This is a genomic window from Bradyrhizobium sp. JHI2711 (assembly GCF_056156565.1).
Genome location: NZ_JBPZPT010000004.1, coordinates 57,672 through 508,264 on the forward strand (window position 1 = coordinate 57,672; position 450,593 = coordinate 508,264).

Here is a 450,593-nt window from a genome sequence, read left to right on the forward strand (position 1 = left end):
GAGGTGGTGCTCGATGCTGCCGGCGTGGGGCATGATCTGCAGGATCACATGCAGGTCCGCATCGTCATGCGCTGCTCGCAGAAGATCACGCTCAACGACACCATCAATCATCCGCTTCGCCGCACCATGGCCGGCGCACGCTATGCGCTGTTTCGCAAGGGATGGCTGACGATCGCAGCCGGCACGGCGGGCGCCTTCTTCAAGACCAGTCCGCGCCTCGCCTCGCCCGACATCCAGGTTCATTTCCTGCCGTTCTCGACCGACAAGATGGGCGAGAAGCTGCACGATTTCTCCGGCTTCACCGCTTCGGTTTGCCAGCTCCGACCTGAAAGTCGCGGTTCCCTCCGCATCAAGAGTGCCGACCCGGCCGTGCCGCCGGAAATCCGCATCAACTACATGTCGACCGAGACCGATCGCACCACCAACGTCGAGGGCATCAAGATCTTGCGCAAGATCCTGAACGCTCCGGCGCTGAAACCGTTCGTGGTCAGCGAGTACGACCCCGGCGCGAAAGTATCTTCGGATGCCGAGATCCTGGATTATTGCCGCGAACGCGGCAGCACCATCTATCATCCGACCTCGACCTGTCGTATGGGCAATGACGCGCTCGCGGTGGTCGATCAGCGGCTGAAGGTGAGGGGGCTCGACGGCCTTCGCGTCGTCGACGGCTCGATCATGCCCGATCTGGTGTCAGGGAACACCAATGCGCCGATCATCATGATCGCCGAAAAGGCCTCCGACATGATATTGGAGGATGCGCGTTAGTTTCGCGCTTTGAAAGGATCCGGACTTGGCTACGCGACTGAAGATCGGCACACGCAAGAGCGCCATGGCGCTGGCACAGACGGAAGAGATTGCGCGCCGCCTGACCGCCGCCGTGCCCGGTCTCGACGTCGAGATCGTCAAATTCGATACCACGGGCGATCTCGACCAGACCAGCAAGCTGCTGCCGCATGGCGGCAAAGGCGGCGCCTTCGTGGCGCAGATCCGCGCCGCCGTGCTGTCGGGTGAGCTCCAGGCGGCGATGCATTCGTTAAAGGACATGCCGGGCAACGAGGACACGCCCGGCCTCGTCATCGGTGCCACGCTGTCGCGCGATCCGCCTGGTGATGCGCTGGTGCTGCGCGAGGGTGTGACGCTGGAGGCGCTGCGGCAGTCCCGCGGCAAGGGTTTCAAGATCGGCACCAACGCGGTGCGCCGTGCAGCCTATGCGCGGCGGCTGTTCCCTGATGTCGAGGTGATTCACTTCCGCGGCGCCGCCGACACGCGTGTGCGCAAGCTCGACAATGGCGAGAAACAGCGCCTGCCGGATGGCGGCGCTGTGGGGCCCGCGGATGCGCTGATCATGGCGCGCTCGGGCCTCGATCGCGTCGGCCTGTCCCATCGCATCGCCTACGAATTCACAGCAGTGGAGATGTTGCCCGCGGCAGGGCAGGGCATCGTCGCGGTCGAATGCGCCGCGCAGGATTGGCAGACGCGACAGATCCTGTCGTCGATCGACGACGCCGCTGCGCACGCCTCCGCCGACGCCGAGCGCGAGGTGCTGTGGGTGCTCAACGGCCATTGCAATTCACCGGTGGCGGGCTTCTCGACCATCACGGGCGATCGGATGTCGCTCACCGCCTCGGTGCTCGATCTCTCCGGCAACACCATCATCGAAGCCTCGCATACGGGGCCGGCCAACCGTCCGCGCGAGCTCGGCCGCGCGGTGGGATTGGACCTGCTGAAGAAGGGTGCGGCGGAGATCATCGAGCGCAGCCGGCCGCGGTAAGCATGCCGAAATCACGATCTCTGATGATGTCATTTTGCACCTGTTTTGCCCGACAAGTCAAAACGCACGGGGGAGTCACGCCAGTCCAAGCTTTTCAATGACTTGGCTACTGTGCATGGGGTTGTTTTTCGACTCTTGTTTTGCCGCGCCCGAAGCGGCGAAACAAATCAGCCGCGCACGCGCCTGATCATCTGCTCGACATGGGCGATCGGCGTTTCCGGCTGGATGCCGTGGCCGAGGTTGAAGATCAGCCGCCCGGCAGCAAAATTGGCCAGCACGTTGTTGACCGCGCCATCGAGCGCGGCGCCGCCCGTGATCAGCACCAGTGGATCGAGATTGCCCTGCACCGCGACCTTGCTCTGCACCCGCTCGCGGATGAAGGCCGGCTCCGCGGTCCAGTCGATGCTGACGGCGTTGACGCCGGTCGCCTCGACGTAACCGGGGAGCTGCGCGCCGGCGCCGCGCGGGAAGCCGATGATTTTCGCGTCCGGCACCTTGGCCCTTACGCCCTCGACGATGCGCCGCGTCGGCTCGACCGACCAGCGCGCGAACTCGGTCGGCGGCAGCACGCCGGCCCAGGTGTCGAAGATCTGCAACGCGTCGGCCCCGGCGTCGAGCTGTGCCAGCAGATACTGAATAGAGTTCTCGACCAGGACGTCGATGATCTGCGAAAAAGCTTCCGGATGGCGGTAGGCCATCATCCGGGCCGGCGCCTGGTCCGGCGTGCCGTGGCCTGCGACCATGTAGGTCGCCACCGTCCACGGTGCGCCGCAGAAGCCGATCAGCGCGGTCCTGGGATCGAGCGCGCCGCGCACGATCTTCAACGCGTCGAACACCGGCTCGAGCTTGCCGAAGTCGGCGCGCGTCGCCAGCGTCGCCACCTTGGCCGGATCGTCCAGCGGATCGAGCCGCGGGCCCTCGCCGACCTCGAACCGCACCGAACGTCCGAGCGCATAGGGGATCACCAGGATGTCGGAGAAGATGATCGCCGCATCGAAACCGAACCTTCGGATCGGCTGCAGCGTCACCTCGGCGGCAAGCTCCGGGTTGAAGCAGAGGTCGAGGAAGCCGCCCGCCTTGGCGCGCACCTCGCGATATTCCGGCAGGTAGCGCCCGGCCTGGCGCATCATCCACATGGGCGGGACAGCTTGGTGCTGGCCGGAGAGGACGTCGATGAAGGGTTTCGTCGAAGACTGGGGCACGAATGGTCCTGAAGCAGGTTGTGCCTCCTGATACACCGCCGCGGCCCGCAGCGGAACAGGGGAACCTGGATGATCGGGCCGCGTTGACCAGCCAATGGAGGAGATCATGGCTGAGACATTCAATCCCGCGCCGCACGACAAGCACGCCGAAGACCTGCGCGAGGCGCTCGCTGCCGATCGGCAGTCCAAGCTCGACGACGGGCTGAGGGACACGTTCCCAGCGTCCGATCCCGTGAGCGTGGCGCAGCCGACGCCCTCGAAGGCCGACGCCGATGCCGAGCATCCTTCGCTCTGGGCCAAGGTCAAGGCCATCTTCAGCTAGCGGCGGCGGGCGCCGGATTCCGATCAGCCTGCTAATGTCTTGTTAGCGATGCATCGATCACCGCGTCCGTAAGACTACTGGAAAGGGCGGAAACCGCCGCGTAGTCCGGTAGCGATTTCAGAATTAAATAACAGAAGCGGCAGAGGTTTCCGAACGATCGGAGAACCCTGCCACATGAGCGCTACCCAACGAGCCGGATGGAGCCGCCTGCCGCTGCGCGCGGCGGCCTTCGTGGCGCTGACCTGCGCGACGATCCTCGGCGTCAGCGGTTGGCGTGAATGGACGGCACGCGATGCGGTGCTCAAGGCCGCCGAGATGGAGATGGCGAACGTGGCCCGTTCGCTGACCCAGCATGCCGAAGACAGCCTCGATCTCCTGGATTCCGGTGTCGTCGGCGTGGTCAGCCGGTTGGAGATGGACGGCACCGCACCGGTCACGATCGCGAAGCTGCGCACCTTGCTGGATGTGCGCAAGAAGGCGATCGCGCGCATTCACAGCCTCGCCATCATCGACGATCAGGGCAACTGGCTGACCTCACCCGGTACGATCGGGACGACCTTCAGCGACGATGCCTTCTTCCGACATCACCAGCTCTCGCCGAAGCGCGAGGCCCATGTCGGCCGTCCCGTGAAGAGCCTGCTGGACGGCGAATGGGTCGTCACCCTGTCACGCCGCTTCAGCAAGCAGGACGGCAGCTTCGGCGGCGTGGTGCTCGCGACCATCAGCTCGAACTATCTGTCGCACTTCTACAAGCAGTTCGAGATCGGCCGCAACAGCTCCGTGTCACTGGCGCATGGCGACGGACTGATCGTCGCGCGCAATCCCAGCAACGAGACATTCGTCGGGCGCAGCGTCGCCGACAAGCCGTTGTTCCGCGAGCCGAGCCTGCAACGGCCGAGCGGCGCCCATCATTTCACCTCGTCGCTGGACGGTGTCGAACGCGTCAGCTTCTTCAATCGCAGCGGTCGGTTCCCGCTCCTCCTGCTCGCCACCGTCGACAAGGACGAGCTGCTCGCGCCGTGGCGCGCGGCGGCGATCTCCCGCATGCTCTACGTGTTCGCGCTGGTGATGCTGATCGCAGTCATCGGCGGCGTGCTGGTGCGGCAGTTGCAGCGCGGCCAGCGCATGGCTGTCGCGCTGACCGAGACGGAGGCGCATTTCCGCCTGCTCGCCGAAGGCTCCAGCGACATGGTGACGCGGATCGGCCTCGATGAGCGACTGCGTTATGTCTCGCCCTCGTCGGTCCGCATCGTCGGCTGGCGTCCCAATCAACTGATCGGCACGCCGGCCCTCGCGGGTATCAAGCCGGAGGACCTGCCGGAGGTCCAGGCGATCGTCGACGCCATGAAGCGCGGTGAGAAGGAGGAGGCGCGTCTCACCTACCGCAACTCGCATCGGCAGAACGGCGAGATCTGGCTCGAATCGACCATGCGGGTGACGCGCAAGGACAATGGCCAGGTCGATGGCGTGGTCGCGATCTCCCGCGACATCACCGAGCACAAGAGGCTGGAAACCAGGCTCGAGACGCTTGCGATCGAGGACAGCCTCACCGGCCTTGCCAATCGCCGCCGCTTCGACGAGCGCCTGAAGGAGGAATGGGCGCGTGCCTATCGCGACCGCTCCAGCCTTGCTTTGCTGATGATCGATGTCGACCACTTCAAGGCCTACAACGACGAATATGGCCATCCCGCGGGCGATGCCTGCCTGCGCCTGATCGCCAAGATCATCGCGGCCGAAGCGCAGCGCGCCGGCGATCTGGCGGCGCGTTACGGCGGTGAGGAATTCGCCATGCTGCTGCCGAACATCGATGCCGCCGGCTGCGCCCGGATCGGCGAACGGATCCGCAACGCCATTCACGAGGCCGGCCTCGCGCATGGCAGCAATGAGGCGGCTGGATGCGTCACCGCTTCGCTTGGCGGCGCAGCCTGCCGGCCGGCGTTCGAACGAACCGCGGGGGTCGCTGCGCTGGTCGAAGCTGCCGACCGGGCGCTCTATGCCGCCAAGGCCGCAGGCCGCAACCGCCTGGCAATGTCCGGCGAGGTCATGGATCTGCTGCCCAAGGCGTCCGGCCAGTAACACCGTTCAGTAATGCGGCGGAGGCTCGTTGGCAGGCCCTGGCGCATTTGCCTCGGCGTCCTGCAGCCGAGCATTGAGCTCGGTGATCTGCCGCGTCAGCCTGTCGATCTGCTTCCACTGCGCGGTGATGGTCTGGTTCAACGTCTCGATCGTATCGTCCTGATAGGCGAGGCGCGTCTCCAGCGTGTCGATGCGCTCGCTCAGCGTCTTGATCTCATTCGTCACGCGTTACGTCCTTGTTTCGCTCGCGCAAGCCGTGGCCGAGCGCCACGCGCTCGTCGAACACGAAGCATTCGCCGCGCCAGCGGCTCTCCGCCTCCGGCACGTCTTCCAGATATCTCAGGATGCCGCCCTTGAGATGATAGACCTCGGCAAAGCCGCGTGCGAGCAGATGCGCGCTCGCCTTCTCGCAGCGGATGCCGCCGGTGCAGAACATCGCGATCCTGCGGTGCCGTGCCGGATCGAGCTGCTCGGCGGCAAAGTCCTTGAACTGGCCGAAGCTCTTGATGCCGGGATCGAGCGCGCCCTCGAACGTGCCCATCGCGACCTCGAAGGCGTTGCGGGTGTCGAGCACGAGGGTATCGGGTGCTGCGATCAGCGCGTTCCATTCGTGCGGATCGACATAGGTGCCGACCTGACGCGTCGGATCGGCGGCCGCATCGCCCAGCGTGACGATTTCCTTCTTCAGCCGCACCTTCAGCCGTCCAAACGGCATCGCCTCCGCGGCGGAGAATTTCAATTCGAGATTGTCGAGCCTGCCGCCGAACATGTCGCCGCGTGCGAGCTCGTGAGCGAAAGCCTCGATCGCCTCCGGTGCGCCGGCGACCGTGCCGTTGATGCCCTCCTGCGCCAGCAACACGCTGCCCTTCAGCCCAAGACCGGCGCAGCAGGCGCGCAGCGGCTCGCGCAGCTCGCGGTAATCCGGGAGGGCGACGAATTGATAGAAGGCGCAGACCTTGTAAGGCGTATTGCTGGACGTCATGGCCGCTCGTTTAGCAGGCGGCCCGCGCCCGGAAAACCCGCATCGCAAAAGCTTGCAAAAGGTCCATACGCCCAGCGGATGGCAGCCATTTTCCTGGTATGCCAGCATTGCCCCGCGGGGCGGGAATGTGTCATGTAGACGCGGTTTTCGAGATGGCGCGCCAACCGCGCCGACGGCCAAGAGAGCAAGACATTCGATGAGAAACTTCCATTTCCCCGGCAGGTCCACGGTCCACGCCACCAACGCGATGGTGGCGACCTCGCATCCGCAGGCCTCGCTCGCCGCGATCGAGGTGCTGCGCGAGGGCGGCACCGCGGTGGACGCGGCGGTTGCCGGCTCGGCCCTGCTCGGCGTGATCGAGCCGCAATCGACCGGCATCGGCGGTGATTGCTTTGCGCTGATCCAGCCGCGGGGCGAGGGCAAGATCGTCGCCTATAACGGCTCCGGCCGCGCGCCAAAGGCGGCGAATGCCGACTGGTATCTCGAACGCAAGATCAATTCCGTGCCGCTCACCTCGGCGCATGCGGTCTCGATCCCTGGCGTGATCGATGCCTTCGCGACCGTCTTGCGCGATCACGGCACGTTCGGCTTCGACCGGCTGCTCCAGCCCGCGATCAAGGCGGCCGAGGAGGGCTACGTCGTCGCGCCCCGCATTGCCTTCGATTGGAAGAACCAGTTCGAGAAGCTGAAGAACGGTACCAACACCGTGCGCTATTTGTTGCCGGGCGGCCAGCCGCCGGTCGCCGGCGACGTCATTCGCCAGGCCGAGCTCGGCAAGACGCTGCGCGCGATCGCCAGGGACGGCCGCGACGCGTTCTACAAGGGCGAGATCGCGGAGGACATGGTCGAGACCCTCAGGGGCATCGGGGGCCTGCACACGCTCGACGATTTCGCCGCGCACACGACCGAAGTGACCACGCCGATCGGCACCATGTACAAGGGCTATGACGTCTGGCAATGCCCGCCGAACGGCCCGGGCGTCACCGCGCTGTTGATGCTCAACATCCTGTCGCGGTTCGATCTGACCAAGTACGCGCCCGTGAGCGTCGAGCGCTTCCATCTCGAAGCGGAAGCGGCACGCATCGCCTACATGAACCGCGAGATGCATGTCGCCTCTCCCGAGCACATGAAGATCAACGTCGCCGAGATGCTCGAGAAGGGCTTTGCCGACGAGTACATCAGCAAGATCCGCCTGGACGGCATGCTCGACCTGCCGAACGTCGCGCCGCCGATGAATCCCTCGACCATCTACATCACGGTCGTGGACAAGGACCGCAACGTCTGCTCGTTCATCAATTCGGTTGCGCATTCCTTCGGCTCGGCGATCGTCTCGAACAAGACCGGTGTCCTGTTCCAGAACCGCGCCGGCGGCTTCCGAATCCAGCCGGGCCATCCCAATTGCATCGAAGGCGGCAAGCGCCCGCTGCACACGATCATGCCGGGCCTGCTCACCAAGGGCGGCCGTTCCACGATGTCGTTCGCGGTCATGGGCGGCCAGTACCAGCCGACGGGCCAGACTCATCTCCTGACCAACATTCTCGACTACGGCTGCGACATGCAGGAGGCGATCGACATGCCGCGGGGCCTGCACTACGAGGGCCAGTATCAGCTCGAGGACAGCGTGCCGGCGGCCGTCGTCGAGGGCCTGAAGAAGCTCGGCCACAAGACGACCAGCGTGGTCGGCCCGCTCGGCGGCGCCCAGGCGATCTGGATCGATTGGGACAAGGGCACGCTCACCGGCGGCTCCGATCCGCGCAAGGACGGCTGCGCGCTGGGTTATTGATCGCCGGCGCAGTTCCCCACGCGAGATCAGGAAAAGTTGACGAAGGGCGGCGCGGCATTTGCTGCGCCGCCCTTCTCTCATCCGGAACTGCGCCCATTGCTCCAGGTTAAGGGGCGATGAGCGGTGCAGGCGTGCGCTGCTTTGCAGATCAGCGGCGGAGGCCTGCCATGCCCGACAAACCAGGTTCCAGATCATCCGGATTCGACCGGCGCGCCTTCATGACCGGCGCGGCGGGCAGCGCGCTGATCCCGATCACGGCGCGCGCGGCGTCGGAGGATGCCCGGGCGCCGGCCGCGCAGGATCCGTCGCTTCCCGTCGAGGTCACGCTGCGCGTCAACGGCAAGGACAAGCGCCTGAGCATCGATGCGCGCACCACGGTGCTCGATGCCTTACGCGAACATCTCAAGCTCACCGGCAGCAAGAAGGGCTGCGACCACGGCCAGTGCGGCGCCTGCACGGTGCTGATCGACGATCGCCGCGTGGTGTCGTGCCTGACGCTGGCCCTCGCCGCCGAAGGGCAGGAGATCACGACCATCGAGGGCCTCGCCACCGACGACCGCCTGCATCCGATGCAGCAGGCCTTCATCGACAACGATGCGTTCCAGTGCGGCTATTGCACGCCCGGCCAGATCATGTCGGCGATCGCGTGCGTGAAGGAGGGCCATGCCGGCAGCGAGGCCGACATCCGCGAATACATGAGCGGCAACATCTGCCGCTGTGCCGCCTATCCCAATATCGTCGCTGCCGTGAAGCAGGCCGCGCCCGAGATCATGAAAGGCTAGGCGCATGCGACCGTTTTCGTATCAAAGGGCATCAGACCCCGACATGGCCGTGCACGCGCTCGGCGTCGCCGCAGCTGCAAACAATCCGCTGACGAAGGCGGCGGCGCAGCCGCTTGCCGGCGGCACCACCCTGATCGATCTGATGAAGCTCGACGTGATGAGACCCACCGCGATCGTCGACATCAATCCGCTGGCCCCCGCCTGGTCTTCGATCGCGCCAGGCGGCGACGGCTTGCGCCTCGGCGCGCTCGCCAAGATGTCCGACGTCGCCGCGCACGCCGAGATCCAGCGCAGCTATCCCGTGATCGCGGATTCGCTGAAGCTCGCCGCGAGCGCCCAGCTGCGCAACATGGCAACGCTCGGCGGCAACGTGATGCAGCGGACGCGCTGCAACTACTTCCGCGATGTCTCCTATGAGAACTGCAACAAGCGCAATCCAGGCTCCGGCTGTGCCGCAATGGACGGCGTTAACCGCATGCATGCGGTGCTCGGGACCTCCGATCAGTGCATCGCGACGTATCCTGGCGATTTCGCGCAGGCGCTGATCGCGCTCGATGCCATGGTCGAGATCACCGGCAAGGCCGGTACGCGCAGCATGCCGTTCGCGCAGCTTCACAGGGCACCAGGCAGCACGCCCGACATCGAGACTGCGCTTCAGCCCGGCGAGCTGATCTCGGCGTTCTCGATCTCCGGCCGCTGGCCACGCTCCGTGTATTTGAAGGCCCGCGACCGGCAATCCTACGAATTCGCGCTGTCGTCAGCCGCGATCGCGCTCAACGTCCAAGACGGCACGATCCGCGACGCGCGCGTCGCGCTCGGTGGCGTCGCCACCGTACCGTGGCGGGCGCGTGAGGCCGAGGCGCTGTTGAAGGGACAGAGGTTCGACGAAGCTCTGGCACAGCGCGTCGCCGATGCAGCTTTCGCAGACGCCCGCGGGCGCCGGCACAACAGCTTCAAGATCGCGCTCGGCAAGCGTGTCGTGGCACGCGCGCTCCAGCAGGCCGTAACGATGGAGATCTGACCATGACCGCTGCAGCTCCCGGGCCGAGGACGAATATGGGGCAGCCCGTGCCGCGCTATGATGCGGCCGCCAAGGTGACGGGGCGGGCGACCTATGCCTCGGACATGCCGCTGGACAATCCGGCCTACGCATTCCTGGTCACCAGCGCCATCGCCAAGGGCCGGATCGACCGCTTCGACCTCGACGATGCCAAGCGCGTCCGGGGCGTGATCGACATCGTCACGCACGAGAACGCCCCGAAGCTGAAGGAGTCGAAACTGTACAGCAATGGCGGCTATGCCGGCACCACGATCCAGCCGTTGAAATCGGCCGAGATCGCCCATGACGGCCAGATCATCGCCGTGGTGGTGGCGGAGAGTTACGAGGCCGCGCGCGAAGCGGCCAACCGCGTCAAGGTCAGCTATAGCGCTGCTACGCCCAGCGCGACTTTCGATTCGCCGGGGACGACGACAGCCGCCGCGAAAGGACAAAACTCGCAGTTCAAGGAAGACCCGAAGGTCGGGGATTTCGCCAAGGCGTTCGACGCGGCCGAGGTCAAGCTGACCGCCTCCTACGAGACGCCGACGCAGCATCACAATCCGCTGGAGCTGTTCACGACCAGCTGCACCTGGATGGGCGACAATCTCGTCATCTACGAGGGCAGCCAGTATGTCCATGGCCTGAAGAACGGCGTGGCAGAGCAGCTCGGCATCGACGCCGACAAGGTGCGCGTGGTCAATCCCTATGTCGGCGGCGGATTCGGCTCGCGAGGTTCGATGACGCCGCGCACCGCCATCATCGCCGCCATGGCCAGGCGCCTGAACCGTCCGATTAAGCTGGTCCCGACCCGCGACCAGGGCTTCACCATTACCACTCATCGCGCCGAGACCCGTCACGAGATCAAGCTTGGTGCGAGCCGCGACGGCAGGCTGATCGCCTTGAGGCATGAGGGGGCCGAAGTCTCCTCGCGCCCCGACGCCTATTGCGTCGGCGGCACCAAGACCACGACGCGGCTCTATGCCTGCCCGAACGTGGACAGCCTGGTCTCGATCGTGCGTGCCGATCGCAACACGCCGGGCTTCATGCGCTCGCCCCCGGAGGTGCCGTACCTGTTCGCGCTGGAGAGCGCGCTGGACGAGCTCGCCGTGAAGCTGAACATGGATCCGGTGGAGCTTCGCCGTATCAACGACGCCACCAGGGATCCGATTGATGGCAAGCCCTACACGTCGCGGCCGCTCATGGCGTGCTTCGACGAAGCCGCCAAGGCGTTCGGCTGGTCGCAGCGCTCGCCACAGCCGAAATCGATGTCGGATGGCGACTGGTTGATCGGCTACGGCTGCGCCGCCACGTGCTATCCGACGCTGGCGGGACCGTCCGCCGCGCGCGTGCGCCTGCAGCGCGACGGCCGCACGCGCGTCGAGATCGCCGGCCATGAGATCGGGACCGGCGCCTACACCGTCATCGCCCAGACGGCTGCCGAGCGGCTCGGCGTGCCATTGGAGAAGGTCGCGGTCTTCATGGGCGATAGCGACCTGCCGCCCGCGCCGGTTGCCGGCGGCTCCAATTCCACTGCCAGCACCTGCTCGGCCGTGATGATGGTGTGCGACCAGATCCGACAGCGCCTATTCAAGGCGCTGATGCCCAGCGACAGCCTTGCCGACAAGGCCAAGGAGACCGTCGGCATCAGCCCGGCACCCTCGACCCAGGCCGCCAAGGGCGATCGCTCGCTCGACATCGAGAAGGCGTTCGATGCGCTCGGCGTCGGCGTGGTCGAAGAATATGGCGAGTGGAAGCCGGAGGGCGCGCCGATGGACTCCTTCCGCGCCATGCACAGCGGGCAGGTCCGGCTGATCGGCGGCCATCAAATGAAGGACCAGATCGCCTATGCGTTCGGCGCCGAGTTTGTCGAGGTCCGCATCAACCGCTTCACGCACGAGATTCGCTGCCCCCGCCTGGTCGGCGCGTTCGCGGGAGGCAGGATCATGAATCCGCGCACCGCGCGCAGCCAGCTCATGGGTGGCCTGATCTGGGGCATGTCCTCGGCGCTGCTCGAGGCCACCGAGATCGACGAGCGCAATGCGCGCTACGTCAACGACAATCTTGCCGATTACCTCGTGCCCGTGAATGCCGATGTGCCCGGTGTCGAGGTCATTCTGCTCTCCGAGCAGGATGATCGCATCAACCCCGTCGGCGTGAAAGGCCTCGGCGAGCTTGGCAATGTCGGCACCAATGCTGCGATCTGCAATGCGGTCTACCATGCCACGGGACAGCGTATCCGCAAGCTGCCGGTCCGGCTCGAAGATATCGAGCTCTAAAGGGGGTGGAAACGGCGACCGCCTTGGGTTAGACACCTCCCGCCTCAAACGGAAGGTGTTTTATGCAGCGTTTCCAGCGCGCGCTCCTCGCCCTGATGTCGGCACTCGCGATCACCGTGATCGCCAGCGTGTCGCATTTCGTTTCCACCACGGCCTCGGCCCAGACCGCAGGAAAGACCATGACCACAGCTTCAGGCTTGCAGATCATCGACTCCACCGTCGGCACCGGTGCCTCGCCGCAGCCCGGCCAGATCTGCGTGATGCACTACACTGGCTGGCTCTATGAGAACGGCCAGAAGGGCAAGAAATTCGACAGCTCCGTCGACCGCAAGGAGCCGTTCGAATTCCCGATCGGCAAGGGCCGTGTCATCGCCGGCTGGGACGAAGGCGTCGCCTCGATGAAGGTCGGCGGCAAGCGCACGCTGATCATCCCGCCGCAGCTCGGCTACGGCGCCCGCGGTGCCGGCGGCGTGATCCCGCCGAACGCGACGCTGATGTTCGACGTGGAATTGCTCGCGGTGAAGTGACTGACGTCTCTACATCGTCATGCCCGGGCTCGTCCCGCCTGCGCGGCCGAAGCCGCTTCGGCGAGGCGAAGGCTCAGGCATCCACGATCTTCGTGCCGTGCGGTCTAGACGTGGATGGCCGGGTCAAGCCCGGCCATGACGGATGAAATCGATACAAGTAAAAAGACCGGCCTTAGGGCCGGTCTTTTCACTTTCAATCTTACGCGCGTCACTCCGCCGCGCGGCGAGCCGCAGCGGCGGCGCGATCCATCGCATCCTTCGCGGCGTCCTTGGCATCGCCCATGGCCTGCTGGCCCTTGCCCTTCACTTCCTGCACCACGCCCTCGCCTTTCATGCGATCGGATCCGGTGGCTTCACCGACGCCCTGCTTGGCCTTGCCGATCGCCTCGTTGGCGGTGCCCTTGATCTTGTCGGTCGTGCTGCCCATGAAAATCTCCTTTCGATTTGCTTGGAATGACAACGCTGGGCGGCTATGAGGGTTCCGATTTTGGCATGGCTTGCGGCTGCGGCTTTGGGTTAGTTTGCCGCGCACGGAACCAACAGAAAGCAAGTCCCATGACCGGCCCTGACCATTCGCATTCCCACCATGACCATGGTCATCATCATGATGACCGCTGGAAACATGACGGCGTGCGCGTCATTCCCGGCAATCAGCTCGATACCAACGTGCCGTCGACAGCGGGCATGGACCGTGCGGCCGCGATCAATTTCGCCCGCGTCGGCGCCCAGAAATTGTGGGCGGGCACCGTCAGCATCAAGCCGGATGCCAAGACCGGCGCGCATCACCACGGCCATCTCGAAAGCGTCATCTATGTCGTGAAGGGCAAGGCGCGCATGCGCTGGGGCGAGAGCCTGCAATTCACCGCGGAAGCCGGCCCCGGCGACTTCATTTTCGTCCCGCCCTACGTGCCGCACCAGGAGATCAACGCCAGCCCCGACGAGGTGCTGGAATGCGTGCTGGTGCGCAGCGACGGCGAGGCGGTGGCCATCAACCTCGACATTGAGCCGGTCGAGAAGCCCGAGACCGTGCTGTGGATCGACCCGGTGCACCGGGATCCCAACGAGAAGAAGTAAGTCTCTTCAGGGGCGCGGAGAGCGGCGCGACAGGGCCCCGCAGTCGGGGTCCGAAAAATTTGTCGGAAGTGATGTCGGATGGCGGCCTGGCCATCCGTCCTTGGCCAGAACCCCGCCAAGGAGCTTCCGATGCCCAAGATGATCTTCGTCAACCTGCCGGTGACCGACCTCAAGCGCGCGACTGCCTTCTATGAGGCGGTCGGCGCGGTCAAGAACCCGCAATTCAGCGACGAGACCGCGAGCTGCATGGTCTTTTCCGAGACCATCTTCGCCATGCTGCTGACCCACGACAAATTCCGCCAGTTCACGCCGAAGCCGATCGCGGACGCCAGGACCTCGAACCAAGCGTTGTTCTGCCTGTCCGCGGACAGCCGCAGCGAGGTCGATGAGATCGTTGGCAGGGCGGAGGCTGCAGGAGGCGTTGCCGATCCCAGCCCGAAGGACGAATACGGCTTCATGTACGGCCGCAGCTTCGAGGATCCGGACGGCCACATGTGGGGCGTGAACTGGATGGACCTTTCAGCCGCCCCTCTGCAGCCCGACCTGGCGAACGCCTGAGCCGAAACAGCAGACCTCAAGAGGAGCATTCACCATGTCCAAGCTCGTGCCCTGCATGTGGTTCAACGGCGATGCCGAGGACGCTGCAAAATTCTACGTCTCGCTGGTCCCGAATTCGGCGATCACACACGTTCAGCGCAACGTTTCGGACGGCCCCTCCGGCAAGGAAGGCTCCGTGCTCGTCGTCGAGTTCACCGTGGCCGGACAGAAGCTGGTCGCGCTCAATGGCGGCATGAAGATGGAATACACCCACGCCATTTCGCTGATGATTCATTGCGACGACCAGGCAGAGGTCGACAGTGTCTGGAACGCGTTCCTCGCCCATGGCGGCAAGGCGGAGCAGTGCGGCTGGCTGAGAGATCGCTGGGGCGTGGCCTGGCAGATCGTGCCAAAGGTGATGTTCGAGTTCCTGTCGAGCCCGGACAAGGCCGCAGCCGCGCGCGCGATGCACGCGATGATGAAGATGGTCAAGCTGGATGTCGAGGTGTTGCGGCGCGCGTTCGAGGGCAAGTCGGCGGCGTGAGGGCAGGTCGCTCTCGCCACATACTCACTGTCATCGCCCGGCTTGACCGGGCGATCCAGTACTCCGAGACGGCAGTGATTAAACCGATGGCCGCGGCGTACTGGATGCCCCGGTCAAGCCGGGGCATGACAGCGGAATGTGAGGCGGGATTCTCGCCGGCTAATAATTGATCCGCAGCCCCACGCCGCCGTGGATCGTGTTGCCGACCGGCTGCGGGCCCAGCGTGCCGTTGGCGAAGAGGTCCACGATCCAGCCCTTCTGCACGCGGAAACCGAGGCGGCCGCCATATTCGAACCAGCCCTGGTTACCCATGGTCGGCACCACCGTGCCCTGGCCGGTCACTGTGGCGACGATGCCGCTGTGGCTGGCGAAGGACTGCACCCAGCCGCCATTGATGTTGGTCTCGATGCTGCTGCCGAACAGATGCGTCCACTGGCCGCCGATCTTGACGAGGCTGGTGCGGTCGGTGCCATCAGCGATGCTGGCGTCGAACGGATTGAACGCCACCGCGCTGTCGCGATAGCCGGAGACGCGTTGCCAGAGCTGCCAGACCTCGATCGAGGCCGCGACCTCGTCGCGCGGCGAGAGGCGGCTCATCCAGCCGGCGCGGCCGTAAACGGCGTAGTTGGACGCGTTGGTCGAGCTCGTCACGCTCACCGGCCCAAGGCTGGTGTCGTAGCTGCGCGTGTAGCGCGCCTTCTCCCATGGCGTCAGGATCGCGCCGACGTCGAAGAACGGGCGCGACGAGCCCCAGTCGGTGAAGTCGTAGCGCAGCGCGAAAGCGCCGATCGGTGCGCTCGTGATCTTGTAGCCGCCCTCGTTGTAATGTGTGTAGGCAATGCCGGCGAGCAGCGACAGATTGTTGGTCAGCTGCTTGCGGCCGTGGATGCCGGCCGAGAACGAGCCGGCCGAGCCGAACGCGCTGATGCAGTCGCCGCAATTGATCTGCTCGTTGACGCCGAGCAGCACGGTGCCGAGCACCCGGTTGGTGATCATCTGATTGAAGCGCTGATTGGCAAGGCCGCCGATCGAATTGCCGCTGGAATCCGCGCCCGTCGGTCCCGACGGCGACGGCGACGGAGCCGGGCTCGGTGAAGGCGACGGATAGGGGCTGGGCGATGGGGAGGGGGTCGGCGTGGGCGAGGGATTCGGCGACGGCGAATAGGTTGGGGACGGAGTGGGCTCTGGTTCACCGCACTCGGACCCGCACTCCGAGGCCTGTGCAGCCGCCGGGCGGGCATCGAACGTGACGAGCGCAAACGCCGCAGATGCGGCCAGCGCAGCGGCAAGGATGAGGCGCCGAACGGTGAATTTCGCCATCGTCAGCGCCCGCACAGCATGGCGTCGTCCTCGACGGCAGGCGTGATGGTCGGCGAGGCGCCGGCATACTGGTTGACTGCGCACAACCCGGCGCTCGCGGCGCAATTGGCGGCGAAGGTCCAGGGCGGCGTGTTGCTCTTGGTGATGCTCACCTTGCCGCCAGTCGAGGTGATGATGGCGGTGTCGCCGGGCTGGGTGAGTTGCACGCACTGGGCGCTCCTCGTGCAAACGCTGGCCGCGCCGTCCTGAAGCACAACGACGGAGCGCCCGCGCTGCGAGAGAATGTCGAGCGTGGTGCCGCGCACGCCGATGGTGGCGAGCGGTGTCGTGATCTTGTAGGCGGCCTTGTCGGAGCGTCCGGTGACGAAGCGGAAGGCGCCGGTGGTCATGCGGATCGCGACGTCACGATAGCTGTGCTCGTCGTTGAAGACGGTGCGGTCGAGCTTCAGCGTGGCGCTCGGCCCCAGTGATAGATTGGTGCTGTCGGCCATCACGAAACGCGCCGCGCTGTCGGCGCCGGTTCGCACGGTCTCGTCGCGCAGCATGCTGTCGCCGACATTGATCGGCGTCGTGGTCGCGGCGACGCGCACCACTTCGTTCTGAATGACGACAGCCTGGCCGACGCGCGTCTGCGCTTCGGCGCCGGATGCCGCACAGATTGCGGCCGTGAGCAGTGTGGAGAAAAGGCAAAAACGCAAATTCATTTCGCAACCGATCGATGTGTCCCTGATCGTACCGGATCGCGCGCGCTTCTGATGTGGCGGAATTATCACAAGCGGCGCAGGACCTGCGTCATGCTTAGTGACAGTTGCGGCAGAATGCGTTCAATGACGGGAAGCAGTTTATTTTTCTCCGCGGTGAAGCCAATTTGCCACGCAAGACAGCCCCACAAAAGATGCGCGAATTGCCTGCGGTTCCTGAGGTGTCGCGGAGTGCAGTGATTGCTGTCGCGATCTTCCTGATCGCGCATCTGGCGCTGTTGATCGGTGTCGTCACGCCGGAAAAATTCGTGTTCGATGAGGTGCATTACGTGCCGGCGGCGCGCCAGATGCTGACGCCCGCGATGTCGCAGCCGATGCTCAATCCGATGCATCCGCCGCTGGCCAAGGAGATGATCGCGGCATCGATCGCAACGTTCGGCGACAACGCGCTTGGATGGCGTTATCCCGCGACCTTGTTCGGCGCGCTCGCGATCGTCGCGATCTATCTGTGCGGACTCGCGTTGTTCGCCGCGCAGGGGCCGGCGATCGCCGCCGCGCTGATCGCAGCCTTCAACCAGATGCTGTACGTCCAGGCGCGCATCGCGATGCTCGATGTCTTTGCGCTCGGCTTCGGCCTGCTCGCCACCGCCGCCTTCATGCATGGGTTTCGCAGAGAGCGGCCGCAAGCGCTGTTCGCGGTGGCGGGCAGCCTGTTCGGCCTTGCGGCCGCGTGTAAATGGAGCGGCCTGTTCCCGCTCGGCGTCTGCATCGTCATTGTTGCGGTGATCCGCCTGATGCAGGGCTGGCACACGCTGTTCGCCGACGCGAAGCCGGACGACTGGTATCGGCCGGAGCTTTGGCCCGGCCTGAAGCTGCATCATGTCGCGCTCTGCTTCGTCGTCCTGCCGGCATTGGCTTATCTTGCCGCCTTCGTTCCGCTCTACGGATTGTCGCTCCCGGACTTGATCGAGGCGCAGCGGCGGATCTTTGCCGACAACACCACGACGGCCATCGCCGGCCACACCTATATGAGCGCATGGCCGTCCTGGCCGCTGCTCGCGCGCCCGGTCTGGTTCCTGTTCGACAAGACCGCGGAGGACCACATCGCCGCGATCGTCTTCCTCGGCAATCCGCTCGTGCTGTGGCCGGCTCTGCCTGCACTCGCCATGGTGCTGCGCGATTTCATCGTGGCGCGGCGCTGGGATGCATTCCTGATCGCCACATTCTATTTCGGTCCCTGGCTCGCCTGGGCGTTGCTGCCGCGCACGCTGGGCTTCATCTATTACTATCTGCCGGCCGCGACCGCGGCGTCCCTGGCACTGGTCTATGTGCTGCGCCGCGAGGGTCTGCCGCGCTGGCTGTTGTGGGCTTATGTCGGCGTCGCGGCGGCCGGCTTTGCGGTGATGCTGCCGATTTCCGCGGCCTTCGTCGGCACCTCGATGGGAGGCTTCAACCGGCTGATGCTGTTCCAAAGCTGGATATGAGTTCGCCGCCCGCCGGGCTGCGGCAGGCGGCGTGTTTTACTCCAGGAGCCGAGAATCATTTCGCTGCGGTCTTGGTGTCCATGTTCACGACCTGGACCCGGCGGTTCATGGCGTCAGCGCCGTTGGCGGCATCCTTCAGCTTCGTCTCGCCGTAGCCGACGGTGACGAGATCGTTGCCGTTGAGGCCGTAATTCTGCATCAGGTACTTCTTGATGGTGTCGGCGCGCCGTTCGGAGAGACCTTGATTGTATGCTTCGCCACCGGTCGCGTCGGTGTGGCCGGCGACCACGAAGGTCGAGCCCTTCAGCGCCGGATCGGACAGCGCCTTGCCGAGCGCCTGCACCGAGGCCATCGAGGTCTTGGCGATGTCGGCCGAGTTGTAGTCGAACTGGATCTCCAGATCGATCTTCGGCTTGGTGGCAGCGAGCTCGGCGATCTGCTCGCGCTCGCCTGTCGAGAGCGACCGGGTCGAGCGGTTGCGCACGGTGTTCAGGAAGGTCGCTTCCTTGGCCTGCACGGTCGTGTCGGTCTGGGGGCCAACGGACAGGCCGCGGGTCGCCGGCTTCGGCTTCAGCGCATCGACGATCTGGCCGGCGGAGATGTTGTTGTCGCCAGCCAGCGCAAGGCCGGCCGTCATCGATAGGACGGCTGTCAGGGTGATCGCCGTCAGTCCAAAAGACTTATTGAAATGGGTCATGGTGGTATCCTCGCTGTTACGCCTGATGGCGATTTGATGCTGCGAGCGTAGGGCAGGTTCAACGGCTCTGATGTGATCTTGGTCACATTCGAACGGCGAGCCGAGGTCACTGTGCTCCGGTTCGAATCATTCGCACTTTGCTTTCGAGCCGGCCGTACTGGGTTCCGGGAAACCCGAACGTCGCAAAGGCGTCGCCTCACCGCCCGCCCGCGAACAAGAATTCGTCCAGATGTCCGCCTAACACACTTCAATCATTCGATAATTTGACGCGAGGGGAGCCGAGTTCCGTCCTGTGCCGAGGCCAAGTGACTATCAGCGCGACTATCAATTCCATCGCAGCGGCCCGCCGGATCGGACAGTGACCCTGAACGCAATGCCCATCTATATCGGTGCGGCGATGATCGCGGTGGCCATCCTGCTGTCGACACTGATCACCGGGCTGACCTCCCGCTATGTCGGGCTCGAAGGGCCGACCGACGAGAACGTCTGGCTGGTCGATCGCCTCACCGGCAGTGTCTATCGCTGCCAGGCAGAAGGACGTGGCAAGGCCATCTGCGACCCGGAGGTCGCCACCGGCAGCGTCGGGGAGCGCCCAAAAGCCGCACGCTGAAAAGCGGGTATCACTGCAGCGCAGCAACGAAATTGTCTTTTCCCTGCAAACTTGTGGCTGAAGAATGGCGGTGCGTTGGCCGGCATCAGGCCGGCTGCCTACTCGAGGAGAGAACTTGATGAAGACCCTGTTGCTCGCGACGGCATTCGCCGCACTTGCTCTGTCCCCCGCATCCGCCGCCAAGATGGCGTGCACCAGTGCAAACATGGCAAAGCTCGTTGCCGGCATGGGCGGCGAAGACACGCCCGCCAAGATCGCGGCGAGGAAGTCGATGGCCGCGGCCAATTCCGATATGAGCAAGGGCAACATGCGTGGAGCGTGCAAGCACTATATGAGTGCCGAGAAGGCGATGGCGATGAAGAAGTAGGCTTCCGCCTGATCCCTACACGTCATGGCCGCGCTGGCAGCAGATGGCAGCGCGGCCTTTTCGTGTCCCGCTTCTTTCCTCGCGGCGAATCCCGTTACATTGCATGCTGCAATGTCCCGCACGTCCAAACCGCTTCCGCTCTCGACGACACAGGCCCGGCAGATCTGGCTGCATGCCCAGCGGCTGACCGACCGCGCTCCGTTTGGCGAAGGCGCAGAGGCCGTCTCGGCCGCCGTCGCCCATCTCGGCTATGTGCAGATCGACACCATCAACGTCATCGAGCGTTGCCATCACCACATCCTGTTCAGCCGGATCCCGTCCTATCGCCGCGCCGATCTGCGCCACGCCCAGAGTGTCGACAAGACCGTGCTCGAGTACTGGACGCACGCGCTCTCCTACGTGCCGGCGGACGACTTCCGCTTCTTCCTGCCGGCGATGCGCGAGCACCGCCGCGAGGGGCACAAATGGTTTGCCGCGGTGAAGCCGGCCGACACGCGCAAGGTGATGCGGCTGCTGCGCGGCGGGCCGCTGACGATCCGTGACATCGACGACGACGTGCTCGTCGAGAAGGAGCATCTGTGGCAGAGCCGCAAGCCCTCGAAGCGGGCGCTGCAGCTCGCCTTCTATACCGGGGCGGTCACCATCAGCGCGCGCCAGGGCATGCTCAAGACCTACGAGCTGACGACGCGTCATTTCGGCTGGGACAGGCTGCCGAAGCCGGCGCCGGCAAGCGAGATCACGGCCTATCTGCTCGACCGCGCGTTGCGCTCGCAGGGCGTGGTCAGCCTCGATTCGGTCTGCCATCTCGATGCGCCCAGCAAGAAGCCGGTCGCGCGCCTGATCGCCTCGCGCGTCCGCCGCGGCGAGCTCGTGCCCGTCGCGATCGAGGGCGCCGGTAAGCAGGAGCACTGGGCCTCGCCTGCAGCGCTTGAGCCGCATGAGGTGTCGCCCGATCTCGTCCACATCCTCTCGCCGTTCGATCCCCTGATCATCCAGCGCAAGCGCACCAACCTCATCTTCGGCTACAACCACCTGTTCGAAGCTTATGTGCCGAAAGCCAAGCGCAAGCTCGGCTATTTCGCGCTGCCCGTGCTGGTCGGAGACGAGATCGTCGCCGCGCTCGATCTCAAAACCGACCGGCAGAACAAGAAGCTGTTGATGCAGAAATGGACCTGGGTCGGGCAGGGCAGGAAGACGGCGGGCCGCAAGGAGCTGAAGCGCGTGATCGAGGAGGAGCTCGACCGTTTCGAGCGGTTTCAACTGGCGGAGTGAGGCTCCGACGGCAGTCTTGTAGGGTGGGCAAAGCGAAGCGTGCCCACGTCTTGCCTATTCGATGACGAGACGTAGGCACGGCGCTACGGCGCCTTTGCCCACCCACCGCGCATGGCAACGCGATCGATCCACATGCCAAACGCAATCCCAACCGCATAGGCCAGCAAATTCCAAAGCGAGAAGATGCGGCCGAGCAGCAACGCGCCGGCGGTGGTGAGGCGGAACGCATCGAGCCAGGGAGTATGCATCAGGCGGGAGAACTCGACGACCACCGCGATCACTATCGCGATGGCTGCGAGCTGGCTCCGTGTCAGCCGCGGCAGCACGACTCCTGCCAGCAGAAACACCATCGTCGCCCACAGCAGCGAGCCGCCGTACTTCACGATGAACGCAGGCAGGCCGAGCGGGAAGCCGTACCAGCGAAGGGACAGCCCACAGGCAATCACTGCGAGCGCGAAAGCAGCGCGCATCAGTGAGGTCTGTAGAGGCGCAACAGGCGTGCCCGGCTGCGTCTCGTGCATTGCTTGCTCCATTGACTCTTTGCTCGCGATGCTGAAAACGGCCGCAGACCCGAAAAAAGCAACAACCCCGGGGGAAGCCATGAGCCAGACCACGACCTATGCCGGTTCCACCGGTGCCACCAAGTCGGACATCGAAACCTCAACCATCCGCGCCATCTCCTGGCGCCTGATTCCGTTCCTGGTGCTGGCCTACTTCTTCTCCTATCTCGACCGCGTCAATCTTGGCTTCGCCGCGCTCACCATGAATGCGGACCTGAAGTTCACCCCGCTGATCTACTCCTGGGGCGCCGGCATCTTCTTCATCGGCTATTTCATCTTCGAAGTGCCGAGCAACCTCGCGCTGGAGAAATTCGGCGCGAGCCGCTGGATCGCCCGCATCATGGTGACCTGGGGCATCATCTCGGCGCTGATGGCGGTGGTCAGCGGCGTCACCAGCTTCTACGTCCTGCGCTTCCTGCTCGGCGTCGCCGAGGCCGGCTTTTTCCCCGGGATCATCCTCTATCTCACCTATTGGTATCCGGCCGAATATCGCGCCCGCTTCCTTGCGGCCTTCGCCGTCGCGGTGCCGGTCTCGACCGTGATCGGCGCGCCGATCTCGGGCCTGTTGCTCGGGCTCGACGGCATGATGGGCCTGAAAGGCTGGCAGTGGCTGTTCATCATCGAGGGCATCCCGTCGGTGCTGCTCGGCATCGTCACCTGGTTCTATCTCACCGACAAGCCGGAGAAGGCGGACTGGCTCTCGGCCGAGCAGAAGGCCTGGCTGAAGGCGAAGCTGGATGCGGAGATCGCGGCCAAGCAGGCGGTGAAGCATTTTTCGCTCGGCGAGGCGCTGTCTTCACCGAAGGTGATCGCGCTCAGCCTGGTCTATTTCGGCTTCGTCGGCGCGCTCTACGGCATGCAGTTCTGGCTGCCGCAGATCGTCAAGGCGTTCGGTCTCACCAACGCCCAGACTGGGTTCGTCACGGCGATCCCGTATCTGTTCGGCACCATCGCCATGATCCTGTGGGCGCGGCATTCGGATGCGAGCCGCGAGCGCGTCATGCATGTCGGCGCGCCGCTGCTGCTCACCGCAGTCGCGCTCGGCATCTCCTCCTATCTCACCGATCCCACGCTGACGATGGTGGCGCTGACGGTGGCCGCGATCGGCGTGTTCTGCTGCTTCGGTGTGTTCTGGACCCTGCCGACCGCCTGGCTGTCCGGCACGGCGGCCGCAGGCGCCATCGCGCTGATCAACTCGATCGGCAATCTCGCCGGCTTCGGCGGGCCGTACCTGATCGGCTGGGTCAAGGAAGCCACGGGCCAGACCTCGACGGGCCTCTTGGTGCTCGCCGTGCTGCCGTTGATCGCGGGCATCCTGGTGTTCGTCGGCGGACACGACAGCAAGCACGAATTCGCCGACCAGGGGCGGTGAGGGGGGGCACGCACGTCGCGCGCTGTACCCACCATCTTCGCCGCAGAGCGGTTCTGGTGGGCACGCTCCGCTTTGCCCACCCTACAATAACACCTCGCGGCCAAGCCTATCCGTCCTTACCACTCCTTCACGATCACGCATTCCTGATGACTGACGATTATTGACTTTTATCAGTGAACAGCCGACATTCCTCTCGGTCGAGATGCAGGAGTGTCCTTCGATGTTCGTCCGGTCGATTTTGTCGAGCTATTCCAAGCTTTTCGCAGGAGCCGCGCTCGCCCTGATGGCCGTTTCGCTGGCAGGGTGCAATGATACCGTCGCCGAGAAGGCCGAGCCGCCGCGGCCGGTTCTGGTGGCAACCGCCCATTACGCTGCCGAGACCCCGGAGCGCAGCTTCGTCGGCACTATCCGTCCCAGGATCGAGAGCGATCTCGGCTTCCGAGTCGCCGGCAAGGTGGCCAAACGCCTCGTCGAAGTCGGCCAGACAGTCGAAGTCGGCCAGCCGCTCGCCACCCTCGACGAGGTCGACCTGAAGCTCCAGGCCGAGCAGGCCGTTGCCGAGCAGACCGCCGCAACCGGCGTGCTGGCCCAGGCCGCCGCCGCCGAGCAGCGCGCCAAGGACCTCAAGGCCAAGGGCTGGACCACGGACGCCCAGCTCGACCAGAGCCGCGCCGCCGCCGATGAAGCCCGTGCGCGCTTGAACCGCGCCGAGCGCTCGGTCGAGTTGACCAAGAATTCCCTTTCCTACGCGACGCTCAACGCCGACGCCCGCGGCGTCGTCACCGCAACGCTGATCGAGCCCGGCCAGGTGGTTGCCGCGGGCCAGGCTTCGATCCGTGTCGCCCGCTTTGCCGAGAAGGAAGCGGTCGTCGCTATCCCTGAGACGCTGGTCGGACGCGCCAAGTCGGGCGTCGCCAGCGTCACTCTCTGGTCCGAGCCGAACAAGAAATACACGGCCAAGCTGCGCGAGATCGCGCCGGCAGCCGATCCCGCCACGCGCACCTATCTGGCAAAGTTCTCGCTGCCCGAGGCCGACGACAAGGTCGCGCTCGGCATGACGGCGACGCTGACGCTGTCGGATACCGCGACCGAGCGCGTTGCGCGGTTGCCGCTGTCGGCGCTCTTCAACGAAGGCGGCAAGCCCTCCTTCTACGTCGTCGACGACAACGGTGGCGTCACGCTCAAGCCGGTCACGGTGAAGTCCTACGAGAGCAAGGACGTCGTCATCACCGGCGGCGTGGAGGAGGGTGCCAAGATCGTCGCCCTCGGCGTGCAGAAGCTCGATCCCGGCCAGCGGGTGCGGATCGTGTCGTCCTTGTCGTTCTGATCCGTCGTTTGAAAGTCTGGTCCTTCGGACCATCCCGGAATGACAAGAGAAGTGAGTTACGTCGTGTGAGGTGAGTTTCGGCCTTTGTCCCTAAGCAAAGGCTGAAGCGGCGAAGCGATCCAGAACCTGCCCAGCCCCCTGGATTGCTTCGCTGCCTCGCGACGACGGTTTGAGCAGAGCGGCTGTCGTTGTTTGCAACTGGATCGTCTTTCGGAGAGTGCGATGAAGCGCTTCAACCTTTCGGCCTGGGCCGTCAGCCATCCGACGCTGGTGCTCTTCCTGATGATCATCCTCGGCGTCGCCGGCTTCTTCTCCTATGAGAAGCTCGGCCGTGCCGAGGATCCGTTCTTCACGGTGAAGGTGGTCAACGTCTCCGTGATCTGGCCCGGCGCGACCGCGCAGGAAATGCAGACCCAGGTTGCCGATCCCATCGAGAAGAAGATCCAGGAGCTGCCCTATTTCGAGAAGGTGCAGACCTATTCCAAGCCCGCCTTCACCGCGCTCCAGGTCACCTTCCGCGACAACACGCCGCCGAAGGACGTGCCCTACCTCTTCTATCTCCTGCGCAAGAAGCTGGTCGACGTGCAGGGCCAGCTGCCGTCCGGCATTCTCGGGCCCGTCGTCAACGACGAGTTCTCCGACGTCGATTCCATCCTCTACATGATGACCGGCGACGGCGCCGATTATGCCCAGCTCAAGAAGGTCTCCGAAGGTTTTCGCCAGCGCCTGCTCAAGGTGCCCGGCGTGACCAAGGTCGACGTCTACGGCAACCAGGATGAGCGCATTTTCGTCGAGTTCAGCCACGCCAAGCTCGCCACGCTCGGCATCACGCCGCAGGCGCTGTTCGATTCGCTCGCCAAGCAGAACAACGTGACGCCGGCCGGCACGGTCGAGACCTCCTCGCAGCGCGTGCCGCTGCGCGTCACCGGCGCGCTCGACGGTGCCAAGGCCGTCGCCGAAACGCCGGTCGAGAGCAACGGCCGCGTGTTCCGTCTCGGCGATATCGCCACCGTCACCCACGGCTATGTCGATCCGCCGAGCTTCGTCGTGCGCCAGGAAGGCAAGCCCGCCATCGGCATCGGCGTCGTCACCGCCAAGGGCGCCAACATCCTCGATCTCGGCAAGGAGGTCGAGAAGGCCACCGCCGACTTCATGAAGGCGGTGCCGCAGGGCATCGACGTCAAGCTGATCGCCGACCAGCCCAAGGTGGTCGAGCACGCCGTCGGCGAGTTCGTGCACTCCTTCATGGAAGCGCTCGTCATCGTGCTGTTCGTCTCGTTCCTGGCGCTCGGCTGGCGCACCGGCATCGTGGTCGCGCTGTCGGTGCCCCTGGTGCTCGGCATCGTCTTCATCGTCATGAACACGATGTCGCTCGACCTGCATCGCATCACGCTCGGCGCGCTGATCATCGCGCTCGGCCTGCTCGTCGACGACGCCATCATCGCGGTCGAGATGATGGTGGTGAAGATGGAGCAGGGCTGGGACCGCATGCGTGCGGCGTCCTTTGCCTGGGAATCTACTGCGTTTCCGATGCTCACGGGGACGCTGGTCACGGCCGCTGGCTTCCTCCCCATCGGCTTTGCCAATTCCGCGGTCGGCGAATATGCCGGCAGCATATTCTGGATCGTGGCAATCGCGCTGGTCGCCTCCTGGTTCGTGGCGGTGATCTTCACGCCCTATATCGGCGTCAAGCTGCTGCCCGAGATGAAGGCGCACCACAACCATGATCCGCATGCGGTCTACGAGACCCGCATGTACCGCGGCCTGCGCGCCATCGTGAAATGGTGCGTCAACCACCGCATCACCGTGGTGGTCGCGACCGTCGGCGTCTTCGCCGCCTCGATCGTCGGCTTCGGCCAGGTCCAGCAGCAGTTCTTCCCACTCTCGGAGCGCCCCGAGCTGTTCCTGCAGCTGCGCCTTCCGGAAGGCACCGCCTTCAACGTCACCGAGAAGGCGGTGAAGAAGGCTGAGACGCTGCTCAAGGACGACAAGGACATCGAGACCTATACCGCCTATGTCGGCCAGGGCTCGCCGCGCTTCTGGCTCGGCCTCAACCCGCAGCTTCCGAACGAGGCCTTTGCCGAGATCGTCATCGTTGCCAAAGGGGTCGAGGCGCGCGAGCGCATCAAGGCCAAGATCGAGACCGCGGCCGCCGAGGGGTTCCTGACCGAGGCACGCGTGCGCGTCGACCGCTTCAATTTCGGTCCGCCGGTCGGCTTCCCCGTGCAGTTCCGCGTGATCGGCCCGGACGCCAACAAGGTCCGCGAGATCGCCTACCAGGTCCGCGACGTCATGCGGGAGAACAAGAGCGTCAAGGACGTCCAGCTCGACTGGAACGAGCAGTCGCCCTACCTCAAGCTCGTCGTCGACCAGGACCGCGCCCGCGCCATGGGCCTGACCCCGCAGGACGTCTCGCAGGCGCTGGCGATGCTGATCTCGGGCTCGCAGGTCACAACCGTGCGCGACGGGATCGAGAAGGTCGGCGTGGTCGCCCGCGCGATCCCGTCCGAGCGCCTCGACCTCGGCGGCGTCGGCGATCTCACCATCACCTCGCGCAACGGCGTCGCCGTGCCGCTGCAGCAGATCGCTCGAATTGAATATGCCCATGAGGAGCCGATCATGTGGCGGCGCAACCGCGACATGGCGATCACCGTGCGCTCCGACGTTGTCGACGGCGTGCAGGCCCCTGATGTCACCAACCAGATCACGCCGAAGCTGAAGGCGATCAAGGATCACCTCGAGCCGGCCTACCGGATCGAGCCGGGCGGCGCGTTCGAGGAATCCGCCAAGGGCAACGCCTCGATCTTCATCCTCTTCCCGGTGATGGTCATGGTGATGCTGACGCTGCTGATGATCCAGCTGCAGAGCTTCTCACGCCTGATCCTGGTGTTCCTGACCGCGCCGCTCGGCATCGTCGGTGCCTCGCTTGGCCTCAACGTCGCCAATGCCCCGTTCGGCTTCGTGGCGCTGCTCGGCCTAATCGCGCTCGCCGGCATGATCATGCGCAACACGGTCATCCTGGTCGACCAGATCGAGACCGACGTCAGCCACGGCCTGACCCGGCGCGAGGCGATCGTCGAGGCGACCGTCCGCCGTGCCCGGCCGGTGGTGCTGACGGCGCTCGCCGCCATTCTCGCCATGATCCCGCTGACGCGCTCGGCCTTCTGGGGCCCGATGGCGATCACCATCATGGGCGGCCTGTTCGTCGCGACCTTCCTGACGCTGCTGTACCTGCCGGGCCTCTACGCCCTGTGGTTCCGCAAGAGCCTGGACGAGGCCGGAACGCCCGAGCAGCCGGCCGCGCCGCAGCATGGGAGCGATGACCCGCACGCAATTCCGCTTGCCGAAGCGGCTGAATAGATGAGAAGACTGTTGACCAGCGAGTCCTGACTGATGGCCCTTGTTTCGGAACATATCGAAGTCGACACCCGGGATCGCATCCTCGAGGTGGCCGAGCGGCTGTTCCGCCAGATCGGCTACCAGAAGACGACCGTCGGCGACATCGCCAAGGAGCTCAGGATGAGCCCCGCCAACGTGTATCGCTTCTTCGAATCGAAGAAGGCGATCCATCAGGCGGTGGCCCGCTCGCTGATGGGCGAGGTCGAGCTGGAGGCGCAGCGGATCGTGGCAAGGCCCGGTCCGGTGCTGCCGCGCTTCCGCGAGCTGCTCATCACCATCAATCGCATGAACACCGAGCGCTATGTCGGCGACAACAAGCTGCACGAGATGGTCGCGATCGCGATGGAGGAGGACTGGGAGGTCTGCGTCGCCCATATGGAGTGCATCGCCGGCGTCATCGGCCAGATGATCGCGCAAGGCGTCGCCTCCGGCGAGTTCGAGGCGCCGGACCTGCAACTGGCCTCGCTGTGCGCCTGCACCGCGATGATCCGCTTCTTCCACCCCCAGATGATCGCCCAGTGCGCCACCAAGCCGGGCCCGACCATCGACCAGATGATCGATTTCGTCATCGCGGGTCTGTCGCCGCGCCACTGACGGGCGGGGCGTTTTCTCCTATAAGCAGACTGATCGCCCCGGCACGACCGCCGGAGGCGGACCGGGACGGACCCAAAAACTCCGTCATTGCGAGCGCAGCGAAGCAATCCAGACCGTCTCCGCGGAGGGATTCTGGATTGCTTCGCTGCGCTCGAAATGACGAAAGGAAGCAGCGCGTGACCGACAAAGACCTGTACTTCTACGAACCCTCCAAGGGCCACGGACTCAAGCACGACCCCTTCAACGCCATCATCGCGCCGCGGCCGATCGGCTGGATCTCCTCGCGCGACGCCAGGGGCCACGTCAACCTCGCGCCCTACAGCTTCTTCAACGCGTTCTGCTACGTGCCGCCGATCATCGGCTTCTCCTCGACCAACTGGAAGGACACGGTCGAGAACATGCAGCAGACCGGCGAGTTCGTCTGGAATCTGACGACGATGGATCTCGCCAAGCACATGAACGCGACCGCGGCGCATGTCGCCCCCGAGGTCGACGAGTTCGAGGTCGCGGGCCTCACCGCCGTGCCCGGCAAGCTCGTCAATGTCCCGCGCGTCGGCGAGAGCCCCGTCGCCTTCGAGTGCAAGGTGTCCGACATCGTCCGCCTCAAGGGCGCCAATGGCAAGGAGGCCGACGCCTGGCTGACGCTCGGCGAAGTCGTCGCCGTCCACATCGACAAGGCCTTGATCAAGGACGGCGTCTACCAGACCGCCGCCGCCCGCCCCATCGTCCGCGCCGGCCGGCGCGGCGATTATTTCGAGATCAAGCCGGAGAACATGTTCGAGATGGTCCGGCCGGACTAGGCCACTTCCGTCATTCCGGGGCGACGCGCAGCGTCGAGCCCGGAATCCATTCATCGACCAACGCTGCGGCACGATGGATTCCGGGCTCACGCTTCGCGTGCCCCGGAATGACAGTGGAGAGACATTCAGCCCCCACCCCCTCCCGGAACTGCACCCCCGCCCCCGCCGTTATGGCTCGGGCGGCCGCCCGGCCGCGTCAATGTTGCAGGCGAGATGCTCGCCTCCGCCAGCCGATTTCCGCTAAAATGCCCGAAAACCGCGCCGATGCATGAGGTCCGCCATGAGCTTCCGCCGCGACACCATCACAAAGCCGATCTTCTCATGGGCGCGCGGCGTGCTGCCGGCGATGTCCGACACCGAGCGCGAGGCGCTGGAGGCGGGGGACGTCTGGTGGGATGCCGATCTCTTCACCGGCAACCCCGACTGGTCGAAGCTGCTGAAGGTCCCGCAGGCGACGCTGACGGACGAGGAGCGGGCCTTCCTCAATGGCCCAGTCGACGAGCTCTGCGCCATGCTCGATGAGTGGAAGATCTTTTGGGAATCGCGCGACCTGCCGCCGGACGTCTGGCACTTCGTCAAGCGCGAGAAATTCTTCGGCATGATCATCCCGAAGGAGTACGGCGGCCTCGGCTTCTCGCCCTACGCGCATTCGGAAGTGGTGCGCAAGATCTCGACCCGCTCGATCGCGGCCGCGGTCACCGTGATGGTGCCGAACTCGCTCGGCCCGGGCGAGCTCCTGATGCGCTTCGGCACCACAGAGCAGCAGCAGCGCTGGCTGCCGCGCCTCGCCGACGGCCGCGAGATTCCCTGCTTCGGCCTCACCAGCCCGGAAGCCGGCTCCGACGCCGCCTCGATGGTCGACACCGGCATCATCTGCAGGGGCGAATTCGAGGGTCGCGAGGTGGTCGGCCTCCGCCTCAACTGGCACAAGCGCTACATTACGCTCGGTCCCGTCGCGACGTTGCTCGGTCTCGCCTTCAAGGCCTATGATCCCGATCATCTCGTGGGCAGCCGGGAAGAGCTCGGCATCACCGTGGCGCTGATCCCGACGAACCTGCCCGGCGTCGAGATCGGGCAGCGTCATCTGCCCTCGATGCAGGTCTTTCAGAACGGCCCGAATTGGGGCCGCGACGTCTTCATCCCGCTCGATTACGTCATCGGCGGCAAGGAGCGGCTGGGGCAGGGCTGGAAGATGCTGATGACGGCGCTCGCCGCCGGCCGCGGCATCTCGCTGCCGTCGCTGTCGGCCGCCGGGGCCGCCTATGCCGCGCGCACCACCGGCGCCTATGCGCGCATCCGCGAGCAGTTCGGCATCTCGATCTCCAAGTTCGAAGGCGTCGAGGAGCCGCTCGCCCGCATCGTCGCGACCGCCTACCAGCTCGACGCCGCGCGCCGGCTCACCTGCGCGGCACTGAACGCCGGCATCCATCCCGCCGTCATCTCCGGCATCATGAAGCTGCACGCGACTGAGCGGATGCGCACCGCGGTCGACGACGCCATGGACATCCATGGCGGCAAGGCCGTGATCGACGGTCCGCAAAACTATCTCGGCAATCTCCACCGCGCCGTGCCGGTCGGCATCACCGTCGAAGGCGCCAACATCCTGACCCGCAATCTCATCGTGTTCGGACAAGGAGCCATCCGCGCCCATCCTTACCTGCTCGACGAGATGAACGCGCTCGCCGATAGCGATCGCGAGCGCGGCCTCGGCGCGTTCGACAAGGCGTTCTGGAAGCATGTCGGCCACAGCTTCAGGACACTCTTCCGCGCCATGGGTCGCAGCTGGACCTTTGGCGCATTCGCCCCAGTGCCCGATGCGGGCGTTGCCACGCCCTTCTATCGCCAGCTCTCGCGCTACTCGGCGGCCTTTGCGCTCTGCGCCGACATGGCGCTGCTGACGCTCGGCGGCGCGCTCAAGCGCAAGGAAATGCTGTCGGCCCGCTTCGGCGACATCCTGTCCGAGCTCTATCTGCTCTCGGCCGCGCTGAAGCGCTGGCAGGACGAGGGGCGGCAGAAGGAGGATTTTGCCGCGCTGGAATGGTGCATGGCGACCGGGTTCAAAACCATCGAGAACCGGCTCGCCGAAATCCTGGCCAATCTGCCGAACCGCTTCGTCGCCGGCTTCCTCAGGCTCGTGGTGCAGCCGTTCGGCGCCCGCGTGCTCGGCCCGTCCGACCGCATCGTGCACCAATGCGCTGCCATCGTGCTGGAGCCGTCGGCGGCACGCGAGCGCCTCACGCCGGATCTGGCCCATGTCGACGACGACGGCGGCTTTGCCCGGCTGGAGCGCGCGTTCAAGCTGGTCGCGGCGACGGATGCGATCGCCAGGCGCATGCGTGCTGCGCATATCCGCGACTGGAAGGAGGCGGTGACCAAGGGCGTAATCACGCAAGCCGAGGGCGAGCAACTCGCCGCTGCCCGCGAAGCCGTCACAAAAGTGATAGAGGTCGACGATTTTGCGCCGGAGGCGCTGTCGCCGATTTACAAGAAAACCGTCAATGTGCATCAGTTCTTCCAGGAACTCGGTGAGCAGAGGGCGGCGAGCTGATGGCACGACCGGTATTCATCGTCGACGGCAGCCGGACGCCGTTCCTGAAGGCGCGTTCGGGGCCAGGGCCGTTCACGCCGGTCGATCTCGCCGTGCAATGCGGCCGACCGCTGCTGGCGCGCCAGCCGTTCTCGCCCGATAGCTTCGACCAGGTCATCCTCGGCTGCGTCAACGTGATCGCGGACGAGATGAACCCGGCCCGCGTCGCCGCGCTACGGCTCGGCATGGGCGAGGACATGGTCGCCTTCACCGTGCAGATCAATTGCGGCTCGGGCATGCAGTCGATCGACACCGCCTACCGCTATATCCGCGAAGGCCATGCCGACATGGTTTTGGCCGGCGGCACCGAGGCGCTCAGCCACGCGCCGCTGGTCTGGCCGAATTCCGGCGTGCGCTGGTTCGCCGGCCTTGCCACCGCAAAGGGCATGGCCGCGAAGCTCGCCTCGGCGTTCAAGCTGAGGCCGCGCGATCTCAAGCCGATCATCGGCCTCGAGCGCGGCCTGACCGATCCCGTCACCGAGCTGAACATGGGCCAGACAGCCGAGGTCGTCGGCCATCTCTTCGGCATCACGCGCGCGCAGTCGGATGCCTATGCGGCCGAGAGTCATCGCCGGCTCGCGCATGCGCAAAGCGCGGGTTATCTGAAAGGCGAGGTCGAAACCGCGTTTTCCCGCGACGGCAAGTTCTTCGACCACGACGATGGCGTGCGCCCGGATTCGACGGCGGAGACGCTCGCCAAGCTCCGGCCGGTGTTCGAACGCCCGTGGGGCCAGGTCACCGCCGGCAATTCCTCGCAGATCACCGACGGTGCCTCCTGGGTGATCCTCGCCTCTGACGCTGCCGTTGCAAAGCACAAGCTGACGCCGAAAGCTGCGATCGTCGACAGCCATTGGGCCGCGCTCGACCCCAGCATCATGGGGCTCGGTCCGGTGATGTCGGTGACGCCGCTGCTGAAGCGCAACGACCTCACCCTCAAGGACGTCGAGACCTGGGAGCTGAACGAGGCCTTCGCAACGCAGGTGCTCGGCTGTCTCGCCGCCTGGAACGACGACAAGTTCTGCCGCGAAATATTGCGGCTCGACGGCGCGGCCGGCGAGATCGACCGCGAGCGGCTGAACGTCGACGGCGGTGCGATTTCGCTGGGCCACCCCGTCGGCACCTCCGGCAACCGCATCGTGCTGCATCTCGTCAACGCGATGAAGCGGCTCGGCACGCGGCGCGGAATTGCCACCGAATGCATCGGCGGCGGGCTCGGCGGCGCCATGCTGATCGAGGCGGTATGACCATGGATTCCAAGATCATGACCGTGCTCGCCGACCGCGTGCTGGAGCTCGGGCCGCGCCCTGCGCCGGATGGTCCTTACAAGCATTTCAAGCTGACGCGAGATGAAGACGGCGTCGCCTGGCTGCTGTTCGACCGCGCTGATGCCAGCGCCAACACGCTGTCCTCCGAGGTGATGGAGGAGTTCGACGCCGTGCTCGCGGCGATCGAGACCGAGCGCCCCGCCGGTCTCGTCATCCGCTCGGCAAAGCCGTCCGGCTTCATTGCCGGCGCCGACGTCAATGAATTCCGCGGTGCCAACGATCCCGGCATGGTGGAGACGCGCATCCGCGCCGCGCATGCGGTGGTCGACCATCTGGAAGCCTTGAGGCTGCCGACGGTCGCTGTCATTCACGGCTTCTGCCTCGGCGGCGGGCTCGAGGTGGCGCTGGCCTGCCAGGCGCGCATCGCCATCGATGGGGCGCGTTTCGGCTTCCCGGAGGTGATGCTCGGCCTGCATCCCGGCCTTGGCGGCACCGCGCGTTTCACTGCGCTCGTCAATCCGACGCAGTCGATGGCGCTGATGCTGACCGGGCGCACCATCGATGCGCGCCGAGCCAGATCGCTCGGCCTCGTCGACACCGTGACGCAGGAGCGGCATGTCCAGGGCGCGGTGAAGGATGCGCTGTTCGGCCGCCTGAAGCGGGCCAGGCCTGGTCTGCTGATGCGTGCCGCCAATCTCGGGCCGGTGCGCGGCCTGCTGGCCAAGCGCATGCGAGCGGAGGCCGCGAAGGCCGCATCGCGCGAGCATTATCCGGCGCCCTATGCGCTGATCGATCTCTGGGAAGCGCATGGCGGCAGCAAATCCGCGATGCTGAAGGCGGAACAGGCCTCGTTTGCCAAGCTGATGGTGACGCCGACCGCGCAGAATCTGATCCGGGTCTTCTTCCTGCGCGAGCAGATGAAGAAGGCGGCAGGCGCCGGCAACACGGTGAAGCATGTCCACGTCATCGGCGCCGGCGCGATGGGCGGCGACATCGCGGCCTGGTGTGCGGGGCAGGGCGTTCGCGTGTCGCTCGCCGACATGAAGCCGGAGCCGATCGCAGGCGCGGTCAAGCGCGCGGCCGACCTCTACGGCAAGATCATCCGCAAGCCCACCGACGTGCGCGACGCGCTCGACCGCCTGATCCCCGACATGGACGGCGAGGGCGTCCGCAACGCCGACCTCATTATCGAGGCGGTGCCGGAAAAGCTGGAGCTGAAACAGAAGGTCTATGCCGGACTCGAGCCGCGGATGAAGCCCGGAGCCATCCTTGCGACGAACACGTCCAGCATTCCGCTGCAGGATCTGCGCACCACGCTGGCGCGGCCGGAGCGGCTGGTCGGCCTGCATTTCTTCAACCCGGTGTCGCGGCTGCAATTGGTCGAGGTTGTCAGCCATGACGGCAACGATGCACACGTGCTGAAAGAGGCGCTCGCCTTCGTCGGCGCGATCGACCGTCTGCCGCTTCCTGTAAAGAGCTCGCCGGGTTTCCTCGTCAACCGCGCGCTGACGCCTTACATGCTGGAAGCGATGGTGATGCTGGACGAGAAGATCGACCAGCGCCTGATCGATGAAGCGGCCGTGCAGTTCGGCATGCCGATGGGTCCGATCGAGCTGGCCGATCAGGTCGGGCTCGACATCTGCCTCGACGTCGGCGACATGCTGCGCATCAAGTTCGGCGATCTCCTGCCGCCGACGCCGGCCTGGCTGCGCGAGAAGGTCGCCAAGGGCGAGCTCGGCCGCAAGACCGGCAAGGGCTTTTACACCTGGAAGGACGGCAAGGCGGAGAAAGCAGCGTTGCCGGAGACCGGACCGCGGGTCACCGACCAGATGATCGACCGCCTGGTGTTGCCGATGTCCAATGTCTGCGTCGCGGCGCTTCGCGAGGGCATTGTCGACGATGCCGACGCGGTCGATGGCGCCATGATCTTCGGCACTGGTTATGCACCCTTCCGCGGTGGCCCGCTGAATTACGCGCGCACGCGCGGCGTGGAAAACATCGTATCCACTCTGCGCGCGCTGGCGGAACGATTCGGCGCGCGGTTCGCGCCCGATCCGGGCTGGGACAATTTCAAGTGAGAGCCATATGAGCGAACAAGCGGCCGGACCGAGCGGGGATCTCTGCATCCGCACGCTGGCGATGCCGGCCGACACCAATGCCAATGGCGACATCTTCGGCGGCTGGCTGCTCAGCCAGATGGACGTCGGCGGCGGCGTGTTCGCCTCGAAGGTCGCGCGGTCGCGCACCGTGACGGTCGCGATCGAGGCGATGAATTTTCGCAAAGCGGTCTATGTCGGCGATCTCGTCTCGGTCTACGCCAATCTCGTGCGCGTCGGGCGCACCTCGCTGACCGTGCATCTCGAGGCCTGGGCATTGCGGCGCAAGGAGTTGCATCCGTTCCTCGTCACCGACGGTCATTTCACCTACGTCTCGATCGACGACCACGGCCGTCCCCAGGCGATCCAGCAAAACGATCCGCCGATCGCGACGTAATCGCGCGCGACGCACTGTCCCCATATTGCGAGGCCTTGCAGCGCCGCAGAACGCGGCACGAGCAAGTCACATCGTCGCGGCTTCGCCAAGAACCAGTCAAGAACCAGTCATAAAACGGATGAGGTCCCGGCGTACTCAATTGCGTGTCGATTCGGGGTGGAAACGCCGCAAATGCCCTTGGGAACCTTTGGGCAGGAGCGCCGTTGTTTGCCCGCACTGAGGAAGCCACGGACTATGCCGGACAGCTACATCATCGAAGTCGATTCGCAGACCGCAGGTATCGTCGTTCGTTCTTCTGGAGGCTACTGCTTCTTCGCCTCATCGCACCGTTTCAACCGTCTCGAAGGCCAGCTCTTCCGCAACGCCCGCGAAGCCGAGCGCGCCGCGCGCAGGCTGGTGAATGGCGACGTGAAGGAGGCGGCGTAACTGTCATTCCGGCCCGCGAGGCGTGGTCGGAATTTTTTGCCGCCCTTGATGTTGCTGCCTTCTTCCTTCTCCCCTCATGTCCGCCGAAGCCTTGGCGAAGGCGGATGCGGGAGAAGGTGGCGCGAAGCGCCGGATAAGGGGGTGGCTCCGCGAATTCAACAGAGAGTTAGACCCGCGGATAGATACCCCTCACCCGGCTTCGCTTTGCGAAGCCACCCTCTCCCGCAAGGGGAGAGGGGAAAGACGTGATCACAACTTCGTCGCCGCCCGCGACAACAGCTTCCACTCGTCGCCTTGCTTCTGCCAGTTCATCAGGATGTGAAGGTTGGTCGATACTTTTTTCCCATCGGCCGCCATCTCCTGCTCGCCCAGCCAGTGGAAACGCACGATCGCTGCGGGGCCGACGACCTTGATGGTGGGATCCTTGTATTCGATGGACAGAAACTTCGATTTGCCGTCGGTGGCGTTGGCGATGAACGCCGCCTTGTCTTCGACCTTGCCGCTGGAATGGCTGTAGCTCAGTTCCTCCGCGCAGAGCGCGCCGAGCGCCTTGGGATCGGCCGCGATCTGGGCGAGGCGGAAGGCCTCGACCCTCTTCGCCACGGCGTCCTCGTCTGCCGAAGCGGCGAGCGCCGGCGTGGCGAACGCAAGCGCGGACACGGCGAGCGTCGAGAGAGCCAGATCGCGTCGGTTGATCGTCATCGTTTCCTCCTTTTTGATCTTGCAATCAGTGTTGCAGTCGCACGCGGCTTTGTCGAGTGTCACCTGCCTCATGTGGATGCGTCATTGCGCGATCGAGGCCGTATTGATACGCCTTCCGCATCGATGCGCCGCGCATTTGGGAAAGTACGGAAATGATCGAGACCAGACACGATGGAATGGGCCGGGCGCTGTTGTTCGACATCGACGGCACGCTCGCCGACACCGATCCGTTGCACTTGAAGGCTTTCAACCAGGTGCTCGGCCCGCACGGACACGTCTTCGATCACGCACGTTTCTCCCTCGAGCTGCAGGGCTTCGCCAATGTCGCGATCGGCGAGCGCTTTCTGCCCCACGAGGCGCCGGAGCGGCGCGCCCTCATCCTCGAAGAGAAGGAGGAGGTCTTCCGCACGCTGGTGGCCGGGCAGATCGCGCCGCTGCCGGGCCTGATGGCGCTGCTCGACCGCGCCGATGGCGCCGGCATCCCCATGGTCGCCGTGACCAACGCGCCGCGTCTCAACGCCGAGCTGCTGCTCTCAGGACTCGGCATCACGCATCGTTTCAAGGCGCTGGTGATCGGCGCCGAGCTGCCGCACGGCAAGCCGCATCCGCTGCCCTATCAGGAGGGGCTGCGTTTCGTCGGCGCGAGCCCGCGAGCCTCGATCGCATTCGAGGACTCCCGCACCGGCGTGCAGTCCGCAACGGCCGCCGGCATTCCGACTGTCGGCATCCGGACCAGCCTCAGCCATGCTGACCTGGTTGGAGCAGGCGCGGTCGCCTCCGCCAGCGCGTTCGACGACCCGACGCTGCTCGCACGTCTTGCAAGTGCCATGGGGTGGTAAGAAATGGCATGGTGAGGACCTTCATCCGTCAACCGTGATCGGCGTCCGCATTGACCGCAGGCGCGAACCGCCGCACCATGCATCATTCTGATTTGAGGCCTTTGCCGTGACCGGATTGACCCATCGCCAAGCCGAAATCCTCAACATCGCGCGCGCCTCCGGCCGCGTCATGGTCGAGGAGCTGGCGCGCCGCTTCGAGGTGTCGGCGCAGACCATCCGCAAGGATCTCAACGATCTCTGTGAGCGGCGTTCGCTGACCCGCATCCATGGCGGCGCCATCATCGCCTCGGGCGTGGAAAACCTCGCCTATGAGGCGCGCCGCTTCGTCGCCGCCGACGAGAAGAAGGCGATTGGCGCTGCCGCCGCCTCGCTGATCCCGAACGGCTGCTCGCTCTTCATCAACATTGGCACCACGACGGAGGAGGTGGCGAGCGCGCTGACCTCGCATGAGGATCTGCTCGTCATCACCAACAACCTCAATGTCGCCATGCTGCTCTACCGCCATCCGCGCATCGAGGTGGTGGTCGCCGGCGGCACGGTGCGGCGCGCCGATGGCGCCGTGGTCGGCTCGACCGCGACGCAGCTGATCGGACAGTTCAAGGTCGACTATGCCATCATCGGCGCCTCGGCGATCGACGAGGAGGGCGCGCTGCTCGACTTCGACTACCGCGAGGTGCAGGTGGCGCAGGCCATCATCGCCAATGCCCGCAGCGTCATGCTGGTCGCCGATTCCACAAAACTTCGCCGCAGCGCGCCGGTGCGCATCGCCCACATCACCCAGATCCAGACCTTCGTCACCGACCAGGAGCTGCCCGAGCGCCTCGCCACCATCTGCCACAGCAAGGGCATCGAGGTGGTCGAAGCGATGCCGAAGGGCGCGGAGGTCGACGATGCGTCGGCCGAGGTGCAGGATGCCGCACTGGAAGCCGCACCAGTGGTGCGGCTGAGATAGAGGCTAAGCGTCGTCCCAGGGGTTGAGCAGCGGAACGCCGAAGGCCGCAAAATCCTTCACGTTGCGTGTGACGAGTGTGAGATCGTTGACCAGCGCAGTCGCCGCAAAGAAGCCGTCCATGACGGACAATGCGACGCCGCTCTTGCGGCTCTGCGCCATGAGGTCACCCCAACGCTCGGCCACTGTTTGGTCGATCGGCAGGACGCGCTCCGCAAACCGCGCAGGCAAATCGTGGGCAAGCCAGACGGCCAGCGCGGTGCGTCGGCGACCATCCTCAAGCAATGCGATGCCACGGCGAAGCTCGGCGATCGAGGCGACGCTGATGAACGCACGGTCCTCATCGATCCTATCCAGCCATGCCACAACTTTTGGCGAAGGCGCGGGCCGCTGAACTTCCGAAAGCACGTTGGTGTCCAGCAAAAGGTTCATGGCACTTCGTCGCGTGGCGCGTCGTGCAGCCGGTCGAGTTCAAGGTCGGCGCCGCGCAACGGCGAGGCCAGCAGGAATTCGGCCAGGGTGCCCTTGCGCGCTGTCTTGCGCGCCCATTCCTCGACGGAAACGATGACGGCATTCGGCTTGCCGTGACGGGTGATGACCTGCGGGCCGGTCTGGGCGCGGTCGAGCACCTCGGACAGTCGCGCCTTGGCATTGGCCAACGTCCAGCTGTCATTCGTTGGAAGCGCGTCGGGTTCAACGTTACGATTGACCATAGGGATAACCATTTTGACTATTATGACTATAACCGCTCGACGCTGACCAATCAAGGTGCTGGTGTCCTCCCAAATCGTCGTGGCGCTGCCCAACATGAACTCCTCTTGCTCACCAAGAAACTTCCGCTTTCGCTTCCTTTCGCCTCTCTTTCATCTTGCTTTCGTTTTTCGGTGTGATCTAATCAAAAGCGAAAGTAGCCGCTTGATGGAACGGGCGGTCGCCGGGGGATGCGTCTGTTGGAGCGTATTTTCGATCTCGCCATCATCGGAGGCGGTGTTAACGGCTGCGGCATCGCGCGCGACGCGGTGGGCCGCGGTAACACGGTCTTCCTGTGCGAAATGAACGATCTGGCGAGCGGGACATCGTCGTGGTCGACCAAGCTCGTGCATGGCGGCCTGCGCTATCTCGAATATTACGAGTTTCGGCTGGTCCGCGAGGCCCTGATCGAGCGCGAGATCCTCTGGGGCATCGCGCCCCACATCATCCGGCCCCTGCGATTCGTTCTGCCGCATCACGCCGGCCTGCGCCCGGCCTGGCTGCTGCGCCTCGGCCTCTTCCTCTATGATCACATCGGCGGCCGTCACCTGTTGCCGGCGACCCGCTCGGTCGATCTCAAGCGCGATGAGGTCGGCAAGCCGCTGATCCCGAACCGCTACAGCCGCGCCTTCGAATATTCGGACTGCTTCGTCGACGACGCCCGCCTCGTCGTGCTCAATGCGCGCGATGCCGCCGACAAGGGCGCCGAGATCCGCACCCGGACCCGCGCCACCGAGATTCGCCAGTCGGACGGCGTCTGGACCGTCAGCATGGTCGATACGCTGACCGGCGCGCGCTCGCAGATCCAGGCCAAGGCGCTGATCAATGCTGGCGGACCCTGGGTCGAGGACGTGCTCGGCCGCGGCGCCGGCGTGAATGCGAAAGCCAAGGTGCGCCTGGTGCAGGGCTCGCACATCGTCGTGAAGAGGCTCTACGACCACGACCGCGCCTACATGTTCCAGAATGCCGATGGCCGCATCATATTCGTGATCCCGTACCAGGACGACTTCACGCTGATCGGCACCACCGACCGCGACTATGACGGCGATCCTGCCAAGGTGAAGGCGACGCCTGAAGAGATCGAGTATCTTTGCAAGGCGGCCAGCGAATATCTGGCCAAGCCCGTCGCGCCCGCCGACGTGGTCTGGACCTATTCCGGCGTGCGTCCGCTCTATGACGACGGCGCCAGCGAGGCCAAGGCCGCGACGCGCGACTACGTGTTCGAGCTCGACACGCCCGGCGGCGTGCCGCTGCTGTCGATCTATGGCGGCAAGATCACGACCTATCGCAGGCTCGCCGAAGAGGCCTTGGAGCGCCTTGCGCCTTACTTGCGCAGTGCGAAAGCGCGCGAAGGCTGGACCGGCAAATGGCCGCTGCCGGGCGGTGACATGAACGTATCCGACATCGACGGCCTGATCGCCGAGCTGCAGCGCGGCTATCCCTTCCTCAGCCATGAGCATGCGCGGCGCCTGGCGCGCGCCTATGGCACCCGTGCCATCAAGCTGCTCGGCGATGCAAAATCGGCTGCGGATCTCGGCCAGGCCTTTGGCGCCACGCTAACCGAGCGCGAGGTCCGCTATCTCATGGCCAACGAATGGGCCGTCACCGCCGACGACGTGGTCTGGCGCCGTTCCAAGCTCGGCCTGCGACTATCTGCCGACGAGATCGCGACCCTCGACGACTGGATCAGGAGCCATGCCGTGGCGCAAAGTCCCCTGCTGGAAACGGGAGGACGCTCATGACCGTGACACTCGATCACGTGACCCGGACCGTGGAAGGCGTGCCGCACATCCGTGACGTCTCGCTGACGCTCGAGAGCGGTACGCTCAACGTGCTGCTCGGGCCGACGCTGTCAGGCAAGACCTCGATCATGCGGTTGCTCGCCGGCCTCGACAAGCCGACCACGGGCAAGGTGTTCGTCAACGGCACGGACGTCACCGGCGCCGACGTGCGCCAGCGCTCGGTCGCGATGGTGTACCAGCAGTTCATCAACTACCCCTCGCTCACGGTCTACGAGAACATCGCCTCGCCCCTGCGCGTGCAGGGCAAGCCGCGCGACGAGATCGAGGCGCGCGTCGCCGAGGCCGCAAAGCTGCTGCGGCTCGAGCCGTTCCTGAAGCGCACGCCGCTCCAGCTCTCCGGCGGCCAGCAGCAGCGCACCGCGATCGCACGCGCGCTGGTCAAGGGCGCCGACCTCGTGCTGCTCGACGAGCCGCTCGCCAATCTCGACTACAAGCTGCGCGAGGAGCTGCGGGCGGAGCTGCCGCGCATCTTCGAGGCCTCCGGCGCGATCTTCGTCTATGCCACAACCGAGCCGACCGAGGCGCTGCTGCTCGGCGGCAACACGGTGTGCATGTGGGAGGGCCAGGCACTGCAGATGGGTGAGACCACCAATGTCTATCGCCGGCCGCAGACCTTGCGCGTTGCGCAGGTGTTTTCGGATCCGCCGCTGAATCTCGTGGGCCTCGAGAAGGGGAACGGCATGGTCCAATATGCGGGCGGGAGTGCAGCGCCCGCGTCCGGGCTTTATGCCGGTCTGCCCGACGGCTTCTATCGCGTCGGCTTTCGTGCCCATCAGCTCGGGCTTGCCAATGGCGAGGCCGACCGTCACGCCTTCCACGCCACTGTCACGGTGACCGAGATCACGGGTTCGGAGAGCTTCGTGCACCTGACCCGCGACGGATCGAATTGGGTGGCGGTGCTGCACGGCGTGCACGAGTTCGAGCCGGGCCAGATGCTCGATGCCGTGCTCGATCCCAATGATGTCTTCGTCTTCGATGCTGCCGACCGTCTGGTCGCGGCACCGGGCTCTTAGGAGGGAGATGCGCCATGGCCCGCATTGACCTCGTCGATCTCGCCCATTCCTACGGCGGCAACGATGCGCCGCAGGAGAGCTTTGCGCTCAAGCCTGTCACCATGACCTGGCGGCAGGGCGGCGCCTATGCGCTGCTCGGCCCCTCCGGCTGCGGCAAGACCACGCTGCTGAACGTCATCTCCGGCATCATCACGCCGTCGCGGGGGAAGATCCTGTTCGACGGCAAGGACATCACACCGCTGTCAACCCAGAAGCGCAACATCGCGCAGGTGTTCCAGTTTCCGGTGATCTACGACACCATGACGGTGGGGGAGAACCTGGCGTTTCCGCTGAAGAATCGCGGCGTGCCGAAGGCCGACATTGACAGGCGCGTCGCCGAGATCGGTCGCCTGCTCGATCTCGAGCCCTATCTGAACCGCAAGGCCACGCGCCTGACCGCCGACGCCAAGCAGAAGATCTCGCTCGGCCGCGGTCTCGTGCGCAACGACGTTGCCGCCGTGCTGTTCGACGAGCCGCTGACGGTGATCGATCCCGAGCTGAAATGGCAGCTCCGCTCCAAGCTGAAGGCGCTGCATCGCGAGCTCGACCTCACGATGATCTATGTCACCCATGACCAGACCGAGGCGCTGACCTTCGCCGACACCGTCGTGGTCATGCATGACGGTCGCGTCGTGCAGAGCGGCACGCCGGCCGAGCTGTTCGACAAGCCGGCGCATACGTTCGTCGGCTATTTCATCGGTTCGCCCGGCATGAACATCCTGCCGGCCGAGGTGAGGGGGCGCGAGGCCAGGATCGACGGCCACGTCATCGCGCTGAACCGCAGCTACGACAACCTGCCTGCAGGGGCGAAGATCGAGATCGGCGTTCGTCCCGAATTCGTCGAGGTGGTCGCGCCCGCACCTGGCCTGCTCACCGCCAGGATCGATCGCATCGACGACCTCGGCCGCATCCGCTTCGCGCGCGTGCGCGTCGGCGATGCCAAGCTCGCGGCGCGCGCTCCTGGCGGCTTCACCAGCGCGGACGGTACCGCCGGGCTGAAATTCGATCCGTCGCACGTCCACGTCTATGCCGACAGCCTTCTCGTGGAGGGAGCCGCCTGATGGACAAGACCGTCAACCAAAAAGCCTGGTTCCTGGTGCTGCCGGTGTTCCTGGTCGTCGCCTTCTCGGCGGTGCTGCCGCTGATGACGGTGGTGAACTATTCGATGCAGGATACCTTCGGCAACAACCAGTTCTTCTGGAACGGCGTCGGCTGGTTCAAGGAGCTGCTCGATCCCTCCACCGATCTCGGCGGCCGCTTTCTCGCCTCGCTCGGCCGCAACCTGTTCTTCTCGCTCGTTATCCTGGCCATCGAGGTGCCGCTCGGCATCGTCGTCGCGTTGTCGATGCCGCGCGAGGGCTGGACCGTCGCAGCCTGCCTCGTCATTCTCGCGCTGCCGCTGCTGATCCCCTGGAACGTGGTCGGCACCATCTGGCAGATCTTCGGGCGTCCCGACATCGGCCTGCTCGGCTACGTCCTCAATGCCATGGGCTTCGATTACAATTACGTCTCCAACGACGTCGATGCCTGGTTCACGGTCATCGTGATGGACGTCTGGCACTGGACCAGCCTCGTCGCGCTGCTGTGCTATGCCGGCCTGAAGTCGATTCCCGAAGCCTATTACCAGGCCGCGCAGATCGACGGCGCCTCGCGCTGGGCCGTGTTCAAGGCGATCCAGCTGCCGAAGATGAACCGCGTGCTCTTGATCGCGGTGCTGCTGCGCTTCATGGACAGCTTCATGATCTACACCGAGCCGTTCGTCGTCACCGGTGGCGGGCCCGGCAATTCCACCACCTTCGTGTCGATCGAGCTGGTCAAGATTGCGCTCGGCCAGTTCGACCTCGGCAAGGCCGCGGCGCTGTCGCTGGTCTACAACCTCATCATCCTGATCGTCTGCTGGATCTTCTACACCGTCATGACCAATGCCGGTGTCGAACGCAAAGTCCAGGCTTCGAGCGAGCCGGCGGCGGAGCCCAAGCCCGCGGCCGCGCTCAAGCCCGTGCCCGCACTCGAGCCAAGGGAAGGAGTGGCCTGATGCATTCGATCCCCGGCCGTCGCCTCATCATGGGGCTGTTCCTGATCTTCCTGCTGCTGCCGATCTACTGGCTCGTCAACATGAGCTTCAAGACCAACAGCGAGATCGTCTCGACGATGACGCTGTGGCCGCACACTCCGACGCTGCAGCACTACAAGCGCATCTTCACCGACGAGAGCTGGTATTCGGGCTACATCAATTCGCTCGAATACGTCGTCCTCAACACCATCATCTCGATCGCCGTGGCGCTGCCGGCGGCTTACGCCTTCTCGCGCTACCGTTTCCTCGGTGACAAGCATTTATTCTTCTGGCTGTTGTCGAACCGCATGGCGCCGGCGGCGGTCTATGCGCTGCCGTTCTTCAATCTCTATTCGGCGATCGGCCTGTTCGACACCCCCTGGGCCGTCGCGCTCGCGCACTGCATCTTCAACGTGCCGCTCGCGGTGTGGATCCTCGAAGGCTTCGTCTCCGGCGTGCCGCGCGAGATCGACGAGACCGCGTTCCTCGACGGCTATTCCTTCCCGCGCTTCTTCATCAAGATCCTGGTGCCGCTGATCGCGAGCGGCATCGGCGTCGCCGCCTTCTTCTGCTTCATGTTCTCCTGGGTCGAGCTCTTGCTCGCGCGCACGCTGACGTCGGTGCATGCCAAGCCGATCGCAGCGATCATGACGCGTACGGTGTCGGCGGCCGGCATGGATTGGGGCCTGCTCGCCGCCGCCGGGGTGCTCACCATTATTCCGGGCGCGCTGGTGATCTGGTTCGTCCGCAACTACATCGCGCGCGGTTTCGCGCTCGGCCGCGTCTGAGGAGGCATCAATGGAATCCATCGCATGGATGGCCTGGACGCTGCCGACCGCGATCTTCTTCGCCGCGCTCGCCTGCACGCTTCTCGTGATGACCTGGCTCGCCGCGGTCTATCCCGAGGCCGAGCGTGTCGGCGTGCTGCGCATCCCGACCACGCGCGGCGACCGCCTGTTCATCTCGCTGATTGTGGCCGCCGTCATCCACCTCGCGTGGATCGGCCTCGTCGGCACCGACGCGATCGCTACGCTGCCTATCGGCGAGGAGGGGTTTGAAATCTCGAGCCTGTGGCTCGCATCAGGAATTTCGCTGGTCACGGCCGCGCTCATTTTCCGCACGGTCTGAAGCTTGCGAAGGGACGGCCAGATCCGGGACCAACCCGGGCCTGTATAAAAGTTTGTCGCTGCAACGGAGGAACAACATGCGACAGTTTAGGAGAAGGAAAGGTCCATTGACCAAGAATAGTTTTCTGACCATGTCCAGCGCCGCTGCGATCATCGCGGTGTCGTTCGCCGTCTCGGCGCCGGTTCGCGCCGCCGACGAGGCCGTGATCCAGAAATGGATCGCGGAATTCACGCCTTCGACGCTGTCGAAGGAAGACCAGAAGAAGGAGCTGGAGTGGTTCGCCAAGGCCGCCGAGCCCTTCAAGGGCATGGAGATCAACGTCGTCTCCGAGACGATCACGACTCATGAATACGAGGCGCAGACGCTCGCCAAGGCATTCTCCGAGCTCACCGGCATCAAGCTCAAGCACGATCTCATCCAGGAAGGTGACGTCGTCGAGAAGTTGCAGACCCAGATGCAGTCGGGCAAGAACGTCTATGACGGCTGGATCAACGACTCCGACCTGATCGGCACGCATTTCCGCTACGGCCAGACCATTGCGCTGTCGGACTACATGACCGGTGAAGGCAAGGACGTCACCAACCCCATGCTCGACGTCAACGACTTCATCGGCAAGTCGTTCGGCACCGGGCCGGACGGCAAGCTCTACCAGCTGCCCGACCAGCAGTTCGCGAACCTCTACTGGTTCCGCTACGACTGGTTCACCAATGCCGACTACAAGGCCAAGTTCAAGGCCAAGTATGGCTACGAGCTCGGCGTGCCCGTGAACTGGTCCGCCTATGAGGACATCGCCGAGTTCTTCACCAATGACATCAAGGAGATCAACGGCGTCAAGGTCTACGGCCATATGGACTATGGCAAGAAGGACCCCTCGCTCGGATGGCGCTTCACCGACGCCTGGCTGTCGATGGCCGGCAATGGTGACAAGGGCATTCCGAACGGTCTGCCGGTCGACGAATGGGGCATCCGCATGGAGGGCTGCCGCCCGGTCGGCTCTTCGGTGGAGCGTGGCGGCGACACCAATGGTCCGGCCGCAGTCTACTCGATCACGAAGTATCTCGACTGGATGAAGAAGTATGCCCCGCCGCAGGCGCAGGGCATGACCTTCTCCGAGTCCGGCCCCGTGCCGTCGCAGGGTAACATCGCTCAGCAGATGTTCTGGTACACCGCCTTCACGGCCGACATGGTGAAGCCGGGTCTGCCGGTGGTGAATGCGGACGGTACGCCGAAGTGGCGTATGGCTCCGTCGCCGCACGGCTCCTACTGGAAGGAAGGCATGAAGCTCGGCTACCAGGACGCTGGCTCCGCCACGTTGCTGAAGTCGACTCCGCCGGATCGCCGCAAGGCAGCCTGGCTCTATCTCCAGTTCATCGTCTCCAAGTCGGTGAGCTTGAAGAAGAGCCATGTCGGTCTCACCTTCATCCGTGAATCCGACATCTGGGACAAGTCGTTCACCGAGCGTGCGCCGAAGCTCGGCGGCCTGATCGAGTTCTACCGCTCGCCCGCGCGCGTGCAGTGGACCCCGACCGGCAACAACGTGCCCGACTATCCGAAGCTCGCGCAGCTGTGGTGGCAGAACATCGGCGATGCGTCGTCCGGTGCGAAGACGCCGCAGCAGGCGATGGATGCTCTCGCGGCGGCCCAGGACTCCGTGCTGGAGCGTCTGGAGAAGTCCGGCGTGCAGGGCGCCTGCGGTCCGAAGCTGCACAAGAAGGAGTCGGCCGAGTACTGGTTCGCCAAGGCCCAGAAGGACGGCACCATCGCGCCGCAGCGCAAGCTCGCCAACGAGAAGCCGAAGGGCGAGACGGTGGACTACGACACCCTGATCAAGTCGTGGCCCGCCACTCCGCCCAAGCGCGCGGAAGTGAAGTAAGCGGCGCTTAGAGCGATATCAAACACGAAAGGCCGGGAGCGATCCCGGCCTTTTTGTTTTGTCGTTGTGGTGCGAGGGTTTTTCACACCCTCGGTGTCATTGCCCGCCTAGTGCGCAATTGCGCACAGGGGCGGGCAATCCAGTATTCCAGAGACGGTCGTGGTTGAACCGAGAAGCCGCGGCGTACTGGATGCCCCGCCTTCGCGGGGCATGACAGCGTCATGTGTGGAGAAGAACCTACTCCGCCGGCTCGGCCGCCAGCGTCGGGTAATCCGTGTAGCCCTTCGCACCACCACCGTAGAACGTGTTCTTGTCCCAGTCGTTCAGCGCCGCTCCCTGCTTCAGCCGCTCGACCAGGTCGGGGTTGGAGATGAACGGCTTGCCGAAGGCGATGAGGTCGGCGGCGTTCGCGTCCAGCACCTTGCTGGCCAACTCGAAATCGTAGCCGTTGTTGGCGACGTAGGCGCCCGAGAAGCGGTTGCGCAACGATGCATAGTCGAACGGCGCGATGTCGCGCGGCCCGCCGGTGGCGCCCTCGACCACGTGGAGATAGACCAGCTTCAACGCGCTGAGGCCGTCGACGATGTGATCGTACAGGGCCTGCGGGTTGGAATCCGAGATGTCGTTGGCCGGCGTCACCGGCGAGATGCGGATGCCGGTGCGCCCGGCGCCGGCCTCGGCGACGACGGCCTTGGAGACCTCCAGCATCAGCTTCGCGCGGTTCTCGATCGAGCCGCCATAGGCATCAGTGCGCTTGTTGGCGCCGTCCTTGGCGAACTGCTCGAGCAGATAGCCGTTGGCGCCGTGGATTTCGACGCCGTCGAAGCCGGCTTCCAGCGCGTTCTTCGTGGCGCGCTTGAAGTCGTCGATGATCCCGGGAATCTCGGAGAGCTCGAGCGCGCGCGGCTCGGAGACGTCGGCGAAGCCGCCGTTGACGAAGGTCTTGCCCTTGGCTCGGATCGCGCTCGGTGCCACCGGGGCTGCGCCATTCGCCTGCAGATCGACATGCGAGATGCGGCCGACATGCCAGAGCTGGATGAAGATCTTGCCGCCGCGTTCATGCACCTTGTCGGTGACCTTGCGCCAGCCGGCGACCTGCTCCTTGCTATAGATGCCGGGCGTGTCCTGGTAGCCCTGACCTTGTTGCGAGACCTGGCTCGCCTCGGTGATCAGCAGGCCCGCGGATGCACGCTGGGCGTAATAATCGGCGGCGAGCGGACCGGGCACGAAGGTGCCGGGTACGGCGCGGTTGCGCGTCAGCGGCGCCATGACCAGACGGTTGGCCAGCGTGATGGGGCCGAGCTTGTAGGTCTCAAACAATTTGGTCGAACGGCTCATGGGAATGCTTCCAGGCGATGAGAGGTCTCGAACAATTGTGCATCGCGGCATCGGGCGCAAGGGATGAGCCATACGGAAAGTGCAGGCGAGCTACGCGGCAGGGCGCGCGTAGCATAGTTCATGTGCAATGTCGGCTGCGACAGCGAAATCCCACTGTCGCGGCCGTGCGATTTCACAAATCAGTTCGCGCCGAGGAAATCGCGCTTGCCGATCTCGACGCCGTTGTGACGCAAGATGCCGTGGGCGATCGCGGCGTGGAAATAGAGGTTCGGCAGCGAGAACGAGCTCAGGAATTGCTGTCCCGTCATGGTGATGGTCTTGCCGGGGCCGATCGGAAAGGTGACGTCCTTGGCGTCGGCGCCCTCAAACTGCTCGGGCTTGAAGGATTTGACATAGTCGATCGTTTTCGCCAGCCGCTGCTTCAACTCCGCAAAGCTCGTTTCGGTGTCGGGCGTCGAGGGGACCTCGCTATGCGTCAGCCGCGCACAGCCTCTGGTCGGATAGTCGCTGACCAGCTGTATCTGCCGCGACAGCGGCAGCATGTCCGGGAAGAGGCGCGAGCCAAGCAGAACGCTGGGATCGATCTTCCTGGCCGCGCAATGCGCCTCAGCTTTGGTGAGCAGCCCGGTCACGCTGTTCAGCATCTGCAAATAGGCGGGGACGACGGCGTCGTAGAAGGACATGTGATGCTCGCTTCAAAGGGTGGGAAATCTCAGGAGGAAACCTGAGCCACTCACATGGGAGCCTCATGGAAAATTGCAATCGCGGAAAGCCATTTGTGCGATGCGAAAATTCTACCGCACCGTCGTCTGGGGCAGGACCTGCGCCGTGCCGCCGCGCATGCGCGCAAGCAGCTCGGCGGTCGGCCAGGAATCCGCCGGCAGGCCGTACTTGATCTGCGTCGCCTTCACCGCGGCGCGGCTCTGCTGCCCCAGCACACCGTCGACCTTGCCGACGTTGAAGCCGGCGCGCACCAGCAGCTGCTGCAATTCCTTGAGCTCGTTGAACGGCAGCTGCGCGACCGGCGCAGCCGGCTTGCGCATTGGCGCGGCCCCGGCGATGCGCGAGGCGAGATAGCCCGCGGTGGTCGCGTAGATCAGCGAGTTGTTCCACTCGGTGTAGGCCGCGAAATTCGGATAGGCCATGAAGGCCGGCCCGAAGCGTCCCATCGGCAGCAGCACGGAGGCTGCGAGATTGTCGTTCGGCAAGGGCCGGCCGTCGGGATAGGTGACGCCGAGTTGCGCCCATGTCGAGCGCGGCTCGCGCACGGTGAGATCGGTCTTTTCCCACGGCAGGTTCGGCGGCACCTTGATCTCCTCGAGCCACGGCTCGCCGCGCCGCCACTTCAATCCGTTTGCGATGTAGTTCGCGGTCGAGCCGATCACGTCGGCCGGCGAGCGCAACAGGTCGCGCCGTCCGTCGCCGTCAAAGTCGACCGCGTAGTTGACGTAGTGCACGGGCAGGAATTGGGTCTGGCCGAGCTCGCCGGCCCAGGAGCCGATCATCTCGTCGGGATGCAGATCGCCGCGGTCGATGATCTTCAGCGCCGCGATGGTCTCGTTCACGAACATCTCCGAACGGCGGCAATCATAGGCGAGCGACACCAGCGATTTCAGCGTCGGCAAATTGCCCATGTTGGCGCCGAAATCGCTCTCAAGGCCCCAAAACGCGGCGATCACCGCGGGCGGCACGCCGTATTCCTTTTCCGCGCGCGCAAACGCCGCGGCGTATTGCTTGATGTGCTGCTGCCCGTTCTGCATGCGATAGGCCGCGGCCATGCGGCCGGCGAATTCGGTGAAGAGCTGGCCGAACACGCGCTGGCCGCGGTCGCGGTTGACGATGCCCTGGTCGTAGACGAGATAGGGCGAGGCCTCCGCGATCGTGCGCTGCGACACGCCGGCGGCCACCGCCTGTTGCTTCACCTCGGTCAGGAAGCGATCGAAGCTCGCGCCATTGTGGCACGAGGCCCCGCGCGGCGAGGCGGCCTTCGGCACTGCGGGCTTGGCAGGAGGCGGAAGCATTTGGGCGGATGCCGTGGCCGTGCATGCGATAAGCGCGAGGGCCGCGATCGGAAATCGGGTCTGGACCATGGGGGTTCCGGCGGGGAAGGGCAGGCGTGGATTCGGCCGAAGTTTAGGGGAAGCGGCCGCCCCAGGCCATCCCCACCCTGCACCTGATCTGGAGTACGATAGGTCGCCCGCCTTGGTGCGCAGGGGCATGTATTCAGGAATCAAGCGATCGGCTCGGTTGGATCAATCCCGCCGAATCGGGGTTGACCTGTCGAACCCGTTACGGAAAGGCTCGTTCTGTGGCCGAGTTGCCTCCGGCGTCGACGCAACGAACACCGGCCGTGCGAGCCGCAACCTCGCCCATGCTCACGGCCGGCGGCATCGTCCTAGCCATCGGAGCCCTGTATCTCGGCCGGGAAATCTTCGTTCCCTTTGCCCTTGCCATCCTGCTGAGCTTCGTTCTCACGCCCTTGGTCAATTGGCTGAGACGTTGGAAAGTGCCCCGCATTGCAGCGGTGCTAATTGCCGTTTCCATTGCCTTCATCGTCGTCGCAGGGGTCGCCTTGGTCGTTGGGCGCCAACTGGTCCAACTCGCCAGCAACCTTCCCAATTATCAGACCACCATCACCGAGAAGATCCGCTCGTTGCAAAGCTCTGCGCCGGGCGGCGGGGTCGTCGACGCCGTTACCACGACGATGCAGGATCTCGGCAGAGAGATCTCGGGAGATGAGAAAAAGTCGGCGGCTGCATCCTCCCGGCTTGGCACCGGCAGTGAGAGTCGGGAGCCTGTCACCGTGCGGGTGGAGCCGCCACAGCCGAGACCGCTGGAGCTCATTCGATCGGTCATAGGTCCATTGCTGGCGCCGCTTGCGACTTCCGGGCTGGTCGTCATTTTCGTGATCTTCGTGCTGCTCGAGCGCGAAGACCTGCGCGACCGATTCATCAAGTTAGCCGGAGCCGGTGACCTTCAGAAGAGTACTCAGGCCATCAACGATGCTGCCTCGCGGGTCAGCCGCTATCTGCTGATGCAGCTTGTTGTCAATCTGACTTACGGCGTGCCGATCGGTGTTGCACTCTACTTTGTTGGCGTGCCGAACGCGATTCTTTGGGGCTTGCTCGCAGCGGTACTTCGATTCATTCCCTACCTCGGTCCTTTCCTGGCTGCTATATTTCCCGTTGCCCTGGCCATCGCCGTCGATCCCGGCTGGACGATGCTGTTCTGGGTCGTCGGTTTGTTCGTTACGGCTGAACTCGTCAGCAACAATGTTGTCGAGCCTTGGCTTTACGGATCCAGCACCGGGCTGTCGTCCCTCGCAATTATCATCGCCGCGATCTTCTGGACGATGCTGTGGGGACCCGTCGGGCTGTTTCTGGCGACACCTTTGACCGTCTGCCTTGTCGTCATGGGGCGCTACGTCCCGCAGTTGGAGTTCTTGGGCGTTCTGCTCGGCAGCGACCCTGTGCTCGCGCCGGAGGAGCAACTCTACCAGCGCCTATTGGCCGGCAATCTGGAGGAGGCGGTTGAGTTCGCCGAGAACTATGTCGACGAGTGTTCCTCGCGCGAGCTGTACGACAACGTCGGAATTCCGGCGCTGCGCCTGGCGGAGAATGATCGTCAGCGCAGCAGCATCGACACCAATTACCGGCGTCTCGTTGCGGATACGGCTATCTCGGTTGTCCGGGAGGTTGATGACCACATCCGCGAAAAGGCGAATGCAGTGGACGAGGGAAATCACACCGCGCAGCGACCATGCGTCCTCTGTCTCGCTGGACGCACGGAGCTCGATCATGCAGCGGCGGAGATGCTCGCGCAGGTGCTCGAGGAGCGCACCATCGGCGCCAAGGTCTTGCCGCCGATCGCGGTCAGTCGGGGAGCATTGGAGCAACTCGATCTCCAGGGGGTCGACGTGGTGTGTCTGTCCTACTTTCACCCGCAGCCGCAGGTCTACGCCCGCTATGTCTTTCGTCGCCTGCGCCGTCGGGCTCCACAGGTGAAGCTTGCCGCCTGCTGCTGGAATTTGATCGCCGGAACGGAACAGACGGGAGAGCTCAAGACCCAGATGGCGGCCGACGCGGCATTCGCCTCTCTCCAAGCATGCGTCGAGCAGGTTGAAGCATGGGTCGGTCGCGCGGCAGCTCTCGGCGATACGCCCCAGCTCACGGCCGACGCCGAACGTGCGCAGCTCGCCGCGCTGCGCGGACTTGGCTTGGACGCCTCGAAACGCCAGGACCTGGATGAGGCGTCCAGAAAGGTCGCGCAAGCGTTCAACGTTCCGATCGCGCTGGTGACATTGGTCGATCATATTCAGCTAACCGCCGCTGAAGCCCGCGCCCAAGAAGTTCAAGCAGGTCTGCCGAGCAATCACGAGGGCTCCCTCGACGCGCATGTGATCGCTGCAGGCGATATGCTGGTTTCGGAGGATGTGACCGAAGACCCGCGCTTCGCCGACGATCCGCATGTGCTGGAGCGAGGCATTCGCTTCTACGCGGGGGTCCCGCTCCGGACTTCATCCGGTCATGTTGTAGGCTGCCTTTGTGTCATCGATACTCAGCCGCGTGAGTTCACCGACCGGGATCGTGACCGCCTGCAGGAGATGGCGAAGCAATTGATGATCGATATCCAGAGCGCTCGAGTGGCCACAGGCGTCGAGTCGGATAGCTCGAGAGAGGTGCATCCCGCCCCCTAGCGGCGAGGAAGCCGACCTTGCCGCTAACAGTGCGTGGCGCTAGCCGAACAGCCGCATCAGCAGCGCCTTACCGACCGGGAGCGCCCTGACGCCCCGATAGGCCCGAACATATTCGCCGGCATAGAACGCCCTGATTGCATGCACGCGCGTGTCCATGCCTTCCGCGAACCGCACGGCAAATCCATCAATGGTCCGCCGCACCACGATGGCCGCGATCGAGCGGCCGTAGATTTGGCACTCGATGGTGCTCCCAGGCGCCGGCGGATCGGGATCGATTAGCCGCGCACCGGTGATGGAGATATCGGCGAGCCGAGCCAGATGCGACCTGCCGTCCTGGCGCAGCAGCACCGGCTCATTGCGATTGAAGCGCTCCGCCTTGCGCTTGCGCGGCTGCTCGATGCAGACGAAGCAGACCACGGTGAGGATGAACGCGTTGTAGAAGCTCCAGGCCAGCGCCAGTCCGCCATAGGCGATGTTCTCGCCGCGCTGCTGCAGGATAAAGGCATAGGCGATCGATGCGAGCGTGATGAAAAGTGCGCAGCCGTAGATGCGCAGCAGCGGCCATTCGACGAAGCGTCGGTCGCGGTCGCCGCCTTTCGCGGTGACCTTGAACTTGTGTCCGTTCGGCTTCAACAGGCCGGTCGCCACCGCCTTGAGCACGGCAGGCGCGGCAATCAGTTGGGAGACATCCGTCATCATTGCGAGCGAGCGGCCGCGCGAAAGCCAGGCCATGCTGAGGCCGTTCCAGACATAGAAGGGCAGAAAGACCCGCAACAGCTCGCTCAGATCAGCCCGCACCGCCTGGATGCCGAACAGCAGGAACAGCCAGGGCACCACAAGGCCCGCCACTTTCGAGGTGTAGACCGCGGACCAGCTCATGAAGGCGTCGGCCAGCGAGAGGCGGTCGATGAAGGGCAGCTTCGAGTCCCGCGAGAGCGGTCCGCTGCGGCCGCGCACGATCTGCATCAAGCCGAGGCACCAGCGGGCGCGCTGGGTGATGTATTCCTTCAGCCCTTCCGGCGCGAGCCCGATCGTCAGGCGCTCGTTGAGATAGATCGTATTGAGTCCGCGTTCCTTGAGGCGCAGCGTGACGAGATAGTCTTCCGTCACCGAATCGGTCGGAAAGCCGCCGATCCGCATCAGTCCGGAATAGCGGATGAGGGAGGAGGTGCCACAGCAGAACGCGACGCCCCAGGCGTCCTTGGCCGGCAGCAGGATGTCGAAGAAGAAGCGCTGCTCGTCGGGCCAGACGTCGGTCGCGGCGAGGTTGGTCTGGATCGGGTCGGGATTGATGAAGTGCTGCGGTGTCTGGACTACGCCGACCGACGCATCGTCCATGAGCGAGACGGTGCGCGCAAGGAAATCGGGCCGCGGCACGAAGTCTGCATCGAGAATGGCGACGAACTGCGGCCGCTCCGGCAGCGCCCCGACATGTCTCAGTGCGTGATTGATGTTGCCTGCTTTGGCGTGCTGGTTGTCGGGTCGAGTCAGATAGTGGCAGCCGAGCTCGCCGGACAGCCGCCGCAGCCAGGGCCGCCTTCCGTCGTCGAGCACCCAGACGCGGTAATTGCCGTAGTCCATGCCCGTCGCGCCGATGATCGTGCGCTCGAGGATCCCTCGTTCCTCGTTGTAGGTGCAGATGAAGACGTCGATCAGCGGCGCGCCCGGATCGGTGGTGCGGCCGTCGACCTTCGCCGCGCCGGTGCGGTCGCGCGTCCGGCTCAGGAACAGCAGCGACAACGCGACCGCGACGAGCGAGGCCGCCTCCAGCAGCATGAAGGGGTAGCCGATCACGGCATCGACGGTCAGGCGCGGCGGCGGAAGCGTCGACATGATCCGCCAATAGAGATAGCGCAGCAGCAAGGTCACCGAGACAATGGCCAGGAACGAGCGTGCCATCGTGCTGTCGCGCCTCAGCAGCGGTACGATCGCCATGAAGGCGCCGAGCGCGATCAGGCCGGGCGTCAGCGCCGCCGTCACGGTGCGGTCTCGTGCCGTGCAAACACCACGCGGCCGGTGCGGCCGACCGTGCAGGCGCGAGCTGCGGCATCGCGCGAGGCCACGGTCACACGATAGGGCTCCTTGCTCAGCGCATCCGGATTGATGGCGAGATTGGCCGGCGCGCCGGCAGCGCCGGTCAGGTTGACCACGGTGCCGGAGATCGGCTCGCCGCCGTCATTGGGCTCGAACGTCGCGTGGTCGCCGAGCTGCAGGCGGTTGTAGACGTTCTCGGTGACATTGGCGGTGATCACGGCGCCGCTGCAATCGAGCACTTTGAGCAACGGCTGGCCTGCCTGCACGTCCTCGCCCGGAGATGTCATCATTTCCCAGACGCGGCCTGCGACGGGTGTCGTAATGTTGGCTTCGGTGAGATCCGCGAACCGGACCTCCTCGACGATGATCTCGTTGGCGAGCCAGGCGATCTCCGTGTCGGTGCGCGCGAGATCGGCCTCGAGGTCGCCGGCACGCTGGCGCATCTCCTCCTCGCGCTGAACCGAGCTCGGCCGGTCGTTGTAGCTGTCGCCGAGGAAGGATCCGTTCCGCGCCGCGGCGAGCTCGACCTTGGCCGCGTCCAGCCGCTTGCGCGCACCGAGCTCGGTCTGTTGCGACACCGAGAGCTCGCGCGTCAGACGTGCCAGTTCGACAGTCGAGACATTGCCCGATTTTGCCAGCGAGGAGGCGCGCTCGACGGCGGCACTGGCCTCGTCCCGCCGCGCCGCCGCAGCCTCGATCGAGGTCTGGATCTCCGCGATGCGGGCCTCGAGCTGGAGCACGCGTCCGTCGCGAAATAGCGCGGCCTGCCGCGCCAGATCCTTTTGTGCCGCCTGCGCCGAAGCGAGCTTCGCCGCAAGGCTCGGCCGTTCATTCTCCAGGCGCGATTTCTGCCGCCGGAGATCGTCGAGCCGGGTGCGATCGCCGCGCGAGTTGAAGACGCGCAGGACGACGGTCCCGGCTTCGAGCTTGGCCTGGTCAGTGACGCGCTGGGCGGCTGCGACGCGGCCACCGATCGGAGTGCGCAAGGTGACGAGGCGGGAATTTAGCACGGCTTCGACGCTCGAATTTTCCCAGATCGCGCGCAGCGGCAGCCAGCCGAACACGGCGACGATGGCGAGCCCGATCGCGACCTTGGCTCCGCGCCGCAGATACGGCCAGCGGCGCCCCGATTCTTGCCCGCTCTGCGTCGTGGAAGCATGGTCGGACTCGTCATTGGTGAAGAGGTGCTCGTGCAGGGAGTCCTGCAAACCCTTCGCATCAGTTCTGGCGTCGTGAGGGGAGGGGGCGGATGAGGGGGCGACGGAGGCGGCGCTCGAGCGGTCTACCATGGCGGTCACCTTGCTGACGGGAGGCCAACGGGAACCCGGTCAATGCACAAGGCCAATGCCGCGTGCCCGGTTACCGCGAGTTATGCGGAAATTGCGCTTTCCAGGTTGCTAAGCCTCTGCGTGTGTTTTTGCGCAAATCCCGGTCAAGCTTTAGTGGCGGCGGAAAGGCTGGCTGGCGCCGCTGGCGTCTGCGGCTCCACGACGCACGAACCTTGCAGCCGGCGGCTGCATTCATACTTCGAAGGTGCCGGCCAGAGGTTCGCCCGCGGCCGCCCCAGGAGACGGCCATGAACTATTTTCGTACCGCAATGCTGCTCGCTGGCCTGACCGCCCTGTTCATGGGCGTCGGCTATCTGATCGGAGGCGCCTCGGGCGCCATGATCGCGCTCGTCATTGCCGCCGCAACCAACCTCTTCACCTACTGGAACTCCGACCGCATGGTGCTGTCGATGTACGGCGCCCATGAGGTCGATCGTTCGACCGCGCCGGAGCTGGTCGGCCTCGTCGCCGAGCTTGCGGGCCGTGCCGGCCTGCCGATGCCGCGCGTGTTCGTGATGGATGAGATCCAGCCCAACGCGTTCGCCACCGGCCGCAATCCGGAAAACGCCGCGGTCGCCGTCACCACCGGTCTGATGAACCAGCTCAGCCGCGAGGAGCTCGCCGGCGTGATTGCGCACGAGCTCGCGCATATCAAGCATCACGACACGCTGCTGATGACGATCACCGCGACCATCGCCGGCGCGATCTCGATGCTGGCGCAGTTCGGCATGTTCTTCGGTGGCAATCGCGACAACAACAACGGTCCGGGCATCGTCGGCTCGATCCTCTTGATGATCCTCGCTCCGCTCGGTGCCATGCTGGTGCAGATGGCGATCAGCCGGACCCGCGAATATGCCGCCGACAATCTCGGTGCGCGCATCGTGGGACAGCCGATGTGGCTGGCCTCTGCGCTGGTCAAGATCGAGGGCGCCGCGCACCAGGTCCCGAACTACGAGGCCGAGCGAAACCCTGCGACCGCGCACATGTTCATCATCAATCCGCTGTCGGGCCACGGGGTGGACAATCTGTTCGCCACCCACCCCTCGACGCAGAACCGCGTCGCCGCGCTCCAGCAACTGGCGGCCGAGCTCGGCGCGCGCGCGGCGCCGTCGGTCGGCGCCAACGAGAACTATCCACCGCGCGGGCCGTGGGGCCGCTCCTCCTCACGTCGTAGTCCCTGGGGCTGACGGAGCCGGCAAGGATTGCGTCTGGCTTTGTGATCTGGCGCACACAGGGGGGTCCCCGACCAGTGTTAACTCCTCGGCGTGACCATTCCTTCGAAAGGGGATGGGTGGCTGGCGCGCTGCCGGCCACCGTCGAAGATGACCAGAATTGCCGTACCATTGCTGATCGTCCTTTGCGTGCTCGTCGGCTTGTCCACGCACATGGTCGTCAATTGCGGCGACGAGGATGATCCCGACATCTGCTCGGCCGTGATCGGCTTCTCGCCGCTGCGCGGCTCGCTGATCGCCTTCGCCTATGCGGGACGTGGACGGATCGCGCTGCGTCACGGCGACTTCAAGCGGGCGATCGCCGATTTCGACGAGGCCATTCACCTCAATCCCAACCGCGCTTCGCTCTATCGCGACCGGGCGCTGGCGCGCCGGCAGAATGGCGACCTCGAGCTTGCCATTGCGGATTACGACGAGGCGATCGCGCACGATCCCAAGCGCGCGGCACCTTATCACCAGCGCGGTCTCGCGCTCGCCGCAATGGGCGATCTCGACCGCGCCATCCTGAGCTACAGCACGGCGGTCCGCCTCGACCCCTCCGATGCGCAGGCCCGTCTCGACCGCGGCCTTGCGTTCCTCGCCCGCGGCCAGACGGACGACGCCCGCGCCGATTTCGAGGCCGCGCTGGCGCTGCCCGCCGGCAAGGACGGTCGCGCGCGAGAGGCCGCGCGCGCCAAGCTCGCGGAACCCGCCAGCGCCGAGCCGACACTGGTGGCCGCGCCGCGAAGATGAGGGAAGTCTCTCCGCGAAGCCCGGAAAGCGTAGGGTGGGCAAAGGCGCACTTCGCGCCGTGCCCACGATCTTCTCAATACGACAACAGACGCGTGGGCACGCTTCGCTTTGCCCACCCTACGATGCTTCTGTAGGACAGGTGGCTTGCCGCATAACGGCGAGCCGGTGGGAGATGCGGAAAGCGAGACTGTCGCGGCTGTCTGCTGCGCGTATGAACCAATTCAACTAGTATTGAGTTGGATCAATACTGGCAGGGTCCAGAGTGCATCCATGTCGTGCGCCCCTGGAGGAGCTTCCAATGTGCAAATGGGCTTTGACGATTCTGACCCTGAGTATCGCTCTGACAGCGGGGCAGGCTCGGGCCCAAAGATATGACCCGGCTTATCCCGTTTGCTTGAACGTCGTTTCTCGCGGAATGACGCCATACTACCGATGCAGCTTCACGACGATGGACCAATGCAGGGCGTCGGCAAACGGCCAGATGTGCGTCCTCAATCCCTACTACGCCGGTCCTCCGGCGAGAGGAAACGCTCGGCGGCATCATCGCCAGACCTACGCGCCACCGAGGCCGCCGGTCCAGTACCGGGCGGTACCCTATAATCAGTTCAATGAACCCTATTATGGGGCATCCCAAGGTTACGCGCCTGGCGAGAAAGAGCGCTTTCTCCAAAGTGTGAGGCAGTACATGTGAGGGATGTCGCTCGACTCTTCGACCAGCCCATGCCTGGGGCGGAGGAATCGTTGAGGTCGCGGCCGGCCCGATTGCGGCGGCCGCGCGGGAGCGCGTCGCAAACGCGCAACGCGGCGATCCGATCAAGCCGGAGATAATTGGGAGACAGGCCGGCGAGCCTCCAGATCGCCAATCCCGTGGCGGCGATCAGGAACGTGCAACGACTACGTCTTCTTTTTCGCTTTGGCTTTCTTTGCGGCCTTCTTCGCCGGCTTCTCGTCCTTTGCCTTCTTCTCCGCTTTCACCGTAACAGGCGTGCTGGCGGCGAGGCGCATCGACCGCGCGTAGCTGTCGGCGACGTTATCGGCGGACATCTGCAGGCGCTTGGCGGCCGCGGTCGCCTGCTCCATGGTGGCCTTGGCCATCATCTTGAAGCGCTCGCCGGTCTCCTTGCCCTTGGCCTTGGCCGCAAAGCTGTTGAAGCGATCCCGCCGCTCCTTGGCACGGGTCATCAGGCCCGTATGCAGCTGTCTGGCCAGTTGCCGGATCACGACATCCAGGTCGGCTTCCGCCATGGTCTCTCATCCCCTTCGAAAAACGGTATCGATGCGGGCGGGACTATGCAGATCGGACCCCGGCTTGGCAATTCCCGGCTGTGCGTCATCCGCAGCTTCCGGTCTGCGAAACAAAAAAGCCGCGCTGTTCGCGCGGCTCTTTGGCTTGGCTTGGCGCCGTCCGCTCATTTCAGCGAGGCGACCGGGCCGTTCGAGGCTGCCGGCTCGGGGTCGAAGCCGAACACGCCGACGAGATATTTGTAATAGTCCGGCATCTTCTCCTTGAGCGCCTCGCGCGACTTCGGATCGTGGAATTCGCTCTTGCCGGCCAGGAAGATGCTGGCGGTCACCGCAAAGAATTCCATGGGATTCTTCATCGCATAGGATTCCTTGGGCAAGAGGTCCTTGGACTTGGCGAGGGCGTAGTAGGTGATCACGCCCTTGTTGGCGTAGCCGTCCGGCAGCAGCCGCGCGTGGAAGGCGTGCAGCATCTCGTGCAGCAGCACGGCCTCCTTCTCGTAGCGCATCATGTCCGGCCGCAGCATGATCACGCCGAGGCCCGAATCGACCGCGAGGTCGACGGCATTAGGATTGGTCCAGCGCTGCTTGGCGGGGTCCCAGACCGTCAGGGTCCGGGGCGCGGTGCGCTGCATGTCCGGCGTGACCCGGCCGTAGCAGGCGGTGGCGGCGCCTTCGTCGAGGCAGGCGAGTTCGCTCGCGACGATCGGAACAGTGTGGAAGAAGCGCAGCACGCGCGGGGAGAGGCCGACGCCTTCGACGACGTCGATCTGGCTCTTCAGGTTCTCGGTGAGCTTGTCGACATCCTTGCGGTCGCGGTTCTCGGAGATGTCGAACATGTAGCCGCGGTAGCTCTGGAAGCCCGGCGGCAGCGGCTGCGCCGCGCCGGCATCGAGCGACCCGGCGATGGTTGGACTGGCGAATAGCGCGCCGACAATGGTCGCGGTCAGCAGCAACGCAATGCGCATGGTGAACCCCCTGATGTCACTTCGCCCAGCAGTTTAAGTCGCCCTTGTTTGCGAAAAGTGAGTGCGGCGAGACTAAGGCACTGATGTTGAGGCGTGCTTAACCGTTGGTTGCAGATCGCGCGGGCGGATTAGGGTCGGGTTAACCAAGCGTGGATCGGCTGCGCGCTTCGGCGTAACATCCGCCCGGGCTCGAGGCCCTCACATCATAGCCGGAAGGGGAGGATGCCATGTATGCCGCCATCCGTCAGGCCAAGGCAAAAAGCGGGAGCGCGGAAGAGCTGACGCGCCGCATCAAGGACGGCGCCGTTCCCATCATCAGCGACGTCGACGGTTTCCGCGCCTATTACGTCGTCTATGGCGGCGACGACACGGTCACCGCGATCTCGATCTTCGACAAGTTCGAGCAGGCCGAGGAAGCGAACAAGCGCGCCATCGCCTGGATCGAGAAGGATCTCGGCCCGCTGCTCGCCGGCGACGCCCGCGCCGTGGCGGGACCGGTGATTGTGCATACGCTGGCGTGAGGGCGCACGCTATTGATGACCGGAGCGGCGACCACACACTTGGTCGGCATGCCCGGGCTTGACCCCGGCATCCACGTCTTTCTGCGTACGCGGAAGCGCGTGGATGGCCGGGTCAAGTCCGGCCATGACGGAAGAGAGAGTGTGTGCCTCACAACTCCCTTGCATTCGAGAACGCAAAGCTCGACACCCGCCGCGTCGTCTCGTCCAGGATCAACGTGCGTGTGATCGGCGGCTCGGCGCGCTGGGCGCAGTTCTCGCGCTCGCAGAGGCGGCAGTTGACGCCGATCGGGGTGCCCTCGGCCTTCTCCAGGTCCATGCCGGTGGCGTAGGTCAGGCGGGCGGCGTGGCGGATCTCGCAGCCGAGGCCGATGGCAAAGCGCGGCTGCGGCAGCGGATGCGGCGCCACGGGGCGGCGCACCATCTGCGCGATCGAGAAATAGCGCGTGCCGTCGGGCAGCTCGATCACCTGCTTGAGCAGGCGATCCGGCGTGTCGAAGGTCGAATGCACATTCCAGAGCGGACACGTGCCGCCGAATTTCGAGAACGGGAAGGTGCCGGAGGAGAAACGCTTGGAGACGTTGCCGGCATTGTCGACGCGCAAGAGGAAGAACGGAATGCCGCGCGCATTCGGTCGCTGCAGCGTGGTGAGGCGGTGGCAGACCTGCTCGAAGCCGGAATTGAAGCGCTGTGCCAGCACGTGGATGTCGTAGTTCAGCGCTTCGGCGGCCGCGAGGAACGCCGGGTAGGGCATCATCACGGCGGCCGCGAAGTAATTGCCGAGCGTGATCCGGAACAGCCGCCGCGGCGCATCGTCCAGCGGGCCGGCCCGGCCGATGATGGTCTCCAGCGCCTGCGCGCATTCCGCCAGGCCCAGCTGGAAGGCGAGCTGGAATGCGCGGCCGGGCGGATCGACCAGCTCCGAGATCAGCAGCTGCCGGCGGTGGCGGTCGAATCGGCGGAGCGTCTCGCGCATCACGTCGACCGGCATGATGCGGGTCTGGATCGAGTGCTTCTCGCGCAAGCGCGTTATCAGCGCGGCATACAGCCCTTCGGCGGGCTCGTTCAACTCGTCGCGCAGATTTTCCGCCGCCTGCTCCAGCTCCGGAAAATAGTTGCGGTTGGCCTCGATCAGCTCGCGCACGCGCTCGACCGGATTGGCTTCAAAGCGCGTGCCGACGTCGCGGTCGGCCATCTGCGCTGCGGCCAGGGTCTCGCCCTGACGCGCCTCGGTATAGGCCGCGTAGAGCCGCTGCAGCGCATGGGTGACGCCGGGGCAGAGCTCGGCGAGGTCGCGCAGCTCCTGCTTGGGCACGTCGATCTGCCGGAACAGGGGATCGGAGAAGATCTCGTTCAGCTCGGCGAAGAAGCGGTCCTCGTCCGCGGTGGCGAGATCGCGCAGGTCAAGGTCATAGGTCTCGGCCAGCCGCAGCAGGATCTGCGCCGTGACCGGGCGCTGGTTGCGCTCGATCAGGTTGACATAGCTGGGCGAGATCCCGAGCCCCTCGGCGATCTGGGTCTGCGACAGCCCCAATTGCTGCCGGATTCGCCGGAAGCGCGGGCCGACGAAGAGTTTCTTGCCGGAATCGGCGGGCATGTCTCAGATCTCCGGACTCAATCAAGGTCAGAGCAGTTGACCTATTATTTACAAATTTTTCAAAGTGACATCTATTACACGTTCAGATGTTACATGACATCACCAATAAAAAACAAGCCATCTGTACGAACTTTTCCTTTTCGCGTTTAGCTTCTGACACGCATCTCGCAATGCATTGTCAAGAATGTCGATGGCTGTGTCGCCATCGTCAGCGAAAGGATCAGGCACATGAACTACCAGCCCCGCGGTATCAGCACCCTCCAGGGTCCGTCCTCGTATCAGGACGAGGTCAAGGCGGCTCAGGCGCTCCTCGAGACCCAGCCGACCTGGAACGGCGTGTCGGCCGAGGCCGTCGCGCGCATGCGCCTGCAGAACCGTTTCAAGACCGGCCTCGACATCGCCCGCTACACCGCGGCCGTGGTGCGCGCCGACATGGCCGCCTATGACAAGGATCCCACCAAGTACACCCAGTCGCTGGGCTGCTGGCACGGCTTCATCGCCCAGCAGAAGCTGATCTCGGTCAAGAAGCACTTCGGCGGCAAGACCGACCGCACCTATCTCTATCTCTCCGGCTGGATGATCGCGGCGCTGCGCTCCGAATTCGGTCCGCTGCCCGATCAGTCCATGCACGAGAAGACCGCGGTGCCGGCGCTGATCGAGGAGCTCTACACCTTCCTGCGTCAGGCCGATTCGCGCGAGCTCAACGACATCTTCCGTCTGCTCGACAAGGCGCGCAAGGAAGGCGACAAGACTCGCGAGAAGGAGCTGATCGAGAAGATCGACAACTTCCAGACCCACGTCGTCCCCGTCATCGCCGACATCGACGCCGGCTTCGGCAACGCGGAGGCGACCTATCTGCTCGCCAAGAAGATGATCGAGGCGGGCGCCTGCGCGCTGCAGATCGAGAACCAGGTCTCGGACGAGAAGCAGTGCGGCCATCAGGACGGCAAGGTCACGGTGCCGCATGACGTCTTCCTGGCGAAGATCCGTGCCTGCCGCCACGCCTTCCTCGAGCTCGGCGTCGAAGACGGCATCGTCGTGACCCGCACCGACTCGCTCGGCGCCGGCCTGACGCAGCAGATCGCGGTTAGCCACAAGCCCGGCGACATCGGCGACCAGTACAACAGCTTCCTCGATTGCGAGGAAATCACCGCGGAGAACGCCAAGAACGGCGACGTCATCATCAACCGCAACGGCAAGCTGATGCGTCCGAAGCGGCTGCCCTCCAACCTCTACCAGTTCCGCCCCGGCACCGGTGCAGACCGCTGCGTGCTCGATTGCATCACCTCGCTGCAGAACGGCGCCGACCTGCTCTGGATCGAGACCGAGAAGCCGCATATCGAGCAGATCGCCAGCATGGTCGACCGCATCCGCAAGGTGGTGCCGAACGCCAAGCTCGCCTACAACAACTCGCCGTCGTTCAACTGGACCCTCAACTTCCGTTGGCAGGTCTACGACGCGATGAAGGAAGCGGGCCAGGACGTCAGCAAGTACAACCGTGCCGAGCTGATGAAGGCGGAGTACGACGACACGCCGCTGGCGAAGGAAGCCGACGAGCGCATCCGTACCTTCCAGGCGGATTCGGCCAAGCGCGCCGGCATCTTCCACCACCTGATCACGCTGCCGACCTATCACACGGCCGCGCTCTCGACGGACAATCTCGCCCGCGAGTATTTCGGCGAGCAGGGCATGCTGGGCTACGTCAAGAACGTCCAGCGCGCCGAGATCCGTCAGGGCATCGCCTGCGTGAAGCACCAGAACATGGCCGGCTCCGACATCGGCGACGACCACAAGGAGTACTTCGCGGGCGAAGCTGCGCTGAAGGCGGGCGGCGTCCACAACACGATGAACCAGTTCGGCTAACGGCGGATCGGACCGGTCTGGAAGCCAGGTTGGAGTCCAGGCCGGTCACGCACCTCAACAGGAGACTGACAATGACCAAAGGCAGCAATTTCTGGGTGATCGGCGGCGAGTTCGGTTCGATGAACTTCCACAAGCTCGTGGAAGGCTCGGCCCAGGTCAAAGGTCCGTTCAAGACCCGCAAGGAAGCCGAAGAGTGCTGGAAGGAAGTCTCGGAAGAAAGCCGTCACAAGGCCGGCGTCCGCTTCTCGATCGTGGAAGAGCCCTCGCGGGTCTCGGCCTGATCGCCCCGACTTAAGAAGACGTCCAAGGACGGATGGTCCCATCCAGGCCCTGCCTGGGTGGGATCGTCTGTTTTTGGCACAGGTGAAACGGCTGTGGGCGCCGTAAGTCTCTGGAATTGTAGGTCTTTGCGGAGGGTTTGGTTGCTGATAGGTTAATGGGCATAAGTCGAGGACGAGGCCGACAATGTCAGAGCCCGAGACCAGCGGGACCCATCCCGGCCAGCCGGGCCCGGTGCGGCTGCGCGATGCGCTGCTGCGCGCGCGGATCGAGGCGGCCGACCGCACCGGCGTCGTCGTCGATTTGCGCGACGCCGAGGTGGCACGGCTCGAGATCCTCAACGACGCGCTCGATCCCCTGTTCGCGCAGGTGCCTGATCAGATCGACCTGTTCGACCGCGGCATCAGCCAGGGCGATACGCCGCGGCTGTGGATCGACGTCGTCGCCCATATCGTGATGGGCCGCGACAAGCGGATGTACCGCTTCGTCCAGGACACCCGCTTCGGCCGCATCGTGCTCGCCGAATCGCACGACACCGCCGTGATCGTCGAGGCCGTCACCGACTATGTCGCGCGCCGCATGGTCGAGCGCGAGCGTGCGATGGTGGTCCAGCCCGAACCGCAAGCCCCGGCCGCCGCGCCGCCGCGCCGCTCGCGCCTGTGGCCATTCGTGTTCGGCTTCGTGCTCGGCGCTGCCGCGTTGTTCGGGGTGGCAGTGCTTGCGGTCTTGCGGAGCTGGTGAGGCTCTCTCCTCGTCATCCCGGGGCGCGCGCAGCGCGAACCCGGGATCCATTCATCAGCACGCGCTGCGGCCCGATGGATTCCGGGTTCATGCTTCGCATGCCCCGGAATCACAGCCGGGGCTAAATCAACCGCACATGCTTGATCTGCCCGACCTGAAACCCCGCCCCGAGGCTTCGCACCGTCTGCTCGCAGCGCCAGCCGGCATTGTCCTTCTCGATGGTGAACAGATTGTACGCCGCCGCCGGATAACGTCCGTGCGCCAGCGCGGAGGCCGACGGCACGCCGAGCGCGGGAATGTTGCCGTTTGGACCCTCGAACCACATCGTCGAATGAATGTGGTCGTGCCCGTGCAGGACCAGCTCGACGCCGTGGCGCTTCAACAGTCCCAGCAATTCCGGCGCGTCCGTCATCCGCTTCGCCCGCGCGCTGGATTTCAGCGGATGATGCACCAGCAGCACGCGGAAGACGTCTTCCGCGGCGAGTCGCTCGAGCACCTCCGCGAGCGCGGCGAGCTGATCGCGCCCGAGCGTGCCGGTTGCCATCAGCGGCAGGGTCGGCACCGCCGTGGACAGGCTGATCAGGGCAAGCGGCCCGCGCCGGCGCACCGCTGGGAAGGCTGCGCCGCCGGGTGTGTCCGCGGCGATGTAGTGCAGGAACGTCTCGCCGAAGCGATGACGCGTCGCGCTGACATAGGCGTCGTGATTGCCGGGGATCGCGGTCACGCGGTCGGGCGGGCCGACGCTTTCGAGCCAGGCCAGCGCCGGTGCGAACTCCGCCTCCAGCGCCAGGTTGACGAGATCGCCCGTCACTGCGATGTGGTCGGGCGCCTGCGCCTTCATGTCGGCGACGAGCGCGTCGAGAACCTCGCGGCGCTGGTACTTGTGGCGGTTGCGCGTCCAGTTGACATAGCCGAACGCGCGCTTGCCCGCGAGCTCGATCAGCCGCGGCTTCGGCAAAGGCGCCAGATGCGGATCGGACAGGTGGGCGAGCGTGAAGGGGGCCAGCGTGAAGGGAGTCATGGCGCGCGAATGCCTCGCTATTGCTCCGCTGTAATGGCAAGGTCGCGCGCCCCGCGCAAGCAGGGCCTGAAACGGGGCGTCGAGGAGCCTGATGGGAGAACGTCTGAACCGAGCCCGACGGAAAGCCGAGCCGCTGCTGCGGCGGTTCTTGCACGGCTATTTCCTGCTCGTCCGCGGCATGACGCTCGGCGTCCGTGCCGTGGTGCTGGATGCCGACAATCGCGTCTTCCTGGTCAGGCATAGCTACGTCAGCGGCTGGTATTTGCCTGGCGGCGGCGTCGATTTCGGCGAGACCATGGAAGAGGCGTTGCGGCGCGAGCTCAAGGAGGAGGGCGACATCGATCTGACCGGCGAGGCGATCCTGCACGGCGTCTTCCTCAATAGCCACGTCTCCCGCCGCGACCACGTCGCGGTCTACGTGGTCAGGCAGTTCAGGCAGGACCGCGTCCCTGAGCCCAACCGCGAGATCGTCGAATGCGGATTCTTCGACAATGCCGCATTGCCCGAGGGCACCACGCCCGGCACGCGGCTGCGGATCGCCGAAGTGCTCGATGGCAGGCCCGTGATTGCGACGTGGCGCTGAGGGCAGCTTGTGCTAGTAACCCGCTCGACGCGCACGGCAGGCCACGCCGCTCGGGCGCGAGCCGACAAGCCTCGGAGTGCTGCCCTGATGACCACAACGCAACTTCGTATCGCGGTGCTGGTGCCCTGCTACAACGAGGAGGCCGCGGTCGCGACCGTCGTTGCCGATTTCCGCAAGGCGCTGCCCGCGGCGGAGATCTACGTCTACGACAACAATTCGCGCGACCGGACCGCCGCGGTCGCGCGCGAAGCCGGTGCGATCGTGCGCAGCGAGCGCCGGCAGGGCAAGGGCCACGTCGTGCGCCGCATGTTCGCGGACGTCGAGGCCGACGTCTATGTGCTGGTCGATGGCGATGCCACCTACGATGCGCCGAGCGCACCCATCATGATCGACAAGCTGCTCGACGAGCATCTCGACATGGTGGTCGGGCTTCGCGTCGATCAGGTCCAGGCTGCCTACCGGCTCGGCCACCGCACCGGCAACCGCATGCTGACCGGCTTCCTGTCCGACACCTTCGGCCACGCTTTCAAGGACCTCCTGTCCGGCTACCGGGTGTTCTCGCGCCGCTTCGTCAAATCCTTTCCCGTCCTCTCCGACGGCTTCGAGATCGAGACCGAGCTTGCGGTCTATGCGCTGGAATTGTCGCTGCCGGTTGCCGAGGTCGAGACGCCCTATTATGCGCGCCCCGAAGGCTCGTTCTCCAAGCTCAACACCTGGCGCGACGGCTTTCGCATCCTCGGCACCATGCTGAAGCTCTATCGCAGCGAGCGGCCGTTGCGCTTCTTCACGGTGATCGGAATCCTGCTGGCGCTGGCGTCGATCATCTTCGCGATTCCGATCGTGATCACCTTCATCGAAAGCGGCCTCGTGCCGCGCCTGCCCACTGCCGTGCTGTCGATGGGCCTGATGATCATGGCCTTGCTGTCGGTGTCGTCAGGGCTCGTGCTCGATACGGTGACGCGAGGGCGGCGGGAGATGAAGATGCTGGCCTATCTGTCCCAGCCGGCGTCGAAACGGAACGCAGGTTGAGCCAGGCTTGCACTTCTCCCGCCGGGAGGTAAACGGGGCACCGCCGCCCATGGACCTTCGCAGGCGCAAGTGCTACTCCGCGAATTGACATGAACGATCTCTCACTGACCATTCTTCCCGAAGCCGCCGGCGACGCTCAGGCGATCGAGCGGCTGCACGAACGCACCTTCGGCCCCGGCCGCTTCGTGCTGAGCGCCTACCGGATCCGCGAGCACGTCGACCATCTGCTCGAACTGTCCTTCACGGCCCGTATCGGCACGCTCCTGGTCGGCTCCGTCAGGCAATTGCCGATTCTGATCGGCCAAACGCCGGCGCTGCTGCTCGGGCCGCTTACCGTCGAGCCGCCGTTCCGCGATCGCGGCATCGGCCGTCAGTTGATGGAGCGCGCGCTGAAGGACGCCAGGGAAAAAGGCCACCGCCTCGTGCTGCTGGTCGGCGACGAGCCCTATTACGGCCGCGTCGGCTTCAAACAGGTGCCGAAGGGCCGCGTCACCATGCCCGGCCCGGTCGATGCCGCGCGCATCCTGGTGTTCGAGCTCGTCGACGGCGCCTTCGAGGGCGTGTCGGGCGCGGTCGGCCCCGACTGGAGCAAAGCGCGGACATAGGAGCGGCGCGCGTCGTTGGAAACGCCGTAGCCCGGATGGAGCGCAGCGCAATCCGGGAAGGTCTTCCGCAACGAGAGAACCCCGGATTACGCTACGCTCCATCCGGGCTACGACACTGCTCGTATCTCATCCGGCTAAGAGACCGTCGAGAAGACGCGCGGCTGCGCGCGTCATACTCCGTCATTGCGAGCGCAGCGAAGCAATCCAGAGTCTTTCCGCGGAGGCGGTCTGGATTGCTTCGTCGCAAGGGCTCCTCGCAATGACGGCGCGTGTCGTTACCTAGAACTTGAAGTTCGCGAACGCCCTGACGCCGATGCCGGGCAACAGCACCTGGTCCTTGTTGAAGGAGACGGCATTGCGGATGTTCTCGTTCAACAGGTTGTTGCCGACGAGCCCGACATGCATCTCGCGCGCGCCGAACCAACGTTGATCGAGCTGCGTTTTGTAGCTGACCTCGGCCCTTAGCAGGTTGTAGCCAGGCGTCGGCGTCTCCGCGATCGCGGCGATGTCGTTTTGCGCGAACGCGTGCAGCAGGTTGATCCGGGCGAACCATTCGGCGTCGCGATAGTACACACCACCGCCCAGCCGCTGGGGCGGAATGCGTGGCACGTTGGTGCCGTCGTCGAAGGTCGCGCGCACGATGTCGTATTGACCCTCGATGCCCCAGATCCCGTTCCAGACCGGCATCACGTCGTACTGGAACTGGAATTCGCCGCCCCGGAATGTCGCGTCGCGCTGCGAATAGACCGCCTGATTCAGTTCGAGGCCAGCGCCAAGCTGGCAAACGCCGTCCTCACACGTGTTGCCGGTCAGGCGCCGGTAGATGAAACCGTTGAACTTGGTGTAGTAGCCGGTGATTTCGAAGCGAAGCGGTCCTACCGCTCGTCGCAGTCCCGCCTCGACCGACTTGGCGGTCTCGATGCCGAGATTGGGATTGCCTATGTCGAAAGTGGTGGTGGCATCGTGGCCGCCGCGCGAAAACAATTCCGCCGGTTTCGGCGCGCGTTCGACATATTGGCCGGTGATGCTGGCGACCAGATCCCAAGGAAGGCTGTGGATCAGGCCGATGCTCCCGCTCAGCGGCGTGAAGTTGCGGTTGACCGCCGTTGCGGGGCCGATCGCGGCCGGATCGACGGCGAGGTCGAACACATCGGGGACGAAGGCCGGCGCCGTGCCGCTCAACCTTGCGCTCTCGACGCGTCCGGCGATCTGAGCCCTGGTGGCTTCGCTGAACTTGAACTCATTGAAGATGTACCCGGCGACCTTTGTGTTCTTGTTCGGATCGAACAGTCCGTTGATCGGGCTGCCTGGATCGTCCGGGCTCGGCGCGGTCAGCTTCTGGTGCGACGCCTGAACGCCCACAGCGGTGGTCAGCGCAGCAAAGCGGACGTCGAACGGCGCAAGCTGCACCTCGACGCGGCCTTCCTGTTCCTTGTTGGTGAAGGTTTGTCTCACGCCGAGGGAGCCGAGGTCGGCAGAGTCGGCGAGCCCGACCTCATCGTGCTTATAGTCGGTGGCGCTGGCCCAGAACCGGATCGCATCGATCGCCGCCGCATCCGGCCGATACTCGCCTTTTGTCGTGAACTTTGTTTGTCGTCCGTCGATCCGCGTCAGGAACTCGCTGCCCTCGATACCGGGAATGTGATAGAGCGCGTTGTGCTGCGTGATCGCCGCGCCCACGTAGCCGCCGTCGAAGATGTAGGAGCCGCCGACAGATCCGCCGTAGGCCTGCGATGCCGAATTCGGCTGGCGTCCGTTGAACGGCAGCGTCGGGTCCGTCAAGAACGGATAGCTCGGGATGTTGTAGTCGCCAGCCTTGCGGCCAAAGGCATCGGCGTGGAAGGCAAAGTTGCCGCCGCCGGCATCGAGCAGCACGGCACCTTCGGTCCCGCGATCGACCGAAGTTACGGCCGTCCGCGTTTCCGCGGTGATGCAGCCCGGCGATCCCACGTTTGCCAGCGGCGCCTTGGTCGGGAGTCCGTAAGTCGGAAAGGGCGCCGTGCAGGACGGCAAGGCATCCGGAATTCGATTGTTGGTTGCGCTGACCACGCCACCGATCGCGGTGGAGCCGTAGCGCAGCGTCGCCGGTCCGCGGATGACCTCGACCTGGGTGGCTGCCAGCGGATCAATCGGCACGAAGTGATCCTCGCCGAGATCGGACGCGCCGTTGCTGCCTGTTCCGTTCTCGATAATGCCGACCCGGTTGGTGTCGAGCCCGCGAATGATCGGGCGGCTCGATGCGCCGGGTGCGTATTCAGAGCCGGTGATGCCGGGCTTGGAGAACAGGAGATCGCCGAGCGTGCCGCCGCCGTTGCGCCGAATCTCCTCGTTCGGCACCACGGTGACGGTCGCGAACTGATCGGTCACAACAGGCAGCACGCCTTGCTGAGGCGCGGCGGGCACGGGAGCTGCCGGTGCCGCTTCAGCCGTCTGCTCGCGGCTGCGCACCCGCGCGGTCCGCGTGCCGCGGCCTGCGTTGCGGGTCGGCACCACTGCTCTGCGTACGATCGGGCTCGGCGCCGTTACGGTGATGGCGGGGAGCTCGGTCGATGATTTGTCTTGTGCCTGCTGTTGTGCCGGTCGTTGTGCCGAGTCCTGGGCGAACGCGGATGTAGCGGCGGCGCCGAGCAGGAGCAGGCTTGCTCCGCCAAGGCGCTGCGCGCGTCGCAATTGAAATGACATGGTCCTGATTCCACTTAAGGCGCCGTCCGGATGATGCTCTGCTGATCGGAGGCGGCCTGCCGTCGCGGCGCGACGGATTCGACTTCAACTTCTCCCAGGCACTTGCCGGTGCGCGGCGAGGCTGGGCGTGATCAAGCGTTGGAGTCAGGACGCAGGAGGGGCGCGCGGCTGGAACGCCGTGCCGGCCGATGTCAGATGAGCGAACTCGGCGTCGAGGCTGCGCCTGAGCAGCTCGATCGCCTGCGGTAGCAGCAGCACGGGCGGCGTCGCCGACACGATCGCACCCGCCATCGCAATGATGGCGCAGATGGCGCAACTCTCGTCGCGCGAATGCTCGCGGTCGGGACTTGAGGGCGATTGCTTCTCGACGGCGGCGCCGTCGGTCGCTGCAACGTCCTTGGCGCCGCCTTCGATGTGCTGGACCGATGATTGAGCAAAAGGCGCGGCCTGCGCGAACCAATGGCTGTGGCCGAACGTCAGCGCGAGCTGCACCAGCATCGCGAACAACGCGAGCCGGGCGCCGTGCCTGCTATTCGACCGGAACCACTTCATCTGGAAAACGCCACCCCCACACCGAGGCGTCAATCCCAGGACGCCGCGATGTTATAGTATAACATCGCCCGACCGGTTCACCGATGTCAACGGCGGGGGGATCGGCGCATGCAAGCCGCCAAGCCGATGTGTCGTTCGGGCAACTACCGCCCCTCGCGCACCCAGGTCGCCGCAAACGCGCCGAGCAGCAGCAGCAGGCCGACCAGGCCGGAGAAGATCGGCAGCACGCCGACGCCCTTGACCACGCTGGCATCGCGCATCCGCACACCCATCCAGCCATCGCCGTGGAACATGCCGACCGAGCGCACCGGCAGGATGCGCGGCAGCTCGACGCTCGAGCTAGTAGCCACGCGCACGGCATCGCCGCCCGTCGCCTGTGCCAGCGGCTTCAACGTATCGACCGTCGAGGTCACTTCCGAAAATTCCTTCGGATTGGTCGGGCCGACATTGATCAGCGCCTTCAGCGTGCCGTCGGTCGCCTGCCACAGGCCGAGCTCGCTCGCCGGCAGGCTGGCGCGCCACTCGCCGGGATCGCCGGCGCTCAGCGTCAGATCCTGCGACACGCCCGACGGCGATGTCACGCTGACGGGCTGGACGCTGTCGGCCATGGTCTGACGCACCACGACGAGGTCCTTGCCCTGCACCTGGAGGCGCAACGCCTCCTCGTCGAGATCAGGCTGCTTCATCAGCCAGTGCGACATCCGCCGCAGCAGGTCGAGATGCGGACCGCCGCCCTCATAGCCGCGCGCCCACAGCCAGATGTGGTCGGACAGCAGGAGCGCGACGCGGCCCTCGCCGAAGCGCGACAGGAACAGCAGCGGTTTGCCGTCGACGCCGGTCATGACGGGCGGGTTGACCGCATTGCGGGTGTCGACGGTGCGGAAGAAGCGGCTCCAGCGCGGCGGCTCGCTGGCGGAGCCCTCCAGCCCGCGCGTGACGGGATGGCGTTTGCCGAGGTCGGACAGATGCGCATAGAACGGCTTCTCGGTGACGCCGACGGGTTCGGCCGGCAGCACCGAATCGAGCGGCGTGCGCCAGATGCTGCTGTTCGAGGCATAGTCGGGGCCGGCCGAGACCAGCACGGCGCCGCCTGCGCGCACGTAACGCGCCATGTTCTCGAAATAGGGGATCGGCAGCACGCCCTGGCGGGCATAGCGGTCGAAGATGATCAACTGGAATTCGTTGATCTTCTGCTGGAACAGCTCGCGGGTCGGAAACGCGATCAGCGACAATTCGTTGATGGGCGTGCCGTCCTGCTTCTCCGGCGGGCGCAGAATGGTGAAATGCACGAGGTCGACGCTGGCGTCGGACTTGAGCAGGTTGCGCCAGGTGCGCTCGCCCGAATGCGGCTCGCCCGAGACCAGCAGCACGCGCAGCTTGTCGCGCACGCCGTCGATGGCGACGACGGCGCGATTGTTCACCGGCGTCAATTCGCGCTCCAGCGGCGAGGCCTCGATCTCGACGATGTTCGGCCCGGCATGCTTGATGTCGACGTCGACGCTCGCGGCCTGGCCGCTGGAGAGCGTGCGCTCGTTGATGACCTCGCCGTCGCGGCGGACGATGACCCTGGCGCGCTCGCCGGTGACACCCTGGTCGTCGAGGCGATAGGAGATGGTCTGGCTCTGCCCGACGATACCGAAGCGCGGCGCGGCGGTGATCGCGATGCGGCGGTCGCGCTCGTCCTTCTGGCCCGTGACCAGCGCGTGCACCGGCGCCTGGAAGCCGAGCGCGGCGGCGTTCGCGGGAATGTCGTGGACGCGGCCGTCGGTGATCAGGAACGCGCCGGCGACGCGGTCGACCGGGACGTCCGCCAAGGCCGAGGCCAGCGCGCCGAACAGCTTGGTGCCGTCGGTCTCGCCGTCGGCCTGTCCGGCTTCGACGACACGGACCTCGAGGCCCTTGATCTTCTTCAGGCTGTCGACCAGCGCCTCCTGCGCTTGCGCAGCTTCGCGATTGCGGTTGCCGAAGTTCTGGCTCGGGCTCTTGTCGATGACAACAGCGGCGACCGAGGTGAGGGGATCGCGGTCCTCGCGGGTGAAGGAGGGATTGGAAAGCGCCAGCAGGAACAGCGCCAGCGCGGCCACGCGCACCGCGGCGCCGCGCGCGCGCGCCAACAGCAGCACGAGCGCGACAATGACGATCGCGGCGAGCGCGAGCCACAGCACGATGGTAGGAACAAGCGGTGTGAACGCGATCCCGTAACTCATGAGGTCACTCTCTCGGCATCGTCATGGCCGGGCTTGTCCCAGCCATCCACGACTTGCCGCGCGGCACGAAGAACGTGGATGCCCGGCACAAGGGCGGGCATGACGGCTTCCGTTGGGTCCAAATTTAACACCCGCATCATTGCCCCAGCCGTTCGATCAGCGCCGGAGCGTGCACCTGGTCGGCCTTGTAGTTGCCGGTCAGGGTGTACATCACGATGTTGGCGCCGGCGCGGTAGGCGAATTCGCGCTGGCGGGGGTCGCCGCCGGTCACCGGCAGCATGGCCTGTCCGTCGGGCCGCACCGCCCAGGCGCCGGCCAGGTCGTTCGAGGTGATGATGATCGGTGATACGCCGTCGCCGCCGCGCGCCGGCCGCTGCGCGCTCTCATCGTCGTCTTCGCGCGGCAAGGTCTCGACCCAGGTCTGGCCGGCGGTGAAGCGGCCGGGGAAGTCGCGCAGCAGGTAGAAGGTCTTGGTCAGCACGTGCTCGCGCGGCACCGGCTCGAGCTCGGGCACGTCGAGCGAGGACAGGATCTCGCGCAGCGTCTGCATCGCCGGCGTCTGCGCCGCGCCGTTGGCGCCGGGCGGCGCCTCGATCGCGTCGCGGGTGTCGAACAGCACGGTGCCGCCCTGCTTCATGTAGGCGTCGATCTTGTTGATGGCGTCCTGCGGCGGCTTCGGCGCGCCCGGCACGATCGGCCAGTAGATCAGCGGGAAGAAGGCGAGCTCGTCGCGCGCGGGATCGACGCCGACGGGATCACCGGCCTCGAGCGCCGTGCGTTGGGCCAGGAACAGCGTCAGCCCGTTCATTCCCGCCTTGACGATGGAATCGACGTCCGCATTGCCCGTGACGACATAGGCGAGGCGGGTCTGCGACACCGACTTCATCGCGAACTCGTCCGTGACGCCGTCGGCGCGCGACGGCGCCGGCGAGAGCGCCGCGAATCCCGCGAGCAGGGCGAGCACGATCGTCGCGGGCGCGGCGCGGCGGCGCAGCAGCGCGGCAATGCCGCCGCCGAGCACCGCGATGATGATGGCGTCGATCAGGAACAGCGCGAGCGCCGTCGACAGCAGCCAGCCGCGCAAATCGCGCGGCTCGGCATTGGTGTAGGTGGCGTGCCGGGCGCGCAGGCTCGCGGTGTTCAGGGCGGCGATGCGGTCGGCGCTGGCAAGCGTGTTCACGGCGAGCGGTCCTTCTGCCGGACCGTAGAAGCCGGGCGGATGATCTGATGTGGCGCGGTCGCGGTAATCCGCAGGAAGCGGCTTGGCCGTCGCGGGCGGCGGACCAAACGCGCCAAATCCGTCGAGGATGTGCAGCGGCGCCACGGTCTCAGTGGTCGCTTCGCCGGCAACGCCAGCGCCGGGCTTCGCGGTGTAGCCGGACATGTCGACCACCCGCCGCAGCATTTCGACGAAGGTGCCCGACATCGGTAAGTCAGACCAGCGCATGTCGGCGCTGACGTGGAACAGGCTGACGAGGCCCTTGCCGCGATGCTCGCCGGTGACGAGCGGGGTGCCGTCTTCCAGCGAGGCCCAGCTCTTGGTGGCGAGCACGGCGTCGGGCTCGGCCAGCACCTGCCGGCTCACGGTGACGTCCTTCGGCACTGCGACCCCGGCGAACGGACCGTCGGCGGCGAAGGAGGCGAGATGCTGCGGCTTCTCCCAGGTCAGGCTGCCGCCGAGCGTGCGGCCGCCCTTGCGCAGCTTGACCGGCACGAGGTCGTCCTCCGCCTGTGCCAGCCGGGGCCCAGCGAACCGCACCAGCACGCCGCCCTGGTCGACCCAGGCATTGAGGCGTTCGCGCAGCTCGGGGGCGATGGTGCCGACATCGGCGAGGATGATCATCGGCAGCTTCTGGTCGAGGAACTGCGTGATGCCCTGCTGAGGCGAGCCTTTGTCGGCGAGCCGGACGTCGGCGAACGGCGCCAGCGCGCGGGTGAGATAGAAGGTCGGCGCCAGCAGTGGCTGCGCGGTCTCGCTGGTCGCGCCCGAGATGATGCCGATGGCGCGGCGGCGCCAGCGCTTGTCGAGCAGCTGCACCGCGCCGGCCGAGCGCTCGCCGGAGATTTCGAGCCGCGTGATGTCGTTGCGCAGCTCGACCGGCAGGTCGAACGCCGCCTCGGTTTCCTTGTCCTGCGGGCCGAACGAATAGCGCGCTTCGCCGATCGGCGAGGCCTTCTGGTCCAGCGCGCGCACGGTGCCGACCGCGATCCCGCCGTCGGTGCGCAGCACCTTGACCGTCATCTTCGCTGCGGCGTTCTCGGCGGCGACCAGGGCCAGCGGCGAGGAGGTGCCGCCTGCGAACACGGTCAGGCTGCGGTCGCCGATGGTCTTGCCGAGGCCGGCCACGAAGTCCTCGCCGCGGCCGGTGTCGACGCCGTCCGAGAGCCAGGCGATCTCGCAGTCGCCGGTGACCTTGAGGAAACGGTCGACCGCGGCCAGCGTCTCGACGCGATCGATCGAATAGGGCTTTGGCGCCAGCTGCCGCAGCGCGACGCGCGCCGCACCCGCCGGCATCAGCGTGATGTCGCGGTTCGGCTCGGACAGCGGCACCAGCGCGATGCCGCGGCCGTCATTGTCGGCATTGGCGATAAGCTCATCGGCGGTCCTGATCCTGACGTCCCAGTGCGATGCGGCGCTCCAGCCGTCGTCGAACATGATCATCAGCGGCGCCTTGCTCCCGGCGACGCCCGTTTGCGGATTCCAGATCGGGCCGGCGGCGGCGAAGATCACCAGCGCGGCGGCGAGCAGGCGAAGCGCGGTCAGCCACCACGGCGTCCGTGAGGGCGTCTCTTCGCGCGGCGTGATGTCGAACAACAGCCGCGTCGGCGGAAACTCGATGCGGCGCGGCCGCGGCGGCATCACGCGCAGGAGCCACCACAGCACGGGCAGGCTGACGAGGCCGATCAGGAGCAGCGGTTGCGTGAAGGCGAGCGGCAATCCCATCATGCGGCCGGCCCCGCCTTGATCGTCGTGGTGCGGGCGCCCGACTTGCTCACCTGCATGCCGGCATGCAGGAACAGCAAGAGCTCGGCGGCGGAGCGGTCGGTCGCGTGCGTCGTGAACAGCCAGTCGAGCTTGTTGGTCTCGGCACGGATCTGGTCGCGGTGCAGCGCAAGCCGCGCGGTGTAGTCCTGCGCCCAGCTCTCGGCGCGGCCGGCGGTGATCACGCCGAAGCCTTCGGGCTCGACGAACTCGACGCGGCCGGAATAGGGGAACGATTCCTCGGCGGGATCGACCACCTGCACCATCGTGCCGTGCGCGCCGGAGCTGGACAGCCCGGCGAGCGTCGTCCTGATCTCGGCGATCGGCGACCAGAAATCCGACAGCACGATGATCTCGGCCAGCGCGGCCGGAACGAAGGATGGCGGCAGGCTCAGTCGGTCTGCATCGTCATGCAGCATCGCCTGCGCCATCCTGTCGATGACGCTGCGGCTTGCGGTCGGCGCCATCAGCCCGGGAATGCCGACGCGCTCGCCGCCGGCGACGAGCAGCTCGGCCAGTGCGAAGGCGACGATCAGCGTCCGCTCGAGCTTGGACTCGCGCGCGGTCTTCGAGGCGAACGCCATCGAGGGCGAGCGGTCCGGCCAGATCCAGACCGTGTGCGAGGCTTCCCATTCCAGCTCGCGCACGTAGAGATGGTCGTCGCGCGCCGAGCGGCGCCAGTCGACGTTCTGCGACGGTTCGCCCGAGACGAAGCGGCGGTACTGCCAGAAGTTTTCGCCCGAGCCGGCGCGGCGCCGTCCATGCAGGCCGTGGATGACGTTGGCGGCGATGCGGCGGGCCTCGAGCACCAGGCGCGGCAACGAAGCGGCGAGCGTGCGGCTTTCGCCATCGGCACGTCGGATCGCCAATATCTCCTTCGCTGCCCGCCCGTTCTCCGCTGCCATCAACCGATCCGTGTCTTCAATTGCCGGATCACGTCCGGAATCGTGCGGCCTTCGGCGCGCGCCTGGAACGTCAACGCCATGCGGTGCTTCAGCACGGGCTCGGCAAGGTCGAGCACGTCGTCGATCGAGGGCGCCAGGCGCCCGTCGATCAGCGCACGCGCGCGTACCGCCAGCATCAGGGATTGGCTGGCGCGCGGGCCGGGACCCCAGGCAATGAACTTGCCGGCTTCGCCGGAGTCCGGACCCGGGCGGGCCGAGCGCACCAGCGAGAGAATTGCTTCCACCACGGAATCGCCGACCGGCAGGCGCCGGATCAGGCGCTGCGCGGTGATCAGCGCATCGGGCGTCATCGCGCCCTTGGCCAGCGTCTCCTCCGCGCCCGTGGTTTCAAACAGGATGCGGCGCTCGGCATCGCGGTCGGGATAGTCGACGTCGATCTCCATCAGGAAGCGGTCGAGCTGGGCTTCGGGCAGCGGATAGGTGCCTTCCTGCTCCAGCGGGTTCTGCGTCGCGAGCACGTGGAAGGGTTTCGGCAGATCGTGACGCGCGCCGGCGACGGTGATGTGCTGCTCCTGCATCGCTTGCAACAACGCCGATTGCGTGCGCGGTGAGGCGCGGTTGATCTCGTCGGCCATCAGGAGCTGCGCGAACACGGGACCGGCAATGAAGCGGAAGGCGCGCCTTCCCGCGGTGCTCTCGTCCAGCACTTCGGCGCCGAGGATGTCCGAGGGCATCAAATCGGGCGTGAACTGGATGCGCTTGGCGTCGAGACCGAGCGTGACGCCGAGCGTCTCGACCAGCTTGGTCTTGGCAAGGCCCGGCACGCCGATCAGGAGCGCATGGCCGCCGGAGAGGATGGTGACCAGCGTGTTCTCGATCACGCGATCCTGGCCGAAGATGACCGAAGCGATCGCGTCCTTGGCCGCGCGAACCTGGCTCGACACCTGCTCGGCCGAACGGACGATCCCGTCCTCGAGTTTCTCGACACTCTCCGCCATTCGCTTGCTCCTTCAGCCTGTGCAACGCGGCTTGCTTGCATCGTCAGCCTGTCACGTCAGGTCATCACGCCAGATCATGGGCCCCATGCTAGACTTGCAGGAAAGCCATGTATTCGTTGAATTAACCTATCCCCACCTTATCGGCTTCGGGGTATGTACGGCATCACGAAGTGGCGACCTCCACACCGGGCTATTCCGGATGGAACCGCGCACCTAAGTACAACGTAGACCTGCACCAATCGTGCCAATCACAAAGTCAGGGCAAACCATGGCGAACCAAGGGCAGAGCGCCGATCGGGGTCTCGAGGGACTGACTGCCGCCGCCAAAAGCGCTGCCAATGCCGAAGGCGCCAAGAAGGGCCTGCCTCCGGTGCATCTGTGGAATCCGCCGTTTTGCGGCGATCTCGACATCCGAATCGCCTCCGATGGTACTTGGTTCTACATGGGGACGCCAATCGGGCGTCCCGCCCTGGTGCGGCTGTTTTCGACCATTCTCAAGCGCGAGGGCGACAAGCATTTCTTGGTCACGCCGGTGGAGAAGGTCGGTATCCGCGTCGACGATGCGCCGTTCATGGCGGTCGAGATGCAGAAGGACGGCGAGGGCAGCCATCGCGTGCTGCACTTCCGCACCAATGTCGACGACTGGGTCACCTGCGACGCGGCGCACCGGCTGCGCTTCGAGCAGGCTAGGGATGGCGGGCTGACGCCCTATCTGCACGTCCGCGCGGACCTCTGGGCCAAGGTGACGCGCGCGCTCTATTACGATCTGGTTGACATGGGCGAGGAGCGGATGGTCGATGGCCAGCCGATGTTCGGTGTCGAGTCGGCCGGCGAGTTCTTCGCCATGGCCGATGCGGAGCAGGTGAGGGCGGCGCTTTGAATTTGAACAACCCTATCCTGACGAACGAGCCGGTCGCGCTTGGCGCTGCGGATTTCTTCGCCCGCTCCAAGGCGAGGCTCGGCTTCGACGTGCCGCCCGGCCTCTATGATCCCAACATCATCCCCGCCTCGGGCGATCCCGGCACCGACAAGATGCTCGAGATCATCGCGCGCGAGCAGCCGGTGCGTCCCGCAGCGGTCCTGATCGCGGTGGTCGACCATCCCGAGCCCACCATCCTGCTGACGCAGCGCTCGGCGCATCTCAACGACCATGCCGGCCAGATCGCCTTTCCCGGCGGCAAGATCGACGCGATCGATGCCTCGCCGCTCGATGCGGCGCTGCGCGAGGCCGAGGAGGAGGTCGGGCTGGCACGCGACTTCGTCGAGCCGCTCGGCTATCTCGATCTCTACGGCACCGCTTTCGGCTTCCGCATCCTGCCGACGGTTGCCAGGGTCAGGCCGGGCTTTTCGCTCAGCATCAACCATTCCGAGGTTGATGATGCCTTCGAGGTGCCGCTATCCTTCCTGATGAATCCGGTGAACCACCAGGTGCACAGCAAGGAATTCCGCGGCACGCCGCGGTCCTACTACGCGATGCCGTTCGCGGAACGCTACATCTGGGGGGCGACGGCGGGCATGCTGCGTGTGCTGTATGAGCGGATCTATTCGTCATGATCCGGACGGTTCTGACCGAGATCGGAATCTTCCTCATCCCCTTTGCCGTCTATGCGCTGTTCCTGGCGGCGACGCGGTCCGGTGTGTTCGCACGCTCCTCATGGCCGGTCGCGATCGTCGCGCGTCTTGCGCTGGTGGCGATCGTGCTGGTCATCGCCGGCCTCATCGGCTTGGCGGAGTTCTCCGGCGCGCCGCCGGATTCGACCTACGTCCCCGCCCATATCGAGGACGGCAAGCTCGTGCCGGGCACGGAAAAGTAGGGGCGGGTCCATGAGCGCGGAGCCTTTACTCGCCGATGCGCCCTGGCTGACCGCAGGCGGCACCGCGCGCGTCCTGGCGCTGCTCGGCACCCATGGCGAGGAGGCGCGGGTGGTCGGCGGCGCCGTGCGCAACGCGCTGCTCGGCCTTGCGCCGGGTGACATCGACATCGCGACCACGGCGCTGCCCGACGAGGTGATACGGCGGGCCAAGGCTGCCGGCATCAAGAGCGTGCCGACCGGCATCGACCACGGCACGGTCACGCTGGTGATCGATGCCCACCCCTATGAAGTCACGACGCTGCGCGAGGACACCGAGACCTTCGGCCGCAAGGCCAAGGTCGCGTTCGGCCGCGACTGGGTGAAGGATGCCGAGCGGCGCGACTTCACCATGAACGGCCTGTCGGTCGATGCACGCGGTGTGGTTTACGATTATGTCGGCGGCATCAACGACGCCAAGGCGCGGCGCGTGCGCTTCATCGGCGATCCCGACCAGCGCATCGCCGAGGATTACTTACGCATCCTGCGCTTCTTCCGCATCCATGCCGCCTTCGGCGCCGGCGATCCCGACCCGGACGGCTATCTCGCCTGCATCCGCCGACGCGCGGGCCTGGCCAGCCTGTCGGCCGAGCGGGTGCGCATGGAGATGCTCAAGCTGCTGGTCGCCGGCGGTGCGGCTGCGGCCGCGCGGGCCATGGCCGAGGGCGGATTGCTGCAAACGCTGATCGGCGGCGTCGTCTATACGGGTCCCCTGGACACGATGATCGCGATCGAGCGCGAACTCGGCCTCAGGCCCAGCAGCACGCGGCGCCTGGCCGCGCTCTCGGTCGCCGTCACCGAAGACGCCAAGCGCCTCGCCGTGCGCCTGCGGCTCTCCAATGCCGAGGCCAAGGCGCTGGATTCGATGGGGCACCGCTGGTGGCGCCTCGCCACCAAGGACGAAGCCAATGCACGGCGCTTGCTGTACCGGCTCGGGCCCGAGAGCTATCACGATCGCGTATTGCTTGGCTGGGCACGCAACGGCGGCGACGTCACCTCGATACGCTGGCGCGCGCTTGCCGAGCTGCCGCAGCGCTGGACCGCGCCGAAATTTCCGCTGAAGGCCGCCGACTTCATCGCCCGCGGTCTCGCCGAAGGACCTGCGCTCGGCCATGTGTTGGCGCTCGCTGAAGACGCTTGGCTCGCAGCGGATTTCCCGCTGGAAGAAGCCGCGCTCGCTACGCTCGCCGATCAAGCCGTGGCCCGCATCAGAGGCGGCCAGAAAGATTGACCATCGTCTCGGGCTTCGCCGATATCTCGCTTCTGCAGCTTCTGCTTCGGTATGGCCGTGCCCGGCGTTCTTCGCCAAGGCCTTCGTCGATGCCGGTGCACATCCGCACCGCGATCCTCGATGCCGCCGTGATCACCGGCGGGCTGGTGATGATCTCGGCAGCGGCGAGGCAGCTCGTGGTCTAACGACGCCGGCTGAAATGGCGTTCTTGGCGTCTGAGGAGCATCTGATGTCGCGAAAATCTGGCGGCGTCGCGTCAGGCGAACTTCGCGCGCACAAACCGTGTTCCGCAGTTCCACGCTGTGTCGCCGACGCTACAGCAATATTGCGAGACCACCTCTATACCTTGGCTTAAGCGGTGCCGCCTTGTCACGCGCACAGCGTTCGAGGGAAGTCATGAAATCCATTGTCTCCAAATCCATCGTCTCTGCTGCCCTTCTGGCCTCGGCTGTGTGTCTCTCCCACGCCGCCTCCGCGGCCGATCTTGCCAGGGCCTACACCAAGGCGCCGCCCGCGCCGGTCGCATTCAGCTGGACCGGTTTTTATGCCGGCGTGCATGGCGGTTATGGCTGGAGCGATCCGACCGCGACCTTCGATCCGAGCGCGCTCGCAACCGGGACGGTGCCCGGCTATGTCGTCACGGGCGGGACTGGGCCGTTCACCCTGGATGTGAGCCCCAAGGGCGGATTCGGCGGCGGCCAAATCGGCTATAACTGGCAGTCCGGCACGTTCGTGTACGGCCTGGAAGCGGATGTCAGCGGCGCTGCCATCAGAGAGACGGCGAGCCGCCCCTTCAGCGTCACCGGAACGATCGGCGGCGACAATGGCGCCTTCACCGGCGTATTCAATCTCAAGCAGGAAATCGACGTCTTCGGCACGATCCGCGGACGTCTCGGATACGCGGCGAACAATGTGCTGATCTACGGTACCGGTGGCTTCGCCTGGGGCCACGTCAAGAACAGCATCTTCACCTCCAACCTCGCCACGCCGAATATCGCCAATTTCAACGGCTTCTTCCCGGCCCTGACGCGAAGCGCTTCCTCGTCGGAGGTCCAGGTGGGTTTCTCCGCGGGTGGCGGTCTTGAATGGGCATTCGATCCGCGCTGGACGTTCAAGGCCGAGTACATCTACATCAATCTCGGAAAGTCGAACGGCAATGCTCTTGCATTCCCCGGCGCGTCCTTCACGGACACCGAGGTTCAGCTTCATACGGCCAAGGGCGGCATCAATTATCGGTTCTGATCCGATCGGCATCAGCTCGTAGGGATGGGTTTCGCCGTTGCGAAACCCATCCTTGTGCCACTCCCGGCGTCGCAGCAGTCTCGTATTGTGATTCAGCTCGTGCTAACCGGCGCAGCTCGTCTTGCAAACGCGGACCAGACTGCTGCTTGTCCAGGGAGACGCCATGAAAGCACCCGCAAATCTCGCCGAGAAGCTCGCAACCTTTACTGATCGCTTCTCCCCGCGCACGGTGGCGACCTATAACGACAACGACATCATGGTGGCCAAGCTTGAGGGGCCGTTTCATTGGCACAAGCACGAGGACACGGACGACTTCTTTCTCGTGCTCAGCGGGACGCTCGACATCGAGCTGCGGGACCGCACGGTCACCCTCAACCCCGGCGAGGTTTTTGTCGTGCCGAAGGGCGTCGAGCACCGGCCGGTGGCGCGTGGGGAAGTGCACATCCTCTTGATCGAACCGACGGGGACGCCGAATTCCGGAGACAGGGCCACGGCGGCGCCTCGTATCCTCGTCTGATCAACCCGCGCCCGTCATCGGGGCCGCGGTGAGGCCCTCGACGCACAGCGCCTTCACCGTCGAGCCATTGGCGGCGAGCTTCGCTTGCGAAATCCATCGCTTGCGCTTCTGCGACATCCAGCGATGTCCGCTATCGCCCTGTGGTTGACAGGGAAGCGGACATCGGGCGCGCCGGAGCCGAACTCGGCTCGCACGAGAATGCAGTCCGAGAAGTGCCTACTCCTCGTCATCATCTTCGTCTTCGTCGTCCTCGTCGTCTTCTTCCACCTGCACGAGCACGGCGAGCGGCAGCGTCTCGCGGAACAGGTCGCCTTCCATGCCCATCCACAGGCACAGCGCCTCGTTCTCCTTCACCTCCGCGACGGTCAGCGGCTGACCGCCGGATTTCAGCATCACGACATCGCCGGCCTTCAGATCCATGGATTGTCCTTTCGGGTTGATCGACACGGCCGACGCTAACAGGCCGTCATGACAGGCCGATCACGCCGGCTGCCGGCGCCGGAAGGTGTCTCCGCGGTACGACTCAGCTGCGCTCGCTCGTGACCGGCTGGTTCGGCAGGCACTGGTTGCTGAAATAGCCGATGGCATCGCGCGCGAGCGGAACATGGCAGAAGAAGCCGGTGGGGCGGTATCGCACCCTGATACGATCCAGCTGCGCCATGGTCAGCGTCATGAACGCGTCCAGCCGGCGGGCCTGAAGCTGTAGCCTGTGCTCATTGCTGTCGCGTGGTTTGTCGAGCTTGCGATCGTTCGGCACGTCGTTGCCGGAGGCCGGAGCTTGCAACGCATTCGGCCCGCCGCGGAGCACCTCGAAGCAATGGTGCATCACCAGGACGTGGTGCTTGGCGCTCCACCAGTTGATGGTCACGACCTTCTGCAACGCATCGATCTCGCCATCCGCCCGCCTGGCACAGAGGTTGACGTAGGATTTGAGCCCATTGGCCGTCGGGTCGTTGCACAATTCGTCGCTGGGGCGTCCAGGATCGGCGCCATTGAAGATCGCACCCTTGAACTGCGGAAGGTTGGCGTCGGAATCGCAATCGAAATTGTACTTGGTGAGCAGCGTTGCCGTCAGGGGATCCTGGTCAAGCGTGTGCTCTGCGGCCGGATCGCGCCCGAGGTCGCTGGGCCAGTCGATGTAGATCTCCGCCTTGCGCGCAAAGATGGCGCCGTTCCGCCGCAGCGACGTGCGCGCCTTCCAATAGTCCGAGAACGAGCCGAATGTCTTGGAGTCCACCGGAATGAAAGCGGGGCTTGCCTGCGCCTTCAGCGAGCCGAACTGCTCGCGCAGCATGGTCTCCTGCTGGATCTGCACGTCGGCGAAGGCGTCCGAGATCTCGAGAAAGGTGTCGGTCGCCTTCTGCATGTCCGCCTTGGCCTGCTCGCCGACCTTCTGTTCATAGGAATTCAGGTACTGGAAATATCCGCCCAGGAAGCCGGTCAGCAGGGTCACGGCCGTCAGTCCCTTGGTGACCGAGAGGCGGCTGTCCCAGGATTGAATTCTCTGCCAGATACCCGCCGCCTTCACCGGGGATCGCGTGCGCGCTGTCTGCTTCGGAAGGTCCTGCTCCATTGTCGCCTCCAACTCGCCACGCCCCATGGCACGAGGCTACCGCAATCCCGGATTGCGGCTTGTGAAGCATTTCACTTCAAGTGAGGCAGGCGGGCTGCCGGATATCGGGCGGCGGCAGCTCCTCGATCGAACGGGGAGGGTGTCTGGACCACCTTCCACGCGATGCGAACGTCGCCTTGAATTCGCGGTCGGCATCGCCTAGTTTTTCGGCGTGCCGCACGGTGTCCGCCACCATCTTCGTCAACTCGCCAGAACGGCCATGTTCGTGGCGATATCCGCGTTTGTGCTTCAGGCGGCCCTGATCTCGGTCTCGCAGGCGCAGGCGGCTGTTGGCGCCATTCCGATGCCGTCCGTCACGCTCAGCGGTTCCCTGCATTTCCACGATCAGCTGGCCGGCCACGTGCATTCCCACGCCGGCGACGACGCGGAAGGCCACGTCCATGACGGGCCGGATCACGACGAGGACGGCGCTCCCGGCGTGGCCTGGGACATGTTTGGCACCTCGATCGCCTCAGCGCAGGTCGTTCACCTGCTCAGCGTCTTCGAAGTGCTCGGCGCCATGGACCTGCCGCTCGCGCGGGCCATTGTCGGGGTGCGCCCCGACGGACTCGTCCGGCCACCAAGTACCTTCAGCATCGCGTAGTCCCGGCGGCGCTTCGGCCGCCGCCTTTTCGCATGTCTGAAGGATCTTTCGATGTTGATGAATCAGCGCTGCCCGAAAGGGCGGCTCGCAGCTCGTGGGCTGGCTGGTGCTTTTTGGTTGGCGAGCCTGGTCTTTGGCTTGTCGGGCGCCTTTGGCCATGAGGGGCACGATCACGGCGACGCCGAGAAGACGGCGGTCGTGTCCTCAGCCTATCCGAGGATTGCCGCGCGCTCCGAGCTCTACGAAGTCGTCGGCATCCTGAAAGAGGGCAGGCTGTCCGTCTTCATCGATGATGTCGCGACGAACGAGCCGGTCTCGGACGCCGCCTTGCAGGTCACGATCGGCGATTCTGCCCCGATCGAGGCATCGAGCCAGGAGGACGGCGTCTACACCGCCCCGATTCCGAACGGCACGCCGTCTGGATCGGTCGAGGTGATCTTCTCGATCAGCGCTAGCAGGGGAAATGATCTGCTGGTCGACTCGTTCGTACCGCGTGCAGAGGCCCGGCCCGCGGAGCACAAGCACGAGCCCGGCTGGCTTCTATCGAACCGAGCCGCCATCGCCGCGTCCGCGCTCGCCGCCTTGGGCTTCGGCGGTCTCTTCGCCTATTGGAGGCGTCGTGGCCGCTTCATGGCGGCCTCGACGTCCGCCGTGATGGCGGGGGCTTTGGTCATTCTCGCCGCCATCATGTTCGGCGAGGGCCGGACTAATGCAACGCAACCAAGTCCGCCGGATGTTCCCGCGCTGAGCGATGCCCCGCGCCGTCTGCAAGACGGCACCGTCTTCGCGGCCAAGCCGACGCAGCGTCTGCTCGAGGTACGAACCGCTGCAGCCGAGCCGCAGACGATTCATCCCGCCGTCACCCTGATCGGCCGTGTCATGGCCGACCCCAACCGCAGCAGCATCGTGCAGAGCATCTACGGCGGCCGCGTGGTTCCCGGCGATGACGGCATCCCCCGCATCGGGCAAACCGTCCGCAAGGGCGATCTGCTCATCCGGATCGAGCCGCATCTGTCAATCGCCGACCGCACGACGATCCTCGAGAAGGTCGGCGAGATCGAACAGCTGATGGCGATCACGGACAACAAGCTGCGGCGTCTCCGGCCGCTGGCCGAACGCGGCGCGGTGCCGCAAGGGCAGGTCAACGACCTCGAAAGCGAATTGGAGGGTCTGCGGGCGCGCCGCGAGACCGTTCGCAATTCCCGCACCGGCTTCGAGGAACTGCGGGCATCGACCGATGGCATCATCACCGCAGCCAAGGTCGCGCCGGGCCAGGTCATACAGCCCCAAGACGTCCTGTTTCAGATCGCGGACCCAAGCAGTCTTTGGGTCGAGGCGCTCGCCTATGACGAAATCGGCTTGAAGCAGCCTGAAGCCGCAACGGCAATGGCTCCGAACGGGCAGCAGATTGCGCTGAGCTTCGTCGGGACGAGCCGGGCGCTGCGCCAGCATGCGTCCGTGGTTCAGTTCGCCATTCCGGAGCCACCAGCAGGTCTCAACATCGGTCAGCCGTTGAATGTGATGGTCCAGACCGGAGCGCCGGTGTCGGGCCTGGTCGTGCCGCGCAATGCCGTCGTTCGAAGCGGCAACGGTGAGAATATCGTTTGGCTGCACACAGAGCCCGAGCGCTTCGAGCCGAGGCCGGTTCGCGTGGTGCCGGTGGACGCAGCCCGCGTGATTGTGGCCGCCGGTGTCAACGAAGGCGAACATATCGTCGTGCGCGGCACCGACCTCATCAACCAGATCCGGTAGCCGACCATGTTCAAGCTCATCGTCCAGACAAGCTTGCGCAATCGCCTGTTCGTGCTGGTGGTCGCCGCCGTCCTGGTCGGCTACGGCCTGTTCGTCCTGCCGAGCGTTTCGGTCGACGTCCTGCCTGACATCAACCGCCCGACCGTCAACATCCTGACCGAGGCAGAGGGACTGGCGCCCCAGGAGGTCGAACAGCTGGTGACGTTCCCGATCGAGACGTCGATGAACGGCATGCCCGGCGTCATTCGCGTGCGCTCGGTCTCGGGCGTTGGTCTGTCGGTCGTCTATGTCGAGTTCGACTGGGGCGTCGAAATCTACCGCGCCCGGCAATTCGTCTCCGAGCGGCTGGCGCTGATCCGCGAGCAATTGCCGTCCGCGGTCAATCCCCAGATGGGCCCGGTGACCTCGATCATGGGCGAGATTATGCTGATCGCGCTGACGAGCGATGGCACGGCTTCACCCATGGACGTGCGCGAGATCGCCGACTTCGTCGTCCGACCGCAACTCCTCGCCATTCCCGGCGTCGCCCAGGTGATACCCATCGGCGGCGAGGTCCGCCAATATCGCGTGACGCCGAACGTCGCCACCATGCAGGCACTCGGCGTCACCCATGATCAGATCGAGCAGGCGGTCGCAAGGTTCGGCACCAACAGCGGCGGCGGCTTCGTCGACCAGCATGGCCGCGAATATCTGATCCGCAATGTCGGTCTCACCAGGCGTATCGAGGACCTCCGCAACACCGTCGTCGTCAACCGCGGAGAGCAGCCGATCCTGCTGAAGCAGATTGCCTCTGTGGATTTTGCCGCGCGGACCAAGCGCGGTGACGCAGGATATAACGGCAAGCCCGCCGTCATCGTCAGCGTCATGAAGCAACCGGCTGCGGATACCGTAGCACTGACGCGCAATGTTGAATCAACGCTGCGGGAGCTGCAACGCACTATGCGCGGGGGCATCAGCGTCACCAACGTGCAGTTCCGGCAGGCCACCTTCATCGAGACCTCGATCGGCAATGTCGAGCGCGTCCTGATCGAGGCCGCGATCGTCGTCGCAATAGTCCTGTTCGTCTTCCTGATGAACGGTCGCGCCGCGTTCGTCTCGCTGACGGCCATTCCAATATCGATCCTGGTGACGGTCCTGGTGTTTCGCGCCTTCGGCCTCACGATCAACACCATGACGCTGGGCGGCCTCGCCATCGCGATCGGCGAGCTGGTCGACGATGCCGTCGTGGACGTCGAAAACATCCTGCGGCGCCTGCGGGAGAACGCCGCGTCGAGCACGCCGCGCCCTGTTCTCGACGTGATCTCCGGCGCGAGCCAGGAGGTTCGTTCCAGCATCGTCTATGCAACGATGATCATCGTCCTCGTCTTTGTGCCGCTGTTCGCCCTTCCGGGAATCGAAGGGCGGCTGTTCACGCCGCTTGGCGTCGCCTATGTGGTCTCAATCCTGGCTTCGCTGCTGACCTCGATCACGGTGACGCCGGTGCTGTCCTATTATCTGCTTTCGGGACGAGCTCATTCAGGTGACCGCGAGAGCTTTGTCGTCACGAAGCTGAAGCAGGCCAATCGGCGGGTGCTCGGCTGGGCCTTCCAGCGGCAGGGTTTGGTGCTGGTCTTCGTCGCCGCTGCGGTCGCGGTGGCAGGCTATGCCGCGAGCCAGATGCCCCGCAGCTTTCTTCCTCCTTTCAACGAGGGGACGCTGGTCCTGTCGCTGCAGTACAATCCAGGCATTTCGCTCGCGGAATCCAACCGTCTTGGCCTATTGGCGGAGCAGTTGCTCGCAAAGGTGCCCGAGGTGAAATCGGTCGGACGGCGCACCGGCCGCGCCGAACTGGATGAACACGCCGAAGGCGTGCACTACAGCGAGGTCGATGTCGATCTCACACCGTCCAAGCGCCAGAAGGCGGACATCTATGCGAGCATCCGGGAAGCCCTGTCCGCGCTGCCGGCGTCGGTGGCCATCGGACAGCCGATCAGCCACCGCCTCGATCATCTCCAGTCCGGTATTCGTGCCCAGATTGTGCTCAAGATCTTCGGCCAGGACATCGAGATGTTGCGGCGGCTGTCCGAAACGGTGCGCCAGCGTCTATCGACGATCCCGGGTCTGGTTGATCTCCAGGTCGAGAAGCAGGTGCTGATTCCGCAAGTGCGGGTTCAAATCGATCATGCCCGCGCCGCGCTTCACGGCCTGACGCCGGCTGCGGTCACCCAGGCACTCGACGCGCTGTCCAATGGCCGGAAGGTCTCCCAGATCGTCGACGACAATCGCCGTTTCGACGTCGTGATGCGCCTGTCGGAGCAAGACCGTTCGACAACGGGACTGCACAATTTGCTCATCCCGACCGGCTCGGAGTTCGTCCCGCTGAGCGCTTTGGCCGACATCGTCGAGACCGACGGGCCGAACCAGATTCAGCGGGAGGGGACCCAGCGCAGGATCGTCGTGTACGGCAACGGGGACGGACGCCGCGACATCGCCGATATCGCGGCCGACATTCAGAGGTCGGTTCGCGAGCTCGATTTCCCGCAAGGCTACACGACCAGCCTCGAAGGCGCGTTCCAGGCCCAGCAGGAGGCGACCTGGCGCATCGGCATTCTGTCGCTGGCCTCGATGGCGATGATCTTCGTCGTCCTCTACAGCCGCTACCGGTCGATCGCACTGGCGCTGATCATCATGGGAGGTATTCCGCTCGCCCTGATCGGCAGCGTCGCCGCGCTGAAGATCTCCGGGCAGCCCTTGTCGGTGGCCTCGATGATCGGCTTCATCACGCTGGCCGGCATCTCGGCGCGCAACGGGATCTTGAAGATCTCGCACTACATCAATCTCGCCATCCACGAAGGCGAGCGTTTCGGGGCCGGGCTGGTCATTCGAGGCAGCATGGAGCGCCTCAGTCCGGTGCTGATGACGGCGCTTTGCGCAGGACTAGCGCTCACGCCGCTCTTGATCGGCGCGGACGAGCCGGGCCGGGAAATCCTGCACCCGGTGGCCGTGACGATCTTCGGCGGCCTGCTCAGCGCCACGGTCCTCGACACAATCGTGACCCCGATTCTGTTTCTGATGTTCGGCAAGCAGCCGCTGCAGCGACTGGTGGCCGGACACGCCGCAACGTTCACCCCCGCGGAAGCCTATTGATGCGCGCGGAAAACCACCGAGGAGCCTGCAATGAGAACTTATATCGGCCTCGCCATGACGGCTGTGATGATCGTGACGCTGGATGTTGCCGCGGCGCAGACGAAGGGCAGCAACGGCGGCCCTATCGTCAAGTCGCAAGGGCATCCGATCGAATTCGTCAGTAAGGGGACGGACATCGTCTTTTACGTTGGGGATGACGATGGATCGCCGCTGTCGACGAAGGATATGCGGGGACGCGCAACGATTCAGGATGGCGGCAAGACGGTCACCGTTCCGCTTGCGCCGGCCAATCCCAACATGATGACGGGAAAGCTGCAAGCCGAGCTGTCGCCAAAGGCGATCGTGGTGTTCTCCGGCAGCTTGCACGGTCATTCGTTGACCGCGAGATACGCTGCGCAATGATTGGGGCGTGAAAGACCGCGTTTGCGCCCGCAACGCGGCGGAGCTCGCGACCTACATCGCCGAGAAAGGCAAGCCGCTGCTGACGCTCAAGGTGAAGCGTGGGAGTTGAGACAACGCGTAGGCAAAACTCGACAACGCTTGGAAGAGCGAAGCGCCACCCCTCGGCAGGTTTGCACGCCGGCGATTTCACCGCGACAAAGCGCCTGTGATAAATAGTGGATCAATCAATACAATCTGAGCATCAATCGGGATGGCATGTGCACGTAAAATAGGCCCTCAGAAAAATGTCGCAACGGAGGATCGACAATGGGCAATGCAACTCTTTTATCGAAGATTCGATTTGGCGCAGCTGGCATCCTGCTTCTTGCCGCAACCTCGATGGCATACGCGGCCTGGCCGGAAAGGAATATCACCTTTATCGTTCCATTCCCGGCGGGAGGCTCGTCCGACATGGTCGCGCGAGCAATCGGACAGAAGGTCTCCGATACGCTGCGGCAGCCGGTGGTCGTCGAAAACCGGTCCGGCGCAACGGGCGCTCTTGGAGCAACAGCGGTGGCCCGGGCGCCAGCGGACGGATACACCGTTCTCGTCGGCTCGATCGGTGTCTATGCGACGAATCCATTTCTTCAGCCTAATCTGAAGTATGATCCTCTGAAGGACTTCGACCTTTTGACGGTCGCCGTGCGCGCACCGAACGTCCTGGTCGCCAACTTGAACTTTCCGGCAAACACCGTCGCCGAATTGGTGGAGCAACTGAAGAAGGCCCCCGGCAAGATCACTTTTGCAAGCTCGGGTGCGGGTTCGTCCGATCATCTCACGGCGGCGCTGTTCTGGCAGCGCACTGGGACGACCGGTCTCCACGTGCCGTATCGCGGCGGGGCGCCTGCCGTGAGTGATCTCCTCGCGGGGCATGTCAACGTATCGTTTCAAAACATCAACGCCGTCATCGGGCAAATTCAATCCAAGCAGCTCAAGGTTCTCGCCATCACCGGCGATGCCAGATCCCCTCTTTTGCCCGAAGTGCCTACCTTGAAGGAACTTGGGATTGAAGGTGTCGACGTCTTTTCGTGGCAGGCGGTGGCTGCTCCGAAGGGCCTTCCTGCCGACGTGAAAGCAAAATTGCATGGCGAGATCGTCGCGGCGCTGAAGGCACCGGACGTACGCAAACGAATGGAGGATATCGGCCTCGAAATCGTGGCTAACACCCCGGAGCAATTCCAGGAGTTTCTGGTCTCTGAGTTGGCCCGCTGGAAGCGGGTCATCGAGGCCGGCAATATCACCGTGGAATAGGTTGCCTTGGGCGTGCTCGCGGGAGCGCGACTAGAGCATGATCCGGAAAAGTGCGTAGCGGTTTTCCGAAAAGATCATGCTCAAACATAAGCTAAAGCGCGATGACGATTCATCCTGATGCCATCGCGCTCCAGGCTCGATCGCAACCCTCGCGACGATGCCACAATACCCCTGTTTTGCCCGACGGGTCAGAAATTTTTCGTAAAATCCGTAAGTCCTTGATTTTACAGCAGCGCGCTACTGTGCATGGGGTTGTTTTCGAGGTTTTGTTTTGGGCCCTCGATCATGCCCGGTCGGGCAGCAGCTCGCCGAGCGAGCGGATGATGCGGTCGGGCCTGACCGTCGAGCCCTCGGGCAGGCCCTCGCCATGCACGTCCATCCAGATCGCATAGATGCCGAGGCGCTGCGGCGTCACCACTTCCCATTCCAGATTGTCGCCGATCATCCAGGTGTCCTCAGCGGTGACGCCGAGCGCCTGCATCGCGTGCAGATAGGCGCGCTCCTCGGGCTTGCCGAAGCCGTGCTCGCCTTCGATCTGGATGTGGTCGAAGCGATGCGCCAGCTCGAAGCGTTCGATCTTGGCGCGCTGCATGTTGGCGGCGCCGTTGGTGACCAGCGCGAGCTTGATGCCGAGCGCCTTGAACTGGTCGATCGCCTCGTGCGCGCCGGGAAAGACGAACATCTCCTCCTCACGGTAGGCGGTGAAGCGGTCGGCGAGGCGAATGGCGAGGTCGTCGGGCAGGGCGCGGTGGCCTGCGGCCGCGAGCGCGGCGAAGCCGCCCTTCACCGTCAGGTGCCGCGCCTCGGCGAGCTTCATCCGCCACGCGGCTTCCGCACTGGCCCAGAAGTTTCGCGCGAAGGCCAGCACCGCGGTTGCGACCATCGGCGGCGGCAGCGGGGCGAGCTCCTCGGCGAATTCGGCCGTGATCGTGTTCCAGGCGATCTCGGGCCGGCCATAGGCCGACAGGATGGTGTCGTCCATGTCGATCAGCATGGCGCGGGGCAGCGGCGGCAGCACGGCGTTCATGGCCACTTCACCTCGGGCGGCAGCGACGACAGGATGGAGTCCACGTTGCCGCCGGTCTTCAGTCCGAAGATGGTGCCGCGGTCGTAGAGCAGGTTGAACTCGACGTAGCGGCCGCGGCGGATCAATTGCTCCTCGCGGTCCGCAGGCGTCCAGGTGCTCGCGAAGTTGCGCCGCACGATCTCGGGATAGATCTTCAGGAAGGCGCGGCCGACGTCCTGGGTGAAGGCGAGGTCGGCGTCCCAGTCGCCGCTGTCGTGCCAGTCGTAGAAGATGCCGCCGATGCCGCGCGCCTCTTTCCGGTGCGGCAGGTAGAAATACTCGTCGCACCATTTCTTGTACTTGTCGTAGTCGGCAACGCCGCTCGGCTGCACGCAGGCCTGTTTCATCGCGGCATGGAAGGCGATGCTGTCGGGATCGTCCTGCGTCCGCCTTCGCTCCAGCACCGGCGTCAGGTCGGCGCCGCCGCCGAACCAGGCCTTCGTGGTGACGACGAAGCGCGTGTTCATGTGCACGGCGGGGACGTTCGGATTGCGCATATGCGCGATCAGCGAGATGCCGGAGGCCCAGAATTTTGGATCCTCCGCCGCGCCGGGGATCTGGGCCCGGAATTCGGGTGCGAACTCGCCGTGCACCGTCGAACAGTGCACGCCGACCTTCTCGAACAGCCGGCCATGCATCATCGACATCACGCCGCCGCCGCCGGCCGCGCCGGAATGGTCGGTGCGCTGCCAAAGCGTGCGCTTGAAGCGGCCGACCTCGCCTGGATAGAGGTTTGGCGGCGCGTCATCCTCCAGCCGCTCGAAGCTCGCGCAGATGTCGTCGCGCAAGCGCTCGAACCAGGCGCGGGCGCGGGCCTTGCGGGCTTCGATCGTCGTCACGTCCATCTGCATTCGCGGGTCGCGTCCTATCTGATGCCGAGCGATTTGTGGGTCTGCACGCTGAGCCGCCATTGCGGATGGTGCAGGCAATAATCGATCGCGCGCGCGGTGTTCTCGATGACCTCAGGCCCGTCCATCGGCTGCAGCGAGAAGCGCTCGAAGGCGAGATCCTCAAATGCTTCGGGCATCGCCAAGGCCTGGGGATAGACCAGCTTCAGCTCGTGGCCCTGGCGCAGGACCAGGTCGCTGCCGCCCTTGGGGCTAACGCAGATCCAGTCGAGCCCATCAGGAGCTGCGATCGTGCCGTTGGTCTCGACGCCGATCTCGAAGCCTCTTTCGTGCAGCGCCTCGATCAGCGCGGCGTCGACCTGGAGCAGCGGCTCCCCGCCGGTCAGCACCACATAGCGGTTGGCGGCCGCCGCCGTCCATTGCGTGGCGATGGTATCGGCGAGTTCCGCGGCCGAGCCATAGCGCCCGCCGAGCGTGCCGTCGGTGCCGACGAAATCCGTGTCGCAGAACTTGCAGGTCGCATCCGCGCGGTCGGCCTCCCGCCCGCTCCAGAGGTTGCAGCCGGCAAAGCGGCAGAACACCGACGCGCGCCCGGCATGGGCGCCTTCGCCTTGCAGGGTCAGGAAGATCTCCTTGACCGCGTAACTCAAGCCTCTCTCCTCAATCTGTCAAACCTTGCGGGTTCCGGATCTGCCGCAGCGCCTCGCCGGCGGCCATGGCTACGCTCATGGCCACATTGAGCGACCGCAGCCCCGCCTTGATCGGGATCACCAGACGCGCATCGGCCGCCTCGACCACTGCATCGGTGACGCCGGCGCTCTCGCGCCCGAATAGCAGGATGTCCGAGCTCTGGTAATGAAAATCGCGGTAGTCGGTGGCGGCCTTGGTGGTGAACAGCAGCAGCCGGTGGCCCTGGCCTGCACGCCAGTCCTCGAATGTCGCCCAGGAGACGTGGCGGGCCAGCCTGACATGGTCGAGGTAATCCATTCCCGCCCGGCGGAACAGGCGGTCCGAGATGGGGAAGCCCGCCGGTTCGATGATATGGGCATCGAGCCCCAGGCAGGCGCAGAGGCGAAGAATCGTGCCGGTGTTCTGGGGGATGTCGGGCTGGAAAAGTGCGATCTGCATGGGCGGCGGCGAGTTGGCTTGCGGGCGCAAAATGTCTCAATAAAACATCGCCCGCCCGGGAATTCGTGCATTGCACGCTCCCACGCCGTTAGCGGGCTTGCGCTCGCCCGGCAAGGGTGCCAATAGAACGATTCTGGACTGCTGTTTCATCCGTTTAGAGGTGAACAAGCCAAGTTCTGCCGCCGCGGGGGGCCGCGGGTGCCGGCAGCCTTTCCGGGGACCTCTTGGGCGCCCCTCGGAGCGGTTCCACCGGTAGCGCAAGAAGAAAGGGTTGGAATCGTGACGACAGCGTCTTCGGCGGACCATCCGACACGCCGTGATTTCTTATTCGTTGCAACAGGGGCATTTGCAGCAGTAGGGGGCGCGGCTGCGCTCTGGCCCTTCATCTCCCAAATGAATCCGGATGCCTCGACCATCGCCGCCGGTGCGCCGATCGAGGTCGATCTCAGCCCGATCGCGGAAGGCCAGGACATCAAGGTGTTCTGGCGCGGCAAGCCGATCTACATCAGTCACCGCACCAAGAAGCAGATCGACGAGGCGCGCGCCGTCAACGTGGCGAGCCTACCGGATCCGCAGACCGACGAGGCCCGGGTCAAGTCGGGCCACGAGCAGTGGCTGGTCGTGATCGGCATCTGCACCCATCTCGGCTGTATCCCGATCGCTCATGAAGGCAGCTACGACGGGTTCTTCTGCCCCTGCCATGGTTCGGTCTACGATACGTCCGGCCGCATCCGCCAGGGCCCAGCGCCCACGAACCTGGCCGTGCCGCCGTACCAGTTCGTTTCCGACACCAAAATCCAGATCGGCTGAGCTTCGGACTCAAGTCCGAAGCTTCGCGCCGTCTCGTCGTACTATTTCCTCAGGATCGCATCATGAGCGGACCATCCGACTACCAGCCGAGCAATCCGGCCCTGCAATGGATCGAGCGGCGCCTGCCGATTTTTGGTCTCATCCATTCCTCCTTCGTCGCCTATCCCACCCCGCGCAACCTGAACTATTGGTGGACCTTCGGCGCCATTCTTTCCTTCATGCTCGGAATGCAGATCCTGACCGGCGTGATCCTGGCGATGCACTACACGCCGAACGCCGATCTCGCCTTCAAGTCGGTCGAGCTGATCGTCCGTGACGTGAACTACGGCTGGCTGCTGCGCAACATGCACGCGGTCGGCGCCTCGATGTTCTTCGTCGCCGTCTACGTCCACATGTTCCGCGGTCTGTACTACGGGTCGTACAAGGAGCCGCGTGAGGTGCTGTGGATCCTCGGCGTCATCATCTACCTCCTGATGATGGCGACCGGCTTCATGGGCTACGTGCTGCCCTGGGGCCAGATGAGCTTCTGGGGCGCCACCGTCATCACCAATTTGTTCTCGGCCGTTCCCTATGTCGGCGAGAGCATCGTGACGCTGCTCTGGGGCGGCTATGCAGTCGGCAACCCGACGCTGAACCGCTTCTTCTCGCTGCACTATCTCTTGCCGTTCGTGATCGCAGGCGTCGTCGTGCTCCACGTCTGGGCGCTGCACGTCGCCGGCCAGAACAACCCTGATGGCGTCGAGCCGAAGACGGAAAAGGACACGGTGCCGTTCACGCCGCATGCGACCATCAAGGACATGTTCGGCGTCGCCTGCTTCCTGCTGCTGTACGCTTGGTTCATCTTCTACATGCCGAACTATCTCGGCGACGCCGACAACTACATTCCCGCGAACCCGGGCGTGACGCCGCCGCACATCGTGCCGGAATGGTATTACCTGCCGTTCTACGCGATCCTGCGCTCGATTCCAGACAAGCTCGCGGGCGTCATCGCGATGTTCGGGGCGATCATCATCCTGTGCTTCCTGCCCTGGCTCGACACCGCAAAGACCAAGTCCTCGAAGTACCGTCCGCTCGCCAAGCAGTTCTTCTGGATCTTCGTCGCGGTCTGCATCCTGCTCGGCTATCTCGGCGCACAGCCGCCGGAAGGCATCTACGTCATCGCCGGCCGCATCCTGACGTTCTGCTACTTCGCCTACTTCCTGATCGTGCTGCCGCTGCTCGCGCGCATCGAGAAGCCGCGGCCGGTGCCGAACTCGATCTCGGATGCCGTGCTGGCCAAGACCGGCAGCCGGTCGACGCCGATGGTCTCGACCGCGATCGTGCTGGCGCTCGCCGGCTCGCTGTTCGCGGGCTCGATCGACAGCGCGAAAGCGGCCGAAGGCAGCGATAAGCCGCCAGGCAACAACTGGTCGTTCTCGGGCCCTTTCGGTAAGTTCGATCGCGGCGCGCTGCAGCGCGGCCTCAAGGTCTACAAGGAGGTCTGCGCCAGTTGCCACGGTCTGTCCTTCGTCGCCTTCCGTAACCTCGCCGAGCCCGGCGGGCCCGGCTATTCGGTGGCGCAAGCCGCGGCGTTTGCATCCGAGTACAAGGTCAAGGACGGCCCGAACGATGCGGGGGACATGTTCGAGCGCCCGGGCCGGCCGGCGGACTATTTCCCCTCGCCGTTCGCGAACGAGCAGGCCGCGCGTGCCGCGAACGGCGGTGCGGCGCCGCCGGACCTGTCCCTGATCACCAAGGCGCGCTCCTACAAGCGCGGCTTCCCCTGGTTCATCTTCGACGTCTTCACCCAGTACCAGGAGCAGGGGCCTGACTACGTCGCCGCGCTGCTCCAGGGCTATGAGGACAAGGTGCCGGAGGGCGTCACTCTCCCGGAGGGCTCGTACTTCAACAGGTATTTCCCGGGCCACGCCATCAAAATGCCGAAGCCGGTCAGCGACGGCCAGGTGACCTATGACGACGGCTCGCCGACTACGGTCGCGCAGTACGCCAAAGACGTCACCACCTTCCTGATGTGGACCGCCGAACCGCACATGGAAGCGCGCAAGCGCCTCGGCTTCCAGGTCTTCGTGTTCCTGATCATCTTCGCGGGCCTGATGTACTTCACCAAGAAGAAGGTCTGGGCCGCCTCGCACTGAGCGGCGAAGGACGTGAAATGCAAAAGCCCCCGAAAGGGGGCTTTTTTGTTGGTACCGTGTCCCGGACGCGCGAAGCGCGAGCCGGGACACGGATCAGCAATGCATCGCCGCACTGGACGATGCTGCGCATCGCCAGGGGCGCGCTGCATTTCATCCGGGGCACGAGAGTGTGTTGCTCGGCACGATTGCCTATCGCCCTCCCACCCGCCAAAATGCCGCCAACCGATCCCCCAGAAACTCACCGGAGGACACCATGGGAACCAGCATCACCTTCAAGCGCCCGGACGGTAAGGACGCCTCGGGCTATCTCGCCAATGCCGGGCGCGGCAATGCGCCGGGCGTCGTCGTGATCCAGGAATGGTGGGGCCTGTCCGATCAGATCAAGGGCCTGTGCGACCGCTTCGCGCTAGCCGGCTTCGACGCGCTGGCGCCCGATCTCTACAAGGGCAAGGTGGTGCCGTATCACGACACGGACAGCGCCAACAAGGAGATGAATTCGCTCGACTTCATGGACGCCACCACGCAGACCGTGCGCGGCGCCACGCAATATCTGTCGCGCAACGGTGCCAAGGTCGGGCTGACCGGCTTCTGCCTCGGCGGCGCCGTGACCATCATCGGCGCGACCAAAATCCCGGAGCTCGCGGCCGGCGTCGTGTTCTACGGCATCCCGCCCGAGCAGGCGGCCAAGCCCGCCGACGTCAAGATCCCGCTCCAGGCCCATTTCGCCAACAAGGACGATTGGTGCACACCAGAGCTGGTGGGCGGCTTCGAGAAGGCCATGAAGGCCGCCGGCAAGTCGCTGGAGCTGTTCCGCTATGACGCCGAGCACGCCTTCGTCAACGAGCAGCGCCAGGCCGTGCACGACCGCGAAGCCGCCGAGCTCGCCTGGGGCCGAGCGACGGAGTTTTTCAGGAAGCATCTGGGGTAGGAGCGTGAAGGACAAATCTGAAGCCGATGCGCAGTCGAAGCGTGAGGCCTTCAAGATCCCGGAGGACCATCGCGCTGCCGTTCTTGAGGGGCTCCGCGAGGCCGATCGAGCCGAGTACGCGACCGATGCAGACATGGCCGCGCTTTGGAAGCGGTGCGGCCTCTAGTCCGTAGCCCGGATGGAGCGAAGCGGAATCCGGGGACTTTCCGATTGTGGACGAACCCCGGATTGCGCTGCGCTCCATCCGGGCTACCGCCTTGCCGCACCCTTGACGCCGCCCCCGTGCCATGGTGAGTATCCGCCCATGAGCACCGCCGTCCGCCCAGCCCGTCTTTGGTGGCGCACCTCCTAAAGAGGTGACCGGTGCGATTTCATTTCTCAAAATCGTCTGAGGTCGCCACGCAGTGCGGCGGCCTGATCGTTTGTCCTGTGTGGCGTTTCCTCGACAAGTTTCGTAAGAGGACGACATGAACAGGACAGTCTTTGCCCTCCCGGCTCGAAGCGACTACGTGACCCGCGCGGGGCTTGCGATCACGCGTGTGGCCGAGCAGTTCACCGGCGGCGCCAACCGGCTCGACGACCTGATCAACCTGCTCGACCGCCGCCGCGGCGTGGTGCTGTCCTCGGGCACGACCGTGCCCGGCCGCTACGAGAGCTTCGATCTCGGCTTCTCCGACCCGCCGCTCAAGCTCGAGACAGTTGGCGTCAATTTCAAGCTGGAAGCGCTGAACGCGCGCGGAGAGGTGCTGATCGCCTTCCTCGGCGATGTTCTGCGCGAACCCTGTGTCGTCATCTCCGAGAGAACGGCGAGCCGCCTTGCCGGCCACATCATCCGCGGTGATGCGCCGGTCGAGGAGGACCAGCGCACGCGGCGTGCCAGCGTGATGTCGCTGGTGCGCGATCTCGTCGCCGCCTTCTCCGCCAGTGATGACGGCCTGCTCGGCCTGTTCGGCGCCTTTGCCTACGACCTCGTCTTCCAGATCGAGGACCTCGTGCAGAAGCGCCCGCGCGAGGCCGACCAGCGAGACATCGTGCTCTACGTGCCCGATCGTCTGCTTGCTTATGATCGTGCCACCGGCCGCGGCGTCGTGCTCTCTTACGATTTCGCCTGGAAGGGCAAGTCGACCGAAGGCCTGCCGCGCGAGACCGCCGACAGCCCCTATCTGAAGACGCCGCGTCAGGGCTTTGCCGATCACGCGCCGGGCGAATATCAGGCCACGGTCGAGACAGCGCGCGCCGCCTTTGCCCGCGGCGATCTGTTCGAGGCCGTGCCCGGCCAGCTGTTCGCCGAGCCCTGCGACCGCTCGCCGGCCGAAGTGTTCCAGCGCCTCTGCGTCATCAACCCGTCGCCCTATGGTGCGCTGATGAATCTCGGCGAGGGCGAGTTTCTCGTCTCGGCTTCGCCCGAAATGTTCGTGCGCTCGGACGGCCGCCGCGTCGAGACCTGCCCGATCTCGGGCACGATCGCGCGCGGCCTTGATGCGATCGGCGATGCCGAGCAGATCCGCCAGCTGCTGAACTCGGAGAAGGACGAGTTCGAGCTCAACATGTGCACCGACGTCGACCGCAACGACAAGGCGCGCGTCTGCGTGCCCGGCACGATCAAGGTCCTGGCGCGCCGCCAGATCGAGACTTACTCAAAGCTGTTCCACACCGTTGATCACGTCGAGGGCATGTTGCGCCCCGGCTTCGATGCGCTCGATGCCTTCCTCACCCACGCCTGGGCTGTCACCGTCACCGGCGCGCCAAAGCTGTGGGCGATGCAGTTCGTCGAGGACCACGAGCGCTCGCCGCGGCGCTGGTATGCCGGCGCGATCGGCGCGGTGAATTTCGACGGCAGCATTAACACCGGCCTCACCATCCGCACCATCCGCATGAAGGATGGCCTCGCCGAAGTGCGCGTCGGCGCCACCTGCCTGTTCGATTCAGACCCCGCCGCAGAAGACCGCGAGTGCCAGGTCAAGGCGGCCGCGCTGTTCCAGGCGCTGCGCGGCGATCCGCCGAAGCCGCTCTCGACCTTTGCGCCTGATGCCACCGGCTCGGGCAAGCAGGTGCTGCTGATCGACCATGACGACAGCTTCGTCCACATGCTCGCCGATTATTTCCGCCAGGTCGGCGCCAGCGTCACCGTGGTCCGCTATGTGCATGCGCTCGACATGCTCAAGCAGAAGAGGTGGGACTTGCTGGTGCTGTCGCCCGGCCCCGGGCGCCCTGAGGATTTCGGGATCAAGACGACGATCGATGCGGCGCTGGAGAAGAAGCTGCCGGTGTTCGGCGTCTGCCTCGGCGTGCAGGCGATCGGCGAATATTTCGGCGGCGAGCTCGGCCAGCTCACCCATCCCGCCCACGGCCGGCCCTCGCGGGTGCAGGTGCGCGGCGGACGGCTGATGCGCAATTTGCCGAACGAGATCGTCATCGGCCGCTATCACTCGCTCTATGTCGAGCGCGACAGCATGCCGGAGGTGCTCAGCGTCACCGCCAGCACCGAGGACGGCGTCGCCATGGCGCTGGAGCACAAGACCCTGCCGGTCGCCGGCGTGCAATTCCACCCGGAATCGCTGATGTCGCTCGGCGGCGAGGTGGGGCTACGTATTGTCGAAAACGCGTTCCGGCTGGATGCGCCGGTCAATTGAGAGGCACGAATGACTTTTGACCACGACATCAAGGCCAGCGTCCGCACCATCCCGGATTATCCCAAGCCCGGCATCATGTTCCGCGACATCACCACCCTGCTCGCGGATGCGCGCGCGTTCCGCCGAGCCGTGGACGAGCTCGTCAACCCCTGGGCCGGCAACAAGATCGACAAGGTCGCCGGCATGGAGGCGCGCGGCTTCATCATCGGCGGCGCGGTGGCGCATCAGCTCTCGGCGGGCTTCGTGCCGATCCGCAAGAAGGGCAAGCTGCCGCATACCACGGTGCGCATCGCCTATTCGCTCGAATACGGCATCGACGAGATGGAGATGCATGTCGACGCGGTCGCACCCGGCGAGCGCGTGATCCTGGTCGACGATCTCATCGCCACCGGCGGCACCGCGGAAGGCGCGGTCAAGCTGCTGCGCCAGATCGGCGCCAACGTGGTTGCCGCCTGCTTCATCGTCGACCTGCCCGAGCTCGGCGGCGCCGCCAAGCTGCGCGCCATGGACGTGCCCGTGCGCACGCTGATGTCGTTCGAGGGGCACTGAGCGTCAACGAGGCAGAACAAGCTTCGGGGGCGGTGTGTGGGCCAAGGACGCGGTTCACCTCTCCCCGCTGGGGAGAGGTGAACACCGAGCTTCCCGATCGAATGCTTCACGACCGCTGCAATATCAGGCTGAGCTCGAGCTCCCGGAAGGCGATGTAGTTGCGCCGGGTCCATTGGTGCAGCTCGGTCGAAGAGTCCTTCTCCTGGCGCAGATAGCCCGTGAAGGAGAAATTCAGCCGGTCGATATAAGTCTTGAGGAAACCGGGCAGCGCGGGAAGGCGGAACAGCCGGCCGCCTCCCATTGCCGGCGGCAGCTCGCCGCGGACGACATATTCGTTGTCCACCGTGACCAGGTTCATCCGCGGGATCCGCCCACGCAGCATCTCGTGGGCGCGGGCCGAGACGCGGTCGGTGTCGGCCACGAACAGGATCATCGGCGCAACGTGGCGCCGCGCCGCCTCCTTCAGCAAGCCGATCTCGTCGGTCATCTTGAAGAACTCGTCGAAGGCGTGGAAGCCGAGGTCGATCACCTTGGCAAGTCCGTCATCGACGATGACGCGGTCCATCAGCTGCATCTTGCCGAAGGTGTCGATCACGTCGGCGGTCTCGGTCACCTTCGGCAGGTAATCGAGCAGCGACGGCTCCTTCAGATTGACGTCGAAGGCCGCGACGTTGCCATTCTTGAGCAGCAGGAATTCGCTCAAAAGCCGCGCCAGCAAGGTCTTGCCGACCTGCGGGCGGGGCGAGCAGATGATGTAGACGGGTGTCGCGGGCATCGCCAGCTATATCAGGCCAACTCACCGCCCAATCCAGCCGTATCAGCCCGGCTTGCGCAACTATTTTTCGCTGTTGCGGGTGGCGGATTTCGACCCGACGATGTCGGTCAGGCGGATGCGGTCGTATTCGCTCCAGACATTGGCCAGCCAGTGCCGGACATAACCGCGCAGCACGAAGGAATAGTTCGCGGCCTCGTCGCTGATGCCCTTGTTGGCCACGAATTTCAGGAACGGGACGGAGGACACCTCGACCTGCTCATAGGCCATTTCGTTGAGCTTGGGGATGGTCAGCTCGGTCGCGTCCTTGATGCGGTGGAAGTAGGAATTATAGGTCGCCTGGTCCCACTGGAAGAACTGGGTGTCGTTGATGAAGTTCTTCACCAGGAAATATTTCGCGCCCCCCATGAAGCCTGCGGTCTCTGCGATCTCCTCCAGCGAGGCGATCGAGGGTCCGAGGATGTGGAACACGGCGAAGGTGATCTGGCCGGCCTTGGCGGCGTCGAGGAAGCCGATGTCGCGCAGCGAGGCCAGCGCCGGCGAAAGCAGGCCGGCGCGGACGTCGATCACGGTGACCGAAGGGCTGACAGCGTTGAGCGTGTCGAAGATCTTCATCTGATCGGCCGTCGTCGTCATGTCGACGATCTCGGTGATGTCGGGGTGGAAGCGCTTCAGGGTTCCGCGCGGCGACTCCGTGTCGAACGCCCGCGTCGGCACGTTGTTGGCCGAGAAATAATCGAGCAGGGTGCGCGATACCGTGGTCTTGCCGACCCCGCCCTTGTCCGCGCCCACCACAACCACTGCCGGCTTTGCCATTGCTGTCCCCTAACGCGCGCCCCCGATCGCGAGGTCGCAATCGGCCGGGCCCCAAATCGATGTCCCGAAAGACGTCCCGAGTCTGCTGTTGGGCGCGAACATGGCAGAAACAAGGGAGAATTCAATTCCTCGCGCTCCACTTACGGCAATTCCCGAGGATTTTCCCGATTGCCGGGAAACCCGGCGCATGAAGCGGCAAATCACGCCGTCAGTGACGGCCCCACGGTCCCATCGGATTGGCTGCCGGGGCTCCAGAGGGACTGGGCGCGGGAACGGGCGGCGGGCTGGCGGGACCGGCCGCATCGCTCCACGGCCCCTGCGAGAGCGGCGGCGGCCCGTCCTGTGCGCCGGCATGTTCGGTCTCGAGTTGTTCCGTCTCTTCGGCGGGGTCCGGCAGCGGGCCTGGATCGCGCCCGCCGGCGAACTTGACCAGCGCGTCGATCCGGGACTGCACGGAAGGATGGGTCGCGAACAGGTCGGCAAAGCCCTCGCGCGGATTGTCGACGCAGAGCTCCATCACGGCCGAGGTCGCGCCGGGAAGCTCGCCGCGGCCCTCGATCTTGCGCAGCGCCGAGATCATGGCGTCGGGGTCTTTCGTCAGCTCGACCGAACCGGCGTCGGCGAGATATTCGCGCGACCGCGACAGTGCGAGTTTCACCACCTGCGACAGCAGCCAGGCCAGCACGATCAGCACGATGGCGATGATGATGACGATGATCGCGCCGCCGCCGGAGCTCTTGCTGTCGCTCGATGACGAGGACGACCGCGACGACGAGGAGGAGCCCGAGGACGAGGAGCCGCCGGAGCTCCAGTTCAGATTCGTGAACAGGCGGAAGAACAATTCGCCGAAGAAGCCGACCACGCCGGCGATGATGACGGCGACCACCATGAGCTGCACATCGCCGTTCTTGATGTGGGTCAGCTCGTGGCCGAGCACGGCCTCGATCTCCTTGTCGTTGAGCGCATCGAGGAGACCCGTGGTGACCGTGATGGAATATTGCCGCGGATTGAGGCCGGTCGCGAAGGCGTTCAGCGCCGGGCTCTCCATGATCTTCAGCTTCGGCATGGTGAGGCCGCGCGAGATGCAGAGGTTCTCGAGCAGATTGTAGAGCCGCGGCTGTTCCTGCCGGGTGACGCTGTGGCCGCCGGTCACGGCATCGATCATCGACTGGTGAAAGAAATAGGCGATCACGATCCAGACCGCCGCCACGACCGTTGCAATCGGCGCGGCCTTGAGCAGGTCCGAGAAGGCGTGTCTCAGATAGTACGCGGCGGTCTCACTGTCGTCGATGAACACCTCGGCCACCAGCGCGCCGGCATAGACCAGCACATAGACCAGCGCGAACAGGCCGGCGAGCAGCAGCATCGAACGAAGCTTGTTCGAGGCGATGTGCGTGTAGAGACCATACGCGGCCATGACGCGATGCCCTGCCGGCCTATCGGCTCAAATCAGAACTTCACCTGCGGCACGGTCTCGACCTCGGTGCGGCTGGCGCCGAGATCGAAGAAGTCCTTTTTGGTGAAGCCGAACATGCCCGCGAACAGAGCTGCGGGCAGCTGCTGGATGCCGGTATTGTATTCCTGCACCGCGTTGTTGAAGAAGCGGCGGCTCGCCGCGATCTTGTTTTCGAGGTCGGAGAGCTCGGACGCGAGCTGCTGGAAATTGGCGTTGGCCTTGAGGTCGGGATAGGCCTCCGACAGCGCGATCAGCCGGCCGAGCGCGCCGGAGAGCTGGTTCTCGGCCGCGGACACCTGCGCCGGGCCCTGTGCCGACATCGCCGAATTGCGCGCCTTGATGACGTCGTCGAGCGTGCCGCGCTCGTGCGAGGCGTAGCCCTTCACCGTCTCGACCAGGTTCGGGATCAGGTCGTGACGCTGCTTGAGCTGCACGTCGATGTCGGCAAAGGCCTGGCCGACACGCTGGCTCAGCGCCACCAGGCGGTTGTAGGCGCTGAAAGCGATCAGCGCGAGGACGACGATGACGCCGAGAACGATCCAGCCGGTCGACATGGAGAACTCCTGAAGAGGGAAGAAGGCGGGCGCTAGGGTAGACGAAATTAACGCAGGATGAGAGCCCGGCGCGGAGGGAAGGTAAGACTTGGTCGGATCAGGAACGGCCCGAGTTCAAGGTAGGCACGGCCAGCGAAATTAACTTTCGGACATGACGGCATCGCCCCAGCGCCAGCGCCGGGCCTCGGCATAGGCCGCCTTGTCCCGCCGCGGGACGTTTGCCGGCGCAACCCCAGCCTCCGTGCAAAGCTTGGCCGCGATCTCGGCCTTGCCGACGTCCGGCGGTGCCAGCACGCGCGCGGCGCGGCTCGCGGGCGGGGTGCGGGTCAGGGCGACGTAGATGAAGCGCTCGTCCTCGAACGGGACCTCGGCGCCCTTGATCTGCCGGTGCGCCTGCGACCGGGGCAGGCGCTGGCTGAAATGGCACCAGTCGGGCGCGATGAGCGGGCACGGCCTTTCGTGCGGGCAGGGCGCGGTGACGAAGGCGCCAGCTGCGATCAGCTGCTGGCGCAGGGCGAGGATGCGGGCATAGCCAGCGGGCGTGCCGGGCTCGATCACCACCAGCGCGTGGCGCGCCTTGGCCCACATGGCCTCGGTCAGCTTGCGCTGATCGGCCTCGCTGAGCTCGTCGATGATGTAGCTGGCGATGACGAAATCGGCCTGTGAGACCTCGGCGAGGTTGCCGCCGGCATCGCCGGGCAGATAACGGCACTCCGCCAATCGCGAGCTGCCGTGTGCCAGTTCGAGCGCGAGCCGGCTCAGCGTGGCGTTGGCATCGAGCAGGGTAAAATCCTGTAGCGACGGAAAGGCTTCCGCGGCGGCCCAGCTGGCGGTGCCCGGACCGGCGCCGACGTCGAGCAATGTTTCGGGGGCGAGATCAGGCGCGATCTCGGTGAGCGCATTGAGGCTGGCCGCCACCGCCGCGTAGGTCGCGGGCATGCGCGCCAGCGCATAAGCGAGCGCATCTGCGTCCGACTTGATCGTGCCGGAGGTGCCGCCGGCGCGATACGTAGTCGAGATCCTCTGCGAGCGCCGGGCCGCGTCGCTGCGAGACAAGCCCTGTAGCTTGCCGTCGAGGGCGGCTTTCAGTTCGGCGGGAAGGGTGGGGGAGATCATCAGCAACCCCACGTCATTCCGGGGCTCGCGAAGCGAGAACCCGGAATCCATTTATCTGCAGCGTCGGTCGCACCATGGATTCCGGGTTCGATGCTGCGCATCGCCCCGGAATGACGGTCCAAGATCACGCCACGTTCTGGTCGAGAATGTCCACGGCCTCGGCGAGGCTCACCGACACCAGCTGCGACACGCCGCGCTCGGCCATGGTGACGCCGAACAGCCGGTTCATCCGCGCCATCGTGATCGGGTTGTGCGTGATGATGATGAAGCGCGTGTCGGTCGAGCCGGTCATCTCGTGCAAGAGGTTGCAGTACCGTTCGACGTTGTGGTCGTCGAGCGGCGCGTCGACTTCGTCCAGCACGCAGATCGGCGAGGGGTTGGTGAGGAACACCGCGAAGATCAGCGCCATCGCGGTCAGCGCCTGCTCGCCGCCCGAGAGCAGCGAGAGCGTCTGCGGCTTCTTGCCCGGCGGCTTGGCGATGATTTCGAGGCCGGCTTCCAGGGGGTCGTCGCTCTCGATCAGATGCAGCGCGGCCTCACCGCCGCCGAACAGCTCGACAAACAGGCGCTTGAAGTGCTCGTTGACGACGTCGAACGAGGTCAGCAGCCGTTCGCGGGCCTCCTTGTTGAGGCTCTGGATGCCCTGGCGCAGCCGCTTGATGGCCTCGACCAGATCGTCGCGCTCGGTGACGAGGCCGGTGTGCTGGGTCTCGACCTCGCGCAGCTCTTCCTCGGCGCGCAGATTGACGGCGCCGAGGCGCTCGCGGTCGCGGCGCATCTTCTCGAGATCTTCCTCGATCTCGTGCAGCGGCGGCAGCTCGGCGCCGGGCTCGATCTCGGCGAGGCCGGCGACGGCCTGCGGCTCGACCTCAAGCATGTCGCGGATCTCGCGCTCAATGTCTTCCAGCCGGCGGCGGGCGCCTTCCATGCGCTCCTCGGCGCGGGCGGTGGCCTCGCGGGCGCTGGAGAGCGCCTCGAGCGTCAGCTTGGCGACACGGTCGGTCTCGGCCATTGCGGTTTCCGCGGTGGCGAGCGCGTCGGCGGCCATGCGGCGGTCGTTCTCTGCGTATTCGATCTCGGTGATCAGCGCGCTGCGCTTCTCGGCGAACACGGCCGGGGCGTTTTCGAGCTCGCTGCGCTCGATGGTGAGCTCGGCGATGCGGGCCTGGATGGTGTCGATGTGGGAGGCCGCGCTCTCCTTGCGGTTCTGCCACTCGGTGCGCTCGGCGAGGATCGCCTGCACGCGGCGGTCGGCGAGCTCGGCTTCGCGTGCCAGCGCCTGCGCCTCGGCGCGGACCTGGGCGGCCATGCGGCGGCGGCCTTCGATATCGCTGCGGACGGCGGCGAGCTGGGTCTCGGTGTCCTCGCTCGACGGCAGCTCGCCGATGCCGGCCTGGGCGTATTCGTAGGCGGCCTCGGCTTCGGCGCGGTCGGCGGCGAGCCGGCTGTGCGCTTCCGACAGCGTCGCCTTGCGCGCGGCATGGCGGCTGATCTCGCGCTCGGCATTGGCGTGGCGCTCGCGTGCGACGTTGAGCTCGCGCTGCGCGGCGCGCCAGGCCTCGCGGCTGGCGCCCTCGGTGCTCGCCGCCATCTGCAGCTCGGACTCGGCGTTCTCCAGCGCCTGGCGCTTGATCTGCGCGTCGATGCGGGCCTGCTCCAGCTCGTTCTCGATGTCGACGAGGCGGGCACGTTCGGCCAGGCGCCGCGCGGCGCCGGTCGGGGCATGCGCCGCGGCAACAAAACCGTCCCAGCGCCAGACGTCGCCCTCGGGCGAGACTAGCCGCTGGCCGGTCTTGAGCTGCGACACCAGCTCGGCGCCGCGCTCGCGCGGGACGACACCGATCTGCGCGAGGCGACGCGCCAGCTCGGCCGGCGCCTGCACATGGTTGGAGAGCGGAACGGCGCCTTCGGGCAGCTCCGGATCGCCCTCGGTGTGTCCGACATTGGTCCAGCGCATCGGCGCCGACGGATCGATCGGCGCATCGAGATCGTCGCCGAGTGCCGCGCCGATCGCCTTTTCAAAGCCCTTGTCGACGGTGATGCCGTCGATGATCGGCGGCCACAAATTCTTGGTCTCGCCGTTGACGATCTTCGAGATCGTGCGCGCCTCGGTCTCGAGCCGCTGCACGCGCTTGTCGGCCTCGACCAGCGGCGAGCGTGAGGATTCCAGCGTCTGGCGTGCCGCGACATGCGCCGCTTCGCTGGCCTGCGCCGCAGCTTCGGAGGCCGCCAGCGTCTCTTCCGCCGTCTCGACCAGCGCGGTCAGCTCGTCGAGATCGCCGAAGCCGCCGGTTGCTTCGGTGAGCTTCTGCTCTTCCGCTGTGACGTTCGCGATCTCCTGATCGAGCCGGGCGAGCTTGTCGCGATGGGTGCGGACGTTGGCCTCGAGCTGGTTGCGCTTGGCGGTGAGGTCGGCGAGTGCGGTGGTGAGCTCGGCGAAGCGCTGCTCGGTTTCGGTCAGCACCGCCTCGGCCTCGGCGACGCGCTCGTCGACGCCGGAGCGCTTCTCGACGCGCGACTTGATCTCTTCCTTCAGCTCGGCGTCTTCGGCGTCGAGCCGCTGCAGCGCGACGTCGGCGTCCATGGTCTGCTGCTGGGCGCGGGAGATGTCGCCCTCGAACTGGGCGAGGCGGCGCTCGAGCTCGGCGACGCGCTCCTTGGCGCGCTCTTCCTCGCGGTCGAGCTGCTCGCGGGCATTGGTCAGGCGCTGCAGGCCGGCGGCGGCGCGCGCTTCGGCATCGCGCAGCGCCGGCATCTCGGCGGCGCGGATCGCCTGGATGCGGGCGGCTTCGGCCTGGTGCTGGGTGCGCTCGGCCATCTCGCGCACGGCGAGATCGTGGGTCTGGCCGGATTCGTTGACGTCGGCATGGGCACCGACCCAGCGCAGGTGGAACAGCGTGGCTTCGGCCTTGCGGACCTTGGCGGCGACCTCGCGATAGCGCACGGCCTGGCGGGCCTGCTTCTTCAGGCCTTCCATCTGGCCGGAGAGCTGGCCGATCACATCCTCGACGCGGGTGAGATTGGTTTCGGCCGCCTTCAGCCGCAGCTCGGCCTCGTGACGGCGGGCATGCAGGCCGGCGACGCCCGCGGCATCTTCCAGCACGCGGCGGCGCTGCTCGGGCTTGGCCTGGATGATCTCGCCGATCTTGCCCTGGTGGACGAGGGCGGGCGAACGCGCACCGGTGGCGGCGTCCGCGAACAGGATCTGCACGTCGCGGGCGCGCACGTCGCGGCCGTTGATGCGGTAGACCGAGCCGGCCTCGCGCTCGATGCGGCGGGAGATTTCGAGGATCTGGCTGTCGTTCATCGCCGCCGGTGCGGTGCGATCGGCATTGTCGATCGTCATCGTCACTTCGGCATGGTTGCGCGCCGGACGATTGCCGGAGCCGGCGAAGATCACCGCATCCATGTCGGCCGCGCGCAGCGACTTGTAGGAGGTCTCGCCCATCGCCCAGCGCAGCGCCTCGACGAGATTCGACTTGCCGCAGCCGTTGGGGCCGACCACGCCGGTCAGGCCGGGCTCGATGACGAAGTCCGTGGGCTCAACGAAGGACTTGAAACCGTGAAGGCGCAGGCGGGTGATTTTCATAAGCACGCATCTCTGTTGGCAGGCGCGAATCCCCCTGCCGGGACAATACCATGGAAGGCAATGTCGCTGTCTGGGTGAGTCGCGCGAGGCGGCTCATGCGGCTGGACAATGGCCGCGGTGCGCCGCGAGGGCAACCGGCGAAAGCCGCTTTTCCCAAGGGATTTATGCCGGGAAAGATACGGCTTTCGAGATGCGAATCAGGATCTTGACGCGCGAATCAGCTCTTCAGCAGCGGGTTGATCTTCTTGGCGAACTCCTCGAACGAGGTGTCGCCCTTGATCTTCTCGCCGTTGATGAAGAAGGTCGGCGTCGAATCCACCTTGAGCACGTCGCTGGCATATTTCTGGTCGGCGGCAATCTTGTCGAGCAGCGCCTGGTCCTTCAGGCAGGCCTCGACCTGCTGCTGGGTGAGGCCGGCCTGCTTGCCGATCCGCGTCAGGGTCTCGGTGGTGTTCTTCATCACCCAGTCATTCTGCTGGCGGAACAGCATGTCGGTGACCGCGAAGTATTTCGGCGCATCGTCCTTGGCGATGCAGCGCGACAGCATCGAGCCGGCGGCGGCTTTGATGTCGAGCGGGAACTCGCGGAAGATGTAACGCACCTTGCCGGTGTCGATGTATTCCGTCTTGATCTTCGGGAACACCTGCTCGTTGAAGGCGGCGCAGTGCGGACACGTCATCGAGGCGTATTCGGTGATGGTGACGGCGGCATCCTTCGGGCCAAGCGCCATGTCGGGCAGCGACACCGGCTTGGCGACATCGGCGGCCGACTGCGCCATTGCTTCAGGGATAATGGCGTCCGAGATGAACCGCAGCGGCGAGAGCCCGGCGAACGCGGCAAGCCCGGTCAGCGACAGCATCGTGGTGAAGGCGCGGCGGGTGATGATCAAGGTCGGCTCCCGGGATTGGCAAGGTTCGCCCAAAGGACGGGTCAAGGTTTCCTGCTCGGACGGCCTGTCGCTAGCTTGAAACGTCGTTTGAGGCAATGGCGGGCGCTGCGGACAGGTCCAGTTTGGCCGCGGAATGAGGCTCAATTTCGCTTGATGGCGGCCCCGAGGCGCGCCAGCGCGGTCTTCAGTTCTTCATCTTCGATCTCGGTCAGGTTCTCCGCCACCTTGGCGACGGCCTTGGGGTCGGGTGGGCCGGGCCGCTTCCGGGCCCGCGGCCGCGACAGGGGCGCCTGGCGGAAGGCCAGCTTGCCGACCGCGCTCCAGCCGAAGAAGCGGTTGACGCGCTCCAGGATCACGTCGGCCGAATGCTGAATCTCCAGCGCCATCGGCCCCTCGACCCGTAGCACCAGGGTTGCCGGCTCCTGCGGCTGACCCTCGACCGGCCGCGGCCATTGCATCTTGAGCGGCTCGGCATGGGCCGCGATCTCCGGCCCCGCGATCTGTGCCCACCGCGTCACCAGCTCGCGCGCCGCAAAGCCCTGCTTGGCATAGGCCTCGGCAAAGACGTCGTCGAGCAGGATCCCGAGCGGTTTGGCGCTGACCGGGCCGGGCTTGAAGATGGGGCCGAATTTGGACATGAGCCGTCCGTTATGCCGCGGCGCGAGGCCGGATGGCCTTGAGGTCGCGATCGATCTCGCGCCGTCGTTGCATCAGATCATAGTCCATCTGCAGACCCAGGAAAAAGCCCTCCGACAGACCGAAATAGCGGGCGAGCCGCAGGTCAGTGTCGGCGGTGATGTCGCGCTTGCCGAGGACGATCTCGTTGATCCGCCGCGGCGGGACGTGAACGGCCCGCGCCAGGGCGTTCTGGCTCAGCTCCATCGGCTTCAAAAACTCCTCCAGCAGGATCTCGCCGGGATGGGGATTGCGGAGGAACCCGTTCCTAGTGGTAGTCGACGATTTCGACATCTCTCGGTCCTCCTTCATCCCACACAAAACAGATGCGCCACTGATCGTTGATCCGGATCGAGTGCTGACCTTCGCGGTTGGCTTTCAGGGCTTCCAGCCGATTGCCCGGCGGAACCTTGAGATCCGCCAACACCCGCGCCTGGTTTAGCAAGCGCAGCTTTCGCAAAGCCACATTCTGAATGTCGGACGGCAGTTTTCGACTTCGCCGACCGGACCAGATCAACTCTGTCTCGGAGTTGGCGAAGCTCTGGATCATGTCTGTGTATAACGCAAGGCGTTATAGCGCGCAACGGTCCGGTCGCGCTGGCCACAGGCGGAATCCTCCTCTAGTAAAGGTGCATGCTCTCCACGACTGCGCGCAAGAAGGAACAGAGTACGGCGTCGTCGGTTCGCCCGCTCGCGCTCCTGCAATGGTACGACCGCCACCGCCGCCGATTGCCCTGGCGCGCCGCGCCGGGCGAGGCATCCGATCCCTATCGCGTCTGGCTCTCCGAGATCATGCTTCAGCAGACCACCGTGAAGGCGGTCGGCCCCTATTTCGAAAAGTTCGTCGCGCGCTGGCCTGATGTCACGGCGCTGGGGCGAGCCTCGCAGGACGACGTGCTGCGGATGTGGGCGGGGCTCGGCTACTATTCGCGCGCACGCAACCTCCACGCCTGCGCGGTCGCGGTGACGCGCGAACATGGCGGCGTGTTTCCGGATACCGAGGAGGGCCTGCGCGCGCTGCCGGGGATCGGGCCCTACACGGCGGCGGCGATTGCGGCGATCGCGTTCGACCGCCGCACCATGCCGGTCGACGGCAATATCGAGCGCGTGGTGTCGCGGCTGTTCGCGGTCGAGGAGGAGCTGCCGCAAGCCAAGCCGCTCATCCAGCAACTGGCCGCGACGCTGCTGGCGGAGTCTCGCGCCGGCGACAGCGCGCAGGCGCTGATGGATCTCGGCGCCTCGATCTGCACGCCGAAGAAGCCGGCCTGCTCGCTGTGTCCGTTCACAGAGGACTGCACGGCACGCGCGCAGGGCACCCAGGAGACGTTCCCGCGCAAGGCACCGAAGAAGAGCGGGACGCTCAGGCGCGGTGCCGCCTTCGTGGTCACGCGCGGCGACGAGCTGCTCGTCCGCTCGAGGCCCGAAAAGGGGTTGCTCGGCGGCATGACGGAGGTGCCGTGCTCGGACTGGCTCGCCGGCCAGGACGATGCAACGGCGAAGCAGCAGGCGCCGCAGCTGAAGGGGCTGTCGCGCTGGCAGCGCAAGGTGGGCGCCGTCACCCACGTCTTCACGCATTTTCCGCTCGAGCTAGTGGTCTACACGGCCAAGGCCGAGGCCCGGGTCCGCGCGCCCGAGGGCATGCGTTGGGTGCCGATCGCGACTCTGGCAGATGAGGCGCTGCCCAACGTCATGCGCAAGGTCATCGCGCATGGATTGGATCTCTAGCATCCATCCTGCTGACAGCAGGCTGTCAGCAGTCTTGCGCTAACAGGGGGCAAAGGAGATCTCGCATGGTCAAGACCGCGCTCGATAACTTCCCAAGGCCCCCATGCGCCGAGCTGCTCGGCTGGCGCCTGCTCGATGCGCGTCCGGAGGAGGGCTGGATCAAGCTCGGCTTCGACGGCAAGCCGGAGTTCTGCAACCCCGCGGGCTTCATCCAGGGCGGCATGCTCTCGGCGATGCTCGACGACACCATGGGTCCGGCGGTGCTGGTGATGAGCGAGGGCCGGCTCTACACCACCACGATCAGCATGACCGTGAATTTTTTGGCACCCGCAAAGCCCGGTCCGATCACCGGCGAAGCCAAGGTCACGCAGCTCGGCAAGACCATCGCCTTCGTCGAAGCCAAGCTGATGGCAGAGGACGGCACGGTGCTGGCGACGGCAAGCGCCAGCGAGCGATTGTTGGAGGCGGCGAGGGTGGTGGGAAAATAGTTCGGCGGTGCGCACTGCTCTTCCTTCTCCCCTTGCGGGAGAAGGTGGCACGAAGCGCCGGATGAGGGGTTGCCTCAGCGAATTCTACTGCAAAAGATTTACCTGCGGACAGAACCCCTCACCCAAGTGAGTCCGCTTCTACCTGCGTCGCTGCCCTCTCCCGCAAGGGGAGAGGGCGTATTCGCGCACATCTCGCCTTGAGCAAAGAACTCACCCCTTCGCCCGCGCGTCCTTGCTTACGATCGGCGGCTTCGCATTCAGCGCCTCGACCTGAAATCCCGCAACGCGCTTGTAGTTCGCGGCGATGTCCTCCAGCTCCTTTTGCGACAGCACGTCGGTGACGACCTTGTACCCGTCAGGCGCGCGCTCCTCGACCAGCTGCATCACCTGCTCGGGACCGTTCTTGCGGTTGAGCAGGACGAGGTCGGTGGTTGCGGGCCGCCGCTCGGCCTCATAGGCGAGCAGTGCCGCCTGCGTCGGACCGTGCGCCAGGATCTCGCGGGTGATGACGCGCGCGTCGAGGATCGCCTGCGAGGCGCCGTTCGAGCCGATCGGGTACATCGGATGCGCGGCATCGCCCATCAGCGTGACGCGGCCGAAGGTCCATTGCGACACCGGATCGCGGTCGACCAGCGGATATTCGTAAGCGTGCGGGCAGTTCCTGATCAGGGCGGGCACGTCGAGCCAGTCGAACTGCCAGCTTTCGAACCAGGGCAGGAACTCATCGAGCCGCGCCGTGCGGTTATAGTCCTCGCGACGCCACTGATAGGTCGGCGGCATGTGGCGCTCCGCGACCCAGTTGATGAGGTGGTTGCCGTCGGCGTCCGCTTCTTTCGAGATCGGATAGCAGACGAATTTCAGGATCTCGTGACCGGCCATGATCATGCTGCGGCCGGTGAGGAAGGCTTTGGCCGGCGTGACGCCGCGCCAGAGGATGCGGCCGTTCCAGATCGGCGGGCCTTCGTTCGGATAGAGCTTTTCTCGTGCGGCGGAATGGATGCCGTCGGCGGCGATCAGGATCGTGCCCTCGTAGGTGCCGGCAGCCTTGCCGGTCGCCTTGTCGACGAAGTCGGCGCGCACGCCGCCCGCCGTCTCGGTCCACCCGGTCAGATGATGGCTGGTGAGGATGTTGTCGCGGCCGAGCCGCTCGAGCGCGGTGTCGAGCAGGATCTGCTGGAGGGTGCCGCGATGGATCGAGAATTGCGGCCATTTGTAGCCGGCCTCCAGGCCGCGCGGCTCGCTCCAGATCGGCTTGCCGTGCTTGGAGAAATAGGCGAGCTCGCGCGTCCGCACGCCGCTGGCGTCCAGCTTGTCCAGCAGGCCGAGCTCGATCAGCTCGCGCACCGCATGCGGCAGCACGTTGATGCCGACCCCGAGCGGCTTCAGTTCCGCGACGCTCTCGAACACTTTCACGGGAACGCCGATTTGATGCAGGCTGAGCGCAAGCGTGAGCCCGCCGATGCCGCCACCGGCGATGAGTACCGTCATGAGAAAACCCCTCCGATGGAGGCGTCTTGGCACAGCCGGGCGGATGTGGGCAACTGCGAACAGGCCGCCTATGGACGGCGCGGCGGAGGACCGTTAACCTCCGGTTTTCCCCATGAGGTCCGACATGCTCAAGCTCTACTACGCCACCGGCACCTGCGCGCTCGCCACCTACATCACCTTGGAAGAGGCCGGCGCCGACTACACCGCCGAGCGGCTGAGCTTCAAGGACAACCAGCAGAACAGCCCGGACTATCTCGCCATCAACCCGAAGGGCCGGGTGCCGGCGCTGGTCACCGACCGCGGCGTCCTGACCGAGACGCCGGCGATGCTGGCCTATCTCGCGCAGACCTTTCCCAAGGCGAAGCTCGCGCCGCTCGACGATCCCTTCGACTTCGCCCAGGTGCAGTCGTTCAACTCCTATCTCTGCTCGACCGTGCACATCAACCACGCCCACAAGATGCGCGGCGCGCGCTGGGCGACGGAGGAGAGCTCGTTCGCCGACATGAAGGCAATGGTGCCGAAGACCATGGGCGCCTGCTTCAAGTTGATCGAGCAGAAGATGTTTCGGGGACCCTGGGTGATGGGCGATCAGTACACGATCTGCGATCCCTATCTCTATACGCTCTCGACCTGGCTCGAAGGCGACAGCGTCGACATCAATGCGACGCCGAAGATCGCCGATCACTTCAAGCGCATGTCCGATCGCCCCGCGGTGAGCAAGGTGATGGTGGCGCAGAAGGCGTAGGAGGGCAGCTGTTGTAGGGTGGGTTAGCGCAGCGTAACCCACCTCTTCTGTCGCTGCGGAAACCAAAGTGGTGGGTTACGCCTTCGGCTAACCCACCCTACGAGAGTTGCTACGGGAGTTTCCGCCTGGCTTGCTCCAGCTGCCGCCCCGTCTCCAGCATCAGCCTTCTCAGCCAGATCGAACCGGGGTCCATCTGCGCGCGCGTCGGGTGGAACATGAACTGCTCGTCGATCCCTGGATCGAGCGGCGGCGTCACCGTGACGAGGCCGAGCTGCTGCGACAGCGCGGCGATCAGCCGGCGCGGCACGAAGGCGACGAGATCGGTGCGCGCGGCAACGTGCAAGGCTTCCAGATAGCCCGGCACGACAAGCGAGATATGTCGCTCGACGCCTTTGCTGTGCAGCCAGGTGTCGATGAGATCCTCGGCATTGCCGCGGATGATCACGCCGACATGGCGGGCGGCCAGGAACGCCTCGCGTCGCTTCAGCCTCGCTCCCACAGGATGGCCGCGCCGCACCGCCAGCGCGTCGCTGTCGGTGTAGAGCAACTGGCGATGAAACCCCTTGAAGGCGTTGCCGATCGAGATCACGAGGTCGATGGTGCGGGCGAACTCGGCGTGGAAGATCGCAGGTCCCCGCCACGGCACCACGTCGATGCGGACGTTGGGGGCAAGGCGCGTCACTTTCGCCATCAAGGGCGGCATCAACAGCTCGACTGCGAGATCCGGCATCATCAGGCGGAACTGCCGCTCGCTGCTCGCGGCATCGAAGTCATCGGGCACGAACAGCCCGCGGACCTGGTCGAGCGCCTGCGCCAGCGGCGCACGCAGGGCGAGCGCCCGCGGCGTCAGCTCCATCCGTACGCCCGTGCGCACCAGCAGCGGATCACCGAAGATGTCGCGCAGGCGCTGCAAGGCGTGGCTCGTCGCCGGCTGTGACAGGCCGATCCTCATCGCCGCGCGGCTGACATTGGCCTCGCGCAGCAATGCGTCGAGCGCGGTCAACAGGTTGAGGTCGAGCGTTTTCAAATTCATGAGGTGAATAGATATCATATTCTCTATCGATTTGAAGAATGACGTTGGCCCGGCGATGATCTCCACGTTGTCACCACGAGGAGATGCCGCCATGAACGCGAGCGCCAATAAGAAACTGCTGCAGGACATCTTTGCCGCGGCCGCCAGTCCCGATCCGGCCGCGCGCGACCGCGCCCTGTTTACAGCAAGTCTCGCCGACGACGCCAAATGGGTCGTCACCGGGCAATATTCCTGGTCGCGCACCTTTGCCGGCAAGGACGCGATCCTCAAAGATCTGCACGGCTATGTCCGCACGCGCCTGCGCGACCGCACGCGGACCGTCGCCCATCGCTTCATCGCCGATGGCGACATCGTGGTGGTCGAAGCCAAGGGAGATAACGTCACGCCCGAGGGCGTGCGTTACGACAACGATTATTGCCTCGTGTTTCGCCTGGAGGACGGCAAGATCAAGGAGATTCGCGAGTACTGCGACTCCATGCTGACCGAGAAGGCGCTCGGCCCGTTTCCGCAAGCCTCCGCGAGGGCAGCGAGCTGACCGGATTGGACCAGGTCGCGTCCACCGGCCGCTCCTGTTCGCCACGGCCCGCGATGTTTGTGCGAGCCTGTCGGACGCTGCTGGAACTCCTGCAGACCCGGCACGAGCGGTCTCGCATCCGCTGCCAGCTCGCGGCCATGACCGAACGCGAGCTTCAGGATTTCGGGATGTCCCGGAGCGAGATCGAGCACGAGCTCAGAAGGACGGGTTCGGCGGAAATGAACGGAGTGGACCCCCCATGTCTCGCCTCTCGCGGTGCCAAGGCCGGCGGAACTATTGCGTGCCGCCGGCGTTCCCTCGGTTGCCGGGCGCGCCGCGCCCGCGGCAACCTGCGTTCTCGGGAATTTCATGCTGGCTGGGGCTTCGGACGTTTCAACGCAGGTAGGCCGCAGCTTCTCCGGACTCCGCGAACGACTAAGAGACGCAACGTCGGCCGCGCACCGCGACCTCGACGCGCAGCTGTCGGCGTTCGAGCTGGCCGAGCTCTCCGGCTATCGGCGCTTTCTGCAAGCCAGTGCCGGCGCCCTGCTGCCGCTCGAGACGGCACTCGTCGAGGCCGGCGTCAGCAGCGCTTTCCCGGACTGGCCGGAGCGGTCGCGAAGCGCGGCAATTCTGGCTGATCTCGAGCGCCTCGGCAGCGCGGTGCCGCGGCTGGTGTCCGTGTCCCCACTGACGCGCAGCGGCGTTGTGGGCACGATGTATGTGCTCGAAGGCTCCCGTCTCGGGGCAAAATTCCTGCTGAAGATGGTCGCGGATTCCGCCGATCCGCGCCTCCGCGAAGCTGTCGCCTATCTCAGTCACGGCACCGGCAGGCGGCTCTGGCAGACTTTCCTGGCGAAGCTTGCAGCCGACGAGCGCTGGGACGAAGACGAGGCGATCGAGGCGGCCCGCATCGCCTTCGCCGCATTCGAGCAGGCGGCGGACCGGTCATGAATCAGGCCGTCAATCTCACCAATTGCGACCGCGAGCCGATCCACATTCCCGGCAGCGTGCAGCCGTTTGGCTTCCTGCTGGCCGTGCTCTCGGATTTCACGATCTGCATGGCGTCGGACAACGTCGAGAGCTTTCTTGCAACGGATGTTGCCGACCTGCTGCAGCGGCCGCTGTCGGGCGTGATCTCCGGGGCGGCGGTTGAAACGATCCGCAGCCGGGTCGATCATCTCGGCGGTCCGGATGCGACCGAACGCCTGTTCGGCGTCGAGCTGCAGCCCGGCAAGCCACTCTTCGATCTTTCGATTCATCTCTCCGGCGTCTATCTGATCATCGAGGCGGAGCTGAGCGTCCACGAGCCCGGCGTCAATTCCGGCGAGCTTGTGCGCTTGATGCTCGAACGGATCCGCAAGACGCGCGGAATGGTCGATCTGGCGCGCGAGGCGGCGCGTCAGCTCAAGGTGCTGACCGGCTTCGACCGCGTCATGGTCTATCAGTTTCACCCGGACGGGTCCGGCGAGGTGATCGCCGAGACGGCGGTGTCCGGGCTCGAATCCTTTTTCGGCCTGCGTTACCCTGCATCCGACATCCCAAGGCAGGCGCGCGCGCTCTATCAGCGCAACTGGCTGCGCATCATCGCCGACGTCGACGCGCGGCCTGCCGCGCTGATGTCCACGGCCACGCACAATGCGGGACTGCTCGACCTGTCGATGAGCGTGCTGCGCTCGGTGTCGCCGATCCACATCGAGTATCTGCGTAACATGGGCGTTGCCGCCTCCATGTCGGTGTCGATCCTGCGTGACGGCAAGCTGTGGGGCCTTTTTGCTTGTCACCATTATTCGCCGCGTTACATTTCGTTCGACAAACGCACGGCCTCCGAGCTGTTCGGTCAGATGTTCTCGTGGATCGTGGAAGGCCGCGAGCGCGAGGGTGACGTCGCCTATGAGGCCCGCGCGCATCAGGTCCAGGAGCGATTGATCGAGATCGCGGCCTCGCACGACCACAGCCGGCGGGCGATCGTCGATTTCCTGGGCGACTACCGCAAGATGATCGAGTGCGACGGCGTCGCAGTCTGGTCCGATAACACCATCGCGCTCGAGGGCGAGACCCCCACCGAAGACGAGGTGAAGGATCTCGTCGCCTTCATCAACCGGACTTCGCCGGGCCGGATCTTCGCCAGCGCCGAGATCGCCGGGGTCTACGCCGCCGGTCAGGCCTTCCGTGACCGCGCGGCGGGCTTTCTCGCCATCCCGATCTCGCGGACCCCGCGCGATTGCCTGATCTTCTTCCGCCGCGAAGTCACGCGCTCGGTGAAATGGGCCGCCGATCCCAACAAGGTCTACGACGAAGGGCCGCACGGGCCGCGTCTCACCCCGCGCAAGAGCTTCGAGCTATGGCAGGAAACGGTGGCGGGGCAGTCGAAGCCGTGGTCGGCGGCCGATATCCGCATCGCCGAGAGCCTGCGCGTCACGCTGCTGGAGGTGATCCTGCAACTGTCCGACCTCGCCGCGCGCGAGCGCCGCGGGGCACAGGAGCGGCAGGAACTGATGATCGCCGAGCTCAATCATCGCGTCCGCAACATCCTGAGCCTCGTGCGCGCCCTGGTGGCGCAGAGCAAGGAGACTGCGACCGGCATCGAGGAGTTCGCCAGCGTGCTCGGCGGCCGCATCCAGGCCCTCGCGCGCGCCCACGACCAGATCACGAACCTGAACTGGGCACCCGTCGCGCTCCGCACCCTGGTCGAGTCCGAGGCCGGCGCCTATCTCGGTGCGCGCGCAGACCGGGTGAAGATGGGCGGTCCGGACGTCGCGCTCGATCCAAAGGCGTTCGCGACGCTGGCGCTCGTCGTTCATGAGATGATGACCAATTCCGCCAAGTACGGCGCGCTTGCCGATTCCACCGGCAGTGTCGAGGTGGTCTGGCGCCTCGACCCGTCTTCCAGCCTCGTCATCGAGTGGAAGGAGAGCGGCGGTCCGCCCGTGCAGCCGCCGTCGCGGCGCGGCTTCGGCACCACCATCATCGAGCGGTCGGTGCCGTTCGATCTCAAGGGCGATGCCGAGATCCGTTTCGACCTCCTGGGCGTCCAGGCGAAGTTCGTCATTCCGCCCAACTTCGTCCAGCTCGTCCCATCCATCGCGGGAGCCGCCATGCGTATCGAGGAGCAGCAATCTGCCCGTCCACGGATTTCCGACACGGCCCTGATCGTGGAGGACAACCTGATCATCGCGATGGCCGCGGAGGTCATCCTGCTCGACCTCGGCGCCCGCCACGTCGACACCGCCGCAACCGTCGACCAGGCACTGCGCTCGATCGAGCGTTCGCGGCCGAGCTTTGCTCTGCTCGATCTCAATCTCGGCAGCGAGAGCAGCATCAAGGTCGCGCAGAAGCTAAAGGAGATCGGGGTGCCCTTCATCTTCGCGACCGGCTATGGCGAGCGCGCGCCGATCCCCGAGCCATTGGCCGCCGCGCCGGTGGTCCAGAAGCCTTACACGCTGGAAGTGGTCGAGAATGCACTCGGCAAATTGCAGGAGGCCGGCGCCCTATAGGCACCCATGAGGAGCGGTATGCACCGGCGTGCATGGCACAGCGGATTCGCATGCGGCTTTGCATAGCTGCCGCCAAAATCGGCAGATTTGGTGCGGGTCGAGATCGGGCGCGCGAGGAATTTGAAGGTTCAATTAAGAAGTGTCCCCCATTGTGTCGCGGTGCAGCGTAGGCCGCCAGGGCGCGGCGTGCGGCTGTCGGAGTGGCCGTGACGATCGCCGGAGTCGTTCGGCCCCTCTAATTCACATGCATCTGGGTGGACAGTGGGAATGCCGAAATTTCGTTTGCGGATCAGGGGACGCCTGTACGCAGGCTTCATGGCCCTGGTGGCGGTGGGTGTCGTGATGGCGGTGGTTGCCGTCTGGAATTTGCGGGATGTGCAGGATCAGGTCGCAAGACAATCCGCCCTCTCGGACAGCACGGCGCGGGTGCTGGAAATATCGGCCCATCTGCAGGCGATTCAGCGGGCCAATTTGCGCTACGTCTACGACGGCAACGAGTCCGCAATGAAGGAAGCGCAAGAGCGCGAGACCGCGGCGAGCGAGCTGCTCCGGGTCGGCGCTCAGGGGGCGCTCTCCGAGGAGCGGCGCGCGCTCTACAACGGCCTGATCGACGAGATCGCGAAAATGCGACGCCTGCGTGACAATCTCGGCGACGCCGTCAACGAGACGAGAACGGGCAAGGCGACGCTGCTGCCGAGTGGCGAGGACTTGGCCACCAAGACGAACAAGCTCGTCGACGTGGCGCGCGCCGCCGTCGATGAAGATACCGCTTCCCTCGTCGCCGATCTCGAATCCCGAATCCTGCTCGTGAGGATCGTAAACTGGCGTTTTCTGGCCCTTCGCGATGCGCAGGGCCCTGCGACCTTCAGGGCGAGCATCGACAGGGCATTACAACGGCTCGGGGCACTCGAAAAGAGCCCGCAGGCGGCGGCGTTGCGCGCCACGCTGGCGCCGGTTAAGACCTCGCTTGAAACCTACAAGACGGCGTTCGAGACGACCTCCGCAGCGATGCTTAAAGCGGACGAGATCTACCACAAGAGCCTCGCGCCCCTCATCGTCGACAGCATCGGCAAGCTCAAGGTGGCGGAAACGACGCTGAAGGAGGACTACCAGGTATCGCGCACCACCGCCGAGGCCGTGATCGCGGGAACGACGACCGTGCAGGAGATCGCCGGCGGCCTCGCCATCCTGTTCGGAGGCATCGTCGCCTTCCTCATCGCCCGTAGCATCGTCGGTCCGCTGACCTCGATGACGCAGGCGATGGGGCGGCTTGCCGGCGGCAATCTCGAGGTCGAGATTCCCGGCCGCGGCAGGGTCGACGAGATCGGCGACATGGCCAAGGCGATCCAGGTCTTCAAGGACAACATGATCGAGACCGAGAGCATGCGCGCCGAGCAGGCCGAACTCGAGGCGCGGCAGGCCGAGAACCGCAGGAAAGACATGGCCAGGCTCGCCGATCAGTTCGAGCAGGCCGTCGGCGAGATCGTCAACACGGTGTCGTCGGCATCGAGCGAGCTCGAAGCCTCCGCCGGCACGTTGACCACGACCGCCGCGCGCGCCCAGGATCTCTCGACGGAGGTGGCCAGCGCCTCGCAGGAGGCCTCGGCCAATGTGCAGGCGGTCGCCTCCGCGACCGAGGAGCTCTCGTCCTCGGTCTCCGAGATTGCCCGGCAGGTACAGGAATCGGCCCGCATCGCCGCCGAGGCCGTCGGTCAGGCGAGCCGGACCAACGAGCGCGTTGGCGCGCTCTCCAAGGCCGCCGCGCGGATCGGCGACGTGGTCGAGCTGATCAGCACCATTGCCGGCCAGACCAACCTCCTGGCGCTGAACGCCACGATCGAGGCAGCGCGTGCGGGTGAAGCCGGCCGCGGCTTTGCCGTGGTCGCTACCGAGGTCAAGGCGCTTGCCGAGCAGACGGCGAGGGCGACCGGCGAGATCGCCCAGCAGGTCTCCGGCATCCAGGCCGCGACCGAGGAATCCGTCGGCTCGATCCGGGAGATCAGCGGCACGATCGAGCGGCTGTCGGAGATCTCCTCGACGGTCGCCGCGGCCGTGGAGCAGCAGGGCGCGGCGACGCAGGAGATCTCCCGCAACGTCCAGCAGGCGGCCCAGGGCACGCAGCTCGTCTCCTCCAATATCGGCGACGTGCAGCGCGGCGCCTCCGAGACCGGCTCGGCTTCCTCGCAGGTGTTGTCGGCGGCGCGCTCGCTCTCGGCCGACAGCAGCCGGTTGAAGCAGGAAGTCGCCAAGTTCCTGAGTTCGGTCCACGCCGCCTGACGCTTCAAACGCAAGAGGCCACGCGCATGCGCGTGGCCTCGAAGAGGGGCGGCGCGATTCAAGCCACCTTCGTCGTCATGTGCTTGAACATGTTGGCGCGCGCTTCGTCGTCCATCTCGGCCTTGAAGGTGAACTTGTCCTTCAGGGCGATGGCGCGCGCCGCCGCCGGGCGCGCCGAGATCTCGTCGACCAGCCGCTTCACGTTCGGGTATCGCGCAAAGGCGTCGTCGCCGAGCTTGAACGGCACCATCCGCGCCCAGCCCCACAGCGCCATGTCGACGATCGAATAGCTGTCGCCGACCATGTAGCGGCGGTCCTTCAGGTGCGCGTCGAGAATCTTGTAGTGGCGGTCGGTCTCGTACTGATAGCGGTTATGGGCGTAATCGTGGTTCTGCTCCTTCGGCGCAAAATGCTTGAAGTGCACGGCCTGCCCCGAATAGGGCCCGACGCCGGTGGCGACGAACATCAGCCAGGACAGCAGTTCGGCGCGGTTGGCGGGCAGGAATTTGCCGGTCTTCTCGGCGAGATAGAGCAGGATGGCGTTCGAATCGAACACGATGGTGCCGCCATCGTCGATCGCCGGCACCTTGCCGTTCGGATTGATCTTGAGGAATTCCGGCGCGAACTGCTCGCCCTTGCGGGTGTCGACCTTCACCGGCTCGTAAGGCAGGCCGGATTCTTCGAGAAAGAGCGCGACCTTGGTCGGGTTTGGTGATCCGTTGAAATAGAATTTGAGCATCCAGCATCTCCCCGGTGTCTATATTGCCGCGCGCGGACGCGGCGTCGTTGGGCGCGCCTTGTCTTGCCTGAACCTCGCCCGAGAGGGCAACCGGCGAGTTTGCCGGGCGGTGTCTGCGCGGTGCGCAGATCAGGCGGCGTAACAAAGGCCGATTGCCGCCGCGATGACCATGGCCGCACCAACGGCTTCCAGCCGCAGGCCGAGCCGCGCTGCGAGATGCATGTCGGAGGCGCGCGCCGCGCGCTCCGAACCGCGCGCATAGCCGTGAACGATCACGTCGTGGTTGAAATTGTCGTGCGCCTCGTTGCTGCTGGCGAGCCCGACGCAGATCACGAGCACGCCGAATAGCGCTAGGCCGAAGAATCCGAGCAGCGCGATCAGGAACATCGGAAACATGCCGACCAGGAAGATCGGCAGCAGCGGCACCAGCAGCAATGTCTCGGACTGTCGTCGCATGGGAGCAGGCCGGTCAGGACGGTTGGACCGGGTGATCCTAGTCCCGAATGAGGAGGTCCTCGATCAACACTCCGTCATTTCCGCCCGCGCGACGGCGGAAAACTACTCCGCCGACATTCCCGCGCGGATCTCAGCGCGCAATTCGTCGATCAGCTTGAGGCCCTTCTTGGTCTCGACGTGCCAGAAGGTCCAGCCGTTGCAGGCCTGTGCGCCCTGCGCCACCGCGCCGATGCGGTGGATCGAACCGACCTTGTCGCCGAGCATGATGGCGCCGTCGGCACGCACCAGCGCCCCTAACTTCTTCTTGGCGTCGAACAGCTTCGTGCCGGGCATGATCATGCCGCGCTCGATCAGCTCGGAGAACGCAACGCGCGGGGCCTCGCGCGCGGTCATGAACGGGGCAAGGCTCTCTTCGGGCAACGGCTCGACCTTGGCGATGCGAGCCTCGGCGGCCTTGGCGTAGGTCTTGTCGCGCTCGAAGCCGATATAGGAGCGGCCGAGGCGCTTGGCGACGGCGCCGGTGGTGCCGGTGCCGTTGAAGGGATCGATGACGAGATCGCCGGGCTTGGATGACGACAGCAGCACGCGCGCGAGCAGGCCTTCCGGCTTCTGCGTCGGATGCACCTTCTTGCCGTCTGCGCCCTTGAGCCGCTCCTCGCCGGTGCAGAGCGGGATCAGCCAGTCGGACCGCGCCTGGACGTCCTCGTTGGCGGCCTTCAGCGCCTCGTAATTGAATGTGTAGCCCTTGGCCTTCTCGTCGCGCGCGGCCCAGATCATGGTCTCGTGCGCGTTGGTGAAGCGGCGGCCGCGGAAATTCGGCATCGGATTGGTCTTGCGCCAGACGATGTCGTTCAGCAGCCAGAAGCCGAGGTCCTGCATGATGGCGCCGACGCGGAAGATGTTGTGATAGGAGCCGATCACCCAGATCGTCGCCGACGGCTTCATGGCGCGGCGTGCGGCGAGCAGCCAGGCGCGGGTGAAATCGTCGTAGGCGGCAAACGAATCGAACTTGTCCCAATCGTCGTTGACGGCATCGACATGGGATTCGTCGGGACGCTTGAGGTCGCCCTTGAGCTGCAGATTGTAGGGCGGATCGGCGAACACCAGGTCGACGCTGCCTGCCTGCAGCTTCGACATCTCGGCGACGCAATCACCGACGATGATGCGATGCGAAGGGGACTCAAAATTTGTGCGGGGCGCCTTTGCAGACGCCCCGCGACGCGACTCTACCATGACTCAAGAACTCTGACTCAGGCGACGCTGTCGGCGACGCGGGACCAAACAACCGACTGGCCGTTACATTGAAGGGGCAAAGTAAAAATCGACTTAACCCGCCGCTTTCGTGAGCACTCCTCGCATCATCGTTCGCGCACAAATTGCTGCGCGCATTCGCCTTGTTTTACAGTGTATTTCGTACTTGCGCGGTTCGCTGGAGCGATCGTGGCGGGAAAAAGGCTGTAAATTTCTCTCGGAAAAAACTGCTCGGCCCTCGGAAAAATTTGCTGGCATCGACAGGCTGTCGCACTAGGCAATTTTTGCCGGCCACGATATTGATAAAAGCAACGGAAATTTTACGTATGTGGCGCGTTGAGCTTTCGCGTTTCTGTGCGCCGTCGAAACTTAAATCAGGGACCCCAGAGGAAAGGCCGCCATGCGCTACGATGACTTCCGCCGCAGCGACGACATCGAGGATCGTCGCGATGAAGGTGGCGGCTTTGGCGGCGGTGGAGGCGGCGGGTTCGGCCTGCCGATGGGTGGTGGCGGGCTCGGCATCGGCACCATCATTATCCTCGGCCTGGTCGGCTACGCCTTCGGCATCGATCCCCGCATCCTGATCGGCGGCGCCGAGATCCTCTCCGGCGGCGGCCATGCGCCGACCTATCAGACCGATCGTCAGGCCTCCTCGGGCAAGCGCGGCGCGCCGACCGACGAGATGGGCAGCATGATCTCCGGCATCCTCGGCGAGCTCGACGATCGCTGGAGCGAGATCTTCCAGGCCAACGGCCAGTCGTACACCGGTCCGAAGATCGTGCTGTTCCGCAACGCCACCAATGGCGGCCGCTGCGGCATGGCGCAGTCGGCCATGGGGCCGTTCTATTGTCCGCCCGACCGGACCATCTTCCTGGACACCGCCTTCTTCCGCGAGGTCGAGACCCGCTTTCGCGGCTGCTCCGGCAAGTCGGCGTGCAATTTCACCACCGCCTACATCATCGCGCACGAGGTCGGCCATCACATCCAGAACCTGCTCGGCATCATTCCGCGCGTGACGCGGCTGCAGCAGCAGGTCGGCTCGAAGGCCGAGGCCAATGCGCTCCAGGTCAAGGTGGAGTTGCAGGCCGATTGTCTGTCCGGCGTCTGGGTCAACCGTGAGGCGAAGAAGCGTCCGAACTTCCTCGAGCCCGGCGACATCGAGGCGGCGCTGACCACGGCGAGCGCGATCGGCGACGACACGCTGCAACGCCAGGCCACCGGCCGCGTGGTACCCGACTCCTTCACCCACGGCTCGGCGGCGCAACGCAAGCAATGGTTCATGATCGGCTACCAGCAGGGCACGGTCCAGGCCTGCAACACGTTCGGTGCGGGGGCGTTGTAACGCGTCAGCCCCGGAACGACGAGCGAGGGTGAAGAATGGCCTCCATCGACGAATCCAAACAATTCATCCCGCTCAACATTGCGGTGCTCACGGTGTCCGACACGCGCGCGCTTGCGGACGACAAGTCCGGCCAGACCCTCGCCGATCGTCTCACCGCTGCGGGCCATCATCTCGCCGCGCGCGAGATCGTCACCGATGATGTCGAGGCGATCCGCGCCGTGATCCGCCGCTGGATCGCCGATAGCGGCATCGACGTCGTCATCACCACCGGCGGCACCGGCTTTACCGGGCGCGACGTCACGCCCGAGGCGATCGAGCCGCTGTTCGAGAAGCGCATGGACGGCTTCTCGATCGCCTTCCACATGCTGAGCCACGCCAAGATCGGGGCGTCGACGATCCAGAGCCGCGCCACCGCGGGCGTCGCGGGCGCGACCTACATCTTCTGCCTGCCGGGCTCGCCCGGCGCCTGCCGCGACGGCTGGGACGGCATCCTGGCGGCTCAGCTCGACTACCGCACGCGCCCCTGCAATTTCGTCGAGATCATGCCGCGGCTGGACGAGCATCTGCGCCGGCCAAAAGCGCAGGGCGCGACGGTGTGAGTTCTTGCTTTTCTTCCCTTCTCCCCTTGTGGGAGAAGGTGGCGCGAAGCGCCGGATGAGGGGTTCTCTCCGCGCGCACCAATGCTTGTGGAGACATACCCCTCACCCAAGCGAGCTTGCATTTGCCAGTTGACATGCCCTCTCCCGCAAGGGGAGAGGGCGCAGCAACGCGCATCTCGCTCGCTGCGAGATCAGAGATCCAGCTCCCACGTCTCGCCGACCAGGTCGGCACCGAAGCTGTGATGCGGCTCCGTCGCGACCAGCTTGAATCCCGCGCTTTGATAAATCCCGCGCGCAGCCACCAAAATGCTCTGCGTCCACAGCGTCATCTTGCCGTAGCCGCGCTCGCGGGCGCCCTGGATGCATTGCTCGACGAGGGCGCGGCCGACGCCGAGGCCCCGTGCTTTCTTCTCCACCTGCAACAGGCGCAGTTTGGCGATCTCGTCCGTGGCCTTGACCAGGAACACCGAGCCGACCGGCTCGCCACCGACCTCCGCGATCCAGCAGTGCTCGCGCGCGGCGTCGTAATTCCTGATGAACTGTGCGCAGATCTCGGCGACCAGCGCCTCGTAACTGATGTCCCAATTGTAGTCCGCAGCATAGGCGGCGCCCTGGCGGGAGATCACCCAGCCCATGTCGCCGACGCGATGGCTGCGCAGCATGAAAGAAGCGGGCGGGCTTCGGCGTTGCTCCAGCACGGCCTCGATCGTGGCCATCGCCTGCGTGAGCCGGGTCGCATCGCCAGGCGAAAGCTGAGCCAGCATCGCGGCGACCTCGTTTTGCGAGTTCAGGTTCAGCTTGGCGAAAGCCTGCCGGCCTTTGGCGGTCAGGCTGAGCTGGTACTGCCTGCGGTCCGCGGGCAGCGGCTTTCGCGTGATCAGCCCCTTCTCGTCGAAGCTCTGGACGATGCGGCTGAGATACCCGGGATCGAGACCGAGCTCGTGTCCGATCTCTTTTGCGGCAAGGTCGTCGCGATGGGCGAGCTCGTAGAGCACCCGTGCCTCGCTGAGCGAGAACGGACTCTTGCCGAGGTGCTGGTCGAGCACACCGAGCTTGCGGGTGTAGAAGCGGTTGAAGGCGCGAACCGCCGCGACGGGGTCGCCGGCAGCCTGTTCGGCGACGGCGCTTGACGGCAAAGCTTTCGATAGCATGGGATCACCTCGATATTTGCCATTGTCAATTAATTGATTGACGTTGGCAAGTATCTCGGCGCTTCAGCCGACCATGACAATCCGGCTGCGCAGCATGGTCCGGGACGACCGGCCGAGCCGCCGGAGCAGCCGCGCCTCGGAATGCCGGGCGTGGGGCGGGTATCCGCCGATCCGGTCGTAATGATCGCGCGCGATCAGCAGCCCTTGATCGCCGAGCGGACCGACGAGCCTGCGCGCCACCGCCCAGAGGACGTCGCGCACTGCGGTATTTGCGTAGGGCGAGCGGGCATAGCGGAACACCGCGGCACGATCCCGGCCGCTGGTGGCGACGGCCTGGATGAACTGGGTGGTTTCCTCGATCCAGCCGGTTTCCAGCACAGCGCCGGCAGGCAGGAACATCAGCCAGGGCGATCGGGCCTGGAGCGCGCCGGCGGCGAGCGCAGCGCCTTGCGAATGCCCTTCGAAGCCGATGAAACGGCAGCCCGCGACGTCGGCAACGCGCTCGATAACGCCGTTGCGCGTGCCGTCGACCAGAAGCACTTCCCGGATTACGCCGGCTGTGGCGCCGGGCACCAGCGCGGCCAGGGTTGCGACCGCCGTCTGCTCGACACCTTCGGTCGGAATGATGACGCTCAGCATGATTGAGGCTTCAGTTTCCGCACTTCGGGAGAAGCGTAGCGTTGCATGATGTTGTCATAAACCCGTCGCGCTGCCGAGTGCAACTTTCGGAAGGGGCTTCGGCGTGCGATGGTAAACTGCCGCGAGTTCATCGCGGCCAGATGTGCCAGGCGCGGCTGGTAATATTGCCGAATGTTTCGGCACAAGCCGATCCTGACGGTATTAACCCCGAATGCTTCGTGGCGACGTTTCGCTGCCCGGGAGAGACTTTGCATGAACGCCGATCACCTCGCCGTTGGCACCGCGCCAACATCGCCGAAGCAGGAGGCCGCGCCGACCTTGCGGATCCGGGCGCTGATGCTGGGCGACCGCATCAACGCGTCTGGCCTCGAGATCGGCACGCTGGTGTCCTCGACGCCGGCCGCCTTCCGCGTTCATGCCGGCCTTGCCGTGATCTTTCGCTACGGCGTCGTCGTGCTGATCGGGCTGTTGCCGTCGGAGGAGAAGGTCCTCGTCGACAACCTGAGATCGCGCGTTACCGGAGAGTTCAGCCCCTACGAGGAGGAGATCGCGCAGGCGCAGCTCTGCAACGAGGAAGCCGGCGAGACGATCCAGCCGGGCGGGCCGATCTGCCTCGCCAAGTTCTCCGACGACCGGCTGCTGCTGGTTGCGGACGCACTCGCCAAAAGCACGTCGCTGGCGCGCGATGAGCGCCGCGTCGCCGCGGTGTTCGACGTGATCGAGCCGTTTGCACGGGAGCTCGCCGAGCGCGGTCGCACGCCGCAACGGCGCAAGGGCATCCTGCAATTGATCGGCAACGCGCTGCTGGTGCAGCAGCGGGTCGCCGGCCGCGTCGCGGTCGCCGAGAAGCCCGACGTGCTCTGGGAGAAGCCCGAGCTCGACCGGCTCTATTCGCGCCTGGAGGACGAGTACGAGCTGAAGGAGCGCCTCGACACGCTCGAGCGCAAGCTTGCCGCGGTGTCGGAGACCGCCAACGCGCTGACCGATATCATCGACACCCAGCGCTCGCTCCGCCTGGAGATCGCCGTCGTGGTGCTGATCCTGATCGAAGTCGCGATGGGGACTTTTCAGCTCCTGACCGGCCGCGGTCACTAAGCATGATGAGATCAGGTTTGATTGCTATAACGTGAGTGCACTCCCTCTCCCGCTTGCGGAGAGGGTGTTTTCGCAACGGGATAACGCCCTAGATCAGAGCCGCGCAATGGCGCGCGATCATCATCTCTTCGTTGGTGGGGATGACGAAGACCTCGACCATGCTGTCGTTGCCGTTGATGCGCTCGCGCGCGGCATCGTTGCTTGCGGCGTCGATGCGCACGCCCATCCAGGCGAGACGCTCGCCGATCGCGCCGCGGATCTCCTTGGCGTGCTCGCCGATGCCACCGGTGAAGATCAGGCAGTCCAGGCCGCCGAGCGTGGTCGCCATCATCGCGACCTGCTGCGCCGCACGGAACGTGAAGAGGTCGACGGCCTCACGCGCCGCAGCCTCGCGGCTCGCCAGCAGCGTGCGCATGTCGGCGGATATCCCTGAGACGCCGAACAGGCCTGACTCGTGATAGAGCAGGTGCTGGACATTCTCGACCGACATGTTCTCGTGCTCTTGCAGATAGAGCAGCACGCCCGGATCGATCGCACCGCAGCGCGTGCCCATCACGAGGCCGTCGAGCGGCGTCAGCCCCATCGTGGTGTCGATGCTGTGGCCATCGCGCAGGGCGCAGAGGCTGGCGCCATTGCCGAGATGCGCGATGACAGTGCGCTTGGCCACGAGCTCCGGCGCGATCTCGGCCAGGCGTCCCGCGACATATTCGAACGAGAGGCCGTGAAAGCCGTAGCGCCTGATCCCACGCGCCTCGAATCGCCGGGGAATGGCGAAGCGGCTCGCCGGCGGCGCGAGGCCGTGATGGAAGGCGGTGTCGAAACACGCGATCTGCGTCAGCCCGGGCCGGATCGCCGCCAGTGTGCGCACCGGCGCGAGGCAGCGCGGCTGGTGCAGCGGCGCCAGCGGCGTCAAGGCCTCCAGTTTCGCAATGATGTCGTCTGTCAGGACCTCCGGGCCTGAATAATCCGGCCCGCCGTGGACGATGCGATGGCCGATGGCCCGCAGGCTGCGTCCACCGAACCGGTCCTCGATGAAGGTGAGCACGTCCGCGAACAGATGGCCGCGGGCTCCGTCAGGCGCCTGATTGCTTGTCTCGAACAGGTCTTCGCCCGTGGGGCCCTTCACCACCAGCCGGGGTTTGGCCTCGTGCTCGTCCAGCAGGCCCTTGCAGAGCAGGGCGGGCTCGGCCGCCGCGACATCGAACAGGCCGAACTTGATGCTCGACGATCCCGAGTTGAGGACGAGGACCGTGTCCGGCATCGCTAGTCGCCGGCCTCGGCCGGCGTGATGCCGCCGGCGCTGTTCTGCCAGACCCAGTCACGTATTTCAGGCATGTCTTCACCGTGCTCGCGGACATAACGGGAGTGTTCGATCAGCCTGTCGCGGAATTGCTGCTTCACCTGAGCGGCCTTGGTCGCCAGTCCCGGCACACGTTCGATCGCCTCGATCGCGAGGTGGTAGCGGTCGAGTTCGTTGAGCACGACCATGTCGAAGGGCGTCGTCGTGGTGCCCTCCTCGGCAAAGCCGCGCACATGCATGCCGGCATGGTTGGTGCGATTATAGGTCAGCCGGTGAATGAGATAGGGATAGCCGTGATAGGCAAAGATCACAGGCTTGTCGCGCGTGAACAGGCTGTCGAAGTCGCGGTCGGACAGGCCGTGCGGATGCTGCTCCCTCGGCTGCAGCGTCATGAGGTCGACGACGTTGACGACGCGGATCTTCAAGTCCGGCAGCGCCTTGCGTAGGAGGTCGACGGCAGCGAGCGTCTCCAGCGTCGGCACGTCGCCGGCGCAGGCCATGACGACGTCGGGCTCGCCCTTTCCGTCCTCCGTGCCCGCCCAGGTCCAGATGCCGATGCCGGCATCGCAATGCGTCGCCGCGTCCTGCATCGACAGCCATTGCGGCGCCGGCTGCTTGCCGGCGACGATTACGTTGATGCGGTTATAGGTGCGCAGGCAGTGGTCGGCGATCCAGAGCAGCGTGTTGGCATCCGGCGGGAAGTAGATGCGGACGATGTCGGCCTTCTTGTTGGCGACGAGATCGACGAAACCGGGGTCCTGATGGCTGAAGCCGTTATGGTCCTGGCGCCAGACATGCGAGGTCAGCAGATAATTGAGCGAGGCGATCGGACGCCGCCACGGCAGCTCCCGCGTCACCTTCAGCCATTTGGCGTGCTGGTTGAACATGGAATCCACGATGTGGATGAAGGCCTCGTAGCAGGAGAAGAAGCCGTGCCGTCCGGTGAGCAGATAGCCCTCCAGCCAGCCCTGGCAGAGATGCTCGCTCAGCACCTCCATGACGCGGCCGTCCTGGGCGAGGTGCACGTCGTAAGGCTCGGTGGGCTCCATCCAGACGCGTTCGGTGGCTTCGAACACGGCGTCGAGCCGGTTCGATGCCGTCTCGTCCGGGCCCATGATGCGGAAGTTGCGCTCCTTCGCGTTGAGGCGGATGACATCGCGCAGGAATTTGCCGAGCTCGCGCGTCGCTTCCGCAACGACTTCGCCGGGCTGCGTCACCTCGATCGCGAAGCTGCGGAAGTCGGGCAGCTTCAGCTCCTTCTTCAGCACGCCGCCATTGGCATGCGGATTGGCGCCCATGCGCCTGATGCCTTCGGGCGCAAGCGCCTGAAGCTCGGCAACGAGCGCGCCGTTGCCATCGAACAGCTTTTCCGGCTCGTAACTGCGCATCCAGTCTTCGAGCACCTTGAGATGCTCCGGGTTCTCGCGGCAGCCTGCGACTGGCACCTGATGCGCGCGCCAGAAGCCCTCCACCTTCTTGCCGTCGACCTCCTTCGGGCCGGTCCAGCCCTTGGGGCTGCGCAGCACGATCATCGGCCAGCGCGGCCGCTCGACGGTTGTGCGGCCGTCGCGGGCATGTTGCTGGATCGAGCGGATGCTGGCGAATGCAACGTCGAGCGCATCGGCCATGGCCTGGTGCATCAATTTGGGATCGTCGCCGCTGACGAACAGCGGCTCGTGGCCGAACCCGCGGAAGAGGTCGCGGATCTCCGCGTCCTGCATCCGTCCGAGCACGGTGGGGCCCGCGATCTTGTAGCCGTTGAGATGCAGGATCGGCAGCACTGCGCCGTCATGGGCGGGGTTCAGGAACTTGTTGGAGTGCCAGGACGCAGCGAGCGGGCCGGTCTCGGCCTCGCCGTCGCCGACCACGCAGGCGACAATCAAATCCGGGTTGTCGAATGCGGCGCCATAGGCGTGCACCAGCGCATAGCCGAGCTCGCCGCCCTCGTGGATCGAGCCCGGCGTTTCCGGCGCCGCGTGGCTCGGGATGCCGCCGGGGAAGGAGAACTGCCTGAACAGCTTGCGCAATCCGTCCGCATCGCGCGCAATATCGGGATAGATCTCGCTGTAGCTGCCTTCGAGATAAGTGTTGGCGACCATGCCCGGACCTCCATGGCCGGGACCGCAGACATAGATCACGCTGACATCGAGCGCCCGGATGACGCGGTTGAGATGGGCATAGATGAAGTTCAGCCCCGGCGTCGTGCCCCAATGTCCGAGCAGACGCGGCTTGATGTGCTCGGGCCGCAGCGGCTCGCGCAGCAGCGGATTGTCGAGCAGGTAGATTTGCCCGACCGAGAGGTAGTTGGCGGCGCGCCAATAGCGATCGAGCAGATCGAGGTCGCTGCTCGCTTCGGCCGTTTTTTGTTGGATTGTCATGTTCCTGCCGACCTTCACTTCGCGATCGTCACCAACCCGGTTCCGGGGCGATCGATCCGTCGGGCATGAAACGGGATGGTCGTGACGGCTGTGTTGCGTGAGGTCAAAGGCAGGCGCGCGAAGTTTGGGCAGCTCTACTGTGCATGGGGTTGTTTTCACGTTTTTGATTTGTGTTCTTGATTTGTTCCTATGTCGTGCTATCTTGGCTGCATGAGTCCAGCATCCTCTCATGCTCTCAAGCACCCGCCGGTCACGGCGCCCTCCGAGCCGGCGGGTGCGCCTTCAGATTTCCCCGAGCTTGGCGTCGCCATCGACCGCGCGCGACGGCGAGGGCGGGGCGCGCAGTCCAACGCCAGCGGCCGTTACGAGGCCGAGGCGCGGGTCGCTTTCGACGACGGCTGGCAGAGCCTCGACGAGCTGCCGCCGTTCAAGACGAGTGTCGCCGTCGACACCTCGCGCAAGGTGATCACACGCAACGATTCCCCCGACATCGGTTTCGACCGCTCGATCAATCCCTATCGCGGCTGCGAGCACGGCTGCGTCTATTGCTTCGCGCGGCCGACCCACGCCTATCTCGGCCTGTCGCCGGGGCTCGACTTCGAGTCAAAACTGTTCGTGAAGCCCGAGGCGCCTTCGCTGCTCGAGAAGGAGCTTGCGGCTCCCGGCTACGAGCCGCGGATGATCGCGATCGGCACCAACACCGATCCCTACCAGCCGATCGAGCGCGAGCGCAAAATCATGCGCGGCATTTTGGAAGTGCTGGAGCGCGCAGGGCATCCCGTCGGCATCGTCACCAAGTCGGCGCTGGTGCTGCGCGACATCGACATTCTCCAGCGGATGGCCAAGCGCAACCTCGCCAAGGTCGCGATCTCGGTCACCTCGCTCGATCCGAAGCTGGCGCGCACGATGGAGCCGCGGGCCTCGACGCCGCCGAAACGGCTGGAGGCGCTGAAGCAGCTCTCGGACGCCGGCATTCCCACCACGGTGATGGTCGCGCCCGTGATCCCTGCGCTGAACGATTCCGAGATCGAGCGCATCCTCGACGCCGCCGCCCATGCCGGGGTCAAGGAGGCTGCCTATGTGCTGCTGCGGCTGCCACTGGAGGTGCGCGATCTCTTCCGCGAATGGCTGATGGCGAACTATCCGGACCGCTATCGTCACGTCTTCACCCTGATCCGCGACATGCGGGGCGGGCGCGACTACGACGCCAAATGGGGCGAGCGGATGAAGGGCACCGGACCGATGGCTTGGACCATCGGCCGCCGCTTCGAGATCGCCTGCGAGAGGCTCGGCCTCAACAAGCGGCGCTCCAAGCTGACCATTGATCACTTTGCGCGGCCGAAGCGGAACGGTGATCAGCTCAGCCTGTTTTGAGCGGACACATGCAAGAGGTGTCGCATGCTCAAGGAACTCGCGGTGCCGGTGCCGCGGCTGACCGTCATCACGCTCGGTGTGAACGACATCCGCGCCAGCATCGCCTTCTACGACGCGCTCGGTTTCTCGCGCCGGCTGAAGGAGACCGGCGAGGCGGTTGCGTTCTACGACACCGGCGGTCCGGTGCTAGCGCTTTATCACTGGGATCGGCTCGCCGCAGACGCGTCCTCGGAGGACCAGCCGAGGCCCACGACCTTTCGCGGCATGACGCTTGCCTGGAATTGCGTGACCCGCGAGGAGGTCGACGAGGTGCTGGCATTCGCCGTCGAGAAGGGGGCCACCTTGCTGAAGGCGGCGCACGCGACCGACTACGGCGGCTATTGCGGCTATTTTGCCGATCCCGATGCACATGTCTGGGAAGTCGTGGTCGCACCCGGCATCGAGGTGGGCGAGGACCGGCGGGTGCATCTGGCGGAGTAGGGCGGGCGGCCTGAATAACGGGAATATCGTGGGTTCCCGGTTGCGCTGGCGAAGCCCCCTGGCGCACGATCCCGGCCATGATTCGGGACCCCTCCGCCAAGACCCCAGCCAAAGCCGCGCCGAAGAAAAAGGCCGCGCCGAAGGCTGTGCCCGCCAAGGCGGCAAAGATATCTGCGGCCGATGCTGCGAAGGTCCCTGCCGGTAGGAAAGGCATCATTGCCGTTGCTGCCCCCAGCTTCCGCCGCGAGCGCGTGCTGATCAAGCGCGGCGTCTGGCCGGTCGCGGGCTGCGACGAGGCTGGCCGCGGCCCGCTCGCAGGTCCCGTGGTGGCCGCCGCGGTGATTCTCGATCCCCACCGCATCCCGCGCGGCATCGACGATTCCAAGCGCCTGACCGCCGAGGAGCGCGAGAAGCTGTTCGACAAGATCTGCGCCACCGCGCAGGTCTCGGTCGCCGTCGCCTCGCCGGCGCGAATCGACCGCGACAACATCCTGCGCGCCTCGCTGTGGGCGCTGAAGCGCGCCGTGGTGGCCCTGCCCGAGGCGCCCAGGCACGTCTTCGTCGACGGCCGCGACCGGCTCGACACCGCATGCGACTGCGAGGCCGTGATCGGCGGCGACGGTATCGTGCTGTCGATCGCCGCGGCCTCCATCGTCGCCAAGGTCACCCGGGACCGGCTGATGTGCGCGCTGGCGCAGGACTGCCCGGGCTACGGCTTCGAGCAGCACAAGGGCTACGCCGTGCCAGAGCATCTCGACGCGCTTGATCGCCTCGGCCCTTCCATCCACCACCGCAGCTTCTTCGCTCCCGTCGCCGCCGCCCGCGCCAAGCACATGCCCTGGACCGTCGAGCCGGTGCACGACCTGTTCTCGGTGACCGAGGTCGAGGTGCAGGTGGAGGCGAGCGTCGAGATCGACGCTTCCGTAAATCTCTAGCGATCCTCCTACAGCTTTCCCATCCGTCATGGCCGGGCTTGACCCGGCCACCTACGTCTTACCAGCGGCACGAAGAACGTGGATGCCCGGGACAAGCCCGGGCATGACGAACTGCGGCGGTTGCCACAACCCGTGACGCCCTTTATCAAAACAGACGTGAGCGAATAGGGCCGGCTGGACGGGTTGGCTGCACCTTCGGACGTTGCATGCGGTTTACCTCCCTGGTCATCGAGCTCATTCGCGCCCGGCCGCGGCTGATCGTTTGGATTGCGGTGCTGCTGCAGGCCGCGATGTGGCTGTTCGTGGCGCTGGTGTTCTACCGCAGCCCGCCCGGCACTCTCGCGACCCTTCTGGCCTTCGGCAGGGAATACCAGGTCGGCACCGATCTCGGCCCGCCGCTTGCCATCTGGCTCGCCGACATCGCCTATCGCGCCGCCGGCGGCCACATGCTCGGCGTCTATGTGCTCGCCCAGCTCTGTGAGATCGCGACCTTCATCGCGCTCTATCATCTCTCCCGTGCCGTGGTCGGCTCGCAGCAGGCGGTGCTTGCCGTGCTCCTCACCATGACGGTGCTGGCCTTCTCCTCCTCGGCGCTGGACTTCGGCCCGCTGATCCTGGCGCGGCCGCTCTGGGCGCTCTTGCTGCTGCACTCCTGGCAGATCATCGGCCAGCGCCGCGGTAATGCCTGGTTCGCCTGGTCGATCGAAGCCGGCCTCCTGCTGCTGACGACGCCCGCCGCGATCTTCCTGCTGCTGCTGATCGTCGTCTTCGCGGTTACGACCGCCGGCGGCCGCCGGACGCTGCGCGGGCTCGATCCGCTGTTCGCGCTAATCGTCGTCGCCGTGCTGGCGCTGCCCTATGCGGTCTTTCTGATGCGGGCCGAGACGCTGGCGCTGCCGGCCTTGCCGCCAGTCGCCGAGCTCAACGACCGCGCGCTGCATGCGGTCTGGCTGCTCGGCGGCCTCGTGCTCGGGGCGGCGGCGATCCCGGCGCTGACCTTTCTCAACACCGGAATGTTCGCCGGCAAGGGCGAGGAGCCGCCGATCATCTACCGCCCGCCGGTCGAGCCGCTTGCGCGCAACTTCGTCTATTTCTTCGCGTTCGCTCTGCCGCTCGGCGCAGTGCTGATCTCCGGCCTGCTGGGGCTCGATTCCGTCGTCGGCGGCCCCGGCGTCGTGTTGATCATGTCGGGGCTTGCCGTGGTCGTCGCGGCCGGCGATCTCATCGCGATGCGCCGCGCGCGCATGCTCCGCATGGTCTGGGCCGCCGCCGTTGCCGCGCCCGCCGCCGGCGTGGTGCTTGCCGTCCTGTTCCTGCCCTGGACGGGCACTAGCGAAATTGCGACCTCGATGCCGGCGCGCGCGATCTCGGACTTCTTCGACGAGAGCTTCGCCCGCCGCACCAACCATCGCCTGCGCGCCGTCGCCGGCGAGACCCAGCTCGCTAGCCTGATCGCGCTGCATTCCGGCCGGCCGCATTTGTTCATCGACGCCGCCCCCGCGCGGACGCCGTGGATGAGCCAGACCAAGTTCAGCGAGACCGGCGGCGTCGTGGTCTGGCGCGCCTCCGATACCGCGGGCACGCCGCCGCCGGAGATCCTCAAGCGCTTTCCCGGCATCGTGCCGGAAGTCCCGCGCGCCTTCGAATGGCTGGTGACCGGCCGCCAGCAGCTGTTGCGCATCGGCTGGGCCATCGTGCGGCCGAAGGGGACGTAGGTCGGTGTCATTCCGGGGCGCGGCGAAGCCGCGAGCCCGGAATCCATTCATCCACCAACTCTGCCGCTCGATGGATTCCGGGCTCTCGCTTCGCGAGCCCCGGAATGACGGCGTGGGCGTCGTTACACGGCGCCCTGCGCCAGCACCTTCGCGATCGCCCGCAGATCCTGCCAGGCCAGCCGCTTGTAGGCCGGCGAGCGCAAGAGATAGGCCGGGTGAAACGTCGGCAGCGCGCGGATCACGCGCTGGCCGGTGTCGTAGTCGAACCAGCGCCCGCGCGTGCGCATGATGCCTTCGCGCGTCGACAGCAGCGTCTGTGTCGAGGGATTGCCGAGCGTCACCAGCACGTCGGGGTTCACCAGCTCGATCTGGCGCTGGATGAAAGGCAGGCAGATTTGCGTCTCCTGCGGCGTCGGCGTGCGGTTGCCGGGCGGCCGCCAAGGAATGACGTTGGCGATGTAGGCGGTGGTGCGGTTGAGGCCGATGGCCCCTAACATCAGATCGAGCAGCTTGCCGCTGCGCCCGACGAAGGGCAGTCCCTCGATGTCCTCGTCGCGGCCCGGCGCCTCGCCGACGAACATGATGCGCGCCTGCGGGTTGCCGTCGGCGAACACGAGTCGCGTCGCGGTGTGCTTCAACGCGCAGCCCTCGAAATTTTGCATCAGCTCGCGCAGCGCCTCCAGGGTCGGCGCGGTGCGTGCGGCTTCGCGTGCCGAGGCGATGGCGACGTCCGGTGCAGGCGCGGCTTCGCCGCGCATGACCGCGGGCGCGGCGACCGGCCGCGGCGCTTCGGCTGGCGGGGCCGCGCGCGGGCTGGGTGGCGGCGCATCGATTTCCGCGAGGCGGTCTATCGGTTCCTCCGCGAGCGTGCAGTCGACACCGGCCTCCAGATAGAAGGCGAGCAGCTCTCGGACGGTGGGTGCGGGTTCGGGGATCATGGGAAAGTCTGACTTTTATATCACCTTGGACGGCCTTGCATCCCGGCGGAACGCGATTCCGAGGTTGTCCTACCCGGAAAAATCGGAAACAAGAGGGCGCAAACGACCAAGGACCGTCTCAAGGGCTGAGATCAGATGAGCACCGAAGAACTTCCCCCGCGCGAATCCATGGAATTCGACGTCGTCATCGTCGGCGCCGGCCCGTCGGGTCTGTCGGCCGCGATCCGGCTCAAGCAGCTCAACGCCGAGCTCAACGTCGTCGTGGTGGAGAAGGGCTCCGAGGTTGGTGCGCACATCCTCTCGGGCGCCGTGATCGATCCCGCGGGCCTCGACAAGCTGATCCCGGACTGGCGCGAGGATGCCGACTGCCCGCTGAAGACGCAGGTCAAGGACGACCGCTTCTACTGGATGACCGGCGGCGGCGCGATCAAGCTGCCGAATTTCATGATGCCGCCGCTGATGAACAATCATCACTGCTACATCGGCTCGCTCGGCAATGTCTGCCGCTGGCTGGCGCGCAAGGCCGAGGCGCTTGGCGTCGAGATCTATCCGGGCTTTGCGGCGGCCGAGGTGCTCTATGACGAGGAGGGCAAGGTCAAGGGCATCGCCACCGGCGACATGGGCATCGGCCGCGACGGCAAGCCGAAGGATTCCTTCACCCGCGGCATGGAATTGCTCGGCAAGTACACGCTGTTCGCCGAAGGCGCCCGCGGCAGCCTGACCAAGCAGCTCATCAACAAGTTCGCGCTCGACGCCAAGAGCGAGCCGCCGAAGTTCGGCATCGGCCTCAAGGAGGTCTGGCAGATCGATCCCGCCAAGCACCAGAAGGGCTTGATCCAGCATTCATTCGGCTGGCCGCTTGACCTCAAGACCGGTGGCGGCTCGTTCCTTTATCACTACGACGACAATCTCGTCGCCGTCGGCTTCGTCGTGCATCTGAACTACGACGATCCCTATCTGTCCCCATTCGACGAATTCCAGCGCTTCAAGACCCATCCCTCGATCCGCGGCACCTTCGAAGGCGCCAAGCGGCTCGCCTACGGCGCGCGCGCGATCACCGAGGGCGGCTATCAGTCGGTGCCGAAGCTGAGCTTCCCCGGCGGCGCGCTGATCGGCTGCGCGGCCGGCTTCGTCAACGTGCCGCGCATCAAGGGCGTGCACAATGCGATGGGCACCGGCATGCTGGCTGCCGAACATGTTGCGGCCGCGCTCGCCGCCGACCGCGCCAATGACGAGCTCGTCGAATACGAGAACGCCTGGCGTTCCTCATCGGTCGGCAAGGACCTGTTCCTGGTCCGCAACGTCAAGCCATTGTGGTCGAAGTTCGGCACCGTGCTCGGCGTCGCGCTGGGCGGCTTCGACATGTGGTGCAATACGCTGTTCGGCGCCTCACTGTTTGGCACGCAGTCGCACGTCAAGCCCGACCGCGCCACGCTCGATTCGGCCAAGAGCCACGCGCCGAGGAACTACCCGAAGCCCGACGGCAAGATCACGTTCGACAAGCTTTCCTCGGTGTTTTTGTCCAACACCAATCACGAGGAGGACCAGCCGATCCATCTGAAGGTCACGGACATGAACCTCCAGAAGACGTCCGAGCACGACGTCTATGCCGGCCCCTCGAACCGCTATTGCCCGGCTGGCGTCTATGAATGGATCGAGGAGGGCTCCGGCCCGCGCTTCCAGATCAACGCCCAGAACTGCGTTCACTGCAAGACCTGTGACGTGAAGGATCCCAACGGCAACATCACCTGGGTTCCCCCGGAGGGCGGCGGCGGCCCGAACTACGAGGCGATGTGAGGACATCGCAGGTGACCAGGCGCACGTTCCCGTGAGGACGGGGCTGCGGCGACCCGCCGCGGCCACGATAAGGCCATAGTGGCGGCGTCTTGGGGCGCTGGCGCGGTTTCAATGGGCCGGTTTGGGCGTGCGGAGGGGATCTTCCCGGGTCCGAATCCTTGCGGCGAAGCGCCAAAAGCGGCATTGTCGGCCTGACGGTTCCGGGCCCGGATGTCACCGGCCGCGTTCGCTTGCGATACGGTCTTCTGCTGCAAACCCAGGCACCACCCAACTCAAGGCGAGCCCTGATGTTTTCAAATCGTTTCAACCGCTGGACTGCTGCCGCCATCGCCCTCATGGGCACCGCGATCGCGACGGTCCCCGGCGCGGTCCTGGCGCAGACGCCGGATCATCCGGAAAACACGGCGGCGCAATTTCCGACGCGAAACGATCTGAAGTCGCTCACCGGCGCCGGCAGCTATCTCGCCGCCCGCCATGCTAGCGTTGAGCGCGACGCGACCTCGGCCGCCGCATTCTACCGTTCGGCGCTCCGCACCGATCCCAAGAACAACGAGCTGCTCGACCGTGCCTTCATCTCGTCGGTCGCCGACGGCGACATCGAGGAGGCGGTCAAGCTCGCCGAGCGCATCCTCACCATCGACAAGACCAACCGCGTCGCCCGTCTCGTCGTCGGCGTGCACGATCTCAAGCTGAAGAAGTACGTCGCGGCGCAGACCAACATCAACCAGTCGATCCGTGGTCCGATCACCGATCTCGTCGCCACGCTGCTGTCGGGCTGGGCCGCCTATGGTGCGGGCGATGCCAAGGGTGGTGTCGCCACCATCGACAAGCTGACAGGTCCGGAATGGTATCCGCTGTTCAAGGATCTCCACACCGGCATGATCCTGGAGCTCTCCGGCAAGGAGAAGGACGCCGGCACGCGCTTCGAGCGCGCCTACAAGCTCGACGATTCCATGCTGCGCGTGACCGAGGCCTATGCGCGCTGGCTGTCGCGCAACAAGGATTCCGCCGCGGCTACCAACATCTATCAGGCCTTCGACAAGAAGCTCGCGCGCCATCCGCTGATCCAGGAAGGCCTGCGCGAGACCAAGGCCGGCAAAAAGATGCCGCCGCTGGTCGATTCCGCGCAGGCCGGCGCCGCCGAAGCGCTCTACGGCATCGGCGCGACGCTGACCCGCCGCGGTGGCGAGGATCTGGCGCTGGTCTATCTCCAGCTCTCGCTCTACCTGCAGCCGACGCATCCGCTGGCACTGCTGTCGCTCGCCGATCTCTACGAATCGGTCAAGCGGCCGAAGATGGCGATCAAGGTCTACGAGCGCGTGCCCGCCAACTCGCCGCTCAAGCGCAACGCGCAGATTCAGCTCGCCATCGATCTCGATTCCGCCGACCGCACCGACGAGGCGATCAAGATCCTCAAGGGCGTCACCTCGGAGGATCCCAAGGACCTCGAAGCCATCATGGCGCTCGGCAACATCGAGCGCGGCCGCAAGCGGTTCGGCGATTGCGGCGCGACCTATTCACGAGGCATCGAGGTGCTGCCGCCCGGCAACGACAAGGCCAACAGCGTCTGGTACTATTATCGCGGCATCTGCCAGGAGCGCTCCAAGCAATGGGCCAAGGCCGAGGCCGACATGAAGAAGGCGCTGGAGCTGCAGCCCGACCAGCCGCACGTCCTCAACTATCTCGGCTATTCCTGGATCGACCAGGGCGTGAATCTCGACGAAGGCATGAAGATGATCAAGCGGGCCGTCGAGCAGCGTCCCGACGACGGCTACATCGTCGATTCCCTCGGCTGGGCCTATTACCGCATCGGCAATTTCGAGGAGGCGGTGAAGAACCTCGAGCGTGCGATCGATCTCAAGCCCGAGGATCCCACCATCAACGACCACCTTGGCGACGCCTATTGGCGAGTCGGCCGCACGCTGGAGGCAAAATTCCAGTGGTCGCATGCGCGCGATCTCAAGCCCGAGCCGGAAGAGCTGCCGAAGATCGAGGCCAAGATCGCCAACGGCCTTCCCGACGACAATTCGAACTCTTCTGCGGCGCAGGCCGAAAAGAAGAAGGACGACGGCAAGGGCGGCTAAGCTAGGCGCATGATCCGGAAAAGTGTGGAGCGGTTTTCCGATCAGATCATGCGCAAACAAGTGAGTCTTGGGGGCTGATCGCCAATGTCGGCGTTGATTGAAGAGGGACGGGCGAAGGTCAATTTGAGCCTTCGCGTCGTCGGCCGTCGTGCCGATGGTTATCATGATCTCGAAAGCGTGGTCGCGTTTGCCGACTGCGCCGACCGGCTCACCTTGGAGCCGGGCGGGGAGCTGAAGCTCACCACGACTGGGCCGCTGGCTGCCGCCTGCGGCGACACAGCCGACAATCTCGTGCTCAAGGCCGCCAAGCTCCTTGCCGAGGCGATCCCTGGCCTGCAGCTTGGCGCCTTCGCGCTCGACAAGGTGCTCCCCGTTGCAGCCGGCATCGGCGGCGGCTCGGCGGATGCCGCGGCCGCGCTGCGGCTCCTGGCGCGTCTCAACGATCTGTCGCTCGATGATCCCCGCATTCAGAAGGTCGCGCTCGCAACCGGCGCCGACGTGCCGGTGTGCCTCCTCTCGCGCGCCTGCGACATGACCGGCGTCGGTGAGCAGCTGCTGCCGCTCGCGCTGCCGAGCATGCCTTGCGTCATGGTCAATCCGCGTGTGCCTGTCGCCACCAAGGACGTGTTCCAGGCGCTGGGCCTGCGCAACGGCGAGCTCCTGGTCGGCGTCACCGACGTCATCCGCGCACCGGCCTGGCCCGGCGAAGGCGGCTCGATTTCCGATTGGGTCGAGGTTCTCGACACGGTCGCCAACGATCTCGAAGCACCCGCGCTGCGGATCGAGCCTGTGATCGGCGAGGTGCTGGACGCCTTGCGCGATTCCGCCGGCGTCAAGCTCGCCCGCATGTCCGGCTCGGGCGCGACGTGCTTTGCGATCTACGGCGCATCTGAGGAGGCACATGCCGCGGCCGAAACGATCCGGCGCGATCACCCCGCCTGGTGGGTGCATGCGGGCACGTTGAGCTAGCCTTCGTCCTCGTTGAGCTCGAGAAACCGCCGGATCTCACCCAACACCTCCTGCGGCTTGTCGTGCTGCAGCCAGTGTCCCGCCCCGGCAATAGTCTTAACGCTCGCGTTCTGGAAGTATCGCTCCAGGCCGGCGGAGCGAGCGCCCGCTAGAAAGCTTTCGCCGGCATTGAGCAGCAGCGTCGGGCACGTGATCCGCGACCACAGCTCGATGTGATCGTCGGGCCAGAGCCGATGTGGCGCGGAGGCGCGCTGATAGGGATCGAATTTCCAGCTGTAGCTGCCGTCCTCGTTCTGCCGCGCGCCATGCCTGGCGAGATGCAGCGCGAGGTCCCGTGACAGGCGCTTGTTGTGAAGCACCATCTGTGCGGCCGCGTCCTCGAGGCTCGGATAGCGGCGCGGGGTGCGGTCGTGGAGCTTGTCGAGCTGGCCGACCCATCTGCCGATGCGCTCATGCGCCGGCGGCTTCGGTGTGTCCGGCAACATGGTCACGCCGTCGAGGACGACGAGCCTCGTGACCTGTTCGGGGAATGCGCCCGAAAAGATCAGGCTCACCATGCCGCCCATCGAATGGCCGATGAGAGTGACCTGAGGCGTGGCTAAGGTGCGAACCAGCTGCACGAGATCGTACACGTATTCTGTCAGCGCGTAGCTGCCGCCTTTCGTCCAGTCGGAATCGCCGTGACCACGGAGATCGGGCGCAACGACGCGAAAATGCGGTTGCAGCGAGCGCGCGATGTGATCCCAGCTGCGGCAATGATCGCGGCCGCCGTGCACCAGGATGGCGGTGGGTGCGCCCTCGTTGCCCCAGTCGGCGTAGTGCAGCCGCAGGCCGTGCGATTCATAGAAGCGGCTTTGCGGGGCGCTAGCCATTGGCCGGCCGCCGCGCCAGGGCGAGCGAGAGGCCGAGGCCCGCGATGAAGACGCCGGAGCCCTGCGTGAGGCGACGCATCAGAAGCGGCCGTCCGGTCAGCTGCGCGCGCGTCGCGGAGGCCATCAGCACCACCACGACATCGGCGAGCGTGTTCAGGGCCACGGAGATCGCACCGAGCAGGATGAATTGCAGCGTCGGGTTCGAGTCCGACGGATCGAGAAACTGTGGAATGAAGGCGAGGAAGAATGCCGCGGTCTTCGGATTGAGCGCTTCGACCAGCACGCCGTCGCGAAACGCGCGCTTGTCGCCGATCGGCTCGCTCCCGAGCGACAGGTTGTTGCCGGCGCTGCGAAACGTCTTGATGCCGAGCCAGACCAGATAGAGCGCGCCGACGAATTTCACGGCGGCAAACAGCTCCGCGCTGGCCAGGATGATGGCGGAGATGCCGAGGCTGCCCGCGACCACATGAACCAGTCCGCCCAGCGCCGTGCCCGCGGTCGAGGCGAAGCCGCTGCCACGCCCCTCCGACAAGGTTCGCGCCGCGACGTAAAAAATGCCAGGGCCGGGAACGGCGGCAACGAGGAGAGCTGCGGCCAGGAACAGCCAGAAATTCGTTTCGATCATGCCGTTTTCGTAGCGGAGCGGGCGGCGATTGCAAGGCCTCTCGCTTATCCCAGCCGGCGCAAGATCACGCTGGCATTGACCCCGCCGAAGCCGAACCCGTTGGAGATGGCATGCTGCATCGGCATCGGCCGCGCGCTGCCTGCGACGATATCGATGCCTTCGGCGCCCGCATCGGGGTTTTCGAGATTGAGCGTGGGCGGCGCGATCTGGTCGCGCAACGCGAGCACGGTGAAAACCGCTTCCAGCCCGCCGGCGGCGCCGAGCAGGTGACCCGTGGCCGATTTGGTCGCGCTCACGGCAATGCCGCGGTTGCGGCCGAACAGCGCGCCGATGGCGCCTAGCTCGCTTTCGTCCCCGGCCGGTGTCGAGGTCGCGTGCGCGTTCAGGTGCTGCACATCCGCGGGCGCAAGCTTGGCCTGCCGAAGCGCGATCTCCATGGCGCGGCGGGCACCATCGCCATCCGGCGGCCCCGAGGTCATGTGATAGGCGTCCGCGGTCGTGCCGTAGCCGACGATCTCGGCGATCGGCGTCGCGCCGCGCGCCTGCGCATGCTCCAGCGCCTCGATCACCAGGATGCCGGCGCCTTCGCCCATCACGAATCCGTCGCGGTTGCGATCGAACGGACGCGAGGCGCGCGCGGGCTCGTCGTTGAAGCCGCTCGACAGTGCGCGCGCCGCCGCAAAGCCGCCGACGCTGACGATGTCGATGCAGGCCTCCGCGCCGCCGCAGATCGCAACGTCAGCTTCGCCTGATCGGATCATGCGTGCGGCATCGCCGATCGCCTGCACGCCGGCGGCGCAGGCCGTGACGGGCGTGCCCAGCGCGCCCTTGTAGCCGTATTTGATCGAGATGTGGCCGGCGGCGAGATTGGCGAGGAACGAGGGGATCGTGAACGGCGACAGCCGGCGCGCGCCGCGCTGCGCGGTGATGCGCACCGCCTCCGCCATCGCAGGAAAGCCGCCGACGCCGGAGGCGATGATCGTCGCGGTGCGCTCGAGCGCGCCAGCATCCTGCGGTGTCCATTTGGCTTGCGCGACGGCTTCTGCCGTCGCGAGCAGCGCGAACAGGATGAAGCGGTCCATCTTGCGCTGATCCTTGGGCGCGGCAGCCTGCGCCGGATCAAAACCGCCTTCGGCATCATCGGCCTTGTCGGGCACGAGGCCTGCAATGCGCGCCGGCAGCGCCTCTGCCCATTCCGGCAACGGGCGCAGCCCGCTTTGCCCGGCGAGCAGCCGCCGCCACGTCAATTCGACGCCGCAGCCAAGCGGCGACACCGCGCCCATTCCCGTCACGACGATACGACGCATGTCAGTCTCCAGCCGGCGCGACGGCCGGGTTCATGGCCTTGAGCGAAGCAAGCCGTGCGCGCATGCCGCGGCTGGCGCGGGGACCTGCGACGACGACCGCATTGGCGAGCGTGATCGGGCGCTTGTCGGCGGCATCGACCACAATCGGCTCGAGCGGGCGGATGTCGCTCCGGTTCGCCAGCAGGATGGATTCGCCTTTCGGCGCCAGATGCTTGTTGCCCCAGGCGAGCAGCGTAGCGATCACGGGGAAGAAATCCCGCGCCTTGTCCGTCAGCACATATTCGTAGCGCGGCGGGCGCTCCTGATAGCGGCGACGCACGAACATGCCGCTTTCGGTCAGATGCGCCAGCCGCCGCGACAGGATGTTCGGCGCAATGCCGAGGCTTTGCGAGAACTCGTCGAACCTCGTCGCCCCCTGAAACGCATCGCGCAGAATCAGGATACTCCACCATTCGCCGACCGTCTCCACCGCGCGGCCGACCGGGCATTCCAGGATCGAAGGGGATTTGGGCTGCATGGCGGGCAAGGTAGGTCAGTAACTTGCAAAATGCAAGTGACCGCGCGGGGAGCCATGTGGAGCGAGTGAGGCTGGATTCTGCTGGTGAGATGAAGCACGCTCTCGTGCCCCGGACGCAGCGCAGCGCCCCCTAGCGGTGCGCTGCAGAGCCGGGACCCATATTGATCATGATTGCGGATGTCGCATGGGTCCCGGCTCTGCGCAGCAGCGTTTCACGCTGCAGCGCGTCCGGGACACGAGAGCAAGCGGTGCCGTCGCGGCGTACTCCGTCATTGCGAGCGCAGCGAGGCAATCCAGACTGTTTCCGCGGCGGGATTCTGGATTGCTTCGCTACGCTCGCAATGACGGGTGCAGGGAGCGCGCAAAGCGTGAGCGTCAGTCGCCTAATGCGACCTTGCCAAGCAGAACGCCACGACCTGCTCCAGCGCGCTCTTCATCGGCGAGGGCGGGAACAGCGCCAGCGCATCCACGGCCATGGCGCCGTAGTGCTGGGCGCGGATCAGCGTGTCCTCGAGCGCGCGGTGCTTGTTCATCAGGCCGATGGCGTGATCGAGATCGGAATCGCCGATCTCGCCGCGCTCGAGCGCCCGGATCCAGAAGGCGCGCTCGGTGTCGTTGCCGCGGCGGAAGGCGAGCACGACGGGCAGCGTGATCTTGCCTTCGCGGAAATCGTCGCCGGTGTTCTTGCCGAGCTTGGCGCTCTTGCCGCCATAGTCGAGCACGTCGTCGACGAGCTGGAAGGCGATGCCGAGATTCATGCCGACCGAGCGGCAGGCAGTCTGCTCCGCCTTCGGGCGGTTCGCGATCACGGGGCCGACCTCGCAGGCGGCGGCGAACAATTCGGCGGTCTTGCCGCGGATCACGGCGAGATATTCGTCCTCGGTGGTCGCGGTGTTCTTGGCGGCGGCGAGCTGCATCACCTCGCCCTCGGCGATGGTGGCGGCCGCCGCGGAGAGGATGTCGAGCGCGCGCAGCGAGCCGACCTCGACCATCATGCGGAAGGCCTGCCCGAGCAGGAAGTCGCCGACCAGCACGCTTGCCTCGTTGCCCCAGAGCATGCGCGCCGACAGCTTGCCGCGGCGCATCTCGCTCTCGTCGACCACGTCGTCGTGCAGCAGGGTGGCGGTGTGCATGAACTCGACGCTGGCAGCCAACTTGATGTGGCCGTCACCGGTGTAGCCGGCGAGATTGGCCATGGCGAGCGTCAGCATCGGGCGCAGGCGCTTGCCGCCCGAGGAGATCAAGTGGTTGGCCACTTCAGGGATCATGGTCACGTCGGAGCCGGTCCGCGACAGGATCGTGGCATTGACGCGCTCCATGTCGGGAGCGACAAGGGCAACCAGCTCTTCGATCGACGCGCCGGGGGTTTCGAAAGGTACGATGACGGCCACGCCGGTCTCCAATATTTGCCCCGGAAGGGCTATTCTGATGGAAATACAATAGAAACTGGCGACGGATGCGGCAAGGGCCGCGGAACCATTGACATTTGCCGCGTTAGCCACTTTCAGGCAGGAGACCTCCGTTTTGCGTGAACTGGTTCGGACCAACGATATGGTGCTGGTGTCGGCGATTGGCGCGCTGCTCGACGGCGCCAACATCCATCATCTGGTGCTGGACCAGAACATGAGCATCATCGAGGGGTCTCTCGGCATTCTGCCGCGGCGGATCCTGGTTCATGAGGACGACGCCGAGGAAGCCAGGGCGCTCCTCACCGAGGCAGGCCTCAGCCACGAACTGCGCGGCGATGATTGAGGCCGCGGATATTACCGAGGACGCGTTTCTCGGTGGGCAGTTGCGCTTGATGCAGAAGCGGTCAGGCCACCGCGCCGGGCACGACGCCATCCTGCTGGCAGCAGCGACCGACGCTAAGGCGGGTGACCGCGTGGTCGAGCTTGGCGCCGGCGTCGGCACGGCGGGCCTTGCGCTGGCGCGGCGCGTCGCGGGGATCAGGCTCAGCCTGGTCGAGATCGATCCGGAACTGGCGCAGCTCGCGCGGGCCAACGCCGCCGCGAACGCGATTCCTGCCGAGGTCATCGTGCTCGACGTCACCGCCGACGCGCAGGCGTTTGCAGCGAACGGACTTCTGCCCGACGGTTCCGACGCCGTATTGATGAACCCGCCCTTCAACGACCCCGCACGCCATCGCGGCTCGCCGGATCAGGCGCGCCACACCGCGCATGTGGCGAGGGAGGAGACGCTGCATGCGTGGGTGCATGCAGCCCGGCGCATTCTCCGATCGAGCGGCGTGCTGACCCTGATCTGGCGCGCGGACGGAATTGGCGACGTCGTGGCAGCGCTGTCACGCGGCTTCGGCAGCCTCGCGATCCTGCCGGTTCATGGCGAAGCGGGAAAGCCTGCCATCCGGGTGCTGGTGCGCGCAGTCAAAGGCGGCCGGGCACCGACGCAATTGCTGCCGGGCCTCATGCTCAACGAGGAGTCAAACGTGCCGAAGAAAGAGGTGAAGGATATTCTGGAGGGGAGGGCGGCGTTGCCGCTGGCGAGGCCGTGACGGCTTATTGCGGAAGCGATCCCGTCTGCTGCTCTTGCGGCGACGTAAAGTGAAGCGCCGTGAAAAGCGCACCGATCAGCAGCAACAGCAGATAGATCTTCATGGCGTTTCCTTCCGCTGCCTATTGCAGCTTCCCAACGCGGATTCTGCAAAACACGTTCCTGGCACTTTCAATGACACTCGCGTGATAAGAAATGGTTAATCAGAGGTAAGGCCATGGCCGAACAATTGAACGATCGTGAGAGTTCCGGCCTGGCCGACAAGCTCATGCAATATCTGCCGGCGCGCTTTCGTCCCGGCACGGCGGTCGTGCCGGTGGTGCGGCTGTCCGGTGTGATCGGTGCGGTGACGCCGCTGCGTCCGGGCCTGACGCTTGCCGGCGTCGCGCGGGTGCTCGAGCGCGCGTTTTCCTATCGGCACGCCAAGGCCGTGGCGCTGGTGATCAACTCGCCAGGCGGTTCGCCGGTGCAGTCGCGCCAGATCTACTTGCGCATCAAGCAGCTCGCCGCGGAAAAGAAGCTGCCGGTGCTCGTGTTCGTCGAGGACGTTGCGGCCTCCGGTGGTTACATGATCGCCTGCGCGGGTGACGAGATCATCTGCGATCCCTCCTCGATCCTCGGCTCGATCGGCGTGGTCGGCGGCAGTTTCGGCTTTCAGGAGGCGATCAGGCGGCTCGGCATCGAGCGGCGCCTCTACACCTCGGGCGAGCACAAGGCGATGCTCGACCCGTTTCTTCCGGAAAACCCTGACGACGTCATGAGGCTGAAGGCGATCCAGCGCGAGATCCACCAGATCTTCATCGCGCTAGTCAAGGAAAGCCGCGGCGCCCGGCTGAAGGGAGCGGACGACACGCTGTTCACGGGCGAATACTGGGCAGGGGACAGCGCGATCGCGCTGGGGCTCGCCGACAGCATCGGCGATCTCCGCTCAACTCTTCGTGCCCGCTATGGTGAGAAGGTTCTCACCCCCGTGATTGCGCAGCCGACCGGGCTGCTCTCCGGCCTTTTGGGCCGGAAATCGCCCGGCGCGGGGCACCTTTCGGCCCTGGAATCAATGGCCGGGCTGCCGGACGAGCTGATCTCGGCGGTCGAGACGCGGGCGATTTGGGCGAAATTCGGGTTTTAGGTCTCGCGCTCCCGCGCCATTTCGCCCGGGCGGCGCCAATTGCGGCGCAGGTCCATCTGCGCAACAATGCGTGTGGGGGCTGAGCATGAGACGAGGATCGACCGATGCCGCCGTTCGTCGCTTTCGCGGGCGTCCTGGGCGGGCTTGCCGTGGTCCGCTGGGCCTACAAGACCGCCATCCGAATCAACCAGGAGCTTGAGAAGATGCGCCTGTCGCGCGTCGCCGAGGCCGCCCGTATGGGGGATATCCAGACGCTGAAGCGTGACCCCGTGACCGGAGCTTACCGGCCGGGGTAGGGCACACCTCCACGCGTTCGTCATTCCGGGGCTCGCGAAGCGAGAGCCCGGAATCCATCCGAACCACGGAGTGAGCGGCGCAATGGACTCCGGGCTCGCCCTGCGGGCGCCCCGGAATGACGCCCGAATCCAACCCCTTCGCCTTGATTCCCATCCCCGCCGTCGATACGGTCCCGCGCGATTCAAAACCCCCCGCGAGAGCCCGATCTGACGATGGACGCCTCATTGCCCGCCCATATGCGCCCGGAACGCTCGTTCCAGGGCTTCATCCTCGCGCTCCAGCGGTTCTGGGCCGAGCAGGGCTGCGTGATCCTGCAGCCCTACGACATGGAAATGGGCGCGGGCACCTTCCATCCGGCGACCACGCTCCGCGCGCTTGGGCCAAAGCCGTGGAACGCGGCCTATGTGCAGCCCTCGCGCCGGCCCAAGGACGGCCGTTACGGCGAGAACCCGAACCGGATGCAGCACTATTACCAGTTCCAGGTGATCATGAAGCCGTCGCCGCCGAACCTTCAGGAGCTGTACCTGAAGTCGCTCGCCGCGATCGGCATCGATTCCGCCGTGCACGACATCCGCTTCGTCGAGGACGATTGGGAGAGTCCGACGCTGGGCGCCTGGGGCCTCGGTTGGGAGTGCTGGTGCGACGGCATGGAGGTCAGCCAGTTCACTTACTTTCAGCAGGTCGCCGGCTTCGAATGCGCCCCGGTCGCGGGCGAGCTCACCTACGGGCTCGAGCGCCTCGCGATGTATGTGCAGGGCGTCGACCGCGTCTACGACCTCAATTTCAATGGACGCGACGGTGACCAGAAGGTCACCTATGGCGACGTGTTCCTGCAGGCCGAGCAGGAATATTCGCGGCACAATTTCGAATATGCCGACACCGCGATGCTGTTCGAGCAGTTCAAGATGGCGGAAGCTGCCTGCAAAAAATATCTCGACGCCGGCTGGCGCGACGGCGGCAACCGGAAACAGCATCTGATGGCGCTGCCTGCCTACGACCAGTGCATCAAGGCGAGCCACGTCTTCAACCTGCTCGATGCCCGCGGCGTGATCTCCGTGACCGAACGGCAGAGCTACATTCTGCGCGTGCGCGAGCTCGCAAAAGCTTGTGGCGAGGCCTCGATCCACACTGAAGCGGGCGGAGCGGCCTGATGCCCGATCTTTTGCTTGAACTGTTTTCCGAAGAAATTCCCGCGCGCATGCAGGCGAAGGCGGCGGACGATCTGCGCCGCATGGTCACCGACAAGCTGGTTGCCGAAGGCCTAGTCTATGAGGGCGCAAAGGCGTTCGCGACACCGCGCCGCCTTGCGCTCACCGTGCACGGCATCCCAGCGCGCCAGCCTGATCTGAAGACCGAGCGTCGCGGCCCGAAGGTCGGCGCGCCCGATGCGGCCGTGCAGGGCTTCCTCAAGGCAACCGGTTTGAAGTCGTTGGACGAAGCCAAAATCCAGCGCGACCCCAAGGGTGATTTCTACATCGGCTTGATCGAGAAGCCCGGCCGCGACGCGATCGACGTGCTCGCCGAGATCCTGCCTGTCATCATCCGCACCTTCCCCTGGCCGAAATCGATGCGCTGGGGCGCGCGTTCCGGCAAGCCGGGGTCGCTGAACTGGGTGCGTCCGCTGCACGCGATCACCGCGACCTTCGGACCCGAGACCGAAGAGCCCGATGTCGTGACGTTCGAGGTCGACGGCATCGAGAGCGGCCAGACCACTTACGGTCATCGCTTCCTTGCGCCGGCGCCGATCTCCGTGCGCCGCTTCGAGGACTACGAGGCTAAGCTTCTTGCAGCAAAAGTCGTGCTCGACCCCGAGCGCCGCAAGGACGCCATCCTCACCGACGCCAAGCAGCTGGCCTTCGCGCAAGGTTTTGAGCTGGTCGAGGACCAGAACCTGCTCGACGAGGTCGCCGGCCTCGTCGAATGGCCGGTCGTGCTGATGGGCTCGTTCGAGCCGGAATTCTTGAAGACTCCCGACGAAGTCATCCGCGCCACCATCCGCAACAACCAGAAGTGTTTCGTGGTGCGCGACCCCAAGACGGGCAAGCTCGCGAGCAAGTTCATCCTGGTCGCCAATATCGAGGCGACCGATGGTGGTGCGACCATCATCGCCGGCAACGAGCGCGTCATTCGCGCCCGGCTGTCGGATGCGAAGTTCTTCTACGAGACGGACCTGAAGATGAAGCTCGAGGGCCGGCTGCCGAAGTTCGATCAGATCGTGTTTCACGAGAAGCTCGGGACGCAGGCGGAACGCATCATGCGCATCGAGCGCCTGGCCGCCGAGATCGCGCCGCTGGTCGGCGCCGATGTCGCCAAGGCGACGCGCGCGGCGCATCTGGCAAAGGCAGATCTGCTGACGGAAGTCGTCGGCGAATTCCCGGAAGTGCAGGGTCTGATGGGCAAATACTATGCGCTGGCTCAGGGCGAAGACGCCTCCGTCGCCGCGGCCTGCGAGGAGCACTACAAGCCGCAAGGGCCTGCTGATCGCGTTCCGACCGATCCGGTCAGCGTCGTGGTGGCGCTCGCGGACAAGATCGATACCCTGGTTGGGTTCTGGGCGATCGACGAGAAGCCGACGGGCAGCAAGGACCCCTATGCGCTGCGTCGTGCGGCGCTGGGCGTGATCAGGCTGATCGCCGAGAACGCGCTGCGTCTGTCGCTCATAAAGGTGGCGGGATCAGCGCTCGCCGGCTTGTCGGTGAAGCCGGCCGATGCCTCGAAGCTTCCGAGCGATCTGCTCGCCTTCTTCGCCGATCGCCTCAAGGTCCAACTCCGCGAGCAGGGCGCGCGCCACGATCTCGTCGATGCCGTGTTCGCGCTCGGCGGCCAGGACGATCTCCTGATGATCGTCCGCCGCGTCGAGGCGCTCGGAAAATTCCTCGACTCTGACGACGGCAAGAACCTGCTCGCCGGCACCAAGCGCGCCAGCAACATCCTCAGCATCGAGGAGAAGAAGGACAAGCGCAGCTTCGACGGCGCGCCGGATGCTGCGCTCTACAGCCTCGCTGAGGAGAAGGCGCTGGCCAAGGCGATCGGTGAGGTGAAGGCGGAAGCCAGCGCTGCGGTGGCCAAGGAAGACTTCGCCGCCGCGATGAGCGCGATGGCAAAGCTGCGTCCGCCGGTCGATGCCTTCTTCGACAAGGTGCGCGTCAATGACGACGATCCCAAGGTGCGCGAGAACCGCCTGAAGCTCCTCAACGAGATCCGCAGCGCCACGCGCGCGGTGGCGGACTTCTCGAAGATCCAGGATTGAGGCGCGGTTTGCGGCAAACACCGCTGTCATTCCGGGGCGCGCGTGGCGCGAGCCCGGAATCCATAACCACGATCGTGAGTATGGATTCTCAGGTGCGCAATTGCGCACCATAGCCCACGCCTCCGGCGTGTCCCGGAATGACGGCTGCTGATGTGGCTTGCCCAAAGAAGCCCCGCCCGGCGGGGGGAGGACCGGGCGGGGCCTGATGTCCGATTTAACACTGCTCGCGCCAGCCTGATGTGACGCGCCGGACATCGAATGGAGCGGCTGCGTCTTTAGTCCAGCACCTCGACGATGCGGCGCGAGCGCGGCTCGACCAGCACGGTTTCGCCGTTCACGACGGTGTAGCGATAGGTCGTGGCGCCGAAACGTTGCGGCACGTCATAATAGGTGACGCCTGCCTCGGGTAAGGTGGTGCCGACCACCACGCGATCCGGAATGCGGAAGGGCGGCACACGTTGTTCAACGACATATTCGCGGAAGGCGGGCCGTTGTTCGACGGCAATCGTCGGCGCGCCGTCGACCATGGCGGGCGCGCGTCCAATCGTGACATCGCTTTGCGCCTGCGCCGCAAGGGGCGCGCCGGTTGCGGCCGCGAGCGCTGCGAGAGCAAAAATCCTGTTCCGCATGGACAACTCCTTCGACGTGATTCTGCGGGCGCGCGAGCGGCGCGACCGGTTGCCAATGCGTGCCTCAAGCCAATGTTCCGGGAAAAGGCATGCCGCATTCGCGGCAATTTCGGGCAGTTTTCGTGAGGCCGGAACTCGCAGTAGCCCTTGCGCATCTCTACTCCCGGAACCCATCCGGTTATGATCCGCGCGCGATTCGCCTCACCTCACAGAAAGATAGTTCATGCACATCACCGTCGCCCACATTTCGCCGATCCTGTCGTTGATTGCGGGCGTGCTCATCCTGATCATGCCGCGGCTTCTCAACCTCATCGTCGCGATCTTCCTCATCGTCAACGGCGCGATCGGGCTCGGGCTCCTGAAGTGGCTCCGCTTCTAGGCGTTCACTTTTCGGAACTGTCCGTCTTGCGCGGGCCCGCCCAAAGTGGTGTAAGGCCCGCGATTTCCCATTCCTCTCGCAGGTTGTGTGCAAGCTATGGCCAAAGCCGCCTCGAAGCCTTCTAAAACTGCAGCGAAATCAAAGCCCTCCGCCAAGGCGAAGGCCGCGCCGGCGGCCCGCAAGGCGCTGGCCAAGAGCGCGCCGAAGCCGGTCGCCAAACCCACTGCAAAGCCGGTGGCAAAGGCAATGACCAAGGCGGCTTCGCCGAAGGTTGCCGCGAAGCCTGCGCCGAAGAAGGTTGTGCCTGCCAAGGCGGCGCCGGCAGCGGCGAAGGCCGGCAAATGGGTCTACACGTTCGGTGACGGCAAGGCCGAGGGCCGGACGGAAATGCGCGACCTGCTCGGCGGCAAGGGCGCCAACCTCGCTGAGATGGCCAATCTCGGCCTGCCGGTGCCTCCGGGCTTCACCATCCCGACCTCGGTCTGCACCTATTTCTACGAGCACGACAAGACCTACCCGAAGGAACTGAAGCCGCAGGTTGAGAAGGCGCTCGACTATGTCGGCAAGTTGACCGGCAAGGTGTTCGGCGACACCAGGAACCCGCTGCTCGTCTCGGTGCGCTCCGGCGCGCGCGCCTCGATGCCGGGCATGATGGACACCGTGCTCAATCTCGGCCTCAACGACCAGACCGTGGAAGCGCTGGCCGAGCTGTCGGGCGACCGCCGTTTCGCCTATGACAGCTATCGCCGCTTCATCACGATGTATTCCGACGTGGTGCTCGGCTTCGAGCATCATCACTTCGAGGAGATCCTCGACACCTTCAAGGACAGCCAGGGCTACACGCTCGACACCGATCTGTCCGCCGAGGACTGGGTCGAACTGGTCGGCAAGTACAAGGACGCGGTCGCACGCGAGACCGGCAAGGAATTCCCGCAGGATCCGCACGACCAGCTCTGGGGCGCGATCGGCGCGGTGTTCTCATCCTGGATGAACGCGCGCGCGGTGACCTACCGCAAGCTGCACGACATTCCGGAATCCTGGGGCACCGCGGTCAACGTGCAGGCCATGGTGTTCGGCAACATGGGCGAGACCTCGGCCACGGGCGTTGCCTTCACCCGCAACCCCTCGACCGGCGAGAGCAAGCTCTACGGCGAGTTCCTGATCAACGCACAAGGCGAGGACGTGGTCGCGGGCATCCGCACGCCGCAGGACATCACCGAGGAGGCGCGCAAGGAGTCGGGCTCCGACAAGGCGTCGATGGAAGCGGCGATGCCGGAAGCCTTCAAGGAGCTGACGCGGATCTACACGCTGCTCGAGAAGCACTACCGCGACATGCAGGACATGGAGTTCACCGTCGAGCAGGGCAAGCTCTGGATGCTCCAGACCCGCGGCGGCAAGCGCACCGCCAAGGCCGCGCTGCGTATCGCGGTCGAGCTCGCCAATGAGGGCCTGATCTCGAAGAAGGAAGCGGTGACGCGGATCGATCCGGCCTCGCTCGACCAGCTCCTGCATCCGACCATCGATCCCAACGCCAAGCGCGACGTGATCGCAACCGGCCTGCCGGCTTCGCCGGGTGCGGCCTCCGGCGAGATCGTGTTCTCCTCGGACGAGGCGGCCAAGCTTCAGGGCGACGGACGCAAGGTGATTTTGGTCCGCATCGAGACCAGCCCGGAAGACATCCACGGCATGCACGCCGCCGAAGGCATCCTGACCACGCGCGGCGGCATGACCTCGCACGCGGCGGTGGTCGCGCGCGGCATGGGCAAGCCCTGCGTCTCCGGCTGCGGCACAATCCGCGTCGATTACGGCCGCGGCACCATGAGCATCGGCTCGCGCACCTTCAAGACCGGTGATGTCATCACCATCGACGGCTCGCTCGGCCAGGTGCTCGCCGGCCGCATGCCGATGATCGAGCCGGAGCTGTCCGGCGAGTTCGGCACGCTGATGAATTGGGCCGACCAGGTCCGCAAGATCGGCGTCCGGGTCAACGGCGACACGCCTGACGACGCGCGCACGGCGATCAAGTTCGGCGCGGAAGGGATCGGTCTCTGCCGCACCGAGCACATGTTCTTCGAGGAGACGCGCATCCGCACGGTGCGCGAGATGATCCTCTCCGAGGACGAGCAGTCGCGCCGCGCCGCGCTGGCAAAACTGCTGCCGATGCAGCGCGCCGACTTCGTCGAGCTGTTCGAGATCATGAAGGGCCTGCCCGTCACGATCCGGCTTCTGGATCCTCCCCTTCATGAATTCCTGCCGCACACCCATGCCGAGGTCGAGGAAGTGGCACGCGCCATGAACACCGACCCGCGGCGCCTCGCCGACCGCGCCCGGGAGCTCTCGGAGTTCAACCCGATGCTCGGCTTCCGCGGCTGCCGCATCGCCATCGCCTATCCCGAGATCGCCGAGATGCAGGCCCGCGCGATCTTCGAGGCGGCGGTCGAGGCGCAGAAGCGCACCGGCAAGGCCGTCGGCCTCGAGGTGATGGTGCCGCTGATCGCGACCAAGGCCGAGCTCGACCTGGTCAAGGCACGGATCGATGCCACCGCACAGGCCGTGATGCGCGAGACCAACACCAAGCTGGCCTATCAGGTCGGCACCATGATCGAGCTGCCGCGCGCTTGCCTGCTCGCGGGCGAGATCGCGCAGTCGGCCGAGTTCTTCTCGTTCGGCACCAACGACCTGACGCAGACGACCTACGGCATCAGCCGCGACGACGCGGCGAGCTTCCTCGGTCCCTATGTGGCGAAGGGCATCCTCACGGTCGATCCCTTCATCTCGCTCGATCAGGAAGGCGTCGGCGAGCTGGTCAAGATCGGCGTCGCCCGCGGCCGCAAGACCCGCACTTCGCTCAAGGTCGGCATCTGCGGCGAGCACGGCGGCGATCCCGCCTCCGTCGCCTTCTGCCACCATATCGGTCTCGACTACGTCTCCTGCTCGCCCTACCGCGTGCCGATCGCGCGGCTTGCAGCGGCGCAGGCCGCGCTCGGCAAGGCGATCGCGAGCCAGGCGTAAGCCGAAACACAGACTTGAATTGAGAGAGGCGGGGCCCAGCCCCGCCTCTCATTTTTGGCACTGCTCTCTCCGCGTCGTCATTGCGAGCCACCGGGCAAAGCGCGGCCCGATGACAGGCTCCACAAAGCAATCCAGAAGCGTTCCGCAGAGGGACTCTACTCGGCGCCCCTCACATCATCCCCGTCTCGTCCTCCTCGGCCTGCCCGATCAGCGCCTCGCTCGCTACCGCCTCGCGGCGGGGCACGACGAACATCATCACGCAGGCGCAAAGGATCGAGATCGCGAGGACCGCTGAGGTCAGCGGCAGCGTCGTTGCGGAGTGGCCGCCGAGATAGGCGCCGAACTGCGACATCAGCGCGCCAACGCCTTGCTGCAGGAAGCCCATCGCGCCCGAGGCGGTGCCGGCCGCTTCGGGACGGATGCTGATGGCGCCGGCGGCGGAATTCGCCATCACGAAGGCATTGCCGGCCATCACGATCATATGGGTGCCGAACAGCCAGGCGGGCGCCTCGTTCCAGCCGACGAAGCTCCAGATTAGGTTCGCAAGGCTGCCGCAGAGTTGCAGGGCGAGCCCGAACCAGATCAGCTTCTCCAGCGAGTGGCGCGGCGCAAAGCGCACGCAGAGCAGGTTGCCGACCAGAAACGCAAAGCCCGTCGTTGCGAACCAGGCGCCGTATTCGGCGCTGCTGCGGCCCATCTGCGTCACCACGATGTAGGGCCCGCCGCCGGCGAAGGTGAAGATGATCTGGGACGCCAGCACCTGGCACATCACATAGCCGACGAAGGCGCGGTTGCGGATGAGCATGCCGATATCGCCGCGGAATCCGCTGCCGGCGGCGCGGCTGCGGCGGGTCTCAGGCAGCGCCAAGGCGATCCCGACGGCAACGACGATGGCGGCGATGGTGATGGCATAAAAGATCGCGCGCCATCCCAACGCGGTCTCGATCAGGCCGCCGGTGAGCGGCGAGACCATCTGCCCGATCATCAGCGCCGCGACCACGAGGCTGATCATCGAGGCGACGCGGTCGCGCTCGTAGATGTCGCGGATGATGGCCCGGCTGATCACCATGCCGGATGCGCCGCCGAGCGCCTGGAAGAAGCGTGCGGCGATCAATTGCGGCAGGGTCTCGGCGAAAATGCAGGCGACGCTGGCCGCCACCATCAGTGCAAGTCCTCCGAGCAGCACCGGACGCCGCCCGAACCGGTCCGACAGCGGGCCCATGATCAGCTGCGACAGCGCGATGCCGACCATGTAGAGCGACACCGTCATCTGCGCGATCGAGATGTCGCTGCCGAAATCCGTCGCCAGCACCGGCAGCGCCGGAACCAGGATGTAGAGCGAGATCGGTGCGACCCCGGTCATCACCACCAGCAGCAGCAACACCAGACGCGAGGTCGCGAGGTTGCCGGCCGCTTCGGGCGGCTTGCTGATGATGCCGTGCATCGCCGGACACTAGCCGCATCGCGTTGCGAGCGAATACGCTCATTTCGGCATACGGCTATGCGCGAGGCGTCAAGGCGCTGGGCCTGTAGGGTGGGCAAAGACGCGCTCTTTGCGCGGCGTGCCCACCATTGCTGCCGTCACCCGGAGATGGATGGTGGGCACGCATCCGCCTCCGCTCTTCGAGCGGCAGCGGATGCTTTGCCCACCCTACGCAGGCAGTCTTATGACGGAGTTAGAGCTTCAGCTCCGCCGTGGCCTGATCGAGCCAGGTCTTCGTCGCCTCGTCCAGCGCCGGCCGCACGTCGTCCCTGACGCGCGCATGGTACGCGTTCAGCCAATCGAGCTCGTCGCGGCTCAGCATCGCGACATCGATCAGACGGCGGTCGATCGGCGCCAGGGTCAGCGTCTCGAACGCGTTCATCGGCTTCTCGGCACCCTTGATGTCGGCGGCGACGACCAGCTCGAGATTCTCGATGCGAATGCCGAAGCCATCGGTCTTGTAGTAGCCGGGCTCGTTCGACAGGATCATGCCGCGCTTCAACGGCGTGGTGCCGAGCTTCGAAATTCGTGCCGGTCCTTCGTGCACCGAGAGATAGCTGCCGACGCCGTGGCCGGTGCCGTGCTCGAAATCGAGCCCGACGGCCCAGAGATATTGCCGCGCCAGCGTGTCGAGTTGCGCGCCCGTGGTGCCGTCCGGAAAGACGGCGCGCGCGATCGCGATGTGGCCGCGCAGCACGCGGGTGAAGCGGTCGCGCATCTCATCCGTCGGCTCGCCGACCGCCATGGTGCGCGTGACGTCGGTGGTGCCGTCTTCATATTGCGCGCCGGAATCGATCAGCAGGAGATCGCCGGGCGCGATCCGCCGGTTGCTCTTGCGGGTGACGCGGTAATGCACGATGGCGCCGTTCGGGCCGGTGCCGGAGATGGTCGGGAACGAGACGTCCCTGAGCGCGCCGGTGTCGCGGCGGAAGGTTTCCAGCGCCTCGACCGCGTCGATCTCGGTGAGCTTGCCGCTTGGCGCCTCGCGATCGATCCATGCGAGGAAGCGCGCCAGCGCCACGGCGTCGCGCAAATGAGCCGTCTTGGTGCCCTTGATCTCGGTCGCGTTCTTGACCGCCTTGAGCAGTGCAACCGGATCGCTGCCGCGCACCGGCTTGCCGCCGGCCCCGCTGATCAGGCGGCTGAGTGCGTCGGCCGCTGTGGCATTGTCGAGCGCAATGGCCGCACCGCTCTTGGCCAGCGCCATCAGCGTCGGCGCCATGGCGTCCGGTTCGCGCACGTCAGCGGACTGCTCGAGATGGTCGCGTGTGAGGTTGGAGAGCTTCCGGTGGTCGATGAAGATGGTGGGACGGCCGTCCTTCGGCACCAGCGCGTAGGACAGTGGCAGCGGCGTATGGGCGACGTCGGCGCCGCGGATGTTGAAGGTCCAGGCCACCGCGTGACTGTCCGACAGCACCAAGGCATCGGTGCCGAGCTTGGCGATCTCGGCCCTGATCTGGGTCAGCTTCTCCGCTTCAGTGATACCGGCGTGCTGAAGGCTGTGCACCGCGACGGGGGCGATCGGCGGCTGCGGCCGGTCCTGCCAGATCGCGTCGATCGGATTGCTGTCGACCGCGACCAGCTCGGCCCCGGCCTTGGTGCAGGCGGCGGACAATCGCTCGGCTGCCGAAAAAGTGTGCAGCCACGGATCAAATCCGAGGCGGTCGCCGGCTTTCAGATGCGCCGCCACCCAGCTCTCCGGCGGCGGGTCGATCAGCGATTCCACTACCCATGCCTTGGCATCGACCTGCTTGGCCGCCTGCAGCGTGTAGCGGCCGTCGACGAACAGCGCAGCCTCCTGCGGCAGAACCACTGCTAGTCCCGCCGAGCCGGTAAAGCCGGTCAGCCAGGCGAGCCGCTCTTCCGATGGCGGCACATATTCGTTCTGCTGCTGATCGGCACGTGGCACGACGAAGCCGGTCAACTTGCGACGGGCAAGTTCTTCGCGAAGTGCGGCCAGTCGTGCCGCCAACGCGACGCCGGCCTCCGGCTCCTCGAATGTCTGGAAGTGCGCTTCGAACATGGTGGATCACTTTAGGATCATGGAGATCAGTCCGCAATGTAGACGCATTTGCGTCGCATCTGGCATGGACTGTGCTTGAAATAGTTCCATTCGAATTGAGTGGAGTAAAGGATGCGGCAGTTGCGCTTCGTCCGGATAACAGGGAAATTCGAGCGGGTGGTTCATCTCAACGGCGAGGGGACACACAATGCCAGCGTTCACCTTTGAGAAGATTTCGCCGCCGGCGCGCCGCGCTCCGACAGCGGCAGTAACAAAGAAGCCGCGCGGCCTCATCAGCCAGATGATCGACCGTTTCGCCGAGCGCCGCGCCAAACGCGCCTTGCGGGGCAAGCGCGCGTCACGCCGCGACGAGAAGCCGGCCGAGTAGCGCGGCGAGGGAGCGCACCGCCGTCGCGACGCGGTTAGTTCATCCCACCTTCCTCAGCAGCAGACTGCTCCACCCCTCGATGCGCAGATGCTTCACCGGCGCGAGGCCGCGGGCGCGGTAGGCGGCGATCACGGCGGGCGCCTGGTGCGTCAAGAGGCCGGAGAGGATGACGCGGGCGCCAGGCGCAAGGTGCCACGTCATCGGGCTCGCCAATTGCCGCAACGGATTGGCAAGGATATTGGCGAGCACCAGGTCGAACGGGCCTGCACGCGCAAAATCTGGCGCGGCAAAGCCGGTCGCGCGGATCACCCGCACATGGTTGCCAACTTCGTTCAGCGTGGCGTTCTCGGCGGCCACCCGGACCGATGGCGGATCGATGTCGGAAGCGAGCACCGCGCGATGCAGCGCCTTCGCCGCCGCGATCGCCAGCACGCCCGTGCCGGTGCCGAGATCGAGCAGGCTCCTTGGGCGGGAGCTCTTCAGGACATGGTCAAGCAGAAGTAAACAGCCGCGCGTCGTGCCATGGTGACCGGTGCCGAAGGCGAGCGCCGCCTCGATCTCGATGGCAAGCTTGTTCGGCGCCACACGGTCGCGATCGTGGCTGCCGTGCACGACGAAGCGGCCGGCCGGCACCGGGACGAGATCTTCAAGGCTGGCTTTGACCCAGTCCTTGGCTTCGACAGTGTCGAAGACGAGCGTCGCCGCGATCTCATTTCCTGCTGAAGTTGCAACGAGTTCGCGCAGCCATGCCTGATCGGGCGCTGCGGCGAAATGCAACGTGACGTCCCAGCGTCCGTCAGGCCGTTCGAACGCGGCGACCGCCGCATCGCCGTCGAAAAAGACCTCGGTGAGCACGTCGACGACGCGCTTGGCGTCGGCTTCGCTGCCGGTCGAAAAGCTGGCGCGATAGGTCGGGGAAGGCTGCATTCAGGGTTCCGTCGCGTTCAATTTTTGGAACTTTTGCTGCCCAGTTTTCGGACAAGTTGAGGTTCCCATATTAACGCGCCTGCAGTGTGTGGCCCGTATATTTTCGGATGTACAAGCAAGTCCACGCAGCTTTGAATTGAAACGGAGGCGAGTCTTGAAGCGCATGATTCAGAAGTTCTGGTCGGATGAGTCCGGTGCAACCGCGATCGAATACGGCCTGATCGCCGCGGGTATCGCCCTGGCGATCATTACCGTGGTGAACGGCCTGGGCACCACCATGAACGAGAAGTTCACTTCGATTAGCACCTCCTTGAAGTAATTTCCGCCGCCATTTCCCAGCGGGGGCTATTTTCTTCAAAGGCTGTTCCTGATCACCGCCCGCTAGGGGTTTCCCCTGGCGGGCGAGGTCGTTTTTGCAGCCCGACTTCACAGCTTATCCGCCTGCTTGTCCGGACTTTGTCCACCACTTTTCCCCTGATCGCCCCGCCGATTTCCCACCGGCTTTCCCCAGGATCGCTCCTGGCCGTATCGCCCAGGCCTCCTCTGGCCGCTCACAGGCCTTTCGACAGCCTGTCCACAACCAATCCACAGCCCTATCCACGGCTTCCGAACAGGGCGCGGTGATCCCGCAGGATGGCCTGCGCGGCGTTATGGCCGGGGGCGCCGGTGACGCCGCCGCCGGGATGGGCGCCGGATCCGCAATGGTAGAGGCCTCTCAGCGGCCCGCGATAATCGGCGTGGCCCAGCATCGGCCGCGCCGAGAACAACTGGTTCAATGTCAGCGCGCCGTGGAAGATGTCGCCGCCGAGCAGCCCGAATTGCCGCTCGAGGTCGAGCGGAGACAGGATCTGACGGCCGAGCACGCTCGCCGCGAAGCCCGGGGCGTATTTATCCACCGTCGCGATCATGAGATCGGCGACCTCGTCGCGATGGTCGTCCCACGACTTTCCATAGGGAAGCCCTGGTGCGACATGCTGACAGAACAGGCTCGCGACATGCTTGCCGGCCGGGGCCAGCGTGTCGTCGAGCGTCGAGGGGATCAGCATCTCCACCACGGGCTCGCGGCTCCAGCCCTGGGCGCGCGCGTCGAGCCAGGCACGGTCCATATAGCCGAGGCTCGGCGCCAGGATGATGCCGGAGGTGAGGTGATCGCCCTCGCCTGAGAGCGCCGTGAAGGAGGGCAGGCGGTCCAGCGCCACATTCATCCGGAAGGTGCCGGAGCCGTTCTTCCAATGCCGGATGCGGGCGAGGAAGTCCGCAGGCAGAGCATCGGCCGCGATCAGGCGCGTGTAGAGCAGCTTTGGATTGACATTGGCCGCGACATATTTCGCGCGGATCGCAGAGCCGTTCTCCAGCACGATTCCGACGGCGCGGTCGCGCTCGACGATGACCTCGCGCACACCGGCATCCGTGTCGATCACGACGCCACGGTCGCGTGCCGCGCGCGCCATCGCCTGCGTGATCGCGCCCATGCCGCCGATGGCGTGGCCCCACACGCCCTTCTTGCCGTTCACCTCCCCGAACGCGTGATGCAGCATCACATAGGCCGAGCCGGCGGCGTAGGGGCTGGCATAATTGCCGACGATGGCGTCGAAGCCGAACAGCGCCTTGACCAGATCGTGCTCGAAACGTTCGTCCAGCATCTCGCCGGCCGAGCGCGTGAACAGATCGAGCAGGCTGCGGCTTTGTTCCAGCGTCAGGCCGCGCAGAATGTTGGCGCTCTGCAAAGCGTTCACGGCCTCGCGGACCGCGTTGGTGCCAAAACCGTCGAGCAGGTTCGGCGGCGCGCGGAGCACGAACCGCCTGAGCACGTCGGCAATGTCTTCCAGCTCGCGCGCGAAGCCGTCGAGCGCTTCCGCATCATGCGCGCTGAGCCGCGCCACCGAGGCTTTCGTTCGCCCCTCGCCGGTGAGGAGATAGCTGCCGTCTGGCGCGGGCAGAAAATTCTGCGCACGCCGCTCGACGATGCGCAGGCCCTGCTCGGCAAGCTTGAGGTCACGGATCACCTGCGGATTGAGCAGGCTCACGGTGTAGGCGGCGACAGAATTGCGAAAGCCGGGGTGAAACTCCTCCGTCACCGCGGCACCGCCGACCACCTTGCGCCGCTCGACCACGCGCACGCGCAGGCCCGCCATCGCCAGATAGGTCGCGCAGGTGAGGCCGTTATGTCCCGCGCCGATGATGATGACGTCCGTATCGGTCATGACTTCCTTGGCATAATTCCGGGGCTACTCGGCAGAGCCGAACTATGATGCGGGCTCCGCACCGGAGAATCTCGAGGTTCCGGGTTCGATGCTTTGCATCGCCCGGAACGACCCTCTTATATCAAGCATTCCTTGCTGCAACATCACGCCACACTTTATTGCCCGTCCAGGCGCCTTGTGCTCCATTGCGCGCGATCCGGCGCTCGCCGGGGTTTGAGCCGGAGCATTCATGGATTCGATCGTGCAACCCGCCGCCACGGAGCAGCCGTCGTCGTCGCGCAACCGGCTGCTGCTGACGGTCTACACCGCTGCGATCTTCGTCAGCGCGCTGCTGCTGTTCTCGGTTCAGCCGCTGTTCACCAAGATGGTGCTGCCGCGGCTCGGCGGCTCGCCGGCGGTGTGGTCGGTGGCCATGGTGTTCTTCCAGTCGCTGCTGCTGGCCGGCTATGCCTATGCGCATCTGCTGATGCAGGCGCGGAACCGGATCGTCCCCGTCGCGGTACATCTGGTGCTGCTGTTCGCCGCCTTCGCCACGCTGCCGCTCGGCATCGCCTCCGCCTATGGCGAGCCGCCGGCTTCGGGCTACGCAGTCTGGCTGCTCGCCCTGTTCGCGGTCTCGATCGGGCTGCCGTTCTTTGCGCTCGCCGCGAACAATCCGCTGCTGCAGGCTTGGTTCGTCCGCACCGGCCATCCGGCCGGCCACGATCCCTATTTCCTCTACGCCTCCTCCAATGTCGGCAGCTTCCTCGCGCTGTTGTCCTATCCGTTCCTGCTGGAGCCGATGTTCACGCTGCAGATGCAGAACCGGTTCTGGACCGGTGGCTATGGCCTGCTGATCCTCCTCATCGGCGCCTGCGGCGTGCTGTTGTTGCGTTCGCCGAAGTTGGCGCTGACCGACACGCGGGCCGAGGACGTGAATGCACCCGCGCCCGGCCTCTTGACGCGGCTGCGCTGGATCTTCCTCGCCGCCGTGCCATCGGGCCTGCTCATCGCCGTCACCGCGCATATCTCGACCGACGTCGCGGCGGCGCCGCTTTTGTGGGTGCTGCCGCTGTCGCTTTACCTCTTGACCTGGGTCGTCGTGTTCCAGTCGCGGCCGCTGCTGCCGCACAAATGGATGCTGATGCTCCAGCCGGTCGCGATTGCGGGCGTCGTCGTCCTGCTGGCTTTCGGCGGCGAGCAGAACCTGCTGCTGACCCTCGGCGGACATCAACTCTGCTTCTTCGTCATCGCCATGGCCTGCCACGGCGAGCTGGCGCGGACGCGGCCTGCCGCCAAATATCTCACCGGCTTCTATGTCGCGTTGTCGTTCGGCGGCATGGTCGGCGGCTTGTTCGCGGGGCTGGTTGCGCCCTTCACCTTCTCGTGGATCGCCGAATATCCGATCCTGATCGCGCTTGCCGCGCTGTGCCGTCCGTCCGCGAATGAGCGGCTGGCCGCAATCGTCAAATGGTACTGGCTGGCGCTCGCCGCGCTCGCGGTGGCGCTCATCGCGCCGTCATATACGACCGGTGACCTCTCGACCTGGTTCGAGGATCATCGTGTCTGGGTCGCCGGCGCCGTCGGCGGGCTCGCCGCGCTGCTCGCGCTGATCCTCAATGCCGGGCGCTGGAAGATCTTTGCCACCGTCGTGCTGGCGCTGGCGTTGATCCGCGTCTATCCCGCGGACGAGGGTCGCGTCACGACCGTGCGCAGCTTCTTCGGCGTGCACAAGATCGTGGTGACGCCCGGCGGCTATTTCCACGTGCTGATGCACGGCACCACCATTCATGGCGCCGAGCGTTTCCGCAACAATGACGGCACGCCTGTTGCCGGCCGGCCCGAGCCGATCACCTATTACCACAAGGACGGCGGCATCGGTCAGGCGGTCAGCGCGATCCGCGAGCGCAAGGGCGCGCCGCTGAAGGTCGCCGCGATCGGCGTCGGCTCCGGCACGCTCGCCTGCGCCGCCGAGCGGGGGGAGGACTGGACCTTTTTCGAGATCGATCAGTCCATGGTCGACGCGGCGCGCGACCCGAGGAATTTCCGCTACATCTCGAGCTGCATGCCCGACATGAAGCCCGTCATCGGCGATGCGCGCCTCACCTTCGCCAAGGAGCCCGACGGCGCCTATGATCTCGTCATCGTCGACGCCTATTCGTCCGACGCGATCCCGATCCATCTTGCGACCGAAGAGGCGATGAAGATCTACAAGGACAAGCTCGCGCCGCACGGTGCCGTGGTGATGCACGTCTCCAACCGGCATCTGGACCTCGAAACCGTCGTCGTCGGTATCGCGGACGCCAATGATCTCAAGAGCTGGGTCTTCAACGAGGATTCCGGGCGCGATGGTGACTACATCTTCTCCACCGACGTCGTCATCTCCGCGCGCGAGGAGGCCGACATCGGCAGGCTCGCGTCCTCCAAGCAATGGGAACAGACCGAAGCCGACGACAGAGCGCGGGTCTGGACCGACGATTATTCCAACATCCTGGGCGCGCTGTATCGGCGCTGGAAGGACGGCGAGTAGGGCTCTCTTCGCAGCCCGGATGGAGCGAAGCGCAATCCGGGGGCGCTCCCGGCGTGGTACTGTCTCGGATTTCGCTGCGCTCCATCCGGGCTACGAGGCATCGCAACTACGGCGCCACGGGCGTCCCCACCGGCAGCGCAATTCCCTTAGCGCCGGCCACCTCTCGCAATAGATCCGGCCTGTCCGAAATGATGCCGTCGACGCCGAGCTCGATCATGCGCGTCATGTCTTCACGCTTGTTCACCGTCCAGACCACGACGCGCAGTCCGAGCGCGTGGGCCTCGGAGACCAGAGGCGCGGTCACGTCGCCGAAATAGGGCGACCAGATCGCGCCGCCCGCAGCCTTGATCGTGCGCGGCAGCGAGCCGGCGTGGTCGGCCGGGTTGAACCCCGCCGTCCAGTTTGTCGCCTTGTCGAGCGCTACCGTCGGAGCCAGGCTGCGCTGGATCGTCAGGTACGCGGTCGGGATGTTCGGCGCCTGCTGCTGGACGCGACGCAAGGTTCGCCAGTCGAACGACTGGATCATGACGCGATCGGAGACTCCCTCGGTCTCGATCACCCCGAGCAGCTTCGCGACGAATTCTTGCGGATCAAGCGTTTCATCGGGGCGGTTCGGATCGATCTTCGTCTCGATGTTGAAGCGCACTTGCCTGTTGCCGGACTTGCGCACCAGCGCGAACAGCTCGCGCAAGGTGGGAATGCGAGTCCCCGGGACTGCACGCTGGCCCGGAAATTGTTTCGCATAGGCACTGTCCGGCCGAATCTGGCCGACGTCATAGGTCCTGATCTCGTCGAGCCGCAATTTCACGAACGGCGTGCCGGGCGGAGCTATGTAGGCGCCATCGGGCCGCCGTGCGAGATCGGGATTGAGCCCGCGCTCATGCGCGACGATCACTTCGCCGTCGGCGGTGACGCCGACGTCGAGCTCCAGCGTGTCCACGCCCATCGTCAGCGAATGGGCGAAGGCGGGCAGGGTGTTTTCCGGCAGCAGCGCCCGCCCGCCGCGATGCGCCTCGAGGTCGAAGGCCAAATCAGATCCCATGGCTTGTCCGGCAGTGAGCAGCGAGAGCAGCACCGGGATTGTCGTGGCACGTGATGGCATGGTGCCTCGACGGTCAAGGGCGGTTGATGGTCGCCGGGTCAGTTCTGATAGTAGTAGCCGCGCGGCTGATAAACCTGCCGCGGCTGCGGCTGATAGTAATAGCCCTGCTGGCCGTAGCCCTGGTCGTAATAAGGCCGCGGCTGCTGCTGATAGACCTGCGCGTCGTAGAGCGGGCGGGTGGCCGAGCGCGGCGCCGGATAGCGCGCGCCGGTGTCGCTGCCGTCGGCCGGGTAGATGTAATTGTCGTCCTGCGGCATGTAGCGCCGCGCGGGCTGCGCCGGCGGGGTCAGATCCACGGGGGCGCCGGTGGTGGCGTATTGGTCTTCGGCCGGCTGCGGGGCGCGGGCCACCGCAGTGTTGTTGCGGCCGCGCGGATTGCGCGCCAGCGCCACCTGGGCCGAGCCGGTCAGCGTCACCGTGGTGTTGAGCACGCCCTGCTGCTGCACCAGCGCATAGAGCGTCGAGGCATTCTGGCGCGACAGGCGCACGCAGCCATGGGATGCCGGCGAGCCGAGCCGGCCGACCGAGTCCGTGCCGTGGATGGCGTGCCCGACCTTGGTGAAGAAGATCGCGTGCGGCATCGGCGCGTCGTCGAATTCCTTGGAGTAGTGATCCTCTTCCATGCGGAAGGCCCGGAAGGCGCCGTTCGGCGTCTCGCGCGAGGGGAGGCCGGTCGACACCGGCCAGCGGTAGCGCGCGACCCCGTCGACGGCGACGGTCATCTGCTGATTGTCCTTGTCGACGGTGATCTCGACCTTGGCCTGCGCGGTGCCCGCGCTCAAAAGCATCAGGGATGTGAGAGCAATAAAAAACGAACGCATCTGACTTCTGGCCTCCGGCCTGTTCATGCTTAGCGCCGCGGCTCTCCGTCCCCCGGCGTGCATTATGCCTGCAGCCCGGCGTTGGTTCCAGCGGCCAGCCTGTCCATCGTTAACGTGATGGCAGGCGTAAGCAAGGCCGCTTTGTGCCGCGCCGGCCGGCGGCGCTGACATTTTCGCGAGCGCCGCGTGGTCAGTTCTTGAGCCGGTATCCGGTTCGGAAAATCCACCAGATCACGACCAGGCAGATCACCAGGAAGGCCAACGTCATGCCGATGCTGACGGACACGCTGACGTCGGCGATCTCGTAAAAGCTCCAGCGGAAGCCGGAGATCAGATAGACGACCGGGTTGAGCAGCGCGACCGTGCGCCATGTCGGCGGCAGCATGTCGATGGAATAGAAGCTGCCGCCGAGGAAGGTGAGCGGCGTCACCACCAGCATCGGAATCATCTGCAGCTTCTCGAATCCGTCGGCCCAGATGCCGATGATGAAGCCGAACAGGCTGAACGTCACCGCCGTCAGCACCAGGAAGGCCAGCATCCAGACCGGATGCTGGATATGCAATGGAACGAAGAGCCCGGCGGTCGCCAGGATGATCAGGCCCAGGATGATCGACTTGGTGGCGGCGGCGCCGACATAGCCGAGCACGATCTCAAAATAGGAGATCGGCGCCGACAGGATCTCGTAGATCGTGCCGGTGAATTTCGGGAAGTAGATGCCGAACGAGGCGTTGGCGATGCTCTGCGTCAGCACCGAAAGCATGATCAGGCCCGGCACGATGAAGGTGCCGTAGCTGACGCCCTCGACCTCGCTGATGCGCGAGCCGATCGCAGCGCCGAACACCACGAAATAGAGCGAGGTCGAGACCACCGGCGAGACGATGCTTTGCAGCAGGGTCCGCCAGGTACGCGCCATTTCGAACAGGTAGATGGCGCGGATGGCGCGGTGGTTCATGACGTCCTCACGAGGTCGACGAAAATGTCCTCGAGCGACGATTGCGTCGTGTCGAGGTCGTTGAAGCGGATGCCGGCGGTGCGGAGGTCGCCGAGCAGGCTGGTGATGCCGGTGCGCTCGCCCTGGGTGTCGTAATCGTACACCAGCGTCGCGCCGCCGTCGCAGAGCTCGAGCTCGTAATGGCTGAGGCTTTCCGGCAACGCCGTCACCTTGTTCTGCAGGTGCAGCGTCAGCCGCTTCTTGCCGAGCTTCTGCATCAAGGTGGTCTTGTCCTCGACCAGCACGATCTCGCCCTTGTTGATGACGCCGATGCGGTCGGCCATCTCCTCGGCTTCCTCGATGTAATGCGTGGTGAGGATGATGGTGACGCCGGATTGCTGAAGCCCGCGCACCACCTCCCACATGCCCTTGCGCAGCTCGACGTCGACGCCGGCGGTCGGCTCGTCCAGGAACAGGATCTGCGGCTCGTGCGACAATGCCTTGGCGATCATCACGCGGCGCTTCATGCCGCCCGAGAGCGTGATGATCTTGTTGTCCTTCTTGTCCCACAGCGAGAGGGCCTTCAGCACCTTCTCGATGTGATCGGGGTTCTTCGGCTTGCCGAACAGGCCGCGGGAGAAGCTCACGGTCGCCCACACGCTTTCGAAGGCGTCGGTGTGCAATTCCTGCGGCACGAGGCCGATCAGCGAGCGCGCCTTGCGGTAGGAGGTCTGGATGTCCTCGCCGCCGACCAGGACCCGGCCCTCGCTCGGATTGGCGATGCCGCAAATGATCGAGATCAGCGTGGTCTTGCCGGCGCCGTTGGGGCCGAGCAGCGCAAAAATCTCGCCGCGCTTGATGTCGAGGTTGACGTTCTTGAGCGCCTTGAAGCCGGACCCATAGGTCTTCGACAGATTGGCGACGGAGATGATGGAAGACATGATGGCCGCGAGGCTGAGGAGCAAAGGCTGGGGAGGGGGCCGGACCATCCAGGAGGACAGGTCGGCGGAGCCCTGAAATAGGAACGCCATTGTCCCTCCGCAATTCCCCGGAGAAAAATGGTCTCAAAACAGGCGCTTTAGTGGCAGGTTCCGGGCAAGTGTTGCGCGATGGTCACGGCTTGCTGCTAAGATTGGCGCTCACGCGCCTCTTTGTTGCGTCTGCGAGCGCGCCGTGGCTACGATTCCGGCCAATCGCGAAGCGTATCGTCTCCAGGGAAAAGATCGATGAGACCGAACGGCCGTCACACCGCCGGCGCCAGCCAATTGTCCGCCCTCCGTGTTTGGGCGATGGGCCTGCTCCTGCTGTCAGCTGTTGCCATCAGCCCGACCACTGCCAAGGCCGCGCCGAGCCAGGCCGCGGCGGCGACCACGCATGTCTATCTGCTCCGCGGCGTGCTCAACATCTTCTCGCTCGGCCTCGACACCATCGGCGCCCGGCTCCAGGCGCAGGGCGTTCCGGTGACCGTCGCCAATTTCGTGTCCTGGTCCTCGCTCGCCGATGAAGCGGCGGCTGCCTACAAGGCCGGTCGGCTCAAGACCATCATCCTGGTCGGCCATTCCTCGGGTGCGACCGCGCTGCCCGACATGATCGCCAAGCTCAACCAGCTCGGCGTGCCCGTGAAGCTCGCGATCGGCCTCGACTCCGTGTTCAAGACCAAGCTCTCGACCGGCGCGGAACGCTACATCAACATCTATATCGGCGATGGCCCCGGCGAGCCGGTGCGGGCCGCGGCCGGGTTCCGCGGCAAGCTCGACAATGTCGACATCCGCGGCAGTGGCGTCGGCCACATCTCGATCGACAAGAACGAGGCGATCCAGCGCCGCGTCATCGCCGAGATCGACGCCGCCATCATGCGCTCGCGCGCCCCGGCTGCGCGAGTCGCCGAACCCGCTGCGCCGCGGCCCGCACGCGCGGCGGCGGCAACGGATCCGGCGAGGAATTGAGCCGTCGCGCATCCTGCCGCGTGATGCCGCCTAAGCTGGCGTCACGCGAACCGGCATGCTCTCCAGCCCGCGCAGGGAATTGTTGAGCCTGCGCTTCGGCTCCGCCGCGAGCTCGATCGTCTTCACGCGCCTTGCGAGCTCGCCGAAGATCAATTCGCCCTCCAGACGCGCGATCATCTGGCCGACGCAGGCGTGTATGCCTGCGCCGAAGCCGACATGGCCGGTCGCAACCCGCTCCACGTCGAAACGGCCCGGCTTGTCCCAGCGCGCGGGATCGCGATTGGCGGAGGCCATGAACAGCAGCACCTTGCGGTGCGCCGGGATCACGCCGCCGCCGATCTCGGCATCGCGCGAGGTGGTGCGAAAAAACGTCTGCACCGGTGAATCGTAGCGAAGGCCTTCCTCGAAGGCGTTGCGCGCCAGCTCTGGTTTCTCGTGCAGCTTGCGATATTCGTCCGGATGAGTGGCGAGCGCGAGCAGGGTATTGCCGATGCCATTGACGGTGGTGTCGATTCCTGCCGTGAGGAACGGCCGCACCAGATGCGTCGCCTCGTGCTCGGTGATCTCGCCCTCATCGGCCGCCTGGTAGATCATCATGCCGAGGCTGTCGGGCCGTAGCGCATCGCGCGCACAACATTCCATGATCCAGCTCTGCGCCGCGAGACCATCCTTCCGCGACGCCGCGAGGATCTCGTTCTCCGGGCCGAAGCTGTTGAATACGAACGTGCTCCAGGCGAGCAGCTTCTCGCGCCCATCGGGGCGGATGCCGATCGCGTCCGGAAACACCTTCATCGGATAGGCTTCCGCAAGATCGGTCACGGCATCGAACGTGCCTTTGTCGATCAGCTCCGAGACCTTCCTCTCTGCTTCGCGCTGGAACGTCTCGCGCAGCTTCCTTGCGACGCCCGGAGATAGCGTGCGGCCGAGCACGCGGCGGCCCTTGTCGTGGTCGGGTGGATCGATCTGCAGGGTCAGCGGCTTTGGCAGCGCCGGGTTCATCCCGTTCAGCCCGACGCCCTCGCCACTGATGAACGTTTTCCAGTCCTTCAGGGCCGCTTCGACCTCGGCATTGCGGGCCATGGCCCACACGCCGTAGCGTTCCACCTCGAACACCGGCCCGATTGCGCGCAGCGCCTCATAGGCGGGATAGGGATCCGTCAGAAAGCCGGGCGCGAACGGATCGACCGGACTGGATGCAATGCCGCTCATGGTCAGCTCCGAACCGCTATTGCTTTGCGAGCGGGCACTGACCGTCACTCTCGGACCGGAACGCGTCCTCGCCCTTGATCGTGGCAACGACCTTCAGCAGATCCCAGGACGAATTCGATTCCTCGGGAGCCTTGACCTGCAACAGGTAGAGCGGATGGATCTTGCGGCCGTCCTTGCGGATGTAGCCCTTGCCGAACAACTGATCGTCGGTCGGCATCTGCTTCATCGTCGCGACCACGGCCTTGCCGTCCTTGGCGCCGCCGGCCTTGTCGACCGCCTTGAGGTAGTGGATGACCGAGGCATAGACGCCGGCCTGCATGTCGTTCGGATAGGCCTTCGAGGGAATGCGTTCGGCGAAGCGCTTCGCGAAAGCACGCGTGCCGTCGGTCAGATCCCAGTAGAACGGATTCATGATCTGCGCGCCCTGCGCAAACTTGAGCCCAAGCGCGGGAAGGCCGTTCATGCCGAGGATCAATCCGACCAGCTTGTGATCCTTCGTCAGCCCGAACTCGGCGGCCTGCTTCATCGAGGTGATGGTATCGTCCCCCGCATTGGCGAATGCGATGACGCTCGCGCCCGACGCCTGGGCCTGGAGCAGGAATGAGGCGTAATCAGCCGTGCCCAACGGATGCCGCACGCTGCCGAGCACCTCACCGCCGGACGCTTTCACGGCTTCCGCGGCCTGCTTTTCCAGATCATGGCCGAACGCGTAATCCGCGGTGATGAAGAACCATTTCTTGCCGCCCTGCTGCACGATGGCCTTGCCGAGGCCGCGCCCGTAGGAATAGGTGTCGTAGGTCCAGTGCACGGTGTTTGGCGTGCACTTCTCGCCGGTCAGCAGCACCGTGCCGGCGCCCGAGCCGATGAAGACCTTGTTCTTCTCGGCGCTCATGCCGGCCACGGCGAGCGCAATCGACGAGTTCGGAATGTCGAAGACCGCATCGACGCTCTCGTTCTCGTACCAGCGCCGGGCGATACCGATGCCGATGTCCGTCTTGTTCTGATGGTCCGCCGCAACGACTTCCACCGGCTTGCCGGCGGCCTTTCCGCCATAGTCCTCGACGGCCATCTTGGCGGCGACGACCGAGCCGATGCCCTGATAGCTCGCGAACGGCCCCGATTGATCGTTCAGGATGCCGATCTTCACGACGTCCTGGGCCAAGGCCGGTGCGGCGGTCAGCACCGCGGCCACCATGCACAGTTTATGCAGGAATTTGCTGTTCATTGTGTCCCTCCCATGGGCGGTCTTGGTGCCGCTCTATAATAGTTATATTTTATAGCTATTTTTGAGAGTGTCAATTCGGCCGACTTGTGGCCGCCGGATCCAGGATCATGAGCCCGAAAGCAGTCAGACCCGGAGCAAAGCAGCCTCAACCGTCGGAGACGTCACTGGACTTGCGCGCGCTGCAGCGCACGCCCGGCTTCATGCTGCGGCTCGCGCAGCTGAAGTTCTTCGAAGGCTTCTACGAGGAGTTCGCCGCACTGGGCCTGACGCCGGCGACCTACGCGATATTCGTCGTCATTCGCGACAATCCGGGCGTTCCCCCCAGCAGCCTTGCCAGCCTGCTCCGCCTGCGCCTGCCGAACCTGATCAAGATCCTGAACGAGCTGGAATCGTCCGGCTTCATCAAGCGTAACCGCTCGAAATCCGACCGCCGCGCCGTCGAGTTGATGCTTACGCCGAAGGGCGCCAAGCTCATTCAGGACGGGGCAAGCCTGACGGGGCTCTATAACCGGAAGATGCTGGCCCCGCTCACCGAGGCGGAGCAACGCACCCTGCTCGAATTGCTCAATCGGCTGCTGCCGCTTTAGCCCGGGAGAGGCCCGCCTGAGGCCGACGGTCGCAGCCACGTCCAGCGGCGCGGCAGCCGGAGAGGGCGCCGGACGAGAGATGGTCGGTTCCGTGCCCCAAAATCCACCCAATCGATGGTCACTAAGCCGGTCAGGGGAGGCCCCTGCCTCCCGTGGTGGGACTGCTGGACTGATGATTCATTCGAGGCGACTCCTCGCGCTGGCAGCAGTGGTGCTGCTCGCCTTGAGCAGTGGCATGGCCGCTGCTACTCCCCCCAAGTCCAAGACCAACGCGACCGCCCCCGCCGCGCCGCCGCCGCCTCCGCCGTTCGAGCCGTTGCCGCCGCCAAAAATCTACCTGTTCCGCGGCGCCATGGGCCCGATCTTCTCGACCGGCATGGATCGGCTCGAAGAGAAGCTAACGAAGGCCGGCTTCTCGGCCAACGTCTACGAATTCACCATCTGCCGGTGGATCGGCGATCGCGCCATCTCCAGCTATAAGGAATCGCCGGCGCCGATCGTGCTGATGGGCCATTCCATGGGCGGGCTGTGCTCGATCGTCATCTCCGAGATGGCGGCCAAGGAGAACATCCCGATCAGCCTCGTCATCGCCATCGATCCCGCGCAAGCGACCGGCGATGTCCCCCTCAACGTCGAGCGCTTCATCAACATCTTCCTGTCCGACAGCGTGCTCGGCGGCGGCGACGTCGTGGCTGTTCCCGGCTTTCGCGGCCATTACGCCAGCTATGACCTCAAGCGGAACGCGCGCGTCACCCACATCAACATCGAGAAGTCCGACGATATCCATCGTCAGATCGTCGAGATGGTGACGCAGCTGCCGCGCATTCCGCCGCAAACGCAGGCCGATGCCGTGCCGCTGCGCTATCTCGTGCCGGCGGATACGCTGGTCGAATTGTGGGACAGTGGCGTGCGGGTGCCGGTGCGCCGCGGCGACACCATGGAGAGCATCGCAGCAGCAAACCGCGTGCCGCTGTGGACGCTGGCGCAGAGCAACTCGCTGCCCGAGAACGCGCAGCTGACGCCGGGCCAGACCATCATCGTCCCCCGCCATCTGACACCGCCTGAGCCGGCCGCCGCGATGGCCACGCCGCCGGCGTCACCGGCGGCGCGGAGGTAGGGGCCGTTATCTTGCCGCAGAAGGCGGTTCGCTCCCTCTCCCGCTTGCGGGGGAGGGTTGGGGAGGGGGTCTCTCCTCGATCGAGGACCCCAGAGAAGAGAGCCCCCACCCGCCGCGCTCTGGCGCGCAATTGCGCTGCCGAGCGCGTCGACCTCCCCCGCAAGCGCAGGGCTGTCGCATTTGGGAGTTTTTCCCTGCGGCCATCCTTCGAGACGCCCGCTTTGGCGGGCTCCTCAGGATGAGGGCGGAGTGCGCGGCAGCAGTTTCAACGAGCACCGATGCTGATTAGCCTCATCCTGAGGAGGCGCGTCAGCGCCGTCTCGAAGGACGAGGCGTGCGCGCGGGCCGCCGCCGCAAGTCATATGCGATAGCCCTGCCCGCAAGTGGGAGAGGTGCAGCGAGTCCTTGGCGACACTCGATCCGATAAGACTAAAAATTCGATCCGTGGATCGCATCGATCACGGCGTCCGTGACCTCCTTCGTGGTCGCCTTGCCGCCCACATCCGGCGTCAGCACGCCCGCGGCGCAGACACGCTCGACGGCGGCCATCAGCCGTAAGGCGGCATCCTTCTCGCCGAGATGCTCGAGCATCTGCGCGCCGGTCCAGAACGTCGCGACCGGGTTGGCGATGCCCTTGCCGGTGATGTCGAACGCCGAGCCGTGGATCGGCTCGAACATCGAGGGGAAGCGGCGCTGCGGATCGATGTTTCCGGTCGGGGCGACGCCGAGGCTTCCAGCCAGCGCGCCGGCGAGATCGGAGAGGATGTCGGCGTGGAGATTGGTTGCGACGATGGTGTCGAGGCTCTTCGGATGCAGCGTCATGCGCACCGTCATGGCGTCGACCAGCATCTTGTCCCAGGTCACGTCAGGGAATTCGCCGGCGACCTCGGCCGCGATCTCGTCCCACATCACCATGCCGTGGCGCTGCGCGTTCGACTTGGTCACGACGGTCAGCAGCTTGCGCGGGCGCGACCGCGCGAGCTGGAACGCATAGCGCATGATCCGCGTGACGCCGACGCGGGTGAAGACGGCGACTTCGGTGCCGACCTCTTCCGGCAGGCCCTTGTGGGCGCGGCCGCCCATGCCGGCATATTCGCCTTCCGAGTTCTCGCGCACGATCACCCAGTCGAGATCGCCGACGCCGACATTGCGCAGCGGCGAGGCGACGCCCGGCAGGATCTTGGTCGGCCGCACATTGGCGTATTGGTCAAAACCCTGGCAGATCGGCAGGCGCAGGCCCCACAGCGTGATGTGGTCGGGCACGTTGGGGGCGCCGACCGCGCCGAAATAGATCGCGTCGAACTTCTTCAGCTCGCTGAGGCCGTCCGCCGGCATCATCACGCCGTGCTTCTTGTAATAATCCGAGCCCCAGTCGAACGTCTTGACGTTGAAGGCGAGATCGCCACTGCGTTTTGCGAGAGCCTCCAGCACGCGGACGCCGGCCGAGATCACCTCGGGGCCGATGCCGTCGGCGGGGATGGCTGCGATCGAATGGGTGCGCATGGGAAGGCTCCGTTTGAGAGATCGCGCCGGCATATCCGGCCGTCGGCGTCGCTGGCGAATCTAGACGGGAGTGCCGGGCAAACTCAATCGGCGCTGGTTTATACAAAAAAATGATATAATCTCGGGAGGTCGCCACGGCGTCATGGCCGGGCTTGACCCGGCCATCCACGCCTTTCCCCGCGGCCCAAGAACGTGGATGCCCAGGACAAGCCCGGGCATGACGACCTCGCGCAAGTCTCAAGCGCGGTCGGGCGAGGCGAGAGGACGGCGAATGGAATTGCATCAGCTCCGATGCTTCGTGGCGACGGCCGAGCAGCTGCATTTCGGCCGCGCGGCGCAGCAGCTTCAGATGCTGCCCTCCGCGCTCGGCCGGCAGATCCGGCTGCTGGAGGAAGACCTGGGCACTCGGCTGTTCGCGCGGACCACGCGCGCGGTGTCGCTCACCGAGGACGGCACGACGCTGCTGCGCGATGCCCGCACCATCCTCGCCAAGGTCGAGGCGGTCGAGAGCAACCTGCGCAATCGCTCGCGCGCGGGGACCGCGCGGCGGCTGCGGGTCGGTGCTATCGACAGCGCGGCGGCCGGACTGTTGCCGCCGCTCCTGCGCGATTTCCGCGTCAGGCATCCTGACATCGCGGTGCAGCTCCTCGAAGACAAGACTGTCCGGCTGCTGCCGAAGATTTTGACCGGCGCGCTCGATCTCGCCTTCGTCCGTCCGCCTGACCGGCCGGACAAGCGGCTCGAATTCCGCGGCCTGCTCCAGGAGAGCGCGATCGTTGCGTTCCCGCGGCGGCACGCGCTGGCCGGGCGCAAAGCGATCACGCTGGCGGATATCGCCGACGAGGCGATGCTGGTGCCGGACCGGCGCTCGCGGCCGCACAGCCACGACCTCACCATAAAGCTGTTCGAACAGGCCGGCCTGACGCCGCGCATCGTTCAGGTCGCCGACGAGAAGCAGACCATCATCAACCTCGTGGCAACGAAGCTCGGGGTCGCGATCGTGCCGCGCTGGACCGCACGGATGGCGGTGACCGGTGTGCGCTTCGTGCCGCTTCGACTGAGGCAGAGCGGGCCGGTGGGCCGGTTGCCGCTTGCCGCCGCCTGGCTGCGCGGCTCGCGCGATCCGGCCCGCGATGCCATGCTGGCGGTTCTGGAAGCCCGCCTGCGCAGCTATGCGCGGGAGGCGTGAGCGGCTATGACATCGGCCAAGACAGAGGCCAGGACAGAGGGATGGTGATGACGGATCAGACGGCTTCAGGCGAATTGCGGGTGGCCATTGCCGGGCTGGGCTCGATCGGCACCAAGATCGCGACCGCGCTCGATCAGGGCATCGAGGGCCTGTCGCTCGCGGCCGTGGCCGTGCGGGATCCCGCCAAGCATCAAGCCTTCATCGACGGCTTGCGTCGCCCACCGACAATCCTGCCGCTCGACCAGCTCGGCAAGGCCGCCGACATCGTCGTCGAATGCGCGCCGAGCAGCCAGCTGCGTGCGATCGTCGAGCCTGCGGTGAAGCGCGGCAAGGCCGCGGTCGTAGTCAGCGTCGGCGGCTTGCTCGACAATTTCGATCTGGTCGATCTCGCCCGCGCCAATGGCGGCCGTATCCTGGTGCCGACCGGCGCGCTGATCGGCCTCGATGCCGTCAACGCCGCCGCAATCGGCACCATCCATTCCGTGAAGATGGTGACCCGCAAGCCGATCGACGGCTTGAAGGGCGCGCCGTTCATCGTTCAGAACAACATCGACATCGACAATCTGCGCGAACCGCTGAAGCTGTTCGAGGGCAGCGCGCGCGAAGCGGCAAAGGGCTTTCCGGCCAACGTCAATGTCGCCGTTGCGTTGTCGCTCGCGGGCATCGGGCCCGATCGCACCGAGATCCAGGTTTGGGCCGACCCGACCGTGACGCGCAACGTTCACCGCATCGAGGTCGAGACGGACTCAGCGCGCTTCTCGATGGGCATCGAGAACATCCCGTCCGAGAATCCCAAGACCGGCCTGATCACCGCGTTGTCGGTGATCGCGCTGCTCCGCAAGCAGCGCGCCACGCTGTGCGTGGGGACGTGAGCTCCTACGCCCCCGTCACGCGCCAGATCACGTTGCCGACGTCGTCGGCCATCAGTAGCGATTTCCTGCCGGGACCGATCGCGACGCCGACCGGGCGGCCGTAGGATTCCTTCTCGTCCGGCGACAGGAAGCCCGACAGGATGTCGCGACCGGGGCCGGACGGCTTGCCGTTCGCGAACGGGATGAACACCAGCTTGTAGCCGGACAGCTTGCTGCGATTCCACGAGCCGTGCTGGCCGATCACCATGCCGTCGCCGAAGCCGGGCAGGGTGCCTGCGGGCATCCAGCACAGGCCGAGCGAAGCGGTGTGGCCACCGAGCGCATAGTCCGGTTGAATTGCCTTGGCAACCATCGCCGGATCCTGCGGCACGCGGTCGTCCACCGTCTTGCCCCAGTAGCAATAGGGCCAGCCGTAGAAGCCGCCGTCGCGCACGGAGGTGAGATAGTCGGGCGGCGTCTCGTCGCCGAGGCCGTCGCGCTCGTTGACGACGGTCCAAAGCACGCCGGTCGTCGGCTCCCAGGCAAGGCCCACGGGATTGCGCAGGCCGGCCGCAAAGATGCGATGCGTGCCGGCGACGAGATCGAGCTCGTAGACCGCGGCGCGACCTTGCTCGACCTCCATGCCCATCTCGGCGATGTTGCTGAGCGAGCCGACGCCGGCATAGAGCTTCTTGCCGTCGGGACTGGCGAGCAGGCTGCGCGTCCAGTGGCCGGCGGGCTTGAATGTCGTCAGCCGCTTGCCCGGTGCTGTGATGCGGTCGGCGTCGGCAACGTAAGGAAAAGCCATCACGCCGTCGGTGTTGCCGACGTAGAAAGTGTCGCCGACCAGTGCCATGCCGAACGGCTGGCTGAGGTTCTCCATGAACGCGCCGCGAATCTCCGCAACGCCGTCGCAGTCCTTGTCGCGCAACAGCGTGATGCGGTTGGCGGAGACGCCGAGCGCGGCGGCGCGCCGCATCGTCGCCTGCATCGCATAGTGGAACACGCTGCGCGGGGCGCCCGCGATCTGCGTTGCCTCCGCGATCAGCACGTCGCCATTGGGCAGCACCTCGATCCAGCGCGGATGGTCGAGACCGGTCGCGAACGCATCGACCTTGAGCCCGGGTGCAGCGATCGGCTTCTGTCCGTCGCGCCAGCCGCGTGCGGTCGGCATCTTCAAGGTGGGGATCGCGCCTTGCGGTTTCGCTTCGGGAATGGCGGGCTTCTCGCCCCAGGCCGGCGCGGGGTCGGTGCCCTTCATCTTGCGCCATTGCAGCGCGATGCCGCCGATGAAGGCGACGAACTGCGCGAAGATGCTGGAAAACGTCATGACAAGCCCCCGGTTGCGCGCGCATCCAACTGGCTGACGGGGCCGACGTCAACCTGTGCGGAGCTCAGCACGGGCCTATTCCCGTGGAATGGCAGCCGATCGAATTTGCATGGGACAGGTCGCGGCGTCGGCCCGGAGATCAACGGCCGATCTGCCGCTCCAGCCGTCGTGCCACGCGAAAATCATCCAAGTGACGGATGTTCGGCGCCAGCGCCGCTTCCCTGGAGAGCAGATGATAAACCCGCGCCACCGTGCGCTGCTTCTGCTTCGTACGCCCGGGGGGCAGCGCCCGCGCCTTGCGGACGGCGGCGATCGCGTGTGCGCGAAAATAATCATAGGCGTCCGACATGGCTCGATGCTCTGCGGCCGAGTCGAGGGCTAACGGACCAGCGGAGGTGTGGTTCCTTGGCGAGTCGGATCGTGCGCTCGTGCCCCGGACGCAGCGCAGCGCGTCCGGACAGGAGAGTGACGCCCTCACCGCGGCGACGTGAACGGAATGATCATCGGAACGCGACGGCAATAGGCTCCATAGGCGTCCTCGCCGAGCTCCTTCGAGAGGAACACCTCTTCCATCCGGCCCTTCTGCCACATACCGAGCGAGATCAGGATCGCGCCGAGGATCGTCGTCACCAAGCCGATCGCGATGCCGGTCACCAGCATGCCGAAGATCAGGCCGGTGTAGATCGGGTGACGGACGATACCGTACGGGCCGGTGTCGATGACGCGGTGGTCTTCCTTCTGGGTGATGGTGTTGGACCAGAATTTTCCGAGATGCAGCCGGCCCCACCATGCGAAAGCGATGCCGGCAACTGAGAGGACCGCAGCGATGATGATGCCGGTGTTGCCGAGCACCCAAAGCGGCTTCCAGCCCATGGCTTCCGCAATGAACGGCGTGTACAGGATGCCGCCGACCAGGATCGGCAGGCGATAGCGCTGCGACTCCAGCGTCATCACCTGCTTCTTGGTCTGCCCCTGCCAGAACGAGGCGCCGACCCAGCTGGCCAGAAAAGCGAGCCAGATCAGGGCGAGCAGTTGTGTCGGCCAGGTCGTGGTCCAGCCACCCCAGGCGACAGAGAGAAGCTTGCTGAAATCGAAAGACATGAAGGTTCTTTGCGTTTGAAGCGGCGTCAGCTCGCGCGCGAGGACAGCGCGTGATGCTTGAGGGCGCCGGAGGGCTGCTGGCCGTTGCGGGCGAGCAGATGGGTGACGGTTTCGCGCAAGACCGGCTCGATCGGACGCGGCGAATAGCCGAGCTCTGTTCGGGCCTTGCCGATTGAAAGATCGCTCGCGGCGAGCGCGATCCGCACGCCCTCGGCGGTGCCGTTGGGCGGCCGGCGCGTGATGTGGTCGGCGATGTATTCGAGCACGATCGCGGAGAGCTCGGCGATCTTGCCGGGTACGACGACCGGAAATTGCCGGCGGCCGCTCATCGCCGACATCATGCGCAGGATGTCGCCGAGCGGGACGCAGTCGCCGCCGAGGATGTAGCGCTGTCCGAGGCGGCCGCGTTCCATGGTCAGCACGAGACCCATGGCGACGTCGCGGACGTCGACGAGGTTGACCAGGAAGTTGAGATGCGGCTGCACTTTCTTCTGCAGGAAGTACCAGAGCATCGCGGTCGGCGGTGTCAGATGTTGGTCTGCGGCGCCGATCGGCATGGTCGGCGTGCCGATCACCAGCGGGAAGCCCGCATCTGCCGCCTTGGCGGCATGATGCTCGGCAAGCGATTTCGACCGCGTGTAGGCGCCGGGCATCGCCTCGGCCGGCTGCAGAGCCTCTTCGGCGGGAACGCCCTTGAGGTCGGAATAAGGGAACAGGATCGATTCGGTCGAGCAGTGCAGGAAGCGCGAGACGCCGCGCTTCATCGCCGCCGCCAGCACGATTTCGGTGCCGCGGCAATTGACCTCGTGAAAGTCCTGCTTGTTGGCGACCCACATGCCGGGCAGGCCGGCGAGGTGATAGACCTGATCGCAACCGGCGATCGCCGCATCGACCGCGGCACAGTCCAGCACCGAGCCATGGACGTGCTCGACATCCGCGTTCGCCGCGCTCGGCACACGGACATCGAGAACGCGGACCCGCTGCCCACGGGCGCGGAGCGCTTCTACGAGGTGATGTCCGATGAAGCCACTGCCACCGGTAACCAGGACGAGAGCCATGCAGAAGTTGCTATTTCGCTTCGAGCGTTATCGGGTTGAAAGAGAATTGGCCGGAAGAGGCGCCAGAATCGCGGCAAGGTCGCGACGGAAGCCCAATGCAATGAATAATTTTGCCATGACGAACATCGGTCCAAGCAAAAGATGCGAGGGGAACGTGAACAACGAGGCCTCGCGCCCCTCAAAAACCTTGTGGCCGATGGCCTGTGCGGCGAGGCCGAGCACCACCAGCGTGGCGAAAATCGCCCACATCGTCGCGGTGCTGACTTGCGCCGCGATGGTCGTCGCAACCGAAAACAGCACGACGGAGACGGCCAGAATGCCGAGCCCGAGCGCCGCGTCGAGCAGCAGCCAATAAATCAAGACCGGAACAGCCAGGACCACCGCCAGGCTGACGTTGAATCCGAACAGCGGAAGCTTGACCAGCGTCAGCGGCAGCACGGCGCCGGTGAACAGCAGCAGGATGCCGACCACATGCATCGCCGTGTTGCGGGGATCGCGATGGTACTCGACATAAACGGCAAGTTGGCGCTGGAAAAAGCCACCCATTTCGGTCTCATGCAGCACGGGGTCGGGAAGGGCGAACAGAGGCTATAGCACTGGACCGAGCGGTGCACAAACCGGCACTTTTGTCGCCTGAAACCGTGCGCGCGCGCCCGGGACAGGCTGCAAAATAATCCGCACTTCAAGGGGTTCCGTCAGCCGCGGAGCCGCCTTCGCTCAGCGCTTCTTGGCGGGCTTTTTCGCCGCAGGCGCTGGTGTCGCAGCCGGACGCGTCTCTTCCGGCAGCTTGGCATAAGTCAGGATCTGCAACTGGCCGTTGACGGCGGAGGTCGGCTTGGCCCGATCGAGAAACTGCTCCTCGCCGAGGCCGATCGGATGCAGCCGCTTGGTCGAGATCTTGAAGGTGTTCACCAGGACGTCACGGATCGCATCGGCCCGGCGCTGACTCAGGATCGCATTGGCCTCGCGCGTCTTCGAATTGGATTCGACGTGGCCGACGATCAGGAAAGTGTAGGGCAGCAGCGAGGAATGAACCAGCGCGTCCGCAATGCGGCCAACGGTCTGGTAGGACGCCGGCTGGATGATCGGCGTGTCGGCGTCGAACTGGATCTGCGCATTGAAGGCGGGCAGCTTGGCGAGCTCCGGCGCGATCAGCGGCCGGTTCACCGGCCCCGGATCGTTCTTGATCCTGGTCTTGGCGCGCTCCATCACCTGCTGCTTCAGCGCGGGCAGGTCAACCTCGGCGGCCTCTTCGAAATGGTTCAGCTTCGCGACAATGTCGTCGCGGGTCGGCGCCGCCGTCTGCGCGCCGGCGGGGCCCGCGAGCAAAGCGAGCCCCAGCGCCAAGCCCAGTCCTGCGGTAGCGAGCCCGTTCGCGCGCATCAGCGATACCCCGCGTCGTCAACGGCCTTCAGGCAGTTGTTGCTGATGCCCTTGGGCGTCGAGACCAGGCACGGGATCGACTTGCTGGTCTCCTTGGTCGAGCCGCCGCAGACCTTGACGATCTCGCGCTGGCAGGCGTTCGCTACCGTCACGCGCGCGGCGACGCGCTTCTGGATGGCGTCGAACACGCCGAGATAGTCGCTCGTGCATTGCGGCGAGAGCACGTCGCGATTGCGCGACAGGCATTCCTTCAGCCGGTTCGAATCCGGGTTGACGCCGCGGCAATTGGCGACGATTTCCGCCCCGCAGCTCGCCGCCAGCTTGCCGATCGAATCGCCAAAGCTCATGGTCTCCGCCGCCGCAAGCGACGGCATCCCCAATGCAAGCACGATCAATGTGACGGAGCCCCGGACCATGGGTTGCATCTGATACGGGGAAGTTCGCGGCGGTCAAGGGGCGTTCGGGCGAGAACTGTCGAGAGTTGCGCAGTGCGGCGAACAGTCCTCACTCGGCCTCAGCGAGGGGCGGCCAGTCGACCAGGGCGACGGTATGGTTCCTGAGGTCCTCGGCAACCTCGGGATCGGCCTTGAGCTCGTCCAGCGTCCGCGGCGGGGGCAGCTGGCGCCCGTCCGCGGTCAGCTCCTGCGCATAGAATGCGAGCGCCTCGGGCGCATTCTCCAGGGCCTCCTCGACATCGTCGCCGCCGGAGATGCAACCGGGCAGGTCCGGAAACCACAAGCTCACGGTTTCGTCCGGGTCGGCGTCCTCGATGATGGCAACGTACTGAGCCATATCGGGCCTCACGCCCGCTGCACGAAACTGTCCACGACCTTCTTCTCGCCGGCCTTGTCGAAGGCGATGGTGAGCTTGTTGCCGTCGATCTTGGTGACGCGGCCATAGCCGAATTTCTGGTGGAAGACGCGGTCTTCCAGCGAGAATTCGGACGTCGTGCCGGTCGATTTGGCGACCAGCTCGCCTTCGATCGTCAGGGGCCCGCGCCGGCGCGAGGCGAAGCTGCCGAAATCGGGGCCGGATGACGAGGAGGTCGAGAACGTCGCGGCCTCTTCCTCGAAGCCGCCGCTTCGGCCGCCGCCATTGCGACCGCCGCCGCGATTCCGGTTCGCCTGCGCGCGCTGCCAGCCTGGGGTCGAATAGCTGGAGCCGAACGCCTCCATGTCGTCGAAGCGCGAGGCGCCGTAGCCGCCGCTGCCGCCCCATCCAGAGCCGCCCTTGGACTCTGTGATCTCGACATTGGCCGCCGGCAATTCGTCGAGGAAGCGCGACGGGATCGTTGTCGACCAGGTGCCATGGATCCGGCGATTGGTCGCGAAATAGATCTTTGCACGGCGGCGGGCGCGGGTCAGGCCGACATGGCCGAGCCGGCGCTCTTCTTCCAGGCCGGCGCGGCCCTGTTCGTCCAAGGTGCGCTGGCTCGGGAACAGGCCTTCCTCCCAGCCGGGCAGGAACACGTTGTCGAATTCGAGCCCCTTGGCCGAATGCAGCGTCATCAGCGACACCGCGTCGTCCTCGGCGCCACCCTCGCGGTCCATCACCAGCGAGATGTGCTCCAGGAACCCTTGCAGGTTCTCGAACTCCTCCATCGAGCGCACCAGCTCTTTCAGATTCTCCAGCCGGCCCGCGGCGTCCGCCGAGCGGTCCTTCTGCCACATCTCGGTATAGCCGCTCTCGTCGAGCACGATCTGGGCGAGATCGGTGTGCGCGGTGACCTCGCGCTGGGCACGCCAGCGGTCGAACTGCACGATGAGATCGCGAAGCGAGCCGCGCGCCTTCGGCTTCAGCTCGTCGGTCTCGACCACGGCGCGCGCCGCCTCGAACAGGGGAATGCGGCGCTTGCGGGCGTGGTCGTGCAGCATCTGCACGGTGGCGTCGCCGAGCCCGCGCTTGGGCGTATTGACGATACGCTCGAAGGCGAGATCGTCGGCCGGCGAATTGATGACGCGCAAATAGGCCAGCGCGTCGCGGATTTCGGCGCGCTCGTAGAAGCGCGGGCCGCCGATGACGCGGTAGGGCAGGCCGAGCGTGACGAAGCGGTCTTCGAACTCGCGCATCTGGTAGGAGGCGCGCACGAGAATGGCGATCTCGTTGAGCTTCTCGCCCTGGCGCTGCAGCTGCTCGATCTCCTCGCCGATGCCGCGGGCTTCCTCTTCCGAATCCCATGAGCCCGTGACGGTGACCTTCTCGCCGTCCTGGTCCTCGGTGCGCAGCGTCTTGCCGAGCCGGCCTTCATTGTGCGCGATCAGGTGCGAGGCGGCGGCGAGGATGTGACCGGTCGAGCGATAGTTGCGCTCCAGGCGAATGACCTTGGCGCCGGGGAAATCGTGCTCGAAACGCAGGATGTTGTCGACCTCGGCGCCGCGCCAGCCATAGATCGACTGGTCGTCGTCACCGACGCAGCAGATGTTTTTGGTCTTCTCCTTCTCCCCGCTTGCGGGGAGAAGGCCGGGATGAGGGGGAGTCTCCACGAGCTCGGTGCTTGGAGAGGCCCCCTCACCCGCATCGCTTCGCGATGCCACCTCTCCCCGCAAGCGGGGAGAGGTGGAAGAAGGCGCCTGCGACAGCAGCCGCAGCCACAGATATTGTGCGACGTTCGTATCCTGGTACTCGTCGACCAGGATGAACTTGAAGCGCTGCTGGTACTGCCTGAGGATATCCGGGTGCTCGCGGAAGATGCGGATGTTCTCCAGCAGGAGATCGCCGAAGTCGGCCGCGTTCAGGATCTTCAGCCGTTCCTGGTAGCTCGCATAGAGTTTGCCGCCCTTACCATTGGCGAACATCGCGGCTTCGCCCGACGGTACCTGTGAAGGCATCAGGCCGCGGTTCTTCCAGCCGTCGATCAGGCCGGCCAGCATCCGCGCCGGCCAGCGTTTCTCGTCGATGTTCTCGGCCTGCAGCAGCTGCTTGAGCAGCCGGACCTGGTCGTCGACGTCGAGCACGGTGAAGTTCGACTTGAGCTGCGCCAGCTCGGCATGGATGCGCAGGATGCGGCCGCCGATGGAGTGGAAGGTGCCGAGCCATGGCATGCCTTCGACGGCGTGGCCGAGCATTTGGCCGAGCCGGTGCTTCATCTCGCGCGCGGCCTTGTTGGTGAAGGTCACCGACAGGATTTCGGCCGGGCGGGCGCGGCCCTGGCTCAAGATGTGCGCGATGCGCGTGGTCAGGACGCGGGTCTTGCCGGTGCCGGCGCCGGCCAGCACCAGGACCGGGCCGTCCAGCGTCTCCACTGCCTCGCGCTGCTCCGGATTGAGCCCGGCGAGGTATTTCGGGCCCACCGAGGCGCGCGCACGCGCGGCGATGCCGCCGGCTGCGGGCTGGTGGTCGGGTACGGCTGTGATCTTGCTCGGCTCGGTCATGCGAATCATCGGCCCCACGATGGCACCGCGGGGTGGTGGAAGGGAGCCTTCTTAACAGGGATTGGTGCCTATATGGGGCGCCGGGCCGGGTTTTCCACGTGCGCGGCAGGCCGATTTGTTCCAGCTGAGCCAGCGAATTTCGCTCCCGCCGGGACCGGAACTATCGTTCTCACGTCGAGATTGTCAGGACAGGTGGCGCGGCCAGCCGCGTCGATCGCAGACAACATCAAGACGAGGGTTTGACCATGCTAGGCTGGGTTGTGACGTTTCTGGTTATCGCACTGATCGCCGGCATCCTGGGCTTCGGCGGCGTCGCCGGCGCTTCGATCGAGATCGCCAAGATCATCTTCTTCATCGCAGTCGTTCTGTTCCTGGTCTCGGCCGTCGTCGGCCTCGCCCGCGGCCGCAACAGAATATAGCTGCGATGTTCACCTCTCTCCGACGGGGAGAGGTGAACCACAGGCGGCAGACGGCGCCTGAGCCACTAACGCTTCGAGGGCATCGCCACGCTCCGGCCGATGCCCTCGGGTCGCGTCAAGGCGCTGTGGGACTTGGCAACTCCAGCAATGCGCTGCTGGATGTCGGTCGGAAAAGGCGCGACGCGCCGCGCATTCATGTCCATGTGCAGTGACATGTTCTCGGACGTCGCCGACAGCCAGCCCTCGGTGCCGTGCCGCATCTCCTCGAATGTGTGCAGCCGCTTGTCATCGGCGTCGAGCAGCCAGACTAAGATCTGCACGGGATCGCCGAGATGGATCTCCCGCAAATAGCGCACGTGGCATTCGGCGGTGAAGGTCGAGCCGTGGCGCTCTGTCTTGTAGACCGGGCCAATCCCGAGCTCGAGCCAGAACTCGTCGATCGCCCGATCGAACATCACGTTGTAATAGGCCATGTTGAGATGGCCGTTATAGTCGATCCATTGCGGCTCGACCTGCATGATCGAGGAGCGAAACGGCTCTGCGTTCGGCGCTGTGGCGGCGGTCTCCGGCATTTGTCCTTCCCAAGCTATGCGTCCAGTCCCTTGACTTGACCGGTTATATGTCCTTTGCCACGGTCTCTTCTCGTCGGGAGGAATTCCGTGGGTACGACCATCACCAATAATCCGCCGCGGCCGGAGCCGAAAGCCCTCGCAAGCGCGCTGGAGCAGCTTGCCGCGCGCTTCGGCAACCGCCTCATCACCTCGCAGGCCGTGCGCGAGCAGCACGGCCATACCACCACCTGGATACCCAACCAGCCGCCTGATGGCGTGGTGATGGCGCAGGAGACCGCCGACATCCAGGACGTGGTGCGGATCTGCGCGAGACATCGCGTGCCCGTCATTCCCTTCGGCACCGGCACCTCGTTGGAGGGGCAGGTCAACGCTCCCGCGGGCGGCATCTCGATCGACCTGCGCGACATGAACAAGGTGCTGGCGGTGCATGCCGAAGACCTCGACTGCGTGATCCAGCCCGGCGTCACCCGCAAGGCGCTGAACGAGCATCTGCGCGACCAGGGCCTGTTCTTCCCGATCGATCCCGGCGCGGATGCCTCGCTCGGCGGCATGGCCTCGACCCGCGCCTCCGGCACCAATGCGGTGCGCTACGGCACCATGCGCGACAGCGTGCTGGCGCTCAAAGTGGTGCGCGGCGACGGCGAGATCATCACCACGGGCACGCGCGCCAAGAAATCGTCCGCCGGCTACGACCTGACGCATCTGTTCGTCGGCGCCGAAGGCACGCTCGGCATCATCTCCGAGCTGACCATCCGCCTGCGCGGCATCCCGGAGACGATCGCGGCCGGCGCGGTGTCGTTCGCGACCGTGCACGGCGCCTGCCAGGCCGTGATCCTGGCGATCCAGACCGGCATCCCCGTCGCGCGCATCGAGCTGCTCAATGCCGCGCAGGTCAAGGCCTGCAACGCCTATTCCAAGCTGACGCTGCCGGAGACGCCGCTTCTGCTGATGGAATTCCACGGCAGCGAGATCGAGGTCGCCGAGCAATCCAAGGCGTTCGGCGAGATCGCGAGGGACTGCGGCGGCGGCGATTTCTCCTGGACCACCAAGCCGGAGGACCGCACCAAGCTGTGGCAGGCGCGGCACGATGCTTATTGGTCGGTGAAGGCGCTGCGGCCCGGCGACAGCATCGGCGTGGTCGCGACCGACGTCTGCGTGCCGATCTCGCGGCTCGCCGATTGCGTCAGCGAGACCGAGGAGGATCTCAAGCGGCTCAATTTGCTGTCGCCGATCGTCGGCCATGTCGGTGACGGCAATTTCCACTGCTCGCTGGTGTGCGACACCAACGACGCCGACGAGATGGCGCGCGGCGAGGAGTTCATGCATCGTCTGGTCGAGCGTGCGCAGGCCATGGACGGCACCTGCACCGGCGAACACGGCATCGGCCAAGGCAAGCAGAAATATCTCGAGGCCGAGCTCGGCCCCGAGGCGCTCGATGCGATGCGGGCGCTGAAGCAGGCACTCGATCCGCTCAACATTTTCAACCCCGGCAAGATCGTGCCGGAGGCATAAGGCGGCGCCCTCCGGAACCGGGAACTTTCGGCAATCCTGCCGGTTCCAATTCCCGCCAATTTCCGATGCTCAATGGCAGGGCTTTGCGCGGGAGGGTGCGATGGTGCGACCGGTCATGGGAATTGCCGCGGTGGCCTTTGCCTGCATGCTTGCGGGGGCCGCGTTCGCGAAGGGCGGACACGGCGGCGGCCATGGAGGTGGCCATGGCGGCGGGCGCGGCGGCGGTCACCACGGCGGCCATGTCCGCGGCCACGGCGGCGGGCATGCGCATGGCGGGCATCATCGCGGGATGCGGTTCACAACCGGCGCCCGGCGTGGCGGCCCGAGCTTCGGCCAGATCCGCAATGCCGCGATACGGCCGGCGAACTTCCGCAACGCCTGGAACGCCAGCGCCTTCCGCAACGGCCGGCTGATCAGCAATCCGGCGGCCCGCGCGCAGATTGCCGCGGCGGCGGCACTCGCCGGCTGGAGCGGTGTAAGCAGCGGATGGTGGCAACATCCCGGCGGCGGCTACGGCTGGGTCGGGCCGCTGTTCTGGCCGTTCGCCTATAACGATCTCTACGATTACACGATCTGGGGCGACGGGCTCGGCTTCTGGGGCTACGGCTATCCGGACATCTATGCCGGCATTTTCGGCCCCTATGGCTATGATCGGCTATCGGCTTATCTGCCGCAGCAGCCGCAGGGACGGCGGCGGGCGCGCAGCGCGCCGCTCGATCAGCTCTGCGGCAGCGATCGCCGCGCCATCGTCGGCCTGCCGATCGATCAGATCGCAGCCGCGGTGCAGCCGACGAACGCGCAAGGCGCTGCTCTCGATGCGCTCGGCAACGCCTCGGTCGACGCGGCAGCGTTGATCCGCACCTCCTGTCCGACGCAGGCCGCGGCGACGGCGCCCGGCCGGCTCGCCGCCATGCAGCAGCGGGTCGAGGCGATGCAGAAGGCCGTCGATTTGGTTCAGCCTGCGCTGGACCAGTTCTATGGTTCGCTCAACGACGAGCAGAAGGCGCGCTTCAATGCGCTTGCCGACGATCAACGTCGTGCCGCGGCATCGAACAATGCGGGCGGATCGTCGGTGCAGACTTGCAGCCCGTCCGCCGCGTTCGATTGGCCCGGCGCCACGATCGAAGAACGGCTTCGTCCGAACGACACCCAGCGCGCGGCACTCCAGGTGCTCCAGGACACCAGCGCCAAAGTTAGCACGTCGCTCAAGCCGTCCTGCGAGCCCAATGAGGTGATGACGCCTCCGGCCCGCATGGCCGCGATCCGCAAGCGTCTCGATGTCATGCTGGACGGAATCAAGTCGGTCCGGGCGGCGCTCGATGATTTCTACGCCACGCTCAACGACGAGCAGAAGGCGCAGTTCGAGGCGATCGGCCCGCGCCGCATGTCCTGAACGCCGTGAGCAATTGAAAACCATTGGTGGGGCAATGAAGTGGTTCGCGAGGCGAGAGCCGGCAGACGTCTGGGACGAGCCGATCGGGGGGCCGCTCGGCGACATCGACGCAGCCGACCGGATTCGCAACATCTGCCAGGCTGCGCGGGCGATCGCCGAAGCCGCCGGCGCTTCGGCGCCGACCAGCACGCGCGAGCGCTATGAGCGCGCAGCCCGCGCTGCTATGGAGATCGCGATGAAGATCTCCGACGATCTGATGCGCGACGACGCCGTGCGCCGCATCGTGGATCTCTGCATGAAGGCTGAGGACATCAAGACGGCGCAGATCTTGTCGCGTGCGATCCAGGCAGGCTGGATTCGAGAAGCCGTGCTCCGGGACCATCCGGCCCTGTCGCAATGAGTTCGGCTCGCGCGATTGGCGCGAGCCGAATGTTGCTGGTGACGGACCGGCTCAGTATCTGCGGTAGCCACCGCTATTATGGTCGCCGCCGCGGCCGCCCATTCCCATGCCGAGGCCGATCCCCACGCCGATGCCGATGCCCTGCATCACGGCCTCCGGCGGCGGGCCGCGATCCGGCGGCGGCGCGCGCTCGTAGACCACTTGCTCGGACGGCGGCCGTCGCTTGGGCGGCGTCTCGACCACCTTGCGCTTCGGCGGGGTCTCGTCGACGCGCTTCTTGATCACGGGCGGGACCGGCGTTGCCGGGGTCGCGGGCGTCGAGCACGGGCAGGTCGGCGCCATCGCGACCGCGACGGGCGTCGCCGCGGCGGCCACGGGCACGGTGTAGTTGCGGTTCTGCACGCGCAGCAGCAGCCGGCGCGCGGTTGCCGCGAGATCGCTGTTGTCCCAGTTCGCGAGGTATGCCTCGAACGAGGCGCGGGTGTTGATCGCGGTGGCACGCTCCCACGCCAGCATCTGGCGACGCCGCTCCAGCACGGTGCGAAGGCGCGGCGTGCGCGTGTCCTGGGCGTACAGCTCGATATAGGCCTGATACGCCTCCACGGTGTCCTCGGTGATCACGAGCTCATAGGCGACCATGGCCGGCTTGCCCTGCAATGTCTTGCGCCAGTCCGCGACGCTGCGCGTGCCGCCGGCGAGCGCCATGGCGGATGCGCCGGGAAGAGCGGGCGTGCTGCCGCCGCTCTCGCCGAAGAACCTGAAATCGGTGGTCAGCGAGGAGCTTTCCCAGGGGATCTGCCGGCCGTCGGTCGACTGCGCCACCGCGACACGGATGCGCTTGAACATCTCCTCAATCGGCAGGTTCGGCTGCTTGGCGACGGTCAGCACGGCCGTCGTATAGGGGCTGTCGAGGCCGTTGCCGTCCTCGGCCTCGGCGCCGGGCGAGGTCGAATAGGAGATGAACGAGCCGGGAGCGCCGGCCTTGGTATCGACGATCGCAAGGCCGTGGCCGGCGCCGCTGAGCGCGGGGAACGGGTTGTTGCGGCAGGCATCGAGCATGAAGATGCGCGCCCGCGTCGGCAGCGCGCCGAGCGTGTTGAGCATGTCGTTCAGCCGCACGCCCTGCAGCGGGATGTCGGCCTCGCGCTTGGGGTCGAGATCGACAGGCACCAGATAGTTCTCGCCGTCGATCTGAAGGCCGTGGCCGGCATAGAACACCAGCGCGACGGTGTCGGGGCCGCTGGCACTGACCTTGCCGGCGAAGTCCGAGATCGCCGCGCGCATCTCGGTCTGCGCCAGATTGGCCGCCCTGGTGACGGTGAAGCCGGCACTGCCGAGCAGCTCCGTCATGCCCTTGGCGTCGTTGGCGGCGTTCGGCAGCTCCGGCACGGTGCGATAGGCCGATTGGCCGATCACCAGCGCAAGCCGCGCCTCAGCGGCCGCGTCCGTGGGCGTCATCAACTGGGTGAGTGCGAGAAGACCGGACGCAAGAAGCAAATTCGAAAAGACTGGACGGCGCATGATGTCACCTCCAACGGCAATGCGCACGATGATGGCACCTTTTCTAAGTCCGCGCCATGAGGGCGTCTGTGCGCTGGATCACGCAGGGGCCGCGGCAAAATGGGACAGGGTATCTGCCGGAGCCGTCCTTGTGCTAGACCTTTCGACCGCGCTGCCGCGGGCATTCGGCCAGTGAAGGAGTCTTGTCGTGAAGGTCCTGCTCGCGCACACCCCCGAGATGCGGCGCAATTATTACGGCGATCGCAGCCTGAACGGCCTGCGGGCGGCCGCCGAGGTGATTCTGCACGAGAAGGATGAGCCGCTGGACGCCGCCGGCTTGGTGCGCGCTGCGAAGGATGCCGACATCATCGTCGCCGACCGCATGACTGAAGGGCGCGGCGAGATCTTTGCGCAATTGCCGCGTCTGCGGGCCTTCGTCCGCTGCGCCGTCGACATCCGCAACGTCGACGTGGATGCGGCCTCGCAAGCCGGCGTGCTCGTGACCCGCGCCGGGCCCGGCTTCGTGCAGGCCGTGGCCGAGCTCGCGCTCGGCTTCATGGTCGACCTCTCCCGCGGCGTGTCGCGGACCACCGCAGATTACCAGGCAGGCCGCAAGCCGGAAGCACGGATGGGCCGCCAGCTCGCCGGCAGCCGGATCGGCATCATCGGCTACGGCAGCATCGGGCGCTACCTCGCCGAGATCGCAAAAGTGCTGCGCATGGAGGTATTGATCTCCGATCCCTTCGTAACCGTCAGCGATGCCGCGATCCGGCAGGTCGGTCTCGACGAGCTCCTCGCCGCATCGGACTATGTCGTCTGCCTCGCCATCGCCAACGAGCAGACCGAAAACCTGATCGGGGCGGCAGCCCTGGCGCGCATGCAGAAGCATGCCGTCTTCATCAATCTCTCGCGCGGCAATCTGGTCGACGAGGCCTCGCTGGCAGGCGCGCTGCGTGAGGGCCGCATCGCCGGCGCCGCCATGGATGTCGGCCGCGCGCCGGACCAGATGCCGACGCCCGGTCTTGCCAAGCTGCCGAATGTCATCGCGACGCCCCATGTCGGCGGGCTGACGCCGCAGGCCATCGAATACCAGTCGCTGGAGACCGTGCGACAGGTCGAGGCCATCGCGAGGGGAGAAATCCCGCAAGGCGCCGTCAACGCCGATCGCTGGACGCGGCGGCCGTGAAGGGTCTTAGAGCCGGTCCACCGCCTTGAACGTCCCGTCCTTCTGGATCACGGTCAGGAACACCTTCGGCGGCGTGTCGAGCATGCGTGTGCCGACGGTGACGATGCTGCCGCTGATGTCGAAACGGCCGGTATCGTTGATGGCGCGCAGCAGGCTGGCGCGGGTCGGATTGGGGCCGGCCTTTTCCAGCGCCGCGGCCGCAAGCCGGCCGGACAGATAGCCTTCCAGCGACACGAAATCCGGTGTCAGCGTCGGGTCGAACGCCTTCTGGGCCGCCTGGTAGTCGGCGACGAGCTTGAGCGAGCGGTCCCAGGGAAATGGCACCACCTGCGAGACGATGACGCCGTCGCCCTCAGGGCCGAGTTCCGCGGCGAGCGCAACGGCGCCGACGAAGGAGATGTTGACGAAGGTTGGACGAGCGCCGCCGCGGCGGGCGAGCTTGATGAACTCCGCGCACGGACCATAGGTCCCGACCATGACGATGGCTTCTGGGTCGGCGCGCTTGATCATGCGCCAGGCCTGGCCGACCGCGCGGGTGTTGCGCTCGTAAGTGCCCTCGGCGGCGAGTTCGAGCCCGCGCTTGGCGAGCGCCCGCTTCACGCCGACAAGCCCGTCGCGGCCGAAGGAATCGTCCTGGTAGAAGATGCCGATGCGGGTGAACTTGCGATCCTCGGTGAGATGCTTGATCCAGGCTTCCGCCTCCGCGCCGTAGCTGGCGCGGATGTTGACGACGTTCGGAAGCTCGAGATCGCGCAGGAACTCGGCGCCGGTGAACGGGCCGATGAAGGGCACGTTCCTGGAGCTGGTGATCGGTATCGTCGCCATCGCGGTCGGCGTGCCGACCGCACCGATCAGCGCGAACACCTTGTCGTCGTTGATCAAATGCAGCGTCTGCGCCACCGAACGGTCGGGGTCGTAGCCGTCGTCGCGGCTGATGAGCTGGAGCTTGCGGCCATGAACGCCGCCCTTGGCATTGGCCTCGGTGAATGCGGCGACGATGCCTTGCCGCATGCGCTGTCCCAGCGCGGAGGACGGGCCTTCCAGCGCCGCGGCCTGGCCGAACAGGATTGCATCCTCGCTGATGCCGGCCTCGTTGCCCCTCGCAACCAGCGTGGTCGCGGCCAGAAGCGCGATGGTCAGAACGACGGATCTCGCTGATCGAATTCGATGCATCGGGAGGCTTGCCGGATCCTTGAAAGAAACCTTGCGCAACATAGCCTTGCGAGGCTGAATAGCTCGCTAAGCGCCACGGCGCAGAGAGGCCGTATTACACCGGGGAAAACCGGCAACTTATGTCGAGAAAGCCGGGATCGCTCGTGCACTTCGTTAACTAATTTCCGCATTGCGGTACGACTGGTTTCCGAAATTGTGCACTTCTTAACCGCCGTCTTGTTCCGATAGCGGCACTGGCACCTCAACCAGAGGTTCGGTTCGTCGCGGACAGGGGACGGCGGCTTCAAGATGGGCGGTCGCGATCAGAACGATCAGGATCGGAGACGTAGAGGCGGATGGTGGCGTGCCGCGCCGCTGCTCGGGCTCTATCGTCCTGCGCTCGTCGCGGTCGGCGTCGGCCTGCTGTTCTCGATCGTGGGCGCTGCCGCCGTCGCACGGTGGGAAGATCGCGTCAACAGGATCGAGTTCGAGAACGCAGCCGAGACCCAGGCGATCGTCCTGCAGAACGGCATGAACGAGTACATATCGAGACTTCTCGCGCTGCGCACGTTGTTCGAATCGACCAACGAAGAAGTCACCCGCAGCGAATTCGAGACCTTCAGCGCCCGCCTGTTCGAGCGTCACCCCGGCATGCTGCGCATCTCCTGGTTGCCGCGGATCAACCGCAAGGAGCGCGCGGATTACGAGGCCGCGGCGATCCGGGACGGTGTGTCGAGCTATCACATCAAGGCGCTGCAGGGCGAGAGCTTCGTCATCGCGCCGCAGAGTGACGAATATTTTCCGGTGTTCTACTCGACGCAGCCGAAGACCTCGTCGGTTTACGGCATGGACTACACGACCGTTCCGGAGCGACGGGCGGTGCTGGAGCGCGCGCGCGACAACGATCGCGTCGCAGCCATGCGCACGCGCCTGTTCGGGCCGAAGGACAGCGACCGGCCGTCCTATGTCCTCGTCGTCGTTCCCGTCTACGCCAAGGGAACCTCGCGCGAGGAGATCGCGGACCGGCGCCGCAATATCGCCGGCGTCGTGGTCGGCGTCTTCGACCTGCCGCTGCTGATCCAGTCTATCCGCGTGACCACCGGAGCCAGCCCCGCGGTCAGCCTGACGGTCTTCCCGCCGTACACGGCGCAGATCGTCAGCCTCGAGCAGATGCTGCCGGATTATGCGTCGGCCGCCTCGGCGCTGCGGTCGATGCGGGACATCGCGCGGACCCTGCACTGGTCGGGCAGTCTCAAGATCGGCGACACCGATTGGCAGGTGCGGGCGGTTCCGACCGCCGGCGGTCCGCTGGCGACGACTTACGACCGCGCGGTTGCGGTCCTCGTCGTCGGCATGCTGCTGACGCTGTCGCTGTCGACCTATCTGATGCTCGCCAGCCGCAATTCGCGGCGGCTGTCGCTGGCGAACCGGCGCGTGCTCGAGCTTGCCCAGACCGACATCCTCACGGGATTGCCGAACCGCGCCTTTTTCCTCACCCGGCTCGACGAGATGAACGGCAAGTTGAGCGTGAGGGGCGAGCCCTTCGCGATCCTGATGCTCGACCTCGATCGCTTCAAGAACGTCAACGATTCCCTCGGCCACGCGGCCGGCGATGCGCTGCTGCGCCAGGTGGCGCAGCGGCTGAAATCCGCACTGCGCGCCAACGACGTGCTGGCGCGGCTCGGCGGCGACGAATTCGCCATCATCCAGCAAGCCGGCGAGCACCAGCGCGCCTGCTCGACCGATCTGGCGGCACGGATCGCCAAGCTCGTGAGCGAGCCGTTCCTGCTGCCCGGACACCGTGTCGAGATCGGCACCAGCATCGGCATCGCGATCGCGCCGGATCATGGCAGCGATCAGGAGCAGCTCCTGAAGAAAGCGGATCTCGCGCTCTACCGTTCGAAATCGGCCGGCCGCAACTGCTTCACCGTTTATGATGAGGCGATGTCGGCCGAGCTGGAGGCCCGCAACACGCTGGAAGGAGATCTGCGCGACGCCATCGCGCGCTGCCAGCTGGAGGTGCACTACCAGCCGTTCGTCGATGCCCTCAGCGGCGAACGACGCGGCTTCGAGGCGCTGGTGCGCTGGCGGCATCCGACGCGCGGCCTGATCCCTCCGGACCAGTTCATTGCGCTTGCGGAGGAGACCGGGCTGATCGTGCCGCTCGGCGAATTCGTGCTGCGGCGCGCCTGCGCGGACGCAGCCGGCTGGCCTGCCGATCTCATGATCGCCGTCAATCTTTCGCCGATCCAGTTCAAGGAAGCCGAGCTGTTCGACATGATCTGCGCGGCGCTCGCCGATTCCGGCCTGCCGCCGCAGCGGCTCGAGATCGAGATCACGGAATCCGTGCTGCTGGAGCGCGGCAGCGAGAATCATGCCTTCATGGAGCGGCTGAAGCAGCTCGGGGTCGAGCTCGCGCTCGATGATTTTGGCACCGGCTATTCCTCGCTCAGCTACCTGACCGCGTTCCCGTTCGACAAGATCAAGATCGACAAGTCGTTCATTCGCAATCTGACCCAGCAGCCGCGCTCTTCCGCCATCATCTCCTCGATCGTGACGCTGGCGCGCGGACTGGACATGTCGGTCACGGCCGAAGGCGTCGAGACGCGCGAGGAGTTCGACCGGCTGAAGGCGCTCGGCGTCAATTTTGCGCAAGGCTATCTGTTCGGCCGGCCGCATCCGATCGAGCGGATCCTGTTCGACGCGCCGGTCAAATCCTCACGGCTCGACGCCGCCTGAGCGCGCCCGAGGCATGCGCGAAAAGCGCTTGACCCGGACATCCCCGGATGGTCCGAAGAACCGTCTAGGGATGAAACAAGCATACAACATGCGGCTTCCGTTCTTCTACGGCTGGATCGTCGTCGCCGTGACCTTCGTCACCATGGCGATCGGCGTCAACGCGCGCACCGCCTTTTCGCTGTTCTTTCCACCCATCATCTCCGAGTTCGGCTGGGAGCGCGGCGTCACGGCGGGCGCCTTCTCCTTCGGCTTCTTGGTGTCGGGCGTGGTCAGCCCGCTGATCGGCCGCCTGATGGACCGCGCGGGTCCGCGCGCGGTGATGGAGCTCGGGGTCGTGCTGATGGGCGGCGGCCTTTTGCTGGCGCCGCTGACCAGCGCGCCGTGGCACCTCTATGTCACCATCGGCGTCATGGTCGGTGCCGGCAGCGTCTGTCTCGGCTATTCCGGCCAGTCGCTGTTCCTGCCGAACTGGTTCATCCGCAAGCGCGGCTTCGCCATCGGCATCGCTTTCGCCGGCGTCGGTATCGGCTCGGTGACGCTGCTGCCATGGGCGCAGCACATGATCGAGCAGACCGGCTGGCGCACCGCCTGCACCGCGATGGGCCTGCTCGTCCTGATCGCGCTGGCGCCGATCAACCTGCTGCTGCACAAGCGCCCGGAGGACATCGGGCTCCAGCCGGACGGCGATGCCGCCCCCGCCGCAGGCGCGGCAAGCCCGGTCTCCAACGTGGTCGATCACGTCTGGGTCAACACCGACTGGACGCTGCGGCGCGCCGTCGCGACCGCGCGGTTCTGGTGGATCGGGCTCGGCTATTTCTGCGGCCTGTACATCTGGTATGCGGTGCAGGTGCACCAGACCAAATTCCTGCTCGATGTCGGCTTCAGCCCCGGCGTTGCGGTGTGGGCGCTCGGAATGGTTAGCCTGCTCGGCATTCCCGGCCAGATCGTGCTGGGGCACGTCTCCGACCGCATCGGCAGGGAGTGGGTGTGGGCGATTAGTTGTGCGGGTTTCGTCATCTGCTTCGCCGCGCTGATCGCGCTGAAATATCAGGCTTCGCTCTGGCTGGTTTATCTGATGGTGTTCACGCAAGGCGCGCTCGGCTACGGCCTCACCTCGATCATGGGCGCGGTGGTGTTCGAGATCTTCCAGGGCAGGCACCAGGGCAGCATCTTCGGCACGATCATGCTCGCGGCGCTGGCGGGCGGTGCGGCCGGACCGTGGCTGACCGGCGTTCTCTATGATCGCGCCGGCGACTACACGCTCGCTTTCGCCCTCGCCATGGTCGTGAGCGGGGTGTCGGCGCTTGCGATCTGGCGGGCGGCGCCGGGCAAGGTGCGGGCCGTGGCCGGCCGGCTGCACAAGCTCAAAACGGCATCCGAATAGGTCCGGTACGCTTCAAGATACCTTCGGCATTTTCGCGGAGCGTTAATCATGCCGCCTCTTGGCGCGGCGCGACGGAACTGCAAAAACGTCTTGGACACCATCGGAGCATTAACCTCTCGCCGATTGCCGCATTTCCCGATGCCGCTGGTCCCGACGATGTCCGCCTCCGATCACCTTGCGACAGAAATTCCTGACGTGCTGCGCGCCGCGCTCGAGCGCGCCGACGACGGCATCGTCATCGTCGATGAGGCGCATCGCATCACCCACTTCAACCCCGCCGCGGAGCGGATCTGGAAGCTCGCCGCCGCCGAGGTGCTCGGCTGCGATGCCGCCGTCCTCACCCTCAAATGCCTAAGCGCCGGTGCGACCGCGGATTTCCGCGAGGAGATCAGCCTCGCGCGGCACGACGGCAGCCGTATCAAGGCGCAGATCGCGATGTCGTCGGCGACGGTCGACGGCGCGACCCATCACATCGTGTTCGCGCGCGACGTCACCCTCGATGCCGAACGCCGCGCCAGGATCGCACTTCTCCACGCGGTCTCCGACCAGACCAACCGCGTGGTGATCATCACTGACGTCGAGCAGAACATCGTCTACGTCAATTCCGCGTTCACGGCGCTGTTCGGCTATACCAGCGAGGAGGCCGAAGGCCGCCGCGCCGGTGAGCTCATTGCCGGCCGTCACACCGATCGCAAGGCGATTGCGAAGCTCGTCAAGCGGCTGATGCATGGCGGCCAGCGCGACGAGGCCGAGGTGCTCGTCTACGACAGGGCTGGTGAGGAGATCTGGGTCTCTGCCCGGATCGACGCCTTCCGCGACAAGAAAGGCCAGGTCAAGCACATCTTTGCGCTACTCGAGGACATCACCGAATCCCGGCAGCTGCGCTCGCTGCAGCAACTGATCATGGCGGCGCTCGCCGACGAGGCGCCGATCACCGAGATTGCCGATCGGCTGTGCCGCCGCGTCGAGCAGATCGCGCCCGGCGTCGTCTGCTCGCTGCTGCACGTCGATGCCGCCGGCTTGCTCCATCCGCTGGGCGGCCCGAGCTTGCCCGAGGACTATTCCCGTTCGCTCGACGGCATCGCGATCGGTCCCGAGGTCGGCACGTGCGGAACCGGAGCCTTCTACGGCATTCCGGTTCTGGTCGCCGACATCGATGCCGATCCGCGCTGGCAGCCCTACAAGGCGCGGCCGCTCGAAGTGGGCTTGCGCGCCTGCTGGTCGACGCCGATCAAGGCCAAGGACGGCCGGGTCATCGGCACCTTCGGCTTCTATTATCGCGAACCGCGGGCGCCGAGCCGATGGCACCGCCAGATCGTCGATGCCTGCGTCAACCTCGGCGCGTTCGCGATCGAGCGCAAGGAGGCGCGCGCCGAAATCGCGCGGCTCGCCTATCACGACATGCTCACCGGCCTGCCGAACCGCGCGCAGCTGCGCCACCTGATCACGACCGCGATCAATGCCTGTCCGACCGGAGGCCATGTCGCGCTCGCCTTCCTTGACGTCGATCATTTCAAGGACGTCAACGACACGCTCGGCCACGCCGCCGGCGACGAGCTCTTGATCCTGCTCGCGCAGCGCCTGCGCGAGCAGATCGGTCCCGACGACATGCTGGGACGGCTCGGCGGCGACGAGTTCGTCATCCTGCTGCCGCAACGCAATGCCGAGGCCGCTGAGCGCATCGCGGCCGGGATCACCGAGGCCCTGTCCGCACCGTTGCGGCTCGGATCGAAGCTGATGCCGATGTCCGCCAGCATCGGAATCAGCCTCTATCCGGATCACGCCACCGACATCGACACATTGATGCAGCAGGCGGACGCCGCCATGTACATGGCCAAGCAGGCCGGACGCTCGACGCATCGCCTCTTCAGTGCCGAGATGAACGTGCTCGCGGAGCAGCGGCTGGCGCTGATCGCGGCGTTGCGCCGCGCCGTCGCGGAAGGTGTGCTGAGCCTCAGCTATCAGCCGCAGATTCGCAGCTGCGACGGTGCGATCCACGGCGTCGAGGCGCTCGCGCGCTGGCGCGATGCCGTGCTCGGCGACGTCTCGCCGGCAAAGTTCATCCCGCTCGCCGAGGAATGCGGGCTGATCGAGCAGATCGGTATGTGGTCCGTGCGCGAGGCCTGCCGTCAGATGGCGAGCTGGCGCCGCGCCGGGCTCAACATCCCCTGCGTCTCGGTCAATCTGTCGCCGATCAATTTCCGCAACGTCACGCTGGCCGCGCGGCTCAAGGACATCCTGGCCGAGCACGATCTGCCGCCGGATGCGCTGATGCTGGAGATCACCGAAGGCGCGTTCATGCAGGACGGCGCCGCGGCGCTGGAGACGATGAACGCGATCCGCGAGCTCGGCGTCGGCCTCTCGGTGGACGATTTCGGCACCGGCTATTCCAGCCTCAGCCGGCTAGCGCATCTGCCGATCCGCGAGCTCAAGATCGACCGCAGTTTCATGCGCGACATCGAGCAGGACGCGGGCGCGCTCGCGATCGCCACCGCCATGGTCCGCGTCGGCCAGGGCCTCGGCATGAGCGTGGTCGCCGAGGGGGTCGAGACCGAGGGGCAGCGCAAGACGCTGGCCGAGCTAGGCTGCGACATCGTCCAGGGCTTCCTCTACGCGCCGCCCCTGCCGCCGGTCGCCTTCGAGCGCTGGCTGATCGAGCATTGCGCCGAGCAGGCGAGGGCGATGCTGGGGCGGCTGGACCTTGTGGCGGACAAGGTTGCCGTGAAGCAGTCGGCGTAGCCGCCTTTGAGCGGTAGGAACGCATCAGCGACCGGCGGCAGAACGGGCTTCGCTAGAGCATCGAAAGCACGACAATGCCTTCCTCGAGCTCTCCTGAAGCCAGGCGCGCCCGCGCCATGCGCTCGAACTCCGCGCGATGCTTCTGTAGATAGCTGAAGGCCTGCTTCTGCGTGTTGAATGTCGTTGCAAGCCGGCAAATCTGCCGATTTGCGCCGGACGCGAGAAAGAATGTGATGGTTCCGTGATCTGGCTTTATGCGAGGCACGATCTGCACTCTCCGGCATGGGATCGGCACTTCAGATTTCGCAGGCGGCGTTGAAGACGGCTATCGCGCCAACTTCCTTGTCCGCTTCTTGAGCTTAGGCACCGGCAAAGTCGATCGAAGAGCTTCATCGGCCGCTTCCCTCGCCTGGCGCGCCTCTCGAAGTCGCGCCATGTTCTTGCGAACCTCGATGGCTTGCCTTTCCACGTCCGCCAATGCCCGCGCGCCCTCTTCGGCGGCCAGGCGCTTGCGATCGGAACGTGTAATGCTTTCGGGTGACGGCTCTGCCGGCTTCTTGCTGCTCATCGTTCACCCGGATCCGCAAAGACTAAACCCGCTCAATCCAGGGATTGAGCGGGCAAAGCGACCGTTTCAGTACATCCGTGAAACGGCGCAACGATCTCAAGCCAGCGAGAGGTTCTCGGCGCTGGCTTTGCCTCGCATCTTGTCGGTCTTGATCTCGAAGTTGACCTGTTGGCCTTCGCCGAGACCGGCAAGCCCAGCCCTTTCAACGGCGCTGATGTGAACGAACACATCGTTGCCACCGTCGTTTGGCTGGATGAAACCGAAGCCCTTTTGGCCGTTAAACCACTTGACCGTACCTGTCGTCATTGTCTTCTCCAAAGCGCGCGAGCGCATCCCGCGCGACGATCGCGCGGTTACCTTCAACTTCGTCGATGTCTTTGGAAAAGGAGCCCGCGGGCGCATTCAACAAGGCACAGCGGCTAATCGAACAAGCGGAATATATATGATTTTCACGCATTTGCAAGGAGCAAAGCCAATTTGTTTTCTGCGAAATGGTTCTTCTGTTCCGATCGTGGCGCTGTGCGTGTGTCAGTCGATCCGCGAGCAAAGGTGTAATCGATTGACAGCGCAGCACGACAATGGTCACGTGACGCCACCAAGCTGCTCGCTGTGACAAGCAGATCGGCTCGTCCGAAGCCGCGACCAATGTCGCGGCCCATCCCCTCACACATAGCAATGAAGCTCCTGCGCAATTGGCTGCCCTGCAGGACGTGTCGCATTCGCAGCCTGGAGCCAGGAGGATCAATTGCACGTACTCGTCAGAGACAACAATGTTGAGCAGGCACTGCGCGTTCTCAAGAAGAAGATGCAGCGCGAGGGCGTCTTCCGGGAGATGAAGCAGCGACGGTCCTACGAAAAGCCGTCGGAGAGAAAGACGCGCGAGAAGTCCGAGGCCATTCGCCGCGCCCGCAAACTCGCTCGCAAGCAGGCGATCAGGGAAGGATTGCTGCCCGCGCCGCCGAAAAAGAAACCTTTCGAGCGCAAGCCGCCCTTGCCGGAGATCAAGGCAAGGCCGGAATAGCAACGATCTGCTTTCCGGTCGCAGGCTGTCTTGCTTGGGCCGAGATCCTATCGACTGAAATCGATGCCTCGCAGCACGATGCCGGGCGGGGTACCTTCGAATTCTGTGGCGCGATACTTGTTCGCAGCGCATGCTTCGATGCGATCCCGCAGACGGGCGAATTGGGCTTCCCGCTGCTCGGGCCTGACTTGCGGGCCCCGCTCGAGATCGTCCATCGCGGAGGTCGAAATCGCGCAAGGAATCTCCCTGGCGCCGTCATGCATCGAGAACCGTACGATCATCCGCTCGTATTCATGGCCGATAAAGCGGCCGCTCGTCAGTGTCATGGCCCACTCCATTGCACGTCGGCTTCCTGGCTCGCGCCGACACGCGCGTAGAATACAGGCGGCCGTCGCTCGGCTCAGCCGTCCCCGGACAGCCGTGCGAAATCGTCGAACAGCGCCGACACGAGCGCGCGGTGGCGCGTGTCCTCTGCCGGGAGACTCGCAGCATAGAGGTTGAGCAGATGGCGCGCCTTCACCGCGGCCTCCTGCCAGGACGCAGCGGGCACCGTCATCATGCGGTGCTCGAGATCGGCCTCGCGCTCGCGCAACTCCCTGACATGGGCTTCGACCTCGGCCAGCGCGCGGCGCAGGTCGGTGGCCTTCTGCGCGGCCATGCCACGGTGCTTGTCGAGATCGACCGGCCGGTCATTCATTGACGATGCTCGCGTCCGCTGCTTGCGCATTCGCAAGATCGACAGAGCCGATCGACAGTACCTCCATGGTACCGCGCGCGCCCTCGGCGGGCACAGTGATCATGGTGGCAATTCGGCGATAGGCGGCGAAAGTCAAGCCGTCGATCGTCTCCTCATCCGTGACGACCTCGTAGGTGCCCGCCGGCAAGATGCGCGCGATGCCGCGGATTTGGAAGGGATGCCTGAAGATGACGGTCTCTCGCCGCGAGCGGATGGTCATGCACGCCTGCCTTTCGCAAGTGAAGCCCCAACCGGTGCCGGCTGCTACGACCATGCGCCTTTGGCGCGCCAATAGCCAGCACTATCGTCTGCGCACCGACAAACGCTATTGCCACGGAGCGAGGCTGGCCCGCGACGCATTTACTGCTCGCTATTGGTTCGGCGTGAGCGTAGGCTCGTTGCCATCACCGCGCTTCTCAACGGCATCGACCGGTGACTGAGGGTCACGTGTGCTCCCGCCGAAGGCTTCGCGGGAGCGTTCGATGTCGCGTGTTCGCATCTCGGAATGGATCGTGCCGCCGGTGATCGTTCCGCTGTTTCTTCTGCTTCTCGTGTGCGCCGCTGCGGTGCTCAATGGCTAGGACAACACGCGTGCCGTATCTGGTCAGCGGCACCAACGAATACGGCAGCTCCAATCTCGGCCGCGGAACTGCGACGGTCGCGCTGCGTCTGGCGGAAAAGCTGCTGCGCGAGGGCTACATGGACGTCAGGGTCTGCACTCCGCGCGGCCGTGTCCTGCAGCCGAATGAATTCGACGAACTCAAACCAGCAAGGGAAAGCGACATGGCAAAGGGCCAGCAACGTGGCAACCGCGAAGCCAAGAAGCCGAAGAAGGAAAAGGCCAAGGTGATCGCCGCGGCCCCGTCCCGCAAGGAGGCCGCCTGGCAACCGGATTTCGGACCTGCAAAGAAGAAGTAGGGAGGAGCTGCCGCCGAGCAGGCGGTGAAACAGCCCAAGCAAGGCAATCGCATTTGAACTTTGCAGAGGTCGTCATGCCCGGGCTTGTCCCGGGCATCCACGTTCTTTGTGGTGCGTAGAAAGGCGTCATGGCCGGGACAAGCCCGGCCATGACGCTGTGGAGACAGTCGGTGCTGCGCTAGGCCGGGGCCAATCCCGTCCTGCGCCGGAGATCCGTGATCGCGCGCAGGAAACTGTCGGCCGGTGTCGTCTCGGGGTCGATCAGCCGGTGCAGGCGAAAGCCGTCTTCCAGCGCGAGCACGACGGAGGCGATCCAGGGCGGGTTCAGATTGACGTTGCGCCCGTTGCTCTTCGATGTCGCCTCGATGATGTCGGCGACCAGCTTGCGCCGCGCGCGCAGGCGTTTGGCGAGCTCCGGGCGGCGCTTTTCGGCCCGCGCCACGAACAGGATCATCTCCATGTGCAGCAGGGGCGAGCGGCCGAGCGGATCCTGGCGGCTGCGGTCCATCGTCTTCAACGCCGCGATGAAGTCGTCGAGATTGTCGTGCTGCGCCAGGATGTCCATGTTGCGCCGGATCGACTGCGCGACATGGTCCTCGAGCATGGCGATGATCAATTCGTCCTTGCTCTTGAAGTTCGAATAGAACGCGCCGCGGGTGAAGCCCGCCGCCGCCGCGATCGCCTCGATGCTGGCGCCGCCGATGCCGTCCGCCTCGAACACGCGCGCGGCCGCCTCGAACAGCGCCTCGCGTGTGTCGTCCCTGGTCGGCCTGGTTCTCACCCTTGACATCGGCGCAGCTTAGGGCAGAATGCAACTCGATACAACAATGTATCGAGTTGATAATTTACAGGGATGGTTACGCCGGGCGATGGGGCAGCCTTGCGTATGCGTGTCGTGCGGCAATCGATCCGAGGTCACCATGAACGAGCAAGTGCAACCCGCTGGCGGACCGCTGTTCAACCCGCTCTCGCCGGATTTCATCCGCGATCCCTATCCGCACTATGAACGGCTGCGCACGGTCGATCCGATCCATGTGACGCCGTTCGGCCAATACGTCGCCAGCCGTCACGCCGACGTCAGCCTCGTGCTGCGTGACAAGCGCTTCGGCAAGGATTTCGTCGAGCGCACCACGCGCCGCTACGGCCCGGAGATCATGAAGGAGCCGGTGTTTCGCAGCATGAGCTACTGGATGCTGCAAGCCGATCCGCCGGACCACACCCGCCTGCGCGGCCTGGTCGTGAAGGCCTTCACCGCCCGCCGGGTCGAGGACATGCGGCCGCGGATCCAGGAGATCGTCGACCAGGCGATCGATGCCGTGATCGAGCGCGGCCACATGGACCTGATCGAGGATTTCGCCTTCCGCCTGCCCGTCACCATCATCTGCGACATGCTCGGCATCCCCGAGGAGCATCGCGAAGTGTTCTACAAGAGCTCGCGCGACGGCGGACGGCTGCTCGACCCCGTGCCGCTCTCGCCGGAGGAGATCCGCCAGGGCAACGCCGCCAACCTGATGGCGCAGATGTATTTCCAGCAGCTGTTCGAGCTGCGCCGCAACAATCCCGGCGACGACCTCATCACCCAGCTGGTGCAGGCCGAGGAGGACGGCAACAAGCTCACCAACGAGGAGCTGACCGCCAACATCATCCTGCTGTTCGGCGCAGGCCACGAGACCACGGTCAACCTGATCGGCAACGGCCTGCTCGCGCTCCACCGCAACCCGGATCAGCTTGCGCTCCTGAAAGCGAAACCGGAGCTGATGACGAACGCGATCGAGGAGTTCCTGCGCTATGATTCCTCGGTGCAGATGACCGGGCGCGTCACGCTGGAGGAGATCGAGGACCTCGGCGGCGTGACGATCCCCAAGGGCGAGACCGTGCTGTGCCTGCTCGGCTCGGCCAACCGCGATGGCGCGGTCTACCCCGACAGGCCCGACCGGCTGGACGTCACCCGGGCGAACGTCAAGCCGCTGTCGTTCGGCGGCGGCATCCATTTCTGCCTGGGGGCCCAATTGGCGCGGATCGAGGCCGAGATCGCCATCGCCACGCTGCTGCGGCGGCTGCCGGATTTGCGCATCGACGACATCGAGACCCCGGAATGGCGGCCGACCTTCGTGCTGCGCGGGCTGAGGCGGCTGCCGGCGAGCTGGTGAGGGGGCGCTCAGCGTTAACCTCCGCGCGCAACAGTCGCTGTGACTTCGCCATACTTCCCCCTATATAAGGGGCTGTTCCGGCGCGCCTGAGGCTCTCAGCTTCGGCCCAGGCCGGTTTGGCCGAGGGGAGACCCGTGCAGACGACGCTGCTCGGATTGGCGATTGCCTTCATCATTGCGCTGCTGGCCGCGCTGATCGGGCCTTACTACATCGACTGGAACCAGTTCAGGCCCCAGTTCGAGGCGGAGGCCGGCAAGATCATCGGCGTGCCGGTGCGGGTGGCGGGCGAGCTCGATGCGCGGCTGTTGCCGGCGCCGACGCTGCGGCTGCGCGGCGTCACCTTCGGCGGCAACAACGATCTCGGCCGCCTGCGCGCCGACAAGCTCGATGTCGAGTTCAGCCTCGGCTCCCTGATGCGCGGCGAATGGCGCGCCACCGAGCTTTCGGTCGGCGGCATGGCGGTCGATCTTGGTCTGGACGCGCGCGGACGGGTCGATTTGCCCTCCACCGCGAGCGGCACCTTCAACCTGGCCTCCCTCGCCATCGAGCGGCTGAACCTCACCGGCCGCATCGCCTTGCACGATGCCGCCAGCCGCTCGACGCTGGAATTGAACGATATCGCCTTCTCCGGCGATGTGCGCTCGCTCGCAGGCTCGGTGCGGGGCGACGGCAGCTTCACCGCGCGCGGCGTGCGCTACCCGTTCCGCGTCTCCTCCGGCCCCAGCGCCGACGGCAGCGCCACCCGTCTCCACCTCAACATCGATCCCGGCGAGCGCGCCATCCTCGCCGATCTCGAGGGCGTGCTCGCCTTCGACAATCGCCAGCCGAAATTCGAGGGCGCGCTGACCCTCGCCGTGCCCGCGGCCAGGAAGGCGGGCGAGGCGGGGCCGACGCCCTGGAAGCTGGCGACCAGGCTCAAGGCCGATCCGGCCGGCGCGAAATTCGAGCAGATCGACGCGAGCTTCGGCCCGGAGGACACCGCGCTGAAGCTCGGCGGCGTCGGCGATCTCAGGTTTGGCGCATCGCCCTTGCTGCGCGCGGTGCTGTCGGCGCGGCAGGTCGATGCCGACAGGCTGACCGCCAAGGATGATGCCGATCCGCAGCGCGTCCTGCCGGCGCTGCGCGCAGGGCTGGCGGCGATCCCGCAGGTGCCGATCCCTGCCCAGATCGAGTTCAATGCCGATCAGATCATGCTCGGCGGCCGTCCGCTCCAGAACATCGCGACCGAGCTTGCGACCGACGGCCGGTCCTGGACCTTCCGGCGGCTGGAGCTGCGCGCGCCGGGCATGACGCAGGTCTCGCTCAATGGCGCGGCTCCCGGCGCCGACAGTTTCAGCGGCCGGCTCAGCGTTGAATCCCCGGATCCCGACACGCTGGTGGCCTGGCTGCAGGGCCGCAGCGAGATCACCCGCCGCAGCACGCGGCCGCTGCGTCTCGCGGGCGACGTCACCATCGCAGCCAATCATCTCGCCATCGACAGGCTGAAGGCCGACATCGATGGCGGCGCGATCGAAGGCCGCATCGTCTTCGTGCAGACAGGCGCGAGCAACGGCTCGCGGATCGATGCGGACCTCAGGGCCGACCGGCTCGACCTCGATGCCGCCACGAGCTTCGTGCGCGCGCTGGCGGGGCCGCAAGGCGAATGGCCGGAAGAGGCAAAGCTCTCGCTCGATATTGGCCGCGCGATCTCCGCCGGCCAGGAGCTGCGGCCGTTCGCAGCCAGGCTCGCCTACAGCCCGGCGTCGCTGTCGCTGGAGCAGCTGCGCTTCGGCCAGGGCGGCGGCGTGACCTCGGAGGCGAGCGGCAGCTTCGACCGCACCAAGACGACCGGTAAGCTCGCGCTGAAATCCTCGGCCAATTCGCTGCGCGAGCTCACCGCGCTGGTCGAGCCGTTCGCGCCCGCGCTGCGCGCGCGCCTCGATGCGCTCCCGTCCTTGCCCGGCGCGACCCGTCTCAAGCTCGATCTCAGCCTCGACAAGAACGCCGAGCATGCCGATCGCAGCAATGCCCGCTTCGTGCTCGACCTCGACGCACCGCAGCTCAAGACCACGGCGACCCTGGCCGCGCAGACGCCGGCGGCCGCCATCGGCGGTATCGACCTCGAACGCCTGCGCAACAGCGACTTCACGCTGGACGCGAAAGTGGCGGCGCCGCAAGCCGGCGCCTTGTTGGCACTGCTGGGGCTCGACCGCATCGTGGCCGCGGGCGAGGGCGCCTCGCAATTCGAAGGACGGTTGAGCGGAGCCTGGCGCCGTCCCTCGCAATTGAACGCAAAGCTCAGCGGCGGCGGGCTCGATGCCGACGCGCAAGGCAGCGTCGAATGGTCGGAGTCCAAACCGTCCGAACCCAAATCGTTCGAGCCCAAATCGTTCGAACCGAAGGCGAGCGTGAACCTGCGCGTGCGCAACGCCAATCTGGCGCCGCTGCTCGGGACCAGCCCGGCCGGCAAGTCGGCGCAGAACGTCAGCCTGTCCTCCCGCCTCACGCTCTCCGGCAATCGCCTGACCTTCGGCGATCTCGACGGCAATGCCGCGGGCTCGCATCTGCGCGGCCATGTTTCGGTGACGCTCGATCAGGACAAGAGCATCGACGGCGAGGTAGGTCTCGACTCGCTCGATCTGGCGCCGGCGCTCGCAATCGCCGTCGGCGCAGCCGGTCGTGAGTCGGGCGAGCCGCTCAGCGCAGGATTGGTCAGCGGCTGGCGCGGCCGCATCGCCTTCCAGGCCTTACGCGGAACGTTGCCCGGCGGCATCGAGCTCCGCCCCTTCGGCGGCACGATCCGGAGCGACGGCCAGTCGCTCGCATTCGATGCGCTCAAGGGCGGCGTCGGCGGCGGCGACATGTCCGCAAGCCTGGACGCGCGCAATGGCGCGGGTGGGCTTGCGCTGAACGCGCGCATCGAGCTCAGCAACGTCGATGCGGCGGCGCTGCGCTATCGCGACCTCGCCCTGCCCAAGGGGCGCGCCTCGGTGCAGATGGCGCTGACCAGCCAGGGCCGCAGCGTCGCGGCCTTGACCGGTGCGCTCGCCGGGAACGGCACGGTGACGCTCGAATCCGCCGAGATCGCCGGCCTCAATCCGCGTGCGTTCGAGATCGCCATCCGCGCCAGCGACGGCGGCCAGGTCAATGACGACAACCGGCTGCGGCAGCTCGTCGAGCCCGCGCTGTCGGCGGGGCGCATCGCGGTGCCCTCGGCGCAGATTCCGTTCACGATCCGCGACGGCCGCCTGCGCATCGGCGCAACGCCGCTGGAAGCGAAGAACGCCCGCGCCATCGTCTCCGGCGGCTACGACATTCCGGCGGACCAGGCCGACATCCGCGCCAGCCTGACGCCGATCATGACCGGGCTTTCCGGCGCCCCGCCCGAGATCCAGCTGTTTGCGGCAGGCCCGCCCGACAGGCTGAGCCGTACCGTCGACCTCGCACCGCTGTCGTCATGGCTTGCGGTGCGCACGATCGATCGCGAGACGCGGCGGCTCGACGCCATCGAGCGCGGCGAGCCGCCGCCGGCCACAGCTGCGCTGCCGACGCTGGTGTCCCCGGAGATAGCGACCGAGCAGGCGCCACCCAACGTGCCGCTGCCGGGCCAGGACCCGCGCCGCGCGCCGGCAAAGCCCAGGGTGGCGCCGACCCCGAAAGCTCCGCAGGCCGCGCCCGCCGCGCCAAGCCCCTCACTGACAAGCCCTTCACTGACGAGCCCGCCGCTCGCGAGCCAGCAGCTCGCGCCGCTCCCTCCGGCCATCGACGTGAAGCCCGCCCCGGGCCCGCCGCCCGCCAAGCCCAGGCCGAAGCCGCCGCTTGTGCTGACGCCGCAGAATCCGTAGACGGCGCTATCTAAAGCGCTCCGTTGCCGATGCTCGTCATGCCAGGGCTTGTCCCGGGCATCCACGTTCTTTGTGCCATGCGGCAAGGCGTGGATGGCCGGGACAAGCCCGGCCATGACGCGGAGAGGTTTCAGTGCCCAAAGCTTCTCGGCTCTTGCACAACAGTAAATCCATTCCCTCGCATTTGACGGAATTTTCGTCGGCAAAACTGATTTGCCGACTTTACTGAATTCTCGCGTTTCATCTCTAGCGTAGGTTCCCAGAGGAATTCGGCGTCGCGCCGCGAGCGGCGGGACGGCTCGCCAACGGGCTGCCAAGAACTGGGGTGATCGAGATGAACGGGGCGAAATCGCTTCTGCAGGATCTGGACGACGCGATCGCGCGCGGCACCGACGAAAGCCGGTCACGCGCATTATGGCATGCGACCGACATCCTGATCACCGGCCGCTACAGCGACGACGAGATCAGCATGTTCGGCGAGGTGATCGGCCGGCTCGCCGACGAGATCGAGGTGGCAGCGCGCGCGCAGCTCTCCGAAGTGATGTCGGCCTGCGATCACGCCCCGCTCAACGTCATCGAAAGGCTCGCCCTCGACGACGAGATCGCGGTTGCCGGTCCCGTGCTGCGCGATTCCAACCGCATCGACGAGAAGATGCTGGTCCAGAGCGCCATGACCAAGGGCCAGGCGCATCTGCTGGCGATCTCGCAGCGCCAGTCGATCGGCGAAGCCGTGACCGACGTGCTGGTCAAGCGCGGCAACCAGGAGGTCGTGACTTCGGTCGCCAGGAACGAGGGCGCGCGCTTCTCCGGCTCGGGTCTCTTGCACATGGTCCGCCGCGCCGAGGGCGATTCGATCCTTGCCGAGCAGCTCGGCCTGCGCAAGGACGTGCCGCGTCACATCTTCCAGCAGCTGATCGCGAAAGCCTCCGAAGACGTCCGCCGCCGCCTCGAGACCGAGCGGCCCGAGATGATGTCGCAGATCCAGAGCTCGGTCACCGAGGTCACCGGCGATCTCCAGTCCAAGTTCGGCCCGTCCTCGCGCAGCTATTTCGTCGCCAAGCGCGTGGTCACGACGCAGTATCGCCAGGGCAATCTCAACCAGGATTCGATCTCGAACTACGCCCGCCAGCACCGCTTCGACGAGGTGCAGATCGGCCTGTCGCTGCTGTCGGCGCTGCCGGTCGACGTGATCGAGCGCGCGTTGATGGACCGCAACCGCGAAATGATCCTGGTGCTGTGCAAGGCGCTCGACTTCTCCTGGGACACGACGATGTCGCTGTTGTTCCTCGGCGCCAAGGATCATCTGATCACGGCGCGCGAGCTCCAGGACAACGAGCGCGAGTACGGCCGGCTCAAGATCGAGACGTCGCGCAGTATTCTGAAGTTCTACCAGTCGCGCAAGACCGGCGCGGGTGCCGATGCGGGCCGTCAGCCCGAACTTCAAGTCCACTGACAGGTCCACTGAGGAGAGGGGAGTACCTGCAATGTTACCTCAATTCGGCACCGCCGTTCGCAAGAAGAATCCCGCCAATGCCGGCGCCACCGATCTCGGCGGCGCAGCTCCGGACAAGGCCTCGGTAGACGCCGCCTGGCTCGTGCTGGAAGCTGCCAACGACCTCGGCGACCACGCCGCGGTGGACGCCTGCCGCCGCGTTATCGACGCCGAGCTGAACGGCACGGCGGCCCGCAGCGCCGACGTCGATCTCGTGCTGGGATATTTCCGGTAAGGCTCCGGAGATCGCGCTCGGAGTTGAGCGCAGCGAAGTCCGGAGGGACTCTCAGCACGAGTTGGAGCGTTTGGCGCCTGCATCGCGCCGAAGACTTGACTTCGCCGCGGCCAAGGCTGCAGCCAGCTCATCGATGTGATAGGGCTTGGGCAGGATCTCGATACCAGCGCTTTGCGCTTCATGGACCGAGGCTTCGGCGTAACCGCTGGTCAGCAATATCGGTATGTCGCTTCGTCTTGTCCTGATCTCGCGCGCAAGCTCGACCCCGTTCATGCCGCCCGGCATCATGATGTCGGAGAAGATCAGATCGATGGGACGGCCATCCGCCAGGGCACCAAGCGCTGCCGCGGCGCTGGAGGCGCGCGTGACGTCGTAGCCGAGCTGGCCCAGCATCTCGCTGACCAGCGCGGCAACCTCGTCATCGTCTTCCACCAGCAGGATCCGGCCCTGATTGCTCTTCTTGGGCCTCGCCCTGGTGAGATCGACGAGATGTCGCGGGCTCGACGGAGCATCGAACGATCGCGGCAGGTACAGCTCGATGCTCGTGCCGCGGCCGACCTCCGATTGAATGCGCACCGTGCCTTGCGACTGCGTCGCAAATCCATGGACCTGCGCGAGCCCAAGCCCGGACCCTTTGCCGACGTCCTTGGTCGTGAAGAACGGCTCGAAGACGCGCGAGAGAATCTCCGGAGGCATACCGATGCCGGTATCGATCACGGATAGCCGGACGTAGTCGCCGGAGATCTGATCGTCCTTGAGATCGGGCAGGTTTTCTCCGCGCACGATGATCGTGCCGCCGTGGGGCATGGCATCGCGGGCGTTGACGGCCAGGTTGAGAATGACCAGCTCGAGCTCGCCGGGGTCGACCTCGACCGGCCAAAGCTGCTCCGGAAAGTCGAACTCGACGTGGACGTCGCCTCTCAGGCTGCGATCGAGCAGTTCGCGCATTCCGCCGATCTGCGCGGCGACGTCGACGGGCTGCGGCCGCAGCTTCTGCCGCCGAGAAAATGCCAGAAGCTGCTTGGTCAAGCTGGCACCGCGCTGCGCGGCCTGGATCATCCCATCCATCAGGCGGCGACGGCGGTTCGGATCCGTCTGGCGGTCGAGCATGTCGAGCCCGCCGGAAATCACCATCAGCAGATTGTTGAAGTCGTGGGCGACACCACCGGTGAGCTGGCCGATGGCCTCGATCTTCTGGGCCTGCCGAAGCGTTTCCTCGACCCGGGCGCGCTCCTTCATCTCGAGCCGAAGCTGCTCGTTGGCTTCTTCCAGCGCCCGGGTCCGCTCGATCACGAGCTTCTCGAGCTCCTGCGCCGTCTGTTCGCGCGCTTCCAGCAAGGCCCGGATTTCATATTGGCGCCGGCGTGCCCGCATCGCCGATTGGATGGCGCTGGTCAGCGTGATCGGCTGAACCGGCCGCTCGAGCAGCGACACGTTGCGGAGAAGCTCGACGATACTGCGTCGCCACGCGACGACCGCGGGCCGCTCCCGGTGACTGGTGAGAACGACGAAGGGCAGATCGGACCACGGCGGCTGGCCGGCGATCCACTGCGCCAGCGCCGCGGTGTCCTTGCCGAACAATCCTTCCTCGGCAAGAAACACCGTGCCGACGCCTGCCGTCATTTCGGTGACGAGTTCGGCCAAGTCCCGGCAATTGACCGCCTCGAGGTTCGCGTTGCGCAAAAGTTCGGCCGATGCCGGCCCGTCGCGGCCCACCGGGGCGAAGACGAGAACGCGGTGATCGCGCTGCGCGCTCATTCGAGCGGCCCTTCCGGGAGGGCCGTGCCGGTATAGCGCGGATTGCCGGAAAAGATGCCGCTGAACTCATGAAGCGGCGGGCCCAGCTTGATCCCGCTGCTGCCGAGCCGGAATTCGCGGATGCCGTGCTCGTGGCCGCCGCTGCGCTTCTTGACGACCGACAAGGCGCGCCGAACCGTTCCGGCGAACTCGAAATAGCGCAGCATCACGACTGCATCGCTCAAATAGCTGAGGTCGAGCGGCGTATCCATGGGACCGACAAGCCCATGCTGGGCGAGGATGAGGATGGTGAGCACGCCCTGCTGGGCCAGGTAGCTGAGCAGTTCGTGCATCTGCAGGACGAGGAAACGTTCATCCGGCATCGCGTTCAGATAACCGTTCAGGCTGTCGATGACGATGATGCGGGCATTGTCGACCTCGACGCTCCGGCGGAGCGTTGCCGCGAACTCACCCGGCGACAATTCGGCCGGATCGATCTGCTGAAACCGGATCTTTCCGGAGGCGAGATGTTTGTCCAGCGGCAGCCCGAGCGCTCTGGCGCGGGCCTCCACCGTTCCGCGCCCTTCATCGAAGGCGAAGAATACGGCGTGCTCGCCGCGTTCCGCCGCCGCGATGGCGTAGGTTAGCGCAACTGACGACTTGCCGACGCCGGCCGCGCCCAGGAGAAGAGCGTTGGTGCCGCGCTCGAGCCCCCCTCCCAGGAGCTGGTCGAGCTCGGGGTTGCCGCTGGTCACCATCTCACCATCGAATAATCTGTGATGTTCGGCTGCGACGAGCCGGGGAAAGATCCGCAGGCCCCCTTGCGTGATCGTAAAATCGTGAAAGCCGCCGCGGAAACGGATGCCGCGCATCTTGATCACGCGAAGCCGCCGCCGCTCGGCGCCGTAGTCGATGGCGAGTTGCTCCAGCATCACCACGCCGTGCGCGATCGAATGCAGTTGCAGATCATCCTGGGAGGATGACAGATCGTCGAGCAGAACCACGGTGCAGTTGCGATTGGTGAAGAAGTGCTTCAGGGCCAGAACCTGGCGCCTGTAGCGAAGCGGGTTCTGCGCCAGCAGGCGCAATTCGGAGAGGCTGTCGAGCACCACGCGGGTGGGATTGATCCGTTCGACCTCCTTGAAGATCAGACCTGTGGTCTCGCTCAGCTCCATCTCGGCGGGATGAAAAACCGTCAGCTCCCGCTCGGGATCAAGCGTCGTTTCCGGCGGAACGAGCTCGAAGATATCGACGCCGTCCAGCGACCAGCCATGCCGCTGTGCCACCACTGTGAGCTCGCTCTTGGTCTCGGAGAGCGAAACGTAGAGAACGCGTTCGCCGTCGCGCACGCCCCGAAGAAGGAATTGGAGCGCAATCGTGGTCTTGCCTGTGCCGGGGCGTCCCTCGTAGAGATACATTCGGTTGGGGTCCAAGCCACCGCCGAGGATGTCGTCCAGACCGTCGCTGCCGGTCGAAATTCTCGGCAAATCCTTGAGGTCGCTGCCTGGAGCAGGCGCGGATTGACCGGTCATGACCCCCCCTTACGCGTATCTTCCCAAAGCTCTCCATGCGCTCCAAGCGCATGCCGGGAGCCGGATTTGACTGAAAAGGTCCGTCTAAGGAACTCCTAGGCCGGGCATGAGTTCCCGCCCCACTGGCGGTCCGGCGACCGGTTCGTTGCCGCTCAGACTGTGCCGACCCGTGGATGGTGTCGGTTCAAAAATGAACACAAACGGTCCGCTCGCGGTCCATCCCGTTGCTGCCCTCACTGCCGGATGCGGTAGATCACGACGTCCTCGCCGTGACGGTTCGTGCTTCGCTCGAGCTGGTAGTTCGACTTCTCCAGCACGCGCCGCGATGCACCGTTCCCGACATACACAATGCCGATGAGAGACGGCAGTGCGAGCTGTGACAGCCCGATGTCCGTCAGCGCGGTCGCGATCTCGCTGGCAAATCCTTGGCCCCAGAATTCGCGCTTGAACGCGTAGGCGATTTCGACCTCGTCGACATCGTCCACGAGAATGTGCCGAATGCCCGCCCGTCCGGCGAAGGCCCCGTCCTTCGTTCGCAGCGTCCAGAGTCCGAAGCTGTGCTGGTCCCAATGGGCCATGTTGGTTGCGAGATAAGCCCTCGTGACCTCGGGCGTCCGCACCCCGCCGAGATAGCGGGAGACCTCGGCGTCGCGATGCAGCGCGACGAGGTCGGCGAGGTGATCCTCGCGCAACCGTTCGGCGGTCAGGCGGTCGGTGGTGAAATGGTCCACGGCGACAGATCGCCGCTTCCGAGGCGTGTCGTCGTTCATGCTGCTATCGCTGCGGGCTGATGGTGACATCATGCCCCTGTTTTGCCCGACGGGTCAACGGGCGACGGCCGGATCGTTGCCTTGCGCGTAACTCATTGATTTCACGACCCCCGGTCTACTGTGCATGGGGTTGTTTTCGCAGTTTCGTTTTGGAAGGGCTACCCCGCCCCCAGCGCGACGGCGACGTTGTACGTCACGAGGCTCGCCGCATAGGCCAGCACCAGCATGTAGGCGAAGGTGGCGCCCATCCAGGCCCAGCTGCCGGTCTCGCGCCGGATCACGGCGAGCGTGGAGGCGCATTGCGGGGCGAAGATGTACCAGGCCAGCATCGACAGCGCGGTGGCGAGCGACCATTTCGTCGCCAGCACCTGGCCGATCTGCTCGACCGCTTCGTTGCCGCCCTCGATCGCATAGACGGTGCCGAGCGCCGCGACCGCGACCTCGCGCGCCGCCATGCCGGGGATCAGAGCCACCGCGATCTGCCAGTTGAAGCCGACGGGGGCGAGCAGGGGTTCGAGCGCCTTGCCGATCATCGCCGCCAGGCTGAACTCGATGGCCGGCCCGGTCGCGCCCGCGGGCGGCTGCGGGAAGGAGGCCAGGAACCAGATCAGCACCATCATCGAGAAGATCGTGGTGCCGGCGCGCTGCAAGAACATCTTGGCGCGGGTGTAGATGCCGATCACGATGGATTTCAGCCGCGGCATCTTGTAGTCCGGCAGCTCCAACATGAACGGCGCCGGCACAAAGTCGCGCAGCATGAAGAACTTGATCACGAACGAGACCAACAGCGCGCTGATGATGCCGGCGGCATAGAGGCCGAACATCACGAGGCCCTGCAGGTTGATGAAGCCCCAGACGTCCTTGGCCGGGATGAACGCGGAGATGATCAGCGTGTAGACCGGGATGCGCGCCGAGCAGGTCATCAGCGGCGCGATCAGGATCGTGGTCAGCCGGTCGCGCTTGTTGTCGATGACGCGCGTCGCCATGATGCCGGGAATGGCGCAGGCAAAGCTCGACAACAGCGGAATGAAGGCGCGGCCGTGCAGGCCGGCGCCGCCCATGATGCGGTCCATCAGGAACGCCGCGCGCGCCATGTAGCCGAAATCTTCCAGGAGCAGGATGAACAGGAAGATGAGGATGATCTGCGGCAGGAACACGATGACGCTGCCGACGCCGGAGATCACGCCGTTCTGCAGGAAGCTTTGCAGCAAGCCGTCGGGCAGGGTGGCCTGCACCAGCTCGCCGAGCGAGTCGAACCCGGACTTTAGCAGCTCCATCGCCGGCTGCGCCCAGGCGAACACCGCCTGGAACATCACGAACAGGATCAGCGCCAGCACGATCAGCCCGCCGACCGGATGCAGCACGATCGCGTCGATCCGTGCGGTCCAGGTGTCGGGGCGAGCAGGCAGGCTGACGCAGTCGGCGATGATGCGATCGGCCTCGCGTTGGGTGGCGCGCAGCTCGGAGACGCCGAGCGCGCGCCAGCTGTTCTCAACCGGTTCGGCGGCGAGCGCTGCGGAAATCTCGTCGGTCAGCTTGAGCAGGTCGGCCGTGCCGCCCTTGCGCACCGCGATCGAGGTGACCACGGGCACGCCGAGCTCCTTGGCGAGCCGCGCGACGTCGACCGTGATGCCGCGGCGGCTTGCGATGTCGAACATGTTGAGCACGAGGATCATCGGCCGCCCGGTGCGCTTCAGCTCCAGCAGCAGGCGGATGGTCAGGCGCAGATTGGTGGAATCGGCGACGCACAGCACGAGATCGGGCAGGGTCTCGCCGGAGGCCTTGCCGAGCACGAAGTCGCGGGTGATCTCTTCGTCCGGGCTGCGGCCGCGCAGCGAATAGGTGCCGGGCAGGTCGACCACGGAGACCTGGCGGCCGAGCGGGGTGACGAAGAAGCCTTCCTTGCGCTCGACCGTGACGCCGGGATAGTTCGCGACCTTCTGCCGGCTGCCGGTCAGCGCGTTGAACAGCGAGGTCTTGCCGCTGTTGGGCGTGCCGACCAGGGCGAGATGCAGCAGCGGTGCTTCCATGGGATCAAGGGCCTGCGGGGCAGATTGCGGTCGCGCGTCAGGCGACGATGATGGCCATGGCTTCGCGACGGCGGACCGCGATCGTGGTGCTATCGACCCGCACCGCGATCGGATCGCGCCCGACCAACCCCTCATGCAGGATCTCGACCCGGGCGCCCTCGACGAAGCCGAGTTCGATCAGGCGGCTCTCGAGCTCGACGTCCGAAAGCGCCGAGCCAGCCTCTTTGGCGGCAAGGTGTTGGATGACGCCGGTATAGCCGCGCTGGGCCAGACCCAGCGGCATGTGCGAACGCGTATCAGTGGTGTCGGTCATGCCCTGTATTTTCAACGCCGGGCATTGAGGTCAAGCGTGCCCGCGCGCCGAAGCTGCACCTTAGAGCGATTTTAAAGTGCAGAGGCCGGGGCGCCGTCGCGGGCGCCCCCGACGGCTACTGGGCCGGGACCTTGTCCGGCTGGGCGGCCATGGCGCGGCTCTTGAAGTAGTCCAGGACGAAGAGGCGGATCGCCGACGACAGATTGCCCTGCTGGCGGTTGTTGTCGATCTCGCCGACCAGCTCGGACAACGTCATGTTGCGCAGGCCGGAAATCTCTTTCATGCCGTTCCAGAACGCCTCTTCCAGGCTGACGCTGGTCTTGTGGCCGGCGACGACGATCGATCGTTTCACGACCGGCGACTTCATGGCTGCTCCTCGCGATCGATCCGGTGCTGGTCCAGATTCTCCTTGGCCTGGTCCGCCCGCTTCGCCTCGGACGACCGTTCCGCCTTCGTGCGCCCGAACTTCGCCCGGTTGGCGTCCGCCTGCTTCGCCGAGGCTTCCCGCTCGACGCGCTTCCTGAAACGATTCAGGTTGATGACGTTCCCCATGCCGCGTCTCCATCATCCGCTCCTCTTCAGGCAGGATGAAACATTCAGAAACAGGGCGCCACATTGCGCCGCAGAAGACTTGATCGCCATTCGCTCGTCCTCGTCAATCGGCCCTTGGGCCATCAAACGATGAATTTCGCCCCGTCGAGGGCAGTGGAGCTGCGTAACACGCCGCCCCGCCGCAACATTGACGGTAATCAAATCCCGCCCCCAAAACCGCATATTTTTGGGCGCCGAGCGTCCGTATCATTACGGATGGCTATCGGAATTCGGAATCATCCCGGGCTGATCATCTTCTCAGCGCGCACCAGGCGGTCGAACTCGTCGGCCGAGACGAAGCCGAGCCGCAGCGCCTCCTCCTTCAGCGTGGTGCCGTTGGCGTGCGCCGTCTTGGCCACCTTGGCGGCGTTGTCGTAGCCGATCTTCGGCGCCAGCGCCGTCACCAGCATCAGCGAGCGCTGCATCAGCTCCTTGATGCGCTTCTCGTCGGCGCGGATGCCGCTGACGCAATGCTCGGTGAAGGAGCGCGCGGCATCCGCCATCAGGCGGATCGAATGCAGCATGTTGTAGGCCAGCACCGGCTTGTAGACGTTGAGCTCGAAATGGCCTTGGCTGCCGGCGACCGTGATCGCGGTGTGATTGCCGAACACCTGGCAGCACACCATAGTCATCGCCTCGCACTGGGTCGGGTTGACCTTGCCCGGCATGATCGAGGAGCCGGGCTCGTTCTCCGGCAGGATCAATTCGCCGAGGCCCGAGCGCGGGCCGGAGCCCAGCAGGCGGATGTCATTGGCGATCTTGAACAGGCCGGTCGCGACCGAATTGATGGCGCCGTGCGCCAGCACATAGGCATCGTTCGAGGCCAGCGCCTCGAATTTGTTGGCGGCGCTGGTGAAGGGGAGCTTCGTAATCCCGGCAACGTGCTTTGCGAACAGCTTGGCAAAGCGCGGCTTCGAGTTGAGACCGGTGCCGACGGCTGTGCCGCCCTGCGCCAGCGGATAGAGGTCCTTCACCGCGATCTTGAGCCGGGCGATGCCGCTTTCGACCTGCGCGGCATAGCCGGAGAATTCCTGACCGAGCGTCAGCGGCGTCGCATCCTGGGTATGGGTGCGGCCGATCTTCACGATCTTCGAAAACTCCCTCTCCTTCTTGCGCAGAGCGCGCAGCAGCTCGCCGAGGGCAGGGATGAGATCGGCATTGATGCGGCCTGCCGCGGCGATGTGCATCGCGGTCGGGAAGGAGTCGTTCGACGACTGGCTCATGTTGACGTGATCGTTGGGATGCACCGGCTTCTTGGCGCCGAGCTCGCCGCCGAGCAGCTCGTTGGCGCGGTTGGCGATCACCTCGTTGAGGTTCATGTTGCTCTGGGTGCCCGAGCCGGTCTGCCACACGACAAGCGGAAAATGGTCGTCAAGTCTGCCTTCGATCACCTCGCGCGCAGCGCGGATGATGGCGTTGGCACGGCGCCGATCGAGCAGGCCGAGCTCGAGATTGGACTGCGCGGCGGCGAGCTTGACCATGCCGAGTGCATGCACGAGTGAGATCGGCATGCGGTCGGTGCCGATGCGGAAATTCTGGCGCGAGCGCTCGGTCTGCGCCCCCCAATAGCGGTCGGCGGCGACCTCGATGGGACCGAAGCTGTCGGTCTCGGTGCGGGTTGCGGGGCGGGCAGTCTTCGAGCGGGACGCTTTGGCCATGAGCACATCCATTCTGCCGCGCGAAACGCCGCGCGGCCTGTTCATGTGCTCTTCTATATAGACAGTTGGCCGGGCGCGATGGCTCTGCGCCCAACCTAGATCATTTCTTGCGGAAACGATCGAGCCGCACGACCTCGGCGCCGCCCTGGCTCGGCGGCGGCGACTCGTCGGCAGCTTCCGGCTTCTCCGCGGCAGGTGCCGGGACCGATACGGCCGATGGCGCGGGTGCTGCCGGCAGATTGTCCGGCGCGACCTCGGCGACGTCGGAGGTGTCGAACTGGAGGCCGAACTTCACGGACGGATCGAGGAAGCTCTTGATGGCACTGAACGGCACCACCAGCCGCTCCGGAATGCCGCCAAAGGACAGGCCGACCTCGAAACGATCCTCGAGCACGGTCAGGTCCCAGAACTGGTGCTGGAGGATGATCGTCATCTCCTCCGGATATTGTGCGAGCAGCCGCGGCGAGAGCTTCACGCCTTCGGCCTTGGACACGAAGGTGATGAAGAAATGATGCTCGCCCGGCAGGCCATGGGCTGCGGCATCGGTCAGCACCTTCCGCAGCACGCCGCGCAGCGCATCGCGGGCCAGCACATCGTATCGGATATGATCGGTCGCCATGGTGGTCCTGTTGCATCCAAGCAGCCGGACCCTGCCGATCCGACTCGCCAAGCCGCAATAGTACCGCGCCTGACGGGCGAGCAGGAGTCCCCGCCGGGGAAGAATCAAAGAGTAAAGTGGAGGCTTCTGTTGCCAGGTGCCTCCGAACCCCGCCTAGCGGAGCTTAACCCGCTAGGACTTTAGAGTGGTCTTTCAAACTGCGTTACGCAGCCTGAGCAACCGGAGCAAAGTTGTCGTTGGCAACTATTGCAGTAGCCCGATAACGGCGGAACAATACCGGGAAAAAGTACGCCCTTTACGCCCTCGTCGATCCTATTTCGCCCCCGCCAAAGCCCAGCTTCGGGCACGCCCGATGGTGGGCTTTGGTGGAGGCGCCGGGTACCGCCCCCGGGTCCGAATGGTTTATTGCGACGACCGTTTATTTCCATAGCCGGCGAACCGGCACCCCCAATATAGGGGGCAAAGCTTTCGAAAAACAGAGGGTTGGAGGCGCGATCCCGCGGTTCCCTTTGGATAGGCTTCGGAGTGCCGGGCCTATCGCGGCTCTGGCCTTTGCCAGAGGTCGCCAGCCCGATGTGCCGAATCCTTGCGCATCTCCTGCCCGGCAGTCCCGATCGTTGCGGCCATGCGCATGATGACGCTGCTGCTCCAGCGAACGGACAATGTCAGTCTCAGCGACGTTCAATTTCCTGCGGCGGAAAGTAGCAGCGTGACGAGCCGCAAGCCGACTAGGCGCTGATCTCCACTTCGGCCCGATCTCGCTCTTCGCCGTCGCCGCTGCGCCGGCAGTGCGCGAGACCCACTGCACCGCGGTTGTGGCGAAGCACCAGAGGCCGACCAGGACACCGGTCCGACCTCGCAGGACTTGCCAGGTCCGAACGCTTATCGTGACGTTAATCGGGCCGATCCAGCAATTGCTGCACTGCGTCTGACCGCGATGGTTGCAGTGGTCGCGTCCATCTCGCGCATCAATCCCCTCTGGCTTTTGCTTGCCGCGGCGTGTTGGGTTTTGCTGGCATTGTCTGATGAAAATCGCTAGGCAGTGATCCGGGCGGGTATCCAGTTCCAGCCGATTTAGAACAACAGTGCTCGTGACTTACAGGTCGCGGAGGAGACAGGCATGGCCGATACGATGGGCCACTCAGCGACGGCCACCCGAAACACCCGGGTGGCGCTCGGCTTTTGTCTGCTGGCGATTGCGCCGCAGATTTTCGAATTGATCTGGTCGATCGGGACGATTTTCGGCTGGGGGACCGGCCGCGGTCCGGCGGCGGTCGTCACCGGTCATGCGACGGCGCTGCTGGCCGGCGCGCCGAGCGCCCTCTTCGGATCATTCGGCGGCGGCGCCAAGAAGATGTCGTCCGAGGTGCTGCTGGCGCTGATCTATTCCTATCCGCTGTTTGCGGTGGCGATCCTCACGCTGTTTATGACCATCCGCTCGGCGCAAGATTATGTCGGCGGCGTCGTGCTGATGGCCGTTGCCCTGTTTGCGCTGTGGGCATCGAGCGATTTGCAGGGCATGCGTGGCTTCTCCTTCGGTGCGGGCACTGCGCCACGTATGTTCGGCGGGCTGCTGGTTGCCCTGTCTGCCGGCATCGCCTTGAGCGGCCTGATCACGGCGGGACCGGCGCTTGCGCATTATTCCTGGCGCGGGCCGCTGTTCGTGGTGGCGGCGATCCTGTTCTTCGCCCTGTCGATCCGGTCCCTCGGTCTCGTTGTCACGGCCTTCTCGAGCTTCATGATCGCGGCGACGGGCTCGCACGAGACGCGCTGGCTGGAAGCGGTGATCGTCGGCGCCTGCCTGACGGTCGGCTGCGCAATCCTGTTTCCCTATGTGCTCGGGCTGCCGATGCCGATGTATCCGCGTTTCCTGATCCAGTGAGGGCGTGATGGATATCTTTGCCAATCTTGCTCACGGCTTCGCCGTCGCGTTCACCCCGATCAATCTCCTGATGTGCCTGATCGGCGCCCTGGTCGGAACGCTGGTCGGCGTTCTCCCTGGCATCGGCACCATCGCCACCGTCGCGATGCTGCTGCCGATCACTTTCGGGCTGCCGCCGGTCGGCGCGCTGATCATGCTCGCCGGCATCTATTACGGCGCGCAATATGGCGGCTCGACCACGTCGATCCTGGTCAACATACCCGGTGAGGCGACATCGGTCGTGACCGCCATCGACGGTCACCAGATGGCCAAGCAGGGCCGCGCCGGTCCGGCGCTCGCGATCGCCGCGATCGGCTCGTTCTTCGCCGGCTGCGTTGCGACCATCCTGATCGCACTGCTCGGCGCACCGCTGACGAAACTCGCGCTGGCGTTCGGTCCGGCCGAATATTTCTCGCTGATGGTGCTCGGCCTGATCTTCGCGGTGGTGCTGGCCAAGGGCTCGGTGCTGAAGGCGATTGCGATGATCGTGTTCGGACTGCTGCTCTCAATGGTCGGTTCGGACATCGAGACCGGCGCCTCGCGCATGGCCTTTAACATTCCCGAGCTCGCCGACGGTCTCGGCTTTGCGACCGTGGCGATGGGCGTGTTCGGCTTTGCCGAGATCATCCGCAACCTCGACCACGGCGCCGAAATGAACCGCGATCTGGTGCAGCAGAAGATCACCGGACTGATGCCCACCAGGAAGGACCTCGGCGATGCGACGCCGCCGATCCTGCGCGGCACCGTGCTCGGCTCGATCCTCGGCATCCTGCCCGGCGGCGGCGCGGTGATCGCGTCCTTCGCGGCCTACACGCTCGAGAAGAAGCTCTCAAAGACCCCGTCCCGGTTCGGCCGCGGCGCGATCGAGGGCGTGGCGGGGCCGGAGAGTGCCAACAATGCCGCGGCACAGACCTCGTTCATTCCGCTGCTCACCCTCGGCATCCCGCCGAACGCGGTGATGGCACTGATGGTGGGCGCGATGACCATCCACGGCATCGTGCCCGGTCCGCAGGTGATGCAGAAGCAGCCGGATCTGGTCTGGGGCATGATCGCTTCGATGTGGATCGGCAATCTGATGCTGATCATCATCAACCTGCCGCTGGTCGGAATCTGGGTGCGGCTGTTGCGCGTGCCCTATCGGCTGATGTTCCCCTCGATCGTGATCTTCTGCGCGATCGGCATCTATTCGGTGAACAACGCGCCGGTCGACGTCATCCTCGCGGGCGTCTTCGGTCTCGTCGGCTATTGGCTGATCAAGCACGATTTCGAGCCGGCGCCGTTGCTGCTCGGCATGGTGCTGGGACCGCTGATGGAGGAGAATCTGCGCCGGGCGCTGCTGATCTCGCGCGGCGACTGGAGCGTGTTCCTGACGCGCCCGTTGTCGGCGGTGCTGCTTGCGGTCGCGGCAAGCCTGCTCGTCCTTACGGTGCTACCTGTCTTGCGCGCCAAGCGCGACGAGGTGTTCACCGAGTCCGAGAACTGAGGTCGTGCGCGCCGAGTCGGCTCGGTCCTGCGTCGGCGCGCCGCATTCGGAAGTCGAATCGACTTGTGTTACGGCTTTGTGAAATGGAAATGCCGGCCTTTGGGCCGGCATTTTATTGTGTCCAAAGGGAGGATCGCCATGACGTTCATTCGCGCGCTTACAGGCGCATGTGCAGCAGCGATAGCATCGCTGGGCGCCTTCATCGCAACGGCTGAGGCGCAGACCTATCCGACGCGCAACATTACCGTGATCGTCCCGTTCGCAGCCGGCGGGCCGACTGACGTGATCTCACGCATCGTCACCGGGCACATGGCGCAAACGCTGGGGCAGAGCATCATCATCGAGAACGTGGTCGGTGCCGGCGGCACCACCGCCACGACGCGTGCCGCGCGTGCGGCCAACGATGGCTATACGCTGATCACCGGGCATATGGGCACGCATGCCGCCTCCGTGCCGCTCTATCCGAAGCTGGCCTATCACCCCGAGAAGGACTTCGAGCCGATCGCATTGCTGGCCGGCACGCCGATCTTGATCCTGGCGCGCAAGGACTTTCCGCCGAAGGATCTCAAGGAGTTCGTCACCTATGTGAAGGCGAATGCCGAGAAGGTGAATGCCGCGCATGCAGGCGTCGGTTCGGTTTCGCACGTCTCGTGCGAACTCCTCCACTCCATCCTCGACATCAAGCCCGTCGGCGTGCCGTTCAACGGCACGGGACCTGCGATGAACGCGCTGGTGGCGGGTCAGGTCGACTACATGTGCGACCAGATCGTCAACGCCGTCCCGCAGATCAATGCCGGCACCATCAAGGCCTATGCGATCGCCACGGCCGAACGAAACCCGTCGCTGCCGAACGTGCCGACCACGGCGGAAGCCGGCCTGCCGGCATTCCAGGCTCAGGCCTGGAACGCGATGTTCGCGCCCAAGGGAACCTCGCCCGCGATCGTGGCAAGCGTGAACGCCGCCGCCGTCAAGGCGCTCGACGACGAGACGGTGAAGAAGCGCCTGCTCGAGCTCGGCAGCGTCATCCCCGCGCCGAAGGACCGAACCCAGGAGGCGCTGGCGACCCTCGTCAAGAGCGAGATCGCGAAGTGGAGCCCGGTGCTCAAGCCGGCGAATTAAGCGAAGGCGATCAAGGCGCTAGGCGAGGGGCGGAACGCTGAGTTCCGCCCCTTGCTGTTTGTGCCGGGAACACTCACTTTTCCGGGTATAATCGACGGCGACAGCGAATCGCCGCTGTCGTAGCGCTGGGGGTGTTGCTAAGTTCGCCGCCTCCCCAAAGGCTCAGTCGCAACATGCACCAGTATCAGGACCTGCTCGAGCGGATTCTTTCCGACGGCGCCGAGAAGACCGACCGGACCGGCACCGGCACGCTGTCGGTGTTCGGCCATCAGATGCGCTTCAATTTGTCGGCCGGCTTCCCGATGCTGACGACCAAGCGGCTGCCGCTGAAGGCGATCGTGCATGAACTGCTCTGGTTCCTGAAGGGCGACACCAACATCAAATATCTGCGCGACAACGGCGTCACCATTTGGGACGAGTGGGCGGACGCCAATGGCGATCTCGGCCCGGTCTACGGCCATCAATGGCGCTCCTGGCCCGCGGCCGACGGGCGCAGCATCGACCAGATCGCCAATGTCATCGACATGATCAAGCGCACGCCTGATTCCCGCCGCCTGATCGTCACCGCCTGGAATCCGGCCGACGTCGAGAAGATGGCGCTGCCGCCCTGCCACCTGCTGTTCCAGTTCTATGTCGCGAACGGCAAGCTGTCCTGCCAGCTCTATCAGCGCTCGGCCGACGTGTTTCTCGGCGTGCCCTTCAACATCGCCTCTTACGCGCTGCTCACCATGATGGTCGCGCAGGTCACAGGCCTGAAGCCCGGCGACTTCGTGCACTCGCTCGGCGACACTCATCTCTATTCCAACCATCTGGAGCAGGCGAGGCTGCAGCTCAGCCGCGCGCCGCGCGCGCTGCCGGTGATGCGGATCAATCCTGAGGTAAAGGACATCTTCTCTTTCCGCTACGAAGACTTCGAGCTCGTCGGCTACGATCCGCATCCGCACATCAAGGCGGACGTGGCGGTCTAGCGCCCTATGTCGCTCACCATCCGCCGTGCACGGCCCGAGGAAGCCGGGCTCGTTCTCTCCTTCATCCGCGAGCTCGCCGAGTACGAAAAGCTGTCGCACGAGGTCGAAGCGACCGAGGCTGACATCGCCGACGCGCTGTTCGGCGAGAGGCCGCAGCTCTATTGCGCGATCGCGGAGTGGAACCGTGAGCCGGTCGGCTTCGCGGTGTGGTTTCTCAATTTCTCCACCTTCAGCGGCCGTCACGGCATCTATCTCGAAGATCTCTATGTGCGGCCGTCGCATCGGGGCAAGGGCCTCGGCAAGGCGCTGCTGGCCTATCTCGCCAGGGAATGCGTCGACAACGGCTGGTCGCGCCTGCAATGGGCGGTCCTCGACTGGAACGCACCCTCGATCGCGTTCTACAAATCGATCGGCGCGGTCATGATGGACGACTGGACGCTGTGCCGGGTCACCGGGCCTGCGCTGACCCAGCTTGCCGGGAGCTCTGCCTGATGGAGATCGTCTTCGTCGTCGCCATCGCAGAGAATGGCGTCATCGGCGCGGGCAATGCGATGCCGTGGCGATTGAAGTCCGATATGGCGCGCTTCAAGGCGCTGACGATCGGCAAGCCTGTGATCATGGGCCGCAAGACCTTCGAGACCCTGCGCCGGCCGCTGCCGGGCCGCACCAACATCGTGGTCACGCGCGATCCGGCCTATCGCGCCAATGGGGCCATCGTCACGACATCGCCAGCGGATGCGGAGGCAGTCGCGCGCGGCGACGCTCTGCGGCGTTCGGTCACTGAGATCGCGGTGATCGGCGGCGCCGAGATCTACCGGCAATGGCTCGGTCGTGCCGATCGTCTCGAGATCACCGAAGTGCACGCGCGCCCAGAAGGGGACACGCATTTTGAAATCGACAAGGCGGAATGGGACGAGGTCGAACGCATCCGCCATCCGGCCGGCCCCGACGACAGCGCCGACCTGTCCTATGTGACATATCGTCGGCGGCGCGGCCATTAACCGCTTTTGCCAATGTTTACATTGACTTTTTCGTGCCCGAGCATAGCTCGGAAGACGGTCAGGGCTGCGTTGTAAGGGACTTGCCTGTCCCCTATAAAGCCGGACCGGACAAAGCGGGCGGTGGCAATTCCACCCTGCCGAGGAGAACGTCGAATGCCGTGGAAGAATCAGGGCGGTGGCCCGTGGGGCTCGGGTCCAAAGGGACCGTGGGGCTCAGGCCCGCAACCGGTCGGGCCGAGGCCGCCGGATCTGGAAGACCTTCTGCGGCGCGGCCAGGACCGCCTCCAGCAGATCATGCCGGGCGGTTATTTCTCCGGCATCGGCATCACGCTGATCATCCTGCTGATCGTCGCATTCTGGCTGCTGTCGGGCTTCTTCCGCGTGCAGTCCGAAGAGCTCGGCGTGGTGATGCGTTTCGGCAAGCACGTCCGCACCGTGCAGCCGGGTCTGAACTATCATCTGCCTTATCCGATCGAGACCGTGCTGCTGCCGAAGGCGCTGCGCGTCAACACCACCTCGATCGGCATGACGGTGATCGAGGATCCGGCGCGGCGCGGCCGCTCCATTCGGGACGTGCCGGAAGAGAGCCTGATGCTGACCGGCGACGAGAACATCGTCGACGTTGATTTCACCGTGCTCTGGCGCATCAAGCCGGACGGTGTCGGTGATTTCCTCTTCAACATCCAGAACCCCGAGGGTACCGTGAAGGCGGTCGCCGAGAGTGCGATGCGCGAGGTGATCGGCCGGTCTCAGATCCAGCCGATCCTGACCGGAGCGCGCAACGTCACAGAGCAGAACGTGCACGAGCTGATCCAGAGGACTTTGGACAGCTATGGTGCAGGCATTCAGATCACCCAGGTGCAGATGCAGAAGGTCGATCCGCCCGCGCAGGTGATCGACGCCTTCCGCGACGTCCAGGCGGCCCGCGCCAATCAGGAGCAGCTGCAGAACGAAGCGCAGACCTATGCCAACCAGGTTGTCCCCCAGGCGCGTGGACGCGCGGCCAAGATCCAGCAGGATGCCGAAGGTTACAGGGAACAGGCTGTCGCCGAGGCCAAGGGCCAGAGCGCGCGGTTCCTGAAGGTTTACGAGGAATACAAGAAGGCGCCCGACGTGACGCGTGAACGGATTTACCTGGAGACGATGGAGCGCGTGCTCGGCGGGGCTGACAAGCTCGTCTATGATGGTGGCCCCTCGGGCCAGGGCGTCGTGCCCTATCTGCCGCTTCCCGAACTGGCGCCAAAGCGGACACCTACGACTGGTCCGCAGTCGAGCGGAGGCACCCGATGAAGTCTCCAGTCACAGGTTTTGTCACGCTGCTCGCCCTCCTGTTCGTCGTGATCGTCGGCTATATGTCGTTGTTTACCGTGCAGCAGACCGAGCAGACGATCGTGCTCCAGTTCGGCAGGCCGGTCGACGTCGTCACCGCGCCCGGCCTGCACTTCAAGGCGCCCTGGAACTCGGTGATCAACATCGACAAGCGGATTCTCGATCTGGAGAACCCGTCGCAGGAGGCGATCGCCTCCGACCAGAAGCGGCTCGTGGTCGACGCCTTCGCGCGCTACCGCATCAAGGACGCACTGCGCTTCTATCAGAGCGTCGGCTCGATCCAGGCCGCCAACATCCAGCTCACCACGCTCCTAAACGCGGCGCTGCGCCGCGTGCTCGGCGAGGTGACCTTCATCAACGTGGTGCGCGACGACCGCGAGAAGCTGATGCTGCGCATTCGCGACCAGCTCGACCGCGAGGCCGATGGCTACGGCATTCAGGTCGTCGACGTCCGGATCCGCCGCGCCGACCTGCCGGAGCAGAACAGCCAGGCGGTCTACCTGCGCATGAAGACCGAGCGTGAGCGCGAGGCCGCCGAGTTCCGGGCACAGGGTGGGCAGAAGGCCCAGGAGATCAGGTCCAGGGCCGACCGCGAGGCGACCGTCATCATCGCTGAGGCCAATTCGCAGGCTGAGCAGACCCGTGGTGCGGGCGATGCCGAACGCAACCGCCTGTTTGCAGAAGCCTACGGCAAGGACGCCGACTTCTTCGCCTTCTACCGGTCGATGACGGCCTATGAGAACGGGTTGCGTGCGAACGATACCCGCTTCCTGCTCCGGCCGGAGTCGGATTTCTTCCGGTACTTCGGTAGCCCCTCAGGCAGGACGCCAACCGAGACGCAGGCGAAGCCGTAAGCCAGACAAAGGGCGGCGGATTTCGCCGCCCTTCGTCCAGACAAGAACAGCATAGCGGGAGGTTCCATTCCGATGAGGTCCATTGCGTTCGCCGACTTCCTCATCGGCCTAGGCATCCTGTTCGTCCTCGAAGGCTTGATGTTCGCGGCCAGTCCAAACTGGATGCGCAAAGCCATGAAAAGCGCCATCGCCACGCCGGACAGCATCCTGCGGGCGGTCGGGATCGGCTCGGCCGTGGCCGGCCTGGTCCTGATCTGGGTTATGCGGCGCCCGATTTAGGCCTTCGGCCCAACGCCAAAGTGAAGGCGCCAGACTGGTTTTCGCCGTATTATCGGGCTCTTGAGGCCCGATAAGCTCCGCGCTTGCGCCGCGCCCCCGTTCGAGCGCAGTCTGGCGCCGAATCCCTTTCGCCTGGAGATCACAATGACCGCTGCCACCAATGCCCCGTCCTGCTCGCGCCGCCGCGCGCGATTTGGTGTTCGACTTGGGCTGGTTGCGCTCGCCATCGGTGCTTGCAGCGCGTTCGGCGCGCCGGCCCATGCGCGTGGACCGGATGGCATCGCCGACGTCGCCGAGAAGGTGATCGACGCGGTCGTCAACATCTCGACCTCGCAGAACGTCGAAGCCAAGGGCGGGGGCAGCAACTCGATGCCGCAGCTGCCGCCCGGTTCACCCTTCGAAGAGTTCTTCGACGATTTCTTCAAGAACCGCCGAGGGCCCGGCGGCGGCAGCAAGGGCGGCGAGAACAGCGCGCCGCGCAAGACCAATTCGCTCGGAAGCGGTTTCATCATCGACACCGCGGGCGTCGTCGTCACCAACAACCACGTCATTGCGGACGCCGACGAGATCCACGTCATCCTCAACGACGGCACCAAGATCAAGGCCGAGCTGGTCGGCGTCGACAAGAAGACCGATCTCGCTGTGCTCAGGATCAAGCCGACGAAGCCGCTGGTCGCGGTCAAGTTCGGCGACAGCGACAAGCTGCGCCTCGGCGACTGGGTGGTCGCAATCGGCAATCCCTTCAGCCTGGGAGGCACGGTGACTGCCGGCATCGTCTCGGCCAAGAACCGTGACATCTCCTCCGGGCCGTACGACAGCTACATCCAGACCGACGCATCCATCAACCGCGGCAATTCCGGCGGCCCGCTGTTCAATCTCGACGGCGACGTCATCGGCGTCAACACGCTGATCATCTCGCCGTCCGGCGGCTCCATTGGCATCGGCTTTGCCGTGCCGTCGAAGACGGTGGTGGGCGTCGTCGACCAGCTCCGCCAGTTCGGCGAGCTGCGCCGCGGCTGGCTCGGCGTGCGCATCCAGAGCGTCACCGACGAGATCGCCGAAAGCCTCAACATCAAGCCCGCGCGGGGCGCGCTGGTCGCCGGTGTCGACGACAAGGGCCCGGCCAAGCCCGCCGGCATCGAGCCCGGCGACGTCGTCGTCAAGTTCGACGGCAAGGACGTCAAGGACCCGAAGGATCTGTCCCGCGTCGTCGCCGACACCGCGGTCGGCAAGGAGGTCGACGTCGTCATCATCCGCAAGGGCAAGGAAGAGATCAAGAAGGTCACGCTCGGCCGCCTCCAGGATCCCGACAAGGTGCAGGCCGCGGTGAAGACCGACGAGCCGGCGCCGGAGAAGCCGGTGACGCAGAAAGCGCTGGGCCTCGATCTTGCTACGCTGAGCAAGGATCTGCGCACGCGCTACAAGATCAAGGACAGCGTCAAGGGCGTGGTCGTCACCAATGTCGACACCAATTCGGACGCCGCCGATAAGCGTCTGTCCGCCGGCGACGTCATCGTCGAGGTGGCGCAGGAGGCGGTGTCGAGCGGCGCCGACATCCAGAAGCGGGTCGACCAGCTCAAGAAGGATGGCAAGAAATCGGTGCTGCTGCTGGTCTCGAACGGCGAGGGCGAGCTGCGGTTCGTCGCGCTGAGCGTGCAGTAGTGGGCGCTGTTCGCGCCACATTCAACTGTCATGCCCCGCGAAGGCGGGGCATCCAGTACGCCGCGGCTTCTCGGTTCTAGCTTCGCTGTCTCTGGAATACTGGATCGCCCGCCTTCGCGGGCGATGACAGAGAGAGGGGAGGCTTTACCCCTCCACGAACTCGTCCCGCCGATACCCCTGCGCATACAGCAGCGCGGTGAGATCGCCGTGATCGATCCGCGCGGCCGCGGCGGCAGCCACCGCCGGCTTGGCGTGATAGGCCACGCCCAGACCCGCGGCCTGGATCATCGCGAGATCGTTGGCGCCGTCGCCGACCACGACCGAGTCGATGTCGTCGAGATCGAACGATTCCATCAGGTCCACCAAGGTCGCGAGCTTCGCCGCGCGGCCCAGGATCGGCTCCTTCACTTCCCCGGTGAACTTGCCGTCGCGCACGACGAGCTCGTTGGCGCGGTTCTCCTGGAAACCTATCTTGGCGGCGACCGCGCTCGTGAATAGCGTAAAGCCGCCAGAGACGAGGCAGGTATAGGCGCCGTTCGCGCGCATGGTGGCGACCAGCTCGCGGCCGCCCGGCGTCAGCGTGATGCGCTTGGCCAGGACCTCGTCGACCGCGCTGGCGGGCAGGTCCTTGAGCAGCGCGACGCGCTCGCGCAGCGCCGGCTCGAACTCGATCTCGCCGCGCATCGCACGCTCGGTGATGGCAGCGACATGCGCCTTGACCCCGACGAAATCGGCGAGCTCGTCGATGCATTCCTGGCCGATCATGGTGGAGTCCATGTCGGCGAGAAAAAGCTTCTTGCGCCGGAAGCCGACAGGCTGCACGACGATGTCGATGGGCAAATCGCCGCGGAGCTCGCGGAGCCGCTGCTCGATGGCGTTGCGGTCGCCTTCGAGGTTACTGTCCGCGCCGAAGGGGATGTCGACCGCAACCCCGTCGAACAGCCAGTGCGCGGGCGCCGCCTGCGGCAGCACGGCGCGGGCGCCATCGACGATGGTCGAGTCGAGCGCGGGATTGTCAGGGTTGCAGATCAGCGTGGCGACGAGGGACATTTGAGGTTTTCGTGAGCGAGGCGTATTCCAGCAAGGCCGTGCTTATCGCAGGCCCGACCGCCAGCGGCAAGTCGGCGCTGGCGCTGGAGCTTGCGCGTGCCGCCGGCGGCGTCGTCATCAATGCCGATTCCATGCAGGTCTATCGTGACCTCCGCATCATCACGGCGCGGCCGACCGCGGCGGACGAGGCGCTCGTGCCGCATCGTCTCTATGGCCACGTCGATGCCGCCGTGAATTTCTCGGCCGGTGCCTGGGTAAGCGATGCGGCGAAGGCGCTCGACGAGGCGAGGGCGCAGCGACAGCTGCCGATCTTCATCGGCGGCACCGGGCTCTATTTCAAGGCGCTGACCACAGGTCTCTCCGCGGTGCCGCCGATCCCCGCCGAGCTGCGCGAGGATGTGCGCGCGCGGCTGGAACGGAACGGCGTCGAAGCGCTGCACGCGGAACTCGCAGTCCGCGATCCGCGCGCGGCCGAGCGATTGAACCTGCGCGACCGCACCCGCATCGCCCGCGCGCTCGAGGTGATCGAGGCAACCGGCCGTTCGCTGCTCGATTGGCAGCGGGAGGGACAGCCACCGCTGCTGCCCAAGGACAGATTTCGCGCGGTCTTCCTCGCGCCCGAGCGTGACGAGCTCTATGCCCGCATCGATGCCCGTTTCGATGCCATGCTGGGCGCCGGCGCGCTCGAGGAGGTCGAGCGGCTCGCCGCTAGGCATCTTGATCCGCTGCTGCCGGCCATGAAGGCCCATGGCGTGCCATCCTTGATCCGGCACCTGCGCGGCGAGCTCAGCCTGGAGGAGGCCGCCAGCATTGGCCGCGCCGATACCCGCCATTACGCCAAGCGGCAATTCACTTGGTTCCGGCACCAGCTGCCGGACTTCGAATGGGTGAGGCCGGAGCAAGCGAGCGGATGGCTCGCGGCCGTGCCGGCGGAACGGCGCACCGACTGACGCGCTTTTGTGCCGGGTTCCCGAATTTACCTCTCGCCGAACCCGGGGAACACCGCTACACTGCCGAAATCGCGCGGGAACGGCCGCATTGCCTTGACATCCAAGGTTTGGCCGCTATGTTTCGCGCAACCTTTGGGAAGCCGAGCGCCGCCATGCGTAACATTATTACCAAACTCCTTATCGCCGTCGTACCCAGGCACACCGCCGGGGGTGGCTAGCTGCCATCCACATGACAGGCGGTGTGCATGGGCCCTCTTCGGGGCCTTTTTTATTTCCCGAACCCGACACGAATGAAGCCGCTGACAACAGCGCATCCGGAGCAAGCCAATGAGCGACAAGAGCCACGATCCGAACCAGATGACCGGCGCCGCGATGATCGTCCGCGCACTCATCGATCACGGCGTGACCGACATTTTCGGCTATCCCGGCGGCGCGGTGCTTCCGATCTATGACGAGATCTTCCAGCAGAGCGAGGTCCAGCACATCCTGGTCCGCCACGAACAGGGCGCGGGCCATGCCGCCGAGGGCTATGCGCGTTCCACCGGCAAGCCGGGCGTTGCGCTCGTGACCTCCGGCCCCGGCGCCACCAACATGGTGACGCCGCTGACGGATGCCCTGATGGACTCCATTCCGCTGGTCTGCATCTCCGGCCAGGTGCCGACGCATCTGATCGGCAACGACGCGTTCCAGGAATGCGACACCGTCGGCATCACGCGTCCCTGCACCAAGCACAATTGGCTGGTGCGCGACGTCAACGATCTCGCCAAGGTGCTGCATGAGGCCTTCTACGTCGCCACCTCGGGCCGTCCGGGCCCGGTGCTGGTCGACGTCCCCAAGGACGTGCAGTTCGCCACCGGCACTTACCATCCCCCGCGCAAGTCCGACGTGCACCGCTCTTACGCGCCGCGCGTGAAGGGCGATGCGACGCAGATCCGCAAGGCGGTATCGCTGCTCGCGAACGCCAAGCGTCCCGTGATCTACAGCGGCGGCGGCGTCATCAATTCCGGCTCCGAGGCGACCCACCTGTTGCGCGAGCTGGTTGAGGTCACCGGCTTCCCGATCACCTCGACGCTGATGGGCCTCGGCGCCTATCCGGCGTCGGGCAAGAACTGGCTCGGCATGCTCGGCATGCACGGCACCTATGAGGCCAACATGACCATGCATGATTGCGACGTCATGCTGTGCGTCGGCGCGCGCTTCGACGACCGCATCACCGGCCGCGTCGATGCGTTTTCACCCGGCTCGAAGAAGATCCACATCGACATCGATCCGTCCTCGATCAACAAGAACATCCGCGTCGACGTGCCGATCATCGGCGATTGCGGCAACGTCCTCGGCGACATCCTCCAGGTGTTCAAGGCGGAGGCGAAGAAGCCCGACATCAAGTCGTGGTGGCAGCAGATTGCGCAATGGCGCGCCCGCAACTCGCTCTATTACAAGAAGAGCAGCGACGTCATCCTGCCGCAACACGCGATCCAGGCCTTGTTCGAGCAGACGCGCGGCAAGGATACCTACATCACGACCGAGGTCGGCCAGCATCAGATGTGGGCGGCGCAGTTCTACGGCTTCGAGGAGCCGCATCGCTGGATGACCTCGGGCGGTCTCGGCACCATGGGCTACGGCCTGCCGGCCGCGGTCGGCGTTCAGGTGGCCCATCCCGACAGCCTCGTCATCGACATTGCCGGCGATGCCTCGGTGCAGATGACGATGCAGGAGATGTCGACGGCGGTTCAGTACGAGCTGCCGATCAAGATCTTCATCCTGAACAACCAGTACATGGGCATGGTGCGCCAGTGGCAGCAGCTGTTGCACGGCAACCGGTTGTCGCATTCCTATTCCGAAGCGCTGCCGGATTTCGTCAAGCTCGCGGAGGCCTACGGCGCCGTCGGGCTTCAGGTGCACAAGCCGGCCGATCTCGATGGCGCCATCAAGGAGATGATCTCGGTCAAGCGCCCGGTGCTGTTCGACTGCCGCGTCGCGGCGCTCGAAAACTGCTTCCCGATGATCCCCTCCGGCAAGGCCCACAACGAGATGCTGCTGCCGGAGCAGGCCAACGACGAGGCGACTGCGAAGGCATTCGCCGGCGGCAAGGCGTTGGTGTGACGCCATGTTCGACCTGAACGAACTCGAGCGCGCACATGCGATCGTGGGGCAGGCGGTGCCGGCGACGCCGGCGCATGCTTGGCCGTTGCTCAGCCGCCGGCTCGGCACCGCGGCCGTGGTCAAGCACGAGAACCACACGCCGACCGGCGCCTTCAAGGTGCGTGGCGGCCTGGTCTATCTCGATCGGCTGAAGCGAGAGCGGCCGAACGTGCCGGGCATCATCTCGGCCACCCGCGGCAATCATGGCCAGAGTCTTGCTTTCGCGGCGCGGCGTCACGGCGTGCCCGCCGTGATCTACGTGCCAAAAGGCAATTCGGTTGAGAAGAACCATGCCATGCGCGCGTTCGGCGCCGATCTGGTCGAGCACGGCGACGATTTCCAGCTGGCGCGCGAAGAAGCCGGGCGCCGCGCGCAGTTCGAAGGCCTGCACATGGTGCCGTCGTTCCACCCTGACCTCGTGCTGGGGGTGGCGACCTACGCACTGGAACTGTTCCGCGCGGTGCCCGATCTCGACGTGCTCTACGTTCCGATCGGGCAGGGCTCCGGTATCAGCGCCTGCATCCTGGTGCGCGACTTGCTGGGCCTGAAGACGGAGATCATCGGTGTGCAATCGACCGAGGCGCCGTCATATGCGCTTTCGTTCGCGGCCGGCAAGGTCGTAACGACCGAGACCAGTGACACGCTGGCCGATGGCGTGGCGACACGCTTTCCGGACGCGGAAGCTGTTGCGCTTGTTTGCAAGGGCGCCTCGCGCATCGTCCAGGTTACGGACGATGAGATCGCGCTCGCGATCCGCGCCTATTGGACCGACACGCACAATCTCGCCGAAGGCGCCGGTGCTGCCGCGCTGGCGGCGGCGCTGCAGGAAAAGAGCAAGCTGAAGGGCAAGCGCGTCGGTCTCGTGCTGTCCGGCGGCAATATCGATTTCGATCTGTTCCGCCGTTGGGTCGGGACGGATGCGCCGGCGACGGCGTGACGGAGAGACAGAGGGGACGACAATGAACCAGCCCGCATCCGCCTATTTCATCGAGGACCGTCACGATCCCAACGAGACGCATACGCTTGCGGTGCTCGTGCAGAACGAGCCGGGCGTGCTCGCGCGCGTCATCGGCCTGTTCTCGGGGCGCGGCTACAACATCGAGAGCCTCACGGTCTCGGAGACCGAGGCCCAGAAGCATCTGTCGCGGATCACCATCGTCACCACGGGCACGCCGATGGTGATCGCGCAGATCAAGAACCAGCTCGACCGCATGATCCCGGTGTACCAGGTCGTCGACATGACCCAGACCAAGCGCTCGATCGAGCGCGAGTTGGCGATGGTCAAGGTGCGCGGGCAGGGCGAGCATCGGGTCGAGGCGCTCAGGCTGGCGGATGCGTTCCGCGCCCGTGTGATCGACGCTACCACCGAGAGCTTTGTGTTCGAGATCACAGGCAATACGGACAAGATCAATCAATATATCGATCTGATGCGCCCGCTCGGCCTCGTCGAGGTGTCGCGCACGGGTGTTGCCGCGATAGGTCGCGGGCCTGAAGGGATGTGAGCCATGTTGGCGCGCGACTGGTACTACAACGAGCGGAACCGGATGGGGATCGAGCCCGCTGTGGCCTCGATCTACGACAACCATGACGATGCCGATCTGCGCGCGCGCGCCGCGCTGAAGATGCTCGGGGTCCAGCGCGGCTGGCGCATCGCCGATATCGGCTGCGGCAACGGCGTGCTCGCCACCGAAGCGGCGTTGATGGGGGCCGACGTCGACGCCATCGACATTTCCCCGGCCATGCTGGCGCTCGCCGAGATCTACGCCCGCGACCGCAAGGCGCCTGTGCGCACCCAATCCGCCGGCCTGCTGAGCTTCGCCTACCGGCCGGAATCCTACGATCTCATCGTCAGCGAGTTTACGCTGCACCACCTGCCGGATTTCTGGAAGGCGGTGGCGATGTCGCGGATTTTTCGCGCGCTCAAGCCCGGAGCGACATTTTATCTCCGCGACATCGTTTACTCATCGATGCCCGACGCGATCGAGCGTGACGTCGAGCAATGGGCCGACTTCCAGATCAAGAACCACGATTTCTCCCGCGAGGGCGTGGTGACTCACATGCGCGATGAATATTCCACCTTCGGCTGGGTGATGGAGCGGATGCTGACCGACGTCGGCTTCACCCTGGTCGCGGCCGACTACCACGCGCCGATGCACGGCACGTATCTGCTGCGGAAACCGAAAGCCGGCGAGCAAGGCTAGACCAGAACAACAAACAGGGCTGCGAGACAAAGCAGAACCGGAAACAACAATGAAGCCGGCCGACATCCTCATCGCCGTCATGGTGGCGATCATCTGGGGGCTTGCCTTCGTGGCGAGCCGGATCGCGCTCGACGAGCTGTCGCCGGAGCTGATGACGGCGTTGCGCTTCACCATCGCCGCGGTGCCGTGCCTGTTCATTTCCAAGCCGAAGGTCGCCTGGTCACTGCTGATCGCGATCAGCTTCACGCTGTTCCTCGGCCAGTTCCTGTCTCAGGCCTATGGTATCGCCCACGGCGTGCCGGTGGGTTTGACCTCCGTCGTGGTGCAGAGCCAGGCGCTGTTCACGATCGGCTTTGCCGCGCTCGCGTTCGGTGAGCGGCCGACGCCGGTGCAGACTCTGGGGATCGTCGTTGCCGCGGCGGGCCTTTTGATGATCTGCGGCACCGTCGGCTATGATTTCAGCGTCGGCGCCTTCGCGGTTCTGATGGTCTCGCCGCTCAGCTTCGCCATCGGCAATCTGTTGCTGCGCGGCGCCCGCGGCGTGCCGATGTTCGATCTCTTCGCCTGGCTCTGTCTCGCCTCGGCCGTGCCGCTGTTCGTGCTGGCGCTGATCGCCAACGGTCCGGCGCCGACCTGGACGTCGCTGACGCACATGTCGCTCACATCGGCGCTCTGCATGCTGATGCTCGGCGGCATTTCCACCAGCATCGCCTATTGGCTATGGGGCCGCCTCTTGCGCGACTATCCGGCTGCACAAGTGGTGCCGTTCGCACTGCTGGTGCCGTTCGTGGGCTCGGCGGCCTCCAGCATCGTGTTCGGCGAACGGTTCGGGCCGCTGCGCCTCGCCGGCATGCTGACCGTGATCTTTGGGATCGCCGTGATGGTGCTGGCGAAGCGCCCGCAAGTTCTACCGAAGACTGCGTGAGGGTGATGATGACCTACTCGCTGCTCTACGCCTTCCTCGTCTTCATGGTCGTGATGTATTTCACGCCCGGGCCGAACAACATCATGCTGCTGTCCTCCGGCCTGACCTACGGCTTCCGGCGCACCATCCCGCACATCGTCGGCATCGTGCTCGGTTTCGCCTTCATGGTCGCCGCGGTCGGCCTCGGGCTCGGCTCCGTGTTCCTGGCCTATCCGATCCTCCAGACCATCCTGAAATATGCCGGTGCCGCCTATCTGATCTATCTCGCCGCTGTGATCGCCATGGCCGGTCCGGCCAAGCCGGGCGAGGAGAATGGCCGCGGCCCCATGACCTTCTGGGGCGCGGCCATGTTCCAGTGGATCAATGCCAAGGGTTGGGTGATCGTGATCGGCACCATCACTGCCTATGCGGCGATCGCCCAATTCCCGCTCAACATCGCCATTCAGACCGTGATCAGCCTCGTCGTCGGCACGGTCTCGACGGTAGTCTGGGCGCTATTCGGTACCGCATTGCGGCCGGTTCTGACTTCCGAGCGGCTGGTCCGCGCCTTCAACATCCTGATGGCGATCCTGCTGCTGGCCTCCCTCTACCCCGTTTTCATGGATGCATGATGTCGCGGATTTCCATGCAGAAACGGGTTTCCCTCAGGGCTGAAAATGCTCTAGACAGCCCCCGAAATCCGCAAATTTCACCCTTCGGACACTGACCATTGGCCGATTTCGGCCCTGAACGAGGAAACGACCTATGCGTGTTTATTACGATCGCGACGCCGACCTGAACCTGATCAAGGGCAAGAAGGTCGCCATCGTCGGCTACGGCAGCCAGGGTCACGCCCATGCGCTCAACCTGAAGGATTCCGGCGTAAAGGAAGTCGCCATTGCGCTGCGCAAGGGTTCGGCTTCGGCGAAGAAGGCGGAAGCCGCCGGCTTCAAGGTGCTGGAAGTTGCGGAAGCTGCCAAATGGGCCGACCTCGTCATGATGCTGACCCCGGACGAGCTCCAGGGCGACATCTACCGCGAGCACTTGCACGACAACATGAAGAAGGGCGCTGCCCTGGTGTTCGCGCACGGCCTCAACGTTCACTTCAACCTGCTCGATCCGCGTGCCGACCTCGACGTGCTGATGATCGCGCCGAAGGGCCCCGGCCACACTGTGCGCTCGGAATATCAGCGCGGCGGCGGCGTGCCCTGCCTGATCGCAATTGCGAAGGACGTCTCGGGCAACGCCCACGACCTCGGCCTGTCCTACGCCTCCGCCATCGGCGGCGGCCGCGCCGGCATCATCGAGACCACGTTCAAGGAAGAGTGCGAGACCGACCTGTTCGGCGAGCAGGTGGTGCTCTGCGGTGGCCTGGTCGAGCTGATCAAGGGCGGCTACGAGACCCTGGTCGAAGCCGGCTATGCGCCGGAGATGGCCTATTTCGAGTGCCTGCACGAAGTGAAGCTGATCGTCGACCTGATCTATGAAGGCGGCATCGCCAACATGAACTACTCGATCTCCAACACCGCCGAGTACGGCGAGTACGTCACCGGCCCGCGCATCATCACCGACGAGACCAAGAAGGAGATGCGCAAGGTTCTGGCCGACATCCAGGGCGGCAAGTTCGCCCGCGACTGGATGCTCGAGAACAAGGTCAACCAGACCTCGTTCAAGGCGACCCGTGCCAAGCTCGCCGAGCACCCGATCGAGGAAGTCGGCGCGAAGCTGCGCGACATGATGCCCTGGATCAAGAAGGGCGCGCTGGTCGACAAGAGCAAGAACTGACGTCTGCGCCGTCATTCCGGGTTCGCGCTCAGCGCGCGCCCCGGAATGACGAGCGAAATTCAAGCTTCGCTCGCCAAGCCAAATCTTGGACCTTGGCGGCTATGGTCGAGCGAGATCGCAAACAGCGGTCTCGCTCTTTTCGTCTCGGCGAGACATCGCTCTCTCATTCTTTCCGCGGCCTGAAGCGCAGTTGAGCGGCTCGGCTCCTGCCAAATACGGCGTCGCATCAGCCCGCCGGGACGGTCTGCCACGCGGATCGCGGGCCATCGCAATCATGCGCAGCGCCAGCACGATGAGCAGCGGAAGCAGGAAGGCGGCATAGAGCGGCATCGTCGGCACGCGCTTGCCGAACGAGACCATGAACTGGAGCCAGAGGTAATAGCCGCCCACAAGGTGCAGGGCCCGCCAGGCGCGCGGGCCGATCAGTGCGGCGGTGCGGTCGAACGATGTCGCGCCCATTGCGATGATGAAGCCGTAGCCGATGCCGCCGAAGACGTAGGAGGCTGCCGAGGTGGCCTCGGCAAATCCGGCCGGATCCATCCCGGCAAACGTCATGATCGCCGCCGCGTGGATGGCGTGGGAGGCCGCGAAGCTAAGGCCCAGATAGCGACGGTTGCGCTTCTGCCAGCGCGTCCAGGCATTGGGCCACAGCCGCGCCAGCGCCGCGGCGCTGAAGGCGAGGCAGAACAACAGGAGCGAGCTTCGCGCCGTGAAGCGGATCACCGTGCGAACGCCCTCGACCTCGAACTGCCGCATCGAGGCGATCCATAGGCTGAGTGCGACGAGGCTCACGCAGAGAACGGCCAGCAGGCGCCAGCCTTCGAGCCAGCTTCGACGTTCGGACATGGCGACCTCCCTCTCTATGTAATCATCGATTACATTTGGCGTGAATGCGCCGTCAACGGTGTAATCATTGCTTACATTCACGTTCGGGTGAGGCTAGAAGGATCCATGCCTGTTCGTCAGCCGTCCAAGCCGCGCGTCCGCCGCCCTGCCACGGAAGCCCGGCCGTACCATCACGGCGACCTCCGCCGCGTGTTGATCGATGCTGCGCTGCAACTCGCAGCGGAAGGCGCCGAAGTCTCGGTGCGGGAGGCTGCGCGCCGAGCCGCGGTGTCGCCGGGGGCGCCGTTCCGACACTTTCCCAACCGCGATGCGCTCATGGCAGCCGCGGCCGAGGAGGCACAGCGGCGCTTTCGCGCCGAGATCGATGCGGCGCTGCGCGAGGCTCCGGCCGCCGACCCGCTCGCCCGCTTCCGCGCCTTCGGTCTCGCCTATTTGCGTTGGGCCATGCGCAATCCCGCGCATTTCGAGATCATCTCGACCGGGCGCTATTTTGCCCATGGCAGCTCGCCGGACCTGACACGAGACAACGCCGAGCTGATCGCGCTAACGGAGCAGATGCTGGTCGACGCGGCAGAGCAAGGCCTGCTGCGGTCGGCCGACCTCAAGCGTATCCAGGTCGCCGGGCGCGCCCTCGTCTACGGTTTCGCTCGGATGAATCTCGACGGCCATTTCCCGCGCTGGGGCGTCGGGGAGGGCGAGATCGAGCGGATGGCGGAGGGGGTGATCGACCTGTTCATCGCAGGTATCGCAAAGCCCTAGCGGGCCAGCGGCTCTGGTCGATGCCGTACGGCGCAGCCCGCTAACATTAAGCGAAGGTCGGACCGCGCCGCGCGTTGCCTCTCCTTGATCATTCCGTTACAGTTTTATGACACGGTGCAGGCTTCCGGCTGCTCCGGACGCCCTGGCTGTTTTTGGGTCGGCCAGCCAGGCTTGGCATCACCGCGCCGGACCAGAAGTTGCGTGTCGTCGATGGCGTCCGCGCCCAATCCAGGTCCTTCTGCCACGACGGCCGTGCTGGCGAGCGTCGCCGCGCTCGGCATCTGGCGGCTGCTCGCGGTTGCAGCGCCGCATCTGGCGGCACTCGCCCTGATGTACGAGACCGAGACCGATTTCGGCTCGCGCCTGTCCTTCGCGCTGGCCTGGGGCATCCTCAACTTCTTCTGGATCACGCTGCTGCGTCGCCCCGCGCTGTCGGGTGCGCTGTCGCTGACCATGGTGGTCGTGCTGGTGCTGCTGTCGCGGCTCAAGCACGACGTCGTGCAGATGACGGTCAACTTCATCGACCTGATGATGATCGACCGCGACTCCGTCGCGTTCCTGTTCACGATCTTCCCGAACTTACGCTGGTCGGTGATCCTGGCCGGTCTGGTCACGCTGCCGCTGATGTATGCGCTGTGGTGGCTCGATCCGTTCCGCATCCGCCGCCTGCCGGCGCTCGCCTGCAAGCTCGCCTGCCTTGCCGCCCTGGTCTGCTATTCGCTCTATCACCCGGACGAGGCCTGGCGCGGCTATTACGACGACGGCTATCTCTCGAAATTCTTCCGCTCGGGCGTCACGGCCGTCTCCGATTTTGCGCAATACGGCTTCATGGAGGCGTCTGCTTCGACCGGCGAGCGGCTCAACATGCCGCTGGTCGATGCCTGCCACCCGGCTGGCCGCCGGCCCAACATCATCATGATCCATGATGAATCGAGCTTCGACATCCGCGCCGCCCAGGGCATCAAGGTGCCGCCGCGCTATGGCGACTATTTCAAATCGTGGGACGGCAAGCAGCGCACGTTCCTCGCCGAGAGCAATGGCGGGCCGAGCTGGTTCACCGAGTATAACGTGCTCGCAGGGCTTTCCTCGCGTTCATTCGGCCGCTTCGCCTATTTCGTCACGCGCATCGCCTCGAACCGGGTCGAGCGCGGCCTGCCGCTGGCGCTGCGCCGCTGCGGCTACGACACGCTGTCGCTCTATCCCGCCCATGGCGGCTTCATGGGCGCGCGCAGCTTCCAGATGACGACGGGAATCGAACGCTTCCTCGATTCCAAGGATCTGGGCGCCAAGGGTGTCGAGCCCGACAGCTTCTTCTACGACAAGGCGCTTCAGCTGATCGGCCAGCAGCCGCCGAACAAGCCGCTGTTCGCCTTCATCTATCTCGGTGCCAACCACTTCCCCTGGGAGACCCGCTTCCGTCCCGATCTGCTGCCGAATTGGCGCGCGCCGGGCAATGTGCCGTCCATCGATGAATATCTGCGCCGCCAGACTATGAGCGCCGAACAGTACAAGGCGTTCGTTGCCGGTTTGAAGAAGACCTTTCCCGGCGAGCCATTCCTGATCGTGCGCTACGGCGATCATCAGCCGGAGTTTGCGGCTGCCATCCTCGAGCCCGGGCTCGACGAGGGCGCCATCGGCAAGAAGCTCGACGCCTACGATCCGCGCCTCTACGCGACCTATTATGCCATCGACGCCATCAATTTCGAACCGGTCGGAAGCCAGGCCGTGATGGACACGATTGACGGTCCCTATCTGCCGCTGGTGGTTCAGGAAGCCGCCGGCATCCCGCTCGACCCGTCCTTTGCCGAGCAGAAGGAGATCATGCTCCGCTGCAAAGGCATCTTTTACGGCTGCAAGGATGGCGCCGAGGCGCGGCGGCTGAACCGGCTGCTGATCGACGCGGGGATGATCCGGGGGCTGTAGCCTCTCGCTTGGATCGCGGACGCAACTCTTCGACCGTCACCCCTGAGGTGCTCATCAAGCGGCGGCGGACCTACTGTTTGATCTTCTCCCACAACCACTTCGCCACCGCATCGGGCGATGAATTCGCATCGTTGCCGCTGGCGCGCAGGTTCGCCTCGCGCATGGTGGCGATGTCGATCTTGCCGAGCAATGGCTTGAGCGCCGCCTGCAGTCGCTCGTCTCCGGCGCGCTTCGGCGCGAGCAGCAGGATCGCGTCGTAGGGCGGGATCGCGTGTTTGGGATCGTCGAGCGCTGTGAGCTCGTATTTGGCGATCAGGCCGTCGCTGGTGTAGCCAGCGATGACGTCGACCTCGCCGCTGGCAACGGCCGCATACATGAAGTCCGGCTGCATCTGGCGCTGGGCGCGGAACTGCAGCCCATAGGCCTTTTGCAGGGCAGCCCATTCGGGCCGCGAGAAGAACTCGTAGTCGCCGGCAATCGACAGCGTGGCCGAATGTGCGGCGAGATCGGCGACGGTTCGGATGCCGAGCGCATCGGCGCGTCGTCTTGGCATCACCAGCGCATAGGCGTTCTCGAAGCCGAGCTCGCCGAGCAGGGTGATGTCGTCCTTGGCGAGCGCCGTCTTCAATTCCGCCACCAGTTCTGCGCGCGGCTTGATGTCGGTGCGATGCAGCTGGTTGGCCCAGAGCGTGCCGGAATAGTCGACATAGAGATCGATGTCGCCGGCCTTCAGCGCCCCGAAGATCACACTGGAGCCGAGGCCGGAGCGTGCGGCCGCCGAGAGGCCCGCCGCCTCGAGGCGGTCCCTCATCAATGCCGACAGGACATATTGCTCGGCGAAGGTCTTGGCGCCAACCACATAGCCTGACGACGAGCGCCCCATGGTCGGCACCAGCGTTGCTGCAACCAGCGCCGCGATTCCGAGCGCCCCGAGACCGCTGCGCACACGGCTGCGGCGGCGCAGGCCGCTCTCGATCAGCCCAAGCAACTGGTCGACTGCGAGCGCGAGGAGAGCGGAAGCCACGCAGCCGAACAGCACGAAGACCCAGTTCTGGGTCTGGAGGCCGGCAAAGATGTAATTGCCGAGACTGGTCTGCCCGATCGGCGTCGACAGCGTCGCGGTGCCGATCACCCACACCGCCGCGGTGCGGATGCCGGCCATCATCACCGGTAGCGCGAGCGGCAGCTCGACGATCAGCAGCGATTGCCGCGCGGTCATGCCGACGCCCTCGGCAGCCTCGATCAGCGCGGGATCGATGCCGTTGAGGCCGGTGATGCCGTTGCGCAGCACCGGCAGCATCGAATAGAGCGCCAGTGCCAGCATCGCCGGCAGGAAGCCGAACGCGGAGAAAGATACGCCGAACCAGGCCAGCGTGACGGAAGCAGCCAGCAGCAGCAGCGGATAGAACAGCGCGAGCAGCGCCAGCCCGGGTACGGTCTGCACGATGCTGGCCAACGCGAGCAGGATGCCGCGTGGCGCCGGACGGTTGCGCGTCAGGATCGCCAGCGGCAGGCTCACGGCGAGGCCAAGCGCGAGGGCGGCGAGGCTCACCCGCACATGGTTGCCGAGGTAGTCCGGCAGATGCGACAGCGCCTCGCCCCAGCGCGGATCGGTGAAGAGGCTCATGCCGCACCGCCCATCGGCAGCAACGCATTCAGCCGCTCGACCTGGCGCCGCGGGGTACGCAACAGCTCGAGCACGTAATCGTCGCTGCTGCTCGATAGCTCCGCAGCCGTACCCTGTGCGAGCAATCGTCCGCCGCGCATCACCGCGATGCGGTCGGCGAGCAGGAGCGCCTCGGTCATGTCATGGGTGATCATCACGGTGGTCAGGCCGAGCTTGCGGTGCAGCGCGCGATAATCGTCGCCGAGCGCATCGCGGGTGAGGGGATCGAGCGCGCCGAACGGCTCGTCCATCAGCACGATGCGGGGCCTTGCCGCGAGCGCCCGCGCCACGCCGACGCGCTGGCGCTCGCCGCCGGAGAGCGCCTCGGGCAGCCGGTCGCGATGCGTTGCGCGGTCGAGCTGCACCAGCTCCAGCAGCTCGTCGACGCGGCCTGCAACGGCCGCAGCCGGCTCGCCGAGCAGCTTCGGCGTGATGCCGATATTGTCGGCGACGCTCAGATGCGGAAACAGCCCGCCGCTCTGGAAGACGTAGCCGACCCGGCGCCGAAGCGCGACCGGATCGACATTCCGCACGTCCTCGCCTTCGACGGTGATGGTGCCGCTATCGGTCTCGATCAGCCGGTTGGCGAGCCGCAGCAGCGTGGTCTTGCCCGAGCCCGAGCCGCCGACGATCGCCACAAACTCGCCCGCCGCGACGTCGAGCGACACGTTATCGACGGCTGCAAGGGAGCCGAAGCGCTTGGTGACGCGCTGGTAGCTGATCGCCAGCTTGGAAGACATCGTGGGAGAGCTCTCTTTTCTCTTACCCTCCCCGAGGGGGAGGGTCGATCGCGCGCAGCGCGAGCGGGGTGGGGTGATCTGTCGACGCGGGCAGTATTCGACGCGGAGAAACCGTCACCCCACCCCGGTTCGCATTCCGCTTCGCTTCATGCGCACCGACCCTCCCCCTCCAGGGGAGGGTGAGAGCACGGCAAGTCCCCATGCGTAGCACGCTTGGCGGCTTGATTGAACTTGGCCGCACGAGCGGCTAAGGCATCGGCCTGAGTTGGAGGAAGCACATGACGACGCCCACGGCAGTGGCGCTGGAAGATGCCAAGGTTGCGTTCCGGCTGGGTGACGGCCGGGTCTATACGGCGGTGGAGAAGGCCCATCTCGCGGTGGCACAGGGCGAGTTTGTCGCCATTGTCGGGCCCACAGGGTGCGGAAAATCGACGCTGCTCAACGTCGCGGCGGGCCTGCTCAAGCCCGCCGCGGGCAGCGTCAGGATTTTCGACCAGCCATTGGCGGGGCTGAATCGGGATGCCGGCTATTTGTTCCAGGCTGATGCGCTGTTCCCCTGGAAGACTGCGCTCGACAATGTCGCGATCGGACTCGAGGTCAAGGGCACGCCGCGCGCTGAAGCCTTGTCGCAGGCGCAGAAATGGCTGACCGCCGTCGGCCTCGGCGCCTTCGCGAACCGCTATCCGCACATGCTTTCGGGCGGCCAGCGCAAGCGCGTGGCGCTGGCGCAGGTGCTGATCCGCGATCCGAAGATCCTGTTGATGGATGAGCCGTTCGGGCCGCTCGATGCGCAGACGCGCCAGGTCATGGGCAATCTGCTGCTCGATCTGTGGAGTGCCGACCGCAAGGCCGTGCTGTTCGTCACCCACGATCTCGAAGAGGCCATCGCGCTCGCCGACCGCGTCGTGATCATGTCGGCGGGGCCATCCTCGCGCATCATCGGCGACTGGCGCGTCGGCCTGGCCCGCCCGCGCGACATTTTCGAGGTGCGCCTCGACAAGGAATTCCATGCTCTCCATCGCGAGATCTGGAGCGTGCTGAAGGACGAGGTGATGAAGGGGTACGCACAGTCCACGCAGGCGGCGGAGGTGGTCTGATGTCGCGCACGACGCTGTTTGCGCTGCAGATCCTGGTCGCTGTCGTCGGCTTGGTGCTGTGGCAGGTGCTGTCGACCGTTCCCGTGTTCGGCAAGATCCTGCTGCCGTCGTTCTTCTTTTCCAACCCGTTGGACGTGTTCAGCCAGATCGTGAAATGGTTCGCCTCCGGCGTGATCTGGAAGCACCTCGGCATCACCCTCGCGGAATCGATCCTCGCCTTCGTGATCGGATCGCTTGGCGGCGTCCTGGTCGGCTTCTGGTTCGCGCGCCAGCCGCTGGTCGCCGCGGTGTTCGACCCCTATGTGAAGATGGTCAACGCCCTGCCGCGTGTCGTGCTGGCGCCGATCTTCGCGCTGTGGCTCGGGCTCGGCATCTGGTCCAAGGTCGCGCTCGGCGTCACCCTGGTGTTCTTCATTGTCTTCTTCAACGTCTATCAGGGCGTCAAAGAGGTCAGCCGGACCGTGCTCGACAACGGCCGCATGCTCGGCATGAGCGAGCGGCAGCTGATGCAGCATGTCTATTGGCCGTCGGCGCTGTCGTGGATGTTCTCGTCGCTTCATACCTCCGTCGGCTTCGCCGTGGTCGGCGCGGTGGTCGGCGAATATCTGGGATCGGCGGCCGGGCTCGGCTATCTGATCCAGCAGGCCGAGGGCATCTTCGATGTCGCCGGCGTGTTCGCCGGCATGTTCGTGCTGTCGGCCTTCGTCATCCTGATCGATTTCGGCGTCACCTTAGTGGAGCGGCGCCTCCTGGTGTGGCGGCCGGCCGCGTCGGACGGGCGGGGGTAGGAAGCAGGTCTATTTGATCGCGTCGATGCGATCGCGGACGTGTGTTGGGCACCGCTATTGCGCCGAGGGGCTGATGGCCAGCCCGCTCAGGCGGAGCTTCTCAAGCTAGCCCCGCTGCTCTATGGTGCCGGCGGCCGAACGGAGGAAACCAATGAAGAACACGATTGCCAGGCTCGCCGGCGCACTGCTCGCGCTGACGCTCACCACCTCGCTTGCCGCGGCGCAAAGCAAGGTCACCATCGCGGTCGGCGGCGGCTCCTGCCTGTGCTATCTGCCGACGGTATTGGCCAAGCAGCTCGGCGAATACGAGAAGGCCGGCGTCAGCGTCGAGCTCGTCGATCTCAAGGGCGGCTCGGATGCGCTCAAAGCCGTGCTCGGCGGCAGCGCCGACGTGGTCTCCGGCTATTTCGACCATTGCGTCAATCTCGCCGCCAAGAAGCAGGAGCTGCAATCCTTCGTGGTCTATGACCGCTATCCCGGCCTCGTTCTGGTGGTCGCGCCCTCGCGCACCAACGACATCAAGTCGGTCAAGGATCTCGCCGGCAAGAAGGTCGGCGTCAGTGCGCCCGGCTCCTCCACCGACTTCTTCCTGAAATACATGCTCAAGAAGAACGGGCTCGATCCCACCAGCGTCGCCGTGATCGGGGTGGGCCTCGGCGCCACTGCGGTGGCCGCAATGGAGCAGGGCCAGATCGACGCGGCGGTGATGCTCGATCCGTCCGTGACCGTGCTGCAGGGCAGCCACAAGGATCTGCGTATCCTCTCGGACACCCGTACCCAGAAGGACACGCTGGAGACGTTCGGCGGCGAATATCCGGGCGGCGCGCTGTATTCGACCGTGGCCTGGATCAACGGCCATGAGAAGGAGGCGCAGGCGCTCACCAATGCGATCCTCGCCACGCTCGCCTGGATCCATTCGCATACGCCGGAGGAGATCATGGCGAAGATGCCCGAGCAGACCGTCGGCAAGAACAAGGATCTCTATCTTGCCGCACTGAAGAATACGATCCCGATGTATTCCGAGACCGGCAAGATGGACCCGAAGGGTGCCGACGCCGTGCTTGCAGTGTTCAGCGTCGGCTCGCCCGAGGTGGCGAACGCCAAGATCGACGTCAGCAAGACCTTCACCAACAAATTCGTCGAGCAGGCCAAGAAGACAACGGGGAGCGCCAAATAGCCGACGCCATGGCGTGGTATCAGGCGTCATGACGTCACCGGTCATACATCGCGTCGCGACGCTCGATCTTGCGGTGCGGCCGATCGTGTGGCCGTTCGCCGAGGAACGGCGCGCCGAGATCGCGGCGCATTTCGCCGAGAAGCAGCGCGAGCGGCCGAAAATCTGGAACGGCCGCGTCCTGCTCGGGCGTGACGCCGTGTTCAACGACGGTCACCTGACGGCGACCTATTTCGAGACGGATTTCGCAAGCTTCCTCGCCTGGCGCGACTGGGGCTTTCCCGACAAGGCCGTGTTCAACGGCTTCGGCATGGGCGCGCTGCGCGCCTCCGACGGCGCCTTCATCATGGGCGAGATGGCGCCCCACACCGCCAATGCGGGCCGCATTTATTTCCCCTCGGGAACGCCGGATCTCGACGATGTCAGGGACGGCGCGCTCGACATTCCCGGCAGCGTCGTCCGCGAGGTCGGCGAGGAGACCGGCCTGACCGCGGCCGACTATCGGATCGAGCCGGGCTGGCATTGCGTGGTCACGGGCCCCACGATCGCGATGTTGCAGGTCATTAACCTGGACATTCCGGGCGATGTGGCTCGCGCCCGGATCGAAACCAACCTTGCGCGCGAGACCGAGCCGGAGCTGTCCGCTATTCACCTCGTGCGCGGGACCAGCGATCTCAGGCCGTCCATGCCGCGATTTGTCACGGCCTTCGTCGAGCAGCAGTTCGCAGCGCGCTGATGCGCGAGGCTTGACATCGCCGCGCGCAGCCCATGTGATGGGCCGAAGAATTGCACCAAGAATGCAATGCACAAATCGTCCAGGGAGGTTTTGATGCGCCTGCGCATGGCTGCCCGCTTGGTACGTGGGCTGTTGGTCGCGATATCAGCGACGGGCTTGGCGGTGTCTGCCGCGGCCCAAGACAAGGCTCAAGAGAAAAAGCTCAAGATCGGCGTCATCTACGACCTGACCGGCCCTCTCGCCGGCGGCGGTTCGGAGCTGCAATATACCGGCGCAAGGATCATGCTGGATCAGTACAGCGCGAAAGACGTCGAAGGCTACAAGATCGAGGCGATCTATGCCGATGCTCAGAGCAAGCCGGATATCGCCATCAATGAAGCGATCCGTTTGATTGAGCAGGAAAAGGTCGACATGCTGCTCGGCTTCTTCTCCTCGGCGCAATGCGTGCCAGTGGCAGCGCGGGTCGAGCAGCTGAAGAAGTTCATGTGGATCACGACCTGCATTTCGTCGGCGGTGCTGGAGAACAAGAACTACAAATACGTCTTTCGCCCGCAGGCCTCCGGCGACCAGTTCGGCATGATGACGATGGACTTCATCGCGCAGAACGCGAAGGAAAAGCTGGGCAAGGACCCGAAGGACCTGCGGGTCGCCATCATCCACGAGGACGGCGCCTACGGCGTCGACGTTGCCAAAGGCAACGAGGCCGGTGCCAAGAAGGCCGGTTTCAACATCGTGCTCAGAGAGGGCTATTCGGCGACGGCCCCGGATCTGTCTGCGTTGGTCACCAAGCTGAAGCGGGCCAAGCCGGATGTGGTGTTCCATACCGGCTATAATCCCGACATCACCCTGTTGCTTCGGCAGGCCCGCGAACAGGGGCTGAAGTTCGGCGCACTGGTAGGACATGGCGCCGGCTACGGGGTCTATGAGAAGTTGAAGGAAGGCCTGGGCGCCGACGTAAACTATGTCTTCAACACCGATCCGATCTCGATCTGGCTCGCCAACCAGAAGAGCATGGATCCGAAGCTGCCGCCGATCATCAAGGCGGTCGGCGAGGAGTTCGACAAGCGCAAGCCGGGTGTCGCCATCCGTTCGGCCCATGTCGGCATGGCTGCGTCCAACACCTATTTGTTCCTGAACGACGTGCTGCCGCGAGCGATCAAGAAGTATGGCGGCGTAGATCCCGACTCCCTGCGCAAGGCAGCACTGGACACCGACATACCCGAAGGCGGCACCATGCTCGGCTTCGGCGTCAAATTCCACGGCGAGGGTTCGCCAATGGCCGGCCAGAACGAGCGCTCGTTCCCGGTCGTGATCCAATACGTCGACGACAAGTCCTATGTGGTGTGGCCCAAGAGCCAAGCGCAGCGCGAGGCCGTGCTGCCGCTGCCCAAGGGCACCACCTATAGCAACCAATAGCGGGGTTCTGCGGTGTTGGAAGTCAGCGGATTGGTGAAGCGGTTTGGCGGCTTCACCGCCGTGAACAACGTCTCGTTCCGGGTCGATCAGGGTGAGATCCTCGGCCTGATCGGTCCCAACGGCTCGGGCAAGAGCACGATCTTCAACATGCTGTCCGGCACGCTGGCGCCGACCTCCGGATCGATCCTGTTCGCCGGGCACGAGATTGCGGGCCTTGCGCCGCACCGGATCATCAACAGCGGCATCGGGCGGACCTTCCAGATCCCGCGGCCGTTCCGCCGCCTCAGCATTTTCGAGAACGTCGCGCTTGCGGGCTTCTACGGCCAGGGCCGCCACAGCCGCGCCAAGGCGGAGGAGGCGGCCGAGCGGTCGCTGGCGATGGTCGGCCTGCCGACCGACCGCCATGCTAGCGTCGATGGGCTTGGCGCAGCGGGGCTGAAGAAGCTGGAGCTGGCGAAGGCGCTCGCCACTGCGCCAAAGCTGTTGCTCGCCGACGAGAGCCTCGGCGGTCTCGACGAGGCCGAGATGGACCAGGCTGCGGACATGCTGCGCAACATCCGCGACGAGCTCGGCATCACCATCATCTGGGTCGAGCACATCATGGGCGTCCTGATGCGCGTCGTCGACCGCGTCATGGTGCTCGATCACGGCGAGAAGATCTCGGAAGGCCTGCCGAGCGCGGTCGCCGGCGATCCGCGCGTCATCGAGGTCTATCTCGGCACCGACGCCGAGACCACGCAGGCCGCGGCCGCCGAAGCGCGCCGCCGCGCGGGAGGCTAGATGATGCTGGAGCTTCGCGGCCTCAATGCCGGCTATGGCACCTTCCAGGCACTGTTCGACGTCAACCTCGACGTGAAGGCCGGCGAAGCCGTCGGCGTGATCGGCCCGAACGGTGCCGGCAAGACCACCCTGATGCGCGTCATCTCGGGCTTGATCCGCCCCTCGCGCGGATCGATCAAGATGGAAGGCATCGACCTCGTCGCGACACCGTCGCACAAGATCGTCAGCCTCGGCATTGCGCATGTGCCGGAGAACCGGCGGCTGTTTCCGCAGCTCACGGTCGACGACAATCTCAAGATGGGCGCCTTCATGAAGGAGGCGCGGGACCACTACGCCGAGCGGCTGGAGGTGGTGTTCGACCTGTTCCCCCGCCTGAAGGAACGCCGTCACCAGATGGCCGGAACCATGTCCGGCGGCGAGCAGCAGATGTGCGCCATCGGCCGCGCGATGATGTCCAATCCGAAACTGTTGCTGCTCGACGAACCCTCGGCGGGGCTCGCGCCGGTGGTGGTGCAGCAGGTGTTCGAGTTGGTGAAGCGGATCCGCGCCAGCGGGCTGACGGTGCTGATCGTCGAGCAGAACGTGCAGCAGGTGCTGAAGGTGGTCGATCGCGCCTATCTGATCGAGGCGGGCACGATCCGCGCGTCCGGCACCTCGGCCGAGATGCTGGCGAGCGACACGGTCAAGGAAGCTTATCTCGGGGTGTGAGGGGCATGCAGGCGTTCCTGGACGTATTCGACATCTACCTGCTGGAGGCCGTCATCAACGGCATCCTGCTCGGCGGCGTGCTGGCGCTGCTCGCGCTCGGGCTCAACCTGATCTTCGGCGTCATCGACGTGACCTGGATCTGCTACGCCGAGCTCGTCATGATCGGCATGTACGGCATGTATTTCATGGTGCAGTATTACGGCGTCAGCTATTTCGTCGCCGCCCCGCTCACTATCCTGCTGGTCGCCGTGCTTGGTGCGGCGCTGCACTACCTCGTCATCGCGCCGCTGCTGACCGCGCCACCGATCAACCAGCTGCTCGCGACCGGCGGGGTGCTGTTCGTGCTGCAGAGCTTTGCCACCGTTGCCTTCGGCATCGACTTCCGCAATCTCGGCATCCGCCTGCCGGTGCTCGCCTTCGGCGACATGAATTTCAGCTACGCACGGCTGCTCTCGTTCGTCGCCGCGCTGGTCGGCATGGTTGCGGTCTATCTGTTCATGACCCGCACCTTCACCGGCACCGCGATCCGCGCCATCTCGCAGGACCGACAGATCATGGCGCTGATGGGCGTCGACACCAAGCGGATCTACTTGATCACGTCGGCGCTCGGCGGCGCGCTCGCCGGCCTCGCCGCCTGCCTCCTGGTGCTGCAATACGACGTGCATCCCTTCGTCGGTCTGTCCTTCGGGCCAATCACCTTCCTGATCTGCGTGCTCGGCGGCCTCGGCAATTTCATCGGCGGGTTCATCGCCGCCTTCGTGTTCGCCGAGATCATCTCGCTCGGCGGCCTGTTCTCCGACCTCGAATGGGGCTATGTGCTCGCCTTCGCGTTCTTCATCGTCATGATGTTCATCCGGCCCGCGGGCCTGCTTGCGAGGCGCCGATGATGGGGCAGGGGCGGCTTGCTGCATGGGGCGTGGGGCTGGCGGCGCTGGTCGCGCTGCCCTTCGTCTATCGCGATCCCTATCATCTGCACATCCTGGTGCTGATCCTGATCTGGTCGTTCGCCTATACGTCCTGGTCGATGATGGGGAGGTTCGGCCTCGTCTCGCTCGGCCATGGCGGCTTCATGGGGATCGGCGCTTACGTTACGGCGCTGTTGTGGAATCACGCAGGATTGTCGCCCTGGATCGGCATTCCCATCAGCATGGCGGCGGCCGGCGCGCTGGCGATGATCGTCGGCTATCCCTGCTTTCGCTTTCGTATCACCGGGCATTATTTCGTGCTGGTGACGCTGGCGCTGTCAGGCATCGTGCTCCAGGTCATCACCGCGACGCGCGACTATACCGGCGGCTCGCTCGGCTATACCCCGAACCGCGCGTCCGGCAACAGGCTGCTGGCGCTGCAATTCGACGACAAGACCACCTGGTACCTGATCGCGCTTGCGGTCTGGCTGTTCGGCATCGTGGTCTGGCACTGGGTCGACCGCAGCATGGCGCGTTATGCGCTGGAGGCGATCTCCGAGGACGAGGATGCCGCCGCCGCGGCCGGCGTCGACGTCACCGCCGAGAAGCTGAAGATCACGCTGCTCAGCGCGTTGATGACGGCGCTGGCGGGCGCGATCTACTGCCAGTACCAGATGTTCATCACGCCCGACACGGTCAGCGGCATCGCAGTCTCGCTGCAGATGGTGTTCGCCGCGATCGTCGGCGGGCTGTTCGTCTCGCTAGGTCCGACCGTCGGCGCCATCATCACCATCCTGCTGGCGGAAACGCTGCGCATCGGTTTCGGCACCAAGGCGGTCGGCTGGGATAATCTCGTCTACGGCGTGCTGCTCGTGCTTTTCATCATATTCCTTCCCAAGGGCATCCTTGGTAGCTTGCTCGACCGATTGAAGTTGCAACGCAAGGTGCCCCGCGCTCATGAGCAAAAAGCCGTCCCAGTCGCTCGCCCAGGAGCTTGACCGCTACATCACGCCGTTTCGCTACGATGGCTCGGGCAAGTTTCACCTCAAGGACCACAAGACCGACGAGAAGGGCGATCTCGACAAGGAGAAGGCGCAGGCGATCCTCGATGCCAACAAGAAGCGGCTGATCGCGTTTCAGGAGAAGCTCTACGCGCAGGACCGCTGGTCGCTCCTGATCGTATTCCAGGCGATGGACGCCGGCGGCAAGGATTCTGCCATCAAGGCGATCTTCGAGGGCATCAATCCGCAGGGCTGCGAGGTCACGGCCTTCAAGGCGCCGAGCAGCAAGGAGCTCGACCACGACTTCCTCTGGCGTCATGCAGTCGCGCTGCCCGAGCGCGGCCATATCGGCATCTTCAACCGCTCGCACTACGAGGAATGCCTGGTGACGCGCGTACACCCGGAGATTCTCGCCAAGCAGAAGCTGCCGCCAAGGCTCGTCACTAAGAACATCTGGAAGGAGCGGTTCGAGGACATCTCCGCCTTCGAGCGCTATCTCTGCCGCAACGGCACCGTGGTGCTGAAGTTCTTTCTCAACCTGTCCAAGGAAGAACAGCGCGAGCGTTTCCTCGCGCGGCTGGACGATCCGGCCAAGCAGTGGAAGTTCTCCATGGACGACATCAGGGAGCGCGCGCTGTGGCCGCGCTACCAGGCGGTCTACCAGGACATCGTCCGGCACACGGCGACGTCCCATGCGCCCTGGTATGTCGTGCCCGCCGACCACAAATGGTTCGCCCGCGTCGTGATCGGCTCGGTGATCAATGCCGAGCTGGAAAAGCTCGACCTGCGCTTCCCCCGTGCCGACAAGGCCTCGCTGGAGGAGTTCAAGCAGGTGCGCAAGGCGCTGGAGAAAGAAGGCACGGGAGGCAAGAGGCAAGCAAAGTGACAGCCGGCGGGACCACGAACTGCAAGAACGTCAACTTCGCGCTCCAGGGCGGCGGTGCGCACGGCGCCTTCGTGTGGGGCGTGCTCGACCAGGTGCTCGAGGACGGCAGGCTCGCGATCGAGGCGATCAGCGCGACCAGTGCCGGCGCGATGAATGCGGTGGCGATGGCCTCGGGCATGGCGCACGGAGGCGCGGAGGCCGCGCGGGAGAGCCTGCACGCATTCTGGTACGAAGTGTCGCGCATGGACATGGCGTACGATCTGATGTCGCCGCTGAACCAGTGGATCCAGGCCCTGAAGCTGCCGCCGGAATATCATCCGGTCCACGCCTTCATCCATACGCTGACACACACACTGCCGCCGAACCTGCTCAATCCCTTTCATTTCAATCCGCTCCGCGCGCTGCTGCAGCGCGTGATCGATTTCGACCGGCTCAATTCCTCGCCCGAGGCGCCGCAGCTGTTTCTGAACGCCACCAACGTCCGCACTGGCAAGATCAAGGTATTCCAGAGCCCGCTGCTCACGGCGGACACCGTGCTCGCGTCGGCCTGCCTGCCGCCCTATTTCCAGGCCGTCGAGATCGACGGCGAGCATTACTGGGACGGCGGCTATCTCGGCAATCCCGCGATCTATCCGTTAATCTACCGCAAAGGCAGTCACGACGTCGTCATCGTGCAGGTGACGGCGATCCGGCGCGACGAGCTGCCGGCCAGTGCCGCCGATGTCCTCCACCGCATCAACGAGATCAGCTTCAATTCGTCCTTGATGCGCGAGATGCGCGCGATCGCCTTCGCCACCCGGCTGATCGACGACGGCGAGCTCGACAGCAACAAGCACAGCCGCATGTACATGCATTGGATCGGCAACGACGCGCTGATGTCGCAGCTCGGCACGGCCACGCAGTTCCACCCCGAATGGAGCCTGTTGTGCCGCCTGCGCGATGAGGGCCGCGCGGCGGCGCGCAACTGGCTGGCGCGAAACTTCGACCAGATCGGAAAGGCCTCGACGGTCGACCTGGCGGAAATGTTTCTCTAGCCGACCGAGCCGGCCAATGACAAAACTGCGAAAACAACCCCATGCACAGTAGCCGGGCATAGCGGAATCAATGGCTTATCGACTCCCATCATCCGCGATGCGGATTTCACGAAATTGGTTTGCATCGTCGGGCAAAACAGGGGCATGATGTCACCATGCCGGCTGCCTTCGGAAATCCCTCACCTCGCGCGGAAGCGATTTGCACAGCGGAACTCGGATCGTCAAATGTGATCGTCAGATCATTGATCCCGCTTGACAGTTTTGTGTCGCAGGGGGACCATGCCCATGGTCGCAAACAAGCGACGCGCAACGTCCACCTCATGAGCAAGGGGAGGTCTATGACACCACCTCCGCAAATCCAGCCGCGTTAATTGCGATGGAGCTCGTTCGGACTATCGCATAGCGGCGGAAACCGCGAACGGCACGCCGGGACAAGGTTTAGCGGGCTGCATCAGTGAGGCAAAGCCCCTACCTTCCCGGCGCTGTATTTTGATCGTGTCGGATGGCCGTGAAGGCCGCCGCACCAATTTTTTTTGACACCCCGCTCGTCTCAATCCTGCTGGTCGATCCGCAAACGATCTTTGCGCGCGCTGAGGGGACGTCAGCTCCCGATCCTGCGCTGCGGCAAATGCCAAGAGAATGTCGTCCCAAAGGCCAACTTCCGACACAGGCGGGGGGCGAATAGCGCCGATCCGACATGACGGATGTGCTTCGGCGGTGGCGGCCACGCTACCTGCGAGCACATTCACTTTTCCAGGGAATCTGCGTGTCGCAAAAGCTTGTCCCGGCGCTTCTCGCCGCTCTTTTCCTTGCAATCTCTTCTCTCTCCTGCGCCCGCGCCGATGCGCCGGCCGCGAACGGTGCCGCGGCGCTATCGCCGGACGAGGCGAAGCGTGCGTTGGACACGCTTCAGGACGACAAGAAGCGCGCGCAGATGATCGATACGCTCCGTGCAATCGCCAACGCGTCTGGTCCGCAACAGGCCGCGCCGCAGCCGAATTCGCCGATCCCGCTTTCGGCCGACGGCCTCGGTGCGCAGCTCATGCTGACGGTCTCGGAGGAGATCGGCGAAATCTCGCGTGAGATCGCCGGCATCGCGCGGACGCTCACGCACTTTCCGGCGTTCTACTACTGGATCGTGCGCACCGCGAACGATCCCGCGGCTTACAATCTTCTGATCGAGATCGCCTGGAAGCTGGCGCTGGTGCTCGGCTGCGCCCTCTTGGCCGAATGGGTGATCTTCCGCCTGATCCGCCGGCCGGTCGCGTTCCTGGAGGGACGCGTGCCGCAAACCGCGCGCCTGCCGGCACCCGCGTTGCCGCTTGCCGATCCGCCATCGTCAGTCGCCGACGTTACGCCTGCACCTGAAATGCAGGAGCGACGCCACAGCCTTGCGCGGGTCTGGCAGATCATGCTGCGCCTGCCCTTCGTGCTCGGGCGTTTCGTGCTCGAGCTGCTTCCCGTGCTCGTCTTCGTCGGCGTCGCCACCGCGCTGCTCGGGACGGAGATTGGAGAACCGACAACCGTCCGCCTCGTGATCCTCGCCGTCGTCAACGCCTATGCGTTCTCGCGCGGGCTCATCTGCCTGGTCCGGGCGCTGGCGGGGCCGTTCGGCTTGTTTCCGGTGCGCGCGGAGACCGCCGCCTATGTCGAGATCTGGGCACGCCGCATCGTGGGCGTCGGCGTCTCCGGCATCGCCTTTGCCAATGTGGCGCTGCTGCTCGGCCTGCACCGCGCCGGCTACGCCGCGCTGCTGCGCATGGTGATGCTGGTCGTGCACCTCTTCATCGCCGTCATCGTCCTGCAATGCCGCCGCCAGGTCGCCGATGCCATCCGCGCGCCGGCCGAGCGGCAGGGGATCGCGGCTCGTTTGCGCAACCGCATCGCCGGCGGCTGGCACTATCTTGCCATCGCGCTCGACCTCGCGCTCTGGGCGGTGTGGGCACTCAACATCCGCAACGGCTATTCGCTGCTGCTGCAATATTTCGTCGGCACCATCGCAGTGGCGCTGGTCGCACGTGTCGTCATCATGCTGACGCTGAGCCTGATCGATCGCGGTTTCCGCATCAAGCCGGAGATCCTCCAGCGCTTTCCCGGCCTCGAGATCCGTGCCAACCGCTATCTGCCGCTGCTCCGCAGGATCGTATCCGGCGTGATCGCCTTCATCGGTTTCGTCGCCGTGCTCGAGGTCTGGGGCGTGGACGCGATCGTCTGGTTCTATGGCGGCCAGATCGGCAGCCGGCTGATCTCGGCCGTGGTGACCATTGGCCTTGCCGTGCTCATCGCCGCGGCGATCTGGGAAGCCAGCAATGCGCTCCTGGACCGCCAGATCAATACGCTGTCGCGGGACGGGCACTATGCCCGCGCCGCGCGGTTGCGCACCTTCCAGCCGATGCTGCGCACAGCGCTGCTCTGCCTGATCGCGACAATCGTCGGCCTCACGGCGTTGAGCGAGATCGGCGTCAATGTCGCCCCGCTGCTCGCGGGCGCCGGCATTGTCGGCATTGCGATCGGTTTCGGCTCGCAGAAGCTGGTGCAGGATCTCATCACCGGCCTGTTCCTGCTGCTGGAGAATACGGTGCAGGTCGGCGACACCGTCAGTGTGTCCGGGCTGTCGGGCGTCGTCGAGAACGTCTCGATCCGCACCATCCGCCTGCGCGCGGGCGACGGCGCCGTGCACATCGTGCCGTTCAGCGCGGTCACGACCATCACCAATGCCAGCCGCGGCGCCGGCAACGCCTCGGTCAGCGTCAACGTCGCCTACAAGGAAGACACCGACCGCGCCGGCCAGATCCTCAGGGACATCGTCGATGAGATGCGGCGTGAAGCGGATTTCCGCGCGCTCATCCGCGGCGACCTCGAGCTGTGGGGCGTCGACAAGGTCGACGGCGCGATGGTGTCGATCGTCGGCCAGATCCGCTGCACCGAGGCCGGCCGCTGGCCGGTCCAGCGCGAATTCAACCGCCGCATGAAGCTGCGCTTCCAGCAGAACGGGATCGAGGTCGCATCGTCGGTGCAGACCATCCTGATGCACATCGCGCCGCCGGCGGATAGCGCTGCCAATCTGACGCCCCGGCGGGCGGCGGGATAAGCAGTCCCAAATTCCGGCCTGCCTTTATTTGCGGGTCCGCCAACGCGCGCCCCGGTTGGCGCGTTAAACCTTTTCGCGCGCAAGTGCCAGGCGTTTGCAAATCTGCTGCGGTGCGAGATCACGATCGCGGCCGGAGTCTCCTTGATCTCGACTGAACGCTGGCCGACAATGGCCGTGGTTCAATAAGAAACTCCTTGGGGGAATCGTGAATAGACCTGCTCGGGTCAGCGCCCATTCGACATCATCCGACACCGCGCACGGCATGACGCTGCTGCGCGACCCCCTGCTCAACAAGGGCACGGCCTTCACGGAAGCAGAGCGCGCCGCACTCGGCTTGCGCGGCCTGTTGCCGCCCTGCGTGCTGACGATGGAGATCCAGGCTCAGCGCGTGCTCACCAATCTGCGCACGCTGCCGACGGACCTGGAAAAATACGTTGCCCTGAACGCGCTGCATGACCGCAACGAGGCGCTGTTCTTCCGCGTCGTCGTCGACAATATCGACGAGATCCAGCCGATCATCTACACCCCGACGGTCGGGCTTGCCTGCCAGAAATACGGCCTGATCTTCCAGCGGCCGCGTGGCATGTTCATCTCCTCGCGCGACCGCGGCCAGATCGCGGAGATCCTGAAGAACTGGCCCTACCAGGCCAGGCTGATCGTCGTCACCGACGGCGAGCGCATTTTGGGACTTGGCGATCTCGGTGCCAACGGCATGGGTATCCCGGTCGGCAAGCTATCGCTCTATTCGGCCTGCGCCGGCGTGCATCCGGAAGCGTGCCTGCCGATCGTGCTCGATGTCGGCACCAACAACGAAGAGCTGTTGAACGATCCCTATTATCTCGGCCTGCGCGAGCGGCGGTTGACGGGCGAGGCCTATGACAGCTTCGTCGACGAGTTCATGCAAGCCGCGCGCAAGACGTTCCCGGGCGTGCTGATCCAGTTCGAGGACTTCGCCAATCATTCGGCGTTCAAGCTGCTGCACAAATATCGCGACGAGGCCTGCGTCTTCAACGACGACATCCAGGGCACCGCGGCGGTGGCGCTCGCCGGCCTGTTCTCGGCTCTGCGCATCTCCGGCGGCAAGCTGAAGGATCAGAAGATCCTGTTCCTCGGCGCGGGCGAGGCGGCGACCGGCATCGCCGACCTCGTGGTCTCCGCCATGATGGCGGAAGGCGCGTCCGAGGCGGACGCGCTTCGCCGCAACTGGCTGGTGGATTCCCGCGGTCTCGTCGTCAGCGGCCGTGAAGGCCTTTCTGGCCATAAGCTCCGCTATGCCCATGCCGGTCAGGCGCCGATCGCCGACTTCCTCACCGCCATCAAGACGCTGAAGCCGACGGCGATCATCGGCGTCGCCGCGGTCGGCGGCGCCTTCACGCCCGACGTGCTCAAGGCGATGGCCGAGCTCAACGAGCAGCCGATCGTGTTCGCGCTCTCCAACCCGACCTCGAAAGCCGAGTGCTCGGCGGAGGATGCCTATCGCTACACGGAGGGACGCGCGCTGTTCGCCTGCGGCAGTCCGTATGATCCGGTCAAGCTCAACGGCCGCAGCTTCGTGCCGCGCCAGGGCAACAATTCCTACATCTTCCCGGGCGTCGGCCTCGGCGTCATCGCCAGCCGCTCGCGCCTCGTGACCGACGAGATGTTCATGGCGGCGGCCCACGCGCTCGCCGATTGCGTCGGCAAGGAGGACCTCGCTCAGGGCAGCCTCTATCCGGCACTGCCGCGCATCCGCGAGGTCTGCGTGCGCATCGCGGCGGCGGTTGCGGATGTGGCCTATCAACGCGCGCTCGCCGACGGACCCGCGCCCAATGACGTGAAGGCTCTGGTCCAGTCGCAGATGTACGAGCCGAAGTACTAGAGATCGGGCCGCGCCGAAACGCGCGGCTCGCGGGCCGTATCGGGCTGCATCCTTCACCGATCTGTCCCGATTCTGAACAGGTCACTGTGGTGGAATCGCCACAGCTGGCGCGAAACGAAGGCGGCCCCAGAGCCGCTTTTGTTCCGACAAGGTTCTGCCCTCATTGCCCACCGAAACTTGGGGTTGTTCGGAGGGCGCATCATGTCTCGCATTGCAAGTGCCGAAACTGCCCGGATGTCGCTGGCGAGCTCGAGCCGGTTATTGCTCGCGGTCTTGGGCGCCGCATCGCTCGCTGCCTGCTCGCAATCGCCGGTCGGCCGTCAGAAAGCCGATCTCGCCGGAACGACCCGGCAAGCCGCGGTCGAGCGCCCGCACCGGGTGGCGGCGCTGCATCCACGCCCGATCAGCCGGGCGCGCGTCCCCGCCCGCGACGCAAAGCAAACCGCTTCGCACGGCATCGCCAGCTTCTATTCGGATACGCAGACCGCGAGCGGCGAGAAGTTCGACAGGAACGAATTGACCGCGGCGCATCCCACCCTGCCGTTCGGCACCAAGCTGCGCGTTACCGAGACCTCCTCCGGCCGTTTCGTTACGGTCAGGGTCAACGATCGCGGGCCCTTCGTGCGCGGACGCGTGGTCGACATCTCGCCGTCGGCCGCCGAGGCGCTCGGCATGGTCGACAAGGGCATTACCAATGTCAGGCTTGAAGTCGTGCAATAGGGCGCCACGCGTCGCGACCGTGCGGGCGCGCTTAACCGGCTGTTAGCGGCTTCTCAAGCACCATGGCTGTCCGCACAATTCGGGGCTTTGGGGGAGGCGACGCTTGAACACGATCCAGCATCTCGAAGATCAGGCTGCGCGTGCCGAGCGGCTCGCCAAACGGATCACGGATACGCTGACGATCGAAAAGCTGCTGACCTTCGCGGGCGAACGCCGCCGCGAGATCGAGGTCATCGCCGGCAAACGCCGCCGCAACTAAAGCACGATGCGATCAGGTTCGATTGCTACAAGGGAGGTGCACTCCCTCTCCCGCAAGCGCAGGGCTATCGGATATGACTTGTGGCGGCGGCCTGCGCGCACGCCTCGTCCTTCGAGACGGCGCTGACGCGCCTCCTCAGGATGAGGCTAATCAGCATCAGTGCTCGTTGAAACTGCTGCCGCGCACTCCGCCCTCATCCTGAGGAGCCCGAAGGATGGCCGCAGAGAAAAACTCCCAAATGCGATAGTCATTCCCGCAAGCAGGGAGGGAGCGCACCTCCGTCCTTTTCGGCAAGTGAGCTTCATTTCATCGCGCTTTGGGAATGGCTTTCGATGAAGTCGCTGAGATAATCGGGGAGCTCTATTCCATAGATGTCGCAGCGTGCGCGGATCTCGCCGGCGACGTCGCACGAGATATCCTTCATCCAGTGCTCGAGCGTGTTGAACGAGATCACCTTGATCGGGTCATTGAAGCAGCCGGCGACGAGCTCGCCGATCGTGGTGTCGAGATCGCTGCGCTCGATGCGGATTTCGGTCGCCTCGTCACGGCGATCAACCACCACGAACAGGGTCTGGTCCGCTCCGTAAGGCACGATCGGTGATGATACGCCGGCGTCAAACATCTCGAGGCGCTCACGTCATTGTTTTGATCCCTGACAACGGGAAGAACCGGAAGAAGGTTCCTGCTCGCACGCTTGTGAAGGGCGTCAGAGAAATTCTCTCAAGCGCGACAGCTCGAGGACGTGTTCGGGGGAGAGGATCTCGGTGACGAGCGGCGGCTGCGCTACGGTGCGGATCTCGTAGAGGTGCCGGGTCGTCGCCGGTTTCTGCATGAAAGCCGAGATGCAATCGTCGAGCGTGCCTTCGATGAGCTGGTAGGGCTCCCGGTCAGGCTGGCGCTGATTGGCAAGTGATGGCCATTTATGCAGCACCGCAAGCGCGCCGAAATTGACCTTTGAATCCCCGACCACGTCCCCCATCGCCCTGCCTCACGCAAAACACGACCCCAGCACACGTGCTCGCGTGCCGGGGCCGATACACCTGTCGCTGCACTCAATGCCACAGACACCGAACGCGGCAGCCGGGAAAAGGTTCCCGGCCGCCTCGTGGCTGCGTCAGCTCGCCGCCGCCGCGATCTCGTGCCGCGGGCTGGCGTGACCATCTCCGTGACCGTCACTGCTGCCGACCTTGGGCGGCAGCCCGGCAAAGCGCCGCAAGGCCTGCGCCATCTGCACCCGGCCCGACACGCCTGTGATCACCACGTCCACCATCGCAAAGGACGAGTGGAAGTGGCCGCGCGCCTTCAATTGCTCGACCGGCACGCCCGCTGCGGCCATTGCCTCGGCATAGGCGATGCCTTCGTCGCGCAGCGGATCGAACTCGCAGGTGACCACGAGGGCCGGCGGCAGGCCGGCAACCTTGCCGCGCAGCGGGGCGACCCGCGGGTCGGTGCGGTCCGCCGGCGAGCAATAGAGGTCCCAGAACCAGTACATCAGCGAGCGCGTCAGGAAGTAGGCGGTCCCATTTTCGTTGTAGGAGGGCCGATCGAAGCTGCAGTCGGTGACCGGGCAGACCAGAAGCTGGCCGGCGATCGAGGGCCCGCCGCGGTCGCGCGCGAGCTGGCAGGTGACGGCCGCAATGTTGCCGCCGGCGCTCCAGCCGGCGACCAGCACCGGGCCCGGCCTACCGCCGAACTCGGCGGCGTGCTCGGCGATCCAGCGCGTGGCCGCATAGCCGTCCTCGGCCGCGGTCGGGAAGCGATGCTCCGGTGCGTGGCGATAGCCGACGCTGACGAACATCATGCCGGTCCGCCGCACCATGTCGCGGCAGAACGGCTCGTCCGATTGCTCATCGCCAAGCACCCAGCCGCCGCCGTGGAAATAGACCACGACCGGATGCGGTCCCGGCGTTGCCGGCTTGTAGACGCGGTAGGGCAGCGCGCCGTCGGCGACGGGCAGGGTGCCGTCGACGATCTCGCCGATCGGCCGACCCGCGGGGCGGCCCTTGTTGAACTCGTTGACGAAGGCGCGGGCGCCGAGCGCGCCCATCGACTCGATCGGCGGCAGGTTGAGCGAGGCGAGCAGGTTCAGCACCAGCCGCACGTCCGGCTGCAGGCGCACCACCTCGCCGTCATTGCATTGGACGGCGCCATCGGGGCCGGTGAGCTTGAAGCCGAGCATGCCGCGGCTGACCACCTCGTCGCAGATGCTGCGATAAGGGCCGACGCCGCCGGTATAGGGCATCAGGCCCTGCACCTTGCCGGGCACGTTGGCGCCGGTGTACCAGGTGTTGGCGAGCCGGTGCAGCGTCAGCATCGAGCAGTCGGCCATGTGCCTGTTCCAGCCGGCCTGTGCCGTCTCGGTCGGCTCGATCGTGGTGAAGCCGGCATCGCGCAGCGATGCAACGCGATCGACCACCCAGTCGACATGCTGCTCGATCGACACCGCCATGTTCGACAGCACCGACGGGCTTCCGGGTCCGGTGATCATGAAGAAGTTCGGGAAGCCCTCGACCGTGAGGCCGAGATAGGTCTGCGGCCCCTGCGCCCAGACATCGGACAGCGACTTGCCACCGCGCCCGGTGATCGGATGCACGGCACGGATCGCGCCGGTCATGGCGTCGAAGCCGGTTGCGAAGACGATGACGTCGACGTCGAAGCTGCGGCCGTTCGTGGAAATGCCGCTCGCGGTGATCGCCTTGATCGGCTCCTTGCGCAGATTGACCAGCGTGACGTTCGGCCGGTTGTAGGTTGCGTAATAATTGGTCTCGAGGCAGGGGCGCTTTGCGCCGAACGGATGGTCGTCCGGCATCAGCGCCGCGGCGGTCTCAGGATCGTTGACGGCGGCGCGGATCTTCTCGCGGATCAGATCCTGGACGATCTTGTTGCCGTCGACGTCGACGGCCTGGTCGGCCCAGAGCTGCGTCAGGATGTGGACGAGGTCGCCGGCGGCCCAGGCGCGCTCGAACCGCTCGCGGCGCTCGGCATCGCTGAGCTGCCAGCTCACGACCGTCTGCTGCGGATAGGGCACGCCGGCCATCGACTGCCGCGCCTGCTCGCGATAGGCCGCGCGGTCGCTCTGCAACAGGCTCATGCGGTCCGCGGGCGCAGGGCCGTTGTGCGCCGGCAACGCGAAATTCGGTGTGCGCTGGAACACCGTCAGATGCGCAGCCTGCTCGGCGATCACAGGGATCGACTGGATCGCCGAGGAGCCCGTGCCGATCACGGCGACGCGTTTTCCGGTGAGATCGACGCCGTCATGCGGCCAGCGCCCGGTGAAATAGACCTCGCCCTTGAAGTCCTTGACGCCGTCGATCTCCGGCGGCTTTGGCGCGGAGAGGCAACCGGTCGCCATGATGTAATGGCGGCAGGAGACGGGTGGCCCATTGTCAGTGGTGATGAGCCAGCGCTCCGACGCTTCGTCCCATCTGGCTTCGGTGACCTTGGTCTTGAAACGGATGTCGCGGCGCAGATCGTAGCGATCGGCGACGAAGCCGAGGTAACGCAGGATCTCGGGCTGGGTCGCGTATTTCTCCGACCAGGTCCAGGCGGTCTCGAGCTCCGGATCGAACGTGTAGCTGTAATCGATGGTCTGGATGTCGCAGCGCGCGCCCGGATAGCGGTTCCAGTACCAGGTGCCGCCGACATCGCCGGCCTCGTCGAGCCCGACTGCCGAGAACCCCGTCTTGCGCAGGCGATGGAGAAGGTAGAGGCCGGCAAATCCGGCGCCGACCACGGCAACATCGACCTGCTGGGCGGTTCCGCGCCCATCGGAGGCACGTGTGGCAACCATTGCGTCAGGCATGGTATTCCTCCCGGATGTCTTGTTTTGGCGGCAGGCTATCGCCGCAGGCTCAGCTTGTCATTAGAGCAAGTGCAATCTTAGGGTGGTCGTTTGCGGCGGCTTAGTGACCGCGCGAAGGTTGTGGCACCACACGCACCGCGATGCACAATGGCCGTGATCGTCCGGGGTAATCAGCCATCGTCCTTCTGTGTATGCTTGCGCTTACAAGCCACGCGTACCGCCCGGGCATCATGACAGAGTTGAGTGAGCGAACCAGAGCGAACATGGACGTCGTCCTCGAGCAGACGTGCCGGCAACTGCCGCATGGCGGCGATCACGACAGCCGCAGGTTCATCGCCGAGCGCCTGATCGAGGCGGCGCGGGCGGGACACTCCACGCTCGGCGAGCTCGGCATCGTCGCGCGCCACGCGCTCGCGGAGCTGATCGGCAAAGGCGGTTAGGCTCAAGGCGCGCGAGGGTTGCCTCGCCGACGGCTTCGGACATAACCTGCCAAAACCCTTCATCGAGATCGTTGCGAAGATGCGGGCCCTGCTTGCATTCGTTGCGGCTATTGCAGTCCTGTGTGGCGCCGACCCGGCCGTCGCCCAGCCGGTCGGGCAGTTTCCATTCGCGCTGACGCGTGAAGGGCAGATGCTCGGCGCCGTGGAAGGCGAGGTGGCCTCGTTCAAGGGGCTGGTTTACGCGGCGCCGCCGCTCGGCGCGCTGCGCTGGCAACCGCCGCAGCCGACGACCGAAAGCTCGGAGATGCGCACCGCCTACGATTACGGCGCGCCATGCCTTCAGCCGGCGCTGCCTCTGGCGAGCGAGGATTGCCTGACGCTGAACGTGTTTCGTCCTTTCGGGGTCGACGGCCCGTTGCCGGTGATGGTGTTCATCCATGGCGGCGCGTTCGTCACGGGCACCGCGAACGATCCGCTGTTCGATGGCGCCAAGCTGGCGCAGGCGGGCCTCATCGTGGTCACCGTGAATTATCGCCTCGGCGTGCTCGGCTGGCTCTCGCATCCCGCGCTGTCGGACGCCGGCTCCGGCAATTTCGGCCTGATGGACCAGATCGCCGCGCTGCACTGGGTGCACGACAACATCGCGGCGTTCGGCGGCGATCCTGATAACGTCACGTTGTTCGGCAGCGATGCAGGCGCGACATCGATTGCGCTGCTGATGCTGTCCGCGCAAGCGCGCAATCTGTTCCACAAGGCCATTCTGCAATCGGTGCCCGGCCGCGCGCGCCTGCGTTCGGCGGAAGAGGCGGAGGCCATCGGCCGGCTCTTCGTGGCCGCGCTTTCGCCGAAGACGGATCTGCGCGCAGTCGAGCCGCGGCGCCTGCTGGCCGCCGAGAAACAATTGCTGGAGACATCGCCGCGCAGCTTTGCACCGATGATGGATGGACGTCTCGCGACCGAGGACCTCGCCGCAGGTTTTGCCGCCGGACGCCAAAGCCGCATTCCCTTGATCATCGGCTCGAACGAGGACGAGACCGGCTCGGAGAACGAGACCGCGATCAAGGAGGAGCTTGCGCCGCCGGGCGCGGGCGACGGCGAATTGCGCAAGCTCTATCCCGATCTCGCCAGACCTTCGGATCTCGCGGCAAGAATTTACACCGACAAGGTCTTTTCCGAGCCGGTGCGGCTGCTGGCACGTCTGCACGCGGCAGGCGGCGCGCCGACCTTTCGCTACCGCTTCGCCTATGTGCCGGAGGCCAGGCGCGCCAATCCCGACGTCGGCCACGGGCGCGAGCTGCAGTTCATCTTCGGTACGGAAGGCGTGCCCGGTGCGGGCATCCTGTCGCGGCGCGACCGCGAGGTCGCAGGCCGCATGCGCGCCTATTGGATAAACTTCGCCCGAAGTGGCGATCCCAATGGTCCCGACCTGCCACGCTGGGACGCAGCCAGCGGCGATCGCCTGCTGCTGATCACGAACGATGGCATCGCGAGCGGCGACGACCCGTTCGCGGATCGTCTCGACCGGCTCGCAAATGAGGGCAGGAGATGAATCGGATTTAAGCCGCGAGCTCGACGCGCGGCGCCGGGCTGAGCCGGTCTTCCTCCAGATAATCCATCGCGCCGTCCTTCTCGACGGCATAGAACTGCTGGCCATCCCGCGACTTGAAGGCGGCGCGGACGACACCGCGGCGGCCCTTATCACTGTTGACGACGTCCCCCAGCGCAAACTTCCTCATCGCACGTCTCACTTGTCTTCAGGCCGACTGCTTCGGCCCCGCCGGGGATTCTGGGCGGCAAATCGTTAACGACTTGCTAACCATGCCGCTTTGCCTATGCTCACCGCCGATCGTGCGGACCGCTCGCACGCGCCTGTTGTCAACGAGACGAGCCGATGACGCGACTTCCGACCCTGTTCCTGTCGCATGGCGGCGGCCCCTGGCCCTTCATGGAGGACAGGCGGGTGCAATATGCCAAGACCGCCGAGGCGTTCGCGAACTTGCCGCAGCTTCTGCCCGAGAGGCCGAAGGCGGTGCTGGTCATCACCGGGCATTGGGAAGCCGACGCCTTCACGGTGTCGACCTCGCCGCATCCACCGATGGTCTACGATTATTACGGTTTCCCCGAGCATACCTACCACCTCAAATATCCGGCGCCGGGCAGGCCCGAGCTTGCCGCGCAAGTGAAGGCGCTGCTCACGCATGCCGGCCTCGATTGCCGCGAAGATCCCGACCAGGGTTTCGATCACGGCACGTTCGTTCCGCTCGGGCTGATGTATCCGAATGCCGACATGCCGATCGTGCTGCTGTCGCTGAAGTCCAGCTATGACGCGGCCGAGCACGTCAAGGTGGGGCAGGCGATCGCATCCTTGCGCGACGAAGGCATCCTGATCGTCGGCAGCGGCCTGACCTATCACAACATGCGCGGCTTCAACCGTCCGGAGTCCAAGCCCGTCTCGTATGATTTCGAGGCCTATCTGAACGAGGCGATCAGCAACCCCGATGCGGCGCGCCGCAATGCCATGCTGGTCGATTGGGAGAATGCGCCGAGCGCACGCCTTGCACATCCGCGCGAGGACCATCTGCTGCCGCTGATGGTGGCGGCCGGTGCTGCGGGAAGCGACGTCGGACGGCGCGTCTTCGTCGACGAGGTCGCGCATGTGGCGATGGCCTCGTATGTGTTTGGGTAATGATCTCTTCTCCATCGTCCCGCAAGCGGGGAGAGGCGAAGAAAGCCTCACCCATATCTCAGTTTCATCACCAGAATGCCGCCGGCGAGAACCATGGTGACGGCGTTCGCCGCGACCAGGGGGGCATCGCCTGAAAGCAGGCCGTAGATGAGCCAGAGCGTGAGGCCCAGCATCATGACCAGAAACATGCCGAGAGAAATGTCGCGCGCCGAGCGGGTCTTCCAGACCTTGATGAACTGCGGCGCGTAGGCGACGGTGGTGCAGGTGGCGGCGGCAAAGCCGAGCAGCTTGATCGCGAAGGGGTCCATGTCGGCTCTATAGCATGGATTCGGCTCTGCCTCACGCGCGCGCCGCCATGAGGCTGCGGTACAGCGCGGCATAGTCGCCGGCGCGGTTGCGCCAGGAGACGTCGGTCGCAAGGCCGCTGCGTTGCAGGCGGCGCCAGGTCAGCTTGTCGTGGAAGGCGGTGTTGGCCTTGCGCAGCGTGCCGGCGAGGGCATCCGCCGTCACGGGGGCGAATTTGAAGCCGGTGGCATCGTGGCCGGACGCGTCGGCCTCGCCGATATCGACGATGGTGTCTTCGAGGCCGCCGACGCGCGAGACGATCGGCACGGCGCCATAGCGCAGCGCGCAGAGCTGGGTCAGGCCACACGGCTCGAAGCGGGACGGCACGATCAGCGCGTCCGAGCCGGCCTGGATCAGATGCGCCAGGATTTCGTCATAGCCGATCACGACGCCGATCCGGCCCGGATTGGCGCGGGCCGCGGCCTGGTAGCCATCCTGCAGATCGCGGTCGCCGCTGCCGAGCAGCGCGAGCTGCATGCCTTCGCGCAGGATGGTCGGGATGGCCTCCATCAGGAGATCGAGCCCCTTCTGCCACGACAGCCGGCTGATGACGCCGAGCAGCGGCGCTTCGTCCGAGGAATCGAGGTTGAACTGCTGCTGCAGCACCGCCTTGTTCGCGGCCCGGAAGGTAAGGTCTTCCGCGCCGAAGCGGTAGGCGATGTGCGGATCGGTTTGCGGATTCCAGACCTCGGTGTCGATGCCGTTGAGGATGCCGCTCAGCACGTTGGATCGTTCACGAAGCAGGCCGCCGAGGCCCATGCCGCCTTCGTCGCTCTGGATTTCCTTCGCGTAGGTCGGCGATACCGTGGTGATGCGATCGGCAAGGCGCAAGCCGGCCTTCAAGAAGCTGATGCCGCCGAAATATTCCAGTTCGCTGATGTTGAAGGCATGCCAGGGCAGGCCGATCGATCCGATCAGCTCAGGGGCGAACTTGCCCTGGTAGGCCATGTTGTGAATGGTCATCACGGTGCCGGGCCGCGGACGATTGTCGTAGTGCAGATAGGCCGGCGCGAGCCCCGCCTGCCAGTCGTGGGCATGCACGACATCGGGCACGAAGGCCGGCACGAGGCCGTGGCCGATATCGGCCGCCACGCGCGACAGCGCGGCGAAGCGCGCGCCGTTGTCCGCCCAGTCGACGCCGTCAGTGGTGACATAGGGGTTGCCCGGCCGCGCATAGAGATGCGGCACGTCCAGCACGAACAGATCGAGCCCGGCATGCGAGCCCGCCAGCAGCCGGCCGGGGCCGCCGAAATAATCGGGCCAGCGCCGCAGTTCCTCTGTGCCGGACAAAAGGCGCATCACGTCGGGATAGCCCGGCAGCAAGCTGCGCATCTCGACGCCATGGGCCTTCAGCGCAACCGGGAGCGCGCCGGCGACGTCTGCGAGGCCGCCGGTCTTGACGAGGGGATAGACTTCAGAGGCGACCGCGAGGACGCGAACAGGCGTCATGTATTGAGCCTGTCGATCATCGGCTGGGTGATCAGCGAGATGCCCTGCTCGGTGGTGCGGAAGCGCTTTCCGTCGAACTCGGGATCCTCGCCGACGACGAGCCCTTCCGGGATCTCGACGCCGCGGTCGATCACGACGTTCCTCAAGCGGGCGCCGCGGCCGACACTCACGTAAGGCATGATCACGGCATTCTCGACATTGGCGTAGGAGTTGATGCGCACGCCGGTGAACAGCAGCGAGCGGCGCAGCGACGCGCCGGAGATGATGCAGCCGCCGGAGACCAGCGAGCTCACCGCCTGGCCGCGCCGGCTCTCCTCGTCATGGACGAATTTCGCCGGCGGCGTGATCTCGGCATAGGACCAGATCGGCCAGGCTCGGTCGAACAGGTCGAGCTCGGGCACCACGTCGGTGAGGTCGATATTGGCGGCCCAATAGGCGTCGACCGTGCCAACGTCGCGCCAATAGGCGCGAGTGTCGCTGCCCGAGCGGACGCAGGAGGTCGAGTACTGGTGCGCCATCGCGCGGCCGTTCTTGACCAGGTAGGGAATGATGTCCTTGCCGAAATCGTGGTTCGAGTTCGGGTCCTCGGCATCGCGCTTGAGCTGGTCGAACAGGAATTTCGCGTCGAACACGTAGATGCCCATGCTGGCGAGCGAGACGTCCGGCTTGCCCGGCATCGGCGGCGGATCCTTCGGCTTCTCCAGGAACTCCTGGATCCAGCCGTTCTCGTCGATATGCATGATGCCGAAACCGGAAGATTCGGTCCGCGGCATTTCCAGGCAGCCGACGGTGACGTCGGCGCCGCTCTCGACGTGCTGGCGCAGCATCACCTCGTAGTCCATTTTGTAGATGTGGTCTCCGGCCAGCACGACGATGAAGCGGCAGGCGTGGGATTCGATGATGTCGATGTTCTGGTACACCGCGTCCGCCGTGCCGACATACCACATGCTCTCGGAGACGCGCTGGCTGGCGGGCAGGATGTCAAAACTCTCGTTGCGTTCGGGGCGGAAGAAGTTCCAGCCCATCTGAAGGTGCCGGATCAGGCTGTGCGCCTTGTATTGGGTCGCCACCGCGATACGGCGGATGCCGGAGTTCACCGCGTTCGACAGCGCGAAATCGATGATGCGGGACTTTCCGCCGAAATAGACCGCCGGCTTGGCGCGGCGGTCGGTCAGCTCCAGCAGGCGGCTGCCGCGTCCTCCGGCCAGGACAAACGCCAGCGCCTGACGGGCAAGCGGCTCGGGTCTCGCGGCACTCATGTGATCCTCCCACAACTCTGGCGCTCGCGAGAAGCCTCCCGGCCGCGCACATTGGAACCGATAGTAATGGCACGAATAGTAAATCGTGAAGGTGGTTGTTGGTTGCGAATGCACGGGAAGCTTAATGCCTTGCCGGGGTGATCGGGCCTCAGCCACCGTCGCGCGGCTGTCACAGGCGATGACGTCGCCGGGCACCGGTTGATCAGAACGGAGGCAAGCGTCTTGTGCGGTGCACGCAAACTCCAGGCTTTGAAATTCAATGCTTTGACTTGGCGCAAGGATGTCCGATCATGACGCTGCGATCCTTTTTCCAAGCGAAAGGTCAGACAGGGAGTAGGACGATGAGGATCTGGAAGACGGCGATTGCCTGTTCATTGGCCGGGGTGGTCATGGTGGCCCAGATCGGGCAGGCCACGGCGGCCCCGATGCCGACCAACGTTGCGACGATGAAGGCTGCGGCCGGTGACAATGTCACACCGGTGCATTGGCGCGGCAGCGGCTGGGGCTTTGCCCTCGGCGGTCTCGCAGCCGGCGCGCTCATCGGCGGCGCCATCGCCGCGGGGTCTCCTTACGGCTACGGCTATTATGGCCGGCCCTATTACGGTGGCTACGGCTACGGATATCCGGGCTACGGTTATGGTTATGCCCCCGCCTATTACGGCGGCTACGGCTACGCACCGATCTATCCGCGATACTATCGGCCGTACCGTCCGTATTACAGCTATGGCTATTACCGGCCGTACCGGGTTTATCACCGCCCGTTCGGTGTTTATCCCCGTCCCTACTACCGCGCCTATTGGTGAGCACCGCGCGGCTAGAATGACAGCCACACGATCAGGCTCATGCATGCAACATGCATGAGCAGGATCGCGGCGAGATGCAATGGCCCTGGCCTGAGGCGAAGCCTGCGCCTCCCGCCGTCGCCTAATTCGATCCCACGGCCGCAGCCGTGAAGCTGCGCTCGACGGCTTTGCTGACGTCGAGCTTCTTCGGCAGGATGCCGTAGCGCGTCGCGCGGTCGGAGGCTTCCTGCACCTCCTTGACCACGTTCTCGTCGATCACGATCGGGCCGGTGCGCTGCGCGGTGTAGGCCGACAGCAGCACGTCCTCGGGCAGCTTGGTCAATTCGGCCGTGTTCTTGGCGTATTCGGCGACATGGTCCAGCGACCACAGTCGCGCCTTGTTCAAGCGCTGCACCAGATCCTGCACCGCCGCGCGCTTGGTGGCGATGGCGTTGTCGGAGGCGACGATGAAGGTGATGGTCGGCGTCAGCCCTTCGCCGTTGGCGATGACGCGAGCCTTGTCCTTCAACGTCGCGAACGAGACGTAGGGCTCCCACACCGCCCAGGCGTCGATCGAGCCGGCGAGCAGCGCGATCTTGGCATCGACCGGGCCGAGCGGCGCGAAGGTCGCATCCTCCAGCTTGATCGCTGCCTTCTCCAGTGTCGCATCGATCAGGAACTGGCCCCAGCCGCCGCGTGTGCCGGCGAGCCGCTTGCCCTTGAGGTCGGCCGCCGACTTGATCGGCGAATCCTGACGCACCAGGATAGCCTGCGTCTTCGCATCCGAGCGCGTGCCGCCGATCGCCTTGATCGGCGCGCCCGCGGCATAGACCGAGAGGAACGAGAGATCGCCGGTGTAGCCGACGTCGAGCGCGCCGGCATTGAGCGCTTCGAGGATCGGCGCGGCCGCGGGGAATTCCGACCATTCGATTCTGTAAGGCAGGTCCTTCGCATAGCCGGAGATTTCGAGCAGCGAGCGATTGCCGCCCTTCTGGTCGCCGACGCGCAGCACGACAATGTCGGCGGCGAGCGATGCGGCAGCGGTCGATAGCGTGATGGCGGCGGCGAGCAGCGAGGTGGCGAGCCGGCGTGTGATGGAATGGTCGTGAGAGTTGATGCTCATTGGATCCGTCTTGTTGCGTTGCTCACGATGCGTGAGCGAACGGTGCAGCGAGACGATCAAGTCTATGAGCGCGCGGTGCGCCGTCAATGAAATGGCCAACCGTATTGTGCGTGCTTCAGGCAATGACGTTTCAGCGGGCCGGCGCTTTCGAGAATGCGCAGCGTGCGCGGCAGACGCTGCACAGGGATGCAGCAGGCGATGGAGTCGCGGTTGACCGTGCGTGCCTATGCATCTGCGAAAATCCTTTCATCGCTTGCCCATGCGCGGATGGAGAGAATGTCTTCCCTTCGCGCAACATTCGAAAATCCATTTCATTGACGATGCCGCGAACGCGCCGCATGATTTGCGCATCGCATCAACACGGCGCGCCAAGCGCCGACGGAACAATTTTCTCTTAGACGCAGCTCCGCACGGAACATGCGCAACGCGACCCGTTGCGTACACGGCGGAGCCGTGCCAGCGCAGGAGCCAGGCCGATGAACAACGATAACCAGCGCAGCGGGTCGAAACTCGACCGGCGCCACCTGCTTCAGGCAGGGCTTGCGGCGGCCTTCGCAGCGCCGCTCGGCGCGCTGGGTGCGCAGGCCTTCGCACCGCGCGCCATCGCGCCGGGTGTCGACTTCTCCGAGTTTCCGCTGTGCCGCACGGCCTCTGACGCACCCGCGCTCACTGGCGCGCCGCGCAAGCTGAAGCTGTCGTGGAATGCCGGCGCCGTCTGCCTCGCGCCGGTGCCGGTCGCGATCGAGCACGGCTTCTTCAAGAAGCATAATCTCGACGTCGAGCTCGTCAACTATTCCGGCTCGACCGACCAGCTGCTCGAGGCCATCGCGACAGGCAAAAGCGATGCCGGTCTCGGCATGGCACTGCGCTGGCTGAAGCCGCTGGAGCAGGGTTTTGACGTCAAGATCGCCGCGGGCACCCATGGCGGCTGCATGCGGGTGCTGTCGCGCACCGATTCCGGCGTCTCGAAGCTGACCGACCTCAAGGGCAAGATCGTCGCGGTCGGCGATCTCGCCGGTCCCGACAAGAACTTCTTCTCGATCCAATTGGCCAAACTCGGCATCGATCCGGTGAAGGACGTCGACTGGCGCGCCTATCCCGGCAATCTGCTCAACGTTGCCGTGGAGAAGGGCGAGGTGCAGGCGTTCCTGTCGTCCGATCCGCTCGCCTATCTCTGGCTCAAGGACACACAGTACAAGGAGGTCGCCTCAAATCTCGATGGGGAGTACCGCGAGAAGAGCTGCTGCATCCTCGGCCTGCGCGGCTCGCTCGTGCGCGAAGAGCCTCAAGTCGCGCGCGCCATCACCCAGGCGCTGCTCGATGCTGCGATGTTCACCGCGCAGAATGCGACGCTCGCGGCGAAATCGTTCCAGCCCTATGCGCCGAAGGCGGCGACGCTCGCCGATATCGAGGGCATGGTGCGCTACCACACCCACCATCATCATCCCGTCGGCGAGATCTTGAAGCGCGAGCTCAAGGCCTACGCCGACGACCTCAAGAGCGTGCAGGTCTTCAAGCAGAGCACCGACACCGCCAAATTCGCGGAGCGCATCTATGTCGACGTATTCGCTGTCTGACGGCCTTGCCTCGGGCGCGCCGCGCACCTCGCGCGTGCCGCTGCTGGCGAGCTGGATCCGGGAGTCCGGCGCCGGCGTTCTCGCCAGCGTCGCCTGGATCGCCCTCGGCCTGTCCTGCCTGTGGTGGCAGGATGTCGGCGATTGGTCGCGCACGCATTCACTCGGCATCGCCGCCTTCATCATCGCGGCGCTCGCGCTGTTCGGCACCGTCGGGGCCGACTATCTGGGATCGGCAGGACAGGCGCTGCACAAGCGCGCGCCATGGCTGGTCGCGCTCGGGGTGTTCCTGACGGTGTGGGAGGTCGCGACGGCAAAATTCGCCTGGCTGCCGCTGCCGTTCTTCCCGCCGCCGCAGGCGATCATCGAGGTCTATACCGACGATCTGCCGAAGCTGCTCGACAGCGTCCTTGCCTCGATCAAGCTCCAGCTCGGCGGCCATCTGATCGGCGCCACGATTGGCTTTCTAACCGGCGTCTCGATCGGCTGGTCGCGCGCGGTTGGTTATTGGGTGCATCCGGTGCTGCGCTTCATCGGCCCACTGCCGGCGACCGCCTGGCTGCCGATCGCCTTCTTCACCTTTCCGTCGAGCTGGAGCGCCTCGACCTTCCTGATCGCGCTGGCAACGGGCTTCCCGGTTACCGTGCTGACCTGGTCGGGCGTCGCGAGCGTCAGCAACGCCTATTACGACGTCGCGCGCACGCTGGGGGCAAAGCCTTCGTTCCTGGTGCTGAAGGTCGCGATCCCGGCCGCGTTGCCGCACGTCTTCGTCGGCCTGTTCATGGGGCTCGGCTCGTCCTTTGCCGTGCTCGTCGTCGCCGAGATGATCGGCGTTAAGGCCGGGCTCGGCTGGTACCTGCAATGGGCGCAGGGCTGGGCCGCCTACGCCAACATGTATGCAGCGCTGATCGTGATGTCGCTGCTCTGCTCCGGCGCAATCACGCTGCTGTTTGCGATCCGCGATCGCCTCCTGGTCTGGCAGAAGGGAACCGTCAAATGGTAGCCACAGCTCTCGCCGAAGCGGTCACGCATCCGGCCACCGGCGCCGCGCTCGCTATCGAGCAGGTCAGCCACGCCTTCGACATCGACGGGACCGAGCTGCCGGTGCTGAGCGACGTCAGCATCTCGGTCGAGCCCGGCGAGTTCGTCGCGCTGCTCGGCCCGTCCGGCTGCGGCAAGTCGACCTTGCTGCGGCTGATCGCCGGCCTCGACAAGCCGAAGGCGGGAAGGCTGCGGGAGGACGAGGAGCGCATCAGGAACCCGCATCCCTCGCGCGTCGTCGTGTTCCAGGATCCGACCCTGTTTCCCTGGCGGTCGGTCTGGGACAACGTCGCCCTGGGCCCTGAGGCCCAGGGCATTTTGAGGAGCCAGCGCCAGCGCGTCGATGACGCGCTTGACCTCGTCGGGCTTTCGCCGTTCCGCAACGCCTATCCGCACCAGCTCTCCGGCGGCATGGCGCAGCGCGTCGCGCTGGCGCGGGCGCTGGTCAACGATCCCAAGATACTGATCCTGGATGAGCCCCTGGGGAAACTGGACTCGCTGACCCGCATCACCATGCAGGCCGAGCTCGTCGCGCTCTGGCAGCGCAAGGGGTTCACCACACTGCTGGTGACGCATGATGCGGAGGAGGCGCTGGTGCTCGCCAACCGCGTCATCGTGTTCAGCGATCGTCCCGCGCGGGTGAAGGCCGATATCCGCGTCGATCGTCCGTATCCGCGCCATCGCGGCGATCCGTATTTGGCTGAGCTGCGCCGCCAGATCCTCGGGCTGTTGGGGCTGGACGCCACATGGTGACCTCCATAGCCAAGGGCCGCACGGCTCACAGCGAGCCCGACTACATCGCCCGCGCCGCGACGCTTGCCACAAGCTTTGCGGCGCGCGCGGCCGAGCACGACCGGCTCGGCAGCTTTCCCTTCGAGAATTTTCGCGAGCTCTCGGAGGCAGGCTTGCTGTCTCTGACGGTGCCGGCGGTTCATGGCGGCGCCGGTGCCGGCGCGCGCTATGCCGCGCGCGTGCTCGGCATTCTCGGCAAGGCCGATCCGTCGACCGCGCTGGTGCTGTCGATGCACTACATCAATCATCTCGTGATGGCGCGCAGTCCGAACTGGCCGGCGCGACTGTCGCGCAAGCTCGCGCGCGAAAGTGTTGAGGGCATCGCCCTTATCAATGCCCTGCGCGTGGAGCCGGAGCTCGGCTCGCCTGCGCGCGGAGGGTTGCCGGCGACGATCGCGCGGCGCACCGAAACCGGCTGGCGCCTCTCCGGCCACAAGATCTACTCGACGGGATCGCCGATCCTGAAATGGTACCTGGTCTGGGCGCGCACCGACGAGGCGGAGCCGCGCGTCGGCCAGTTCCTGGTGCCGGCGGGCCTGCCGGGCACGCGCATCGTCCAGACCTGGGACCATCACGGCCTGCGCGCCAGCGGCAGCCACGACGTCATCTTCGACGACGTCGTGGTCCCGCTCGATGCCGAGGTCGATTTGCGCAAGCCGGCGGACTGGCGCACGCTCGACGTTACGCAGCAGACTGTGCACACCGTCTTCATCGCCGCGATCTACGACGGCGTTGCCCGCGCCGCGCGCGACTGGCTGATCAATTTCCTGAAGCAGCGCGTGCCTGCCAGCCTCGGCGCGCCGCTGGCGACCTTAGCCCGCGCGCAGGAGATCGTCGGGGCCATCGAGGCGCGGCTTGCGGTCAACGCACGTTTGATCGACACGGCTGCCCGCGACTTCGACGATGGCGTCGATCTCTCTGCCGGTGAATCCAACGTCATCAAGCTGACCGTGACCAACAACGCCGTTGCCGTCGTCGAGGACGCGCTGTCGTTGACCGGTAACCACGGGCTCAGCCGCGCCAATCCGCTGGAGCGGCATTATCGCGACGTGCTGTGCGGCCGCGTGCACACGCCGCAGGATGATTCCACGCGCATCGGCCTCGGCCGCCTCGCACTCGGCCTCTAGGGATCAACAGGGAGACGATCATGTCGATCGAGTTCATCGGCTTCATCAGCAACAACAATTCGTCCGAGACCATCGTCCGGGAAGGACCGGTGCTCAATCCGACCCATATCGAGACGGTGGCGAAGGCGCATGAGAATGCCGGCTTCGACCGCGCGCTGCTGGCGTTTCATTCGACCTCGCCCGATGCGCTCCAGGTCGCCCAGCACGTGCTCAATCACACCGAGAAGCTCAACGTGCTCATCGCGCAGCGGCCCGGCTTTACCGCCCCGACATTGCTGGCGCGGCAGTTCGCCGTGCTCGACCAGTTTTCCCGCGGCCGCGTCGCGCTCCATGTCATCACCGGCGGCAACGCCACCGAGCTGCGGCAAGACGGCAACACGCTCGACGACAAGGACGAGCGCTATGCCCGCACCTCTGAATTCCTCGACGTGCTCAAGCTGCAATGGAGCAGCGACAAGCCGTTCAGCTACAAGGGCAGGTACTACCAGGTCGAGAACGCCTTCTCGCAGGTGAAGCCGTATCGCCCCGAAGGCATCCGCGTCTATTTCGGCGGCGCCTCGGATGCGGCGATCGACGTCGCTGGCAAGCATGCCGACACCTTTGCGCTATGGGGCGAATCCTACGCGCAGGTGCGCGATATCACCTCGCGCGTGCACAACGCCGCGGTGCGGCAGGGGCGGCCGACGCCGCGCTTCAGCCTGTCGGTGCGGCCGATCATTGCACCGACCGAGAAGCAGGCCTGGGAGAAGGCGGAGGAAATTCTCGCGCGCGCCACCGCGCTCCAGGACAAGACCGGCTATCGCAAGCCCGCTGACGGGCATGCCACCGCCGGCGCACGGCGCCTGCTCGCGCTCGCCGATCAGGGCAGCCGCATCGACAAGCGGCTCTGGACCGAGATCGCAAAGCTGACCGGCGCTAACAGCAACACCACGGCACTGGTCGGCACGCCCGAGCAGGTTGCGGAGGTCTTCGGTGACTATTACGATCTCGGCATCAGCCATTTCCTAATCCGCGGCTTCGATCCGCTGATCGATAGCATCGAATACGGCCGGGAGCTGATCCCGCTGACACGCGAGCTGGTCGCCAAGCGCCAGGCCGTTCGCGGCGAGGCCGCAGAATGATCCGCCTCATGTTGGCCGGCGCGCTGCTGTTCGCTTCGTTCGAAGTCGCAGCTGCGCAAACCACGCTCCGTGTCGGGGACCAGAAGGGCAATGCGCAGGCCGTGATGGAAGCGGCCGGCGTGCTCAAGGATGTGCCCTACAAGATCGAGTGGAGAGAGTTTCCGGCGGCCGCGCCGCTTCTGGAGGCGCTCAGCGCCGGCGCGATCGAGACCGGCCTCGTTGGCGATGCGCCCTTCACCTTCGCCGCCGCGTCGGGCGCGCCGGTGAAGGCGATCGCTGCTATCCGGCAGACGCGCGAGGGGCTCGCCATCCTCGTGCCCGAGAATTCGCCGATCAAGAGCTTTGCCGATCTCCGGGGTAAGAAGATCGCGACCGGCCGCGGCTCGATCGGCCATCAGCTGATCCTTGCTGCGCTGGAGAAGAACGGCTGGAGCGCGAACGACGTCCAGATCGCGTTCCTGGCGCCGTCCGACGCCAAGATCGCCTACACGCAAGGCTCGGTCGATGCATGGTCGACCTGGGAGCCGTATGTGAGCCAGGAGGAGGTGCTGTTCAAGTCGCGGCGCGTCATCACCTCGGAAGGGCTGACGCCGGGGCTGAGCTTCCAGGTAGCGCGGCCCGACGCGATCAGGGACAAGCGCGCCGAGCTGACCGATTTCATCCGCCGCCTCACCGCGGCGCGGGCCTGGTCGCTAAACAATATCGACAGCTATGCCGCGACCTGGGGCAGGTTGATGAACATCCCCACCGCCGTGCCGCAGAACTGGCTGTCACGCGCCAAGATCAGGATCGCGCCGATCGATGACGGCGTGGTCAAAGACGAGCAGGCGACGATCGACCTCTATTTCCGCTGGGGCCTGATCAAGCAGAAGCTGGATGCCGCGGAGATCGTCGATCGCTCGTTCACGGACGCGATCGCGAAGGTGGGGTTGTAGCCTTTACGCAACTCTCGTGTCCCGGACGCGCTGCAGCGTGAAACGCTGCTGCGCTGAGCCGGCCCCATGGCGCACCGATTGCGTTTGGTTAGATGGGCCCCGGCTCAGCAGCGCACCACTTCGTGATGCGCTGCGTCCGGGGCACGAGACCTCTCAAGCGCTCAAGCATCCGTGAAGCAGGAAGACAACTTCCAACTTGATCGCGTTCCTCGAAACAATCCTCCTGCCCATAGCGCTCGCGACAACACCCTTATTGCTATTTGCGCCGCAGCTCTTGCGGCACGGCGCACTCCCGCAAAGATCAATCCGACGACCACATCGGGAGACCGGCCATGGGCCTGCAAGAAACAAAAATCGAATCGCTTCCCTTCGTCACCGCCGAACTCAATTATCTCGCACCGATCGACGGCAAGCCGCGCACCTACGCGTTCGATCCGCCGCCGGGTGAGCCGAAAACCACCTCGCTGCCGGAGCCGCATCAGGTGCCGATCTTCGATGCGCGGCTGATCGCGCAGAACTTCTCGCTGGATCGCGAGGGCTTTGCGTTGGTGCGTCATCCGACGCAGGTGAAGGATTTCTACAACGAGGACGAGGTGAGGGCGGTCTATTATCCCGCCGTGGAGGCCTTTCTGCGCGCGACGCTGAAGGCCGACCGTGTCGTCATCTTCGACCACACTGTGCGCAAGCGTGTCGAGGGCGCGCCTGATATCCGCGACGGTGGCCCGCGTCAGCCGGCCACGCGCGTCCATGTCGACCAGACCATCGCGTCCGGCACCAACCGCGTCCGCGAGCATCTGCCTGATGAAGCCGACGAGCTGCTGAAGGGGCGCGTGCAGGTGATCAATCTGTGGCGGCCGATCCGCGGTCCCTTGCGGGATTCACCGCTCGCCATGGCCGACGGCACCACGGTCAAGCCGGAAGACCTCGTCGCTTCCGACCTGATCTATCCCAACCGCCGCGGCGAGACCTATTCGGTGAAATACAATCCGAACCACCGCTGGTTCTATTTCCCGGAGATGACGCCGGATGAGGCGCTGCTGCTGAAGTGCTACGATTCCGCAACCGACGGCCGGACCCGTTTCGGGCCGCATACCGCATTCGTCGATCCGACCACGCCGGCCGATGCTGCGCCCCGCGAGAGCATCGAAGTCCGCACGCTGGTGTTCCACCGGCAGTAACAACGTGTGATGGCCCTGCCGGGTCCATGCATCATGGGCGCGGGCGTCGTTCAGGTCTCGGTGGATTAGGCGTCCGAGCGCGCTATAGTGCCGCCCAATGCAAAGGGGGCGCTATGACAAGGATCAGGGTAGGACTCGTCGGCTGCGGCTTCGTGTCGGAGCTGCACATGTATGCGTTCCGGCGCGTCTATGGCGTTGACGTCGAGGTCGCGGCGGTTGCTGCCCGCGGCGACAAGGTTGTCGCGTTTGCCGGGCATCACAATATCCCGCGTGTTTACCGCAGCTTCGCCGAGCTGATCGCCGACCGCGATCTCGACGTCGTCGACATCTGCACCCCGCCCAATCTTCACGCCGAGATGATCGTCGCCGCCATGCAGTCCGGCAAGCACGTCATCTGCGAAAAGCCGTTCGCCGGCTATTTCGGCCGCGAAGGCGATCAGCAGCCGATCGGCAAGCACGTGCCGAAGGCGCTGATGTATGAACGCGTGATCGAAGAGATGGACAGGACGCGGGCCGCGATCGAGCGCACGGGCAAGCTCTTCATGTATGCCGAGGACTGGATCTACGCGCCGGCCGTAACCAAGACCGCCGAGATCATCAAGGCGACCAAGGACAAGATTCTGTTCATGAAGGGCGAGGAGAGCCATTCCGGCTCGCCGCCGCGCATGCCGCGCAATGGGCGATGACCGGCGGCGGCTCGCTGATCCGCATGGGCTGCCATCCCCTCTCGGCCGTGCTGTATCTGAAGCAGGTCGAAGCCAAGGCGCGCGGCGAGCGCATCCATGTGGCCAGCGTCACCGGCGATGTCGGCAACGTCACCGCCGGGCTCAAGCCGGAGGAGCGCAGCTACATCAAGGCCAATCCCGTCGATGTCGAGGACTGGGGCACGCTCACCGCCACTTTCTCGGACGGCACCAAGGCGACGGTGTTCTCCGGCGACATGATCATGGGCGGCGTGCGCAATCTGATCGAGACCTATACGAGCGGCGGCTCGCTGTTTGCCAACATCACGCCCAACAATCATCTGATGAGCTATCAGACCAGCGAGGAGAAGCTCGCTTCCGTCTACATCACCGAGAAGGTCGACCGCAAAACCGGCTGGCAATATGTCTGCCTCGAGGAGGAATGGACGCGCGGCTATTTGCAGGAGATCCAGGACTTCATGGAATGCGTCGCGACGGGCCGCCAGCCGCTGTCGGACCTCGCGCTGGCCTATGAGACGATCAAGGTGAACTACGCAGGATATTGGGCGGCGGAGGAGGGGCGGCGGGTGGTGTTGTGAAAGCAACGTGTCTCCGCAGGCACGCTTCCCTTCTCCCCTTGCGGGACATGGTGGCGCGAAGCGCCGGATGAGGGGTTGTTTCCGCGCATCCCAATGAGAGTTGAACACGCGGAGGGAGACCCCTCACCCGTCTCGCCGCAACGCGGCGAGCCACCCTCTCCCGCAAGGGGAGAGGGTGTACACTGCCCGTGCCGCCCCCTCACGCCCCGTAGGTCGAGCCCTTCGGCAGCGGGAAGACCGGGTCCTGCGTGCGGATGTTGGTCGGCCACACGACGGAGATGTGCGCGCCGGCGTTCTGCATCACGACCGGCGTCGAACGTTCGTTCTGGCCGGAGAGCGGCGTGCCCGGCGGGAAGAATTTCACGCCATAGCCCTGGATCGTGCCGCCCGCGGGGATGTCGACGTCGAGCGCCGCTTTCCGGATCGCTTCGGGCTCGAAGCTGCCGTACTTCTCCTTGGCGACAGGCAGCACGTTGTTGAGCAGCACCCAGGTCTGGTTGAAGCCCATCGAGCAGTGCGGTGGCACGTCGGTGGCGCCGGTCTTGGCCTGGTAGCGACTGACCATGGTCTTGATCAGATCGCCCATGCCGGGCGCGAGCTTGGCGGGATCGAGCAGCTGTGCCGGCACCGGGTCGATGTTGCAGAAATTGTCGATGTCGGCGCCGAACGTGGCGCGCAACTTGTCGAGTTGGCTATAGCCGGCACCGGCTCCGAACAGCATCTTGAAGCGCAGGCCGCTCTCGCGGGCCTGGCGCAGGAACAGGGTGATGTCAGGGTTGTAGCCCGCGTGCGAGATCACGTCGGCCTTGGCCCGCTTGATCTTGGTCACCAGCACCGACAGGTCGGGCGCCGAGGCCGAATAGCCTTCGCGCAGCACCACCGGAATGCCGGCCTCTTTCGCATAGGCTTCGTCAGCGGAGGCAACGCCGACGCCATAAGGGCCGTCCTCGTGGATCAACGCGACCTTGACCTCCTTCGGGTCCATGCCGAGCTTGGCTTTGGCGTGCTCGGTGAGGAAGCTTGCAAAGGCCTGGCCGTATTGATCCGAATGGATCTGCGCGCGAAACACGTGTTGCAGATTCTTGTCCTTGAACACGGCGGTCGAGACCGCGGTCGTGATCCAGAGGATCTTCTTTTGCTGCTCGACCTTGGCCGCGAGCGGCACCGCATGCGAGCTCGCATAGACGCCGTTGAGGATGTCGATCTTCTCTTGGCTGATCAGGCGTTCGGCCTCGTTGATCGCAACGTCCGGCTTGCTCTGCGAATCCGCGGCGACCGGAGCAACCTTGTATTTGCCGCCGACACCGCCTTTCTCGTTGACGAGATCGATGGCGATCTGCGCGCCGATCGAGGAGGCGACCGAGCCGCCGGCGGCGAAGGGGCCGGTGAGGTCGTAGATCAGGCCGATGCGTATAGTCTCGGCTTGTGCCTGGGCGCGTGTCCAATCGAGGCTGAGTGCGGCGGCGGCAGCCGCCGATGTCTTCAGCAGCTGCCTGCGTGAAGTCGGCATCCTATCCTCCCTCAAAACCGTCGTTCGATCTTGTTGTTGTTCGCAAAGTATGGGGAGCGGGGCGGCGGAAAGTCAATATCGCCAAAGTCGAGGTTCTTCGGCGCCGGCGCTTCACGCCGGCGCGTTCGTTCGTGGGTGGTGCCGCTCAGCCCGGCCCGGCGCCTTGGGTCGCCGTATACACCGCGTAGAGCGATTGGCTTGCGGCCATGAACAGGCGGTTGCGCTTGGGGCCGCCGAAGCAGACGTTGCCGCACACTTCCGGCAGACGGATGCGGCCGAGCAGCTTGCCCTCCGGCGACCACACCGTGACGCCGCTGTAGCCGACGGCGCGTCCGGCATTGCTGGAGGCCCAGAGATTGCCGTTGACGTCGCAACGCAGGCCATCCGGTCCGCACTTCACGCCGTCGATCACGCAATCGGTGAACTTCTTCAGGTTCGACAGCTTGTTGTCGCTGCCGACGTCGAACACGAAGATCTCGCCCTTGCCGCCGGGGCCGGTGTCGCCCGGTCCCTTGCCGGTCGAGGCGATGTAGAGCTTCTTGTAGTCGGGCGAGAAGCAGAGCCCGTTCGGGTCGGGCACCTGGTCTTCGGTGACGACGAGGTCGATGCGGCCGGAGGGATCGATGCGATAGCAATTGGTCGGCAGCTCGCGCTTGCCCGGCACGAAGCCGGCCGGCTGTCCGATCCGTGGATTGAGCTTGCCGCCTGCATTGCTCGGGCCGCCCGCGACGTCGGGCTCGCCTTCGTAGAGCTGGCCGCCATACGGCGGATCGGTGAACCAATAGCTGCCGTCGGGATGCGCGGCGATGTCGTTCGGCGAGTTCAGCTTCTTGCCCTGGTAGGACTCGGCGAGCACGGTGGCGGTACCGTCATGCTCGTAACGCGTCACCCGCCGCGTCAGGTGTTCGCAGGAGAGCTGGCGGCCCTGGAAGTCGAACGAGTTGCCGTTGGAATTGTTGGAGGGCGAGCGGAATACGCTGACGCGGCCGTCGTCCTCGGTCCAGCGCATCTGCCGGTTGTTGGGAATGTCGCTCCACAAGAGATAGCGGCCCTGCGCACTCCACGCCGGGCCTTCCGCCCAGAGCAGCCCGGTATAGAGACGCTTGATCGCGGTGTTGGGCTGCGCGAGATCGTTGAAGGACGGATCGACCGCGATGATGTCGGGGTCCCAGAAATAGGTCGTCGGCGCGCCGCCCGGGCCGAAGTCGCGCGGCGGCGTCGTGATCGTCGTCGGCGGTGCGGCGGGCCCGGTCTGGGCCAGCGCGGGGCCCGCCAACGTGGCCGCGGCGCCGAGCGCCAGCCCCCCGACCAGCGTTCGTCGTGAAAGCGCAGCATCGTGCGCACGCTGCTCCTGCTCAGGAGCCTCCTGGCGTGTCATCGTATCCTCCCGGTTACGTTCGGCCGGCCGGTTGATCCGGCCAAGCGCGGCGAAGGTTAGTCCGGTCCGCGTCCGGTTGCGAGAGGCAGACTTGAAACCGCGGCGTGATCGCAGGTCGCAATTTCGTCACCTTCGAGTGCGTTTGGATTGCAGGGCGCTAGCGGGGGATAAAGCCGGAGCTCATTGTGCAAGTCGTCATCCTGGTCATCCTTCTCTCACTCGCGTTTGCGGCCGGCTATTTCACGCGGGATTACGTCTCCCGAAAAAGGCGCGCGGAGGCACGCCGCTGGCGCGAGTACGCGGAGCCAGACTGGCTCTCGGCCAATACGGCGGCGAACACCAACGAGATCGCGAAGACCGGCACCGCTGCGCCCACCGGCGAGCTCGGCCAAATGCTGAACCGTTGGGAGAACAGGGCGCGCGCGCGCCGCACCGGCACGGGATAGGTGTGTCCCCCAAAATCTAGGCTGGAGCGGAAGCTATAGGTCATACATGTTGACCATCTTTTGGCGTTGCAGTTGCGGCCATTTCTCGTCTAGAAACGGCCACATCGGGCCTCTCCCGGAAACCAACCGTCAATGGTTTTGACCGAGGATTTGAGGCTCAACAGGGTCCGGCAATGCTGATTCGCGGCCAAATCGAGGGGATTTCGGGGGAGGTGGCTCTGGCCGCCGCCGCGATCCCGGCTGCACTGCTGCCCACCCTCCTTATTGGCGGCCTTCTTCTTACTTGCCCCTGAGGGCCGGCTGGGCGCCACGCGCCTGGGCGCTCAGGGGTTGGTCGAGATCAACGGACACCTCAAGCGCCAAGGGACTGAAACGGCTCTGAACGGCGCCAACGCTCAAAAGGAAATCTAGGAATGGCCACCGCGAACAAGTCCGAGAAGGACCGCGTCATCATTTTCGACACCACGCTGCGCGACGGCGAGCAGTGCCCCGGCGCCACCATGACCTTCGAGGAGAAGCTCGAGGTCGCCGAGCTCTTGGATGATATGGGCGTCGACGTCATCGAGGCCGGCTTCCCGATCACCTCCGAAGGCGACTTCCAGGCGGTTAGCGAGATCGCCCGCCGCTCCAAGAACGCCGTCATCGCCGGTCTTTCGCGCGCCCATCCCGCCGACATCGACCGCTGTGCCGAGGCCGTGAAGTTCGCCAAGCGCGGCCGCGTCCACACCGTGATCGCGACCTCGCCGCTGCACATGCGGGTGAAGCTGAACAAGACCCCGGAACAGGTGATCGAGACTTCGGTCGCGATGGTCGCGCGCGCCCGCAACCAGATCGACGACGTCGAATGGTCGGCCGAGGATGGCACCCGCAGCGAGATGGACTTTTTGTGCCGCATCGTCGAGGCCGTGATCAAGGCCGGCGCCACCACGGTGAACATCCCCGACACCGTCGGTTATACGGTGCCGGAGGAATATACCCACTTCATGAGGACGCTGATCGAGCGCGTGCCGAACTCGGACAAGGCGGTGTTCTCCGTGCACTGCCATAACGATCTCGGCATGGCGGTCGCCAACTCGCTGGCCGGCATCACGGGCGGCGCGCGCCAGGTCGAGTGCACCATCAACGGCATCGGCGAGCGCGCCGGCAACGCCGCTCTCGAAGAGATCGTTATGGCGATCAACGTGCGCAACGACAAATTCCCCTACTGGAACAAGATCGACACGACGCAGCTGACCCGCGCCTCGAAGCTGGTCTCGGCGGCGACCTCGTTCCCGGTGCAATACAACAAGGCGATCGTCGGCCGGAATGCCTTCGCGCATGAGAGCGGCATTCACCAGGACGGCGTGCTGAAGGACGCTTCGACTTACGAGATCATGCGCCCCGAGATGGTGGGCCTGAAGCAGTCGTCGCTGGTGCTGGGCAAGCATTCCGGTCGCCACGCCTTCGTGCACAAGCTGGAGGAGATGGGCTACAAGCTCGGTCCGAACCAGTTGGAAGATGCGTTCACGCGGATGAAGGCGCTGGCCGACCGCAAGAAGGACATCTACGACGAGGACATCGAGGCGCTGGTCGACGAGGAGATGGCGGCCTCGCACGACCGCATCAAGCTGACCTCGCTGACGGTGATCGCCGGCACCCACGGTCCGCAGCGCGCGACCATGAAGCTCGACGTCGACGGTCAGATCAAGATCGAGGAAGCCGAGGGCAATGGCCCGGTCGACGCCGTCTTCAACTGCATCAAGCGCCTGGTGCCGCACGAGGCCAAGCTCGAGCTGTACCAGGTGCACGCAGTCACCGAGGGCACCGACGCGCAGGCGGAAGTGTCGGTGCGGCTGGCGCAGGACGGCCGCTCGATGACCGCACGTGCGGCGGACCCGGATACCCTGGTGGCTTCGGCCAAGGCCTATCTCGGTGCGCTCAACAAGATCGTCATGAAGCGCCAGCGCGACAATGTGACGACGGCGGCGGCGAGCTGAATGGCTGCCCTGCTAAGGGACAATAGCGGCTGTGTAAGCGAGCCGCTATTGATGCAGCCGGCATAAGACTGGCCACCCGGCGCCGCCGGGTGGCTCAAACAAACGACAGGGAGAGACCATGCGCACCTCGGCGATCGCCGCCTCTATCGCGGTTCTGGCACTTGGCTTGAGCGGGCCGGCATCGGCCCAATCACCGATCATCATCAAATTCAGCCACGTTGTCGCCACCGACACGCCGAAAGGCAAGGGCGCGGAGAAGTTCAAGGAGCTCGCCGAGAAGTACACCGGCGGCAAGGTCAAGGTCGAAGTCTATCCGAACTCGACGCTCTACAAGGACAAGGAAGAGCTCGAGGCGCTCCAGCTCGGCAGCGTGCAGATGCTGGCGCCGTCCAATTCCAAGTTCGGCCCGCTCGGCATCCGCGAGTTCGAGGTGTTCGACCTGCCTTACATCCTGCCCGACATCAAGACGCTGCGGAAGGTGACGGAAGGGCCGCTCGGCACCAAGCTGCTGAAGCTGCTGGATGCCAAGGGCATCACCGGCCTTGCCTATTGGGACAACGGCTTCAAGCAGATGAGCGCGAACAAGAAGCTGATCGCGCCGGCCGACTATCAGGGCGTGAAATTCCGCATCCAATCCTCGCGCGTGATCCAGGCCCAGTTCAAGTCGCTCGGCTCGCTGCCGCAGGTGATGGCGTTCTCGGAAGTCTACCAGGCACTCCAGACCGGCGTGGTCGACGGCCAGGAGAACACCTGGTCGAACATCTACACCCAGAAGATGCACGAGGTTCAGAAGTACATCACCGAAACCAATCACGGCTACATCGGCTACGTCGTGATCGTGAACAAGAAATTCTGGGACGATCTGCCGGCCGACATCCGTGACCCATTGTCAAAGGCGATGAAAGAGGCGACCGAGTTCAGCAACGCGCAGTCGCAGAAGGAGAACGATGACGCGCTGGCCGAGATCAAGAAGAGCGGCAAGAGCGAGATCATCAAGCTGACGGCCGATCAGGACGAGGCGATGCGCAAGGCGATGGAGCCGGTTTACAAGGAGGCCGCGGGCCGCATCGGCCAGGGGCTGATCGACGAGTTCCTGAAGGAAGCCAAGAGCCCGACGAACTGACCTCGACGGGCGACCCCAACGAAGGGCTTCCGCCCAGCGCACGGAAGCCCTTATTGTTGCGAATCTTTTGTTCGCATCTGAACGGACATTCACGGCAGTTACATCTCTGCAAGGACGCCCTTCCTGTCCAAGTTGTAAGTTGCGCGTCAGCCCCCTCGCGCTCATCCTTACGGGCACCTTTCCAGAGGAGGTCAGGATGAAGAAATTCACCATCGCAGCCATCGCCGTGCTCAGCATCGCCGGCTCGGGCGCGGTCTACGCCCAATATCATCGCCCGTGGATGGAGCACGTCCGCCACATGCGCATGAACCCCGAGGACCGGGCCGCCTTCGTCGATGCGCGGATCGCCGCTGTCCATGCCGGGCTGAAGCTGAACGCAGATCAGGAGAAGCTGTGGCCGCCGGTCGAGGCGGCGGTGCGGGAGTTCGCCAAGCTGCGCATGGACCGCGCCAATGCGCGAATGAATGCCGGGCCGGGCGATGCCGACAGACCGGACGATCCGATCGCCCGCCTGCGCCAGCGCGCCGAGGACATGGGCGCCAGCTCCGCCGCCTTGAAGAAGATCGCCGATGCCGCCGATCCGCTCTACAAGACCCTCGACGAGGGCCAGAAACGGCGTCTCGCCGTGCTGACCCGGCACCGCGGCCCGTTCGGCGGCGGCGAGGACGGCCCGCGCCACCACCACTTCAAGGAGCGCATGGACCGCATGATGGAACGGGGCATGGACCACTTCCACCACGACCGCTTCGACCGTGACCGCGGTCCCGACCGTGACCGCGGTCCCGACCGGGACCGAGAGGGCCGGCTCTGAACGGACCGGTTCTCAGGCCGTAAACCTGGCGAAGCCGCTGGAATCCAGCGGCTTTTCGCATTTCCGGGGCTGCGGACGAGACCTTGGAAAACTTGCGTCCGATCGCTTGCCAGACCCGGAACGCTTTGCTAAACGACCGGCCTCGCAAGGCCTTGACCGCCTTTCGGGCGCATAGCTCAGTTGGTAGAGCAGCTGACTCTTAATCAGCGGGTCCCAGGTTCGAGCCCTGGTGCGCCCACCAAACGATATCAATCGCTTGCAGCGAATGAGCATCAGAACGGGACGTTTGGTTGGACGTTTTCAGCGCCCAACCAAAACAGACACTGCTCATCGACCCCTGCACCACCGAGACCCGGGCATAGACGAGATCTTCGGGCACCAGAGGCAGGATCAAGCAGTTGCTCAACCTCGCAAAAAGCGGGTCCAAACGGCTATCGAGACTTGCGGCCGGTCGCGGCGAGCAATTGTCCTGCAAAATGGTGCACGGAGCGCGCCCCTGCGCGTCAGTGTCGCTTCCGAGAGGCGGTTAACGTCATCGCTGATTCCGCGATCCTCGGGTTACAGGAGCATCGGAGGTGACTCTCGCAGAGCGGAACGAGCAGGACCTGGGAGCGAGATGGCGCTGATGCGTTGGTGGGTGCTGCCGCTCGTGCTTTGCACTGAGCTTGAACTCTATCACTGCGCCGCGAGCCGGCCCACCAGTCGCCAAAGAATGCGATGATCAAGACCAACTGCGTGTCATGGGATGTGACGTTTCGTGTTTTCGTCGCTGCATAGTGCCAAGACACGACTTGGCTTCTTACAAGCACAAGGTCCTCATCAGCATCGATGACCTGCCGAATATCTTGGCGACAGAACTGATCAGCTCCACTTCCTTACCTCTCCCCTGCAGAGTCTCGGTCAGCCAAACGAAGGCGCTGGCGTGCTCAGAGCATCATCGTTATAGTGCACTATTCTTCATCATCATGCCGCGCATATTGCGCTGCAGCGGGCCCGTCAGCTCACACCACGCCGAGCACGAGATGGAAGCCAATCGCGAGTTCAGAGGCTCTGATACCCACGGCATTCTGCAGCGGTTTGGGGCCGACATTCGTGCCTCAAGCGAGGGGTTTGGGTGGTCTTCGATTTACGCGTCGATCCAAAGGGAGAATCCCTTCGAGGGCCGGTTCGAAGCGATCGCAGACGACCTCATTGTGTTGCATCGCAGCGGCCCCGTGCAGACGACCTTTGAATCCGGCGGGCACGTCACTTCGCGCAGCATTCCGAGGGGAAGCGCCTTCTTTCTACCGGCGGGTCATGCGTGCAAGGTAGGACTGCATGGGGCGCTGGATACGCTGCATATTTATCTCCGCGCAACCTTAGTTGGACGCGAACGTGTCAATGAGGTCACGCCGCTGCTGGTCGAACGGGACGTGGTTCTACAGCATCTGGCGCACGCGGTTGAGCAGGCGCTTTGCGAGAAAGCCTCGAATTCAGCTCTCTTCATCGATCCGATAGCGCGAGCACTTGCGAACAGGATCTCCACGATCAGCAGAAGTAGCGAACCGTGGCAGGTTCAGACCGCTGGGCTGCCTGAATACCAGCTTCGGCGCCTTCAGGATTTCATAGAATCCAATCTCGAGGGCGAGATCACCCTTGCTGCGATGGCCAGCGCGTGCGGCATCGGCACAAAGTCGTTCGTTCGAGCTTTTGCAGCAACGACTGGCAAATCACCATACCAATATGTGATCGCGGCACGTGTCGAACGGGCCAAGCGCTTGATCGAGCAAAACCAGCAAGGTCTCGCTGAGATAGCACTGCGCTGTGGCTTCTCCCATCAGGAACACTTGACGCGTGCCTTCCGCAGACTGACGGGCCAAACGCCCGGTCGGTACCGTCGCGGCATCAACTGATAAGCAGCTAGGGCCGATGCAGAAACGCTCTGATCCACCATCGCCAGCTGCAGCGCAAAATGAGCGTACCGTGCGGCCTTTCGACGGTGGCGAGGTCCATTCCGTGCTGCGACAGTTCGCCGTGAAAAGCCAGGCGTCGAGCGCGGGGCTCGGCTGGTCGACTATGTTCGCATCGGTTCAGAGGGAAGAGCCGTTCAGGGGCCGCTTCGAAGCCAATGACAACGCCCTGCTGGTGACTGCAGCTAGTGGACCAGTCGATGTTACCTATCGGATCGATGGGCGCGTTGTGGCCAGGCACTTGCAGGAGAAGGGAATCTTCTTCCTGCCGCCGCGCCGCGACTGTGAGGTGACGTTAGATACGCCGTTGAATTCGATCCATGTGTACCTGCGTCCTGAACTGTTTACCGGCTCTGAAGGTCAAGCGCAGAACTCCGATTTCGGCCTCTTGCCTTTGTTGGGTGAGCCGGAGCCCTTAACCCACAATCTCCTGGCCGTGGTGGAGGAAATGGTGCGTGAGGGTGATGCCACGTGTTCCCTCCTGGCCGATTCAATTGCGCTTGCCATAGCCAGTCGATTTGTCGTGCTCAATGGACAGAAGCCGAAAACGTCGGGTGGTGTGGAACGCGGACTGAGTACGCGTAGCGTGCGCTCGATTCGTGATTTCGTCGAAGCCAATATCGCGGATTGCATCAAGCTGGGCGATTTAGCTGCGATCTGCGGCGTAAGCCCCGAGTATTTCATACGCTTGTTCAAGTCTTCGCTGGGCGTCTCTCCTCACCGCTATGTTGTGGGAGTACGAATTCATCATGCGAAACGGCTCCTTACGGATCCAAACATTGGCCTCGCAGAAGTTGCAAGGCAATGCGGGTTTGCGCACCAGCAACATTTCACGAACACGTTCCGTCGGATGACCGGCTTGTCGCCGGGCGCTTATCGACGGGCAATGAACTAAGAACTCCACGATCTGCATTTCCGATCTGAACGCTGGCTCGTTTCCTGTAAGCGAAGCCGGCAGTTTGTGTCAGTTTCCTGCAAACCGGTCCGGTTTGTGCAGGCTTAGCCACCCGGCTCGTCCTACCTTCACCTCACGAAGAGGCGCCAGACGCAATCACGGCGCCCGATGATGGGGAGAGACGCGCATGGCATTGTTCGATGCCGGGCGAGGGTGCTCGCATATCCGAATTGGCCAGCATTCGCTTGAGATGCCTTGCACCTCGGATGATCGTGCTGCGCAGGAAAGTGGGCCGCTGCTATGAAGGACTGGTCTCCGCTCGTCGTCGGGATCGGCGGAACGTTGCGCGACGGATCAACGTCGGAGAAGGCGCTCCGCCTGGCTTTGACGGAAGCCGCGCGGCTCGGTGCGAAAACCCAGATCTTCGCCGGGCAATCGTTGAATCTCCCTCACTACGACAGCATTGAACGTACGGAGCGTGCGACCTCGCTGGTCGAAGCGCTGCGCACCGCAGACGGCGTCATCATAGCCACCCCAAGCTATCATGGCTCGATCTCCGGCCTGGTCAAGAACGCAATAGACTACACCGAGGATCTCCGTGCGGACGCGCGCAGCTATCTTGCAGGACGCGCTGTCGGCGCCATCGTATGCGCGGGCGGAGCTCAAGCCATGGGGGCTACGCTGGGAACTCTGCGGACCATCGTTCACGCGTTGCGCGGTTGGCCGACTCCATTTTCAGCGGTGATCAACACCGCGCAGAGGCCATTCTCCGCAGATGGTGCGTGCAGTGATCCGATCATGGCGCAGCAGCTCGCATTCGTGGCCGAGCAGGTCGTCGAGTTCGCGAAGATGCGGCGGCTGTACGAGAGCCGGCGCAATGGGCTGGAAATATCAGGAGCCGCGCCGGCGCAATGCGCCTAGAACGCGGCCGCAAACGACCATAACGGGAAACAATAGGGAGGGGTCATGAGCAGGAATCGCATCCTTAGTTATGAAAATCTCGTTGTCGTCTTGATGGGGGCCGCGTTTGGCTTCGTATTTTTCGACCGTCTTGCGTTGAATTTTCTATCTCCGTTTCTGATGCCTGAGCTCCAACTGAACAACACCCAGCTGGGTGTCCTCTCGGCTGGCCTGGCGTTGACCTGGGCAATCGCCGGCTATGCGGTCGGCACTCTTTCGGACTATTTTCAAAATCGTAAAACGCTCCTGGTCTGGGCGATAGTGATCTTCTCGATGTGCTCGGTAGGATCCGGTCTTGCCAATTCGTTTCTGACGTTGCTTGCCGCGCGCCTCGTGATGGGATTTGCGGAAGGACCTGTACTTCCGATCGCGCAGTCGATCATGGCTGCGGAATCGTCGGAGCACCGTCGCGGCTTCAACATGGGCGTTCTGCAGAATTTCTTCAGCGCGCTGCTAAGTAATTTTGCCGCTCCTCTGCTGCTCGTCGCAATTGCGCAGATCTACGGCTGGAGAAGCGCTTTCTACATTGCGGCGGTGCCTGGCTTCGTGGTGGCGGCCCTGATTGTCGCATTTATCCGTGAACCTTCGCCGGGTGCCGCTCCGATGTCGACTGCGGCAGCGCGCAACACGATCCCGCTTTCGACGATGCTGAAACATCGCAACATCTGGGTTTGCGCGATCGTGAGCTGCCTGATGGTGGCTTGGCTCCTGATTCAGATAACGTTCCTTCCGATCTACCTGGTGCAGGTCCGCGGTCTGTCGCTCAGCGCGATGAGCGTTGCCCTGGCCGCGACCGGTATCGCAACGGCCGCGTCTTCGATCATCGTACCGGCGCTGTCGGATCGATTTGGCCGCCGTCCGATTCTCATCTTGTCAGGCTTCGTTGGCGTGATTGCCCCGGTGACAACCGTCATGTTCGACGGACCTTTGCCTTTGATGGTGTTGTTCATGGGTGTCGGGTATCTCGCCATTGGCAGCTTCTCGTTGTTCATGGCCACTGTGCCGTCCGAGACAATCCCGCCGACCCATGTTGCTACTGCGCTCGGCTTCATCATGGGGGTAGGCGAGCTCGCGGGCGGCTTCGCGGGCCCGGCTCTCGCCGGGATCGCTTCCGACGTGTTCGGTCCGTCCAGCTCGATGTGGATCGCCGCTGCGCTGTCCATCTGTGCAGGCTTGCTTTGCCTGATGCTGGACGAAACTGCGCCGCGGGTGCTCGAGCGCCACAAGAGAATGATTGTGAGTTCGCCGGCGTAAATCCCTATCCCGGCTAGCCGCAACCGCGCTCAACGGAAACATTAGGAGATTGAAATGAACGTTCAGGCCATGCGCAAGAACCTGCCGGCACCGGAACCTCACCTCACTCCGCAGGATCTGGTCGACCGCGCGGCCTCGATGAGAACGCTGCTGCGGGAATCGCAAGACGAGACCGATGAGCGGGGACATTTTTCGGACGAAATCCAGCAGAAGTTCATCGATGCTGGATTTTATCGGATCTTGCAGCCCAAAATGTTTGGTGGCTACGAGTTCGATTACGAAACATTTTTTCGCGTCATGGTGGAGATATCGCGCGGTCATCCGTCCGCAGGGTGGTGCTTGACGTTGGCCGCTTCTCATGCGCCCGTCATAGCCTCGCACTGGTCGGAAGCTGCACAGATCGAAATCTTCGGTTCGTCCGGACATTTCGCGTCACCGCACCGGGCTGCCCCCGGGGGCACGTGCCTGCCGGTCGAGGGCGGCTATATCATCAATGGTGTGTGGCCATATTCGTCGGGAATACCGCACAGCACGCACTTCCTTGGCGCAACGTTGCTTCAAACGTCGTTCCCGCCACGCATGTTGCACTTCGTTGTGCCGCGGGGGCAATACACAATTCTGGGCGATTGGGGTGGAGACCGCACCTTGGGCATGCGCGGCTCCGGCTCGAACAGCGTCAAGCTGGACAATGTCTTCGTGCCCGAGCATATGACCGCGTTCTTCGACGCGCTGGGTGTAAAGCAGGATCTCTCTGATGGCACACCCGGAACGCGATTGCATGGCAACCCGATGTATCTCGGCGTTCTCATGGGTCCTTATCACGCGTCCCTGACATCGCCTATCATCGGAGCCGCGCGCGCGGCGATCGATGAATATCGCGACATTCTGTTCTCGCAGAACACATTTGTTCCACCTTTCATCAAGCGTGCCTTCGAGACTGATTTCCAGGTCAATTATGGCCGCGCCATAGCGTTGACTGACGCAGCCGAAGGCGTGCTGCTCCAGGGTTTGCGCAAGCACATGGACTACTGCCAGCGGTGGGCGAAGACGGGTGTGCAAGCCTCCGCGGAAGAAAACTTGCGACTCTGGGGAATGCTGCAGACCGGTGCACGTCTTGCCTGTGAAGCCATCGAACTCTTGTTCCAGACCGCCGGGTCGACCGCGGCGCGGAAGGGCTCAAGGATGCTTCGATACTTTGGCGACGCCCAGATGTATCGAGGACACATGTCCTCCCAATACATGACCTTCGCGAAGTACATTGGTCGCAGCAATCTCGGGCTGCCGACCGGTTTTCTGGATCTCTGAAGAAAGTCGGAGGGGGACGTGACCCAAACTAAAGCAAAACCTGCTCCGTTGGTGCTGGCAGATCAGGGATTCTTCTGGACCGGTCTGGTCCGCCAGCAGACACCGAATGGCACCATCGCCGCGGGCCAGATGTTCGTGCAATATCAGATCCCGGAGCACATCCGGCATCCATATCCCATCGTCATGGTGCATGGTGGTGGGGGGCAGGGAACGGATTTTCTCGGTACTGCCGATGGACGGCCGGGATGGGCCACTTACTTTCTGAAACAGGGTTACGCGGTCTATGTCGTCGACCGCCCGGGGCACGGTCGCTCACCCCTGCATCCGGAGGCTCTGGGTCCCATGACACCTCCGCTGACCTACGAATTTGCCATGACGCTGTTTAGCGCGCCCGGCAAGCAGCCGAACAGCTGGCCAAACGCACAAAAGCATAATCAGTGGCCTGGTTCGGGCGTCGTCGGCGATCCAGCCCTGGACCAATTCATCGCGACCCAAGGTCCGTTCCTCGTGTTCTTGGCACAGACGCAACAGTTGATGCAGCGGGCTGGTGCCGAATTGCTGGATCGTATCGGTCCATCGATCCTGCTCACCCATTCCATGGGAGCGCCCTTCGGCTGGCTCGTGGCAGATAGTCGGCCGAACCTGGTGAAAGGCATTGTCGCGGTCGAGCCAATGGGGCCGCCTTTCGCCCAATTGCCAATGGGGCTGGGCGACCTCTCTTACGGACTCACTGCGATCCCGATGACGTTCGATCCGCCCATCAAAGGTCCAACTGAACTGCGGCGCGAAATCCGCAAGGCTCAGAAGCCAGGGTTGGCGGACTGCTTCGTTCAGAAAGAGCCGGCGAGGCGTCTTCCCAATCTCGCATCGGTGCCCGTTGCTGTCGTGACATCGGAGGCGTCGGCCTGGTCCATGCACGACCACGGCACCGTCGATTATCTCGTCCAAGCCGGCGTGCGCGCCGTCCATCTGCGGCTCGAAGACCACGGCCTGCGCGGCAACGGCCACCTGATGATGCAAGAAAGGAACAGCGATGACATTGCTGCTTTCCTGGAAAGGTGGATCTCGGAACATGTAGGGTCACGACCAACATAGATTCGATTTTTCGCGCCGCCGCATCTTGTGGTGAAGCCGCGACTGGAAGGTGCGAGTGAGGTGGTCCGATTTGTCAGCAGACCGTTAGCGCAGGAGGAGTGCGAGATGGCGAAAAAGGGATATTGGGTCGGTCACATCAACGTCACGAGCCCGGAGCGCTACAAGGACTACATCGCGGCCAACGCCGCACCATTGAAGAAGTACGGGGCGCGGTTCCTTGTCCGAAACGGTGCATGCGAAGTGCACGGCGACGCACTTCAAGGGCGTCGCCACGTCGTCATCGAGTTCGAAAGCTACGCAATAGCCAAGGCCTGCTACGACTCACCCGAGTATCAGGCGGCGGCCAAGATTCGCGACGAAGCCAGCACCTCCGAATTCGTCATGATCGAGGGGCACGAGGACTGATAGCGATCCGCGGCGGAAGCTCGGGCTGAACGAGATCGAAGTGAAAGACTGCCGATGAAAGCAACTGCGACCTTGGAGCTGCTGTGGACCCCGTCCGAGGACAAGATCGTCGGGTCTCGCTTGTGGGATTACATGAGGTGGCTTGATGAGCGCCACGGTCGCAAGTTCGAAGACTACGAGGACCTCTGGCGCTGGTCGACGAGCGACTTGAACACCTTCTGGGGATCGATCTGGGACTATTTCGACGTGCGGGCAGACGGTGACCCGACCCCCGTGCTGCAATCGGACGCGATGCCCGGCGCCGATTGGTTTCCGAATACCCGCCTGAACTATGCCGAGCACGTCTTCCGCGCTGCCAGGCCCGAATCGCCTGCGCTCGTCGTGCTCAGTGAAGCGGGCGAGGCCCGGGAGGTTAGTTGGGAAGCTCTGCGGCAACAGACGGCCGCGCTGGCGGCAACATTGCGTCGTCTGGGCGTCAAGCGGGGTGACCGCGTCGCCTCCTACCTGCCGAATCGTCCGGAGACGGTCGTTGCGCTTCTGGCATGCGCCAGCATCGGTGCGATCTGGTCCAGCTGCTCTCCCGAGATGGGGCGAACCATGGTGCTCGATCGTTTCGGCCAGATCGAACCGAAAGTTCTGTTTGCCGCCGACAGCTACACCTACAACGGCAAGACCCACGATCGCGCGCCTATCGTCGAGGAGTTGCGCGAAGGGCTTCCGAGCGTCGGGCACATCATTCATGTGCCCGGCCCGCTTGCGGCGGAGCGACCGGTCCGATGGCGCAACCTGATGAGCTGGGGAGATGCCGTCAGCGGCGATGCCGAATTGCAGTTCGATCGCGTGCCGTTCTCGCACCCGCTCTGGATCGTCTATTCGTCGGGAACGACGGGCTTGCCGAAGGGGATAGTCCACGGCCACGGCGGCATCGTCCTGACCCATCTCAAAACCATGTCGCTCCAGCACGACCTGCGTCCCAGCGAACGCCTGATGTTCCTGGCAAGCACAGGATGGATCGTGTGGAACCTGCAGGTCGGCGCGCTGCTGACAGGTGCTTCGATCGTGCTGTACGACGGCAATCCGGCCTGGCCGGACAATCGGGCGATCTGGAAATTGCTGGATGCGTACGGCGTTACGCATTTCGGCTGCGGCGCCGCGTTTCTCACCAACTGCATGAAGGACGGCTTGCGCCCTCGGGAATTCGTCGCGCTGGAGAAGCTGCGGTCGATCAGCTCGACCGGGTCACCGCTGCCAGCCGAGGCCTATCGGTGGGTCTACGACGCGATCAAATCAGATCTTTGGCTTGCGTCGATCAGCGGCGGCACCGACATAGCTTCGGGCTTCGTGAGCTGCAGTCCTGTGCTGCCGGTCCATCCCGGAGAAATCCAATGCCGTGAACTGGGCGTCGCAGCATTCGCCTTCAACGAGGCGGGTGAACCGGTCATCGACGAGGTCGGCGAGCTCGTCATCGTCAAGCCGATGCCGTCGATGCCGGTTTTCTTCTGGAACGATGAGGGCGGCCGACGCTACCGGGAGAGCTACTTCGAACAGTTTCCCGGCCGCTGGCGACAGGGCGACTGGATCCGTTTTTCAGCCGCCGGGACCAGCCAGATCTACGGTCGCTCCGACACCACAATCAACCGGTTCGGCATCCGTATTGGAACCGCGGAGATCTACCGTGTTGTCGAGGACATCGCAGAAATCCGCGACAGTCTGGTTGTCGACCTCGAGTATCTCGGGCGAGAATCCTACATGCCGCTCTTCGTCGTGCTGCAGCCGGGGCTCATGCTCACGGATGAGCTCAAGGCGAGGATCGCCACACAGATCCGCACCTACGGCTCCGCTCGCCACGTGCCGAGCGAGATCTTCCAGGTCGAGGAGATCCCACGCACCCTGACCGGCAAGAAGATGGAGCTTCCGGTGCGCAAGCTGCTGCTTGGCACTGCTGCCGAAAAGGTGGCGAGCCCGGATTCCATGGCGAACCCGGCGAGCTTCGAATACTTCGTCAGGTTCGCGGAGCAGCTGAACCTGCAGCGGGTGTAGGGACGGGAATGGCACTGCCGCCGTGCGCTAGCTCGGTCCACCCCATCGACGCGGATGAACTGAGGAGACGATAATGCTGCATTGCGACATGTAGTTTGTGTCAGTTTTTTGCAACCCGGATCGATTTGTGCAGGCGGCGGTGTGCTGCTTCTCTTAGCTTGGCTTCAACAAACGCTTCGCAAGCGCGACGCGGAATTCTTGGGGGAGACGCGCATGGCATTGTCCAATGCTGGCGAGGCGACCTCGCATTGGCTTGCGACAGCTAGACATCCCCGGGGATGGCCTGGGCTGTTCGATGAGGGCGGTCGCTGATGATGATCGAGAGGTTCTCTGTCAAGGGATATGGCGCGATTGTCACGGGCGGCGCCAGTGGCATCGGTCTCGCTTTTGTCGAAGCACTGGCCGATAGCGGTGCACGGGTGGCGATCCTTGATGTGGACTCGATCTCCCTGGGCAAACAGGTGGATCGGCTCTCCGCGAGAGGTTTGGACGTTCGAGGTCACAAGCTTGATGTGACTGATCGCAAGGCAGTCGATCAGGTCTTCGCAGAAGTCGCAGCAGAATACGGACGCCTCGACGTCGTTTTTGCCAACGCGGGCATCGACCCCGGAATTGGCTTTTCCAATCCGGACGGCAGCCCGTCCGAGGCAGGTGCTATCGAAAACTACGAGGACGAGCGGTGGAACAGAACGATCGAGATTAATCTCAATGGCATCTTCGCCACCATTCGCGCTGCCGCGCGCCATATGAAACGAGGCGGAGGAGGCGGGAGCATCGTGGTCACAACGTCGATCGCCGCCTACTTGAATGAGGGGATGATAGGGGCGGCCTACATGGCCGCGAAAGCGGGAGCAGCACATCTGGCGCGCAACGCTGCTCTCGAACTGGCCCCACACAAAATCCGCGTGAACGCAGTCGCGCCCGGGTTCATCGTCACAAACATAGGAGGTGGGTGGCTAAAGCAACCCGAGGTCCAGAATTCAATAGGAGCCACGGTCCCGATCGGCCGCATTGGAGACGCTGACGACCTGAAGGGATTAGCTCTTTTCCTAGCGTCCCCCGCGTCGAGCTACATTACCGGTGCGCAAATTCCGATTGATGGCGGTGTGAGTCTTGGAAAGAGGTCCGCTTGAATCGGCGGCGAATGCTGTCCTGGTGCGGCCCGAGACGCTGGTGGCATGGCGCATGCGTGGAGCGACGCCAAAAGGCATCGCTCATGCTCGAGAAGGCGCGATGACGTCGAGGGGCGTGCGCAAGGATCAGGAGCACCATCAAATGAAAGATATCGAAGACAAGGTCGCGTTCATCACGGGAGGCGCGAGTGGGATCGGGTTCGGAGTGGCCCGCGCGTTCCTGCGACATGGGGTGAAGGTCGTTATCGCGGACGTCCGTCAATCGCATCTCGATGCGGCGGCTTCCGCCCTCGATCGCTCCAACAAGAACTACCATCTGATCCGTCTGGACGTTACCGACCGCGAGTCAATGGCACGGGCCGCGACGGAGACCGAGAAGGTATTCGGCAAGGTCCACATACTCTGCAACAATGCAGGCGTATCGAGCATGGTGGCTATGGAAGACGCGAGCTTCGCGGATTGGGATTTTGTGATGAACATCAACGTCGGGGGCGTCGTCAACGGCGTCGCGACGTTCGTTCCACGGATTCGAGCGCATGGAGAAGGGGGTCACATCGTCAACACCTCCTCGATGGCCGGCATCCTCGCTCTTCCAAATCCCGGCGGTATCTACTCGACATCCAAATTCGCGGTGCGCGGCCTGACGGAGTCGTTGCGAATGGCGCTCGGACCGCACAACATCGGCGTTTCGCTTCTTTGTCCCGGCCTGGTTCGCAGCAATCTCGTCGACACGACGCTTCACCTCAACACGTCCGGTTCTGCTCAACCGGCGGTCGGCCCGTTCGCGGCCGGCGATTCGCCGTTGGATGCCGGAATGGATCCTCTCGCCGTAGGCGAACGGGTGGTCGAAGGAATCGTCGGGAACGAGCCATACATTCTTCCGCACGGCGAATTCAAAGAAGAAGTCGCAGAGTCGTTCGGAGAAATACTTCAGTCGTTCCCCACCGATCGAGATATCGATCCGAAACGGCAACAGTTCGAAGCGATGCGCCGGCAAGCGACGACGGAGGCCAAGCGCTTGGCTGCAAGCATTGGTTAGAACTTCGGTCTGGCGATTGAGGAGGGCGCCGATCTCCATTGGGCGCCCGCTCGCAGCCGAGTAATTCGAAAGACGTCGCAAGAATCGGAGGGAATCAATCCTCCGGACAAACAGCCGCTCTCAGCGCGGCCTATCAGGGAGGAGTCGATGCGAAGCGTTATCGCAGCCGCAGGGCTGTACGTGGTCTGGTCCGTTCTCGCGGCGCCGGCCGTAGCCGAAGACCAGCCCGGCATCACCGCCACCGAGATCCGCATCGGACAGACCATGCCCTATAGCGGGCCAGTGTCCGCCTTCGGCATCCTCGGCAAGGGCGAGGTCGCATATTTCAAGATGGTCAACGACCGCGGCGGCATCAACGGCCGCAAGGTCAACCTGCTCTCGCTCGACGACAGCTACGTGCCCCCCAAGACCGTGGAACAGACGCGCCGGCTGGTCGAGAGCGACGACGTGTCGTTCATCTTCTCGACGATGGGGACCGCGCATAACACGGCGATCGCCAAATATCTGCAGGGCAAAAAGGTGCCCCAGCTGTTCGTCGCCTCGGGGGCCTCGAAGTTCGGCGACCCCGCGCAGTTTCCCCTCACGCTGATGGGCGTGATGGCCCCGTTCCGGAACGAGGCCCGCCTGTATGCGCGCTATGCCCTGCAGAAGAAGCCCGACGCGACCTTCGCGGTGCTGGCGCAGAACGACGATTTCGGACGCGACTACCTCGCCGGGCTCAAGGATGTGCTCGGCAGTCGCTACGAGACGGCAGTCACGGCGGCGGCCTACGAGACGACTGAGCCGACGATCGATTCCCAGATCGTGAAGCTCAAATCGACCGGTGCGGATGCGCTCGTGATCGCCGCGGCCCCGAAATTCGCTGCGCAGGCGATCCGCAAGACTTACGAGATCAATTGGCGTCCGATGATGTTCCTGACCAATGTGTCGGTATGGATGTCCTCGGTGATGGAGCCGGCCGGGCTCGACGCCGGTACGGGCATCATCTCGAGCGCCTATGTCAAGGATCCGCTCGATCCGGCATGGGCGGACGACCCCGGCGTGAAGGGGTGGCGCGACTTCATGGCCAAATACGTGCCTGACGGCGACATCCGCGATGCCAACTACGTCAACAGTTACAACAACGGCATGGCGCTGGAGCACGTGCTCAAGGCGGCGGGCAACGACCTCAGTCGCGAGAACATCCTGCGGCAGGCGCTGTCGATCAAAGATCTGGAGTTGCCGATGCTGCTGCCCGGCATCAAGGTCAACACCGGCGAGAGGGACCATCTGCCGGTCGAGCAGCTGCAGTTCATGCGCTTCACCGGCAAGCAGTGGGAGCGGTTCGGCGAGGTGCTCTCGACCAAGTAGCGTCGATATCGAACCGCATGCAATGATGTCGAGGCAGGTTGGTCCGCGGGTGTCGCCATTGCGCTGCAGCAAACGACGGGAGCGATTGTATTGAAAATCGAGGGCCATTGGGTTTTACTCCGCGGCACCGAAGCCTCGAGCCCTTGGTCTGTCGGATGCAGGCGACGTCGAATTTTGGGGTGCAGGAGACGCACGGGATCCTGAACCGCTTCCAGGCCGAATTCCGCGGCTCGAGCGAAGGGCTCGGCTGGTCGTCCGCATTTGCCTCGGTTCAGCGCGAACGGCCGTTTGAGGGGCACTTTCACGCACTATCCGACAATCTGATGGTGCTGCATCGCGGCGGCCCGGTCGACATCACGTATGTGATGGACGGCAAGTCGGTTGCCCGGCACATCCCGCGCGGTGGCGTTTTCTTCCTGCCGGCGGGCCATGCATGCAACGTGCTCCTGCGCGCACCGCTGGAATCCACCCATATCTATCTGCGCTCCGACCTTTTCGCCGGCCCTGACGGGTCACCCGGCGTGATCGGCGGCCTTGCGCCGATGCTCGGCGATCAGGACGCTGTGCTGGAGCATCTTGCCTCGGCGATCGGTGATACCATCACCGGTGGTCTGCCGGCCTCGTCGCTCTTCGTCGATCCGATCGCGCAGGCGATCGCCAACCGTTTCGTGGCGATCAATTTCCATAAGCCGAGCACGGAAGCCGGCAAGCATCCGAGCCTGCTTAGTGCTAGGCAGATGGCACGCATTCGCGAATTCGTTGATGCCAATATCGATAGCGATATCCGCCTCGACCAGCTGGCGGAGCTGTGCGGCCGCAGCACCGAGTACTTCGTGCGGCTTTTCAAGGCGACCAGCGGCGTCTCGCCTTATCAATACGTGCTCAATTTGCGCATAGAGCGCGCCAGGGCGCTGCTTGCCGACGAGACCTTAAGTCTGGCCGAGATCGCGCTGGCTTGCGGCTTCTCCCATCAAGAGCATTTCACGCGGATGTTCCGCCGCTTTACTGGCATAACACCCGGACGATACCGACACAGCCACTAAAGCATGATCCGGAAAAGTGCGAAGCGGTTTTCCGAGAAGATCATGCTCAAACAACAACGTAAAGCGCGATGACGATTCATCCTAGTCTCATCGCGCTTTAGGCTCCGCTGATCGCGGCCGCGGCGGTCGAAGGCCCGATCCGGCCCTGCAATATTTTTCCGGTTTTGTGCAGAATTTCTTCGGTTTCGTGCAGGCCCGCCGCGCCAGCCCGCCCCTAGCTTCCTCCCAACGACATGAGAACGCCGGTTCGCCGGCTTGGGAGGATTGCCATGAGCATCGCGCTGGCCGATGCCGGAGGCGCGTCCGTTGCGACGGACGGCGATGCCGGGAAGGGCGCGTTTGCCTATTGCTCGCAGCAATATCGCGTCCTGTTCGGTACCGGCACCTCGGCGCGACTCGGCGAGGAGGCAGCGCGCCTCGGCATCAAGCGGGCATTTGTGCTGACCACAAGCGAGCAGCATGATCTGGGGCGACGGCTCGGCGCAGGCCTCGGTGACAGGCTCGCCGGACTGTTTACCGGCGCACGCATGCATACGCCGGTCGAAGTCACCAACGAAGCGCTTCGGATTGTGGAGTCCCGCGACATCGACGGGCTGGTCGCGATCGGCGGCGGCTCGACGGTCGGGCTCGGCAAGGCGCTCTCGCTGCGCACGGGGTTGCCGCATATCGCGTTGCCGACCACCTATGCTGGCTCCGAGATGACGCCGATTCTTGGCGAGACCAGCAACGGCATCAAGACCACGCAGCAATCCCAGGATCTGGTGCCTGATACCGTCATCTACGACGTCGATCTCACCGTCAGCCTGCCGCCGCACATCTCCGCCGCCAGCGGCCTGAACGCGATCGCCCACGCCGTCGAGGCGCTTTATGCGCCCGACGCCAATCCTCTGACGTCGCTGATGGCGGAGGATGGCATCACCGCGCTCGCCCGCGCGCTGCCGCGCATCATGGTGGCGCCCGCCGATCCCGGCGCCCGTCGCGATGCGCTCTATGGCGCCTGGCTGTGTGGCGTCTGCCTCGGCGCGGTCGGCATGTCGCTGCACCACAAGCTCTGCCATGTGCTGGGCGGCATGTTCAACCTGCCGCATGCCGAAACTCACGCGATCGTGCTGCCGCACGCCGCCGCCTACAACGCCGCCGCCGCCCCTGAGGCCATGACTCGCGTCGCGCGGGCGCTGCACAGCGCCAATGCTCCGCAGGGCCTGTTTGACCTTGCCCGGCAGCTCGCGCTGCCGCGCGCGCTTGCCGACATCGGAATGCCCGAGGGCGGCATCGCACGCGCCGCGGAGACGGCAGTTCGCAACCCGTATGCCAACCCCAGACCGATTGATCGCGCCCCGATCGAGCAAATGATCGCGGCAGCCTGGCGCGGCGATGCACCCGCGCAGGACTGAACCTCAGGCATCAAGGACAACAGCATGGCCAATTTCAACGAGCATAACCTCACTGACGAGGTGGTTCGCAGCTTCGCCAACACGCCGAACGAGCGGCTGAAGTTCCTCATCGAGGAGACGGTGAAATCGCTGCACGATCTGGTGCGCCGGACCGAACTCACCTTCGAGGAGTGGAATCAGGCGATCGAGTTCCTGACGCGCACCGGCCAGACCTGCACGCCGCTGCGCCAGGAGTTCATCCTGCTCTCCGACGTGCTCGGCGTCTCGATGCTGGTCGACGCCGTCAATCACCGCGAGCGCGAGGGCGCGACCGAGACCACGGTGCTCGGCCCGTTCTATGTCGGCGAGCACCGCGTTACACCGCACGGTGGCAATATCTCAGAGGGCATCGACGGTGAGGTGATGTTCGTGCAGAGCCGCGTCACCGACCTCGCCGGCAAGCCGCTCGCCGGTGCCGAGATCGACGTCTGGCATGCCGACGACGACGGCTTCTACGATTCGCAGAAGGCCGATTACGCGACCCACGGTCCGTCGCTGCGTGCGCGCTTCGTCACCGATGCCGACGGCCGCTTCTCGTTCCGCACGATCTTGCCGTGCAGCTATCCGATCCCGACCGACGGCCCGGTCGGCGATCTCATCACCGCCACGCAGCGTCATCCGATGCGCCCCGCGCATGTGCACTTCCTGGTCAAGGCCGAAGGCTACGAGCCGCTGATCACCCACGTCTTCCTCGATGGCGACCAATATCTGCGCAGCGACGTGGTGTTCGGCGTCAAGGACGAGCTCATCGCGCGCGTCGAGCCGCGCAACGAAGCAGCGCTGCCGAACAGCGAGCGGGTTTCCGGCCCGTGGCACCTGATGACTTACGACTTCCAGATGAAGCCCGGCGCAGGGCTGGTGCCCCGGCCGATGATGGCGGCGGAATGACGATCGCAACCAACAACACGACGAAGGAGAGGATGATGACCAGTAAACCGATCGAGACCGACGTGCTTGTCGTCGGCAGCGGCCCCGCCGGCGCGACGGCGGCGGCGCTGCTCGGCATGTACGGCGTCAAGCACATCTTGGTGACGAAATACGGCTGGCTGGCCGACACGCCGCGCGCCCACATCACCAACCAGCGTGCGATGGAGGTGCTGCGCGATCTCGGCCTCGAGGAGAAGGCGGTGGCGCAGGCGGTGCCGCAGCATCTGATGGCCAACAACGTGTTCTGCGAAAGCCTCGCCGGCGAGGAGTTCGGCCGGCTCTATTCCTGGGGCAATCATCCCTCGCGCAAGGCGGATTACGATCTCGCCAGCCCGACCCGGATCTGCGACCTGCCGCAGAATTTGCTCGAGCCGATCCTGATCGAGGCCGCCGGCCAGCGCGGCACTTCGCTGTGCTTCAACACCGAGTTCATCGACCTGGTGCAGGATGCCGACGGCGTTACGGCAACGGTGAAGGACCGGCTATCCGGCGAGACCTACCAGATCCGCGCGAAGTATCTGATCGGCGCCGATGGTGGCCGCAGCCGGGTTGCCGAGGTGATCGGGCTGCCGATGGAGGGGCAGATGGGCCGCGCCGGCAGCATGAACATCATCGTGCAGGCGGACTTGAGCAAATACGTCGCGCACAGGCCGAGTGTACTCTATTGGGTGCTGCAGCCGGGCGCGCAGATCGGCGGCATCGGCGCCGGCCTGATCCGCATGGTGCGGCCCTGGAATGAATGGCTGATCATCTGGGGCTACGACATCGAGCAGGGCGAGCGCAGGCTCAGCAATGATGAGGCGATCTCGATCGTGCGCAATCTCGTCGGCGACGAGACGCTGGAGGTCAGGGTTCGCTCGACCTCGACCTGGACCGTGAACGAGATGTATGCCGGCCACTACGCCTCCGGCCGCGTGTTCTGCGTCGGCGATGCCGTGCACCGCCATCCGCCGACCAACGGCCTCGGCTCCAACACCTCGATCCAGGACTCCTATAATTTGTGCTGGAAGCTGAAGCTGGTGCTCGAGGGCCATGCGGCGCCGTCGCTGCTCGAGACCTATTCGGCCGAGCGCCAGCCGGTCGGCAAGCAGATCGTGACCCGCGCCAACAAGAGCATCGGGGACTTCCCGCCGATCTTCGAGGCGGTGGGACTTGTCGCTTCGACCGATCCGATTGAGGCGCGCAAGGCGATCGCCGCGCGCAAGGCGCCGACCGCCGAGGGCAAGGCGCGCCGCAAGAAGCTCTATGAGGCCATCGCCAACAAGAGTTACGAGTTCAACTGCCACGGCGTCGAGCTGAACCAGCGCTATAGCTCGACCGCCGTGGTCTCCGACGGCACGCCGATGCCGACCTTCAGCCGCGATCACGAACTTTATCATCAGGCCACCACTTGGCCCGGCGCGCACTTGCCGCATGTCTGGGTCGAGCATCAGGGCCAGCGCAAATCGACGCTCGATCTGGTCGGCAAGGGCCGTTTCACGCTGCTCACCGGGATCGGGGGCGATGGCTGGAAGGCGGCTTCTGCCGCAGTCGAGAAGGCCTACGGCCTGCCGGTCGATGTCGTCACCATCGGCCCGCAAGGCTGCGATGCGCTCGACATCTATGCCGACTGGTACCGCCAGAGCGAAGTCGACGAGGACGGCTGCGTGCTGGTGCGTCCCGACATGTATGTCGCATGGCGCGCCAGAGAGGCGGCCGTGAATGCCCCCGACGTGCTGCTCGACGTGTTCGGCCAGATCCTCGGCCGTGGTGCGAAGGAGCAGGCGAAGTCCGTCGCCGCCGCGTGATGCGACGCTGCGCGGATAAATTTCCGGAACGGAATGAACGGCAGCCGGCTTGAAGACCGGCTTGCCTCAAGGGAGGGGAAAATGACCAAGGACCTATTGAACATAAAGTCTTTCGATCGCCGCCGTGTGCTGCAGGGCATCGCCGGTGGGCTCACAGCCGCCGGCACGACGAGTTTGTTCGCCCCGGCGGTGCGGGCGGCGAGCAAGCCGATCAAGATCGGCTATGTCTCGCCGAAGAGCGGTCCGCTGGCGGCCTTTGCCGAAGCTGACGATTTCGTGCTCGGCGAGTTCAGGAAGTTCATCAAGGATGGCGTCAAGGTCGGATCGCAGACCTACTCGGTCGAGGTGGTGACAAAAGACAGTCAGTCGAATCCGAACCGCGCCGCCGAGGTCGCCAAGGAGCTGATCACCCGTGACAATGTCGGGCTGATCGTGGTCGGCGCCACGCCCGAAACCAACAATCCGGTGGCGACGCAGTGCGAGCTCGAGCAGGTGCCGTGCATCTCGAGCGTGGCGCCGTGGCAGACCAACTTCATCGGCCGGCAGGCCAATCCGGGCGATCCCAAGAGCTGGAAGCCGTTCGAATATACCTTCCACTATTTCTGGGGGCTGGAGGACGTGATCGGCGTCTTCACCAGCATGTGGAGCCAGGTCGCGACCAACAAGTCGGTCGGCGCGCTGTTCCCCAACGATGCCGACGGCAACGCCTGGGGCGACACCACCATCGGCTTCCCGCCCGTGTTGGCCAAGCAGGGTTTCAAGCTCACCGATCCCGGCCGCTTCCAGAACCTCACCGACGACTTCAGCTCGCAGATCGCGGCGTTTCGTGGTGCCGATGCCGAGATCGTCACGGGCGTGATCATCCCGCCCGACTTCACCACGTTCTGGAACCAGGCGCGGCAGAAGGGGCTGAAGCCGAAAGTCGTATCGGTCGCCAAGGCGCTGCTGTTCCCGGCGTCGGTGCAGGCGCTCGGCAAGGGCGGCAACAACATCTCGACCGAGGTGTGGTGGACGCCGACACATCCCTACAAATCGAGCCTCAGCGGCGTCAGCGCCGCTGATCTTGCCAAGGGATATGAGCAGGCCTCCGGCAAGCAATGGACCCAGCCGATCGGCTTCGTGCATTCGCTGTTCGAGGTCGCGATCGACGCCATCAAGCGCTCCGGCGACCCAGCGGATGGCGCGGCGCTCGCGAAGGCGATCGGCGCCACCAGGCTCGACACGATCGTGGGCCAGGTCGCCTTCGGCTCCAGCGCGGTGCCGCCGTTTGCAGCGAAGAACATCGCAAAGACGCCGCTGGTCGGCGGCCAGTGGCGGCTCAGCGGCGACAAGTACAACATGGTGATCACGGACAACAAGCTGGCGCCGCAGATTCCGCTCGGCGGCGACATGCAGGCGCTGAGTTAGCGCAACCCAGCTGCTCATCGAAGGCGGAAGATGCGTGGCGTTGCTGCGCATCTCCTCTCCGCCGAAACTAGATATGGGCGACCATGCTCGAACTTCATGCCATCTCGAAACGGTTCGGCGCCATCGTCGTTGCCGACGCGATCGACTTGACGCTGTCCTCCGGTGAGGCGCTGGGCGTGATCGGGCCGAACGGCGCCGGCAAATCGACGCTGTTTAACTTGATCACCGGGCTGCTGCGGCCCGATGCCGGCCGCATTGTGCTCGATGGCGGCGACATCACGAGTCTCTCGCCCGAGGCACGCTGTCGCGCCGGCATCGGGCGCTCGTTCCAGATCCCGCAACCGTTCGACCATCTCTCGGTGTTCGAGAACCTTGCGGTGGCCGCGCTGTTCGGCGGCGGCCTGTCGGAGGCGGATGCGATCCAGCATTGCGGCCGCATGCTCGATCTGACCGGCCTCGAAGCCAAGGCCAATCGGCTCGCGGGCAGCCTGCCGCTGCTCGATCGCAAGCGGCTCGAACTGGCGCGGGCGCTCGCCACCCGGCCGCGCACGCTGTTGCTCGACGAGATCGCGGGCGGCCTCACCGACGCGGAATGCCGCGAACTGGTCGAGACCATCCGCACCATCCATGCCGAAGGCGTCGGCATCATCTGGATCGAGCACGTCGTGCATGCGTTGCTCGCGGTGGTGCAGCGGCTGGTCGTCTTGAACTTCGGCAAGGTCGTCGCCCAGGGCGCACCAGTCGAGGTGATGCGATCGCGCGAGGTTGAGACCATCTATATGGGCGTGCCGGCATGACCGCGCTGCTCAATGTCACGGCGCTCGATGCATTCTACGGCGACTTCCAGGCGCTGTTCGGCATCGACTTCGAGCTGAACGAGGGCGAGGCGGTCGCAGTGATCGGCGCCAACGGTGCCGGCAAGTCGACCATGCTGAAATCGCTGGCAGGGCTGGTGAAGAACCGTCCGGATGCGATCCGCCTCGAGGGACGGGCGATCGGCGATGCGTCCGCCGCCAGCATCGTCCGGCTCGGCCTCGCGCTGGTGCCGGAGGGCCGTCAGCTGTTTCCCTCGCTCAGCGTCGAGGAGAACCTCTTGATCGGCGCCTATGGCGGCGAACGCAGCGCACCGTGGGATCTCGCCGCGGTCTATCGCATGTTTCCGGTGCTGAAGGAGCGGCGTCGCGGCGCCGTCACCGCGCTATCGGGCGGGCAGCAGCAGATGGTGGCGATCGGCCGCGCGCTGATGTCCAACCCACAGGTCCTGCTGTGCGACGAGATCAGCCTCGGCCTCGCGCCGATCGTGGTGGAGGACATCTACCGCATGCTGCCGCAGATCCGCTCCGGCGGTACCGCCGTCGTGCTGGTCGAGCAGGACATCGCCCGCGCATTGCGGGCTTCGGATCGCTTCTACTGTTTGCAGGAGGGACGGGTGACGCTGAGCGGACGGCCAGGGGATGTCGATCAGGATACGATCCGCGCGGCCTATTTCGGAGCATGAGGGAGCGATGAGCGGGTTCGACACCATCATCGAAGGCGTGCTGCTCGGCGGCGTCTATGCGCTGTTCGCGCTCGGCCTGTCGCTGATCTTCGGCATCATGCGCCTGGTCAATCTGGCACATGGCGATCTGATCCTGCTCGCCGCCTATCTGGTCCTCAGCGCTACCACCGCGCTCGGTCTGCCGCTTGCGGCCGCATCCCTGCTGGTCGTCGTCACGATGTTCGTGCTCGGCTTCGTGCTGCAGCGGCTGGTGCTGGAGCGGGTGCTCGGCGACGACATCCTGCCGCCGCTGCTCGTCACCTTCGGCCTGTCGATCGTGATCCAGAACGGACTGCTGCTCGGCTACGGCGCCGACAGCCGCCGGCTGCAGGCAGGCGCCTTCGAATCCTCATCGGTGGCGGTCGCCCCCGGGTTGAGCGTCGGGCTGGCGCCGCTGGCCGCGTTGGTGACGGCAGTTGCCGCCGTCGCGCTGCTCCAGCTCATCTTCTATCGCACCTCGCTCGGCCGCGCCTTCCGCGCCACTGCGGATAATCCGGCGATCGCGCAGTTGATGGGCGTCAACGAGCGCAATGTCTACGCCATCGCGGTCGGACTGTCGCTCGCAGTGTCGGTGATCGCAGCTGTCGTGATCGGTATCCGCGCCAGCTTCGATCCGTCGATCGGACCGGCGCGGCTGCTCTACGCATTCGAGGCGGTGATCATCGGCGGGCTCGGCAGCCTGTGGGGGACGCTGGCGGGCGGCATCTTGCTCGGGCTGGCGCAGGCGATCGGAGGGCGGATCAATCCGGAATGGCAGATCCTGGCCGGCCATCTCGCTTTCCTCGCCGTGCTGATGGTGCGGCCGCGCGGGCTGTTCCCGGCGAGGCGGACATGAGCGTCGAAAGCATCCATATCCCGGCAAGCCGCGAGCAGCGCGCGGCGGACGCGCCGGTGTGGCAGGTTCGGGTCGGTACACGGCTGTCGCGCGTCGCGGCCGTGGCCGGCATCGCGCTGATCGTCGCGCTGGCCGCGCTGCCCGCGATCGCCTCGCGCAACCTGATCCAGGATCTGATCTTCGTCTTCACCATGCTGACCTTGGCACAGCTCTGGAACGTGCTGGCCGGGTGGGGCGGGCTGGTATCGGTCGGGCAGCAGGCGTTTGTCGGGCTCGGCGCCTATGCGCTGTTTGCCGGCATCGTGATGGCCGGGCTCGATCCGGTTGCGGCGATCCCGCTGGCCGGACTGTTCGCGGCGCTGGTCGCGGCGGTGCTCGGGCCGCTGCTGTTCCGGTTGGAGGGGCCATATTTCGCGATCGGCAGCTGGGTCGCCGCCGAAGCGTTGCGACTGATCTGCGCCCAGTTCAAGTCGCTCGGCGGCGGCACCGGGATGTCGATCTCGCCGAGCGAACTGTCGCAGATGATCGGGCTGAAGACGGTGCAGGCGCTGCTTGGCCTGCGCCCGGCGGCCGCGCGTGACGTGCTGGTTTACTGGCTGGCACTGCTGCTCGCCGTGCTGGTCACGCTCGGCATCTACGCCTTCATGCGCTCGCACCACGGCCTTGCGCTGGCCGCAAGCCGTGACAACGCAGCGGCGGCGCGCAGCGTCGGCGTCCGCACCGCGCGGACTCGCCACGTGCTTTGGATCGCAGTCGCGTTCGCCACCGGCATGGTCGGGGCCATGGTTTATTTGCAGAAGGCTCGTATTTCGCCTGATGCGGCCTTCAGCGTCACCGACTGGACCGCCTATGTCATCTTCATCGTCGTGATCGGCGGGGTGCGCACCATCGAAGGTCCGATCGTCGGCGTGCTCCTGCTATGGGGACTCGTCACCTATCTCGCCCAGTATGGCAGTCTCTATCTCGTCGTGCTCGGCACGCTCGCCATCCTGATCATGCTGTTCATGCCCAACGGCGTGTGGGGCGCGGCAGCTCGACGCTGGCAATTGCAGCCGTTCCCGACCCAGCGCTGGCTCAGCCGCAGCAAGTCCAGTCCAATGCCATTATGACCAGCCTTGTGCCGGGTCGCTTCGTCCATTCAGAAGCGCCGCCAGTCCATCTTTGGCAAGGAGGCGCTCTGGCGTCCATGCGCCTTTGCAGTTGGATGTTTCGCTGTAAGCCATTGATCTCCAATGATCGGATATTGGCTCAGTTGGAAAAATTCTCTTGAGAAATCAAGGCCAGGAGCGTGTCTCTTAATCAGCGGGTCCCAGGTTCGAGCCCTGGTGCGCCCACCAAGCTTTTCAAAGACTTGGCCAGACCTCGCGCAGAACGGACGTTTCGGTTGGAAGCTTGGCTTGATCGACCCTCTCTGTGGGCGAGACTAAGTCACACACCCGTTTGGCTCTGTCCCTCACTGCACATTCGCAGCATGAGATACAGCGCGAGGGTCGCGCAGTACAGGCGGATTACATGAGCGTCGTAGATTAGGACACTCTGGCGAGGAAAACGGACGTGCTCGAGCGGCTCTGCGTAATCGGCAAGAGCGCAGACGGTGCGATGAATAACTCGTTCGATCGAGAAGCTGCGGGACAGCCGATGAGCGCCAGCGTTCTGTCGATCTCTTCGAAAAGGATAGCCAGGGCCTTGGATGCCACAGCCCCTTGCGGCAAATCCGTAGAGGAAGGATCGACCTAGCAGCACCGCTTTGGCGCATAACTAGGAGCGGGGCCGCGGCCTGCCTCGACCAGTCGTCCGGGAAGGCGAGCGCCACGCTTCGAGGAGCATCTGGATAGATCCGCTATTTTGGGCGGGACGTGTTCTCCCTCTCGCTCTGTCCCTCCCGTGAAGCACGAGCTGGACTGTTAGCAGTTCGCTTCACAGCCTCAGCTCAACGCGTGACCGGCCAGCCCGTAAACCCACGGCTCGTTTCCCTTTCGGTTCAGGAATCGCCGTCCCTTGGACATGGTAGTGACTGTATCGTTCATTCCGAGGCGGCTCTGCTGAAGAAAATCCGCAAACAGACCCGTCTGCTCCCGCGTATCAACGCGGGCGAACTTTCCGGCGAGATCCTTGAGATGCACGGCCGTAAGATGGATCGCGTCACAATCATTGCTGGCGACGATAGGGCCGATCACATGACCGCGCCCGAATTCGCGCTTCATGGAATAACCGACGGTCTCACCGCCACGACGCAGGACGCAGATTGACGCACCTTCAGAAAGCAATGCAAGCAGCCTCTGACGACTGGTCCCGAACGCGCGTTCATCCAGTGCTGTGATCTCTTGGATATTCCCGGTGAGCGGGCTCAATTCGCCGTCGAGCGCCGGCACTGGCGGAGGTGGTGACACGGCCTCTCCCTGCCACTGATAGACGGTGGCTTCCTTCGTGAAGCCCAGGGAAAGATACAGATGATACGCGGCATCGGTCGAATTGAGGCTTAGAGTCCGGTCGCCACACCGCTCGAACACCTGCTCCATGAGCCAACGGCCGGTACCCTGCGCCTGGGTTCGGGGCGATGTGATCACCAGGCCAATGGTCGCGAATTCGCGGCCATATGGGAACCACATCGCGCTGCCGAAGACGCGTCCTATGCCATCAACGGCTACGATGCCGTGACCTGCGCGGCGCAAAAAATCCCAATCCTTGGGTCGATGCGGCCAGCCAACCCCGGTCGAGAGTGCGTGGAGCAGCGTCACATCAACGTCGTTGATGTCCTTCGCGGCCAGCTCAAAGGACTTCACACGTACCGTTCGTCCCATCTCGACTCGTCCGTTCCTTCGCGGGATGCCAATCTTTCGCACATCGGGCCTTTTCTTTTCCGCCAGGGTAGCGGGCTTATTTCGCCCACTATCGCACGGAAAGCCAGCAGGTTTCCCCTGTTTGGGCCCTCTTTTCGAAATCTTCGGCCTGTCTTGCAACGTAATTCGGCAGGGAAAGCTCCGGCTCGCAGCTATCCTCTCGGTGTTCGGCAAAAATCGTGGAGGCAGACCGGATCGCCGTGAATCCTCGCGAAAGTCTTGCAAGGCTAGTCGCTTTTCCCGACGTCGTCGACATACCGAGCGAGGCGGAGACGTGCATCGATGGCATTTCTTTTCAATTCTGATGCTGCCAGGGGCGCAGTCTTCCGGGAGGCTTTTGCGTGTGAGCTCCCTGACCTGGAATTTTACCATTGCAGCGAAGCTATCGATCCGGAAAAGATACGGTACCTGCTGACCTGGAACGTGCCAGACGATGTCTGGCGCTTCTGTAATCTGGAGCTGCTCTTTTCCATCGGCGCCGGCGTCGATCAGTTCAATCCGGAGACCATACCTGGCCACGTGAAGCTCGTGCGCATGGTCGAGGATGGCATCATACGCATGATGCAGGAATACGTCGTCCTTGGTGTGCTGACGCTTCATCGCGAGATGCTGGCCTACCAAGGGCAGCAGAGAAGGGGCGTTTGGCAAGCGCTTCCAACGTCCCAGGCGACCGACCGCCGTATTGGCTTCCTGGGGCTTGGCATGCTGGCGCAAGCTGCAATCGACCGCCTGAAGCCGTTCCAGTTTCCCATCGCCGCGTGGAGCCGCAGCGAAAAAACTGTCGAGGGAGTCGCCTGCTTTCATGGGGACGACCAGCTTGGTGACTTCCTGCGAGGAACGAATATCCTCGTCTGTCTTCTTCCCCTGACGGAGCAAACAAGCGGCATCCTGAACGCAAGGCTCTTCTCGCTTTTGCCAGCGGGAGCGAGGCTGCTCCATGTCGGCCGCGGCCCGCAGCTCGACCAGGGCGCACTCATCGAGGCGCTCGACAGCGGGCACCTTGCAGCCGCCATGCTTGACGTCACCGATCCCGAGCCGCTGCCGGACGGCCATCTACTCTGGTCCCATCCGAAGGTGATCATCACGCCGCATATCGCATCCGTGACCCAACCGCATACGGCGGCACAATCGGTCATAGAGAACATCCGGCGCCACCGCGCTGGACGAAACCCGATCGGTCTTGTCGATCGAACACTCGGTTACTAACAGGAAAGAAGCCATGTCCCTTCTGGTCACCATTGACACCAATCCGGACTTCGCACCGAAGAACGCCTTGCCTGCTCCGGAACGGCTCATCTCCGGGAATCCATCGTTCAAGACCTGGGCACAGGACGCCTCGAAAGGCGAGAAGGTGCTGACCGGTGTCTGGGAAGCGACACCCGGCGAGACTCATTCCATCAAGGGCTCCACGTTCGAGTTCTGTCACATTCTCTCGGGTCTCATCGAGATCGAGGAAAAGGGTGGTGAGACCAGGAGGTACCGCGCCGGCGACAGCTTTGTGATGAAACCCGGCTTCGTTGGCGTCTGGCGCACGATCGAGACCGTGCGAAAGATCTACGTCTGTCATTATGATTGAGAGGATGCTGAGGGCTGCACTAGCGGCCCTCAGAATATTCGATCTCCGAGACCGCGCCTGACCAGATTCAACGCGGCCAGACACTTCATTCTCAAGGAAAAATGCGGCGTGCGGTTCTGTACTGCTCGCATGAGATGGCTTCGTCTCGCCACGCGCAAATCCAGGCAGTGATGGTGAGGTCGGGCCCGAAACCAAGGAACAAGCCCATGATTGCATTGAAGGACAAGGATCTGTTTCGCCAGCATGCGCTGATCGGCAGCAACTGGCGGGACGCGAGCACGAGAGCCACCGTTGATGTCATTGATCCTGCCAGCCAGAAAGTGCTTGGCACCATCCCGGATATGGGCCGAGACGAGACCAGGGCAGCAATTGACGCGGCGGCCGCCGCGTTCAAGCACTGGAAGACCCGGGCTCATGCAGAGCGTGCTGCGCTGCTGGAGCGCTGGTATGAGCTCATGCGGCACCATGAGCAGGATTTGGCTCTTCTACTCACGCTGGAACAGGGCAAGCCGCTTGCTGAATCTCTCGGAGAGATCCGTTATGGGGCATCCTTCGTCAAATGGTTTGCCGAAGAGGCCCGCCGCATCAACGGATCGACAATCCCGGCGCCCAGCGTCGATCGTCGCATTCTGGTGCTGAAAGAACCGGTCGGCGTCTGCGGGATCATCACGCCCTGGAATTTCCCCAACGCGATGATAACCCGCAAAGTGGCACCAGCGCTTGCTGCGGGCTGCACAGTGGTCATCAAGCCGTCTGAGTTTACGCCTTTTTCAGCTCTCGCCATCGCTGTCCTGGCTGAGCGGGCCGGAATCCCGGCGGGCGTGATCAACATCGTGACGGGCATGCCGGCGGACATCGGCGCGGAGCTGATGGCCAATGAAACCGTCCGCAAGATCTCGTTCACCGGATCGACACGCGTCGGCGCTTTGCTGATGAGGGGCGCCGCCGACAACATCAAGCGGCTCAGCCTCGAGCTCGGCGGCAACGCGCCGTTCATCGTCTTTGACGATGCCGACGTCGACCGGGCGGTCGAGGGGGCGATTGCGTCAAAATTCCGCAATGGCGGGCAAACGTGCGTCTGCTGCAATCGCATCCTGGTGCAAGCTGGCATCTACGACGCCTTCGCCCAGAAGCTCGCCAGCCAGGTTGAAAAAATGAAGGTCGGTGCCGGGACGGAAGAGGGGGTCGCAATCGGGCCGATGATCAACAGCGCGGCGATCGAGAAGATCAAGCGACACGTCACGGACGCCCTGGATAAGGGCGCAAAGATCATCTCGGAGAGTGAGGCGGTGCCGGAAGGTCGGCAATATGCCCGCCCTCTCGTGCTCGGCGGCGCAACAACTGAGATGCTCCTGGCTTCGGAAGAGACCTTCGGGCCGGTCGCACCGCTTTTCCGCTTTGAGACCGAGGACGAGGCGATTGCGATCGCCAACGGCACGCCTTTTGGCCTTGCCGCCTATTTCTACACGGAAAACCTCAAGCGCTCCTGGCGTGTTGCCGAGGCGCTCGAGTTCGGCATGGTCGGCTTGAACACCGGCCTGATCTCGACTGAGGTGGCGCCTTTCGGCGGTGTCAAACAGTCGGGCCTAGGACGCGAGGGATCTCAACTCGGGATAGAAGAATATCTCGAGACCAAGGCGCTCCACGTCGGCGGCCTGGACTGAGCGGCCCAATATCTGAAGCAAAAAAAGGGGGGCGGTCGAACCGCCCCCTTTTTTGCTTCACGGCGCACCGATCTCGATTGAAGCTTTTGAAGAACTGAAGCGCAACGAGAGAACCTGAGGGAACTGCGCTCACGCGCTCTTGCGCAGGGGCTCCAGGCCGACTGCTGCGGCAAGCCCTCCGATGTCAGCCACCTCGGTGTATTCATAGAAGGGGTTCGCGGGCTCGTGACCGCGGTTCACCCAGACCTTGCTCTTGATGCCCAGATCGTAGGCGGTCATCAGATCGTAGCGGAACGAGGAGGAGACGTGAGTGATATCTTCCGGGCCGCAGCCCAGCTTGTCGAACATGTATTCGAAGCCTTTCATGTGCGGCTTGTAGGCGCCAGTCTCCTCGGCCGTGATGACCGTGTGGAAGGGAGCGCCGAGCTTGTCCACGTTGGACATGATGAGGTTCTTCATGGAGTTCGACAAGATGACCAGCGGAATCTCCCTGGCAACCTTGGCCAGACCCGCCGGGACGTCCGGATGTGGACCCCACGTGTGGATCTCTTCATTGATGCGCTGGGCATCCTCCGGCCGAAATACGATACCGTTGCGCTTGCAAGCGCGCTCTACTGAATTGTGCACGACCTCGAAGTACGGCTTCCACGCGCCAAGAACTTCGTCCAGGCGATAGGCAGCGAAATCCTTGATGAAGCTTGCCATCGTCGTGGCAGAAAGTTGAGAGCCGTAGACCCTCCTTGCCGCGCCGGCCATGTCGAAATTGGTCAGCGTGCCGTAACAGTCGAAGGTGATGTATTTCGGTCTAAACGTTGCCATCGCTCGATCCTTTTCGGTCCTCACGCACCGCGGTCCGGTACGACAGGGATCATAGCGAGCAGAGGACCGTATAAAGCACCGCTGTCGCGGCGACGGAGAGCAGATTGTGTCGTATCGGATCGGCGCCGTGGCAGAGCGTTGTGTGAAAAGGCGCCTCCGAGTTGAGCGCCAATGCCAGGCACAGGCCGATGCCGGCACAAGATGCCGCGTCGATCGTCAATCAAAGTCAAAACGCCTTCCGTCCATGTCATGCCTGGGAGCAACTGCTGTTCCGGGCGTCTTACGTTGAGCTCCGAAGACATTGGGAGTGCCGCACAAGCGTGCGGTTGATCTGGAGGACAACATGTTGAGCAACTCGCTGGTTGAACTCGATCGCGCGCATCTGATTCATCCGGTCTCATCCTATCGCAGCCACGAGGCGACTGGCGTCCGCGTGCTGAAGTCAGGGAAAGGCGCGACGCTGACCGATGTCTCGGGTCGTCAATTGCTGGACGGCTTCGCCGGCCTGTGGTGTGTCAATGCCGGCTATGGGCAGGACAGCATCGTCGAAGCGGCCACCAGGCAGTTGCGCGAACTTCCCTATGCGACGGGTTATTTCGGATTGGGCTCCGACCCGGCCATCCGGCTGGCCGCCAGACTGGCTGAATTGGCGCCTGGCGATCTGAACCATGTCTATTTCACCTTGGGCGGCTCCGACGCCGTCGACAGCACGATCCGGTTCATCCGCTACTATTATCATGCCAAGGGTAGGCCGCAGAAGGACCAGTTCATTTCCGTCGAATCTGGTTACCATGGATCGTCGACGGCAGGATCTGGCCTGACCGCGCTGCCGGCTTTTCATGCGGGATTTGGAGTGCCATACAGCTGGCAGCACAAAATTCCCTCGCACTACGCCTATCGGAACCCCGTCGGTTCGCATCCCCAGGCGATCATTGCGGCGTCGGTCGCGGCTCTGCGCGCCAAGATCGCCGAGCTCGGCGCCGAACGCGTCGCGGCCTTCTATGTCGAGCCGATACAGGGGTCCGGAGGCGTCCTCGTTCCGCCGCCGTCCTGGATGAAAGCGATGCACGCTGTTTGCAAGGAGCACGACATTCTGTTCGTTGCCGATGAGGTCATCACCGGCTTTGGCCGTGTCGGTCCGCTGTTCGCCTGTGAAGAGGATGACGTCGTGCCGGATCTCATGACGACGGCAAAAGGGCTTACCTCGGGCTATGTGCCGATGGGGGCCGTTCTGATGTCCGACCGCGTCTACAACACGATCGCTGATGGCGCCGGCAAGGCTGCCATCGGCCACGGCTACACCTATTCGGCACATCCCGTCAGCGCAGCTGTCGGGCTTGCGTGCCTTGATCTTTACGAAAACGGCTTGCTGGAAAACGGCCGGAAGGCGGGATGCCGTCTCATGGAAGGCCTTCGCGCGCTGGCCGATCATCCGCTGGTCGGCGATGTCCGCGGTCGCGGCATGCTGGCTGCGATTGAGCTCGTCACTGACAAGGAGCGCAAGACGCCGCTGCCGGCGGAAGCCGATCCAGCGCGCCGTATTTTCGACCGCGCATGGGACAACGGTCTCGTCATCCGCGCCTTTGCCCAGGGCGTGCTCGGCTATGCGCCGCCGCTCTGCTGCACGGATGCGGACATCGACGGCATCATCGAGCGGACAAGGACTACGCTGGACCAGACGCTGGAAGATAGGGATGTGCGCGCAGCGATGAGAGGATAATCGCTGCGCCTGTTCAGCCGTTGAATATGCTTTCCAGCGGCAGATGGGATTTCACGATCGGGGACTTCAGCACGACAAAACTGAAATACTTGTCGATGCCGATATCCATCTCGACCAGCCGTTCCATGACGGCCTGGTATTCGCTGATACCCGCCGTGATGAACTTGACGAGATAGTCGTACCCGCCCGAAACGAGGTGGCATTCGACGACGGAATCGATCTTTTCAATGGTCGTGAGAAAGCGCGCGAAATCGATCTGCCGGTGATTCTTCAGGGTGATTTCAGCGAAGACGGTTAGAGTTTGTCCGAGCTTGGCAACATCGATCTGGGCGGAGTAGCCAGTGATGAAGCCCTCCGTCTGGAGCCTCTTGACGCGCATCAGGCACGGACTCGGGGAAAGGTTGATCAGCTCTGCGAGCTCGACGTTGGAGATCCGCCCGTTCTTCTGCAGTTCGCATAAAATCCTGATGTCGATCTTATCGAGCTTCATAGCAGTGCCATCAGATGGGGCCGACAACGGCGTGAGGGCTTTGAGACTTCAGCGTCATATGCATTGTCATAGCATCAACTAGCGTCTTTTCCCACCGAGGCGGAAGCTGCAATTCAGAACTCGCTGACCTTGCCCCAGGCGCTCTTTTTCAGCCGCGCCGGCCTGTAGGGGCGCGGGTCGACGATCGGCGGATCACCCGTGATGATGTCGGCGATCATATGACCCGCGCCTGGGCCAATTCCAAAACCGTGGCCGCTGAATCCCGCCGCAAGGATGAACCCTGGAATGGACTCAACTTCACCGATTGCTGGAATGCCGTCCGGCGTGCTGTCGATGTAGCCGGCCCAGACGTTTGAGATTTCGACGCGCTCAAGGTCCGGCACGAGCTTGCAAGCTCGTCGATGTGTCGCCCGAATCTGCCTCATGTCAGGGCGAGGATCGAGCGTCCGGTTCAGCTCCATCGGGGTCACCTCATCGAGCCCCCATTTCGCCAGGGATTCATGGCCGTGCCGCAGGCCCTCGAAAGCCCCAGGGCTGAGACTTCGCCAGCGGCGGGCGAACATGGGCAGGAATTCGCGGCCGAACCTGAATTGCTGCGGCGTCGGATCGACTCGCGCGCGCCCGCTGATTGCGAGCGTGTATCCGCCATTGCCGCGCCGCGTGAGCGAGACGAGCCCGGTGTAAAGGGCATCAGGAAGGCCGGCGGCGCCAGGGGCCACGGCGAGAATAGACTGGCGAACGGATGCCTGCGGGAAGCGAATTCCCAGCTGGTTGCAGAACGAGGACGCCCATGCACCTCCTGCCATGACCGCCGTCTTCGTCCGGATCGTGCCCGCTTCCGTCACCACTCCGCTGACGCGGCCGGCAGTGAGCTCTATGCCGCGAGCCGCGCAAAGCTGGTGCACGCTGCCACCCGCCGCCATGATGCCGCGCGCGGCGACGGGCACGGCCTTTGAAGTATCTGCCGTGCCGTCTGTCGGCGAGAAGACGCCGCCCTTCCACTTGCGACCGGTCGCCCTGCCTCTCTCGCTCGCTTCTTCCGCACTCAGCATGTGCGTCGTGACCCCGACGGTCCTGGCAAAGTCTCGCCACTTTGCCCAGCCGGCCAGCTCATTGTCGTCGTTCGACAGATACAAAAGCCCACAGCGGCGAAAACCCGTATCTTCACCGGTCTCTCCGGCAACCCTTTCCCAGAGATCCAGGCTCTTGGTCGCAAGCGGTAACTCGCGCGCATCGCGGTTCTGTTGGCGGCACCATCCCCAGTTGCGGCTGGACTGCTCGGCGGCGACGCGGCCCTTTTCAAGCAAGCAACCTTGAGGCCGCGGCGGGCGAGATAGTAGCTTGTGAACACGCCCACGACGCCGCCGCCGATCACAACGACGTCTGCCTCACGAGGTAGGGATGGATTGGATTCGATATGCAGGAGCGGCGCGCTCATCGGATTGGGGATCTCCGGTGGTTGCCGTAGCGTAACCGAGGAATTGCCGCAGCCCTCACGGACTTTCGCCGTGAGACCGAATATCCTGCGGTTTGCTGCCTTTGACACAGGCTATTATTGCGAAAATACTTTGCTTGCATCGCAGCTTGCAGGCGGCCAGCCAGACGCACGCGCTCGCGCAATCCATTGCGCTCCCTCCTGGCTGGGCGCCACGGCGGGTCTCGCGGCGCAGACTGAAATGCCAAATCGGACTTCGTTTTCAGAAGTTCCTGCTGCTTCGATGCCGGCTTTCGGCGACTCTGCGGTGATCGACATCGTCAAGATCGGCAGAACCAACCGATCGATGGTCGAAGTCCAAAGAGGCAACTTGCATGAGCCTTGTCCAGGAGCAGGCCTTCGCGGAAGCGATCAAGCCATGACGTGGATGCCAACTGAGCTTCGCTTCGATCGAGCTGGCCAATTAGGTCGGTGCTGCGCTCTAAGCAACAGCTCTTGCTTCTTGCGCGAAGAGGCCTGAATCATGTCGCAGCCTCCAACGAAGGAATGGCAAGTTGAGCGGCGAATTATCGACCTGTCCAAGGAGCGTGGAGGCGCAAGGAGCCGAAGGCGCCGGCCGCAGCAAGATGACGGCACCGGCTTGAAAAAGGAGGATGCTTTCATGGCCTCTGGCATCCAGGTGGCAAGCCCCGTCGATGTCGCGCTGTCGGTGCGCGAGCTGACCGTGAGTCTGCCGGAAGGAATGGAGCGAGCCTACGCCGTCGAGAATATCTCCTTCGATCTGAAACGCGGGCAGATTCTCTGTATCATCGGGGAATCCGGATCGGGCAAGTCGGTCACCGCGAATGCGATCATGGGGCTTCTACCGAAAGCGATCCGGGTCTCTTCGGGTGCGATCCACCTGGATGGGGAGAACATGGTGGGCCTCTCGCCCGACAAGCTCCGCAGCCTGCGCGGCCGCATCGTTTCAATGATCTTTCAAGACCCTCTCTCGGCGCTCAACCCGCTGATGACCGTGGGCGCGCAGATCGAAGAGGTGATGGCTGCGCACGACGTCGGAACGCCGGCCTCCCGTCGCAGCAGGGCGATTGATCTGTTGATTGAAGTGGGTCTGCCCGATCCGCAGCTTATGTATCATCAATATCCATTCCGGCTTTCGGGTGGACAGCGGCAGCGCGTGATGATCGCCATGGCTCTGGCTCTCGAGCCCGCGATCCTGATTGCAGACGAGCCGACCACCGCCCTGGACGTGACGACCCAGGCGCAGATCCTCAAATTGATCCGCGACATTCAGCGCCGCAAGGGGATGAGCGTCATGTTCATCACCCACGATTTCGGCGTCGTGGCTGAGATCGCCGATTACGTTGTGGTGATGGAGAAAGGCCATTGCGTGGAGCAGGGCAGTGCCGAGCAGGTGCTGAAGTCGCCAAGCCACCTCTATACGCGCCGACTGATCGCAGCCGTCCCGCACCTGACCGGCAAAAACCGTGTGCCCTTGGAAGCTGGTGACCCAGTTGCCATTCTCAAGGTTGAATGCCTCGCAAAAACCTATCGCAGCGGCAGCGCGCTTTTGCGCACGCAACGCATCGTGCCCGCGGTCAATGGGGTCAGTTTCGACCTCACGTCGGGCCGCACGCTCGGCGTCGTCGGGGAGAGCGGTTCGGGCAAGTCGTCGCTCGGTCGGCTGCTGATCAAGCTCATGGAGTGCGACAGCGGCTCGATTCTGTTCGAAGGGCGTGACATTGCCGGGCTTTCCGAGGCCGAGTTTCGATCGCTGCGGCCCAGGATCCAGATGATCTTCCAGGATCCCTTTGCCTCGCTGAATCCGCGATCGACGGTCGGGCATATTCTCACGGTCGGTCCCGTTGCGCATGGGGTGCCATACAGCGAGGCTGCCGAGCGGGCGCGGGAGCTTCTGTCCCATGTCGGCCTCGATTCAGGAGCCTTCGACCGCTATCCGCACGAGTTCTCCGGCGGGCAGCGCCAGCGCATCGGCATCGCGCGGGCGCTGATGTTCAAGCCGAAGCTGCTGGTCGCCGACGAAGCGGTCTCTGCGCTCGACGTATCGATCCAGGCCCAGATCTTGAGGCTGCTGGATCAGATTCAACGCGAGACGGGCGTCTCGATGATCTTCATCACCCATGATCTGCGCGTCGCAAGCCAGATCTGCGATGAAATTGCCGTCATGCATCGAGGACAGATCGTTGAACGGGGGCCGCCGTCCCAGATCTTCCTCAACCCGAAATCCAGCTACACGCGAGAACTGGTGGCAGCGATCCCCGGCGAGCAGCCCGGGAGCATGCCTCAAGATGAAAGCCACGTCGGACACAACAGCTAAGGAGAGACGTTATGACCGAGCGTTCTGCGACATCGAACTACTCGCGGCGCGATGCCCTGCGCATGGTGGCAATTGGCGGAGCCGCCGGCATCTTCGCGCCCAATCTCTTGGGCAAGCCGGCCCTCGCGCGCACCTCTCCGGCAAAGCCAACCGGCCGCGTGATCGTCGGACTTGGGCAGGAGCCGACCGTCTTCAATCCGCTGATGGCCCACATTGAAGTCGACGATGGTGTGCATTTCTCGGTCTTCGACGCACTCTTCCGCATCGATCCTCAAGGCGTCATTCAGCCCAACCTTGCATTGGAAGTGCCAAGCCAGAAGAACGGCGGCATTTCGGAAGACGGTCTCAAATGGCGCATTCGTTTGCGTGACGATGTCCGTTGGCACGACGGCAAGCCTTTCAGCGCCGAGGACGTGAAGTTCACGCTCGAGCTGATCACGAACCCCAACTTCCGGAGTTGGCGCACGTCCGGCCATTCTCTCGTGCGGGACATCACGGTGGTCTCACCCACGGAGATCTCGTGGCGAATGGAAGAGGCCTTTGCGCCGTATTTGTCGTTCCTGACCGAAACCTTCATCGTGCCCAAGCACATCCTGGAAAAAGAGGCCAATCCGAACAATGCCGCCTTCAACCAGGCGCCGGTCGGCACCGGCGCGTTCAAGTGGGGCAAGCGGGTCGCCGGTGACCATCTCGAACTCGTGGCCAACACCGAATACTTCGGTGAAGGCCCTCATATCGAGCGGCTGGTCTTCAAGTACATTCCCGATCTCACCGTCCTCTACACCCAGTTCAAGAGCGGCGACATCGATCTCGTCGGTCAGCCCTACATCACTCCCGATCATTATGGTGAAGCCAAGAAGCTGCCGAACCGCGTGGTGACGCTGGTCCCAAGGGCCTCGTTCGAGTCCTTCTACCTGAACCTCGAGCGCCCGCAGTTCAAGGAGCATGCGGTCCGCGAGGCGCTTTATGCGGCGATCGACAAGGAGGCGATCATCCAGGGACTCTACTACGGCGTGCCGACGCCGACGGAGACGTTCATGCCGCGGCAGTCCTTCTACTTCAATGCCGGCCTGCCGCTGCACCAGTTCAATCTGAATCGCGCGCGCAAGATTCTCGACGAGGCGGGCTGGGCTCCGGGAGCAGGCGGCATTCGGACCAAGAACGGTGTTCGCCTGTCGTTCACCAATTCGACCACCTCCGGAGATCCGCTCCGCGAGCAGGTGCAGCAATTCCTGCAGCAGACGTTTGCTCAGCTGGGCGTGGAGATGAAGATATCGAACCTGCCCGCCGCCGTGATGTGGGGCGAGTTCTGGATGCAATCGCAATTCGATTCCGTGATCGTCGGCAGCTCGTACCTGATCGGTGCCGATCCGGACGTCACCAATCGCCTTCACTCGCGTTCGATCGGAGCCAAGGGTGGTCGCGGCTCGAACAATGCGCAGTATGCGAATCCGGAGGTCGACGCTCTGCTCGACAAGGGCGCGCGGACCTTCGATCCTGAAGCCCGGCGCGCGATCTACTCTCGCGTCCAGGAACTTGTTCGTCGCGACCTGCCGTTCCTTCCGTTGTACCAGAGCAATGCGGTCGAAGGACTCAAGAAGGGCATCAACGGCTTCGTGCCGAACGGCAATACGCGCACGGAATCCTGGAATGCGCTGGCCTGGTACTGGGCGAGCTGATGTCCTGGCCGCCCTGCAAGGAGCGGCCGGTGGTCCTGTCACGCTAATGGAGGGCTCGCATGTCCGGCTTCCTGCTCAACCGTCTCTCGCAGAGCATCGTGCTGCTGGTGATCGTCTCGATCATCGGCTTCACGGTTCTCAACCTCATGCCTGGCGGCCCTCTCGCGCAATTCGGGCTCGATCCCGGCATGACCGAGAAGGACGTCGAGCGCCTCGCAGCCCAGCTTGGGCTGAACCGGCCCCTGTGGCTTCAGTATCTCGACTGGGCCTCGCGGCTGATCCGGGGCGACTGGGGACACTCCTTCCGCGATGGCTCGGCGGTGCTGTCGGTGATTGGCCGACATCTGTTGGCGACGCTGCTGCTGATGGGCACGTCCACCGTATTGGCCATCGCGGCCGGCACCTGGATCGGCATTCGCGGTGCTACCCACCGCTATTCCCTGTTCGACTATTGCGCGACGGTGGGTGCCATGGTGGCACTGTCGGTCCCGACCTTCTGGTTCGGCCTCATCGGCATCTACATCTTTACGCTGAAGCTCGGTTGGGTACCTGCGGGGAACATGTACACGATCGGCGACGGCTCGGTGCTGGATTATCTGCACCATCTGATCCTTCCGAGCCTGGTGCTGTCGCTGGTTCATGTCGCGATCTGGAGCCGCTACATGCGCACGGCGACGCTCGATGCGCTAAGTCAGGATTTCGTTAAGACCGCCCGCGCCAAGGGCGTGAGCGAACGACGCATCCTGCTCAAGCACGTCGTCGGCAATGCGCTGTTGCCGATGATCACCCTGGCCGGGATGCAATTGCCCAGCGTTCTGACCGGCGCACTCGTGACCGAGACTGTCTTCACCTGGCCGGGAATGGGGCGGCTGTTTCTCGACAGCCTCGGCTACAGTGACTATCCGATGGTGATGGGACTGTTGATATTCTCGGCCATCCTGGTCGTGTTGGGCAACCTGATCGCAGACATCGTCATCGCTACCGTCGACCCGCGCATTCGTCTGGGCTGAGCCCGCCGGCTCGCCCTGTTACCAGGAGGCAGCAGATATGACCACCATTGTCGTGCACGCAGCTCCTACTCGGTGGTGGCACAGCCGTGCGGTGGCGCGCTTCATGCGCCATCATCTGGCGCTTGTCGGCATCGCGATGATCACCCTGCTTGTGCTGGCGTGCGCTATCGGCCCCTATGCCTTGCCCTACGACTCCCTCCAGATCGATCTGCGTGCCCGCTTTGCGCCGCCTCTCAGCGGGCACCACTATTTCGGCACCGATCCCCTCGGACGTGACTTGGCTGCACGGCTATTGGAGGCCGGGCGTGTGTCGCTGCTGGTGGGATTCTCCGCGATGCTGCTGTCGACGCTGATCGGCACCCTGGTCGGTGTGACGGCGGGTTATCGCGGCGGTTGGGTCGGGGCAGCGCTGATGCGCGTGGTGGACGGCTTCCTTTCCTATCCCTCGATCTTCCTCGTCTTGGCGCTGGCCGCCATGCTGCGGCCGAGCCCGGTGATGATCACCGTGATCATTGCCGTCACGAGCTGGATGGAGACCGCCAGAATCGTCGAGGCCGAGGTCCGCTCGCTGCGCGAGCGCGAGTTTGTCCAGGCTGCGCGCATGGTGGGACTGAGCCGCAGGCACATCATGTTCCGCGAGGTCCTGCCCAATGCCATGGGTCCAATCATCGTCGCCGCAAGCCTCGCCGTCGCCCGTGCGATCCTTCTGGAAGCCTATATCAGCTTTCTCGGCTACGGCATCCAGCCGCCGCTGCCGAGCTGGGGCAACATGCTCAATGGCGCCCAGCAATATCTGGCGAGCGCTCCATGGCTCGCGATCATTCCCGGTGCCGCGATTACGATTGCGGTGACGAGCTTCAACTTCATCGGCGACGGTCTGCGAGATGCCCTCGACGTTCGAAACGACCACATCTGAACGAGTTCAACCGAGCCGCGGCTGAACCCATCAACCATCCCAGAAGCGAAGCCATGCACGCGCCGAGAATTGCCGAGAAAGCCACGCCCTATTGGTGGGAAGCCGCGCCGCTCAAGCCGCCGCCTCAGCAGCCGATAGCCAAGAGGCTCGACGTCTTGATCGTGGGCGCGGGCTATGCAGGGCTCTCGGCCGGTCTGGTGCTGGCACGCGAGGGCCGTTCGGTTGCGGCTTATGATGCCATGGACCCCGGTGAAGGAGCCTCGACGCGCAACGGCGGTATCACGAGCGGTTCCATTCGACCCGATTACGCGACGCTCACGCGCCGGTTCGGAGAAGAGAAGGCGCTGGCGATCGAGGCGGAAGGCTATGCGGCGCGCGCGTTCCTGTACGATTTCATCAGGACGGAGGGCCTCGCCTGCGACTTCCAGCCGGTGGGGCAGTTCAAGGGTGCCTTCGGTTATGAGCAATACGAAGCCATGGCGCGCACCGCGGAGAGGCTCGCAAGGAAGCTCGGGATCGAGGCTTACGCAGTTCCCTATGCCAAGCAGCGTCAGTACATCGGGACCGATGTCTATCGCGGCGGCACGGTTCGGATGGACATCGGCGGGCTGCATCCGGCCAAATTCCACGCCGAACTGCTGCGCGTCGCGCTCACGTCCGGATTGGCAGTCCACGCGCGCACGCCCGTGATCTCGATCGAAAAAGATGGCGCCGTCTTCCGCGTTGTCACCTCGGCCGGTCCGGTGCAGGCGCGTCAGGTGCTGGTTTGTACCAACGGTTACACCGATGGTGCCGTGCCCTTCCTGCGCCGCAGGCTGGTCCCGGTGCGCAGCCGGATCATTGCAACGGAGGAGCTCGCGCCCGACGTCATGGCGCGGCTGATGCCGAAAGGGATGATGATCACCGAGAATCGGGAGGTCGGCTTCTATTACCGGCCTTCGCCCGACGGCAGACGCATTCTGCTCGGTGGCCGCGACAGCTCTCGCGTCGGCGATCCAATCGCTCCGAAGCTGCTTCTGCGCAAGGGCTTGGTCAATCTGTTTCCGGAACTGGAGAGCGTTCGCCTCTCGCACAGCTGGTTCGGCAACGTCGCCATGAACCGCGACATGATTCCTCGCATCTTCGAGCAGGACGGCATCGTCTATGCCACCGGCTTCTGCGGTTCAGGCGTGGTCTGGGCGCCATGGGTCGGCATGCATGCGGCGCACAAGCTGATGGGACATGACGCGCAGGCGTGCACTGCCTTTGACTTCCGCCCTCCCGCCTTCATCCCGTTCTATCGCGGCAATCCCTGGTTCATGCCCGCGTTCATTCAGGGCTATCGCATGCGGGACCGCATCGCTCTGTGGCGCGCCAGCCGCTGACAGCAGATCGGTCGTTCAATCGCATCATCATTGAAATGCTGTGCCGAACTTGGCTCCAGTCCGATACGTAATGCTGTGAGGCGCAAGATAGGCTGCGGACCATGCGAGGATCACCCGGATAGCCCTCGTCTTGGCACTGGCGATCTGGCCGGCAAACCGAAAGAGACTTGCCCCATCATGACGACCGCAGCGGCCGAAGATCGCGTCCATGAAGATGTGGTCCTGCTTCCATTCGCCAGATCGCATCGGGAGGGCGCGCTAAGACTCTCGCAAGAGATGTCCTGGCCCTACCGGATCGAGGATTGGGATGTCGCGCTGCAGTTGGGCCGTGGCTTCGTCCTAGAGCGCGCCGGAGCGGTGATCGGAACGGCGGCGTGGTGGCCATATGGCGACACGCATGCTTCCGCCGGGATGATCATCGTCGCGAAGGCTGTTCAGGGCCGCGGCTACGGGGCGCGACTCATGGACGCGTTGCTGACGTCCGCGCGCCCACGAACGGTCGCGCTGAATTCGACAGCCGAAGGCATCGCCCTTTACCGACGCCGGGGCTTCGTGCCGATCGGGGTCATCCACCAGCATCAGGGAATTCCAAGCGAAACCGGCAGGTCGCCGCGCTCGGACCTCGTCAGGGCAATGGCTGCATCGGATTTCGATGCAGTCGTGCGGCTCGATCGCGAGGCCACCGGTTGGGAAAGGCAACGGATGCTGGATCGGCTCGTCCAAAACGCCGATGGCTATGTCCTGCACCGTGACGGCATAGCCCGCGGTTACGCCATCTCCCGGCTTTTCGGTCGCGGGCATGTCATTGGCCCTGTTGCGGCCGAAAGCCCGACCGATGCACGTGCGCTGATCGAGGCAGCGCTCGCACGCCTTGGTGGGCGCTTCGTCCGCATCGATACGTCTGCGGCATCGCAACTCGGGCCGTGGCTCGAAAGCATTGGCCTGCAGCATGTCAGCGACGCCACCACCATGACCCTGGGGATGCCGGCGCAATCGACCGGTCCGGCGCGCAGCTTCGCAATTGCCAACCAGTCGTTCGGCTAGGAGACATCGAAGTGCTAGGCCAGGCGATGCGCGGGACAGATATCCAGAGTGGCAAGGTCGCCGCGACGCTGGCCGCATTGGCAACTCCCGCCCTCCTGCTCGACAGGGACCGGCTGGATCACAATCTTGCCCGTCTATCCTCGCGCATGGCCGCGCGCGGTGTGGTGCTGCGGCCCCACATGAAAACCGGAAAATCCATTGACGTCGCCCGGCGCGTCTATCGGTCCGTGCCCGGGCCAATTACTGTCTCCACCCTGGCGGAGGCGGAGTATTTCGCACAGCACGGTTTCCGGGACATGACCTATGCGGTAGGTCTGGCGCCGCACACCTCCGACAGAGCGATGCGCTTGCAGAAAGCAGGCATCGACATCAAGGTGCTGTTGGACTCGCCTGAGCAGGCTGCCATGCTTGGCGCGGCCGGGCGCGCAGCCGGTGTGACACCGTCCGCCCTTGTCGAGATCGACTGCGACGGTCATCGCGGTGGGCTGACCGCGACCGATCCGAAACTCGTGGTCGTTGCGGCCGCCATGGCCGAGGCCGGCGTCAAGATCGCCGGCGTTCTCACCCATGCCGGCGAATCCTACGGCCTCAGTACGCCTGCGGCCCTTGTCGCGGCTGCGGAGAGCGAGCGCGCCGTGGCCGTCGCCGCCGCGATGACATTGCGCGCGGCCGGCCATGAATGTCGTGTCGTCAGTGTCGGTTCGACGCCGACCGCGCATTTCGCCGACGACCTGACCGGCGTCACGGAAATGCGGGCCGGCGTCTACATGTTCTTCGATCTGGTCATGCACGGCGTCGGTGTCTGTACGACCGACGACATCGCAATCTCGGTGCTCGCCACTGTGATCGGGAAGAAGCCCGAGAAGGGCTGGATTTTGGTCGATGCGGGCTGGATGGCCCTGTCGCGCGACCGCGGCACCGCGGCACAGCCGGCCGACCAGGGATACGGTCTGGTCTGCGACGTGGCGGGCAAAGTCTTTCCCGACCTGATTGTTTCCCAAGCGAGCCAGGAGCACGGGATCCTCGCCGTCAGACCCGGGTCGGCGCACGCTTTGCCCGATCTTCCGATCGGCGCGAAGGTCCGCATCCTGCCCAATCACGCCTGTGCGACGGCGTCGCAACACGAATTGTACAACGTCGTTTCCGCGGACAGCGAGGCGATCGAAGCGCGATGGCCCCGGATGCGCGGCTGGTAGGCCGTCGAAAGGATCGCTTCCAATGACCTCGCCCCTTCGACACCTGACGGAAGCCGGCTTGCTCGGAAAATTCTACATCGACGGAGAATGGCGGAAGCCGATCGGATCAGTCGCGGCCGCAGCATCCGTCGTCAATCCGGCGACGGAGCAGTCGATCGCCGAGGTTACGCTTGGCGACGACGATGATGTGGACTGCGCCATAGCAGCTGCCAGACGAGCCTTCGCCGGCTGGTCCACGACACCGCCTGCTGAAAGAGCGGCGCTGCTTGATCGGGTTCATGGTTTGCTTCTCCAGCGGCTGGAGTTGTTCGCGCAGGTCCTCACGTTCGAGATGGGAGCTGCCATCACCTATGCGCGCCGAGCCCAGGTGCCGCTGGCCGCCGAGCACATCCGTGTCGCACGCGACAACCTTGCGAACTATCCGTTCGTCACCCCACGCGGCAGCACCGCGATCATGCGAGAGGCGATTGGGGTCTGCGGTCTCATTACCCCCTGGAACTGGCCTCTCTACCAGATCACAGCCAAGGTCGGCCCGGCGCTCGCGGCTGGTTGCACGGTGGTGTTGAAGCCGAGCGAATTGTCGCCGCTGAGTGCTTTGCTTTTCGCTGAGGTGATGGACGATGCCGCTTGTCCGCCCGGCGTCTTCAACCTCGTCAATGGAACAGGCCCGATCGTCGGCGCTCGTCTCGCGTCGCATCCGCAGGTGGACATGATCTCGATCACCGGCTCGACCCGGGCTGGCGTTCTCGTCGCGCAAGCGGCTGCACCCACCGTCAAGCGCGTTGCCCAGGAGCTCGGCGGCAAGTCACCGAATATCATCTTGCCTGATGCCGATTTTGGCCGTGCCGTTCCGCTGGGCGTCGCGGCCGCCTTCCGCAACCTCGGCCAATCCTGCAGCGCGCCGACGCGCATGCTGGTGCCTCGCTCACACATGAAAGAGGTCGAGGCCTTGGCGGCAGAGGCCGCTTCAGAGCTGGTGGTCGGCGATCCCCTTGCGGAAAGCACGACCCATGGCCCGGTTGCGAACCGGCCGCAGTTCGAGCGCGTGCAGACCATGATCGGTGTCGGCCTGGAAGAAGGCGCCAAGCTCGTCATCGGCGGGCGAGGTCGGCCCGGCGATCTTCGGACTGGCTTCTATGCGCGGCCGACCATCTTCTCGAACGTCCGTCCCGACATGAGGATCGCGCAGGAGGAAATCTTCGGTCCGGTGCTGTCGATCATTCCCTACGACACCGTGGACGAGGCGATCGCGATCGCCAATGACACCGTCTACGGGCTCGGCGCCCACGTGCAGGGCACCGATATGGAGACAGTGCGAACCGTCGCGGGGCGGATCCAGTCGGGTCAAGTCCATCTCAACTATCCTGACTGGGACCCCAATGCTCCCTTTGGCGGCTACAAGCGCTCCGGCAACGGTCGCGAATACGGCATCGAGGGCATGGAGGAGTATCTTGAGACCAAGGCCGTTCTCGGATTTTACCGATGAATGCTTCTGCGCTGAACTGGGACTCGGTCCCGCTAGAGCAGCTCGTATCACTCAAGTGGTTAAAAACCCGAACATCTTGCGAAGTCCTTGATGATTTCAGCACATTCTATCGACCGCACGATGCGATGAAGGGCTGATCGGAACTTTGCTTCCGCATTCTTGGCAGCCGAGGTTCGTTGGAACATGTCGCCCCACGTCGAGCGCATTCACAGCGATGAGCGTCTTCCGGCCGAGGCCGACGTCGTCATCGTCGGCGGCGGCATCCTCGGCTCTACGGCCGCCTATTACCTGGCGAAGCGCGGCCTCTCCGTGGCGCTGCTCGAGAAGGGCCACGTCGCCTGTGAACAATCGAGCCGAAACTGGGGTTGGTGCCGCCAGCAGAACCGCGACCGGCGCGAACTGCCGCTCTCGGTGCTCTCCATGCGGCTGTGGGACGAACTCACGCGCGATGTCAATCGGGACCTTGGATTTCGTCGCTGCGGTCTCGTCTATGCGACCCATGACGAGGCTGTGCTCGCGGGTTGGGAAAAGTGGCGCGAGGTCGCCAGGGAGTACGACGTCGACACCCGCGTGCTGAGTCGGGCGGAGGTGGCCGAGCGCGTCCCCGAAGCGCGCGACAAATGGGTCGGCGGCACCTATTCGGAGCGGGATGGCAAGGCCGAACCTGCGCTCGCCGCGCCGGCTATCGCCGAAGCGGCCAGAACTCTGGGCGCCACGATCCACCAGGGATGCGCTGCGCGGAAGCTCGACCTGGCCAATGGCAAGATCGCGGGCGTGCACACGGAGAAGGGCTACATCAGAACCAGCGCGGTGCTGTGCGCCGCCGGCGCCTGGTCCTCGCGCTTCCTTCGGCCGCTCGGGATCAGTTTCCCCCAGGCGAGCATCCGGCAGACCGCGCTGCGTTCTACCCCGACAATCAACATCGGCGAGGCGGTCTCCACACCGTACTGCACGATCACGCGCCGACTGGATGGCAGCTATACGCTTGCGATCAGCGGCAAGGCGAACCTCGAAATCACGCCCCAGGCGATCCGATACAGCCGGGAGTTCATGCCGCAGTTCTTGCGTCGCCTGAAGAACGTCAGGCTCGGCGTCGGCCAATCGTTCGTTTCGGGGCCGGATTCAATGGCGGCGCTGCTGACCAACGACGATCGGATATTCGAGCAGAATCGCGTGCTGGATCCTCCGCCCTTGAAATGGCTGGTGAGCCAAGTGGTGGCGAGTGTCCGGAAAACCTTCCCCCAACTCGGCGAAATACAGATCGATAGCGCCTGGGGCGGCTTCGTCGATTGCACGCCGGACGCGGTGCCCGTGGTGTCGCAGGTGGACGGGGTGAAGGGCCTCGTCCTCGCGGCCGGCTGCTCGGGTCACGGCTTCGGTTTGGGCCCGGGGCTCGGCTATCTGGCCGCAGAGCTGGTCGTCAACGACACGCCTTGCGTCGATCCCGCACCGTTCCGGCTGTCGCGTCTGACCGACGGCTCGAGGCTGGACATAGCCGCCATCTGAAGATCGAGCCGGAAATCAGGCCCTGCAGTCCCCAAGGAGCGTTTCCTCCCCAACTTGAGCCACTCCTTCGGAGTGGCTCTTTCTTTATGCACGAGAGGATTTGGCTGATCGGGGTGCATCGGCCGAAGCCCCGCCGTTCGGAAGCATCGGCACGCCGGCTGATGGTTCAACTGGCAGACTTCCCTCCCATTGGGCAAACGATCGCGCCGGCGTTCATGATGTCCGCCGGATCAAAGGCGGTCTTGATCCGGCGCATGGCCGCGATACGCCCAGGATCGCTGTACCGGGCTAGAAGGTGCTTCTTGAAACGACCGACGCCATGCTCCGCGCTGAACGTGCCGCCGAGCGCGGCGGCCGTGTCGTAGAGTTGCAACGAAAGGCTGCTTTCGATCCGCTTGGTGAATTCCAGCCGGTCGACATCGCGAGGAACGAGCACGTTGTAGTGCAGATTGCCGTCGCCGACATGGCCGTAGACGGACAGTTCAAGGTCGGCGTCATACGATCGTACCTGCGAGCCGGCCAGATCCAGAAAGCGCTGAATGGAGGAAAGCGGTACCGAGATGTCGTGCTTCACCGATCCGTTCCGGCGCTTCTCGCCTTCGGGGATGGTCTCCCGGAGCCGCCACATCGCGGTTCGCTGCGATCCGCTCTGCGCCAGCAATGCGTCATCGACGCAGCCGGTCTCGATCGCCTCGGCCAGAACGGCTTCCATCAGTTCGTCGAGATCGAGATGGCGTGAGGAAGAGGCGAACTCGACGAGAACGGCGCCTCCGGGGCCCGCGCCGAGGGAGGGCGGGTCAGTTATTGCTTCGGTCGCGAGCGTAATCGATCGGGATGTCATGAATTCGAACGTGGTCAGAAGATACGCCGATTCGCGGCGGATCAGCGTGAGAAGCTCGGCGATTGGAGCGTCCTTCGCGAGCTTCAGCCAGGCAGTCGCGCGGCGGGTCGGCAAGGGCGCGAGACGCAACACTGCGCCCGTGACGATGCCGAGAGTCCCCTCGCTTCCGACGAAGCACTGCTTGACGTCGTAGCCGGTATTGTTCTTCCGCAACTTGCGCATGTCGGAGACCACCGTGCCGTCCGCCAGCACCGCCTCGATTCCGAGCAGCAGATCGCGCGTCATCCCGTACCTCACGACCGACAGCCCGCCGGCGTTCGTGCCGATATTGCCGCCGATCCGGCAACTGGCTTCCGCGCCGAGGCTGAGCGGCAACAGAAGGCCCGCAGCCGCCGCGGCGTCCTGGACGTTCTTCAGGATGGCGCCGGCATCCACAGAGATGCTCATGGAGACGGGATCGATTTCGCGGATCCTGTCCATCCGCTCGAGGCTCACGATAACCTGGCGTCCGGACGCGTCCGGCGTAGCGCCGCCGCAATAGCTGGTGTTGCCGCCTTGCGGAACGATTCCGATCCCGTAGTGCGCCGCCAGCCGTACGATATCGGCGACTTGCTGTGTCGTCGCCGGCTTCAGCACGGCAAACGTCGAACCCGTGAAAAGCTGACGTTGATCCATTGTGTAGGTGGCGATCCGCTCCGGGTCCTCAACGACGCCCCCGCTGTCGAGGAGGTCACGAAAAGGTCGGACGTGTACTGACTGGGACATGTCTCAGCTCCCGATTGGCGCTGAACCATCTTTGCGCGCTTGTACGGGATTGCCTGCCGTTCGGTGCTGCTTTCGAAGAAGCCAATGCTGAAATGCCGCGGTTGTCGGCAGTGCCAGGAAGGTGCTGCTTTTTTAGGTAGCCGAACCTTCCTATTGACTGCTGCCCGCAAGCGAGGGTGACCGCGGTGTCCCCTCCCAAATACTCTCGCGCCCCTTGCCCGGGACTGTTCCTCCTGAGAGATCTGGTCTCATTTGGAAGCGACTGCCAACCTATTTAAATTGCTAGAGGGGATTCCGCGACCATCTCTTGTCGCGTGTCCCCAAACCGTCAGGTGCCCTCCGCGGTTGGATATTTCGCTGTAAGTCATTGATCTCTAATGGTGGGATTTTGGCCCAGTTGGAAAAATTCTCTTGAAGAATCAACGGCCATAGCATGTCTCTTAATCAGCGGGTCCCAGGTTCGAGCCCTGGTGCGCCCACCACCTTTAAGCCCGCAAGGGCTTCTTTAAATTCTTCGATAGAGCAAAGCGCGTCTGGTGCGACGTTTTTGTTGGAGTGGACACGGCCGGTTTGCTATTCGGTGTTTCCCTAGTTTCTATATCTTCACCCATTCGATACAGCGCGCAGATCCGATGGGACAAGTCGGTCACGTGCTTGTCGTAGAATAGGAAATCGGAGCGGGCAAAACGGACGGTGTGTTCTGTCCGGCGCAGCAAGATACCGCTTGCTGCAGAACCAGAATGTTCCGGATCTGGGCCCGCGAAGCGCAATGGGCAGTTCGATGCGGCGGCCAGCGATCGCTGGCGGGGTCATGCGCAAAGATCCGTTATGCACGCACGATCTAGCCGGCTTAACCTCTTTCGCGTCAGCCGCGCTTTCGCTGAGAGGGTAACGTAAATTCCACGACCTCGTGCTTGTCGCACGGATCAGGTGGCTGATTTTTCTTCACGATCAGCTCGAGCTCGAGAGCCTCGAAGGCGAGCTCATCCGCCAAGCGCTTGAACAGCTCGCGCTTCTCTATGTCCGTCGCCCGCTGACTCATCAGCGTAAATTCTCTGGCGTCAGCGCGGACCTTTTCCAAACGTCCTCGGAGGTCCTTCATGTGTGCCGGCGTAGCTTTTAATATTATCCTCGGCCCGAACAATCAGTTTGCTTGTTCGGATTCACCGGGAGTCAACTGCCGAAACTCGATACTGGTTCGATGCGGACCGCCAAATTCGTCGCTCATCGTGCTGCGATATTTGGCCATGCTCCATGACCCGGCCCCTGTTCAGGGACTGCGGGCTGAGGTCGGCCGTCCTGGCTGATGAGCTATCTCTGTCCGGCTCTCGCCCGATGATGCACAGAACGGGCATACCTGAAGGGGCATGAATGTTCGAAAGCGCACAGACGCGAGTGTTGCGCCCGACTAGGCTGCGAGCGATCCTGGGCGTTCGCGAAGCGCTCAGGGCCCGATGGCATCGGCGGATGCCAAATGTGCCGGCTGCAGCGAGGCGGTTCCGTCCGCGAACGCAGTGTTGCCGGCTGCGTGCCGGGCATGAGGCAGGAATAAGCCCGGCAGATTAGATCAACAATGGTCGTTCTCGTGCGTAGTGTCCTTCTCATAGTGGGAATATGGCTGCTGGTGAACGTTCTGTTCGTTGTAGCTGTCCTGCCCTCGCGCAGACCGGCACCTACTCGGCACGCAGCAATTCCATCTCCGGCGACGATCAACACGACGGCCGGTCGCTGATGGTCGCGAACCACCACTCCTGCAGCGCGGGATGACTCCAGTTGCAATCAGAGTTCTTTTCGTCGTCCTCCTCCTTCCAGCCCTTCGAGCGTGGAATGCGGTTAGGCGGCACTTCAGAGAGCATCACGACTAGAGTCGGGCCATCGTGCGCTTGAGTTCTCGTCGATGTCTTCACTGCGCCGCGGGCCCCCCGAGCGATTCAGCGAGACCGTCAGCCGGATCGCAAGTGCGGTCGCTACGGCCAATGGCTCCAACCATAGTCATGACCCGCGTTAAAACGATAATGTGAAAATCTCAGATCGGGAAACAGCCGGCGCCAGCATTCCCAACCCAAAATGCCGCAATCGGCGCTCAATTTGTCTGGCGCTTTTGAGCTGAAGCCTGATCGATCAGGAAATCGTCCAAGTCTCGGCCGCTTCGAAGCTGCGGCCGCAGCCATCGCGGCTGCCTGCCACGACCCGACCATGTCTCCGCTGGGTTCTTCGGATTGCGATATTTGGGACGGACGGGCGGATATGGACGACGGCGCTTGTAATTGAGCCGTGTGACCTCGCTGGCCAGTCTAATGCTGCGCAGCCTTTCCTCCAAACGTGCTTTTTGCACCAACATTTTCTGAGTGAGTTTGGCGGCGACCTCTTGGTGAAGGGTCCAGAGCTCGTCAACGGAGAGCGAATTAAAATGCGCGGTGTTCATGGCTCCAATCCGAATCTTGGGCAGAAGGCCCGGGCACACAAGTCGGGAATCAGGGAGCAGGCAAGCCGCCAGTTAAATATTGATCGCACAATCCACATTTAAATCCGCTAGGTGGCAGGGAGAAAGGCGCGACGATGGCAATATCGCGATGGAGTATTTAATTCGTAGCGGGGGTGTCCACGTATCGCGACATCCACGAACTCATCCCTCGGCAAGTTTTGCTTTGGTGTTCGGGAACGGGCGCAACTATCGCAATCGACCGGGCGGCTACGCCGCGGATCGAGGCCCGGCGCAACTCAGATGACCGATGAATCCATCGGCCTATCCTTGTTGCAGGCATCCCTGGAGTGCTGGACCGGCATATAAATTAGGTGGCCAAGAATACCATTAATTCATCGCGTTGCCCGATTTAAGCCGCATGGGGGCCGTTGTCGCCGCTAAGGCTCAAGCGGGGCGCACCCGGGAGTTTCCGATGTCCGGACATTTGCGATTGTACTTCGCCAGTTTGCTCCTTGTCGGAGGTTTTTCGGCGACGCCTGCGTCTTCCAATCCTCTAACCGACTTCTTCAATACTGCTACGTCCCAACCCACGGTAACCACCCCTCCGCCGCAAGCCGAATGCGCGCCGCGTCCCGGTACCTCGACCAGTGGCGGACAGCATTGGGTCTACCGAACGGACGGTCGTCGCAGATGCTGGTTCCTGGCCGAGGGCATCGCGACGGTGAAGAAACCCATTCGGGCTCCCGCGGCCAAAGACCGTAGCGCCAGTTTCGACGAGAACCGGACCACGCAGACCACGCGGAGCGTGATCGTTGATGCGCGTGCGGAGTTGCTGCGCTCTGCACCGCCCGAACAATCCCAGACGCCTGTAACGGAAATGCAGGTAGCAGATGCCACTTCCGATCTCGGCACGGGTGCTACCCTGATGTCGGCGGCTCCCGTCGGAGATATTCCCCGCAACCAGCTCAAGCGCGAACACTCCGTGCCGGATCAAGTCAACGTTGGGCAGTTTCTCGCCGCCGCGCCTGCCGACCCATCTCAAGATATGCCGCTGGGCCCGCGCACTGCAGAGGGGCACGACGAAGCGCGCAGCTGGACGGGCTGGCTCGGTGGGCTGCTGATGACGCTTGGTGGCCTCTCGCTCTTAAGCTCGAGCCACACGCTTCGGCACGCAGTGAGACTACGCCACTGAGGTGGCGACATACGAGGTACTGCCGCCGCGCGACCGACGGATTGAACGAGCAGGTATCGCCGAACTGACACACGTACAATGGTTCCGTTGCATCGCACTTAGTTTGGCGCTGCCTTAACCGGACATTCGGGTACGATGATCGTCACCTTTTTGGATCGGACGGCATCATGCGGTATAAGGTTTTCGTGGTGGACGGCAGCCGGCAAGTGATCTGCACTGCAAAGCTCGACTGTATTGACGAGCAGGCGGCGAGACGCCGAGCCGAGCAAATGCATGACGAGCACGACGTTGAGCTTTGGGAAGGCGATCGGCTCGTTGCGGTGTTCCGAAGTGCAACGTCGAATGAAAGTCGGAGCTAACGCCCGACCCTGAATGGGCGGCCGGTCTCGCCGCCGAGTTCGTTCAAGTGTTGTGAGGCACCCCGGCCTGGCTGGTTGGCGACGCGTCGTAGCGACGTCATCGCCGAGGCTCGCTAGGCGCAGATGAAAGCCGCCCAGTCCTCTTTCAAGGTAGCGGTGGACGCGAGGAACGCGGGCAATCCGTGCATCAAATCGCGCGAGTGAGCCGGGTCATCCTTCGGATCCGGCGGGTCTCTAAACGGCTCTAGCTCTGCCGCTCGCTTTGGTACGCCGCCTTCTGCCGATTGGTTTTGTTTCTAGATGTCGGAGCTTACTTCGAAGTTTCTCCACCTCTCTGAGCTCCTCCAGAAGCGCCTGGTGCCGTTCGCTCAGAACAGCACTAGAGGAAATTTGACGCATACTCATCACATGCCTCAGAAAAGAACTTAACTAGGAAGTCGACGAAAACGGAAGACAAAGAACGCCCGACTGAAGCTCAATGAGCTAAGGCCGCGGCGGCCAGATGCTCCCAGTACTCTGCCTCTGCAAGCAATTTCCAGCTTCGCGCAGGTTGGAGTACGGCAGTCTGACGGCAGAGCAAGGCCATTGCGCGAAAGCGGCGGGCAGCTTCCATTCCAACCTCCCATGTTTTCTTTTCCCCAACATATTTTTTAATTTTGTGATGGAGTCATCATGATTATATACGATAATAAAATAATCGGTTTTTTTGCTTTTCTCCGCACCCAGGGCAGATGCGCCGGCTACCGAGCCCGTAACAATGATGACGGGTCCTGGCTGCGCGCTACGCTCTAGAGCGTACCACCATCCCGCGATGGTCCGCCTCGCAAGGTGGGGTCCAGGAGCCTCTATGATTGCGGCACACCGGTGCAACTGACGGGAATCATGCGGCTACAGGCAGCGATCAGTGCGATCGGAATTTTTTAAGGGATCACCTCACCCGTCGTGACAGATGTGCTGCGTCGCGCCTTCGCACGTCGCGAAATTTGCTCCATGTGCGCGGGCCAGGGGCGCAGCATCCGGTCGATTATATCGCCCTCACATGATTACCTATTAATCTTATTATAGCGCTGCTCATCCGTAATAATCCGGTGATTGCTTACCGACTCCAGCCAGCGCTCTGCCCAGGATCCGATTGTTGGTTCGGCTATCGTATTTGATTTACGGCGCTTTTGTCGATTCTGAGATTGTTGTGACGGCTCGCTTCGCAGTGCGTCGATTTAAAATCGGAATTATATATTAAATGTTGACGCTAATAAGTATTTAATGAATAGTTTGTCGCTGGCGGGGCCGGAGATAAATCCGCAGCCGCTGAAGTTGCCAAGGTGTCTGAAAAATCCATCTTGAAAGAAGGGATTCCTCTATGTTGCATCATTTCATCGAGACCAAGGAAGCGTTGAAGCGTCTGCGGACGGACCAGGACGGCGTGGTGTCATTCGAGTACATCATCGTCGCGGTTTGCATCATCGGCGCAGTGTCAGCTGTGTTCGGCGTTGGTGCCGGCGGTGCGATCGGAACCGCGCTGACAGGCGGGATCACCGCGATCACCACCGCTTTTACTGCGGCGGTCTGATACGGCCGTCCGGCCAGAGGGGGGCATCGGAATGTGTCCCCCTCCGAATGTTATTTCTCTCCATTCTTATTGTTGCTGTGCCTTCCCACCACCCTGAGGCATGCATGAGCTGGGTTTCTTCCATCGTCTCGATACTGGAAATCTCCTTGTTGCTGTATGTCGCAACGCTCGACGTCGCGACCCGCACGATCCGAAATGACGTCTGTCTCTTGCTGGCGCTGCTCGGGATCGCCCGTCAGCTTGCCAGCCCAATGCAATTTGCCGAATCCCTCATCGCCGCGGCGCTCCTGTTCCTGCTGCTGCTCGCGCTCTACCAGCGTGGCGGGATTGGCGGAGGCGACGTCAAGTTACTGGTAGCTTTGGCCATTGGCCTGCCGCCGACGGGCTTGATTGAGTTGCTGGCGGTAACCGCGCTGGCCGGGGGCGTTCTTGCCCTGGTGCATCTGGTGATGCGCGTCCTGCCATATCCGAAATTGGCGCCGGTCGGTTCGTCGCTCGCACGGCGCGTCTACGCGATCGAGCGCTGGCGCCACGTGCGACACGCGCCCCTGCCTTACGGGGTGGCCATAGCGTGCGGTGGCATCTGGACCATCTCGAGCAGAGGATTTTGACATGTCATCCACGTTGCGCCTCTCGATCATCCTGGTGCTCTTGCTTGCAACCACCGCATTCGGGCTGATCGCCTACAACATGAACCTGCCGAAACAGGTTCCGGTAACGGTTACGGCGCAAGGGCCGGCGCCTCCTTCGACTGTCGGGTATTTTGTCGCGGCACGTCCGCTGTCGAAAGGTACATTGGCCCGCGAAGAAGATTTCGCCGTGCGCTCGGTGTCGCCTGAACGCCTTCCCGCAGGGGCGATCCTGGAAACACCGGACTCGAAGGCCGGACTTCCCGGCTCTCTGGTCCGCAAATTCGTCGACGCTGGCAGTCCCATCACCTTGCAGGACGTATTGCGACCTCGGGATCGTGGCTTCCTGGCCAGCGTCCTGGCACCGGATAGCCGTGCGATCAGCATCAAGGTGGACGAGGAGTCTGGCGTGTCGGGGCTGATCAGGCCGGGTGATCATGTTGATGTCTTGTTGACCCAGGTGTTCGAGAAGGCAGATCCCGCGCGCCGGGCCCTGAGCGAGACCGTTCTAGGAAACGTTCGAGTCATCGCGATTGACCAGGAAATCATGCAGGGTGGCCGAACCGTAAGCTCGGTAGCCGGCTCGGTGGCCGGCAAGCAAGCGCAGACTGTGTCGTTGGAGCTTGCCCCGGACCAGGTCAAGAAGATCACGGTCGCAAGGCAGCTCGGAACGCTTTCCCTGGCGGTGCGGGCCGCAGTCGAGCAGTGGGATACGGCGGACACTGGCGCCATGTCCAGCTGCGATGTGTCGCCGGAAATCGCCCGCCAAAATGCGATTGCTGGCCGGACTGCAGCGGTCGTTGTTCATTCCGGTGGTCAGATAAAGCAATACTCGGTCAGGAAACAGGAATCTGCCGATGGCGACGTTCCGATCAACTGCGACGGGTCGGAAGTGTCCCGCCGCGGGGCGACGATGGTGGTTCAGGCAGGCAAGTTGCTGGAGAAACGTTGATGAGCGTTAACATAGCGGCCCTCAGCACGCCTGAAGAAGCGACGTCTGTTGTCGCCCGCAATCGAATCGTCTGCTTCGTCAATGACGAATTGAGTGCCGCGGCTCTGCGCAAGGGCCTTGAAGGCAGCAATATTTCGATCAAGCGGGGCACGATCCGCAATGCCATACGGATGCTCGAAACGGACACCGAACTATTCGCCCTGGTGACGGACATCAGTGGTATCGATGATCCATTTGCCGAACTGGAGCGGCTGGCCGGCGTCTGTCCGCCCGATGTCCGGGTGGCTCTGATCGGTGAAAGCAGGGAGATCACCTTCTATCGCGCGCTTATGGAGCTCGGCTTGACCGAGTACCTGCCGAGACCGATCACGCGGGACATGGTGCTGGACCAGCTGCGCCCAAAGCTGCTTGGCGATCGTGCGCCGGCGCCGACCGACCGAGGCGGCCATGTGATCTCGATCTGCGGTGCGCAGGGCGGTGCCGGCGCAACGAGCATCGCCATCAATCTCGCGCTGCAACTGGCCGAGACCACCAAGGCCAAGGTCGCGCTGCTCGATCTTCATCTTCAAGGCGGCGAAACAGCCGTGATGCTGGGTGTTCAGCCCGGACCAGGCCTGCGCATCGCCCTGGAGAACCCGATGCGGGCGGACACGTTGTTCCTCGAGCGCGCCGCAATCGCAGTCAACGAGCGAGTCAGCCTGATTTCCGCCGATGAGGAACTGGACGCTCAGCTCGACATCACCGAAGCGGGCGTGAGGCACGTCCTTGGCCTGCTCCGCCAACGATTCAACTACATCGTTGTCGATGTCCCGGTCCCGTTTCCGTCATCCATCCATCCGGTGATCTCTCTTTCCCGGCACGTGCTGGTGCTGCTGGAGGCGGAGGTGACCGGACTTCGCAATGCCCACGCACTACGGACCGCCGTCACCAACATTGCCGGCAGGGATCGGGTCTTCACCTTGCTGAACCGTGCCAATCGCCCGGGCGGCCTTCCCAGGGCCGCGGTCGTCAAGGCGTTGGGGACAGAGCCTGACATGGTCGTACCCGATCTCGGGAAGGGCATGACCCAGGCGGTCAATCTCGGAATTCCCGCTCTGAAGCACGTATCTGCACTGCGACGCCATCTCGCGCCGATCGTACGGGAGATCACGGGGCTTGGCGCCGAGCAGAAGGGACGGCTGAGGAGGCTGCTGGGGCTATGAGAAAGTTTGGTAGGCGCGACGAGGAAACGCCGGTTCGCTTGCCTGCATCGACGCCGAGCTTGGCTGCAACGACGCCAAGCGTGCCTGCATCAACCTCAAGGCGCGACGAGGCTTCGATTGACCGGCCGGTGATGCCAGCTTCGCTGCGCGAACGCGTCATTGAGCAGATTGAGCCATCGGTGGCCGCAACTGTTTCGCGTGACGTCCTTCGGCGCCAGATCGAGGAAATCATCCATGGCATCGCCAATGAGGAACGGCTCGAACTGTCGGGTCGCGAGCAGCTTCAACTGGCGGACGAGATTGCCGACGACATGACCGGCTATGGGCCGCTGCGTCCGCTTCTGCTCGATCAATCGATCAACGACATCATGATCAACGGGCCGAGCAACGTTTATGTCGAACGAGCCGGCAAGCTGGAGCGGATCGCGGTGCGCTTCCGCGACAATGATCACATCGCATCGGTGGCCCAGAAAATTGCCGCGCAAGTTGGACGGCGCATCGACGAATCCAGTCCGATGGTGGATTGCCGCTTGTCCGACGGCAGCCGCGTCAACATCATCTTCCCGCCGCTGGCGATCCACAGCCCCTGCATCTCGATTAGAAAGTTTCCGAGCCGCCGCCTGGATATCGCCGCACTGATCGAAAACGGCTCGATGACCGCAGCCGTCGGACAATTGCTGGAGATTGCCGCCCGGTGTCGGCTCAATGTCCTGGTCTCCGGCGGCACCGGGTCCGGCAAGACGACGCTGCTCAACGCCATGAGCCAGTTCATCGATCACAGCGAACGCGTCGTCACCATCGAGGATGCGGCGGAGTTGCAGCTCCAGCAGCCGCACGTGATCAGCCTGGAGACCCGGCCTCCCAGCCTTGAAGGCACGGGGCAGGTGACACAGCGCGATCTGTTGTGGAATGCGCTGCGCATGCGTCCTGACCGGATCGTCGTGGGCGAGGTGCGCGGCGCCGAAGCGTTTGACATGCTGCAGGCGATGAACACCGGCCATGATGGTTCGATCTCCACGGTCCATGCCAATAGTGCTCGCGACGCCCTGACCCGCATCGAGAACATGGTGCAGATGGGGCAGGTGAATCTGCCGTCGCGAGCCATTCGAACTCAGATCGTCGCTGCACTGGATCTCATCGTGCAAGTCGAACGCATGCGCGATGGGCAACGTCGCATTATCCAGATCAGCGAGGTGATGGGCCTGGAATCGGATGTGATCACCACCAATGACATCGCAACATTCGAATACCAGGAGGAGGACGACAATGGGCGGATCTCGGGCACTTACCGGGCCACCCTTGCAGTCCCGAAATTCAAGAGCCGTCTCGTCTATTTCGGGCTCGATCGCGCCTGGGCCGAGGCAGTGAGGCAGATATGATACCTGAGGCCGTGATCGTCGCTGTTCTGGTGCTCGCGATGTGCGCAGCCGTCGGCTCGTTATGGCTCGACGGCCGGGAGCGACGCATGGACCGCCGGCTGGCGGTCGCTCTACCGGCCTCCCATCCGGCCAGCCTGCCATCCATTCGCCGGGCGGAGACCGGCTCCCGATATCTGCTTCTCCACCGTTTGGCCAATTACAGGCCCGAGATGGTTCACGCCTGGCATCCGGCGTATGTGCTGCTTGCTGCCGCTATCGCCGTAGCAGCGATCTTCTACGCTAATCGCCTGCTGGGATTTTCCGTTTTCTACGTGTCTGTCGCGGCTGCGGTTGCCGCCGTGGTAGTCGTGCGAGGTCTGTTTGGCTGGCAGCAACGTCGGTTCGCCAGTCAACTTTTCCGGCAGCTGCCTGACGCCATTCAGCTGGTGACGAGTACGGTTCGATCGGGTCTGCCTGTGCACGAAGCATTTCGCACCATCGCGCGCGAAATGCCGCAACCGACGTCTGGACAATTTGCAATCGTGTGCAGCGAAATGAATCTGGGAAGACCTCCGGAGGAAGCCGTCGAAGGCGTCTATCGGCGAACGCAAGTGGCAGAGTATGCGATGTTTGCGGTGACACTTGCGGTTCAATTGAAGTCCGGCGGCAGCTTGGCCGAGACCTTGCAGACGCTGGGCGACACGGTGAGTCAGCGTGTTGCGCTCGCTGCTCGCGCCAAGGCGCTGGCGGGAGAAGTGATCTTTTCCTCGCGAGCACTCACGATCTCGCCCCTGATTGCCGGAGCATTGCTATACGCGGCCAATCCGCAGAACGTCGATCTGCTGTTCACTGACCCGACCGGAAACAAGCTTCTGGCTTACGCGGTAGTCTCGGTGCTCATCGGGCATCTGGTGATAAGTTGGATGGTCAGGCGGGAAACAGAACTATGACTTTTGGTCTCGGGCTGGCGGCCCTCGCAGTCGTAGCTGGAACGGCGGCCTTCATGTTGATCATCCGCGAACTACACGTCCGTGCATTGGACACGCGGGTCTCAAACGCCGTGATGGGTATCCCTTACCGTTCAGCCCCCTTCAAAGACCTGACCGGTTGGTTCTCGTGGCTGGGCATGCGCTATCGGCGCTTCTACGCCGAGGAGAATCTGGAGGAGCTACGAACGGTCCTCCACTCATCTGGATTCAATCATCATAGAACCTTGCCGATCTGGATCGGCATCAAGATCGTCAGCATGTTCGCGCTGCCGGTCATTGCGCTGCTTCTGGCGCAACTTTCGGGAAGGAGACCTGCCGACGTGCTGGTCTTCACGCTGATGGGTGTGGTGATCGGAATCTTGGGTCCGCGATTGGCTCTGTCGGTGATGAAGCGGCGCTTTGATGCTGCCATTCGGCTGGGCACGCCGGATATGATCGATTTGCTGATCGTGTGCAGCGAGGCGGGAATGGGCCTGGAAAGCGGGCTGGGGCGTGTCGCCGAAGAAATGAAGTCGACCAATCCTGCCATGGCCTGGGTGCTGCACCGACTCCTTGATGATCTCCGGATACTGCCAAGCCGCGTCGAAGCATTCGAGAATTTGGCGGTCACTTCGGATGGTCTTCGCCGGTTCGGCACGATGATCAGCCAGAGCTTGCAGTACGGAACGCCGTTGGGCCAGGCGCTGCGCAGTATCGCGCTCGACCTGCGGCGGGAACGCATCACCAAGCTGGAAGAAAGGGCGCACAAGTTGGGCGCCAAGCTGACCATTCCGATGGTGCTGTTCCTGCTCCCAGCCATGTTCGTCATCATGGGGGGAAGTCCCGTTCTTCACCTCGTGCGTTCGTTCGCCAGCTTCGGAAAGTAGCCATGAGCACAATTGCCCTCTCCAAGAGCGGATCTTACGACCGGATCATGCGGCTGCTTGGCAGCTTGTGGTTCTTGTTGCTGGCTCTTTGCGTCGCCGTCAGGATTGGGGCGTCGCTGCACGATCCGTGGCCCTCGCTCTTGTCGAGCTTTTGCCTCGGCATCTTCTACATGCTCCTGGCGCTGTTGATCATGACGCGCTCACCGGCAAAGGCGCATGCCGATGGCCTGCTTCCAAGAATAGCTGCCTTCGTCGGCAGCTATCTGCCGTGGTCGATCAGCTTCCTCGGCAAAACCGACGACACGCTGCCCAACCTGGCATCGACGGCTTGCGTGCTGGTCGGCACGATCATGATGCTCGTCACCATCCGACATCTGGGTCGGTCGTTCAGCCTGGTGCCGCAGGCGCGCTCGGTGGTCCAGACCGGACCCTATCGATGGATCAAGCACCCGCTCTATGTCGCCGAAGAAATCGTGGTGCTGGGCGTCGTGCTGCAATACCTGACACCGGTCACGGTGATGGTCCTGGTTCTGCATATAGGCATTCAGGTCTGCCGAATCCTTTACGAAGAAGACCTGCTTCGGCGCAATTGCCCCGAGTATTCGAGTTACGAAGCATCACGTTGGCGAGTGATTCCTTACGTTTGGTGAGCGGCTATGCGTGGCCGGATTGTGGTGGACATGGTTCAGATCGCTGCGGCTCGGGTGACGCGATCGCACGTGGCAAGTCCCCGTGGTGGCAGGCGCGCGTATCGTAAAGGGTCCTTCGTCGCCGATCAGCGCGGCGCCGTCGCGTTTGAGACAGTCATCGTTTACATTTTCATGGTGTCGTTCCTGCTGATGCCGCTTGCCGACGTCGCTGCCGCGGGCTTCCGGTTTATCTCTGCGTGGTCGGCCTTGCGCTCATTCGGACAATACATTCAATACAAGACTCCGCCCGACCCGGCGAACCCGGGGACCTGGGTGTCGACGCTGCAGACAACGGTCGCCGGGCATACCATCGGCAACATCCAGGTCATGTGCGGAAGCACAGCCTGCAACTCCGGCAACCTTGGTTTGACTCCCAAGTACTTTACGTTTTCGACGACCGTCACTTTGGCCCCGATTGTGTTGACGTCGGTGCTGTGCCCCAGCAGTTGCACGTACACGCTGCCTTACTCCGAACGTTTCCAGTAGGTGTTCTCATGCGCAGTCTGCTCCGTTCCAGACGAGGCTCGGCCGCATTCGCAACAGTCATCGTGCTGATTCCGCTCATCGGCGTGGTCGCACTCGGGGCCGAGGCGGGATCGTGGTACGTCACCAGGCAGCACGCGCAGAATGCCGCCGATGCAGCGGCCTACTCGGGCGCCCTGCGACTTGCATGCGACAATGCTGGTGTGCTCTGCGATACATCAGTGGATTATCAAGCAAAGGAATTCGCGGCACAGAACGGGTTCTGCAACTCCGGTGACACGGCCTATCCGGGCACCAACTGTGCGACAAGCCTTCCAGCAGGAATCTCGCGGGCCGTGCAGATCGATATCGGCAGCTACAGTGCGGGTGCGTTCACAACGCCGCCCGCAGGAGGCGGCGGTAACGCCGTTCGCGCCATGGTCAGCCAGCAGCAGCCGGCCTACTTGTCGGCAGTGCTGGGTTTGACGACCGTCAACATCCCCGCCCAAGCCATCGCTCTGGTCGAACTGCCGAGCAAGGTGTGCGCCTTGGCGCTCGGACCTGATCCGAACGGCGGCGGAGGGGCGCTTAAGATTGCCGGTAACGTCAGCAACAACGGCATGGGTTGCCCGATAATGTCGGATGCCAGTGTTCAGTTTGCCAGCACTGCCTCTTTCACCGGTTCGGGATGGGCCGTCTTGGGTGTAACCGGCTGTAGTCCAGCCAGCACCTGCGCCAATCCCGGCGTCACGTACAACTACTTTATGCCGTACGCCAACAATCCGCTCAGCAAATTGGACAGCCAATCGTTCAACAGCTTGACCTCGAGCGGGAGGCCAAACGACTTGGCATGCAGCGGTACGTTGGTGCCCAATACCCCGCCGAGCAGCACTAACCTGTACCGCAACCTAGCGTGCACGACCGGGGACGCGGTAGATTTTAGTCCGGGCACGTACTTCTTCTACAATGGCACGATAAGATTCAATGGCGGAACCATCACTTGCAGTGCCTGTAGGCCCTGGCCACCGGCAGGCACGGGCGAAGGCGTCACTCTGGTATTACTCGGGGATTCGAGCATTTCCATCTCTGGCGGCGCCAGCGTTGAGCTGTCCGCTCCCTACACCAACACCTTCTCTTCCGATCTGAACGGCGTTCTGATTGATGATCAGGCGCCGAGCAAGAGCAGTAATAAAGTCAACATCACCGGCGGTACGGTAAGGCTGGGTGGTGCGATGTATTTCCCGCATGTCGACGTGACCTGGAACGGAGCGACACAAAGTACCAATACGACCTGTTCACAAGTGATCGCCCAGACACTCACCATGGGCGGTGGCGGCTTCCTGAGCACGGATGGATGTAATCCGGTCACCGTCCCTTACACCCAAGTTGTCCGCTTGGTGCAGTGATGAGAAAGCTCGATCAGCGGGGCATCGCATCGTTCGAGTTCATCCTCGCCTTTGTGTCCCTTTTTATGTTGATCTTCGCCATCTTCGATCTCGGACGCTATGCGATCACGATGCAGTCCTTGCGGACGCTCGCGAGCGCCGGGGCCCGAGCGGTCATGATCAACTGCTACACGCCTGCATTGCTTCAAAGCCCGCCTCAGTCGCCGTCAAGCTGCGCGGGCGATCCGATGTCCACGACCGCAAAGCAGACTGCCGCGCCGTTCCTGTATCGCGGCGGTCTCACGCCGACGCTGGGCGTGGCATCCAGCGGCAGCAACTTGACCGTGACCGCTTCTCAAGCCGGCTTCACCATGCTGATGCCGATATGGGGCACAGCACTCAATGCGCCGAGCGCGTCAACGCAGATTCCCTTTTAGGCAAAATATGGCAACGTGCCTTACCCATCTTGAGCGACATCGCCTCGGGTCGGCGCTCGAGCTGGACAAACCCCTCGGAATCGAACTGCGCCAAAGCAATCTGAGCCTGGCCAAGTGCCGTTTGGAGACGACGAGCCGACGCCGTTCGATCGTGAGCCACGACGGAATCTCGCGCAAACGTGGTCGTGCTGCAGCAGTTCTGAACGGAGCTGCAGAGAGAAATGATGCGCGCCCGCAACATTGGAAAGTTTTCTTTGCGACTTGAGGCTGTGCGGTAAGCGTCTCTTCTTGCAAGCAGGCAGCATCAAGGACGATGATCTTGGAAACGCGAAGTAACGAATTGTAGTCGGACATCTTGTAAGCTCTGCGGCGTGGTGCGCAGAGGGGAACTATTGGGGATGTCGAGCACGTAGATTTGCGGGGGAGCCGCGGATCGCAGTTGGGGGACTCGAATGGGTGGCGATCGCATTTCAGGTAAGATAAGGGAGCTTCTCGCCTTCAGCGTGATGGGTCTTGGTGCGGCGCTCGCCTCCTTTGCGTCCGCTGACCGCGCGATGGCGGCAGACCGGCGGGGCTCCTCCGGCGGCGGCGTCTTCGTCAGCGAAATGAACGATGTCCAGCGGGTCAAGGTGGTGGTCAACAAGTCACGCACCTTCAAGGTCGATACGGCTTTCGCAACTATCGTGGCCGGCTCGCCCGACATTGTGGACGTGAAGTCGCTCAGCGATCACCTGATCTACGTCCAGGGCAAGCAGACCGGCACCACCAACGTCATCCTGCTCGACTCCTCGATGAAGCAGATCGGCATCCTCGACGTCGAGGTCGTGATCGATACCGGCAATCTCCAGCAGAATATCCGCAGCAGCACTGGCGGGCACGGGATCCGCGTCTCGGCTTCCGAGGGCCAGGTGGTGCTCAGCGGAACGGCCGCCGATGCGGTTACGGCCGAGCGGGCCATGGCGATCGCCACCAGCACAGTCGCGAAGGGGGGCACTGTCGTCAACGCGATGAGTGTCGCGGCGCCGCAGCAGGTGATGCTGGAGGTGCGTTTTCTCGAGGTTACCCGGGATGCCGGCCGCGACCTCGGTGTGAACCTGTACGCAGCGAATGCCAACGGGACCAACGTCGCGAATACGGGACGTGGCAATTTGAGCACTACGGCGGGCCGGCGACCGATTGGTGGTATCAACACCGCCAATAGCCCCCTGGGCGTTGGCGGCGGCGCTGTCGGTGCCCCCCCAACCGGCAGCCTGCCGTTACTCGGAACAGCTGGTACGCTTCTTGGCACAGCGGGCGGCATAGCTCCGATCCCGTTCGGAAGCTTGTTGACCAGCATCGTCCGAACCAGCAATGGCGGTTCGGTGGACTTGTTGATCTCTGCGCTGGAAACCAAAGGATTGGCTCGCAGGTTGGCCGAGCCGAACTTGACCACGCTTTCCGGAGATGCAGCGCGCTTCCTGGCCGGTGGTGAGTTTCCAGTGCCGATTCCGAACACGACCGCAGCCGGCTTTCCGACCATCACCATCGACTACAAGAAGTTCGGTGTCGAACTGGCCTTTGTCCCCACCGTGCTCTCGCGGGGGGTCATCAACCTTCGGGTGGAGCCGTCGGTCAGCGAGCTTGATTTCGCCAATGCAGTGACGATTCAGGGGACGACAGTTCCGGCGTTGACCCGCCGCGATGCACGGACCACGGTGGAGCTGCGGGACGGCCAGAGCTTTGCGATCGCCGGCTTGCTGCAAACCCGCAACCGTCAGGACGTTTCGCAATTGCCCTGGATCGGTTCGGTGCCCGTGCTTGGAGCCTTGTTCAGCAGCAAGTCGTACCAGCAGGAGGAAACCGATCTCGTCATCATCGTGACGCCGCGCCTGGTCGCACCGGCCGCGCCCGGTCAGCAATTGGCGTCACCGCTCGACTCCCGCCTTCCGGCCAACGACGTCGACTTCTTCCTCAATGGCCAGATGGAAGTCCGCAAGCGTTACAATGACTACGTCAACTCCGGCGGCGACGTTAAAGGACCTTATGGTCACATCATCGCTCCCGAGCTCACTGCGACCATTCCGGCACCGGCTGTTGCGAACCAGCCGGTCGTAAAAACGCTTAACTGAGAAGGAAGCGGGAGATGACCATCAGGTATCTGGCTCTGTTCGCACCGCTGCTGCTCGGGGGATGTTACGGGGTGGCCGGTCATGACGAGGTGGACCGCTATTTCCAGCGTTCAGACACCATCACGATGAGTGCCGGCAATGCCAAGGAGGTCAACGCGGTCACCCACACAATCCATCCATGGCCGCGAAACGTCGGTGATCGCAGGATCACGTACGACGCCCGGCGCGTGGGCGCCGCCGTAACTCGCTATGGCAACACGAAACAGCCGGTGGATCAGCTTCCCGACATCGGCGATGCGACGAAACAAATGGGCGTGCGGACTGCCCCAACCCAGAACGTCAACATAGAAGGATTGGGGGCTGGATCGACTGCTGGAGTATCAGTGCCGGTTGGTGGAGTAGGCGTAGGCGGCAGGTAACGATTTTTAGTGCGTGGTTTTGGCGATTTTGTTTGCGAACGGCGCAGTGAAGTTGCTGCGACGTGCGGGGGACCAAGGGGTTATGCGACGTATCATCTTCATGCTGACCTGTTGCTGGTTGGGGATCGGCCTTGCGGGGTGTGATCATACGCTGAGGCAGGCTGCGGTCGTCGCTCCCGTCGAGCCGCCTGGGGGGGACCCCGTGCAGGAGCCGACGGACGTCAAATATTATCCCTCGGACGAGCCGGTACGGCTGGGCTTGGAGCATTTCAACCGCGGCAGCTATGGGTTAGCCAATCGCTACTTCAGGGATGCGGTCGAGAAATCGCCGAAGGATGTGACGGCCTGGGTTGGACTCGCGGCGAGCTATGATCGGATACGTCGCTTTGATCTCGCCGATCAGGCCTATGCCCAAGCGATCCGGCTGGGCGGCGAAACCGTGCAGGTCCTGAATGACCAGGGATATTCGTACATGCTGCGCGGCAATCTGAGTGCGGCGCGCCGAAAGTTCGAGAAGGCCTATTCGCTCGATCCAGGCAACCCGGTTATCGCCAATAACCTCGAGCTTCTCAATGGCAGCCGGCGGTTCATTGAAAGACCACCGAACAACCAGCCTTAAGAGGGCGATCGACTACTGCGATCGCGGCCAGTTCTCGTCAATTGGGCCCAATTACAGCATCAGCGTGACGGCTGCCGCTGCGGACGATGACAACAACGCCATTGCGAACGGTAAATCTCGCGCCGAGCAGCTTCCGCACCTTGTCCGTGATCGGAGAGGAAAAGGGAACGGTTTCTCCCACGACGGGATCGCCGACCTTTGTCGTCTCAGTCGCAGGGCCAGCAACTGGTGCAGGCTTGATATAGTCTCGGACAAGCTGAATCTCTTCACGTGACAGGATGAGCGGAGCCTGGTCGCCTTGGATCTCCGACGGCGGTTTGGGTATTCCACGGCTTGCCTTTTCGCGCATCTCGTTCGTGCTTGCGATCTGATCGAGCCTGGCTACGCGTAGCTTGAGTGCGATGATATCACGTTGCAGTGTTGCGATCTCCAATTTGCGCGCGTTGACCTGCATGAAGACAATGATCGCGCAAACGCAACTCACGACGAAGCCGACGCTCAGCAGTGCGATCAACCAGCGCTCGAAGTTTCCCGTCGACCCCCCGGTCGTTCGGGGGAGTTGATCGCGCTGGAGATGGCGCCGCCAGATGCGACGTGCTCGGTCGATCCAATTGGTAGAGCCCGTTACACCGGTCCCCGCCCGGCCCGACCCAAAATGCGCGGGTGACGAGGCGGCTTTCTCTCGGGCCGGTTCAACGGACGACGACGTGTCGACTTGCTCAAGCCCAAGATTGTGGGGGACGCGATCCGCCGTCGTCAGATGCGCGGCAGGGTGGAACGGATCCATCTGCTTATCGAGCCGGCCCATCTCCGCTCTCCATGCAGCCATCTATCAACTTCGCCAGTTCCGCCGACGCGGCGGAATGAGGGTACCCGAGGATTCGATCAATCGGAACGGAAAAGGCTCCAATCCGCCGCGTGAGCCGCTCTAACGGTAGCTTGCAAGAGACACGGCGCCAACCAGGGTCTACCCCGCGGATGCTCCGACCGCGCGGATGTTAGCCGGTGAAATGCAGCACTTTGATCGTGCGACGAACGCCCACTTTCAGTCGGATAAGCCCGGTCGTGCGACCAGCAAGTCATTGATCGTTCTCAACCCAAGGCTGACTTTTAACCAGCGGGTCCCAGGTTCGAGCCCTGGTGCGCCCACCAAGTTCTTCAAGGACTTGCCCTCGCGAACCGTTTGAGACGACCGAACTGAAACGGTTTTTCAAACGGTGATTTTGGCGACCAATCGGCGAGGCCACTCTCGGCATTGTGATCTACTTTACGCGCCGAGGCGGAGGCGAAGCCGACTCGAAGGCCGCCCGACAGAACCGCTTTCAACGTTCTGTCTGGATTAGAGCCGGCCGACATAGCCGGCATCTTCCCACTTCGTTTCTTTGTCGTCGGCGACCCATGGGGGCAGCTGCGCCGCGCTGCGAGTATGTAGAGAGACCGGCGCATCCTGGCCATGGCAACCCCACCTCACAGTAGGATTGTCGCTGCGAGTGGCACCAGTCATGCCGTCAATGCCGCTCGCGCAACGATTCCTGTCCTCTCGTCAGGCTCGGCGCCGTCGAGAAAGACTTTCACCGCGGTGCGAGCGCGCAAATCGATGTCGGAAAGCGTTGGTAGGTCGCCGAGCTGAAGCACGGCCTCCAGATGGACGTTTCCATGGAGCATCCCAAGAAACTGACGGGCGCCGGCTTCGCAATGTGCTAGATCGATTTCTCCGGCCTGCTTCGCTTTTGCCAGAATTTTCGTAAGGACCGCGATGGCCGGCGTAGGTCCGTGTTGCGCGTAGGCCCGTGTCGCATCGGGGTAGCGGTCCGCTTCAAGTATGGCTGTATAACAGACCTCCAGCAACGACGGCGTCATCATCGTTTCGAGGAGATTGCGCCCAATGATGATGAGTAGTTCCCTGAGTGGCAAGGAAAGCTGGTCGGCACTGACGCTCAGCGCGTTGGACGAGTAATGGCTGACGACTTTGGTGAACTGGTCGACGAGAAGTTGCTGCACGTTCTCGCGCCGCGTTGACCTTTCGCGCAGTAGCTGCCGGTAGAGACCGTGCGGTGTCCATGTCCAGCTCGGTCGGCCGAGCAAGAACGCCGAGAGAACCGCGCAGTTCGACCAACCGCGAAGCTGGCTCGCCTTGCCCGGGACCGCTTCGCGGACCCGCAGGATATCGCCCGTCGCACCCCACCGAAGAAATCTGACGGCATCGGCCGGTGGCAGGATCGTCACCATCATGCGCGTCCACCACGGCTCAACGAGCAGCCAACTCCCCGTGCTCGTGGGCCGCATGGCAAAGACATGCTTATGCCTGTGATGGACGAAGCGATGCCACCATTGCCGTCGAAGGCCGGGCACGAAACAGACGATCCAGTCGGCGGGGTCGACTGTCACCAAGGACCCATTATCGTCGATGCTGTTCGCCAGGTCCGCCGGGACGTCGCCGACAACCTTCAGTCTTGAAGGGCTCTCGCTCGGGCCAGACCATCTTGACCGGCCAATATCATTGGCTGCGCTCATCCCTTCATGCTCCTCGTGCTCCCACATCCATGAATGAAGCTTTCGATACTAGCTCTGACGCGGTCGGCGGCTGGGGCTTCGAGGCTGATTGCCGGAGTCAGCATCAGCGCCTGGTAGAGCGGTTCTCTCAGTAGTCCCAGCAATTGCTCGGCGTATAGCTGAGCGTCCGATATCGACAGGATCCCCCGTTCGTTTGCTGCGGACAGAAACTCCCGTAGCTTGAGTGTGACAATCGCTTGTCCCGCCTCGTGCACCCGCTTCTTCAGCGCAGGATTGCGTGCACCCTCGGTCATCATCATCCGAACGAACCCGACCAGGGTGGTCGAGTACTCCTCCCAGGCAACGCGGCCGAACGCGATGAGTGTTTCGCGTGCATCATCTACGGTGCCGGGGTGCGCTCTCCTCACCAACGGCTGCGATATGAGGGAGGCTTTGTGTTCGGCGATCGCGACGATGAGATCGTCGACGCTCTCGAATGCCGATAGAATGTCTTCCCTCGAGTATCCGCTTCGATCCAAGATATTGTCGAGGTGAGCGGGCGCGCCGCTCGGATGGGCGAGGGCCTCGCTGACCGCCAGCACGATCTCGGCGCGAGCGTCTGGCCTCGACACGGCATTGGCTTGGCGGGAGGGTTTCTGCGCGGGGTATGTCATGTACGGCTCCTCGGTTCGGGCTAACTGCGCCGCGCGCTTCTTCGCGTGCAGGGCAAACGCGATCTTGATGGTGACCAGAACCGGCGCAGCGATGACGAAAAGAAGAGCGATGGCAGCGAACGCGGTGTCGAAAGCGATCACCGTGGATTGACCGGTGAGGGCTCGACCCAACAGACCCATCGCAGTCCGGCCGGCGGCCACGCTGTCCATTCCTCGTGCTGCGAGCATGGCACTCGTCGTTCCCAGCCGCTCGCTGACCGCGGGAAGGCCTGCGGTGACACTGGCGCTGAGCACCGTGGCATTGGTGGTGACATTGTGGTCGATCATGGTCTGGAGCCCGGCTACCCCCATGAGGCCACCGAGCTGGCGCCCGGCGTTGAAAAGACCGATGCCGGACGCTCGATTGCGGTTGTTGAGGTCGCTGAAAGCGATAAGGGTGATCGACAGGAAGAGGAAGCCAAGTCCAAAGCCGCGAAGCAGGATGGCGGCCATCATGTCGTCGGCGCCACTTTCGCTGGTCGAGCCGGACAGCATCCACATCGCGGCCATGATCATCAGGATTCCGAACGGCACCGTGGCGATAGGGGGAGCGCCCCTGACCTGCATGAGAAAGGCAGCAATGAGGAGCGCGCCGACGAAAAGCGCGCCGCTCGGCAACAGGAGCTGGCCGGCATCGGAAGGCGTGAACGCGAGTACGGACACGGCAAACGACGGGATCAGGAACGCGCTGCCGAACAAGGCGGCACCGGCGACGAAACTGACGATGAAGGCGAAGGAGAAATCGCTCGACCGGAACAGGGTGAAATCGAACAGGCCTTGGCTTTTGGCCATCGCCTGTTGGCCGAGAAACGCCAGCAAGGCGGCTGCGCCGATCACGGTCAGCCACACGATGCGAGGCTCCTCGAACCAGCGCCATCGGCTGCCTTGGTTGAGAACATAGGTGAAGCAGAAGAATGTGACTGAGATCAGCAAGAAGCCGACCCAGTCGAACGGAAGGCGCGCAGCCGCAGCGGGCCTGGGGCCGTCTGCGATCACGAGAAGTCCGATAGCGGCGAGGGCTACCGGAACAACGCCGAAGAAGATCCATGCCCACGACTGGCTGTCGATCAACCATCCCTGGAGCGCCGGAGCGATGGTCGCAGGAGCGACCACGGACCCCATCGCAAACAGAGCCTGAAGGATCGGCTGGCAGGATCGCGGATAGGCGAGAAAAATGATCGACTGTCCCGCGACAAGCAAGGTGCCGCCGGAGAAGCCCTGTATGATGCGGAGTGCGACCAGCAGATCTAACCGATACGTGATGGCGGCGATGCCGCAGGTAGTGCCCATGACCAGCGTCGAACCGATGATCAGGCGGCGCGGACTGGTGCGTGTCATGAGCCAGGAGGCGGCCATGAACCCGACTAGCTTCGTTGCGGTGTATCCGATGTCCAGCCAGGCGAACTCGTCGGGAGTCGCATGGGTGTCGCCAATGATGTCGTTGCGCCCGAGCGACAGGACGGTGCTTGCGATTGCCTCCGTCAGAGTGGCGAGCACGATGCCCGCGACAAGAATGCTTCCCGCCGCGCGCCTGTCGTAGCCTGGCGTGGCGTCGGCGATCGCGGTCATGTGCCGCTTCCTCGATCTATTTCGACACGCGCCGACAGGCCAGGCACGACGCGGCCGGGCAATGGATTTCTGTCGAAGCGGATTTTCACAGGCACGCGTTGAACGACACGAATGAAGTTCCCCGTCGCATTGTCAGTGGGGAGCAGGGTGAATGCAGAACCGCTGCCGGGCGCAAAGCTGTCCACCACACCTTCAATCGTCTGGTTCGGATAGCCGTCCACCTTGATGCGGGCGCGCTGACCGGGCCGGATATGTTCGATCTGGCTTTCCTTGAAGTTCGCCACCACCCACACATCCTTGACCGGAACGATGTCGAGCAAGGAGGTGCCCGGCGCGACAAGCCGGCCGACGCGAACCTGGCGGTTGCCGACGACGCCGTCGACCGGCGCATGCACCACGGTGTGGTCGAGATCGATCTGGGCGAGATCGCGTGCGGCGTGCGCTTGCGCCACTGCAGCACGTGCAGCTTCGCGCTGGCTGGCAAGGACGGCGATGCGTGCCCGCTGGGCCTCCACCGTTGCCGCCGCCGCCGATACGCCCGCCTCGGTTCTCGATAACGCCGCATCGCTTTCATCGACCTGCGCCTGGCTGACCGCGTTGGTGCGGATCAGTTCGCGGCGGCGATCGGAGGCCTTCCGCGCCAGATTCATCTCGGCCACGCTCGCAAGTCTTTGAGCTTCGGCCTGCCGTATCAGGGCATGCTGGAGTTGGATCTCCGCATCGACATTGGTGAGGCGGGCTTGGGCGGCTTCGACATTGGCCTCGGCTTGCGCCAGGCGTGCGCGGTAGTCGCGATCGTCGATCCGGAACAGGACGTCGCCTGCACGAACGGTCTGGTTATCCTGAACCTCCACGGCCGTGACGTAGCCTGCAGCCTTCGGCGCGAGCGAGGTCATTTCGCCGCGAATATAGGCGTTATCGGTGAATGTCTCGTTCGAATGGGCATACGCCCAGCCACCAGCCACAAGCACGACAGCGCCGAGGCACAGCACCAAGCCGACCGCCTTCTTGTTAAGATGCACCACGATACCCTCCTGCAACGGTTGTTGTCGCTGACAGCTCTGCCAATTCACTCACGGTCCGGCCGCCATCGGCGGAGATCGCGGTTTCCCCGCAATTCGTCGCCAAACCTAGTTGCGCACCGTTATGGCCTTCTTGTATGTCGCGGGGTCATCGAGGATCTTGACCAAATACTCGGCCACGTCCGCGCGGGTGGCTGTTGAGGTGATGTTCCAGCGCAGATCGGTCCCGGCCTTCAGGTTTCCGCGAGCACGCTTGAATGTCAGCGTCGCCGGTCGAACGATCGTCCAATCGCAGTCACTCTCCCGGACAGCTGCCTCCTGCGCCTCCTTGTCTGCCATCACCTCCTTGAGTGCGAGCTTGACCATGAAGCCTGCGCCAAAACTCCCGGTGTGGTAGCTCTCACCGACACTCACCGAGCTCTCAACGATGAGTCGACTCTGGCCTGGAGGCATGGCGGCCAGAATGTTCTTGGTTCCCACCGAGCAAACCGGGACACCGGGCTGGCGTCGACCCAGATCCTCCTTCGCCTGAGGTACCATCCCCAACGTGCAGATCACCGCATCCGCACCTTGGACCGCAGAGGCCACCGAGGCTGCATCCATTGCATCGCCCTCGACGATCCTGAGATTCGGATGCGTCAAGGGCATGCGCTTCGGGTCACGGACAAAGGCAGTGACGACGTGACCCGCGGACAAGGCGGACTCAACGACGAGCCGTCCTGTCGACCCCGTTGAACCAAAGACAACGACGTTCATCACACTCTCCCATCGCGCGGCTTCGAGGCGCGATCGCCGTGCGGAGGGTCCGTGAAGCCAGCAGCATCTTTGCGCGGACACTCAGGTTGCGCCGGGGTCATCAACGGGAGCGCGCACTCGCCGTGGAGGGTGACTTCCTTGATATGCATGTGCACGCAGAAGGCGCAGCCGTTGACTTGCGAGGCGCGCACGGTCTCGTGTTTCATCGAGGTCGAGCTCCAAGAGGATTTTGGGTGAGCGGGCCGCGCTCCGGCGCCGGTAACGCGGCCCTTATCGAATGAGGTGCTTACGATGCGCCTCTCGATCGAACTGTGCGATCAGTAGTCCCAGAAGACCGGCACCCAGCGAAAGGCGTCGCCGTCGACTGCCACATGTCCGACGGACGGGAACGGCAGGTGAGTGGCCACCAGCAGTCCACCGGTCTCAGCCAGTTCCCGCAACAGATTGATACGAACGCGGGCCGACTCCTCGGGATCGTGTTCGAAGCCGTTGTACCAGTCGGGGTGCTCGAACCCGACCGCGAACACGAGGTCGCCGGCGAACGTCAGCCGGTCGCCGCCGGACGCCACGCGGACCACGCTGTGCCCGGGGGTGTGGCCGCCGGTGCGAGTGACGATCACTCCCGGTGCCACCTCGTACTCCTCCTCGAACGGCCGTAGCTGGCTGCGGTACTCTTTCACGAACCGCTTGGCGGTCGATCGAAGCGCGTCCGGGAAACCCGGCGGCATGGCGACGTGGGAGAAATCGGGCGCCTCCCAGAACTTGACCTCGGCGGCCGCCACGTGGATCCGCAGGTCCGGACGTAGCCGTTCCTTGACCCCTTCGACGAGCAGCCCACCGATGTGGTCCATGTGCATGTGGGTCAGCACCACGTCGGTCACGGACGCAAGATCGATGCCGGCGGCCTCCAGTCGCTTGATCAATTGCCCGGCGCGCGGCAAGTGCAAGTCCGGGTCGAGCCCAAGCCCAGCATCGACGAGTATGGTCCGGTCGCCGCTGCGCACCACGACCACATTCAGCGCCCAATCGTAAGCGTCGGGCGGCAGGAACATGTCTTTCAGCCAGGTCGCCCGGACGGCCGGGTCGATGTTGTGTGCCAGCATCGCGGTTGGGAGCGGTAGCACGCCGTCGCTGACGACCAGCACGTCAATGTCGCCGACCTGAACCGCGTAGCGCGACGGAACCAGTTCGTTGGGCCCCGGTCCGCCGGGGTGTGAGGTGTTGGCAAGGCTCGTGTCGACGTCCATGTTCGATCTCCTGTTTCATGTTCAAGGCTACTGGCTGATCTCGGTTGAGTTGGCCGCGCAGCCAGCGAGAAGCGCGGCCCGTTTCGCGTGAAGCATCTAGAAGAAGCCACTCACGTCAGTCACACGCTCCGGATCGGCAGCGGCCAGCGCGGCGGCACGCTCGGGCTGCGGCGGATAGATCCAGACGGTGTTGATCTCCTGCTTGGTCTTCTTGGCGACCTCGCCGACCATCGCCACTTTGCGTTCCCAGCCAACGGTGAACAGGGCACCGGCTTCGCCGAGGTCCAGGCAGGTGACATAGCCCTTCTGGTGATAGGGCTTGGTCGGAACGCCCAGCAGTTCGGCGGCGGCGTTGTTGCCGGCAAAAGCGCCCATTCGCGTGGCGTGCTGACACGACATCAGCGCGTAATTGCCGATATCGTCGCTTGCGGCCCTGGCGGCATCGCCGGTAGCGAAGACACCTGGCACTGATGGCACGCGCAAATCCCGGTCGACCAGTAGGCGGCCGAAATTGTCGCGCTCGGCCGGGATCTGCTGGGTCAACGGTGCCGCGCGAATACCTGCCGCCCAGATCACGGTCGCGGCCTCGATGTGTTCGCCGTCGGAAAGCGTGACGCCGGATTCGTCCAGCGATGTAATGCCGGCGCCAAGCCGGGTTTCCACGCCGAGCTTGCGCAGGGCCTCTTCGATGACAGGACGGGGGCCTTCGCCCATATCAGGCGCGATCGCCTTGTTGCGGTCGACGATGATGACGCGCGTCTTGGCGTCCTTGCCGAGGATTCCGCGCAGTCGCGAGGGCATCTCGGTGGCCGCCTCGATGCCGGTGAAACCGCCGCCGGCAACGACAACCGTGTCACGCCCGTTCGCCGCCGGCCGTTTCGCCAGGCCGTGCAAATGCTTGTCGAGGGCGATTGCATCATCGAGCGAGTCGACGCTGAATCCGTGCTCGCTGAGGCCCGGAATGTTCGGACGGAATAGCCGGCTGCCGGTCGCCACCACCAGCCGGTCGTAGGAAAGGGTCTTCTTCGCACCCTTGGTGGCGACGATGCCCACCGTGCGGGATTTGGCGTCGATGGTTTCGGCGCTGCCTTGCACGTAAGTAACATCGACGGTCTTGAGCACATCCAGCAGTGGCGCCGTCAGGGTCTCGGGCTTCGGTTCGTACAGCCGCGGCCGGACCACCAGCGTTGGCTCTGGCGCGACCAGCGCGATCTCGAGCTCCTCGGGCGAAACGCCCTGGATATCGCGCAGGCGGGCTGCGGAAAGTGCGGCGTACATGCCAGCGAAGCCGGCTCCTATGATAACAAGTCGCATGTGATCTACTCCTTGGTTTGATTTTCTCGGTAGTGCACCGCCGCTTCTCTCTGGCGGCAAGCATCCTCCGATCGACGCCGACGCGAACAGGCGGACCGAAGACCGGCGGGCCTATGGTAGGCAGTTCGGTGCCGAAGACATCGGCATGGGGTTTTCACAAGCCGCGCGGCAGCCTCCGAAAGGGGATGCCCAGCCACGGTTAAGGGTCACGGGCAAAGCTGGGCTCGGGCCCCAGTTCTGGTAGGGGAGCTGGGCGCCTACTTTGGACATGATGGAAATCACGGGGCTGGTCCGTTGCACGGCCTGCGCTGGAATTTCCACCTCCTCCCCCGCTGCTGAAGTGAAGCGAACTCCCAACGAAAGTCCGTACACGAGTGCGGTCACGAAGCCTTTTCGGCGTGAAGTGATTGCAACCCGGTCGACCAAGTTCTTCCTGAGCATGTTGTCTCCGTCTGCTGGGGCGTGGGGCACCCTCATGATCTAGCGGACCGAAGATGCGACTGCGCCAGAGCAATTGCTGTACCTGCAGAGGGATTGCTGCTAACGCATGCGGCGTTGCGCCAGGGCTTTCGCCCAACCAATCGCTGAACGCCACGGCGAGGGCGTACGAGACCGCGTAGCCGAGCTCCGCCGCCAGCGAAGAAAAACCATGCGTCGGCGACTTGCAGCATGTTCATGGTGATCGAGCGGTACTGTGGCGCAGCCGAACGGGCGGAGAGATCCCGGTGCTTTCCTTGAAGGCTCGGCAGAAGTGGAAGCTCGACAAGCCCGCCTCGCGAGTGAGACATCGGTATCGATGTCCGCGCAAGTGTTCGCCGGTGCGGCGGCATTGCCATCGGCGACAACGCGTCAATGACCGACCGGATCGCGGTCCAAGAGATCGCAGGGGATGCCGTGCCGGACAACGCGCTCGACTGTTGTCTGCGGATTACAGCATCATGTTTCAAGAACCCGGGAATACCCATCGCGAGGTTGAGCCCGGTCGATGAGTGTCATCGTGCGAGAACGCGCCGCTCCAAATACCGCCGATATCCCACTCACCGCTAGAACCGCAGTGATGCCGTGGGGGAAAGCCATGGACGTGGTCGGCCATAAGTGCGGGAAAAGCTTGTTACGGTAGAACGAATGCCGTCAACGCTTGTGACGTCTCCAGTCGCTTGGCGTTTCGCCGGTCAGTTTCTTGAATGCCGCGGCGAAGGCGGTCTGGGAGGAGTAGCCGAGGGCCGCCGCGATCGAGACGACGGATTCATCGCTATCGCGCAGCATGCTCATGGCCTGCTCGAGCCGGTACTGGCGCAGCCAGGCATGAGGCGAAAGCCCGGTGCTTTCCTTGAAGGCACGGCAGAAATGAAAGCGCGATAGACCGGCATCCGAAGCCAGCGCCGCGAGCGAGACGTCCGAATCGCTGTCCGAGCGCAAGCGGTCGGTGGCACGGAGCAGGACCTTCGGCGAAAGCCCGCCCATTGTTGGCTGGATCGTCGTTGGCGAGCCGGTGTGCGCAGCCAGAAGACGCGTGGCCAGAAGGTCTATTAATTGGTGCCTGAACAGCGTATCCAGCGCCTCATTGCTCTCCAGGACATCCGTCGCGCTCAAGATCAATCGGGACGTAATGGGGTCGTGATGCGCCGTTCGCTCCACGAGGTCGATCGGTGTGGCGGTGTTGGCTTCGTCAGCGACGCGCTTGAGCACTGCGTGAGGAAGATAGAGCTGAACGACATCAACAGGTTTCGGAATATCCCATCGTGAGCTTGATCCTTCCGGAATGATTATCAATACACCGGGCCGAAACGTTCCGATCGCAACCGATCTGCCTGTCCGGCGCTCCATGCGCTGCATCGAGCCGTTGTAAGCCATGATGACGTGATGGCTCATAGGCTCGACGACGTCGTGCAATGGCTCATGTTTCCAGTGAGCGATCGCGCTCCCAGAGGGGTCCAAAGCCATGCTGAGTGGTTTGGTGTGAAGCACGCGTGCCATCTCAACATCGGCAGGACGGCGGTCGGCAACCTGCAAATAACGCTGCTGCGCGCCGGAAGCGTCTGACTGGTTTTGTTGGTGCGAATGATCGCGCAAGATTGGCTGGCTCATGAACTGTCCTAGCTTCGAGGAGCATCGTTGAGCGTTCGGCGCGCGTTCTAAGCGGGTAGAGGCCCAGCGTCTTTCTCAAAACTCCCATGCTTTGCCTGATCCTGCTGTAAGCTGATGCTAGGTGCCCGCGCCGCGATTAAGTCGCAATCAGCGCGGCGGACGGTGGCGGTTAGCTGCTGTCGAAATAGGCAATCGACGCCGGGAGCCGTCGTAAGCGGCAGCGAATGGACAAAATCGCTGACGTTCTCGAGCAGACATCGAGCTTTGTGTCACGAAACTGCCACGACGAAACTGGACGACCGTGCGCTAGCGTCAGATAATGGTTCACGAAATCACGTGCGGGCGCTTGTCAGTCCAACTTCGCTGAGAGAGTTATCCTATGACCCAGGCGAGCGCCTTCGGCCGGAAGCTCGGGCGGTTTTTGCACCTGAAGGATGCGCCGCCCTCGCTGATAACGAGTTCGCTGCGCGGGGTGGAGCTCGCGGTCACCGAAACCCGGGATGACAATCCAGTGCCGGGTCTTTCCGGTTCCTTTACCGCGGAGGATGCTTTCGTCGTCAGCCTCAAACTTCACGATTATCCCGACTGCGAACTCTGGGAAAATGGCAAGTGCGTGATGAAAGCGGATGTTCCCGCGGGAGCGACCTATCTGTACGATCTCAAGCGCGATCCGCGCTACGTGATCGACAAGCCGTTCCACTCCCTGTTTTTCTATTTGCCGCGCTCGGCGCTCGACGCTCTCACTGAGCAGCCCCGCATGCCGCGCGTCGGTCAGCTTGCCTGTGAACTCGGCGTAGGCCATGACGACACGGTCGTCCGTCATATCGGCGCGTCATTGCAACAAGCGCTGCGTCGACCAGACGAGACGAACCAGCTTTTCATCGATCACATGATGCTCGCGCTCACCGCACACGTCGCCCAGGCCTACGGCGGGCTACGTCCTTGCACTGAACCGAATCGCGGCGGCCTTGCGCCGTGGCAGGTCAAGCGCGTCTGCGAAAGGCTGGAGTCCGATCTCGGCGGAAAGCTTTCGTTGCAGGAAATCGCGGCCGAGTTCGATCTTTCGATCAGCCACTTTTCGCGCGCGTTTCGTATCTCCACCGGCCTGCCGCCGCACCAGTGGCTGCTGCGCCAGCGTGTGAAGGCGGCCAAGCAACTGATGACGGTTCGCGACCTGTCGCTCTCGGAAATTGCAATATCGGCCGGGTTCGCCAATCAAAGCCACTTCACGAGGGTGTTTTCGTCTGTGGTCGGCGTCAGCCCGGGAACGTGGCGCCGCGAGGCGCAGGGTGCACCGGAAAGCAAGAAGTGATCGGAGCCCCGGCAGAAGCCTTTTCGCTCAGCGACGCGTTGCCTGCGAGATAGCGTAAGCGGCGCGACGCACCGCAAACATCTCGTCCAACGGATGACCGATTCCTTCGGCCAGAGTTGCCGGATTGAACACGGGTTCGTCCCAGGCATCATTTTCTTCGACACCAGTGATCACGATCGTTCCCAGCCGTACCGCTTCGCGTCCGTCCTCATCGGGCCATCGGACGGTCACGTCCATGACCGGGTCGCCCGGACGGTCCAGCAGCGCCATCACACTGAACCTCATATCGCGAGCCGCGATCCGGGATTCGAGGTCGTGCAGCAGCTCGGTGGGTTTTGCGTTGGCTGCGGCCCTGCGCCTCGCCGCCTGTTCGCCGACTGGCGTGACCTTGAACTTGATGAACCTTGTCTCGCCTCTTGAATTCGTCGCGGGAAACGCGTGCACGCCCCAATAGGTTGTTGAGGCAAAGCTTGCGGCAGGCGGATGCGCGGCGATGTAGCTCGCCTGATGCAGCGTCTCGGGATTGGCAACTGAAAATGTCTCGACCATTTCCAGATCCGGCTTGCCGTCGGGTCCTGGAATACGTGCTCGAAGGAAAGCCAGCATCTGGTCGGGGGTCCTCGCGAAATGAACCGGGGCACTCTGGGTTAAAATATCCGAGCGCTCGCCATCGCTGCCAAGCCGGAAGCTGAATCCGCGCAATAACAGGTAGTTGGTGTCTGGGCCTTCCGCCACCGAGAAGCGCGCCAGGAGGCGCGAAGGCTTGGTGAAGCTACAGGATTTCGTGACCTCCTTCGCCTGGTCCGATGGGGTATAGGTGCCGCGAACGCATCGGCCGTTGGCAAAGCTTGCACGTGACTTTGACGGAAGGCCGGCAACCGTCTTCATGGCGGCGACTATGGATGCGGAGCCGGCAAGGCCGCGGGGGAACTTGGGCAGGACGGGACCTCGTGATCTAGAGTTGGTAAAGTTCTTGGGCAGGACAACTTGGGCGTCTTTCCCGAATCCTTCCCGCCTTGTCCGTTTCTGCGACAAAGCTTGCCGACGGCAGCATCCCCGATGCGTACCGTTCGCAGGACCTCAGTTCGCTTCTGGTCCGGCGAACTTTGGCCAAGGCTGATGCTTGGCCCGCCATTTCGGGCCAGGACCACGCATGTAGTGCAGCTCGGGCCGGTAGCTATCGCGTAGGTCCAAAAATAGGTTCTGAAGAATGCTGGCGATGTCGGACACGATCACAGCCGTCTTCGAGCAAAAAACAGACTTTGCGGACCAGCGCGCAGAAGCCGGTGCGATCACACGAGGACTGACAATGTTTTTCCAGATCATCGTTTTTCTCCGTCCGCTTGGATGTCGGCCGATGATTTAGCGGATCGGGTCTGCTGCTGCGCCAGAGCGATTGCCGTACCTACAGAGCGATTGCTGCTAATGCATGCGCCCGGCCAATCGGTCGGGCCTCCGCAGGTTCCGCGAGAGCTTCAGGCACACCGTGACCTCGGCCAAGCGGCTCCCGATGAATCTGCTCGATGCCTTGCGAGCGCTCGAACATTCAAGCGTGCTGCGGGATCATCTCGGGGAGTTCGTACCCGCCTATCTCAAGCTGAAGCATGAGGAGTGGAACGACTACGCACGCCATCTGACGCAATGGGAGCGCGACAACACTCTGGACTGTTGAGTCGCAACAGGTGTTCAGCACTGGCGCGATGGGAAGCCGGCACGCGCCGTATCACACACAGACGATCTGGAGGACCAGGTACCAAACCATTTGCTCGTCAACGAACCATCATTGTCGGTCCAGGGGATCGGTGGCAATTGCGGCAGGTAGGATGCATATGGCATCACTTTCGCAAGCGTCACCCTGCCCGGGTACCGTGCGAGAAAAGCCTTGTTCATTCCGCCGTCGAATCCGCTGTAGATCGGGGCAACTGGCACGTTGTCTTCAAGCAATTGCGCGTACGCGCGCTCGTCGGCGCGCCGTTTTTCCAGCGCCCTTCGCGCGATTTCCGGATTGACGACAAAGGGAGGGCATTTCTCGATCGGATTGAACACGAGAGGGTGCGGCGAATTCGGGGAAGGTTGCGCATCGAACACATAGCGGCGGTTACACACATCCACTCTGGGTTCGAGTTGTGTCGTCTCGAAATGATCGTTGCCGACCTTGAGCATTTCCCAGAAGGGCAGGTTGGGATTGTTTCGATGGCGCGCCAGATTCACCGGTGTCAGGCGGAACGGATAGGCTTGGACCTGGAACGATGTTCGGCCGCCGCGGAATGAGTCACGCGCCAGCGAATAGATCTCGCTGATCTGTTCGTCCGTCATGGCATAGCAACCGCTCGACCAGCAGTCGCCGTGGATCATGAGGAAGCTGCCGTTTCGCTTGTTTGCCCTGTCGAAGCTGTTCGGATAGCCGAGGTTGATCGAGAGATAGAAATTGGAGTTGGGGTTCATCAACTCAGGCGTAACTGTATAAAAGCCTTCCGGAGCCTGTCGGTCGCCCTCGTACAATTTCGGCCCGAGATCGCCCGACCACCGGCAGATCGGATAGGTCTTCAGCAATTGGAAACGGCCGGCCGTGTCCTGCTTCCAGACTTCGAGCTCTGCCTCGTCCTTGAAAAGACGCACAAGGATGGGGGAATATTTCGGCATCTTCTTCTGTTCGAGCAGCGCGAGCAGCTCGGCCGGCAATTCCTGCGTCGCCTTGGCGGGCAACGGCTTGCTGCTTTCGCCAAAGCATGTGGCAGGTGCTAAGGCAGCGGCAAAAGCCGCCGCCAGCACAATTGCGTGTCGGACCATGGCGCATATCACTGCTGTACCTCCAGCCCGTCGCGCGCCGCTATTTCTCAAATCCGACGAACATCGTAGCCTCCTCGACCGACTTCCGCTCTGACACCATCGCATTCGCCGGAAAAGTCTCATCATTCTGCCCCCGATGGCGCCGAACCACCGGACGCTGCTTCAGCAGTTCGACGCCGCGCCGGCAAGCACGCGAAGGCGCAACACAAGTCGTTCGATTGCAATACTATGGATCAATCGGACGACATCGTCTACGGAGTGCACGACCTCGAGGCAATGTGCTCTCCGCGAGCCTCGCCCGTTCGGCAGGCTCAGCTGAACTCGACCGAGAGGTGATCGCGCTGGTGCACCGTGCCTCGCCGGTACCGGCACCTCCGGCAGGCGCCAGGCGATCCATCACGGCGCCTGTACGCTTCAGCACGCGATGACACATCATGGTTCTGCTGCAAGATGGTCCCCGCTACGGGCGAACGCACGTGCTGGCGCGACCACCTTTACTACAAGATGGCTGTCTCGGCGCGGCTTTCATCTCGACGAACCGGCGTCGTCGCTAGCGACTAGCGCAGCACGACTTCTTGATCTGTCCAGCGAAGATAATGCCGCGGTGCAGCGCCTAGCTCGCGCTTAAACATGGCGGCGAATGCGCTCGGGCTGTCATAGCCCACGTCCAGCGCTACGCATGTGACGGGTTCGCCTGCGCCCAGGCGTGCCAAAGCTTCCAAGAGCCGCACGCGTTGTCGCCACACTGAAAAGCTCTGACCGGTCTCGCGGCGGAACAGCCTCGTCAGCGTTCGCCTGCTGAGGCTGCATTTGTCTGCCCAGTCGTCGAGCGTGAGGTCCGAGGAGGGGTCGCCAAGCACTGCCTTACAGATCGCCGCAAGGCGGGGGTCCGGTGGCACCTGCACGTGAAGCGTCACCTCCGGCATGTGTGAGATCTCGGCGAGCAGGAGTTCGAGAAGCTTGCCGTCGCGTCCGTCCTGGTCGTAGGTCTGCGGCATCCGCACCGCCTCGTCCATCAGGGCTTCGACGAGCGAGGATGCACGAATCAGGCGGCACGTCTCCGACGTTCCTCGTCGGCGATCAGGCGTGACATAGATCGTCTGGGCCTCGACTTCACCCCAGGCGCGCGACTGATGTACAACGCCAGCCGGAATCCATAAACCATGGCCGGGTGGAACCACGAAATGACCACGCTCGGTCATCATCGCCGTGACGCCGGTGATCTGCAGGATGAACTGGTCGCGCCGATGCGCGTGCCGCGTGCTGGTGCTCTCGTTCGGATAAGTTGCGGTCATCGCGGCGACCGGCCGCGCGATCGCCTGAAGTTGTCCGGCATAGTTGGCGGCCGCTGCGGGGCCCTCCTGTTTGCTGCAGGTGCGCAATTCGCCAGTCACATCTCGCCGCGCTACGACTTTCACGTGTCGTGAACTCCCGATCCAAGTCCTTTTCTGCAAGGCTCTTATGCATCTTCCGGGCCAGATATGGCCCGATCGCGATGGTTCTTGTCCCCGATCAGGTAGCGCGGGACAGGGCGTTTGGCAACAATGCTCGCGCCGGCCAGATTCGTCAAAGCCGAATACGGCGTCTGGCAAGGTCCTTCTCACGCCGATATGCGACACGGAGAGCTCGATGAACAGACGCGAATTCACCCAGGCCATGCTGGCCGCCGGCGCCGCTATCCCCTTCGGCATCACGCGAGCGGCCGGCCAGACCCGCGGTGGAACACTCAACACCATCATCCAGCCCGAGCCGCCGCTGCTGGTCACCGCCTTCAACCAGCAGCAGCCGACGCTGACGCTCGGCGGCAAGATCTACGAGAGTCTTCTCAATATGGCGCTGACCTCAAGCCGATGCCGGGCATGGCGCAGTCCTGGGAGATTTCGCCGGACGGGCTGACCTATACGTTCAAGCTGTTTCCCAACATCACCTTCCACGACGGCAAGCCGATGACGTCCGAGGACGTCGTGTTCAGCTGCATGAAGGTGTTGACCGAGACGCATCCGCGCGCGCGGCAGAATTTTGCGCGCGTCGCTTCGGCCGAGGCGCCCGATCCGCTCACCGTCGTGTTCAAGCTGAAGCAGCCCTTTGCGCCGTTCCTCGGCTGCTTTGACTGCACCTCGGCGCCGATCGTGCCAAAGCACATCTATGAAGGCACCGACTACCGCAAGAACCCGCTGAACGACAAGGCAATCGGCACCGGCCCATTCAAGCTGAAGGAATGGGTGCGCGGCTCGCATGTCCATCTGGTGCGCCATGAAGGATACTATCTGAAGGACCAGCCGTACCTGGACGAGATCATCTACCGCATCATCCCGGATTCGGCATCGCGCGCGCTGGCGCTGGAGAACGGCACGGTGCAACTCGCGCAATGGACCGACGTCGAGTTCTTCGACGTGCAGCGCTTCAAGGCGCAGAAGAACCTCGAAGTCACCACCAAGGGCTATGAGTATTTCGCGCCGCACCAGTGGCTCGAGATGAACAACCGTATCGCGCCGATGAACGACAAGCGCTTCCGGCAGGCGGTGATGCACCTGATCGACCGCGACGCGCTCGCCAAGCGGGTCTATTTCGGCAGCGCCAAGGTGGCGACCGGGCCGATCTCGTCCAAGACGAAATTCTACGACGGCAAGGTCAAGCGCTACGACTATTCGATCGACAAGGCCAAGGCGCTGCTCGACGAGATGGGGCTGAAGCCCGACACCAACGGCAAGCGCGCAGAGATCAAATACATCGTGCCGCCTTACGGCGAATCCTATCAGCGCGCCGGCGAGTTCTTCCGCCAGAGTTTTGCCCGCGTCGGCATCGATCTCGTCCTCGTCGGCACCGACATGGCCGGCTGGGCCGAAAAGGTCGGCAACTGGGATTATGAGATGACCCAGAACCTGCTCTACCAGCTCGGCGATCCCGCGCTCGGCGTCTCCCGCACTTACGTGTCGTCGAACATCAAGAAAGGCATCCTGTTCTCGAACACCGAAGGCTATTCCAACCCTGAGGTCGACAGACTGTTCGACGAGGCCGCCGTCACGCTCGACGAGGCCAAGCGACTGGAGCTTTATTCCAAGGTGCAGCAGATCCTGGTCGAGGACGTGCCGGTCGCCTGGACGCTGGAGCTCGAATATCCCATCATCTACGACAAGGCGTTCAAGAACATCGTGTCGACCGGCATCGGCTCGCACGAAACCTTCGGGTCGGTCTACAAATCGTGATCCGTCTCGGCAGCGCGGCGACGATCGGGCTGATGGCACTGAGCCGGATTGCCCAGCTCGTCGCCGTCATCCTCGTCATCGCCACTTTCAACTTCGTGCTGGTGCGGGCCGCCCCTGGCGATCCCGCCCAGGTCATGGCCGGCCAATCCGGCGCGTCCGATCCGAAGCTGCTGGAAGATCTGCGCAAGGAATATGGGCTCGACAAGCCTTACGCCGTGCAGCTCGCAAGCTATCTCGGCCGCGTCGTCAGGCTCGACCTCGGCTATTCCTACCGCCAGCGCCGCGCGGTGGTCGATCTCATCCTGGAACGGCTGCCGGCGACGCTGCTGTTGACGGTGACGGCCTTCTGCCTCGCGCTGTTGATCGGCACGACCCTCGGCGCGCTCGCGGGGCTGGCGGCGGGCAGCGTGCTCGATACGGTCTTCACCGTGCTGTCGCTGGTGCTTTATGCGACGCCGGTGTTCTGGCTGGGGCTGATGCTGGTGCTGGTCTTCTCCGTGACACTCGGCTGGCTGCCGCCGTTCGGTTACGAGACCATCAACGTCAAGCTCTCGCCGCTGGAGCATGCGCTCGACATCGCCAAGCACATGATCATGCCGGTGACCTCGCTGGCGGCGATCTATCTCGCGATCTATGCCCGGCTGATGCGATCCTCGATCATCGAGGTCGCCCAGCAGGACTTCATCAAGACCGCGCGCGCCAAGGGCCTGTCCGGGCCCAGCATTGTGGTCGGCCACATGCTGCGCAACGCGCTGGTGCCCGTCGTCACCGTGGCCGGCATGCAGGCCGGCGCGCTGGTCGGCGGCGCCGTGGTCATCGAGACGGTGTTCGCCTGGCCGGGCCTCGGCCGGCTGACCTTCGATGCGCTGCTCCAGCGTGATTATCCCGTGCTGCTCGGCATTTTTCTCATTCTGTCGATCGTGGTCATCGTGCTCAATCTGCTGACCGACCTGATCTACAGGCTGATCGATCCCCGCATGACGACAGGAGCTGCGTGATGGATGCGGTTCGCGCCTTCCTGCGTCATCCTAGCGGCATGGTCGGCCTCGTAGTGCTGCTTGTCGTGGTCGTCATCGCGCTCATCGCGCCCACCGTCTTTCCGGTCTCGCCCTGGGAAATGGTCAGCGCGCCGTTCACGCCGCCCGGCGAGGACGGCCTGCTGCTCGGCGGCGACACGCTCGGCCGCGACGTTGCGGCCGGCGTTGCCTATGGTGCCCGCGTGTCGCTCGTCATCGGCATCGCCTCGGCCATGGCGGCTATGGTGATCGGCGTCACGATCGGCGCAATTTCCGGCTATTTCGGCGGCAAGGTCGATCTCGTGCTGATGCGGGTGACCGAGCTGTTTCAGACCATCCCCGCTTTCGTGCTTGCGATCCTCTTGGTCGCGACCTTCAACCCGTCGCTGCTGACGATCATCCTGACCATCGGTGCCGTGAGCTGGCCGCCGCTGGCGCGCCTCACCCGCGCCGAGTTCCTGCGTCTGCGCAATCGTGAATTCGTCGAAGCCGCGCTGTGCCAGGGCGAGGGCACCTTGCAGATCGTGCTCGGCCATATCCTGCCCAATGCGATCTCGCCGATCCTGGTCGTGACCTCCCTGACGGTCGCCACCGCCATCCTGCTCGAAAGCGCGTTGTCCTTCATGGGCCTTGGCGATCCCAATCTGATGTCCTGGGGTTTCATGATCGGAGCCGGCCGCACCGTCATCCGTAATGCCTGGTGGATGAGCGTGTTTCCGGGGCTCGCGATCCTCATCACCGTGCTTGCCATCAACCTGTTCGGCGAAGGTCTCTCCGATGTGCTCAATCCGCGTGTATCGAGGCGCCGGTCATGAGCGAGGCCGTGCAAGCCAAGGCACCCGTTCTGTCGGTCGAGGGGCTCTCGATCGCGCTGCCCGAAGGCGGCGATCGCCCGTTCGCGGTCGAGAACGTCTCCTTCCAGGTCAAGCCCAACGAGGTCGTCTGTCTCGTCGGCGAGTCCGGCTCGGGCAAGTCGATGATTGCCCATGCGGTGCTGTCGCTGCTGCCGAAGAGCGTCAATATTGCCGCGGGCGCCGTGACTGTCGCAGGACAAGATCCGGCAAAGCTCGACCGGCAGGCGCTGCGACGCCTGCGCGGCGGCGAAGCCGCGATGATCTTTCAGGAGCCGTTGTCCTCGCTGAATCCGCTCAAGCGGGTTGGCAGGCAGATCGAGGAGATGATCCTCACCCACCAGAAGCCGGTGCCGTCGGCAATTGAGGTGCACGAACGCGTGCAGCAGCTCCTGACGCAGGTCGGGCTGCCAAATCCAAAGCTGCTTGAGAAGAGCTATCCGTTCGAGCTGTCCGGCGGCCAGCGCCAGCGCGTCATGATCGCGATGGCGATGGCCAACCGTCCGGCACTCCTGGTCGCTGACGAGCCGACCACAGCGCTCGACGTCACCACCCAGCGTCAGATCCTGCGCCTGATCGACGATCTCCGACGCGACCGCGGCATGGGCGTGCTGTTGATCACCCATGATTTCGGCGTCGTTGCCGATGTCGCCGACCGCGTCGTGGTGCTTCGTCACGGCAAGGTGGTGGAGCAGGGGACGGTCGAGGAAGTCCTGCGCAGTCCTAAGGCTGACTACACCCGCGAGTTGATCGATGCCGTTCCGAAGGCGCGGCTCGACGAGATCCGCCGCACCGCGGTCCATCCTACACCGCTGCTCGAAGTTATCGGTCTTGAGAAGACATTCCGGGTCAAGCGCGGCCTGTTGCAGCCGCCGCGCGAGGTCGTCGCGGCCGACGGCATCTCGCTGACCTTGTACGAGGGCGAGACGCTCGCCGTCGTCGGCGAATCCGGGTCCGGCAAGTCGACGCTCGGGCGCATGATCATGCGTTTGACCGAGCCGGATGGCGGTGCCATCCGCTTCAACGGCCAGGATCTGCGCCAGCTCCGCGGCGAGGCGCTCCGCCAGGCGCGAAAACAGCTCCAGATCGTGTTCCAGGATCCGTTTGCGAGCCTCGATCCGCGCCAGAAGGTCGGCGATGCCATTGCGCGCGGACCAATGGCCTTTGGCACGTCGCGCACGGAAGCGATGGAGCAGGCGAGAAAGCTGCTGGTGCGAGTTGGCCTCAACGCCGTCGCCGCCGATCGTTATCCCCACGAATTCTCTGGGGGCCAGCGCCAGCGCATCTGTATTGCGCGCGCACTGGCACTCAAGCCGCGCGTGCTCATCGCCGACGAAGCCGTGTCGGCGCTTGACGTTTCCGTCCAGGCTCAGGTGCTGGCGCTGCTTGCCGAGCTCCGGCAGGAGATGAAGCTCGCCATGATCTTCATCACCCACGACCTGCGGATCGCCGCCGAGATCGCCGACCGCGTCACCGTGCTCCAGAAGGGGCGCATCGTTGAAGAGGGCGCGACCGCGGACGTTTTCACGGCCCCTCAAGCCGCCTACACACGCGAGCTGCTCGATGCGATCCCGGGCCGCGATTTCTTCGACCAGCCGGGCTTTGCCAGCGTGACCGGCGCACTACCGACAGCGAGGATGAGTTCATGACCGACAGCCGTCCCCTTCCAGCCGGCGCGCGCGAGCGCATCGAGGCCGCTGTGGATGCCGCCTTCGACGAGCAGATCGACACCACGATCGCGTTCACGGCAATCCCGAGCACGCGCGCGGCGGAGGCGCCCTGTCAGGACATGTTCGCAAAGCTGTTGCGCGATCGCGGCTACGAGGTCGATGACTGGGTCATCAACCAGGACGATCTGAAGGCGCTGCCGGGCTACGGTCCGGTCGAGACCGATTTCTCGCGTGCCCGCTCCGTCGTCGGCACCTGCCGGCCGGCCAGGGAAGAGGGCCGCTCACTGATCCTTCAGGGCCATTGCGACGTCGTGCCGGCAGGTCCGCTCGACATGTGGGAGCGGCCACCGTTTCAGCCGGTGGTCGAGAACGGTTGGCTCTATGGTCGCGGCGCCGGCGACATGAAGTCCGGTACAATCTCGGCGCTCTACGCGCTCGATGCGATCAAGGCCGCGGGCTACAGGCCCAAGGGCCGCATCCACCTGCAATCGGTGATCGAGGAGGAGAGCACAGGACTCGGCGCGCTCTCCACACTTCAGCGCGGCTATCGTGCCGATGTCTGCATCCTGCCCGAACCGACCGACGAGAAGCTGATGCGTGCCCAGGTCGGCGTGATCTGGTTCCGCCTGAAAGTGCGCGGGATACCAGTCCATGTCGCACGCGCCGGCACCGGCTCAAATGCGATCAAGGCTGCAATCCACCTGATCCAGAAGCTCGAAGGTCTCGAGGCCGAATGGAACGAGCGCGCGAAGACGCACCCCTCGTTCAAATCGGTCGAGCATCCGCTCAACTTCAATCCTGGAATCATCAAGGGCGGTGACTGGGCCTCCAGTGTGCCCGCCTGGTGCGATGTCGATTGCCGCATTGGTGTGCTGCCCGGCTGGAAGGTCGCCGACGCCCAGGCCGAGATCGTGGATTTCGTAGCCAAGGCGGCGCGCTCGCATCCATTCCTCGCCAACAATCCGCCGGAGATCGTCTGGTCCGGCTTCCTGTCGCCGGGCTACGAGGCGACGGAGATTCAGGAAAGCGAGGCGGTTCTCGCTCCGGTCTACGAGCATGTGTTCGGCCGCAAGCTGACCAGCTTCTCGTCAACCGCACTGACCGATGCGCGCTTCTATGGTCTCGATTTTGGCGTGCCTGCGTTTTGCTTCGGCGCCACGATGGAAGGCGCGCACGGCTTCAACGAGCGCGTCGATCTCGCCTCGGTCAAGCGCGTCACCAAGGCGCTTGCGCTGTTCACCGCGAGCTGGTGCGGCATCGAGGCCAATTAGCCGAAAGAAGGAAACTCACCGCAAAAAGGGAGGTTCGCGAATGGGCAGCAAGGGTGCAGGCGGCAAGCCGCCGGTCAAGACGCAAGAGGATCTGCGCGCGCATTTCGGGCAGCTCAGCCCGCTCGCCGAGAAGAAGGTTCTCAGCCATCTCGACAGGTTCTGTCGCGACTTCATCGCGCTTTCCCCGTTCCTCGTCCTTGCCACCAGCGATGGCAACGGTCATGCCGATGCAAGCCCGCGCGGCGACGCGCCGGGCTTCGTCGCCGTGCTCGACGACAAGACGCTGCTGATTCCGGACCGGCGTGGCAACAACCGCGTCGACACCTTCGGCAATATCATCGCTTCCCCTGGCATCGGCCTGATCTTCCTGGTGCCGGGGATCAACGAGACCCTGCGCGTCAATGGCCGCGCCGAGATCTCGCAGGATGCCGAGCTGTTGACGCCGCTCGCGGTGCAGAACGTGGTCCCAATCATCGGGCTGAAGATCCATGTCGAGGAGACCTATTTTCATTGTGGCAAGGCGCTGATGCGCTCGAAGCTCTGGAATCCGGCTGCTCAGGTCGAGCGCAACAGTTTCCCGACGCTCGGCCGGATCATCGCCGAGCAGACTGTCGCCATCGCGGTCGAAGAGGCCGAGAAGACGATGGAAGAAGGATACCGTACGAGGCTCTACTGAGAATGACCAATCTGATCTAGCGGTCCGCCCTGCAGAAGGTTTCGACGATACGCTACATGCTCGCAGCCTGGCGCCCGTGAAATGTCTGCGAGGTAGGTAGCGAGCGGCAGCACTGAGCGCACAGACGCGACGAATCCGAACGGAAGCGGCATCGTCACGCTGCGAGGAAGAACCCGATGGCCGATGCCACGCTGTTGCCGCCGGCGCGCATGCCCGGAATGGCAACGAGCACTGCGCCGACGAGCAGAATGAGAACTGCAATGAGTTGCCGCTGGGACGGCACGCGCCGTGCGACAAGCAATCCTAGCAGAATGGTGAAGATCGGCAGCGAGCCGTTGGCGAACGCTCCCCCGTATGCCGCCGACGCCCCCTTCAACCCAAAGTACATCAGAATGCTGTATAGCGCGCCGGGACCACAAATTGACATCGACAGGATTGCGTGCAGCGGCAGGTGGCGCGGTCACCAGGCCTTGGCGAACGGAAGAACCAGGGCGCCGGTGACCAGGGACCGAAGTGCGGTCAAATCGAAGGGTGTCAGGCCGGATTGCATGCCGGCCCTCGAGAAGACGAGAAAGCCGGACCAGATGCAGAACACGCCGGCTGCGCTCAGGAGACCGAAAATCCGCTCGTTCGATTTGGCTACAGGTGTCAAGCCCGTGTCCGATTGCTTGAGATATCTTAGCGCACTTTAAAACACCTGCGAGTTTCAAGATGCTCTCCGCAACATGGCCCTCCAAGGTGCCGCCATGGTGAGCGATCCTTGGGAGTTTTTCTAGCCGAGAGTTCCGCAAGCCGCTGTAATCGGATCTCTGGGGTGCGGCCACGCTGTGCGATGACGGAATCAACGCCAGGAACACTTCCGGCGGCGCTCCGTTAGCGCAGCAAACGCCGGGAGTTGTCCATGACCAATTATCCAAAGCCGCCTTATCCTGCGCAGCAGCAGCCGATGCCGGGCTCGACGCGGGCCATGCAGCCGCGCCCGGATCATGGCGAGGAGAGTTACAAGGGCTCCGGCCGTCTTGCCGGAAAGAAGGCCATCATCACGGGCGGCGACAGCGGCATCGGCCGCGCGGTGGCGATCGCCTATGCGCGGGAAGGCGCGGATATCGTCATCTCCTATTTGAACGAGGAGGAGGATGCGGCCGAGGTCAAGGCGCTGGTCGAACGGGAGGGACGCAAGGCCGTCCTGATCCCGGGCGATATCAGCAATCCCGAACATTGCAGCGCCATCGTGCGTCGCACCGTCGAGGAGCTCGGCGGCATCGACATCCTCGTCAACAACGCTGCCCATCAGGCGACGTTCAAGGACATCGCGGATATCAGCGACGACGAATGGCGGCGGACGTTCGAGATCAACATCCACGCCATGTTCTATCTGGCCAAAGCCGCCGTCCCCCACATGCGGCCGGGCTCCGCGATCATCAACACGGCCTCGGTGAACTCCGACATGCCGAATCCGAGCCTGCTGGCCTACGCCACGACCAAGGGTGCGATCCAGAATTTCACCGGCGGGCTTGCGCAGATGCTGGCCGAGAAGGGCATTCGGGTCAATGCGGTGGCCCCGGGGCCGATCTGGACGCCGCTGATTCCCTCGACCATGTCGGAGGAACGGGTCAAGAACTTCGGCAAGCAGGTGCCGATGCAGCGCGCCGGCCAGCCGGCCGAGCTCGCAACCGCCTATGTCATGCTGGCCGATCCACTGTCGAGCTACACGTCGGGGGCGACGTTGCCCGTCACCGGTGGCAAGCCGTTCATCTGATCCGGGCGAGCACCGTGGCGGCACCGCACTACCGGCGTCGCCACTCTCAATCAGTAGCTTTCAATCACGCAGCGCTGGACGCCTTGGCGTTCACGCCTTTGCGCAGGGCCACCGTGTTCAGCTTGGTGTTGGCGGCCTTCTCTTCGTTCAGATTGGTGGTGAGGAAGCGCACGATGTCGTCGTGGCCGAGCTCTTCCGCCCAGGCGATCAGCGTGCCGTACCGGCACATTTCATAATGCTCCACCGCCTGTGCGTTGGCGACGATCGCGGCGTCCAGCACGGCCTTGTCCTCGATCTCGCCGGCGGTCTCGTCGGCTTCCTTGATCAGGCCGTCGATGGCCGGGCAATGCGTGCCGCTCGGCTCCTTGCCGAGCTTGGCGAAGACCTTGTCGAGGCGCTCGACCTGCTTGTTGGTCTCTTCCAGATGCGCCTTCAGCCCGGCGACGAGATCCCTGTTGGTGGCCTTGTCGATCATCTTCGGCAGCGCCTTCAGGATCTGCTGTTCCGCGTAGTGGATGTCTTGGAGCCCGTGCAGCAGCAGGTCTTCCATCGACTGGATGTCCTTGGTGAAGAATCCCATAAAAGACGTCTCCTTTTCACAATGATGGCAGTGGAACGCGGAGCGGCCGCCGCTGTTCCATTCCCGTGTGCAGATCGGGAGAGCCGAATGAGCGATGGAGTGGATCATTTTGTGGGCCTGCTCGGACGTGCGGCGATGGACGTATGGGGCGACATGCCTCGCGACATCCAGGAGGCACTGTTCGAGACCGCGATGAAGGGCCGCGACACCGAGCGTGAGGAGCTGGCGCGATTGCTGCACGAGCGGCATCCGCGCACGCTGCATCCGGCCCGGCCGGGCTGACGCCGGCGGGCTGGGAACGAACATGCGATCTCCTGATTGGTGAATCGGGTGGCGCCACACGGGCTCCAACGAGGACCGCGCGGGGCGCATCGCCCGAGCCTGTCAACCTGTGAGTCGACTGACGTGACTGAAAATATCGGCAAATGGTACGACCCGATTTCGGAGCGGTGGATCGTGCCTCGCCAACCCCACACCATCGCCGCGTTCGATCGGTCGAGCGCGGAGAACGTGCCGGAGGCGAACAAGAGAGAAGAGACGCAGCGGATCTGGAATCTGCTGGTCGATTGCTGCGCACGTGGATGATGCAGCGTCGGCGCCAAAACGAGCGACATGACGCGCTCGACGACGCTCGGGAGTGTCAACGGCCTTGAGGCTGGCATTGCGCGGGGCAGGTCAGCGTTCCCGTCAACCCTGATCTCGACGACGTCCGGAGCGGATCGGTATATTACCACCCCTGCCGACGCCGCCGGAACAAGGATCAGAGATGGACGATACGATTGGCTTCCCCGACCCCGGTCTTGACCTGTCGGACGGCTTCAAGCCGCACACCTCACATTGGGGCGTGTTCTCCGCGCGTCAGGGCGCGGCTGGGCTGGAGGTCAGGGCCTATGCGGGCGATCCCGATCCGAACGGCATCATCGACAATTTTCCCGGCGCGCTCCGCCACCAGGCGCGCATCGCCCAGCCGGCAATCCGCCGCGGCTGGCTCGAGCGCGGGCCGGGCCCCGACGATCGCCGCGGCCGCGACGAGTTCGTCTCCGTCAGCTGGGAGAAGGCGCTGGATCTTCTCGGCGACGAGCTTGGCCGCATTCGCGACACCCGCGGACCCGGCGCCGTGTTCGGCGGCTCCTATGGCTGGTCGAGTGCCGGGCGCTTCCATCACGCCCAGAGCCAGGTGCATCGCTTCCTCAATATCGCGTTGGGCGGCTATGTGCGCTCGGTCAACACCTATTCGTCCGGTGCGTCCTCGATGCTGCTGCCGCAGATCCTGGCCGGCTACGAGGATATCACCAAGCGCAACGTCACCTGGGAGCAGATCGCGGCCGAGACCGACATCGTGCTGGCGTTCGGCGGCATGGCGCTGAAGAACTCCATGGTGGCCGGCGGCTCGATCAGCAAGCATGTCGAGCGCGGCGCCATGGCGGCGGCGCGGGCGCGCGGCTGCGAGTTCATCCTGGTCAGCCCGCTGCGCGACGATCTGCCGGTCGAGGCCGGCGCCGAATGGATGAGTTGCGTGCCCGGCACCGACACCGCCCTGATGCTCGGCATCGTCCATACGCTGGTCAGTGAGAAGCTGCACGACCAGGCCTTCCTCGACCGCTACACCGAGGGCTGGGCAATCTTCCTGCGCTATCTCAACGGTGAGAGCGACGGGCAAGCCAAGCACGCCGAATGGGCCGCCGCGATCTCAGGCGTCAGTGCGGATGCGATCCGCAAGCTGGCGCGGCGTCTCGCCGGAAAGCGCGCGCTCGTCACCGTCTCCCATTCGCTGCAGCGCGCCGAGCATGGCGAGCAGCCGGTGTGGATGGGCATGGTGCTGGCGGCGGCCCTCGGCCAGATCGGCCTTCCCGGCGGCGGCTATGCCTATTCGCTGGGTGCGATCGGCTATTACGGCCGCCGCGTCAACGACGTGCCGGGACCGACGCTGGGGCAGGGCCGCAACGGCGTTGCCGATTTCATTCCGGTGGCGCGCATCGCCGACATGCTGCTCAATCCCGGCACCACGTATCGCTACAACGGCGAGACGCGCACCTATCCGGATATTCGTCTAGTCTACTGGGCGGGCGGCAATCCCTTCCATCACCATCAGGACATCAATCGCCTGCGCAAGGCCTTCGCGAAGGTGGACACGCTGGTCGTGCACGAGCTCGCCTGGACCGCCACCGCCCGCCACGCCGATATCGTGCTGCCCGCGACGATGACGCTGGAGCGCGAGGACATCGGCTATTCCACCAACGATCCCCTGATGGTCGCGATGCACCGGATCGCCGAGCCGTTTGGGCTCGCGCGTGACGATTACGATATCTTCGCCGATCTCGCCGAGCGTCTTGGGGCGCGCGAGCCGTTCACCGAAGGGCGCACGTCGCGGCAATGGCTGGAGCATCTCTACGAGCCGACCCGCGCATCGCTTGCCAAACGCGGCCTCGAAGCGCCGAGCTTCGAAGAATTCTGGGCGCGCGGCAGCCTGGTCGTGCCGCAGCAGCCCGATGACGGCGGCCGGCTACGCCGCTTTCGCGAGGATCCCATCAATCACGCTTTGCCGACGCCGAGCGGACGCATTGAGATCTACTCGGCCAAGATCGCGGGGCACGGTGATGCGGATTGTCCCGGACATCCGGTCTGGCTCGACAAGACCGATGTTCCCAAGCCGGGGGCACCGTGCTTCCTCGTCGCCAATCAGCCGGTGACGCGCCTGCACAGCCAGCTCGATTTCGGCGGACATTCGCTGGGCTCAAAGCATCGCGGCCGCGAGGTCGCGCGCATGAACCCGGTCGATGCACAGGCGCGCGGCATCAAGGACGGCGACATCATCCGCCTGTTCAACGCGCGCGGCGCGTGCCTCGCCGCGGTCCGCGTCACCGAGGGCATCGCGCGCGGCGTGGTTCAGCTGCCGACCGGCGCGTGGTACGATCCGATGGATCCGGAAGACGAGGCGCCGCTCTGCGTTCACGGCAATCCGAACGTGCTGACCCGCGACGTCGGCACCTCGTCCCTGGCGCAGGGCTGCACCGGCCAGTTGACGACCGTCGAGGTGGAGAAGTTCACCGGCAATCTACCGCCGATCCGCGCGTTCGATCCGGTTTAGGCAAACAAGGAGACCTTTAGATGATCCGCAAGGCAACAGCAGTCTGGAAGGGCACTGGTCGCGATGGCACAGGCCATCTGTCGAGCGAATCCGGCGTGCTTGCCGGGACGCCCTATTCATTCAAGACCCGCTTCGAGAACGAGAAGGGCACCAATCCCGAAGAGTTGATCGCCGCGGCCCATGCCGGCTGCTTCACCATGGCGCTCGCCTTCGGCCTGCAGATGGCGGGTTTCACGCCGGACGAGCTCTCGACCGAAGCCGCCGTCACGCTCGAGCCCGAGGGCAAGGGCTTCAAGATCAGCAAATCCGCGCTGACCCTGCGGGCGAAAGTGCCTGGTCTCGACGATGCCGGCTTCGCCCGGCTCGCCGGCGAGGCCGAGAAGAACTGCCCGGTATCCAAGGTGCTCAACGCCGCCATCACGCTCGACGCCACGCTGATCTAGGGCGATGGACTGAGGCTAGATCGCTGCAAAGGCGGAGGTGCGCTCCCTCTCCCGCTTGCGGGAGAGGGTTGGGGAGAGGGTGTTTCCGCAATGGGCGACCGGGTGGGCCTCAACGCGCGGCTTTCGGCCGGGCGGCCGAAAGCCTATATGATGGACAAGCTTTTGAGCGATCATTGGGAGCACATCACATGACGACGGAACGCGCAGTTTTGGCCGGTGGCTGCTTCTGGGGCATGCAGGATCTGATCCGCAAGCAGCCGGGCGTGATCTCCACCCGCGTCGGTTACACCGGTGGGCACGTCAAGAACGCCACCTACCGCAATCACGAGGGCCATGCCGAAGCGATCGAGATCGTGTTCGATCCGGCCAGGACCAGCTTCCGGACCATGCTGGAGTTCTTCTTCCAGATCCATGATCCGACCACGCTCAACCGTCAGGGCAACGATATCGGCACGAGCTATCGGTCGGCGATCTTCTACACCAGCGAGGAGCAGAAGCGGATTGCCGAAGACATCATCGCCGACGTCGAGGCGTCCGGCCTGTGGCCCGGCAAGGTGGTGACCGAGGTCGCGCCCGCGCGCGAGTTCTGGGAGGCCGAGCCCGAGCATCAGGATTATCTCGAACGTTATCCTGACGGCTACACCTGCCACTTCATCCGGCCGGGCTGGAAGCTGCCGCGGCGCGCTGCGGCAGTCGGAGGCTAGAGCCTGAAGAAGGTGGCTCGCCGGCTGTGGCGGTCCACCTCCTCATCGGTCAAAGCCGACGCGAGTCCGGTCACGCATCGACATGCAAGGTCCGGCGCTGCTCCGCGGTGACGGTCCGGGCGGTCAACGTGACGAGACCCATCAAGGCGGCCAGCAGCCAGAATGCCAGCGGCAGTCCGCCGAGCTGTGCGACGAAGCCGACGCCGGCAGGGCCCAGCAGGACGCCTGCATAGCCGGCCGTCGTGATCGCCGCGACCGCAAGTCCCGTGGGCATCACCTTTTGTTGCGCCGCCCGGCGGAATAGCACGGGCACGAGGTTCGAGGCGCCGAGCCCGATCAGCAGGAATCCGGCGATGGCGACCGCTGCCACGGGCGCGGTGAGCAGCACCACGAAGCCGGCGATCGCGATGAGGCTGCCCCACAGCAATGTCGTGCGGTCTCCGATGCGCGCAACGATGGCGTCGCCGCTAAGCCGGCCGATCGTCATCGCGATCGAGAACACGATGTAGCCGATGCCGCCTTGGGCCTCGCTGACGAGCCCGGCGCCGATCACGAGCAGCGCGCCCCAATCGAGCATCGCGCCTTCGACCAGGAAGGTGATGGCGCCGAGCAGCGCCAGCAGCAGCACCGATCCATGCGGCAGCACGAACAATGGGCCTTCCTGCACCTGCACCGAGCGAAGCAGGCGCGGCCAGGTCACCAGCATCGCGATCAGCATCAGCACGGAGCAGATCAACGTCGAGGCGAGCGCGCCGAGCTGCAGAGAGAGCAGCGCCGTCATCAGCGCGGAACCGGCGAAGCCGCCGATGCTGAACAGGGCGTGGAAGCCGGACATCAGCGGGCGTCGCGCGGCGCGCTCCACCTCCACGGCGTGGATGTTCATGGCGACGTCGATCGAGCCTAGCGCGGCGCCGAACGCAAGCAGCGCCAGCGCCAGCGACAGCGGCGAGCTTGCGACCGCCAGCAGCGGCAGCACCAGCGTCAGACCGATCCCGCCCGCGACGATGATCGGCCGGCTGCCATAGCGCGCGCTGAGCACGCCGGTCAGCAGCATCGCCACGACCGAGCCGATGCCGAGGCTGAGCAGGAGCAGGCCGAGAACTCCGTCGTCGACGGCGAGCCGCGCCTTCGCGAACGGCACCAGGGGTGCCCAGCACGCGATGCCGAAGCCCGCAACGAGGAAGGCAAGCCGGGTGGCAAGGCGGGTTGCCGGCCGGTCGGCAGAAGACATGGGAACTCCGGGAAGCAGGGGAGGAGACGGTCGACAGGCCCGAGGATTGCCGCGGCTTTATGGCAGAGCCCTGCTCGAATGGTCGTGGCAGGCGCTCGATGGCTGCATGCCTCGACCTAACTGCCGAGGATCCGGCGGCAGGCGTCCACGAATACCTCAGCTCCGGTGACGATGTCCGCATCGGAGGTGTTCTCGGTCCAGTGATGGCTGATGCCGCCGATCGACGGCACGAACAGCATGCCGGCGGGCATGACGGTTGCGAGCATCTGCGCATCGTGGCCGGCGCCGCTCGGCATGCGGATGGAACGGCCACCGGCGACGGCCTTGCTCGCGGCCTCGATCGCGTCCTGAAAGCCCGCGTTCATCATCGCGGGTGCGCCGGTGCGCAGCTTCGTCACGCTGACCGTGCAGGGGCCGTTGGCACTGGCCTCGTCCGCCATGGTCCGCAGCAATTGCTCCAGCCGCGCGATCACAGACGGGTCCTCGTCGCGGATCTGGAACAACATCTCCGCGCCACCGGGAATGATGCTCGGTGCGCCCGGATCGAGCGTGATGCGGCCGGTGGTCCAGACCGTGCGCGGGCCGCAGGCGGCGGGGAAACGCTCGTCGATCGCCACGCAGAACTTGGCCAGCGCCAGGCCCGCATCCTTGCGCACCGCCATGCGCGTGGTGCCGGCATGGTTCTGCTCGCCGGCAAAGTTGATCTGGTACTGCCAGATGCCGACGATGGACGTCACGACGCCGATCGCCAGGCGCCCGCTTTCGAGCGTGTCGCCCTGCTCGATATGCGCCTCGAGATAACCGACGTGCCGTCCCGGCTCGGCGGTGATGCGCGGACGCCCCGCCAGCCCCATGTCGGCAAGGGCATCGCGCATGGTGCGGCCGCTGGTGCGGTCGCGCGCGGCATCGATGTCGGCCTCCGTCACCTGTCCGACATAGGAGCGCGAGCCGAGGAAATGACCAAAATGTCCCTCCTCGTCGCACCAGGCGGCAACTTCCACCGCGCCGTTCACCGAAGCGTCGGCATTGAGCACGCGCGCCGCCTCGAGCGCATAGACGACGCCGAGCGGGCCGTCGAGCCAGCCGGCATAGTTCTGGCTTTCCAGGTGCGAGCCCGCCAGCAGTTTCGGTCCGGACTTCGAGCTCGTCCCGAACACATTGCCGATGCCGTCAATCGTCGCGGAGAGCTCGGCCTCGGGCAGCTTCTGGACGAGCCAGTCCAGCGACAGCTTGTGCGGCTCGGAGAAGGTCGGCTTGTGCACGCCGGTCTTGTAGGCGCCGAAGGCACGCAGTGCATGGAGGTCGGCGAGGACGCGATGTCCGTCGGCACGAGCGTCAGGCATGTTCGGCAACCTTCAGCGCCTCGGTTCGGATCTCCTCGACCAGCCGTTCCTTCAGCTGGACGAATTCCGGCGTGGTCTTGATCTTGTAGGAGCGGGGATGCGGCAGGTCTACATGAATGTCCGCCTTGATGCGGCCGGGGCGCGCGCTCATGACGATGACGCGGCTACCGAGGAAGATGGCTTCCTCGATATCGTGAGTCACGAACAGCACGGTCTTCTGGTCGCGCTCCCAGATCCCGAGCAGCATTTCCTGCATCAAGGCGCGGGTCTGGTTGTCGAGCGCGCCGAACGGCTCGTCGAGCAACAGGATCTTCGGGTCGTTGGCGAGCGCGCGTGCGATCGCGGTGCGCTGCTGCATGCCGCCGGAGAGCTGCTTGGGCCAATGGTTTTCGAAGCCGGACAGCCCGACCTGGCGGATGAAGGCATCGGCCATCTTGTGTCGCTCCGCCTCGGACACGCCGCGCTCGCGCAGGCCGAAGGCGATGTTCTCGCGCACCGTCAGCCAGGGAAACAGCGTGTAGGACTGGAACACCATGCCGCGATCGGCGCCCGGGCCGGTCACTTCGCGTCCGTCGAGCGTGACGCGGCCGCCGGTCGGACGGTCGAGGCCGGCGACGATACGCAGCAGCGTGGACTTGCCGCAGCCGGAGGGACCGAGGATGGTGACGAAGTCGTTGTTGCCGATGGTGAGATCGGTCGGCTCCAGCGCCCTGGTCGGCGCGTTGCCGTGACGCGCGGGGAAGGTGCGCGAGACCTGCTCAACCTTAAGAATGGTCATGCCAGCTTCCAGGGAAACAGCCAGGCGTTGAACGCCTTGAACAGGAAGTCCGAGATCAGGCCGATCAAGCCGATCACGATGATGCCGAAGATGATCTGGCCGGTGTTGAGCAGCGCCTGGCTGTCGGTGATCATATGACCGATGCCCGAGGACGAGCCGATCAGCTCGGCGACGATGACGTAGGTCCAGGCCCAGCCCAGCACCAGCCGCAGGATCTCTGCGATCTCCGGCGCGGAGGAAGGCAGCAGCACCCGGCGGATGATGCCGCGGTCGCTGGCGCCCAGCGTGTAGGCGGCCTCGACCAGATCGCGCCGCGTCGCGCCGACCGTCACCGCGACCATCAGGATCACCTGGAACACCGAGCCGATGAAGATGACGAGCAGCTTTTGCAATTCGCCAATGCCGGCCCACAGGATCAGCAGCGGAATGAAGGCCGAGGCGGGCAAATAGCGTGCAAATGAGACGAAGGGTTCGAGGAAGGCTTCGACCGGCTTGTAGGCGCCCATCAGCACGCCGAGCGGCACCGCAATGACCGCCGCGAGCGCAAAGCCGCCGACGACGCGCCAGATTGTCATGCCGATGTCGAACAGGAAACCGTGCTTGGTGAGCAGCTCGACGCCTTCCTGCACCATGGTGAGCGGATTGGCGAGGAAGGTCTTCGACACATGGCCGCCGAACGTCGCCCACGACCAGAGGGCGACGAACAGCACGAAGAACGCCAGGCCATATGCCGCACGTTGCTTCGATGTCACGGGATCCAGGGGACGCATCAAACTGTATCCGAATGGTGCGCCGGCTCCGCTTGAGGCGGAACCGGCAGCTTGGAGAACGTTACTTGATGAAGCTCGCGTCGTAGAGGTCCTCGACCTTTGGCACGGCCTTGATGATACCGATCTCGAGCAGGAGCTCGGCGGCCTCCTTGTTAAAGGTCAGGAAGTCGCCGGCGAAGAACTTCTGGTTCGCCGCCTTGTCCTGCCAGCGCAGGTATTTCGCCGAGTTGCCGAACTGCTCGGCCGTCTGCTTCACGTCGGCGCCCATGATCTCGTAGGACTTGGCCTGGTCCTTGGCGATCATCTCGAGCGCCTCGAAATAGCTGTCGGCGAGCGCCTTGGCGGCCTTGGGATTGTCGGTGAGGAACTTCGGCGTGCAGCCGAACGTGTCCATGACCATCGGATAGTCCAGCGTGGTCGCGATGATCTTGCCCTTGTCCGGCGCGGCACGCACGGTCGACAAGTATGGCTCATAAGTCATCGCTGCATCGTTCTGGCCGGAGACGAAGGCCTGCGCGGCCGCCGCCGGCTCGAGGTTCACCACGGTCACGTCCTTCGTGGTGAGGCCGTTCTTCTTCAGCATCCAGGCCAGCGCGAAATAAGGCGAGGTGCCCGGCGCGGAGGCGGCGACGGTCTTGCCCTTCAGGTCCTTGATCGCGGCGATGTCGTTGCGCACGGCCATGCCGTCGGCGCCATAGCTCTTGTCGAGCTGGAATATCTGCTTGGTCGCGACGCCGTTGGCGTTCCAGGAGATCCAGGTCTCGACCGTCGTCGCCGCGCACTGGATGTCGCCGGAGGCGATGGCGAGATGGCGGTCCTTCTGCGGGATCTTCTTGATGGTGACGTCGAGGCCGTTTTTCTTGAAGATGCCGGCCTCTTTCGCCAGCGTCAGCGGCGCGAAGCCGGTCCATCCGGAAATGCCGATGCCGACCTTGACGTCCTGGGCGAGCGCCGGAGTGGAGGCCGCGAGAGCAATGATTGTCGCAAATACTGTCGAATTACGCATGATTATCGTCCTCTTGCCGATCGATGGTTTGACGTCCTGTTGATCTCTGCCGGCCCATATGGGCGGTTCCGCGAAGCGTTGCACGATTTGTGCCGACATGTCCTCTCAGCCTCCCTTGAATCGCGCGACAAGGCGGTGAGAGTCACCGGGATAGAGCAGGCGCACGGCGGTGATCGTGCGTGCGCTGCGCCAGGTGTAGCGGTCGATCACGAGACAGGGGGCGCCGACGGCGATCGCGAGCGCTTCCGCCGCGCGGTCGTCCGCAACGATGGCGCTGATCGTGTGCTCGGCCTCGGTCCATGGGACATGGTGAAGCAGCCAGGAGCCGGGCGGCTCGCGGGAGAAATCCGCGGTCGCGGCGTCAGGAACGGACGAGAGATCGATCAGCCTGTCCTCGACCGCGAACGGGACCTTGTCGGCGCTGTGCCGGCAGGTGATCGCGACCACCTTGCCGGCCTTCTTCACGCCGAGCCGGTCGCGATCGGCGGCCGTCGCCGCGCGCAGCTTGCGGCCGATCAGCTCGTAGCCGTAACTGCGGCCAAGCGCGGTGATCTCGGCGCGGATGTCGGCGATCTTGAGCACCGCCGACTGATGCTGCGGCCGGCGCACGAACGAGCCGGCGCGCCGCCGCCGCTCGATCAGATCGGCCTGCGCCAGCTCAGACAGTGCCTTGTTCACGGTCATGCGCGAGCAGCCGTAGCGCGCGACCAGCTCGTGCTCGAAGGGAATGCGATGGCCGGGCGGCCATTCGCCGGTGAGGATGCGCTGCTCGATGTCGGCGCGGATGCGCTTGTAGAGCGTCGGCTTGTCGGCATCGGTGACGAGGCTCATGCGACGAGCCTCCGCATCGATGCGTTGAAGCGTTCGCGTGCGGCTTGGCGCAATCCATGCTGACCGCCTTCGACCACCTTGTTGCCCCCGGCCCAGACGCAATCGATGGCGGCGCCGCCGGCAGAAAAAATCCAGCCGTCGATGACGGCATCCTGCGCGCGTCCCGCCAGCGATGGATGCGCCGTGTCGAGCGTGATGATGTCGGCGCGCGCGCCGGGTGTGAGGCCGACCGTCGGCTGCGCCAGCGCCCGCGCGCCGCCGGCGAGCGCCCCGTCGAACAGCGAGCGTCCCGTGGAGCGGCCGGCGCCGCCGGAGAGGACGTTGCGCTGGCGGTGCTTGAGCCGCTGGCCGTATTCGAGCTGGCGCAACTCGTCTGCGGCGCCGATCAACACGTTGGAATCGGTACCGACGCCGAAAAAGCCGCCGGCGTCAACAAACTCCCGCGCCGAGAAAGTGCCGTCGCCGAGGCTCGCCTCCGTGATCGGGCAAAGGCCGGCGACCGCGCCCGTCTTGGCGAAAGCCGTCACTTCCTCACTCGTCATGTGGGTCGCGTGAATGAGGCACCAGCGCCGATCGACAGGCGCGTGCTCCAGCAGCCATTGCACCGGACGCCGGCCCGACCAGGCGAGGCAATCCTCGACCTCCTTCACCTGCTCGGCGGCATGGATGTGCACCGGCCCGCCCTCGGCGAGCGGAAGGATCGCGGCGAGATCGTCCGGCGTGACCGCGCGCAAACTGTGCGGAGCGATGCCGATATTGGCGCCGGGCAAGGCGCTGATCGCCTGGCGCGAGGCCGTGATCAATGCGGCGAACTGATCGACCGAGCAGATGAAGCGGCGCTGCCCGGCATGCGGCGCTGCGCCTCCAAACGAGCCATGCGCATAGAAAGTCGGCAACAACGTCAGCGCAATGCCCGAGGCTTCGGCGGCCTGTGCAATCCGCGTGGCCATCTCGGCCGGGTCAGCGTAGGGCGACCCGTCGCGGTCGTGGTGCAGATAGTGGAATTCGCCGACGCGGGTAAAACCCTGCTCGAGCATCTCGACATAGAGCAGCGTCGCCACAGCCGCGACCTCGTCAGGCGTCATCGCCAGCGCAAAGCGATACATCGTCTCGCGCCAGGTCCAGAACGTGTCGGTGGAATCGCCGCGCAATTCGGCAAGGCCTGCCATGCCGCGCTGGAAGGCGTGGCTGTGCAGGCTCGCAAGTCCGGGAAGCGCGATGGCATGGCGTTCGTCGCCGGCGGACGGCGCCACGCCCGGCGTCACCGCGGCGATCGCGCCGGCGGCGATCACCACCTGCACGTCATTGGCCCAGCCGGAAGGCAGGAGCGCGGAAGCGAAATGCAGTCGGGTCATGATCTACACGCCGGCTGGACAGAACCGTCTTACGATTATATGTCTAGACATATAAGTCAAGCATCCCCAGGGCGAAGGGATACCCGCATGGCAGAGCGCTTCGACCGGATCTGGCACAATGCCCGCCTCGCGACGATGCGGGTCGATCGTCCCGATCTTGGCGAGATCGAGCATGGTCTCATCGCCGCACGCGGCGGTCGCATCGCCTATGCGGGCGCGAAAGCGGATTTTCCCGCCGATGCAGACGCTATCGAGCGGATCGATTGCAAGGGGCACTGGATCACGCCTGGTCTCGTCGACTGCCATACTCATCTTGTCTATGGCGGCAACCGCGCGCATGAATTCGAGCTGCGCCTGAAAGGGGCGAGCTACGAGGAGATCGCGCGCGCCGGCGGTGGCATCGTCTCGACCGTGGCGGCAACGCGCCAGGCGAGCGAAGCCGAGCTCGTCGCAGGCGCGCTGCCGCGGCTCGACGCGCTGACGGCTGAGGGCGCCACTACGGTCGAGATCAAGTCCGGCTACGGCCTCGACACAGAAACCGAGATGCGCCAGCTCGCGGCTGCGCGCAGCCTCGGCCGTGAGCGGCCTGTTACGATCCGCACGTCGTTCTTGGGTGCGCATGCGCTGCCGGTCGAGGCGGGTGGCGACAAGGATAGTTACATCGATCTCGTCTGCAAGGAGATGCTGCCGGCGGTCGCAAAAGCGGGCCTCGCCGATGCCGTCGATGCCTTCATGGAGGGCATCGCATTCTCCGCCGAACAGACTGCGCGGGTGTTCGAAGCGGCGAGGGGACTTGGACTGCCGGTCAAGCTCCATGCCGACCAGCTCTCGAATCTCGGCGGCGCTGCGCTTGCCGCGAAATTCTCGGCGCTCTCAGCCGATCATCTCGAGCACACTGACGAAGCCGGTGCCGCCGCCATGGCGAGGGCCGGCACTGTCGCCGTGCTGCTGCCCGGCGCGTTCTACTTCATTCGCGAGACGCAGAAGCCGCCGGTCGAGACGTTCCGCAAGCACAACGTTCCCATGGCGCTGGCGACCGACTGCAATCCCGGCAGCTCGCCACTGACCTCGCTGCTGCTCGCGATGAACATGGGCGCGACATTGTTCCGGATGAATGTGGCCGAGTGCCTCGCCGGCGTTACCCGTGAAGGCGCGCGGGCGCTCGGCCTGCTGAACGAGATCGGCACACTGGAAACCGGCAAATGGTGCGACCTCGCGATCTGGGAGATCGAGCGGCCGGCCGAGCTGGTCTACCGCATCGGCTTCAATCCGCTGCACAAGCGGGTATGGAGGGGGCAGTGACGGAGCAGGAGACAGCGATCGTCGTCAAGCCGGGAACAGTGAGCCTCGACGATCTCGCGCGCGTGCTCGAAGGTGCTCCCGTCGTGCTCGATCCTTCGTTCTGGCCGCGTGTCGATGCGGCTGCGCTGATCGTTGCGCAGGCCGCGCAGGCCGACGTCCCCGTCTACGGCATCAACACCGGCTTCGGGAAGCTCGCATCGAAGCGCATTCCGCCGGACCGGACCGCGCTGCTTCAGCGCAACCTGATCGTCTCGCATTGCTGCGGCGTCGGCCAGCCGACGCCGGAGCCCATCGTCCGCCTGATGATGGCGCTGAAGATCGTCTCGCTCGGCCGCGGCGCTTCCGGCGTGCGCCGCGTGGTGATCGAGCAGTTGCAGGACATGCTGGCCCGTGGCGTCTATCCGCTGGTGCCGCAGCAGGGCTCGGTCGGCGCCTCCGGCGATCTGGCACCGCTTGCGCATATGACGGCCGTGATGATCGGCCAAGGGCAGGCGATCATCGATGGCAAGACTGTATCCGGCAGCGAGGCACTCGCGGCCGCCGGCCTCACGCCGCTGACCCTTGGGCCCAAGGAAGGCCTCGCGCTGATCAACGGCACGCAATTCTCGACCGCCTACGCGCTATCGGGCGTGCTGCGCGCATATCGCCTCGCCCGCGCCGCACTCGTGACCGGCGCGCTGTCAGTGGATGCGGCGATGGCCTCAACGGCACCGTTCCGCCCCGAAATTCAGGCGCTGCGTGGTCATGCCGGCCAGATCGCGGCGGCCGCGACGCTGACCGCGCTGCTCGACGGCAGCGACATCCGCCTCTCTCACCTGGAAGGCGACGAGCGTGTGCAGGATCCCTATTGCCTGCGCTGCCAGCCACAGGTTGCCGGTGCCGCGCTCGATCTGATCACGCAGGCGGCGCGCACGCTGATCGTGGAGGCCAATGCCGTCACCGACAACCCGCTGGTGCTGGTCGAGACCGGGGAGATCGTCTCCGGCGGCAATTTCCACGCCGAGCCGGTGGCGTTTGCCGCAGATGCCATCGCGCTGGCGCTGTCGGAGATCGGCGCGATCAGCGAGCGGCGCATCGCGACGCTGGTCGACCCCGCGCTCAATTTCGGACTGCCGCCGTTCCTCACGCCAGATCCCGGCATCAATTCCGGTTTCATGATCGCCGAGGTGACGGCGGCCGCGCTCTATGCCGAGAACAAGCAGCGTGCGCTCGCCTGCTCGATCGATTCGACGCCGACCAGCGCCAATCAGGAAGACCATGTCTCGATGGCCGCGCATGCTGCGCGGCGCCTGTCCGACATGGCCGACAATCTCGCCGCCATCCTCGGCATCGAGCTTCTGGTCGCTGCCCAAGGCATCACGCTGCGCGCGCCGCACGCAACCAGTGCGCCGCTGGTCGCCGTCATTGCCGCGTTGCGTGAGCAGGTGCCCGCACTGGGCGCCGATCGCTACATGGCCGGTGATCTGGCCAAGGCCGCTGCATTGATCGAGGCCGATGCGCTTCCAGCTGCTGCGCTCGCCCAGCTTCCCACCGATCCGTTTCCGAGACTCGTCTGAAGAGGCCCGCATGAACCGCCGTCTGGACAATGACCGTACCATCCGCGCTCCCCGCGGCAGCGACATCAGCGCCAAGAGCTGGCTCACGGAAGCGCCGCTGCGCATGCTGATGAACAATCTCGACCCTGACGTTGCGGAACGCCCGAGCGAGCTCGTCGTCTATGGCGGCATCGGCCGCGCCGCGCGCGACTGGGAGAGTTTTGACCGGATCGTTGCGGCCTTGCGCAAGCTCGAAGCCGACCAGACGCTGCTGGTGCAGTCCGGCAAGCCGGTCGGCGTGTTCCGGACCCATGCCGATGCACCACGCGTGCTGATCGCGAATTCCAACATCGTGCCGCATTGGGCGACGCTCGATCATTTCAACGAGCTCGATCGCCAGGGCCTGATGATGTACGGCCAGATGACGGCGGGCTCCTGGATCTATATCGGCAGCCAGGGCATCGTGCAGGGCACCTATGAAACGTTCGTCGAGGTCGGTCGGCGTCATTACGGCGGCAGCCTCGCCGGTAAATGGATTCTCACGGCCGGCTTGGGAGGCATGGGCGGCGCGCAGCCGCTGGCGGCGACCATGGCCGGCGCTTCGATGCTTGCGGTCGAATGCCAGCCGAGCCGCATCGAGATGCGCCTGCGGACCGGCTATCTCGACCGGCAAGCCGCAACGTTTGATGAAGCGCTCGCGATCATGGCGGACGCCGCGAAGACGAACAAGGCGGTCTCGGTCGGCCTGCTCGGCAACGCCGCGGAGATCTTCCCTGAGCTGGTGCGCCGCGGCGTCAAGCCCGACATCGTCACCGACCAGACCAGCGCGCACGATCCCATCAACGGCTACTTGCCGAAGGGCTGGACGCTTGCCGAATGGGAAGCCAAGCGCGCGTCCGATCCGAAGGCAGTGGAGCGCGCCTCGAAGACGTCGATGGTCGAGCATGTCCAGGCCATGCTGGATTTCCATGCCCAGGGCATTCCGACGCTCGACTACGGCAACAACATCCGCCAGATGGCACAGGACATGGGCCTGAAGAACGCCTTCGATTTCCCCGGCTTCGTGCCCGCCTATATCCGCCCCCTGTTCTGTCGCGGCGTCGGGCCATTCCGCTGGGCCGCGCTGTCGGGCGATCCCGAGGACATCTTCAAGACCGATGCCAAGGTCAAGGAGCTGATGCCTGACGACAAGCATCTGCACAATTGGCTCGACATGGCAAAGGCGCGCATCAAATTCCAGGGCCTGCCGGCCCGCATCTGCTGGGTCGGCCTCGGCGATCGCCATCGCCTCGGTCTTGCCTTCAACGAGATGGTGGCGCGTGGCGAATTGAAAGCGCCGATCGTGATCGGCCGCGATCATCTCGACAGCGGCTCGGTGGCGAGCCCCAACCGCGAGACCGAGGCGATGAAGGACGGATCGGATGCGGTGTCCGATTGGCCGCTGCTCAATGCGCTGCTCAATTGCGCCAGCGGAGCGACCTGGGTGTCGCTGCATCATGGCGGCGGCGTCGGCATCGGCTATTCGCAGCACGCGGGCATGGTGATCGTCGCCGACGGCACGCCCGAGGCTGCGAAGCGTATCGAGCGCGTGCTGTGGAACGATCCCGCCACCGGCGTCATGCGGCACGCCGATGCAGGCTACGACATCGCGATCGAGTGCGCGCGCGACAAGGGGCTCGATCTGCCGAGTCTGGCGGAGTAGACGAGGCTTTAGAGCATGATCCGGAAAAGTGCGTAGCGGTTTTCCGAAAAGATTATGCTCAAACAATAACCTAAAGCGCGCATCGCGCTTTAGGCCACGACCTTGGTCCCGGTGCCGTCGAGGCGCCGGCTCTCCTTCGCAAGATGGTCGCCAATCGCATCGGCCGGCATGGGCTTGGCGAAATAGTAGCCCTGGATGAAGTCGCATCCCAGGCGGCGCAAGGTGTCGAGCTGAGCACGCGTCTCGACGCCCTCGACGACGCAGGCGATCTCCATGTCGTCGCAGAGACCGGTGAGCGATTTGATGATCTTGTGGCTGACGGGATTCTCGTTGATGTCGGAAACGAAGCTGCGGTCGACCTTGATCTTGTCGAGCGGCAACCGGTGCACGTGGCTCAACGACGAATAGCCGGTGCCGAAATCGTCCAGCGAAATGCCGCAGCCCATTGCCTTCAGCGTTGCGATCGATTGCTGTGCGCGGACGAAGTCGAAGGTGACGGCGGTCTCGGTGATCTCGAAATCGATCCGGCGCGGCGGCAGCCCGCTCTTCTCGATGATCGAGATCAGCGGCAGGATGCCCTCCGCCGCACAGACATCGTGGGCTGAGAGATTGAACGACAGGCGGATGTGATCGGGCCATGTCCTGGCGATGGCGAGCGCGCGCACCAGCAGCGCCTGCGTCAGCGGCCGGATCAGTCCGATGCGCTCGGCGGCCGGAATGAAATCGGCCGGGGAGACCAAGCCGAGGCGGGCGCTGCGCCAGCGCGCCAGGACCTCGAATCCGGCGGTGTGCTCGCTCATGGCATCGACGATCGGCTGGAACACCAGGTCCATCTCGGTGCTGAAATCGGCGGTGCGCAGCAGATTCTCGATGACTCCGCGACTGCGGATCTCGGCCTCGAGCTCGCTCGAGAAGATCACGGTGCGGCCGCGCAGATGGCGCTTGGCGTGATAAAGTGAATAGTCGGCGCACTCATAGAGTGCTTCCGCGGTCGTTGCCGATTGGGGAAACGAGGCAAAGCCGATCGAGCAGGACAGCCCGGTATGGGCGGTGTCGAGCTGGTAGGGAAGCCTGACCTGGTCGCCAATGCGCTGGCCCAGCCGCAGCAGGTCCGCATCGTCGGGGTCGCCGCAAACGACAAGGCCAAACTCGTCGCCGCCTAATCGGGCGAATTCGACCCGCTGCGGACCAAAGCCCTCGCAGACCTCGCGGATGCGCCGGCCGGCCTCGATCAGGACGCGGTCTCCGACCGAATGGCCGTAATTGTCGTTGATCGGCTTGAAACCGTCGAGATCGATGATGCCGACCGCGATCCGAACTTTCCTGCGTTCGGCATCGGTGAAGGCGCTCGACAGCTCGGCGAAGAAGCGGCGGCGGTTCGGCAGCTCGGTGAGTGAATCGAGATTGGCAAGGCGGAAGTTTTCGTCAGAGAGCGCCTGCGTCGCCGCCTGTTGCGCGAGCAGCGACTTGCGGCTGGCGACGAGATCGGCGAAGTCACGGTAGTAGATGAACAGCACCGTCACCATCGCGGCGGAAACCAGGAGGTTGTTGACCGCGATCGCCTTCAGCGTCGGCTCGCCCGTGGCAAAGAAGAACAGCACATAGGGCACGTCGACGATCAGCGTCACGATCAGCGCCGCCGAGCGCAGATGCATCAGCGAGAAGATGCAGCCGATCACGGTGACCGCCATGTAGAACGCGACCTGGCTCTTGGCGAAGGGATCGCCGTAGGGGTAGAGCGCGAAGGACCAGGCGGTGAAGCCGGCACCGATCGGCAGGGTCAGCCAGTTGGTGGCGCGCAGATTGCGCAGGATGTCGGCATCGCTGCGCACCAGCCGGCGCTGGCGTAGCCACCAGAAGGTCCGCAAGCCCGCGAGCACCGTCAGCACGGCCGGCACGATCATCGTCAGCCAGTCCGGCGCCACGTTCACATAGGTGTAGGCGACCGCAATCGTGTTGCTGATGAGGATGAAGTAGAGCAGCGGGATCTGCTTGGAGAAGGCGTCGAACTGCGCCCGCGTCAGGTCCGGATTGTCGGCGGGAACGCGAAACAATCGCATCGCGGCGGCAAGATGAGATTTCAAATCGGCAATAGGCATTGCAATACGAGCCCCAGATCCCCTGAAAAACGTGGGCAATCTTGCACGGCAGGGGTAAAGGGGCCGTTAGATCAATTCTGGCCCGGGCAGGCCAGCACTGGTTGCGCGCTGCCTTACGATTTTCCGATCGCGTGCATTGGTGAGGTCCCGTTAAGGATATCCGGCCGCAGCGTGCGCACGTCTCAGGCACAGGTCGCCCGAAATCGCTGCAGCTACCGCCTGCTATCGCCCATGCGCGACATCAGCCTAGCACATGGCCACGGTCGGATCAGGCGAGGACGGCCTGGCGCTCGCGCGCCGGTTCGCGGACGCGCTCGCTGGTCCGCGGCTCGGCAAGCTGCGTGAAGCTCCGATGGCTCGCCTGAACCGGTGCCTCGACGATCACGCCCTCACAGACGATCTGTCCGCCGAGCATCCTGAATTCCAGCTTGTCGTAGCGCGGCATTGTCTCGCCGGGTGCCGGGGGCAGCAGCCCGATGCTTCCCTGGATGTTCAGCGCGGCTTCGCCGGTGCCGTGCAGCCGCGGATTCCACATCCTGATTCCGCTCTCCGCCCAGCGCTGCCGGATCAGCGCCGCGCGGTCGGCGGGCTCTGCGGCTCTCGCGCGAACTTTCGGGACGTTGCGGATCTCTGGCGAAGGAGACGCGAGAGCCGGAGCCGGCTCGATATCGGTGACACCGCTCAAGGAGTCGTTAGTCGCCGCAGCGAGCGGAACATCGTTTGTAGGGACTTGCGGGCTTTCGACTACGAGCGCCGGTTCGCTGTCGGCGCTGGCTTCAGAGGCATCAGTCGTGACGCTATCGGCCTCGGCGCGGAGAAGCTCGACTTCTTCGACGGCGACCGGATCGACGGCAGCGGAAACGTCGGGCGAGGAGGCTGCCTCGATGATGACATCAGGGACATCAGTCAAGGCGGTCGCGACCTCCGCTGACGAAATCACAACCTCTTCTACGACGGCGGAGTCGACCTCTGCAGGAATCTCAGCAGGCGATGCATCATCATCAACGATGGCGAGATCAGAGGCTGCAACTGGCTCGCTCTCCGCACCGACCGATGCAGCCAGCACCTCCTCGGAGGCTGGCGGCGTCGCGGGCGCCTCGATTTCCGTCACGGTCTCCGGAGAGGAGTCCCCGCTGATACGGATTTCGTCGGACGGATTCTCCGCGACGACAGACACAGCCGCATCGTTCTCCGCGACCAGAGCCTTGGTGGCGGGGGCAGCGTCGTCGCGCACCGGGGCGGTGCTGATCTCGGCGCTTGGAGCTTGAGCCGGGACCTCGACGTCTTCGATGATGGCGGGCGAAGCGTCCGTGGCGGTCGGCGCGACCTCAATGTTGCCGCTGTGCGGCACAGGCCGGAGTCGGGAAAACGCCCAATTCACCGCAGGGATGCGGCGCAGCAACGATATCAGTCTCGAAAGCACTGGGAGTTGTCCAAGAGGTGCTCGGCGTGAGGCAATCGCTGATTCGTCAGCAATATGAAAACCTGCCCCGGCCGTCACATCCGTGTCAATGTAGGGTGGACCAATTGCAGAACATCCGCGCATCCAGCGCGCATCCGCCCGAGTTACGCAACCCGCACAGCAGCCGATGATGCAATAATACCCCTGTTTTGCCCGACGCCGCAAGCGCGTCTTCGGCAACACCGAAATGCTCAAGCCTTTCAACCCCATCGCTACTGTGCATGGGGTTGTTTTTTCACTTCTTGTTTTGCAGGCGTGCCTAGCCCGCGCCGGCGCGTTTTTTCTGTCAGACGAGGTGCACCGCCCGCATCAACTCTCGTTGCAATCCAAGCTTGGGGTTCCCGTCGTCGCCGCGAGCCGCTATTCAGAACCGTCATTGTCTGGCCGAGGACGTCGCGTGAGGAAGCTTGTCATCATCGGAGCGGTCCTGCTCTACTCCTCCATCGCATCCGCACAGGACCGCACCATCACCGTGGCTTCGACCACCTCGACGGAACAGTCGGGGCTGTTCGGTCATCTGCTGCCGCTGTTCTCGAAGGCCGAAGGCATCGGCGTGAAGGTCGTCGCCGTCGGCACCGGCCAGGCGCTGGACATCGGGCGGCGCGGCGATGCCGACGTGGTGTTCGTCCACGACAGGCCTGCCGAGGACAGGTTCATGTCCGAAGGGCAGGGCGTGAAGCGCTTCGACGTCATGTACAACGACTTCGTCATCATCGGCCCCAAGAGCGATCCGGCGCAGATCTCGGGCAGCAAGGATGCGGCCGAGGCGCTGCGCAAGATTGCGACCGCAAAGGCGCCGTTCATCTCGCGCGGCGACAAGTCCGGCACGCATGCGGCCGAGCTGAGACTATGGAAGGAGGCTGGCGTCGACCTCAGTGCCGGCAAGGACATTTGGTACCGGGAGATCGGCCAGGGCATGGGTCCGGCGCTGAACATGGCCTCGTCGTCGAATGCCTACCTCCTGTCGGACCGCGGCACCTGGCTGTCGTTCAAGAACCGTGGCGAACTCGCCATCCTGACCGAGGGTGACAAGCGGCTCTTCAATCAGTACGGCGTCATGCTGGTCAATCCTGCAAAGCATCCGAACGTGAAGGCAAAGGAGGGACAGGCCTTCGTCGACTGGCTGGTTTCGCCGCAAGGGCAGCAAGCGATCGCCGGGTACAAGGTCGGCGGCGAGCAGCTATTTTTCCCCAACGCGCCCAACTAGGACGAAGGCGACGGTCGAGACCGCGACGCTGAGAGCGAGCAGGATCAGCCCGAGTCCGAGCGCCAGCGGCAGCTCGCCTTTGCTGGTTTCCAGCGCGATCGCCGTCGTCATCGTGCGGGTGAAGCCGCGGATGTTGCCACCGACGATGATGATGGCACCGACTTCCGCAATGGCGCGCCCGAACGCGGCGAGAAAGGCCGTCAGCAACGAGGTCCGGCCGAGCGCGAACAGCAGGGCCATGCTGCGCAGGGCCGACAGCCCGTCGATCCGCGCCAGGTCGCCATACTCCGCCCACAACAGGCTTGCCGGCCGGTGCACCAGCGCCACCACGATCGGCGTCGCCAGCAGCGTCTGCGCGATCACCATGGCGGCCGGCGTGAACAACAAGCCCGCCGCCCCGAACGGGCCGGACCGCGACAGCAAGAGATAGAGCGCGAGCCCGACCACGACCGGCGGAAGCCCGAGCAGGGCATTGGTCAGAATGATGATGATTTGGCGTCCCCGGAAGCGGGTGATCGCAAGCAGGGCTCCAAAGGGGGCGCCGATCAGGAGCGCCAGGATGCTGGCGGTCAGGCTGACCCGCAACGACAGGGCGACGATGCCCAATAGCTCGGTGTCGGCGTCGCCGATCAGCGCAAAGGCGGCACCGATGGATCGTGCGAAATCGTTCATCCGGTCTCGGGCAAGCCCCTGTTCCGCGGTAGCCCCGCGCCGCCCTTCTCGCTGCTGCCGCTGCCATAATCAAGGGGCCAGGGGGTGGGCAACCCCGCCGGAGCCGTTGGAGAAGGGCTCAGGATGATCGATAGACGCGGCCAGGGACCGACAATCGAGGCGCCTGGCGGCCCCGCGGGCGGCTTTCTTCCGGCCTCGGATGCGCTAAGGAACAGGATCGGGTCGCGCCGGCCCAATGGCGGTGCTAGACCCTAATGCAGGAACAATGGAGCCGGGCTGCGACTGGCGCGCCCGCAAGGATGAAGGATGTGACGCAATGATCCAGACCGTTGGCATCATCGGGGCAGGGACCATGGGGAACGGCATCGCGCAGGTCTGCGCGGCCGCCGGCCTCTCGGTCGTAATGGTCGATATTTCCGATGCGGCGGTGAACCGCGGCCTTTCGACCGTCGGCGGAAGCCTCGAGCGGCTGGTCAAAAAAGAGAAGATGTCGGCGGCCGACCGCGATGCGACGCTCAAGCGTATCACCGGCACCACGGACCGGGCGAAGCTGTCGGATTGCGACCTCGTCATCGAGGCCGCGACCGAGAACGAGGAGCTCAAGGTCAAGATCCTGAAGGATCTCTGCGCCACCCTGTCGCCGCGCACGCTGGTCGCGACCAACACCTCCTCGATCTCGATCACCAAGCTCGCCGCCGCGACCGACCGTCCCGACCGCTTCATCGGCATGCACTTCTTCAACCCGGTGCCGGTGATGGCGCTGCTCGAACTCATCCGCGGCCTGCAGACCTCGGACGACACCCATGCCAAGGCGCTGGATTTCGCCAAGCGCGTCGGCAAAGTGGCGATCACGGCCAAGAACAGCCCGGGCTTCGCCGTCAACCGCATCCTGTGTCCGATGATCAACGAGGCGATCTTCGCGCTCCAGGAGGGCATCGCGACGGCAGAAGAGATCGACGCGGGCATGAAGCTCGGCTGCAACCATCCGATCGGGCCGCTCGCACTTGCCGATCTCGTCGGGCTCGACACCATGCTTTCGGTGATGGAGGTCTTTTACAAGGGCTTCAACGATCCTAAATATCGGCCAGCGCCGCTGCTGAAAGAGATGGTCGATGCCGGCCATCTCGGCCGCAAGACCGGGCAGGGCTTTTACACTTATTCCGCCTGACGAAGGCATTGGCGGCGGGCGCCTTAGCGTCCGCCGCCAGATCCCGCAATTTGCGCTGCGACAAAGACGCCGCGTGCGATAGGCCCGACAATGTCGAACGGGCGGCCTGCGGGGATAACGGAACGGATAGCAAAGGACATGTCGGATCGACTGAAGGCCGAGCGGGAAGCTGCGGCCGCGCGCCGGAGCCTGTTGACCCAGGATGCGATCGAGCGAACCGGGATCACCGAGGAGATGATTGGAGAACTCGTCACCCGCTTCTACGGACGCGTGCGCGAGGACGCGCTGTTGGGGCCCGTCTTCGGCGTCGTGCAGAATTGGGACGAGCATCTCGCCAAGCTCAGGGATTTCTGGTCGTCGGTCGTGCTGATGAGCGGCCGCTATCATGGCTCACCGATGCGGGCACACCTGCCGCTCAGCCTGGCCGGCGGCCATTTCGATCGCTGGCTCGACCTGTTCGAGCAGACCGCGCGCGAGGTCTGCCCGCCGGCGGCGGCTGCACTCTTCATCGACAAGGCGCGTCGTATCGCGGACAGCTTTGAGATGGCGTCGGCAACACTTGCGGGCCGCATCGCTTCGCCGCGTCACGTGCTCAGGTCGTGAAGGACACGATGCCTGCGTGGGATTCCGCATCGCATCGTGGCGTCGCAGCAATTCCTCCATCATCGGATCTGATCTGCGAAATCATCATGCCATTCGCGCAACGCGATGTAGAAATCGCGAAAACGCGCTTGAACGCATTTACTCCTACGCAATCAACGCGAGCAAAGCCATATTGATGCACTGCGGCGCCAAGTCTTCGCCTTGTTTTCGGCAGAGTTCCAGCGCCTGCTAGCGGGCATGGCTCGCGCATCGTTCGATACCCATTCATCATCTTCCGAAAATGCTACGGAACCCGACGTCGAAGCGGGCACCGAACAGACACGGCGATCCCTGCTGCTCGGTGCGATGGCCACGACGGCGTGTCTCGGCTGTTCAACCAGGGCCCGCGCAGGTGAGGATCCGCCCGGCTCGGATGAGCGGCCGCAGAAAGGCGATCTGCTCGTCTTCTCCGAAGGTGACCAGGAGGGAAAGCTCATCACTGCGGCTGATCTACGGGTCGGTGGACCGCCGATCCATGCCTGGCCGAAGGACCCCACCACATCGGTGGTGCGCAGCGCCTCGCGGCTCAACGAAATCCTGATCATCAAGCTCGATCCCGCCGACCTCGACGAGAAGACCCGCGCGCGCGCCGTCGACGGCATCATCGCCTATTCGGCGATCTGCTCGCATGCCGGCTGTCCCGTCACCGCCTGGGTGAAGAGCGATGTCGGCGACAAGGAGGTTTTCAAGTGCATGTGCCACAACTCCGAATTCGATCCCCGCGCGGGCGCGCAGGTCGTGTTCGGGCCGGCGCCGCGGCGGCTAGCAGCGCTGCCGCTGGCGCTCGCTGACGGTTCGCTCAGCGTCGCCGGCAATTTCATGGGAAAGGTAGGTGGCACACAGCCAGGATGATGGACGGTTGCGGGCTGGGCCCGCCTCACGACTAGCCGCCACCGCCGAAGGGCGGAAGACGGGACGAACGACAAGAATTCACAACAAGAATTCACAACAAGAATTCAAGCGGATGAAAAAGGGGAACGTCCATGAAAACTTCCATGATCAGGAAGCAATGGTTACTGTCCGGCTTGGTCGCCTTCACGTGTCTTGCCTCAACCGCCGCTCTATCGGGGCCGATCGAGAGTTATTCTCCGGTCACCGCGCAGCGGCTGGAAAACCCCGAGCCCCACAACTGGATGCTTTACCGGCGCACCTATGACGGGCACGGCTATAGCCCGCTCGATCAGATCAACACCTCCAACGTGAAGAACCTCACACCGGTCTGGACCTTTTCCACTGGCGTGGTCGAAGGCCATCAGGCCCCGCCGATCGTCAACAATGGCGTGATGTTCGTGACGACCCCAATGGGCCAGGTGATCGCGCTGAATGCGAAGACCGGCGACGAATACTGGCGCTACAAGCGGCAGCTTCCTGACGATCTGTTCCAGCTGCATCCGACCAACCGCGGCGTCGGTCTGTGGGAGGACAAGCTCTACCTCGCCACCACGGACGACCACGTGGTCGCGCTCGATGCCAAGACCGGCAAGGTGCTGTGGGACACGAAGGTGCAGGACTACAGGAAGGGGCAGTACCTCACCCTGATGCCCTTGATCGTCGACGATAAGGTCATCGTCGGCGGCTCCGGCGGCGAGTTCGGCGTGCGTGGCTATATCGTTGCTTATGATGCCAAGGAGGGCAAAGAGTTGTGGCGGACCTACACCATCCCCGGTGAAGGCGAGCCCGGTCATGACACCTGGCAAGGCGACGACTGGAAGAACGGCGGCGGGTCGGCCTGGATGACAGGCAATTACGACAAGGAGACCAGGACGATCTATTGGGGTGTCGGCAATGCCGCGCCATGGCCCGGCGACTCGCATCCCGGCGACAATCTTTACACAGCATCGGTGCTCGCGCTCGATCCCGACACTGGCAAGATCAAGGCCTATTACCAATACCACCAGAACGATTCCTGGGATTGGGATGAGGTCGATGCGCCGATGCTGATCGATCTGCAGCGCAACGGCCGCACCATCAAGAGCCTGGTCCATCCCGGCCGCGATGCGATCTTCTGGGTGCTGGAGCGGACTCCGACCAAGATCAATTACGTCGCCGGATGGCCGTTCGTCTTCACTGACGTCTGGAAGGGCATCGACGAGACCGGCAAGCCGATCGTGGATCCAGCGCACAAGCCGGTGATCGGCAAGCGCGTCGAGTTCTGTCCCTCGCTGTGGGGCGGCAAGGATTGGCCATCGGCGGCCTACAGCCAGAGGACCGGCCTCGTCTACGTGCCTGCCAACGAGAATTTCTGCGGCGGCTTTACCGGCGAGAAAGTGCCACTCAAGCCGGGCGAGCTCTGGCTCGGCACCAAGCCGGAAGACATCGGCCTGAAGACAAAGCCGGGCGCGGATCATTTTGGCGAGCTCCAGGCCTGGGATCCCGCAACCGGAAAGAAGGTCTGGCAGCACAACTTCCCCAAGTCGCATCTGTTCGGATCGGTCACCGCGACCGCTGGCGATCTCGTCTTCGTCGGCGGGACCAACGACCGCTATTTCCGCGCCTTCCACGCCAAGACGGGCGAACTGCTGTGGGAGCAGAAGACCAACTCCGGCATTGTCGGCATGCCGGTGTCATATGAGATCGACGGCACGCAGTACATCGCGATCCAGTCGGGCTGGGGCGTCGACGCGCAGCGCATCCAGGATGCGCTCGTGACCAACAATATCGGCATCGAAGCCAACGTGCCGCAGGGCGGCGTCGTCTGGGTCTTCGCGCTGAAGAAATAGCTCCGCGGGCGGATCGAAAGAAGCGGAGCAGCGGGGGGTGGCGAATGCGGCGGATGGCAACATCCGCCGCATTTGTTTGCGCAGCGCCAGATAACTACTTCCCCTCGCGCTCGACCTTGTCCTTCTCCTTCTGGTTCATCTCGCGAATCTTGGGATCCGGATTGTGCTGCCCGGTGGTCTGGGTGGCGGAGGCGGGTGGGGCGTTGGCGTTCGGCAGCGAAGTCTGGTCGGGGCCGGTGGGGCGCGTCGCGGTGGTCGGCGGCGTCGTGTTGCTCTGGGCGAATGCGCCCGCGGCGGTCAAAAGAAAGGCGCCCGACAGCGAGACTGCGAGCGCACTTGAGATGTTGGTCATCGATCTGCTCCTGTCAGATCGATGGAAACGGCGCGAGGCGGCTTGTGTTCCGCCTCGCACTTCGGTTCCGTCTCACGCCTCCAATTGCTTGCCGATCGGAAGCGCGCGGATGCGTTTTCCCGTCGCTGCGAAGATCGCGTTGATCAGGGCTGGCGCGAACGGAGGAACGCCGGGCTCGCCGACGCCGCTCGGCGGCGTGTCGGGTCCGGGCGGCACGATGTAAACGTTGGTCACCACAGGCGAGTCGTCCATCCTGACGACCTGGAAGTCGTCAAAATTCTTCTGCTGCACCTTGCCGTCCTTGAAGGTGATCTCGCCGTATTTGGCGAGACTGAGCCCCATGATCGCCGCGCCCTCGATCTGCGAAGCGATGCGCTCGGGGTTGACATAGGTGCCGCAATCGATCGCCGTGTCGACCCGCGGCACCGTCAGCTTGCCCTTGTCGTCGACGGCGACCTCGACGATGGTCGCGATGTAGCTGACGAAGCTGCGGTGCACGGCGATGCCGAGACCGTGGCCCTTCGGCACCTTTCGTCCCCATTCGCCCTTCTCGGCGACCAGCTCGACCACCTTGCGCAGGCGCGCGGTGTCGATCGGATAGCTGTCCTGGGGCTCGCCGTAATTCCAGAGGTCCTTCACGTTGGGCTTGACGATGCGAGGCGAGCCGATCAGCTCGAGCAGCATGTCTTTCTGGTCGCGGCCCGTTGCCTGCGCGATCTCGCCGACCATCGACTGGACGGCGAAGGCGCGCGGGATGTTCGAGACCGCGCGGAACCAGCCGATGCGGGTGAACGCCGCGGCTTCCGGGTTCTCACACGAGATGTTCGCGATCTCGAACGGCATATCGACCAGGCCCATGCCGATCTCGAACGGCGCCTGATGCACCGTACCGGCGGCAAAGGTCGAGGCGATGCTGGGAGCCACGCTGCGGTGGCGCCAGGCGATCACCTTGCCGCTCTTGTCGAGGCCGGCCTCGATCCGCTCGACCGAGACGGTGTGCAGGAAGCCGTTGTGGATGTCGTCCTCCCGCGTCCACTGCACCTTCACCGGCGCGCCGAGCTCCTTCGAGAGCAGCGCGGCTTCGAGCGCAAAGTCGCATTTCGACTTGCGTCCGAACCCGCCGCCGAGCAGCGTCACGTTGACCGTGACGTTGGCCTCGGGAATGCCGAGCGTCTTGGCGACGTCCTCGCGGGTGCCGCCGGGGCTCTGAACCGGCGCCCAGATCTCGGCCTTGTCGCCCTTGACGTCCGCGACCGCCACCGGCGTCTCCATGGCGACATGGGCGAGATGCGGAAGGTAGTATTCGCCGACGATCACCTTGTCGGCGCTCTTCAGGGCAGCGTCCGCATCGCCCTCCTTGCGCAGCACGAGCCCCGGCTTGCGCGAGGCCTCCTCGAGCTCCTTGCGGTAGGCGACGGAGTCGTACTTGCCGTTGGGACCGTCGTCCCAGGTCAGCTTCAGCGCGTCGCGGCCCTTGATCGCCGCGCCTGTGTTGCGCGCGATCACCGCGACGCCGCCGAGCGGCTGGAATTTCGAGGGCCACGGCCAGCCGCGTACCTGCATCACCTTCTCGACACCGGGGACCTTCAGCGCCTCCGCCGGCTCGAACTTGACCAGTTTGCCGCCGGTCACCGGCGGACGGGCGATCACGGCATATTTCATGCCGGGCAGCCGCACGTCGGCGCCGTAGTTCGCCTTGCCGGTGGTGATATCGTGGAGATCGACAATGCCGATCTGGCCCTTGCCGAGATAACGGAAGTTCTTGGGGTCCTTCAGCTTGAGGCCCTCGATGCTGGGCACCGATTCCTTGGCGGCGTCGGCAGCGAGCTCGCCGAAGCCGAGCTTGCGCCCGCTGGCGCTGTGCACGACCTCGTGGTTGACCGCCTTGACCTCGGTCGCCGGCACGCCCCAGCGCTTGGCCGCGGCCTGCTCCAGCATTGTGCGGGCCGAAGCGCCGATCTGGCGCATCGGGATCAGATAATGCCGCGTGCTGCGCGAGCCGTCGGTGTCCTGGTTGCCGAACTTGACCTCGTCGCCATGGGCTTGCTGCACCTTGACCCTGGACCAGTCGGCCTCCATCTCCTCGGCCACGATCAGCGGCAGGCTGGTGCGCACGCCGGTGCCCATTTCCGAACGGTGCCCGACGATGGTGACGATGCCATCTGCGCCCACCGAAACGAACACGCGCGGATCGACCACGACGCCATGCGGCATCTTGCCGGCGCCGGTCTCGTAGGCGAGCGCCTGGCGCGACATCACGGGGGCGGCGAGCACGAAGCCGCCGGTGACGCCGAGCCCCTTCAGGATGCTGCGGCGCGACACCTTCTCGACCTTGATGTGCTTTTCGAAGCCGCGAAGCTTGCGGGGATTGTCGATGAAGTTCATGTCACACTCCCGTCGATGCGAGATGGACGGCGTTCTCGATGCGCTGATAGCAGCCGCAACGGCAGATGTTGCCGGACATCGCCTCGCGGATCTGGTCGTGCGAGGGTTTGGGATTCTCCATCAGAAGCGCCGCGGCCTGCATGATCTGGCCGGCCTGGCAGAAGCCGCATTGGGGCACGTTGACCTGGCGCCACGCCTTCTGCACCGGGTGATCGCCGTTCGGATGCAGCCCTTCGATCGTGGTGACCTCGCGTCCGGCGACGTCGTTGACGGACGTGATGCAGGCGCGCACCGCTTGCTTGTCGACGATGACCGTGCAGGAGCCGCACAGGGCCTGGCCGCAGCCGTATTTGGTGCCGGTGAGACCGGCCTCGTCACGCAGGAACCAGAGTAGCGGGAGATCCGGGTCACCGTCCCAGCTCTGTTCCTGGCCGTTGATCTTCACCTTGATCATGATCGTGCCTCGCTCTTCATAAGCATGCCAAATTCAAAGTCCGCCGACGCCGGTCGGCGACCGCTCGTGCGTCGTCTCGCCACATCCCGCCGTAGTCCCGCGCGGGCAAATCCCGGAGGGAGGCAGGAACGCAGGTAGCGATGTCTGGATGTGCTCGATACCTCCCGTTTTCTTCTTAATTGATTGTACGTCGTGCGGCATCGTGACGGCGCGACCCTAGCAGAGATCGCGCCGACCCGGCGTTCACAGCCGAGTGTTCTCACCGGGAAAAGATTGCATCGACGGTTTGTCAAAAGCAGGGCGCGTCATCCGCCACGTTGCCTATCAAATGGACGCAACGAAAAAAGCTTCGTCCGCCGGCTGCACCGAACGGACGAAGCAGTAGGCCTCAGTCGAGGGAGGGAGAACGCAGAGCACCGCGAACTTCAAGCAGGAAGCGGACGGTCCTGCGCAGTCATTCAGAGACCAGGACTGAGGAGCCGATGGTCCTCACCCACGCGTGGTGCAGAAGCGGCGGCATCGCGCCGCGGTGGTCCCGGCAGCGGGGACCCGTGAGGCTCGCTGGCGGCAACGAACGCCAGCGAGCTGCAGATGGTGTAGCCAAGATCCGGCGGCCGGCCAGTTCAGGCGGGCGTCCAGGCAGTCTTCCTAAGCGGCTTTGGCCTTCGCGACATGGGTCGCGATCGCGTCCATCAGGGGCGGGGACAGGCAGTCATAGGGCTCGAGGCCGATCTCCTTCAGCCGCGAACGGATGCCGGCCATCTGCTCGGGCTTCACACCCGATTCGATCACGGAGGAAACGAAGGCGGCGAATTGCGGCGCCTGCGAGCCCTGCTCCTGGAACAGTTCGGGATGGATGAAGTCGAGGCCGTAGAACGGATGGTTCTTGTTCTCGATCCGGCCGTACATGTGCGTGCCGCAGGCCTTGCAGGCGTAACGCTGGATCACCGCGGAGGGGTCGACGATCTGGAGCTTGTCGCCGTTCTCGAGCACGGTGACGTTCTGTCGCGGCACGACGGCGACGACGGAGAAGGTCGCGCCCTGCGGCTTCCAGCACTTGGTGCAGCCACAGGCGTGATTGTGGGCGACGTCGCCCTTGATGCCGACCTTCACCGGATGGTCGCTGCATTTGCAGGCCAGCGTGCCGCCGGCGAAGCTGCCGCTGCCTTGCTTGATGCCGTTGTCAATCGAGGGATGGAGTGCAACAGTCATGGTCGATCCTCCTTGGTGTGACGTTTTCGAGCTAGAACACGACGACTGAACGGATGGATTTGCCCTCGTGCATGAGATCAAAGCCCTTATTGATCTCCTCGAGCTTGAGCACGTGGGTGATCATCGGATCGATCTGGATCTTTCCGTTCATGTACCAGTCGACGATCTTCGGCACGTCGGTTCGCCCGCGCGCGCCGCCGAAGGCCGTGCCGCGCCAGTTGCGGCCGGTGACGAGCTGGAACGGGCGGGTGGCGATCTCCTTGCCGGCCTCGGCGACGCCGATGATGATCGAGGTGCCCCAGCCGCGATGGCAGGCCTCCAGTGCCTGGCGCATCACGGTGGTGTTGCCGGTGCAGTCGAAGGTGTAGTCGGCGCCGCCGTCGGTGAGGCCGACGAGGTGCTGAACGATGTCGCCGGTGATCTTCTTCGGGTTGACGAAGTCGGTCATGCCGAACCTGCGACCCCATTCCTCCTTGGAATCGTTGATGTCGACGCCGATGATCTTGTCGGCGCCGGCCATCTTGGCACCCTGGATGACGTTGAGGCCGATGCCGCCGAGGCCGAACACGACCACGTTGGAGCCCGGCGTCACCTTGGCGGTGTTGACGACGGCGCCGACGCCGGTGGTGACGCCGCAGCCGATGTAGCAGCTCTTGTCGAACGGCGCGTCCTCGCGGATCTTGGCGACCGCGATCTCGGGCAGCACGGTGAAGTTCGAGAAGGTCGAGCAACCCATGTAGTGGTAGATCGGCTTGCCCTTGTAGGAGAAACGGCTGGTGCCGTCGGGCATCACGCCCTTGCCCTGCGTCGCGCGGATCGCGGTGCAGAGATTGGTTTTCTGGCTGAGGCAGCTTTTGCACTGCCGGCATTCCGGCGTGTAGAGCGGGATGACGTGATCGCCCGGTTTCACCGAGGTCACGCCGGGGCCGATCTCGCGGATGATGCCGGCTCCCTCATGTCCCAGGATCGACGGGAAGATTCCCTCGCTGTCGAAGCCGTCGAGCGTGTAGGCGTCGGTATGGCAGATGCCCGTCGCCTTGATCTCGACCAGGACTTCGCCGGCCTTCGGGCCTTCCAGATCGACCTCGACGATCTCGAGCGGCTTCTTGGCTTCGAAAGCAACGGCGGCACGTGTCTTCATCGGTAGCTCCTCAAATTCTCATCAGGCGCCAAGAAGTAGTCCTGGCAGCCCTCGTAACGTTCATTTCTTGCCCATGCAGGCGTCTTCAGCCTGGGTATAGGCCTCCGTCTTCTCCTCCTTTTTCGCAGGACGCTGCCGGCCCAAGGCGTCGGTGGAGCGCGCGCGGAGATAGACGTAGAGATCGTCCATGTAGCAGGCGACGTTCGGGTTGTCGCCGAAGGCCGGCATGACGTTCTCCTGCGCGGCCGAGATGTTCTTGCGGCCGGAGGCGACCACGCCGAGGAAGTCACCGTAGCTCATCGACTTCACGGAATCCCTCAGCGCCGGCGCGTATGTCGATCCCATGCCGTCGGGGCCGTGACACACGTGACAGTCCGAATGATAGCGGCGGTATCCGGAATAGGTGAACCAGTCCACGGTGCCGTCGGCCGAAATCTTGTAGGTCGGGTTTCCGTCCTTATCGAGCCACTTTCCGTCGTCTTCCTTCTTCACGGCGGTCGGGTCGCCCGGACCCTCTGCGACCGCGCTTCCTCCGGACACAACGAAGATCATCATCACAGCAATGACAGAGCAGATTTGACGCAAGAGATTGTTCCTCGGTCGGCATTCGGTGGAGACGAGCCGGCGCGTGGAGCGATCCACGCGCCGGAGCGATGCTGACGGGTTTAGTTCGGCAGCGAGAACACGGTCAGGGTACCGCCGAGCGCCGTGTAGTTGCTGAGGGCCGCGTAGCCGCCGACCGCACCGAGGCCTGCGGTCGGGTCGGTCAGGCCTGCCGCCAGTCCGATGCCGGCCCAGCCGCCCACGCCGGAGAGAATGGCAATGTATTGCTTGCCATTGTTCTCATAGGTGGTGACGTTGCCGATGATGCCCGAGGGAGTCTTGAACTTGTAGAGCTCCTTGCCGGTCTTGGCGTCGACCGCCTTCAGGTAGCCTTCGAGCGTGCCGTAGAACACCACGCCCCCGGCGGTTGCGAGCGCACCCGACCAGACCGAGAACTGCTCCTTGTTCGACCAGACGATCTTGCCGGTCTTGTTGTCCCAGGCGATGAAGTTGCCCATGTGGCTTTCGCCCTGCGGCGGATACATCGAGAGCGTCGCACCCACATAGGGCTGACCCGCGGTGTAGCTCACCTTGAACGGCTCGTAGTCCATGCAGACGTGGTTGGTCGGAACGTAGAACAGCTGCGTGTCCGGCGAGTAGGCTGCCGGCTGCTGGTCCTTGGTGCCGAGCGCGGCCGGGCAGATGCCCTTTGTGTTCTTGTCCTCTCCGCCGTGCTCGGTCGAGTATTGTGCGACGACCTTGGGACGGCCGTAGGTCGGCGAGTTCTTGTCCATGTCGACGCCGCTGGTCCAGTTCACCTTCGGGTCGTACTTCTCGGCGACCAGCAGTTCGCCGCTCTCGCGGTCCATCGTGTAGGCGAGGCCGTTGCGGTCGAAGTGCGTCAGCAGCTTGCGGTTCTGACCGTTGATCTGCTGATCGCTGAGGATCATTTCGTTGACGCCGTCATAGTCCCATTCGTCGTGGGGCGTCATCTGGTAGACCCACTTCGCCATGCCGGTGTCGGCATCGCGGGCGAAGATCGCCATCGACCATTTGTTGTCGCCGGGACGCTGCTTCGGGTTCCAGGTCGAGGGATTGCCCGACCCGTAATAGACGAGGTTCAGAGCGGGATCGTAGGAGATCCAGCCCCAGGTGCAGCCGCCGCCGATCTTCCACTGATCGCCCTGCCAGCTCTTCAGCGAAGAGTCCGGGCCGACCGGCTTGCCGAGCGACGTCGTCTTCGCCGGATCGACCTTGATCTGATCATCCGGGCCCGTGGAATAGGCGCGCCAGACCTGCTTGCCGGATTTGAGGTCGTATGCGGTGACATGGCACTGCACGCCGAACTCGCCGCCGGAGATGCCGACCAGGACCTTGTCCTTGACGACCAGCGCAGACGACGTGCCGGTCTCGCCCTTCGCGGGATTGCCGTTGGTCGCGGACCAGGCCACTTGGCCGGTCTTGGCGTCGAGCGCAACGAGGTTGGTGTCGGCCTGATGCAGGATGATCTTGCCGTCGCCGTAGGACAGGCCGCGGTTGACGGTGTCGCAGCACATCACGGGTATGACGTTGGGATCTTGCTTCGGCTCGTACTTCCAAACGATCTTGTTCTCTTGCGAAAGGTCAATAGCGTAGACCTTATTCGGGAACGGCGTGTGGACGTACATCATGTTGCCGATGATCAGCGGGCCACCTTCGTGACCACGTAGCACGCCGGTCGAGAAGGTCCAGGCAACTTGGAGTTTCCCGACATTCTGTGCGTTGATCTGGTTCAGCTTCGAATAGCGGGTATTGGCGTAGTCGCCCGCCGGCATCACCCAGTCTTTCGGGTTCTGCGACATCTTGATCAGCTCGTCATTTGCTGAAGCGCTGCCGACGGCGAGAGCCGCCGCCGAACCAAGACAGGTCGCCAGTAGCACCTTGCGCATAGTCATTCCTCCGTTGGTCTCGTTTATTGTTTCCGAAGCATTGCTCAATCACCGGGCTTCTCGTCCGGCGTCTGCTCGTGCAGGGCGGTCGCGTGGGGACCAGAAACGATGCTGTGCTGTTTCCTCCTCCTGATGAGAGCTACGGGTCCACGTGCAGGAGCGGCCCGTTCTTGTTGTTCCTGCCGCAATCCCTAACGGCTTCGCCATCGGGAAACTTGCCCAAGAGCGAAGGCGGTTTGCTCGACAGCGCACGGAGGTGAAGATTTTGATTTTGCAGTAGCGAATTCAGCGGCTTCGGTGCGCCCTCGAGGCCGGCCTCGGCGCTCAGGTTCCCCTTGACGGCGCTGCAACTAAGGCGGAGGATTAAGTTTCAAGAGTGGCAATGGAACGATGGCGCTCGTTGCAAGAGACCGCTCAAATGCGAGGTAAACGTCACGCAATCACGGCTGAGGGCTCCGGCAGCGCTGGTTGCGATTCGCGCCGAACCTCCGGATCAAATCAGTGGCTGGATTAATGTCCGACACCATTCACACGCTCTCGACGACCGGAATGACGCCGAAGCGGCAGATCCAGAGCTGGATCGACGGGCTCACGAGCCTGTGCGGGCATTTCGACGTCGATCCGCTGGAGGCGTCCTCGCTCGAAGGCCGCATCGATTACACCACGGTCTCACGCCTGAAGCTCTGCCAGATCGAGGTCAGCCAGCATCGCATCGCGCACACGCTGGCGCGCGCCAAGGCCAATGAACACCCGTACATAAAAATTCATTTCCAGACCTACGGCGTGTCTTATTTCGAACAAGAAGGCCGTCACATCGAGATCAATCCGGGCGACATCATCGCCTATGACGTCTCCTGTCCGCATTCGATCATCAGTCCTGCCTTTACCCGTCATGACGTGGTGATCGTGCCGAAGGCGCTGCTGCGCGACCGCGGATTCCCGTCGCAGCGGATGCCGGCGTGCAAATTGACGGCGAAGACGGGGACCGGGCGGATCGCCCACGATTTCGTCCATGCCACCTTCGACGAGGCGGCAAAGCTGTCGGCCAACAGCGCGGTCGGCGTCGCCGATTCGCTGATCGACCTGTTGCTGCTGCCGCTGCGCGAAGCCGACACGATGTTCGATCGTGTCGGGCCCGAAGCGATGTATGTGCGCGCGCAGTTCTTCATCCGGGAGCACTTGCGCGACCCGGATCTGTGCATCGACCAGATCTCGGCCGAGCTCGGTTGCTCCAAGCGCTATCTGCACATGCTGTTCTCGGAGCGCGGCACCACAGTGAGCGACTACATCTGGCAGGCGCGGTTGCAGAACTGCCGCCAGGAGCTCGAGGCCCACGCCGGCAAGACCATCACCGACGTCGCCTTCTCCTGGGGGTTCTCCAGCTCATCGCATTTCAGCCGGGTGTTCCGGAAATACTTCGGCGTGGTGCCGTCCTCGATCCACAAGGCACAGCAGGGCGCTGCGAGCTCGGGCGAGCATTAGACGCGGTTTTTCTAGAAGCGGCCGGCGAGGCCGTCCTCCTGATGCGCCCAACTTCTGATCAGGCCGGCTCGAGGCCCAACGACTTCGCGCTCTCGATCCAGATCGGCAGCTCGCGCTGGTACAGCGCATTGGTTTCCTTGAAGCCGATCGCGGGCTCGAGCACGAAAGTCGAGAGAACCTCCTTCACTTTCGGATCGGTGTTGGCGGCGACGCAGAGCTCGGCCAGGCGGTCGACCACGGCTTGCGGCGTCGCCTTGGGCACGGCCCAGCCGGTGAATCCGCTCACGGTGAAGAATTTCGACGTGGCGCCCTGCTCGGGAAGGGTCTTGATCGCGGGGATTGCATCGACCTTCTTCGAATGCACGGCGAACACCGTGCCGCGGTCGCTTTGCAGGACCGACTGCGCGGCCGTGTAGCTGCCCATCGCGGCATCGAGGGTGCCTTCCAGCATTCCCGTCCACATCGGCGCCTCGCCGCGATAGTGTACCGGCTCGATGTTGAGGCCGTACTGCTTGTTGAGCTCGTTGACGGTCATGTGCGGGGCCGAGCCGGCGCTGTAGGTGCCGAAGTTCACCTTGCCGCTCTTGCGCGCGAAGGCGACGAAATCCTCCAGCGTCTTGACCCCGGTCTTGGGATTCGCGACCAGCAACAGGCCCGCGCCCGGGATGACGCTGACGAGCGTCAGATCCTTGTCCATGTCGTAGCCGGGATTCTTCATCACCACACGATTCATGATGTAGGTGGTCGAGATCGAGCACAGGATGGTGTGGCCGTCCGGCTCGGCGCGGGCGACTTCCGCCGTGCCGATCGCGCCCGAGGCGCCGGGCTTGTTCTCGATGACAACGGTCTTGCCGACCTGCTTGGAGATGAACTCGCCATAGGCGCGCGCGAGCAGGTCGGTCTGGCCGCCGGCGGGATAGCTGCAGATCATGCGAATCTGCCGCGCCGGCCAGCCGCCCTGTGCCGATGCGCCGCGCGCGACGAACGGCATCGCCAGTGCACCGGTACCGGCGGCGATGAAGTGGCGGCGATCGAGCTTGGCGGACATGATTCTCTCCCTGATTTTTGCCGAACCTACTGCATCAGGCCGTCGCTGCCATGGGCCGCAGGCGAGACAGATTGGCGCATTGGCTCGCACTGCGTTCGGGCCGCGGGAGCCTCACCGCTGGATGATCTTCGTCCAGACATCGCCGAGGATCGCGGGCTCGCGCGGCGGCAGATAGGTGAGGCCGGCCTGCTTGCCGAATTCGGCGATCTTGCCCGAAGCCGTGAGCTCCGTCAGCGCCTTGTTGACGGCCGCGATCAGCGCGCCATCGCTGGCGAGCCCGACATAGCCGCGATTGGCTCCGATCGGATAATAGTAGCCGGACGCCGTGATCGCCGTGTCCGGGTGCGCGGCGCGATGGGCGTCGAAGCGGGCAAGATCGATCAGCGTCGCGTCATGGTCGCCGCGCTCGAGTCCGCCGAGGAGATCGTCGCGGCCGGGGACGAGATGGGTGATGTTGTCGATCAGGCGCCCCTTGTCGAAGGTCATCAGGATGGCGTCGCCGAGCGATCCGCTTTCGATGGCGAGACGAAGGCCGGCGAGATCGCCGATGTCGCCGACCTTGCGCCCGCGGGCCTTTGGCCCCAGCACCACCGTCATCGGCGAATAGATGTAGGGCTGGCTTGGCGCGAGCACGCCGAGCGGGACGCGGCGCCGCCGATCGTCGCGCGTGGCGCCGGCGAAACCCGGCAAGCGCGCCGTCTTCATCCCGGGTGCGACAAGCGAATCCTGCGTCAGCGCGTAGCCGCCGACCAGCGAGCAGCGCCCGTCCGAGAGCAACGCATTGGCCTCGAGCTGCGGGCTCGAATCCTCATCCAGCCTGCTCTCGAACCACTGGATCTTCAGCGGGCGTCCCATCCGCTCGGCGATCGCCTGCGCCAGCAGCACGTCGAAGCCGGCATCCGGCTTGTCGCGGCGATGCACCGAGAGCGGCGGCCGGTCCTCGTCGAGACAGACCTTCAGAGGATCGTCGGCTGCGAGAGCGACCGACGCCATCGCGGACAGAACGGCCGCAACGCTCCAGGCAACGCGCCGGCCCCTCATGGCTTCCTCCGGCTGGAGACGAACGCCCAGAGGTTTCCGATCTCGTCGTCGCTGAGAATATCGGCCCAGGGTGGCATCTTGTTGTTCTTGCCGTTCTTCACCGTGGTGACGAAGCGCGTCTTGTCGTCGGGAATGGCACGCAGATCCGGCGTGACGGTGCCGGAATTCATCAGATTGGGGCCGTGGCAGTGGGAGCATTTCGAGGCGTAGGTCGACTTACCATGGTCGATCTGCGCCTGCATGGTATTGCCGGTGGTGTCATCGGCGCGGGCGGTCGCCGCATGCGCGACCGAGAGCACCGCGACGGCGGCGATCATCGCCGCCGTCTTGTGAGAGATCACTTTCAGCATCGTACCCGTGTTTACTGCTTGACCGCAAAGACCCACAGCGAGCCGCCGGGCGGCACGTTGGCAAGCCGCTCGTCGCCGGAGAACAGCGAGTAGACGCCGCCATAGCCGCTCGTCACGGCGACATACTGCACGCCGTCCTGCTGCCAGGTCACCGGCTGTCCCTCGATGCCGGAGCCGGTCTGGAACTGCCAGAGCTTCTTGCCGGTGTCGGCGTCGAAGGCCTCGAACTCGCCGGTCAGCGCGCCAGAGAATACGACGCCTCCGGCCGTCGAGAGCACGCCGGAGAAGCGCGGAATGTCGCTCGGCGCTTCCCATTTCGATTTGCCGGTCATGGGATCGATAGCCTTGAGATGGCCGCGCGGCCCGTCGCCGTATTCCCAGAGGTCGGTCAGGTCCATGCCGAGGTACCATTCGCCCTGCTTGTAGGTGACGGGCTCGGTCTTGTACCTGCCGCCGAAGGCGAGCGTGTTGGCATAGGCGAGGCCGGTCTGCGGATTGAACGACATCGGCTCCCAGTTCTTGCCGCCGAGGATCGAGGGATACACCGTCACCTTCTTGCCCTCGCGTGCGTCCTTCGAGATGTCGGTCTCGATCGGACGTCCGGTCTTCATGTCGATGCCGGTCGCCCAATTCACCTTCACGTAAGGATTAGCCGCGAGCAGCTTCCCGTTGGTGCGGTCGAGCACGTAGAAGAAGCCGTTGCGGTTGGCATTCATCAGCGTCTTGGTCGGCTTGCCCTCGATGTTCACGTCGGCGAGCACCATCTCGGCCACGGCGTCGTAGTCGAACGGATTGTTCGGCGAGAACTGGTAGTGCCACTTGATCTTGCCGGTCTTGGGATCCAGCGCCAGCACGGAGCAGGTGTAGAGATTGTCGCCGGGGCGCACCGCCGAGTTGAACGGACCGGGATTGCCGGTGCCCCAATAGATCGTGTTCAGCTCAGGGTCATAAGAGCCGGTGATCCAGGTCGAGCCGCCGCCGAGCTTCCAGGTGTCGCCCTTCCAGGTGTCGCCGCCGGGCTCGTCCGGCGAGGGGATCGAATGGGTGCGCCAAAGATGCTTGCCTGTCGCCGGATCCCAGCCGTCGATGAAGCCGCGGGTGCCGAATTCGGCGCCGGAAATGCCGGTGATGACGACGCCGTCGGCAACGAGCGGGGCCACCGTCATCGAATAGCCTTCCTTGATGTCGGCTGCCTTCTGCCGCCACAGCTCCTTGCCGTTCTTCGCGTCGATGGCAATCACGTGGGCATCGAGGGTCGTACGGAACAGCTTGCCCTCGTGAATCGCGACGCCGCGGTTAATGATGCCGCAGCAGACGATTCGCGGCGTCTCCGCCGGATATTCGATCTTGCTCTTCCAGATCTGCTTGCCGGTCTTGGCATCGACCGCCATCGTGGCATTGTGCGAGGTGACGTAGATGACGCCCTGATAGACGATTGGCTGTGATTCCTCGCTCCGATCGTCATTGAAGCTGTAATTCCAGATTGGGACGAGATTCTTGACCGTATCCTTGTTGATCTGCTTCAGCGTCGAGAAGCGCTGGAGATTGTAGCCCATTCCGTAATTGAGAACGTTCGATGTGTCGGTCGCACCCTTGACCAGCTGCTCGGTGGTTTGTGCATTTGCACAGGTTGACGCAAGCATGACGAGGCTCGCGGCCATCGCAAAGCGTTTCATCCGTTCCTCCCAAAATGCGCGCCTTTTGACGCTGCGGCTGCAACACTCCGTCGGAAACCAAAACGCGTCAATACGAAAGTCGTAACTGCCGTGCCGATATCGTCGGCGGTCACCTGACGGAAACCTGACAAAGGCAACTCCAACTTGTGCGCAGACGCTGAGAAATTCCGCGACGCGAAGCACTATTGGGAGCAGGGCAATGCATCTCTACCGGTTGTGGCGCGCGCAAGTTGCAGGTCCGGACTTGAACCGAGGGCCGCTTGCGGGTTTATCTCGGCTCTGCCCCATTGATCTGGGGGCTATGTCAGGGAGGTCTCCATGATTTCGGCTCGCTCGATTGCCCTTGCACTTGTGATTGCACTTTCGGCCGGTCCGGCGTGGTCGGCCTCCGGCAATGCGGTCAAGTTGTTCGACACCGACAATGACGGCACGCTCGATCTTGCCGAGGTGAAGAAGGTGGCCGCCGCCTCGTTCGCAAAGCTCGATCCCGATCGCGACGGCACGCTCGATGCGCGCGAATTGCGTGGACGGTTGAGCGCGAAAGAACTCGCCGCGGCAGACCCCGACCGCGACGGGACCCTCACCCTCGACGAATATCTGTCGGTGGTCGAGCAGCGTTTCAACGCAGCCAATCCCGACAAGGATGGAACGCTGGATGCGAAGGAGCTGAATTCGCGTGGCGGGCGCGCGCTCGTACGATTGCTCCGGTGAAGCGCCGCGAGCGGAACGGGCATGACGGGCGTAACGTTTGCGATCATTCCGGCCTGACGCTCGGGAACATCGGGCTGCTCGGCCTGTTTCTCCGCATGTCCTGCCGGCGCCGGGGCTGCGCTGCGGGAGAAAAGGAGATGCAAATGAATACGAAGCGTTCCCTTCTTGCTGCCTGCGCAATCCTGACGCTGAGCGCCGGGGTTGCGGTCGCCGGTCCCTGCAACACCGGCAGCGCCAGCACCGACAAGACCGACAAGGATGCCGGTTCTGGCCCTGTCACCGTGGGCTCCGCGCAATCGCACACGTCCGGTTCGGCGAGCGATAGCAGCCAGCATCCGCCGACCAGCACGATGAACCGGGCCAGCGGTGAATCGCCGGCGTCGTCCGAGGATGCGCAGCGGCAAATGCAGAGCGAGCCGACGGCGGCTCAGCGCGCCGCGGGCGCCAAGCCGAATACCGAAATGGCCGACAAGGACTGCTGACGGCACCGTTGTCGATTGGACGCGCGGTGCATTGCACAAGGCGGTGTCTCGCTGGTCGTGTTTGACCAGGAGGGAACTTGCTTTGTCCGAGAGAGAAATTGCGGCCGCGAAGTATCGGCACAGACGTGACGGCAGTCGAATCGAGGCTTGAACTGCACTCGACGCAGCCCTAGGTTTTTCGCCGCGCGATGTCGCGCTCAATACCTTGGGAGACCCGAATGGCTTGGAAAGCTCCGAAGATCGTGGAAGTGCCGGTCGGCATGGAAATCAACATGTACGCCTGCGCCTCGCGCAAGTAAGACCGACGACCTGCGGCGGCTTCGATGGCAAACGCCGTCGGAGCCGTGGCAGTGTCGGATCTGCGCCTCGCCGTGCTCCATGCTTTGCGGATCGCGCGAAAGCCGCACGTGGAGGGGCTTCAATTCTTTCCCCGCAAAATTTCGACCGTGCTCTGCGGCAGTGTGTTACGCTGACGCCCGGTCAGCGCTGCTGCCGGATCACAGCGGCGCGCGCCTTTGGGGCACGGGATGGGCGGCAGAGCCTGCAAGTTCTGGACGGTGATCGTGTGCGCGATCGTGCTGGCGCCGGCGCGCAGCAGCGCCGAGGCAGGTTTTGATACCGAGCACATCTTCGGCTTCATGATCGGCACCGATATCGGCAATGTCGGCGAGCGCGAACTCCAGACCCAGACGACGGGGCGCTTCGGCAAAGGCGGGGGCGCTTATCGCGCCCTTGAACATGAGGTCGAGATCGAGGTGGTGCCGCTGCCGAATTTTCGTGTCGAAGTCGGCGGCACCGCCAGCTTGCACCACATTACCGGCGTCCCTGACATCGACGACCGCCGCCAGTTCAACTTCCAGGGCATCTCGCTCGACCTGCGCTATCGCCTGCTCGACCGTGAGCGCGCACCATTCGGCCTCACCATTGCGGCCGAGCTCCACGGCGACCGCATCGACGAGACCAGCGGCGCGAAAGGGCGGATGTACGGCACCGAATTTACGCTCGCCTTCGACCGCGAACTCATTCCGAACTTCGCCATCGGCGCCCTCAACCTGATCTACCAGCCGGAATGGGCGCGCTTCGAGATTGGAGGGGCATCCGAGAAGAGCTCGACGATCGGGGCCGCGTTTGCCGGCCTGGTTCGCGTGCGGCCCAATGTGCTGCTTGGCGGCGAGATGCGCTACTTCCGGCAATATGAGGGCATCGGCCTTAGCGAGTTCTCAGGCCAGGCCCTGTTTGTCGGCCCCACCGCCTATTTCCAGCTCTCCGAGCGTTCCCGGCTCACCGCAAGCTGGAGCATGCAGGCCTGGGGGCGCCCGGCCGGCTCAGGCGGCAATCTCGACCTCGTCAATTTCGAGCGGCATCAGGCGCGATTGGTGTTCGGCGTGAACTTCTAGCACGGAAGGTCGTCATGCTCGGGCTTCTCCCGGCTACGCGGCCGAAGCCGCTTCGGCGAGGCGACGGCCCGGGCATCCACGTTCTTTGTTCCACGAGGCAAGGCGTGGATGGCCGAGCCCGGCCATGACGAGGCTTCGGCGCTATGAAACTTCCCCCTCCTTCGCGCGTAGCTTCATGTGCTAATCTATCCATCGCCCCCTTGCGAGAGGATCCCGGCATGAACCCGATTGACCTGGTGGTGACTGTGTGCGCGGTGCTCTCGCCTGCGACCTGCGAGGAGCGGCATCTGGTGTTCCACTATTCCGGGTCGCCGCGGCAATGCGCGATGGCCGCGCCGCCCTATATCGCGCAATGGGTCGGTGAGCATCCGAAGTGGCACGCGGTGAAGTGGCGCTGCGAATATCCGCACCCGAACGACAAGGCGTGAGCTGCCAGAATCGGTTCGAACGCTACTTGGTGCAGTCCTTCAGATCCTTGTCCGCAATCGAGAACACTGCATCCGCCTTGATCTCGATATCGCGGACGACGCACTGCCGTGCATTGGGGTAACTGACCCTGGCGTCGTAGCGGCCGGGCTCGACGCCGGTGATGCGCAACCGCTCGTCGTGGTCGACCTCCTTGTCCTTGTCATTCAGGCACTGGTTCGGACCCCAGTCGGTCTTGCCGGCGGGTGCGAGCTGGAAGCCGGAGATGGTCTCCGTCGTGAGATTCCAGAGCCTTATGCCCTTGCCCTTGGTCTGCGCGGCGGCTTCGCCGGCAAGCGTCAACAACGCGGTCAAAGCAAGAACCCCACGCATCAGCCAGTCCTCCCAAAGGGCGCCGTCATTCCCTGATCAGGCGCTCGCGGTTCTTTGCCTTGTCGAAATTCTTGGCGCGGTCAAGGCCGTTTGGTGCGATCAGCTTCGCCGAGACGAGATCGGCGCCGTCGAAATCGGCGTCGATGACGATGGCGCCGGTCAGATCGGCTCCGCCGAGTTGGGCGTTTTTCAGTGATGCGCCGCTCAGATCGGCGCCCCTGAGGACTGCGAATTCGAGGTCGACGCGCGACAAATCGGCGTTGCGCGCGTTCAGCCGTTCCAGCTTGGCGGATCTCAGCACCGCGCGCATCAGTCCCATCGACTGGTTGCGCATATCGGCGCCGAGATTCGCGTCCGCGATCGAGGCGCCGACCAGGCTTGCGCCGGTGAGGTCGGCAGCGATGCGCGCTCCTGACAGGTTCGCACCGTCGAGACGCGCGCGGGCCATTTGCGAGGCGAATAGATTGGCGCCCTTCAGGCTTGCGCCGGTAAGATCCGCATCCAGCAGCCACGCCTGATCGAGGATCGCACTGTCCAGCCGGGCGTCTCGAAGTATTGTCTTGTTGAGCCGCGCGGCGCGGAGAACCGTGTTGGACAGGTCCAGCCCCGAGAGATCGAGACCCGACAGGCGTTTGCCGGTGAAATCGGCAGGCTGCTTTGGGCTCGCTTTGGCCAACATGGCCTCGACCTCCGGCCTCGTCATTTCAGCCGAGACCATCGCGGGGGAGGTGAGGTCGACGCCACGCATCATGTCCTGCGCGCCCGCCGTCACCGCAACGAGTGCGAGGCTAAGCGCTGCAAGACCAAGCGTTGCGAAGGCGACTGTTCGTGTCATCATCAGCTCCGCCGCCCGCTAATCTAGCACGTCCGCCAGGCGACCGGCTATGAGGCATCTCGCTCAGTGCGGTCGCCTTGAGTTCGTTGCGCGAGGCCGGCCTTTATCGCCGCAATTTCGGCTTCGCCGCGTGTGTCGCGCGGGATGCCGATAGGCACCTCGGCCACGATCCGCGCTGGTCGCGGCGATAGGAAGAACAGCCGGTCGCCCAGGCGCACGGCATCGTCCAGGCTGTGTGTCACCAAAAGCGTCATCACCGGCCGGCTCGCGACGAGCGTTGCAATCTCATCGCGCAGGCGTCCGGCGAGAGCGTCATCGAGCGATGCCAGCGGTTCGTCGAGCACCAGAATATCCGGCTCGACGGCAAAGGCGCGGGCGAGCGCCACGCGCCGGGCCAAACCCAGCGAGAGCTCACCGGGATAGTGGTCGCGATGCGCTTCCAGCTCCAAAATCCTGAAGAGCTCGGCGAGCTTGGCATCAGCGACATCGGGCGCAGCCAGCCGCACATTCTGCTCGACCGAGCGCCACGGCAGCAGGCGCGGCTCCTGGAACACCATGCCGATCCGTGCCTCCGGCGGTCGCGCGACGCGGCCCGCAAAGTCGTGGTCCAGTCCCAGGATGATACGCAGCATCGTGCTCTTGCCGCAGCCGGAGGGGCCGATCAGCACGCCGACCTCGCCGGATTGCAGCGCGAACTTGACGGGCGCCAGAACCTCGTGCGTTCCGCCCGCCGCACTCCTGAAAGTCTTGCCCGTGATATCGACCTCAAGCCGCACGGGGCCGCCACCTGTTTGCGCGGGCTTCGAACGGCTGCACCAGCAAGGTTTCGATGACGAGCACGACGGCGGCGAAGGTGAGGGAATAGGCCAGCAGCCGCGGCGTGTCGAACAGCTGGAAGGCGACGCCGATCTCGAAGCCGACGCCGTTCGGCCGCCCCAGCAGCTCGGCGACGAGCACGATCTTCCACACCAGCGACAGGCCGGAGCGGGCCGAGGCCGCGATATAGGGCGCCAGTTGCGGCAGCACGACGTGGCGGAAGGCGCGCCAGCGCGGCATTGCGAACACGCTCGCCATCTCGTCGAGCGAACGGTCGAGCGCGCGCGTGCCCTCGCGCAGGGTGACGATGGCGGTCGGCAGCTTGTTGATGGCAATCGCCGCGATCGCGGCGGCCTCGGTGAGGCCAGCCCAGATATAGGCCAGCACGATCACGACCAAGGCGGGCAGGTTGAGCAGCAGGATCAGCCAGGGATCGCCGAGCCGGTCGGCGAGCTTCACCCGGCCCATCAAATAGCCGATGGCACTGCCGAGCGACATCGCGAGTGTGAAGGCGAGCGCGACGCGCGCCAGCGTGGCGCCGAGATGCAGGAACAGCGCGCCGCTTGATGCTTCCGCGATCATCACCTGAAGCACCGCCGGCGGGGAGGGCAGCTTTGCGCCGCCGACCGCGAGCGCGGCAATCCACCAGATCGCGAGGAACAGGGCGAACGACAGCAGGCGCAGCACCTCAGTCTCCGGGGACTGCGTGATAGAAGGTGCCGGGATCGAGCTCGGCTGCGGGGCCGACGAGGTCGCGGCCGCCGATCTCGGCCAGCACGCGGTAGAGCACGCGCGCGTCCTTTTCCTCGTCATCGATGCTCCGGCGCGGAATGCCGTCGCGGTAGCGCTCGCGGTAGGTCCTGAGCAGGGCAGGATCCGTCGTGCCGGTGAGCGGCGCGACCTTGTCCCAGGCCGCATCCGAGGTCGCCAGCAACTCCTTGGCCTTGCGGGTCATCGCGATGAAGCGCGCGACGGCCTCCTTATGGCTCGCGGCCCAGCTCTCATCGAAGACATAGCCGACCGCGGCGACCGCGCCTTTGGCACCGAGCTTCGGCAAGATGTCCTCGATGCCGGTCAGGCGCCTGAAACCCTTGGCCTCGAGCTGGGCGCAGAAATTCCAGAAGTTGAGGCTCGCATCCATCTCGCCGTCCAGCGCCTTGGCGGCGATCAGCGGCGGGGCACCGTAGACGATGGTTGCTTCCGACTTGAGGTCGATGCCGTCCTGCTTCATCCGCGCCTGCAGCAGCAGCCAGCTCTTGTCGATTGCCCCGCCGGCGACCGCGAGCCTGCGGCCCTTGAGGTCGGCGAGCGTCTTGATCGGCGATGAGGCCGGCACCATCACGGCGCCGAGCGCGCTGGAATAGGGATAGAAGGTGAGCTTCGCACCGAGCGTGCGCTCGCGCGACACCCACAGCCAGTCCGACAGGATGATGTCGGCGCTGCCGGCGCGCATCGCGATCTTGCCAGCCTCGGTGCTCGCCAGCTCGGTGACCTCCAGCGCCAGGCCGGCCTCCTTGTCGAGGCCGGCGCTTCGGATCGCGGCCAGCTCCCACGAGAATGTTCCGGTCTTCTGCACCGCAAGGCGGATTGTGTCCGCAGCGCCGGCAGGTGCGGCTAGCGCCAGCACCGTTGCGAGCGCCCAAATTCGCGCCAAAACTGTCATCACCTTGTGAGCCGTTTCCTCTGACAGAGTGCTTTTCAGCACAATACGCATAGCATAGCCTTGGTCGCAACCAGCGGGAGGACGCGCATGGATCTGGCCGGACGGCTACGACCGATTGTCGCCGCATTGACGGCGCTCGCTGCCAGCGTATGCGTGGCACGGGCCGAAGAGGCCAATGATTATCCCACCGCGGCGCGCGCGGAATACGTCTATGGCTGCATGAAGGCCAACGGCGAGACGCGCTCCGCGATCGAGCAATGTTCCTGCTCCATCGACGTGGTCGCCTCGATCATACCCTATGAGCGCTATGTTACCGCCGAGACCGCGCTCAGCATGTCGCAAGTGCGCGGCGATCTCGGCGTGCAGTTTCGCACCTCGGAGCAGGCCAACTCGGCGGTGAATGACTTAAGGCGCGCGCAGGCGGAAGCCGAGGTGAGGTGTTTTTAGCTATCGCGGCACAGACGGTGCGATCTTCCTTCTCCCCTTGTGGGAGAAGGTGGCGCGAAGCGCCGGATGAGGGTTCTATCGGCATATTCCAGCATGAGAGGCGGGTGGGCGCGGAAACATACCCCTCACCCGTCTCGCCGCTACGCGGCGATCCACCCTCTCCCGCAAGCGCAAGTCTGACAAAACTAAGTCCCCGGTTTCTCCACATCCCATTCATTGCGGAACACATGCCCGTCCGTATCCCGGGCCTCCGCACGAAAGCGCTTGGCGCCGTTGGAGACATAGGTGAAGCGCAGGTTGGGATCTTCCGAGATCGAGATGCCGCCTTCCATCGACAGCACGGGGCTGTCGTCCTGCGTCAATCTGAGCTGGTTGATGAAGAAGGCGGGGATATAGAGCTGCGTGACCTGGTCCATCTGCAGGCCGGAATTGTTGGGATGGCCGATCATGATCTGCGCTTCGCGCAGCCGGCTTGCCGGACCCTCTTCACGGGCGAATTGCCGGTAGCGCATCTGGCCGAGCCGGTTCTTGGCTTCCTCCACGTTCTTTGCAGCCGGCGCCGAGCAGCCGCCGGAGGCCTTCACATAGACTTTGGAGACGTAGAGCTGGCCGTCGCTGAGCTCGGCCACCGCATGCACGTCGGTGTAGTTGTTGACGCGCACACGGGTCGAGATCTCCGTGACATTGGCGTCCGGGCCGAGTTCGAACTTCGCGGCCATCGGCGCGGGATTGCGGTCGATCACCAGCGTGATCGAACGGATGCGTCTGCTGTCGCCGGGCGACAGCTTGCTGCGCAGCGTCACCGGCACGATGGCGGCATCCTCGGCGCGATAGGGCATCTCGATGCCGATGACCTCGGCGCCGTCGTTCATCGGCCGGTTGCTGAAGATGTCCTGCACCAGGCCCGGCCAGGGATCGTAGGCCTCGTCCGCCTGCGCCGGCACGGCAAAGGCGATGCCGAGGAGCAGGGCAATCAGGGGCAGGCGGCGTGTGCATGCCGTCATGGTCATGCTCCTCGGTTTAGGTGAAGCTGATCTCCTGCCAGCGTAGCGCGCCCGCTATTCCCATTCAATTTCCGAAAATGCTGCAGTTGCGTTGCGGGCGTTGTAGTCTTCGAACAGCTGCCAGTGCGGCCGCTCGTCCGCCGCCGCCTTGTCCGCAGCGGCGCGGATCGACGCGCCCCTCTTGTTCAGGGCGCGGACGTCGGACAGCAGCGTTGACAGGTAACGTCGTTGATCGCTCAGCGCCGCTGGCCAGTCGCTCACAGGACCGTGACCGGGAACAACGCGCAGCGCCGGGATCGTCTCCAACTCTTTCAGCGTGGCGAGCCAGCCGCGAATGCTGCCGTCCATCACCGGAATGTGGCCGAGAAAGACGAGATCGCCGGCAAGCAGGGTTTTGGTGCTCTCGTCGAACACGGTCAGATCGTTGTCGCTGTGCCCGGCCGGCCAAGCGCGCAAGGTCAAGCGGCGCGAGCCCAGATCGAGCGTGAGCGTGTCCGTTACGAGCAGGGTCGGCGGTACGATCTTCACGGGATCGATCAGCTCGGGGCCCATGAGGCGCCTGAAATTGTCGAGATAGAAGGGCCCGCGGCTCGCCAGCGCCTGCGGCAGCTTGCTGTGGCCGACGAAGCTGGTTCCCTCTGCCATCAAGGCAGCATTGCCGAAGACATGGTCGGGATGGCCATGGGTGTTGATGACATAGCGGATCGGCTTTTGCGTGCGCGCTCGTACCGCCGCCAGCAGCGCCTCGCCTTCGCGCAGGCTGCCGCCAGTGTCGATCACGGCCACCGCGTCACCTCCGATGATGAAGCCGATATTGGCGATGCCGCCTTCATTCTCGCGGCTCATCAGCGCTATGGCCCCGGAGTGTACGAAGATTCCCGGCGCGACTTCGCTCACAGGCAATTCGCCCGCCCCGGCGCGTGCTAGCGTAGCTGTTACCAGGGACAAGGCTGCGATCACGAGAGCGATGCGAGACACTTTTCCGCCTCAGTTCAAAGGATTGGCCTCATTGCACTGCAACAAAGCAAAGCCGGCAAAAGTTGGCACACGTGGCGCGTCATGCGTTGCATGGATTACATTCAAACAAAACGAGGAGGAAGCGCGATGACGCAGGCCGGACGACATCGTCGCTGGTGGTTTTCACTCTGGATCGTGATCGCATCATGTGCGTATGGCGATCTCGCCATCGCGCAGACCAACGAGACCGGAGATCTCTCATTCGAGCTGGTCGACCCGAAGGTGCTGCGCGTCTGCGCCGACCCGCGCAACCTGCCGTTCTCGAACGAGAAGGGCGAGGGCTTCGAGAACAAGCTCGCCGAGTTTCTGGCGGACAAGCTGCAGAAGAAGCTGGACTACGTGTTCTTCCCGCAGGCCGCCGGCTTCGTGCGCATGACGTTGGGTGCGCATCGCTGCGACGTCATCATGGGCTACCCGCAGGGCGACGACCTCGTGCAGGGCACCAATCCCTACTACCGCACGACCTATGCACTGGTTGCGAAGACCGGTAGCGGGCTCGAGGACGTCGACACGCTGCAGGACGCACGCCTGAAAGGTAAGCATATCGGCATCGTCGCCGGCACGCCGCCGGCGACCAATATGGCGTTGGCAGGCCTGATGGGCGATGCAAAGCCCTATCAGCTGATGATCGACACGCGCTTCGACAATTCGGCGCAGGCGATGATCGACGACCTCGCTGCCGGCAAGATCGACGCCGGCGTGCTCTGGGGACCGATGGCCGGCTATTATGCGAAGAAAGCCGGCCCCTCGCTGCGCGTCATGCCGCTGGTCAAGGAGACCACCGGGTCCAAGCTGGTCTATCGCATCGGCATGGGCGTGCGACCCGCCGACCAGAACTGGAAGCGGCAGCTCAACCGGGTGATCCAGGAGAACCAGGGCGAGATCAACAAGATCCTGCTCGATTTCGGCGTGCCGCTGCTGGACGAGAACAACCGGCCGCTCGGCGCGGAGACGGCCAAGAAGGCGCCATGAGCCGGCCGCTTGCCGCTGCGTTCGTCGTTGCCTTGCTCGTGGCCCCGGCGTCGGCGCAGCAGCAGGAGCCGTTCGAGCCCGAGGGATATCGTACCGACAATTATCGCGCGCCGGTGCCGGCGACGCTCGCTGGCGCGCGCGTGCTCACGACCGGCGAGGCGGAGGCGATCTGGCGTGCGAACAGCGGCACCTTCGTTGACGTGATGCCGCGCGCGCCGAAACCAAAGAACCTTCCTGTGAGCACGGTGTGGCGTGACGCGCCGCGCAGGAACATTCCGGGCAGCTTCTGGCTGCCGGACACCGGCTACGGCAACTTGCCGCCCGCCATGGACGATTATCTTCAGCGTGGCCTCGCGCGCGCCTCACGCGGCGACAAGGCCGCGCTGCTGGTGATCTATTGCCTCGCCGATTGCTGGATGTCCTGGAACGCGGCGAAGCGTGCGCTCGCTTACGGCTATGCCAACATCGCCTGGTATCCTGACGGCACCGACGGCTGGGAGGGCGCCAAACTCCCGACGGAGGACACGCAGCCTGAGCCGCGCCCGGACCAGTAAATGACTGGATGCAGGTGCTTGGCCGCCCCCTGTGAGCGGGAGACGCAGCGACGGTGTTATTTCTGCTTCTGCAACTTCGTCAACGTGCCCGTACCGTTGGTCTCGGTCGCAGAATAGCTCACCCTGTCGCCGGCATGGACGGCATCGAGCATTGCCGCATCCTTGGCCTTGTACTCCTGGAGCGCGCCGGCGCTGCCTGTGCTGGCGCCGACCGTGCCCTTCTGGGTCTGCTGGATCGAAATCGTGCCGTTGAGCCGATCGATCCGCGTGATCATCCCGGTCATGTCGTCAGCAAAGGCGCTGGTTGCGAGCATGCTGAGGACCGCAGCGCCCGCAAACATGATTCTTGTGGTTCCCATCGAGGCCTCCCGACGTCTTGAGTTCACGTCGACAAGCCATAATAAATCGATTTGGTTCCGGCACATAGCGCGGCGAAAGGTTAACGTTGCCGGGGCGATTGCGGGAACTTTTCGTGAGCGGTCAGCGTAACTGACGCTATTCCATTTCCTGCTGGATGACGCGTCCGAGCGCGAACAGGCGCTGGTCGAGCGAGGTTGGAACCTCGCAGACGAAGCGCACCACCTTGTTACGGTCCTCGAAGATCCGGGTCTTCCAGATCAGCTCGTTGCTGAGCGCCTGGACCTTGGCCTCGTCACGCGGTGTGGCCCCTTGCAGGGCCTGGAGCTGAATTGCCTCCTCGCGGATCTTGTCGGCGGCATCGCGCTGCTTGCGGCTGACGCGCTCGAGTCCGTTCATGACCTGGGAGCGCTGGGCGTTGAGCGTGTCGAACAGGCCGGCGAACAGCAGCTTTGCGTTCGCGGTCTTGTCGGCAGCGGAACCCGCGAGAAACTCCTTCACCAGCTTTTCCGCCTCATCCAGTGGCGTCTTGCGCGCCGCCAGTTTCGCAACGAGCGCGCTGATCTTGGCGTCGTCCTTCCATTTGTTCTGGACGTCGTCGAGCGGCGGACCGCCCCACACGGCCGCCAGCGAGATCTCGGGCACCTTCGCCTGGGTGCACGGCCAGTCCGGATAGCGCGGATCGGCGGCGTGCGCCGTCGTGCTCGCGACAGCGAGCACCAGTACAGAGGTGACCAGAACCCGAACAATCATCCTTCGCCTCCCGCAGGCCCGCGTCGCGCCAACCCGCGCGAGGGATCATAGGCCAGGATCGCACCGATCATGAAGACGATTGTGCAAACCGCGACCACCGCCAGCGAGATCCAGTTGATCTGGCCATACAGCGCGAAACGGATCAGCTCGACCGCATGGGTGAACGGATTGGCCTCGCACAGATAATAGAGATAGGGGTTGCCCTCCTGCACGCGCCAGAGCGGGTAGAGCGCGGAGGAGGCGAAGAACATCGGGAAGATCACGAAGTTCATGACACCGGCGAAGTTCTCCAGCTGCTTGATGCCCGACGAGATCAGCATGCCGAGCGAGCCCAGCATCAGCCCCGACAGGATCAGCGCCGGCAGCACGGTGAGATAGCCCTGGGGCGGCGGGGTGATGTCCCAGAGCCAGGCGATCAGCAGGAACGCATAGACCTGGAGCAGCGATACCGCGGTGCCCGCGAGCAGCTTGCAGAACAACAGGAACCCCCGCGGCAGCGGGCTCACCAGGAGCGTGCGCATGTTGCCCATCTCGCGGTCATAGACCATCGAGAGCGAGGACTGCATGCCGTTGAAGAGCTGGATCATCGCCATCAGTCCCGGCGCGATATAGACCTCGTAGAGGATGTAGGTCTCGTAGGGCGGGATGATGGAGATGCCGAGCACCTGGCGGAAGCCGGCGGCAAAGATGAACAGCCACACCAAAGGCCGCACCAGCGCCGAGACGAAGCGCTCGCGTTGATGCAGGAAGCGCAGGCCCTCGCGCCAGACGATGCCGCTGAGGCAGGTCATGTACTCGGCGAACGAGAAGCCGCGCGGCGCCTCGCGCGTCGTGATGCTGCTCATGCGCCGCCTCCAGGCATGGTTTGTGCGCCGGTCAGGCGCATGAAGGCGGTGTTGACGTCCTGCGCGCCTGTTGCGGCGATGACGCGGCTCATCGGCCCCTGCGCCAGCACCTTGCCCTGGTGCAGCACCACGAGATCGTCGCCGGGCATGATCTCGTCGAACAGGTGCGTGGCCCAGAGCACGCCGATGCCTTGCTCGGTCACGAGCTGGCGGACGTGGCTGATGATGTCGGCACGCGCCTTGACGTCGAGGCCGACGGTCGGCTCGTCGAGCAGCAAGAGGCGCGGCTGGTGCAGCAGCGCCCGGGCGATCTCCAGCCGCCGCATCTGTCCGCCCGAGAGGTCGCGCACCTTGCTTGCAGCGCGATCGGCAAGGCCGATGCGGCCGAGCAGCTCGGCGCTGCGCGCCGAGGCCTCGCGGCGGCCAATGCCGTGCAGGGCGGCGTGGTAGAGCAGGTTCTGCGTCAGCGACAGGTCGAGATCGAGCGTGCGCGGCTGGAATACGACCCCGAGCAGCCGCAGCGCCTCGCCGGGGCTCTTGCTGACGTCGTGCCCGAAAATGCCGACGCGGCCGGACTGGATGCCGAACAGCCGCGTGATCAGCGAGAACAGCGTGCTCTTGCCGGCGCCGTTGAGTCCCAGCAGCGCCGTGAAGCTCGCGGGCTGCACATTGAACGACACGTCCATCAATGCGCGCCGCGGACCATAGGCATGGCTGACGCCGTCGATCGACAACGCCGGCACCGTGGCTCCTTCGGGTCTCGGCGTCTCCTGCGCTTCGGCGATCGGGGCGGGGCTGGTCATGGCGCGATCGCGACGCCCCAGGGCAGCTCGCCGACCTGAATGGTCTTGATCACCTTCTGCGCGGCGACGTCGATGACGGAGACGTCGTTCGACACACCGTTGGTGGTGAGCAAATATTTCTCGTCCGGCGTGAACGCCATGTGCCAGACCCGCTGCCCGACCAGGAGATATTTCGTCACCTTGCGCGAGGCGACGTCGACCACGGCGATGCGGTTGGCGGGGCCGAGCGCGACGAACGCGGTCTTGTCGTCCCTGGTCATGCCGATGCCGACCGGCTGGATCGCCTCCTTGCGCAGGCCCGGGATCTCGAACGTGATCTTGCCGATCACCTCGTGCTTTTTGGGGTCGATGATCGAGACGGTGCCGCCGATCTCCGAGGACACCCACACCTCGGAAGAATCATGCTTGTACTCGGCGTAGCGCGGCCGCGCGTCCACCAGCACGTTGGCGACGATCTGGCGCGAGGCGGTGTCGATGAAATGCGCCATGTTGGTGGTTTCCGAGGTGTTGATCAGCGTCTTGCCGTCCGGACTGATGGTCATGCCCTCGGGCTCGACACCGACCTGGATGTCGCCGAGCCGGGCGCGCTTCTCGAGGTCGATCACCGTCACCGTGTTGTCGTTCTCGTTGGCGACGTAGAGCATCTTGCCGGCGGCATCCTGCGCGAACAGCTCGGGGTCGGGTCCGGAGGGCAGGCTGTCCACCACGGTTTGGGTATTGGCGTCGATCACCTGGATGGTGTCATCGTCGCCGACCGCGACCATCACGAACTTGCCGTCGCGGGTAAGGTCGATGCCGCGCGGACGCTGGCCGACCTTGATGGTCTTGGTCACGGTCCAGCTGTCGGTATCGATCACCGAGACCGTATTGCTCTTCTCGTTCGAGACATAGGCGATGAACGCATGCGCTGGGGCTGCCGCCAGCGCCAATGCGGAGAGAAGTCCAACACGCCACATCCGCGACATCTGCATCCTCATTTCAGCTTGCATTTGCTCTCCGGGCGATCGTAGCCGAGCGTGTCGAGCTCGGAGACCTGGTGCAGGAATCCTTCCTGCGGCGACGCCGACACCACCATGCGGCCGTCGACCAGGAGGATCGGCTGACGCAGCTGCAGGTTCCAGTCGCGCAAGGTCAGCCGCGTGCCCTTGAAGGCGGCGACCGAGAAATCCGGGCCCTTGATGAAATCGGTGACCTTCCTGACCTCGCCGGAATTGGTGCGCGAGGTGGCCTCGCCGATCATGCGCACCGCCGTCCAGGCCTGCATGTCGCGTGCGGTCATCCGGCGCAAATTCAGCTTGATGAAGCGGTTCTGAATCTGGATCGCGCCCCACTGATCCTGCGATGCGTCCCAGCTGCGCGGCACGAGGCCGGCGGAGCCGGCGACCGGGCGCGGATCCCAGGTGCGATAGGGCAGATAAGAGCCGAACACCTCGCTCTCGTCGGCGGCGACCAGCACGTCATAGGCCGGTGCCTGCTGCGTGAAGACGGGGATCTGACGCTGGATCTGCGCTACGCCGCTATCGGTGCGCCGCGCCCCGCCCTTGTCCTCGAAGGTTCGCTCCTGCACGATCTTGGCGCCGAACCGCGCCGCGGTGCGCCTGATAGCATCCGCGAACAGCTTGTCCTCGTCGTGCGAGCCGACCACCAGCAGCCAGCGCGACCACTTCTTCCACACCAGATATTGGCCGAGCGCGTCGGCGAGCATCGCACGCGTCGGCGCGGTGTGGATGACGTTGGCGCGGCAATCGGTCTCGCGCAGCCGCTCGTCGATCGCGCCGGCGTTGAACAGCAGCGTGCCGCGGTCGCGCAGGGCGTCCGCGACCTTCAAGAGCACATCGGCGGGCAGGTCGGCGACGATGAAGCCGTTCTTCTCGGCGAGCGCGGTCGCAGCCTGCACCACGTCCTCGCCTTCCCTGATGCGGCGCTCCTCCAGCGTGAAGCGCTGGCCGGTGAATTTCCCGGTGGTGTTGTTGTCCTCGATGGCAAGGCGCGCGCCGGCGAGGCCGTCGTTCTCGGCAGGCTGCTCGGCGAGCGACAGCGTTGATCGGGTGCCGGCGATTGCGAGATAGCCGACGCCGATCGTGACGGGATCGGCCGCAAGCGCGCTCGTCGCGGCAAGACCAAAGCCGATCAGGCCGGCCAACCATCGGATCATGTTTCCTCCAGACGATCTCCCCGGCTTGACCGCCGGTGAAGAATTGTCTCTGCTTCAAGCATGACCAATTTGTCAGGCCGTGCAACCCCGCATTTCGTCCCCGCGCGCGCGAGGCCGGGAATCACGATCATGCGAGCATTGTTGGCAATCGCAGCATTGCTGCCGACGGGGGCGGGCGCGCTCGCCGATCCACCGAAGCTCGCGGTGTTCGATTTCGAGTTGGTCGACACCAGCCTGCCGGGCGAGTTCTACGGCTCCAAGCCGGAAGAGGCGCGGCTCATGCGCATCAGCGAGCAGCTGCGCAAGGAGCTGGCAGAGTCGGGCCGGTTCCAGGTGCTTGACATCGCGCCGATACGGGAGGCCTCCCGTGGCGCGAACCTGCAGGCCTGCGGCGGCTGCGACCTCAAGCTCGCCGGCCAGCTCGGCGCCGATCTGGAGATCACCGGCCTCGTGCAGAAGGTCTCCAACCTGATCATCAATCTCAACATCTATCTGCGCGACGTGAAGACCGGCAACATGGTCGCGGTCGCCAGCGCCGACATGCGCGGCAACACGGATGAATCCTGGTCGCGCACGATGAGCTATCTCATCCGCAACCGCCTGCTGGCGCCGAACTACGGGAAGCCGTGAAGGGGTTTTCCCTCTCCCCTTGTGGGAGAGGGTGGCTCGCCGCGTAGCGGCGAGACGGGTGAGGGGTTTCCATCCCCACGAATGGTCGTGCGAGCGGAGAGAACCCCTCATCCGGCGCTTCGCGCCACCTTCTCCCGCAAGGGGAGAAGGTGAAAGACATCACCCCTTCAATCTCTCCGCATGCCAGTGCAGATGATCGCTCATGAAGGTCGAGATGAAATAATAGCTGTGGTCGTAGCCCGCCTGGCGCCGCAGCGTCAGCGGGATGCCCGCCTTGGCGCAGGCGGCCTCGAGCAGCTCCGGCCTCAGCTGCTCCTTCAGGAAATTGTCGGCCTCGCCGACGTCGACCAGGAAGCCGGAGAACTTGGCGCCGTCCTCGATCAGCGCCACCGTGTCCTGGTTGCGCCAGGCCTCCTTGTTCGGCCCGAGATAGCCGGTCAGCGCCTTGATGCCCCAGGGCACGAGTGAGGGCGCCACGATTGGGGCAAAGGCGCTGGCTGCGCGAAAGCGGTGCGGGTTGCGCAGCGCCACCGTCAGCGCGCCATGGCCGCCCATCGAATGTCCCATCACCGATTGCCGCTTGGCATCGACCGGAAAGTTCTCCGCAACCAGCTTCGGCAGCTCGTCCGTGACGTAGCTCCACATGCGATAATTGCGCGCGAACGGCTCTTGCGTGGCGTCCACATAGAAGCCGGCCCCGAGGCCAAAATCATAGGCGTTGTTGGCATCGCCCGGCACGTCGGGGCCGCGCGGTGAGGTGTCGGGCGCGACGAAGATCAGGCCGAGCTCGGCGCAGGTCTTGCGGAATTCGCCTTTCTCGGTGACGTTGGCATGCGTGCAGGTGAGGCCGGAGAGATACCAGACCACGGGCAGCTTGGCGCCGTCCGCATGCGGCGGGATATAGACCGAGAACACCATGTCGGTTCCGGTCACCTGGCTGGCATGGCGATAGACGCCCTGCACGCCGCCATGGGATTTGTTGGTCGAGACAGTCTGAATCGTCATGCCTAAGAGCTCCGTGGCATCTCACCACACCAAGATTGCAACGCTTGTGTGACCGAATTCGTGGCGTGGTCAGGCGACACCGCTGTCGATCGCCAGCCGCACCAGCTCCACCGAGGTCTTCACCCCGAGCTTCTGGCGCATGATGGACGAGGTATTGGCCACCGTCTTGTAGGACGATTGCACCAGCCACGCGATCTCGGACAGGCTCTTGCCGGCGCTGAGCAGCCGCAGAATCTCCATCTCGCGCGCGTTCAGCTTCGACAGCGGGTTTTGCGCCAGCGTCGGTCCGGCGAAGGCGATGCTGCGCGCGATCGCGGTCGGAAGATAGGTGCCGCCGCTTCCGACGGCGCGGATCGCCTCGACGAGGTCGTCGGGGTCGCCGGTCTTGGAGACGTAGCCCTTGGCGCCGCACTCGATCGCACGCGCGGCGAAGGCGGGGTCGTCATTCATGCTGAACATGATGATGCGCGCCTCGGGCGCGCGCTCTAGGATGCGGCGCGCGAGCTCGAAGCCGGAGACGGTTGGCAAATTTATGTCGATGATGCAGAGGTCGGGACGTTCGACGATGAAGACGCACTCGCCGTCCTCGGCGTCGGCGGCTTCCAAGATTTCGATCTCGCCTTCGTCGGCCAGCACGGCACGGCAGCCGGAGGCGACGATGGGATGATCGTCGACGATCAGAATGCGCATAGGCGTTCCCCGCGACAGCCCGTTCCCTTGGAGCTTGCCTGTTCTGCGCCGCATGAGACTGACCAGGCAAGACGCGCGTCTCGTGTCGGCTCATGCAACCCGGCTGGGATTGCTGTACGCTTCCGATTAGATATCGGGCGGTTCGCCTCTGTCAACGTCGTCGGACAGGCGCCAACCCTTCGCGAGGCACGAGCGAGACCAATGTGGCAGAATCTTTCCTTGCGCGGGCGCATCAATCTCTTGCTGGCGCTGCTGCTGGCGCTGGGGCTCGCGGTCAATATCGGCCGCCAGATCGCCGAGGCGGGCCCGCGCGTGCAGGCCGAGGACCAGAGCGTGATCCGCCTCGCGCGCGAATTCATCGAGATGATCGTTGCCGATCTCAACGAGGCACCCGATCCTGATGCCAGGCTGAACCAGATCGCGCGCGATCTCAGTCGCCTGCGCCATGTCAGCATCGCGCTGCACGATTCCGGTGGGAACCCGATGACGCCCCGCCGGCTTGGCTCCGATGTCGACACGCGTGCCCCGCCGGCCTGGTTCGTCAGCCTGGTCCATCCGGAGCAGACCGCGGTCAGCGTGCCGGTCTCGATCCGCGGCAAGCCCGGCTCGCTCGTGATCACCTCGCATCCCGACGACGAGATCGCCGAGATCTGGGACGGCATCGTGACCCAGCTCGAGGTCGGCTCGGTGATCGCGCTTGCGCTGTTTTTCCTGATGATGAAGGTGGTCGGCCGTGCCCTGGCACCGTTACAGTCGCTGGCGGACGCCATGGGGAAGCTCGAAAGCGGACATTACGAGGCCCGCGTCGCGCCGGGCGGCGCGCCGGAGCTCGCGGCGATCTGCACCAGGCTCAACCATCTTGCCGCGACGCTTGGTGAAGCGGTCGAGGACAAGCGGCGCCTCGCCGAGCGCGCGGTGTCGCTGCAGGACATCGAGCGCAAGGAGATCGCGCGCGAATTGCACGACGAGTTCGGACCCTATCTGTTCTCGCTGCGCGCACATGCGAGCGCGCTGGCGAAGCAGGCGGACGGACGCGAGCCGAGTGCGGATGCCGTGCGCAAACATGGCAGCGCCATGCTGGAGCAGATCAATGCACTCCAGCAGTTCAATCGCCGCGTGCTGGAGCGTCTTCGGCCCGTGGGCCTTGCCGAGCTCGGCCTGCGCCAGGCGCTCGAATCCCTGTCGCGGCTGTGGCGGGAGTCGCATCCCGACGTTGCGATCGAGACCTCGATCTCGCCGGCGCTGGGCCCCACCGGCGAGACCGCCGATCTCACCATCTACCGCATCGTGCAGGAGGCGCTCACCAATGTGTTCCGCCACGCCGGTGCGACCTCGGTCAGCGTCGTCATCGAGCCGGTCGAGCAGGCCGGCGGCCGCTTCTGCGCCCGGGTGCGGGTCAGCGACGACGGCCGCGGCATGGAGCCAGGCCAGAAGCTCGGCTTCGGCCTCGTCGGCATGCGCGAGCGGATCCTGGCGCTCGGCGGCACGCTCAATGTGGTCTCGGGTGAGGGCGGTGTGACCGTGGAAGCGCTGGTGCCGACAGCGGCAACCTGATCGCATCCAAAGCGATCGGGAAAAATTCCCGATTTGGTCGGGAAAATGGGTGTGGATAGGGTCCGACCTTTTGCGGCTGGCGTCCCCATTGCGGCCGAATAAACTCGTCCCGACCAATCGGCGGAACATCAAAACAGTCGGTGGTCACGGATGGGAAGGCGGGGATGGGCAAGGTTGTTTCGTTCAAGCGTGCTTTGTTGATGGCTTCGGTGTCGACCGGGCTGGTATCGGGCTTGGTCTATGCGACCCCTGCCGGGGCCGCGCCGGACGAGGAGACCAACGTCCAGAACCTGCCGCCGGTCGAGGTGACCGCACCACCTTCGGCGCGGCGCGCGGCGCCGTCGCGACCTGTTGCGCGCGTGGGGGCGCCGGGATCGGCCGCGCCGAGGACACGCCTTTACGTCTATCCGACCTCGCCGGGCACCGGCCGGGGTCTCGATGTCGACAAGGTTCCGTCGGCGATCAATGCCGTCGATGCCAACCAGATCAGGCGCACCGGTTCGCTGAACGTCACGGACGCGCTGCGCGACAACATCGCCGGCATCAACATCAGCGAAGTCACCGGCAATCCGTTCCAGCCGGATGTCGAATTCCGCGGCTTCGTCGCTTCGCCCGTGACGGGCACGCCGCAAGGCCTTGCGGTGTACCAGAACGGCGTCCGCATCAACGAGGCCTTCTCGGACGCCGTCAATTGGGACCTGATTCCGACGGCCGCGATCAGGTCGGTGACGCTGGTGACCAACAATCCGGCCTTCGGCCTCAATGCACTCGGCGGCGCGATCAACCTGCAAATGAAGGACGGCTTCACCTATCAGGGCGCCGAGCTCGACCTCATGGGCGGATCGTTCGGCCGCATCCAGGGCTCGGCGCAATGGGGCAAGCAGGTCGACCAGAACTTCGCCGTCTACGGTGCGCTCGAAGGACTGCGCGACAACGGCTTCCGCAATTTTTCCCAATCGACCGTGCGGCGCTTCTACGGCGATGTCGGCTACAGGGCCGGCGACAGCGAATTCCACGCCAATATGGGCGTGGCCAAGAACGATTTCGGCGCCAGCGCCACGGTCCCGGCCGAGCTGCTCGACAGATATTGGGGCGCGACCTACACCACGCCGCAGACCACCTCCAATCGCGTCGGCTATCTCAACCTGACCGGCAAGGTCGACGCGACGCCGACCTGGACGCTCGAAGGCACCGCGCGTGTGCGCAGGTACGAGCAAAAGGTCGTCGACGGCAACCCGACCGATGTGGAGGAGTGCGCTGCAGATCCGGCGCTGCTCTGCTTTGGCGACGACACCTCACCCGCCTACGGCGCGGGCGGCGTGCAGCTTGCCAACCCATTTGCGCCGGGCACGATCCTCGGCGCGATCGACCGCGGCTCGATCCGTTCGACCACGTTCGGCGTGTCGGGGCAGGCCACCAACACCGACCAGTTGTTCGGTCATGACAACCGCTTCGTGGTGGGCGCAACCTATGACGCCAGCGTCACGCGCTACAACGCCTCCTCCGAAATCGGCTCGATGGGAGAGAACTACGTCGTCAGCGGCAGCGGCGTTTTCCTGGGACCGACTCCTGTGGCGGACCCCGTCGCCGGCCCGGTCTCGCTGCGGACCGTCAATCAGTATAACGGCCTCTACGCGATGGATACGTTCAACGTCACGGATGCCTTCGCCATCACGGGGGGCGGCCGCTTCAATGCGGCGCGGATCACGTTGGAAGATCAGCTTGGGACTGCGCTCAACGGCGATCACACCTTCACGCGTTTCAATCCGATCATCGGCGGCACCTACAGGATCACGCCGGAATTGACCGCCTATGCCGGCTATTCCGAGGCCAACCGCGTGCCGACACCGCTCGAGCTCGGCTGCGCCGATCCCGCCAGGCCCTGTCTCATTGCGGCCTTCCTGGTTGCGGATCCACCGTTGAAGCAGGTCGTCTCCAAGACCGTGGAGGCCGGTTTCCGGGGCACCAAGGAGTTGAACATCGGCACCCTCGGATGGAAGATCGGCGGCTTTCGCGCCACCAACCACGACGACATCATGGCGGTGCCGGTCGTTGGCCGGACTGGTTTCGGCTATTTTTCGAACGTAGGCCGCACCCGGCGGCAGGGGCTCGAAGCCGAAGTCAACATCAAGTCTCCGACGCTGCAGTTCCAGGCGAGTTACGCGTTCGTCGATGCCCGCTTCCTTGATCCGCTCGAGCTCGGCTCGGAAAGCCCGTTTGCCGACGATACTTCCGAGACCATTCAGGTCAGGCCCGGAAATCAGATCCCGGCAGTCCCGCGCCACCGCGTCAAGGTCGGCGTCGACTATGCCGTGACCGACGTCTGGAAGGTCGGCGGCAACGCGCTGTTCGTCTCCAGCCAGTATCTGGTCGGCGACGAGTCCAACCAGTTCGCGAAGCTGCCGTCCTATACGGTGTTCAATCTCCACACCTCCTATCAGATCGCAAAGAACGTCCAGCTCTACGGCCGCGTCGACAACATCTTCGACAAGCGTTACGTGACCTACGGCCAGTTCTTCGACCGCGACGCCTTGCCCAACTTCACCAATGGCGGCGCGGATTTCACCGACCCGCGCTCGCTGAGCCCGGCAAGGCCGCGCGCGTTTTACGCGGGGTTGCGGGTGACGTTCTAGATTTTCACTCCACCTTCACGCGCTCGAGCGGAGCCGCAGCGACGCTCGCCTGCTCCCGGCCTTTGGCCGCACTCGCGCGGTGGCGTCGCTGCACCAGATATTGATCGCCGAGCACGCCGACCAGGATCACCGTTCCCATCACCGCGAAATTGAGCGAGCTCGGAATGCCCAGCAGGTTGACGAGATTCTGCAACACCTGGAGCAGCACGGTGCCGAGCACGACGCCGATGATCGAGCCTTCGCCGCCGCGCAAGGAGCAGCCGCCGAGCACGGCGGCCGCGATGGCGTAGAGCTCGTAGAACGAGCCGTGCACCGCCGGCGAAATCGACCGGGTGTACATCGCGATCAGGATCGCCGAAAACGCAGTCAGCCCGCCACAGATGACATAGGCCGAGATGATCACGCGGTTGGTGCGAATGCCGGAGTAGCGTGCCGCTTCCTCGTTCTTGCCGACGGCAAGAAGATAGCGGCCGAACACCGAGCGGTGAAGCACCACCCAGGCGATCACGGCCACCACGGCGAGCGCCACCACGCTGTGCGGCAGCGGGAATCCGAGCACGTTTGTGCGGCCGGCGGCCAGCCATTCCAGCATCGGAAAGCTCGCGCCGAAGCCGAAGCCCGCCGTCGCGTCCTCGGTGTAATAGCGCGCCGCGCCGCGATAGATCAGAAGGCCGCAGAGCGTGACCACGAAAGCCTGGATCCGCATCCTGGTCACCAGCGTGCCATGAACCAGGCCGATCACGAGCCCGGCCGCGACGATCATCGCGAGGGCTACGACCCAGTTGACGTCGTGATTGACGATCAGGTCGATGAACAGGACGCCCAGCAGTGCGATCACCGAACCCACCGACAGCTCGATCCCGCCGATGATGATGATGAAGGCTTCGGCGATGGAGAAGATGCCGAACAACCCGATCTGGTTGGCGGTGTTCGAGAGATTGCCGACGTACAGGAATCTCGGATTGATCAGGGCGACAACGGTCCCGACCACCAGAATCAGAACGAGAAGGCTCAGGTCTTTCTTGCTCAAGGTCCCTCCGCCGTGATTGTGTGGCCAACGGCAAGCTGCAGCACATTGTGCTCACTGAACTGGCTGCGATCAAGGAAGCCCGAGATCGCGCCTTCATGCATCACCGCGAGCCGGTCGCTGACCCCGATCACCTCCTCCATGTCGCTGGAGATCATCAGGATCGCCACCCCGGCATCGGTCAGGCGGCGCAGCATGCCGTAGATTTCCTGCTTGGCTCCGACGTCGACCCCGCGCGTCGGCTCGTCGACAATCAGCACCTTCGGCCGCATCGACAGCCATTTGGCGAGCACGACCTTCTGCTGGTTGCCTCCCGACAGCGAGCCGACGGCGGTCTTGACGTCGGGCGCGCGGATATTGAGGCGCTCCCGCTGACGCACCGCGTTCTCGTTCTCGCGATCGGTATCCACCAGCCAGAAGCGCATATAGGACGCCAGATCCGGCAGCGAGATGTTTTCGGCGATC

411 protein-coding genes, 1 tRNA gene, 1 other RNA gene and 8 pseudogenes (2 of these 421 cut by a window edge) are annotated in these 450,593 nt (G+C 64.5%); 247 read left to right on the forward strand and 174 right to left on the reverse strand.

The window, feature by feature from the left end; translation table 11 throughout:
• Positions 1–765, forward strand: partial view of a GMC family oxidoreductase gene (locus ACTEK7_RS27745; protein ID WP_225147047.1) — the final stretch only. It extends 861 nt beyond the left edge of the window; the window shows 765 of its 1,626 coding nt (coding positions 862–1,626); the start codon falls outside the window, past its left edge; its stop codon occupies positions 763–765.
• 25 nt (positions 766–790) lie between these two features.
• Positions 791–1,771 carry a hydroxymethylbilane synthase gene (hemC, locus tag ACTEK7_RS27750; RefSeq protein WP_225147048.1) on the forward strand — a complete coding sequence of 327 codons (981 nt, stop codon included), beginning with the start codon at positions 791–793 and terminating at the stop codon, positions 1,769–1,771.
• A gap of 167 nt (positions 1,772–1,938) precedes the next feature.
• On the opposite strand, the gene hemE is transcribed toward hemC, so the two are convergent.
• Entirely contained in the window at positions 1,939–2,973 is a 1,035-nt protein-coding gene (gene hemE, locus ACTEK7_RS27755; protein ID WP_225147049.1) for a uroporphyrinogen decarboxylase, read from the reverse strand.
• 106 nt (positions 2,974–3,079) lie between these two features.
• Here hemE and ACTEK7_RS27760 point away from each other — a divergent pair, with 106 nt between their 5' ends.
• Together ACTEK7_RS27760 and ACTEK7_RS27765 are read left to right on the forward strand one after the other, a co-directional pair.
• Positions 3,080–3,295 carry a hypothetical protein gene (locus tag ACTEK7_RS27760; RefSeq protein ID WP_036013926.1) on the forward strand — a complete coding sequence of 72 codons (216 nt, stop codon included), beginning with the start codon at positions 3,080–3,082 and terminating at the stop codon, positions 3,293–3,295.
• A gap of 174 nt (positions 3,296–3,469) precedes the next feature.
• Positions 3,470–5,371 carry a diguanylate cyclase gene (locus ACTEK7_RS27765; RefSeq protein ID WP_225147050.1) on the forward strand — a complete coding sequence of 634 codons (1,902 nt, stop codon included), beginning with the start codon at positions 3,470–3,472 and terminating at the stop codon, positions 5,369–5,371.
• 6 nt (positions 5,372–5,377) lie between these two features.
• Here the strand turns inward: ACTEK7_RS27765 and ACTEK7_RS27770 are convergent, their stop codons facing one another.
• Both ACTEK7_RS27770 and trhO read right to left on the reverse strand, forming a co-directional pair.
• Positions 5,378–5,596 carry a SlyX family protein gene (locus tag ACTEK7_RS27770; protein ID WP_036024763.1) on the reverse strand — a complete coding sequence of 73 codons (219 nt, stop codon included), beginning with the start codon at positions 5,594–5,596 and terminating at the stop codon, positions 5,378–5,380.
• Positions 5,586–6,353, reverse strand: a complete 768-nt coding sequence (gene trhO, locus ACTEK7_RS27775; RefSeq protein WP_225147051.1) for an oxygen-dependent tRNA uridine(34) hydroxylase TrhO — start codon at positions 6,351–6,353, stop codon at positions 5,586–5,588. The genes ACTEK7_RS27770 and trhO overlap by 11 nt, the downstream gene beginning before the upstream one ends.
• Before the next feature lie 196 nt (positions 6,354–6,549).
• On the opposite strand from trhO, the gene ggt reads away from it, so the two are divergent.
• From ggt to ACTEK7_RS27800, 5 genes are all read left to right on the forward strand, one after another.
• Positions 6,550–8,136 carry a gamma-glutamyltransferase gene (gene ggt, locus ACTEK7_RS27780; protein WP_225147052.1) on the forward strand — a complete coding sequence of 529 codons (1,587 nt, stop codon included), beginning with the start codon at positions 6,550–6,552 and terminating at the stop codon, positions 8,134–8,136.
• A 167-nt stretch (positions 8,137–8,303) separates the two neighbouring features.
• Positions 8,304–8,918, forward strand: coding sequence for a (2Fe-2S)-binding protein (locus ACTEK7_RS27785; RefSeq protein WP_036013925.1), 615 nt, complete (start codon positions 8,304–8,306; stop codon positions 8,916–8,918).
• Positions 8,919–8,922: 4 nt separating this feature from the next.
• On the forward strand, positions 8,923–9,939 hold the full coding sequence (locus tag ACTEK7_RS27790; protein ID WP_225147053.1) for an FAD binding domain-containing protein: 1,017 nt from the start codon (positions 8,923–8,925) through the stop codon (positions 9,937–9,939).
• Positions 9,940–9,941: 2 nt separating this feature from the next.
• Complete coding sequence (locus ACTEK7_RS27795) at positions 9,942–12,233, forward strand: xanthine dehydrogenase family protein molybdopterin-binding subunit (protein WP_225147054.1); 2,292 nt, start codon at positions 9,942–9,944, stop codon at positions 12,231–12,233.
• Between the two features lie 62 nt (positions 12,234–12,295).
• Positions 12,296–12,760: an FKBP-type peptidyl-prolyl cis-trans isomerase gene (locus tag ACTEK7_RS27800; RefSeq protein WP_036013901.1), complete on the forward strand. Its 465-nt coding sequence runs from the start codon at positions 12,296–12,298 to the stop codon at positions 12,758–12,760.
• 208 nt (positions 12,761–12,968) lie between these two features.
• Here the strand turns inward: ACTEK7_RS27800 and ACTEK7_RS27805 are convergent, their stop codons facing one another.
• Positions 12,969–13,187 (reverse strand): CsbD family protein, encoded by a 219-nt coding sequence (locus ACTEK7_RS27805; RefSeq protein WP_036013900.1) that lies wholly within the window; start codon positions 13,185–13,187, stop codon positions 12,969–12,971.
• 128 nt (positions 13,188–13,315) lie between these two features.
• Between ACTEK7_RS27805 and ACTEK7_RS27810 the strand changes: the two genes are divergently transcribed.
• From ACTEK7_RS27810 to ACTEK7_RS27820, 3 genes are all read left to right on the forward strand, one after another.
• On the forward strand, positions 13,316–13,834 hold the full coding sequence (locus ACTEK7_RS27810) for a cupin domain-containing protein (RefSeq protein ID WP_036024770.1): 519 nt from the start codon (positions 13,316–13,318) through the stop codon (positions 13,832–13,834).
• Between the two features lie 129 nt (positions 13,835–13,963).
• Entirely contained in the window at positions 13,964–14,392 is a 429-nt protein-coding gene (locus tag ACTEK7_RS27815; RefSeq protein ID WP_225147055.1) for a VOC family protein, read from the forward strand.
• A 34-nt stretch (positions 14,393–14,426) separates the two neighbouring features.
• Complete coding sequence (locus ACTEK7_RS27820) at positions 14,427–14,915, forward strand: VOC family protein (RefSeq protein WP_225112442.1); 489 nt, start codon at positions 14,427–14,429, stop codon at positions 14,913–14,915.
• Positions 14,916–15,074: 159 nt separating this feature from the next.
• On the opposite strand, the gene ACTEK7_RS27825 is transcribed toward ACTEK7_RS27820, so the two are convergent.
• Positions 15,075–16,235 (reverse strand): hypothetical protein, encoded by a 1,161-nt coding sequence (locus ACTEK7_RS27825; protein WP_225186858.1) that lies wholly within the window; start codon positions 16,233–16,235, stop codon positions 15,075–15,077.
• A gap of 2 nt (positions 16,236–16,237) precedes the next feature.
• Positions 16,238–16,939 (reverse strand): FecR family protein, encoded by a 702-nt coding sequence (locus ACTEK7_RS27830; protein ID WP_192893324.1) that lies wholly within the window; start codon positions 16,937–16,939, stop codon positions 16,238–16,240.
• Positions 16,940–17,130: 191 nt separating this feature from the next.
• On the opposite strand from ACTEK7_RS27830, the gene ACTEK7_RS27835 reads away from it, so the two are divergent.
• Positions 17,131–18,420, forward strand: coding sequence for a phospholipid carrier-dependent glycosyltransferase (locus tag ACTEK7_RS27835; protein WP_225148778.1), 1,290 nt, complete (start codon positions 17,131–17,133; stop codon positions 18,418–18,420).
• 55 nt (positions 18,421–18,475) lie between these two features.
• Here the strand turns inward: ACTEK7_RS27835 and ACTEK7_RS27840 are convergent, their stop codons facing one another.
• Positions 18,476–19,117 carry an OmpA family protein gene (locus tag ACTEK7_RS27840; RefSeq protein WP_225115083.1) on the reverse strand — a complete coding sequence of 214 codons (642 nt, stop codon included), beginning with the start codon at positions 19,115–19,117 and terminating at the stop codon, positions 18,476–18,478.
• 373 nt (positions 19,118–19,490) lie between these two features.
• Here ACTEK7_RS27840 and ACTEK7_RS27845 point away from each other — a divergent pair, with 373 nt between their 5' ends.
• The 3 genes from ACTEK7_RS27845 to ACTEK7_RS27855 all read left to right on the forward strand — a co-directional run bounded on the left by ACTEK7_RS27845 (position 19,491) and on the right by ACTEK7_RS27855 (position 21,366).
• A complete protein-coding gene (locus ACTEK7_RS27845) occupies positions 19,491–19,727 on the forward strand; it encodes a hypothetical protein (RefSeq protein WP_225148779.1) in 237 nt (78 codons plus the stop codon).
• A gap of 118 nt (positions 19,728–19,845) precedes the next feature.
• Positions 19,846–20,094, forward strand: a complete 249-nt coding sequence (locus ACTEK7_RS27850; protein WP_036035285.1) for a hypothetical protein — start codon at positions 19,846–19,848, stop codon at positions 20,092–20,094.
• A gap of 111 nt (positions 20,095–20,205) precedes the next feature.
• A complete protein-coding gene (locus ACTEK7_RS27855) occupies positions 20,206–21,366 on the forward strand; it encodes a winged helix-turn-helix domain-containing protein (RefSeq protein WP_225148774.1) in 1,161 nt (386 codons plus the stop codon).
• An 83-nt stretch (positions 21,367–21,449) separates the two neighbouring features.
• Here ACTEK7_RS27855 and ACTEK7_RS27860 read toward each other — a convergent pair whose 3' ends face one another.
• On the reverse strand, positions 21,450–21,887 hold the full coding sequence (locus tag ACTEK7_RS27860; RefSeq protein ID WP_225148775.1) for a ribosomal maturation YjgA family protein: 438 nt from the start codon (positions 21,885–21,887) through the stop codon (positions 21,450–21,452).
• Between the two features lie 79 nt (positions 21,888–21,966).
• Here ACTEK7_RS27860 and ACTEK7_RS27865 point away from each other — a divergent pair, with 79 nt between their 5' ends.
• The 10 genes from ACTEK7_RS27865 to ACTEK7_RS27910 all read left to right on the forward strand — a co-directional run bounded on the left by ACTEK7_RS27865 (position 21,967) and on the right by ACTEK7_RS27910 (position 36,189).
• Complete coding sequence (locus ACTEK7_RS27865; RefSeq protein ID WP_225148776.1) at positions 21,967–23,298, forward strand: MFS transporter; 1,332 nt, start codon at positions 21,967–21,969, stop codon at positions 23,296–23,298.
• Positions 23,299–23,518: 220 nt separating this feature from the next.
• Positions 23,519–24,625: an efflux RND transporter periplasmic adaptor subunit gene (locus tag ACTEK7_RS27870; RefSeq protein WP_225148777.1), complete on the forward strand. Its 1,107-nt coding sequence runs from the start codon at positions 23,519–23,521 to the stop codon at positions 24,623–24,625.
• Between the two features lie 222 nt (positions 24,626–24,847).
• Positions 24,848–27,985: an efflux RND transporter permease subunit gene (locus ACTEK7_RS27875; protein ID WP_109145020.1), complete on the forward strand. Its 3,138-nt coding sequence runs from the start codon at positions 24,848–24,850 to the stop codon at positions 27,983–27,985.
• A 33-nt stretch (positions 27,986–28,018) separates the two neighbouring features.
• The gene (locus ACTEK7_RS27880; RefSeq protein WP_036013870.1) at positions 28,019–28,618 is read left to right on the forward strand and encodes a TetR/AcrR family transcriptional regulator; all 600 of its coding nucleotides are present in this window, start codon (positions 28,019–28,021) and stop codon (positions 28,616–28,618) included.
• A 176-nt stretch (positions 28,619–28,794) separates the two neighbouring features.
• Positions 28,795–29,418 carry a flavin reductase family protein gene (locus ACTEK7_RS27885; RefSeq protein WP_036024785.1) on the forward strand — a complete coding sequence of 208 codons (624 nt, stop codon included), beginning with the start codon at positions 28,795–28,797 and terminating at the stop codon, positions 29,416–29,418.
• 280 nt (positions 29,419–29,698) lie between these two features.
• Entirely contained in the window at positions 29,699–31,966 is a 2,268-nt protein-coding gene (locus tag ACTEK7_RS27890; RefSeq protein WP_225147893.1) for an acyl-CoA dehydrogenase, read from the forward strand.
• A complete protein-coding gene (locus tag ACTEK7_RS27895) occupies positions 31,966–33,249 on the forward strand; it encodes an acetyl-CoA C-acetyltransferase (RefSeq protein WP_225147892.1) in 1,284 nt (427 codons plus the stop codon). Before ACTEK7_RS27890 ends, ACTEK7_RS27895 begins: the two co-directional genes overlap by 1 nt.
• Positions 33,250–33,251: 2 nt before the next feature.
• Complete coding sequence (locus tag ACTEK7_RS27900) at positions 33,252–35,348, forward strand: 3-hydroxyacyl-CoA dehydrogenase NAD-binding domain-containing protein (protein ID WP_225147891.1); 2,097 nt, start codon at positions 33,252–33,254, stop codon at positions 35,346–35,348.
• 7 nt (positions 35,349–35,355) lie between these two features.
• The gene (locus tag ACTEK7_RS27905; protein WP_225147890.1) at positions 35,356–35,763 is read left to right on the forward strand and encodes an acyl-CoA thioesterase; all 408 of its coding nucleotides are present in this window, start codon (positions 35,356–35,358) and stop codon (positions 35,761–35,763) included.
• A gap of 234 nt (positions 35,764–35,997) precedes the next feature.
• Complete coding sequence (locus ACTEK7_RS27910) at positions 35,998–36,189, forward strand: hypothetical protein (protein WP_036013862.1); 192 nt, start codon at positions 35,998–36,000, stop codon at positions 36,187–36,189.
• Between the two features lie 249 nt (positions 36,190–36,438).
• Here the strand turns inward: ACTEK7_RS27910 and ACTEK7_RS27915 are convergent, their stop codons facing one another.
• Positions 36,439–36,891, reverse strand: coding sequence for a nuclear transport factor 2 family protein (locus ACTEK7_RS27915; RefSeq protein ID WP_036013866.1), 453 nt, complete (start codon positions 36,889–36,891; stop codon positions 36,439–36,441).
• A 152-nt stretch (positions 36,892–37,043) separates the two neighbouring features.
• On the opposite strand from ACTEK7_RS27915, the gene ACTEK7_RS27920 reads away from it, so the two are divergent.
• A complete protein-coding gene (locus ACTEK7_RS27920) occupies positions 37,044–37,730 on the forward strand; it encodes an HAD family hydrolase (protein WP_225147889.1) in 687 nt (228 codons plus the stop codon).
• A gap of 106 nt (positions 37,731–37,836) precedes the next feature.
• Positions 37,837–38,682: a DeoR/GlpR family DNA-binding transcription regulator gene (locus tag ACTEK7_RS27925; RefSeq protein WP_225147888.1), complete on the forward strand. Its 846-nt coding sequence runs from the start codon at positions 37,837–37,839 to the stop codon at positions 38,680–38,682.
• 3 nt (positions 38,683–38,685) lie between these two features.
• Here ACTEK7_RS27925 and ACTEK7_RS27930 read toward each other — a convergent pair whose 3' ends face one another.
• Together ACTEK7_RS27930 and ACTEK7_RS27935 are read right to left on the reverse strand one after the other, a co-directional pair.
• Positions 38,686–39,111, reverse strand: coding sequence for a type II toxin-antitoxin system VapC family toxin (locus tag ACTEK7_RS27930; RefSeq protein WP_036013859.1), 426 nt, complete (start codon positions 39,109–39,111; stop codon positions 38,686–38,688).
• On the reverse strand, positions 39,108–39,392 hold the full coding sequence (locus tag ACTEK7_RS27935) for a type II toxin-antitoxin system Phd/YefM family antitoxin (RefSeq protein WP_057026246.1): 285 nt from the start codon (positions 39,390–39,392) through the stop codon (positions 39,108–39,110). Before ACTEK7_RS27935 ends, ACTEK7_RS27930 begins: the two co-directional genes overlap by 4 nt.
• 228 nt (positions 39,393–39,620) lie before the next feature.
• Here ACTEK7_RS27935 and glpD point away from each other — a divergent pair, with 228 nt between their 5' ends.
• From glpD to ACTEK7_RS27970, 7 genes are all read left to right on the forward strand, one after another.
• Positions 39,621–41,171, forward strand: coding sequence for a glycerol-3-phosphate dehydrogenase (gene glpD / locus ACTEK7_RS27940; RefSeq protein ID WP_225147887.1), 1,551 nt, complete (start codon positions 39,621–39,623; stop codon positions 41,169–41,171).
• Complete coding sequence (locus tag ACTEK7_RS27945) at positions 41,168–42,244, forward strand: ABC transporter ATP-binding protein (RefSeq protein WP_225147886.1); 1,077 nt, start codon at positions 41,168–41,170, stop codon at positions 42,242–42,244. Before glpD ends, ACTEK7_RS27945 begins: the two co-directional genes overlap by 4 nt.
• Before the next feature lie 14 nt (positions 42,245–42,258).
• Entirely contained in the window at positions 42,259–43,344 is a 1,086-nt protein-coding gene (locus tag ACTEK7_RS27950) for an ABC transporter ATP-binding protein (RefSeq protein ID WP_225143206.1), read from the forward strand.
• Entirely contained in the window at positions 43,344–44,318 is a 975-nt protein-coding gene (locus ACTEK7_RS27955) for a carbohydrate ABC transporter permease (RefSeq protein ID WP_036024799.1), read from the forward strand. Before ACTEK7_RS27950 ends, ACTEK7_RS27955 begins: the two co-directional genes overlap by 1 nt.
• The gene (locus ACTEK7_RS27960; protein WP_036013847.1) at positions 44,318–45,124 is read left to right on the forward strand and encodes a carbohydrate ABC transporter permease; all 807 of its coding nucleotides are present in this window, start codon (positions 44,318–44,320) and stop codon (positions 45,122–45,124) included. Before ACTEK7_RS27955 ends, ACTEK7_RS27960 begins: the two co-directional genes overlap by 1 nt.
• Before the next feature lie 10 nt (positions 45,125–45,134).
• Positions 45,135–45,464 (forward strand): DUF2160 domain-containing protein, encoded by a 330-nt coding sequence (locus ACTEK7_RS27965; RefSeq protein WP_225147885.1) that lies wholly within the window; start codon positions 45,135–45,137, stop codon positions 45,462–45,464.
• 130 nt (positions 45,465–45,594) lie between these two features.
• Positions 45,595–47,337 carry an ABC transporter substrate-binding protein gene (locus ACTEK7_RS27970; protein WP_036013842.1) on the forward strand — a complete coding sequence of 581 codons (1,743 nt, stop codon included), beginning with the start codon at positions 45,595–45,597 and terminating at the stop codon, positions 47,335–47,337.
• A gap of 237 nt (positions 47,338–47,574) precedes the next feature.
• Here ACTEK7_RS27970 and ACTEK7_RS27975 read toward each other — a convergent pair whose 3' ends face one another.
• The 3 genes from ACTEK7_RS27975 to ACTEK7_RS27985 form a co-directional block, all read right to left on the reverse strand.
• Entirely contained in the window at positions 47,575–48,675 is a 1,101-nt protein-coding gene (locus ACTEK7_RS27975; protein ID WP_225147884.1) for an alkene reductase, read from the reverse strand.
• A gap of 179 nt (positions 48,676–48,854) precedes the next feature.
• Positions 48,855–49,358 carry a DUF1993 domain-containing protein gene (locus tag ACTEK7_RS27980; RefSeq protein WP_036013837.1) on the reverse strand — a complete coding sequence of 168 codons (504 nt, stop codon included), beginning with the start codon at positions 49,356–49,358 and terminating at the stop codon, positions 48,855–48,857.
• A gap of 111 nt (positions 49,359–49,469) precedes the next feature.
• A complete protein-coding gene (locus tag ACTEK7_RS27985; RefSeq protein WP_225138011.1) occupies positions 49,470–50,765 on the reverse strand; it encodes a lytic murein transglycosylase in 1,296 nt (431 codons plus the stop codon).
• A 281-nt stretch (positions 50,766–51,046) separates the two neighbouring features.
• Between ACTEK7_RS27985 and ACTEK7_RS27990 the strand changes: the two genes are divergently transcribed.
• Entirely contained in the window at positions 51,047–53,371 is a 2,325-nt protein-coding gene (locus ACTEK7_RS27990; protein ID WP_057026251.1) for an AI-2E family transporter, read from the forward strand.
• Between the two features lie 39 nt (positions 53,372–53,410).
• Here the strand turns inward: ACTEK7_RS27990 and ACTEK7_RS27995 are convergent, their stop codons facing one another.
• Positions 53,411–55,351 (reverse strand): glycosyltransferase, encoded by a 1,941-nt coding sequence (locus ACTEK7_RS27995; protein WP_225147883.1) that lies wholly within the window; start codon positions 55,349–55,351, stop codon positions 53,411–53,413.
• Positions 55,348–56,694: an HlyD family secretion protein gene (locus ACTEK7_RS28000; RefSeq protein ID WP_036037076.1), complete on the reverse strand. Its 1,347-nt coding sequence runs from the start codon at positions 56,692–56,694 to the stop codon at positions 55,348–55,350. The genes ACTEK7_RS27995 and ACTEK7_RS28000 overlap by 4 nt, the downstream gene beginning before the upstream one ends.
• A gap of 287 nt (positions 56,695–56,981) precedes the next feature.
• Here ACTEK7_RS28000 and htpX point away from each other — a divergent pair, with 287 nt between their 5' ends.
• From htpX to ACTEK7_RS28015, 3 genes are all read left to right on the forward strand, one after another.
• Positions 56,982–57,920, forward strand: a complete 939-nt coding sequence (htpX, locus tag ACTEK7_RS28005; RefSeq protein ID WP_225138005.1) for a zinc metalloprotease HtpX — start codon at positions 56,982–56,984, stop codon at positions 57,918–57,920.
• 135 nt (positions 57,921–58,055) lie between these two features.
• Positions 58,056–58,697, forward strand: a complete 642-nt coding sequence (locus ACTEK7_RS28010) for a tetratricopeptide repeat protein (RefSeq protein WP_225147882.1) — start codon at positions 58,056–58,058, stop codon at positions 58,695–58,697.
• A gap of 298 nt (positions 58,698–58,995) precedes the next feature.
• On the forward strand, positions 58,996–59,388 hold the full coding sequence (locus ACTEK7_RS28015; RefSeq protein ID WP_081493703.1) for a DUF3551 domain-containing protein: 393 nt from the start codon (positions 58,996–58,998) through the stop codon (positions 59,386–59,388).
• 203 nt (positions 59,389–59,591) lie between these two features.
• On the opposite strand, the gene ACTEK7_RS28020 is transcribed toward ACTEK7_RS28015, so the two are convergent.
• Positions 59,592–59,942, reverse strand: a complete 351-nt coding sequence (locus ACTEK7_RS28020) for a hypothetical protein (protein ID WP_225147881.1) — start codon at positions 59,940–59,942, stop codon at positions 59,592–59,594.
• A gap of 164 nt (positions 59,943–60,106) precedes the next feature.
• Entirely contained in the window at positions 60,107–60,907 is an 801-nt protein-coding gene (locus tag ACTEK7_RS28025; RefSeq protein ID WP_036024809.1) for a hypothetical protein, read from the reverse strand.
• 227 nt (positions 60,908–61,134) lie between these two features.
• Between ACTEK7_RS28025 and ACTEK7_RS28030 the strand changes: the two genes are divergently transcribed.
• A complete protein-coding gene (locus ACTEK7_RS28030; protein ID WP_036013813.1) occupies positions 61,135–61,428 on the forward strand; it encodes a hypothetical protein in 294 nt (97 codons plus the stop codon).
• A 148-nt stretch (positions 61,429–61,576) separates the two neighbouring features.
• Here ACTEK7_RS28030 and ACTEK7_RS28035 read toward each other — a convergent pair whose 3' ends face one another.
• Entirely contained in the window at positions 61,577–63,022 is a 1,446-nt protein-coding gene (locus ACTEK7_RS28035) for a helix-turn-helix domain-containing protein (RefSeq protein WP_036013804.1), read from the reverse strand.
• A gap of 228 nt (positions 63,023–63,250) precedes the next feature.
• On the opposite strand from ACTEK7_RS28035, the gene ACTEK7_RS28040 reads away from it, so the two are divergent.
• The 3 genes from ACTEK7_RS28040 (at position 63,251) to ACTEK7_RS28050 (ending at position 65,905) form a co-directional block, all read left to right on the forward strand.
• Positions 63,251–64,885, forward strand: coding sequence for an isocitrate lyase (locus tag ACTEK7_RS28040; RefSeq protein WP_225147880.1), 1,635 nt, complete (start codon positions 63,251–63,253; stop codon positions 64,883–64,885).
• Positions 64,886–64,956: 71 nt separating this feature from the next.
• Positions 64,957–65,166 (forward strand): DUF4170 domain-containing protein, encoded by a 210-nt coding sequence (locus ACTEK7_RS28045; RefSeq protein WP_036013800.1) that lies wholly within the window; start codon positions 64,957–64,959, stop codon positions 65,164–65,166.
• A 184-nt stretch (positions 65,167–65,350) separates the two neighbouring features.
• On the forward strand, positions 65,351–65,905 hold the full coding sequence (locus ACTEK7_RS28050; RefSeq protein ID WP_225147879.1) for a hypothetical protein: 555 nt from the start codon (positions 65,351–65,353) through the stop codon (positions 65,903–65,905).
• A gap of 121 nt (positions 65,906–66,026) precedes the next feature.
• On the opposite strand, the gene ACTEK7_RS28055 is transcribed toward ACTEK7_RS28050, so the two are convergent.
• On the reverse strand, positions 66,027–66,911 hold the full coding sequence (locus tag ACTEK7_RS28055; RefSeq protein WP_036013809.1) for a metallophosphoesterase family protein: 885 nt from the start codon (positions 66,909–66,911) through the stop codon (positions 66,027–66,029).
• A gap of 106 nt (positions 66,912–67,017) precedes the next feature.
• Between ACTEK7_RS28055 and ACTEK7_RS28060 the strand changes: the two genes are divergently transcribed.
• The 3 genes from ACTEK7_RS28060 (at position 67,018) to ACTEK7_RS28070 (ending at position 69,143) form a co-directional block, all read left to right on the forward strand.
• A complete protein-coding gene (locus tag ACTEK7_RS28060; RefSeq protein WP_036013806.1) occupies positions 67,018–67,509 on the forward strand; it encodes an NUDIX domain-containing protein in 492 nt (163 codons plus the stop codon).
• 87 nt (positions 67,510–67,596) lie between these two features.
• A complete protein-coding gene (locus tag ACTEK7_RS28065) occupies positions 67,597–68,538 on the forward strand; it encodes a glycosyltransferase family 2 protein (RefSeq protein WP_225147878.1) in 942 nt (313 codons plus the stop codon).
• Positions 68,539–68,627: 89 nt separating this feature from the next.
• A complete protein-coding gene (locus tag ACTEK7_RS28070; RefSeq protein ID WP_036013792.1) occupies positions 68,628–69,143 on the forward strand; it encodes a GNAT family N-acetyltransferase in 516 nt (171 codons plus the stop codon).
• Positions 69,144–69,422: 279 nt separating this feature from the next.
• Here the strand turns inward: ACTEK7_RS28070 and ACTEK7_RS28075 are convergent, their stop codons facing one another.
• The 6 genes from ACTEK7_RS28075 to ACTEK7_RS28100 form a co-directional block, all read right to left on the reverse strand.
• Positions 69,423–71,825 carry a TonB-dependent receptor gene (locus ACTEK7_RS28075; protein WP_225147877.1) on the reverse strand — a complete coding sequence of 801 codons (2,403 nt, stop codon included), beginning with the start codon at positions 71,823–71,825 and terminating at the stop codon, positions 69,423–69,425.
• A 144-nt stretch (positions 71,826–71,969) separates the two neighbouring features.
• Positions 71,970–72,377 carry a DUF2946 family protein gene (locus ACTEK7_RS28080; protein ID WP_036024819.1) on the reverse strand — a complete coding sequence of 136 codons (408 nt, stop codon included), beginning with the start codon at positions 72,375–72,377 and terminating at the stop codon, positions 71,970–71,972.
• Between the two features lie 143 nt (positions 72,378–72,520).
• Positions 72,521–74,584 carry a hypothetical protein gene (locus ACTEK7_RS28085; protein WP_225147876.1) on the reverse strand — a complete coding sequence of 688 codons (2,064 nt, stop codon included), beginning with the start codon at positions 74,582–74,584 and terminating at the stop codon, positions 72,521–72,523.
• Between the two features lie 136 nt (positions 74,585–74,720).
• Positions 74,721–77,531, reverse strand: coding sequence for a DUF4159 domain-containing protein (locus tag ACTEK7_RS28090; RefSeq protein WP_225147875.1), 2,811 nt, complete (start codon positions 77,529–77,531; stop codon positions 74,721–74,723).
• Complete coding sequence (locus tag ACTEK7_RS28095; RefSeq protein WP_036013782.1) at positions 77,528–78,472, reverse strand: DUF58 domain-containing protein; 945 nt, start codon at positions 78,470–78,472, stop codon at positions 77,528–77,530. Before ACTEK7_RS28095 ends, ACTEK7_RS28090 begins: the two co-directional genes overlap by 4 nt.
• Positions 78,472–79,470 carry an AAA family ATPase gene (locus ACTEK7_RS28100; protein WP_036013780.1) on the reverse strand — a complete coding sequence of 333 codons (999 nt, stop codon included), beginning with the start codon at positions 79,468–79,470 and terminating at the stop codon, positions 78,472–78,474. The genes ACTEK7_RS28095 and ACTEK7_RS28100 overlap by 1 nt, the downstream gene beginning before the upstream one ends.
• Positions 79,471–79,738: 268 nt before the next feature.
• Here ACTEK7_RS28100 and ACTEK7_RS28105 point away from each other — a divergent pair, with 268 nt between their 5' ends.
• From ACTEK7_RS28105 to ACTEK7_RS28135, 7 genes and pseudogenes are all read left to right on the forward strand, one after another.
• Positions 79,739–80,350, forward strand: coding sequence for a DUF1285 domain-containing protein (locus ACTEK7_RS28105; RefSeq protein WP_225147874.1), 612 nt, complete (start codon positions 79,739–79,741; stop codon positions 80,348–80,350).
• Positions 80,351–80,352: 2 nt separating this feature from the next.
• Entirely contained in the window at positions 80,353–81,024 is a 672-nt protein-coding gene (locus ACTEK7_RS28110) for a CoA pyrophosphatase (protein WP_057026264.1), read from the forward strand.
• Entirely contained in the window at positions 81,021–81,284 is a 264-nt protein-coding gene (locus ACTEK7_RS28115; protein WP_036013774.1) for a DUF6111 family protein, read from the forward strand. Before ACTEK7_RS28110 ends, ACTEK7_RS28115 begins: the two co-directional genes overlap by 4 nt.
• Before the next feature lie 10 nt (positions 81,285–81,294).
• Positions 81,295–82,551, forward strand: coding sequence for a CCA tRNA nucleotidyltransferase (locus ACTEK7_RS28120; RefSeq protein WP_225147873.1), 1,257 nt, complete (start codon positions 81,295–81,297; stop codon positions 82,549–82,551).
• An 89-nt stretch (positions 82,552–82,640) separates the two neighbouring features.
• Positions 82,641–82,736 (forward strand): annotated as a pseudogene (locus tag ACTEK7_RS28125) (sulfite exporter TauE/SafE family protein); the annotation flags it as partial.
• 211 nt (positions 82,737–82,947) lie between these two features.
• Complete coding sequence (locus ACTEK7_RS28130) at positions 82,948–83,793, forward strand: outer membrane protein (protein ID WP_225147872.1); 846 nt, start codon at positions 82,948–82,950, stop codon at positions 83,791–83,793.
• Positions 83,794–83,956: 163 nt separating this feature from the next.
• Positions 83,957–84,310 (forward strand): cupin domain-containing protein, encoded by a 354-nt coding sequence (locus tag ACTEK7_RS28135; RefSeq protein WP_109145945.1) that lies wholly within the window; start codon positions 83,957–83,959, stop codon positions 84,308–84,310.
• Positions 84,311–84,526: 216 nt separating this feature from the next.
• On the opposite strand, the gene ACTEK7_RS28140 is transcribed toward ACTEK7_RS28135, so the two are convergent.
• Positions 84,527–84,730, reverse strand: a complete 204-nt coding sequence (locus ACTEK7_RS28140; RefSeq protein ID WP_036024831.1) for a DUF2158 domain-containing protein — start codon at positions 84,728–84,730, stop codon at positions 84,527–84,529.
• Positions 84,731–84,833: 103 nt separating this feature from the next.
• Positions 84,834–85,883: a hypothetical protein gene (locus ACTEK7_RS28145; protein ID WP_141697675.1), complete on the reverse strand. Its 1,050-nt coding sequence runs from the start codon at positions 85,881–85,883 to the stop codon at positions 84,834–84,836.
• A gap of 259 nt (positions 85,884–86,142) precedes the next feature.
• On the opposite strand from ACTEK7_RS28145, the gene ACTEK7_RS28150 reads away from it, so the two are divergent.
• The 5 genes from ACTEK7_RS28150 (at position 86,143) to ACTEK7_RS28170 (ending at position 93,096) form a co-directional block, all read left to right on the forward strand.
• Positions 86,143–86,526: a hypothetical protein gene (locus ACTEK7_RS28150; RefSeq protein ID WP_225147871.1), complete on the forward strand. Its 384-nt coding sequence runs from the start codon at positions 86,143–86,145 to the stop codon at positions 86,524–86,526.
• A gap of 51 nt (positions 86,527–86,577) precedes the next feature.
• Positions 86,578–88,278, forward strand: a complete 1,701-nt coding sequence (locus ACTEK7_RS28155; protein ID WP_225147870.1) for an efflux RND transporter periplasmic adaptor subunit — start codon at positions 86,578–86,580, stop codon at positions 88,276–88,278.
• 6 nt (positions 88,279–88,284) lie between these two features.
• A complete protein-coding gene (locus ACTEK7_RS28160) occupies positions 88,285–91,404 on the forward strand; it encodes an efflux RND transporter permease subunit (protein WP_225147869.1) in 3,120 nt (1,039 codons plus the stop codon).
• A 66-nt stretch (positions 91,405–91,470) separates the two neighbouring features.
• The gene (locus ACTEK7_RS28165; RefSeq protein ID WP_225114467.1) at positions 91,471–91,806 is read left to right on the forward strand and encodes a hypothetical protein; all 336 of its coding nucleotides are present in this window, start codon (positions 91,471–91,473) and stop codon (positions 91,804–91,806) included.
• A gap of 306 nt (positions 91,807–92,112) precedes the next feature.
• Entirely contained in the window at positions 92,113–93,096 is a 984-nt protein-coding gene (locus ACTEK7_RS28170; protein ID WP_225147868.1) for a Bug family tripartite tricarboxylate transporter substrate binding protein, read from the forward strand.
• Between the two features lie 283 nt (positions 93,097–93,379).
• Here ACTEK7_RS28170 and ACTEK7_RS28175 read toward each other — a convergent pair whose 3' ends face one another.
• From ACTEK7_RS28175 to ACTEK7_RS28190, 4 genes are read right to left on the reverse strand one after another with little or no spacing between them, the layout of a single operon-like run.
• Positions 93,380–94,123: an HAD family hydrolase gene (locus ACTEK7_RS28175; RefSeq protein WP_225147867.1), complete on the reverse strand. Its 744-nt coding sequence runs from the start codon at positions 94,121–94,123 to the stop codon at positions 93,380–93,382.
• Positions 94,120–95,007 (reverse strand): oxygen-dependent coproporphyrinogen oxidase, encoded by an 888-nt coding sequence (hemF, locus tag ACTEK7_RS28180; protein ID WP_225147866.1) that lies wholly within the window; start codon positions 95,005–95,007, stop codon positions 94,120–94,122. The genes ACTEK7_RS28175 and hemF overlap by 4 nt, the downstream gene beginning before the upstream one ends.
• Positions 95,008–95,027: 20 nt before the next feature.
• Positions 95,028–95,660 carry a 7-carboxy-7-deazaguanine synthase gene (gene queE, locus ACTEK7_RS28185; RefSeq protein WP_225147865.1) on the reverse strand — a complete coding sequence of 211 codons (633 nt, stop codon included), beginning with the start codon at positions 95,658–95,660 and terminating at the stop codon, positions 95,028–95,030.
• Positions 95,661–95,670: 10 nt separating this feature from the next.
• Positions 95,671–96,138 (reverse strand): tRNA (cytidine(34)-2'-O)-methyltransferase, encoded by a 468-nt coding sequence (locus tag ACTEK7_RS28190; RefSeq protein WP_225147864.1) that lies wholly within the window; start codon positions 96,136–96,138, stop codon positions 95,671–95,673.
• A 279-nt stretch (positions 96,139–96,417) separates the two neighbouring features.
• Here ACTEK7_RS28190 and petA point away from each other — a divergent pair, with 279 nt between their 5' ends.
• From petA to ACTEK7_RS28220, 6 genes are all read left to right on the forward strand, one after another.
• The gene (gene petA, locus ACTEK7_RS28195) at positions 96,418–96,948 is read left to right on the forward strand and encodes a ubiquinol-cytochrome c reductase iron-sulfur subunit (protein ID WP_036006265.1); all 531 of its coding nucleotides are present in this window, start codon (positions 96,418–96,420) and stop codon (positions 96,946–96,948) included.
• A gap of 62 nt (positions 96,949–97,010) precedes the next feature.
• Complete coding sequence (fbcH, locus tag ACTEK7_RS28200; protein WP_225147863.1) at positions 97,011–99,083, forward strand: cytochrome b/c1; 2,073 nt, start codon at positions 97,011–97,013, stop codon at positions 99,081–99,083.
• Positions 99,084–99,336: 253 nt separating this feature from the next.
• Positions 99,337–100,011, forward strand: coding sequence for a dienelactone hydrolase family protein (locus ACTEK7_RS28205; protein ID WP_036006275.1), 675 nt, complete (start codon positions 99,337–99,339; stop codon positions 100,009–100,011).
• Between the two features lie 4 nt (positions 100,012–100,015).
• The gene (locus ACTEK7_RS28210; protein WP_225147862.1) at positions 100,016–100,177 is read left to right on the forward strand and encodes a hypothetical protein; all 162 of its coding nucleotides are present in this window, start codon (positions 100,016–100,018) and stop codon (positions 100,175–100,177) included.
• Between the two features lie 301 nt (positions 100,178–100,478).
• Positions 100,479–102,644: an anthranilate synthase component I gene (locus ACTEK7_RS28215; RefSeq protein ID WP_225147861.1), complete on the forward strand. Its 2,166-nt coding sequence runs from the start codon at positions 100,479–100,481 to the stop codon at positions 102,642–102,644.
• A 9-nt stretch (positions 102,645–102,653) separates the two neighbouring features.
• Positions 102,654–103,193 (forward strand): adenine phosphoribosyltransferase, encoded by a 540-nt coding sequence (locus tag ACTEK7_RS28220; RefSeq protein ID WP_036024845.1) that lies wholly within the window; start codon positions 102,654–102,656, stop codon positions 103,191–103,193.
• 106 nt (positions 103,194–103,299) lie between these two features.
• On the opposite strand, the gene ACTEK7_RS28225 is transcribed toward ACTEK7_RS28220, so the two are convergent.
• The 10 genes from ACTEK7_RS28225 to ACTEK7_RS28270 all read right to left on the reverse strand — a co-directional run bounded on the left by ACTEK7_RS28225 (position 103,300) and on the right by ACTEK7_RS28270 (position 113,610).
• Complete coding sequence (locus ACTEK7_RS28225) at positions 103,300–103,968, reverse strand: hypothetical protein (RefSeq protein WP_036006282.1); 669 nt, start codon at positions 103,966–103,968, stop codon at positions 103,300–103,302.
• A 60-nt stretch (positions 103,969–104,028) separates the two neighbouring features.
• A complete protein-coding gene (locus ACTEK7_RS28230) occupies positions 104,029–104,781 on the reverse strand; it encodes a P-loop NTPase family protein (RefSeq protein ID WP_036024846.1) in 753 nt (250 codons plus the stop codon).
• Between the two features lie 208 nt (positions 104,782–104,989).
• Positions 104,990–106,198 carry a M48 family metallopeptidase gene (locus tag ACTEK7_RS28235; RefSeq protein WP_225147860.1) on the reverse strand — a complete coding sequence of 403 codons (1,209 nt, stop codon included), beginning with the start codon at positions 106,196–106,198 and terminating at the stop codon, positions 104,990–104,992.
• 32 nt (positions 106,199–106,230) lie between these two features.
• Entirely contained in the window at positions 106,231–106,791 is a 561-nt protein-coding gene (locus ACTEK7_RS28240; RefSeq protein ID WP_036006288.1) for a LemA family protein, read from the reverse strand.
• Positions 106,792–106,929: 138 nt separating this feature from the next.
• On the reverse strand, positions 106,930–107,907 hold the full coding sequence (locus ACTEK7_RS28245) for a small ribosomal subunit Rsm22 family protein (RefSeq protein WP_225147859.1): 978 nt from the start codon (positions 107,905–107,907) through the stop codon (positions 106,930–106,932).
• A 124-nt stretch (positions 107,908–108,031) separates the two neighbouring features.
• Positions 108,032–111,496 carry a chromosome segregation protein SMC gene (smc, locus tag ACTEK7_RS28250; RefSeq protein ID WP_225147858.1) on the reverse strand — a complete coding sequence of 1,155 codons (3,465 nt, stop codon included), beginning with the start codon at positions 111,494–111,496 and terminating at the stop codon, positions 108,032–108,034.
• Positions 111,497–111,713: 217 nt separating this feature from the next.
• Positions 111,714–112,385: a DsbA family protein gene (locus tag ACTEK7_RS28255; RefSeq protein ID WP_225147857.1), complete on the reverse strand. Its 672-nt coding sequence runs from the start codon at positions 112,383–112,385 to the stop codon at positions 111,714–111,716.
• Between the two features lie 140 nt (positions 112,386–112,525).
• Entirely contained in the window at positions 112,526–113,023 is a 498-nt protein-coding gene (locus ACTEK7_RS28260; RefSeq protein ID WP_036006294.1) for a DUF721 domain-containing protein, read from the reverse strand.
• Positions 113,024–113,033: 10 nt separating this feature from the next.
• Positions 113,034–113,354, reverse strand: coding sequence for a HigA family addiction module antitoxin (locus ACTEK7_RS28265; RefSeq protein WP_036024868.1), 321 nt, complete (start codon positions 113,352–113,354; stop codon positions 113,034–113,036).
• Entirely contained in the window at positions 113,329–113,610 is a 282-nt protein-coding gene (locus tag ACTEK7_RS28270) for a type II toxin-antitoxin system RelE/ParE family toxin (RefSeq protein WP_225114458.1), read from the reverse strand. The genes ACTEK7_RS28265 and ACTEK7_RS28270 overlap by 26 nt, the downstream gene beginning before the upstream one ends.
• Positions 113,611–113,693: 83 nt before the next feature.
• Here ACTEK7_RS28270 and mutY point away from each other — a divergent pair, with 83 nt between their 5' ends.
• Positions 113,694–114,785 carry an A/G-specific adenine glycosylase gene (gene mutY, locus ACTEK7_RS28275; protein ID WP_225147856.1) on the forward strand — a complete coding sequence of 364 codons (1,092 nt, stop codon included), beginning with the start codon at positions 113,694–113,696 and terminating at the stop codon, positions 114,783–114,785.
• Positions 114,786–114,850: 65 nt separating this feature from the next.
• Positions 114,851–115,273 (forward strand): PaaI family thioesterase, encoded by a 423-nt coding sequence (locus tag ACTEK7_RS28280; protein WP_036006298.1) that lies wholly within the window; start codon positions 114,851–114,853, stop codon positions 115,271–115,273.
• Between the two features lie 210 nt (positions 115,274–115,483).
• Here the strand turns inward: ACTEK7_RS28280 and ACTEK7_RS28285 are convergent, their stop codons facing one another.
• A complete protein-coding gene (locus ACTEK7_RS28285; protein WP_225147855.1) occupies positions 115,484–116,761 on the reverse strand; it encodes a flavin-dependent oxidoreductase in 1,278 nt (425 codons plus the stop codon).
• 124 nt (positions 116,762–116,885) lie between these two features.
• Here ACTEK7_RS28285 and ACTEK7_RS28290 point away from each other — a divergent pair, with 124 nt between their 5' ends.
• Positions 116,886–117,506, forward strand: a complete 621-nt coding sequence (locus tag ACTEK7_RS28290) for a glutathione S-transferase family protein (protein ID WP_225147854.1) — start codon at positions 116,886–116,888, stop codon at positions 117,504–117,506.
• Positions 117,507–117,615: 109 nt separating this feature from the next.
• Here the strand turns inward: ACTEK7_RS28290 and ACTEK7_RS28295 are convergent, their stop codons facing one another.
• The gene (locus ACTEK7_RS28295) at positions 117,616–118,539 is read right to left on the reverse strand and encodes a LysR family transcriptional regulator (RefSeq protein ID WP_225147853.1); all 924 of its coding nucleotides are present in this window, start codon (positions 118,537–118,539) and stop codon (positions 117,616–117,618) included.
• A 91-nt stretch (positions 118,540–118,630) separates the two neighbouring features.
• Here ACTEK7_RS28295 and ACTEK7_RS28300 point away from each other — a divergent pair, with 91 nt between their 5' ends.
• The 5 genes and pseudogenes from ACTEK7_RS28300 (at position 118,631) to ACTEK7_RS28320 (ending at position 124,827) form a co-directional block, all read left to right on the forward strand.
• Positions 118,631–119,074 (forward strand): nuclear transport factor 2 family protein, encoded by a 444-nt coding sequence (locus tag ACTEK7_RS28300; protein WP_225147852.1) that lies wholly within the window; start codon positions 118,631–118,633, stop codon positions 119,072–119,074.
• A 53-nt stretch (positions 119,075–119,127) separates the two neighbouring features.
• Positions 119,128–119,250 (forward strand): annotated as a pseudogene (locus tag ACTEK7_RS28305) (YjiS-like domain-containing protein); the annotation flags it as partial.
• A gap of 100 nt (positions 119,251–119,350) precedes the next feature.
• Positions 119,351–120,007 (forward strand): biliverdin-producing heme oxygenase, encoded by a 657-nt coding sequence (locus ACTEK7_RS28310; protein ID WP_225147851.1) that lies wholly within the window; start codon positions 119,351–119,353, stop codon positions 120,005–120,007.
• Positions 120,004–122,550, forward strand: coding sequence for an HWE histidine kinase domain-containing protein (locus ACTEK7_RS28315; RefSeq protein ID WP_225147850.1), 2,547 nt, complete (start codon positions 120,004–120,006; stop codon positions 122,548–122,550). The genes ACTEK7_RS28310 and ACTEK7_RS28315 overlap by 4 nt, the downstream gene beginning before the upstream one ends.
• Positions 122,551–122,817: 267 nt before the next feature.
• Positions 122,818–124,827, forward strand: coding sequence for a methyl-accepting chemotaxis protein (locus tag ACTEK7_RS28320; protein WP_225147849.1), 2,010 nt, complete (start codon positions 122,818–122,820; stop codon positions 124,825–124,827).
• A 58-nt stretch (positions 124,828–124,885) separates the two neighbouring features.
• On the opposite strand, the gene ACTEK7_RS28325 is transcribed toward ACTEK7_RS28320, so the two are convergent.
• From ACTEK7_RS28325 to ACTEK7_RS28335, 3 genes are all read right to left on the reverse strand, one after another.
• Complete coding sequence (locus tag ACTEK7_RS28325) at positions 124,886–125,566, reverse strand: glutathione S-transferase family protein (RefSeq protein ID WP_225147848.1); 681 nt, start codon at positions 125,564–125,566, stop codon at positions 124,886–124,888.
• Between the two features lie 129 nt (positions 125,567–125,695).
• On the reverse strand, positions 125,696–126,022 hold the full coding sequence (locus tag ACTEK7_RS28330) for a hypothetical protein (RefSeq protein ID WP_225147847.1): 327 nt from the start codon (positions 126,020–126,022) through the stop codon (positions 125,696–125,698).
• 102 nt (positions 126,023–126,124) lie between these two features.
• Positions 126,125–127,255, reverse strand: coding sequence for a site-specific DNA-methyltransferase (locus ACTEK7_RS28335; RefSeq protein WP_275945326.1), 1,131 nt, complete (start codon positions 127,253–127,255; stop codon positions 126,125–126,127).
• Positions 127,256–127,673: 418 nt separating this feature from the next.
• Between ACTEK7_RS28335 and ypfJ the strand changes: the two genes are divergently transcribed.
• Both ypfJ and moaB read left to right on the forward strand, forming a co-directional pair.
• Positions 127,674–128,615, forward strand: a complete 942-nt coding sequence (gene ypfJ / locus ACTEK7_RS28340; RefSeq protein ID WP_036006315.1) for a KPN_02809 family neutral zinc metallopeptidase — start codon at positions 127,674–127,676, stop codon at positions 128,613–128,615.
• A gap of 35 nt (positions 128,616–128,650) precedes the next feature.
• Positions 128,651–129,214: a molybdenum cofactor biosynthesis protein B gene (moaB, locus tag ACTEK7_RS28345; RefSeq protein WP_036037229.1), complete on the forward strand. Its 564-nt coding sequence runs from the start codon at positions 128,651–128,653 to the stop codon at positions 129,212–129,214.
• Between the two features lie 191 nt (positions 129,215–129,405).
• Here the strand turns inward: moaB and ACTEK7_RS28350 are convergent, their stop codons facing one another.
• Positions 129,406–130,365 (reverse strand): bifunctional helix-turn-helix transcriptional regulator/GNAT family N-acetyltransferase, encoded by a 960-nt coding sequence (locus ACTEK7_RS28350; RefSeq protein ID WP_225147845.1) that lies wholly within the window; start codon positions 130,363–130,365, stop codon positions 129,406–129,408.
• Positions 130,366–130,428: 63 nt separating this feature from the next.
• The gene (locus tag ACTEK7_RS28355; RefSeq protein WP_128263049.1) at positions 130,429–131,004 is read right to left on the reverse strand and encodes a glycosyltransferase family protein; all 576 of its coding nucleotides are present in this window, start codon (positions 131,002–131,004) and stop codon (positions 130,429–130,431) included.
• 252 nt (positions 131,005–131,256) lie between these two features.
• Here ACTEK7_RS28355 and ACTEK7_RS28360 point away from each other — a divergent pair, with 252 nt between their 5' ends.
• Complete coding sequence (locus ACTEK7_RS28360) at positions 131,257–132,099, forward strand: RMD1 family protein (protein WP_036024879.1); 843 nt, start codon at positions 131,257–131,259, stop codon at positions 132,097–132,099.
• An 88-nt stretch (positions 132,100–132,187) separates the two neighbouring features.
• Here ACTEK7_RS28360 and ACTEK7_RS28365 read toward each other — a convergent pair whose 3' ends face one another.
• Positions 132,188–133,360, reverse strand: coding sequence for an acetate/propionate family kinase (locus ACTEK7_RS28365; RefSeq protein WP_225147844.1), 1,173 nt, complete (start codon positions 133,358–133,360; stop codon positions 132,188–132,190).
• Between the two features lie 2 nt (positions 133,361–133,362).
• On the reverse strand, positions 133,363–135,777 hold the full coding sequence (locus ACTEK7_RS28370) for a phosphoketolase family protein (protein ID WP_225147843.1): 2,415 nt from the start codon (positions 135,775–135,777) through the stop codon (positions 133,363–133,365).
• A 210-nt stretch (positions 135,778–135,987) separates the two neighbouring features.
• On the opposite strand from ACTEK7_RS28370, the gene ACTEK7_RS28375 reads away from it, so the two are divergent.
• The 4 genes from ACTEK7_RS28375 (at position 135,988) to ACTEK7_RS28390 (ending at position 140,281) form a co-directional block, all read left to right on the forward strand.
• On the forward strand, positions 135,988–137,151 hold the full coding sequence (locus tag ACTEK7_RS28375; RefSeq protein WP_225114537.1) for a PA0069 family radical SAM protein: 1,164 nt from the start codon (positions 135,988–135,990) through the stop codon (positions 137,149–137,151).
• A gap of 24 nt (positions 137,152–137,175) precedes the next feature.
• Entirely contained in the window at positions 137,176–137,631 is a 456-nt protein-coding gene (locus ACTEK7_RS28380) for a VOC family protein (RefSeq protein WP_225143136.1), read from the forward strand.
• A gap of 77 nt (positions 137,632–137,708) precedes the next feature.
• Positions 137,709–138,566 carry a ribonuclease HII gene (locus tag ACTEK7_RS28385; protein ID WP_225147842.1) on the forward strand — a complete coding sequence of 286 codons (858 nt, stop codon included), beginning with the start codon at positions 137,709–137,711 and terminating at the stop codon, positions 138,564–138,566.
• 206 nt (positions 138,567–138,772) lie between these two features.
• Entirely contained in the window at positions 138,773–140,281 is a 1,509-nt protein-coding gene (locus ACTEK7_RS28390; RefSeq protein ID WP_225147841.1) for a glycosyltransferase family 39 protein, read from the forward strand.
• 122 nt (positions 140,282–140,403) lie between these two features.
• Here the strand turns inward: ACTEK7_RS28390 and ACTEK7_RS28395 are convergent, their stop codons facing one another.
• Positions 140,404–141,219, reverse strand: a complete 816-nt coding sequence (locus ACTEK7_RS28395) for a uracil-DNA glycosylase (protein WP_225147840.1) — start codon at positions 141,217–141,219, stop codon at positions 140,404–140,406.
• 135 nt (positions 141,220–141,354) lie between these two features.
• Here ACTEK7_RS28395 and ACTEK7_RS28400 point away from each other — a divergent pair, with 135 nt between their 5' ends.
• From ACTEK7_RS28400 to ACTEK7_RS28410, 3 genes are all read left to right on the forward strand, one after another.
• Positions 141,355–143,016, forward strand: coding sequence for an electron transfer flavoprotein-ubiquinone oxidoreductase (locus ACTEK7_RS28400; protein WP_109144973.1), 1,662 nt, complete (start codon positions 141,355–141,357; stop codon positions 143,014–143,016).
• A gap of 287 nt (positions 143,017–143,303) precedes the next feature.
• Complete coding sequence (locus ACTEK7_RS28405; protein WP_036024894.1) at positions 143,304–145,100, forward strand: tetratricopeptide repeat protein; 1,797 nt, start codon at positions 143,304–143,306, stop codon at positions 145,098–145,100.
• An 84-nt stretch (positions 145,101–145,184) separates the two neighbouring features.
• Entirely contained in the window at positions 145,185–146,069 is an 885-nt protein-coding gene (locus ACTEK7_RS28410) for a 4-(cytidine 5'-diphospho)-2-C-methyl-D-erythritol kinase (protein ID WP_109144972.1), read from the forward strand.
• Here ACTEK7_RS28410 and ACTEK7_RS28415 read toward each other — a convergent pair.
• The 5 genes from ACTEK7_RS28415 to ACTEK7_RS28435 all read right to left on the reverse strand — a co-directional run bounded on the left by ACTEK7_RS28415 (position 146,066) and on the right by ACTEK7_RS28435 (position 150,781).
• The gene (locus tag ACTEK7_RS28415) at positions 146,066–146,941 is read right to left on the reverse strand and encodes an alpha/beta fold hydrolase (protein WP_225147839.1); all 876 of its coding nucleotides are present in this window, start codon (positions 146,939–146,941) and stop codon (positions 146,066–146,068) included. The genes ACTEK7_RS28410 and ACTEK7_RS28415 overlap by 4 nt on opposite strands.
• Positions 146,934–147,566, reverse strand: coding sequence for a LysE family translocator (locus ACTEK7_RS28420; RefSeq protein WP_225147838.1), 633 nt, complete (start codon positions 147,564–147,566; stop codon positions 146,934–146,936). Before ACTEK7_RS28420 ends, ACTEK7_RS28415 begins: the two co-directional genes overlap by 8 nt.
• Positions 147,567–147,610: 44 nt before the next feature.
• Positions 147,611–148,873: a beta-ketoacyl-ACP synthase II gene (fabF, locus tag ACTEK7_RS28425; protein ID WP_225147837.1), complete on the reverse strand. Its 1,263-nt coding sequence runs from the start codon at positions 148,871–148,873 to the stop codon at positions 147,611–147,613.
• Between the two features lies 1 nt (position 148,874).
• Positions 148,875–149,390 (reverse strand): winged helix-turn-helix transcriptional regulator, encoded by a 516-nt coding sequence (locus ACTEK7_RS28430; protein ID WP_225141531.1) that lies wholly within the window; start codon positions 149,388–149,390, stop codon positions 148,875–148,877.
• A gap of 383 nt (positions 149,391–149,773) precedes the next feature.
• Positions 149,774–150,781 (reverse strand): polyprenyl synthetase family protein, encoded by a 1,008-nt coding sequence (locus tag ACTEK7_RS28435; RefSeq protein ID WP_036006386.1) that lies wholly within the window; start codon positions 150,779–150,781, stop codon positions 149,774–149,776.
• 133 nt (positions 150,782–150,914) lie between these two features.
• Between ACTEK7_RS28435 and ACTEK7_RS28440 the strand changes: the two genes are divergently transcribed.
• From ACTEK7_RS28440 to glyS, 6 genes are all read left to right on the forward strand, one after another.
• The gene (locus tag ACTEK7_RS28440) at positions 150,915–151,142 is read left to right on the forward strand and encodes a putative signal transducing protein (RefSeq protein ID WP_008562067.1); all 228 of its coding nucleotides are present in this window, start codon (positions 150,915–150,917) and stop codon (positions 151,140–151,142) included.
• Positions 151,135–151,899 carry a tRNA1(Val) (adenine(37)-N6)-methyltransferase gene (locus tag ACTEK7_RS28445; RefSeq protein ID WP_036006371.1) on the forward strand — a complete coding sequence of 255 codons (765 nt, stop codon included), beginning with the start codon at positions 151,135–151,137 and terminating at the stop codon, positions 151,897–151,899. The genes ACTEK7_RS28440 and ACTEK7_RS28445 overlap by 8 nt, the downstream gene beginning before the upstream one ends.
• A 216-nt stretch (positions 151,900–152,115) precedes the next feature.
• Entirely contained in the window at positions 152,116–153,024 is a 909-nt protein-coding gene (locus ACTEK7_RS28450; protein ID WP_225147836.1) for a S49 family peptidase, read from the forward strand.
• A gap of 104 nt (positions 153,025–153,128) precedes the next feature.
• Positions 153,129–153,320 (forward strand): hypothetical protein, encoded by a 192-nt coding sequence (locus ACTEK7_RS28455; RefSeq protein ID WP_225147835.1) that lies wholly within the window; start codon positions 153,129–153,131, stop codon positions 153,318–153,320.
• 213 nt (positions 153,321–153,533) lie between these two features.
• On the forward strand, positions 153,534–154,472 hold the full coding sequence (locus ACTEK7_RS28460) for a glycine--tRNA ligase subunit alpha (protein ID WP_225147834.1): 939 nt from the start codon (positions 153,534–153,536) through the stop codon (positions 154,470–154,472).
• Entirely contained in the window at positions 154,472–156,571 is a 2,100-nt protein-coding gene (glyS, locus tag ACTEK7_RS28465) for a glycine--tRNA ligase subunit beta (protein ID WP_225147833.1), read from the forward strand. The genes ACTEK7_RS28460 and glyS overlap by 1 nt, the downstream gene beginning before the upstream one ends.
• 275 nt (positions 156,572–156,846) lie before the next feature.
• Here the strand turns inward: glyS and ACTEK7_RS28470 are convergent, their stop codons facing one another.
• Positions 156,847–157,200 (reverse strand): DUF1236 domain-containing protein, encoded by a 354-nt coding sequence (locus tag ACTEK7_RS28470; RefSeq protein WP_036006381.1) that lies wholly within the window; start codon positions 157,198–157,200, stop codon positions 156,847–156,849.
• Positions 157,201–157,423: 223 nt separating this feature from the next.
• Here ACTEK7_RS28470 and ACTEK7_RS28475 point away from each other — a divergent pair, with 223 nt between their 5' ends.
• Both ACTEK7_RS28475 and ppdK read left to right on the forward strand, forming a co-directional pair.
• Positions 157,424–157,579, forward strand: a complete 156-nt coding sequence (locus ACTEK7_RS28475; RefSeq protein ID WP_008562090.1) for a DUF3096 domain-containing protein — start codon at positions 157,424–157,426, stop codon at positions 157,577–157,579.
• A 96-nt stretch (positions 157,580–157,675) separates the two neighbouring features.
• Positions 157,676–160,591 (forward strand): pyruvate, phosphate dikinase, encoded by a 2,916-nt coding sequence (ppdK, locus tag ACTEK7_RS28480; protein WP_036024905.1) that lies wholly within the window; start codon positions 157,676–157,678, stop codon positions 160,589–160,591.
• 169 nt (positions 160,592–160,760) lie between these two features.
• Here the strand turns inward: ppdK and ACTEK7_RS28485 are convergent, their stop codons facing one another.
• Positions 160,761–162,035 (reverse strand): multidrug effflux MFS transporter, encoded by a 1,275-nt coding sequence (locus tag ACTEK7_RS28485; RefSeq protein WP_128263068.1) that lies wholly within the window; start codon positions 162,033–162,035, stop codon positions 160,761–160,763.
• A 232-nt stretch (positions 162,036–162,267) separates the two neighbouring features.
• A complete protein-coding gene (locus ACTEK7_RS28490) occupies positions 162,268–164,097 on the reverse strand; it encodes an aminopeptidase P family protein (protein ID WP_225143113.1) in 1,830 nt (609 codons plus the stop codon).
• A 187-nt stretch (positions 164,098–164,284) separates the two neighbouring features.
• On the opposite strand from ACTEK7_RS28490, the gene ACTEK7_RS28495 reads away from it, so the two are divergent.
• Complete coding sequence (locus ACTEK7_RS28495) at positions 164,285–164,464, forward strand: hypothetical protein (protein WP_036037320.1); 180 nt, start codon at positions 164,285–164,287, stop codon at positions 164,462–164,464.
• Positions 164,465–164,503: 39 nt separating this feature from the next.
• Here the strand turns inward: ACTEK7_RS28495 and ACTEK7_RS28500 are convergent, their stop codons facing one another.
• Complete coding sequence (locus ACTEK7_RS28500) at positions 164,504–165,391, reverse strand: 50S ribosomal protein L11 methyltransferase (protein ID WP_225147832.1); 888 nt, start codon at positions 165,389–165,391, stop codon at positions 164,504–164,506.
• Between the two features lie 163 nt (positions 165,392–165,554).
• On the opposite strand from ACTEK7_RS28500, the gene ACTEK7_RS28505 reads away from it, so the two are divergent.
• Positions 165,555–165,710, forward strand: a complete 156-nt coding sequence (locus ACTEK7_RS28505) for a Flp family type IVb pilin (protein WP_085968950.1) — start codon at positions 165,555–165,557, stop codon at positions 165,708–165,710.
• Between the two features lie 274 nt (positions 165,711–165,984).
• Here the strand turns inward: ACTEK7_RS28505 and ACTEK7_RS28510 are convergent, their stop codons facing one another.
• Positions 165,985–167,595, reverse strand: coding sequence for a phytoene desaturase family protein (locus ACTEK7_RS28510; RefSeq protein WP_225147831.1), 1,611 nt, complete (start codon positions 167,593–167,595; stop codon positions 165,985–165,987).
• A gap of 229 nt (positions 167,596–167,824) precedes the next feature.
• On the opposite strand from ACTEK7_RS28510, the gene ACTEK7_RS28515 reads away from it, so the two are divergent.
• The gene (locus ACTEK7_RS28515) at positions 167,825–170,104 is read left to right on the forward strand and encodes a fused MFS/spermidine synthase (protein ID WP_225147830.1); all 2,280 of its coding nucleotides are present in this window, start codon (positions 167,825–167,827) and stop codon (positions 170,102–170,104) included.
• A gap of 106 nt (positions 170,105–170,210) precedes the next feature.
• Here the strand turns inward: ACTEK7_RS28515 and ACTEK7_RS28520 are convergent, their stop codons facing one another.
• The 4 genes from ACTEK7_RS28520 to ACTEK7_RS28535 form a co-directional block, all read right to left on the reverse strand.
• Entirely contained in the window at positions 170,211–171,206 is a 996-nt protein-coding gene (locus ACTEK7_RS28520) for a glycerophosphodiester phosphodiesterase (protein ID WP_225147829.1), read from the reverse strand.
• Between the two features lie 38 nt (positions 171,207–171,244).
• Positions 171,245–172,054, reverse strand: a complete 810-nt coding sequence (locus ACTEK7_RS28525; RefSeq protein WP_081492937.1) for a L,D-transpeptidase — start codon at positions 172,052–172,054, stop codon at positions 171,245–171,247.
• Between the two features lie 163 nt (positions 172,055–172,217).
• On the reverse strand, positions 172,218–172,979 hold the full coding sequence (locus ACTEK7_RS28530; protein WP_036006407.1) for an ABC transporter permease: 762 nt from the start codon (positions 172,977–172,979) through the stop codon (positions 172,218–172,220).
• Positions 172,976–173,899, reverse strand: coding sequence for an ABC transporter ATP-binding protein (locus tag ACTEK7_RS28535; protein ID WP_225114526.1), 924 nt, complete (start codon positions 173,897–173,899; stop codon positions 172,976–172,978). The genes ACTEK7_RS28530 and ACTEK7_RS28535 overlap by 4 nt, the downstream gene beginning before the upstream one ends.
• Before the next feature lie 285 nt (positions 173,900–174,184).
• Here ACTEK7_RS28535 and ACTEK7_RS28540 point away from each other — a divergent pair, with 285 nt between their 5' ends.
• Complete coding sequence (locus ACTEK7_RS28540; RefSeq protein WP_036024916.1) at positions 174,185–174,904, forward strand: hypothetical protein; 720 nt, start codon at positions 174,185–174,187, stop codon at positions 174,902–174,904.
• A 30-nt stretch (positions 174,905–174,934) separates the two neighbouring features.
• Here the strand turns inward: ACTEK7_RS28540 and ACTEK7_RS28545 are convergent, their stop codons facing one another.
• Complete coding sequence (locus tag ACTEK7_RS28545) at positions 174,935–176,113, reverse strand: cytochrome P450 (protein WP_225143102.1); 1,179 nt, start codon at positions 176,111–176,113, stop codon at positions 174,935–174,937.
• Between the two features lie 16 nt (positions 176,114–176,129).
• Positions 176,130–177,338 (reverse strand): ABC transporter substrate-binding protein, encoded by a 1,209-nt coding sequence (locus tag ACTEK7_RS28550; RefSeq protein ID WP_225143100.1) that lies wholly within the window; start codon positions 177,336–177,338, stop codon positions 176,130–176,132.
• Between the two features lie 107 nt (positions 177,339–177,445).
• Between ACTEK7_RS28550 and ACTEK7_RS28555 the strand changes: the two genes are divergently transcribed.
• Together ACTEK7_RS28555 and ACTEK7_RS28560 are read left to right on the forward strand one after the other, a co-directional pair.
• Complete coding sequence (locus ACTEK7_RS28555; RefSeq protein ID WP_225147828.1) at positions 177,446–177,925, forward strand: MarR family winged helix-turn-helix transcriptional regulator; 480 nt, start codon at positions 177,446–177,448, stop codon at positions 177,923–177,925.
• A gap of 172 nt (positions 177,926–178,097) precedes the next feature.
• A complete protein-coding gene (locus tag ACTEK7_RS28560) occupies positions 178,098–179,042 on the forward strand; it encodes a LysM peptidoglycan-binding domain-containing protein (RefSeq protein ID WP_036006428.1) in 945 nt (314 codons plus the stop codon).
• A gap of 429 nt (positions 179,043–179,471) precedes the next feature.
• On the opposite strand, the gene ACTEK7_RS28565 is transcribed toward ACTEK7_RS28560, so the two are convergent.
• On the reverse strand, positions 179,472–180,545 hold the full coding sequence (locus ACTEK7_RS28565) for a tartrate dehydrogenase (protein WP_225147827.1): 1,074 nt from the start codon (positions 180,543–180,545) through the stop codon (positions 179,472–179,474).
• 271 nt (positions 180,546–180,816) lie between these two features.
• Between ACTEK7_RS28565 and ACTEK7_RS28570 the strand changes: the two genes are divergently transcribed.
• The gene (locus tag ACTEK7_RS28570) at positions 180,817–181,734 is read left to right on the forward strand and encodes a LysR family transcriptional regulator (protein WP_109144957.1); all 918 of its coding nucleotides are present in this window, start codon (positions 180,817–180,819) and stop codon (positions 181,732–181,734) included.
• A 47-nt stretch (positions 181,735–181,781) separates the two neighbouring features.
• Positions 181,782–182,606, forward strand: a complete 825-nt coding sequence (locus ACTEK7_RS28575; protein ID WP_225147826.1) for an aspartate dehydrogenase — start codon at positions 181,782–181,784, stop codon at positions 182,604–182,606.
• Positions 182,607–182,610: 4 nt separating this feature from the next.
• On the opposite strand, the gene ACTEK7_RS28580 is transcribed toward ACTEK7_RS28575, so the two are convergent.
• From ACTEK7_RS28580 to ACTEK7_RS28620, 9 genes are all read right to left on the reverse strand, one after another.
• Positions 182,611–183,915, reverse strand: coding sequence for a PQQ-dependent sugar dehydrogenase (locus tag ACTEK7_RS28580; protein ID WP_225147825.1), 1,305 nt, complete (start codon positions 183,913–183,915; stop codon positions 182,611–182,613).
• A gap of 139 nt (positions 183,916–184,054) precedes the next feature.
• Complete coding sequence (locus ACTEK7_RS28585) at positions 184,055–184,264, reverse strand: hypothetical protein (protein ID WP_157284748.1); 210 nt, start codon at positions 184,262–184,264, stop codon at positions 184,055–184,057.
• 125 nt (positions 184,265–184,389) lie between these two features.
• The gene (locus ACTEK7_RS28590; protein WP_225147824.1) at positions 184,390–185,016 is read right to left on the reverse strand and encodes a methyltransferase family protein; all 627 of its coding nucleotides are present in this window, start codon (positions 185,014–185,016) and stop codon (positions 184,390–184,392) included.
• A 26-nt stretch (positions 185,017–185,042) separates the two neighbouring features.
• Positions 185,043–186,074, reverse strand: a complete 1,032-nt coding sequence (locus ACTEK7_RS28595) for an NAD-dependent epimerase/dehydratase family protein (RefSeq protein ID WP_225147823.1) — start codon at positions 186,072–186,074, stop codon at positions 185,043–185,045.
• Between the two features lie 27 nt (positions 186,075–186,101).
• A complete protein-coding gene (locus ACTEK7_RS28600; protein ID WP_157284818.1) occupies positions 186,102–186,620 on the reverse strand; it encodes an Mpo1 family 2-hydroxy fatty acid dioxygenase in 519 nt (172 codons plus the stop codon).
• 171 nt (positions 186,621–186,791) lie between these two features.
• Positions 186,792–187,457 carry an OmpA family protein gene (locus ACTEK7_RS28605; RefSeq protein WP_109144953.1) on the reverse strand — a complete coding sequence of 222 codons (666 nt, stop codon included), beginning with the start codon at positions 187,455–187,457 and terminating at the stop codon, positions 186,792–186,794.
• Positions 187,457–187,873 carry a hypothetical protein gene (locus tag ACTEK7_RS28610; protein ID WP_036006450.1) on the reverse strand — a complete coding sequence of 139 codons (417 nt, stop codon included), beginning with the start codon at positions 187,871–187,873 and terminating at the stop codon, positions 187,457–187,459. Before ACTEK7_RS28610 ends, ACTEK7_RS28605 begins: the two co-directional genes overlap by 1 nt.
• A gap of 88 nt (positions 187,874–187,961) precedes the next feature.
• The gene (locus ACTEK7_RS28615) at positions 187,962–188,249 is read right to left on the reverse strand and encodes a type II toxin-antitoxin system HicB family antitoxin (RefSeq protein WP_036024931.1); all 288 of its coding nucleotides are present in this window, start codon (positions 188,247–188,249) and stop codon (positions 187,962–187,964) included.
• 8 nt (positions 188,250–188,257) lie between these two features.
• Entirely contained in the window at positions 188,258–190,837 is a 2,580-nt protein-coding gene (locus ACTEK7_RS28620; protein WP_225147822.1) for an ATP-dependent helicase, read from the reverse strand.
• Positions 190,838–191,073: 236 nt separating this feature from the next.
• Here ACTEK7_RS28620 and ACTEK7_RS28625 point away from each other — a divergent pair, with 236 nt between their 5' ends.
• On the forward strand, positions 191,074–191,247 hold the full coding sequence (locus tag ACTEK7_RS28625) for a DUF1328 domain-containing protein (protein WP_036006471.1): 174 nt from the start codon (positions 191,074–191,076) through the stop codon (positions 191,245–191,247).
• A 65-nt stretch (positions 191,248–191,312) separates the two neighbouring features.
• On the opposite strand, the gene ACTEK7_RS28630 is transcribed toward ACTEK7_RS28625, so the two are convergent.
• Positions 191,313–191,819 carry a thioesterase family protein gene (locus ACTEK7_RS28630; protein WP_109144952.1) on the reverse strand — a complete coding sequence of 169 codons (507 nt, stop codon included), beginning with the start codon at positions 191,817–191,819 and terminating at the stop codon, positions 191,313–191,315.
• Between the two features lie 87 nt (positions 191,820–191,906).
• On the opposite strand from ACTEK7_RS28630, the gene ACTEK7_RS28635 reads away from it, so the two are divergent.
• The 3 genes from ACTEK7_RS28635 to ACTEK7_RS28645 all read left to right on the forward strand — a co-directional run bounded on the left by ACTEK7_RS28635 (position 191,907) and on the right by ACTEK7_RS28645 (position 195,124).
• The gene (locus ACTEK7_RS28635) at positions 191,907–193,331 is read left to right on the forward strand and encodes an FAD-binding oxidoreductase (RefSeq protein ID WP_225147821.1); all 1,425 of its coding nucleotides are present in this window, start codon (positions 191,907–191,909) and stop codon (positions 193,329–193,331) included.
• Between the two features lie 100 nt (positions 193,332–193,431).
• Positions 193,432–194,724, forward strand: a complete 1,293-nt coding sequence (locus ACTEK7_RS28640; RefSeq protein WP_225147820.1) for a Spy/CpxP family protein refolding chaperone — start codon at positions 193,432–193,434, stop codon at positions 194,722–194,724.
• A gap of 34 nt (positions 194,725–194,758) precedes the next feature.
• The gene (locus ACTEK7_RS28645) at positions 194,759–195,124 is read left to right on the forward strand and encodes a hypothetical protein (RefSeq protein WP_036006488.1); all 366 of its coding nucleotides are present in this window, start codon (positions 194,759–194,761) and stop codon (positions 195,122–195,124) included.
• 51 nt (positions 195,125–195,175) lie between these two features.
• Here ACTEK7_RS28645 and ACTEK7_RS28650 read toward each other — a convergent pair whose 3' ends face one another.
• Positions 195,176–196,645 (reverse strand): caspase family protein, encoded by a 1,470-nt coding sequence (locus tag ACTEK7_RS28650; RefSeq protein ID WP_225147819.1) that lies wholly within the window; start codon positions 196,643–196,645, stop codon positions 195,176–195,178.
• A 187-nt stretch (positions 196,646–196,832) separates the two neighbouring features.
• Between ACTEK7_RS28650 and ACTEK7_RS28655 the strand changes: the two genes are divergently transcribed.
• A complete protein-coding gene (locus tag ACTEK7_RS28655) occupies positions 196,833–197,810 on the forward strand; it encodes a hydroxyacid dehydrogenase (RefSeq protein ID WP_225147818.1) in 978 nt (325 codons plus the stop codon).
• A gap of 6 nt (positions 197,811–197,816) precedes the next feature.
• Here the strand turns inward: ACTEK7_RS28655 and ACTEK7_RS28660 are convergent, their stop codons facing one another.
• Complete coding sequence (locus ACTEK7_RS28660) at positions 197,817–198,983, reverse strand: ABC transporter substrate-binding protein (protein ID WP_225147817.1); 1,167 nt, start codon at positions 198,981–198,983, stop codon at positions 197,817–197,819.
• A 288-nt stretch (positions 198,984–199,271) separates the two neighbouring features.
• On the opposite strand from ACTEK7_RS28660, the gene ACTEK7_RS28665 reads away from it, so the two are divergent.
• The 3 genes from ACTEK7_RS28665 to ACTEK7_RS28675 all read left to right on the forward strand — a co-directional run bounded on the left by ACTEK7_RS28665 (position 199,272) and on the right by ACTEK7_RS28675 (position 205,824).
• Positions 199,272–201,701 (forward strand): bifunctional diguanylate cyclase/phosphodiesterase, encoded by a 2,430-nt coding sequence (locus ACTEK7_RS28665; protein WP_225147816.1) that lies wholly within the window; start codon positions 199,272–199,274, stop codon positions 201,699–201,701.
• A gap of 88 nt (positions 201,702–201,789) precedes the next feature.
• Positions 201,790–203,085 carry an MFS transporter gene (locus ACTEK7_RS28670; RefSeq protein ID WP_225147896.1) on the forward strand — a complete coding sequence of 432 codons (1,296 nt, stop codon included), beginning with the start codon at positions 201,790–201,792 and terminating at the stop codon, positions 203,083–203,085.
• A 156-nt stretch (positions 203,086–203,241) separates the two neighbouring features.
• The gene (locus tag ACTEK7_RS28675; protein WP_225147815.1) at positions 203,242–205,824 is read left to right on the forward strand and encodes an EAL domain-containing protein; all 2,583 of its coding nucleotides are present in this window, start codon (positions 203,242–203,244) and stop codon (positions 205,822–205,824) included.
• Positions 205,825–205,876: 52 nt separating this feature from the next.
• On the opposite strand, the gene ACTEK7_RS28680 is transcribed toward ACTEK7_RS28675, so the two are convergent.
• The 3 genes from ACTEK7_RS28680 to ACTEK7_RS28690 all read right to left on the reverse strand — a co-directional run bounded on the left by ACTEK7_RS28680 (position 205,877) and on the right by ACTEK7_RS28690 (position 206,698).
• Positions 205,877–206,098 carry a hypothetical protein gene (locus tag ACTEK7_RS28680; RefSeq protein WP_225147814.1) on the reverse strand — a complete coding sequence of 74 codons (222 nt, stop codon included), beginning with the start codon at positions 206,096–206,098 and terminating at the stop codon, positions 205,877–205,879.
• Positions 206,099–206,149: 51 nt separating this feature from the next.
• A complete protein-coding gene (locus tag ACTEK7_RS28685; protein ID WP_225114925.1) occupies positions 206,150–206,392 on the reverse strand; it encodes a transcriptional regulator in 243 nt (80 codons plus the stop codon).
• Between the two features lie 96 nt (positions 206,393–206,488).
• Positions 206,489–206,698, reverse strand: a complete 210-nt coding sequence (locus ACTEK7_RS28690; RefSeq protein ID WP_036006545.1) for a cold-shock protein — start codon at positions 206,696–206,698, stop codon at positions 206,489–206,491.
• On the opposite strand from ACTEK7_RS28690, the gene ACTEK7_RS28695 reads away from it, so the two are divergent.
• Positions 206,679–207,005, forward strand: a complete 327-nt coding sequence (locus ACTEK7_RS28695) for a hypothetical protein (protein WP_225147813.1) — start codon at positions 206,679–206,681, stop codon at positions 207,003–207,005. The two genes, ACTEK7_RS28690 and ACTEK7_RS28695, sit on opposite strands and share 20 nt — an antisense overlap.
• Positions 207,006–207,137: 132 nt before the next feature.
• Positions 207,138–207,413: a 30S ribosomal protein S21 gene (gene rpsU, locus ACTEK7_RS28700; RefSeq protein WP_025038058.1), complete on the forward strand. Its 276-nt coding sequence runs from the start codon at positions 207,138–207,140 to the stop codon at positions 207,411–207,413.
• A 47-nt stretch (positions 207,414–207,460) separates the two neighbouring features.
• On the opposite strand, the gene ACTEK7_RS28705 is transcribed toward rpsU, so the two are convergent.
• The 3 genes from ACTEK7_RS28705 to ACTEK7_RS28715 all read right to left on the reverse strand — a co-directional run bounded on the left by ACTEK7_RS28705 (position 207,461) and on the right by ACTEK7_RS28715 (position 208,369).
• Positions 207,461–207,739, reverse strand: a complete 279-nt coding sequence (locus ACTEK7_RS28705) for a DUF1488 family protein (RefSeq protein WP_036006513.1) — start codon at positions 207,737–207,739, stop codon at positions 207,461–207,463.
• A 74-nt stretch (positions 207,740–207,813) separates the two neighbouring features.
• The gene (locus ACTEK7_RS28710; RefSeq protein WP_225147812.1) at positions 207,814–208,110 is read right to left on the reverse strand and encodes a hypothetical protein; all 297 of its coding nucleotides are present in this window, start codon (positions 208,108–208,110) and stop codon (positions 207,814–207,816) included.
• Positions 208,103–208,369 (reverse strand): hypothetical protein, encoded by a 267-nt coding sequence (locus ACTEK7_RS28715; protein ID WP_225147811.1) that lies wholly within the window; start codon positions 208,367–208,369, stop codon positions 208,103–208,105. Before ACTEK7_RS28715 ends, ACTEK7_RS28710 begins: the two co-directional genes overlap by 8 nt.
• Before the next feature lie 371 nt (positions 208,370–208,740).
• Here ACTEK7_RS28715 and ACTEK7_RS28720 point away from each other — a divergent pair, with 371 nt between their 5' ends.
• Positions 208,741–209,067, forward strand: a complete 327-nt coding sequence (locus ACTEK7_RS28720; protein WP_063822466.1) for a hypothetical protein — start codon at positions 208,741–208,743, stop codon at positions 209,065–209,067.
• 178 nt (positions 209,068–209,245) lie between these two features.
• Here the strand turns inward: ACTEK7_RS28720 and ACTEK7_RS28725 are convergent, their stop codons facing one another.
• Positions 209,246–209,857 carry a TetR/AcrR family transcriptional regulator gene (locus ACTEK7_RS28725; RefSeq protein ID WP_225147810.1) on the reverse strand — a complete coding sequence of 204 codons (612 nt, stop codon included), beginning with the start codon at positions 209,855–209,857 and terminating at the stop codon, positions 209,246–209,248.
• 130 nt (positions 209,858–209,987) lie between these two features.
• On the opposite strand from ACTEK7_RS28725, the gene ACTEK7_RS28730 reads away from it, so the two are divergent.
• The 4 genes from ACTEK7_RS28730 to ACTEK7_RS28745 all read left to right on the forward strand — a co-directional run bounded on the left by ACTEK7_RS28730 (position 209,988) and on the right by ACTEK7_RS28745 (position 216,768).
• Entirely contained in the window at positions 209,988–211,217 is a 1,230-nt protein-coding gene (locus ACTEK7_RS28730) for a cytochrome P450 (protein WP_225147809.1), read from the forward strand.
• Between the two features lie 134 nt (positions 211,218–211,351).
• The gene (locus ACTEK7_RS28735; RefSeq protein WP_225147808.1) at positions 211,352–215,041 is read left to right on the forward strand and encodes an AsmA family protein; all 3,690 of its coding nucleotides are present in this window, start codon (positions 211,352–211,354) and stop codon (positions 215,039–215,041) included.
• A gap of 334 nt (positions 215,042–215,375) precedes the next feature.
• Positions 215,376–216,494: a DUF2336 domain-containing protein gene (locus ACTEK7_RS28740; RefSeq protein WP_036006551.1), complete on the forward strand. Its 1,119-nt coding sequence runs from the start codon at positions 215,376–215,378 to the stop codon at positions 216,492–216,494.
• Positions 216,495–216,525: 31 nt separating this feature from the next.
• Complete coding sequence (locus ACTEK7_RS28745; protein WP_036006553.1) at positions 216,526–216,768, forward strand: hypothetical protein; 243 nt, start codon at positions 216,526–216,528, stop codon at positions 216,766–216,768.
• Between the two features lie 51 nt (positions 216,769–216,819).
• Here the strand turns inward: ACTEK7_RS28745 and ACTEK7_RS28750 are convergent, their stop codons facing one another.
• The 10 genes from ACTEK7_RS28750 to ssrA all read right to left on the reverse strand — a co-directional run bounded on the left by ACTEK7_RS28750 (position 216,820) and on the right by ssrA (position 226,500).
• On the reverse strand, positions 216,820–218,526 hold the full coding sequence (locus tag ACTEK7_RS28750) for an ATP-binding protein (RefSeq protein ID WP_225147807.1): 1,707 nt from the start codon (positions 218,524–218,526) through the stop codon (positions 216,820–216,822).
• Positions 218,523–220,037 carry an ATPase domain-containing protein gene (locus ACTEK7_RS28755; protein ID WP_036006558.1) on the reverse strand — a complete coding sequence of 505 codons (1,515 nt, stop codon included), beginning with the start codon at positions 220,035–220,037 and terminating at the stop codon, positions 218,523–218,525. The genes ACTEK7_RS28750 and ACTEK7_RS28755 overlap by 4 nt, the downstream gene beginning before the upstream one ends.
• 233 nt (positions 220,038–220,270) lie before the next feature.
• Positions 220,271–220,768, reverse strand: coding sequence for a GNAT family N-acetyltransferase (locus tag ACTEK7_RS28760; RefSeq protein WP_036006593.1), 498 nt, complete (start codon positions 220,766–220,768; stop codon positions 220,271–220,273).
• Between the two features lie 197 nt (positions 220,769–220,965).
• Positions 220,966–222,837 (reverse strand): ferrous iron transporter B, encoded by a 1,872-nt coding sequence (gene feoB / locus ACTEK7_RS28765; protein ID WP_225147806.1) that lies wholly within the window; start codon positions 222,835–222,837, stop codon positions 220,966–220,968.
• A 37-nt stretch (positions 222,838–222,874) separates the two neighbouring features.
• Complete coding sequence (locus tag ACTEK7_RS28770) at positions 222,875–223,150, reverse strand: FeoA family protein (RefSeq protein WP_036006563.1); 276 nt, start codon at positions 223,148–223,150, stop codon at positions 222,875–222,877.
• 115 nt (positions 223,151–223,265) lie between these two features.
• Positions 223,266–223,517, reverse strand: coding sequence for a ribbon-helix-helix domain-containing protein (locus ACTEK7_RS28775; protein WP_025038043.1), 252 nt, complete (start codon positions 223,515–223,517; stop codon positions 223,266–223,268).
• Positions 223,514–223,702, reverse strand: coding sequence for a DUF4169 family protein (locus tag ACTEK7_RS28780; protein WP_036006566.1), 189 nt, complete (start codon positions 223,700–223,702; stop codon positions 223,514–223,516). The genes ACTEK7_RS28775 and ACTEK7_RS28780 overlap by 4 nt, the downstream gene beginning before the upstream one ends.
• Positions 223,703–223,977: 275 nt before the next feature.
• The gene (gene fumC, locus ACTEK7_RS28785) at positions 223,978–225,411 is read right to left on the reverse strand and encodes a class II fumarate hydratase (protein WP_225147895.1); all 1,434 of its coding nucleotides are present in this window, start codon (positions 225,409–225,411) and stop codon (positions 223,978–223,980) included.
• Positions 225,412–225,499: 88 nt separating this feature from the next.
• The gene (locus ACTEK7_RS28790; protein WP_036006568.1) at positions 225,500–226,018 is read right to left on the reverse strand and encodes an SspB family protein; all 519 of its coding nucleotides are present in this window, start codon (positions 226,016–226,018) and stop codon (positions 225,500–225,502) included.
• Positions 226,019–226,133: 115 nt separating this feature from the next.
• Positions 226,134–226,500, reverse strand: a transfer-messenger RNA (tmRNA) gene (gene ssrA / locus ACTEK7_RS28795).
• Positions 226,501–227,138: 638 nt separating this feature from the next.
• Between ssrA and ACTEK7_RS28800 the strand changes: the two genes are divergently transcribed.
• From ACTEK7_RS28800 to ACTEK7_RS28845, 10 genes are all read left to right on the forward strand, one after another.
• Positions 227,139–227,900 (forward strand): tripartite tricarboxylate transporter TctB family protein, encoded by a 762-nt coding sequence (locus ACTEK7_RS28800; RefSeq protein WP_225147805.1) that lies wholly within the window; start codon positions 227,139–227,141, stop codon positions 227,898–227,900.
• A 7-nt stretch (positions 227,901–227,907) separates the two neighbouring features.
• Positions 227,908–229,422, forward strand: a complete 1,515-nt coding sequence (locus ACTEK7_RS28805; protein WP_036006571.1) for a tripartite tricarboxylate transporter permease — start codon at positions 227,908–227,910, stop codon at positions 229,420–229,422.
• A 138-nt stretch (positions 229,423–229,560) separates the two neighbouring features.
• The gene (locus tag ACTEK7_RS28810; RefSeq protein ID WP_036006574.1) at positions 229,561–230,541 is read left to right on the forward strand and encodes a tripartite tricarboxylate transporter substrate binding protein BugD; all 981 of its coding nucleotides are present in this window, start codon (positions 229,561–229,563) and stop codon (positions 230,539–230,541) included.
• Positions 230,542–230,714: 173 nt separating this feature from the next.
• Complete coding sequence (locus tag ACTEK7_RS28815; RefSeq protein WP_036024977.1) at positions 230,715–231,509, forward strand: thymidylate synthase; 795 nt, start codon at positions 230,715–230,717, stop codon at positions 231,507–231,509.
• Positions 231,510–231,515: 6 nt separating this feature from the next.
• A complete protein-coding gene (locus tag ACTEK7_RS28820) occupies positions 231,516–232,001 on the forward strand; it encodes a GNAT family N-acetyltransferase (protein WP_036037448.1) in 486 nt (161 codons plus the stop codon).
• A complete protein-coding gene (locus ACTEK7_RS28825; protein ID WP_109144932.1) occupies positions 232,001–232,510 on the forward strand; it encodes a dihydrofolate reductase in 510 nt (169 codons plus the stop codon). Before ACTEK7_RS28820 ends, ACTEK7_RS28825 begins: the two co-directional genes overlap by 1 nt.
• A 153-nt stretch (positions 232,511–232,663) precedes the next feature.
• A complete protein-coding gene (gene hflK, locus ACTEK7_RS28830; RefSeq protein ID WP_036024980.1) occupies positions 232,664–233,800 on the forward strand; it encodes an FtsH protease activity modulator HflK in 1,137 nt (378 codons plus the stop codon).
• Positions 233,797–234,693 (forward strand): protease modulator HflC, encoded by an 897-nt coding sequence (hflC, locus tag ACTEK7_RS28835; RefSeq protein WP_036037453.1) that lies wholly within the window; start codon positions 233,797–233,799, stop codon positions 234,691–234,693. Before hflK ends, hflC begins: the two co-directional genes overlap by 4 nt.
• 72 nt (positions 234,694–234,765) lie before the next feature.
• On the forward strand, positions 234,766–234,972 hold the full coding sequence (locus ACTEK7_RS28840) for a DUF2065 domain-containing protein (RefSeq protein ID WP_225147804.1): 207 nt from the start codon (positions 234,766–234,768) through the stop codon (positions 234,970–234,972).
• Between the two features lie 144 nt (positions 234,973–235,116).
• Positions 235,117–236,634 carry a Do family serine endopeptidase gene (locus tag ACTEK7_RS28845; RefSeq protein WP_225147803.1) on the forward strand — a complete coding sequence of 506 codons (1,518 nt, stop codon included), beginning with the start codon at positions 235,117–235,119 and terminating at the stop codon, positions 236,632–236,634.
• 144 nt (positions 236,635–236,778) lie between these two features.
• Here ACTEK7_RS28845 and serB read toward each other — a convergent pair whose 3' ends face one another.
• The gene (serB, locus tag ACTEK7_RS28850; RefSeq protein ID WP_074448134.1) at positions 236,779–237,684 is read right to left on the reverse strand and encodes a phosphoserine phosphatase SerB; all 906 of its coding nucleotides are present in this window, start codon (positions 237,682–237,684) and stop codon (positions 236,779–236,781) included.
• A gap of 11 nt (positions 237,685–237,695) precedes the next feature.
• Here serB and miaA point away from each other — a divergent pair, with 11 nt between their 5' ends.
• The 8 genes from miaA (at position 237,696) to ilvC (ending at position 245,666) form a co-directional block, all read left to right on the forward strand.
• Positions 237,696–238,634, forward strand: coding sequence for a tRNA (adenosine(37)-N6)-dimethylallyltransferase MiaA (gene miaA / locus ACTEK7_RS28855; RefSeq protein WP_225147802.1), 939 nt, complete (start codon positions 237,696–237,698; stop codon positions 238,632–238,634).
• Positions 238,635–238,961: 327 nt separating this feature from the next.
• Positions 238,962–240,737 (forward strand): acetolactate synthase 3 large subunit, encoded by a 1,776-nt coding sequence (locus ACTEK7_RS28860; protein ID WP_036025002.1) that lies wholly within the window; start codon positions 238,962–238,964, stop codon positions 240,735–240,737.
• Positions 240,738–240,741: 4 nt separating this feature from the next.
• Positions 240,742–241,713, forward strand: a complete 972-nt coding sequence (locus tag ACTEK7_RS28865) for a threonine dehydratase (RefSeq protein WP_225114700.1) — start codon at positions 240,742–240,744, stop codon at positions 241,711–241,713.
• Between the two features lie 22 nt (positions 241,714–241,735).
• Entirely contained in the window at positions 241,736–242,278 is a 543-nt protein-coding gene (gene ilvN / locus ACTEK7_RS28870) for an acetolactate synthase small subunit (protein ID WP_018640841.1), read from the forward strand.
• A gap of 3 nt (positions 242,279–242,281) precedes the next feature.
• Positions 242,282–242,977 carry a class I SAM-dependent methyltransferase gene (locus ACTEK7_RS28875; RefSeq protein WP_036006616.1) on the forward strand — a complete coding sequence of 232 codons (696 nt, stop codon included), beginning with the start codon at positions 242,282–242,284 and terminating at the stop codon, positions 242,975–242,977.
• A gap of 49 nt (positions 242,978–243,026) precedes the next feature.
• Positions 243,027–243,902 carry an EamA family transporter gene (locus ACTEK7_RS28880; protein WP_225137977.1) on the forward strand — a complete coding sequence of 292 codons (876 nt, stop codon included), beginning with the start codon at positions 243,027–243,029 and terminating at the stop codon, positions 243,900–243,902.
• Between the two features lie 8 nt (positions 243,903–243,910).
• Entirely contained in the window at positions 243,911–244,513 is a 603-nt protein-coding gene (locus tag ACTEK7_RS28885) for a LysE family translocator (RefSeq protein WP_036006650.1), read from the forward strand.
• Positions 244,514–244,646: 133 nt separating this feature from the next.
• Positions 244,647–245,666: a ketol-acid reductoisomerase gene (gene ilvC, locus ACTEK7_RS28890; protein ID WP_036006621.1), complete on the forward strand. Its 1,020-nt coding sequence runs from the start codon at positions 244,647–244,649 to the stop codon at positions 245,664–245,666.
• A 243-nt stretch (positions 245,667–245,909) separates the two neighbouring features.
• Here ilvC and ACTEK7_RS28895 read toward each other — a convergent pair.
• A pseudogene (locus tag ACTEK7_RS28895) lies at positions 245,910–246,512 on the reverse strand (hypothetical protein); the annotation flags it as partial.
• Positions 246,513–246,617: 105 nt separating this feature from the next.
• Here ACTEK7_RS28895 and ACTEK7_RS28900 point away from each other — a divergent pair.
• Together ACTEK7_RS28900 and ACTEK7_RS28905 are read left to right on the forward strand one after the other, a co-directional pair.
• Positions 246,618–247,271, forward strand: coding sequence for a TetR/AcrR family transcriptional regulator (locus ACTEK7_RS28900; protein ID WP_225141606.1), 654 nt, complete (start codon positions 246,618–246,620; stop codon positions 247,269–247,271).
• Positions 247,272–247,481: 210 nt separating this feature from the next.
• Positions 247,482–249,194 carry a sulfatase-like hydrolase/transferase gene (locus tag ACTEK7_RS28905; RefSeq protein ID WP_225127745.1) on the forward strand — a complete coding sequence of 571 codons (1,713 nt, stop codon included), beginning with the start codon at positions 247,482–247,484 and terminating at the stop codon, positions 249,192–249,194.
• 70 nt (positions 249,195–249,264) lie between these two features.
• Here the strand turns inward: ACTEK7_RS28905 and ACTEK7_RS28910 are convergent, their stop codons facing one another.
• Positions 249,265–250,821: an ABC transporter permease/substrate-binding protein gene (locus ACTEK7_RS28910; RefSeq protein WP_225143051.1), complete on the reverse strand. Its 1,557-nt coding sequence runs from the start codon at positions 250,819–250,821 to the stop codon at positions 249,265–249,267.
• Entirely contained in the window at positions 250,818–251,600 is a 783-nt protein-coding gene (locus tag ACTEK7_RS28915) for an ATP-binding cassette domain-containing protein (RefSeq protein ID WP_225147801.1), read from the reverse strand. The genes ACTEK7_RS28910 and ACTEK7_RS28915 overlap by 4 nt, the downstream gene beginning before the upstream one ends.
• Before the next feature lie 278 nt (positions 251,601–251,878).
• On the opposite strand from ACTEK7_RS28915, the gene ACTEK7_RS28920 reads away from it, so the two are divergent.
• The 15 genes from ACTEK7_RS28920 (at position 251,879) to ACTEK7_RS28990 (ending at position 268,053) form a co-directional block, all read left to right on the forward strand.
• Complete coding sequence (locus tag ACTEK7_RS28920) at positions 251,879–252,697, forward strand: ABC transporter ATP-binding protein (protein ID WP_225132242.1); 819 nt, start codon at positions 251,879–251,881, stop codon at positions 252,695–252,697.
• Positions 252,697–253,485, forward strand: coding sequence for an ABC transporter permease (locus ACTEK7_RS28925; RefSeq protein WP_225147800.1), 789 nt, complete (start codon positions 252,697–252,699; stop codon positions 253,483–253,485). The genes ACTEK7_RS28920 and ACTEK7_RS28925 overlap by 1 nt, the downstream gene beginning before the upstream one ends.
• A gap of 151 nt (positions 253,486–253,636) precedes the next feature.
• Positions 253,637–254,662, forward strand: coding sequence for an ABC transporter substrate-binding protein (locus ACTEK7_RS28930; protein WP_036037483.1), 1,026 nt, complete (start codon positions 253,637–253,639; stop codon positions 254,660–254,662).
• Between the two features lie 28 nt (positions 254,663–254,690).
• The gene (locus tag ACTEK7_RS28935) at positions 254,691–255,395 is read left to right on the forward strand and encodes an NUDIX hydrolase (protein WP_225143047.1); all 705 of its coding nucleotides are present in this window, start codon (positions 254,691–254,693) and stop codon (positions 255,393–255,395) included.
• Between the two features lie 93 nt (positions 255,396–255,488).
• The gene (locus ACTEK7_RS28940; protein ID WP_036006653.1) at positions 255,489–256,811 is read left to right on the forward strand and encodes an ABC transporter substrate-binding protein; all 1,323 of its coding nucleotides are present in this window, start codon (positions 255,489–255,491) and stop codon (positions 256,809–256,811) included.
• 12 nt (positions 256,812–256,823) lie between these two features.
• The gene (locus ACTEK7_RS28945; protein ID WP_036037489.1) at positions 256,824–257,591 is read left to right on the forward strand and encodes an ABC transporter ATP-binding protein; all 768 of its coding nucleotides are present in this window, start codon (positions 256,824–256,826) and stop codon (positions 257,589–257,591) included.
• Positions 257,592–257,594: 3 nt separating this feature from the next.
• Entirely contained in the window at positions 257,595–258,299 is a 705-nt protein-coding gene (locus ACTEK7_RS28950) for an ABC transporter ATP-binding protein (RefSeq protein WP_225147894.1), read from the forward strand.
• Between the two features lie 5 nt (positions 258,300–258,304).
• On the forward strand, positions 258,305–259,186 hold the full coding sequence (locus tag ACTEK7_RS28955; protein WP_036006719.1) for a branched-chain amino acid ABC transporter permease: 882 nt from the start codon (positions 258,305–258,307) through the stop codon (positions 259,184–259,186).
• Complete coding sequence (locus tag ACTEK7_RS28960; protein WP_036006667.1) at positions 259,183–260,202, forward strand: branched-chain amino acid ABC transporter permease; 1,020 nt, start codon at positions 259,183–259,185, stop codon at positions 260,200–260,202. The genes ACTEK7_RS28955 and ACTEK7_RS28960 overlap by 4 nt, the downstream gene beginning before the upstream one ends.
• The gene (locus ACTEK7_RS28965) at positions 260,162–261,091 is read left to right on the forward strand and encodes a polyphosphate kinase 2 family protein (protein ID WP_036006669.1); all 930 of its coding nucleotides are present in this window, start codon (positions 260,162–260,164) and stop codon (positions 261,089–261,091) included. The genes ACTEK7_RS28960 and ACTEK7_RS28965 overlap by 41 nt, the downstream gene beginning before the upstream one ends.
• A complete protein-coding gene (locus tag ACTEK7_RS28970) occupies positions 261,088–262,125 on the forward strand; it encodes a patatin-like phospholipase family protein (protein WP_036025026.1) in 1,038 nt (345 codons plus the stop codon). Before ACTEK7_RS28965 ends, ACTEK7_RS28970 begins: the two co-directional genes overlap by 4 nt.
• Positions 262,126–262,891: 766 nt before the next feature.
• Positions 262,892–265,216 carry a mechanosensitive ion channel domain-containing protein gene (locus ACTEK7_RS28975; RefSeq protein WP_225147799.1) on the forward strand — a complete coding sequence of 775 codons (2,325 nt, stop codon included), beginning with the start codon at positions 262,892–262,894 and terminating at the stop codon, positions 265,214–265,216.
• A gap of 205 nt (positions 265,217–265,421) precedes the next feature.
• A complete protein-coding gene (locus ACTEK7_RS28980; protein WP_225147798.1) occupies positions 265,422–267,074 on the forward strand; it encodes an NAD-dependent malic enzyme in 1,653 nt (550 codons plus the stop codon).
• A gap of 201 nt (positions 267,075–267,275) precedes the next feature.
• Positions 267,276–267,794, forward strand: coding sequence for a septal ring lytic transglycosylase RlpA family protein (locus ACTEK7_RS28985; protein WP_036025042.1), 519 nt, complete (start codon positions 267,276–267,278; stop codon positions 267,792–267,794).
• A gap of 103 nt (positions 267,795–267,897) precedes the next feature.
• Positions 267,898–268,053, forward strand: a complete 156-nt coding sequence (locus tag ACTEK7_RS28990) for a hypothetical protein (protein WP_167361678.1) — start codon at positions 267,898–267,900, stop codon at positions 268,051–268,053.
• Positions 268,054–268,354: 301 nt separating this feature from the next.
• Here the strand turns inward: ACTEK7_RS28990 and ACTEK7_RS28995 are convergent, their stop codons facing one another.
• The 3 genes from ACTEK7_RS28995 to ACTEK7_RS29005 all read right to left on the reverse strand — a co-directional run bounded on the left by ACTEK7_RS28995 (position 268,355) and on the right by ACTEK7_RS29005 (position 271,855).
• On the reverse strand, positions 268,355–268,675 hold the full coding sequence (locus ACTEK7_RS28995) for a hypothetical protein (protein ID WP_036006679.1): 321 nt from the start codon (positions 268,673–268,675) through the stop codon (positions 268,355–268,357).
• An 84-nt stretch (positions 268,676–268,759) separates the two neighbouring features.
• On the reverse strand, positions 268,760–269,032 hold the full coding sequence (locus ACTEK7_RS29000; protein WP_036006682.1) for a hypothetical protein: 273 nt from the start codon (positions 269,030–269,032) through the stop codon (positions 268,760–268,762).
• A 135-nt stretch (positions 269,033–269,167) separates the two neighbouring features.
• On the reverse strand, positions 269,168–271,855 hold the full coding sequence (locus ACTEK7_RS29005) for a flavin-containing monooxygenase (protein ID WP_225147797.1): 2,688 nt from the start codon (positions 271,853–271,855) through the stop codon (positions 269,168–269,170).
• A gap of 191 nt (positions 271,856–272,046) precedes the next feature.
• On the opposite strand from ACTEK7_RS29005, the gene ACTEK7_RS29010 reads away from it, so the two are divergent.
• Both ACTEK7_RS29010 and ACTEK7_RS29015 read left to right on the forward strand, forming a co-directional pair.
• On the forward strand, positions 272,047–272,295 hold the full coding sequence (locus ACTEK7_RS29010) for a hypothetical protein (protein ID WP_345944133.1): 249 nt from the start codon (positions 272,047–272,049) through the stop codon (positions 272,293–272,295).
• A 79-nt stretch (positions 272,296–272,374) separates the two neighbouring features.
• Positions 272,375–273,844, forward strand: coding sequence for a carboxylesterase/lipase family protein (locus tag ACTEK7_RS29015; RefSeq protein WP_225147796.1), 1,470 nt, complete (start codon positions 272,375–272,377; stop codon positions 273,842–273,844).
• 7 nt (positions 273,845–273,851) lie between these two features.
• Here ACTEK7_RS29015 and ACTEK7_RS29020 read toward each other — a convergent pair whose 3' ends face one another.
• Positions 273,852–274,031, reverse strand: coding sequence for a hypothetical protein (locus tag ACTEK7_RS29020; RefSeq protein WP_036006694.1), 180 nt, complete (start codon positions 274,029–274,031; stop codon positions 273,852–273,854).
• A 155-nt stretch (positions 274,032–274,186) separates the two neighbouring features.
• On the opposite strand from ACTEK7_RS29020, the gene ACTEK7_RS29025 reads away from it, so the two are divergent.
• Positions 274,187–274,981, forward strand: a complete 795-nt coding sequence (locus tag ACTEK7_RS29025; RefSeq protein ID WP_225147795.1) for a DODA-type extradiol aromatic ring-opening family dioxygenase — start codon at positions 274,187–274,189, stop codon at positions 274,979–274,981.
• Between the two features lie 47 nt (positions 274,982–275,028).
• Here ACTEK7_RS29025 and ACTEK7_RS29030 read toward each other — a convergent pair whose 3' ends face one another.
• Genes ACTEK7_RS29030 through glgC form a run of 3 tightly spaced genes read right to left on the reverse strand, consistent with a single transcriptional unit; the run spans position 275,029 to position 278,034 of the window.
• The gene (locus ACTEK7_RS29030) at positions 275,029–275,289 is read right to left on the reverse strand and encodes a SemiSWEET transporter (protein WP_036006700.1); all 261 of its coding nucleotides are present in this window, start codon (positions 275,287–275,289) and stop codon (positions 275,029–275,031) included.
• Between the two features lie 31 nt (positions 275,290–275,320).
• Positions 275,321–276,775, reverse strand: a complete 1,455-nt coding sequence (gene glgA / locus ACTEK7_RS29035; protein ID WP_225147794.1) for a glycogen synthase GlgA — start codon at positions 276,773–276,775, stop codon at positions 275,321–275,323.
• Entirely contained in the window at positions 276,772–278,034 is a 1,263-nt protein-coding gene (gene glgC, locus ACTEK7_RS29040) for a glucose-1-phosphate adenylyltransferase (protein WP_036006706.1), read from the reverse strand. Before glgC ends, glgA begins: the two co-directional genes overlap by 4 nt.
• 341 nt (positions 278,035–278,375) lie before the next feature.
• Here glgC and ACTEK7_RS29045 point away from each other — a divergent pair, with 341 nt between their 5' ends.
• Positions 278,376–278,837 (forward strand): hypothetical protein, encoded by a 462-nt coding sequence (locus ACTEK7_RS29045; protein ID WP_225147793.1) that lies wholly within the window; start codon positions 278,376–278,378, stop codon positions 278,835–278,837.
• Positions 278,838–278,958: 121 nt separating this feature from the next.
• On the opposite strand, the gene ACTEK7_RS29050 is transcribed toward ACTEK7_RS29045, so the two are convergent.
• Positions 278,959–279,939, reverse strand: a complete 981-nt coding sequence (locus ACTEK7_RS29050) for an ABC transporter substrate-binding protein (protein WP_225114509.1) — start codon at positions 279,937–279,939, stop codon at positions 278,959–278,961.
• A gap of 476 nt (positions 279,940–280,415) precedes the next feature.
• Between ACTEK7_RS29050 and ACTEK7_RS29055 the strand changes: the two genes are divergently transcribed.
• The 8 genes and pseudogenes from ACTEK7_RS29055 to ACTEK7_RS29090 all read left to right on the forward strand — a co-directional run bounded on the left by ACTEK7_RS29055 (position 280,416) and on the right by ACTEK7_RS29090 (position 288,989).
• Positions 280,416–281,516, forward strand: a complete 1,101-nt coding sequence (locus ACTEK7_RS29055; protein ID WP_225143029.1) for an ABC transporter substrate-binding protein — start codon at positions 280,416–280,418, stop codon at positions 281,514–281,516.
• Positions 281,494–282,516 (forward strand): ABC transporter permease, encoded by a 1,023-nt coding sequence (locus tag ACTEK7_RS29060; protein WP_225147792.1) that lies wholly within the window; start codon positions 281,494–281,496, stop codon positions 282,514–282,516. The genes ACTEK7_RS29055 and ACTEK7_RS29060 overlap by 23 nt, the downstream gene beginning before the upstream one ends.
• The gene (locus ACTEK7_RS29065) at positions 282,510–283,307 is read left to right on the forward strand and encodes an ABC transporter ATP-binding protein (protein WP_225147791.1); all 798 of its coding nucleotides are present in this window, start codon (positions 282,510–282,512) and stop codon (positions 283,305–283,307) included. Before ACTEK7_RS29060 ends, ACTEK7_RS29065 begins: the two co-directional genes overlap by 7 nt.
• Entirely contained in the window at positions 283,301–284,473 is a 1,173-nt protein-coding gene (locus tag ACTEK7_RS29070) for an acyl-CoA dehydrogenase family protein (protein WP_074448139.1), read from the forward strand. Before ACTEK7_RS29065 ends, ACTEK7_RS29070 begins: the two co-directional genes overlap by 7 nt.
• A 20-nt stretch (positions 284,474–284,493) precedes the next feature.
• Positions 284,494–285,594, forward strand: coding sequence for an LLM class flavin-dependent oxidoreductase (locus ACTEK7_RS29075; protein WP_225114506.1), 1,101 nt, complete (start codon positions 284,494–284,496; stop codon positions 285,592–285,594).
• On the forward strand, positions 285,591–286,529 hold the full coding sequence (locus ACTEK7_RS29080) for an ABC transporter substrate-binding protein (protein WP_036006740.1): 939 nt from the start codon (positions 285,591–285,593) through the stop codon (positions 286,527–286,529). Before ACTEK7_RS29075 ends, ACTEK7_RS29080 begins: the two co-directional genes overlap by 4 nt.
• 332 nt (positions 286,530–286,861) lie before the next feature.
• Complete coding sequence (locus ACTEK7_RS29085; protein WP_225127719.1) at positions 286,862–287,707, forward strand: CmcJ/NvfI family oxidoreductase; 846 nt, start codon at positions 286,862–286,864, stop codon at positions 287,705–287,707.
• A gap of 113 nt (positions 287,708–287,820) precedes the next feature.
• A pseudogene (locus ACTEK7_RS29090) lies at positions 287,821–288,989 on the forward strand (Gfo/Idh/MocA family protein).
• Positions 288,990–289,188: 199 nt separating this feature from the next.
• On the opposite strand, the gene ACTEK7_RS29095 reads toward ACTEK7_RS29090, so the two are convergent.
• Both ACTEK7_RS29095 and ACTEK7_RS29100 read right to left on the reverse strand, forming a co-directional pair.
• The gene (locus ACTEK7_RS29095) at positions 289,189–290,499 is read right to left on the reverse strand and encodes an ABC transporter substrate-binding protein (protein ID WP_057026370.1); all 1,311 of its coding nucleotides are present in this window, start codon (positions 290,497–290,499) and stop codon (positions 289,189–289,191) included.
• Between the two features lie 145 nt (positions 290,500–290,644).
• The gene (locus ACTEK7_RS29100) at positions 290,645–291,877 is read right to left on the reverse strand and encodes an SMP-30/gluconolactonase/LRE family protein (protein ID WP_036006753.1); all 1,233 of its coding nucleotides are present in this window, start codon (positions 291,875–291,877) and stop codon (positions 290,645–290,647) included.
• Between the two features lie 182 nt (positions 291,878–292,059).
• Here ACTEK7_RS29100 and ACTEK7_RS29105 point away from each other — a divergent pair, with 182 nt between their 5' ends.
• From ACTEK7_RS29105 to ACTEK7_RS29225, 25 genes are all read left to right on the forward strand, one after another.
• Positions 292,060–292,323, forward strand: coding sequence for a hypothetical protein (locus ACTEK7_RS29105; RefSeq protein ID WP_225148577.1), 264 nt, complete (start codon positions 292,060–292,062; stop codon positions 292,321–292,323).
• A 413-nt stretch (positions 292,324–292,736) separates the two neighbouring features.
• A complete protein-coding gene (locus ACTEK7_RS29110) occupies positions 292,737–294,299 on the forward strand; it encodes a 2-isopropylmalate synthase (protein WP_225148572.1) in 1,563 nt (520 codons plus the stop codon).
• 118 nt (positions 294,300–294,417) lie between these two features.
• Complete coding sequence (locus ACTEK7_RS29115) at positions 294,418–295,422, forward strand: TRAP transporter substrate-binding protein (RefSeq protein WP_057026372.1); 1,005 nt, start codon at positions 294,418–294,420, stop codon at positions 295,420–295,422.
• Between the two features lie 196 nt (positions 295,423–295,618).
• Complete coding sequence (locus ACTEK7_RS29120) at positions 295,619–296,233, forward strand: Spy/CpxP family protein refolding chaperone (protein ID WP_225148571.1); 615 nt, start codon at positions 295,619–295,621, stop codon at positions 296,231–296,233.
• Between the two features lie 165 nt (positions 296,234–296,398).
• Positions 296,399–296,474, forward strand: a tRNA-Lys gene (locus tag ACTEK7_RS29125).
• Between the two features lie 550 nt (positions 296,475–297,024).
• On the forward strand, positions 297,025–298,125 hold the full coding sequence (locus ACTEK7_RS29130) for a helix-turn-helix domain-containing protein (RefSeq protein ID WP_225148570.1): 1,101 nt from the start codon (positions 297,025–297,027) through the stop codon (positions 298,123–298,125).
• 16 nt (positions 298,126–298,141) lie between these two features.
• A complete protein-coding gene (locus tag ACTEK7_RS29135) occupies positions 298,142–299,077 on the forward strand; it encodes a helix-turn-helix transcriptional regulator (protein ID WP_474810188.1) in 936 nt (311 codons plus the stop codon).
• Between the two features lie 300 nt (positions 299,078–299,377).
• Complete coding sequence (locus ACTEK7_RS29140) at positions 299,378–299,998, forward strand: NADPH-dependent FMN reductase (RefSeq protein WP_225148568.1); 621 nt, start codon at positions 299,378–299,380, stop codon at positions 299,996–299,998.
• Positions 299,999–300,043: 45 nt separating this feature from the next.
• The gene (locus tag ACTEK7_RS29145) at positions 300,044–301,291 is read left to right on the forward strand and encodes an MFS transporter (protein WP_225148567.1); all 1,248 of its coding nucleotides are present in this window, start codon (positions 300,044–300,046) and stop codon (positions 301,289–301,291) included.
• Between the two features lie 54 nt (positions 301,292–301,345).
• On the forward strand, positions 301,346–302,596 hold the full coding sequence (locus ACTEK7_RS29150) for an acyl-CoA dehydrogenase family protein (RefSeq protein WP_225148566.1): 1,251 nt from the start codon (positions 301,346–301,348) through the stop codon (positions 302,594–302,596).
• Between the two features lie 18 nt (positions 302,597–302,614).
• Positions 302,615–303,691 carry an alpha/beta hydrolase gene (locus tag ACTEK7_RS29155; RefSeq protein ID WP_225114492.1) on the forward strand — a complete coding sequence of 359 codons (1,077 nt, stop codon included), beginning with the start codon at positions 302,615–302,617 and terminating at the stop codon, positions 303,689–303,691.
• A gap of 105 nt (positions 303,692–303,796) precedes the next feature.
• On the forward strand, positions 303,797–304,096 hold the full coding sequence (locus tag ACTEK7_RS29160; protein ID WP_225114491.1) for a DUF1330 domain-containing protein: 300 nt from the start codon (positions 303,797–303,799) through the stop codon (positions 304,094–304,096).
• A gap of 54 nt (positions 304,097–304,150) precedes the next feature.
• The gene (locus tag ACTEK7_RS29165) at positions 304,151–306,136 is read left to right on the forward strand and encodes an acetoacetate--CoA ligase (RefSeq protein WP_225148565.1); all 1,986 of its coding nucleotides are present in this window, start codon (positions 304,151–304,153) and stop codon (positions 306,134–306,136) included.
• 311 nt (positions 306,137–306,447) lie between these two features.
• Positions 306,448–307,269, forward strand: a complete 822-nt coding sequence (locus tag ACTEK7_RS29170; RefSeq protein WP_225148564.1) for an SDR family NAD(P)-dependent oxidoreductase — start codon at positions 306,448–306,450, stop codon at positions 307,267–307,269.
• 142 nt (positions 307,270–307,411) lie between these two features.
• Entirely contained in the window at positions 307,412–308,308 is an 897-nt protein-coding gene (locus ACTEK7_RS29175) for an SDR family oxidoreductase (RefSeq protein WP_225148563.1), read from the forward strand.
• A 147-nt stretch (positions 308,309–308,455) separates the two neighbouring features.
• Positions 308,456–309,658: an ABC transporter substrate-binding protein gene (locus ACTEK7_RS29180; RefSeq protein WP_225148562.1), complete on the forward strand. Its 1,203-nt coding sequence runs from the start codon at positions 308,456–308,458 to the stop codon at positions 309,656–309,658.
• A gap of 323 nt (positions 309,659–309,981) precedes the next feature.
• Positions 309,982–310,701, forward strand: coding sequence for a helix-turn-helix domain-containing protein (locus tag ACTEK7_RS29185; RefSeq protein ID WP_225148561.1), 720 nt, complete (start codon positions 309,982–309,984; stop codon positions 310,699–310,701).
• 269 nt (positions 310,702–310,970) lie between these two features.
• Positions 310,971–312,095, forward strand: coding sequence for a maleylacetate reductase (locus ACTEK7_RS29190; RefSeq protein WP_225148560.1), 1,125 nt, complete (start codon positions 310,971–310,973; stop codon positions 312,093–312,095).
• A 24-nt stretch (positions 312,096–312,119) separates the two neighbouring features.
• A complete protein-coding gene (locus ACTEK7_RS29195; RefSeq protein ID WP_225148559.1) occupies positions 312,120–313,022 on the forward strand; it encodes an intradiol ring-cleavage dioxygenase in 903 nt (300 codons plus the stop codon).
• A gap of 35 nt (positions 313,023–313,057) precedes the next feature.
• Positions 313,058–314,848 (forward strand): FAD-dependent oxidoreductase, encoded by a 1,791-nt coding sequence (locus ACTEK7_RS29200; protein ID WP_225148558.1) that lies wholly within the window; start codon positions 313,058–313,060, stop codon positions 314,846–314,848.
• An 81-nt stretch (positions 314,849–314,929) separates the two neighbouring features.
• The gene (locus ACTEK7_RS29205; RefSeq protein WP_225148557.1) at positions 314,930–316,255 is read left to right on the forward strand and encodes an ABC transporter substrate-binding protein; all 1,326 of its coding nucleotides are present in this window, start codon (positions 314,930–314,932) and stop codon (positions 316,253–316,255) included.
• Positions 316,256–316,338: 83 nt separating this feature from the next.
• Positions 316,339–317,052: an ABC transporter ATP-binding protein gene (locus tag ACTEK7_RS29210; RefSeq protein ID WP_225148556.1), complete on the forward strand. Its 714-nt coding sequence runs from the start codon at positions 316,339–316,341 to the stop codon at positions 317,050–317,052.
• Positions 317,049–317,753, forward strand: coding sequence for an ABC transporter ATP-binding protein (locus tag ACTEK7_RS29215; RefSeq protein WP_225148555.1), 705 nt, complete (start codon positions 317,049–317,051; stop codon positions 317,751–317,753). Before ACTEK7_RS29210 ends, ACTEK7_RS29215 begins: the two co-directional genes overlap by 4 nt.
• Positions 317,754–317,760: 7 nt before the next feature.
• Entirely contained in the window at positions 317,761–318,627 is an 867-nt protein-coding gene (locus ACTEK7_RS29220) for a branched-chain amino acid ABC transporter permease (RefSeq protein WP_225148554.1), read from the forward strand.
• On the forward strand, positions 318,624–319,736 hold the full coding sequence (locus ACTEK7_RS29225) for a branched-chain amino acid ABC transporter permease (RefSeq protein WP_225148553.1): 1,113 nt from the start codon (positions 318,624–318,626) through the stop codon (positions 319,734–319,736). The genes ACTEK7_RS29220 and ACTEK7_RS29225 overlap by 4 nt, the downstream gene beginning before the upstream one ends.
• Before the next feature lie 816 nt (positions 319,737–320,552).
• Here the strand turns inward: ACTEK7_RS29225 and ACTEK7_RS29230 are convergent.
• Positions 320,553–321,428 carry a GNAT family N-acetyltransferase gene (locus ACTEK7_RS29230; RefSeq protein ID WP_036008192.1) on the reverse strand — a complete coding sequence of 292 codons (876 nt, stop codon included), beginning with the start codon at positions 321,426–321,428 and terminating at the stop codon, positions 320,553–320,555.
• A 321-nt stretch (positions 321,429–321,749) separates the two neighbouring features.
• On the opposite strand from ACTEK7_RS29230, the gene ACTEK7_RS29235 reads away from it, so the two are divergent.
• The 3 genes from ACTEK7_RS29235 to ACTEK7_RS29245 all read left to right on the forward strand — a co-directional run bounded on the left by ACTEK7_RS29235 (position 321,750) and on the right by ACTEK7_RS29245 (position 324,707).
• Entirely contained in the window at positions 321,750–322,673 is a 924-nt protein-coding gene (locus ACTEK7_RS29235; protein ID WP_225114742.1) for a 2-hydroxyacid dehydrogenase, read from the forward strand.
• A gap of 13 nt (positions 322,674–322,686) precedes the next feature.
• Positions 322,687–323,043 carry a cupin domain-containing protein gene (locus tag ACTEK7_RS29240; protein ID WP_109142887.1) on the forward strand — a complete coding sequence of 119 codons (357 nt, stop codon included), beginning with the start codon at positions 322,687–322,689 and terminating at the stop codon, positions 323,041–323,043.
• A gap of 206 nt (positions 323,044–323,249) precedes the next feature.
• Positions 323,250–324,707, forward strand: a complete 1,458-nt coding sequence (locus ACTEK7_RS29245; protein ID WP_225114741.1) for an NAD-dependent succinate-semialdehyde dehydrogenase — start codon at positions 323,250–323,252, stop codon at positions 324,705–324,707.
• Between the two features lie 129 nt (positions 324,708–324,836).
• Here ACTEK7_RS29245 and ACTEK7_RS29250 read toward each other — a convergent pair whose 3' ends face one another.
• Positions 324,837–325,526: a haloacid dehalogenase type II gene (locus tag ACTEK7_RS29250; RefSeq protein ID WP_036025117.1), complete on the reverse strand. Its 690-nt coding sequence runs from the start codon at positions 325,524–325,526 to the stop codon at positions 324,837–324,839.
• Positions 325,527–325,869: 343 nt separating this feature from the next.
• Between ACTEK7_RS29250 and ACTEK7_RS29255 the strand changes: the two genes are divergently transcribed.
• Positions 325,870–327,246 carry an aspartate aminotransferase family protein gene (locus tag ACTEK7_RS29255; protein WP_225114740.1) on the forward strand — a complete coding sequence of 459 codons (1,377 nt, stop codon included), beginning with the start codon at positions 325,870–325,872 and terminating at the stop codon, positions 327,244–327,246.
• A gap of 13 nt (positions 327,247–327,259) precedes the next feature.
• On the opposite strand, the gene ACTEK7_RS29260 is transcribed toward ACTEK7_RS29255, so the two are convergent.
• Together ACTEK7_RS29260 and ACTEK7_RS29265 are read right to left on the reverse strand one after the other, a co-directional pair.
• On the reverse strand, positions 327,260–327,736 hold the full coding sequence (locus ACTEK7_RS29260; protein WP_027544593.1) for an Lrp/AsnC family transcriptional regulator: 477 nt from the start codon (positions 327,734–327,736) through the stop codon (positions 327,260–327,262).
• Between the two features lie 113 nt (positions 327,737–327,849).
• Positions 327,850–329,174 (reverse strand): annotated as a pseudogene (locus tag ACTEK7_RS29265) (NAD(P)/FAD-dependent oxidoreductase).
• A 658-nt stretch (positions 329,175–329,832) separates the two neighbouring features.
• On the opposite strand from ACTEK7_RS29265, the gene ACTEK7_RS29270 reads away from it, so the two are divergent.
• The 9 genes from ACTEK7_RS29270 to ACTEK7_RS29310 all read left to right on the forward strand — a co-directional run bounded on the left by ACTEK7_RS29270 (position 329,833) and on the right by ACTEK7_RS29310 (position 341,710).
• Positions 329,833–331,509, forward strand: a complete 1,677-nt coding sequence (locus tag ACTEK7_RS29270) for an ABC transporter ATP-binding protein (RefSeq protein WP_036025124.1) — start codon at positions 329,833–329,835, stop codon at positions 331,507–331,509.
• A gap of 11 nt (positions 331,510–331,520) precedes the next feature.
• Positions 331,521–333,188 (forward strand): peptide ABC transporter substrate-binding protein, encoded by a 1,668-nt coding sequence (locus tag ACTEK7_RS29275; protein WP_036025125.1) that lies wholly within the window; start codon positions 331,521–331,523, stop codon positions 333,186–333,188.
• Between the two features lie 59 nt (positions 333,189–333,247).
• Positions 333,248–334,198 carry an ABC transporter permease gene (locus ACTEK7_RS29280; RefSeq protein ID WP_225148552.1) on the forward strand — a complete coding sequence of 317 codons (951 nt, stop codon included), beginning with the start codon at positions 333,248–333,250 and terminating at the stop codon, positions 334,196–334,198.
• Between the two features lie 37 nt (positions 334,199–334,235).
• Positions 334,236–335,114 carry an ABC transporter permease gene (locus tag ACTEK7_RS29285; RefSeq protein ID WP_036025129.1) on the forward strand — a complete coding sequence of 293 codons (879 nt, stop codon included), beginning with the start codon at positions 334,236–334,238 and terminating at the stop codon, positions 335,112–335,114.
• 53 nt (positions 335,115–335,167) lie between these two features.
• Positions 335,168–336,478, forward strand: a complete 1,311-nt coding sequence (locus ACTEK7_RS29290) for an NAD(P)/FAD-dependent oxidoreductase (RefSeq protein WP_225148551.1) — start codon at positions 335,168–335,170, stop codon at positions 336,476–336,478.
• A gap of 177 nt (positions 336,479–336,655) precedes the next feature.
• The gene (locus ACTEK7_RS29295; RefSeq protein ID WP_225148550.1) at positions 336,656–337,522 is read left to right on the forward strand and encodes a GNAT family N-acetyltransferase; all 867 of its coding nucleotides are present in this window, start codon (positions 336,656–336,658) and stop codon (positions 337,520–337,522) included.
• 26 nt (positions 337,523–337,548) lie between these two features.
• A complete protein-coding gene (locus tag ACTEK7_RS29300; protein ID WP_225148576.1) occupies positions 337,549–338,718 on the forward strand; it encodes an alanine racemase in 1,170 nt (389 codons plus the stop codon).
• Between the two features lie 22 nt (positions 338,719–338,740).
• Complete coding sequence (locus ACTEK7_RS29305; RefSeq protein ID WP_225114736.1) at positions 338,741–340,204, forward strand: aldehyde dehydrogenase family protein; 1,464 nt, start codon at positions 338,741–338,743, stop codon at positions 340,202–340,204.
• Positions 340,205–340,387: 183 nt separating this feature from the next.
• On the forward strand, positions 340,388–341,710 hold the full coding sequence (locus ACTEK7_RS29310; RefSeq protein WP_036008157.1) for an NAD(P)/FAD-dependent oxidoreductase: 1,323 nt from the start codon (positions 340,388–340,390) through the stop codon (positions 341,708–341,710).
• A 166-nt stretch (positions 341,711–341,876) separates the two neighbouring features.
• Here the strand turns inward: ACTEK7_RS29310 and ACTEK7_RS29315 are convergent, their stop codons facing one another.
• From ACTEK7_RS29315 to ACTEK7_RS29325, 3 genes are all read right to left on the reverse strand, one after another.
• Positions 341,877–343,187, reverse strand: a complete 1,311-nt coding sequence (locus tag ACTEK7_RS29315) for an FAD-binding oxidoreductase (protein WP_345944119.1) — start codon at positions 343,185–343,187, stop codon at positions 341,877–341,879.
• A gap of 994 nt (positions 343,188–344,181) precedes the next feature.
• Positions 344,182–344,418: a hypothetical protein gene (locus ACTEK7_RS29320; protein ID WP_109142896.1), complete on the reverse strand. Its 237-nt coding sequence runs from the start codon at positions 344,416–344,418 to the stop codon at positions 344,182–344,184.
• A 981-nt stretch (positions 344,419–345,399) separates the two neighbouring features.
• The gene (locus ACTEK7_RS29325; RefSeq protein WP_074448231.1) at positions 345,400–345,741 is read right to left on the reverse strand and encodes an H-NS histone family protein; all 342 of its coding nucleotides are present in this window, start codon (positions 345,739–345,741) and stop codon (positions 345,400–345,402) included.
• A 472-nt stretch (positions 345,742–346,213) separates the two neighbouring features.
• Here ACTEK7_RS29325 and ACTEK7_RS29330 point away from each other — a divergent pair, with 472 nt between their 5' ends.
• The 15 genes from ACTEK7_RS29330 to ACTEK7_RS29400 all read left to right on the forward strand — a co-directional run bounded on the left by ACTEK7_RS29330 (position 346,214) and on the right by ACTEK7_RS29400 (position 360,977).
• Positions 346,214–346,933, forward strand: a complete 720-nt coding sequence (locus tag ACTEK7_RS29330; RefSeq protein WP_109145688.1) for a hypothetical protein — start codon at positions 346,214–346,216, stop codon at positions 346,931–346,933.
• A 1,719-nt stretch (positions 346,934–348,652) separates the two neighbouring features.
• Positions 348,653–348,862 (forward strand): hypothetical protein, encoded by a 210-nt coding sequence (locus ACTEK7_RS29335; protein ID WP_036008144.1) that lies wholly within the window; start codon positions 348,653–348,655, stop codon positions 348,860–348,862.
• A gap of 104 nt (positions 348,863–348,966) precedes the next feature.
• Positions 348,967–349,473 carry an A24 family peptidase gene (locus ACTEK7_RS29340; RefSeq protein WP_225148549.1) on the forward strand — a complete coding sequence of 169 codons (507 nt, stop codon included), beginning with the start codon at positions 348,967–348,969 and terminating at the stop codon, positions 349,471–349,473.
• Position 349,474: 1 nt separating this feature from the next.
• Positions 349,475–350,443 carry a Flp pilus assembly protein CpaB gene (gene cpaB / locus ACTEK7_RS29345; RefSeq protein ID WP_192893116.1) on the forward strand — a complete coding sequence of 323 codons (969 nt, stop codon included), beginning with the start codon at positions 349,475–349,477 and terminating at the stop codon, positions 350,441–350,443.
• Complete coding sequence (locus ACTEK7_RS29350; RefSeq protein WP_225148548.1) at positions 350,443–351,645, forward strand: CpaE/TadZ family protein; 1,203 nt, start codon at positions 350,443–350,445, stop codon at positions 351,643–351,645. Before cpaB ends, ACTEK7_RS29350 begins: the two co-directional genes overlap by 1 nt.
• Positions 351,642–353,024: a TadA family conjugal transfer-associated ATPase gene (locus ACTEK7_RS29355; RefSeq protein ID WP_036008135.1), complete on the forward strand. Its 1,383-nt coding sequence runs from the start codon at positions 351,642–351,644 to the stop codon at positions 353,022–353,024. Before ACTEK7_RS29350 ends, ACTEK7_RS29355 begins: the two co-directional genes overlap by 4 nt.
• The gene (locus tag ACTEK7_RS29360) at positions 353,021–353,953 is read left to right on the forward strand and encodes a type II secretion system F family protein (protein WP_192893117.1); all 933 of its coding nucleotides are present in this window, start codon (positions 353,021–353,023) and stop codon (positions 353,951–353,953) included. The genes ACTEK7_RS29355 and ACTEK7_RS29360 overlap by 4 nt, the downstream gene beginning before the upstream one ends.
• A complete protein-coding gene (locus ACTEK7_RS29365; protein ID WP_036008129.1) occupies positions 353,950–354,858 on the forward strand; it encodes a type II secretion system F family protein in 909 nt (302 codons plus the stop codon). Before ACTEK7_RS29360 ends, ACTEK7_RS29365 begins: the two co-directional genes overlap by 4 nt.
• A 47-nt stretch (positions 354,859–354,905) precedes the next feature.
• Positions 354,906–355,508 carry a methyltransferase family protein gene (locus ACTEK7_RS29370; RefSeq protein ID WP_225143698.1) on the forward strand — a complete coding sequence of 201 codons (603 nt, stop codon included), beginning with the start codon at positions 354,906–354,908 and terminating at the stop codon, positions 355,506–355,508.
• A gap of 30 nt (positions 355,509–355,538) precedes the next feature.
• The gene (locus tag ACTEK7_RS29375) at positions 355,539–356,033 is read left to right on the forward strand and encodes a hypothetical protein (RefSeq protein WP_225127712.1); all 495 of its coding nucleotides are present in this window, start codon (positions 355,539–355,541) and stop codon (positions 356,031–356,033) included.
• Positions 356,034–356,041: 8 nt separating this feature from the next.
• Positions 356,042–357,415: a pilus assembly protein TadG-related protein gene (locus ACTEK7_RS29380; protein WP_225148547.1), complete on the forward strand. Its 1,374-nt coding sequence runs from the start codon at positions 356,042–356,044 to the stop codon at positions 357,413–357,415.
• On the forward strand, positions 357,415–357,831 hold the full coding sequence (locus tag ACTEK7_RS29385; RefSeq protein WP_225127708.1) for a TadE family protein: 417 nt from the start codon (positions 357,415–357,417) through the stop codon (positions 357,829–357,831). Before ACTEK7_RS29380 ends, ACTEK7_RS29385 begins: the two co-directional genes overlap by 1 nt.
• A gap of 452 nt (positions 357,832–358,283) precedes the next feature.
• On the forward strand, positions 358,284–359,939 hold the full coding sequence (locus ACTEK7_RS29390) for a type II and III secretion system protein family protein (protein WP_225127706.1): 1,656 nt from the start codon (positions 358,284–358,286) through the stop codon (positions 359,937–359,939).
• 14 nt (positions 359,940–359,953) lie between these two features.
• The gene (locus tag ACTEK7_RS29395; RefSeq protein ID WP_036008116.1) at positions 359,954–360,358 is read left to right on the forward strand and encodes a hypothetical protein; all 405 of its coding nucleotides are present in this window, start codon (positions 359,954–359,956) and stop codon (positions 360,356–360,358) included.
• A gap of 82 nt (positions 360,359–360,440) precedes the next feature.
• A complete protein-coding gene (locus ACTEK7_RS29400) occupies positions 360,441–360,977 on the forward strand; it encodes a tetratricopeptide repeat protein (RefSeq protein ID WP_085969012.1) in 537 nt (178 codons plus the stop codon).
• 37 nt (positions 360,978–361,014) lie between these two features.
• Here ACTEK7_RS29400 and ACTEK7_RS29405 read toward each other — a convergent pair whose 3' ends face one another.
• The 10 genes and pseudogenes from ACTEK7_RS29405 to ACTEK7_RS29450 all read right to left on the reverse strand — a co-directional run bounded on the left by ACTEK7_RS29405 (position 361,015) and on the right by ACTEK7_RS29450 (position 372,179).
• Entirely contained in the window at positions 361,015–361,785 is a 771-nt protein-coding gene (locus ACTEK7_RS29405) for a hypothetical protein (RefSeq protein WP_225127704.1), read from the reverse strand.
• Positions 361,786–362,477: 692 nt separating this feature from the next.
• Positions 362,478–363,491, reverse strand: coding sequence for a TetR/AcrR family transcriptional regulator C-terminal domain-containing protein (locus ACTEK7_RS29410; RefSeq protein WP_225142607.1), 1,014 nt, complete (start codon positions 363,489–363,491; stop codon positions 362,478–362,480).
• On the reverse strand, positions 363,488–364,144 hold the full coding sequence (locus tag ACTEK7_RS29415) for a TetR/AcrR family transcriptional regulator C-terminal domain-containing protein (RefSeq protein ID WP_225148574.1): 657 nt from the start codon (positions 364,142–364,144) through the stop codon (positions 363,488–363,490). Before ACTEK7_RS29415 ends, ACTEK7_RS29410 begins: the two co-directional genes overlap by 4 nt.
• 30 nt (positions 364,145–364,174) lie before the next feature.
• Positions 364,175–365,752: pseudogene (locus ACTEK7_RS29420) on the reverse strand (DHA2 family efflux MFS transporter permease subunit); the annotation flags it as partial.
• On the reverse strand, positions 365,749–366,777 hold the full coding sequence (locus ACTEK7_RS29425) for an HlyD family secretion protein (protein ID WP_225148546.1): 1,029 nt from the start codon (positions 366,775–366,777) through the stop codon (positions 365,749–365,751). The gene ACTEK7_RS29425 and the pseudogene ACTEK7_RS29420, both read right to left, overlap by 4 nt.
• Positions 366,778–366,882: 105 nt before the next feature.
• Complete coding sequence (locus ACTEK7_RS29430; RefSeq protein ID WP_225148545.1) at positions 366,883–367,530, reverse strand: NAD(P)-dependent oxidoreductase; 648 nt, start codon at positions 367,528–367,530, stop codon at positions 366,883–366,885.
• On the reverse strand, positions 367,530–367,736 hold the full coding sequence (locus ACTEK7_RS29435; RefSeq protein WP_225148544.1) for a hypothetical protein: 207 nt from the start codon (positions 367,734–367,736) through the stop codon (positions 367,530–367,532). The genes ACTEK7_RS29430 and ACTEK7_RS29435 overlap by 1 nt, the downstream gene beginning before the upstream one ends.
• A 111-nt stretch (positions 367,737–367,847) precedes the next feature.
• Positions 367,848–368,777, reverse strand: a complete 930-nt coding sequence (locus tag ACTEK7_RS29440) for an MBL fold metallo-hydrolase (RefSeq protein ID WP_225148543.1) — start codon at positions 368,775–368,777, stop codon at positions 367,848–367,850.
• A gap of 96 nt (positions 368,778–368,873) precedes the next feature.
• Positions 368,874–370,091 (reverse strand): NAD(P)/FAD-dependent oxidoreductase, encoded by a 1,218-nt coding sequence (locus tag ACTEK7_RS29445; protein ID WP_225148542.1) that lies wholly within the window; start codon positions 370,089–370,091, stop codon positions 368,874–368,876.
• A 1,131-nt stretch (positions 370,092–371,222) separates the two neighbouring features.
• Complete coding sequence (locus tag ACTEK7_RS29450; protein ID WP_057026662.1) at positions 371,223–372,179, reverse strand: helix-turn-helix transcriptional regulator; 957 nt, start codon at positions 372,177–372,179, stop codon at positions 371,223–371,225.
• Between the two features lie 379 nt (positions 372,180–372,558).
• Here ACTEK7_RS29450 and ACTEK7_RS29455 point away from each other — a divergent pair, with 379 nt between their 5' ends.
• Entirely contained in the window at positions 372,559–373,491 is a 933-nt protein-coding gene (locus ACTEK7_RS29455) for a helix-turn-helix domain-containing protein (protein WP_225148541.1), read from the forward strand.
• Between the two features lie 27 nt (positions 373,492–373,518).
• Here ACTEK7_RS29455 and ACTEK7_RS29460 read toward each other — a convergent pair whose 3' ends face one another.
• Together ACTEK7_RS29460 and ACTEK7_RS29465 are read right to left on the reverse strand one after the other, a co-directional pair.
• Positions 373,519–374,430: a catalase gene (locus tag ACTEK7_RS29460; protein ID WP_463671682.1), complete on the reverse strand. Its 912-nt coding sequence runs from the start codon at positions 374,428–374,430 to the stop codon at positions 373,519–373,521.
• A 141-nt stretch (positions 374,431–374,571) separates the two neighbouring features.
• Complete coding sequence (locus tag ACTEK7_RS29465; protein WP_225148539.1) at positions 374,572–374,817, reverse strand: hypothetical protein; 246 nt, start codon at positions 374,815–374,817, stop codon at positions 374,572–374,574.
• Between the two features lie 154 nt (positions 374,818–374,971).
• Between ACTEK7_RS29465 and ACTEK7_RS29470 the strand changes: the two are divergent.
• A pseudogene (locus tag ACTEK7_RS29470) lies at positions 374,972–375,163 on the forward strand (type III glutamate--ammonia ligase); the annotation flags it as partial.
• Positions 375,164–375,177: 14 nt separating this feature from the next.
• Here ACTEK7_RS29470 and ACTEK7_RS29475 read toward each other — a convergent pair.
• Positions 375,178–376,281: a L,D-transpeptidase family protein gene (locus ACTEK7_RS29475; RefSeq protein WP_249786609.1), complete on the reverse strand. Its 1,104-nt coding sequence runs from the start codon at positions 376,279–376,281 to the stop codon at positions 375,178–375,180.
• Between ACTEK7_RS29475 and ACTEK7_RS29480 the strand changes: the two genes are divergently transcribed.
• The gene (locus ACTEK7_RS29480; RefSeq protein ID WP_463671681.1) at positions 376,221–376,709 is read left to right on the forward strand and encodes an energy transducer TonB family protein; all 489 of its coding nucleotides are present in this window, start codon (positions 376,221–376,223) and stop codon (positions 376,707–376,709) included. The genes ACTEK7_RS29475 and ACTEK7_RS29480 overlap by 61 nt on opposite strands.
• Before the next feature lie 129 nt (positions 376,710–376,838).
• Here ACTEK7_RS29480 and ACTEK7_RS29485 read toward each other — a convergent pair whose 3' ends face one another.
• Positions 376,839–377,699: an AraC family transcriptional regulator gene (locus ACTEK7_RS29485; RefSeq protein WP_225143007.1), complete on the reverse strand. Its 861-nt coding sequence runs from the start codon at positions 377,697–377,699 to the stop codon at positions 376,839–376,841.
• 211 nt (positions 377,700–377,910) lie between these two features.
• Between ACTEK7_RS29485 and ACTEK7_RS29490 the strand changes: the two are divergent.
• The 6 genes and pseudogenes from ACTEK7_RS29490 (at position 377,911) to ACTEK7_RS29515 (ending at position 384,971) form a co-directional block, all read left to right on the forward strand.
• Positions 377,911–379,487, forward strand: a pseudogene (locus ACTEK7_RS29490) (ABC transporter substrate-binding protein).
• Positions 379,484–380,485 (forward strand): ABC transporter permease, encoded by a 1,002-nt coding sequence (locus ACTEK7_RS29495; protein WP_225114620.1) that lies wholly within the window; start codon positions 379,484–379,486, stop codon positions 380,483–380,485. Before ACTEK7_RS29490 ends, ACTEK7_RS29495 begins: the two are co-directional and overlap by 4 nt.
• Positions 380,485–381,318 carry an ABC transporter permease gene (locus ACTEK7_RS29500; RefSeq protein WP_036008084.1) on the forward strand — a complete coding sequence of 278 codons (834 nt, stop codon included), beginning with the start codon at positions 380,485–380,487 and terminating at the stop codon, positions 381,316–381,318. Before ACTEK7_RS29495 ends, ACTEK7_RS29500 begins: the two co-directional genes overlap by 1 nt.
• On the forward strand, positions 381,315–383,003 hold the full coding sequence (locus tag ACTEK7_RS29505) for a dipeptide ABC transporter ATP-binding protein (protein WP_225148536.1): 1,689 nt from the start codon (positions 381,315–381,317) through the stop codon (positions 383,001–383,003). The genes ACTEK7_RS29500 and ACTEK7_RS29505 overlap by 4 nt, the downstream gene beginning before the upstream one ends.
• Positions 383,000–384,295 carry an ArgE/DapE family deacylase gene (locus ACTEK7_RS29510; protein ID WP_036008078.1) on the forward strand — a complete coding sequence of 432 codons (1,296 nt, stop codon included), beginning with the start codon at positions 383,000–383,002 and terminating at the stop codon, positions 384,293–384,295. The genes ACTEK7_RS29505 and ACTEK7_RS29510 overlap by 4 nt, the downstream gene beginning before the upstream one ends.
• A 40-nt stretch (positions 384,296–384,335) precedes the next feature.
• A complete protein-coding gene (locus tag ACTEK7_RS29515; protein ID WP_036008074.1) occupies positions 384,336–384,971 on the forward strand; it encodes a pyridoxamine 5'-phosphate oxidase family protein in 636 nt (211 codons plus the stop codon).
• Positions 384,972–385,125: 154 nt separating this feature from the next.
• On the opposite strand, the gene ACTEK7_RS29520 is transcribed toward ACTEK7_RS29515, so the two are convergent.
• Entirely contained in the window at positions 385,126–385,422 is a 297-nt protein-coding gene (locus tag ACTEK7_RS29520) for a hypothetical protein (protein WP_345944120.1), read from the reverse strand.
• Between the two features lie 9 nt (positions 385,423–385,431).
• Complete coding sequence (locus ACTEK7_RS29525; RefSeq protein ID WP_157784018.1) at positions 385,432–385,623, reverse strand: hypothetical protein; 192 nt, start codon at positions 385,621–385,623, stop codon at positions 385,432–385,434.
• A 249-nt stretch (positions 385,624–385,872) separates the two neighbouring features.
• Here ACTEK7_RS29525 and ACTEK7_RS29530 point away from each other — a divergent pair, with 249 nt between their 5' ends.
• Positions 385,873–386,730, forward strand: coding sequence for an SDR family oxidoreductase (locus ACTEK7_RS29530; RefSeq protein WP_225148535.1), 858 nt, complete (start codon positions 385,873–385,875; stop codon positions 386,728–386,730).
• Positions 386,731–386,794: 64 nt separating this feature from the next.
• On the opposite strand, the gene ACTEK7_RS29535 is transcribed toward ACTEK7_RS29530, so the two are convergent.
• Positions 386,795–387,310 (reverse strand): YciE/YciF ferroxidase family protein, encoded by a 516-nt coding sequence (locus ACTEK7_RS29535; protein WP_036008066.1) that lies wholly within the window; start codon positions 387,308–387,310, stop codon positions 386,795–386,797.
• Positions 387,311–387,397: 87 nt separating this feature from the next.
• Here ACTEK7_RS29535 and ACTEK7_RS29540 point away from each other — a divergent pair, with 87 nt between their 5' ends.
• The 4 genes from ACTEK7_RS29540 (at position 387,398) to msrA (ending at position 391,545) form a co-directional block, all read left to right on the forward strand.
• Positions 387,398–387,592: a hypothetical protein gene (locus ACTEK7_RS29540; RefSeq protein ID WP_036029310.1), complete on the forward strand. Its 195-nt coding sequence runs from the start codon at positions 387,398–387,400 to the stop codon at positions 387,590–387,592.
• A 484-nt stretch (positions 387,593–388,076) separates the two neighbouring features.
• Entirely contained in the window at positions 388,077–390,398 is a 2,322-nt protein-coding gene (locus ACTEK7_RS29545) for a molybdopterin guanine dinucleotide-containing S/N-oxide reductase (protein WP_225148534.1), read from the forward strand.
• Between the two features lie 20 nt (positions 390,399–390,418).
• Positions 390,419–390,841: an OsmC family protein gene (locus ACTEK7_RS29550; protein WP_225148533.1), complete on the forward strand. Its 423-nt coding sequence runs from the start codon at positions 390,419–390,421 to the stop codon at positions 390,839–390,841.
• A 188-nt stretch (positions 390,842–391,029) separates the two neighbouring features.
• Positions 391,030–391,545, forward strand: a complete 516-nt coding sequence (msrA, locus tag ACTEK7_RS29555) for a peptide-methionine (S)-S-oxide reductase MsrA (RefSeq protein WP_225148532.1) — start codon at positions 391,030–391,032, stop codon at positions 391,543–391,545.
• 70 nt (positions 391,546–391,615) lie between these two features.
• Here msrA and ACTEK7_RS29560 read toward each other — a convergent pair whose 3' ends face one another.
• The 7 genes from ACTEK7_RS29560 to ACTEK7_RS29590 form a co-directional block, all read right to left on the reverse strand.
• Complete coding sequence (locus ACTEK7_RS29560) at positions 391,616–392,776, reverse strand: MFS transporter (protein WP_036029316.1); 1,161 nt, start codon at positions 392,774–392,776, stop codon at positions 391,616–391,618.
• 116 nt (positions 392,777–392,892) lie between these two features.
• Complete coding sequence (locus ACTEK7_RS29565) at positions 392,893–394,119, reverse strand: Zn-dependent hydrolase (protein WP_225148531.1); 1,227 nt, start codon at positions 394,117–394,119, stop codon at positions 392,893–392,895.
• Positions 394,112–394,897: an ABC transporter ATP-binding protein gene (locus tag ACTEK7_RS29570; protein WP_036008032.1), complete on the reverse strand. Its 786-nt coding sequence runs from the start codon at positions 394,895–394,897 to the stop codon at positions 394,112–394,114. The genes ACTEK7_RS29565 and ACTEK7_RS29570 overlap by 8 nt, the downstream gene beginning before the upstream one ends.
• Complete coding sequence (locus ACTEK7_RS29575; RefSeq protein WP_225114630.1) at positions 394,894–395,667, reverse strand: ABC transporter permease; 774 nt, start codon at positions 395,665–395,667, stop codon at positions 394,894–394,896. Before ACTEK7_RS29575 ends, ACTEK7_RS29570 begins: the two co-directional genes overlap by 4 nt.
• Positions 395,668–395,728: 61 nt before the next feature.
• Complete coding sequence (locus tag ACTEK7_RS29580) at positions 395,729–396,673, reverse strand: ABC transporter substrate-binding protein (protein WP_225114631.1); 945 nt, start codon at positions 396,671–396,673, stop codon at positions 395,729–395,731.
• A 105-nt stretch (positions 396,674–396,778) separates the two neighbouring features.
• A complete protein-coding gene (gene hutC, locus ACTEK7_RS29585; protein ID WP_036041972.1) occupies positions 396,779–397,504 on the reverse strand; it encodes a histidine utilization repressor in 726 nt (241 codons plus the stop codon).
• Positions 397,501–398,859, reverse strand: a complete 1,359-nt coding sequence (locus ACTEK7_RS29590; RefSeq protein ID WP_225148530.1) for a formimidoylglutamate deiminase — start codon at positions 398,857–398,859, stop codon at positions 397,501–397,503. The genes hutC and ACTEK7_RS29590 overlap by 4 nt, the downstream gene beginning before the upstream one ends.
• Positions 398,860–398,946: 87 nt before the next feature.
• Here ACTEK7_RS29590 and hutI point away from each other — a divergent pair, with 87 nt between their 5' ends.
• From hutI to hutU, 3 genes are read left to right on the forward strand one after another with little or no spacing between them, the layout of a single operon-like run.
• A complete protein-coding gene (gene hutI / locus ACTEK7_RS29595) occupies positions 398,947–400,161 on the forward strand; it encodes an imidazolonepropionase (RefSeq protein WP_225148529.1) in 1,215 nt (404 codons plus the stop codon).
• Complete coding sequence (gene hutH, locus ACTEK7_RS29600) at positions 400,158–401,717, forward strand: histidine ammonia-lyase (RefSeq protein ID WP_225148528.1); 1,560 nt, start codon at positions 400,158–400,160, stop codon at positions 401,715–401,717. Before hutI ends, hutH begins: the two co-directional genes overlap by 4 nt.
• A gap of 10 nt (positions 401,718–401,727) precedes the next feature.
• The gene (gene hutU, locus ACTEK7_RS29605; RefSeq protein ID WP_225148527.1) at positions 401,728–403,398 is read left to right on the forward strand and encodes a urocanate hydratase; all 1,671 of its coding nucleotides are present in this window, start codon (positions 401,728–401,730) and stop codon (positions 403,396–403,398) included.
• A gap of 89 nt (positions 403,399–403,487) precedes the next feature.
• Here the strand turns inward: hutU and ACTEK7_RS29610 are convergent, their stop codons facing one another.
• Together ACTEK7_RS29610 and ACTEK7_RS29615 are read right to left on the reverse strand one after the other, a co-directional pair.
• Positions 403,488–405,497 (reverse strand): putative bifunctional diguanylate cyclase/phosphodiesterase, encoded by a 2,010-nt coding sequence (locus ACTEK7_RS29610; RefSeq protein ID WP_225133234.1) that lies wholly within the window; start codon positions 405,495–405,497, stop codon positions 403,488–403,490.
• Positions 405,498–405,765: 268 nt separating this feature from the next.
• Positions 405,766–406,899, reverse strand: a complete 1,134-nt coding sequence (locus ACTEK7_RS29615) for a hypothetical protein (protein WP_225133233.1) — start codon at positions 406,897–406,899, stop codon at positions 405,766–405,768.
• 457 nt (positions 406,900–407,356) lie between these two features.
• Between ACTEK7_RS29615 and ACTEK7_RS29620 the strand changes: the two genes are divergently transcribed.
• Complete coding sequence (locus ACTEK7_RS29620; protein WP_225133404.1) at positions 407,357–408,166, forward strand: ABC transporter substrate-binding protein; 810 nt, start codon at positions 407,357–407,359, stop codon at positions 408,164–408,166.
• On the opposite strand, the gene ACTEK7_RS29625 is transcribed toward ACTEK7_RS29620, so the two are convergent.
• Positions 408,140–408,838, reverse strand: a complete 699-nt coding sequence (locus tag ACTEK7_RS29625) for an ABC transporter permease (RefSeq protein WP_036007971.1) — start codon at positions 408,836–408,838, stop codon at positions 408,140–408,142. The two genes, ACTEK7_RS29620 and ACTEK7_RS29625, sit on opposite strands and share 27 nt — an antisense overlap.
• A 316-nt stretch (positions 408,839–409,154) precedes the next feature.
• Here ACTEK7_RS29625 and ACTEK7_RS29630 point away from each other — a divergent pair, with 316 nt between their 5' ends.
• The 4 genes from ACTEK7_RS29630 (at position 409,155) to ACTEK7_RS29645 (ending at position 413,368) form a co-directional block, all read left to right on the forward strand.
• Complete coding sequence (locus ACTEK7_RS29630) at positions 409,155–410,006, forward strand: 3-hydroxybutyryl-CoA dehydrogenase (protein ID WP_225142972.1); 852 nt, start codon at positions 409,155–409,157, stop codon at positions 410,004–410,006.
• A gap of 138 nt (positions 410,007–410,144) precedes the next feature.
• A complete protein-coding gene (locus ACTEK7_RS29635) occupies positions 410,145–410,609 on the forward strand; it encodes a group III truncated hemoglobin (protein ID WP_036029348.1) in 465 nt (154 codons plus the stop codon).
• A 237-nt stretch (positions 410,610–410,846) separates the two neighbouring features.
• Positions 410,847–411,500, forward strand: a complete 654-nt coding sequence (locus tag ACTEK7_RS29640; RefSeq protein WP_036007969.1) for a QcrA and Rieske domain-containing protein — start codon at positions 410,847–410,849, stop codon at positions 411,498–411,500.
• 143 nt (positions 411,501–411,643) lie between these two features.
• Positions 411,644–413,368: a methanol/ethanol family PQQ-dependent dehydrogenase gene (locus tag ACTEK7_RS29645; protein WP_225148573.1), complete on the forward strand. Its 1,725-nt coding sequence runs from the start codon at positions 411,644–411,646 to the stop codon at positions 413,366–413,368.
• A 94-nt stretch (positions 413,369–413,462) separates the two neighbouring features.
• Here ACTEK7_RS29645 and ACTEK7_RS29650 read toward each other — a convergent pair whose 3' ends face one another.
• The 7 genes from ACTEK7_RS29650 to xoxF5 all read right to left on the reverse strand — a co-directional run bounded on the left by ACTEK7_RS29650 (position 413,463) and on the right by xoxF5 (position 421,383).
• A complete protein-coding gene (locus ACTEK7_RS29650) occupies positions 413,463–413,720 on the reverse strand; it encodes a hypothetical protein (RefSeq protein WP_036007962.1) in 258 nt (85 codons plus the stop codon).
• A gap of 72 nt (positions 413,721–413,792) precedes the next feature.
• A complete protein-coding gene (locus tag ACTEK7_RS29655; protein WP_036029355.1) occupies positions 413,793–416,105 on the reverse strand; it encodes a xanthine dehydrogenase family protein molybdopterin-binding subunit in 2,313 nt (770 codons plus the stop codon).
• A gap of 1 nt (position 416,106) precedes the next feature.
• Positions 416,107–416,559, reverse strand: a complete 453-nt coding sequence (locus ACTEK7_RS29660; RefSeq protein WP_024342565.1) for a (2Fe-2S)-binding protein — start codon at positions 416,557–416,559, stop codon at positions 416,107–416,109.
• 648 nt (positions 416,560–417,207) lie between these two features.
• Positions 417,208–417,771 carry an S-(hydroxymethyl)glutathione synthase gene (gfa, locus tag ACTEK7_RS29665; RefSeq protein WP_036007953.1) on the reverse strand — a complete coding sequence of 188 codons (564 nt, stop codon included), beginning with the start codon at positions 417,769–417,771 and terminating at the stop codon, positions 417,208–417,210.
• Between the two features lie 31 nt (positions 417,772–417,802).
• The gene (locus ACTEK7_RS29670; RefSeq protein WP_027574628.1) at positions 417,803–418,912 is read right to left on the reverse strand and encodes an S-(hydroxymethyl)glutathione dehydrogenase/class III alcohol dehydrogenase; all 1,110 of its coding nucleotides are present in this window, start codon (positions 418,910–418,912) and stop codon (positions 417,803–417,805) included.
• A gap of 60 nt (positions 418,913–418,972) precedes the next feature.
• Complete coding sequence (locus ACTEK7_RS29675; protein ID WP_036007993.1) at positions 418,973–419,464, reverse strand: c-type cytochrome, methanol metabolism-related; 492 nt, start codon at positions 419,462–419,464, stop codon at positions 418,973–418,975.
• Positions 419,465–419,577: 113 nt separating this feature from the next.
• Positions 419,578–421,383, reverse strand: coding sequence for a lanthanide-dependent methanol dehydrogenase XoxF5 (gene xoxF5, locus ACTEK7_RS29680; protein WP_036029357.1), 1,806 nt, complete (start codon positions 421,381–421,383; stop codon positions 419,578–419,580).
• Positions 421,384–421,896: 513 nt separating this feature from the next.
• On the opposite strand from xoxF5, the gene ACTEK7_RS29685 reads away from it, so the two are divergent.
• Positions 421,897–422,865, forward strand: a complete 969-nt coding sequence (locus ACTEK7_RS29685) for a helix-turn-helix domain-containing protein (protein ID WP_025037738.1) — start codon at positions 421,897–421,899, stop codon at positions 422,863–422,865.
• 58 nt (positions 422,866–422,923) lie between these two features.
• Here ACTEK7_RS29685 and ACTEK7_RS29690 read toward each other — a convergent pair whose 3' ends face one another.
• The 4 genes from ACTEK7_RS29690 to ACTEK7_RS29705 all read right to left on the reverse strand — a co-directional run bounded on the left by ACTEK7_RS29690 (position 422,924) and on the right by ACTEK7_RS29705 (position 426,980).
• Complete coding sequence (locus ACTEK7_RS29690; protein WP_036029360.1) at positions 422,924–423,913, reverse strand: Bug family tripartite tricarboxylate transporter substrate binding protein; 990 nt, start codon at positions 423,911–423,913, stop codon at positions 422,924–422,926.
• A 111-nt stretch (positions 423,914–424,024) separates the two neighbouring features.
• Complete coding sequence (locus tag ACTEK7_RS29695; protein ID WP_036007940.1) at positions 424,025–424,954, reverse strand: substrate-binding periplasmic protein; 930 nt, start codon at positions 424,952–424,954, stop codon at positions 424,025–424,027.
• The gene (locus ACTEK7_RS29700; RefSeq protein ID WP_036007938.1) at positions 424,951–425,304 is read right to left on the reverse strand and encodes a c-type cytochrome; all 354 of its coding nucleotides are present in this window, start codon (positions 425,302–425,304) and stop codon (positions 424,951–424,953) included. Before ACTEK7_RS29700 ends, ACTEK7_RS29695 begins: the two co-directional genes overlap by 4 nt.
• An 11-nt stretch (positions 425,305–425,315) precedes the next feature.
• Positions 425,316–426,980 (reverse strand): methanol/ethanol family PQQ-dependent dehydrogenase, encoded by a 1,665-nt coding sequence (locus ACTEK7_RS29705; RefSeq protein ID WP_128263279.1) that lies wholly within the window; start codon positions 426,978–426,980, stop codon positions 425,316–425,318.
• A gap of 318 nt (positions 426,981–427,298) precedes the next feature.
• On the opposite strand from ACTEK7_RS29705, the gene ACTEK7_RS29710 reads away from it, so the two are divergent.
• The 5 genes from ACTEK7_RS29710 (at position 427,299) to ACTEK7_RS29730 (ending at position 429,998) form a co-directional block, all read left to right on the forward strand.
• Positions 427,299–427,691 carry a penta-EF hand family protein gene (locus tag ACTEK7_RS29710; protein WP_225148095.1) on the forward strand — a complete coding sequence of 131 codons (393 nt, stop codon included), beginning with the start codon at positions 427,299–427,301 and terminating at the stop codon, positions 427,689–427,691.
• A complete protein-coding gene (locus tag ACTEK7_RS29715) occupies positions 427,688–428,173 on the forward strand; it encodes a hypothetical protein (protein WP_225148096.1) in 486 nt (161 codons plus the stop codon). Before ACTEK7_RS29710 ends, ACTEK7_RS29715 begins: the two co-directional genes overlap by 4 nt.
• Positions 428,174–428,391: 218 nt before the next feature.
• A complete protein-coding gene (pqqA, locus tag ACTEK7_RS29720) occupies positions 428,392–428,472 on the forward strand; it encodes a pyrroloquinoline quinone precursor peptide PqqA (RefSeq protein WP_008562446.1) in 81 nt (26 codons plus the stop codon).
• 228 nt (positions 428,473–428,700) lie between these two features.
• Positions 428,701–429,570: a hypothetical protein gene (locus ACTEK7_RS29725; protein ID WP_225148097.1), complete on the forward strand. Its 870-nt coding sequence runs from the start codon at positions 428,701–428,703 to the stop codon at positions 429,568–429,570.
• A gap of 218 nt (positions 429,571–429,788) precedes the next feature.
• Positions 429,789–429,998 carry a hypothetical protein gene (locus tag ACTEK7_RS29730; RefSeq protein WP_036007926.1) on the forward strand — a complete coding sequence of 70 codons (210 nt, stop codon included), beginning with the start codon at positions 429,789–429,791 and terminating at the stop codon, positions 429,996–429,998.
• 22 nt (positions 429,999–430,020) lie between these two features.
• On the opposite strand, the gene ACTEK7_RS29735 is transcribed toward ACTEK7_RS29730, so the two are convergent.
• The 5 genes from ACTEK7_RS29735 to ACTEK7_RS29755 are packed head-to-tail and all read right to left on the reverse strand — an operon-like array spanning position 430,021 to position 433,682.
• A complete protein-coding gene (locus ACTEK7_RS29735; RefSeq protein WP_085969007.1) occupies positions 430,021–430,368 on the reverse strand; it encodes a hypothetical protein in 348 nt (115 codons plus the stop codon).
• 25 nt (positions 430,369–430,393) lie between these two features.
• On the reverse strand, positions 430,394–431,203 hold the full coding sequence (locus ACTEK7_RS29740; RefSeq protein WP_225148179.1) for a pentapeptide repeat-containing protein: 810 nt from the start codon (positions 431,201–431,203) through the stop codon (positions 430,394–430,396).
• A gap of 47 nt (positions 431,204–431,250) precedes the next feature.
• Positions 431,251–431,979, reverse strand: a complete 729-nt coding sequence (locus tag ACTEK7_RS29745) for an ATP-binding cassette domain-containing protein (RefSeq protein ID WP_225148098.1) — start codon at positions 431,977–431,979, stop codon at positions 431,251–431,253.
• Positions 431,969–432,706: an ABC transporter permease gene (locus ACTEK7_RS29750; protein WP_036007920.1), complete on the reverse strand. Its 738-nt coding sequence runs from the start codon at positions 432,704–432,706 to the stop codon at positions 431,969–431,971. The genes ACTEK7_RS29745 and ACTEK7_RS29750 overlap by 11 nt, the downstream gene beginning before the upstream one ends.
• Position 432,707: 1 nt before the next feature.
• Positions 432,708–433,682, reverse strand: coding sequence for an ABC transporter substrate-binding protein (locus ACTEK7_RS29755; RefSeq protein ID WP_225148180.1), 975 nt, complete (start codon positions 433,680–433,682; stop codon positions 432,708–432,710).
• 87 nt (positions 433,683–433,769) lie between these two features.
• On the opposite strand from ACTEK7_RS29755, the gene ACTEK7_RS29760 reads away from it, so the two are divergent.
• Positions 433,770–434,129 carry a hypothetical protein gene (locus tag ACTEK7_RS29760; RefSeq protein WP_109142938.1) on the forward strand — a complete coding sequence of 120 codons (360 nt, stop codon included), beginning with the start codon at positions 433,770–433,772 and terminating at the stop codon, positions 434,127–434,129.
• A gap of 185 nt (positions 434,130–434,314) precedes the next feature.
• Here the strand turns inward: ACTEK7_RS29760 and ACTEK7_RS29765 are convergent, their stop codons facing one another.
• Complete coding sequence (locus tag ACTEK7_RS29765; RefSeq protein ID WP_225112026.1) at positions 434,315–435,133, reverse strand: quinoprotein dehydrogenase-associated SoxYZ-like carrier; 819 nt, start codon at positions 435,131–435,133, stop codon at positions 434,315–434,317.
• 54 nt (positions 435,134–435,187) lie between these two features.
• Complete coding sequence (locus tag ACTEK7_RS29770; RefSeq protein WP_225148099.1) at positions 435,188–436,111, reverse strand: quinoprotein relay system zinc metallohydrolase 2; 924 nt, start codon at positions 436,109–436,111, stop codon at positions 435,188–435,190.
• Between the two features lie 126 nt (positions 436,112–436,237).
• Here ACTEK7_RS29770 and ACTEK7_RS29775 point away from each other — a divergent pair, with 126 nt between their 5' ends.
• Together ACTEK7_RS29775 and ACTEK7_RS29780 are read left to right on the forward strand one after the other, a co-directional pair.
• A complete protein-coding gene (locus ACTEK7_RS29775; protein ID WP_036007913.1) occupies positions 436,238–437,122 on the forward strand; it encodes a substrate-binding domain-containing protein in 885 nt (294 codons plus the stop codon).
• On the forward strand, positions 437,119–437,676 hold the full coding sequence (locus ACTEK7_RS29780; protein WP_036007911.1) for a PQQ-dependent catabolism-associated CXXCW motif protein: 558 nt from the start codon (positions 437,119–437,121) through the stop codon (positions 437,674–437,676). The genes ACTEK7_RS29775 and ACTEK7_RS29780 overlap by 4 nt, the downstream gene beginning before the upstream one ends.
• A gap of 56 nt (positions 437,677–437,732) precedes the next feature.
• Here ACTEK7_RS29780 and ACTEK7_RS29785 read toward each other — a convergent pair whose 3' ends face one another.
• The 6 genes from ACTEK7_RS29785 to ACTEK7_RS29810 form a co-directional block, all read right to left on the reverse strand.
• A complete protein-coding gene (locus ACTEK7_RS29785) occupies positions 437,733–438,035 on the reverse strand; it encodes a copper-binding protein (RefSeq protein ID WP_036007909.1) in 303 nt (100 codons plus the stop codon).
• 136 nt (positions 438,036–438,171) lie between these two features.
• Entirely contained in the window at positions 438,172–438,786 is a 615-nt protein-coding gene (locus ACTEK7_RS29790) for a BAR domain-containing protein (RefSeq protein WP_225127658.1), read from the reverse strand.
• Entirely contained in the window at positions 438,783–439,631 is an 849-nt protein-coding gene (locus ACTEK7_RS29795) for an ABC transporter permease (RefSeq protein WP_036029401.1), read from the reverse strand. Before ACTEK7_RS29795 ends, ACTEK7_RS29790 begins: the two co-directional genes overlap by 4 nt.
• Positions 439,628–440,434, reverse strand: coding sequence for an ABC transporter ATP-binding protein (locus ACTEK7_RS29800; protein WP_225142952.1), 807 nt, complete (start codon positions 440,432–440,434; stop codon positions 439,628–439,630). The genes ACTEK7_RS29795 and ACTEK7_RS29800 overlap by 4 nt, the downstream gene beginning before the upstream one ends.
• Positions 440,431–441,399 (reverse strand): YVTN family beta-propeller repeat protein, encoded by a 969-nt coding sequence (locus ACTEK7_RS29805; protein ID WP_225133401.1) that lies wholly within the window; start codon positions 441,397–441,399, stop codon positions 440,431–440,433. The genes ACTEK7_RS29800 and ACTEK7_RS29805 overlap by 4 nt, the downstream gene beginning before the upstream one ends.
• 8 nt (positions 441,400–441,407) lie before the next feature.
• Positions 441,408–442,589: an ABC transporter substrate-binding protein gene (locus ACTEK7_RS29810; protein WP_225148100.1), complete on the reverse strand. Its 1,182-nt coding sequence runs from the start codon at positions 442,587–442,589 to the stop codon at positions 441,408–441,410.
• Positions 442,590–442,649: 60 nt separating this feature from the next.
• Here ACTEK7_RS29810 and ACTEK7_RS29815 point away from each other — a divergent pair, with 60 nt between their 5' ends.
• Positions 442,650–443,219: a DUF3280 domain-containing protein gene (locus ACTEK7_RS29815; RefSeq protein ID WP_225148101.1), complete on the forward strand. Its 570-nt coding sequence runs from the start codon at positions 442,650–442,652 to the stop codon at positions 443,217–443,219.
• A gap of 159 nt (positions 443,220–443,378) precedes the next feature.
• Here the strand turns inward: ACTEK7_RS29815 and fghA are convergent, their stop codons facing one another.
• On the reverse strand, positions 443,379–444,224 hold the full coding sequence (gene fghA / locus ACTEK7_RS29820; RefSeq protein ID WP_225148102.1) for an S-formylglutathione hydrolase: 846 nt from the start codon (positions 444,222–444,224) through the stop codon (positions 443,379–443,381).
• A 69-nt stretch (positions 444,225–444,293) separates the two neighbouring features.
• Complete coding sequence (locus ACTEK7_RS29825; RefSeq protein WP_036007891.1) at positions 444,294–444,914, reverse strand: response regulator; 621 nt, start codon at positions 444,912–444,914, stop codon at positions 444,294–444,296.
• A gap of 201 nt (positions 444,915–445,115) precedes the next feature.
• On the opposite strand from ACTEK7_RS29825, the gene ACTEK7_RS29830 reads away from it, so the two are divergent.
• A complete protein-coding gene (locus ACTEK7_RS29830) occupies positions 445,116–446,468 on the forward strand; it encodes a histidine kinase (RefSeq protein ID WP_225148103.1) in 1,353 nt (450 codons plus the stop codon).
• Between the two features lie 164 nt (positions 446,469–446,632).
• The gene (locus tag ACTEK7_RS29835) at positions 446,633–449,101 is read left to right on the forward strand and encodes a TonB-dependent receptor (protein WP_225148104.1); all 2,469 of its coding nucleotides are present in this window, start codon (positions 446,633–446,635) and stop codon (positions 449,099–449,101) included.
• Between the two features lie 4 nt (positions 449,102–449,105).
• On the opposite strand, the gene ACTEK7_RS29840 is transcribed toward ACTEK7_RS29835, so the two are convergent.
• Together ACTEK7_RS29840 and ACTEK7_RS29845 are read right to left on the reverse strand one after the other, a co-directional pair.
• Positions 449,106–450,131, reverse strand: coding sequence for an ABC transporter permease (locus ACTEK7_RS29840; protein ID WP_036007882.1), 1,026 nt, complete (start codon positions 450,129–450,131; stop codon positions 449,106–449,108).
• Positions 450,128–450,593, reverse strand: partial view of a sugar ABC transporter ATP-binding protein gene (locus tag ACTEK7_RS29845; protein WP_225148105.1) — the 3' end only. Its footprint extends 1,052 nt past the window's final position; only the last 466 of its 1,518 coding nucleotides appear in the window; its start codon lies beyond the right edge, outside the window; it ends in the stop codon at positions 450,128–450,130. The genes ACTEK7_RS29840 and ACTEK7_RS29845 overlap by 4 nt, the downstream gene beginning before the upstream one ends.

What these genes read in the sequence shown, in the direction of transcription:
- ACTEK7_RS28950 (WP_225147894.1), top strand. Translation starts at nt 257,595, where the DNA reads ATGCTGGAGCTTCGCGGCCTCAATGCCGGCTATGGCACCTTCCAGGCA.
- ACTEK7_RS28660 (WP_225147817.1), bottom strand. Translation starts at nt 198,983, where the DNA reads ATGCATCGAATTCGATCAGCGAGATCCGTCGTTCTGACCATCGCGCTT.
- ACTEK7_RS29775 (WP_036007913.1), top strand. Translation starts at nt 436,238, where the DNA reads ATGACGCAGGCCGGACGACATCGTCGCTGGTGGTTTTCACTCTGGATC.
- ACTEK7_RS28245 (WP_225147859.1), bottom strand. Translation starts at nt 107,907, where the DNA reads ATGATCTCCCCCACCCTTCCCGCCGAACTGAAAGCCGCCCTCGACGGC.
- ACTEK7_RS29440 (WP_225148543.1), bottom strand. Translation starts at nt 368,777, where the DNA reads ATGGACGTCGACACGAGCCTTGCCAACACCTCACACCCCGGCGGACCG.
- ACTEK7_RS28075 (WP_225147877.1), bottom strand. Translation starts at nt 71,825, where the DNA reads ATGTCATTTCAATTGCGACGCGCGCAGCGCCTTGGCGGAGCAAGCCTG.
- ACTEK7_RS28455 (WP_225147835.1), top strand. Translation starts at nt 153,129, where the DNA reads ATGCCGCCGTTCGTCGCTTTCGCGGGCGTCCTGGGCGGGCTTGCCGTG.
- ACTEK7_RS29050 (WP_225114509.1), bottom strand. Translation starts at nt 279,939, where the DNA reads ATGAGCATCAACTCTCACGACCATTCCATCACACGCCGGCTCGCCACC.
- ACTEK7_RS28900 (WP_225141606.1), top strand. Translation starts at nt 246,618, where the DNA reads ATGCCTGTTCGTCAGCCGTCCAAGCCGCGCGTCCGCCGCCCTGCCACG.
- ACTEK7_RS29350 (WP_225148548.1), top strand. Translation starts at nt 350,443, where the DNA reads ATGAGCGTTAACATAGCGGCCCTCAGCACGCCTGAAGAAGCGACGTCT.
- ACTEK7_RS28985 (WP_036025042.1), top strand. Translation starts at nt 267,276, where the DNA reads ATGTCTCGCATTGCAAGTGCCGAAACTGCCCGGATGTCGCTGGCGAGC.
- ACTEK7_RS29095 (WP_057026370.1), bottom strand. Translation starts at nt 290,499, where the DNA reads ATGCCGACTTCACGCAGGCAGCTGCTGAAGACATCGGCGGCTGCCGCC.
- ACTEK7_RS28025 (WP_036024809.1), bottom strand. Translation starts at nt 60,907, where the DNA reads ATGCGCATTGCGTTGCTGCTGACCGCGACCATTGTCGGCGCGCTATTC.
- ACTEK7_RS27840 (WP_225115083.1), bottom strand. Translation starts at nt 19,117, where the DNA reads ATGACCCATTTCAATAAGTCTTTTGGACTGACGGCGATCACCCTGACA.
- ACTEK7_RS27915 (WP_036013866.1), bottom strand. Translation starts at nt 36,891, where the DNA reads ATGACGATCAACCGACGCGATCTGGCTCTCTCGACGCTCGCCGTGTCC.
- ACTEK7_RS28595 (WP_225147823.1), bottom strand. Translation starts at nt 186,074, where the DNA reads ATGGCTCTCGTCCTGGTTACCGGTGGCAGTGGCTTCATCGGACATCAC.
- ACTEK7_RS29740 (WP_225148179.1), bottom strand. Translation starts at nt 431,203, where the DNA reads ATGACACGAACAGTCGCCTTCGCAACGCTTGGTCTTGCAGCGCTTAGC.
- ACTEK7_RS29015 (WP_225147796.1), top strand. Translation starts at nt 272,375, where the DNA reads ATGCGGGCCCTGCTTGCATTCGTTGCGGCTATTGCAGTCCTGTGTGGC.
- ACTEK7_RS29725 (WP_225148097.1), top strand. Translation starts at nt 428,701, where the DNA reads ATGGGCGGCAGAGCCTGCAAGTTCTGGACGGTGATCGTGTGCGCGATC.
- ACTEK7_RS28840 (WP_225147804.1), top strand. Translation starts at nt 234,766, where the DNA reads ATGAGGTCCATTGCGTTCGCCGACTTCCTCATCGGCCTAGGCATCCTG.
- fbcH (WP_225147863.1), top strand. Translation starts at nt 97,011, where the DNA reads ATGAGCGGACCATCCGACTACCAGCCGAGCAATCCGGCCCTGCAATGG.
- ACTEK7_RS29200 (WP_225148558.1), top strand. Translation starts at nt 313,058, where the DNA reads ATGACCAGTAAACCGATCGAGACCGACGTGCTTGTCGTCGGCAGCGGC.
- ACTEK7_RS27760 (WP_036013926.1), top strand. Translation starts at nt 3,080, where the DNA reads ATGGCTGAGACATTCAATCCCGCGCCGCACGACAAGCACGCCGAAGAC.
- ACTEK7_RS28825 (WP_109144932.1), top strand. Translation starts at nt 232,001, where the DNA reads ATGGAGATCGTCTTCGTCGTCGCCATCGCAGAGAATGGCGTCATCGGC.
- ACTEK7_RS29730 (WP_036007926.1), top strand. Translation starts at nt 429,789, where the DNA reads ATGAACCCGATTGACCTGGTGGTGACTGTGTGCGCGGTGCTCTCGCCT.
- ACTEK7_RS28120 (WP_225147873.1), top strand. Translation starts at nt 81,295, where the DNA reads ATGAGCGCGGAGCCTTTACTCGCCGATGCGCCCTGGCTGACCGCAGGC.
- ACTEK7_RS28755 (WP_036006558.1), bottom strand. Translation starts at nt 220,037, where the DNA reads ATGACCGGTCAATCCGCGCCTGCTCCAGGCAGCGACCTCAAGGATTTG.
- ACTEK7_RS28860 (WP_036025002.1), top strand. Translation starts at nt 238,962, where the DNA reads ATGAGCGACAAGAGCCACGATCCGAACCAGATGACCGGCGCCGCGATG.
- ACTEK7_RS28500 (WP_225147832.1), bottom strand. Translation starts at nt 165,391, where the DNA reads ATGCAGCCTTCCCCGACCTATCGCGCCAGCTTTTCGACCGGCAGCGAA.
- ACTEK7_RS28420 (WP_225147838.1), bottom strand. Translation starts at nt 147,566, where the DNA reads ATGATCGAAACGAATTTCTGGCTGTTCCTGGCCGCAGCTCTCCTCGTT.
- ACTEK7_RS27795 (WP_225147054.1), top strand. Translation starts at nt 9,942, where the DNA reads ATGACCGCTGCAGCTCCCGGGCCGAGGACGAATATGGGGCAGCCCGTG.
- ACTEK7_RS27865 (WP_225148776.1), top strand. Translation starts at nt 21,967, where the DNA reads ATGAGCCAGACCACGACCTATGCCGGTTCCACCGGTGCCACCAAGTCG.
- ACTEK7_RS29400 (WP_085969012.1), top strand. Translation starts at nt 360,441, where the DNA reads ATGCGACGTATCATCTTCATGCTGACCTGTTGCTGGTTGGGGATCGGC.
- hflC (WP_036037453.1), top strand. Translation starts at nt 233,797, where the DNA reads ATGAAGTCTCCAGTCACAGGTTTTGTCACGCTGCTCGCCCTCCTGTTC.
- ACTEK7_RS29755 (WP_225148180.1), bottom strand. Translation starts at nt 433,682, where the DNA reads ATGACAGTTTTGGCGCGAATTTGGGCGCTCGCAACGGTGCTGGCGCTA.
- ACTEK7_RS28475 (WP_008562090.1), top strand. Translation starts at nt 157,424, where the DNA reads ATGCACATCACCGTCGCCCACATTTCGCCGATCCTGTCGTTGATTGCG.
- feoB (WP_225147806.1), bottom strand. Translation starts at nt 222,837, where the DNA reads ATGGAAGCACCGCTGCTGCATCTCGCCCTGGTCGGCACGCCCAACAGC.
- ACTEK7_RS28570 (WP_109144957.1), top strand. Translation starts at nt 180,817, where the DNA reads ATGGAATTGCATCAGCTCCGATGCTTCGTGGCGACGGCCGAGCAGCTG.
- ACTEK7_RS28235 (WP_225147860.1), bottom strand. Translation starts at nt 106,198, where the DNA reads ATGGCCGCGTATGGTCTCTACACGCACATCGCCTCGAACAAGCTTCGT.
- ACTEK7_RS28065 (WP_225147878.1), top strand. Translation starts at nt 67,597, where the DNA reads ATGACCACAACGCAACTTCGTATCGCGGTGCTGGTGCCCTGCTACAAC.
- ACTEK7_RS29575 (WP_225114630.1), bottom strand. Translation starts at nt 395,667, where the DNA reads ATGCGTCCCCTGGATCCCGTGACATCGAAGCAACGTGCGGCATATGGC.
- ypfJ (WP_036006315.1), top strand. Translation starts at nt 127,674, where the DNA reads ATGCGCTACGATGACTTCCGCCGCAGCGACGACATCGAGGATCGTCGC.
- ACTEK7_RS29685 (WP_025037738.1), top strand. Translation starts at nt 421,897, where the DNA reads ATGTCCGACACCATTCACACGCTCTCGACGACCGGAATGACGCCGAAG.
- ACTEK7_RS28285 (WP_225147855.1), bottom strand. Translation starts at nt 116,761, where the DNA reads ATGACGGTACTCATCGCCGGTGGCGGCATCGGCGGGCTCACGCTTGCG.
- ACTEK7_RS27875 (WP_109145020.1), top strand. Translation starts at nt 24,848, where the DNA reads ATGAAGCGCTTCAACCTTTCGGCCTGGGCCGTCAGCCATCCGACGCTG.
- ACTEK7_RS28955 (WP_036006719.1), top strand. Translation starts at nt 258,305, where the DNA reads ATGCAGGCGTTCCTGGACGTATTCGACATCTACCTGCTGGAGGCCGTC.
- ACTEK7_RS29235 (WP_225114742.1), top strand. Translation starts at nt 321,750, where the DNA reads ATGGCATTTCTTTTCAATTCTGATGCTGCCAGGGGCGCAGTCTTCCGG.
- ACTEK7_RS28445 (WP_036006371.1), top strand. Translation starts at nt 151,135, where the DNA reads ATGATTGAGGCCGCGGATATTACCGAGGACGCGTTTCTCGGTGGGCAG.
- ACTEK7_RS28220 (WP_036024845.1), top strand. Translation starts at nt 102,654, where the DNA reads ATGACTTTTGACCACGACATCAAGGCCAGCGTCCGCACCATCCCGGAT.
- ACTEK7_RS28295 (WP_225147853.1), bottom strand. Translation starts at nt 118,539, where the DNA reads ATGAATTTGAAAACGCTCGACCTCAACCTGTTGACCGCGCTCGACGCA.
- ACTEK7_RS28140 (WP_036024831.1), bottom strand. Translation starts at nt 84,730, where the DNA reads ATGGATCTGAAGGCCGGCGATGTCGTGATGCTGAAATCCGGCGGTCAG.
- ACTEK7_RS28530 (WP_036006407.1), bottom strand. Translation starts at nt 172,979, where the DNA reads ATGAACCACCGCGCCATCCGCGCCATCTACCTGTTCGAAATGGCGCGT.
- ACTEK7_RS28710 (WP_225147812.1), bottom strand. Translation starts at nt 208,110, where the DNA reads ATGAATGACCGGCCGGTCGATCTCGACAAGCACCGTGGCATGGCCGCG.
- mutY (WP_225147856.1), top strand. Translation starts at nt 113,694, where the DNA reads ATGCTCTCCACGACTGCGCGCAAGAAGGAACAGAGTACGGCGTCGTCG.
- ACTEK7_RS27785 (WP_036013925.1), top strand. Translation starts at nt 8,304, where the DNA reads ATGCCCGACAAACCAGGTTCCAGATCATCCGGATTCGACCGGCGCGCC.
- ACTEK7_RS29365 (WP_036008129.1), top strand. Translation starts at nt 353,950, where the DNA reads ATGACTTTTGGTCTCGGGCTGGCGGCCCTCGCAGTCGTAGCTGGAACG.
- ACTEK7_RS28640 (WP_225147820.1), top strand. Translation starts at nt 193,432, where the DNA reads ATGGTGCGACCGGTCATGGGAATTGCCGCGGTGGCCTTTGCCTGCATG.
- ACTEK7_RS27980 (WP_036013837.1), bottom strand. Translation starts at nt 49,358, where the DNA reads ATGTCCTTCTACGACGCCGTCGTCCCCGCCTATTTGCAGATGCTGAAC.
- ACTEK7_RS27895 (WP_225147892.1), top strand. Translation starts at nt 31,966, where the DNA reads ATGGCACGACCGGTATTCATCGTCGACGGCAGCCGGACGCCGTTCCTG.
- ACTEK7_RS27920 (WP_225147889.1), top strand. Translation starts at nt 37,044, where the DNA reads ATGATCGAGACCAGACACGATGGAATGGGCCGGGCGCTGTTGTTCGAC.
- ACTEK7_RS28750 (WP_225147807.1), bottom strand. Translation starts at nt 218,526, where the DNA reads ATGAGCGCGCAGCGCGATCACCGCGTTCTCGTCTTCGCCCCGGTGGGC.
- ACTEK7_RS28100 (WP_036013780.1), bottom strand. Translation starts at nt 79,470, where the DNA reads ATGGCGGAGAGTGTCGAGAAACTCGAGGACGGGATCGTCCGTTCGGCC.
- ACTEK7_RS29005 (WP_225147797.1), bottom strand. Translation starts at nt 271,855, where the DNA reads ATGCCTGACGCAATGGTTGCCACACGTGCCTCCGATGGGCGCGGAACC.
- ACTEK7_RS29550 (WP_225148533.1), top strand. Translation starts at nt 390,419, where the DNA reads ATGATCCGCAAGGCAACAGCAGTCTGGAAGGGCACTGGTCGCGATGGC.
- smc (WP_225147858.1), bottom strand. Translation starts at nt 111,496, where the DNA reads ATGAAAATCACCCGCCTGCGCCTTCACGGTTTCAAGTCCTTCGTTGAG.
- ACTEK7_RS29450 (WP_057026662.1), bottom strand. Translation starts at nt 372,179, where the DNA reads ATGAGCCAGCCAATCTTGCGCGATCATTCGCACCAACAAAACCAGTCA.
- ACTEK7_RS29500 (WP_036008084.1), top strand. Translation starts at nt 380,485, where the DNA reads ATGGATGCGGTTCGCGCCTTCCTGCGTCATCCTAGCGGCATGGTCGGC.
- ACTEK7_RS28935 (WP_225143047.1), top strand. Translation starts at nt 254,691, where the DNA reads ATGACGTCACCGGTCATACATCGCGTCGCGACGCTCGATCTTGCGGTG.
- ACTEK7_RS28010 (WP_225147882.1), top strand. Translation starts at nt 58,056, where the DNA reads ATGACCAGAATTGCCGTACCATTGCTGATCGTCCTTTGCGTGCTCGTC.
- ACTEK7_RS29045 (WP_225147793.1), top strand. Translation starts at nt 278,376, where the DNA reads ATGAGGATCTGGAAGACGGCGATTGCCTGTTCATTGGCCGGGGTGGTC.
- ACTEK7_RS29295 (WP_225148550.1), top strand. Translation starts at nt 336,656, where the DNA reads ATGACGACCGCAGCGGCCGAAGATCGCGTCCATGAAGATGTGGTCCTG.
- ACTEK7_RS27810 (WP_036024770.1), top strand. Translation starts at nt 13,316, where the DNA reads ATGACCGGCCCTGACCATTCGCATTCCCACCATGACCATGGTCATCAT.
- ACTEK7_RS28030 (WP_036013813.1), top strand. Translation starts at nt 61,135, where the DNA reads ATGTATGCCGCCATCCGTCAGGCCAAGGCAAAAAGCGGGAGCGCGGAA.
- hutI (WP_225148529.1), top strand. Translation starts at nt 398,947, where the DNA reads ATGGCAGAGCGCTTCGACCGGATCTGGCACAATGCCCGCCTCGCGACG.
- ACTEK7_RS28740 (WP_036006551.1), top strand. Translation starts at nt 215,376, where the DNA reads ATGAACGGGGCGAAATCGCTTCTGCAGGATCTGGACGACGCGATCGCG.
- ACTEK7_RS28705 (WP_036006513.1), bottom strand. Translation starts at nt 207,739, where the DNA reads ATGACACTGACGAGCGGCCGCTTTATCGGCCATGAATACGAGCGGATG.
- ACTEK7_RS29835 (WP_225148104.1), top strand. Translation starts at nt 446,633, where the DNA reads ATGGGCAAGGTTGTTTCGTTCAAGCGTGCTTTGTTGATGGCTTCGGTG.
- ACTEK7_RS29560 (WP_036029316.1), bottom strand. Translation starts at nt 392,776, where the DNA reads ATGTCTTCTGCCGACCGGCCGGCAACCCGCCTTGCCACCCGGCTTGCC.
- ACTEK7_RS29080 (WP_036006740.1), top strand. Translation starts at nt 285,591, where the DNA reads ATGATCCGCCTCATGTTGGCCGGCGCGCTGCTGTTCGCTTCGTTCGAA.
- ACTEK7_RS29395 (WP_036008116.1), top strand. Translation starts at nt 359,954, where the DNA reads ATGACCATCAGGTATCTGGCTCTGTTCGCACCGCTGCTGCTCGGGGGA.
- ACTEK7_RS28925 (WP_225147800.1), top strand. Translation starts at nt 252,697, where the DNA reads ATGTCGCGCACGACGCTGTTTGCGCTGCAGATCCTGGTCGCTGTCGTC.
- ACTEK7_RS27945 (WP_225147886.1), top strand. Translation starts at nt 41,168, where the DNA reads ATGACCGTGACACTCGATCACGTGACCCGGACCGTGGAAGGCGTGCCG.
- ACTEK7_RS29380 (WP_225148547.1), top strand. Translation starts at nt 356,042, where the DNA reads ATGCGCAGTCTGCTCCGTTCCAGACGAGGCTCGGCCGCATTCGCAACA.
- ACTEK7_RS28320 (WP_225147849.1), top strand. Translation starts at nt 122,818, where the DNA reads ATGCCGAAATTTCGTTTGCGGATCAGGGGACGCCTGTACGCAGGCTTC.
- ACTEK7_RS27880 (WP_036013870.1), top strand. Translation starts at nt 28,019, where the DNA reads ATGGCCCTTGTTTCGGAACATATCGAAGTCGACACCCGGGATCGCATC.
- fabF (WP_225147837.1), bottom strand. Translation starts at nt 148,873, where the DNA reads ATGCGTCGTATCGTCGTGACGGGAATGGGCGCGGTGTCGCCGCTTGGC.
- ACTEK7_RS29370 (WP_225143698.1), top strand. Translation starts at nt 354,906, where the DNA reads ATGCGGCTGCTTGGCAGCTTGTGGTTCTTGTTGCTGGCTCTTTGCGTC.
- ACTEK7_RS28205 (WP_036006275.1), top strand. Translation starts at nt 99,337, where the DNA reads ATGGGAACCAGCATCACCTTCAAGCGCCCGGACGGTAAGGACGCCTCG.
- ACTEK7_RS29510 (WP_036008078.1), top strand. Translation starts at nt 383,000, where the DNA reads ATGACCGACAGCCGTCCCCTTCCAGCCGGCGCGCGCGAGCGCATCGAG.
- ACTEK7_RS29160 (WP_225114491.1), top strand. Translation starts at nt 303,797, where the DNA reads ATGGCGAAAAAGGGATATTGGGTCGGTCACATCAACGTCACGAGCCCG.
- ACTEK7_RS28290 (WP_225147854.1), top strand. Translation starts at nt 116,886, where the DNA reads ATGCTCAAGCTCTACTACGCCACCGGCACCTGCGCGCTCGCCACCTAC.
- ACTEK7_RS28240 (WP_036006288.1), bottom strand. Translation starts at nt 106,791, where the DNA reads ATGTCGACCGGCTGGATCGTTCTCGGCGTCATCGTCGTCCTCGCGCTG.
- ACTEK7_RS29180 (WP_225148562.1), top strand. Translation starts at nt 308,456, where the DNA reads ATGCGAAGCGTTATCGCAGCCGCAGGGCTGTACGTGGTCTGGTCCGTT.
- ACTEK7_RS28610 (WP_036006450.1), bottom strand. Translation starts at nt 187,873, where the DNA reads ATGGTCCGGGGCTCCGTCACATTGATCGTGCTTGCATTGGGGATGCCG.
- moaB (WP_036037229.1), top strand. Translation starts at nt 128,651, where the DNA reads ATGGCCTCCATCGACGAATCCAAACAATTCATCCCGCTCAACATTGCG.
- ACTEK7_RS28260 (WP_036006294.1), bottom strand. Translation starts at nt 113,023, where the DNA reads ATGTCCAAATTCGGCCCCATCTTCAAGCCCGGCCCGGTCAGCGCCAAA.
- ACTEK7_RS28360 (WP_036024879.1), top strand. Translation starts at nt 131,257, where the DNA reads ATGAACGCCGATCACCTCGCCGTTGGCACCGCGCCAACATCGCCGAAG.
- ACTEK7_RS29700 (WP_036007938.1), bottom strand. Translation starts at nt 425,304, where the DNA reads ATGCTGAAAGTGATCTCTCACAAGACGGCGGCGATGATCGCCGCCGTC.
- ACTEK7_RS29535 (WP_036008066.1), bottom strand. Translation starts at nt 387,310, where the DNA reads ATGGGATTCTTCACCAAGGACATCCAGTCGATGGAAGACCTGCTGCTG.
- ACTEK7_RS29255 (WP_225114740.1), top strand. Translation starts at nt 325,870, where the DNA reads ATGTTGAGCAACTCGCTGGTTGAACTCGATCGCGCGCATCTGATTCAT.
- glyS (WP_225147833.1), top strand. Translation starts at nt 154,472, where the DNA reads ATGCCCGATCTTTTGCTTGAACTGTTTTCCGAAGAAATTCCCGCGCGC.
- ACTEK7_RS28535 (WP_225114526.1), bottom strand. Translation starts at nt 173,899, where the DNA reads ATGTCTTCCATCATCTCCGTCGCCAATCTGTCGAAGACCTATGGGTCC.
- ACTEK7_RS28165 (WP_225114467.1), top strand. Translation starts at nt 91,471, where the DNA reads ATGATCGTGACGCTGGATGTTGCCGCGGCGCAGACGAAGGGCAGCAAC.
- ACTEK7_RS28000 (WP_036037076.1), bottom strand. Translation starts at nt 56,694, where the DNA reads ATGGTAGACCGCTCGAGCGCCGCCTCCGTCGCCCCCTCATCCGCCCCC.
- ACTEK7_RS29830 (WP_225148103.1), top strand. Translation starts at nt 445,116, where the DNA reads ATGTGGCAGAATCTTTCCTTGCGCGGGCGCATCAATCTCTTGCTGGCG.
- ACTEK7_RS29225 (WP_225148553.1), top strand. Translation starts at nt 318,624, where the DNA reads ATGAGCGTCGAAAGCATCCATATCCCGGCAAGCCGCGAGCAGCGCGCG.
- ACTEK7_RS28800 (WP_225147805.1), top strand. Translation starts at nt 227,139, where the DNA reads ATGGCCGATACGATGGGCCACTCAGCGACGGCCACCCGAAACACCCGG.
- ACTEK7_RS29515 (WP_036008074.1), top strand. Translation starts at nt 384,336, where the DNA reads ATGGGCAGCAAGGGTGCAGGCGGCAAGCCGCCGGTCAAGACGCAAGAG.
- ACTEK7_RS29545 (WP_225148534.1), top strand. Translation starts at nt 388,077, where the DNA reads ATGGACGATACGATTGGCTTCCCCGACCCCGGTCTTGACCTGTCGGAC.
- ACTEK7_RS27975 (WP_225147884.1), bottom strand. Translation starts at nt 48,675, where the DNA reads ATGAGCCGTTCGACCAAATTGTTTGAGACCTACAAGCTCGGCCCCATC.
- ACTEK7_RS29115 (WP_057026372.1), top strand. Translation starts at nt 294,418, where the DNA reads ATGCGCACCTCGGCGATCGCCGCCTCTATCGCGGTTCTGGCACTTGGC.
- ACTEK7_RS28090 (WP_225147875.1), bottom strand. Translation starts at nt 77,531, where the DNA reads ATGATGGGATTGCCGCTCGCCTTCACGCAACCGCTGCTCCTGATCGGC.
- ACTEK7_RS28190 (WP_225147864.1), bottom strand. Translation starts at nt 96,138, where the DNA reads ATGCAGATCGCACTTTTCCAGCCCGACATCCCCCAGAACACCGGCACG.
- ACTEK7_RS28780 (WP_036006566.1), bottom strand. Translation starts at nt 223,702, where the DNA reads ATGGGGAACGTCATCAACCTGAATCGTTTCAGGAAGCGCGTCGAGCGG.
- ACTEK7_RS28050 (WP_225147879.1), top strand. Translation starts at nt 65,351, where the DNA reads ATGTCAGAGCCCGAGACCAGCGGGACCCATCCCGGCCAGCCGGGCCCG.
- ACTEK7_RS29410 (WP_225142607.1), bottom strand. Translation starts at nt 363,491, where the DNA reads ATGAGCGCAGCCAATGATATTGGCCGGTCAAGATGGTCTGGCCCGAGC.
- ilvN (WP_018640841.1), top strand. Translation starts at nt 241,736, where the DNA reads ATGAACCAGCCCGCATCCGCCTATTTCATCGAGGACCGTCACGATCCC.
- ACTEK7_RS28645 (WP_036006488.1), top strand. Translation starts at nt 194,759, where the DNA reads ATGAAGTGGTTCGCGAGGCGAGAGCCGGCAGACGTCTGGGACGAGCCG.
- ACTEK7_RS28045 (WP_036013800.1), top strand. Translation starts at nt 64,957, where the DNA reads ATGACCAAAGGCAGCAATTTCTGGGTGATCGGCGGCGAGTTCGGTTCG.
- ACTEK7_RS29805 (WP_225133401.1), bottom strand. Translation starts at nt 441,399, where the DNA reads ATGTCGCGGATGTGGCGTGTTGGACTTCTCTCCGCATTGGCGCTGGCG.
- htpX (WP_225138005.1), top strand. Translation starts at nt 56,982, where the DNA reads ATGAACTATTTTCGTACCGCAATGCTGCTCGCTGGCCTGACCGCCCTG.
- ACTEK7_RS29415 (WP_225148574.1), bottom strand. Translation starts at nt 364,144, where the DNA reads ATGACATACCCCGCGCAGAAACCCTCCCGCCAAGCCAATGCCGTGTCG.
- ACTEK7_RS29190 (WP_225148560.1), top strand. Translation starts at nt 310,971, where the DNA reads ATGAGCATCGCGCTGGCCGATGCCGGAGGCGCGTCCGTTGCGACGGAC.
- ACTEK7_RS27825 (WP_225186858.1), bottom strand. Translation starts at nt 16,235, where the DNA reads ATGGCGAAATTCACCGTTCGGCGCCTCATCCTTGCCGCTGCGCTGGCC.
- cpaB (WP_192893116.1), top strand. Translation starts at nt 349,475, where the DNA reads ATGTCATCCACGTTGCGCCTCTCGATCATCCTGGTGCTCTTGCTTGCA.
- ACTEK7_RS29270 (WP_036025124.1), top strand. Translation starts at nt 329,833, where the DNA reads ATGGCCTCTGGCATCCAGGTGGCAAGCCCCGTCGATGTCGCGCTGTCG.
- ACTEK7_RS27910 (WP_036013862.1), top strand. Translation starts at nt 35,998, where the DNA reads ATGCCGGACAGCTACATCATCGAAGTCGATTCGCAGACCGCAGGTATC.
- ACTEK7_RS27960 (WP_036013847.1), top strand. Translation starts at nt 44,318, where the DNA reads ATGCATTCGATCCCCGGCCGTCGCCTCATCATGGGGCTGTTCCTGATC.
- ACTEK7_RS27955 (WP_036024799.1), top strand. Translation starts at nt 43,344, where the DNA reads ATGGACAAGACCGTCAACCAAAAAGCCTGGTTCCTGGTGCTGCCGGTG.
- msrA (WP_225148532.1), top strand. Translation starts at nt 391,030, where the DNA reads ATGACGACGGAACGCGCAGTTTTGGCCGGTGGCTGCTTCTGGGGCATG.
- ACTEK7_RS28580 (WP_225147825.1), bottom strand. Translation starts at nt 183,915, where the DNA reads ATGACGTTTTCCAGCATCTTCGCGCAGTTCGTCGCCTTCATCGGCGGC.
- ACTEK7_RS28515 (WP_225147830.1), top strand. Translation starts at nt 167,825, where the DNA reads ATGGATTCGATCGTGCAACCCGCCGCCACGGAGCAGCCGTCGTCGTCG.
- ACTEK7_RS27830 (WP_192893324.1), bottom strand. Translation starts at nt 16,939, where the DNA reads ATGAATTTGCGTTTTTGCCTTTTCTCCACACTGCTCACGGCCGCAATC.
- ACTEK7_RS28930 (WP_036037483.1), top strand. Translation starts at nt 253,637, where the DNA reads ATGAAGAACACGATTGCCAGGCTCGCCGGCGCACTGCTCGCGCTGACG.
- ACTEK7_RS28170 (WP_225147868.1), top strand. Translation starts at nt 92,113, where the DNA reads ATGGGCAATGCAACTCTTTTATCGAAGATTCGATTTGGCGCAGCTGGC.
- ACTEK7_RS27985 (WP_225138011.1), bottom strand. Translation starts at nt 50,765, where the DNA reads ATGGTCCAGACCCGATTTCCGATCGCGGCCCTCGCGCTTATCGCATGC.
- ACTEK7_RS28885 (WP_036006650.1), top strand. Translation starts at nt 243,911, where the DNA reads ATGACCTACTCGCTGCTCTACGCCTTCCTCGTCTTCATGGTCGTGATG.
- ACTEK7_RS29230 (WP_036008192.1), bottom strand. Translation starts at nt 321,428, where the DNA reads ATGGGACGAACGGTACGTGTGAAGTCCTTTGAGCTGGCCGCGAAGGAC.
- ACTEK7_RS28060 (WP_036013806.1), top strand. Translation starts at nt 67,018, where the DNA reads ATGGGAGAACGTCTGAACCGAGCCCGACGGAAAGCCGAGCCGCTGCTG.
- ACTEK7_RS29825 (WP_036007891.1), bottom strand. Translation starts at nt 444,914, where the DNA reads ATGCGCATTCTGATCGTCGACGATCATCCCATCGTCGCCTCCGGCTGC.
- ACTEK7_RS27930 (WP_036013859.1), bottom strand. Translation starts at nt 39,111, where the DNA reads ATGAACCTTTTGCTGGACACCAACGTGCTTTCGGAAGTTCAGCGGCCC.
- ACTEK7_RS28965 (WP_036006669.1), top strand. Translation starts at nt 260,162, where the DNA reads ATGAGCAAAAAGCCGTCCCAGTCGCTCGCCCAGGAGCTTGACCGCTAC.
- ACTEK7_RS28775 (WP_025038043.1), bottom strand. Translation starts at nt 223,517, where the DNA reads ATGAAGTCGCCGGTCGTGAAACGATCGATCGTCGTCGCCGGCCACAAG.
- ACTEK7_RS29650 (WP_036007962.1), bottom strand. Translation starts at nt 413,720, where the DNA reads ATGACCAACATCTCAAGTGCGCTCGCAGTCTCGCTGTCGGGCGCCTTT.
- ACTEK7_RS29275 (WP_036025125.1), top strand. Translation starts at nt 331,521, where the DNA reads ATGACCGAGCGTTCTGCGACATCGAACTACTCGCGGCGCGATGCCCTG.
- ACTEK7_RS29455 (WP_225148541.1), top strand. Translation starts at nt 372,559, where the DNA reads ATGACCCAGGCGAGCGCCTTCGGCCGGAAGCTCGGGCGGTTTTTGCAC.
- ACTEK7_RS28175 (WP_225147867.1), bottom strand. Translation starts at nt 94,123, where the DNA reads ATGAACGCCGTGCTGCCGCCGCTGCCCCGCGCCATGCTGATCGACATG.
- ACTEK7_RS28215 (WP_225147861.1), top strand. Translation starts at nt 100,479, where the DNA reads ATGAACAGGACAGTCTTTGCCCTCCCGGCTCGAAGCGACTACGTGACC.
- ACTEK7_RS29055 (WP_225143029.1), top strand. Translation starts at nt 280,416, where the DNA reads ATGAACAACGATAACCAGCGCAGCGGGTCGAAACTCGACCGGCGCCAC.
- ACTEK7_RS29810 (WP_225148100.1), bottom strand. Translation starts at nt 442,589, where the DNA reads ATGATCCGATGGTTGGCCGGCCTGATCGGCTTTGGTCTTGCCGCGACG.
- ACTEK7_RS28690 (WP_036006545.1), bottom strand. Translation starts at nt 206,698, where the DNA reads ATGACGACAGGTACGGTCAAGTGGTTTAACGGCCAAAAGGGCTTCGGT.
- ACTEK7_RS28730 (WP_225147809.1), top strand. Translation starts at nt 209,988, where the DNA reads ATGAACGAGCAAGTGCAACCCGCTGGCGGACCGCTGTTCAACCCGCTC.
- ACTEK7_RS29780 (WP_036007911.1), top strand. Translation starts at nt 437,119, where the DNA reads ATGAGCCGGCCGCTTGCCGCTGCGTTCGTCGTTGCCTTGCTCGTGGCC.
- ACTEK7_RS28815 (WP_036024977.1), top strand. Translation starts at nt 230,715, where the DNA reads ATGCACCAGTATCAGGACCTGCTCGAGCGGATTCTTTCCGACGGCGCC.
- ACTEK7_RS29625 (WP_036007971.1), bottom strand. Translation starts at nt 408,838, where the DNA reads ATGAACGATTTCGCACGATCCATCGGTGCCGCCTTTGCGCTGATCGGC.
- ACTEK7_RS27860 (WP_225148775.1), bottom strand. Translation starts at nt 21,887, where the DNA reads ATGCACGAGACGCAGCCGGGCACGCCTGTTGCGCCTCTACAGACCTCA.
- ACTEK7_RS27820 (WP_225112442.1), top strand. Translation starts at nt 14,427, where the DNA reads ATGTCCAAGCTCGTGCCCTGCATGTGGTTCAACGGCGATGCCGAGGAC.
- ACTEK7_RS29735 (WP_085969007.1), bottom strand. Translation starts at nt 430,368, where the DNA reads ATGCGTGGGGTTCTTGCTTTGACCGCGTTGTTGACGCTTGCCGGCGAA.
- ACTEK7_RS29135 (WP_474810188.1), top strand. Translation starts at nt 298,142, where the DNA reads ATGCAGAAACGCTCTGATCCACCATCGCCAGCTGCAGCGCAAAATGAG.
- ACTEK7_RS29205 (WP_225148557.1), top strand. Translation starts at nt 314,930, where the DNA reads ATGACCAAGGACCTATTGAACATAAAGTCTTTCGATCGCCGCCGTGTG.
- ACTEK7_RS29465 (WP_225148539.1), bottom strand. Translation starts at nt 374,817, where the DNA reads ATGATCTGGAAAAACATTGTCAGTCCTCGTGTGATCGCACCGGCTTCT.
- ACTEK7_RS29280 (WP_225148552.1), top strand. Translation starts at nt 333,248, where the DNA reads ATGTCCGGCTTCCTGCTCAACCGTCTCTCGCAGAGCATCGTGCTGCTG.
- ACTEK7_RS28915 (WP_225147801.1), bottom strand. Translation starts at nt 251,600, where the DNA reads ATGTCTTCCAAGCTGGCGATCAGCTACCAGCGCGTCACCAAGCGCTTC.
- ACTEK7_RS29565 (WP_225148531.1), bottom strand. Translation starts at nt 394,119, where the DNA reads ATGCCTGACGCTCGTGCCGACGGACATCGCGTCCTCGCCGACCTCCAT.
- ACTEK7_RS28905 (WP_225127745.1), top strand. Translation starts at nt 247,482, where the DNA reads ATGGCGTCCGCGCCCAATCCAGGTCCTTCTGCCACGACGGCCGTGCTG.
- trhO (WP_225147051.1), bottom strand. Translation starts at nt 6,353, where the DNA reads ATGACGTCCAGCAATACGCCTTACAAGGTCTGCGCCTTCTATCAATTC.
- ACTEK7_RS29320 (WP_109142896.1), bottom strand. Translation starts at nt 344,418, where the DNA reads ATGAAGGACCTCCGAGGACGTTTGGAAAAGGTCCGCGCTGACGCCAGA.
- ACTEK7_RS28565 (WP_225147827.1), bottom strand. Translation starts at nt 180,545, where the DNA reads ATGCGCACCCATTCGATCGCAGCCATCCCCGCCGACGGCATCGGCCCC.
- ACTEK7_RS29785 (WP_036007909.1), bottom strand. Translation starts at nt 438,035, where the DNA reads ATGGGAACCACAAGAATCATGTTTGCGGGCGCTGCGGTCCTCAGCATG.
- ACTEK7_RS28270 (WP_225114458.1), bottom strand. Translation starts at nt 113,610, where the DNA reads ATGATCCAGAGCTTCGCCAACTCCGAGACAGAGTTGATCTGGTCCGGT.
- ACTEK7_RS28490 (WP_225143113.1), bottom strand. Translation starts at nt 164,097, where the DNA reads ATGTTCGAAGCGCACTTCCAGACATTCGAGGAGCCGGAGGCCGGCGTC.
- ACTEK7_RS29675 (WP_036007993.1), bottom strand. Translation starts at nt 419,464, where the DNA reads ATGATCTTCGTTGTGTCCGGAGGAAGCGCGGTCGCAGAGGGTCCGGGC.
- ACTEK7_RS29815 (WP_225148101.1), top strand. Translation starts at nt 442,650, where the DNA reads ATGACCAATTTGTCAGGCCGTGCAACCCCGCATTTCGTCCCCGCGCGC.
- ACTEK7_RS28575 (WP_225147826.1), top strand. Translation starts at nt 181,782, where the DNA reads ATGACGGATCAGACGGCTTCAGGCGAATTGCGGGTGGCCATTGCCGGG.
- ACTEK7_RS29670 (WP_027574628.1), bottom strand. Translation starts at nt 418,912, where the DNA reads ATGAAGACACGTGCCGCCGTTGCTTTCGAAGCCAAGAAGCCGCTCGAG.
- ACTEK7_RS29360 (WP_192893117.1), top strand. Translation starts at nt 353,021, where the DNA reads ATGATACCTGAGGCCGTGATCGTCGCTGTTCTGGTGCTCGCGATGTGC.
- ACTEK7_RS29610 (WP_225133234.1), bottom strand. Translation starts at nt 405,497, where the DNA reads ATGCCTATTGCCGATTTGAAATCTCATCTTGCCGCCGCGATGCGATTG.
- ACTEK7_RS28880 (WP_225137977.1), top strand. Translation starts at nt 243,027, where the DNA reads ATGAAGCCGGCCGACATCCTCATCGCCGTCATGGTGGCGATCATCTGG.
- ACTEK7_RS28230 (WP_036024846.1), bottom strand. Translation starts at nt 104,781, where the DNA reads ATGGCAAAGCCGGCAGTGGTTGTGGTGGGCGCGGACAAGGGCGGGGTC.
- ACTEK7_RS28160 (WP_225147869.1), top strand. Translation starts at nt 88,285, where the DNA reads ATGTTCAAGCTCATCGTCCAGACAAGCTTGCGCAATCGCCTGTTCGTG.
- ACTEK7_RS29325 (WP_074448231.1), bottom strand. Translation starts at nt 345,741, where the DNA reads ATGAACACCGCGCATTTTAATTCGCTCTCCGTTGACGAGCTCTGGACC.
- ACTEK7_RS29285 (WP_036025129.1), top strand. Translation starts at nt 334,236, where the DNA reads ATGACCACCATTGTCGTGCACGCAGCTCCTACTCGGTGGTGGCACAGC.
- ACTEK7_RS29165 (WP_225148565.1), top strand. Translation starts at nt 304,151, where the DNA reads ATGAAAGCAACTGCGACCTTGGAGCTGCTGTGGACCCCGTCCGAGGAC.
- ACTEK7_RS28470 (WP_036006381.1), bottom strand. Translation starts at nt 157,200, where the DNA reads ATGCGGAACAGGATTTTTGCTCTCGCAGCGCTCGCGGCCGCAACCGGC.
- ACTEK7_RS29250 (WP_036025117.1), bottom strand. Translation starts at nt 325,526, where the DNA reads ATGGCAACGTTTAGACCGAAATACATCACCTTCGACTGTTACGGCACG.
- ACTEK7_RS29000 (WP_036006682.1), bottom strand. Translation starts at nt 269,032, where the DNA reads ATGGGGGACGTGGTCGGGGATTCAAAGGTCAATTTCGGCGCGCTTGCG.
- ACTEK7_RS28665 (WP_225147816.1), top strand. Translation starts at nt 199,272, where the DNA reads ATGGGCGGTCGCGATCAGAACGATCAGGATCGGAGACGTAGAGGCGGA.
- ACTEK7_RS28370 (WP_225147843.1), bottom strand. Translation starts at nt 135,777, where the DNA reads ATGACAATCCAACAAAAAACGGCCGAAGCGAGCAGCGACCTCGATCTG.
- ACTEK7_RS27935 (WP_057026246.1), bottom strand. Translation starts at nt 39,392, where the DNA reads ATGGTCAATCGTAACGTTGAACCCGACGCGCTTCCAACGAATGACAGC.
- ACTEK7_RS27900 (WP_225147891.1), top strand. Translation starts at nt 33,252, where the DNA reads ATGGATTCCAAGATCATGACCGTGCTCGCCGACCGCGTGCTGGAGCTC.
- ACTEK7_RS27845 (WP_225148779.1), top strand. Translation starts at nt 19,491, where the DNA reads ATGCCCATCTATATCGGTGCGGCGATGATCGCGGTGGCCATCCTGCTG.
- ACTEK7_RS29065 (WP_225147791.1), top strand. Translation starts at nt 282,510, where the DNA reads ATGGTAGCCACAGCTCTCGCCGAAGCGGTCACGCATCCGGCCACCGGC.
- ACTEK7_RS27970 (WP_036013842.1), top strand. Translation starts at nt 45,595, where the DNA reads ATGTCCAGCGCCGCTGCGATCATCGCGGTGTCGTTCGCCGTCTCGGCG.
- ACTEK7_RS28265 (WP_036024868.1), bottom strand. Translation starts at nt 113,354, where the DNA reads ATGTCGAAATCGTCGACTACCACTAGGAACGGGTTCCTCCGCAATCCC.
- ACTEK7_RS28225 (WP_036006282.1), bottom strand. Translation starts at nt 103,968, where the DNA reads ATGCCCGCGACACCCGTCTACATCATCTGCTCGCCCCGCCCGCAGGTC.
- ppdK (WP_036024905.1), top strand. Translation starts at nt 157,676, where the DNA reads ATGGCCAAAGCCGCCTCGAAGCCTTCTAAAACTGCAGCGAAATCAAAG.
- ACTEK7_RS29645 (WP_225148573.1), top strand. Translation starts at nt 411,644, where the DNA reads ATGATCAGGAAGCAATGGTTACTGTCCGGCTTGGTCGCCTTCACGTGT.
- ACTEK7_RS27835 (WP_225148778.1), top strand. Translation starts at nt 17,131, where the DNA reads ATGCGCGAATTGCCTGCGGTTCCTGAGGTGTCGCGGAGTGCAGTGATT.
- ACTEK7_RS28845 (WP_225147803.1), top strand. Translation starts at nt 235,117, where the DNA reads ATGACCGCTGCCACCAATGCCCCGTCCTGCTCGCGCCGCCGCGCGCGA.
- glgC (WP_036006706.1), bottom strand. Translation starts at nt 278,034, where the DNA reads ATGAGTGCCGCGAGACCCGAGCCGCTTGCCCGTCAGGCGCTGGCGTTT.
- ACTEK7_RS29305 (WP_225114736.1), top strand. Translation starts at nt 338,741, where the DNA reads ATGACCTCGCCCCTTCGACACCTGACGGAAGCCGGCTTGCTCGGAAAA.
- ACTEK7_RS29175 (WP_225148563.1), top strand. Translation starts at nt 307,412, where the DNA reads ATGAAAGATATCGAAGACAAGGTCGCGTTCATCACGGGAGGCGCGAGT.
- ACTEK7_RS29475 (WP_249786609.1), bottom strand. Translation starts at nt 376,281, where the DNA reads ATGGTCCGACACGCAATTGTGCTGGCGGCGGCTTTTGCCGCTGCCTTA.
- ACTEK7_RS28605 (WP_109144953.1), bottom strand. Translation starts at nt 187,457, where the DNA reads ATGCGCGCGAACGGGCTCGCTACCGCAGGACTGGGCTTGGCGCTGGGG.
- ACTEK7_RS28540 (WP_036024916.1), top strand. Translation starts at nt 174,185, where the DNA reads ATGAGACCGAACGGCCGTCACACCGCCGGCGCCAGCCAATTGTCCGCC.
- ACTEK7_RS29640 (WP_036007969.1), top strand. Translation starts at nt 410,847, where the DNA reads ATGGCTCGCGCATCGTTCGATACCCATTCATCATCTTCCGAAAATGCT.
- ACTEK7_RS29220 (WP_225148554.1), top strand. Translation starts at nt 317,761, where the DNA reads ATGAGCGGGTTCGACACCATCATCGAAGGCGTGCTGCTCGGCGGCGTC.
- ACTEK7_RS28510 (WP_225147831.1), bottom strand. Translation starts at nt 167,595, where the DNA reads ATGACCGATACGGACGTCATCATCATCGGCGCGGGACATAACGGCCTC.
- ACTEK7_RS29505 (WP_225148536.1), top strand. Translation starts at nt 381,315, where the DNA reads ATGAGCGAGGCCGTGCAAGCCAAGGCACCCGTTCTGTCGGTCGAGGGG.
- ACTEK7_RS27805 (WP_036013900.1), bottom strand. Translation starts at nt 13,187, where the DNA reads ATGGGCAGCACGACCGACAAGATCAAGGGCACCGCCAACGAGGCGATC.
- glpD (WP_225147887.1), top strand. Translation starts at nt 39,621, where the DNA reads ATGCGTCTGTTGGAGCGTATTTTCGATCTCGCCATCATCGGAGGCGGT.
- ACTEK7_RS28745 (WP_036006553.1), top strand. Translation starts at nt 216,526, where the DNA reads ATGTTACCTCAATTCGGCACCGCCGTTCGCAAGAAGAATCCCGCCAAT.
- ACTEK7_RS27815 (WP_225147055.1), top strand. Translation starts at nt 13,964, where the DNA reads ATGCCCAAGATGATCTTCGTCAACCTGCCGGTGACCGACCTCAAGCGC.
- hutU (WP_225148527.1), top strand. Translation starts at nt 401,728, where the DNA reads ATGAACCGCCGTCTGGACAATGACCGTACCATCCGCGCTCCCCGCGGC.
- ACTEK7_RS27800 (WP_036013901.1), top strand. Translation starts at nt 12,296, where the DNA reads ATGCAGCGTTTCCAGCGCGCGCTCCTCGCCCTGATGTCGGCACTCGCG.
- ACTEK7_RS28105 (WP_225147874.1), top strand. Translation starts at nt 79,739, where the DNA reads ATGGCGAACCAAGGGCAGAGCGCCGATCGGGGTCTCGAGGGACTGACT.
- ACTEK7_RS28615 (WP_036024931.1), bottom strand. Translation starts at nt 188,249, where the DNA reads ATGGCTCAGTACGTTGCCATCATCGAGGACGCCGACCCGGACGAAACC.
- ACTEK7_RS27765 (WP_225147050.1), top strand. Translation starts at nt 3,470, where the DNA reads ATGAGCGCTACCCAACGAGCCGGATGGAGCCGCCTGCCGCTGCGCGCG.
- hutC (WP_036041972.1), bottom strand. Translation starts at nt 397,504, where the DNA reads ATGAGCCTCGTCACCGATGCCGACAAGCCGACGCTCTACAAGCGCATC.
- fghA (WP_225148102.1), bottom strand. Translation starts at nt 444,224, where the DNA reads ATGACGATTCAGACTGTCTCGACCAACAAATCCCATGGCGGCGTGCAG.
- ACTEK7_RS28400 (WP_109144973.1), top strand. Translation starts at nt 141,355, where the DNA reads ATGAGCACCGAAGAACTTCCCCCGCGCGAATCCATGGAATTCGACGTC.
- ACTEK7_RS29590 (WP_225148530.1), bottom strand. Translation starts at nt 398,859, where the DNA reads ATGACCCGACTGCATTTCGCTTCCGCGCTCCTGCCTTCCGGCTGGGCC.
- ACTEK7_RS28555 (WP_225147828.1), top strand. Translation starts at nt 177,446, where the DNA reads ATGAGCCCGAAAGCAGTCAGACCCGGAGCAAAGCAGCCTCAACCGTCG.
- ACTEK7_RS28155 (WP_225147870.1), top strand. Translation starts at nt 86,578, where the DNA reads ATGTTGATGAATCAGCGCTGCCCGAAAGGGCGGCTCGCAGCTCGTGGG.
- ACTEK7_RS28335 (WP_275945326.1), bottom strand. Translation starts at nt 127,255, where the DNA reads ATGGTAGAGTCGCGTCGCGGGGCGTCTGCAAAGGCGCCCCGCACAAAT.
- ACTEK7_RS28325 (WP_225147848.1), bottom strand. Translation starts at nt 125,566, where the DNA reads ATGCTCAAATTCTATTTCAACGGATCACCAAACCCGACCAAGGTCGCG.
- ACTEK7_RS29020 (WP_036006694.1), bottom strand. Translation starts at nt 274,031, where the DNA reads ATGAGGAAGTTTGCGCTGGGGGACGTCGTCAACAGTGATAAGGGCCGC.
- ACTEK7_RS28355 (WP_128263049.1), bottom strand. Translation starts at nt 131,004, where the DNA reads ATGCTGAGCGTCATCATTCCGACCGAAGGTGTCGAGCAGACGGCGGTC.
- ACTEK7_RS28070 (WP_036013792.1), top strand. Translation starts at nt 68,628, where the DNA reads ATGAACGATCTCTCACTGACCATTCTTCCCGAAGCCGCCGGCGACGCT.
- ACTEK7_RS28725 (WP_225147810.1), bottom strand. Translation starts at nt 209,857, where the DNA reads ATGTCAAGGGTGAGAACCAGGCCGACCAGGGACGACACACGCGAGGCG.
- ACTEK7_RS29300 (WP_225148576.1), top strand. Translation starts at nt 337,549, where the DNA reads ATGCGCGGGACAGATATCCAGAGTGGCAAGGTCGCCGCGACGCTGGCC.
- pqqA (WP_008562446.1), top strand. Translation starts at nt 428,392, where the DNA reads ATGGCTTGGAAAGCTCCGAAGATCGTGGAAGTGCCGGTCGGCATGGAA.
- ACTEK7_RS29140 (WP_225148568.1), top strand. Translation starts at nt 299,378, where the DNA reads ATGAAGGACTGGTCTCCGCTCGTCGTCGGGATCGGCGGAACGTTGCGC.
- ACTEK7_RS29705 (WP_128263279.1), bottom strand. Translation starts at nt 426,980, where the DNA reads ATGAAACGCTTTGCGATGGCCGCGAGCCTCGTCATGCTTGCGTCAACC.
- ACTEK7_RS29120 (WP_225148571.1), top strand. Translation starts at nt 295,619, where the DNA reads ATGAAGAAATTCACCATCGCAGCCATCGCCGTGCTCAGCATCGCCGGC.
- ACTEK7_RS29310 (WP_036008157.1), top strand. Translation starts at nt 340,388, where the DNA reads ATGTCGCCCCACGTCGAGCGCATTCACAGCGATGAGCGTCTTCCGGCC.
- ACTEK7_RS27890 (WP_225147893.1), top strand. Translation starts at nt 29,699, where the DNA reads ATGAGCTTCCGCCGCGACACCATCACAAAGCCGATCTTCTCATGGGCG.
- ACTEK7_RS29260 (WP_027544593.1), bottom strand. Translation starts at nt 327,736, where the DNA reads ATGAAGCTCGATAAGATCGACATCAGGATTTTATGCGAACTGCAGAAG.
- ACTEK7_RS29765 (WP_225112026.1), bottom strand. Translation starts at nt 435,133, where the DNA reads ATGACGGCATGCACACGCCGCCTGCCCCTGATTGCCCTGCTCCTCGGC.
- ACTEK7_RS28365 (WP_225147844.1), bottom strand. Translation starts at nt 133,360, where the DNA reads ATGCCGGACACGGTCCTCGTCCTCAACTCGGGATCGTCGAGCATCAAG.
- ACTEK7_RS28115 (WP_036013774.1), top strand. Translation starts at nt 81,021, where the DNA reads ATGATCCGGACGGTTCTGACCGAGATCGGAATCTTCCTCATCCCCTTT.
- ACTEK7_RS28405 (WP_036024894.1), top strand. Translation starts at nt 143,304, where the DNA reads ATGTTTTCAAATCGTTTCAACCGCTGGACTGCTGCCGCCATCGCCCTC.
- ACTEK7_RS29570 (WP_036008032.1), bottom strand. Translation starts at nt 394,897, where the DNA reads ATGACCATTCTTAAGGTTGAGCAGGTCTCGCGCACCTTCCCCGCGCGT.
- ACTEK7_RS29530 (WP_225148535.1), top strand. Translation starts at nt 385,873, where the DNA reads ATGACCAATTATCCAAAGCCGCCTTATCCTGCGCAGCAGCAGCCGATG.
- ACTEK7_RS28960 (WP_036006667.1), top strand. Translation starts at nt 259,183, where the DNA reads ATGATGGGGCAGGGGCGGCTTGCTGCATGGGGCGTGGGGCTGGCGGCG.
- ACTEK7_RS28145 (WP_141697675.1), bottom strand. Translation starts at nt 85,883, where the DNA reads ATGGAGCAGGACCTTCCGAAGCAGACAGCGCGCACGCGATCCCCGGTG.
- ACTEK7_RS28525 (WP_081492937.1), bottom strand. Translation starts at nt 172,054, where the DNA reads ATGAACAGGCCGGAGGCCAGAAGTCAGATGCGTTCGTTTTTTATTGCT.
- ACTEK7_RS28585 (WP_157284748.1), bottom strand. Translation starts at nt 184,264, where the DNA reads ATGTCGGACGCCTATGATTATTTTCGCGCACACGCGATCGCCGCCGTC.
- ACTEK7_RS29110 (WP_225148572.1), top strand. Translation starts at nt 292,737, where the DNA reads ATGGCCACCGCGAACAAGTCCGAGAAGGACCGCGTCATCATTTTCGAC.
- ACTEK7_RS28545 (WP_225143102.1), bottom strand. Translation starts at nt 176,113, where the DNA reads ATGAGCGGCATTGCATCCAGTCCGGTCGATCCGTTCGCGCCCGGCTTT.
- ACTEK7_RS29195 (WP_225148559.1), top strand. Translation starts at nt 312,120, where the DNA reads ATGGCCAATTTCAACGAGCATAACCTCACTGACGAGGTGGTTCGCAGC.
- ACTEK7_RS28820 (WP_036037448.1), top strand. Translation starts at nt 231,516, where the DNA reads ATGTCGCTCACCATCCGCCGTGCACGGCCCGAGGAAGCCGGGCTCGTT.
- ACTEK7_RS28350 (WP_225147845.1), bottom strand. Translation starts at nt 130,365, where the DNA reads ATGCTATCGAAAGCTTTGCCGTCAAGCGCCGTCGCCGAACAGGCTGCC.
- ACTEK7_RS29445 (WP_225148542.1), bottom strand. Translation starts at nt 370,091, where the DNA reads ATGCGACTTGTTATCATAGGAGCCGGCTTCGCTGGCATGTACGCCGCA.
- ACTEK7_RS29760 (WP_109142938.1), top strand. Translation starts at nt 433,770, where the DNA reads ATGGATCTGGCCGGACGGCTACGACCGATTGTCGCCGCATTGACGGCG.
- ACTEK7_RS28670 (WP_225147896.1), top strand. Translation starts at nt 201,790, where the DNA reads ATGCGGCTTCCGTTCTTCTACGGCTGGATCGTCGTCGCCGTGACCTTC.
- ACTEK7_RS29145 (WP_225148567.1), top strand. Translation starts at nt 300,044, where the DNA reads ATGAGCAGGAATCGCATCCTTAGTTATGAAAATCTCGTTGTCGTCTTG.
- ACTEK7_RS29540 (WP_036029310.1), top strand. Translation starts at nt 387,398, where the DNA reads ATGAGCGATGGAGTGGATCATTTTGTGGGCCTGCTCGGACGTGCGGCG.
- ACTEK7_RS28770 (WP_036006563.1), bottom strand. Translation starts at nt 223,150, where the DNA reads ATGACCGACACCACTGATACGCGTTCGCACATGCCGCTGGGTCTGGCC.
- ACTEK7_RS29245 (WP_225114741.1), top strand. Translation starts at nt 323,250, where the DNA reads ATGATTGCATTGAAGGACAAGGATCTGTTTCGCCAGCATGCGCTGATC.
- ACTEK7_RS29430 (WP_225148545.1), bottom strand. Translation starts at nt 367,530, where the DNA reads ATGAACGTCGTTGTCTTTGGTTCAACGGGGTCGACAGGACGGCTCGTC.
- ACTEK7_RS29355 (WP_036008135.1), top strand. Translation starts at nt 351,642, where the DNA reads ATGAGAAAGTTTGGTAGGCGCGACGAGGAAACGCCGGTTCGCTTGCCT.
- ACTEK7_RS28805 (WP_036006571.1), top strand. Translation starts at nt 227,908, where the DNA reads ATGGATATCTTTGCCAATCTTGCTCACGGCTTCGCCGTCGCGTTCACC.
- ACTEK7_RS28600 (WP_157284818.1), bottom strand. Translation starts at nt 186,620, where the DNA reads ATGGGTGGCTTTTTCCAGCGCCAACTTGCCGTTTATGTCGAGTACCAT.
- ACTEK7_RS29405 (WP_225127704.1), bottom strand. Translation starts at nt 361,785, where the DNA reads ATGGGCCGGCTCGATAAGCAGATGGATCCGTTCCACCCTGCCGCGCAT.
- ACTEK7_RS29330 (WP_109145688.1), top strand. Translation starts at nt 346,214, where the DNA reads ATGTCCGGACATTTGCGATTGTACTTCGCCAGTTTGCTCCTTGTCGGA.
- ACTEK7_RS28015 (WP_081493703.1), top strand. Translation starts at nt 58,996, where the DNA reads ATGTGCAAATGGGCTTTGACGATTCTGACCCTGAGTATCGCTCTGACA.
- hflK (WP_036024980.1), top strand. Translation starts at nt 232,664, where the DNA reads ATGCCGTGGAAGAATCAGGGCGGTGGCCCGTGGGGCTCGGGTCCAAAG.
- ACTEK7_RS29655 (WP_036029355.1), bottom strand. Translation starts at nt 416,105, where the DNA reads ATGAACTTCATCGACAATCCCCGCAAGCTTCGCGGCTTCGAAAAGCAC.
- ACTEK7_RS29335 (WP_036008144.1), top strand. Translation starts at nt 348,653, where the DNA reads ATGTTGCATCATTTCATCGAGACCAAGGAAGCGTTGAAGCGTCTGCGG.
- ACTEK7_RS28080 (WP_036024819.1), bottom strand. Translation starts at nt 72,377, where the DNA reads ATGAAGTGGTTCCGGTCGAATAGCAGGCACGGCGCCCGGCTCGCGTTG.
- ACTEK7_RS28625 (WP_036006471.1), top strand. Translation starts at nt 191,074, where the DNA reads ATGCTAGGCTGGGTTGTGACGTTTCTGGTTATCGCACTGATCGCCGGC.
- ilvC (WP_036006621.1), top strand. Translation starts at nt 244,647, where the DNA reads ATGCGTGTTTATTACGATCGCGACGCCGACCTGAACCTGATCAAGGGC.
- ACTEK7_RS29385 (WP_225127708.1), top strand. Translation starts at nt 357,415, where the DNA reads ATGAGAAAGCTCGATCAGCGGGGCATCGCATCGTTCGAGTTCATCCTC.
- ACTEK7_RS28940 (WP_036006653.1), top strand. Translation starts at nt 255,489, where the DNA reads ATGCGCCTGCGCATGGCTGCCCGCTTGGTACGTGGGCTGTTGGTCGCG.
- ACTEK7_RS28410 (WP_109144972.1), top strand. Translation starts at nt 145,185, where the DNA reads ATGTCGGCGTTGATTGAAGAGGGACGGGCGAAGGTCAATTTGAGCCTT.
- ACTEK7_RS28085 (WP_225147876.1), bottom strand. Translation starts at nt 74,584, where the DNA reads ATGAGTTACGGGATCGCGTTCACACCGCTTGTTCCTACCATCGTGCTG.
- ACTEK7_RS28675 (WP_225147815.1), top strand. Translation starts at nt 203,242, where the DNA reads ATGTCCGCCTCCGATCACCTTGCGACAGAAATTCCTGACGTGCTGCGC.
- ACTEK7_RS28920 (WP_225132242.1), top strand. Translation starts at nt 251,879, where the DNA reads ATGACGACGCCCACGGCAGTGGCGCTGGAAGATGCCAAGGTTGCGTTC.
- ACTEK7_RS28485 (WP_128263068.1), bottom strand. Translation starts at nt 162,035, where the DNA reads ATGCACGGCATCATCAGCAAGCCGCCCGAAGCGGCCGGCAACCTCGCG.
- ACTEK7_RS28130 (WP_225147872.1), top strand. Translation starts at nt 82,948, where the DNA reads ATGAAATCCATTGTCTCCAAATCCATCGTCTCTGCTGCCCTTCTGGCC.
- ACTEK7_RS27850 (WP_036035285.1), top strand. Translation starts at nt 19,846, where the DNA reads ATGAAGACCCTGTTGCTCGCGACGGCATTCGCCGCACTTGCTCTGTCC.
- glgA (WP_225147794.1), bottom strand. Translation starts at nt 276,775, where the DNA reads ATGACGCCTGTTCGCGTCCTCGCGGTCGCCTCTGAAGTCTATCCCCTC.
- hemF (WP_225147866.1), bottom strand. Translation starts at nt 95,007, where the DNA reads ATGGACGTGACGACGATCGAAGCCCGCAAGGCCCGCGCCCGCGCCTGG.
- ACTEK7_RS29070 (WP_074448139.1), top strand. Translation starts at nt 283,301, where the DNA reads ATGGTGACCTCCATAGCCAAGGGCCGCACGGCTCACAGCGAGCCCGAC.
- ACTEK7_RS29185 (WP_225148561.1), top strand. Translation starts at nt 309,982, where the DNA reads ATGGTGCTGCATCGCGGCGGCCCGGTCGACATCACGTATGTGATGGAC.
- ACTEK7_RS29340 (WP_225148549.1), top strand. Translation starts at nt 348,967, where the DNA reads ATGAGCTGGGTTTCTTCCATCGTCTCGATACTGGAAATCTCCTTGTTG.
- ACTEK7_RS29060 (WP_225147792.1), top strand. Translation starts at nt 281,494, where the DNA reads ATGTCGACGTATTCGCTGTCTGACGGCCTTGCCTCGGGCGCGCCGCGC.
- ACTEK7_RS29170 (WP_225148564.1), top strand. Translation starts at nt 306,448, where the DNA reads ATGATGATCGAGAGGTTCTCTGTCAAGGGATATGGCGCGATTGTCACG.
- gfa (WP_036007953.1), bottom strand. Translation starts at nt 417,771, where the DNA reads ATGACTGTTGCACTCCATCCCTCGATTGACAACGGCATCAAGCAAGGC.
- ACTEK7_RS29580 (WP_225114631.1), bottom strand. Translation starts at nt 396,673, where the DNA reads ATGCGTAATTCGACAGTATTTGCGACAATCATTGCTCTCGCGGCCTCC.
- ACTEK7_RS29390 (WP_225127706.1), top strand. Translation starts at nt 358,284, where the DNA reads ATGGGTGGCGATCGCATTTCAGGTAAGATAAGGGAGCTTCTCGCCTTC.
- ACTEK7_RS28430 (WP_225141531.1), bottom strand. Translation starts at nt 149,390, where the DNA reads ATGCAGCCCAAATCCCCTTCGATCCTGGAATGCCCGGTCGGCCGCGCG.
- ACTEK7_RS29240 (WP_109142887.1), top strand. Translation starts at nt 322,687, where the DNA reads ATGTCCCTTCTGGTCACCATTGACACCAATCCGGACTTCGCACCGAAG.
- ACTEK7_RS28910 (WP_225143051.1), bottom strand. Translation starts at nt 250,821, where the DNA reads ATGAGCCTCTTCACCGATCCGCGCTGGGGCGAGGCGCTGTCGCATCTG.
- ACTEK7_RS27990 (WP_057026251.1), top strand. Translation starts at nt 51,047, where the DNA reads ATGCTCACGGCCGGCGGCATCGTCCTAGCCATCGGAGCCCTGTATCTC.
- ACTEK7_RS28790 (WP_036006568.1), bottom strand. Translation starts at nt 226,018, where the DNA reads ATGGCGACCGATCATATCCGATACGATGTGCTGGCCCGCGATGCGCTG.
- ACTEK7_RS28620 (WP_225147822.1), bottom strand. Translation starts at nt 190,837, where the DNA reads ATGATTCGCATGACCGAGCCGAGCAAGATCACAGCCGTACCCGACCAC.
- ACTEK7_RS28380 (WP_225143136.1), top strand. Translation starts at nt 137,176, where the DNA reads ATGCTCAAGGAACTCGCGGTGCCGGTGCCGCGGCTGACCGTCATCACG.
- ACTEK7_RS29695 (WP_036007940.1), bottom strand. Translation starts at nt 424,954, where the DNA reads ATGAGGGGCCGGCGCGTTGCCTGGAGCGTTGCGGCCGTTCTGTCCGCG.
- ACTEK7_RS29790 (WP_225127658.1), bottom strand. Translation starts at nt 438,786, where the DNA reads ATGATTGTTCGGGTTCTGGTCACCTCTGTACTGGTGCTCGCTGTCGCG.
- ACTEK7_RS28495 (WP_036037320.1), top strand. Translation starts at nt 164,285, where the DNA reads ATGCCAGCGTTCACCTTTGAGAAGATTTCGCCGCCGGCGCGCCGCGCT.
- ACTEK7_RS28035 (WP_036013804.1), bottom strand. Translation starts at nt 63,022, where the DNA reads ATGCCCGCCGATTCCGGCAAGAAACTCTTCGTCGGCCCGCGCTTCCGG.
- ACTEK7_RS28865 (WP_225114700.1), top strand. Translation starts at nt 240,742, where the DNA reads ATGTTCGACCTGAACGAACTCGAGCGCGCACATGCGATCGTGGGGCAG.
- ACTEK7_RS28135 (WP_109145945.1), top strand. Translation starts at nt 83,957, where the DNA reads ATGAAAGCACCCGCAAATCTCGCCGAGAAGCTCGCAACCTTTACTGAT.
- ACTEK7_RS28650 (WP_225147819.1), bottom strand. Translation starts at nt 196,645, where the DNA reads ATGCGCCGTCCAGTCTTTTCGAATTTGCTTCTTGCGTCCGGTCTTCTC.
- ACTEK7_RS29085 (WP_225127719.1), top strand. Translation starts at nt 286,862, where the DNA reads ATGGGCCTGCAAGAAACAAAAATCGAATCGCTTCCCTTCGTCACCGCC.
- xoxF5 (WP_036029357.1), bottom strand. Translation starts at nt 421,383, where the DNA reads ATGCGCAAGGTGCTACTGGCGACCTGTCTTGGTTCGGCGGCGGCTCTC.
- ACTEK7_RS27905 (WP_225147890.1), top strand. Translation starts at nt 35,356, where the DNA reads ATGAGCGAACAAGCGGCCGGACCGAGCGGGGATCTCTGCATCCGCACG.
- ACTEK7_RS28150 (WP_225147871.1), top strand. Translation starts at nt 86,143, where the DNA reads ATGTTCGTGGCGATATCCGCGTTTGTGCTTCAGGCGGCCCTGATCTCG.
- ACTEK7_RS29150 (WP_225148566.1), top strand. Translation starts at nt 301,346, where the DNA reads ATGAACGTTCAGGCCATGCGCAAGAACCTGCCGGCACCGGAACCTCAC.
- ACTEK7_RS29690 (WP_036029360.1), bottom strand. Translation starts at nt 423,913, where the DNA reads ATGTCCGCCAAGCTCGATCGCCGCCACTTCATCGCCGCCGGTACCGGT.
- ACTEK7_RS29215 (WP_225148555.1), top strand. Translation starts at nt 317,049, where the DNA reads ATGACCGCGCTGCTCAATGTCACGGCGCTCGATGCATTCTACGGCGAC.
- ACTEK7_RS29025 (WP_225147795.1), top strand. Translation starts at nt 274,187, where the DNA reads ATGACGCGACTTCCGACCCTGTTCCTGTCGCATGGCGGCGGCCCCTGG.
- ACTEK7_RS28395 (WP_225147840.1), bottom strand. Translation starts at nt 141,219, where the DNA reads ATGATCCCCGAACCCGCACCCACCGTCCGAGAGCTGCTCGCCTTCTAT.
- fumC (WP_225147895.1), bottom strand. Translation starts at nt 225,411, where the DNA reads ATGGATGTGCTCATGGCCAAAGCGTCCCGCTCGAAGACTGCCCGCCCC.
- ACTEK7_RS29435 (WP_225148544.1), bottom strand. Translation starts at nt 367,736, where the DNA reads ATGAAACACGAGACCGTGCGCGCCTCGCAAGTCAACGGCTGCGCCTTC.
- ACTEK7_RS28875 (WP_036006616.1), top strand. Translation starts at nt 242,282, where the DNA reads ATGTTGGCGCGCGACTGGTACTACAACGAGCGGAACCGGATGGGGATC.
- ACTEK7_RS28375 (WP_225114537.1), top strand. Translation starts at nt 135,988, where the DNA reads ATGAGTCCAGCATCCTCTCATGCTCTCAAGCACCCGCCGGTCACGGCG.
- ACTEK7_RS27855 (WP_225148774.1), top strand. Translation starts at nt 20,206, where the DNA reads ATGTCCCGCACGTCCAAACCGCTTCCGCTCTCGACGACACAGGCCCGG.
- ACTEK7_RS28300 (WP_225147852.1), top strand. Translation starts at nt 118,631, where the DNA reads ATGAACGCGAGCGCCAATAAGAAACTGCTGCAGGACATCTTTGCCGCG.
- ACTEK7_RS28280 (WP_036006298.1), top strand. Translation starts at nt 114,851, where the DNA reads ATGGTCAAGACCGCGCTCGATAACTTCCCAAGGCCCCCATGCGCCGAG.
- ACTEK7_RS28550 (WP_225143100.1), bottom strand. Translation starts at nt 177,338, where the DNA reads ATGAACAGCAAATTCCTGCATAAACTGTGCATGGTGGCCGCGGTGCTG.
- ACTEK7_RS27790 (WP_225147053.1), top strand. Translation starts at nt 8,923, where the DNA reads ATGCGACCGTTTTCGTATCAAAGGGCATCAGACCCCGACATGGCCGTG.
- ACTEK7_RS29630 (WP_225142972.1), top strand. Translation starts at nt 409,155, where the DNA reads ATGATCCAGACCGTTGGCATCATCGGGGCAGGGACCATGGGGAACGGC.
- ACTEK7_RS28330 (WP_225147847.1), bottom strand. Translation starts at nt 126,022, where the DNA reads ATGCGACGACAGTCCGAGACATTGCTGCTGGTGCCGCTGCTGCCGATC.
- ACTEK7_RS28560 (WP_036006428.1), top strand. Translation starts at nt 178,098, where the DNA reads ATGATTCATTCGAGGCGACTCCTCGCGCTGGCAGCAGTGGTGCTGCTC.
- ACTEK7_RS28715 (WP_225147811.1), bottom strand. Translation starts at nt 208,369, where the DNA reads ATGACCATCCGCTCGCGGCGAGAGACCGTCATCTTCAGGCATCCCTTC.
- ACTEK7_RS29710 (WP_225148095.1), top strand. Translation starts at nt 427,299, where the DNA reads ATGATTTCGGCTCGCTCGATTGCCCTTGCACTTGTGATTGCACTTTCG.
- ACTEK7_RS29795 (WP_036029401.1), bottom strand. Translation starts at nt 439,631, where the DNA reads ATGAGCAGCATCACGACGCGCGAGGCGCCGCGCGGCTTCTCGTTCGCC.
- serB (WP_074448134.1), bottom strand. Translation starts at nt 237,684, where the DNA reads ATGTCCCTCGTCGCCACGCTGATCTGCAACCCTGACAATCCCGCGCTC.
- ACTEK7_RS28685 (WP_225114925.1), bottom strand. Translation starts at nt 206,392, where the DNA reads ATGAGCAGCAAGAAGCCGGCAGAGCCGTCACCCGAAAGCATTACACGT.
- ACTEK7_RS28040 (WP_225147880.1), top strand. Translation starts at nt 63,251, where the DNA reads ATGAACTACCAGCCCCGCGGTATCAGCACCCTCCAGGGTCCGTCCTCG.
- ACTEK7_RS28590 (WP_225147824.1), bottom strand. Translation starts at nt 185,016, where the DNA reads ATGTCTTTCGATTTCAGCAAGCTTCTCTCTGTCGCCTGGGGTGGCTGG.
- ACTEK7_RS28095 (WP_036013782.1), bottom strand. Translation starts at nt 78,472, where the DNA reads ATGGCAGCGGAGAACGGGCGGGCAGCGAAGGAGATATTGGCGATCCGA.
- ACTEK7_RS27870 (WP_225148777.1), top strand. Translation starts at nt 23,519, where the DNA reads ATGTTCGTCCGGTCGATTTTGTCGAGCTATTCCAAGCTTTTCGCAGGA.
- ggt (WP_225147052.1), top strand. Translation starts at nt 6,550, where the DNA reads ATGAGAAACTTCCATTTCCCCGGCAGGTCCACGGTCCACGCCACCAAC.
- ACTEK7_RS29375 (WP_225127712.1), top strand. Translation starts at nt 355,539, where the DNA reads ATGGTTCAGATCGCTGCGGCTCGGGTGACGCGATCGCACGTGGCAAGT.
- ACTEK7_RS28810 (WP_036006574.1), top strand. Translation starts at nt 229,561, where the DNA reads ATGACGTTCATTCGCGCGCTTACAGGCGCATGTGCAGCAGCGATAGCA.
- ACTEK7_RS29100 (WP_036006753.1), bottom strand. Translation starts at nt 291,877, where the DNA reads ATGACACGCCAGGAGGCTCCTGAGCAGGAGCAGCGTGCGCACGATGCT.
- ACTEK7_RS29635 (WP_036029348.1), top strand. Translation starts at nt 410,145, where the DNA reads ATGTCGGATCGACTGAAGGCCGAGCGGGAAGCTGCGGCCGCGCGCCGG.
- ACTEK7_RS29480 (WP_463671681.1), top strand. Translation starts at nt 376,221, where the DNA reads ATGTGGCAGGTGCTAAGGCAGCGGCAAAAGCCGCCGCCAGCACAATTG.
- ACTEK7_RS28415 (WP_225147839.1), bottom strand. Translation starts at nt 146,941, where the DNA reads ATGGCTAGCGCCCCGCAAAGCCGCTTCTATGAATCGCACGGCCTGCGG.
- ACTEK7_RS29030 (WP_036006700.1), bottom strand. Translation starts at nt 275,289, where the DNA reads ATGGACCCCTTCGCGATCAAGCTGCTCGGCTTTGCCGCCGCCACCTGC.
- ACTEK7_RS28315 (WP_225147850.1), top strand. Translation starts at nt 120,004, where the DNA reads ATGAATCAGGCCGTCAATCTCACCAATTGCGACCGCGAGCCGATCCAC.
- ACTEK7_RS29800 (WP_225142952.1), bottom strand. Translation starts at nt 440,434, where the DNA reads ATGACCAGCCCCGCCCCGATCGCCGAAGCGCAGGAGACGCCGAGACCC.
- ACTEK7_RS29010 (WP_345944133.1), top strand. Translation starts at nt 272,047, where the DNA reads ATGCTTGCGCTTACAAGCCACGCGTACCGCCCGGGCATCATGACAGAG.
- ACTEK7_RS27950 (WP_225143206.1), top strand. Translation starts at nt 42,259, where the DNA reads ATGGCCCGCATTGACCTCGTCGATCTCGCCCATTCCTACGGCGGCAAC.
- ACTEK7_RS28505 (WP_085968950.1), top strand. Translation starts at nt 165,555, where the DNA reads ATGATTCAGAAGTTCTGGTCGGATGAGTCCGGTGCAACCGCGATCGAA.
- ACTEK7_RS28630 (WP_109144952.1), bottom strand. Translation starts at nt 191,819, where the DNA reads ATGCCGGAGACCGCCGCCACAGCGCCGAACGCAGAGCCGTTTCGCTCC.
- ACTEK7_RS29290 (WP_225148551.1), top strand. Translation starts at nt 335,168, where the DNA reads ATGCACGCGCCGAGAATTGCCGAGAAAGCCACGCCCTATTGGTGGGAA.
- ACTEK7_RS28450 (WP_225147836.1), top strand. Translation starts at nt 152,116, where the DNA reads ATGGCCGAACAATTGAACGATCGTGAGAGTTCCGGCCTGGCCGACAAG.
- ACTEK7_RS28385 (WP_225147842.1), top strand. Translation starts at nt 137,709, where the DNA reads ATGATTCGGGACCCCTCCGCCAAGACCCCAGCCAAAGCCGCGCCGAAG.
- ACTEK7_RS28020 (WP_225147881.1), bottom strand. Translation starts at nt 59,942, where the DNA reads ATGGCGGAAGCCGACCTGGATGTCGTGATCCGGCAACTGGCCAGACAG.
- ACTEK7_RS27965 (WP_225147885.1), top strand. Translation starts at nt 45,135, where the DNA reads ATGGAATCCATCGCATGGATGGCCTGGACGCTGCCGACCGCGATCTTC.
- ACTEK7_RS28460 (WP_225147834.1), top strand. Translation starts at nt 153,534, where the DNA reads ATGGACGCCTCATTGCCCGCCCATATGCGCCCGGAACGCTCGTTCCAG.
- ACTEK7_RS28520 (WP_225147829.1), bottom strand. Translation starts at nt 171,206, where the DNA reads ATGCCATCACGTGCCACGACAATCCCGGTGCTGCTCTCGCTGCTCACT.
- ACTEK7_RS29210 (WP_225148556.1), top strand. Translation starts at nt 316,339, where the DNA reads ATGCTCGAACTTCATGCCATCTCGAAACGGTTCGGCGCCATCGTCGTT.
- ACTEK7_RS28390 (WP_225147841.1), top strand. Translation starts at nt 138,773, where the DNA reads ATGCGGTTTACCTCCCTGGTCATCGAGCTCATTCGCGCCCGGCCGCGG.
- ACTEK7_RS28995 (WP_036006679.1), bottom strand. Translation starts at nt 268,675, where the DNA reads ATGTTTGACGCCGGCGTATCATCACCGATCGTGCCTTACGGAGCGGAC.
- ACTEK7_RS29075 (WP_225114506.1), top strand. Translation starts at nt 284,494, where the DNA reads ATGTCGATCGAGTTCATCGGCTTCATCAGCAACAACAATTCGTCCGAG.
- ACTEK7_RS29660 (WP_024342565.1), bottom strand. Translation starts at nt 416,559, where the DNA reads ATGATCAAGGTGAAGATCAACGGCCAGGAACAGAGCTGGGACGGTGAC.